We start from the raw sequence: 461,373 nt of genomic DNA, 5'->3' as shown, positions 1-461,373 counted from the left end.
GCGATGCCGAGCGTGAAGGCGCCGACCAAAGTGCCCCAGAGATTGCCGACGCCGCCGAACACCACGACCATGAAGGAGTCGATGATGTAGCTCTGGCCAAGGTTGGGGCTGACATTGTCGATCTGCGACAGCGCCACGCCCGCGATACCGGCGATGCCGGAGCCGAGGCCGAAGGTGAGCGCATCGACCCGCGAGGTCGCGATGCCCATCGACGCCGCCATGCGCCGGTTCTGCGTCACCGCGCGCATCTCCAGGCCAAGCGCGGTGTAGCGCAGCATCGCCAGCAGGATGGCGAAGACGGCCATCGTGAAACAGAGGATCCAGAGCCGGTTATAGGTGATGGTGATCTGGCCGAGCTCGAACGCGCCGCTCATCCAGGAGGGATTGCCGACCTCGCGGTTGGTGGGGCCGAAGGCAGAACGCACGGCCTGCTGCAGGATCAACGACAGGCCCCAGGTGGCCAGCAGCGTCTCCAGCGGACGACCATAGAGGAAACGGATGATGGTGCGCTCGATCAGCACGCCGATCGCGCCGGCCACCAGGAACGCGAGCGGAGCTGCGATCAGCAGCGAATAGTCGAACAGCGCCGGGTAGCGCGTGCGGATCACCTCCTGCACGACGAAGGTGGTGTAAGCGCCGAGCATCACCATCTCGCCATGGGCCATGTTGATGACGCCCATGACGCCGAAGGTGATGGCGAGGCCGATGGCAGCCAGCAGCAGCACCGAGCCGAGCGACAGGCCGTACCAGGCGTTCTGCACGCCGGACCAGATCGCGAGCGAGCTCTGGATCGAGGCGATGGCGCTGGCCGCGGCCTTGGTGACGCTCGCCGGCTGATCGCCGCCACTGATCTCGGTCAGCAGCGCCAGCGCTTCCTGATCGCTGCGCGCCCTGATGGTCGCGACGGCCTCGAGCTTGTCGACCTCGCTGGCATCGGACTTGAACAGGAGAATGGCGGCGCGCGCCTCGGTCAGCGCCTGCTTGACACTGCGATTGGTTTCCTTGGTGAGCGCCGATTCCACCGTCGGCAGCGTCGCCTCGTCATGCGACTTGAACACGGATTTCGCCGCGGAAAGCCGCGTGATCACGTCCGGCGAAAGCAGGGTCAGGCCGCCCAACGCGGCATCGACGCTGCGGCGCAGGCGGTTGTTGAGGCTCACCGCCGCGGCATTGTCGGGAAGCTTGTCGACGGCAGCGCCGGTGGCTGCATCGATGATCTTGCCGTCGGTCTGCTTGACATAGACCTTCTTGCTCTCGGCGTCGAACATCAGCCGCTCGTCCTGCAGCGCGCTGATGATCGGATAGGCCAGCGGATTGCCCGACACGGCGATCTCGCCCACCGCATCATCGGTGTCGGAGAAATCGTCATTGGCGAATTTGGCGACGGATTCTTCGAAGCTGGTGGCGAAGGCCGGAACGGCCGCGACGATCAGGGCAATGGATAGAAGAAGGCTGCGAACAATCGCGAGAACAATGGCAGGCACTGGACCACCCCGGCAGGAGGAAGAGAGAAGGCGGCAGTGATCGCCGCCTTCTCCGGTCGTGATGAAGTCGTCAGGTCGGGATCAGGTGCCAGAGCCCAGGCACTTGTTGGTCTTGACGTTGAAGTTGCCGCACTTCTTGCCCACCCAGTCGCCGATCAGGTCCTTGGAGCCCTCGAGCTCCTTCGACCAGGCGTCGCCCGGGACCAGATCCTTGGTCTTGTAGACGACGCTGAACTGGCCATCGCCCTTGATCTCGCCGATGAACACCGGCTTGGTGATGTGGTGGTTCGGCAGCATCTTCGACACGCCGCCGGTCAGGTTCGGCGCCTCGGTGCCGGGCAGCGCATCGATGACCTTGTCGGCGTCGGTCGACTTGACCTTCTCGACCGCCTTCACCCACATGTTGAAGCCGATCACATGCGCTTCCATCGGGTCGTTGGTCACACGCTTCGGATTCTTGGTGTAGGCCTGCCAATCCTTGATGAACTTCTCGTTGGCCGGGGTCTTGATCGACTCGAAATAGTTCCAGGCGGCGAGATGGCCGACCAGCGGCTTGGTGTCGATGCCGGCGAGCTCTTCCTCACCCACCGAGAACGCGACCACCGGGATATCCTTGGCCTTGATGCCCTGGTTGCCGAGCTCCTTGTAGAACGGAACATTGGCGTCGCCGTTGATGGTCGAGACCACGGCGGTCTTCTTGCCGGCCGAGCCGAACTTCTTGATGTCGGCGACGATCGTCTGCCAGTCGGAGTGACCGAACGGCGTGTAGTTGATCATGATGTCGTCCTGAGCCACGCCCTTGGACTTCAGGTAGGCTTCCAGGATCTTGTTGGTGGTGCGCGGATAGACGTAGTCGGTGCCGGCCAGCACCCAGCGCTTCACCTTCTCTTCCTTCATCAGGTAGTCGACCGCCGGGATCGCCTGCTGGTTCGGCGCCGCGCCGGTGTAGAACACGTTGCGCTCGCTCTCCTCGCCCTCGTACTGGACCGGGTAGAACAGGATGCTGTTGAGCTCCTTGAACACCGGCAGCACCGACTTGCGCGACACCGAGGTCCAGCAGCCGAACACGACCGCGACCTTGTTCTTAGTGATCAGCTCGCGCGCCTTCTCGGCGAACAGCGGCCAATTCGAAGCGGGGTCGACCACGACGGCCTCGAGCTTCTTGCCGAGCACGCCGCCCTTCTTGTTCTGCTCGTCGATCAGGAACAGGATCGTGTCCTTCAGCGTGGTCTCGCTGATCGCCATGGTGCCTGACAACGAATGCAGAACGCCGATCTTGATGGTGTCGTCCGCAGCCATCGCCGGGCCGAAGCCGGCAGCGCCAAGTGCCAGGCCGGCAGCAGCAGCCAGCCAGCGACGGCGGCTGAACGGCGCCGTTAATTCCTGAGTGAGTCGAGTAAGCATGAGTGAATATCTCCCTGACGCAGACGTGCTTCGCAGCCAAAGCGGCCGGCGGTCTGCGTCGGAAGAATCGCAAGAAGCGTGCCACGCCCCTCACACCGACTAAGCCATTGAAAGATTATTAAAAATCAGCCCGATCGCGACCGAAGGTCGCAACCGGCGGCCCATCTTTTGAGCAGTGAACCTGACCAATCGGCCAGCACGCAGCGCAAAGCTTGTGCAATTTGTTTTGAATGGCTAATTTTAAAGCAGCAGAGTACCACCTCGATCGCCACTGCGGTACGCACGTGGCCTTGAAAGTGACGCGCAGCTGCTCCATATATCTGGCAGATCGAGGCGAATCAGCCGGATCTTTGCGAGCCGCGTGTTCTTTAGCTCATCCAGAGCTTTTGGCTCCGCATTCTCAGCACTCCACAATAGGCGCTCCAAACACGCGGGTGTCTCTAGTCACCCGCCCGCGTCCGGCATGCATGCCGACGAGGGCCTTATCCTCTTATGGAAAGCCCACGCTTTTGACATCCTTCCAGGATTTTAACCTCGCCGACGCGCTGACGCGCGCGCTGAAGGAAGAGAACTACACCACCCCCACCCCGATCCAGGCCCAGACCATCCCGATCGCGCTTCAAGGCCGCGACGTGATCGGCATCGCGCAGACCGGAACCGGCAAGACCGCATCCTTTGCGCTGCCGATCCTACACCGTCTGCTGGAGAACCGCATCAAGCCGCAGCCGAAGACGGCCCGCGTGCTGGTGCTGAGCCCGACCCGCGAGCTGTCGGGCCAGATCCTCGACAGCTTCAACACCTATGGCCGTCATATCCGCCTGACCTCGGCGCTTGCCATCGGCGGCGTTCCCATGGGACGCCAGGTCCGCGCGCTGATGCCGGGCGTCGACGTGCTGGTCGCCACGCCCGGCCGGCTGCTCGACCTTGTTCAGGGCAACGCCCTGAAGCTGACCCAGGTCGAGTTCCTCGTACTCGATGAAGCCGACCGCATGCTCGACATGGGCTTCATCAACGACATCCGAAAGATCGTGGCCAAGCTGCCGATCAAGCGCCAGACCTTGTTCTTCTCGGCGACCATGCCGAAGGACATCGCCGAACTGGCCGACGCCATGCTGCGCGATCCCGCGCGGGTGGCGGTGACGCCGGTGTCGTCGACGGTCGAGCGTATCGCCCAGCGCGTGATCCAGGTCGACCACTCCGCCAAGCCGAGCCTGCTGGCCCAGTTGCTCAAAGATGAGCCGGTCAATCGGGCACTGGTGTTCACTCGCACCAAGCACGGGGCCGACAAGGTCGTGAAGGGCCTCGAAAAGGCAGGCATTCCGGCTCAGGCCATTCACGGCAACAAGTCGCAAAACCACCGCGAGCGCACCCTGGCAGCGTTCCGCACCGGCGAGATCCGCACCCTGGTCGCCACTGATATTGCCGCGCGCGGCATCGACGTCGACGGCGTCAGCCACGTCGTCAACTTCGACCTGCCGAACGTGCCGGAGACCTATGTGCACCGGATCGGCCGCACCGCGCGCGCCGGCGCCGACGGCGTCGCGATCTCGCTGGTGGCGGGACCGGACGAACTGTCCTACCTGCGGGACATCGAGCGGCTGACCAAGACCACGCTGCCGCGCGAGGATCGCCGGACGACGGGTCACCGCGACGCGGCGCCCGCCGGCCAGCCTCAGCGTCCTGGTGGCCGCCCTGGCATGCAGAATGCGCGGGCCAATGATGGTGGCAACGCCGCAAAAGGCCCTCGCCGTCGTCGGCGTTCCAATGCTAAGATGCCGGCTCTGCCAGGCAATCGTCAGGAGCCCAACCGACCGTCGCAAGGCGGCGGCAAGGCCGGGTCGATTCAAGGCGTTGCATTCCTGCATCGCGAGGGCAGACCCAAAAACCACGCTCATAACCGCAACCAACGGCCAAACTAGACGTCTATCGATCTGGAGAGAGACATGGCTAAGGAAGAGCTGATCCAGTTCGAAGGGCTGGTCACCGAAATCCTTCCCGACGCGCGCTACCGGGTTCAACTCGATGCGGGGCACGAAATCGTTGCCTATACCGCGGGCAAGATGAAAAAGAATCGCATCAAGACGCTGGCGGGCGACCGCGTGACCGTCGAGATGTCGCCCTACGATCTGGAAAAGGGCCGCCTCATCTTCCGTCACAAGGATGAGCGTCCCAGCAGCCCAGGCGGTCCTCCACGTGGTGCGCCGCAGCGCGGCGGGCAGTTTCGCCGCCGCTGAACGGTCGGTGCTCAGTCCAGGGTGGAACATTATTTCACCCTCTCGCGGCATGATTATCTCTTGCGCAATCAGCGCGCCGGTCCCTGGCCGGCGCGCAAAAAATCGTGCGCGCGCGCGCAGCTCAGGATTGTTTTGCGGCCCCATTTCCAATAGAATATACGGCAATCGATTTTCGGCCGGACGAGATTAGCTATTACCGGTACAGCCGGTTCAGACGCTGACGACCCTTCCAAAAATTCGATCTAACCAGCCCAGGATCCTGGGTTACGCATTTGATATCTGAGAAGGGAACTACCCCCGTGAGCATGGGAACCGTGAAGTGGTTTAACGCAACCAAGGGCTACGGCTTCATTCAGCCGGATGATGGCGGCAACGACGTGTTCGTGCACATCAGCGCCGTCGAGCGCGCCGGTCTCGGCACGCTGCGCGAAGGTCAGAAGATCTCCTACGAGATCGTTGCCGACCGTCGTTCGGGCAAGTCGTCGGCCGACAACCTCCGCGCAGCCAGCTAAGCTGGCGACGTTGAAGGCGGCGGGTTGCTTTCGACCCGCTCGGCCCGGCTGAGAAAGCTGCAAGTCAAAAAGAAGGCCGCGTCGAGCGGCCTTTTTCATGTTCGATATTGATGGGTGGCGAAGGTCGGCCTGCGACGACGCTGCGGCTGGTTAAGCTCTTTGTTTGAGCATGATCTCTGCGGAAAACCGGTTTCCGCCTTTCGGGATCATGCTCTAGCAGCTCGTCTTCGGACTGTAGAAGACGCAGGTCGACTGCCGCGGGCGGGTGTAGGCAACATCGCTGAGCTTGATGCCGGTCTTCGCCATCACATAGCCGATCGTCGGCACATATTGATAGTTGACCTCGCTGAAGATCAGGTAGGTGCCGCTGACCAGCAGGTCGGCCGGCACACCGACCGTCGTGCCTGACGAGCGCGGGGCCGATCCCTTGCTCCACATCACGGTGGCCTGCATCGTCTTGGGGTCGACATAGAGCTCAGTGATCGTCGCGTTCACGGGCGTCGTCGAATAGGGGTACATGATGCCCGTCGACGCAGCGAAGAAATTCGACATGTCGGAGTCCCCGACAGAGGTCGACTGAGAGGTCAGATCGGACAGGGTCCGCGCCATCAACGTGACCTTGCGATCGACGGCGATCCCCGAGCAGAACTCCACCGTGCCGAAGAACATCACCAGCATCAGCGGCACGATGAAGGCGAATTCTGTGGCGGCGATCCCCCGCTTGTCGGCCGCGAAAGCGCCGAGGCGGCGAAGCAGGCGGTCGCCCATCGTAGCTCCCGGTCTTTTTGCACAATGCATGATGGACACCTTGGCGGTCTTATGAATACGGCTCGTTCTTGAAGGCGGCCGTTCCAACCAGCAGCCGCTTGCTGCCCGAGAGGTTTGCGATGTTGTAGCCGAGCCCGGTCACGAAGATCGGCCATTGATAGAACAGCCGTACCACGACGATGTCTCCGGCGGCGCCCGGGCTGTAGGTCATGTTGTTGACGAAGTTGCCGGAATTATCGATCTGGCTGCTGATCGAGACATCGGCGAACTTCGAGTAGCTCTTCACGTCGATATAGATCTTGTTGCAGTCGAACAGTGCCGGCACCTGGTTGCAGACATAGCTCGCAAACTGGGACTGCGTATACGACCCCTGCTGGGCCTGCCCGGTGAGGATCATGCGGGCCGAATCCTGCGTGATGGTTTCGAGCACCTGACCGGCAAAGAACATCAGGGCCGTTTCGATGATCGCAAACAGCAGCGCGAAGAAGATCGGCGCCACCAGTGCGAATTCGAGCGCGGCGGAGGCCCGCCGATTGCGCCGAAAACGTCGCAAATGGCTGCGCAACGAGGCGATCGAGGACGATTGCATGGGTTCATCCGATTTGAGGGAGGCACGTCAACCTGGGTGAAAGAAATAGCGGAAACTTGTTGGGAAAGAGTTTCCTACGAAACGGACGAGGTGGGGCGGCGCGTCAACGATCCGCTAACCATGTGTCGCGATTGCCACGATCGTTCGCCATCCCAGCAGGCCTCACTGCAGAGAAGGTCTCGCGGCGGAGAATTGCACGGATCACCCATGCGCGACGACGCGCAGCGCGAGGCGGCAATGCGCCTCGCGCGATGCAGAACCTGGTAGCGTCGCGCCGGCGGCGACGCTGCTGGCGTCAATTGGCCTTGGGGCCGGATGCGGCGCTGCCGCTCGCCGTGCTGGACATCGTTCCGGCCTGCTCGAGCACCGACTTGAAATAATTGTCACCATCTCCCAGCGTCACCCGACGCTGGCACACAGGCATACAGCTATAGGTCTCACGATCGACGCCGCGATACACCGTCACCAGCCTGTCGGTCGGACCAGCCACCTGGATCTGGCGATCGACCAGCACCTGGCCGCCGCGGTCCATCGCAATGAAGTTCGTCGCCCCGTAGCTCTTGCCGGTGACGACGATGATGCCGCCGCTCTGCAGAGTGACATCCGCGATCATGGGGTTGCCGACCACCAGGGTGGCGACCCTGTCGGGCAGCTTGACCAGTTTCGCCTGATCGACATTCACGGCGATGGCCGGATCCGGATCGGCCGACGCCGCGGCAGGCCACAGCAGCATCGCGGCCACGCAAGCGCGCCATGCCAGGGAAAGATGAGGACGACACCACACACTGAACGACATTCTGGAACCCCGGGACATTGACGAGCCGTCTCAAGCGATACGCAGCGGTGACGGCGCCCGACGCGGCAAATCTGCGCTCAATTGGTGAACGATCTGCAAACGTTGCCGACTCGCCTTAAGCCTGCGAGCCAGCGATCAGCGGCGGAAGGGAAAGACAAGCTGGCCGGCGAATTCGCCGGGCATCGCGGCTTCATCCTTGCCGTAGTTCTCCGGCAGTCGACCTTCCGGCATCCGGAACGTCCCGAACAGAATGTCCCAAAGCGGGAAGGTGCCAGCAAAGTTCGTGTTGCCGCCCTCTTTGAGAGCGGTGTGGTGCCAGCGATGGAAGACCGGAGTTGCCAGGACATATTTGAACGGTCCGAGCGTCCAGTTGAGATTGGCGTGCACGAAGGCCGAATGGAACGTCGTGAACGGACCGACCCAGATCATCACATTCGGCGAGATACCGGCCATCAGCAGGATCACGTCGACGGCGATCGTGCCGAGGATCAGGTTGATGGGATGAAACCGCGCTGCCGAGATCCATTCAAGGTCCTCGGAAGAGTGATGCACGGCATGATATTTCCAGAACTCGCCGCCATGGAACAGCCGGTGCGTCCAATACAGCATGAAGTCGGCGAGCACGATGAACAGCAGACCCTGCAGCCATTCCGGCAACTGGGCCAGCGGCCCGTGACCATTTTCGTAGAACGCGATCAGCTCGTCTGCGTCGTGGATCTTGAACACCACGCCTGCCCCGAGCACGAGCAACCCGATGCGCAGCACACGCGCGAAAACCGGCACGAAGAACCAGTAGACCATGTCGGTGACGAGCTCGCGCTTCTGCCACCACGGCTTGCCGGGATTGCAGGCCCAGAAATGACTCAGGACCGAAAAGACCACGGCGAGCGCCAGGGTGATCGGCAGAACCTTCTCGATGGTCTGGCCGAGCATCAGTGCGACTTCCCATGGCAAACCGGACATCACGTGCCTCATTTCATGAACTTTCCCGAGGCGTACTCCGTCGCGCTTAAGGAGCCGTGAACCCAAGGCGCGTGGGTGCTCACCGGGAGCGCAAGATGCGGATGGAGGAAATGCCGGCCTCAAGAAAGAAGTGTGCGCATGACGGTGCATCGCATCTCGACATCGCGCTGCGCGAAACGCAGTCGGCTGCGCGGAACCACCTCATCGAAGATAGACTCAGACGTGATTGCGCCATGTTTCAACTCTTCTTCGTGCGCTTCATTGGAAATTTACTCTGCGCAATAACAGGCATTTGTCGCCGTGTTTCATCGACCGAATTAACTACGCCGAAATGCCTGCTGCCTAGGGTGGCCGCATGGTCACGGTGCTGAGAACGCCGCAACGACCAGATCATGTTCGACCAGCCACGTGTACATGGAGTTACCTATGAAGAATCTGCTTGCTCGCTTCGTGAAGGATGAATCCGGCGCGACCGCCATCGAGTACGGCCTGATCGCTGCCGGCATCTCGCTCGCGATCATTGCCGCCGTGAACGGTCTCGGCACCAGCCTGAGCTCCAAGTTCTCGTCGATCAACTCGTCGCTGAAGTAAGCGGTCGTCACGATCGAGCAAAAAGGCCCCGGCGATCCGGGGCCTTTATTGTTTTCGCGTTCTTTTCCGGTGGCGTTCAGTCATGCGTAACCACGTTCTGCCGGCCGGCGCGTCCAGGCGCTCCCTTGGTCGAACCGATGCGACGATGCGCTGGGTATGTCTCGCGCTCGGCCTGTCCATCATCGTTCTCGCCGCCCGCATCGTCAGCATCTGGTGAAGCCGGCCGCTGTGCGCTGGCCCGTGGCAGCCGTTTTCTGATCATTTAGGTCTTGCCGCTACCGTCGCGTGACCGCGCACACGCGCCGCTCCAATGCCGTCGGAAGCTATGACCCTTGATCTTGCGCGCCTTCTGCTGTTCCCCGCCCTGATGGCGTTCGCCGCGGCGAGCGACCTGTTCACGATGACCATCTCGAACCGCGTCTCGTTCGCGCTGCTTGCGGGGTTTCTGGTGTTGGCGCCACTGAGCGGGATGGGAATGCAGGACATGCTCAGCCATGTTGGCGCCGGCACACTCCTGCTCGTCGTCGCATTTGCCTGCTTTGCATTCGGCTGGATCGGCGGCGGTGATGCCAAGGTCGCGTCGGCGGCCGCGCTATGGTTCGGCTTCACCCATCTGATGAACTACCTGCTCTACGCATCGATCTTCGGCGGGGTCCTCACGCTGCTGCTGATGCAGTTCCGGCAATGGCCGCTGCCGTACATGCTGGCCGGACAGCCCTGGCTTGCCCGTCTGCATGCCAGGGAGAGCGGCGTGCCCTATGGCATCGCGCTCGCCCTGGGCGCGTTGATGGTCTACCCGGACACCGACTGGGTGAAGGCGATCGACGCGGCGCGCTTCGCGATGCCCTGAGACACCGTGTGAACGCGGTGTTAAGGCGATTTAGATACGCCTCATTAACCATGCTTTGACGAATAACTGCTCAACTCCCATCACGGCGGCGGAAACGTCGCAGCGTAATGTGGAAAGTGAAGCGTATGAATACCGCACGTGTTGTGGTTCTCACCATCGCTGTGGGCGCTGGCGGCGTGGCCGCATATCTCGCGAGCGGATCCGACGATCGGCCGGCTCCGGTCGCCGCTGTTGCGCCGACGGTGGAGACCGTCGAAGTCCTGGTCGCCAAGTCCGACATCAACCTCGGCCAGTCGCTGAAGCCTGAACACCTGCAATGGCAGAGCTGGCCGGCCGCGACGACGAGCTCCAGCTTCATCCAGCGCAAGGATCGGTCGAAGGGCGATGCCGAGGTGACCGGCATGATTGCCCGGGCGCCGTTCATCGCCGGCGAGCCGATCCGCGAGCAGAAGCTGGTCAAGGCCGACGGCTCGGGCTTCATGGCCGCGATCCTCCCCGCCGGCATGCGCGCCGTCTCCACCGAGATCTCACCGGAGACCGGAGCCGGCGGCTTCATCCTGCCGAATGATCGGGTCGACGTGCTCTTGTCCAAGCGCGAGCGCAATCCGGAGCAGCCCAACGCCGGCGACGTCATCAGTTCGGAGATCATTCTGTCGAACATTCGCGTCCTGGCGATCGACCAGGCGCCCAAGGAAAAGGATGGCCAGACCACCGTCGTGGGCAAGACCGTCACCCTGGAACTGAAGCCGGAGCAGGCCGAGACGCTGGCGCGCGCGCGCCAGAGCGGGACCATGTCGCTGGCACTGCGCAGCATTGCCGACATCAACGTCGCCGAGAACCGTCCTGACGAGAACAACCGCAGGCGCGGCGACAGCGTCGCCGTCATCCGCTTCGGCATTCCCAGCACGATGACGACGCAGAAGTGACCGAGAGGACCACCACGATGACATGCAGCGAAAATCAGCGAAAATTGCGGACCACGATGGTTCGCGCGCTGTCGTTTTCGGCCGCCGCTGCGCTGACCTTGAATCCGGCGCTGGCGCCGGTGATCGCGGCGGATTACCGCCCGGCGGTCACGGCAGCCGCGGCCGACGGCCAGATCAATGCGCGCTTCTTGGCGCTCGGCGTCGGCAAATCCGTGGTCATCGATCTGCCCCGCGACATCAAGGATGTGCTCGTCGCCGATCCGAAGATCGCCAACGCCGTGGTCCGCTCGTCGCAGCGCGCCTACATCATCGGCGCAACCGTCGGCCAGACCAACATCGTCTTCTTCGACGCCCAGGGACAGCAGATCGCGGCCTATGACATTGCGGTCAAGCGCGATCTCAACGGGGCGCGTGCCGCGCTGAAGCAGCTGCTGCCCAATTCGGACATCCAGATCGAGGGCCTCGGCGACAGCATCGTCCTGAGCGGCTCGGCCGCGAGCCAGATCGAGGCACAGCAGGCCGGCGAGCTCGCGGCGCGACTCGCAGGCGGCGCCGACAAGGTCGTCAACTCGATCACGGTCAGAGGCCGCGATCAGGTCATGCTCAAGGTGACGGTTGCCGAGGTCCAGCGCTCCGTCGTCAAGCAGCTCGGCATCGATCTGTCGGGCCAGCTGAATTACGGCACCGCGGTGGTGAAATTCGCCAATTCCAACCCGTTCACCGCCTATGGGAGCAACCTGGTCTCCAACAATGCGATCAACGCGTCGTTCGGGTCCTCGGTCCAAGCGACGCTGCGGGCCATGGAAAATGCCGGCGTGATCCGCACGCTGGCCGAGCCGAATCTGACCGCGATCTCGGGCGAGTCGGCCACCTTCATCGCCGGCGGCGAATTCCCGGTTCCGGCCGGCTATTCTTGCGATCCGACGACCCATGTCTGTACGACGCAGATCAGCTTCAAGAAGTTCGGCATCTCCCTCAACTTCACACCGGTCGTGTTGGCCGAGGGCCGGATTTCGCTGCGGGTGATGACGGAGGTGTCCGAACTCTCCAACGAGAACTCCATCACCCTGTCGCAGGCGGTGACCTCCTCGACCGTGAACTCGCTCACCGTTCCCTCCATCAAGACCCGCCGCGCCGAGACGACGCTGGAGATCCCCTCCGGCGGCGCCATGGCGATGGCCGGCCTGATCCAGCAGCAGACCAAGCAGGCGATCAGCGGCATGCCGGGCCTGATGCAGTTGCCGGTTCTCGGCACGCTGTTCCGCAGCCGCGACTACGTCAACAACCAGACCGAACTGATGGTGCTGGTGACGCCGTTCGTCGTGCGCGCCGTCGCGCAGAAGGATCTCTCCCGTCCCGACGACGGCTTCGCCGCAGCATCCGATCGGCAAGCCGATCTTCTGGGCAGCATCAATCGCATCTATGGCGTGCCCGGCCGGGTCGAGCCCGGACGCAGCTATCGCGGCACCTACGGCTTCATCACGGACTGAGCTGGGACAAGGACCTGCAACGATGACCACGAAATCCAGCCCCGCTCGCCGCCTGCCTCTCGCCGCCATGCTGACCGCGACGGCAGCCCTGCTCGGCGCCTGCAACCACGCCAGGGACGACGCCATGACGGCGAGCATCCCTGACGACTACCGGCTGCGCCATCCGATCGCCGTCCAGGAAGCTCCCGACTCGCTCGTCGTCTTCGTCGGTCAAGGCCGTGGCGGTTTGACCGCCGAGCAGCGCGCGGAGGTGATGGCGCTGGCGCAGAGCTGGCTTCGCCAGGGCACCGGCGCGATCAGCGCCGACGTGCCGACCGGCACGCCGAATGCGCGCGCGGCCGGCGATTCCATGCGCGAGATTCAATCGCTGTTCGCGGCCGCCGGCATCCCGCCGCATGGCCTCACCGTGCGGAACTATCAGCCCAAGGACCCGCGCCAGATGGCGGCGATCCGCTTAAGCTATCCGAAAATGTCGGCGACAGCAGGCCCGTGCGGCGTCTGGCCCGACGATCTCGGTCCGACGATCAAGAACAAGAACTGGTTCGAGAACAAGCCGGATTGGAACTTCGGTTGCGCCTACCAGCGCAATATGGCCGCGATGGTCGACAACCCCGCCGATCTGGTGCAGCCGCGCGCCGAGACGCCGTCCTACACCACGCGGCGCACCGCGCTGTTCGACAAATACCGCAAGGGATCGTCAACCGCGATCACCTATCCCGAAGCCGATAAGGCCAAACTCAGCGACACAGGCAAATGATCAGCTACGCCCGACAGACCCCAGAGGAGCAGCCCGACGTCGTGCCGCCGCCGGCCGACGATCATATCGCGCCAGCCCCGCGCGTGTCGGTGCAGGCGTTCTGCGAGACGGTCGAGACGGCCGCCACAGTTCAGGCCGCCGGTGAGGATCGGCGCCTGGGCAAGGCGCATCTGAAGGTCCAGATGGGCGGCATGGCTGCTGCCATCGAGGCCTATCGATCAGCGCCGACCCCCAACGTGATCATTCTCGAGACCGATGCGCGCTCCGACATCCTCGCCGGCCTCGATCAGCTCGCGACCGTCTGCGATCCGGGCACGCGCGTCGTCGTGATCGGCCGCGTCAATGACGTAACGCTGTACCGCGAGCTGGTGCGCCGCGGCGTCAGCGATTATGTGCTGTCACCCGTCACGCCGATCGACGTCGTGCGCTCGATCTGCAACCTGTTCTCCGCGCCCGAGGCCAAGGCGGTCGGCCGCATCATCGCCGTCGTCGGCGCCAAGGGCGGCGTCGGCGCGTCGACCATTGCACATAACGTCGCATGGGCGATCGCCCGCGACCTCTCGATGGATTCCGTCGTCGCCGACCTCGACCTCGCCTTCGGCACCGCCGGTCTCGACTACAACCAGGATCCCGCGCAAGGGATCGCCGACGCCGTGTTCTCGCCGGACCGGATCGACGTCGCCTTCATGGATCGGCTGCTGTCCAAATGCACCGATCATCTGAGCCTGCTCGCGGCGCCTGCGACGCTGGATCGGGTTTACGATTTTGGCGTTGAGGCGTTCGATGCGATCTTCGATACGCTCCGGGCCTCGATGCCGTGTATCGTGCTCGATGTTCCCCACCAATGGTCGGGCTGGACCAAGCGGGCGCTGATCAGCGCGGACGACATTCTGATCGTGGCCGCGCCGGACCTTGCCTCGTTGCGCAACACCAAGAACATCTACGACCTGCTCAAGGCCGCGCGCCCGAACGACCGCATGCCGCTGTACTGCCTGAATCAGGTCGGCGTTCCCAAGCGGCCGGAGATCAATGCGAGCGAATTCGCCAAGGCGATCGAGAGCCAGCCGATCGCCTCGATACCGTTCGAGCCTCAGGTCTTCGGTGCGGCCGCGAACAACGGCCAGATGATCGCGGAGATGTCGCCCAATCATCGGACCACCGAGATGTTCCTGCAGATCGCCCAGCGGCTGACCGGCCGCAGCGAGACCAAGAAGCCGAAAGGCTCCTTCCTGTCACCTCTGCTCGACAAGCTGAGGTCGAAGTAAGCACGCGTGGAGTTCTAGGTCGTGTTTGGTAAGCGTAGCGGATTGGACAACGATACCAGGGCTCTCAGGCCGGCTGCGCCTGCGCCCGAGCCGGCGCCGGCGGCGCCGCGCGCGGCTGCTCCGACGGTCGCGTCGCCGCCTTTGTCTCCGGCCCGGCAGGCGCCTCCGCCCCCGCCCCCCGTGGTGGAGGCCCGGCGTTCGGACAATTACTACCAGGTCAAGGCGACGATCTTCGGCGCACTGATCGAGGCGATCGACCTCGCCCAGCTTGCCAAGCTCGACGGCGAGTCGGCGCGCGAGGAAATCCGCGACATCGTCAACGAGATCATCGCGATCAAGAATATCGTGATGTCGATCGCAGAGCAGGAAGAACTGCTCGACGACATCTGCAACGACGTGCTCGGCTACGGCCCGCTCGAGCCGCTGCTGTCGCGCGACGACATCGCCGACATCATGGTCAACGGCGCCGGCACGGTCTACATCGAGGTCGCCGGCAAGATCCAGCGCACCGGCATCCGCTTCCGCGACAACCAGCAACTGCTGAATATCTGCCAGCGCATCGTCAGCCAGGTCGGTCGCCGCGTCGACGAATCTTCGCCGATCTGCGACGCCCGTCTCGCCGACGGCTCCCGCGTCAACGCCATCGTGCCGCCGCTGGCGATCGACGGACCTGCGCTCACCATTCGTAAGTTCAAGAAGGACAAGCTGACGCTCGATCAGCTGGTCAAGTTCGGCGCGATCTCGCCGGAAGGCGCGGAGATCCTGCAGATCATCGGCCGCGTCCGCTGCAACGTGCTGATCTCCGGCGGTACCGGTTCGGGCAAGACAACGCTGTTGAACTGCCTCACGAACTACATCGATCACGACGAACGCATCATCACCTGCGAGGACGCCGCCGAACTCCAGCTGCAGCAGCCGCATGTGGTCCGCCTGGAAACAAGGCCGCCGAACATCGAGGGCGAAGGCCAGGTCACGATGCGCGAGCTGGTCCGAAACTGCCTGCGTATGCGTCCCGAACGCATCATCGTCGGCGAGGTCCGCGGCCCGGAGGCCTTCGATCTCCTCCAGGCCATGAACACCGGTCACGACGGCTCGATGGGCACCCTGCACGCCAACAACCCGCGCGAGGCGCTGTCACGCTGCGAATCCATGATCACGATGGGCGGCTTCTCGCTGCCGTCGCGCACCATTCGCGAAATGATCTGCGCTTCGATCGACGTGATCGTCCAGGCGGCGCGCCTGCGTGACGGCTCCCGCCGCATCACCCACATCACCGAGGTGATGGGGATGGAAGGCGACACCATCATCACGCAGGACATCTTCCTCTACGACATGGTCGGCGAGGACGCGAACGGCAAGATCATCGGACGCCATCGCTCCACCGGCATCGGCCGTCCCCGCTTCTGGGAGCGCGCGCGCTATTATGGCGAAGAGAAACGGCTGGCGGCAGCGCTCGACGCCGCCGAAGTCGCGAGCAAGGACTAAGGGAGCGGCGCCATGAAGCTTCAGGTTCTCGCCCTGGCCTTTCTCGCCGCCACCGCCATCGGCGGCATCGCCTGGGTGTTCCTCTATCCCATGCTGTCGGGCGAGCGGAAGGCCGAGCAGCGGCGCAGCAGTGTCGCCAAATCGGAGCCGGTGGTCCGCCAGGCGGAACGCAATCAACGCTCGCGCCGCGAGCAGGTCGAGTCCTCGCTGAAGGATCTCGAAGCCAAGGCGCAGAAACAGAGCAAGGTGCCGCTGAACCTGCGCATCTCGCAGGCCGGACTTGACTGGACCGTGCAGAAATTCTGGATCATTTCCGGAGTGCTCGGCTTCATGGCCGCCGCGATCGCCTTCTTCGCCGGCGGCGGTCCGCTCGGCGCGCTGGGTCTCGGCTTCGCCGCGGGCTTCGGTCTGCCGCGCTGGATCCTGAACTTCCTGAAGAAGCGTCGCGAGAAGAAGTTTCTGGCGGCGCTGCCCGACGCCGTCGACGTCATCGTCCGCGGCATCAAGGCCGGCCTGCCGCTGTTCGAGTCCATCAAGGTGGTCGCGGCCGACGCCCCGGAGCCGCTGCGCAGCGAATTCCTCGCCATCATCGAGACGCAGGCGATCGGCATGCCGCTCGGCGAGGCCTGCGCGCGGCTGTATGAGCGGATGCCGCTGCCCGAAGCCAATTTCTTCGGCATCGTCGTCGCGATCCAGCAGAAGTCCGGCGGCAACCTGTCCGAGGCGCTGGGCAACCTGTCCAAGGTGCTGCGCGACCGCAAGAAGATGGCCGAGAAGATTCAGGCGATGTCGATGGAAGCGAAGGCTTCCGCCGGCATCATCGGATCGCTGCCGCCGATCGTGATGCTGCTGGTCTATCTGAGCACGCCCGACTACATCTCGCTGCTGTGGACCCATCCCACCGGCCAGCTGATGCTGGTCGGCTGCGTGGTGTGGATGTCCATGGGCATCTTTGTCATGAAGAAGATGATCAACTTCGATTTCTGAGGTGGACCATGGTCGACTTTCTGGTCACCAAGCTGCACGACCCGCACTTCATGACGATGTTGTTCGCCGCCATCGCGGCGAGCGCGACCGTCTACACGCTGATCATGCCGCTCTTCGCGGGCGAGAACCTCAACAAGCGCATGAAGGCGGTGGCGAGCGAGCGCGAACGGATCAAGCAGCGCGAGCGCGAGCGGATGAATGCCGGCGAGAAGGTGTCGCTGCGGCAGACCCCGAAGCAGCTGGTCGCCAAGGTGGTGGATGATTTCAACCTCACCAAATGGCTGGCACAGGAGGCGGCGCGCGAGAAGCTGATCATGGCCGGCTATCGCGGCCAGGCGCCCTACATCACGTTCCTGTTCGCGCGGCTCGTCACGCCCGTGGTGTTGTTCGTCGGCACCGTGCTCTATGTCTTCGTGATCGCCAACCTGCAGAAGTCGATGCCGATCAAGATCGGCATCTGCATCGGCATGGCCTATCTCGGCTTGCAGGCGCCGATGCTGTTCCTGAGCAACGCGATCTCCAAGCGCCAGCTGTCGATCAAGCGCGCCTTCCCCGATGCGCTGGATCTTCTGCTGATCTGCATCGAGTCCGGCATGTCCATCGAGGCAGCCTTCCGCAAGGTGTCGATGGAAATCGCCAGCCAGTCGATCGCGCTCTCCGAGGAGTTCACGCTGACCACCGCCGAGCTCTCTTATCTGCAGGACCGCAAGGTCGCCTATGAGAACCTCGCGCGCCGCACCGGCCTCGAGGGCGTGAAGTCCGTCTGCCTCGCGCTCCAGCAATCCGAACGCTACGGGACCCCGCTTGGTCAATCGCTGCGGGTGATGGCGCAGGAAAACCGCGACATGCGCATGAACGAAGCCGAGAAGAAGGCTGCGGCGCTGCCGCCGAAGCTGACCGTGCCGATGATCCTGTTCTTCCTGCCGGTGCTGTTCGTGGTCATTCTGGGACCGACCGGTATCAAGGTCGCCGCGATGCAGTAGCGGGCGGAGATTTTGCTTGCAGACGACGACGACAGCTGGAAGCTAGGCGGAGCATGATCGAGGTCTCCGCCTGATGTCCGCCCAGTTCCGCCGCGCCGACGGCGCCCGCGTCCTCGCCGATCTCAACGCGCTGCGCGCGTTCGGCCGCTACAAGACCGGCGTTCACCGGCCGACCTTCTCCGACGCGCACCGTCAATCCTTGAGCTGGCTGGCCGAGCGACTGCCCGACGCGCAGCTCACGCCGACCATCGACGGCATCGGCAACGTGCTCGGCACCAGCGCCAAGCCTGGCCCGAAGCTGCTGGCGGGATCACACCTGGAGAGCCAGAACCATGCCGGCTGGCTCGATGGTCCGCTGGGCGTGATCTACGCGCTCGAGGCCGCACGCGTGCTCAATCCCGATCCGTCGATCCAGGGGGCCGTGGAAGTCGCCTCCTGGTGCGACGAAGAGGGGCATTTCGGCAGCTTCCTCGGCAGCCGCTCCTATGTGGGCCAGGTCAGCGAGGCCGACATCGACGCCGCCCGCGACCGCAGCAGCCCGCGCAGCATGCGCGAGGCCTTGACCGAGATGGGCCTTGCCGGGCGGCCGCGCCTGCAGGCCGAGCGCGGCCGTCACATCGGCTATCTCGAGGCTCATATCGAGCAGGGCGACACGCTCGAACACAGCGAGCTCAAGATCGGCATCGTCACCTCGATCGTCGGCATCTGGCAATACCGCATCATTTTTGCGGGCGAGCAGAACCATGCGGGGACCACGCGGATGGCGGTGCGCAAAGACGCCGGCCTGGCTCTGGCCAGGTTCTGCGTCGCGATCGACGCCCGCTTTCCGGCCGCCTGCGGCCCGCGCACGGTGTGGACCACCGGGCACATCACCCTCGATCCGGGCGCGCCGAGCATCATCCCGGGGCGGGCCGAGATGCTGTTCCAGATCCGCGACGACGATCCCGCCGTCATCGCGCGGCTGGAGCAGCTGCTGCACGCCCTCGCCGAGGCGGAATCCGCGTCAGGTCCCTGTCAGATCGCCGTCGAGCGCATCCGCACCGGTGCGCCGGCGATGATGGATGCCGCGTTCCAGGATGCGATCGAGGCTGCGAGCCGCGATCTCGCCGGCGGCCGGTCGCTGCGGATGCCGAGCGGCGCCGGCCACGACGCGCAGATGCTGGCCACCATCATGCCGGCTGGCATGTTGTTCGTGCCGTCGATCGGCGGCGTCAGCCATCACTGGACCGAGAACACCGCCGACGCCGACATCGTCACCGGCGCCGATGTGTTCGTCGAGACCTGCCGTCGCCTGCTCGCAAACGCGGCGTTGATCACTCCTCAGGCTGGCTGAGCGCCGTGACCGGTGCGCCGGGTCGCGACTTGGCCTTGCCGCGGCCTTGGCTCTGCCCCTGGATCATCTCCTTGAGATAGGCGACGTTGGCGGCGGCCTCGTCGGGCGGCAGGTCGGCGCGCGCAATCTGCTCGGCCTCGCTGAAGCGTCCCTGCAGGCCGACCACGAGGGCAAGGTTCTGGCGCACCCGCGCATCCGCCTGTTGCGAGCCATAGGCCTGACGCAGCACCTCCTCGGCCTTCGGCAGCTCCCGCGTCAGCATGTAGGACAGGCCGAGATTGGACAGCACCGACGGCTCGCCCGGAACGATCTTCAGCGCGCTTTCATAATAGCGCCGCGCCTCGTCGTGACGGCCCATCTGGTCGAGCGCGGTGCCCTGCACCGACAAAAGCTTCCAATCGGGGTTATCGGGCGAGTGCGCGCGGGACAGCACGTCGAAGGCCAGTTTGAAATTGCCATTGTCGGCGAGCGCCCGGCCATAGGCGGCGAGCACGGTCTTGTTGCCGGGATTGGCCAAGGTCGCCTGCTCCAGAACGGCGACCGCCTGCTCGCGCTGGCCATTGTTGCGCAGCGCCTGGCCATAGGCGACCGCGGCAACCGCATCCTTCGGGTTGGCACGATAGCGCTCGCCATACACCTCGGCCGCCCGTTGCGGCGTCGCCGGTGGCGGCGGCTCGGCGCGGCTTTTCAGCGATCCCGTGACGTCGGACACGGTCTGGCAACCGCCGAGGCCGGCAGCGAGAAGTGCGAGGAGTGCGGCCGACGCAAGGAGCCGGCTGAGGGGAGGCTGCTGACGCATGTCACTTGGACTTTGGGAACGAGCGAAATGAACGCGCCAGCAATAAACTGTTAACGCTAACAGCCGGTTAATGGCGTGAACCGGGCGCGGATGGCAGCTCTGCGTCGACATCCGGGCGATGCCTCTGCTGCGATTGCAGCGGCCGTCAAACTCTGCGAAGTCTGCCGGCAGCGCGACCGTCAAGGACTTGGAAGACATGCCCTCGATCTTCGAGACCGCCCCCGCCCCATCGGCCATTCCGATCACCTTCGTGACGAAATCGAGCTGGCCGGCCCTCCGCGACACGCTGCCGGCGGAAGCCCGCAATTTCGCCGAGGCCAATGCCTACGTGGCCAAGCCCGGCGGCTGCCTGATCCTCCCTGGCGCGGATGGCCGCATCGCGCAGGTGCTGTTCGGCATCGAGGACAGCGATGCCAAGCACCGCGACCCGTTCCGGCCCGGCACCCTGCCCGGCCTGCTGCCCGCGGGCACCTACCGCTTCGGCAATGCGCCGCATGATCCGCGGCTGGCTGCGCTCGCCTTCGCGCTCGGCAGCTATCGCTTCGGCCGCTATCGCAAGGCCGAGACGCCGGAGGTCCGCCTCGTGCCACCCGAGGGCGTCGCCGCCGCGGAGCTCGATCGGCTGGCTGATGCCGCGAGTCTCGCGCGCGATCTCGTCAACACGCCATCCAACGACATGGGGCCGGAGGAGCTGGAGGCGGCCGCGAAACAGGTCGCCGAGCGCTTCGGGGCCCGCTTCACCAGCATCATCGGCGACGACCTGCTGCAACAGAATTTTCCGCTCATTCACGCCGTCGGCCGCGCCTCGACCCGGGCACCACGCCTGATCGAGCTCGTCTGGGGCGATCCGGCGCATCCCAAGGTGACGCTCGTCGGCAAGGGCGTCTGCTTCGACACCGGCGGGCTCGATCTCAAGCCGTCGAGCAGCATGCTGCTGATGAAGAAGGACATGGGCGGCGCCGCCAATGTGCTGGCGCTGGCGCAGATGGTGATGGACGCCAGGCTCAAGCTGCATCTGCGCGTGCTGATTCCGGCGGTCGAGAACGCGGTCGCCGGCAATGCCTTCCGCCCGCTCGATGTATTCCCCTCGCGCAAGGGCCTCACGGTCGAGATCGGCAACACCGATGCCGAGGGCCGGCTGATCCTCGCCGATGCGCTGGCGCTCGCCGACGAGGACAAGCCGGATCTGCTGATCGACATGGGCACGCTGACCGGAGCCGCGCGCGTCGCGCTCGGTCCTGATCTGCCGCCGTTCTATACCCAGGACGAGACGCTCGCCGCTGACGTCGCGCGCTGTGCGGCGGCCGAGAACGATCCGCTGTGGCGGATGCCGCTGTGGGCACCCTATGACAGTTGGCTCGACTCCAAGGTCGCGACCCTCAACAACGCGCCGTCGGGCGGCTTCGCCGGCTCGATCACCTGCGCGCTGTTCCTGCAGCGCTTCGTCGAGCATGCCAGGAGCTGGCTGCATCTCGATATCTTCGCCTGGACGCCGTCGGCCAAGCCGGGGCGGCCCGAAGGCGGCGAGTGCCAGGCGGCGCGCGCGCTCTACAAGCTCCTGAGCGAGCGCTATGGCTGATCCCCGCCTCACGCCGGCGCGCGGCGACATCGCGGCCAAGCATCTCGAAGGCCAGGTCATCGCTGATCGCTTCGTCCAAGGCGAGACGCTGGTCGTCGGCGATCCGATCGCGCCGCTGCGGCAGCAGCCATTCTCGGGCGCCGAGTTGGCGACGCAGGCGCTGAAGGGAGAGCGCGTCACGATCTACGATCGCAATGGCGAGGGCTGGGCCTGGGGACAGCTCGCAGCCGATCACTATGTCGGCTGGCTGCCCGAGGCTGCCTTGGCTGCGTCCGCTGCCGCACCGACGCACAAGATCAGCGCGCTGCGCAGCTTCGCGTTTCCCGGACCGTCGATCAAGCTGCCGCCGGTCGAGACGCTGCCGATGGGATCGACGCTCGCGGTGACGCGCGAGGAGGCGAGCTTCGTCGTGACGCATGAAGGCTGGTTCGTGCCGAAGCAGCACGTCACGTCGCTGGATGCGATCGAGCACGACTATGTTGCCGTCGCCGAGCGCTTCGTCGGCACGCCCTATCTGTGGGGCGGCAAGACGAGCCTCGGCATCGACTGTTCCGGTCTCGTGCAGCTGTCGCTGAATGCTGCAGGGATCGAGTGCCCGCGCGACAGCGACCTGCAGCTCGCCGCGCTCGGACGCGCGCTCGCGGCCGGGAACCCGCCCCGCCGCGGCGATCTCATCTTCTGGAAGGGGCACGTCGCCATTATCAAAGATGCCGACACGCTCGTGCACGCCAATGCGTTTCACATGGCGACGGCGATCGAGCCGATCAGTGCAGCGATTGCGCGCATCAAGGCCAGCGGCAGCGAAGTGCTCGCGATCAAGCGGCTCGCTTGAGGTTGTCTCATCGCGCTGACGCGTCCTCCCCCCGATGAGCCTGAGAGACACACGCTCCTCCCTCCGTCATTGCGAGCGCGAGCGAAGCAATCCAGAGTCCTTGCGCAGCCCTGGATTGCTTCGCTTCGCTCGCAACGACGGCGTGGCCTGATCACGCGGCGAACGTCGTCGCAGCCAGCGGCTCTCATCACGTCATTTGCCGGGTTCACGTCTCAAACAGCGTAAGCCAAACGTCCGCGTTCTCGCGGCCTCGTGGCCCGAGCTTTGCGGCATCGTCCGCCCTCGAACATGAGAGGGCGCAGGGAAGGCCGGGCGCCGAACGCACCCGTGGTTGCGTGCAGGAAAGCACGCGGCAGTCGCCACAGGTACGGGCCGAACATCCGGCCCTTCCCCGCGCGATGGCTTTACGACTTATACGCGATCTCCCCAGGGACCGGCTGTCTTGCCCCCGTCGCTCGCTGCGCTTGTCATGAACACAGCGACCTTGACGCCAGCATCGGGGCGCCAGGACCAGGCGACTTCGCCGTCCGCAGCTCATCACTCGTCGCGCAAAAGCGCCTGACAAAGCCGCGGCCACCGCATCCCCGCCTCTACGTGCCGTGACGATCGCGATACGTCCCTTGTGTGGAGAAGCTCTGCCAAGATACGCAAACGGGCGGTTCTGACCAACCGCCCGTCGCTGGATCTGAGCCCGTTACGTCCTTACGTCCCAAAAGCGATGAAGCTTGTTTCAGAGCGAGGGACAGATCCGGTGTCTTCCTCAACCCGAACAGTTGCAAGGGCTTTGAGCCCGAACCGAGCAAGGAAGGGAGTCGAAGATGGCACAAACTGACAGCGTTGTCGCGGGCATCGATGTGGCAAAGGACAAGGTGGATGCGTGCGTTCGGACAGTCGCCGAACGTCCAACTTTTCTGAGCGCCGCGGTAGGACAACGCCGGTTGGTCGCCTGGGTGCGTAAGCACAAGGTCACCAAGGTCGTGATGGAGGCGAGTGGAGGCTATGAGCGGGAATGGGCCAAACTGCTGCGCCAGGCTGGCACCGAGGTGCAGGTTGTCGACCCCAAGCGGGTTCGCAACTTCGCATTATCGGCCGGACGCTTAGCCAAGAACGACGCGATCGACGCGGAGATGATCGCTTGGTTTGGCGAGACATTCAGCGATGGGCCAAGTCAGGTCTACGATGCAGATCTTGAGGAACTGCAGGGCTTGGTGAAGGCGCGTGTGAGACTGGTCAATGCCAGAATAGCCCTTGGGTGCCAGAGTGAACACGCCGCGCCGCGGACGGTCCAAAAGGCGCAGGCGCGCATCCTGGAGAGCTTTGACAAGGAAATTGCCAAGCTCGAAGCAGAGATATCAGCCAAGGTCAGGTCCATCCCGAGCTTGGCTGAGCGTGCGGAGATCATCGCCAGCGTCCCAGGACTTGGTCAGATCAGTGCCGCCAACCTCGTCGCCGGAATGCCGGAGCTCGGCCGAGTCAGTGACAGGATCGCCGCTGCCTTGATCGGTGTGGCCCCCTATGACGACGACAGTGGCAAGCACCGCGGTGAGCGTCATATCGAGGGAGGTCGCCGCTGGGTCCGCAACGCCATCTATATGCCCTGCCTCGGCGCGGCAACGCTCAACAACCCTGTTCTCAAGGCCTACTATCGTCGACTGATCGCCAAGGGCAAGAAGCCCAAAGTGGCCGTCATCGCCTGCATGCGCAAGCTGATCATCATCCTCAACACAATGCTCGCACGCGGCCAGCAATGGGATCCGGCACGTTGCGTGGCGAGCTGATCGAGCGCGCTCCTGCCGCGCTCGGTTCCCGACCGAGCGCATGTAAGTCGACTGGACCTGTGAACGGATTGGCTCAAGGCCGAAGCCGCCGAAGGCGGTGGCGCGCCCAGCGCCAGCCTTGAACCAAGCCGGCTTACAGGTCCAAAACTCTACAGTTGCTCTCGTGGGGCAGGACGCAGCGGAGTATGCACGATTTCCGAAAATAAGAAACAGGAATTTTTTCCAGGAGGAGGCTGGGCAGGTTTTGGCAGACGCTGCGCGTCGGGCAAATCAGCTCGCCCGCCAATGAGCCGGCGTCGCGATCGTCGCAGTCCGCGACCCACGCTCGGTGAATTCGGCGTCTCGCTGTCCTCTCAGCGAAACGCTCGCCATCACCATCATCATTCTGCTGAGTGGCCTGTATCGTCAGCACGGCCGAGCACGACGCCACCGGCCACGCCGACGCCGAGCACATACATCCAGCCCTCGTTGAAATCGAACAGATGCGAGTTGAGGAGCGAGCTGACGAGGTTCTGCACGACGATTGCAAGTCCGATCCAGGCGGCAGGGTGCGTGCGCCAGAACAGGCGCAGATGGACGACCCACATCGCGTAGAGGACGACCACGCCGGCCAGTCCCCATTGGATCGCGACATTGAGCGTCTGGTTGTGGGGATTGTTCACCACCTCGGCCCGGAGCCCGGTCTGCCCGACGGCGTCGTTTTCGAACAAGTGCCGGATCGAGCCGGTGCCATGTCCGAGCAACGGCGCGTCGGCAAAGAATTTCATCGACTTGCGCCAATAGGTCAGCCGCTGCGCGGTCGACGCCGGGACATTGGCATCATAGGCGCGATACTCGATCGCGACATCCGCGACGCGCTGCCGCAGATAGGGCGATGTCGTCCACACCAGGGCGCCCGCAGCGAGCGCAACGGCCACGAGACCGAGCATGGCGCTGCGGCCCAGATGGCGGACGCCGAACAGCACGAGCAGCACCGGCAGATAGATCAGCGCTGTTCGCGCAGACGCGACGAACAGCATGTTGGCGAGAAAGGCGACGATCAGCCCGAGCAGGCCCGTGGCCATCAGCAGCTGTCCTCGTGTCCAGGCCAGCAGCAGCAACGGCGCCAGCGCAAAGGCGCAGAACGCGAACTCCTGGCTCTGGTCGATGTAGTTCTTGACCGGCACGCCGCTCGACGCCGTCGCGGAGATCTTCCAGGACGGATCGACCACGACGATCCGCGACAGGATCATCAGCAGCGTGCACGAACCGATGAAGCCGGCGAGAACCCAGGCCGCCCGCGGCGAGCGTCGGAAGTGATAGAGCAGGAACGGAATCAGCAGCAGCTTGGAGACCGGATTGAGACCCTTGATGCCGGAGTCCCACGGTCCGCCCGACCACAACACGCCGATGTCGGCGAGCGCGAATAAGGCCAGCGGCATGGCCGAGGCGGGCGCGGCCAGGCTACGGACCAGTTCGTCCCAGTCGATGGTCGGGATCAGCATGACCAGCCACAGCACAATGAAGATGGCGGTCGCCGAGGTCGACCAGGGCAGCGCGACCGCGGTCAGTACCACCATCGTATCGGCAAGCCGGAGATAGAGCGGCGCCTCCACCCAGGAGGTGGCGACGGCGCGGGCCTGTGGCGCATCCTGCGATGAACCAGCCTCGAGCGTCATGGGCCAGGCGTCCTGTGCCATGTCAGACCTCCTGCGCTGCAAGTCGTTCATGCCCGGCGGTCGTCGCCGCCATTGCGCTGCGCGCGCGATCGCTGGTCTCGCCAGCGGGCTGGCCGAGCAGGTCGCGCGCCTGGCTGTGATGGCCGAACCGGGCGGCGAGCTCGCTGCGCCGCTCGCGAATCTTGTGCCGCCAATGCTCCTGCTGGTGCAGCGCGCGATCGACGGCTGCGCAGATCGAGGCGATCGAGAACGGATCGAAATATTCGGCGAGATCGCCCGCCACCTCGCGAAACACGGCAATGTCCGAGCACAGCACCGGCGTGTTCGCGGCGAGCGCCTCGATGATGGGGACACCGAACCCCTCGGCAAAGCTCGGCATGATCAGGCCATGGGCCTCCGCGATCAGCGAGACCTTGTCCTGCTCCTCCACATAGCCGGCGAAACGGATGTTCGGCGGCAGGTTGCGCGCCTGATGCGTCTTGCCGGCATAGCCGATGACGACGAGATCGGCCTGAGGCAGCCGGCGAAAGGCGCGGATCAGCGCATCGAGATTCTTGCGCGGCTCCGCGGAGACGATGACGACGAAACTCGGCCGGGCGGCGCCCGCGGCGGTCGCGATGGGCGGCGCAGCTTCGTCGAACCGCGTTCGCGGATAGACCACGCGCGCCGGGAGATGCGCGTGCTGCGGCATCAATTCCCGGAAGCGCTCCAGGCTGTAGTTGGACACGAAAGCCAGCTCGTCGGCCTGCGCGATGCTGGTGGCCAGCCGCGACAGGAACAGCCGCGTCGCGGCATCGCTCAGCTTGAGATCCGTAAGCGGCAGGAGATCATGGACCACGCAGATCACGCGGGTCCCGGCATCGCGGCGGACCGCGACGCGCGTCGGCGTGTCGATCAGGACGATGTCATACCCGCGCGCGTCGATCCGCGGCGGCGACAACCTGAAGAACGCCGAGCTGTCCTGGTAGCTGTAGAAGCCGGGCTCGAGCAGGAACTTTCGGAACAGCCGGAGATGCCGCAGGTCGGGCGGAATGTATTCGAGGCCTTCCGTGCGGTTCTCCAACGCGTCGTGGCGTGGAAACCAGAATCCCAGCGCCCGGAGGAAGCAGCGGCAGTACTCCGCGGATACCGACACGGTGAGACGGCTCCGCAGCCAGTCCACGTGCTGGCGCAAACCGCTCCTGCTCGCGGACGCGTTCATGTCGGCCTCGTCCAGGAAGCGATAGAGCGCGAGCAGCTCGATCAGTCGCGAGTTGGCGGCGAACAGCCGCGACTGCAGCTGGCGCTTGCGCAGCTTGCGATAGCGCCTGGTCGTCTCCACGAGCAATGTAAGCTCGTGCCCCTCCGCGGCGAGCGATCGCAGCAGCTCGCGGGTGAAATGGAAGATACCGCGCTTGTGATTTGGTTCGCCCAGCGCCTCGCTGATGATCAGGATGCTGCTCATGCGCAGATCTCCTCCAGTTTCCGAGCCGATAGATCCGTCTCACAGCCCCTCTCCACGCCGACGATGCGGCCGCGATCGAGGGGAACGATCCTGTTGCAGACGCGGCGCAGCAGCTCCTGATCGTGCGATGCCAGCATCACGATCGCTGCACCATCCACCAATTCGAGCAGCCGCCGCTCGGCCTTCGCCGAGAAGCGCTCATCGACGACGCTGAGCCATTCGTCGAGCAGCAGGATATCGGCAGGGAACGCCGTGGCCGTCGCGAACAGGACCCGCATCAGCATGCCCGACGAGAAGGTGCGCAGCGGCAGCCGGCGCATGCGGTCCTCGAGCTCGGTGAACGCCCAGATGTCGTCGATGATCGCGGGCGTCGGCCGACGGCCGCCGATCCGCAGCAGCAGGCTGATATTGTCGGTGGCGACCAGGTCGAGATTGGCGCCCGCGGAGAGACCGAGCAGCGGCATCACCCTGCCCCGGACCTCGATACGGCCGCTGGTCGCCGGATAGACGCCGGCGATCAGCCGAAGCAGCGTCGATTTTCCCGATCCGTTCGGACCGAACAGCCCGATGCGCGCGCCGGAACGGATGTCGAGCGAGACCTGATCGATCGCCCGTACGGCATGCCCGCCGTCGGCCTCTCCGAGCAGGCGGTTCATGAGGCGCCGCTTGATCGAGAAGTCGTAGGCTCCGTAAAGCGGGTAGTCGAGACAGACATTGCTGAGCGTGATGCTTGTCATGTTTCAAATCCAGAAGGCGGCTTTGCGCAGCCGGCTCAACGTCACGAGACTCGCGACCACGAGCACCGACAGGCTCATGACCACGTAGAGGACGCTCGACATCGGGACCTGCCCGGTTGCCAGCGGCTCACGCCAGATCGCGAACAGATGCGTCAGCGGATTCACCCGCATGATGAACGACCCGCGGTCGATCATCTCGGGAGACCAGATGACGGGCGAGGCCAGGAAGGCGAGCGTCAGGCCGGATTCGATGATCGGCTTGAGGTCGCGAAACCGCGTGGCCAGGGCGCCGAGCACGAGGCTCGCCGCGAAGGTGAAGGCGATGAACAGCAGCACGCCCGGCAACGCGGCGAACACGCCGCCGACATCCATCGGATCGATCGCGAGCCACAGCGCCAGCGGCACACAGGCGTTGTGAAGCGCGAACAGGCCCTGGCGGAAGCAGCATTGCAACAGGAACACGACCGGCGGCAGGGCGCGGTCCTTGATCAGGCTGGCCGACGCCTGCAGCGCCGTGGTGGCGTCGAGCACGACGCCGTTCAGGAACGTCCAGGCGGTGAGGCTGAGCGCCAGCATCGGCAGCCGGGACAGGCCGCCAGCCGGGCCGAAATGACTGATCACCGAGCCGAGCACCGCCACCATGATCGCCATCTGGATCGACATCCAGAACGGGCCGAGCAGCGAGCGCACGTAGCGATGGCGCAGATCCGACCAGGCCAGCGCGGCGGCGATCCGAACCGAATCGAGCAGTCCGACGCCCTGTTCGGATGCGCGATGCGCGGCCGCATGTGCGGCGACAGCGCGGCGATAGACCTGCTCGATGCCCTGGTCGAATGCCGCGGCCGCAAAATGCGTCGCGGCGCGCTGCCGTGCGGCGTCCCCCATGCGGCGGCGCCGCGCGGGATCGGCGAGCAGCGCGTTGATGGCTCCGGCGAGCGCCACGGCATCGCCCGGCGGCACGGTGACGGCCTCGAGGCCGTCACGGGCGACGCGGGGCACGCCGGTGTCGAGCGCGGTGTTGATGATCGGACGGCCGGCCGCCATCGCCTCCAATTGCACGAGCCCGAAGGTCTCGGCATTGGTGACCGAGGGCATGACGAACACGTCGGCGGCGCCGATCTCGCCCACCATCTCGGGGTCGGACAGCGAGCCGAGCAGCCGGACTCGATCCGCTACTCCGAAGCCGTCGATCAGCTGCTGCAGATGAGCACGCTCGCGTCCCTCGCCGATGATCCTGACCTCGAAGTCGTGGCCGGCCGCGGCACGGATCAGTATGTCGAAGCCCTTGTACGGCACGAGGCGGCCGCAGGCGACCACGCGCCGGCCCGCGGAGCCCGGCCGCTCGCCGTTCTCCAGCGCCGCGAATTTCCGAAGATCGACGCCGAACGGAACGACGTGGCACTTGTTGGCGACGTCGCGCAGCAGCGCGGTCCGCGTCGCGAGCGCGGCGTCGGAGACGATGATCGCCTCCGCGCGCTGCAACGTTCGGCGCATCAAGGGCTCGACCAGCCAGCGCAGCCGGCCATGCGACACGATGTCGGCATGCCAGTGCACGACCAGCGGACGCGCCCGCCCGAGACCGAAGGCGAAGACGAGATCGGCCAGCGGAAACGGCGCATGCAGCGCGACCAGATCATACGCGGCGATGCGGCGCCACAGCCGGAGCGGATAGGTCGGCGCAATCGGCAGCGAGAGCAGGTTTCCGAGCGAGCGCACACGCTCGACCGGAATGCCGTTGACGATCTCGTGGCGGGGCCGCGGCGCATCCGAGCAGACCAGCACCGACGACGCGGCGGCGTGCGCCAGGCCGGCGCAGATGTCGCGGATCACCGTGAGCGTGCCGCCGAACAGGTCGGGATAGAACACCTTGAAGACGTGAAGCACCGAGAAGCGGCGCGAAGAGGCGGGAGTTGCGTCCATGACCGGGCTCGCGGGGCTCAACGGGCCAGAACCAGGAGCACGGTCGCCGCCGCGCGCGTGCCGCCGGCGATCGCCGCCGGGATGCCGGCGAGCAGCGGCCGGGGATGGGACGAATCCGGGCTGCGGCGGACTGATGCGTCGGCGGGGTCGGCGGCTGCGGCGGATCGGACCTGAGAGCAGATCATGATTGCGAACTCCTGTGCCTCAACTCCGCCTGCATTACGTGGGAATTTTTCACACGTCAATGGATGTGAGTGGGATTGTGTCCCACATGTGATCTCGCTAAACTTGAACGATGGATCCGAGTTCCGGACAATCGCCGCCGGCTGCGCCCTCGCCGCTCGCCGCGACACAGCTGCACGCGCCGCTGGCGCGGCTGCTGCGTCCGCTCGTGCGCCTGTGCATTCGCAGCGGCATGACGTTTCCGGCGCTGGCGCAGCTGCTTCGCGAGCTGTTCGTGAACGTCGCCGAACACGACTTCGCGCTGGACGGCAAGCCGCAGACCGACAGCCGCGTCAGCCTGCTCACGGGCATCCACCGCAAGGAGGTGGCGCGGCTGCGCGGCGCCGGAGCTCCGGTGAACGAGGTGCCGGCGACCTTGTCGCGCACCAGCGCCATCATCGCGCACTGGCTGGCCGCGCCGGAATTCACCGATGCCAAGGGGGAGCCGCTGCCGCTGCCGCGCACGGCCGATGGCGATGCGCCGTCGTTCGAGGCTCTGGTCGCCGCGATCACCAAGGACGTGCGGCCGCGCGCGGTGCTCGACGAATGGCTCGATCGCAGGCTCGTGACGATCGATGCGCAGGACAACATCGTGCTGGCCGAGACTGGCCTCGTGCCACGCGGCGACGACGATCGTAAATGGTACTACCTTGGCCGCAATCTGCACGACCACATCGCGGCCGCTGCGACCAACGTCTCGGGCGATGCGCCGCGCTTCATGGAGCGCGCGGTGCATTATGACGGGCTGTCGCCGAAGCTCGCGCGGCGGCTCGAGCAGCGCTCGCGCGAGCTGGCGATGGAGGCGCTGAAGACGGCGAACCGCGAAGCCAACCGCGCCCTCGCCAAGGACAAGGGCGGCGACGCGCGCTGGAATTTCGGCGTCTACATCTATCTCGAAGAGCCGCCGGACGCGCCCGGCACGGGCGGCAAGTCATGAGCCGGCCGCCCGTCTTGTCGCGCAGGTCGCTGCTCGCCGGCATCTGGCTCGCCGGATCGTCGGCTCTGGCGTGGGGACAGACGCGCAAGGGCAATGATCAAGGTCTCGGCGGCACCGGCATCACCGGCGGCCAGGACCAGGGCATGGGCGGCACCGGCATCGTCGGCGTGATCCAGCGCTTCGGCAGCATCTTCGTCAATGGCGAACGCGTCAGCTACGCTGCCGACGTGCCGGTGCGGTTTGACGGCGAGGCGGCCTCGGCCAAGGCGCTCAAGATCGGGCAGCTCGCGCGCGTGCTGGCGCAGCGCGACGGCAAGGGCACGCTGACCACGCGGAGCATCGACATCGTCAGCGAGGTCACCGGACCGATCGAGGCCATCAGGCCCGGCGAGCTCACCGTGCTTGGCCAGACCGTCGTCTCTCCGGGCCAGGAAAGCTGGCGGAAGATCGGCACGCACGTCGCCGTGTTCGGCCTGCGGCGCAGCGACGGCGTGATCGTCGCGAGCCTGGTCGATCCGCGCCAGGCCACGGTCAGCCGAGTCAGCGGCGTCGTGGTGCGGGATCGCAACGGGCTCGCCCTCGGCGGGCTCCGCCTCGCCGGCGTCGATCCGGCCCTGATCGGACGCCGCATCCAGGCCGAGGGCCGCATGGCGCAGGGCGTGCTGCAGGTCACGCGTATCAGGCCCGACGATCTCCAGGATTTCGCCCGCGCCAGCCGGCTGCTGGTCGAAGGCTATGTCCGGCGTGTCGGCAACGAGTTGCAATTCGGCTCGGGCTATGTCGCGCGTGACAATTCGCGCTTCCAGCCGTCTGGCGAGACACGCGTCGTCGTCAACGCCGTGCCCGACGGCGCCGGCGGGCTGCGGGTCGAGACCGTGCAGGCGGTGAGCCGATTCCCCGGCGAGTCCGTCCAGGGTCCGCACGCCCCGCCGCGCAGCCAGGGACCCATGCACGGACCGGGCGGCCCAGGTGGCGCGAATGCTCCGGGCGGGCCGAATGGTCCGGGCGGATCGGGTGGACCAGGTGCTCCCGGCGGCCCGGGCGCGCCAGGATTCGGCAAGGACAATGGGATGGCGCCGCCCGGCGGATTCAGTCCCGGCGGCCCACCGGATGGGCCAGGCTTCGGCGGCGCCCCGGGCGGTCCGCCCGGTGGCGGCGGCCGGCGCTGATCGAACCCGACCGGCGCCGCGACGGCTCGCTTGCCGCCCGCGTCGGTTCAGCTCGCCGCCGTCCCGTTCGCCGCGGTCTCGTTCCTGAACGCAGCCGCGAACAGCGCCCGCGTGTAGTCGGTCTTCGGGGCCTTGAACAGGTCGACGGCCGGGCCCTCTTCGACCACCTTGCCGTGGCGCATCACGATCAGGTGGCTGGCGAGCGAGGCGACGACGCGCAGATCGTGCGAGATGAACATGTAGGTGAGGTCGAGCTTGCGCTGCAGGTCGCGCAGCAGCGCGACCATCTGCGCCTGGAACAGCATGTCGAGCGCCGAGGTCGGCTCGTCCAGCACGACGAAGGAGGGCTCGAGCACGACGGCGCGCGCCACCGAGATGCGCTGGCGCTGGCCGCCGGAGAATTCGTGCGGATAGCGGAAGCGCGTCGCCGGATCGAGCCCGACCTCGTTCAGCGCCTTGATGACCTTGGCCTCGCGCTCCTCTTCGCTGAGCCTCGGCTGATGCACGCTGATGCCCTCGGCGATGATGTCGCCGACCGACATGCGCGGGCTGAGCGAGCCGAACGGATCCTGGAACACGATCTGCATGTCGCGGCGGAACGGCCGGACGTCCTTGAAGGACAGTCCCTGGATCTCCTTGCCGAGAAACACGATCGGACCGTCAGAGGAGATCAGCCGCAACAACGCCAGGCCGAGCGTGGTCTTGCCGGAGCCGGATTCGCCGACCACGCCGAGCGTCTCGCCCTTGCGCACGGCAACGCTGACGCCGTCCACCGCCTTGATGTGGCCCACGGTGGAGCGGAACAGGCCGCGCTTGATCGGAAACCAGACCTTGAGGTCCTTCGTCTGCATCACCACCGGCTCGTTGGGCCGCGGCGGCGCCGGGTCCGGCTTCGGCTCGGCGGCGAGCAGCGCCTTGGTGTAGGGATGCGCGGGTGCGGTGAACACCTGCTCGACCGGGCCCTGCTCGACGATCTTGCCGCCATTCATCACGCAGACCCGGTCGGCGATGCGGCGGACGATGCCGAGATCATGGGTGATGAAGAGCAGGCTCATGCCGAGCCGCGCGCGGATGTCGGCGAGCAGCGCCAGGATCTGCGCCTGCACGGTGACGTCGAGCGCGGTGGTCGGCTCGTCGGCGATCAACAGGTCCGGCTCGTTGGCGAGCGCCATCGCGATCATCACGCGCTGGCGCTGACCGCCGGAGAGCTGATGCGGATAGCTGCCGAGCCGCGTCTCCGGCTCGGGAATCCCGACCTGGGTGAGCAGCTCGAGCACGCGCCTCCGCGCCGCGCTGTTCGAGATCGGCTGATGCAGTTGCAGGATCTCGCTGATCTGCCGCTCGATCGTGTGCAGCGGATTGAGCGAGGTCATCGGCTCCTGGAAGATGATCGAGATGTCGCTGCCTCTGATCTCGCGCATCTCGCCTTCGGGGAGAGGCAGCAGATCGCGGCCCTTGAAGCGGATGCTGCCCGACGGATGCGAGGCGACCGGATAGGGCAACAGCTTCAGCACCGAGAGTGCGCTGACCGATTTACCCGAGCCGGATTCGCCGACCAGCGCGACGCATTCGCCGCGCTTGATGTCGAACGAGACGTGGTCGACGGCGGTCGTCACACGGCCCTGCTGATGGAAGGCGACCGAGAGATCGCTGACCGATAGAAGCGGCTGGCTCATCGCATCCATGTCGATCACCTGAACGTCTTGCGCGGATCGAACGCGTCGCGCACGGCCTCGCCGACGAAAATCAGCAGCGACAGCATGATCGCAACCGAGAAGAAACCGGTGAGGCCGAGCCACGGCGCCTGCACATTCGCCTTGGCCTGCGACAGCATCTCCCCCAGCGACGGCGAGCCCGGCGGCAGGCCGAAGCCGAGGAAGTCGAGCGCGGTGAGCGTCATCACCGAGCTCGACACGATGAAGGGCAGGAAGGTCATGGTTGCGACCATCGCGTTCGGCAGCAGATGCCGCCACATGATGACGGCATTGGAGACGCCGAGCGCGCGCGCAGCCTGAATGTACTCGAAATTGCGGCCGCGCAGGAATTCGGCGCGCACGAGGCCGACCAGCGACACCCAGGAGAACAGCAGCATGATCCCGAGCAAGGTGAAGAAGCCGGGCACCAGCACCGCCGACAGGATCAGCAGCAGATAGAGATAGGGAATCGCGTTCCAGATTTCGATGAAGCGCTGGAACAACAGGTCGACCCAGCCGCCGAAATAGCCCTGCACGCCGCCGGCGGCGATGCCGATGATCGAGGAGAAGAACGTCAGGGACAGGCCGAACAGCACCGAGATGCGGAAGCCGTAGATCAGGCGCGCGACGACGTCGCGGCCCTGGTCATCGGTGCCGAGCCAGTTGTATTCGAGATCCCGGCAGCTCTTCAGCCCCTTCTTCTCGACGACGGGCTTGCACTGCGCCTCCGTCAGCATCCAGGTCGGCGGCGACGGCGCCGGTGTCGGCAGGTCGAGATTGTGGGTAGCGTAGGAATAGCGGATCAGCGGCCAGATCACGGTGCCGCCCTTGTCCGCAATCAGCTTCTGCAGATACGGATCGCGATAGTCGGCCGCGGTCTCGAAGTCGCCGCCGAACGCGGTCTCCGGATAGGACACGAAGGCCGGCCAATACAGATGGCCGTCGAACTTGATCAGGAACGGCCGGTCGTTGGCGATCAGCTCGGCGAACAGCGAGACGAAGAACAGGAACAGGAAGATCCACAGCGACCAGTAGCCGCGGCGATTGGCCTTGAAGTTCTGCCAGCGGCGCTGGTTGAGCGGCGACGGCCGGAAGCGATGCCGCGTCGGCGGCACGGCGTCGCCGAGCGGCGCCTGCGTGGTGGTCTCGACGGGGGGGGCGGTCTTGAGCATCGTCAGACCTCCCGCGCCTCGAAGTCGATCCGCGGATCGATCCACATGTAAGTGAGGTCGGAGATCAAATTGACTACGAGGCCGAGCAGCGAGAAAATGTAGAGGTTACCGAACACGACCGGATAGTCGCGGTTGAGGATGCTCTCGAACGACAGCAGGCCCAGGCCATCGAGCGAGAAGATGGTCTCGATCAGCAGCGAGCCGGAGAAGAAGGCGTGAATGAAGGTGCCGGGGAAGCCCGCGATCACAATGAGCATCGCATTGCGGAACACGTGGCCATACAGCACCTGGGTCTCGCTGCAGCCCTTGGCGCGGGCGGTCATGACATATTGCTTGCGGATCTCGTCCAGGAACGAGTTCTTGGTCAGCAGCGTCATGGTCGCGAAGGCGCCGAGCGCCATCGACAGCAGCGGCAGCGTGAGATGCCAGAAATAGTCGAGGACCTTCAGGTACCACGGGAAGTCGGCCCAACCGTCTGAGGTCAGTCCGCGCAGCGGGAAGACGTTGAAGAACGAGCCGCCGGCGAACAGGATGATCAGCAGGATCGCGAACAGGAAGCCGGGAATCGCGTAGCCGATGATGATCACGGCCGAGGTCCAGACGTCGAAGCGCGAGCCGTCCTGAACCGCCTTGCGGATGCCCAAGGGGATCGAGATCAGATAGGTCAGCAGGGTCATCCAGATGCCGAGCGATATCGACACCGGCAGCTTCTCCTTGATCAGCTGCAGCACGGTCGTGTCGCGGAAATAGCTCTTGCCGAAATCGAAGCGGGCAAAGTTCCAGACCATCAGCGCGAAACGTTCAGGCGCCGGTTTGTCGAAGCCGAACTGCTGCTCCAGCTTCTTGATGAAGGCCGGGTCGAGTCCCTGGGCGCCGCGATATTTCGAGTTGGTGTCACCGCCGGAGCCCACCTGCCCCGGCGGCCGCGCGCCGAAATCGGAGCCGCTGCCGCCGGAAATCCGCGACGTGCCGCCGGTGTCGGCGCCGGTCAGTTGCGCGATGACGCGCTCGACCGGGCCGCCCGGCGCGAACTGCACCACGACGAAAGAAATGAAGAGGATCCCGAGCAGGGTCGGGAGCATCAGAAACATGCGGCGAGCGATATAGGCAGCCATGAACTACTTCGCTTGCTCCAGCTTTGCGGCCTTGGCGGCATCGTACCACCAGATGTCGGGGGCGCCCACGCCGGACGCGTATTTCGGCGGCTTCGGCGGGTGGCCGAACTGATCCCAATAGGCGATCGGATGGGTCTGACGATACCATTGCGGTATCCAGTAATGGCCGGCGCGGAACACGCGATCCAGCGCGCGGCAGGCGAGCGTCAGTTCACCACGGGTGTCCGCGCCGATCGCCTTGGCGACCAGCGCATCGATCGCGGGATTGCTGATGCCGGCGAGATTGTACGAGCCCTTGGTCTTGGCCGCGTCGGAGGTGAAGTACGGCCTCAGGCTGTCGCCGGGGGTCGGCGACATCGACAGCCGCTGCACCGTGATGTCGAAATCGAAATCCTCCACCCGCGCGCGGTATTGCACCGCATCGACGATGCGCAGGTCGGCATCGATGCCGAGCGTCTGCAGATTCTTGATCAGGGTACCGTGATGCGGCTTGAACGACACCTCGTCGATCAGGAACTCGATGCTGAAGACCTCGCCCGACGGCAGCAGCCGCTTGCCGTCCTTGACCGGAAGACCCGCCTGCTGCAGCAGCTGTGTGGCCTTGCGGAGCATCGCGCGGTCCTGGCCCGAGCCATCCGAGACCGGCGGCACGAACGGTTCGCCGAAGACGTCGTCAGGCACTTGGCCGCGGAACGGCTCCAGCAGCTTCAGCTCCTCAGGCGAGGGCGGCCCGACCGCGACCATGTCGGAGTTCTGGAACGGCGACACCGTGCGCGCATAGGCGCCGTACATGATGGTCTTGTTGGTCCATTCGAAATCGAAGGCGTAGGTCAGCGCCTGGCGGACACGGGGGTCCTTGAACTTGTCGCGGCGGGTGTTGACGAACCAGCCCTGGCCGCCCGACGGCGTCTCGTCCGGCAGCAGCTCGCGCTTGACGCGGCCGTCCTTGATCGCCGGGAAGTCGTAGCGCGTCGCCCAGATGCGCGAGGTGAACTCCTCGCGAAACAGATAGCTCTTGGCGGTGAAGCCCTCGAAGGCCACGTCGCGATCACGGTAGAATTCGTAGCGCACAATGTCGAAATTGTAGAGGCCGCGGCTGACCGACAGGTCGGCGGCCCACCAATCCTTGACGCGCTCGAACTCGACGTAGCGGTTGATCTCGTATTTGCCGACCCTGTACGGCCCCGAGCCGAGCGGCACGTCCAGCGGATTCTCGTCGAAGGCGCGGTTCGCATACCAGGCCTTGGAGAAGATCGGCAGGGTCACGACATAGAGCGGTACGTCGCGGGCACGCTTCTCGACGAAGCGGAGCACGACGGTCGCGTCATCGAGTGCCTCGGCCGTCACGAAGTCGCGCAGCTGCACGACGATCAGCGGATGGCCCTTCTCCTTCAGCGTGTTCAGCGAGAAGGCGACGTCGTGCGCTGTGATCTTCGAACCGTCGTGGAAGCGCGCCTCGGGCCGCAAGGTGAAGCGATAGGTCAGCTTGTCCGGCGAGATCGCCACGGATTTCGCAACCAGCCCGTACACCGCATCCGGCTCGTCGGCCGCGCGCACCATCAGGGTGGCAAACGTCATGTCCATGCCCTGCGCGCCCTCACCCTTGAGAACGTAGGCATTGAAGGAATTGAACGTCTGATAGGACTGGTTGTAGGCGCGCACCGAGGGGATCAGCGAGAACAGCCCGCCCTTCGGTGCGTCCGGATTGACGTAGTCGAACTGGCGGAAGTCGGCCGGATATTTCAGGTCGCCGAATGCCGACATGCCGTGCGATTCGGCGCCGAACTCGGCCGCCATGGCGGGCTTCAGCAGGGGGACGCCGAGCGCGCCGAGGCCGAGCCCGAGCACGCCGCGGCGCGACAGATGCGAGAGAATGCTCAAGAGCGCTTCACCTTGGCAGCCTTGTCGGCGTCGTACCACCACAGCGTCGGCCAGCCGGTGCTGGCATATTTGGGAAACGGCTCGAAATGGCTGAAGCGGTCCCAGCGGGCGCTGCGCGCGAACGGATAGGTGAACTGCGGCACGACGTAGAAATTCCACAGCAGCACGCGGTCGAGCGCATGCGTCGCCGCTTCGAGACTGGCACGGTCCTTGGCGAAGATGATCTTCTCGATCAGCTCGTCGATGGCCGGGTTCTTGATGCCGGCCGCGTTCTTCGAGCCCTGCTCATCGGCCGCCTTGGAACCCCAGAAATCGCGCTGCTCATTACCGGGCGACAGCGACTGGCCCCAGGTGTCGGTGATAATGTCGTAGTCGAAGGTGCGAACCCGCTGCTCATATTGGACGTTGTCGACCTGACGCACCGTCACGGTGACACCAAGCCGCTCCAGCGACGGCTTGTAGAACAGCACGATGCGCTCGGAGGACGGGCTCTCGACCAGCATCTCGATCGCCACCGGCTTGCCGGCGGGATCGATCAGCTTGCGGTCCTTGATCTCGTAGCCGGCATCCTTCAGCAGCTTGGTCGCTTCGCGCAGATTGGCGCGAACGTTCTCGGGATTGCCGCCCACCGGATTCTGGTAGACCGTGGTGAACACCTCCGGCGGCACCTTGTCGCGCATGCCCTCGAGAATCTGCAGCTCCTGGCCCTGCGGCAGGCCCGAGCAGGCCAGATCCGTGCCCTCGAAATAGCTGTTGATCCGCTTGTACTGGCCGAAGAACAGCTGCTTGTTCATCTCCTCGAAGTCGAACGCGTAGTTGAAGGCGCGGCGCAGCCGCGGGTCCTGGAATTGCGGCCGGCGCAGGTTGAACACGAAGGCCTGCATGCGGCCGGAATCGCGGACGGGAAACTCCTCCTTGACCGCGCGCTTCTCGGTGATCGCCGGGAAGTCGTAGGCCGTGGCCCATTGCTTGGCCGAGTTCTCGTTGATCCAGTCGGCCTGGTCGGCCTTGAAGGCTTCGAGCGCGACCAGATTGTCGCGAAAATATTCGAATTGCAGCTCGTCGAAATTGTTCTGGCCAATCCGGACCGGCAGGTTGGCGCCCCAGTAATCCTTGACGCGCTCAACCTTGATCGAGCGTCCGGGCACGAACTCCTTGATGCGATAGGGGCTCGATCCGAGCGGCGGCTCCAGGCTCGTCGCGGTCACGTCGCGCTTGCGGCCCTGCGCATCCGTGCCTTCCCACCAATGCTTGGGCAGCACCAGCAATTCGCCGACGATGTGCGGCAGCTCGCGATTGCCCGGACCGTCGAAGGTGAACTTGATCTCGCGGTCGCCGATCTTCTCGGACTTCACGACATGCCGGTAATAGGACGAGTAGAACGGGCTGTTCTTCTTCAGCACGTCGAGCGAGAAGATGACATCCTCCGGCGTGACCGGCTTGCCGTCATGCCAGCGCGCCTCCGGGCGCAGCCGATAGATCACCCAGGAATAATCGTCGGGGTAGGACGCCGCCTCGGCGAGCAGGCCGTATTCGGTCGAGATCTCGTCCTGAGCCCGCGTCATCAGCGTCTCATAGGGGAGCATCGCGGCCGCGGCGATGTTGCCCTTCACATACATCACGACGATGTTGAAATTGTCGAACGTCCCGAGCGAGATCATCCGGGCCGTGCCGCCCTTGGGCGCGTCGGGATTGACGTAGTCGAAGCGCTTGAAGTCGGCCGGGTACTTCACCTCGCCGAACAGCGACAGGCCGTGGCGCCAGACCAGTTGCTCCCCGGCCTGCGCCTGCGCGGCGTCGAGAGGGGCAAGGCTGGCGGCGGTGCCGAGCGCCGGGGCCATCGCAGCGAAGGCGCTGCTCTGCAGGAGCTGTCGTCGGGTAATCGTCAAATGAGACTTCCTCTGAATAAGACCGCTGAGGAGCAGAGGTCCGGCGGTGGACGACGCTGCTCCCAGATCGAACGTTTGATCGTAACCCGTTTGGCGAGGGCGGGTTGCGCCGGCCGGGCAAGGGCGCCCGGAACCTGCGACCCCGTTCCATTCAGGGGACCAATATACGGCAAGGTTTCGACGAATAACCTTGCTTTTTCCTCATGATACCGGGTTGTGAACGGGGCGGATGCGACCAAAGGTCCCAAATGGGGCGAAATTGGCTCGCCAAAGCAAAACGGCCGGGCTTGGGGCCCGGCCGTCGAAAGCATGAGAGCTCAGCTTTGGATCACTTGGCCGCGGTCGGCAGCGGCGCCGGATTGTCCGACAGCGAGTTCAGATAGGCCAGCACGTCGGCCCGCTCCGAGTCCTTCTGGATGCCGGCGAAGCCCATCGCGGTGCCCGGGATGTAGCCCTTGGGGTTGGCGATGAACCTGTTGAGGTCATCGATCGTCCAGGTGCCGCCCTTGGCCTTCATCGCCGCCGAGAAGTTGAAGCCGCGACCTTCACCGATCTTGTCGCCGACGATGCCGTAGAGGTTCGGGCCGACGCCGTTCTTCTCGCCCTTCGCGAAGGTATGGCAGGCCGCGCACTTCTTGGCGGCGGCGGCGCCCTTCTCGACCGAGGCGGTCTGCAGCAGCTTCTCGATCGGCTCGGAGGCGGCCGGCGCAGCGCCACCCTTGGCAGCGCCCTCGCTCTCCTTGACGGCGATCTCGAAACCCGGCTTCTCGGGCATTTTCGGCGCGAACAGCGCGCCGGCACTGAAGCTCGTCACCAGCACGACCAGACAGGCGGCCAGGACGGCGCCGAGGATTTTGTTCAGTTCGAAGGAGTCCATTTTGGAATCAGGCTCCGAGGGCGGATTTCATTGCTTTTGGGGTCGCGGGGCCGCGACCGTGAATCGCCCCAGGAATCATGAAGGCATCGAGCGGAATCGAGCCGTCGCGCCTCCCCCTGCGGCAGAAGTGAGATATCGGTTTGCCCGTGCTCTGGCAACCCGTATAAGCGGGCGGTTTTCACTGTCCCCACCTCGTCCGGACGCGCTGTTGCGACCGGCTCCGACCTGCCGTTCCCTGGATGACCAAACCCAAGATCCTGGTGCTGATTCCTGCCCGCATGGCCTCCACCCGCCTGCCCGGCAAGCCGCTGCTCGACATCGCGGGCGTGCCGATGATCGTGCAGGTGCTTCGGCGCGCGCAGGAGGCGGCGATCGGCCGCGTGGCGGTGGCCACCGATACGCCCGAGATCGCCGCAGCCGTCGCCGCGGCGGGCGGGGAGGTCGTCATGACCAAGCCCGACCATCCCTCCGGCTCGGACCGGATCTACGAGGCGCTGCGCAAGCTCGACCCGGCTGGTGAGGCCGAGATCGTGGTCAATCTGCAGGGCGACTTTCCGACCATCGACCCGCAGAACATCAGCGACGTGCTGCCGCCGCTCGCCGACCCTGCCGTCGACATCGCCACATTGGCCGCCGAGATCCACACCGAGGAAGAGAGCCTCAACCCGAACGTCGTCAAGGCGGTCGGCTCGCCGCTCGGTGGACGGCGCATGCGCGCGTTGTATTTCACCCGGGCTACGGCGCCGCATGGCGACGGACCGCGCTACCATCACATCGGCCTCTACGCCTATCGCCGCGCGGCGCTGGAGCGCTTCGTCAGCCTGCCGCCCTCGCCGCTGGAGCAGCAGGAAAGACTGGAACAATTGCGGGCGCTGGAGGCTGGGATGCGCATCGACGTGATGATCGTCGACGCCGTGCCGCGCGGCGTCGACACGCCGGCCGACCTCGAAACCGCACGCCGGCTTTTGTCCGAAGCTTAAGCTGCTACAAGGCCCCTCATGAGCAAGATCTTGAAAATCGCATTCCAGGGCGAGCCGGGAGCCAATTCCCATATCGCCATTTCCGAGGCCTATCCGACCGCCGAGGCCATGCCCTGCCCGACCTTCGAGGACGCGCTGAGCGCAATCTCCTCCGGCGAGGCGGAGCTCGGCATGATCCCGATCGAGAACTCGGTCGCCGGCCGCGTCGCCGACATCCACCACCTGCTGCCGGCCTCGGGTCTTTATATCATCGGCGAGTGGTTCCTACCGATCCGGCATCAGTTGATGGCGCTGAAGGGCACCAAGCTCGCCGACATCAAGACCGTCGAGAGCCACGTTCATGCGCTCGGGCAGTGTCGCCGCATCATCCGTCAGCTCGGCGTGCGGCCGATCGTGGCCGGCGACACCGCCGGCAGCGCGCGGGACGTGTCCCAGCGCGGCGACAAGAGCGTTGCAGCGATTGCCTCGCGCCTGGCCGCCGAGATCTATGGCCTGGAAATCCTCGCCGAGGACATCGAGGACGAGGCCCACAACACCACCCGCTTCGTCGTACTGGCGCGCGAGCCGCAATGGGCCGAACAGAACTCCGGCCCGCTGGTGACGAGCTTCGTGTTCCGCGTCCGCAACCTGCCCGCCGCGCTGTACAAGGCGCTGGGCGGCTTCGCGACCAACGGCGTCAACATGACCAAGCTCGAGAGCTATATGGTCGACGGCAATTTCTTCGCCACGCAATTCTATGCCGATGTCGACGGCCATCCAGAAGACAAGGGACTCGCTTTCGCGCTGGAGGAATTGAAGTTCTTCTCGCGCGAGCTGCGCATCGTCGGCGTCTATCCCGCGCATCCGTTCCGCGCCACGTTCAGCGAACGGATGGAGTGACGCTGCGCCGTTGCCCTGCCGGCCTTGCCCGGGGACGACGGCAAAAACTTACGCCGCCGCCTTCCGCTGCAGGCCGAAGGCGTCGGCGAGCAGGCTGTAGGAGCGCTTGCGGGCGTCGTGATCGAAGATCGCGGTGATCACCATCAGTTCGTCGGCCTGGCTCGCCGCGATCATCGGGTCGAGCTTGGCGCGCACCGTCGCTGGGCTGCCGACGAACAGCCGCGAGCGGTTGCGCGCGATCGAGGCGCGGTCGGCGTCCGTATACGGATAAGCCGCCGCCTCTTCCGGGCTCGGCAGCGGCAGGAATTGTCCGCGGTCGCGCCGCAACCGGTTCAGATCCATCGATGACGCCAGCCGCTCGGCCTCGGCGTCGGTCTCGGCCGTGACCACGGCCACCGCCAGGATCGCATGCGGCTGCGAGCGCCAGCGCGACGCGGTGAAATGCGCGCGGTAAGCGGTCATCGCATCGATCGCATCATGATTGGCGAAGTGATGCGCGAAGCCAAAGCCCATGCCGAGCTGCGCCGACAGCTCGCTGGAATAATCGCTGGAGCCGAGCAGCCAGATCGGTGGCAGCGGCGCATCGTCGGGCATGGCGATGACGTTGTTGTAGGGATGGCCGGCGGGAAATTCGCGCGTCTCCCACAAGGTCAGCTCGTGCAGCCGCTCCAGGAAGTCGTCGCCCTCGCGGCGATCGAGCCGGCTCCGCAACGCATAGGCCGTGGTGCCGTCGGTGCCGGGCGCGCGTCCGAGGCCAAGATCGATGCGGCCGGGGAACAGGGCTTCCAGCATCTTGAAGCGCTCGGCGACGACCAGCGGCGCATGGTTGGGCAGCATCACGCCGCCGGAGCCGACGCGGATGTGCTTCGTGACGGCCGCGATCTGCCCGATCATGATGTCCGGCGACGGGCTCGCCACCGAGGGCAGGCTGTGATGCTCGGCGAGCCAGTAGCGGACATAGCCGAGCCGATCGACATGGCGCGCCAGGTCGATGCTGTTGCGCAGCGCCGCAGACGGCGGCGTCGCCGTGGTGGTGACCGAGAGGTCGAGGACTGAAAGCGGGATCATGCCGTCAACGTAATGACTGCGCCGCGGGCCACAATGGGCCAATTGCGCCGGTGACCTGCCGCAAACGCAGGGATTGGCTAAACTCTGATTGGGACATATGACTTGTATACAATTTGACTATCTGTCGTCCCACACACTCATCGGTATAAAAATCGGCCATATCGATGAAAAATCCTCGACTTCGAGCATTACCAATCTGCCCAACTGATATTGAATGAGCCTAATAAAACGCAATCATATTATAAAAGTGGGCAAAATCCCATTATTGGTGGGCTGTATATCGCGTCGCACTTCCCCTATCTTGGCGCCTCCGAGAGACGATCCCCTCTTGAGTTGAAATTTACGCGCCATCGGGAACCTGCGCCGCTATGACCGACCTCGCCACCGCCATCACCGACGGACACGCCGCGATCATCCGGCCGAAAATCTCCTTCGAGTTCTTCCCGCCGAAGAGCGAGGAGATGGACCGGACGCTATGGGCCTCGATCGAGCGCCTCGCCCCGCTGGAGCCGAGCTTCGTCTCCGTGACCTATGGCGCCGGTGGCACCACCCGGGAGCGCACTCACGCGACCATCGCGCGCATCCTGAAGGAAACTGCGCTACTGCCGGCCGCACACCTGACCTGCGTCGGCGCCTCGCGCGGGGAAATCGACGAGATCGTCGACCGCTATCACGAGGTTGGCGTCCGCCACATCGTTGCGCTGCGCGGCGATCCGCCCGGCGGCATCGGCACGCCCTACTCCACCCATGCTGAGGGCTATCAGAGCTCGCCCGAACTGGTCGCCGGCATCAAGAAGCGACATCCCGACATCGAGGTCTCGGTCTCGGCCTATCCGGAGAAGCATCCCGAGAGCCGCGACTTCGATGCCGACATCGACATGCTCCAGGCCAAGGTCGATGCCGGTGCCACCCGCGCCATCACCCAGGTGTTCTTCGACAACGACGTCTACTTCCGCTACCTCGACCGCGTCCGCGCCCGCGGCATCGAGATTCCGATCGTGCCCGGCATCATGCCCCTGCACAATTTCAAGCAGGCGCGCGGCTTCGTGAGCCGCAACGGCACCACCGTGCCGACCTGGCTGGCCGAGAAGTTCGATGGTCTCGAGGACGATCCCGAGACGCGCAAGCTGGTGGCGGCGACCGTTGCCGCCGGCCAGGTGCAGAAGCTCGCCAAGCAGGGCGTCGACACCTTCCATTTCTACACCATGAACCGCGCCGACCTCGTCTTCGCGATCAGCCATCTGCTTGGCATCCGTCCGAAGTCCGCCAACAAGGCTGCCGCCTGATGTCCGTTCCCGTCTCTCCCGCGCGTACCGCCTTCCTCGCTGCAGCTCGCGAGCGCATCCTGATTCTCGACGGCGCCATGGGCACCATGATCCAGGCGCTGCAGTTCGACGAGGCCGCGTTTCGCAGTGCGCGCTTTGCGGACTTCCATCGTGATGTCAGAGGCAACAACGATCTCCTGATCCTCACCCAGCCCGACGCAATCGAAGACATCCACGCGCAATATCTGCGCGCCGGCGCCGACATCGTTGCCACCAACACCTTCTCGGCGACGTCGATCGCGCAGGCCGATTACGATCTCTCCGACATCATCTACGAGCTGAACCGCGAAGGCGCCCGGCTCGCACGCAATGCGGCCACGCGTGTCGCGGCCGAGGACGGCAAGCAGCGCTTCGTCGCCGGCGCGATGGGCCCGACCAACCGCACCGCCTCGATCTCGCCTGATGTCTCCAATCCCGGCTATCGCGCGGTGACGTTCGACGATCTGCGCATCGCCTATGGCGAGCAGGCGCGCGGGCTGCTCGACGGCGGCGCCGACCTGCTGCTGGTCGAAACCATCTTCGACACGCTCAACGCCAAGGCGGCGCTGTATGCGATCGCCGAGCTCTGCGAGGCGCGCGGCATCGACGTGCCCGTGATGATCTCGGGCACCATCACCGACAAGTCCGGCCGCCTGCTGTCTGGCCAGATGCCGGAGGCGTTCTGGAACTCGGTGCGCCACGCCAAACCGCTGACCATCGGCTTCAACTGCGCGCTCGGCGCCGAGGATTTGCGCGCCCATGTCGCCGACATCGGCCGCGTCGCCGATACCTTGGTGTGCGCCTATCCCAATGCCGGCCTGCCCAACGAGTTCGGCCAGTATGACGAGACGCCGGCCTATATGGCGCGGCTGATCGGCGAGTTCGCCCGCGACGGCCTCGTCAACATCGTCGGCGGCTGCTGCGGCACTACGCCGGACCATATCGCGGCGATCGCCGCCGCCGTCGCCCCGCACAAGCCGCGCGCCGTGCCTGAGATCGCACCGCGGCTGCGGCTGTCGGGCCTGGAGCCGTTCGAGCTGACGCCGGAGATTCCGTTCGTCAATGTCGGCGAGCGCACCAACGTCACGGGATCGGCCAAATTCCGCAAGCTGATCACCGCCGGCGACTACACCGCGGCGTTGCAGGTCGCGCGCGACCAGGTCGAAAACGGCGCCCAGGTCATCGACGTCAACATGGACGAGGGCCTCCTGGACTCGGAAGCCGCGATGCGGACCTTCCTCAACCTCGTCGCCGCGGAGCCGGACATCGCCCGCGTTCCGGTGATGGTCGACTCCTCGAAATTTCACGTCATCGAAGCCGGTCTGAAATGCGTGCAAGGCAAGCCAGTCGTGAACTCGATCTCGCTCAAGGAGGGCGAGGAGAAGTTCATCCATGAGGCGAAGATCGCGCACCGCCACGGCGCTGCCGTGGTCGTGATGGCGTTCGACGAGACCGGCCAGGCCGACACCTACAAGCGCAAGACCGAGATCTGTGCCCGCGCCTACAAGATCCTGGTCGAACAGATCGGCTTCCCGCCCGAGGACATCATCTTCGATCCGAACATCTTCGCGATCGCCACCGGCATCGAGGAGCACGACAATTACGGCGTCGACTTCATCGAGGCGACACGCTGGATCCGCCAGAACCTGCCGCATGCGCATGTCTCGGGCGGCGTCTCCAATCTTTCGTTCTCGTTCCGCGGCAATGAGCCGGTGCGCGAGGCGATGCATTCGGTGTTCCTGTATCACGCCATCAAGGCCGGCATGGACATGGGTATCGTCAATGCCGGGCAGATGATCGTCTATGACGACATCGATCCGGAGCTGCGCCAAGTGTGCGAGGACGTGGTGCTCAACCGCGACCCCGGCGCCTCCGAGCGGCTGCTGGCGCTCGCCGAGAAATTCCGCGGCCAGGGCAAGCAGATCAAGGAGGCCGATCTCGCCTGGCGCGAATGGCCGGTCGGAAAGCGGCTCTCCCACGCGCTGGTGCATGGCATCACCGAGTTCATCGAAGTCGACACCGAGGAGGCGCGCGCCGCGTCGACGCGGCCGCTCGACGTCATCGAAGGCCCGCTGATGGCCGGCATGAACGTGGTCGGCGACCTCTTTGGCGACGGCAAGATGTTCCTGCCGCAGGTGGTGAAATCCGCCCGCGTGATGAAGCAGGCGGTGGCCTATCTGATGCCGTTCATGGAGGCCGAGAAGGCCGCCAACAAGGGCCGCGCCAATGAGCGCTCCAACGCCGGCAAGATCGTGCTCGCCACCGTCAAGGGCGACGTCCACGACATCGGCAAGAACATCGTCGGCATCGTGCTCCAGTGCAACAATTTCGAGGTCATCGACCTCGGCGTCATGGTGCCCGCGGCCAGGATCATCGAGACGGCGAAGGCTGAGAATGCCGACATCATCGGCCTGTCCGGCCTGATCACGCCGTCGCTCGATGAGATGGCCTATCTGGCCTCCGAGATGGAGCGCCAGGGCCTCAACGTGCCGCTGCTGATCGGCGGCGCGACGACGAGCCGCGTCCACACCGCCGTCAAGATCGACCCGAACTACCAAAGCGGCCCGGTGGTGCATGTCAACGACGCCAGCCGCGCCGTGGGCGTCGCCTCCTCGCTGCTGTCGGCGGAGCGCAAGGATGCCTATGCCGCCGAGATCCGCACCGAATATCAGAAGATCGCCGCCGCGCATCTGCGCGGCCAGGCCGACAAGAAGCGGCTGAAGCTTGCCGACGCCCGCGCCAATGCGCCGAAGATCGATTTCGCCAAGGCGAGGCCGGTCAAGCCGACCTTCCTCGGCGTCAAGACCTTCGCCGACTACGACCTCGCCGAGCTCGTGCCCTATATCGACTGGACGCCGTTCTTCCAGACCTGGGAGCTCGCCGGCCGCTTCCCGGCCATTCTCGACGACTCCAAGGTCGGCGAGGCCGCGCGCGCGCTCTATGACGACGCGCTGAAGATGCTTGAGCGTATCGTCTCTGAGAAGTGGTTCACAGCGCGCGCCGCGATCGGCTTCTGGCCGGCCAATGCCGAAGGCGACGACATCGTGCTCTATGCCGATGACAGCCGCACCGAGCGGATCGCGACGCTGCATACGCTGCGCCAGCAGCTCGAAAAGCGCGAGGGCCGCTTCAACACCGCGCTCTCCGACTTCGTCGCGCCGCAGGGCTCCGGCGTCCCCGATTATGTCGGCGGCTTTGTCGTCACCGCCGGTCTCGGCGAGGATGCGGTGGCCGATCGGTTCAAGAACGCCAATGACGACTACTCCTCGATCCTGGTGAAGGCGCTGGCCGATCGTCTGGCCGAGGCGTTCGCCGAGCGGCTGCATGCCCGCGTCCGCCGCGAGTTCTGGGCCTATGCCCCGGACGAGGCGCTCTCGCCCGACGACCTGATCCTGGAGAAGTATCAGGGCATCCGTCCCGCACCGGGCTATCCGGCGCAGCCCGATCACACCGAAAAGGCAACGCTGTTCGAGTTGCTCGATGCCGAAGAGAACGCCGGCGTCCGCCTGACCGAGAGTTTTGCGATGTGGCCGGGTTCGTCGGTCTCCGGCCTGTATTTCGCCTCGCCGGAGAGCTTCTATTTCGGCGTCGGCAAGATCGAGCGCGACCAGGTCGAGGACTATGCCGCGCGCAAGGGCATGTCGGTGGCCGAGGTCGAGCGCTGGCTGGCGCCGATCCTGAACTACATCCCGGCCCGCAGCGGCCAGGAGCCCGAGACGTCGCGCGCCACCGCCGCGCTCGCTCCGGCCAACGACACCGCCCCCGCCGAACTCGCCAGCCACCCGCCCGGCTGCGCCTGCGCGGTGCATCTGGCCTGGCGCAAGAAGGCCGTCGGCGCGAAATAGCCGGCGCTGCCTCGACATACACAGCCGTCGTCCCCGCGAACGCGGGGATCCATACCGCGTGATCGACCCGTCGTCGGCGGTCGCCGACATCGCGTGCAACAACCCCCCCCCTGTGGTGATGGGTCCCTGCGTGCGCAGGGACGACATCGGTTGTGACGCACCCTGGTCGACTCACATGCCCGCGATGACCGGCCCCCTTCCGCGTGTCCCCCGCGCCACGACCGTCCCGAATGACAAAGCGCCACAGCGGCCGTCATGCGATGCAGCGTGGACATCTCCTCCGTAACCGGCTGAAATAGGCGTGGGGCGCCGGGTGGTTTTCGTTCATGTCGCTGCAGTTCAGGCTTGCGTCGCGAAACCTGTTTCATGACAGGCTGCGCTTCATCGCCACCATCATCGGCATCGTCTTCTCGATCGTGCTGGTGACCGTGCAGATGGGCCTCTATGTCGGCTTCCGCCTGATGGTCACGACCATGATCGACCACGCGCCGGCCGAGCTCTGGATCATGCCGGTCGGCACCAAATGTTTCGAGGACCCCTCGCTGCTCGACGAGCGGCAGCGGTTCCGGGCGCTGGCGGTTCCGGGCGTCGCCGAGGCAACGCCGCTGGTGATCGGCTATGCGCAATGGCGGCTGCCGCAGGGCACCACCACGCCGGTGTTCGTGGTCGGCTCGGAGTTGCGCGGGCTCGGGCTGCATCCCTGGAACGTGGTCGAGGGCCGGCTCGACGACCTCTCGGTGCCCGGCGCCGTCGCGATCGACCAGACCTATTTCGAGCGGCTCGGCATCACCGGTGTCGAGCAGGCCGCCGAGCTGCGCGACCGGAAGGTGCAGGTGATGGCGGTCACTAAAGGCATCCGCTCCTTCACGACCACGCCTTACGTGTTCACCGATGTCGAGCGTGCACGCAGCTTTACCGGCATCGCGCCGAACAAGGCGTCCTATCTGCTGGTGAAGCTCGCGCCAGGGGCAAACCTCTGGGCCGTGCAGCAGGCGATACGCGCCAATCTGGCCGATGTCGAGGTGCTGACGGCCGCCGAGTTCGCCAGCCGCAGCCGCTCGTTCTGGCTGTTCGGTACCGGTGCGGGCGCGGCGCTGTTCGCGGGCGCGCTGCTCGGCCTCATCGTCGGCACCGTGATCGTGGCGCAGACGCTGTATTCCAGCACCAAGGATCACATCAACGAGTTCGCCACCCTGCGCGCGATCGGATCGACCAGCCGCTACATCTACACGGTGATCATCTGGCAGGCGCTGCTCAGCGCCATCGTCGGCTTCGCCGGCGCGGCCGCGATCGGCAAGATCGTCGCGGCCGCGACCGCGGACTCGGCGCTGCCGGTGATCATGACGCCGTTGCTGACGGTCGCGCTGTTCGTCCTGACATTGACGATGTGCATCGGCTCGGCGATTGCGGCGATCGTGAAGGTGATGCGGATCGACCCGACCCTGGTGTTCTCGCGATGACCGAGATTGTGCTCGAGGCCACCGATCTCGTCCACCACCTCGGCCAGGGTGCCGGCCGGGTGCAGGCGCTGAAGGGCGTGAGCCTCGCGCTGAAGGGCGGCGAACTGGTGTTGCTGATGGGCCCCTCGGGCAGCGGCAAGACCACGCTGCTGTCGATCCTGGGCTGCCTGATGACGCCGGATGCCGGCACGGTGAAGGTCGGAGGCCAGGCCGTTACTGCGCTCGATGCCGAGGCGCTGGCGAAGCTGCGGCGCGAGCGCATCGGCTTCATCTTCCAATCCTATCATCTGTTTCCGACGCTCAACGCCGAGGACAATGTCCGGCTCGCGCTCGATGTCCGCGGCGAGCGCGCGCGGGCCGCGAAGCTGGCGGCGCGCGAGGTGCTCGCCACGGTCGGCCTCGGCCACAAGCGCAAATCGCTGCCGCGCGAGCTCTCCGGCGGCGAGCAGCAGCGCGTCGCGATCGCCCGCGCCGTCGTCGGCAAGGCGCAAGTCATTCTCGCCGACGAGCCGACCGGCGCGCTCGACACCGCCAACGGCCAGGCGGTGATGGCCCTGCTCGCCGACATCGCCAAGGATCCGGCGCGCGCAGTGCTGGTGGTGACGCACGACCCGCGCATCCTGCCCTTCGCCAGCCGCGTCATCCATATCGAGGACGGCCGCATTGTCAGCGAGACGAGCGGCGGCGAGTCCATGAAGAAGGTCTCAAACGCATGACATCGGCAGTTTCACATCGCGCCGCCGCGCTCGGGCTGGTCGCGGCGGCGGCCTTCGCACTGGCCGTTGCGCCGGCCTGGATCGCGCCAGCCGCGCGCGCAGCCAACGCCCAGGACGAGCGCTGGCTCGCCGTCGCGCCCGGGCCGGGTCGAGCCGGCCTCCGGCCTGATCAAGCTCGGCGCGCCCGTGGTGGCGCCGATCCAGGAGGTGCTGGTGAAGCCCGGCGAGACCGTGTTCGCCGGCCAGGCCTTGCTGCGCCTGACTGACGCCGAGGCGCGCGCGCAGCTCGCCAGCGCCGAGGCGCAGGTCGCGATGCGCAAGCGGGTGCGCAACAAGGAATCGACGCCATCAGGCGCCGGGCCGCGGCGCCGCGCCGAGGATGGCGTCGCCGACGCTCAGGCCGCGCTGTTCGACGCGCGCACCGCGCTCGACAAGGCGGTGGCCGAGCGGCGGGCGGGACGCGGCGCGGATGGCGATATCGAGAGCGCACGCACGCAGCTCGCCAATGCGCAGGCCAAGCTCGAGCAGCAGGCCGACGACCTGCGCAAGGTCACGGCCGATGCGCCGCTGCCGGTCAGCGTCGAGGGCCAGCTCAATGTCGCGCGCAGCGACCTTCAGGGCGCCCGCGCCACGCTGGAGAAGCTCACGATCCGCGCGCCGCTCGACGGCACCGTGCTGCAGGTCAATGCGCGCGCCGGCGAGATCGCCGCGCCGCAAGCGACGCAGCCGCTGGTGCTGCTCGGCGACATGTCGGCGTTGCGCGTTCGCGCCGAGCTCGACCAGCGCGATCTCGACAAGATCAAGGTCGGCCAGCAGGCCGTGGTCCGCTCCGACGCCTTCCGCGGCCGCGACATCGCCGGCAAGGTCGCAAGCATCGCCCCCCTGGTCGAAAGCAGCCGCACGGCCGCGCTCAGCCAGCGCAACATGACCGATGTCGACGTGGTGGAAGTGCTGGTCGACCTCGCCGAACCCGGCCCGTTCGCGGTCGGCATGAAAGTGGATGTGTATTTTCGACCGTGAGGCTCTGAAGTCACCCGGCTGATGCCAGCGCCCCGCAGCCATCCTCCCCCTTCAGTTGGTGAGCTCGACCGTCTCCACATCGTCATGGCCGGGCTTGTCCCGGCCATCCACGTCGTTCAGCACGCTGAGAAGCACGTGGATGCCCGGGACAAGCCCGGGCATGACGGAGTAACTAACTGCCGGGACTGCTCGTCGTGACAGTCCCGTATCTCCAGATACGATAACCCCGCCTTCCAAGGCAGGGTCTCACCGAGACAGTCGCGCTGCGCGATGCCCCAATGAACGACGTCAATCGCCGCTCGGCGGGGCCAGCGGCTGCACGATGTCCTGGAATGCCGGCAGCGCTTCGCACTTCGCGGCGTGGGCCGCCAGCGCCGGATAGCGCGCTTCGTCGAACAGATGCGGATGGGCTTCGCGGGTGAAGCGGAGAACGCAGGCGACGGCAATGTCGGCATGGCCGATGTGCTCGCCATGCCAGTAGTCCGTGGTCACGCCCGCACGCTCCGCCTCCAGCACCGCAAGCACGCCGGAGATCTGCGTCTCGCAGCGCGCGACCCATAGCGCCAGGCGGTCCTTGCGCAGCACGCGCTCGTAGATCAGGCTGACGGCCTTATCGCCGAGCCCGGTCGCCAGCGCGATCGTGCGTAACTGTTTCCTGCGCAACGGCCCGCGCGGCGCCAGCATCGCGCGCTCCGGCCCGACGGTCTCGTCGAGATGATCGAGGATCGCGGCCGAATCGATCAGCGCCTCGCCATCGTCGAGCACCAGCACCGGCACGCGCAGCAGCGGATTATAGGGCGCGATCTTGTCGGCATCGCCGAAGGTCGACCACGGCCGGTGCTCGAACGGCAGGCCGTAGAGCCTCAGCGCGATCGCGGTGCGGCGGGCGAAGGGCGAGTCGTACTGGCCGATCAGGAACATGGCGCGTCCTCCTGTGCGCGGCATTGAAGCGCCATTTGCGGCTGATGTCACCCAGGTTGGCTCACGCTCTCCGCGTGATAGGCGGGCTTGTCCCGGCCATCCACGTCTCCCGTGACGCCGAACATGGATGCCCGAGGTCAAGCCCGGGCATGACGACCGAGATTGGAGCTTCGCGAGCGGTTCATCACGGGCAGGCCCGACCTAGCCAATCAGCGGCACATGCGCTGCCACGTCGCGCGGCAGGGTGCCGTCGAGCCGCGGATCCGGGGCGAGCTCGATCTGGCGGCGATAGGGGCGGAAGCCGGCGCGCTGGTAGAAGGCCAGCGCGCGCGGATGATCGAAGCTGCAGGTGTGGAGCCACAGCCGGCTGAGCGGCTGGGCCCAGGCACGGCGCAGCGCGTGGTTCATCAGCAGGCGGCTGGCGCCGGTGCCGATCAGCGTCGACGTGACGCCGAACAGCACCAGCTCGCACTCGTTCTTGTTGCGGAAGTCGAGCTCCAGCAGAGCCTCATCGCCGCCGCCGTGTTCGAGCGTATAGATCTCGACACCGGATACGCAGATGGTGGCGGCGAGTTCCGTATCGCTCATTCGCGTCCGCTGCGACCACAGCCATTCGCGGCCGACGCGGGCATAGAGGTCGCGATACCAGTCGAGACCGGGCTGCGCGACGCGGCGAACGCGCCAGTTGCCGGCCGGATCGGGGCGGCAGCACCGGCGGCGCCAGCATCTCGAGCGAGGTCACGACGGCTGCGATCCTGCCGGGCGGGATATCGAAATGGCCGTCGGGAATGGACATCCCTACTCGCCCTCGTCGCTCGCCAGCACGCCCTTCACCGCGCGCGCCCAGCCGGCGAGCTTGCGCTGGCGCGTCGCCGCGCTCATCGCCGGCTTGAAGCGGTGCTCCAGCCGCCAATTGTCGGCGAATTTCTCCGGCTCCGGATACACGCCCGCATTGAGGCCGGCGAGATAGGCGGCCCCTAACGCCGTGGTCTCCTGGATCATCGGGCGGTCGACCGGCGCGTCGAGCAGATCGGCGAGGCGCTGCATGGTCCAGTCGGAGGCGGTCATGCCGCCGTCGACGCGGAGCACGATGGTCGCGGCCGACGCAGCCGGCCAGTCGGCGCGCATCGCCGCCCACAGATCATAGGTCTGGTAGCAGACGCTTTCGAGCGTCGCATGCGCGAGCTCGGCCGGGCCGGTGTTGCGGGTCAGGCCGAACAGCGCGCCGCGGACGTGCGGATTCCAATACGGCGCCCCTAAGCCGACGAAGGCCGGCACCAGATAGACCGACTGCATCGAGTCGGACTTGTCGGCGAGCGGGCCGGTCTCGGCGGCGTGCTTGATGATGCCGAGCCCGTCGCGCAGCCATTGCACCGCCGAGCCGGCGACGAAGATCGAGCCTTCGAGCGCGTAGGTCCTGACGCCGCCCAGCTGATAGGCGATGGTGGTCAGCAGCTTGTTGTTCGACTTCACCGGCGTGGCGCCGGTGTTGAGCAGTGCGAAGCAGCCGGTGCCGTAGGTCGACTTCATCATGCCGGGCGTGAAGCAGGCCTGGCCGATGGTCGCCGCCTGCTGGTCGCCGGCGATGCCTGAGACCTTGATCGAGCCGCCGAACAGGTCGGGCGTGGTGGTGCCGAACTCGGCGGACGAGTCCTTCACCTCGGGCAGCAGCGAGCGCGGCACGCGCAAGAGCTTCAGCAGCGTATCGTCCCACTGCCCGGTGTGGATGTTGAAGAGCAGCGTGCGCGAGGCATTGGTGGCATCGGTCGCGTGCACCTTCCCGCCGGTCAGGCGCCACAGCAGGTAGCAATCGACGGTGCCGAACAAGAGCTCGCCGCGTTCGGCCCGCTCGCGCGCGCCCGGCACGTGGTCGAGTATCCAGGCGACCTTGGTGCCGGAAAAATAGGGATCGATGATCAGGCCGGTTTTGGCGCTGACGTCAGGCTCATGGCCGTCGGCCTTGAGCTTCGCGCAGATGTCGGCGGTGCGGCGGTCCTGCCAGACGATGGCGCGATGCACCGCCTGGCCGGTGGCGCGGTCCCACACCACGGTCGTCTCGCGCTGGTTGGTGATGCCGATCGCGGCGATGTCCTTGGCCTTGAGCCCAGCTTTGTCCAGCGCGTCGCGGCAGGTCATCACCGTCGAGGTCCAGATGTCCTCCGGCTCGTGCTCGACCCAGCCCGAGGCCGGGAAATGCTGCGGGAATTCCTGCTGCGCGACAGCGGCGATCGAGATGTCGGAGCGGAACACGATCGCGCGCGAGGACGTGGTGCCCTGATCGATGGCCAGCACGAAGGACATGGGGGCTTCTTCCCGGGAGGTTGACGACGTTGGGGCGACAAGCAAGCGGATTGGCGGGGGAAGGTCAAGGTGGCGCGGCATGTGCGCTGCCACCCTCCCCTGGAGGGGGAGGGTGGAGACTGCCGTCTGCGCGGCCGCTTGGTGTCGAGAGAGGCTACACCGCCGCCGTGGTCACGCCGCCATCGACGACGATGGTCTGCCCCGTCATGAAGGTCGAGGCGTCCGAGGCGAGGTAGGCGACGGCGCCAGCGATCTCATGCGGTTCGCCGATGCGGCGCAGCGGCGTGGTGGCGCAGCGCTGCTTCAGGCGGGCGTCATCCTCCCACAGCGCGCGGGCGAAATCGGTCTTGATCAGGCCAGGTGCGACGCAATTGATGCGGACCCCCTGCGGGCCCCACTCGCCGGCGAGGCTGCGGCACAGCGCGAAGTCGGCGGCCTTGGAGATGCCGTAGGCGCCGATCACGGTCGAGCCGCGCAGCCCGCCGATCGAGGATACGATGATGACCGAGCCTTTGCCGCGCGCGGCCATCGGCGGGATCGCCTTGGCGCAGAGCCAGAGATTGCTCTTCACGTTGGAGGCCATGATCTTGTCGAAGGCCTCGTCGGAGATGTCGAGCAGCGGGCCGTAATACGGGTTGACCGCAGCGTTGCAGACGAGGATGTCGACCTGGCCGTAATGCTTGACGGCGCCGTCGATCAGCGCGTCGACCTCGGCACGGCGCGAGATGTTGCAAGGAATGACGTGGGCGTCGCCGCCATTGGCGCGGATGCCGTTCGCGACCTCCTCGCAGGCCTCCGCCTTGCGGCTGGAGATCACCACCTTGGCGCCGAGTTGCGCGAGCAGTTCGGCCGACGCGCGGCCGATGCCGCGGCTGGAGCCGGTGATGACGGCGACCTGTCCGGCGAGATTGAAGGGATTGGGGGTCATATCTGCTTCCTCCGCGTCATTGCGAGGAGGGAAGCGACGACGCAATCCAGAGTCGCGCGTGAGATCCTGGATTGCTTCGCTTCGCTCGCAATGACGGCTCAAACAACCAAGACGTAGCCCGGATGAGCGCAGCGACATCCGGGCTCACACGTATTGCGGCGGATGACCCGGATATCGCTGCGCTCATCCGGGCTACAAGATTCGCTCGTCATGCGCGGGCTTGACCCGCGCATCCATCTTCTTGCCAGAGCGATGGGTTGCCGGGTCGAGCCCGGCAACGACAATGCTCCTCAGATCAACCCACCCGCCTCGCTGACGCGGCGCATGTGGTAGTCGGTGTCGCCGAAAGTGGTCTCGATCATCGTAAGACGCTTGAAGTAGTGGCCGATCTTGGCCTCCATGGTCATGCCGATGCCGCCATGGAGCTGGATCGACTGCTGGCCGACGAACTTGCCGGACTTGCCGATCTGCACCTTGGCCGCGGCGATCGAGGTCGCGCGCTCCTTGGCGTCGTCGAATTCGGCGGCCATGGTCGCGAACATCGACATCGAGCGCGCCTGCTCCAGCGCCACGAACATGTCGGACGCGCGGTGCTGAAGCGACTGGAACGAGCCGATCGCGACGCCGAACTGCTTGCGCGTCTTGATGTACTCGACCGTGGTCTTGAGCGACTCGTCCATCAGGCCGACGGCTTCGGCGCATAGCGCGATGCGGGCCTCGTCGACGACGCGCTCGATCAGCGGCAGACCGTTCGCGGGGTCGCCGATCACGCTGTCAGCACCGACCTCGACGCCGGTGAAGCTGATGTCGGCGGCATGCAGGCCGTCCTGGGTCGGATAGCCCTTGCGGGTGACGCCCTTCGCATCGGCCGGCACGATGAACACGCCGATGCCGCTCTTGTCGCGCTGGCCGCCGGAGGTGCGCGCCGTGACGATCAAGGTATCGGCGTTCTCACCGTTGAGCACGACGAACTTCTCGCCGTCGATGACATAGCCGTCGCCCCTTTTCTTGGCAGACGTGGCGACGTCGAACAGGTCGTAGCGCGACTGCTTCTCAAGCTGGGCGAAGGCGAATGTCTTGCTGCCGTCGATGATCCCAGACAGATGCGCGGCCTTCTGCGCCGCCGAGCCGCCATGGCGCAGGAAGCCGCCTGACAGCACCACGGTCGCGAGATACGGCTCGAGCACGAGCGCGCGCCCCATCGCCTCCATCACGATCATGGTCTCGACACCGCCGGCACCGAAGCCGCCGTCTTCTTCCGAGAACGGCAGGCCGAGCAGGCCCTGCTCGGCGAGCTTGGACCAGATCGCTTTGCTCCAGCCGCCCTTCTCCTTCATGTACAGCTTGCGCTTGTCGAAATCATAGGCATCCGCCAGCAGGCCGTCGATGCTGTCCTTGAGGAGACGCTGCTCCTCGGTAAGATCAAAATCCATGTGAGTTGCTCTCTCGAACGCGTGCGTTTGTTGTGGGCGCCACTGTCGCCATTCTTTCCGTCGTCATCCCCGCCTTGTGCGCAATTGCGCACCCGGGGCGGGGATCCAGTAAACACCGGCACCTGTGATTCATCACGACTGCCGCGGCGTACTGGGTCCCCCGCCTGCGCGGGGGACGACACCTGTTTTTGTCGGACCAGTTCGGCTAGAGCCCCAGCACCGCCTTGGCGATGATATTGCGCTGGATCTCGTTGGAGCCGCCGTAGATCGAGACCTTGCGGTTGTTGAAGTAGCTCGGCGCGATCTGGGCGGTCCAATCCATGGTCTCGTTGCTGTCATCGTCGCCATGGACGTCGTAGGGCGCGGCGAACGGGCCGATCACCTCCATCAGCAGCTCGGTCGTGGTCTGCTGGATCTCCGAGCCCTTGATCTTGAGCACCGAGGAGGCCGGGTTGGGCTTGCCCTTGCCGTGCTTGCCCTCGTCAGCGACGACGCGCAGCTGCGTCAGCTCGAGCGCCTTCAGCTCGACCTCGCAGGCCGTGAGCTTCTCGCGGAACGACGGATCCTCCAGCACCGGACGACCGCCGGATTCGACCTTCGCCGCGAGCTCCTTGATACGGCGGATGCGCTCCTTGGAGACGCCGACCCGGGCGATTCCCGTGCGCTCATTGCCGAGCAGGAACTTGGCGTAATCCCAGCCCTTGTTCTCCTCGCCGATCAGGTTCTCGTAGGGCACCTCGACGTCGTCAAAGAACACCTCGTTGACCTCGCGGCCGCCGTCGATGGTCTGGATCGGACGCACGGTGACGCCCTTCGACTTCATGCTGAAGACGATGAAGGAGATGCCCATCTGCTTCTTGGCGGAGGGATCGGTGCGGCACAGGCAGAAGATCATGTCGGCGTGCTGGGCGAGCGTGGTCCAGGTCTTCTGACCATTGATGATCCACTTGTCGCCGCGGCGCTCGGCCTTGGTCTTCAACGAAGCGAGGTCGGAGCCCGAGCCGGGCTCCGAGAAGCCCTGGCACCACCAATCGTCGACATTGGCGATGCGCGGGAGATACTTTTTTTTCTGCTCCTCATTGCCGAAGGTGTAGATCACCGGGCCGACCATGCTGACGCCGAACGCGAGCGGCTGCGGCGCCGGATAGGCCTGCAGCTCCTCGTTGAAGATGTAATGCTGCACGGACGTCCAGCCGGTGCCGCCATACTCGACCGGCCAATGCGAGACGCCCCAACCCTTCTTGTTGAGGATGCGCCACCAGGTCACCATCTCGTCCTTCGACAGATGGCGGCCCTCGATCATCTTGCGGCGCGTCTCCGGCGGGACGTGGTCCCTGAAGAACTGCCGGACTTCCTCGCGGAACGCCTGCTCTTCCTTCGTGAATGCAAGATCCATCGGATCCTCCCGTTTGTATCTGATCTCTCGTCACACTCCGCTGTCGTCCCTGCGAAAGCAGGGACCCATAACCACCAGCCGTCGTTGGGGGCCTAGGCGTCTGCCAGAATGCCCAAGCAACATCACGCGGTATGGGTCCCGGGTCTGCGCCCGCGAGCGCTGTTGCGCTCGCAGGCTTGCCCGGGACGACAGTTGTTTTAAATCCCGCCCGAGCTTACCCGGGACGACAGTGGGAAATCCCGCGCGAGTTGCGCGGGATTTCGATCATTTGTTACTGCAGCACCTCGAACAGGCCGGCGGCACCCATGCCGCCGCCGACGCACATGGTGACGACGGCATACTTTGCCTTGCGGCGGCGGCCCTCGATCAGCGCATGACCGGTCAGGCGGGCGCCCGACATGCCATAGGGATGGCCGACCGAGATCGCGCCGCCATTGACATTAATCTTGTCCGGATCGATGCCGAGCTTGTCACGGCAATACAGCACCTGCACGGCGAACGCCTCGTTCAGCTCCCACAGGCCGATGTCGTCGACGGTCAGGCCGTGGCGCTTCAGCAGGCGCGGCACCGCGAACACCGGGCCGATGCCCATCTCGTCGGGCTCGCAGCCATGCGAGACAAAGCCGCGGAAGATGCCGAGCGGCTGCAGGCCGCGCTTGGCCGCCTCGGCATCGCTCATGATCACGCAGGCCGAGGCGCCGTCGGACAGCTGGCTGGCATTGCCGGCGGTGATGGTGAAGCCGTCGCCGCGCACGGCCTTCAGACCGGCAAGGCCTTCGGCGGTTGTTTCGGGGCGCGGACCTTCGTCCTGCGACAGCGTCACGTCCTTGAACGAGACGTTGCCGGTGGCCTTGTCGGTGACCGCCATCTTGGTGGTGATCGGCGCCAGTTCGTCGTTGAACTTGCCGCCCTGCTGCGCGGCCGCCGTGCGGCGCTGGCTTTCCAGGGCATATTCGTCCTGGCGCTCGCGCGAGATGCCGTAGCGCTTGGCGACGATCTCGGCGGTATCGATCATCGGCATGTAGACGTCGCCCTTGATCTCCAGCAGCGCCGGATCGGTGGCCTGGAACGCATTCATCTTGTCGTTCTGCACCAGCGAGATCGATTCGCCACCGCCGCCGACCGCGATCTCGACACCGTCGAAGATCACCGAGCGCGCGGCGAGCGCGATCGCCTGCAGGCCGGAGGCGCATTGGCGGTCGATCGTGGTGCCGCCGACCGACACCGGCAGGCCGGCGCGCAACAGCGCCTTGCGCGCGATATTGCCGCCGGTCGAGCCCTGCTGCAGGGCCGCGCCCATCACGACGTCCTCGACCTCGGCCGGATCGACCTTGGCGCGCTTGACCGCCTCGCCGATGGCGTGGCCGAGCAGGGTGGCGCCGCCGGTGGCGTTGAGCGCGCCGCGATAGGCCTTGCCAATCGGCGTGCGGGCGGTGGAAACGATGACGGCATCGGTCATGGGCGACCTCCTGTTGGTGTTACGATTGTTTGCTGTGAGACGTGGATGATTGCTGCTGGCGCAATTCGTGACGTGACAACTTGCCGACCGGCGTGCGCGGCAGCTCGTCGACGAATTCGACCGCGGCCGGCAGTTCGTGCTTGCCGAGCTTGCCGGTGAGGAATTCGCGCAGATCCTCGACCGGGAACGGCGCAAAGCCGTCGCGCAACTTGATGAAGGCCTTCGCGGCCTCGCCGCGATAGGTATCGGGAATGCCGATGACGATGACTTCCTGCACCGCAGGATGGGTGTAGATCGCCTGCTCGATCATCTGCGGATAGACGTTGAAGCCGCCGGAGATGATCATGTCCTTCTTGCGGTCGACAAGGAAGTAGAAGCCGTCGGCGTCGACATAGCCGATGTCGCCGGTCAGGAAATGGTCACCGACGAAGGATTGCGCCGTCTCCTCCGGCCGGTTCCAGTAGCCCTTGGTCACGTTCGGTCCCTTGACGCGGATCTCACCGACCTCGTTCACGCCGAGCACCCGGGTTGAATCCTCGAGCGACACGACGTCCATCTCGATGCCGGGCAGCGCGATGCCGATCGAGCCGGGCTTGTCCGGTCCCTCCTTGGGATGGCTGGTGCCGGGCGAGCAGGTTTCGGTCATGCCCCATCCGCTCTTCAGCTTCATGCCGACGCGGCGTTCCAGGATGCGGGCGACCTCGACCGGCAATGGCGCGCCGCCGGAGCCGACGCTGGTCAGCGACGACAGATCGCGCTTGTCGAGATCGGGCAGGTTGGCGATCGCGATCCACATCGTCGGTACGCCGGGAAAATAGGTCGCGCGCTTGTGCTCGATATCGCGCATCACGGCTTCGAGATCGAAGCGCTGATGCAGCGATACCAGGCTGCCGATGCGCAGTGCGGTCAGCAGCACGACGGTCAGCGCATAAATGTGGAACAGCGGTAGCACGCAGATGACGCGGTCGCCGCCCTCGCTCCGCGTGCGGGTGGCGCGGCTCCAGATCTCGATGATCGAGACCGCCGAGGTAAGATTGCCGTGGGTCAGCATCGCGCCCTTCGGCAGGCCGGTGGTGCCACCGGTATATTGCAGCAGCGCGATGTCGTCGGGCGAAATGGCGGGCCATGCGGCGGGCACAACGGCGCCATCGACGAAAGCGCGATGGGTGATCACGGCGGGGTTGTCCGGCAACGCGGTCTGCGGCGTGCCGACTTTGCCCCAATGATCGTCCTCGCACACGATCAGGCGATCGAGCAGGCCCTTCGCCAGGAACTTCAGCGCCATCGGTAGCAGCGCCGACAGATTTGACGTCACCAGGATGCGTGCGCCGGAGTCGCTGAGCTTATGCGACAGCGCGATCTCGCCATCGAGCGGCGACAGATGCACGACGCGGGCGCCGGCCTTGAGCGCGCCGAAGAAATTGATCGGATGGTCCGGCGAATTGCCCAGGAACAGCGCGATCGAGGCGCCCCTGCCGAAGCCGGCACGCAGGAACGCGGCCGCTGCCTGGTCGACGAGAGCGGCGAGGTCGTTGAAGCTGATCGGACGGTCGCGGAATTCGAGTGCGCCGCGATCGCCGAAGTCGCTCACCGCTTTCGCCAGCAGCTCCGGCAAGGTGCCGCGCGCGATCGGCGCGTCCCAGCGGACGCCTTGCGGATAGAACTGTTCGCCGGGATGGGTCATGCAAGCTCAACTTTCGTTGGCGTAAGACAGCCCCGCTGCTTCCGTTCCCTGCCCCCTTGTGGGGGAGGGTCAGGGAGAGGGGTGGCCACAGGCGATACCGCTGTTGTGGCCCCCCACCCCCGCCCCCTCCCCGCTGCCGACGATCGCTGTGCGATTGCGGCGTGGGGGAGGGGAGCGCACTTGCGCACGTAGCAACGAACGGGCTGCATCATGCAGCCTTTGTTTCCTTCGCCAGCGATGCGAACGTCTTGCCTTCGTCGGCGAGCTTCTTGAGCAGCGGCGCCGGCTCCAGCGACGGATCGTTTGTCTCCTTGGCATAGAAGGTGAGGCGCTCGGCGATATGCTTCAGGCCGACGCTGTCCGCCCAGTACATCGGGCCGCCACGATAGATCGGCCAACCATAGCCGTACAGCCAGACGACATCGATGTCCGACGGACGCGCCGCGATACCTTCGGCGAGGATCTTCGCGCCCTCATTGATCATCGGGTACATCATGCGCTCGAGGATCTCCTCGTCGCTGACCGCGCGGCGCTTGAGGCCGAGCTTGGCGAGCGTCTCGTCGATCAGCTTCTCGACGTCGGGATCCGGCAACGGCGCGCGCGAGCCGGACTCGTATTTGTAGTAGCCCTTGCCGGTCTTCTGGCCGAAACGGCCGGCTTCGCACAGCGCATCCGCGATTTCGCTCTTGATACCGCGGTCCTTGCGCGAGCGCCAGCCGATGTCGAGACCGGCGAGATCGCCCATCGCGAACGGGCCCATCGGCATGCCGAACTTGGTGACGACGGCGTCGACCTGCTGCGGCAGCGCGCCTTCGAACAAGAGCTTCTCGGCCTGCTTGCCACGCTGCGCCAGCATGCGGTTGCCGACGAAGCCGTCGCAGACGCCGACCACGGCCGGCACCTTGGCGATCTTGCGCGCGATCGACACGGCGGTCACCAGCGCGTCCGGCGCCGTCTTCTCGGCGCGGACGATCTCGCACAGCTTCATCACATTCGCCGGCGAGAAGAAGTGCATGCCGAGCACGTCCTGCGGACGGCTGGTCTCTGCGGCAATGGCGTCGATGTTCAGGTAGGAGGTGTTCGAGGCGAGCACCGCGCCGGGCTTGGCGTATTGATCGAGCTTGCCGAACACTTCCTTCTTCACGGCCATGGTCTCGAACACCGCCTCAATGACGAGATCGGCGTCCTTGACGTTCTCGAGCCCGACCTTGCCGTCGATCAGCGCCATGCGCTTGGCGGGCGCATCCGCCGGGATGCCGCCGCGCGCGGCGGTCGCTTCCCAGTTCTTCTGCATGACGCCCAAGCCGCGCTTCAGCTGCTCCTCGGCCGTCTCGATCAAGGTCACCGGGATGCCGGCATTGGCAAACGACATCGCGATACCGCCGCCCATCGTGCCAGCGCCGATGATGGCGACGCGCTCGACCTTGCGGCCCTTGGTGCCCTCGGGCACGCCGGCGATCTTGGCGGCCTCGCGCTCGGCGAAGAAGGCGTAGCGCTGCGCCTTGGACTGGTCGCTGGTGAGCAGCTTGAGGAAGCCCTCGCGCTCCCGCTTCAAACCCTCGTCGAACGGCAGGTCGATCGCATAGCCGACGGCATCGGCCGCAGCGAACGGCGCTTCCAGGCCGCGCGACTTCTTGGTGATCGCTGCGACCGCATTGGTGAAGATCGAACGGTCCGCCTTGGCCGCCGCCAGCTTGGAATCATCGTCGCGCAGCTTGCGCAGCGGACGGTTCTCCGCCACCACCTTGCGCGCAAAGGCTTCGCCCCCCGACGCGGGCCCCTCGACGATCTCCTCGATCAGCCCCGCCTTGTGCGCTTCCGCGGCCCCGATCGGATCACCACCGACGATCATCTTCACGGCGAGTTCCGGACCGACGGCCCGCGGCAGGCGCTGCGTTCCGCCCGCCCCCGGCAGCAGGCCGAGCTTCACCTCGGGCAGGCCGAGCTTCGCGTCCTTGGTGGCGACACGATAATGACAGGCCAGCGCCACCTCGAGACCACCGCCCAGCGCCGTTCCATGAATAGCGGCGATCACCGGCTTGGGGCTGTTCTCGATCGTGCTCAGCACGTCGTTGAGCGCCGGCGGCTTCGGCGGCTTGCCGAACTCGGTGATGTCGGCGCCTGCGATGAAGGTGCGCCCGCCACAGGTCAGAACGATGACCTTGATATTGGGATCAGCAATGGCCGCTTTGACGTTGTCCAGGATACCGCCGCGAACTGCGGCACTCAGCGCATTGACGGGCGGACTGTCGATGGTGACGATGCCGACGATATCATGACGATCAAGCTTTGCCACTTCGCTCACGCTAGGCTCCTTGGGATGTCGTTTCTTTGTTGCCGGTTAATGCCCCGGCGAATTCTTGGCTCTTCATTTGCGCGGAGTATCAGCCTTGCTTGCGTCTAGTCGCTGCCGAGGCTCAATTCCGCAGTGCGAAATCTAATTCCACATCTTGACAGCCAGGGTTATTTTGAAGCACGAGCGTTGTCAACGAGGCTCTCAATCAATAGCCGATGACATGAAACGCCCAGGGAAGAAAGCTGCGACCGATCGCAACTTCGTCGTTGCGTTGTCGCGCGGCCTCGAGGTGCTCAGGGCCTTCAGGCCCAATGACGGACTGCTTGGCAACCAGGAGATCGCCGCGCGCACCAACCTGCCCAAGGCCACCGTGTCCCGGCTGACCTACACTTTGACCAAGCTCGGCTATCTCACCCCGGTCCCCCGCTTCGAGAAATATCAGCTGGCGCCGTCCGCCCTCCTGCTCGGCTATGCCGCGCTCGCCAATCTCGGCGTGCGCCATCTCTCCGAGCCGTTCCGCGAGCAGCTGATGCGCGAGACCGGCGGCGCGGTGGCGATCGGCGGCCGCGACCGTCTCAGCATGATCTATATCGGGCAGAGCCGTCACGGCGTCGTCAATGTTCAGCTCGACGTCGGATCCCGCATCCCGATCGCGACGACCGCGATGGGACGGGCCTATATCTGGGCGCTGGCCGAGGAGGAGCGCACCGTGCTGATGCGCGAGCTGCGCGAGCACTACGGCAACCGCTGGCCGAAGATCCGCGAGGGCATCGAACGGTCCGGCGAGACCGTCGCCCGCTACGGCTTCACGATCTCGGCCGGCGAGTGGCAGGACGACGTCCATGCCGTGGGCGTCGCGCTGAAGCTCAACGACGGAACTGGCCCTTACGCGTTCAATTGCGGCGCGCCTGCATTCCGCTTCACGGAAGAGCGGCTGCGGACCGACATTGGACCTCGTCTGCTCGCGATGGTAAGAAACATCGAAGCGGCGGTCGGCGGTTTGGCGCCGGCAACTAATCAGCCAAACAAAGAACCAAGCAAAAAGCAGAAGCCAGGAGGAAAACTTGCCCGTATTGCCGAGGGTATCAGATAGCCTGCATGGTCACGCCGTTCCGGCGCAGCATCCTTCCGTTTCGCTGATCGTCATGGTGGGCGAGACGACATGACGCAGGCGCAACTCGCTCGCAGCAGCGATCCGCTGCTCGCAGTGCGTGACGTCAACGTCGTGTTCGGCGGCATCGTTGCGCTCGCCGGCGTGTCGTTCGACATGCACCAGGGACAGATCCTCGGACTGATCGGCCCGAACGGCGCCGGCAAGACCACGCTGTTCAACTGCCTGAGTCGGCTTTATCAGCCGTCCGCCGGCGACATCCTGATGGAAGGCCGCAGCATTTTGTCGCGGCCGCCGCACAGGATCGCCGAGATCGGCATCGGGCGGACGTTCCAGAACGTCGCGTTGTTTCCAAACCTTTCCGTGCTCGACAATGTGCGCGTCGGCACGCATGCTCGCACCTCCAGCGACATCATCTCCGATTCGCTGCGGCTCGCCTGGATCAGGCGCAGCGAATCCGCGGTGAACACCAAGGTGCAGGAGATCCTGGCCTATCTCGATCTCGAAAGCGTCGCCCACCGCACCGTCTCCGGCCTGCCTTTCGGCACCCAGAAGCGCGTCGAGCTGGCGCGCGCGCTGGCGGCCGATCCGAAGATCCTGCTGCTCGACGAGCCCGCGGGTGGTCTCAACCACGAGGAGGTCTATGTCCTCGGCGACCTGATCCGTCGCATCCGCGACGACCGTAAGATCACGGTGCTGCTGGTCGAGCATCACATGGGACTCGTGATGTCGATCGCCGACCACGTCGTCGCGCTCAATTTCGGCCGCAAGCTGGCCGAGGGCACACCCGCCCAGGTGCAGGCCGACCCCGACGTCATCAAGGCCTATCTCGGGAGCAAGGATCAATGACGCCGCTTCTCAACGTCAAGGATCTGCGCGCCTATTACGGCCAGGTCCAGGCCCTGCACGGCCTCTCTTTCTCCCTCAACGAAGGCTCGCTGACGACGCTGCTCGGCGCCAATGGCGCCGGCAAGACCACCACGCTGCGCGCGATCTGCAACATGGTCCGCTCCACCGGAGCGATCGAGTTCGACGGCAAGCCGCTCAACAACAAATCGACCGAGAGCATCGTCCGCTTCGGCATCGCCCATGTGCCGCAGGGCCGCGGCACCTTCACCACGATGACCGTGGAGGAGAACCTGCAGCTCGGCGCGATCACCCGGACCGACAAGGCGATCAGCTCCGACATCGAGCGCATGTATGGCTACTTTCCGAAGCTGAAGGAGCGACACACCCAGCAGGCCGGCACCTTGTCTGGCGGCGAGCAGCAGATGCTGGCGGTGGCCCGCGCGCTGATGCTGCGGCCGCGCCTGATGTTGCTGGACGAGCCGTCGTTCGGACTGGCGCCGCTGGTCGTGCGCGATCTCTTCCAGATCCTCGGCAGGATCAACCGGGACGAGAAGGTGTCGATCCTCGTCGTCGAGCAGAACGCGCAACTCGCGCTGGAGCTCGCCGACCAGGCCTATGTGATCGAGACCGGCCGCATCGTTATGTCCGGCGCGGCCAAGGACATCGCGCAGGACGAGAACGTCCGCAAATCCTATCTGGGCTACTGACGGAGTCGGGACAATGGAGCTTTTCACCAACCAGGTCCTGGCCGGAATCGCGACCGGTGCGATCTATGCCTGCATGGCGCTCGCGGTCGTGATGATCTACCAGGCGATCGACCATCTCAACTTCGCGCAAGGCGAGATGGCGATGTTCTCGACCTTTGTGTCGTGGCAGCTGATGCAATGGGGCGTGCCCTATTGGGGTGCCTTCGTGCTCACCCTGGCGTTCTCCTTCGCCGGCGGCATCGTCATCGAGCGCGTGCTGTTCAAGCCGCTGGCAAAGGCGCCGATCCTGACCCAGGTCGCCGGCTTCATCGCGCTGTTCTCGATCATCAACTCCTGCGCCGGGCTGATCTGGGACTTCACGATCAAGCAATATCCGACGCCGTTCGGCTCGACACCGTTCCTCGGCAGCCAGCTGATCTCGACCCATCAGGCGGGCATGATCGGCATCACCGTGCTGCTGCTGATCGGCCTCTACGTGTTCTTCCAGTACACCCGCATCGGCCTCGCGATGCGGGCGGCGGCCTCGGTTCCTGAATCCGCGCGGCTCGTCGGCATCAACACCTCCTGGATGATCGCGCTCGGCTGGGGCATGGCGGCGGCGATCGGCTCGATCGCCGGCATGCTGATCGCGCCGGTGGTCTTTCTCGAGCCCAATATGATGGGCGGCGTCCTGATCTACGGCTTCGCCGCGGCGGTGCTGGGCGGGCTCACCAGCCCGTTCGGCGCCGTGCTCGGCGGCTTCCTCGTCGGCATCTTCGAGAACCTCGCCGGCACCTACATCCCCCATGTCGGCAATGAGATGAAGCTCCCGATCGCGCTGGCCCTGATCATCACCGTCCTGGTCGTCAAACCCGCCGGTCTGTTCGGCCGCAACATCGTGAAGCGAGTCTGATCATGAGCGCAATCGAGCAAGTCGCATCCCAGGCGCCCGCGGTCGAGGCGGTTCCGAAGCGGGCCATGACCCTCAGCTCCGGCACGGCCTTCGTCGTCGTGCTGCTGCTCCTCGTCGTGCCGCTGTTCGTCAAGAACTTCATCATCTTCCAGATGACGATGCTGCTCATCTATGGCCTCGCCGTGCTGGCGTTGAACATCCTGACGGGCGGCTCGGGCCAGTTCTCGCTCGGCCAGAGCGCCTTCTATGCCGTCGGCGCCTATACGTCGGCGATCCTGATGGAGCAGTACAATATCAACTACGCGCTGACCCTGCCGATCGCCGGCGTCGTCTGCTTCGGCTTCGGCTTCCTGTTCGGCCAGCCGGCGCTGCGGCTGTCCGGCGTGTACCTGGCGCTGGCGACCTTCGCGCTCGCCACCGCCATGCCGCAGATCCTCAAGCTCGGCTTCTTCGAGCACTGGACCGGCGGCGTGCAGGGCCTGGTCGTGACCAAGCCGGATGCGCCGTTCGGCCTGCCGATGTCGCAGGACATGTGGCTGTACTACTTCACGCTGGCGATCACGATCGCGATCTACATCTTCTCGGTCAACCTGCTGCGCTCGCGCTCCGGCCGGGCCTTCATGGCGATCCGCGACAATGAGATCGCGGCCTCCGCGATGGGCATCGACGTCGCTACCTACAAGACGCTGGCGTTCGGCGTCAGCGCCGGCATCACCGGCGTGGCCGGCGGCCTCGGCGCCATCGCGGTTCAGTTCGTCGCGCCCGACAGCTACACCATCGTCCTCGCCATCTCGCTGTTCCTCGGCATGGTGGTCGGCGGCGTCGGCTGGCTGCCCGGCTCCTTCATCGGCGCCGCCTTCATCATCTTCGTTCCGAACATCGCCGAGGGCATCTCCAAGGGCCTTTCCGGCGCGGTATTCGGCGTCCTGTTGTTCCTCATCATCTTCCTCGTGCCGCACGGCGCGCGGCAGGTGGCGATGGTGGCTCAGCAGCTGCTGAGCAAAGTCCGTAAGACCTAAGGAGGACATCTTGCACGTGATGCAACAACTACGAATCGCCGCGCTCGCGACGGCGGTCATCGCCGTCACCTCGGGCGGAGCACTCGCCCAGAAGAAATACGACACCGGCGCATCCGACACCGAGATCAAGATCGGCAACATCATGCCCTATAGCGGACCCGCATCCGCCTATGGCGTGATCGGCAAGACCGAGGAGGCGTATTTCAAGAAGATCAACGCCGAAGGCGGCATCAACGGCCGCAAGATCACCTTCACCACCTACGACGACGCCTACTCGCCGCCCAAGGCGGTCGAGCAGGTGCGCAAGCTGGTGGAAAGCGACGAGGTGCTGCTGGTCTTCAACCCGCTCGGCACGCCCTCCAACTCGGCGATCCAGAAATATCTCAACTCCAAGAAGATACCGCAGCTGTTCGTCGCCACCGGCGCCACCAAGTGGAACGATCCGAAGAACTTCCCGTGGACCATGGGCTGGCAGCCGAGCTACCAGAGCGAAGGCCGCATCTACGCCAAGTACCTGCTGAAGGACAGACCGGGCGCCAAGATCGGCGTGCTGTTCCAGAACGACGATTTTGGCAAGGACTATCTCAAGGGCCTCAAGGACGGTCTCGGAGACAAAGCCGCGAGCATGATCGTCATGGAGGAGAGCTACGAGACCTCCGAGCCCTCGATCGACGGCCACATCGTCAAGCTGAAGGCGTCGGGCGCCGACGTGTTCTTCAGCGTCACGACGCCGAAGTTCGCTGCGCAGGCGATCAAGAAGCTGGCCGAGATCGACTGGCATCCGCTGCATCTCGTCGTCAACGTGTCGGCCTCGGTCGGCAGCGTCATCAAGCCGGCCGGCTTCGAGAACTCGCAGGGCATCCTGTCGGCGGCCTATGCCAAGGACGCTGCCGACGCACAGTGGGACAACGATCCCGGCATGAAAAAGTTCTTCGAGTTCCTGCAGCAGTACTATCCCGACGCCAACAAGCTCGACAGCTCGGTGGTGTATGGCTATGGCGCGGCACAGACGCTGGTGAAGGTGCTGCAGATGTGCGGTGACGATCTGACTCGCGCCAACGTCATGAAGCAGGCGGCCAGCCTGAAGGATTTCACGCCGGATACCCTGCTCCCCGGCGTCAAGATCAACACCTCGGCGACCGACTTCGCCCCGATCGACCAGCTGCAGATGATGCGGTTCAAGGGCGAGAAATGGGAGTTGTTCGGCGAGGCGATCAGCGGCGCCATCGAGTAATCGCGCATCGCCACAGAAAGCGGTGCCGATCTTCACTGGCCCTTCGCGCTGTCGGCGCGGAGGGCTTTTTCATGACTGCGTTGTGCCTCAATGAGCGGTGAATATACACCGCCTCGCTGACCTCAAGCTGTTCTTGCAAAGCACTTACTCGCCGAAATTGCGTGCGTATCTCGCACCTGCACCGATCTGCGCGGTGCGGTCCGATAAAGCACGGACCGTGCCGTGATGTCGCAGCCGTGCCGCACCAGCTCTGCTATAGTTCCCGTCCAAACAAGAGCTTTCGACAAGGAAGCCGCGACACGTCGTCCAAAAACCAACACGGGAGATACGCACCATGATGATCACGCGCAGGGCAGCCCTCGCCTCCGCCGCAGCCATCGTCCTCGCCTCGAGCAGCGCATTCGCCGCGGACAAGAAATATGACACCGGCGCCTCCGACACCGAGATCAAGATCGGCAACATCATGCCCTATAGCGGGCCGGCCTCGGCCTACGGCATCATCGGCAAGACGGAGGCCGCCTACTTCAAGAAGATCAACGCCGAAGGCGGGATCAATGGCCGCAAGATCAACTTCGTCTCCTATGACGACGCCTATTCCCCGCCCAAAGCGGTCGAGCAGGCGCGCAAGCTGGTCGAGAGCGACGAGGTGCTCCTGATCTTCAACTCGCTCGGCACGCCGTCGAACAGCGCGATTCAGAAATACATGAACGCCAAGAAGGTGCCACAGCTGTTCGTCGCGACCGGCGCCACCAAGTGGAACGATCCATCCAACTTCCCGTGGACCATGGGCTGGCAGCCGAGCTACCAGGCCGAATCGCGGATCTACGCCAAATATCTCCTGAAGGAGAAACCCGGCGCCAAGATCGCGGTGCTGTACCAGAACGACGATTACGGCAAGGACTATCTCAAGGGCCTCAAGGACGGGCTCGGCGCCAAGGCCGCCAGCATGATCGTGATGGAGGAGAGCTACGAGACCACCGAGCCCACGATCGACAGCCACATCGTCAAGCTGAAATCGACCGGCGCCGACGTCTTCATGAACATCACGACGCCGAAATTCGCCGCGCAGGCGATCAAGAAGGTGAAGGAGATCGACTGGAAGGCGCTGCACCTGCTCAACAACGTCTCGGCCTCGGTCGGCAGCGTGCTGAAGCCGGCCGGTTTCGAGAACGCGCAGGAGATCATCTCCGCTGCCTATCTGAAGGATGTGTCCGATCCGCAGTGGAAGGACGACGCCGGAATGAAGCAGTTCCTGGATTTCATGGCCAAGGATTTTCCGGAGGGCGACAAGCTCGACGGCGGCGCCGTTGTCGGCTACGGCGTGGCGCAGACCCTGGTGCAGGTCCTGAAGCAGTGCGGCGACGACCTCACCCGTGAGAACGTGATGAAGCAGGCGGCATCCTTGCGCAGTTTCCGGACTGAGATGCTGCTGCCGGGCATCACGATCAACACCTCGGCGACCGACTTCGCACCCGTGAGCCAGTTGCAGCTGATGCGCTTCAAAGGCGAGAAGTGGGAACTGTTCGGCGACGTCATCTCGGCCGATGTCGGCGGCTGAGCCGGAGAACGCATAAAACTCCTGCGGCGTCACGCCGCAGGAGGCTGCGTCTCCGAAGATATCTGCTGTCTTTGACCATCATTTCTTAAGCTAGGAATGGAACGACCGGCGGTCATGCAGCGGCAGCGGTTACGCTGCGCGCGCGGCTGCGCTATGGGCACGCGTTCGGAGTGAAACGAGTCGCCCGCGCTGCGGGCGGATCCAACAACAAGGCCAAGCTCCAAGGCCCATAAGGAGTCCCCCACGTGACCACTGCCCTCACCCGCCGCACCGTCTCCAGCCTGCTCGGCCTCGCCCTGGTCGGCGCAGCCGCGGGCGGCGCTCATGCCGACAAGAAGTACGACACCGGCGCCAGCGACGCCGAGATCAAGATCGGCAACATCGTGCCCTATAGCGGCCCGGCATCGGCTTATGGCTCGGTCGGCAAGGCGATGAGCGCGGTGTTCAAGAAGGTCAATGACGAGGGCGGCATCAACGGCCGCAAGATCAATTTCATCTCCTATGACGACGCCTATTCGCCGCCCAAGACGGTGGAACAGGCGCGCAAGCTGGTCGAGAGCGACGAGGTGCTGTTCCTGTTCGGCGTGCTCGGCACCGCGCCCAACACGGCGATCCAGAAATATCTCAACGCCAAGAAGGTGCCGCAGCTGTTCGTCGCGACCGGCGCCACCAAGTGGAACGAGCCGAAGACCTTCCCCTGGACCATGGGCTGGCTGCCGAGCTACCAGTCGGAGGCCCGTATCTACGCCAAATATCTCACCGCCCAGCAGCCGAGCGGCAAGATCGCGGTGCTCTATCAGAACGACGACATGGGCAAGGACTATCTCAAGGGCCTCAAGGACGGGCTCGGGGATCCATCGCGGCTGGTGCTGGAGGAGAGCTACGAGATCGCCGAGCCCACGGTGGAGTCGCACATCGTCAAGATGAAGTCGGCCAATCCCGACATCGTGGTGCTGTTCACGACGCCGAAATCCGGCGCCCAGGCGATCAAGAAGCTCGGCGAGATGAGCTGGAAACCGCTCACGATCATCTCCAATGTCAGCGCCTCGACGGCGGCGGTGATGAGGCCGGCCGGTGTCGAGAATTCACAAGGCGTGATCTCGGCCGCCTACGCCAAGGATGCATCCGATCCGCAATGGGCCAATGACCCAGGCCTGGGCGCGTTCAAGGAGCTGCTGGCCAAATATCTGCCCGAAATCAATCCCGTGGATTCGTCGGCGCTGACCGGCTACAACATCGCCACCACAATGGTCGAGGTGCTGAAGCGATGCGGCGACGAGTTGACCCGCGCCAACGTCATGAAACAGGCGGCAAGCCTGAAGCAGTTTGCGCAAGGCGGGCTCCTGCCCGGTGTCACGCTGACCACGGGGCCCGACGATTTCCAGCCGATCGAGCAGTTGCAGCTGATGCAGTTCAAGGGCGAGCGGTGGCAGCTGTTCGGCGAGGTCATGAACGGCGAGCTGAAGTAAGCCGTCGCACCGACGCGGGCGGCGCCGCATGAGCAGCCGCCGTCCGTTGTTGCGCGCCATCTTTGATGCCGCGGTCGCCGCCGCTCATCCCGACATCGTGCTGCCGGCCTATCTGCCGGCCGCTCCGAAGGGGCGGATCATCTGTCTCGCCGCCGGCAAGGGCGCGGCCGCAATGGCGGTCGCCGCCGAGCGGCACTACCTCGACACGCTCAGGGTCGATCCGGCGCGGCTGGCGGGCATCGCCACCACGCGTCATGGCCATGGCGTCCCGACCCGTCGGGTCAAGGTGATCGAAGCCGGCCACCCGATGCCGGACGAGGCCGGCCTGAAGGCCGCCGACGAGACCCTGCAGCTCGCCGCAACCGCAGAGACCGACGACCTCATGCTGGTGCTGCTGTCCGGCGGCGGTTCCGCCAACTGGATTGCGCCGGCGCATGGCGTGAGCTTCATGCAGAAGCAGCAGCTGACCCGTGCGCTGCTGCGCTCGGGCGCTCCAATCGGCGAGATCAACACCGTCAGGAAACATCTGTCGCGCATCAAGGGCGGCCGGCTGGCCCGGGCCGGGCAGAAGGCCGAGATCGTGACGCTCGCGATCTCCGACGTGCCGCATGACGATCCCTCGGCCATTGCCTCGGGGCCGACGGTGCCGGATCCGACCACGCTGGCCGATGCCCGCGCGATCATTGCGAAGTATCGGCTCGATATCGACCCGGCGATCACCCGTGCGCTGGATGATGCCGCCAATGAGAGCTGCAAGCCGGGCGACGCCGCCTTCGCCCGCGCCTCTTTCGAGCTGATCGCGCGCCCCGCCTCCGCGCTGGAGGCTGCCGTGGCCGGCGCCAAAAACGCCGGCTACGACGTGCTCGACCTCGGCGCCGATCTCGAGGGCGAGGCGCGCGAGGTCGCGGCCGATCACGCCAAGCTGGCGCGCGAGGCGCGCGCGCTCGGCCGCCGCATGGCGATCATCTCCGGCGGCGAGCTCACGGTGACGGTGCGCGGCCAGGGCCGCGGCGGACCCAACCAGGAATATGCCCTCGCATTGGCCGACCTGCTCAAGGACATGGAGGGCGTCGCGGCGCTCGCCGGCGACACCGACGGCGCCGATGGTGGCGGCGGCAGCGCCTCCGATCCGGCCGGCGCGCTGGTCGATGCCGAGGTCATCGCAGCGATGCGGGCGCAGCACCTGGATCCGCAGGCCTATCTCGCCAACAATGACGCCACCGCGTTCTTCGCGGCAACCGGCGGCCTGCTGCAGACCGGCCCGACGCTGACCAATGTCAACGACGTGCGTGTGATCCTGGTCGATTGAGGGCGCCCGCTCGGCGCCCTCAGAACTCCTCTGCGATCTTCGTCAGCATCGCCAGCAGCGTCTCGCGGCCGTCCGGACCGAGCAGTTCGTTCAGCCGCGCCTCGTGCTTGGTCACGACCAGCTTCTTGGCGCGCGCCAGCACGGTTCTGCCCTTGTCGGTCAGCATCAGGATGTGCGAGCGCCGGTCATTGGCCGAGCGGACCCGCGAGCAGAGCTCGCGGCTTTCCAGGCTGTCCAGCAGCGAAACGAAATTCGGCCTGAGAATGCCCAGCGTATTGGCAATCTCGGTCTGGTTCCGGCCGGGATTGCCGTCGAGCAGCAGCAGCACCGAGAACTGGGCCGGCGTCAGCTGCAGCGGTGCAACGCAGCGCAGGAAGTCCTCGAACACCTTCAACTGCGCCCGTTTCAGCACATAGCCGAGCAGATCGGAAAGCTCGCCGAGCTGGACCGCTTGCGTCTCGTCGACGGCTACGGCAGCTTCCTTTCGGCTTTCCCTGTGGGGCCTGCTGACGGGTTTGGCACTATCGGCCATCACAATCCGCCAAGATCATCGCACCTGCTTCCATCCCTGGTCTCGAATGCCGCAGCCGGAACAGCGGCCTTGAGATTATAATCGATAATTGTTATCCACTATACCAAACACGGGCAGGCGAATTCAACTGCCCGGCCGGCGAGAAGGCGCGCGGCGCCGCCCGCATCCGGCCATCACAGAGGGGGAGCGTCCTGTCTTGAACACAACGATCTTGCTGTTCCTGTTGCAGGACGGCATTACCAACGGCGCGATCTATGCCCTGCTCGGGCTGGCGCTGGTGCTGGTCTTTGCCGTCACCCGGGTGATCCTGATCCCGCAGGGCGAATTCGTCACCTATGGCGCGCTCACTTACGCCTCGCTCGCCGCCGGTCGCATGCCGGGCACGGCGAAGCTTGCCGTGGTGATGGGCCTCATCGCCCTTGCCTTCGACCTCTATGCGATGCGCAAGACGCTGCACGCGCCGAAAGTCGCGCGAACGTTCGGCCTCAACGTGGTCTTTCCGGTGGTCGTTCTGCTGGCCAGCCTATGGGCCGCCGACCAGCGCATGCCAGCCGGCGTCAGCCTGGTGCTGTCGCTGCTGATCGTGGCCAGCATCGGCCTGTCGCTGTACCGCATCGTGTTCCAGCCGCTCGCCCACACCTCGGTCCTGGTGCTGCTGATCGCCTCGGTCGGCGTGCATCTGGCGCTGCAGGGCCTGGGCCTGCTGTTCTTCGGCGCCGAGGGCCAGCGCGGCCCGACCTTGCTCACCGCCAGCGCGACGCTCGGCTCGCTGCGCTTCACCGGCCAGGGCATGGCGGTCTACGGCATCACCATCGCCTTCATCGTCGGCCTCTGGCTGTTCTTCGGCCTGACCCTGTACGGCAAGGCGCTGCGCGCCACCGCCGTCAACCGGCTCGGCGCCCGTCTCGTCGGCATCCGCACCACGCTGTCCGGCCAGATCGCCTTTCTGCTGGCCTCCACGATCGGCGCGCTCTCCGGCATCCTGATCGTCCCGATCACGACACTCTATTACGACACCGGCTTCCTGATCGGCCTGAAGGGTTTCATCGCCGCGATCATCGGCGGCCTGATCAGCTATCCTCTGACCGCTGTTGCTGCCCTTGTGGTCGGCATCGTCGAGGCCTTCTCCTCGTTCTACGCCTCGAATTTCAAGGAAGTCATCGTCTTCACGCTGCTGATCCCGGTTCTGCTGCTGCGTTCGCTCGCCGCGCCCGCGGTCGAAGAAGAGAAGGATTGAGCCGTGCGTGAGCGTTGGCCTCTGATCATCTTTGCCGTCATCATGGCGGCGATCCCGTTCATTCCGGGCATGCCGCCGTTCTGGATCGTGCTGCTCGACAATATCGGCCTGTCCGCCTTGGTCGCGATGGGCCTCGTGCTCCTGACCGGCGTCGGCGGTCTCACCTCGTTCGGCCAGGCCGCCTTCGTTGGCTTCGGCGCCTACACGACCGCGGTGCTGTCGGCGCAGTATGGCGTCTCGCCCTGGCTGACCCTGCCGCTGTCGCTGCTGGTGTCGGGCCTCGCAGCGGTGCTGCTCGGCCTCGTCACCGTCAGGCTGTCCGGGCACTACCTGCCGCTCGGCACGCTCGCCTGGGGTCTCGGCCTGTATTATCTGTTCAGCAAGCTCGCCTTCCTGGGCCGCAATGACGGCATCTCCGGCATCCCACCGCTCTCGATCGGCAGCCTCAAAATGCTCGATCCCGGCACGATCTATTTCGCGATCTGGGCCGCTGTGCTGATCGCGGCGCTGCTGACGATGAACCTGCTGGACTCGCGCACCGGCCGCGCCATCCGCGCGCTGCGCCGCGGCCATATCGCGGCCGAGGCGTTCGGCGTCTACTCGCCGCGCGCCAAGCTGCTGGTGTTCATCTATGCGGCTGTGCTCGCCGGCCTGTCCGGCTGGCTCTATGCACACTTCACCCGCGCGGTGAACCCGACGCCGTTCGGCGCCCAGGCCGGCATCGAATATCTGTTCGTCGCGGTCGTCGGCGGCGCCGGCTATGTCTGGGGCGGCGTGCTGGGCGCGGCGATCGTCGTGATCCTGAAGGAGGTGCTGCAGAGCTACCTCCCGCTGCTGCTGCATGGCGAGGGCCAGCTCGAGACTATTGTGTTCGGCATCCTCCTCGTCACCTTGCTGCAGCTTGCGCCGACCGGCCTGTGGCCCTGGCTGACCGCGCGGCTGCCGTTCAAGCCGCTCGCCAAGAAGCCCGACACCTCGATCGCGCTGCCGGCCCGGGCGCGCTCCGCCTCGGCGCCGAGCGTGCTGCTGCAGGTCGACAACGCACGAAAACAGTTCGGCGGCGTGGTTGCGGTCAACAACGTCTCGTTCGACGTCCAGGCCCGCGAGATCGTGGCGCTGATCGGCCCCAACGGCGCCGGCAAGAGCACGACCTTCAACCTCATCACCGGGGTGCTGCCGCCGACCTCCGGCAACATCTCCGTGCTCGGCAAGGCCGTGGGCAACGCCCCGCCGCAGGACGTCGTCAAGCTCGGCATTTCCAGGACCTTCCAGCACGTCAAGCTGGTACCGGACATGACGGTGCTGGAAAACGTCGCGATCGGCGCGCATCTGCGCGGCCATTCCAATGCGCTCTCCAGCATGTTCCGGCTCGACCGCGGCGACGAAGCCAAGCTGCTCGCGGAGGCCGCGCGCCAGATCGAGCGCGTCGGGCTCGGCGACCAGATGCACCAGCTCGCCGGCTCGCTGTCGCTAGGACAGCAGCGCATCGTCGAGATCGCCCGTGCGCTGTGCGTCGATCCGATGTTGCTGCTGCTCGACGAGCCGGCCGCGGGTCTGCGCCACATGGAGAAGCAGCGCCTTGGCGCGCTGCTGCGCGACCTCCGCGCCGGCGGCATGTCGGTGCTGCTGGTCGAACACGACATGGGCTTCGTCATGGATCTCGCCGACCGCATCGTGGTGCTCGATTTCGGCACCAAGATCGCCGAGGGCACACCTGCCGCGATCAAGACCAATCCCGAGGTGATCAAGGCGTATCTCGGAGCCACCGCATGAGCACCTTGCTGGAAGTCACCGACGCCCATGTCTCCTACGGCAAGGTCGAAGCGGTCAGGTCCGTCTCGCTCACCGTCGCCGAGAACGAGATCGTCACCATCATCGGCGCCAATGGCGCCGGCAAGACGACGCTGCTCAGCGCCATCATGGGCGTGTTTCCGCTCAAGGGCCGCGTCTCGTTCCTGGGCGAGGACCTGGCCCGCTACGAGATCGAAGACCGCGTCGCACGCGGCCTCTGTCTGGTGCCGGAGCATCGCGAGCTGTTCGCGACCATGAACGTCGAGGACAATCTGCAGCTCGGCGCTTTCAGAATGTCGAAGGCGCATGCTGCGAGAGGCTTCGAGCACGTCTACACGCTGTTCCCGAAGCTGAAGGAACGGCGCAAGCAGCTCGCCGGCACCTTGTCGGGCGGTGAGCAGCAGATGCTCGCGATGGGTCGCGCGCTGATGGGCGCGCCGAAGATGCTGATGCTGGACGAGCCGAGCCTCGGGCTGGCGCCGATCATCGTCGCCGGGATCTTCGAGATCGTCGCCAAGCTGCGCGAAGAAGGCGTCTCGGTGCTACTGGTCGAGCAGAACGCCAAGGCTGCGCTGAGGGTCGCCGACCGCGCCTACGTGATGGAGCTCGGCGAGTTCGTGCTGAATGGCAAGGCCTCGGACATCGCGACCGACGCGCGCGTCGCGGCGAGCTATCTCGGCTTCGCCGAGGCGGCTGCGAGCTGAGCCTGATGCCGAAGGTGTGAGGCGCGGTCTCAGGATGGCGCCTCCCGCGTCAGCAGGAAGTCGACCATCTCGCGCTCCAGCGCCCGGTACATGTCGGTGCCGGTCGCCGTCAGGCATCCGCGCTCACGCGCGGCGGCGATGAACGGCGAGACCTCGGGACGCGTGATCACGCAGCCGCAATAGGCTGACGGGCTCACCGTGGCCATGTCGACCGGCAGGGGATCGCCGGGCTGCATGCCGGCCGGCGTCGCGTTCGCCACCATGTCGAATCCGGTTGCATCCATCGCGCCAATCAGCGCCCGGCCTTTGCCGCGCTCATTGAGGCGCGCGATCAGCGCATCACGCCGCCCGGCATCGCTGTCGTGAATCGCGAGCTCACACACGCCCGCATCGATCAGCGCCAGCGCAATCGCCAATCCGGCGCCGCCGGCGCCGATCTGCAGCGCGCGGGTGCCGTTCGGATCAAAGCCCTTGGCCCGCGCAGCACCGACGAAGCCCAGCCCATCGACCATGTCGCCATGCCAGCCGCCATCGGGGCTGCGCCGCATCAGGTTGACCGCGCCGATGAAATGCGCCCGCTCGGTGGCACTCGCGCAGGCGCGGTAGCAGGCGAATTTGTGCGGGATGGTCGCGACGATGCCATCGAGATTCTTCACCTGCGTCATCGTCGCGAGGACGCCGGCGAGATCAACCGGTGCGACGTGGACCGGGACGAGGATCGCATCGCTGCCGCGCTCCGCAAACGCCTGGCTGACGCCGGCCGGCGCGCGCACCTGCGCGATCGGATCGCCGATGATGATGTGGAGCCGGGTGGCGCCGGTGGGAGTGGGGATCATGGCGGGCTTTCAGAAAAGCAAAAAGATCGGGCCTAATAGCCGAAAGGCCGGCTCACCGAGCCGGCCTTTCTGATGTTGATATGGTCCTCGATCTCACTTCGCCGGGATGTATTTGCCGTCCTTCACGGTCAGGATGATGCGGGCGCGGTCGTCGAGGCCGGAGCGATCCTTTTCGGTGAAGTTGTAGACGCCCTGGGAGGCCGCCAGATCCTTCTCGGAGAGCAGCGCCTGGCGGATCGCCTCGCGGAACTCCGGCGTGCCGGGCTTGGCGGTCTTCAGCGCGGTCGGGATCACGCGCTTGAGGATCTCGAACGCGTCGTAGGAATGGCCGGCGAACTGGCTGCGGCTGTTCGGGCCATACTTGCCCTCATAGGCCTTGTTGAGCTCGAGGCCGGGCTTTTTGGTGAGCGCGCTGTCGTCCTGCGTCTCCGGCGACATCACCGGGCCCGAGGCCATGATCACGCCCTCCGCCGCCTTGCCGGCGATGCGAATGAAATCCATGCTCGCCGCGCCATGGGTCTGATAGATCAGGCCCTGATAACCGCGCTCGCGCAGCTCGGTCTGCGGCAGCGCGGCCGCGGTGCCGGAGGCGCCGATCAGGATCGCATCCGGATTGGCGGCAACCAGCTTGAGCACCTGGCCAGTGACGGATGTGTCGGGACGCGCAAAGCGCTCCTCGTCGACAATCGTGATGCCCATCGGTACGCCCTGGTTCTTGAGGTCGTTGAACCAGAGATCGCCGTAGGAGTCGGAATAGCCAATATAGCCCACGGTCTTGATGTTATGCGCCTTCATGTGCTCGTAGAGCACCTTGCCCATGATCGGCACCGGCTGCGGCATCACCACCGACCACTTCATCCGCTCCGGCGTGACCGGGAACGGCGCCAGGCCAAAATGCGGAATGCCGGCTTCATTGGCGACGTTGGACACCGCGATGGTCGGCGGCGTCAGCGCCGAACCCATGATGATGTCGGCCTTGGACTCGGTCACGAAGCGGCGCGCGTTGGTGGTCGCCGTGGTCGGATCGCCGCCGTCATCCAGCACGATCACCTTCAGCGGCACGCCGCCGATCTCCTTCGGCACGAATTCCAACGCATTGCGCTCGGGAATGCCGAGCGCGGCGCCCGGGCCCGTGGTGGTGGTGGTGATGCCGATGGTGACTTCGCTGGTCTGCGCCAGCGCCGGCGCAGAGGCCAGCATCGCGATGACGCCAGCCGCCGCCAGATAGGCCTTTCTCATTCAATCCTCCCTCAATCTTTTCGGTTCAGCTCGTGATCCGCCGATCCTGTTTGCAGTCCCGCCCCTGATCCGGGGCGCCTTCGATCTCGACCGGCCGACATGTGTCCAAACGTGATCCTGGCATTGAACACGAGAAGATCACGTCTCACCAGTCGACCAAAGCACGACAGAGATTCATCCTTAAGACGGCCGCATGTCGCACCCGTTGCAGCGCCTCACCCTCCGAGAAACTTGGTCCGCATCTCCTCGGGAAACGGCGCCGATTTCAGCTTGTCGGGATCGGCCGGATCGCGCCCGACCAGCACCCGGGTCTCGAACCCTTCGATGGCTAGCGCCTCGCCCTTGAACACCTTGTGGGTGACGTCGAACGAGGAGCGCTTGATGCTCTCGACCCGGCTCTCGATCGTGATCCAGTCGCCATAGGTCGAGGGGATGTAGAACTTGGCCCGTGTGTCCACCATGGGAATGCCGACCAGGCCGTAACGGCGGACGATGTCCTGCTTGGAGAAGCCGGCCGCCTCGAACATGACAGAGGTCGCGTCGTCGAACATCGCGAAATAGCGTGGATAGTAGACGATATTTGCGGGATCGCAGTCGCCCCACTGGATCTGCACATCGCGGCGGTTGACGAACATCAGACGTTTGCCTTCCGCGCTGCTCCGGCGACGGTGCGCCCCCTCTCCCATGGGGAGAGGTGGGAGCGCGCGCTCGACAACTTGCAGGATGGGCGAAGGCGCGCAGCTCCGTGCCCACCATTTTCAGCGGCGGTGGGAACGCTGCGCTTCGCCCACCCTACAATTCCCTCCGTCATTGCGAGCGAAGCGAAACCATCCAGGGCCGGGTCGGGACTCTGGATGGATTCGTTGCCGAGCTTGTCCTTGGACTCGCCGGAGGCGAGACCCGGGGGCTGATCGCAATGACGACGCACTTACTTCGGCGCCATGCGCAGCGAGCCGTCGAGGCGGACGACTTCGCCGTTCAAATAGGCGTTCTCGACCATGTGCAGCGCGAGCGCGGCGAACTCATCGGCCTGGCCGAGACGGCGCGGGAACGGGATCGCGGCGGCGAGCGAGTCCTGGGCCTCCTGCGGCAGATTGGCGAGCAGCGGAGTCAGGAACAGGCCGGGCGCGATGGTCAGCACGCGGATGCCGAACTGCGCGAGCTCGCGCGCGATCGGCAGGGTCATGCCGACGATGCCGCCCTTCGATGCCGAATAGGCCGACTGTCCGATCTGGCCGTCATAGGCGGCGACGGAGGCGGTGTTGATGACCACGCCGCGCTCGCCGGTCGCCTGCGGCTCCAGCTTGGTCATGCCATTGGTCACCAGACGCAGCATGTTGAACGAGCCGATCAGGTTGACCTTGATGACCTTCTCGAAATCGGACAGCGCCATCGGGCCGTCGCGGCCGACCACGCGCTTGGCGACGCCGATGCCGGCGCAATTCACCAGCACGCGCGGCTGCTGGCCGAGCGCCTCGACCGCCTTGGCAACGGCGGCTTCCGCGCCGGCCGCATCCGAGACGTCGCAGACCACCGCGACGCCCTTGATCTCGGCGGCGACCTCCTCCGCCAGCTTGGCGTTGAGATCGAACACCGCGACCTTGGCGCCCTGCGCCGCGAGCTTGCGGGCGGTGGCGGCTCCGAGGCCGGAAGCACCGCCGGTGACGATGGCGGCCTGATCCTTCAACAACATGTCGTTTCTCCCTTGAATGCGCAGGTCAGCGGGCGAGGATGATATCGTCGCCCGGCGTCGCGGCGTAGATGCGCTCGATCAGGTCCTTGCGGTTCTCCAGCACGGCGCGCTGGTTGATCGAGCCCTTGTCGGTGACCTCGCCTTTGTCGATGGACAGCGGCACGCCCAGCAGCACGGCGCGCGTGATCCGGGTCGAGGAGCCGGTCGCGGTGCCCTGGAATTTTGCGAAGCGCTCGCGGAAGGCCGCGACGATCAGCGGATCTGCCGCGGTCGCGGCGAGATCATCCATCGGCAAGGTCGGGTTGATCAGGCGGCAGCCGTCGAGATCGAGCACGATGATGGCGGCGATCTCGTCGCGGTTGATGCCGGCGATGATCACGTCGCGCGCCAGCGGCGCACAGGCGGCGACGAAGCGCGCGCGCAACGGGCCGACCGAGACCCAGGTGCCGGATGCGAGCTTGAAGTCCTCGGCGACACGGCCATCGAAATCGAAACCGGCGTTGAAATCGTTGGGATCGACGGGCTTCAGCGCGTCGCCCATCTGATAGTAGCCCTCGGAATCGAACGCCGCAGCCGAGACCTCCGGCAGGCGCCAGTAGCCCGGCGTGACGTTCGGCCCCTTGGCCCGCACTTCCATCTTGCCGTTGTTGGGCACGAGCTTGGCTTCGTTGCCCGGCACCGGCAGGCCGACATGGCCGGAGCGGCTGGTGCGCGGATTGACCGACATGAAGAACGGCGCCGTCTCCGTCGAGCCGAGGCCGGTCAGCATCGGCACGCGATAGCCAGTCTCCGCCACCGACAGCTCGTCGAGCTCGTTCCAGACATGCGGCGCCAGCGCGGCACCGGAGAAGAACATGGCATGCAGCCGGCTGAAGAAGGTCTTCCGCAGGCCAGGATCCTCGCGGAAATAGGGCAGCAGCGATTCGTAGCCCTTCGGTACGTTGAAATAGACCGTCGGCGAGATCTCGCGCAGGTTTCGCACCGTCTCCTCGATGCCGCCCGGCACCGGCTTGCCCTGGTCGAGATACATCGAGCCGCCGTTGAACAGCGTCAGCCCGATATTGTGGTTGCCGCCGAAGGTGTGATTCCAAGGCAGCCAGTCGATGATCACGGGCGGCTCGTCCTTCAGGAAGGCGAGCGTCTCGCGGATCATCACCTGGTTGGCGCAGATCATGCGCTGGGTGTTGATCACGGCCTTCGGATTGCCGGTCGAGCCCGAGGTCAGCAGGAACTTTGCGATCGTGTCCGGACCGATCTTGTCGTGAACGGCATCGAGGCCGGCGAACAGCGGCGAGGCGATGAGATCGGCAAGCATCGTGATCTTGCGGCCCGGCACCGAACCGAACGACGCCACGATCTCAGTGCCCTCAGGCACGTTGGCAATGAGTGCGTCCGCGAACTTGTCGGCGTCGTCGACGAAGACGAGGCCCGGCGTCAGCAGCTTCATCAGATAAGCGAGCTTGCCGTAGTCACGCGACACCAGCGAATAGGCAGGCGAGACCGGGCAGAACGGCACGCCGGCATAGAGCGAGCCGAACGCGACCAGGGCATGGTCGATCGAATTGCCCGACAGAATCATCACCGGCCGGTCGGGCGACAGCCCGCGCGCGAGCAGCCCCGACGCGATGTGCCGGCTCGCCGCCAGCAGCGTGGCGTAGCTCAGCTCGCGCCAGCCTTCCGGCCCGACGCGCTCGGCCATGAACACGCGCTGTGGCGTGGTCTTTGCGAAGTGATGCAGCCGGTCCGTGATCCGCTGCGGATAGTCGCCGAGCGGCTGCGTCGGCCGGAGATAGATGGTGCCGTCGTCGCGGCGCTCGACGTTGATGACGGGATCGTTGAACGAGATGGCGCGCAACGGATGAACACTGGCGCTCCGCGCCGTGCTGTCCGTTCCCCCCTGTGTGATTGTTTTTGTTTGCGCGGTCATGTCACGTCGGCTTCACTTTGGCTGTCTTGTGATCGAGGAAGGCGCGAATGCGACGCTTGGCCTCCTGATCGCTTTGCGCGACGGTGGCCATCAGCGATTCCATCAGCAGACCGGTCTGCGGGTTGGCCTCCGCAATCATCGGCAATGCCTGCAGCACCGCGAAATTCGTCAGCGGCGCGTTGCTCGCAATCTTGCCAGCGAGCTCCATGGCCTTGGTCATCGACGCGCCCGCTTCGACCAGATATTGCGCGAAGCCGTAGGACGAGCCTTCGGTCGCCGAATAGACGCGGCCGGTGAGCATCATGTCCATCATGCGGGCGACGCCGATCAGGCGCGGCAGCCGCACCGAGCCGCCGCCGCCGACGAAGATGCCGCGCTGGCCCTCGGGCAGCGCGAAATAGGCGGATGGCTCAGCGACACGGATATGGGCGGCACAAGCGAGTTCGAGACCGCCGCCGATGACAGCGCCTTTCAGCGCCGCGATGACCGGCACGCGGCAATATTGGATGCGGTCGAACACGCGGTGCCACATCTGCGAATGCACGAGGCCTTCGGTGGCGTCACGCTCGCGCAGCTCGGACAGATCCAGGCCGGAGGAGAAATTGTCGCCGAGGCCGTGGATGACGACGGCGCGAATGTCGTCCGGCAGACCGGCAAAGCACTCGCCGATGGCGAGGATGATGCCATCATTCAGCGCGTTGCGCTTGGCGGGGCGGTTCAGCCCGATCGTCAGGACGGCGCCCTGCTGTTCGATCTGCAGCAGCGACGGATCCCCCGCAGGCGTGGCGGTGTCGGCGTTTCCCATGGGCTCTATTGTGTCCTATCCAGAATAGTTATGTTTTATAATGATCTCGGCAGGAGTCAATAAGCGGCCCCCGACATCATGTTGTGCAATGCAAAAAGAGCGACGCCGGAATGAACTACGCGATGCGGCGCGCGGCGCATCGTACGGCGCAACCGAGCAAAGGCAAATGACATCATCGGGCGTTCCCGCGGCAAAATCACGCCCAGGACGCGCCGAGATCGGCCCGCATCACGTGCCAAGGGCGCAGGCAGGGCCAGGCGCCGACTGACGCCGTCGTCCGCCTACTAACAACAACACAGGCGGCAGCAGGTGCAGCCGGACCGACGCGGCTTTCGGACATGAATAGCGGGCAACATCGCGTTCAGCATGGCTTCAAAGCGCGCAAGGTAGAACGTCACCACACTTTCCCAATGGAGGGGATCATGGTTTCGCTGAAGAAATCTATCACAGGCGGCATCGCCGCGCTCGCTGTGACCGCAACCCTGTTCGCCGGTGCGGCGCCGGCGCAGGCCCATGACGGACGCAATGCGGCGCTGATCGGCGGCCTGGTTGTCGGAGCTCTCATCGGTGGCGCGCTGGCATCGGAAGCTCAGGCGTATGAGCCCGCCCCGGTCTATCGCTCCCAATACCAATACCGGCCCCAATACCAATACCGGTCCCACTATCGCGACGCGGCTTATGACAGCTACGGCGACGAGGGCTACCGTTACGTGCCGGCTCACCGCTATCGCAATTGCGACCACGGCTACCGCAGGGCGTCGGATTGGGACGACGAGGATTAGTTCTTCGTCTCACCGGTATTCGAGCATCCCGATCGTCTTGCTCAACGCCACGGCGCCCGGTCGGCGCCCCCCCCCGCAAGCTCCGCTCTCGTCCCTGCGATCGCTGGGACGACAGCGGTGGATGGAGCAACATCTCACAGCCACACCGTCATTGCGAGGAGCGCAGCGACGAAGCAATCCAGAATCCCGTCCACAGCCCTGGATTGCTTCGCGGCGCTCGCAATGACGGAGTTTGTCGCAAACGGCGCGGCCTACAGCACCACGTGCACGTCGACGATCACGCGATCCGGATGCCGCGCGGCGGAGCCGACGAAGATGTGCTCCATCAACCAGCGATACTTGTCGTGGCCGGTCTCGAATCGTGGCTGGGTGCGGAAGTAGATCAGCTTGGGATCGACGGGCTCGCCGCGCTTGAGCTTCTGCAGCAGATCGACCGGTCCGAAGCGAATGCCGCGGTTCTCGACATAGATGGTCGCGCCATCATCGGTTTCGAAGGCGTATTTCGCTTCGAGGTCGATCAGCTCGCTGGGGCGGATGACCTGGAAGTCGGCGCCGAGATTGCAGATCCTGCCGCTGACGCCCTCGCCGTTGAGACCCGGGCCCTTCACCTCGCCGCCATGGATCGGGATGATCCGGCGTACGCCGATGCCGGTCTCGCCGGCGCTCGTGACGTCGCCAACCATCACGGAGAGGGTGAAGACATACTTCGTGTCGAGAACGGGCGCGCTCATCGGTTCATCATCTGTTGCGGCAGCCAGGTGGCGAGCAGCGGGAAGGCGATCAGGATCACCAGCCGGATCAGGTCGGTCGCGACGAAGGGCAGCACGCCCTTGAAGATGGTGGAGAACGAGACATCCTTAACCACGCTCTTGATCACGAACACGTTCATGCCGACCGGCGGATGGATCAGGCCGAGCTCGACGGTCATCACGATGATGACGCCGAACCAGATCGGATCGAAGCCGAGATGCGAGATCACCGGAAAGATGATCGGCACGGTCAGGATGATCATCGCCATGGCGTCCATCAGGCAGCCGAGCACCAGATACATCACCATGATCAGCGCCAGTACGCCGTAGGGCCCGAGGCCGAGGCCGGTGAGGAATTCCGTCACCTTCTGCGGCGTCTGCGTCACCGTGAGGAAATAGCCGAAGATCAGCGCGCCGATCAGCACCGTGAACACGGCCGCCGCCGTGCGTGTCGCCTGCAGCAGCGAGGCCAGGATCTTGTCCTTGTCGAGCCGACCGGTGAACAGGCCGATCAGGAAGGCGCCGGTGGCGCCGACGCCGCCGGCTTCCGTCGGCGTGAAGCGCGGCAGGAACGGCAGACCGTAGAGGCCGCCGATCACGAACAGGAACAGCAGCACCGGCGCCCAGATGCCCTTCAGCCCCTTGATGCGCTCGCGCCACGGCAGCGCCTCCCCCTTGGGGAGAAAGTCCGGCCTCACGCGCCCGATCACCGTGATGGTGACCATGTACATGGTCATCGCCAGGAGGCCCGGGATGATACCGGCAATGAACAGCTTGCCGATATCCTGCTCGGTGATGATGCCGTACACCGCGAGCACGGTGGAGGGCGGCAGCATCGCCCCTAACGTGCCGCCGGCGGCGATGACGCCGGTGGCGAAGGATTGCGGATAGCCGAAGCGGCGCATCTCCGGATAGGCCACCGCCGAGAAGGTCGCGGCGGTCGCCACCGACGAGCCGCAGATCGCGGCAAAGCCGCCGCAGGCGGCCACCGTGGCGATGCCGAGGCCGCCCCGCAAATGGCCGACAAAACCGTTGGCGGCGCGAAACAGCTCGCGGCTCATGCCGGAGTTGGAGACGAACGTTCCCATCAGCAGGAACATCGGGATCACGCCGAAGGTGTAGTCCGTGACCGTGCGCATCGAGGTCTGGCCGACCAGCTTCAGCGCCGCCGTGCCGTTGACGAGATAGGCGAAGCCGGAGACGCCGACGAGCCCCATCGCCATGCCGACGGGCACGCGCAACAGCATCAGGGCAAACAGCGCGACGAAGCCGATGATTGCGACCGCATCCGTGCTCATGCGGCACTACTCCGTGGGCTTGACGTGAGGGTCATGAATCTCCTCGGGATGGAAGATCAGGCGATAGGTCCGGATGGCAATCAGGAGCACCGCCGAGACGTCGCCGATCCAGGCGATGGCGAAGAACGGCCAGGTCGGCATGTGCAGGTCGTAGGTGAGGACGTTGTCCTCATAGGTGCCGCGCACCTTGTCGAACAGAGTCCAGGTCTGCACCGTCACGACGAACAGCAGCACCAGGGTGGCAAAGATGTCGATCCAGCGCTGGTAGCGCGGGCCGACATTGCCCCAGATGAGATCCACGGTGATGTGGGTGCCGCGATATGATGTCGCAGCGATGCCCCAGAAGATCAGGATGCCGAGCAGCATGCGCCCGATGTCGAAGGAATCCGGGATCGAATAGTTCAGCGTGTTGCGCAGCAAGACCGACAGGAAGATGTCGAGTGCGACGATGCCGACGAAGAACGCGGCAATCCACTCGATGCCGTCGATGATCCGGTCCATGAAGGCGCGCTGCATGGCGTCCCCGTTCTAACAATCAGGTTTACATCTCGAAGATGTGGAGCGAGTTGCTGCGCAGCGCGCGGTGGCCCAGCCTCTCCCCGCCTGCGGGGAGAGGCCGGATTGCATTGTCAGATGCAATCCGGGTGAGGGGGCTCTCCGCACGGTCTGTGCGCTTGACTGCCCCTCACCCCGACCCTCTCCCCGTGAAGAACGGGGAGAGGGAGCGCACCGTCCGCCGCGCAACAGTTTGGGTAACGAAGACGCTACTGTGCCAGAGCGTTGTACTTGGCGAGTGAAGCTTTCAGCTCGGTCATGGCGGCATCGGCGTCGACGCCGGTCTTCTTGACGCCGTCGGCCCAGGTCTTGAACAGCGGCTCGGAGGCCTTCTTCCAGGCTGCGGTCTGTTCCGGCGTCAGCTTGTAGACCTCCTGGCCGGCTTCTGCCTTGATCTTGTCCACGCCCGCGTCCTCGAACTTGCCCCAGGGCTCGCCAACCCGGCCCGCGGCCTCGGTGTTGCAGTTGTCGTCGATCGCCTTCTTCTGCGTCGCCGACATCTGGTTGTACTTGTCCTTGTTCATGACAAAGACAAAGGTCGTCACATACATCGGCGCGTCGATGTGGAATTTCGTGACCTTGTCGACGCCGAACAGCACCAGCGAGCCAGCCGGGAAAAACACGCCGTCGGCAACGCCGCGCTCGATGATATCGCGCACTTCGGGCGCGGATGACTGCACATTGGTGCCGCCGAGCTGCGTCACGAAATTCGCGATGGTGGCATCCGCCGGGCGGATCTTCATGCCCTTGAGGTCCTCGGGCAGCGTGACCTTCTTGGTCCGCGTATGCAGCGAGGACGGTGTGTGGACGAAGGCCAGGCAGTACTTGACGTCCTTCATCTCCTTCTCGGCATATTTGCGGTACCAGGCATCGAGGCCTTCGGAGCCGCCCTTGGCGTCGGAGATCAGGAACGGCAGCTCGCCAGCGCCGATAATCGGGAAACGGCCGGGCTGATAGCCGGGGTTCACATAAGTGACATCAGCGATGCCGTCGCGGGCCATGTCGTAATGGTCGAAGGCCTTGCCGAGCTGCTGCGCCGGGAACACCTTGCCCTTGATGGTGCCGCCCGAGGCCTTCTCGACCGACGCAGCCCAATCCTCCAGCGCCTTCTGCAGCGGATGGCTGGCCGGGACCCAATGCGAGATCTTCAGATCGAACGTCTTGTCCTGCGCGAGCGCGGGGGTGACACCGGCAGCCAGCGCCAACGCCAGAAGCGTCTTCCTCATCGAGATCATCTCCTTCCATCGGTGGGCCTTCGAGGACCCTTTGCTTCATTGTTATAGCATATAAACATCATTGCAAGCGTGACGGCACACCGCCACCGCGGCACGCCGCGATGCGTTGCTCATCGCTTCAGCCCTGCCAAATATGACAGACGAAAGTTGTAGGTGCACGGCATTTCATTAACACGTTAAGGATCTGTCGTGCACCCGAAATTGCACGGCCGGATCGTCAGCCCACCACGAATGGCCGCATCGGCGGACCGGCCCCCCCCCCCACGAGAGGGGGCGCAGTCCGTCCCGCCGTCGATCTGCACCGTTTCAAACGCAGGTGCAAAACACGTTTGAAACTTTGTAGGCGGTGCAAAACGCGCGCCGCTGTCGTTGAGTGTGAACATCGCCAGCAATCACCGAGACCCGCATGAGCAGCATTCCCGCCGGATTCGAACCGCATTTTCGCAAGAGCCCGTTCACCGATCCCTGGGAGCCGCTCTACGCCAGGAAGACCGACAAGGCCGTCATTCTCGGCCTGCGGCTCGCCACACCGCACACCAATTCGCGCGGGCTGATCCATGGCGGGCTGATCGCGTCGCTGGCCGACAATGCGATGGGCTACAGCTGCGCCCAGACGCTCGGCTGGGAAGTATCGCTGGTCACGATCAATCTCGCCGTCGATTACATCGGCAGCGCCGGGATCGGACAATGGCTGAGCGTCGAGAGCGACGTGATCAAGAGCGGGCGCACCATCTGCTTCGTGCAGAGCCTGGTGCTGGCCGATGACGCGGTCATCGCGCGCGCGAACGCGACCTTCCGCGTGGTGCCGAAGACGGCGTGACGCCGTCAGCCGAACCGCCAGTCGCAGGTCGTGGCGATCAGGTCGATGAAGGCGCGCACCTTGGCCGAGAGCAGGCGGGAGCTCGGAAACACGATGTGGATGGGGACCGGGGGCGGCTCATATTTCGCCAGCACCCGCTTGAGACGGTCGCCGCGCAAGCCGTCCGCCGCCTGATAGGCCATCACGCGTGTCAAGCCGCCGCCCGCCTCGGCATATTGGATCGCGGCGTCGGCATTGTTGGTGACCAGCCGCGGGCTGACTGCGATCCGCAGCTCCCTGCCCTCCTTGACGAAGCGCCAATCGTCGGCCGCGCCGAACTGGATGGTCTGGTGCTTGGCGAGCGCCTCGGGCGTTCGCGGCTCGCCATGATCCTTGAAATAGGCAGGCGCGCCGACGACAATTCGCCGCATGCTGCCGACCTGCCGGGCCACCAGCGAGGAATCGCCGAGATGGCCGATGCGCACCACACAGTCGACGCCGTCCTCCACCAGATTGACCTGGCGGTCCTCGAGGCGCAGCTCGGCGGCGACCTCGGCATACCGGCTCAGATAGGCGGCCATGACGGGACCGACATGGAGCCGGCCAAAGCCGACCGGGGCCGAGACCACCAGACGTCCAGCCGGCTGCAGGCGCTCGCTCTCGGCGGCGAGTTCCGCCTCCTCCAGATCGGCCAGGATGCGCCTGGTCCGTTCGAGATAGCGCCGGCCGGAATCGGTCAGCGTCACCGAGCGCGTCGTGCGCTGCAGCAGCCGGACGCCGAGATGCTCTTCGAGCGCAGCGATCAGGCGAGTCACCGCCGAGGGCGACAGCTTCAGCCGCCGCGCCGCCGGCGCGAAGCCGTTCAGATCGGCCACCGTGACGAAGGCATGCATGGCGTCGATGCGGTCCATCCGATCATTGCAGCATCTGCAATGATCCAGTGTCAACCCGCCTGATTATTTCCGGCTCCAAGCGGGACCATATTGACGGAACAGCGGCAGCCACTGCCGCATCGACAAGGAGTCATTGCCATGACCCAGACCGCCACCCGGGCACCCGCCGATATCATGTTCTCACCGACCGTCAGGGCAATCCAGGCGCGCAAGGGATCGCGCGAGAGCTATGCCCGCGTCGAGGAGACGCGCGGCTTTCGCCACGAGGTCGACTCCGACCTCGCCGGCCGGCTCGCCGACGCCACGAGTTTTTATTTCGCCACCGCCTCGGCCGACGGCCAGCCCTACATCCAGCATCGCGGCGGGCCGAAGGGGTTCCTGAAGGTGCTCGACAGCCGGACGCTGGCGTTCGCCGACTACAGCGGCAACCGGCAATACATCACGCAGGGCAACCTGGCGGACAACCCGCGCGCCTATATTTTCCTGATGGACTATGCGCATCGGCGTCGGGTCAAGATCTGGGGCACGGCCCGCGTCGTCGAGGACGATGCCGCGCTGACGGCGTCGCTGATGCCTGGGGGCTACAAAGCGCGGCCGGAGCAGGTGATCCTGTTCACGATCGAGGCCTGGGACACCAACTGCCCGCAACACATCCCGCAGAAGTTCGATGCGGCCGATGTCGCGGAGGCGCTTGCCGTCCGCGACACCCGCATCGCCGAGCTCGAAGCCGAGCTGGCGCGATTGAAGGGCGAGCCCGGCCCCGCCGTCTAGCTCAGGCGGCCTGTTGCGTACGCCCCCAATCGAACTCCGGAAAATACTGCGCCATCATGCGATCGGCATAGGCGACGAGATTGCCAAAAGTCTCGGTGCGCCGGCGCAGCTCGGAGTCGAAGAATGGCGTCAGGATGCCGGCGATGACGGCAAACGCCGTCGCGTCGGTGCCGCAGGGACGATCGCCCATCAGATAGGGCCGGTCGCCGAGCTGCACCGACAGCGCCCGCAGCGAGCGCGCAGCGAGATCGACGTCCTCGTCCGGCGCATGGCGGCCGAGCCCGGAGATCAGATAGTTCTCGGCGACGCGGAACTGCGCGTCCTCGCGCAGCTTCTCGCGCTTGTCCTCCGGCACGCCGTCAAAGAAATGCGCGGGGCCCTTGGCGAAGTTCACCGGATCGACCCAGCGCGCGCCGACCAGCGCGAAATACAGATGATGCTCGATCATGCGCTCGAATGCCCAGGCCTGCGCCCGCGCGCGCACATCGAGCCCGGAATCGAAATCGAAACCGTAACGGCGCTCGATATGCGCACGGATGAAGGTCGAATCAGCGATCAGCTCGCCGGCATCGTCGATGAAGGGCAGCTGGCCCTTGGGCGAGGCCGGCGGCATCGCGCGCTGCTTCCGGAAAGCGAGGCCGGCCATCTTCAGCTGCACCTCCGTCTTGGTGACAAAGGGGCTGATCTCCGGCAGGCCGAAGCCCGCGCCCAAACCAAACAGCGTGATCATGACAGCACTCCCGACTTCCTGAGCAGACGCCGGACGCTACGAACATGCTGCTGCCACCATGGTGTCAGCAGCGGCAGTAGCGTGGTGGCAAGGCCAAGGCCATAAAGCATCATCATCGACATCACCCCTTCAATCTCGTTGTTGGCCCGGTATAAGGACAGGCTGCTGCCAGCATCCTGTCAGCAGCGGCGGGGTGATCGCTTCCGCAGGACACACCATGAGACGCGCCGACCGGCTGTTCCAGATCATCCAGGTGCTGAGACGCACGCGGCGTCCGCTGACGGCGGATGCGATCGCGGCCGAGCTGGAGACCTCGAAGCGCACGATCTATCGCGACATCGCCACGCTGATCGGGCAGCGCGTGCCGATCCGCGGCGAGGCCGGCATGGGCTACATCCTGGAGAAGGGTTTTGATCTGCCGCCTTTGATGCTCACCCCGGACGAGATCGAAGCTGCCGTGCTCGGCGCGCAATGGGTGGCGGTCAATGCCGACCCGGTGCTGGCGCGCGCGGCGGAGGACCTGATGGCCAAGATCGCCGACACCGTGCCGGAGCGGCTGCGGCCGTTCGTGCTGGAGCCGGCGAGCCGGGCACCGCGGCCCTGGAGCCGCGAGCCGGATCGCATCGACATGTCACGCACGCGGTCGCAGATCCACGAGGGGCGCAAGATCAGGCTGCGCTACCGCGACGAGCAGGGCCGCAACAGCGAGCGGGTGATCTGGCCGATCGCGATCGGCTATCATGACGCGGTCCGCATCCTCGCCGCCTGGTGCGAGCTGCGCCGCGACTTCCGCAGCTTCCGCACCGACCGCGTGGTCGAGGCGGACTATCTCGACGACAAATACCCCGAGCGCCGCGAAGCGTTGCGCGCCAAATGGCGGCGCAGCCTGGTGTGGGAGGTTCCCAAGGATGTCTGAACAACCGTCCAATCAGACTGACGCCAGCTCCTGTCAGAGCTGTGGCGCCTGCTGCGCCTATTCGTCGAACTGGCCGCGCTTCACGATCGAGGAGGATGCAGCGCTCGATCTGATTCCGGCCGAGCTGGTCAATGAGCGGCTGTCGGGAATGCGCTGCGAGAACGATCGCTGCTGCGCGCTCGACGGCGAGATCGCGCAAGCGGTTACCTGCCGGATCTACGCGATCCGTCCGGAGGTCTGCCGGACCTGCATGCCGGGGGACGCTGAGTGCGCGATGGCGCGGCGCAAATTTGGCCTGCCTGCGCTGACCTGACCTGACCTGACCTGACCTGACCTGACGATCGGCTCAGGTTGTGACGGGCGCAAGCTCGTCATCGAGCTCGTCGTCGAGTGGCGCGACGGGCGACAATGGCATGGTCGACAGGGAGATCGGCTTGCGGCTGGACAGCGGGGCGGGCCGCCCGCTCTTGCGGGATTGGGCGTAGAGCGCGGCACCGACGCGTCCGCCGGCGTCCGACAGATCCTGCTCGCTGCAGCTGGAGGCGATCGCCAGCGCCAGCGAATGCAGATGGGCGCGACGGTAACAGAATAGCGCGAGCATCGCCCTCACATCGGCCGACACGCTCTCGACCAGAGCGGGCAGCCCGTTCTCGTCCGCGCGGTAGAGCGCGCCGAGAAGCTCATCGCCGACCGGGCAGTCGTCGCTGTCGAAGGCATTACGGCTGGCAAACATGGCACGATCCTCTGTCGAAAGGATGCGACGCGAATCGCTAACGTCTGGTTAACCATGTTCGAGAACGGAGATCCGGCTGTGAGCCGCCGCGCCAGCCCGCGACGCGGTACGGACTCGGCGACGTCAGCCGTTGGCCGCCATGAAGATCGACAGTCCGAAGCCGGTCAAATGATGCAGCGCCTGGTCGACGCCGATCAAAGTCCAGAACCAGGGATGTTCGATGGTCACGCCGAATCGCGACGAGCAGATGCCCTTGAGGCGATCGACGGTGATGTGAATGGCGAAGTCGATGACCGCGACGAACCAGAACTTCGGCGCCACGATCAGGATCAGCACCATGGCCACCGCAAGGTGGATCAGGCAGTGCACCAGCAGCGGCAGCGCCCAGCCCTTCCGCTGGTCCTTGCCATAGGCCATCCACGCATTCTGCAGAACGAAATCGGCAATGACATGCTTGAACGTGAGCAGCAGCATCCAGCCGACCAGCGCACCAACCGGAACCTGCGACGACAAAGAGGGTAAAGACAAAGCTGACGCTCTCGCTACGACTAACCTTGCACGCACCGGGAACTGGAGGCGTTCAGCGCAGTCTGTTGAGAAAACCCGGCCAATTCGACGCGTATGGAACGTTTATGACATCTCCGCCGCCGAATTGCACGCGAAAGGGAACCGCAATTCGCACTCCACTACCCTTCTCAACCCTCGTGCGAAGGATAAGGTTACCGCCCGCTCGCCAAAGCATAGGCTCGCAGAGCGCACGCGCGGCGCTCACTGCCGAGCTCACTCCGCCGCGTGGCTGTTCGCTTCGACCGAGAGCACCTGAACGCGGATCTGCGCGATCGCGCGCTTCAGAGCCGCCTGGCGCGGATCCGGCATCGCCGCTGCGCGCGCTTCCGCGATCGCAGCGGCGAGGTCCGAGATCGGCAGCACGCCGTCGAAGGTCGGCTTGACCAGGCCGTCGATGATCGCATGCCAATCCGCAAGGCCCTGGCGATAGCCGTCGCCCTGTCCATGGATCATGGCTGCAGTCTCGATCACGGCGCTCGCCGCGGCAGGCTGCTTGTCCAGCGCACGCGCGATCATGTGGAGCCACCGCTCGGCCCAGACACGCTCCTCGGCATAGCGCACCGACTGCAACCGCCAGCGCCGCAGCCCCGCCATCATGCGCAGACGACGCACCGCGAGACGCGACCGGGTCGAGAACCGGACCTTGAGCCGGCGCCGCCCCAGCCATCCGATCTGCTCGAAGCCCGTGAGCAGCGAATCGGCGAGCGCCTGTGGCAGCACCCCGATCAGCTCGTCGAGCCGAAACCGCCTGAGATCATCGCCGTCGCGGCCGCGGATCGCCCGCCCCGCCTCCAGCTCGGCCAATCTGAGCTGCGCGATGCGGATCGGATCCTCATAGGCCATGCGCGCGGCCAGGAGCTCTGCGATCCGGCACAGCGTGGCGGCATCGACGTTCGATCGGCGCACAAAGCGCTTGAGGCGATCCAAATAGAGCTGGGCGTAACGCGCGCCTTGATAGTCCATCAGCAGATGAATGCCGTCGCTGACGGCGGCAGCGGCGGCGTCCGGCAGGCCGGCCGGCAGGAAAGGCGGCTCGCCATCCGCGTCGCCGATGATATCGGCGAACAAATATCTCAGCGAGGACCGGACACTTTCCACGACTGTCAGCGCTCCCCGGTCACGCCGATTTGGCGACCACCGCCGGTGCGGCAGATTGCTGCGCCAGCCGCCGCTCCAGGGTCTCGATGTTCTGGAACAGCCGGGCGCTGGCCAATCGCAGGAAATAGAACGCGAAGGCGGGGTTCTGGACGTAGAGCTGCTCGACCTGATCGTAGGATACCGACAGCACGAGCCCGCCTTCGACGCATTCCAGCGTCTGCGTGCGCGTATTGGACGGCGATATCATACCGAACTCGCCCACAATCGCCCCGACCGGCAGCTCGATTCCGGATTCAACCAGACGGAAGCGGCCACTGACGATGTAGTACATGCTGTCAGCCTTCTCGTCCTTGTAGAACAGCACCTCGCCGCTGGCGCATTTGCGTTCGGTCATGAAGGGCTTCAGCCACTCCATCGACAGGTCGCTGTTGACCGACTGCTTCACGTCGCGAACCAGCTGCAGCATCTGGTGCAGGCGATAGCTGTTGAGCGGCAGCAACACCCCGTGCAGCACCAGCACGGGATAATTGTGCATCGGCAACGCCGTCGCGATCAGCACGACATTGGTCAGGATGGCAAAGATCCGCAGCGGGATCATCGTCCGCATCGACAGCGTCGCGACCACGAAGATCGACGCGAAGAGGCTGCCTGCGGCGCCTGCATGTTCGACCAGGTGAGAGGTATCCATCGGGATCAACCAGACTCTTGGATGCAGGAGGACGGGCGATTTGGTTCCGGCCTCCCTGGCGAATTTAGCGTGTCAATGCCCACTTGTGATATACGGCGAACAGACGACGTTTGAACCGGTATTCGAGTCAGGACGAAAAAATTCCCATCGCCGATGCTGACGTGAGGTCAGGCCTCCCCCGGCCGAGCCCCTGGCATCGTTGACCGGCCTTCCCTGCTGAGGGCACTTTGCCGTCATGTCCCCGCAGTGCTCGATCCGCGACAGGCGCCCCGCCGCCGATGGCCTAACCGCAGCCCATCCTGGGCTTGAAGGCCTGCCTTGCCGTGACGACCGGACGACAGATACAGACGACACCTGACGCGGGCGAAGTCCCTGGCCGTTGCGCACGGAATGACCGCCATGGTCCGGCTGACAGTGGACGCAACCGGTGATGCCGCCGGTCGCTGGATCATCGCCCTACCCTGGAAATGCCCTGCTGTTTTGTCGTCCAACGGGCTGCCGGGGTTCACCAGGCCGCCCGGATCAGCCGTCTCGCGGCGTGTCTCGGGTCTGGGCACGGCCTGCTCGATACGATCTCCCGAGTCGCTGCACCGGCGGTACTCGGTTGAGGCGTGCCCCCCGTCGCGGATGGCTGTTTGCGGAGACCTGGATCGCCAAGATCGTCCCCGGCGATCCCCGCCCGCGGCGGGGGCTCGTCGTGGAACATGCTCACTCGCGTTGGTGCTCGCGGCTTTTCCTGATGGTGCAGCGGCGCCATTCCCTCCGCGCTGTGTTGGGCCCGTGGTGACCTCGGCCACGACAGGCTCTGGCGACCTGCTGCCGGTCATGCCGCTGGTCCGGGTCGTCGGCGCCATGGTGATGATCTCGGGCCTCGGCATTTTCGGCCTGAAGACCGCCATCCTCGCTATGGCGCGCCACGCGGATCTATTGCAGAGCATCGACGTCGAAGCCCAACGCCGCGCCATGGAGCACAGGACATGACCCACCAACGGACAGAGGAAGCCGCGGAGGCGCCGAGCACGCCAGTGCTGACCATCGATGGCGCGCGCGCCACGATCCGGCTCAATCGCCCCCGGCATCTCAACCGTCTGCAGCCGGAAGATCTCGGCGCGCTGAACGCCCTGTTCGATCGCGTCGAAGCCGATCCCAGCCTGCGCGTCCTCGTCCTGACCGGCACAGGACGCGCCTTCAGCGCCGGCTACGACCTTGGCGCGATCGGCGGCGCAGCCGAGACGAACCCAGCCGGCGGCACGGGCCCGTCCTTCGAGAGCGTCGTCGATCGGCTGGAGGATCTCGCCCTGCCGACGATCTGCCGGCTCAATGGCGGGGTCTATGGCGGATCGACCGACCTGGCGCTGGCATGCGATTTTCGCATCGGGATCGACACGGCCGAGATGTTCATGCCGGCCGCACGGCTCGGGCTGCACTACTACCCGAACGGCATCAAGCGTTACGTCTCCCGGCTGGGAATCGACAACGCCAAGCGCCTCTTCCTCACGGCGGAGAAGATCGGAGCGGCGGAGATGCTGCGCATCGGCTATCTCACCAGCATGGTCGCAAGCGACGCGCTCGATGCGGAGGTTGGTCGATTAGCAACGCTGCTGGCCGAGAATGCCCCCCTCGCGATGCGCGGCATGAAGCGAGCTATCAACGACTTTGCCCGCGGGACTCTCGACGATGCGGCAGCCCGCCGCAGACACCAGGACAGCATGGAAGGAGACGAAATAAAGGAGGGAATGAAATCGTTTGCAGAGAAGAGAAGGCCACGATTCTGAGCGCAATGCACTCGCAGGACTTCTGCATTTTGCATGCATCCTACTGTATCCAGACGGTGTGCTGACACACGTTCAACGAACTATCGCAACAAAGCTCCAATTTGCGGTTGACAGCCTTTTGCGCGCGGCTAGCTTGGCTTCGGGCGGAGACTTTCACATGCAAGTGATAGATGCATATTGGGGGCGACGTGCTCTGGACTATGTCGATGCGATCGAAGCATCGAAGACCAGCGCAAGCGTGCTCTCCCAATTCGAGAAGATGATCGGCGACCTGGGTTTCCACGCTTACATCATGGCCGGCGTGCCGGCCCCCGGGCAGTCGCTGAAGCATACGATCCTGGCCAATGGCTGGCCCAGCGAATGGTTCGACCTGTATGCCCGGGAGCAGTTCCACCGCTACGATCCTATACCGCGGCACTGCCTCTCGACTCTGAATCCATTCGCGTGGTCGGAAGCGCCCTATGACCGCAACGATGAGCCGGGGGCGCACGAAGTGATGACGCGTGCGCGCGACTTCCGATTGAACGAAGGCTTCTGCGTGCCCATCCACTATGACGATGCGGTTGGCGCGGTCAGCCTGGCGGGCGAGCGGCCCAATCTCGCGCCGGATGCCCGTGGCGCGCTCCACCTGATCAGCATCTTTACCCATTCGAGGCTCCGCGCCCTCGCGCGTGCAACGTCGGGGGGGCAGAGCCGGCGCCTGTCACGGATCGAAGCCGAAGTGCTGAGCTGGGCAGCGCGTGGCAAGACAGCGTGGGAAACCGCACGCATCCTTGGCGTGTCGGAGCGGAACGTTCGCTGGCATCTCGAAGAGGCCCAGCGCAAGCTGGAGACCAAGAACAAGACGGCGACTGTTGCGACCGCCCTTGTCAACGGCGAGATCACGATCTGATCTGGCGTTTTTGCCACTGGAACAATCATTGGACATCGGCAATCTGCAGGCCCCAACCGCTCCAGACGACCGGGGGTTTCAATGCCTGAGATTCATGTCGTTCGAAAAGACAATCGCGCTCTCTACGAGAGATACTTCGATCCATACTACCGGATGCGTCACGAGATCTATGTCAAGCAGCGCAAATGGATGGCGCTCGATCGTCCGGACGGGCGCGAGATCGATCAATTCGACACTGAAGACTCGGTCTATCTGTTCTGTATCGACAAGGGCCAGTTGATCGGCTCGATGCGCGCGGTGCCGACAATGGTGCCGACGTTGATGAGCGACGTCTTTCCCTATCTCAATCTGCGCGGACCGATCCAGCGCCCGGACGTATACGAGCTGTCGCGCATCTTTGTCATCCCCGAACGCCGCGGCGAGCATGCCGGCCCGCGGATCGATCTGCTGCTGCTCACCGCGATCATGGAGTATGGCATCTCGATTGGACTGACCGGTTTTTCGATCGTCCTCGAAACCTGGTGGCTACCCCGCTTCGAGAAATGCGGCTGGAAGGCGAAGCCCTTGGGAGTCCCACATATGATGGACGGCATGGCTGTCATGGCCGTCCTGGTCGATTGCGATGAGACTACCTGGAAGTCGCTTTGCAACCAGATCGGCCTCACCCGCCCCACGCTGACTTGGCAGGGACTCGAAGGCGTCAGCCGCCAGGCCCTGCCGGATATCTTTCTTCATCTTCCGCCAGCCTTTCAGCCAGCGCAATGAGTTGTTCACGGTGCCGCGTCAGCCTCAGCTTGTGGAAGGCCTTCAAGAGGCGGTGACCTAGGATCGTCGCCTCATCCACCTCCAGGGCGTAAAGGTTGGACGGCGTGTTCATAGAATCCATAGCTGACACTTCAGGTTTTGAGCCGTGACTGAACCTTCAATCGAGAAGATCATTGAGCGCCTGCAATTTTGCATCGTGGACGCCCGCGCGATGCAACTCAAAATGTTAGAAAGGATTTTGTCAATATCGTTGCTGGAGGCTCATGAACTCAAGGAAAAATGTTCGCCCCCGTCAACCAACACCACCAATTAGCGGCTCGCGGCCAAGTCTCATGTCCCATCGCCCTCCGATCAAGAGCGAGCCTACCTCCGGCTGACTATCAAGCCATTGATTTAGATGCAATTTGAACAAGCCAGCACGATCCGCAGCTGACCGGAGGCGATGAGCCTCCTCGCCTTGGCCCGAATGCACGGCCCGAGTTCGCTGCCGCCAAGCCGCCGCGCAGAGCGCATTTGATCCGGGGCGCGACGTCGGCCGGACACACGCAATTGATCTGCGGTGGTTAAGCCGCTTTGAAGAGCGTGCTGGCGGCCGTGACACGGGCCGCAAGCGCACCAGGATATGATCCTATTTGTCGACGAAGCGGACGGTGTCTGCGATCGCGGCACGGCTGGTCCGGTAGGAATTGGCCTTGTGGCTGGGGTCGGGATAGCCGAACGAGATGCCACAGACGATTTTGCGATCGTCTGCAAGGCCGAAATGCTGGCGCACCAGGTCAGAATGAAATGCCAGCGCCGCCTGCGGCACCGTGGCGACACCGAGCGCCTGCGCCGCCAGCATGAAGCTCGTGACATAGCCACCGCAGTCGATTGCACCATAGGTGCCGAGCGCCTCGTCGCTATGGATGATCGCGACATGCGGCGCACCGAAGAAATTGTAGTTCTCCAGCGCTTGCCGCGCGTAGCCGGCCTTGTCGCCGCGTTCAATGCCGAGCGCGTTGTAGAGCTGAAAGCCGCTCTCGCGGCGCCGCTCCAGATAGACGCCCTTGTATTCGCGCGGAAACGGGAAATCGCCTGCGGCCGGCTTGCCGCCCGACGCTGCCGCATACATCACCTTGCGGAACGCCTCCGTCGCCGCCCCCGAGGTGATCTCGACCCGCCAGGGCTGGCTGTTGCACCACGATGCCGTCTTCTGCGCCGCCGTCAGGATGCGCTCGATGGTCGCGCGCGACACCGCATCGGTCCGGAAACTGCGGCAGGAGAACCGCGCGGCCATCAGCTCTTCGAGGATGGCAATGGGGCCTGTCTGCACGGCTTTGGCATCTGTTTGCATTGGATGGTTCTCGCTCCGACCGATGGGCCTCCCCTCATGGTGAGGAGGCGCGCAGCGCCGTCTCGAACCATGAGGCCTTGATCTCGGCCTCATCCTTCGAGATGCTGCTGCGCAGCTCCTCAGAATGAGGGGTCTAGCTCCGTCCCCTGGTTGGCACCTTGTTGAACGGCACATCCTTGTCGACACGGATGTCACCGGGCAGACCGAGCACGCGCTCAGCGATGATGTTGCGCAAGATCTCGTCGGTGCCGCCGGCGATACGCATCGAGGGCGAGGTCAGCAGCATCTGTTGAAATTGTCCCTGCGTGACCTGTTCGTCTGCGCCGGTGAGCACGCCTGCGGCGCCCTCGATATCCATGGCATAGGTTGCGATATCCTGCAGCATGACACCGGCGACCAGTTTGCCGATCGAGTTCTCCGGTCCGGGCCGCTCGCCCTTCGACAGCGCCGAGATCGCGCGGTAGCTGGTGTATTTCAGCCCGCTCGCCTTCACCGCCCAGGACGCCAGCTTGGAGCGCGTGGCGCGGTCGTCGATCGCAAGCCCGTTGTCGGTCATCAGGTTGGTGCAGAACTCGAATATTTCTGGGAAGCCAGTGGCGAGCCTTGCGCCGATCGACATGCGCTCGTTCATCAGAGTGGTCAGCGACACGTTCCAGCCATCGCCGACCGCGCCGAGGCGCTGACTGTCCGGGATCACCACGTCGGTGAAATAGACCTCGTTGAACTCCTGCATGCCGTTGGCCTGCTTGATCGGACGGACCTCGACGCCCGGGCTCCTCATGTCCAGGAAGAACATGGTGAGCCCCTTGTGCTTGGGCACGGTGGGATCGGTGCGCGTGATCAGAAGACCATAATCGGAGTAGTGCGCGCCCGAGGTCCAGATCTTCTGGCCGTTGATCACCCAGTCATCGCCGCGCTTCTCGGCGCGGGTGCGCAGGCCGGCGACATCCGAGCCGCCCGCGGGCTCGGAGAACAGCTGGCACCAGATCTCCTCGCCGGAGGCGAGCTTCGGCAGGTAGCGCCGCTTGTGCGCCTCGCTCCCATAAGCCATCACCGTCGGGCCGCACATGCCCTCGCCGATCTGGAACGGCTGCGTCAGCTTGCCGTAGACGCCCTCCTCCTGCTGCCAGATCACGCGCTCGATGGGAGTCGCGCCGCGGCCGCCATACTCCTTTGGCCAGTGCAGACAGGCCCAGCCGCCCTCGGCCTTCTTCTTCTGCCAGGCCTTGCCGACCTCGACGATATCGGCATGCTTGAGCCGGATGCGCCCGAGCGAGGAGCTCGCCAGCTCCGCCTCGAGCTCCTTCGGCGCGTTGGCTGCGACCCAGGCACGCGCGGTCTCGCGAAAGGCGGCTTCCTGCGAAGTGTCATCGAAGTTCATGCCCTAACCTCACTTGATATGCGTAGGGCGGGTTAGCCGAAGGCGTAACCCGCCGCTTGATCAGCTCCGTCCACGTCAACGGCGGGTTACGCTGCGCTAACCCGCCCTACCATTCCACGACGTCTAGGCGCGTCCCTTGGTCGGCACCTGGTTGAACGGTACGTCCTTGTCGACCCGGATGTCGCCGGGCAGGCCGAGCACGCGCTCGGCGATGATGTTGCGCATGATCTCGTCGGTGCCGCCTTCGACGCGGGTGCCGGGGGCGCGCAGCAGCATCGCCTGGAATTTACCGGCGAGCTCCGCCTCGGGACCGCTCAGCACGCCGGCCGCACCCTGCAGATCGAGCGCATAGGCCGCCACGTCCTGGATCATGGGTCCCGCGACCAGCTTGCCGATGGAATTCTCCGGGCCGGGACGCTCACCCTTCGACAGCGCGGAAATCGCGCGCATGCTGGTGTATTTCAGCCCGCTCGCCTTCACGGCCCAGCTCGCGAGCTTGGAACGCACATTGCGGTCCTCGATCGCCGGACGATCGTCCAGCATAAGGTTGGAGCAGAAGGCGAACAGCTCGGGGAAGCCGGTCGCGACACCGGCGCCGATCGACATGCGCTCGTTCATCAAGGTGGTGAGCGCAACGTTCCAGCCGTCATTGACGGCGCCGAGGCGCTGACTGTCCGGAATCACGACGTCGGTGAAATAGACCTCGTTGAAGTCCGAATGCCCGCTCGCCTGCTTGATCGGACGCACCTCAACACCTTTGCTCTTCATGTCCAGGAAGAACATGGTGAGCCCCTTGTGCTTGGGCACGGTCGGATCGGTGCGCGTCAGCAGGATGCCGTAGTCGGAGTAATGCGCGCCCGAGGTCCAGATCTTCTGACCGTTGATCACCCAGTCGTCGCCGCGCTTCTCGGCGCGGGTGCGCAGGCCCGCGACATCAGAGCCGCCCGCGGGCTCGGAAAACAGCTGGCACCACACCTTCTCGCCCGACGCCAGCGGCGGCAGATAGCGGCGCTTATGCTCCTCCGAGGCGTAGGCCATCATGGTCGGCGCGCACATGCCGTGACCGATGATGAATAGGCCAGAGAGCTTGCCGAACGGCCCCTCCTCCTGCTGCCAGATCACGCGCTCGATCGGCGAGGCGCCGCGGCCGCCATATTCCTTGGGCCAATGCAGGCAGGCCCAGCCGGCATCGGCCTTCTTCTTCTGCCAGACCTTGGCGACCTCAAGGATATCGGCGTTCTTCAGCCCGACGCGGCCAAGCGAGGTGGCGCGCAGCTCGTCTTCATATTCCTTCGGCGCATTGGCGGCGATCCAAGCACGGGCTTGGCTGCGGAACGCGGCCTCCTGCGGGGTGTCATCGAAGTTCATGGTTCAAACCCTGCTCTGGTGCATTTGATCAGTCCACATTGTCGGTCTCGTCATTGCGAGCGAGGCGACGCAATCCAGGGCCGTGACAAAGACTCTGGATTGCTTCGTCGCCTTCGGCTCCTCGCAATGACGGCAGAGACTCGAGCTTCATCTCACGCCGCGTTGCGCTTGCGCATGCGGTCGATCAGCTGGTCTTCCCAGTAAGAGAGGCTGCCGAGGCCGAGCGCGAGCGCGTTGGCGCGGCGGTAGTACATGTGGCAGTCGAACTCCCAGGTGAAGCCCATGCCGCCATGGACCTGGATGTTGTTCTTGGCGCAGTGCTGATAGGCCTGCGTCGCACTGATCCGCGACGACGCCGCAGCCTCCGGCAATTCAGGCGCGTTGGTCGAGAGCGCCCAGGCGCCGTAATAGGCGTTCGAACGCGCCAGGGTCGCAGAGACATACATGTCGGCAAGCATGTGCTTGACCGCCTGGAACGAGCCGATCGGACGACCGAAGGCGATACGATCCAGCGCGTAGTCGCGGCCCATCTCCAGCGCGCGGTCCGAACCACCGACCTGCTCGAACGCCGTCAGCACCGCAGCGCGATCGAGCACCTGGGTGATGATGCTCCACCCCTCGCCGGGAGCGCCGAGCGGCTCCGCTTTGCAGGTCTTGAACGTCAGCTCCGCCTGGCCACGGGTCGGATCGATATTGTTCAACGCCTTGGCGTCGACGCCACCGGCCTTCGCATCGACGAGGAACAGTGAGATGTCGCTGTCGCGGCCGGTCGAGGCGGTGCGCGCCGCGACGATGATGAGATCGGCAATGGCGCCGTCAGCGACCGGCGTCTTGACGCCATTGAGGACACCGTTCGCCGCGTCCAGCCTGATCGCCTTCGGCGAGGGATTGCCCGTGCCCTCGAACAGCGCCAAGGTGCCGATCGCCTCGCCGCTCGCGATCTTCGGCAGCCACGTCTGTTTCTGCGCATCGTTGCCGGCCAGCATCAGGGCCTCAGCGGCGAGATACACCGTCGAAGAGAACGGCACTGGCGCCAGCGCGCGGCCGACCTCCTCGGCAATCACGCACAGCTCGAGATGCCCGGCGCCCGCGCCGCCATATTCTTCCGGAATGGCCACGCCGAGGAAGCCCATCTCGGCAAAGCCCTTCCACAGCGCGCGGTCATAGGGTGCCTGCCCGTCGAGCACGACGCGCACCGCCTTGGGCGGACACTTCTCGGCGAGGAATTTCCGCGCCTGGTCCCGCAGTTGCTTCTGATCGTCGGAGAAATCGAAGTTCATGGGATGTCACTCTATCGTTTGAAAGTATCTTGGTGGTCGTCCCCGCGTTCGCGGGGACGACAGCGAGCGAGTTGCAACGACCTCGTCACAGTACGATCACGTCGCTGTCGGGCTCGGCGGCATAGAGCCGCTCGACCAACGCGGCGCGGCGTTCGAGGCCGGCGCGCTGGTTGATGTAGCCCTTGTCGGTCAGCTCATGGCCATCGATCGACGGCGGCTCGACCATCAGCATCGCGCGGCCGATGCGCCGGCTGCTTGCGCCCTCGCACTCCTTGTTGTGCGCTTCGAGGCCGCGACGGACGCAATCGATGACGGCCGGATGCTTCACCACATCCTCGAACGTCGCCTCGGGATTGCCGACCAGCTGGCGGCAGGCATGCAGATTTGGCCAGGCGAGCAGGCCGACATAGTCGCGGTCCTGGCCCGTCACCAGCGCATCATGGACGGCCGGCGTGGCGGCGGCAATCGCGTCGGTGCGCAGCGAGCCGACATGCACGAAAGTGCCGGTGGTCAACTTGAAATCCTCGACGACGCGGCCGGCGAAGATGATGCCCTGCGCCGGATCGGCGGGGTCGACGAACACGCCGGCATCGCCGATGCAGTAGAAGCCCTCCTCGTCGAACGCCTTCCTGGTCAATTCAGGCTGGCCGAAATAGCCGGGCATCACGTTGATGCCGCGCAGCCGCAGCTCGTATTTGTCGCCGGTCGGCACCATCTTCAGCTCGACGCCGGGGAATGGCAGGCCGATCAGGCCAACGCGCTCGGTGTTCCAATAGGTGCCGGTCGAGGTCGGCGCGGTCTCGGTCGAGCCCCAGCCGGTGTAGAACACGATGCGCTCGCCGGTGGTCTTCACCGCAAGCGCCTGCATCCGTTCATAGAGATCATCCGGCAGCCGCGCGCCGCCATAGGCCATGATGCCCAGATCCTTGAAGAAGGAGCGGCACAGCGCGTCGTCCTTCTCCATCGCAGCCGCCAGCGCGGCGTAGCCGGCGGGGACATTGGCGTAGTAGGTCGGCGACACCTCGCGCAGATTCCTGATCGTCTCGTCGAACAGGCCGGGCATCGGCCGGCCATCGTCGATGTACAGCGTGCCGCCTTCGATCAGCAGCGGATTGAACAGCGCGTTGCCGCCCATGGTATGATTCCACGGCATCCAGTCGAGCACCGTCGAGATCGGCGCATCGGGCCCGCGCGGGCGCGTCTGCATCATCATCGCCGCATTGGCGCACATCATCGCTTGCGTGTTGATGACCGCCTTGGGCATGCCGGTCGAGCCGGAGGTGAACAAGAGCTTGCCGGCGGTCTCCGGCGTAATCTGCGCGATCGACGCCGCGACCTCCGACGTCACCGGCGTGGCGGCGAGATCGGCGAAGCTGATGCTCGCAATACCCTCACATGGACGTGCAACGTGAACCACGGTGACGCCGTCGAGATCCAGCGCCTTGAGCGCCTTCTCGAAGGTCGGGCCATCCTGCACCATCACGACACCCGGCTTCACCAGCCCGAACAGATATTTCAGCTTGAGGTGATCATGGCTCATCAGCGAATAGGCCGGCGACACCGGCGCCGCCGGCAGCCGCGCCTGCATCGCGGCCATCGTCAGCAGCGCATGCTCGATCGAATTGCCGGAGAGGATCGCAACAGGACGGCCGTCGAGCTTCAGATTGAGCAGCCCTTGCGTCAGCCCATCGACGGTGCGCTTGGCGTCCGCATAGGACAGCTTGCGCCATTGCCGCTCGGGCCCGCTGCGTTGCGCAAGCCAGGTCCGCGTCGGTGCGTCCTTGGCCCAGCGGGCGAGCGGCGCGGCGAGATGCGGCTCATAGGCCTGCAGCGGAATGCGCGACTTGATGATGATGACGCCATCGGCACGGCGTTCGACGTCGATGTCGCGCGCCAGCCAATTGACCTTGCGGAATGCCGGCTTCTCCAGCACCTTCGCTGCCGTCCCGTCCATTTTGCGTCTCCCGAAATATCGTCCTTTGCGGATCTTGATATCTAGCGGTTGGTATAGACCGGCTTGCGCTTCTCAAGGAAGGCTTGAATGCCTTCCTTGAAATCTTCCGAACGGCTGCACAGCACCTGGTTGCGATCCTCCATGGCGATCACGGCATCGATCGATGCGGCGTCGACGCTCATGTTGAGACACTCCTTCGACAGCCGAAGCCCGACCGGCGAGGCGCTCATCATCGCATCGATGAAGGGCGCGGCGGCGCTCTCGAGCATGTCCTCCTCGACGATCTCCGACACCAACCCGACCATCAGCGCGCGGTCGGCGCCGATGAAGCGTCCGGTGAGAATGAGCTCGGAGGCGACGGACACGCCGACGAGGCGCGGCAAAAAGTAGCTGGTTCCGATGTCGCAGCCGCCAAGCCCCAGCTTGATGAAGGCGCAGTTCATCCGCGCCGAGCGTGAGGCGATGCGAATGTCGGCGGCGAGCGCCAGCGCGAAGCCGCCGCCGGCGGCCGCGCCCTGCACCAGCGCGATGATCGGCTGCGGACAGCGCCGCATCAGCATCACGATGTCTGCAATGCGCCGCTGCGAGTCGAGCGACTCGGTCACACTGGGCGGCTCGTTGACGCCGCCACGCCGCTGCATCGCGGCCTTCAGGTCGAGCCCGGCGCAGAAATTCTGTCCCGCGCCCTTCAGCACCACGACGCGCGTGGTGCGATTGCGCTGCAGACCCTCGAAATAGGTATTGAGCGCGTCGATCAGCGTGGAATCGAGCGCATTGAGGCTCTCCGGACGATTGAGCGTCACCCGGTCGACACCATTGTCGTGCTCGATCAGCAGCGGTTGGGACATCGCGCGCTCCACCCTCAGTGTCATCCCGGCGAACGCCGGGATCCATAGTCACCGGCTTGATTGGTTAGAGTGCGGCGTCCGCGAGTTTGCCTCTCACAAACGCCGCGGCGAATGGGTCCCCGCTTTCGCGGGGACGACACGGAGCTCGCCGTTAGCGCGGCGCCATGCGGATGGCGCCGTCGAGGCGGATGGTTTCGCCGTTCAGCATCGGGTTTTCGACGATGTGAACCGCGAGGTTGCCGTATTCCGAAGCATCGCCGAGACGGGCCGGATGCGGTACCTGGGCGCCGAGGCTCTTGCGGGCTTCTTCGTTCAGGCCCATCAGCAGCGGCGTCAGGAACAGGCCAGGCGCGATGGTGTTGACGCGGATCTTCTGGCTGGCGAGATCGCGCGCGGCCGGCAGCGTCAAGCCGACGACGCCGCCCTTCGAGGCCGAATAGGCGATCTGGCCGATCTGGCCTTCGAACGCCGCGACACTGGCGGTGTTGATGGCAACGCCACGCTCTTCGCCGATCGGCTCGGCGGTGACCAGGCGCTCCGCAAACAACCGCAGCACGTTGAAGGTGCCGATCAGGTTGACGTTGATGATGCGGGCGAACTTGGCGAGCGGATAGACGCCGTCCTTGCCGACGATGCGCTGCGAGCCGCCGATGCCGGCGCAGTTCACGAGCACGCGGGCGATGCCATGCGCGGCCTCGGCCTTGGCGATGCCGGCCTTGACCTGGTCCTCATTGGTGACGTCGGCATGCAAGGCGACGCCCTTGATCTCGGCAGCGACCTTCTCTGCATTCTCCAGGCTCTGATCGAGCACGGCCACCTTGGCCCCCTTGGCCGCCATGGCGCGCGCCGTGGCGGCGCCGAGACCCGAGCCACCGCCGGTGATGAGAACGGCAATATTGTTCAACTGCATGATGGTTCCTCCGTTGTTTGTTATTGGCGAATAGCGAGTAGCGAATGGAGCCGAGCCCCTATTCGCTACTCCCTACTCACCATTCGCTCCTTTCACGATTCCACCGCAGATCAGCGCCTCCATATGGGCGATGTACTGGCGGCAGACATCATCGGTGACCGGGCCGACGCCGATCGCGCGCGACATCGCGTGACGGCCGAAGAACAGATGATCGCAGGCGCCGATCAGGCTGGTGTAGAACAGCACCGGATCGACGGCGCGAAACTCGCCCTTGGCGATACCCTCTTCGATCAGCCGACGATGGAAATCCAGGAGTGGCGCCACGAAGAACTTCGACACCTCGTCAGCCGCCTCGGCGCTGCTCTCATGCAGCAGATAATGGATCAGCCGGTTCATATAGGGAAACCGGTGATAGGCGCGGATGATGCCGCTGATGTGCAGCTTCAGCTTGGCCGTCGGCGAAATCGGCTGCGCCAGCAGATATTCGAGATTGGCAACCTCGGTCGCCGCGTCACGCGCGAGCAACGCCAGCAGCAGGCCGTCCTTGTTGCCGAAATGGTATTTCACCAGCGCGGCATTCGCCCCGGCCTTCTGCGCGATGTCGCTCAGCGAAATCTCGATCGAGGATCGCGCGATCATCAGTTCGCTCGCGGCATCCAACAGCTTCTCCGCGGTGGCATTCCGCCCCGCGGGAAGTCTCTCCGGCGCGCTGTTCTGTAGCTGAGATCCCAAGACGTGTCCCACTGATGATGGAGCCAGATAAGCCCAAGCCGAAGTTGATCTCAAGAATTAATTGATCGATTGACTAACTCTCAATCGCGCATTTAAATCGCAGCCAATCACGAACACCAAGTCTAGGGAGGAAACCTCATGGCGGAAGCCTATATCGTCGCGGCTGCACGCACGGCCGGCGGCCGCAAGGGAGGCCGTCTGGCCGGCTGGCATCCGGCCGATCTCGCCGCGAAGGTGCTGGACGCGCTGGTCGAGCGTTCCGGCGCCGCGCCGGACCAGGTCGAGGACGTGATCATGGGCTGCGTGATGCAGACCGGCGAGCAATCCACCAACATCGCGCGCAACGCGGTGCTGGCGTCGAAGCTGCCGGAGAGCGTGCCGGGCACCTCGATCGACCGCCAATGCGGCTCGTCGCAGCAGGCGCTGCATTTCGCCGCGCAGGCGGTGATGTCGGGCGCGATGGACGTCGTGATCGCCGCGGGCGTGGAGTCGATGACGCGGGTGCCGATGGGCCTCGCCTCGACGCTGCCGGCCAAGAACGGCTTCGGGCATTACATGAGCCCGAACATGCAGAGCCGCTATCCGAATATCCAGTTCAGCCAGTTCACCGGCGCCGAGATGATGGCGGAGAAGTACGGGCTGTCCAAGGACGAGCTCGACGAATACGCCTATAACAGCCACCAGCGCGCGATTGCCGCGACCCAAGCCGGCCATTTCAAGGATGAGATCGTCCCACTGCAGATCACCCGCGCGGACGGCTCGACCGACACCCACCATATCGACGAGGGCATCCGCTTCGATGTCAGCCTGGACGGCATCAAGGGCGTCAAGCTGATCGCCGAGAACGGCAAGTTGACGGCGGCGACCGCCAGCCAGATCTGCGACGGCGCCTCGGGCGTGATGGTCGTCAACGAGCGCGGCCTGAAGTCGCTCGGCGTCAAGCCGATCGCCCGCGTGCATCACATGACCATGATGGGCGGCGATCCCGTCATCATGCTGGAGGCGCCGCTGCCGGCGACGCAGCGCGCGCTGCAGAAGGCCGGCATGTCGATCGACGACATCGACCTCTACGAGGTCAACGAGGCCTTTGCATCAGTGCCGACCGCCTGGCTCAAGACCACCGGCGCCGATCCCAGCCGCCTCAACGTCAATGGCGGCGCCATCGCGCTCGGCCATCCGCTCGGCGGCTCCGGCACCAAGCTGATGACCACGCTGCTGCATGCGCTGAAGCAGCGCAACAAGCGCTACGGCCTGCAGACCATGTGCGAAGGCGGCGGCATGGCGAATGTGACGATCGTCGAAAGGCTGTAGGAGGTGAATAGCGAGTGGCGAATGGGGAGAGCGGTCGCGCTCCGCCCGCCCAGTCGCCCCCTATTCGCCATTTCCTATTCGCAGCTCGCCAGTCGTCATTCGCGCCTCCCCGCCGGAGTCTTTCATGACCCACCCCTCCATTCATGCCCAGAGCCATCCCGACAAGATCGCCTATCAGATGGCGGGGACGGGCAAGGCGATCACCTATCGCGAGCTCGACGAGCTCTCCAATCAGGGGGCGCAGCTGTTTCGCGCTTTGGGGCTGAAGGCAGGCGATCACGTCGCCTTCCTGATGGAGAACCGGCTCGCCTTCATGGAGATCGCCTGGGCCGCGCAGCGCTCCGGCCTCTATTACACAGCGATCAGCCGCTATCTCACCAAGGACGAGATCGCCTACATCATCAAGGATTGCGGCGCCAAGGTCTTCATCACCTCGCCGAAATGCGCCGAGCAGGTCAGCGACCTCGTGACTGCGGCCGATGGTCCGATGTTTTTCATGGTCGACGAGCCCGAACCCGGCTTCCGCTCCTGGGACAAAGAGGCCGGCGCGCAGCCCAAAACGCCGATTGCCGACCAGGTCGCTGGCTATGACATGCTGTATTCGTCCGGTACGACCGGGCGGCCCAAGGGCATCAAGAAGGACTTTGAAGGCAATCCGATCGAGACGCCGAATCAGTTCCTGCGCGTGCTGTGCGCCGACATGTGCGGCATGAATGCCGAGAGCATCTATCTGTCGCCGGCGCCGCTTTATCACGCGGCGCCGCTGCGCTTCAACATGATGGCGATCGTGCTTGGCGGCACCTCGATCATCATGGAGCATTTCGACGCCGAGGACTTCCTGCGACTGGTGGAGAAATACAAGGTCACGCAGTCACAGCTGGTGCCGACCATGTTCGTGCGCATGCTGAAGCTGCCGGATGACGTGCGCAGGCGTTACGACGTCTCGACCTTGAAAGGCGCGATCCACGCCGCGGCGCCCTGCCCGGTCGATGTGAAGGCGAAGATGATCGAGTGGTGGGGACCGATCCTGATCGAGTATTATGCCGGTTCCGAAGGCAACGGCGTCACCGTGTGCACCTCGAAGCAGTGGCTGGAGCATCGCGGCAGCGTCGGCCGCGCCGTCGTCGGCAAGATCAAGATTCTTGGCGAGGATGACAAGGAGCTGCCGACCGGCGAGATCGGCTCGGTCTATTTCGCCGACGCGCCGCAATTCTCCTATCACAACGATCCGGAGAAGACGAAGCGGGCCTACAACGACAAGGGCTGGTCGACGCTCGGCGATGTCGGCTATCTCGATGCCGACGGCTTCCTCTATCTCACCGACCGCAAATCCTACATGATCATCTCCGGCGGCGTGAACATCTACCCGCAGGAGACCGAGGACGTTCTCATCACCCATCCCGACGTCGCTGATGTCGCCGTGTTCGGCGTGCCCAACGAGGAGATGGGAGAAGAGGTCAAGGCGGTGGTGCAGCCGCACGACATGTCCCGCGCCGGCAAGGCGCTGGAGGAGCAGCTGATGCTATTCTGCCGCCAGCATCTTTCGCCGATCAAATGCCCGCGCTCGATCGACTTCGAGCCGGAGCTGCCGCGCACCCCGACCGGCAAGCTGGTCAAACGCCATTTGCGCGAACGCTATTGGCCGAAGAAGGGCGCGGCCTGACCCTCAGGCAGGCTGTCGTCCCGGCCTTGCGCCGGGACCCATCGCCACTGTCTTGAATTTTGCGAAGGCTGGAGCTGCCTGCACGCCCCGCCACGTTATCCTGTGGTTATGGGTCCCGGCGTTCGCCGGGACGACGCGAGGAGAGTACACGCCATGTCTCGGTCTCTTGCCCCGCTCCCGCTGCCACCCTCCATCCGCTCCCGCTTCGTCGACGGCATCAACGGCTTGCGCGTGCATGTGCTCGAGGCCGGCTTCGAAACGCCGGGACGGCCGTGTGTGCTGCTGCTGCACGGCTTTCCCGAGCTCGCCTTTAGCTGGCGCAAGGTGATGCCGGCGCTTGCAGCGGCCGGCTATCATGTGCTGGCGCCCGACCAGCGCGGCTATGGCCGCACGACCGGCTGGAGCGCCGACTATGATGGCGACCTCGCCCCGTTCCGCTTCACCAACCTCGTGCGCGATGCGCTCGGCGTGATCTACGCATTCGGCCACCGCCACGCCGCGGCCGTGGTCGGCCACGACTTTGGCAGCCTTGTCGCCGCGTGGTGCGCGGTGATCCGCCCCGATGTCTTTGGCGCGGTCGTGATGATGAGCGCCCCGTTCGCCGGACCGCCGGCGGCGCCGTTCGGCATCGCCGATCACCCGTTCACATCGCAACAGGATGCCGTGCATCGCCAGCTGGCCACGCTGCCGCGGCCGCGCAAGCATTATCAATGGTATTATTCAACGCGACAGGCCGATGCCGACATGCACCGCGCACCGCAAGGCCTGCATGATTTCCTGCGCGCTTACTATCATCACAAGAGCGCGGACTGGCCGGGCAACAAACCCCATCCGCTGCAGGCATGGAATGCGACCGAGCTTGCGAAGCTGCCGACCTACTACGTCATGGACCTCGACAAGACGATGGCCGAGACCGTCGCCGAGGTGATGCCCAGTTGCGACGGGGTCGCAGCTCATCGCTGGCTGCCGGATCATGAGCTTGCGGTCTACACCGCCGAATATGAACGGAACGGTTTTCAGGGCGGCCTGCAATGGTATCGCTGCGGCACGTCAGGTCTGTTCGACGCCGAATTGCAGACCTGGTCCGATCGGACCATCGACGTTCCGTCAGCATTCATCTCCGGTCTGCAAGACTGGGGCATCTACCAACGGCCCGGCGTGTTTGAAGCGATGCAATCCCGAGTCTGTACCAGGATGGTCATGTGCGAGCTGATCGATCGCGCCGGACACTGGGTGCAGCAGGAGCAACATCAACGTGTCAACGAGCTCCTGTTCACCTTCCTGAATAAATCGACCGCTTGATTCCGCACGTTGTGCCGAACTATCAAGCGAATCGAGGAACGAACATTCGGGGTTGACGTTTCTGCATCCGGGCGATGCGCATCAGGAGATGATTATGGATAAGAAGATCGCAGGCTTGTTGGGCGCGGTCGCCGCTGTCGGCGCGCTCGGCACGGCGCAGGCGTCGGCAGCGCCCGCCCCGACGGACGTCCTCAAGGTCAATTCTTACGCCGACCTTCTCGAGCCGATCCCGAATGCCACGGAGGTCCTGCAGGCGCTCGACTCGCAGGCTCCGCCGGAGGCCGAGCCGAAGGTCGAACTGGCGCAGTGGTATCATCACCACCATCATCATCACCACCATCACCATGGCTACTGGCGCGGCTATGGCTATGGTTACGGCTACGGCCCGCGGGTCTATGTGGTGCCGCGCCGCTATTACCATCATCATCATCATCACCACCACCATCACCATCACCACTGGTACTATGATCGCTACTGATCGCGGTGCGATGAGGATCTGACGGGCGCCGGCCGCGAGGCCGGCGCCCTTTTCGTTGGAGCGGGTGTTCGCGTCAGCCGAGGCCCATCAGGATTTGCGCGCCTTCTCCTTGGCGGCGCGGTGCAGATGACGATAGGTGCCGTCAAACACCGTATCGGTGCTCGAGACCCATTCGGTCTCCTTGCCCAGGGTCGGCCGGCTGGCGTGAATGCGGCGCGACTGCAGCTCGCGCTCGGCCGCCTCGTCGGGGCTCATCGGTTCGACCGTGAAGTTCGCCTCTTCAGGGATCACGATCACCTGTGCGAATGGCTCGCCCGGGCGGAAGATATGCGTGCGGCCTTCGGCGGGCGCCTTGAACACGCAGAAGAACAGCATGGGCCAGAAATTGCGCACCAGCGCCGGCACCGCGATCGGACAGGTATCGGCGCGATCGGTGTAGAAGCGCGGATGCGGCTCGGTCCGGATCGCAAAGCCCTTGGGGACCTTGAGATCGAGCAGGATCTGATAGGTGTAGAACGCATCGCCGAAATTGCGGAATGGCGGCCATTGCAGGCTCGGGCTCGGCGGCTCGCCCCATTCACCGGCGAATTCCAGCTTGCCGTCGCGGGTCGTGACCCTCAGCTCGAAATCATACGGATAGAACAGCTCGATGCCATATTGCGCACCTTCTGAGAATGGTACGCAATGCCAGACCTGCTCATGCGAGCCATTCGCGCGCGGCTGCCGCTCACCGGCCCAACCCGGAATATCCATCCGGGTGCGGCGCGGCGCCAACCCTGGATCGTTCAGCCGGTATTTGACGCTGTCCATTGGAACTCCTTAGCTAGCAAAGCGGAACGCGAACAATGAATTTGCATCGAGGTTCCATGACTGAGGCCTGAATGCGTCGTCACGAAATGTTTCGAGACCGCGCCGCGGCAGCAGTTTGACCGCGCTGCGGCAAATCCGTATAGACTTTAGAAACGTTCTAAACACTCGAATGTTGAGAACGGCATATCCGGGGACCTTGGAATGAAGAATTTTGCCGACCTCACCGAGCGCGAGATCCTGGCGATCGCGATCTCGGCCGAAGAGGAAGACGGCCGCATCTATATGAGCTTCGCGGAGGACCTGGCGGAGCGCTATCCCGACTCCGCCAAGCTGTTCGAGCAGATGGCCGAGGAGGAAAAGGGCCACCGCCACATGCTGCTCGAGCTCTATGAGGAGCGTTTCGGCAAGAACCTGCCGCCGATCCGGCGCGAGAACGTCAAGGGCTTCATGCAGCGGCGCCCGATCTGGCTGACCAAGAACCTGTCGCTCGATGCCATCCGCAGGGAGGTCGGCACGATGGAGTTCGAGGCCGAGCGCTTCTACGCCAAGGCCGCCGAGCAGGCCAAGGATGTCGGCGTGCGCCGCCTGCTGGGTGACCTCGCCGAGGCCGAGAAGGGACATGAGAAGGTCGCGGCGAAACTGACCGACAAGATCCTGAGTCCTGACGTCCGCGACAAGGAGGACGAGACGCGCCGGCGCGTGTTCGTGCTGCAATATGTGCAGCCCGGCCTTGCAGGACTGATGGACGGCTCGGTCTCGACGCTGGCGCCGCTGTTCGCCGCCGCCTTCGCCACCCACCAGAACTTCCAGACCTTCCTGGTCGGCCTCGCCGCCTCGATCGGCGCCGGCATCAGCATGGGCTTTGCCGAGGCGCTGTCCGACGACGGCTCGCTGACGGGCCGCGGCTCGCCCTGGCTGCGCGGCGCGGTCTGCGGCGCGATGACCACGCTCGGCGGTCTCGGCCACACCATGCCCTATCTCGTTCCCGATTCCTGGCCCAACGCGTTCTGGATCGCCACCGCCATCGCCAGCCTTGTCGTGTTCTTCGAGCTGTGGGCGATCGCCTATATCCGCGCGCGCTACATGGACACACCGTTCCTGCAGGCGGTGTTCCAGATCGTGCTCGGCGGCATCATCGTGCTTGGGGTGGGGATCCTGATCGGAGCGGCCTAGCCACCTGCCGCGCGGCCGGCTGCGGAACTCCGGGCCGGGCCCACGGATTGCGCCAGACCGTTCGCGATGCCGACCGATCACAATGGACTGTTCGCCATGACACCACGCCTGCATTACGGCACGCCTGCCAAGATCCTGCACTGGCTGGTGGTGGCGCTGCTCGCCATCCAATATCCGATCGGCTGGCTGATGCCGGAGCTGCACGCCAATACGCCGCCCGGCGCGCCCATGATCCTGCACATCTCCTTCGGCCTCACCATCCTGATGCTGATCGTGGTGCGCTTCGTCTGGCGGCTGACGCATCCGGTCGCGCCCGAGAGCTCGCTGCCGCCATGGCAGCGGCTGAGTTCGGAGGCGGTGCACTGGATGCTCTATGCGATGGTGCTGGCGAGCACCGTCACCGGTTGGCTGTTCGCCTCGTTCCGCGGCTGGAGCGTGTCGTACTTCTACCTGTTTCCGCTGCCGATGCTGGCCGGCCGCAACCCGGCGGGCAACCGCGCCATCGACGGATTGCACCAGGCGGCCGAATGGCTGCTGCTGATCCTGATCGTCGTTCATGTCGCGGCAGCGCTGGCGCACGTCTTCGTCTATCGCGACCGCATCATGCAGCGCATGCTACCGGGTTAGCCTCACTTGCGCAATTTCGGTCAAGCGCCTGCCATCCGGCTGGAGTACAAAGGACCTCCACGAGCAAGGGAGCAGCACCTTGGCCGCATCGCAATGGACGTTCACGACCGCCGTCGACACGGCGAAGGCTCTGGCGGATCGCGAGGTCTCTTCGGTCGAGCTGACGCAGTTCGCGATCGACCGCATCGCGCGACATGACGGCAAGATCAACGCCATCTGCGTGCGCGATTTCGAACGCGCGCTGGACGCGGCGCGCGCAGCCGATGCGAGCCTCGCGCGCGGCGAGCGTCGGCCTCTGCTCGGCCTGCCGCTGACCGTCAAGGAGTCCTACAACGTCGCCGGGCTGCCGACGACCTGGGGCTTTCCGCAGCAGAAGAATTTCATCGCGTCCGAGGATGCGCTCACGGTGTCGCGCGTCAAGGATGCCGGCGGCATCGTGCTCGGCAAGACCAACGTGCCGATCGGGCTCGGCGATTGGCAGAGCTACAACAACATCTACGGCACCACCAACAACCCGTTCGATCTCGGCCGCACGCCGGGCGGCTCCTCCGGCGGCTCGGCGGCGGCGCTGGCCGTCGGCTATGGATCATTGTCGCTTGGCTCCGACATCGGCGGATCGCTGCGCGTGCCGGCATTTCATTGCGGCGTCACGGCGCACAAGCCGACCTATGGCCTCGTACCCACGCGCGGCCACACGCCGCCGCCGTTCCAGCCGCTGCCGAACGAGGCGGATCTTGCGGTGGTCGGCCCGATGGCGCGCTCGGCTGCCGATCTGTCGCTGCTGCTCGACGTGATGGCCGGACCAGATCCGCTCGAGGCCGGCAAGGCGTATCGGCTGCAACTGCCGCCGGCGCGGCACGCGCGCCTGCAGGATTTCCGGGTCCTGGTGATTGCGAGCGACCCGGTGCTGCCGACCGATCGCGCGGTGCGCAGCGCCGTCGAGCGGCTCGCTGCCGATCTCGCCAAGCTTGGCGTCAACGTCGCCCGTGAGAGCCCGTTGCTGCCGGACTTCGCCGCATCCAGCCGGCTGTACATGCGCCTGCTGCTCGGCTTCCTCGGCGCCACCATGCCGCCGGACGTGCATGCCGGCGCCAGCCAGGCGGCTGCGCAATTGCCGAAGGAGGCCACGAGCCTTGCGGCGGAGCGCCTGCGCGGCCTCGCGCTCAGCCACCGCGACTGGGTGCATGCCAATAACGCCCGCTTCGGAATGCGCGCGCAATGGCGGGCCCTGTTCGAGCGCTTCGATGCGGTGATCTGCCCGATCATGCCGACGCCGGCCTTTCCGCATGACCACTCTCCGGATCAGCGGGAACGCCGCATCAGCATCGACGGCGCCGATCACGACTACAACGATCAGCTCGCCTGGCCGGGCATCGCCACCTTGCCCGGCCTGCCCGCGACGGCGATCCCGCTCGGGCTCGCGAACGGGCTGCCGGTCGGCGCGCAGATCGTCGGCCCCTTCCTCGAAGACCGCACACCGCTCAAGCTCGCCGAACTGATCGAGCGCGAGTTCGGCGGCTTCACGCCGCCGCCGATATTCGTGGATTAGTTGGCGTCCGCAACGACGTGAACCGCGCCTGACCACAATCACAGTCGTGAGTTTGAACCTCAACTCTCACCACTCAGTCATTGCGAGGCGCCCTTGCGTCGAATCAATCCAGACTGCATCTACATAGACAGACTGGATTGCTTCGCTGCTGTTCGCAATGACGAATGGAAGCATCGCCTGCCCTCCCTATTCACCTGACAAACAGCGGACATGCCCCCGCGGCTCCACGGCGCGTGACGCCCGGATCATGCGGTCGGCATGTCCCTCGAAAGATGCGAGGGCGCAGGGAAGGCCAGGTGCCGACTGGCACCTGCGGCCCCCGTGCGAAAAGAATGCACGGGGAAGGAACCACAGGTTCAGCCGGAGCGACCCGGCCTTCCCTGCGCGATGGTCTTCACGCTTATAGACAGTCTCCCTGGTGCGCCGGCTTGTTGGCCACCATGACCGGCGCGAAGCGAAGCTTCGTCGCCAGCGTAACACCAGCTTCGGGGTGTCAGGACCCTGCCACTTCACGTCCGTGCCGTCGGCGCCCGTCAAGCGCGTCCGGTCGCGGCCACCGCGGCCCACCTCGCGTATCGTGACGACGCGTACGCCCCTTGCAGGAGGCGGGTTGCGCAAAGAAGAACATGATTTCGGAAAAATAGCAACTTAAATGTCTTGGGGGCATGGCTGGGCTGGTCCCGGCCATCCACGCCCTGAACGCCTGGAGAGACGTGGATGCCCGGGGCAAACCCGGGCATGACGAGTAAACCAACTGGACCAGCGCTGGACGGCTGCTGCCGACTTGAAATCAACTGCGCCTCACGAATCGAACACGATCACGCTGCGCAGCGTCTTGCCAGCTTTCATGTTGGCAAAGCCCTCGTTGATCTCCGACAGTTTCAGCTTGGCGGAAATCCAGTCCTCCAGGTGCAGCCTGCCGCGCAAATAGAATTCGACGAGGCGGGGCATGTCGACGCGGAAATGGTTGGAGCCCATTGACGAGCCCTGGATGCGGCGCTCGCGCAGGAAATCGAACCCGTGCAGCTCGATCTTCTGGCCGAACGGAATCATCCCGACGATGGTTGCGGTGCCGCCCGGCGCCAGCATCGCGAAGGCCTGCTCGGCGGTCTCCTTGCGTCCGAGCACCTCGAAGGCGTGATGCACGCCGCCCTTGGTCAGCTCGCGCACTTGCGCCACGACATCGCCGTCGGCCGGATTGATGATGTCGGTGGCACCCAGTTTCGTCGCGAGTTGCAGCTTGGCCGGGTTAGTGTCGATGGCGATGATGCGGCCGGCACCAGCGATCTCGGCGCCGTTGATCGCGGCCATGCCGACACCACCGCAGCCGATCACGGCCACCGTCTCGCCGGCCGTCACCCGCGCAGTGTTCACGACCGCGCCATAGCCGGTGATGACGCCGCAGCCGATCAGCGCGGCGAGATCGAGCGGCATGTCTGGCCGGATCTTCACGATCGCGTTCTCGTGCACCAGCATCTGCTCGGCGAAGGATGACAGATTGAGGAACTGGTGCAGCTTCTCGCTTCGTCCCCATGACAGCCGGTTGGAGGCGCCGGGCGGCATCTTCACCGTCGTATCGGTGCACAGCACCGGCCGGCCGGTGGTGCAGTTGTCGCAGGTGCAGAACACCGAGAGACAGGTGACGACGTGATCGCCGGGCTTCACATAGGTCACGTCGGAGCCGACCTGCTCGACGATCCCTGCGGATTCATGGCCGAGCACCGCCGGCAGCGGATGCGGATACAGACCTTCGATGAAATGCAGATCGGAATGGCAGAGACCGGCGACCGCGGTGCGGATCAGCACCTCGCGCGGCCCGGGCTTGGGCACGCTGATGTCCTCGATCACCAGCGGCTTGTTGACCTCCATCAGCACGGCGGCTTTCATTGGCGTTCTCCCATATTGAATATTATTAGTTAGGTCCCGTCTGTCGCGGTCCCGTTGCTATGCTCCCTCGCCCCGCTTGCGGCAGGGCTATCGCATATGACCAATCTGAGTTTTTCGCCAAGTTGTCTCCACATCGTCATGCCCGGGCTCCGTCCCGGGCATCCACGTCTTTCCCAGGATGCCGAACGGCGTGGATGGCCGGGAAGGAGCCCGGCCATGACGGTGTGGAGGGAGCCGAACTCAAGCCAGGATCATCATATGCGCTTCCCCTGCCGCTTGCGGGGCGAGGTGAGCACCGGGATCGCGGCATCTTCTTTGCTCATCCCTCCGGACGACGCGAGGCCAGCAGCTTGGCGATGACATCGTGGTCCACCGTCATGTCCGTGGGCTGCCTACGCCGCAGCGACCAGTTCGCCAACCTCCTCCATGCCGACGACACGCTCGCCGAGCAGCAGCGTCGCAATCGTGTCATCCGTCCTATTTTCCGCAAGCCGGAACGGATCGGACGGCGTCAGCCGGTGGGCGACGACGAGCTTGGCGAGCAGCAGCCTGCGCGCATCGCCGCGCATGGCGTGAATCCGCGCGCTCTCCCATGTCAGCGAGACCGCGCTCGCCGTATGATACAGCAGGCTGGTGGCGCGACGGGACTCGGCTTCGTTGTCGGCGCGGCCAGCGACCTCGCGCGCAAAGCCGACGGCGCGATCGACGAGGCGATGCAGCTGATCACGCCAGGTCTGCGGAACGGCATTGCTGTCGTCGAGCCGCGCATGCAGATCGGCTGCGAGCGCGGCGTCCGCGCCATGGCGGCCGACCGCGCGCTTGAGCGCATCGAGCGCGACGATGTTGCCGGTGCCTTCCCAGATCGAGCCGAGATGCGCGTCGCGCAGCAGCCGCGCGGTGACGAACTCCTCGACATAGCCGATGCCGCCGCGCATCTCCAACGCATCGCCGCAGACCTTGCGGGCATCCCGCGTCGCCCGGAACTTCAAGGTCGGCGTCAGGATGCGCAGCAGCGCTGCCGCATCCTGACTGCCGGCTTCGGCACGATCGAGCGCATCGGCGGTGAGAAAACTCATCGACAGCGCCTGCTCGGTGGCGAGCAGGATCTTCATCAGCTGGCGGCGCCCGAGCGGCAGGTCGACGATGCGCTGGCCGAACACCACACGATTGCGCGCCACCGTGATCGCATCGTGCCAGGCGCGCCGCATCAGCGCGGTCGATTTGACGCCGTTGGAGAGGCGCGACGAATTGACCATCTCGGCCATCTGCACGAAGCCGCGATCGAGCCGGCCGACCGCATAGGCGATCGCGCCGTCGAGCTTGATCTCGCCCGAGGCCATCGAGCGGGTGCCGAGCTTGTCCTTCAGGCGGACGATCCGATAATGGTTCTGGCTGCCGTCATCGAGGAAGCGCGGCATCAGGAACAGGCCGACGCCGCGCGTGCCGCTGTCGGCGCCTTCAGGCCGCGCCAGCAGCATCACCACCTTGGCATCGGCATTGGAGCAGAACCATTTCTCGCCATGCAGGCGCCAATGGTCGCCCTCGGGTACGGCCACCGTGGTGAGCGTGCCGACGTCGGAGCCGCCCTCCTTCTCGGTCATGAACTGGCCGCCCTGGGTCAGCTTCCGCATATCGGTCTGCGTCAGGCCGTCGAGATATCTCGCCTTGAGCCCATCGCTGCCGAAGCTCGCCAGCAGCTTGGCGCAGCCATCGGTGACGTTGATCGGACATCCCAGCCCGAACTCCGCCTGGTTGAACAGGAAGGTGAAGGCGTGCTTGGCGACGACAGGATATTTGTCGGGCCAGCCGAGAATGCCCTTGCGGATCGACATCGCGTGAATGCCGAACTCGCCGAAGGCGGCGCGCTCCAGCTCGCGATAAGCGGGGTGATACTCGATCGACTGCATGTCGCGGCCGAAGCGGTCGCGCTGATGCAGCACCGCGCCCGTGGCGGTCGGCAAGCCGGGCGCATTCGTCCAGATAGCCGCCGGCCAGTTCACCAAGCCGGTCGAGATGCGGCGTGAGGTGACGGAACAGGGTGTCAGGCAGATGGATGCGCAGGAGGTCCGAGAGCGCTGGATCGGCGCGATAAAAGTTCAGCCCGGTGGTATCCGGCGCCAGCAGCGCCGGCCTGGGGCCGCCGGTCATGACGTCCTCGCGCTTCAGGAACTGATGCATGGTTAAGCCCTCGTTCGTTGCTCAAGTCTCTGATGGACTCTTCGACAGGTTGCATCTGATCGGGTACACCACGTCCCATGCTCGAACGCGCGAGGGAGCAGATCCATGACCTATCAACCGACCGAGGTTTATCGCATCTTCGGGGCGGAGATGTCGCCCTATTCGGTCAAGGTGCGATCGTATCTGCGTTACAAGGGCATTCCGCATCATTGGATATTGCGTAACGCGGAAAGCGAAGCGGAGTATGCACGGCACGCCAAGCTGCCGATCATTCCGCTGGTGGTCTCACCGGACGAGCAGCCGATGCAGGATTCCACGCCGATCATCGACGCGCTCGAGCTCGATTTCCAGGAACCGTCGATCCATCCCGGCGACGTGCTGACGAGCTTCATCTCCGCGCTCATCGAGGAGTTCGGCGACGAGTGGGGCAACAAATGGATGTTCCACTATCGCTGGGCGCGCGATGTCGATCAGCGGGCCTCAGCCGGGCGCATCGCCCGCATGGTCGCGCCGAAAGCCGATGAGGCCAGCTTTACAAAGGTCGCCGAGAAGATCCGCGCCCGGATGGTGGAGCGACTCTGGTATGTCGGATCGAACGAGGTCAACGCGCCGCAGATCGAGCGCGGTTTCGTCGAGATGCTAGGTCTCCTGGAACGGCATCTGGTGGTCCGGCCCTATCTGTTCGGCGGGCGGCCGGCCTATGGCGATTTCGGCCTGTGGGGCCAATTCTACGAGCTGTGGACCGATCCGACCGCCGGCGCGCTGATCGAGGGCAACGCGCCCCACGTGCTGGCCTGGATTCACCGCATGCTGTGGCCGCGCGCCGAAGGCGATTTCGAGCTCTGGCCCGAACTGTCGCTGACTTTGATGCCGATCCTGACGCGACAGGTCGGCGCGCTGTTCATGCCATGGACGCTCGCCAACGAGCAGGCTTTGGCTGACAATCGCGACTTGTTCACCGTCCAGCTCGACGGCGCCCTCTGGACCCAGAAGCCGCAGAAATATCATGCGCGGTCGCTGGCAATGCTGCGCGGCAAATACGCCTTCCTGCATGACCGCAGCCGGCTCGACGTGGTGCTGGAGGAGATCGGCTGCCTGGCGGGATTGCAGCCGCGTCCGGCCTGACCTCCGGCAGAATTGTGGGGATGAACGGTAGGAAGATGACACCGGCTGCACTAGCTTGAGCGGACGCATCGCCAGGATTTCGGCCAGGAGTCTGGCCAGGACTTTGCCGAGGACAAGCTGATGGACATCCCTGCCTACAAGATCGCCCTGATCGTCGGTGCCGGCGAGGGCCTCTCCGCCTCATTGGCGCGGCTGTTCGCGCGCGAGAAGATCCGCGTGGCGCTGGCCGCGCGCAAGATCGAGAAGCTCGGCGCGCTCTGTAGCGAGACCGGCGCCCGCGCCTATCCGTGCGACGCGACCAATCCAGACGAGGTGGAACGGCTGTTCGGTCTGGTCGAGCGCGAGATCGGCGCACCCGATCTCGTGGTCTACAATGCCAGCGCCAGGGCGCGCGGCGCGCTGGTCGATCTCGTGCCGGCCGACGTGCAGAACGCCATCGCTGTGAGCGCGTTCGGCGGCTTCCTGGTGGCGCAGCAGGCGGCGCAGCGCATGCTGCCGAACAAGCATGGCGCCATCCTGTTCACCGGCGCCTCCGCCAGCGTGAAGGGCTATGTGCAATCGGCGCCGTTCGCGATGGGCAAGTTCGCTTTGCGCGGCCTCGCCCAGAGCATGGCGCGCGAACTGTCGCCGCAGGGCATCCATGTCGCGCATTTCGTCATCGATGGTGGCATCAAGAGCGCCGAGCGCCAGGAGCCCGCGGAGCGTCCGGATTCGATGCTTGATCCCGACGCCATTGCGGCGAGCTATTGGAGCGTGCTGCAGCAGCCGCGCAGCGCCTGGACATGGGAGATGGAGCTGCGTCCCTGGGTAGAGACGTTCTGAGAGCCGATGTCGCTCAGGCCGTAGCTGGTCGAGCACCGCTCTCTCACCTCGTCATTGATGTTCGCCTCATAACAACTGTTATCGCCCGGTTCGACCGGGCGATCCAGTCACCGCTGCTCACAGCGAGAGACACCGAGAGGCCGCGGCGTAATGGATGCTCCGGCTGCGCTGGGCATGACGCCCCTCATGTGATGACATGCGTTGTGTTGCGCGGCTCATGACCGACCATTTGCAGGCCAGAACCTGACGACTGCGCGACGAATCCCGTCAGCACCTTCTCGAACCGCACCAAGGTCCAGTCATCCGGATGCGGCTGGATCGTGAAACCGGCCTTGCAGGCCAGCGCGATCATGACGTCATTGGTGCGCAGCGCGTCACCCGACAGCACGACGCCGCCGAGGGCGCGCGCGCGCCGTTCGAGATGCGCGATCAGCGCCGGGCCGATGCCGTGGCCGTGCCAGCGGTCCTGCACCGACAGGCCGAATTCGACGCGACCGCTGCCGCGATCGAGCGCATAGCGCGCCTCGGCGACGACACTCTCGACGCCGTCCTGCGCCATGATCGCCACCAGGCTGTAACGGTCGTTGCGGCCGAGCGCGACGAAGTCATCGAGCACCGCCTTGGGCAACTCGCTCAACGCGCCGAGGAAGCGCTTGTGGCGGGAGCGCGGGCTCAGGCGGCGGACATAGGCCTGCAACAGCTCGGCATCATCCGGCGTCACGAAGCGCAAGTGCACCGCCTCGCCGCGCCGCGTCAGGATGACGTTGGACACAGCGGCGTGGTCGACAATGGCTGATCTCGGCATCGCGGGCTCCTCGCGGCGGGTTGCCGGCGCTGTCCCTCGCGGAGCAGCGCCGGCGGCGGGGCGAGTGAGGGATCACGCCCGCCAGAACGGCTTGTCGATCTCAGCGGCGATGTCGCTGCGGGACAAACCGAGATCGTGCAGGTCACGCTCCGACCAGAGCGATAGTTCGTGCCGTGTGCGGTAGCGAAAGCGCCAGGCTACGAGCTGCTCGGCCACTCCGGACCACAGCCCGCGGGCATGATTTTTCGTCATCAGTGAGGAGACGTAAATGGACATGGAAGCCTCCTGGAAATACAATGAGGCTGCAATATCGACCGGAAAATGCTCATCCACAAACGACATTTGCTACCGTTTCGGATGAATTAATATCATGAACTAAGGAGGCCTGGAGGATGCCGCGGCTGCCCTCTCTGAACGGATTGCGGGCGTTCGAGGCCGCAGCGCGGCATCTCAGCTTCACCCGCGCCGCCTCCGAATTGAACGTGACGCAGACCGCGATCAGCCACCAGATCAAACGGTTGGAGGACGAACTCGGCATTCGGCTGTTCGTGCGGCAGAACCGCAGCCTCGCGCTGACGCCGCAGGCCCGCGACTATCTGCCGCTGGTGCGCGCCGCCTTCGACGATCTCAGGCTGGCGACCGAGCGGCTGGTGCGCAAGGACAATGGCAAGGTGCTGACGGTCTCCACCATCGCCTCGCTGGCGGCCAAATGGCTGCTGCCGCGGCTGATCGCGTTCCAGGAGGCTCATCCCGGCATCGACGTGCGCATCACGACGTCCACCAGCCTGGTCGATTTCCGGAAGGACGATGTCGACGCCGCAATCCGCTACGGCCGCGGCCATTGGCCTGGCGCCCGCGCCGAATGGCTGATGGCCGACGAACTGTTTCCGGTTTGCAGCCCGGCTCTGCTGCAGGGCGACAAGCCGCTGCGCTGCCCGGAGGACCTCGCCAACCATACCTTGCTCCAGGCGAGCGGCGGCTATGACGACGACTGGCGATTGTGGCTGACGGCAGCGGGCCTGCCGGTGGAAATCTCGCGGCAGAGCAGCCTCAGCTTCGATCTGCTGTTCATGACCGTTCAGGCTGCGATTGACGGGCTCGGCGTCGCCATCGGCCGCACCGCCTATGTCCAGGACGACATCGCCAAAGGCCGCCTCGTCGTCCCGTTCAAAATGGCGCTGCCGAGCGACGCAGGGTTCTATTTGGTCACGCCGGAGGGCCGCACCGACGCGCCCAAGCTCAAGGCTTTCCGGCAATGGCTCAAGAGTGCAGCGCAACAAACCCGTGAAGCGCGAAATCCTGTTCAGCGTTAGGCATTTGTCCGCAAACCTATTGGCCGACAGGATGTCGCATGGCAAATTGCCGCACCATTCCCGACGGCCGGCGCAGAAATTCTTCCGCACGAGCCATGCGACGGTAGGAGTTTCTTCGCGTGTCACAGCCCTCTGCCTCCCAGGCGCCCACCATCAATTCGCGGATCGGCGCGATCCTGCGCGCGACCAGCGGCAATTTCCTCGAGCAGTTCGACTTCTTCCTGTTCGGCTTCTACGCGGCGGCGATCGGCAAGGCGTTCTTCCCCTCGACCGACGAGACGGCCTCGCTCCTGAACACGTTCGGCGTGTTCTGGCTCGGCGCGCTGATGCGCCCGGTCGGCGCCATCGTGCTCGGCGCCTATATCGACAAGATCGGACGCCGCCAGGGCCTGATCGTGACGCTCGGCATCATGGCCGCCGGCACCGTCGTCATCGCCTTCTGCCCGTCCTATGAGACCATCGGCATCGCGGCGCCGGTGATCGTGCTGCTCGGCCGCCTGTTGCAGGGATTCTCGGCGGGCGTCGAGCTCGGCGGCGTCTCGGTCTATCTGTCGGAGATCGCCACCCCTGGCAATCGCGGCTTCTACACCTCGTTCCAGTCGTCGAGCCAGCAGGTCGCGATCTTCGTCGCCTCCATCCTCGGCTATCTGTTGAGCGAGGCCATGCCGGCGGCCACCGTGACCGCCTGGGGCTGGCGTATCCCGTTCTTCGTCGGCTGCCTGATCATCCCGCTGATCTTCTTCCTACGCCGCACGCTGGAGGAAACGCCGGCCTTCCTGGCCATGAAGAAGCATCCCACGGCCCGCGAAGTGTTCGCCTCGGCGCTTGCCAATTGGCGCATCGTGCTGCTCGGCATGATGATCGCGATCCTGACCACGACGACGTTCTATTTCGTCACCGTCTACACCCCGACCTTCGGCAAGACCGTGCTGAAGCTGTCGACGGCGGATGCGCTGCTGGTGACGCTCCTGGTCGCCGTGACCAACTTCATCTGGAACCCGGTCGGCGGCGCGCTGTCCGACCGCATCGGCCGCAAGCCGGTGCTGATCGCGATCGCGGCGCTGTCGCTGCTGACCGCCTATCCGGCGCTGAGCTGGCTGGTATCGGCACCGAGCTTCGGCAAGATGCTGGCGGTCGAGATGATGTTCTCGTTCTATTTCGGCATGTACAGCGGCACCATGCTGGGCGCGCTGGTCGAGATCGTGCCGGCGCATGTCCGCACCACCTGCTTCTCGCTGGCCTTCGCGCTCGCCGCGGCGCTGTTCGGCACCTTCACGCCGTTCGCCGCGACCTGGCTGATCGAGAAAACCGGCGACAAGGCCTCGCCCGGCTTCTGGCTGATGTTCGCGGCCGTGCTCGGCATCATCGCCGCCCTGACCGTCTATCGCGGCGGCAAGCAGGCCGTGGCGACGCGCGAGCCGGCGACGGCCTGACCTGGTTGCCTGTTGTCATCGCGGGCGGCATCATCGGATGCCGCCCGCTTTTGTTTGCCGCCGGAGCGGAAACGAGGTCTGTCATGGATGAGCTGATCGCCATCGCCGAGCGGGTTGCGCAACGCCTCGTCGCGCGCAAGCAGACCATTGCGGTTGCGGAATCGTCGGCGGGCGGGCTGATCGCGGCGTCGCTGCTCGCGGTGCCCGGCGCCTCGGCCTATTTCCTCGGCGGCGCCGTGGTCTACACCCGCGATGCCCGCCGCGTGCTGATGGACATTCCGGACGAGGCGATGAAGGGTATCCGCTCGGCCTCCGAACCCTATGCGGAGTTGCTGGCGCGGCAGATCAGGACGCGTTTTGCGACCGACTGGGGATTGTCGGAGACCGGCGCCGCCGGCCCGACCGGCAACCGCTATGGCGACGCAGCGGGACATGCGTGTTTTGCGGTGGACGGTCCAGCGTCCGCGGTGGTCACGCTGGAGAGCGGCAGCAGCGACAGGGCCACCAACATGCAGCTGTTCGCGAAAAGCGCGCTGCAGCTGTTGCTTGAGAACCTCGACGCATAATCCGGTGTCGTCCCGGACAAGCCCGCTGACGCGAAGCGACGGCGGGCGCCGATCCGGGACCGCTACCGCGTGATCTGTCTTGAGGCAGGCTGAGCGTCGAACCTTCGCGCAAACCGACAACCGCCTGTGGTTATGGATCCCCGCTTGCGCGGGGATGACACTGAGTTTGAGGGGCTGCCGGTGGCCTCTCTACGGGCCGGAGGAAGCCGCGGTCTCACTTCTCCCGGAACGCGCGCATCAGCTGGTCGTGCAGCGGCTTCATCAGATAGGACAGCACGGTGCGATCGCCGGTCTGGACGAAGGCCTCCGCCGGCATGCCCGGGATCAGCTTGACGTCGCCGAGTCGGGCGATCTCCTGCGGCGGCATCGAGACGCGGATGGTGTAGTAGCTCTGGCCGGTGCGCTGGTCGGTGGTGACGTCGGGCGAGACGCGGCTGACCACGCCATTCAACTCCGGGGTTGTGCGCTGGTTGAAGGCGGACAATCGTAGCAAGGTCTTCTGGCCGACCTGCAGCTTGTCGATGTCCTGCGGATTGACCTTGGCCTCGACCTGAAGATCGTCGGCCTGCGGCACGATCAGCATGATCGTGTCGCCGGCGGTGATGACGCCGCCGACGGTATGGACGGAGGATTGCAGCACCATGCCGTCCTGCGGCGCGCGGATGTCGACGCGGCGCAGCTGGTCCTCGGCGGTGACCTTGCGCTCGACGAACTCGCCGATCTTGTCGGTGGTCTCGCGCAGATCCTTCGACACCTCGCTGACCATGTCCTTGTCGACCTGGATGATCTGCAGCTCGGTCTCGCTGATCTTGCCCTTGGCCTGGGCCCGTGCGGCGATGAATTGCGCGCGCTCGCCGTTGAGGCGGGCGGTATCGCGCTCCAATGTGGTCAGGCGCGACAACTGCACCAGATGCTGCTCATAGAGCTGGCGCACGCCCTCGAGCTCCTTCTGCACCAGCGCGATCTCCTGCTCCTTGGCGCCGACCTGCGCCGAGAGGCCCTCGATCTCCTCGGTGAGCTGGGCGACGCGCTCGCGCAACTGCGCCTTCTGGCCGATGCGGCCATTGACGCGAACCTCGAACAGCTTGGTCTCCGACGCCAGCAGGCCGCTGACGTCGGGGTCGCTCAGGCGCTGCAGCAGCTGCGGCGGGAACAGGATCTTGGCCCAGCCACGCTGCTCGGCCTCCAACCGGGCGGCGCGCGCCAGCAGCGCATCGAGGTTCTTGGTGACGATGGCAAGACTCGCCTTGGTCACCGTGTCGTCGAGCCGCACGACGATATCGCCGGACTTGACGACATCGCCGTCGCGGGCCCGGAGCTCGCCAACGACACCACCGGTCGGATGCTGCACCTTCTTGACGTTGGATTCGACCACGATCTGGCCGGGCGCGATCAGCGCGCCGGAGATCTGCTGGGTCGCGGCCCAGCCGCCGAGCCCGCCGGCGACGACCGCGACCACGGCCATGCCGACGATCAGGTGCAACCGGATCGACTGCCGCACCCCGACCGTCTTGCCTGGTCTGATCGCTGCGCCTGTGATGACTTGGCTGCTCATGGAACCTGGCTGCTCATGGGATTGGACGGCTCATGGGATTCGACGGTCATGACTTGTTCGACGGTCATGACTTGGCGACCCCAGCCTCGGAGACGATCTTGATCGGCGCCGGCGGCGCGCCGCGTGGCTGCAGGACCTGCGCGAGCACTGTTTCCTTGGCGCCGAACGCCTGCATCCGGCCATCCTTCATCACCAGCACCTGATCGACCGCCTCGATGCCGATCGGCCGGTGCGCGACGACGATGACAATGGCCCCGCGCGCACGCGCCGAGCGCACCGCGCGCGACAGGGCCTCGTCGCCCTCAGTATCGAGATTCGAGTTCGGCTCGTCGAGCACGATCAAGAACGGCTTGCCGTAAAGGGCGCGCGCGAGCGCCACCCGCTGCGCCTGCCCTGCCGAGAGCGCGGCACCCTGCTCGCCGACCTGCGTATCATAGCCCTCGCGCATCTTGATGATCATGTCGTGGACGCCGGCTTCCTTCGCGGCCGCGATGACGGCATCGGCGGAGGCGTGCGGATCGAAGCGGCTGATATTCTGGGTCACCGATCCAGCGAACAGTTCGACATCCTGCGGCAGATAGCCGATATGCCGGCCGAGCTCGTCCGAGGACCACTGATCGAGCGCCGCACCATCAAGCCGGACATGGCCGCGCACCGGACGCCACACACCGACCAGCGCCCGCACCAGCGAGGATTTGCCCGATGCGCTCGGCCCGATGATGCCGAGGCCATTGCCGGCCGAGAGCGCAAAGGTGACGTCCTGCACGATCAGCTTCTGGTCGCCCGGCGCCACGATCGAGATGCTCTCGACCGAGAGCTTGCTGACCGGCGCCTGCAGCAAGGTCGGCGCGGGACGCGCTGGCATGGTGTGCAGCAGCTGGCTGAGGCGGTGCCAGCTCTGGCGCGCCGCCACGAAGCTTTTCCAATGCGCAATCGCGAGATCGACCGGGGCCAGCGCCCGCGCGCTCAGGATCGAACCTGCGATGATGATACCGGCGGTGGCCTCCTGGTGAATCACCAGATAGGCGCCGACCGCAAGCACCGCCGATTGCAGCATCATGCGCAGCACCTTGGCGATCGCGCCGAGGCCGCCGGCCACATCGCTGGCGCGCTGGTTGCCGGCGAGATATCGATCATTGGTCTCGCTCCAGCGCTGCATCATCCGCCCGGCCATGCCCATCGCGACCAGCACTTCGGCGTTGCGGCGGCTCGCGGTGGCGAGATCGTTGCGGCGGGCGGCGAGTCCCATCGCCTCCTTGGCCGGGGTCCGGGTGAGGAACTCCGTGACCAGGGTCAGTGTCACCAGAATGATGGCGCCGACCAGCGCGGTGACGCCGAGCATGACGTGAAAGGCGAAGCAGATCGCGAGATACAGCGGCAGCCACGGCAGATCGAAGAAAGCGCCGGGCCCCTGGCTGCCGAGAAAGCTCCGGATGTTGTCGAGATCGCGCAACGGCTGCAACCCCTCATTGCGACCGCCGACCGCCAGCGGCAAGCGCACCACGGTATCGAACACCCGTGCATTCAGGCTTTCGTCCAACGCCGTGCCGATCCGCCCGAGGATGCGGCTGCGGATCATGTCGAGCGCGCCCTGCGCGACATACAGCCCGGCAGCGATGAGGATGAGGCCGATCAGGGTCGGCACGCTCCGGCTCGGCAGCACCCGGTCATAGACCTCGAGCATGAAGATCGAGCCGGTGAGGTACAGCAAATTGACGACGCAACTCATCAGTCCAACACCGATGAAGGCGCCGCGGCAGCCCCTCAATGCGTCGCGAAGCTCGGAAGGTCCGGTGCCGAATGGGGGCAGCATCGATCTTTTTCCAGGTCAGATGGCTTGATGGTTAGTCGAGATAGTTAGTCGAGCGTGTACGGCGGACGGAGCGTGGCTTGCTCAGTATACCTGCTCCGGTCGAATCCGCGCAACCAAGCACGGCAGTTGGCGAGGCAGGAGCGCGGCGTCGTGCCGCGCTCCTCGGACCGTCGGTATCGATGCAACCGGCCTTTATCAGGCGCCAGCCGGACAAACCTCGCCGCAGCGCCGCCGCGGACACCGGGGCAGACCCAGCCGGCCAAGACCAAGGAGCCCTACACCCTAGACCAGATGAAAGCCATCATGCAGCACCGCAGGATGGGCAAGCGATTGGAGCTGAGCATCGAGGCTCAATCCACCGGCGGCATGGGCGGATGCAAGATCCGCCCCGTGGCCCGCGGCATGGGCGAGCGCCCAACCGGGTATGATCGTGTGGAAGCCGATCGCATGAAGCTGCGCCAGATCCACCGCCGTCAAGGACTGCAGCGTCTTCTCGTTATAATGCTCGTTGAACGGATCCTGCGGTCCCTGCACGCCGGTATTGAGGAAATCCGAGGTGTCAGATGTCTGACCATAATCGGCAAGTTTGGTCTTGCCGCCATCGAGCGAGAAATAGGCCGCGGGAGCTGTGCTGGCCTCCTTCGAATACAGGCGAACGCCCGGCGCCGTATAGCGATAGAAGTCGAAGATCGGCGGCAGATTTTCCGATGGCGCCAACTGCATCCGGCCGAGACCGTGGGTGAGCTCGTGCAAGGCGACGGCGACCGGATTTGACACATCGGCATCGAGATGAATGCCCGCATCATCGGTGGTCGGATCATTCGGATTGAGATGGACGTTGGGTGCTTTCGTCGGATCGTTCATCACCAGCAGCTTGGGATCGTAGAGCGTGAACAGCTTCGCCTGCGCCATGGTCAACGTAATCACCGACTTGCCATCGATCGAAGAGCCCGACGGCAGCGAGGCGAAGGTCCGATCGCCGGCCGTGGCGCTGCCCGACAGCAGGTCGTGCACCTTGGAATATGACAGGCCCCAGACACTGTCGGGACCACCGTCAGCACCCCGCCCGGTTCCACTGACGTCGACCTGAAAGTTGACGGTGATCCTGTCGGTGATGACGCCGCTCAGCATGGCTGCCGCCTGCTCGATCCCGGCGCGGATCGCGGCCGGAGCCTTCATCGCGTCGGCATCGTAGATCAAGTTGAAGACCATGCCCCCCTGGTCAATCGTCACGACGGCGCCGCCGGCGGGCGCTGCCGGCGTAGCGGCCGCCATCCCGCCGGACTGAGGCCCCGGTCCGGACGACACGGCATGGAGACGATAACCGACCGCTTCAGGCAGATCAGGAAAGACGAATCCGTCCAACATTGAGTCGAAGAGATCCTGCGCGTCGAAGAGATGGTGCTGATCGAGCACCCGATGCGGTGCCAGTGCAGACTTCATTTGACTTACCCTGTTTGCTTGACGGTCCTTTGCGGCCGTCGCATTTCACGATGAATGTCCCTGACTCAGAGAAGCGGTGATCCGAAGCGCATGTCGTCGAAGCGGGACTGCGTCCGCATCGCCATTTGCCGGATTTGATGTGACGGATCACGACGGCGCTCGTCGTCTGACCTTCCGCCGTTGACCATCGCATCGCCGCTCACGAATCTGGGGGCTGCCGACATGGCCCCCGATCCTTCGATCGGGTGACCTAACTGCTTCATCATCGCCCTGACAAACAACGTCGGCGCGGCGAACTCTGTGTTTCATCGCCGCAGAAAGCAACACACTTTTAGATTGAATACACCGGATCGCCATCGATGACCTACTTTTGCCGGAAGGATGAATTGTATCCTCGCGCAATCGACAGCCGCGACGCGAAGCATCATCGATGGTCGGCGCGTCCGAGACACGCCGAATATGACAATGACCGGTAAAGCTGATTGCGCCCTATGCGCCGCGACTTCAGCCCGAAGCCCTGGTTCGAGCTCCCGGTCGAGTCCAATATCGAGATCGTCATGACCACCATCGCACACGTCCTACGGTTGAGCGCATCTCCCGATGAGGAAAACATTCCCGAGATTGCTCCGATGCGACCATGGCTCGGTTGCCGCTCGCGGCGCAGGAGCAGCCCACGCCACGGAGGCACCTTCTGATCTCGAAACATCCGAGGAGGCCGTCTGCGGATGGCCATCTGTCGAGCCGCGACGGGCGCATCGTGAGACCGCCGGCGCGTCAGCCGGCGGTCCGCTGCGTCCTTCACCTAGACCAGATGGAAATCGCCATGATGGAGCAAGGGGTGAGGGTTATGAAACAGGTCATTCAACCCGCTATGCAGATCCGTGACACCGGCCGCGCTCGCACTGCTTCCGCTCGCGGACGCGACCGAACTCGCAGATGCGGAGCCACCCGCCGGCGTCCCGGTGATCTGTGCCGTCGAGAAGGCCGGAATGTATGTGTGGAAGCCCAACGCATGCATCTGCTGCAGATCGACCAACGACAAGGTGCTGGGCGTAGCGTTGGAATAGAACTCGTTGAACGGATCCCGATCACCTTGAACGCCTTCGTTGAGAAAGTCGGCCGGGTCCGAAGTCTGACCGTAATCGGCCAGCTTGGTCTGACCACCGTCGAGCGAGAAATAGGCTGGCGGCGCCTTTTGCAGATCGGCCGAGTACAGATGCGTACCCGGGCTCGTATAGCGGTAGAACTCGAAGATGCTGGGCGAGCTCTCCGGCACCTTCGTGATCGACAGCGGCATGTTCGTTCGCCCGAGCGCGTGGGTCAGCTCATGCAGCGACAGGGCAATCGGATTTGGGGTATCCGCAGCAAGATGGACGAATCCATCGTCCGAGGTCTGGTCATTGGCTTTGAGCAGGGTGATGTTCGGATTGAACAGATTAAACAGCTTCATCTGCGCGGCATAGACGGTGACAACAGACGCGCCGCCGATCGTCGATCCTGACGGAAGCGCACTGAAGGTCTGATCGCCGCGCGGAGCACTGGCGACAAGCGCATCGTGCACGCTCGAATAATTGATGTTGTTCCAGCCCCAATCAGGATCGGCTGTGCCGCCGCCGCCCGTACCGCTGATGTCAACCTTGATGTTGACGGTGATCCTGTCCGTCAGCGACGCGCTGAGGATACCGGCAGCCTGCTCAAGCCCAGCGCGAACACTCTGAGGCGCCGACATCGAGGCGGCATCATAGATCAGATTGAAGACAACGCCGCCCGAATCTACGGTCACGACAGAACCGCCGGCTGGTGCCGATGGACCAGCCTGCCCCGGCGTTGCTGCCGTCGCTCCTGATCCCGCAGCGGACGCAGCGTCCGGTTGCGGCCCACCGCCCTGCAGCGCCTGTGTTTGCAACTGATAGGGCTGCAGGCTGTGAAATGGGCTGAAGATTGTATCGATCTCCCAAGGCGTATCCCAGAGATCCTGGAGGTCAACGGTCCCTCGCAGGTTGGCAGCCGTTCTCATGTCATCCTCTCATGCTCTTGATTGAGGTTGGGAACGTCCTGATCGAATGGTCACGGCCATTCAGCGCCCGGACAGCGGCGTTCTGCGCCATCGGCCTTCCGAGCCGATGCGTAGTCTTTGGCAAAGAACGAAGCGGATGGCAGGGATGGATCCCGACGGCCGCCAGCGGCTCTGCGCAATGCTATGGGAGGCAGCGCTGCCGCTCAGAGACGCGGCGCACAAAAGACGCTTCGACAGAGTTCATCCGCCTGCATCGAAAACCGGACGAATAGAGATCTGCGCGCATGGCGCCGCCTGCGGAACGGCGCTGAACACCAACGGTACATAGCCATGCCCCCTGCCCTGGTTATCCTGAGTTGCGTCGCTCTCCCGCAACTCGCGACTGCTTCTGCCCGAGCAGACGCTCGGTTGCATGACGAACGTCATTTAATCGACGCGAGCGCATCGCTTGACGATTTCTATTCGGCACCGTTTCCTGGCCTATGCAGGCCGGTTCGGCGCGGTCGTATCGTTTCATTGCTCACTTATGCCGATCTGCGGGCAAAAGTCTGCCTGCTCCGAAATAAGATTGACAAAGTTCATTTTCCTGATCAGGTGCACAGCACATCGGGGACAATGCCAAGGGCAATCAAAGGCCAGCAGCCCCGCGGCATACGACGCGACCGCAGCTCCGAACTCAGCCTTTGAATGCTGGTACGGGCTGGACTGTTTGTCCGATCACGCTGATCAGGATGAGGCAAAGCAGCGCTTTTGCGTGCCGGTCCGACCGTTAGTCCGAACGTCAAGTTTGTGCTTCTGCTTCGGATCCGCCCCTTCGTCACGCAAGCGACGGCGACGTCTCTCACATAGCCTTGCTGGTGGTGGCGGCATCCGTTGCCAGAACGCAGCGAACACCGCGGTCCGCGGCAAGGCTCACGGCTGGCGGCAATGCGTTGAGGCAACGCGGTTCGGCCAGGTGACAACGCGGCGCGAAGGAGCAGCTTTGCGGCGCCTGGTCGAGCGACGGCGGCGTCCCCGGGATCGTCTGCAGCCGCTCGCCCCGCTTGGCGGCATGCACGGTCGATGCGAGCAGGCCGCGCGCGTAGGGATGCTCCGGATGGCGCACGATGTCACGCAACGCGCCATATTCGACGATCTGCCCGGCATACATCACCGCGACGCGGTCGCAGATTTCGATCGCCACGCCGATGTCGTGGGTCACGAAGATGACGGACATGCCGAGCTCGCGCTGCAGCTCGCGCAACAGCAGCAGGATCTGGATCTGTACGGTGGCATCAAGGGCGGTGGTCGGCTCGTCCGCCAGCAGCACTTTGGGCCGGCACGCCAACGCCAGCGCGATCATCGCGCGCTGCCGCATGCCGCCCGACATCTCGTGCGGATAGGATTCCAGCCGGCGCTTCGCCGAGGGGATGCGGACCACATCGAGCATCTCCAGCGCCCGCGCGTAGCCTTCAGCGTAACTCTTGCCCTCGTGCCGCATCACGGTCTCGGCAATCTGCCTGCCGATCGTATAGACCGGATCAAGCGCCAGCCCCGGCTCCTGGAAGATCATCGACACCATGCGGCCGCGGAACTGCGACAGCTCCTCATCGCCCATGGCGAGCACGTCACGGCCCATCACCTTGACCTGGCCCGAGATCTGCGTCCGCTTCTTCGGCAACAGCCGCATCAGCGCCCGCATCGTCACGCTCTTGCCCGAGCCGGACTCGCCAAGCAGCCCGAGCACCTCGCCATCGCCGAGCGATAGGCTGACATCGTTCACCGCATGCACCGTGCGTTCGCCAGTGAAGCGGATGGTGAGGTTGTCGATCTCGACGAGGTTGGTCATGGCGGGTCTGCAATCCCCAACGCTTTGGATATGACTTGGCCTTGCGCCAACGACGGTCTCCGGTGCCACCCTCCCCTGAAGGGGGAGGGTCGGCTCGCATGGAGCGCAGCGGAATGCGAGACGGGGTGGGGTGAAAGCCCCTCCACGAGTTCGCGTCCAAGAGGAGAGACTGTCACCCCACCCCGATCGCGCATGAGATCCGCAATCGACCCTCCCCCTCCAGGGGAGGGCGAGACCGTCAGGTGGGATGCAGACCTCTCTCCGATCATGGCAGCGTCGGCACCCTGGCGTGGAAATCGGTCGCGCGCTGGAAGGCGGCGCCGATGGTGAGGATCGTCGCTTCGTCGAAGGAGCGACCGATCAGCTGCATGCCAACGGGGAGGCCGGTGGCGGTGAAGCCGGTCGGGATCGCGAGCGACGGCAGGCCGAGGTAATTCACCGGACGAGTAAAGCGGGTGATGCGCTGGATCACGGCTTCGGCGCCGGGTGCGCCGCCGACGTCGCTCTCGGCGATCGACGGCGTGACCAACGGCGACACCGGTGCGATCACGGCATCGATGCCTTGGGTGGCCGCGACATGCGCGGCCAGCGCCGCGCCACGCCAGCGCAGCGCCTCGAGATAAGTGACGCCCGAGACGGCCAGCGCGTTCTGCAGCCGCATCAGAACCTGCGGGCCGTAATCCTGCGGCCGCTCGATCATCCAGCGCTTGTGGAAAGCGGCGGCCTCGACCGCGAGCACGAGTTGGCAGGCCGCGGTGAGCTGGCGCTGGTCGGGCAGTTCGACCTGGACGACATCGGCGCCCTCGGTCTTCAACACCGCGATGGCAGCATCGAGGCAGCGCGCGACCTCGGGATCCAGATCATCGACATAGAAAGCCTTGGGCACGCCGATCTTCAATCCCTTGATCGAGGCCCGGGTGGCGGCGACATAGTCCTGCACGGGCGCGTGGCTGGCGGTCGGATCCTCCGGATCGGGGCCGGCCATCAGGCCGAGGATCAGCGCGCAATCCTCGGCGGTCTGCGCCAGCGGCCCGACCGTGTCGAGCGATTGCGACAGCGGCATCGCGCCAGCACGGCTGACGCGGCCCCAGGTCACCTTCAGGCCGGTCACGCCGCAGAAATTCGCGGGCATGCGGATCGAGCCGCCGGTGTCGGAGCCTAGCGCGGCGAACGTCAGGCGGGCGCCGACCGCCGAGCCGGAGCCGGACGACGAGCCGCCGGTGACATAGCCGAGCTTCCAGGGATTGTGCACGGGACCGTAATGCGCGTTGTGGCCGGTCGGGCCATAGGCGAACTCGGCCATTTGCAAGGTGCCGAGCCGGATCGCGCCGGCATCCTTCAGCCGCTGCAATGCGGTCGAACTCGTTGTCGCCACGAAATCACGCCGGATCAGCGAGCCGCAGGTCGAGACGTGGCCGGCTTCGTAATACATGTCCTTGTGGGCGAGCGGGACGCCATGCAGCGGCCCCTTCGGACCGTCCTTGGCCAGAGCCGCATCCGCCTCGGCGGCCGCATTCAGCGCCGGCTCTGATTCGATCGCCATGAAGGCGTTCAGCTTCGGCTGCCATTCCGCAATGCGGTGGAGGCAGGAGCGGGTCACCTCGACCGAGGACAGCTTCTTCTCGGCGATCGCCTTGGCGACCTCGGTCAGGGTCATCAGCGCGGGTTCGGTGCTCATCGGCCCACCTTCAGTGACTGAGCCACGACGTAGCTGGCCGGCTCGAGATCGAACGGCAGGGTACCTGCAATGGCGGCGAAGCCGTCAAACGCCGGTCCGATCGAATCGGAGATGCGGGTGGCAACCTCCTTGTCGACGGGCAGGCCGGAGGCCTCCGCGATGGCACTGACTTGCTGGGGCGTGGGTCTGGTCATTCCGCTTCTCGCTGCTGGTGTCTGCCGGTCAGGCGGCCGGGGCCCGGCTGTGTCCCGAACGGGGGATCGCCATGTGGCAGGCGGCCTGATGGCCCATTGTATCCAGCTCCGTCAACCCAGGGGCGATATTCGAACACAGCGCCTCGGCGAACGGACAGCGGGTGTGGAAGCGGCAGCCGGCCGGCGGATCGATCGGATTGGGCGGATCACCGGAGATCGGCGGCACCTCGGTGCGCCGCTCCGGATCGGACGACGGCATCGCGGCCAGCAGTGCGCGTGTATAGGGATGAGCCGGCGTGGCCCAGACCTGCTCGACCGGCCCGAGCTCGACGACTTCACCAAGATACATCACCAGCACGCGATCGGAGATGTAATGCACGACGTTGAGATCGTGGCTGATGAACAGATAGGTCAGGCCGAACTCGCGCTTGAGGTCCATCAGCAGGTTCAGCACCTGCGCCTCGACCGATTTGTCGAGCGCAGAGACGGCCTCGTCGAGGATGACGAGCCGCGGCGACAGCGCCAGCGCGCGCGCGATGTTGACGCGCTGGCGCTGGCCGCCGGAGATTTCGTGCGGATAGCGGTTGGCGAAGATCTCCGGGCGCAGGCCGACCTTGCCGAGCAGCTCGCGCGCAAGCGCGCGTGCGGCGCCATCTGCCATGCCATGCACCTTCGGCCCGAACGCAATGGACTCCTCGATCGTCAGCCGCGGATTGAGCGAGGCATAGGAATCCTGGAACACCATCTGCATGCCGCGGCGCAGCTCGCGCAACGACATTTCGTGGCCAACCTGACGGCCGTCGAAGATGATCTCGCCGGCATCGCGGTCCATCAGATGCATCAGGAGCCGCGCTGTCGTCGACTTGCCGCAGCCGGACTCGCCGACGATGCCGACGGTCTCGCCTTTGCCAATCGCAAACGACACATCATCGACCGCCCGCACAGTCTTGCGCGCGCCGAACAGGCCGCCGCGCACGGGGAAATGCTTGGTCAGGCCGTCGACCCGCAAGAGCGGCTGCGCCTTGCCGCCGAGATCCTCGATCGGGGCGAGGCCTGTGACTGGCAACGTTTCGCTCATGATGATGCACTCGAGCAGGCGCGGCGGACACAATGCGCCCCCGCGCGCGGCAGGGCGGTCGAACATGGCGCTCCGCATATTGCGCTCATCTGCTTCCACATCGTCATGGCCGGGCTTGTCCCGGCCATCCACGTTGCCCGGCGCCCTCGGAACGACGTGGATGCCCGGGACAAGCCCGGGCATGACGGAGTAACAAATTGACAGGCGTCCGTGTGACGATTGCCCGATGTCGTCCAATGCGGTCGTTCTGCGGCACGGGGGAGAGGAGTACTGCCGACGCCGGGCCACCATTGTCGAAAATCACCATGACGATCAGCTCCGGATGTCCATGGCGGTGCGCAGGCCGTCGCTGAGCAGATTGAAGCAGATCGAGACCGCGAAGATCATGGCGCCGGGCAGCGCCGCGACCCATGGATTGACGTAGATCGCGGTGCGCAAGGTATTCAGCATCAGGCCCCATTCCGGCTCCGGCGGCTTGGTGCCGAGGCCCAGGAACGACAGGCCGGCGGCGAGGATCATCGATACGGAAATCAGCCCTGTCGCGTAGACGAAGATCGGTCCGAGCACATTGCCGAGCATGTGCGCGCGCATGATCGTGACGGCGTTCGCACCGGAGGCGCGCGCGGCCTCGACAAAGTCGCGGTTGCGCACGCCGGTCGTGACGCTCTCGGCGACACGGGTGATCTGCGGCACGAACACGATGGTCAGCGAGACAATGGAGTTGGTGATGCCGGCGCCGAGCGCGCCCGAGATCGCAATTGCCAGCAGCACCGACGGGAAGGCGTAGAACACGTCGATGGTGCGCATGATCGCGGTGTTGACCCAGCCGCCGACATAGCCGGCGACGAGACCGAGCATGGTGCCGAGGCCGAAGGCAAGAATGACCGGCGAGATGCCGATCAACAGCGACAGCCGGCCGCCATAGATCAGCCGCGCCAGCATGTCGCGTCCGAGCTCGTCGGTGCCGAGCGGATAGTTCGGCGTGCCGATGTGGCGCAGCCGGCGGATCATCGAGCCCTGATAGGGATCGGCGAGGTGCAGATAGGGCGCGAGCAGGGCAGACAGGAAGATCAGCAGCAGGATGGCGACGCAGACCATGCTGACCTTGTCCCGGACGATGCGGCGGCCGACGGTCGCCCAATAGCCGCGCGCGTTGGCCATGGGCGCGGCCTGCAGCGAGGCGTCGTTCATCGCGTTCGAACTGACGCTCATCACTAGCCCCGCTTGATGCGCGGATCGATCGCGGCCTGCGCGATGTCGACCACGAGGTTGAGAATGACGAAGAACATCGCCAGCACCAGGATCGTGCCCTGCAAGAGCGGCAGGTCGCGCTGGAAGATCGCCGAGTTCAACAACAGGCCCGAGCCGGGCCAGGAGAACACGGTCTCGATCAGGATCGAGCCACCGAGCATGTAGCCGAGCTGCAGGCCCATCACCGCGAGCGCAGTCGGCGCAGCATTCTTCAGCACGTGGCGGAACACCTGGGTTTCACGCAGGCCCTTCGCACGTAGCGCCTCGACGAAGTCCTGGCTGAGAATGTCGCCGGTCAGCGCGCGCACGGTGCGGGTGATGATGCCCATCGGGATCACCGAGGTGGTGATCGCGGGCAGAATCAGGAAGCGGATATGCGCCCAGTCCCACGACCACGCGCCCGAGCCGGACGGGCCGGCGCCGACCGCGGGCAGCCAGTTGAGCTCGACCGAGAAGATGATGACCAGGACCATGCCGAGCCAGTAATGCGGCAGCGACACGCCGGCGATCGCGATCGAGGTCGCGACCTTGTCGATCCAGCTATCGCGGAAATAGCCGGCGATGAGGCCGAAGAACAGGCCGAGCGAGAAGCCGATGATCGCCGCCGCGATCGCCAGCGTCACGGTGTTCGACACCGCGCGCAGCACCTCGGCCAGCACCGGACGGCCCGTCGCGATCGAGCTGCCGAGATCGCCATTGACGGCGCGCCACAGCCACAGCCCGAACTGCACCGGCAGCGGCTTGTCGAAGCCATAGGCCACGCGCAGCTGCTGCGCCAGCTCCTGCGACGCGTCGGCCGGCAGCACGGCGACCAGGGGATCGCCGGGCGTGATGTGAACGAGCATGAAGCAGACCAGCGCGACGCCGATGATGATCGGGATCGCATAGACCATCCGCCTGGCAGCATAAGAGAGCACGAGTCACCTGGGTTTGACCTTCTCGTTGGTGAGAGAAGGTGCCAATGAAACTCCCCTCCCCCACGCCGCAATCGCGCAGCGATTGTCGGCAGCGGGGAGGGGTCGGGGGTGGGGGTCCCCAAGAAGACTGCCGCCGGAATACCCCCCTCCCCAACAAGGGGGGAGGGAGCGCAGCGGAGCAAGCGGCGAGATCAGTCTTCCAACCCCATCACGGCTCCACCGAGATCGGCGAGAAGTCGATGAACCAGCTCTTCGGCTGCACCACGCCCTTCACCTTCGGGCTCATCGCGCGCGGGCCGACATCGTGGGCGACGTAGAGGAACGCGGCGTCGTCGACGGAGGCCGCATGCAGCTCGGCCAGCGCCTTGTCGCGCTCGGTCGGATCGAAGGTCTGGCGCGCCTTCTTCACCAGCTCGTCGAATTTGGGGTTGTTGATGAAGCCCCAATTGTTCGAGACCGGCGGCGCCATCGACGACTGCAGGAAGCGCACCAGCGCGAAGAACGGATCCATCGCCGCATAGGTCACGTTGGTGGCGTTGGCGCCGTTCGCCGACGGATCCTTGGCGCCACGGCGCCAATTGGTGAACAGCGTGTTCCACTCGATGACGTCGAGCTTGACGTCGAAATAGCACTCGGCCAGCGCCTGCTGCAGATATTCGTTCATCGGCAGCGGCTGCATCTGGCCCGAGCCCGACGCCGAGGTCTGGATCTTGACCTCGAGCTTCTTGCCGGGTCCGAAGCCGGCCTCCTGCATCAGCTTCTGCGCGGCCGCCTTGTCGTATTTGATCTCGAAGGTGACGTTGCCGCGCCAGGGATGGCCTTTCTCGAAAGTGCCGCTCGCGGGCACCATCAGTCCGGCGAGCAGGCCATCGCGCAGGCCCTCGCGATCGACGCAGAGATTGGCGGCCTTGCGGACGCGGATGTCGTTCCAGGGCGAGCCCTCGACGCGCGAGAACTGCCATGGCCAGACATGCGGCTGCTCATTGGCGTAGAGCTTGAAGCCACGCTGCTTGATCTCCGGCAGCGCATCCGGCGCCGGCGCCTCGACCCAGTCGACCTGCCCGGACAGCAGCGCCGCGGTGCGTGCATTCGCTTCCGGCATCGGCAGCAGGATCATCTTGTCGACCTTGGGCACGCGCGCCTTGTCCCAATAGGCATCGTTCTTCACGAGTTCGAGCCGCTCGCGCGGCGTGAATTTGCTCATCTTCCACGGGCCGGTGCCCGAGGCGTCCTTGGCGAACGCCGCCCAGGCGGCCTGTGACTTCGCCTTGTCGTCGGCACCGCTCGCGGCCTCGTAGAGCTTCTGCCACTTGGCCGGGCTCGCCATGAACAGATTGGTGAGATTGATCGGCAGGAAGCTGTCGGGCTCCTTCGTCGTCAGCTCCACCGTGAGATCGTCGATCTTGCGCGCCGACACCAGCGTCGGCATGCGCGAGGCGGTGACGCCGACCTGACTTGGATCGAACTGCGGCGCGTCCTGCTTCAGCACCTTCTCGACGTTCCACACCACCGCGTCGGCATTGAACGGCGCGCCATCATGGAAGGTGACGCCGGGACGCAGCTTGAATGTCCACTTCGTCTTGTCGGCCTCGTCGACCTTCCACTCGGTGGCGAGGCCGGGAATGACGACGCTCGGCTTGTCCGCCGAGGACAGGTCCCACATCGTCAGCGCGTCGTACATCGTCAGGCCGGTGAAGCGGTTGCCCTCGAAGCCCTGGTCGGGCTGGCCGAGCGTGCGCGGAATGTCGGCCGCGGTCATGCCGATGCGCAGCACGGAGTCCGCACCGGCCGTCGCCGACAGCGCGAAGGCCGAGACCGTCGTCATCATCGCAGCCGCAACAGCCACACGCATGGTCAATGAATTCGTAACGCTCGAGAGCACGATCACATCTCCGATCAGTGGCTAATTTCTGAGCAAATGTATGCAACCGCTGTGCCAGCACTGTGCCGGAATGTGCCCCTGCGACGCGTGGTCACAACCGTTTGTGTTCAAACGATCCCCGCGCGCCGTGGCACCCGGATTGCAGGTCCGCTTGCGAATTTGATCCGGTTTCGCCGCGGCGAAGCCGACATCGCAACGGAGCTTCCCTGCATGCGTGTTCGACTCTCCCTGCTCGCCACCGCGCTCGCGCTCGTCCTGTCCGCCGTCGCCGCGCGCGCCGAAACCGTGCTGCGCTACGGCATCTCGATGGCCGACATCCCGCTGACCACCGGCCAGCCCGATCGCGGCGCCGGGGCCTATCAGTTTACCGGCTATACGATCTACGATCCGCTGGTGGCCTGGGACATGAGCGTCGCCGACAAGCCAGGCAAGCTGATCCCCGGCCTCGCCACCGAGTGGAAGGTCGACGACGCCGACAAGACCAAATGGCGTTTCTCGCTGCGCAAGGGCGTCAAGTTCCACGACGGCAGCGACTTCAATGCCGACGCGGTGATCTGGAATCTGGACAAGGTGCTCAACGATAAGGCACCACAGTTCGACAAGCGGCAGAGTGCGCAGGTGAAGACCCGCCTTCCGTCGGTCGCGAGCTACGCCAAGATCGACGACTCCACCGTCGAGATCACCACCAAGACCGTCGACTCGTTCTTCCCCTATCAGATGCTGTGGTTCCTGATTTCGAGCCCGGCGCAGTATGAGAAGCTCGGCAAGGACTGGGACAAGTTCGCCAGCCAGCCGTCGGGCACCGGCCCGTTCAAGCTGACGAGACTGGTGCCGCGCGAACTCGCGGAGCTCAGCAAGAATTCCGAATATTGGAACAAGGACCGGCTGCCCAAGGTCGACAAGCTCGTGCTGGTGCCGATGCCGGAGGCGCTGACGCGCACCAATGCGCTGCTCGCCGGCCAGGTCGACCTGATCGAGACCCCGGCGCCGGACGCCGTGCCGCAGCTCAAGGCCGCCGGCATGAAGCTCGTCGACAACGTCACGCCGCATGTCTGGAACTACCATCTCAGTGTGCTGCCGGGCTCGCCCTGGACAGACATCCGGCTGCGCAAGGCACTCAACCTCGCGATCAACCGCGACGAGGTGGTCGGTCTGATGAACGGCCTCGCCAAGCCCGCCAAAGGCCAGGTCGATCCGTCGAGCCCGTGGTTCGGCAAGCCGAGCTTCGAGCTGAAATATGATCTCGCCGCGGCCAAGAAGCTGGTCGAGGAAGCCGGCTACTCGCCCGCCAAGCCACTGAAGACCACCTTCATCATCGCGCAAGGCGGCACCGGCCAGATGCTGTCGCTGCCGATGAACGAGTTCCTGCAGCAGAGCTTCAAGGAGATCGGCATCGACATCGACTTCAAGGTGGTCGAGCTCGAGACTCTGTATACGCATTGGCGCAAGGGCGCGGCCGACGAGATGAATGCCGGCATCACCGCCAACAACATCGCCTATGTCACGTCGGATCCGCTCTATGCCATCGTGCGCTTCTTCGCCTCCGACCAGATCGCCCCCGTCGGCGTCAACTGGGGCGGCTACAAGAGCCCGAAGGTCGACGCGCTGATCGCCGAGGCCAAGCAGACCTTCGATCCGGCCAAGCAGGACGAGCTGATCGCCCAGGCCCATGCGGCCGTCGTCGACGATGCCGTTCTGGTCTGGGTCGTGCACGACACCAACCCGCACGCGCTGTCGCCGAAGGTGAAGAAGTTCGTACAGGCCCAGCACTGGTTCCAGGACCTGACGACGATCGGGACGGAGTAGGTCTCGACGTCATCTGATTTAGCGTCGTTGTCATTGCGAGCGCAGCGCGCAGCGAAGCAATCCAGGGCCAGCCAGCCCGCCGACTCTGGATTGCGTCGTCGCTTCGCTCCTCGCAATGACGGCCTCGAGCCCCTTGCGCGATGAAGCACCACTACTTCGTCAACAGCGCGTAGGCCCCGTTCCAGTCGTCAGGCGGCGGGCTTTTTTGATAATTACGGATACGCGCTTCGTAGAGATCGTAGAGCTTCGAGAGCTCGTGCGCCTCGTCACTCCGGCGTCCGCGTCCGATCGCGGTCAGCGCTTCGTCCCAGTCGCGGCTGCGATAGGCCGCCAGCATCTCGATGGTAAGATTGCGCAGGCGCTGGAAGCGCTCGGAATACATCACGTCGTCGCGTCCGGTGATGGCATAGATCACCTCGGGCTCGGTCTTGCCCTTGACCATGACGAAGTCGAGCTCGAGAATCGCCAGCCTGTCCTTGACGGCGAGCGCGGTCTTGGAGCCGGCGATGATCGGGAAGCCGTATTCCTTGGACTGCCCTTCGAGGCGGGAGGCGAGATTGACGCTGTCACCCAGCACCGAATAGTCGAAGCGCTGATCCGAGCCGAGGTTGCCGACCACGCAGACGCCAGTGTTGAGACCTATGCCGATATTGATCGGAATATAGACGTGACCGCCGTCCTTGGCCTCCTGCTCGCGCGCCTGGTTCAGCTCGTCGACGCGCGCGAGCATATCGAGCGCGGCTTCGCAGGCATTCAACTGATGCCGCGCATCATCGAGTGGGGCGTTCCAGAACGCCATGATGGCGTCGCCCATATATTTGTCGATCGTGCCCTTGCGCGCCAGGATCGCATTGGTCAGCGGGGTCAGGAAACGGTTCATCAGCCGCGTGAGGCCCTGCGGATCGTGCTTGTAGCTTTCGGAAATCGTGGTGAAGCCGCGCACGTCGGAGAACATGATGGTCATCTCACGTTCCTCGCCGCCGAGCACCAGCTTTTCCGGCGACTGCGCGAGCTGCTCGACGAGCGCCGGCGACAGATACTGGCCGAAGGCGGAACGGATCTGCCGGCGCTGGCTCTGCTCGCGCACGAAGCTCGCGAAGATCAGCGTCAGATAGATGGCCGTGGTCGACAGCATCGGATAGGTGAAATCGATCAGCAAGCGGTGCTGGGTGTAGAAATACCAGGAGAGCCCCATCAGCGCGGTCGCGAACACGGCGCCGACCACCACCAAAGTGACGGCGCCGAGTTGCGGGGCGAACACGATGACGAGCAGGCCGAGCACCAGCGCGCCGAAGAACTCGGCCGGGAGCCCCCAATAAGGCTGCGTCAAGATCGCGCCGGTCAGCGCGCTCTCCAGCACCTGGGCGTGCACCTCGACTCCCGGCATCGCCGGCGAGATCGGCGTCGTCTTGATATCGTTCAGGCCGGCCGCCGAGGGCCCGATCAGCACCAGCTTGCCGGCGATCCTCTCCGGCAGCACCCGGCCTTCCAGCACGTCGATCGCGGACACGTAGATCGATGGATCGCGCTCGGCATAATGCAGCCAGAGCTGCCCGTGCATGTCGGTCGGAATCTGCACGCGCCCGAGCCGGAGCCTGATGATGCCGCTCTTGTCCGTCTCGATGAGGATCGTGTCCGAGCCGGTCGCGACCCGCAGCATCTCGAAACTCAGCGACGGCATGATGTCCCCCTGGGCCAGCATGATCATCGGAACCCGGCGGATGATGCCGTCGCGCTCCGGCTTGATGGTGAACAGGCCGCGCCCGGCGGCCGCGTGCTCGATCACGGAGACGTTGCGCAACAGCCCCGGGAAGTTCCACATGAACCGCTCTGCATCCTGGCCACGGGTCGCGATGCCCGTCTTGGGCAATGTCCTGTCGAGATCTGCGCGGGCCTCAGGGCCACCGGATTCGCCGAGCACGACGCGCGATCGTTGCAACGCTTCGGCGAGCACCTGGTCGTTGGATGGGAGAGTCCTGAGCTTGTCGCGGGTCGCCTCATCGAGATTGGGAAAGGTCTCGGCCGCGAGCGCGGGATTGAGCCGGTCCGGCTCGGCAAACACCACGTCGAAGGCGATGACGACGGCACCGAGTCGCGTCAGCCTGTCGATGATCTCGGCAATGCGCGTGCGCGGCCAGGGCCACTGACCGAGCTTGGGATCGGCAAGGCTCTTTTCGTCGATATCGACGATGGTCACCGGCCGCACCGTCTTCACCCGTGGGCTCAGGACCTGGAAGTTGTCGAATGTCCGGACGCGCAATTCCTGCACCAGGGCCGGATCGGCGACGCGCAGGCCCGCAAAGCCCAGCAGCAGCAGCAGGCAGATCGCGCGCGCATAGCCGAACCGGCGCGCGAACCATCGTGGCACTGCCTTCAATCGCTTCATGACAAGACCGCCATTACGCGCTCGGCTTCAACAGGCCGAGCGTCACGAGGCCTGCGCCGGCATCCACCTTTTTCAAGGGCGATCATGGCGCGCCAAGGACCGCTGCCCCCCGCCCTGGCACTTCGTTTGCGCATGATCTTTTGCGGAAAGCCGGTTTCCACTTGTCCGGATCATGCTCTAGACGATGTGGAAATCGTTCTGATGGTTCTGCAGCTGCGCGACCGTGACACCCTTGAGCGTGATCGTGTCATGCGCCGCATCGGTGATCACCGTGTCACCATTCACCGTCTTGGCGCTCTCCAGGATCGCCGCCACATTGGCGAACAGCGAATGGTCGATCTCGATCATGTCCCTGTTGACGTCGAAATCGGCGATCGTGGCGCTGCCGAAATGCGGATTGAAGACGAACGTGTCGTTGCCGCCCTGGCCGAAAAGGGTGGCGCCGCCTCCGACATTGACGAAGTTGTCGTCCTGGCTGGTTCCCATCACCGTCGCCGCGCCGTTGCCGACCAGCGTCACGGTCAAAGGCTGGGTGCCGGACGTGCCGTGGCCGTCGCTGACGGCGGCCTGGTAGGTCACGGTCAGCGTATCGCCGGGCTGCAGGAAATCCAGGTTGACGTCACCCGGATGATAGGTCCAGTGCAAAACCTGCGAGCCACCGTTGGAGGTCGCGCTGTCGAAGGTGATGGCGCCGGCAGCGGCCAGCGCCTCGGCATGCGCATTGGCCGGCAGGGTCGATGAACCGTTGTATTTGACGTCGGCGCTGCCGAGCACCGAGGCCGTCAGGGTGTCGCCGACATCCTTGTCGGCCACGGTGAGGGTGCCCGACATGCCGCTCGCCAGCTTCACCGGCTGGTCGGCGATATAGCCTGCAGACACGTTGTCGATCTCGAACGCGTCGACGCTGCTCTCGAGCACGACCTTGTTGAACGGCGCGAGTCCCAGGAACTCGACATAGCCGTTCGAGGCGAACGAGCCCCGTCCGCCATCCGCGAGCAGCGGCGCGACATCGCTGCCGGTATAGGATGCGACCAGCTTGTCACCATCGTAGAACGAGATGGTGTTGTAGCCGTCAACCGAGCCCCAATACAGCCCGAAGCTGTTCTTCACGCTGTCGAAGGTGATGGTCTGCTGACCGTGATTGCCGATGCTCAGATAGTTGGTCTGGTCCTGGCCACCGCCGACATAGGGCGCCGTGGAGACCGACGAGGAGCCGTGAACGACACCCGCCCGCCCTTCCGCCGTGAAGGTGGCGTGCAGCGCTTCGCTGTAGAAGCTGCCGTAACCCGCGCCATTGTCTGAGGCGGAACCGGCGGTGATGCCATCGAACGTCTCCGTCGCCATGCCCTCGGCGTTGACCGTGGTACCGGCCGGAAGCACGGTCGCCTGCTCCGCCAGGACGACGATCTGGGTGGCCGGGTTCGTTTCGCCGACGATGACGGGTGCGTCGTCTGCGCCGTGCACGGTGACGGTGACCGGCACATCGCGAATGCCGCCATGACCATCGTCGATCTCGACCGTATAGGTCAGCGTCACCTTCTGGTCGGCGCGGAGATAGTCGAACATCTTGTCAGGGGCGGAGAAGGTCCACGCTTGCGACCCGACAGCGCCCTTGCCGGAATCGGTCAATACGCCGAGCGAGAGCCAGCTCTTGAGCACCGAGCTGTCGGACGGCAGGCCGCCATCATCGCCCGCCGCGACGACGCCGGTCACCTTGACGATATGCGCATCGGTGGCGTCGGCATCAGTAAAGGTGATGACGCCGCTCGCGCTGTCCGGCAGATCGGAGCCGAACGTGTTCGCCCGCTCGGCGAGCTCGGCGGTTTGCACGTCGCTTGTCACCACGGGCCGGTCATTGCTGCCTGTGATGGTCACCACGATCGTCGCAGGAGCGGTGCCGCCGTGATGATCATCGACTGTCACCGTGGAGGTGACGGTCACGCTCTCACCTTCGCCAAGGAAATCGAGCGTTCCATCGGCGACCGAATAGGTCCAGGCGACGGTGCCATTGTTGGTGTTGCCGCTCTGGCTCAGCTGCAGCGCCTGCTCCAGCGCGGCGATCTGGCCCGACGTCAACTGGCTGGAGAGATCGGTGTGGTGATCCGCCGCGATCCAGCTGACGCTTTGAGAATGAGGCAGAATCGCAGCGGTCGGACGATCGCTCAGGTCGCGATCGCTGAAATGAATCGTGCCGCCGATGCTGTGCGTATCGAGCGATCCGGTCTGTCCGGTCGTTTCCGCGATCACGCCGGATTGGGCGGAATTGCTGATGACCGGCGCCGAATCTTCGGCGGCGAGCGTGATCAGCGTTCCGCCATGGCCGTCATCGCTGCCGACGAAGTGAGCCCCCGAATAGTCGGCGCCACTCAAGGTCAGGCTGATGCTGTCACCATCACCGTCGCTGACTGTCAGGACGCCAGTCTTCGCGTCGTAGGATGCTTTCGTTGTGGCATTCCAAGCAATCGCCGACAGGTCGATCTTGTCGGAGACGTCGAGACCACTGATCTTGGCGGAGAAGCTGGCGCCGTCGACGACGAGTTCGCTGCTGCCCTGGCCGCTAAAATCGATCGTCTGCGCGTTGCCGCCACCAAGGTGCAGGATGGCACCGGGATCGATGACGATCGTCCCTGCGCCAGAGATCGAGCCGGCGACATCGAACGTCCCGCCGACGATCTCGATCTTGCCGTCATTGATGATGCTGCCGCCGACGCTGCTCAGGCCGCTCGCGGTGATCGTTCCGTAAACATGCAGAGTGCCGTTGCCGCTCACGGTGGTGCCGGCAAGGCCAAGGATCGCACCGAGATCAACCGTGAAGACGCCGGCATTATCGACATGCATGCCCGACAGGGTCACGTCGCGCCCGGACACCTCCAGCGTTCCGACGATGCCGATGCTCAGTGTTCCGCCGGCCATCGTCGTGCCGCCGCCCAGCACCAGGGTCGATGGCACCGCCGCAGCGCCCTCATCATCGATGATGATCGCACCGCCCGCATTGTCGATCGCGACGTGGTCGAACGCTGTTGCGGCCTGGGTCTCGACATGCACCGTGCCGCGATTGACGAGGCCGCCGCCGCTGATCGTGCTGTTCTCCAGCACCAGCAATGAATTCTGGTCGACCTGAACCGTTCCGGAGTTGAGCGCTGCGACCCCGTTCAGCGTCGCGCCGGCCGCCGAGGCAACCTCCAGCATGGCGCCAGCATCGATTGCAAGGCTGGCACCGGTCACGACAGCACCGCCCTTCAGGGTCAGGCTCACGGGCGCCTCGGCCGCGGAAACGGCCAGAAGCTGGACGTTGCCGCCGCCGTCCCCGCCGCCCGTATCGCCGACCAGGATTGCGCCGCCATTCACCGCACCGCCATCGATGCTGCTGTCGCCGATCACCGCCACGGTGCCGTGATTGGTGACCGTACCACCGGTGATGAGCGCTCCCGACAAAGCCAGCCGGGCCGTATCCTCGATCTTGATGACTCCCGACGCATTGTCGACGCGGGTGTCGAGATCAAGCGTCAGCTGGCCGCCGGCCTTGACCTCGATCAGACCGACATTCGTGACGCGCTCGTCGGAGACGACGTTGCCGCCTCCGGATGCGTCGAGAGTGCCGAAATTGACCAGCTCGCCATTGCTGATCACCGCCCCGCCCGTCAGGACGAGCAGTCCGTCGGCCTTCTGTTTGGGCTTGTCAGTGCCCTCATGCGTTCCGACGACCTGGATGTCCGGCACGCCCTGGATCAGGATGGTGCCGCCGTCGATCCCGCCGCCCTGAACGGTCAAGGTCGCCGCCAGATCGACCTGCAGGAGGCCGGAGCTGCTATCAGCGGCGTTTGCGAGCTCGCCTAGCACCGAGAGCGTACCGGCGGACAGCTCGATCGTTCCCGTATTGCTGATGCCGGCGGTGGCGCCGAACACGCCGCCCCCGGCCAGCAGCACCGTGCCGGCATTGTGCAGTTCAGCGTGGTCCAGCAGCTGAACCGCTCCCCCGACGCTGATCGTGGCCTGAGCGAAATTGAAGATGCGCGCGTCGGCCTTGGCCGTCAGCGTACCGCCGATGGTCAAGCTGCTGCCATTGTCGAGCTCAGGAACGGCTCCGCCGCCGCGATCGTCGAGGCTGACAGTCTTGGCGAAAGCGGCCCTGTCGATGGTGACGGGGAACGCCGGGGTCAGGCCGTGGGTCTGGTCGGTGACGATGCGGACATCGTCCGAAGCGGTCGGCGCAACGCCGCCGCGCCAATTCGCACCATCGCTCCACAACAGAACCTGCGCGCCGCTGCTCTCTCCGGACTGCCCCTGGGTCGTAGCGATCCAGACCAGGCTCGGGTCACCCGTTCCGGCGATCGTCACCGTGATCGTCTGCGTGGCGATCGCGCCGTGAGAATCCGTGACGCTCACCGTGTAGGTCAGCGTCAGGCTCCGCCCCGCCGGGACGAGATCGGCGGCGGCGGGCAGGCTGCCCAAGCTCCAATTGATCTTCCCCGTGCCGCTGCCCGTGCTGTCCGAGGCCAGGGAGGCGGTGAGGGACTGCTCGAACAGCGCGAGCAGCGCCGGCGGGATGGTGCCGCCGTTTTGCAGCTCTGCGCTCGTCAGCTTGGCCGACACGGTGTGGGTGTCGGTGAGATCGACATCTTTGAAGGTGACGCTGCCGGACGTCGGATCGATAGAGGAGAGCGCGCCGCTCGGCGCATTGCTGCCCGTCAGCTTGATGGTCTGAGCGCTGGTCGTGATGACGGGCACATCGTTGGTGCCAGTCACCGTGATCGTAATCGGCACCTCCTTGAACTCATTGGCGCCCGGATAATTGACGTCGACACGCACGATGTAGGTCAGCGTCAGCGTCTCGCCCGCGGCCAGGAAATCGAAGGCGTTGTCTGGAACGCTGTAGGTCAGCGTCGCAGAGCCGTTATTGTTGTTGTTCGGGTCCGGCGCGACCGAGATCTTCACGGCAGTGGCCAGGACATCCTGCAACTGCAATTGATTCAGAGCCCCGGTGACGTCGGCCTGCTGCGCGCTCTTGTAGGTAAAGGCGCTGAAGCTCACCGAAACTGTCGGCCGATCGAACGCGTTGATATCGGCGAAATTGACCCGGCTGAGCACGGTGTCGAGATCGGTGCTGTTGCCGGTCTGACCGACCCGCTCGTTCACGCCGAATGCCGTGGAGACACCGCCGGCGACATCCAGAACCCTGACCTCCAGCTGACCCGGAATGCGCAAGGACGGCGTTGGCGTGTCGATCGTCGAGGGTGTCGAACTCGTATTGTCGGTGACGAGGATCTTCGGCACCGCGCTGGTGCCATTGGCCAAGGTCAATGGCGTCAGCGATTCAAGCACGCCGACATCGGTGAAATGAGTCGTCGTCTTCCGGGTTGGTGTTGTCGGTGAATTTCAGCGTGAAGACGTCGTTGATCAGCTTCTGGAGATCGGGCGTCAGGGGAACGGCGCTCTGGTTCACCACGCCGTTGCTGATCTGGATCTGCTGCCCGGCCTGATTGACCACGGCGATCGGCTGCAGAGTCGTCTTGTCGAACAGGACGTAAGAGCCGGTGCGGCCATCAGGCTCGACCAGCACCTGGAATTTGGCGTCGGGCAGAGTGCCCTGCCCCGGCACCGTGAAGTCGATCTCCACCAGCACGGCGGTGCCGCGGATGCCCATGGTGGCCACGGGCGTATCGACCTTCATGTCGCCATGCTTGGCGGTCTCGCCGGCAACGAAGGAGATGGTCCCCGCGACCAGGCTGATCAACGACGAGTTGTTCGATCCGTTGGGATCGTACACCATTTCATTCAGCACCATCCGCGCATTCGAGGACAGGCCGAAGACCGTGCCGTCAATGAAGGTGATGCCGAGCGTGGAATCCGAGCCGGATTGGACCACGTCACCCTTCTCGACGTTGTCGCCTTGGTGCAGGAGAATCGAGACGCCGTTACGGATCGCGGTCGCAGTCCCCTGCAGCTTGGTGACATGACCGATCACCTTGCCGGCCGGCGCCGAAGCCCCGGCCTGACTGACCTGCACGGCTCCTGAGAGTGCATTGACGACGTCGCCGGTCAGGTGCGCGCCGTCGGGCGACGCGAGCGCGGCCCGCTTATCGCCCTTGAAATAGTCGGGCAGGACCACGTCGCGGCCGTCGGCCGACAGGATCAGGTCAACACCGGATCGCTTGAAATCGGCATTGAACAGAAAATGCGCATCCGGAACGACGATCGCCCCCGCGGGTGCGTGAGCCGGCGGAGCATCGAAACGCACATGATCATGCGCGGTCGCACCGAGGCCGTCGGAGAAATGCGCGGCGCCAGATTTACCAGCGTAATTCACGGGACCACCGACATATGGTTAATTATTACATAACAATGTGCGTTCAATGCGTGCATATCACTGGCGAGTCTCGGGCGGAACCATCTTCAGCTTGTGCTGCAAGGCCGGAACAATGGCCTCCGTCAACAGTTTGCTTGAAAATCGCCAATATTCGGCCTTCCGATACGCGATGTCGCCATATATTCGGAAGTATTGAATCACCGAAATTCCGCCTCTCGAAGTAAACCTTAGTATTCGCCCACATCGCTTTGCTGCGGGCGACCACTGCCGCCACATGCGCAATCCGTTATCAGCCAGTTTCAAGTGGCCGACTGTGATCGAGCCAACAGATATCTACAGATTGTATGGAATTCGTCGGACCTGCTCGCGCTCGTACATACGCAACCTAAAAGTGAATTGCTGCACCGTTTGCGATCAACTGAACGGTTAATCCGGCGTTTTCAATAGGATTTGTCGCAGCGAGGCAACACAACGTTCAGCTTAATTCGGCCAATTCTTCAGCGGCTCCCGGGAATTAAGCGGACCACAATACCCAAGCCCCATGTTGGTCACCAACAACATCCGAGTCCGCGATGCGCGACATCGGACAGGAGAGATCCGGGCACGGGGTGTCAGATGAACATTCGCGCACTGATCCGCGCATCATTCGCGGTGCTGACCGCCAACCTGTGCGCTGGCGGCCCGGTTGCCGCGGGACCGATTGGGCAGCCGCTGGGATTGACGGTCATCCTTGAAGACACCGGAGAGCCGTTCGGCCTGCCGCGCCTGGACCTGGAAGCCGGCGCCGTGAAGACCAAATGGCAGACGCTTGCCCGTCAACTCGCCGACGAGCGCGTCCAGCTCGCGCTGTGCGATGGCGATCGCGAACGCTGCGTCTCGGACGCGGCTCTGCGCCTGCTCGCCATCGTTGACCAGGGCCGCGCGAAAGACGGCCGCGCGCGGCTCGGCGAGATCAACCGCGCGATCAATCTTGCCATCCGGCCCGCCAGCGATTTCGCTCAGTACGGCCGATTGGACGTCTGGAGCGCGCCGCTCGCGACGTTCGACCGCCGCGCCGGTGATTGCGAGGACTATGCCATCGCCAAGTTCGTGGCACTGCGGCTGGCCGGTATCGCGGCGAGCGATCTGCGGATCGTGATCGTTCGCGATCTTGCCCGCGGTGAGGATCACGCCGTTGCGGCCGCCAGGCTCGATGGCCGCTGGCTGATGCTGGACAATCAGCGGATGGCGATGGTTCGCGATAGTGATGCGCGGCAAATTCGCCCGCTCTTCGTGATGGACGAGACCGGTATCGGCCGATATCAGGCCTTCCCCTTCTGGGCGGAGGCGGGTGCGGCGCTGCCCGTTCCGAGCGCCCTGGGTTCCCGCTAAGGCGGACCGGCGCCTCCTGCCGCGATCCTGACTCCAGGCCATGCTGCAATCGGATCCGGGTGCCCGGACCGGCGAACACCCTTGCGCAGGACACGGCGCACCCGCCGGCATGGGAACCCGCATCGATCTCGCAATCGCGCGGCCGTTCACCCGGCCGCAACGAGTTGCGTCCAAGTTGCAGACGCAAACCGAACGAGCGGCCATGACCTCAGACAGCCCCGCCCTCGCCGTGCGAGGACTCGCGAAACGTTTCGAACGTCCGGCCGTCGACGGGCTCGACCTCGTCGTGCGCGCCGGCGAATTCTATGCGCTGGTCGGCCCCAACGGCGCCGGCAAGACCACGACCTTGCGGATGGTCGCCGGATTGCTGCGCCCCGATGCCGGCGAGATCGCGATCTTCGGCATTGACGCATTGCGTGAACCGATCGCCGCGAAGCAGATGATGGCGTGGGTCTCGGACGAGCCGATGATCTACGACAAGCTCACGCCGCTCGAATATCTCGAATTCGTCGCCGGCCTGTGGGGCATCGATCCCGCAGCGTCCGGCGAGGCGGCCCGCGAGCTGCTGGTCTCGCTCGGATTGGAAGGCCATTTGCACGAGCGCTGCGAGGGCTTTTCCAAGGGCATGCGCCAGAAGGTGGCGCTGGCCGGCGCCCTGATCCACGATCCCCGGCTGATCATTCTCGATGAGCCGCTCACCGGCCTCGACGCGGTGTCGGCGCGACACGTCAAGGGGCTGCTGGCCGAGCGCGTCCGCCGCGGCGGGACGGTGATCATGACCACGCATATTCTCGAAGTCGCCGAGCGCATGGCCGACCGCATCGGGGTCATCGCGGCCGGACGTGTCTTGGCCGAGGGCACGCTCGCCGAGCTGCGCCAACAGAACGGACGGACCGACACCAGCCTCGAAGAGCTGTTCATCGCTTTGGTCGACGTCGAGCCGGCGGCATGACGCGGACGGCGACGCTCGCATGGTTTGCCCGTCACGAGCTCAGGCTCGCCTGGCGAGAATGGCTCAGCATGATCACGGCCGGGCGACGCCGCCGCACCCGCGTCGCGATCATCGGCCTGCTGCTGTTTGGCGCCATCATGCATCTGCCGGCCTGGGTGGTGGTCGGCCGCTACGCCGATCTGCGGCCACCGCTCGACAAGACCGCACTGATCGTGATCACCGCGACCATCATGCTGTCCTGGGCGCTGATGCTGTCGCAAGCGATCGAATCGGTGACGCGGGTGTTCTACGCCCGCGCGGATCTCGACCTGATCATGTCGTCGCCGGTGCGGCTCGCCGAGATCTTCTCGGTCCGGATCGCCGCGATCGCGCTGTCCGTGACCAGCATGGCGCTGCTGCTGGCCACGCCGTTCGTCGATATTCTGCTCATCGAAGGCGGCCTGCGCTGGCTCGCGGTCTTCGTCGTCGTCGCAGCTGTCGGCCTCACTGCTGCTGCGATCGCCATCGCGATCACGATCGTCCTGTTTCGCCTGATCGGCCCGGCCCGCACCCGGCTGGTCGCGCAGATCCTGGCCGCCGTAATCGGTGCCGGCTTCGTCATCGTGCTGCAGATCGCAGCCATCGTCTCCTACGGCACGCTGTCGCGATTCGCCGTCCTGACCTCGGACGCCGCGGCCGCGATCGCTCCCGATCCGGACAGCCTGGTCTGGCTGCCGGCCCGCGCCGCGCTCGGCGACGGTCAGGCGCTGCTGATCCTGCTCGCCGCCGGGCTGCTGCTGCTCGGCCTCGTGATGCTGCTGTTTGCCCCGCGCTTCGCCGACACCGCGATCAGCGCCGCGGCTCAGGGCGTCTCCAGCCGCGCCGGCGCCCATGTCAGGGCCTTCCGCGGCGGGTCGCGGCAGCAGGCGCTGCGACGCAAGGAGTTCATGCTGCTGCGGCGCGATCCCTGGCTGATCTCGCAGACGCTGATGCAGTTGCTCTATCTGGTGCCGCCGGCGCTGCTGCTGTGGCGGAGCTATTCCGACAGCTCGCAGGCGGTGATTCTGATCACGCCGGTGATCGTCATGGCCGCCGGCCAGCTCGCCGGCGGACTGGCCTGGCTGACCATCTCCGGCGAGGATGCGCCCGAACTGGTCGCGACCGCACCGCTGACGGCGGGGCGAGCCATGCGCGCCAAGATCGAGGTGGTGCTGATCACCATCACCGCGATCTTCGCCCCGCTCGTTCTGGCACTTGCCTGGGTCGCGCCGGCACAGGCGATGGTCACAGCGACCGCCGTGCTGATTGCGACCGTCTCCTCCACCGCCATCCAGCTGTGGTTCCGCATCCAGGCGCGGCGCAGCCAGTTTCGCCGCCGCCAGACCTCGTCGCGGCTCGCAACCTTCGCGGAAGCCTTCTCCTCGATCGGCTGGGCCGCGACGGCCGCGCTCGCGCTGGCGCTGCCGGAGGGCGCGGTGATCTGCGGGCTGATGACCGCAGCGCTGCTGTTCGCCGCCTGGAAGCTCAGCCCGCCACGAACCTGACATCCTCAGCGCAGCAGCTCCATCACCGCCGCCGCGAAGGCCTCCGGCGCCTCCTGCGGCAGATTGTGGCCGGCGCGCTTGATCACGCGATGCGCGATCCGGTTGCTGAATTTCGCGGCATGCGCCGCGCCGTCGGTGGCCGGGATCACGCCGTCGCTGCCACCATCAAGCGTGATCGTCGGCACATTGATGACGGGCTGGGCCGCCAGTCGCTGCTCCAGCTCCTGGTAACGCGGATCACCGGCGACGAGACCGTAACGATGGCGGTAACTGTGGATCACCACGTCGACATGATCTGGATTATCAAACGCCCGGGCCGTGCGCGCGAAGGTCGCATCGTCGAAACCCCAGTTCGGCGACCATTGCTGCCACAACAGCCGCGCGATCTCGGCACGGTGGGCGGCCAGCCCGGCGCGCCCGCGCTCTGTCTGAAAGTACCATTGATACCAGAAGGCGCATTCGCGCGGCGCAGGCGCCGGCTCCAGCGCCCGGGCAATGTCCTGGATCAGGTAGCCATTGACCGAGACGAGCCCCTGGCAACGCTCCGGCCACAGCGCCGCAGCGACGCAGGCCGCGCGGCCGCCCCAATCATAGCCGGCGAACACCGCGCGCGGAATCGCCAGCGCATCCATCAGCGCGATCAGGTCGGCGCCGACCGCGGCCTGCTGGCCCGAGCGCGGCGTCGACGGATCACGAAAGCGCGTCGGCCCATAGCCACGCAGATAGGGCACGATGACGCGGCAGCCCTGGGCCGCCAGACGCGGCGCCACCTCGACATAAGCATGAACGTCGTAGGGATAGCCATGCAGCAGAATCGCCACCGGACCATCGGCGGGGCCACTCTCCCCATAGGCTATTCTGAGTACCTCGGCATCAACCGCGCGGACCGGCTGCATGTCCTGCGCCTGCGCTGATCCTCCTTGATTCGTCATGCCGTCCTCCGCGAGTGCTGAACCGCCTTGTCCATTCCGACGTTGCGATGATGATAGGTCTGATCCGGTTTCGGCGCTACAATCCCACGCGCTGTTGAAGGGGAACCGCCATGCTGCGCTCGCTGGTCTCGCTGCTTGCCGTCCTGGTCTCGTTCGCATCGCCCGCTTTGGCGCAATCGGGGCCCCGCGCCAGCGAGTGCCTGGCGATGGCGGACAACACGCCGCGCGCGATGCCGGTGAGCCTGCGCCGGGCGGCCGCGTCCGGCAACGAGGTGACCATCACCTATGCCGGCCATTCGACCTATTTCATCGACACGCCCGAGGGCATCCGGATCGCGACCGACTACAGCGGCGCTTATCATGTCGGACGGCTGCCCGACGTGATCACGATGAACCGGGCGCATTCGACGCACTACACGCTGGCGCCCGATCCGCGCATCCCGCATGTCCTGCGCGGCTGGGGCGACGACGGCAAGCCGGCGCAGATCTTCGAGCGGGTCGGCGACGTGCTGATCCGCAACATCACCACCGACATCCGGCGCTATTTCAGCGACTCGCTGGGCGCCGACATGATCAAGGACGGCAACTCGATCTTCATCTTCGAGGTCGCCGGGCTGTGCATCGGCCATCTTGGTCACCTGCACGTCAAGCTCGACGAGACCCATTTCGCCGCGATCGGCCGGCTCGACATCGTGATGGTGCCGATCGACGGCACCTATACAATGTCGCTCGACGGCATCTCCGAGATCACCAAGCGGCTGCGCGCCTCGGTGGTGCTGCCGATGCACCGGTTCGCCACGCCACTGGACGAGTTCATGCGCAAGATCGGCCAGCAATTCGAGATCGACCGCCGCGCCGAACGGGCCCTGAAGATGTCGCGCGAGCTCTTGCCGTCGACACCGACCGTGATCATCCTCGACGGTGTCTAAATGTAAGGCAGCCGCCCCCCTGACCCATCGCATCACAACCCCGCCAGCGCTATAAACGTCACGCGAGCGCCGCAATTTGTTCGCGGCCCCGCCAAACCTCCTGATCTAGTGTTTGTCCGCACTGCAAGATGCGGACGTGCTTGTTATGCTTGCGCGACACAACTTGCAGCATGCTTTCACCTTTTGAGATTTGCCGCCTTCGCAGAGACAAGGATTTGCCGACATGCGCCGACTGAGCCTCACAACCGCCCTCCTGCTGTCGACCGTGACGTTCGCCATGGCTGGCGAAACGCCCGCCCCCGACAACGCCAAGGCTTATTTCATCAACCTCAAGGATGGCGACACGGTCACCTCGCCGGTGCTGATCCGCTTCGGCCTGTCCGGCATGGGCGTCGCTCCGTCCGGCACCGAGGCTCCGAACACCGGCCATCATCACCTCCTCATCGACGCGCCGGCGCTCGAAGGCGATGCGCTGAACGAGGCGATCCCGGTGGACGCCGAGCACGTCCATTTCGGCAAGGGCCAGACCGAAGCCTCGGTCAATCTGACGCCGGGCAAGCACACGCTGCAGCTCGTGCTCGGCGATTGGAGCCACATCCCGCACAACAAGCCGGTGATGTCCGAGCGCATCACCGTGAACGTGCAGGCCACGACCGGCAGCGCGAAGCAATAAGGCTGCCTTCGCGGACCGCGGCACGCGGACCATTCGAAGCAGTCGACGGTCTGGGCCGGTGCGGACATCGCTCCGGCCCATGCGGGCTCAAGCCCACTCGCCCTTGCGAAACACCGGCACGCGGCGGCCATCGGCATCGATGCCGTCAATGTCGGTCTCGGCGGCGCCGATCATCCAGTCGATGTGGATCAGGCTCTGATTGCCGCCTTGAGCCGCGATCTGCTGTGGCGACAGCGAGGTGCCGTTGACAAAGCATTTCGAGTAGCACTGGCCGAGCGCGATGTGCGAGGCGGCGTTCTCGTCGAACAGCGTGTTGTAGAACAACAGGCCGCTCTTGGAGATCGGCGACGAGTGCGGCACCAGCGCGACCTCGCCGAGCCGGCGCGCGCCCTCGTCGGTGTCCAGCACCTTGTTCAGAACCTCCCCGCCTTTCGACGCCTTGGCCTCGACGATGCGGCCTTCCTCGAACTTGACCTGGATGTTGTCGATCAAGGTGCCCTGATAGGACAGCGGTTTCGAGCTGACGACGTGGCCGGAGACGCGGCGGCAATGCGGCGTGGTGAAGACCTCCTCGGTCGGGATGTTGGCGTTGCAGATGATGCCGTTCTTGGCGGTCGACGCGCCGCCCTCCCATTCATGGCCGTCGGCGAGACCGATCGTCAGGTCCATGCCGGGCCCGGTGTAGTGCAGCGCGCTGAAGCGCTGGCCATTGAGCCATTCGGTGCGCTCGCGCAGCACCGCGTTGTGACGCTCCCAGGCGGACACCGCATCTTCCCGATCGACACGCGAGGCGGCAAAGATCGCATCCGCGAGCTTGGCGACGGCGACCTCCTCCGGCACATCGGGGAACACCAGCCTGGCCCATGATGCGCTCGGATAGGCGATGATGTTCCAGTTGGTTTCGAAATTGGTGATCTTCTCCAGCGCCGGCTGGTAGGCCTTGGAATTGGCCTTACTGGCGCGTGCGACCTTGGCCGGATCCTGACCAGACAGCAGCATGGGATTGTCGCCGACGATCGCGAGCCGCGCGGTGTTCTCCGAGAACGCCTTGGCCATGCCCTGATAGAGCCAGTCGGCGGCACGATCGAAGCTGGTGTCGTGACCAAAGCGGTAGCGCGCCAGCGTCAGCTCCTCATCGGAGAAGAACGAGGTCACGATGCCCGCGCCGGCCTTGTAGGCGTGCTCCGCGACCTTCCGGACCAGCGGCAGCGCCACCGACGGCGCGGTCAGCAACAGATCCTGCCCCGGCTGCAGCTGCAGGCCGACCTTCACCGCAACCTCGGCAAGACGGTCGAGCTTCACGGGATCGATGGCGGCATCGAAATTGCGCGGATGTGCGGTCATCAGAGGTATCCAGCTCCGGTTTCTTTTCGCGGTCTTCAAGAGATAGGCCAATGAATGGGACGGTCAATGGCGAAGCAGCGGCACTGCGGTCATCTCTCCGCCGTCCCGCGCAGCGCGGGGGCGGGACCGCCGCTGGTCCGGACTGCCGCCGGAGCTTGCCGGCACGGTCGATCATTCTCGCGCCGCTTGTCGCGTCCGAGTGTTGCCCATTCGATCACCCTCTTCAAAGCGAGGGTGCAGGGAAGGCCGGGCCTCGACTGAGGCCCGTGGCCCGCCTGCGAAAAAAAAGCAGGCGGCAGGTACCACAGGTCCAGCCGGAACGACCCGGCCCTCCCTGCGCGATGGTTTTCACGGCTGCTTCGCGTTCTCCCCGGTGCGCCGGGCTTCTGGTCACCGTCACCCGCGCGGCGCGCACAGCGCCTTCGCAGGCTTGATACCGGCATCGGGATATCAGGACGACGCGACTTGACCGTGCGGACCGGTGTTGTTCGTCGGCGCGATCAACTCACGCTGCAAACCGGCCCGCCCATCACATCCCGCACTCCACGCTTCGTGACGACCGCGCAGCGCCCCTCGTCGATGAGACGGGACGCCGAGAGAAGATCACACGATTCCGAAAAAGCGAAGCGGAATATTTTTGCCGGCGGAACTGGACAGCCCAAATCAGCTTGATCGGACTGGCGAAATCGGATTATCGACGCCGCCCCTTTCGCGGGGCGGAGCGGCCGCGACGCGCTCATCGCGAGCAGGCGCGCGCCCGCTGCGTCGCCCGACGGATCGCAGCGACACGACACCGCCCCGATGCCCGGATCGCGTCAGTCCTCGACGTGCGGCCCGTCACCATGAACATACCAATCAGCGCGTGACGCCCAATGCACGTGACGATCGGGCGCGGCTCCGAGCGGTTCATCGAAGCTGCCGGCCGGGACAATGACCTCTCGGCCGCTGCGCGTCAGATGCGGCATCGGGCTGCCGCAGCGACTGCAGAAGGCCGTCGCGAAGCTACGCGCCTGCGGCAGGTCGAAGCGTGCGACCCGGGCTTCGCCCTGCAGCCAGCGCAGCGCCGCGGCCTTGACGATGACCTCGCAGGAATGCGCCGTGCCGCTGGCCTTACGGCATCGTGAACAATGACAGTTGAGAAATCTGTCGAACGGGCCGTCGACCTCGAACACGACCTCACCGCACAGGCAGCTGCCACGAAATCTCGCCATATTCATCTCCTCTGAGGCAAGCGCTCAGATCCGTGCGCCTTGGTCTGGAGAACCACTGCGCGGCGCCACGCTGCGATTGACTAACAAGTCTAAGCGTGGCGGCCGAAAGGGCCGCGATGTCACGTGCTCTCGTCCTGATACAATTCCAGGTCCGACCGCGGAGCTGAGAGAGCACACCGTACCCTGGTAGTCGTGAGAAAGAGTCAATTACTTGCGTTGAATTGGAACCTGCCTCGATGGGCAGGCCCCTCGCGGTTTTGCATGGCTCACCGGCGATTCCGTCACTTTGAGGACATGATTGACGGCTGATTGACACGTGGCAGGGGGATTTCACAGTTCAGGAGTCCTCCAAATGTATCGTGTTGTCATCCTCGTCGCCGCATTGCTGGCGCTCTCGACGCAGGCTCAGGCCCGCACCCGTCACCACCACTATCACTCTCATCACTTTGCGTACCGCCATCACCACTCGGCCATGTATGCCATGGCCTCGATCGCAGGCGAGGGCCGCGTAGTCGGCGGCCGTCCGTCAGGATGCCCGCACGCCTTCTGCGGCTGCGAAGCGTCGCTCTACAAGTTCGGCCGCGTCATTCCCGAGCTCAATCTCGCCTCGAACTGGCGTCGCTTTCCGCGGGCCTATCCCGCGCCTGGCATGGCTGCGGTCCGTCCCGGCCATGTCATGATCCTGCAGCAGCAGGTCGCGGACAATGTCTGGCTTGTGCATGACGGCAACTCCGGGGGTCACGTCACCCGCGAGCACCCGCGCTCCATCGCAGGCTATACGATCGTGAATCCGGATACGGCATCGTCGATGTACGGCGCGGCCAGCAGCTTCACCCGCCAGGCCCGCGCACCAGCCTATCAGCATCTCGCCCATGCGCGGACGGATGGTTGGATAGCCAGCGCAACGCCGATGGCGTTCAACTAAGCCGGTCCCAGCCCGTCTCTCCTCGATCAAACGAGCCGTCGCTTGATCGCCGTTGCACAGGCGCGCGATGCTCACCGTCGACGCATGCCCGCGCTCCGATGCGCACGCCATTGCGCATCGGAGAATCATGGCACGGCGCCTATGCGAGCCACTCGGCAACCAAGAGCGACGGTGCGCGACCGAGCCTGATCCGAACGGGGACAGCACGCCTACTTCTGCGGCTCCGTCGTCGACCACAGCAAGGTCGTCGCCCCCTTCTCGTAGGCCATGCCCTTGGGGTAGCTGATCAGCTCCATCTGCAGATCCCAGGGAGTGAGGAAGTACAGGATCGACTGGCCGCCAGCCGGTCCCTCGGTGATCGGAATGGGCCCCTGCATCGTGCGCACACCCTTCGATTTCAGATAGGCAGCGGCCTTGTCGATGTCGTCGACATAGAGCGCGATGTGGTGGCCGCCAAGATCGCTGTTCTTCGGCTGCGTCTTCGCCTGGTCCGGCGCCTCATACTGAAATAGCTCGATATTCGAGCCATAGCCGCAGCGAACCATGCTGATCTCGTGAATGATCGCGCGCGGATGCACGTTCACGACATCCTGCATGAACGTGCCCTTGTCGTCGGAGAACGGCCCGAACGACATCGCCTGCTTGCAGCCGATCACGTCCGTGAAGAAGGCAATCGCGGCCTTGACGTCGGGCACGGTGATGCCGGTGTGGTCATGGCCGCGCAGGCCGGGGATGGAATCGGCGGATGCGAGGATGGTGGAGAGGGCGAGGGCGGTGATGGTTGAGCTAATCAACTTGGCTGTCTTCATTGACGGACTCCTCATGACGAAACTAACTACGTGATCTCGGCTCGCGCGAGGACCACCCTCCCCTGGAGGGGGAGGGTCGCCTCGCATGAGCGAAGCGAATGAGAGGCGGGGTGGGGTAGGCCCAGGGGACAGCTCGTCGTGAGGAGAGATCACCCCACCCCGATCGCTTCGCGATCGACCCTCCCCCTCCAGGGGAGGGTGGAGCTTGCGGCGGCTGCGCGGATTTGTTTCGGGCGCTGAGATTGAGGAAGCTTCGGCACGAGCGGCGCACCTCGCGCGTCACCCCGATGCCAGCTGCTTCTCCACCGCCTTGTGATCCTGCGCGAGGCCGGCGGCGAGGCCCTTGGCCATGTCGCCGACATAGATGTCCTCCTCACCGGCTTCGTAGCCGTCGAGAATGTCTTTTGCGGCATCGGCCGGGGTCATCTTCGGAATGGGAAGACCCGCGGTCATGCGCGTGTCGACTGCGCCGGGCAGCGCGGCTGCGACGCGGACGCCCTTTGGCGTGAGCTCGCCGCGCAGGCCTTGCGTGAGGCTCAGAGCCGCGGCCTTCGAGGCGCAATAGGAGCCCATCAGCGGCAGGTTCACCCGCGCCAGGATGGTGAGGATGTTGAGCACCGCGCCATGGTTCTTGACCAGGACAGGCGCGAAGACGCGGGTCAGTCGCAGCGGCGCCAGGTAGTTGATCTCGATCTCCTCCTTGGCGAAAGCGAGATCGGGCGCGAGCAGGAAGGCGGTGTTGTGATTGACGCCCGCATTGTTGATCAGCAGGGTCGCGTCCGATGCCTGTAAGGCGGCCGCCGCCGCGTCGGCATCGCTGGTGACATCGAGCTTCAGCGGCACGACCTTGTCGGTGGCAGCAAGCCCCGAGATGTCGCGCGCGGCGGCGTAGATCTTGGCCGCGCCGCGGGCGAGCAGCTCGGCGATGAGCGCCGTGGCGATCGCGCCGGTGGCGCCGGTGATAACGACGACGGAGTCCTTGATCGAAGCACTCATGCGGCTGATCCCTGCTGCTGGGGTTGCTGACGGGACGGAGTGTCGTCGAGCCAGCCCGGCTCGACATCGGGGAGCGGAATGGCGGCGAGAAGTTGGCGGGTATAGGCGTGTTGCGGATGGGAGAAGATGCGGCCGACCGGGCCATGCTCGACCACTTCGCCGCCCCTGAGGATGGCGACCTCGTCGCACAGCACGCGGATCACCGAAAGATCATGGCTGATGAAGACGACGGTAAGACCGAGCTTGGCGCGCAGCTCCTTCAGCAGCATCAGGATATGCGCCTGGGTGGAGACGTCGAGGCCGGAGACGATCTCATCGGCGACGATGAAGTCCGGCTGCAGCGCCAGGGCCCGCGCGATGCCGGCGCGCTGACGCTGGCCCCCGGAGAGTTCGTGCGGATAGCGGTCGACGAACGCCGTCGGCAGGCCGACGAGATCGAGCAGCGCGGCGGCACGGTCGCGGCGATCGCGCCGGCCCCTCAGCCGGCCATAGACCTGGAGCTGCCGCGTCAAGGTCACCGCGAGCGGCAGGCGCGGATTGAGCGAGGATTGCGGATCCTGGAAGATCATCTGGATCCGCGCGCGCAGCGGGCGCAGCGCGGCTTCCGACAAGTGACTGATCTCGGTGCCGTCGAACTGGATGCCGCCCGACGTCGGCTCGAGCAGCCGCACCAGGAGCCGCCCGAGCGTGGTCTTGCCGGAACCGGACTCGCCCACGAGACCGAGCACCGCGCCGCGTGGCACCGCGAGATCGACAGATTTGATGACGTCACGCATCACAGGCTTGCCGAACGGCGACGTCGATCGGGCCGGATAGGCGAAGCCGAGCTGGCCGGTGCGGAGCAGGATGTCGCTCATGCCGGCCTCGTCGCGGGAAGCTGATCGAGCCGGCGCGCCTCGGCCCAGAGGCTTTCGATCAGCGTCGGCGGCACCGGCTTCAGCGCATCCGCCGGGCGATCAGCGCGTGGCGTCGCCGCCAGCAGCGCGCGGGTGTAGGCATGATGCGGCTTCACCAGCACGTCCGCGGTCGGGCCGTCCTCGAGAACGCGGCCGGCATGCAGCACGGTCATGCTGCGGCAGATCTTGGCGACCACGCCGAGATCGTGGGTGACGAACAGGATCGCGGCGCCGTGGCGCTGGCGCATCCGCTCGACCAGCTGCAGCACCTGGCGCTGCACGGTGACATCGAGCGCCGTGGTCGGCTCGTCGGCGATGACCAGCGCCGGGTCGCAGGCAAACGCCATCGCGATCAGCACACGCTGACGCATTCCGCCGGATAGTTCGTGGGGATAGAGCTGCAGCACGCGCGCGGGATCGCGGATCGCGACCTCGGCGAGCAGATCGGCTGCGCGATCCAGCGCGGCGCGCTTCGACAGGCCGAGATGCAACTGCACCAGTGCGACCATCTGCGTGCCGATGCGCCGGACCGGATTGAGCGAGGTCATCGGATCCTGCGGGATCAGCGCGATGCGGCGTCCGAGCAGATTGCGCCGCTCCTTGTCGGGCATCGCCAGCAGGTCGCGGCCTTCGAACTGCACCTGGCCGGTACGGATCGCAGCCCTGGCCGGCAACAGTCCGAAGATGGTGCGGCCGACCATCGATTTGCCGGCGCCGGACTCGCCGACCAGGCCGCGCACCTCGCCGGCCGCGACGCGCAAGGAGACGCCGCGCAGCACATTGGCGGCGCCGATCGCGACATGGAGATTGTCGATTTCGAGCACGGCACTCATCGGCGCTGCACCGGATCGAGCGCGGCGCGCAGACCGTCGCCGAGCAGATTGAAGCCGATGACGCTGATGATGACGGCGAGAATCGGCAGCGCCATGATCCACGGCGCCTGGTAGACGATCTGCCGTCCCTCGGTGATCATGCCGCCCCAGCTCGCGGTGTCGCCGGTGACGGAGATGCCGACAAAGGACAGGATGACCTCGACCAGGATCGCGATACCCATCTCGACCGCCAGCAGGGTGACGATCAGCGGCACGAGATTGGGCAGGATCTCCAGCCGCAGCGCCTGCGCGCGGGTGAGACCGAGCACGCGCGCGGCCGCGGCATAGTCGCGCGCGAGCTGGGCCTGGGTCTCGGCTCTGATGATGCGGGCGAAGCGGGTCCAATCGACCACGACGATGGCGGCGATGACCGACACGAGCCCGGCGCCGATCACGGCGGCGAGCACGATCGACAACAGCACCGGCGGAAACGCCATCCATACATCGATCAGCCGCGAGACCGACTGATCGGGAACGCCGCCGAACGCTCCCGCGACGAGGCCGAGCGCGATGCCGATGATCGCGGCGAGCAGCGAGGCGATCAGCGCCACCGAAACGGCGGTCCGCGCGGAATACATCAGGCGCGACAGGACGCAGCGCCCGAGGCTGTCGGTGCCCAGCGGAAACGCCGCCTCGCCGCCGCGCATGAAGGCGGGCGGCAGTTGCGCCGACATCAGATCCTGCTCGGCCGGATCATGCGGCGCGATCACCGGCGCGAACAGCGCGATCAACAGCAGCAGGGCAACGATGCCGCCGCCGATCCACAGCCGCGGCCCGCCGCGCGTGAGCGCGCTGCGCCAGCGCGAGGCTGGCGCGGAGATCGGCCCCGAGAGAATGAGATCAGCCATGACGCAGCCTCGGATCGAGCACGGCCACCAGGAGATCGACGGCGAGGTTGAGGGCGATGAACAGCACCGCAAAGGTCAGGATCAGTCCCTGGATCAGCGGGAAATCGCGGTTGATGACCGCGTCGATCGCCATGTTGCCGATGCCCTCATAGGAGAAGATGCGCTCGACCAGCACGGTGCCGCCGAGCAACAGGGTGACCTGCACGCCGGACAACGCCACGGTCGGGATCAGCGCGTTCGGAAACACCTCGCGCTGCAGGATGGTGGTGCGCGAGAAGCCGCGGGTGCGCGCGATCTGGGCGTAGTCCTGATCCTCGGCCTCGGCGAGCTGCGCCTTCAACAGCCGCGCGACCAGCGCGGCGAACGGCAACGCCAAGGCCAGCGACGGCAGCAACATGTGGCGCAGGAGATCGGCGGCGACGGCGAACCGCAAGGTGAGCAGGCTTTCGATCAGATAGAAATGGGTGCGGAAGGCGACCGCGAGCTGCGGATCGAGCCGGCCGGAGATCGGCAACAGCGGCAGCAGCACGCCGAAACCGAGCAGCAGGATCAGCGCCCACAGGAAATCGGGAATGGCGAGGAAGAAGCCGTTGACGGTGTCGAGCAGCCATTCGAGGCGGCTGCCGCGCAGCAGGCTGCCGACCACGGCCACCGCCACGCCCATCATGAGCGCCAGGCTGACCGCGAGCGTGGCGAGTTCCAATGTCGCCGGCAGCCGCGCACCGACTAGCTCGAAGACCTGCTGGCGCAGGCTGATCGAGCGGCCGAAATCGCCTGATGCGACCTGGCCGAGCCATGTCACGAATTGCGCCAGCAGCGGCTGGTCGAGGCCATAGAGCGCGCGCAGCCGCGCGATATCCGCCGGCGAGGCGCCCGGCGGGATCATCATCGCGATGGGATCGCCGGGCACCACGCGCAGCAGCACGAACACGATGGCGCCGACGCCGAGCAAGGTCGGCGGGATCAGAGCGAGGCGCTTGAGAATGGCGCTCCAGCGCATCGCCCGATTCTCCGCTCAGCCCTGGGTGACGAGCTGCGGCAGGATCATGCCGTTGGCCTGCGGCACCAGCTTCAGCCCCTTCTTATGGATGATCGGCTGGACATATTGCAGCAGCGGAATCACCTCGCCCTCCTCGGCGATGTATTTGTCGACCGCCTTCCAGCCAGCGATGCGCTTGGCGTCGTCCTTCTCGCCCCACAACGGTCCGATGCGCTCGATCAGGTCCTTGCCCTTCCAGGCCGAATGCGGCGACGGACCGAACATCGCAAAGCCGGTCGAGGTCGTGGGATCGCCGATCGCATTGCCCCAATTGTAGAACGCGGCCGGCGCCAGCGCGTGGCGGGCGCGCAGCTCGAAATGCTGCGCGATCTCGTAGACCTCGATATTGGCCTCGATGCCGACCTTGCGCCACATGCCGGCGATCGCCTGGACCATTTCGTAGTCCTTGGGCTTGAAGCCGCGCGTGGTCTGGATCGTGAACTTGACCGGCTTGGCGGTCGAGTAGCCGCTCTTGGCGAGCAGGCTCTTCGCCAGCTCCGGATCATAGGCTGTCTTGATCGACGGATCGAAGGCGGCGTAGCCCGGCGCCTCCAGCGTGTCGATCGGCACGCCGTAGCCCCGCAACAGCTTCTCGACGATCGCCTTTTTGTCGATGGCGTGATTGGCGGCGAGCCGCACATTGCGGTCGAGCATCGGGTCGATGTCGGTCAGGAAGATCATGCCGATATCGGAGATCGGCTGGGTGAGCCCCGCGAGATTCGGCTTGGCCTTGAGGCGGTCGAACTCCTCATAGGGAATCTCGAAGGTGATGTCGGAGCCGCCGGACTCGATCTCGGCGACGCGGCTGGTCGGATCGGTGACGAACTTGAAGACGACGGTGTCGAACGCCGGCTTCGGCCCCCAATAGCCGGGATGCGCCTTCAGCCGCAGGAACGCGTTGCGCTCGAACGCATCCACCTTGTACGGCCCCGAACCGATCGGCGCCTTCTCGAAGCCCTCGGCGCCGACCTTCTCGTAATAGGCCTTCGGCAGCACGTAACCGGTGAGGAACGCCATCCATTTGAACAGCACCGGCTCGAACTCAACGACATCGGCCGTGATGGTCTGGCCGTCGATCTTGAAGTTGTTGATCTTCGACCAGACAAACTGAATCGGGTTGCCGCCCTTCGGATCGGCCGCGCGGGTCAGCGACCACACCACGTCTTCCGGCGTGACCTTGGAGCCGTCGTGCCAGGTCGCGTCGGAGCGCAGCTCCATCGTGACCTTACTGCGATCCTCGTTCCAGCCCCATTTGGTCAGGAGGCCAGGCTTGAAGGAGAGATCGGCGGCCTGGCCGATATAAGGATCGAAGATCGCCTGGTAGATCGACTGGATGGTCGGGTTGACCGCCGAGACGCCGACGGTCGGATCGAACGACGGCAGGTTGACGTTGTAGGCGATGGTCAAGGTGCCCGCGGCGGCGCGCGCCGAATGGATCGGCAGGCCGGGGACGAGAGGTAGCGCAGCCGCACCGGCGAGCTGCAACATCGTACGACGAGAGATCTGATGGTCACGCATGGTGATGCAACTCCGGATGGACTGAAAGGGGATGGCGCCCCGGCAGGCGCCACGATGATCTGCAATCAGTTCGGCGCGCTCTCGGCCCAGCGCTTCATCAGCGTGTTCGAGGGCAGCGATTCATCGACCAGCTTCTTGGCGGTCTCGACGCCCGCGACCGGCAGCTTAGTGGGATCGAGCAGCCCGATCTGCACCAGCACCGAGGCCTGGTCCCAATAAATGTGCTCGTTGTAGAGCTTGTCGCCGCGGAAGCGGACGATCGCGACCAGCGGGATCTCGACATATTTGCCGGTCGGCGGGATGCCGGGCAGCATCCAGTCGATCTCGATGTCGTGGGTGAAGCAGAACAGCATCTCGTCGACGACGCGATCGGCGCCGATGGTGCGCGAGATCGGCACTAGCCTGGTGTCCGCCGGCGTTTTCGGGATGAAGTGATTGGCGTAGAAGCGCAGCAGGTCCTTGTAGCCGACGCCGCCGGTCATGGTCGGGATGTGGTTGACATAGGGCTCGGCGACCATCGTGCCCATCGTCGCCTCCGCCGAGCGGGTGGCGAATTCAAGCTCGGTGTGACGGTCCCACAGCGACGACAGATCGTAATGCGGGCCGAGAACCTTGCGGAACAGCGCGATCGAGCGCGAATGCGCCATCAGGGTCGCCGGCTTGTCGAAGCTGGCGCGCTCCGGCGCGGCGAAAGCGTGGTCGCAGCCGGGATAGAGATAGAATTCGGCATCGTCGCGGCCGGCAAAGCCGGCCTTGATCGCCTCGCGCGCCTCGGCGGGGGCGAACTTGTCGAGCTCCGCAAAGTGGAAGACGATCGGTCCCTTGATGGTCTTGGCCTCGGCGATATCGGCCTCGATGCCGACGCCATAATAGGAGACGGCGCAATCGACATCGGTGCGCGCCGCGGTGAGGTAAGCAAGCTTGCCGCCGAGGCAGAAGCCGAGCGCGCCGACCTTGCCCTTGCATTCGGGCCGCGCGCGCAGCACCTTCAGCGCATCCGCCGTGTCCTTGATCGCGAGATTGACGTCGAAGCGCTGATAGTAGCCGAACGCCTTGGCGAAATCGGCCTCGCCATAGCCGAGCTCGATGCCCGGCTCGAAGCGCCAGAACAGGTCGGGCGCCAGCACGACATAGCCTTCCTCGGCATAGTAGTCGGCGACCGCGCGCATCGAGGCGTTGACGCCGAAGATCTCCTGCAGGAGCACAATGCCGGGACCGGATCCTGATGCCGGGACCGCCAGATAGCCCTTGAACGTGCCGCCATCGGCGGCGGCAATGTCGACCCAATGTCCAGCCATCGTCATGCTCCCCGGTCCTGCCAGCGTCCACAGTGACGCCGCACCTGATGTATTTTCTTCATTGAATTTTTAATGTAAAAATATCGGATGTAAACAGCAGAGATTGAGCATGCGCTGCACACGCATTGTGCGGAGCGGCATCGGGAGACGGGATATTGAAAAGGGCTGATGGCGCCGCGGCGACGCGCAAGGCCGTGGCGGTGAAGGCGAAATCCGCCGGCCGCGGGACAGGTTCACAACCGGCCAAGACACGCAACGCGGCGAATGCGAACGGCGACAAGGGCTCCTGGCATCTTGCCCGCAGCGAGGCCGAGCGGCGGCTGTCGGATTTCGAATTCGCGCTGGAGCGACTGGCGCAGTCCTATTACCGCTGGAAGGCATCCTGCCTCGCTGCGGTGTGCGAGGTGCCGCTGACCGGCGACGACGTCGCCGTCCTCAATGTCGTGCGCATGGGCGACGAGCCGAAGCGGCTCGCCGAAGTCGGCCAATTGCTCAACCGCGTCGACGTGCCCAATCTGCAATATGCGACGCGCAAGCTGGTGCGCGCCGGGCTGATCGAGACCGAGGGCCGCTCCTCGCGCAAGGAGACGCGCTACCGCGCCACCGCCCGCGGCCGCGCCGTCACCGAGGACTATGCCGCCTTGCGCGCCGCGACGCTGCCGCCGCTGTTCGACGCGCTGCCCGGCTGGATCGACAGCTGCGCGGCAACCACCGCGCAACTCGACCAGATGTCGGGACTCTATGGCCAGGCGGCGCGCGTCGCCATCACCAAGCGCCACCAGTCCTAATCGCGCCGCGCATTCAGCGCGGCGCGTCGACGATCGTGACCTTCCACAAGGTGCAGATCACGCCAACCCGGCCGACGCTGTGCGCCAGCGGCTCGGCCTGCACCTTGTGCGTGGCGCGCAGATGATCGAACCAGGCGCGCCCCGGCGTTTCGATCACCAGGAACTGGGCACCATTGCGCACGACATCCGCCGTGCTCACGATTTGCGGCATCGGCAGCCAGCCCTGCAAGGCCTGTAGAATGTGATAGTCGACCGCATTGCCCGGCGACCGCGTCGGATAGGTCATCACCACATCCCAATCGAGCGGAAATCGATAGGCCGCAGCATACGCGGCATAGGCGGCGCGCGGCAGAAAGACATGGGGCGAGTCCGCGATCACCGGCAGGTCACCACCGACATGGGTGCGCTCGAAATAGCCGCCATTCGCATCGGCGCAGACGGGGTCGCCGTGGAACGGCGTGGCCGCATGATCCATGGCGTTGCGCAGCATCACCCCCCCGATCAGCAGCGCGGCCGGCAAAGCCAGTGCGCGCGGTGCGGCCACGAGCAACCACTGCGCAAAGGCTGCGAGAAGCAGGTAGGACACCACGATCTGCGGGGTGAAGAACCGCGGCACGAAGATCGGGACAGCGGCCCGCGACACGATCCAGCCGGCGAGCGCGAAGGCGGTAAAGCCGGCCGCGAGGAGGCCGAGATATCGGGCTGGCTGCCCTTGGTCGCTAGCGACCATCTCCTCGAGCCGCAGCGGCGTTCGTTTCAGCCATGCCATTCCGGCGCTGCCCAGACCCAGCAACGCGACCACGCTGATCGCCAGCAGCCATTGCGACGAGAACAGGGTCTCGGCCAGCGCGCTCCAGCCCGGCTCCGTCATCCAGCCATACGGGCTCGCCACCTGCAATTGCTCGCGCAGCACCGGCGTCCAGGCCAGAAGGAGGAGCACCGCCGGACCTGTCGCAAGCAGCGTCCGGCGCAGCAGCGCACCGTCACGCGGCCGGCTGAGACAGCCGGCCAGCGCGATGCAGCCGACATAGGCAATGCCGAACGTATGCGCGAAGGCTAGGCCGACGAAGGACAGCGCTGATAGCGTCAGATCGGCGGAACGACCGCGCTCGATCAGCCGCTGCTGGCACAGCGCCGCGACGGCCGCCGTCGCGAAATAGGTGGCATAGGTCCGCAGCTCGAAGGCGGCGTAGAGCAGGTTGTCGTTCAGCGTGACGAGGATCAGGGCGCCGGCCGTGCAGGAGACGGCCGAGAGCGCACGGCGGGCGAGCCGCCACAGCGCGACAAGGCCGAGGCCGACCAATGCGAAGTTCAGCAGCTTCAACGCCGCGACGACGGGCACGGCTGACGGCAATAGCCGCGTCAGCAGCCATGCGCCGGTGAGATAGAGCGGCGGATTGCCGTCGATGCCGCGCGCGATTCCCCTCCACAGCCTCGGCAGGCTGTCCGCATGCAGCAAATGCGCCGTCAGCAATTCGTCGGCCCACAAGGGATCGTTAACCGAACGGACAGCAAAGGCCGCGAGCGCGCAGCCGCCGAGCCATGCGCCGGCGACCTGGAGAAGCTTCTGGGCTGAGGAACCGGTCGAATCCATGGATGCGCTGCTGCTCGCGCATCCATGACGGAAAATCCTTAGCACCGGCTTTCGTCCTGGTTGCTCCGCGCGGGTTCACACGATCTTAGGGAAGCAAGCCGCAGGATGAGCGCGACGCCAGCAGCGGTGAGAGATGCCACTTCCCTATCAAGACATGACCGGCCCGGGTGACGCCGGCCCACTCCGCGACGCGCGCCTGCGCGGCGGCCGGCCGCTGGTCGTCGATGTCGACGACGTGCTGATGCAGACGAGCCTGTCGAGCGAGGCGATCTGGTCGGAGATCGCCCATCGTCCCGCAGCCGCCATTGCCTTGGCCGCCGCCGTGCTGCGCGGTCCGGCCGAGCTGAAGCGACGCCTGGCCAATTCGGCACATTTCGATCCGGCCCGTCTCGCCTACGACACCGAAACCGTTGCCTATATGCTGCGAGTCCTCGGCGAGGGCCGTCCGGTCTATCTCGCCTCCGACACCTATGATAGCGCGCTCGTCGGTGCAATCGCCCAGCATCTCGGCGTATTCACCGCCTGGACCGCCTCCGCGGATGGCGCCAGGCTCGATCCGGAGGCCCTGAGCCTGCTGCAGTCCTGGAGCCAGGGCTTCGACTATCTCGGCCATGATTCCGAAGTGCTGCCGGCCGGCGCGACGCGAATCCCGCGCCGCTCACCTGCGGCGCCGTCCGTTGCGACCAGCGATCCCGTCGGCTGGCGGGTCTGGGCGAGGCTGCTGCGCGTGCATCAATGGGCCAAGAACGCGCTCGTTCTGGTGCCGCTGCTGACTGCCCATCAATTCGGCCTGTGGCCGGCGATCACGGCGCTGTTTGCGGCGCTTGCCTTTTCGCTCGGCGCCTCCGCGGCCTACATCCTCAACGACCTCGTCGATGTCAGCGCCGACCGCGCCCATGCCACCAAGCGCGAGCGGCCGATCGCCAGCGGCGCGATTGCTCCGGCGCAGGCCATCTCCGCGATGGCGCTGCTGCTCATCGGCGCGATCACGATCGCCGCGGTGGTCTCGCCGGCCTTCCTTGGCGTGCTTGCCGGCTATCTCGCACTGACGACGGCCTATTCGTTCCGACTGAAACGCCTCGCGCTGCTCGACGTGGTCACGCTGGCCGTGCTCTACACGATCCGCGTCGTCGCCGGCGCGGTCGCCATCGGCGTCGCGATGTCGGAATGGCTGTTCGCATTCTCACTCTTCATATTCATGGCCTTGGCGCTGGTGAAACGTTACGTCGAGCTCGATCGCCGGAGCAGCGGCGACCGGCCGCTGTCACGCGATTACCAGCCGAACGACCTGGCGATGATCGCAGTCCTGGCCGCGGCGGCCGGCTTCAATGCCGTCGTCATCTTCACGCTGTACATCTCGTCAGACACGGTGCGCGCGCTCTACAGCCATCCCCAAATCATGTGGGCCAGTTGCCCCGTGCTGATGTATTGGGTCGCCCGCGTGATGCTGTTCGCCCAGCGCGGCCTGATCGACGACGATCCCGTGATCTTCGCGCTGAAGGACCGGGTCAGCTGGCTCGCGCTCGGCACCATCGGCGCGATCATGCTCGCCGCCATGTAACGACCGGTCATGAGCGACCTCGCCGGCTGGGGCAACTATCCGCGCATTCCGACCGAGCAGCTCGCGCCGGCGCGAGCCGAGGCCATCGCGCCGCTGATCGCCGGGCGCAGCGGACTCATTGCCCGCGGCCAGGGGCGCGCCTATGGCGACGCCGCGATCGGCATGGCGACGACGCTGTCATCGTCCGGCCTCAACCGGATGCGCCGCTTCGATCCTGCGAGCGGCGAGCTGACGGTCGAGGCCGGCGTCACCATCGCCGACATCCTCGCGACCTTCGTGCCGCGCGGCTTCTTCCTGAAAGTCGTGCCGGGCACCAAATTCGTCAGCATCGGCGGCGCGATCGCGGCCGACGTCCACGGCAAGAATCATCATCGTGACGGCGGCTTCGGCGACCATGTGATCGCGCTTCGATTGATGCTGCCGGGCGGCGAGATCGTCACCTGCTCGCGGCACGCCAATGCCGAGCTGTTTCATGCCACCGTCGGCGGCATGGGACTGACCGGCATCATTGTCGAGGCGACTTTGGCCCTGATGCCGATCGAGACCGGTTGGCTGGTGCAGGAGACACATGTCGCCGAGGATCTCGACGCGGCCATGGCCGCGCTGGAGCGAACCGCGGCCCATACCTATTCGGTCGCCTGGATCGACTGCCTGGCCCGCGGACGCGCGCTCGGCCGCTCGTTGATCTACGCCGCAGACCATGCAAGCGCAGCCGACAAGGACCGCTTCGCGCCTGCACGGGACGCCTTCCCGCCGCAGCCGCCTGCCGGGCCTTCGATGCCGGCCTTTGTGCCGAGCTTCGCGCTCCACCCGCTCGCTGTGCGCGGCTTCAATGCGCTGTATTTCCGGCGCGGCGCCCGGCAGGCCCTGACGCCGCAACTCGTGCACTGGGATCCCTATTTCTTCCCGCTCGACACGATCGGCCACTGGAATCGCATCTATGGTGCGCGCGGATTCCTGCAGCATCAATGCGTCATTCCCGCCGCCAATGCCCGCCGCGTCCTGGCCCAAATCCTCGACCGCGTCGCGCGACGCGGCAGCGCCTCGTTCCTCGCCGTGCTCAAGCAGCTCGGCGACAGCCATGGCCTGATGTCGTTTCCACTGCGCGGCTACACGCTGGCCATGGATTTTCCGATTCAGGACTCGCTGTTCAGGTTCCTTGACGAACTCGACGCGATCGTCACGGCCGCCGGAGGCCGACTCTATCTCGCCAAGGATGCGCGGCAGTCGCGCGTCACCTTCGCCGCCGGCTATGCCGGTCTCGACGGTCTGCGCGACATCCGCCGCCGCATCGGCGCCACCGACAAACTCGTCTCCCACCTTTCGGCCCGATTGGGGATCTGAGCCATGACCGAATCCAAATCCGTGCTGGTGATCGGCGGCAGTTCCGACATCGGTCACGCCACGGCGCTGCTTTATGCCGAGCGCGGCTGGCAGGTTGCGCTGGCCGCACGCGACACGATCACGGCACAGCGCAATGCCGACGACATCAAAGCGCGCACCGGCGGCGACGTGGCCGTGCACGCGCTCGACATTCTGTCGACCGACAGGCTCGCCGCCTTCGTCGATGACCTCCCGGCCCTGCCCGACACGGTGATCTCGATGGTCGGCGAGCTCGGCGAGCAGGCCCGCGCCGAACGCGACATCGCGCACGCCGCAATGGTCATGCGCACCAATTTCGAGGCGCCGAGCCTGCTGCTCGGGCTGTTCGCCAACGCCTTCACCGCCCGCGGCTCTGGCACCATCGTCGGCGTCAGCTCGGTGGCCGGCGATCGTGGCCGCGGTTCGAACTACGTCTATGGCGCCGCCAAGGCGGGCTTCTCGCAGTTCCTGTCGGGCTTGCGCAACCGTATGGCGCTGGCCGGCAAGGTCCGCGTCGTCACCGTCAAGCCCGGCTTCGTGCGCACACGCATGACCGCGCATCTGAAGCTGCCGGCGCCACTGACAGTGACGCCCGCCCGCGTCGCCGCTGACATCTACGCCGCCGCCGAGGAGCGTCCGCGCGACGTGATCTACGTCGGCCGCAGGTTCTGGCTGGTGATGACGATCATCGGGCTCATTCCGGAAGCGCTGTTCAAACGGCTGAAGCTGTGACGGACGGTGCCTGCGTCTCCCTCCTGAACAGGACATAGAGTGCCGGCAACACGAGCAAGGTGAGCACGGTCGAGGAGATGATGCCGCCGATCACGACGGTCGCGAGCGGCCGCTGCACTTCGGCACCGGCCCCGGTCGCGAGCGCCATCGGCACGAAGCCGAGCGAGGCGACCAGCGCCGTCATGAGAACCGGGCGCAGGCGCGCCAGGGCGCCCTCCTCCACCGCCGCCAGCACGCTGCGTCCCTCCTGGCGAAGCCGCTCGATGAAGGCGATGATGACGAGACCGTTGAGCACCGCGACGCCTGAGAGCGCGATGAAGCCGACGCCGGCCGAGATCGACAGCGGCAGCCCGCGCAGCAGCAGCGCGACGATGCCGCCGGTCAGTGCCAGCGGCACGCCGGAAAACACCAGCGCGGCGTCCGCAACCGAGCCGATGCTCATGAACAGCAGCAGGAACACCAGAGCGAGCGCGATCGGGACGACGATCGTGAGCCGCTTGGTCGCCGAGACGAGCTGCTCGAACTGGCCGCCCCAGCCGACCCAATAGCCCGGCGGCAGCTTGACCTTTTCGGCGACCGCGGCCTGCGCCTCGGTCACGAACGAGCCGAGATCGCGGGCGCGGACATTGGCCGACACCACGATGCGACGCTTGCCATTCTCGCGGCTGACCTGGTTCGGCCCCGGCGCCGAGGCGACCGTGGCGACTGACGACAGCGGCACGTAGCGCGGCTGGCCTGCGGAATTGAACGCGGTCCGCAGCGGTGCAGCACTCGCCTCGTCCCCGGCCGGCAGCGGAATCGGGATCGCGCGGATCGCGTCGAGATTGCCGCGCAGTCGCTCGGGCAGGCGCACGACGATGTCGAAGCGGCGGTCGCCGTCGAACAGCTTGCCGGTCGCCTTGCCGCCGATCGCGATCTCGACGACGTTCTGCACCTCGGCGACGCTGAGGCCGTAACGCGACAGCGCCTGGCGGTCGATGGCCACGGTCAGGATCGGCAGACCTGCGACCTGCTCGGTCTTGACATCGGTGGCACCGGAGATGCCGCGGATCGCGGCTTCGACCTGGCGCGCCGCGCCCTGCAGAATGTCGAGATCGTCGCCGAAGATCTTGACACCGACGTCGCTGCGCACGCCGGAAATCAGCTCGTTGAAGCGCAACTGGATCGGCTGCGAGATCTCGTAATTGCTGCCGGGAATCTCGTCGGCGGCCGCCTCGACCTCGGCGACGAGCTGCGCCTTGGGCTTCGCCGGATCCGGCCACTGCTCGCGGGGTTTCAGCATGATGTAGCCGTCGCCCTGCGACGGCGCCATCGGGTCGGTGGCGACCTCGGCGGTGCCGATGCGGGTGAAGACGTCCTTCACCTCGGGAATTCGCTTCAGCCTCGCCTCCAGCGCCTTCTGCAGATCGACCGACAGCGTCAGGCTCGTGCCGGGAATGCGCAGCGCGGCCAGCGCGACATCGCCCTCGTCGAGACTCGGGATGAACTCGCCGCCCATGCGCGTCGCCGCGACCCCGCTTGCGGCGACGATCACGACGGCGGCAGCGGCAACCATCATGCGATGCGCGATGACGGCTCGCAGCAGCGGCGCATAGATCCGCCGCGCGCCGCGCATCACCAGGTTCTCCTGCTCCGAAACTCGGCCGGTGACGAAGATCGCGACCGCGGCCGGCACGAAGGTCACGGAGAACAGCACGGCGGCACCGAGCGCCATCAGCACCGTCAGCGCCATCGGCGTGAACATCTTGCCCTCGACGCCGGTCAAGGTCAGCACCGGCAGATAGACCACGGCGATGATCAGCGTGCCGAACAGGCTCGGCCCGATCACCTCGCGCGCGCCGCCGACGATGGTCTGCAGCCGCTCGGCCGTCGTGAGCAGCCCGCCCTTGCGGTGCTGCGCCTGGGCGATCAGGCGCAGGCAGTTCTCGACGATGATGACCGCGCCGTCGACGATGATGCCGAAATCGATCGCTCCCAGACTCATGAGGTTGGCGCTGACCTTGCTCTCGACCATGCCGGTGACGGTCATCGCCATCGACAGCGGGATGATGCAGGCGGTGACCAAGGCGGCGCGGATATTGCCCAGCAGCAGGAACAGCACGACGACGACCAGCGCGGCGCCTTCGAGCAGATTCTTCTCGACGGTGCGGATCGTCGCCTCGACCAGATGGGTACGGTCATAGAGCGTGCGCGTGATCACTCCATCGGGCAGCGATCTCGCGATGTCGTCGAGCCGCGCGGCGACGCGCCGCGCCACCGCTCGGCTGTTCTCGCCGATCAGCAGCATCGCGGTGCCCAGGATCGTCTCCTCGCCATTGAGGGTTGCGGCGCCGGTGCGCAGGTCGCGTCCCTCCGTGACCTCGGCGACGTCGCCGATGCGCACCGGCGTGCCGCCGCGCGCGCCGATCACGATATCCCTGAGCTCGGCAGCGGTGCCGACCTGGCCGGGCGCACGGACCAGATATTGCTCGCCATTGCGCTCGATATAGCCGGCGCCGACATTGGCGTTGTTCGAAGCCAGCGCGGCAATGACCTCGCGGAAGCTGATCTTGTAGGCCATCAGACGGCCGGGATCCGGCAGCACGTGAAACTGGCGTTCGAAGCCGCCGATGGTGTTGACCTCGATCACGCCGGGAACGCCGCGCAGCTGCGGCCGGATGATCCAGTCCTGGATGGTGCGCAGCTCCGTCGGCGAGTAGTCGGCGCCATCAGGCGTCTTCGCGCCGGGCCTGGCCTCGACCGCATACATGAAGATCTCGCCGAGCCCGGTCGAGAGCGGCCCCATCGCGACCTCGACGCCCGGCGGCAGCTGATCCTTGATCTGCTGGATGCGCTCATTGACCTGCTGACGCGCGAAATAGATGTCGGTGCCGTCCTGGAACACGATGGTGACCTGGCTCAGGCCATAGCGCGACAGCGAGCGCGTGTAGTCCAGCCGCGGCAGACCGCCCATCGCGGTCTCGACCGGGAACGTGATGCGCTGCTCGGTCTCGAGCGGCGAATAGCCCGGCGCCTTGGTGTTGATCTGCACCTGGACATTGGTGATGTCGGGCACAGCATCGATCGGCAGCCGGGTGAAATTCCAGGCGCCGAACGCGGCGGCGGCAAGCGAGACCAGCAGCACCAGCCAGCGCTGGCGCACGGCAAATGCGAGGATCGCGTCAATCATGCTCGGCCTCCCCCTTGCCCATCTCGGCTTTCACCACGAAACTGTTCTCGGCGACGTAATGCTCGCCGGGTGACAGACCATCGCGGATCTCGACATGGACCGGATCGGACTCGCCGAGCGCGACCGGCCGCGCCTCGATCTTGTCGCCCTCCTCGCGCACGAACACGACGGTCTTGTTCTCCAGCGTCTGGATCGCGCTGGCGCGCACCGCGACGGCGACGCTGCGCTTGGCCAGCACCAGCCGCGCGGTCACGAACAGGCCGGGGCGCAAGCGGCCGTCGGCATTTCCCAGCACCACGCGTGCGAGCGCAGTCTGCGTCTCGCTGGCGCCGACGGGAGCGATGTAGGACACGTTGCCCTTGATCGGGCCGCGGCCGTCATCGGGGTCGATCAACACCTCGTCGTCGAGCCGGACACGACGGAGATCCTGGCGATAGATCGACAGGTCGACCCAGATCGTGGAGAGGTCCGCGACCACGAAGGCCGGCTTCTGCTCGGAGGCATATTCGCCGAGCGAGATCTGACGATCGATGATGGTGCCGCCGATCGGGGCCTTGAGGTCATAGGCGGTCAGGCTCTGGTTGCTTTCGATCGAGGCGAGCAGCTCATCCTTGGCGACGCTGTCGCCGATCCGCTTCCTGATGGCACGGACGATGCCGGGGAAGCGCGGCGTCACCTGCACCAGCGCCTCCTGGTTGGCGCGGAGCACGCCATTGAACGCCAGCGTGTCCGAGAGCGTCGCCGGCCCCGCTTCGGCGAGCGTGACGCCGGCGGCGGCGAGCTTGACGTCGCTGATGCGGATGCGGTCGGCACCGTGCTCGTCCTGCTCGACGTGATCCTTCGGCGTCCGCTCCTGCTTCTCAGCGTGATCCGTGTGGCCAGCCGCCGCATTCCTGTGCGGCACCGCGTCCGCCAGGAGGTGCGACACCCCGGCGCCAGCTGCAGCCGCAAGGATCGCGATGATGGTGATGGTGGAGGTCTTCATCGCGCGGTCTCCCGAGCCAGAGTGAAGGGGCGGCCGACCAGGCCCTCGATCGTCGCGACCGCGACATGGATGTTCTGCAGCGCCTCCTGTTCGCGCAGCCGGGCCTGCGCCACGCTCGCCTGCGCGTCCAGCACTTCGAGCAGGGTGAAGCGGCCGGCGCTGTAGCCCTGTGCGATCTCGTCCGCCGCCTCCTGCGCCTTGGGGATCGCGATCTCGCGCAGCACGGACAATTCGCGCAGCGAGCCCTGCAGCGAATCATAGGCACGGCCGGCGACGATCAGCAGCGCGTTGCGGTTGGCCTTGCGCTCGGCTTCGGTCTTGGCGAGGCTTTCCTGCGCCGAGAGGATGTTGCCCTGGTTCTGATCGAACACCGGGATCGGCACGGAGACGCTGAGCCTGACCGCGTCGTCCTTCGTGTCGTTGAAGTGCCGCCAGCCGGCGCCGACGCGCACGTCGGGATAGGGTTTCAACCGCGCCAGGAGCAGCTCGGCATTGCGCTGGGCAAAGACCGCGGTCCAGCGCGTCAGCTGCGGATTGGCGTCAATCGCCGTCATGACGCTCTGAAACGATGGCGGCTGGCCGGCGACATCGAAGCGGCCGGTGACGGACGCGAATTTGGCCGAGCTGTCACCGGTCAGCACCGCAAGCTCGCGCCGTGCGCTGGCGAGCGTCGCCTTGACGCGCTCGCGATCGGCGCGCACCAGGGCCGACGCGACCTCGGCACGGCCGGTCTCCGCCGGCGACGACGCACCAGCCTCGACCCGCCGCCGCAGCAGCGGCGTCAGCCGGTCCAGCGCGGCGACCTGATCATCGAGGATCTGGATGCGGCGCTGCGCGGCGAGGACCGTCACGAAGGCAATCGCCGTTTCAGACAAGACTTCGAGCCGCACCGCCTGGCGTTGCACCTCGGCCGCGCGAACGCCGGCCTGGCCGGCGGCGATGCGCGCGTCGCGCTTGCCGAACCATTCGAAGGCCTGGCTGATCTGCAACGTCGTCTCGGCCGCGCGTGTGCCGCGATACGCGCCGGAGCCGAACGAATTGTCCTGCTCATAAGAGAGCTCGGGATTGAGCAGCGCGCCGGCCTGCAGCCGCTGGCCGGAGGCGATGCCGATGTCGCGATCGGCGGCCGATAATCGCGGACTGGCGGCGAGTGCGCGCGACAGCGCCTCGCGCAGGGTCAAGGTCTGCGCGGACGCGGCGTGTGCGGACGCGGCGAGCAAGGCTACGGCGCAGAGCGCGCGCGCAGCCATCCCAGCAAATGACATGAGAAGAACCTGTCTGGACGAGCAAGAATGGACAGCGTCGGCCGTCCGGCACGCAGGGTCAGATCAGGTGTTTCGGCGGCGGAGACTCCGACTCGGAGACGATGCCGGCGCGAAGCGGCGGAATGGCCCAATCGGTTGCGGCGACGATGTCGGCCGGAACGGCCGCGAGCTGCAACTGCGGAATGGCCACCGAGAAGCAGCCATGGCAATGGTGATCGGCCATGCCGCGCGGATCGGAATGACCGGCCTTGTCGAGCAACGACACAATCTCCAGCTTGCCGGCTGGGACATGGGCCACGTCGAGGTCGCAGGCGCCGTGCAGCGCGCCAGCGAGCAGATAGGCCAGCATCACGCACAGGGCAGCGATCCGGCACAGCATGCGCGGACGGCTTCCGTGAGATCGTCGATCAATGCTGCGCACCGCGCCCCCTGGTCGCGCAGCCGATAGCACGTTGCCGCAGCGATTGTCGATCTGCAACAATGTAACAAGGGGAACCGCGTCACAGCACCGCAAGCGCGGGCGCAAGGATGACGCAGGCCAGCAGCGCCAGCGCGGCGGCGCTGCAACGATAGCCGAGCGTCGCCGGCATGACCTGCCCCAGACCGCGCCGCAGCGTCGCACCGAGCACCAGCCAGCCGCCGCCGACCATGATCGTGGAGCAGCCGAGCGCAACTGCGAATGGCAGCAGCTCGATCCCGGCGCCGGGGGCGGGCAGCAAGGTGAAGGCGAAGATGATGGCCTTCGGATTGAACAGCGTGGTGATAAAGACGCGGCGCAGGGTGACTGCGGCCGCATCGCTATGGCCGGCACCGCCATGACGCCACAGTGACGCGGCCAGATGCAGCAGATACAGCACGACCACGACGCGCAAGGCGTGGCCGCCCAGCGGCGCCGTCGCCAGCACCGGTCCGAGCACGACGCGTAGCAACAGGATCGCCAGCAGATAGCCGGCGAGTTCGGCGAGCAGCAGATGCGCGGAGGCGCGCGCGCCGCGGCTGGCGCCTGCCGTCGCCAGCAGCGTGTTGGTCGGACCAGGTGTGGCCAGCAGGGCCGCGGTCGACAGAACGAAGGTCAGCAAATCCATGTTGCCATCGACCATGCGGGCGGCTTGGCCGCCTTGACGAAGGTCAATGTCACACCGGGTCCGGCGCCGTCGTCAGCGGCTCAGGATGTCCAGAGCCACATTCGGCGGCAGCGTCGGCGCGAAGGCCTCGAGCGCGCGCGTGACCTCGGCAGGATCGGCGTCCGTCGTTCGGTAGAAAGCCACGTCGCCGACGGCGACCGTGACGAAAGGCGTGTGCAGCACTGCGACCTTGGTCCAGCCCGCCGGCACGCCTTGCGGGAACCAGCGGTCATAGATCATCGCCATGCCGACCGCGTGCTGCGCTGCAAGCGCGGCCATCTCCGCCGGGCCAAAATGGCCGGCGAGCTTGGCCTTGCGCACCGGCTCGGAGCCGAGACCCCAGAGGTCGAGCACGTAGTTCGGATTGCGATAGGCGACCAGCCCGAGATCGTTGACCGCCACGGGGTGGCGATAGAGCTCCCGGGCAAAGCGGCCCATCTGATATTGCTGCTGATAGATGTTGCGGGACGCCAGTGGCGTCGCGAGCGCGGCAGAGAGATAGGGCCACGCCGCAAAGCCGAGCAGCAGCAGCAGCGGGACGTTCAAGGCCGTCGCGACGCGTGCATCGAGACGCGGCCGGAGGCGAGCGATCAGCCACAGCCACGTCACGGCGGCGAGCGCGAGGACATAGACCTCGTAGCGGTGGAACCAGTCATACTGGCCGAAGGCGACGTGGCCGCCGATCGCCGCCAGCACAGCACCTGCGATGATCCGGGCAGGCCTGTCGCCGCGTAGCCAGCAGGCGGTGGCGGCCACGGCCATGCCGAGCAGCAGCAGCCGCTGGCCGTAGGGATTGATCAGGCTGAGGATCAGATTGTCGGTGACGGCGCTGAACGCGGTGGTGCGCTCATACGCGGCCTCGATGAAGCGGGCCTTCAACAGCACCGAGCTCGGCAGCAGCGGCAGGCCGAGCGCGTGCATGCGCGCCGCATAGGCCAGCAACGCCGCGGCGATCAGCGCGGCGGCCAGCGCGGCGGCGCGGCGTTGCCGCAGGAGCACGAGCGCGGCTAGCGCCGCGCAGGCCAGTGCCGCACCTTCGAAGCGGATCAGCGGCAGCAGCACCAAGGCGGCGATCTGCAATCCGCTCGGCGCGCGGCCCTGCGCCGCGGAGGCGAGGCCGGCGAAGGTGGTCACCGTCGCCCAGACGTGAAGGCTGTGCTCGAGCCCGGTCATCGGCAGCGCGACCGCGCTGATGATGAAGATCACCATCGCGCAGAGCGCACCCACGAACCATGACCCGGCTGCGTCGAACAGGCCGCAGCTCTCCAGCAGCCGCATGAACGTGACGATGGTGGCCGCGGCCGCGGCCGCGCTGACGAGCAGCGGCCCCCAGCCGCCGAGATGCGCCGCCTCGGTGGCGGCGATCAGATAGGGCCAGATGATCGACGAGCTCGGCGATGAAAACTCGCCGGGATTGACGCCATAGCCGCCCGACAGGATCTGATCGGCCACGGCCAGATGGATGTAGGCATCGTCGAGGGTGAAGACGAGACGGCCGCCGGCCAGCTTGATGCTGACGATCAGCTCGACGGCGAACAGCACGAACCAGATCGACAGGGTGACCAGCGTGCGCCGCGACAGCCGCGCCATGAGGCCGTCGCCTCCAGCGCACCGGTCCGCATCTGCCGATCCAATCGCCTCGATGCTCATGCGAACGTCCCGTGCCGCGCTCCCTGGCCTGCCCTGTTAGCCGCCAAAGCTTAAGTCCCGCTTTCCGGAACGGCGCTCGCGTCAGTCTTCGTTAACGCCGGCGAAACGGCGGTAAGCCGTGCCGCATGACGAGACCGTATGAACCGCATGCAGGTCGATTGATTGACTTGGTGCCTTCGGCCACTAAGGTTCGCGCCGCCGGACAATATAAACTGCGCGGATCGCGGCCCGGCGAGGCCATGATGATCGCGGCGCGAAGGATCGGACAGCAATGACTTTGGTGATGAGCTGGGACGAGTGGGCCCGGCATGATGGCATGGCGCTCGCGGCCCGCGTAAGAAGCGGCGAGCTGACCGCCGCGGAACTTGCGCGGCAGGCCGCCGAGGGGATTGCCAAGGTCGATCCGAAACTGTGCGGCGTCGTTGAAGTGTTCGCCGACGCAATCGAGGATCCGATCAAGGCCGGTGCCAATGTACAGGGGCCGTTTGCCGGCCTGCCGTTCCTGATGAAGGATCTCGGCCCGACCATGGCGGGCCGGCTGCAGGAGCAAGGCTCGCTGTTCATGCGCGGCAACCGTCCCGTCGCCGACACGCACCTCACATCGAAGATGCGCAAGGCCGGTCTCAATTTGATGGGCCGCACCACGACGCCGGAATTCGGCGTCTGCAGCTCGGCGGAGAACCCGGCCGTCTATGTCACGCGCAATCCCTGGAACACCGACTACACGACCTGCGGCTCGTCCGCCGGCAGTGCGGCGATGGTCGCGGCGGGCGTGGTGCCGATCGCGCATGCCACCGATGGCGGCGGCTCGATCCGCATTCCGGCCGGCGTCAACGGCAATATCGGCCTGAAAGTCTCGCGCGGCGTGTTCTCGATCGCGCCGCATCTGTCCGATCTCACCGGGCTGGTCTCGATCCAGGGCTGCCAGTCGCGCAGCGTGCGCGACACCGCCGCTTTCGTCGATCACTGCCGCGGCGGCGCGCCGGGCGAATTCATGCCGTATTGGACCACGCCGGAGCCCTATGTCGAGCTGATCAAGCGCGATCCCGGCAAGCTCCGAATCGCGCTGTCGCACCAATGGGGCGACTACCGCGCCACGCCGCATATCGCGGCCGAGCTGGAGCGTGTCGGCAAATTCCTCGAAGGGCTCGGCCATCACGTCGGATATGCGCTGCCCGAGGTCGATTATCGCGCCGCCTTCGCGGCGCAGACCACCTGCTACATCTCGAACTTCGCGATCGTCATCAGCAACCTGCTGGCACAGCGCAAGCTCGAGCGGCCCCCGGCCGAGCAGATCGAGCCGATCAACATCCGCATCTGGGAAGCCGGCCGCGGCACCAGCTTCGCCGAACGGGCGGAGATGCAGGTGGTGTTCAACACCACCTCGCGCGCCTTCGGCGCGTTCTTCGAGGACTGGGACATCATCCTCACCCCGATCACCGCGCTGCCGACACCGAAGATCGGCACCACCGAATATCTGACCATCAGCGACAATCCTGACGTGCTCGACTGGTTCGAGAATCTGTGGCGCAACTTTGCGTTCACGCCGCTCGCCAATCTCTGCGGTATCCCGGCGATCTCGCTGCCGCTCGCGACCAACGAACATGGCCTGCCGCTCGGCATCCAGGCGATCGGCAAGCAGGCCGATGACGGCCTGCTGCTGCAGCTCGCTGCCCAAATCGAGCGCGCGATCGACGGCAAATGGAACGCCGGTGCGACCCCGGCGGTGCATGTCACCAAAGGATAACTAAGCGTTCCTCCTTTTGCGCGAGGCGATGATCCGATCTCGCCGGTGAATCGTTGGTGACAATGGGCGGTGCTTGGCCGAGCCCAGCGCCGCACGTGACCAGCGAGGATGGACGTGGCCGATCAGCTGACAGCGAGCCGTGACGGTGCTGCAGGGCACGACGCGCCCCGGCCCACCGTCCGGCTGGAGTCCTTCCCGCGCGGCGGCGTGGCCGCCGTGTTCGGGGCCACCGGCGGCATCGGCGCAGCGCTCGGCGCGGCACTGACCGACAGCGGCCGGTTCACCAGCGTGCTCGGCTTCAGCCGCAGCGGCGACCTCGGCTTCGATCTCACCGACGAGGCGAGCGTCGCAACAGCGGCGGAGACGCTGGCGACCTCCGGCGACATCCGCCTCGTCATCATCGCGACCGGCATGCTTTACGAGGGCACAGCGCTGCCCGAGAAGAGCTGGCGCGAGCTCGATGCCGAGCGCCTCGCCCGCGCCTTCGCCATCAACGCCATCGGGCCGGCGCTGCTGCTGAAGCATCTGCTGCCGCGACTGCCCCGCACGGGCAAGGCTATGGTCGCGGCGCTGTCGGCGCGGGTCGGCTCGATCGGCGACAACCGGCTCGGCGGCTGGTACAGCTATCGCGCCTCGAAGGCGGCGCTGAACCAGCTCGTGCATTGCGCGGCGATCGAGCTCACCCGCCGCGCGCCCGAAGCAGCCTGCGTCGCACTGCATCCCGGCACCGTCGCCACGCGGCTGTCGGCACCGTTCGCCGCGGCGTCGGGCATCGCACCGGTCGAGGCGGCGCGGCACCTGCTCGGCGTCATCGACCGGCTCGCCGCCAAGGACTCCGGCGGCTTCTATGACTGGCGCGGCACGCCGGTCCCGTGGTGAGGCGTCATGCCGAGGATGCGGCGCAAGGCTGACCTGCCGACCAAGATCTGCGCCGCCTGCGGCCGGCCTTTCGCTTGGCGGCGCAAATGGGCGCGTGACTGGGACGAGGTGAAATACTGCTCCCTCCGCTGCCGGTCCGAGCGCGGCCGAAGTGCCTCCCTGACCGCCACGCCCCGAGGACATTAGCCCCATGTTGTCCAGCATTCCCGCACCGATGCGCAGCCTTGGCTTGGCGGGACTGATCCCGTTCATCGGCCTCGCAGCTGTCGTGATCGCCGGCGACGACAGCCTGCGCGCAGCAGCCTTGCGCGCGCAGATCGGCTATGGCGCGGTCATTGTGAGCTTCCTGGGGGCGCTCCATTGGGGCGTCGCGGTGCAGACGCCGGCGCTGGCGACTTGGCCGCGGATGAGCTGGGGCGTGACGCCGTCTCTGCTCGGCTGGGTCGCGCTGCTGCTGCCACCGCTGCCTGCGCTGGTGCTGCTCACGGCCGCGCTGCTGGCAGCGTTGGTCTTCGACGAATTCAACTTCGACAGCAACGCCTCCAACGCTTGGTTTATCAGGCTGCGGCGGCTGCTCAGCATCGGCGCGATGCTCGCTCTGCTCGCGACCTTGATCGAGGTCGCTCTCAGAACCGTGCCCTGACGGCCACCGCTGGACAAGGCCGCAATCCGTCGGGCAAGCTCGCTCTTCCCTCGCGAGGCGCCATGAACATCCTGCTGCTCAATCCCAACATCCGCACCGACATCACCGATCTGATGCTGCAGGTCGGCCGCGACGCCGCCGCGCCCGGCACCAACCTGATCCCCTGCACGGCGCCGCGCGGCGTGCCCTATATCGCAACCCGCGCCGAAGCGCAGATCGGCGGGGCCGTTGCGCTGGAAATGCTCGCGGAGCGTAACGGCAGCATCGATGCCGCGATCATCGCCGCCTTCGGCGATCCCGGCCTGTTCGCCGCGCGCGAGCTATTCGACGTGCCCGTCATCGGGCTCGCCGAAGCGGCGATGCTGACGGCCTGCATGGCAGGCCGTCGCTTCGCGATCGTCACCTTCGCACAGGCACTCGGCCCCTGGTACGACGAGTGCGTGCGCATGCACGGGCTGATGGAGCGCTGCGCCGGCATTCGCATGCTCGAGGGCAGCTTCAAGCAGATCTCCGACGTGCAGCACGAGAAGGAGGAGCTGCTGGTCGAGTTGGCGCTGCGCGCGGTCGAGGAGAACGAGGCCGACGTGCTGATCTTTGCCGGTGCGCCACTCTCCGGACTTGCCGCCCGCGTCGCGCATCGTATTCCGGTGCCGGTGATCGATCAGGTGATTGCCGCGGTGAAGCAGGCCGAGGCGCTGCTGGCGCTAAAGATGCGCAAGGCCACCGCAGGCACGTTTCGGCGGCCGGCCGCGAAGCCGACGGTTGGATTGGCCGAGGCGCTGGCCGCGCGGCTGGAGCATCGCGACGGTTAGTTGAAGTGTGTGAGACAGCCAGCCACGGGCTGAGAGCGGCCATCTGGAAGGGATTTTAAGCTCTATGGCCGGCACATTCAGATACCGGCCGCATCACTCTTTGTACACAAAGCGCCTCCGCTGCCTGAAAAGACGGCACGCTTCTTGCTTTTTCCAATCAGTTGAGCAGGAAGCCCATGGCCAGCGTATCGGAAGCCAAGTCGCTCGTTCTGGATCGGATCACGCACCGTTTCGCCAGCGGCACGATGGCCGTGTCCGACATCAATCTCGATGTGAAAGGCGGCGAGATCATCGCCCTGCTCGGGCCGTCCGGCTGCGGCAAGACCACCTTGCTGCGCATCATTGCCGGCTTCATCGGCCAGAGCGAAGGACGCGTGATCATCGGCAATGACGTCGTCGATTCGCTGCCGCCCAATCGCCGCGCCGTCGGTATCGTGTTCCAGAACTACGCGCTGTTCCCGCATCTCTCGATCTCCGAGAATGTCGGCTATGGCCTCGCCGCGCGCGGCATCGACAAGGCGACGCGCAACAAGGAAGCGCAGCGGCTGCTCGACATGGTACAGCTTGGCTCTTTCGGCGAGCGGCTGCCACGGCAATTATCAGGCGGCCAGCAGCAGCGCGTGGCGCTGGCGCGCGCACTCGCGATCAAGCCCTCGATCCTGCTGCTCGACGAGCCGTTCGCCGCCCTCGACAAGAATTTGCGACTGGACATGCAGATCGAGGTCAAGCGGCTGCAGCGCATGGCCGGGACGACCACCCTGATCGTGACCCACGACCAGGAGGAGGCGCTATCGATGGCCGATCGCGTCGCGGTGCTGAGCCACGGTCATCTCGAGCAGTTCGGCACGCCCAGCGAGATCTACGATCAGCCGCAGACGCTGTTCGTGAATACCTTCGTCGGGACCGCCAACAGGATGAAGGGCACGGTGATCGCGACCGGTACTGATGGCGTGAAGGTCGCGCTGGAGGCCGGCGGCGAGATCATCGCCCGCGCGCCCAAGCCAGTCCGTGCCTCAGACAAGGTCACCGTCTGCCTGCGTCCCGAGCATCTCACCTTCGTCAGCGACGACAGCGGCTTTGCCGGCGAGATCGGCATGGCGCTGCCGCTCGGCGCCACCGTCGTCCATGAGATCAAGGCCAAGGACGGATCGAGCATCAAGATTTCGCAGGCCCGCACCGGCGGCACGCCGTTGCGTGAGGCCGGCACGCCGGTGCGCGTCGCGCCGCTGGCCCCGGGGCTCGCCACCGTCTTTCCGGAATGACCAACCAACACATCGGAGTGAAACATGATGCTTGATCGCCGCCGGCTCCTCACCAGCGCCTTGACGCTGGGAGCCATGCACGCGTTCCCGGGCCTGAGCCTCGCGCAGGCCCGGCCGCTGGTATTCGCGACCTTCACCGGCAGCTGGGAGGAGGCGCACAAGGCGGTGCTGGTGCCGGCGTTCCGCAAGGCCAATGCCGATGCGGCCATCGTGCTCGATCCGATGCTGTCGGTCGACCAGATCGCCAAGGTCAACGCCGCCAAGGCCAATCCGCCGATCGACGTCATGCTGCACGATCCCGGTCCGGCGCTGGTCGCGATCGGCCAGGACCTGGTCGATCCGTTCCCGGCCGACAAGAGCACGTACTTCAAGGATCTGATTCCGGAAGCGCAGGACGCGATGGGCCCCGCCCCGTTCTTCCAGGTCGTCGGCCTTACCTACAATCCGGAGACTGTGAAGACGCCGCCGACGTCATGGGCGGATCTGTGGAAGCCGGAATTCAAGGGCAAGGTCGGCATCACCAATCTGAACTCCACGCTCGGCACCGGCTGGCTGGTCGAGATCGCGCGCATGCGCGGCGGCTCCGAGTCCAATGTCGATGAAGGCTTCAAGGCGCTCGAAGAGTTGAAGCCGAATCTCGCCGCGGTCGCCGCCAATCCCGGCGCGCTGGCGACATTGTTTCAGCAGGGCCAGATCGACATCTCGCCCGGCAATTTCAACGCCATCCAGATCCTGAAAGCGCGCGGCGTGCCGGTGGAGTTCGTGGCGCCGAAGGAAGGCGCCATCGCCTTCAAGACCACGATCCATATCGTGAAGAACTCGCCGAACAAGGAGCTCGCCTTCAAGCTGATCGAGGCGGCGCTGTCGCCGGAGGTCCAGACGGCGCTGATGAACCCACCCTATTTGATCGTGCCGACCAACACCAAGGTCGCGATGACCGGCGAGATCGCCAAGGTGCTGGCCAAGGACACCGCCGAGTTGAAGAAGAAGTTCGTGTTCCAGGACTGGAAGAAGATCAACGAGCAGCGCGCCTCCTGGATCGAGAAGTTCAACCGCGACATCAAGATCTGACGCGATGAAGAGCGCCACGACAGCACCTGGCGACGTGGCCAACTTCAGCCTGGGGCTCGCGCTGCCCTTGGGGTTGGCGTTCGCGATCTTCTTCGTGCTGCCGCTGGCGCAATTGTTCTATCTGTCGCTCCACAACGACACCGCGGCCACGGTGTGGGGGGTCGGCCAGTACATCAAGTTCCTGACCGATCCCTTCAGCCTTGCCGTGCTCGGCTCGACACTGCTGCTCGGCGCCGAGGTGACCTTGGCCTGCCTCGTGCTCGGCTATCCCATCGCCTGGCTCTATCAGCGCTCCGGCAGCCGGGTGCAGACCTTGATCATCATGATCGTGCTGCTGCCGCTGCTCACCAGCGTCGTCGTCCGCACCTTCGCCTGGATCGTGATCCTCGGACGACAGGGCATCATCAACTCGGTGCTGCAGTCGCTCGGCCTGATCGGCACGCCGCTGCGCATGATCTACACCCAGGGCGGACTGATCGCCGCGCTGGCGCAGGTGCAGATGCCGCTGATGGTGCTACCCTTGATCACCGCGATCGGCCGCATCGATCCCAACCTCTCCGACGCCTCGGCCTCGCTCGGCGCCGGCAGCTGGCGCACCTTCGTCAAGGTGATGCTGCCGCTGTCGATGCCCGGCATCATCGCCGGCTGCACCTTGACCTATGCCGCCGCGATCACCGCCTTCATCACGCAGTCCCTGGTCGGCGGCGGCCAGATGCTGTTCATGCCGATGTATCTCTATCAGCAGGCCTCGACATTGCAGAACTGGCCGTTCGCGGCTGCGATCTCGATCATCTTCCTGTTCGCGGTGCTCGCCATCGTCGCGCTGTTCTCGATGCTCGGGCGACGCGCCCGTGGCTATGGAGACGCCCGATGAGCGGCCGGCAGCGCAACTGGGAAGCGCTGAGCTTCCAGATCGTGATGACGGTCATCGCCGTGCTGGCGCTGATCCTGATCGTGTCGCCGTCGCTGGTCGTGGTGATCGTTTCCTTCACCTCTGGCTTCTCGCTGAAATTCCCGCCGCCGGGCTATTCGACCCGCTGGTACGTCGAATTGTGGAACGCCTGGCAGCTGCAATTCGCGGCGCGCAACAGCGTCGTCGTCGCACTGTGGTCGACGGGGCTGTCGATCGTGCTCGGCGTCGCCGCGGCGCTGGCGATCTCGCGATCCAAGGCGCTGACGGCAAAGCTCCTGGACTCGCTGTTCATGTCGCCGCTGGTGCTGCCGGCGCTGGCCTTCGGGCTTGCGGCGCTGATGTTCTTCTCGCTGATCGGCCTGCCGGTGTCGCTACTGACGCTGGTGATCGGCCACACCATCGTCTGCGTGCCCTATGTCGTGCGCAACACGGTCGCCGCGTTGGCGCAGTTGGAGCCGACCTTGCTGGAAAGCTCGGCGATCCTCGGCGCCTCTAGGCTCTACACATTCCGCCGGATCGTGCTGCCGCTGATCCGCCCCGGCATCATTTCGGGCGCGTTCATCGCCTTCATGTCGTCGTTCGACAACGTGCCGGTGTCGCTGTTCCTGCGCGACGCCGCCACCGACATGCTGCCGATCCGGATGTGGCAGGACCTCGAAGGCAAGCTCGACGTCACCATCGCCGCGCTGTCGAGTGTGCTGATCATCGCCACCATCGCGCTGATGGCGATCATGGAGCGCACCACGGGCCTGTCGAAACGGCTGACGGGGTGATCAGCGTGTCGGGCAGCGTGGGCCCCATGGTTCGAGACGCGCCGCGAGCGGCGCTCCTCACCATGAGGGTTTGACTCCGAAACCGGTGTGGCGCGTTCTCGATAAGCAACGTGCTGGTGGAACGGGTTTTGGTTCGCCAAGAACTCAGACCTCGTCCTGAGGAGCCTGCCGAAGGCGCGCGTCTCGAAGGACGGCCACGCTCTCAAGCGCCGCGGAAGATCGAATAGCCCCAGGGGGTGAATTTCAGCGGCAGGTGAAAATGCTCCTCGACCTTGTCGACCGCGAAGCGAAACGGCACTGTGGTCAGGAATGTCGTCTGAGCGTTGGCCCCGAAGAACTCGCCGATATGAAACAGCACCTCATACTCGCCGGCGGTGACGCCAACGCCCTTGACGACCGGCGCCTGCAAGGTGCCGTCGGCGCCGAGCGGGCCTTCGGCGAGCAGAGCCCGATCGGGCGCGACGCGCCAGATCGCGACCCGCAGTCCCAACGCCGGACGCCCATTCGCCACATCGACCGCATGAACCGAGATACCACCAGCCATCAGCCACTCCGCTATCAGGTTCTCGCGCCATGATAGACGCGAAGCCGACCGCGGCGCCAGCGCCGCGACTGAGGCCTGGCCTGGTCGCGATGACGGCGTTGCAGGCGCTGGTGTCGCTGGCGCTGTTCGCGCCGGGCACGGTGGCCCCGCGCGCCGGGCTCAGCGTCGAGGAGCTGTCGCTGTTTTCGACCGCGGCCTTTGCGGTCAGCCTCGTCTCATCATTCTGGGGCGGCACCTTGGTGCAGAAGGTCGGCTCACTCCGCGTCGCGGCGCTGTGCGCGGTCGCCGTCTGCGCGGGCATGTCGTTGGCGACGCTCGGCAATGGCTGGGCGCTGCTCGGGGCCGGGCTGGTGCTCGGACTTGCGGCCGGTCCGGAGACGCCGGCGAGCTCGGCGCTGCTCGGACGTCTGGTGTCGCCTGAGAAGCGTGCGATGGTGTTCTCGATCCGACAGACCGGCAGCCAGATCGGCGCGGTCATCGGCTCGCTGCTGCTGCCGCCGCTCGCGGTCGGCCTCGCGCCCAGCTCAGCCTATGCCGCCGTGATCGCCTGCGCGGTGATCGGCTTCATCAGCTTCGAGCGGCTACGCCCGGCCTACGCGGTCAAAATACCTGCCATGCCGAATCTCGGCCTGCGGCAGCGGCTGCAGCTCGTCAGCTCCGACCCGCGCATGGCATCGCTCGCGGTCGCCTCGATCCCGTTCAGTGGCATGCAGGTGATCCTCAACACCTGCTTCGTCAGCTTCGGCACGTCGGAGCTCGCGCTGAGCCATGTCGAGGCCGGCTGGGTGCTGGCCTCGGCGCAGGGCGCAGGGCTGATCGGGCGTCTGGGCTGGGGCGTCGTCGCGACGCGGCTGCGTTCGGCGCGCGCCGTGCTGGTCATGGCAGGCGTCGGAATGGCGGTGTGCGCGCTGCTGCTCGGGCTGTGGGGCGCCACGCTGAGCTGGCCGATCCTGCTCCTGCTCGCTTTCTTTTTCGGGCTCACGGCGAGCGGCTGGAACGGCGTGTTCATCGCCGAGATCGCCAACCTCGCCAAGCCCGGGCGCGTCGCCGAGTCCACCGGCGCCGTACTCACCGTCTCGTTTATCGGTCTGGTCGCAGCGCCGCCGCTCGTCGCCGTCCTGACGCCACGCGTCGGACTCGGCGGCAGCTTCGTTGCGCTCGGATTGACCGCGGCCGCAGGTGCGGCGGTGCTGCTGATGGAGCGATCTCATGCGCGCAACTGACATCGTGCGCGCCGTCACGGGGCGCCAGACGTCCGCGAGAGACGTGGCCGAGCAGGCGCTGGCGCGGATCGCCGCGGCACGCGATCTCAACGCCGTCGTCACGGTTGATCCTGAGCGGACGCGCGCCGAAGCCGGAGCTGTCGATGCGCGCATTGCCGCCGGAGCGCTGCTGCCGCTCGCCGGCGTGCCGGTCGTGGTCAAGGACAACATCTGGGTCGAGGGCTGGCGCATCACGCAAGGCTCGCGGCTGTTTGTTGATTTCACGGCGCCGGAAGATGCGACAGCCATCGCGCGACTGCGGCGGGCCGGCGCGGTCATCGTCGGCATCGGCGCGACATCCGAGTTTGCCTGCAAGGGTGTCACCACGTCGCTGCTGCATGGACCGACACGTCATCCGCTGGATCCGCAGCTCACGCCCGGCGGTTCCTCGGGCGGACCGGCGGCAGCTGTCGCGGCGGGCCTCGTCCCGATCGCGATCGGCACCGATGCGGGCGGCTCGAGCCGCCGACCACCCGCGCATGTCGGCGTGGTCGGCTTCAAGCCATCCTATGGCGCGATCCCCTACGGCCCTGGATTTGCCGAACCGTTCTGGCGCATCTCGGTGGTCGCCCCCATCGCCGCCGATGTTGGCGATGCCTGGCTTGCCTTCGAGGCGATGGCCGGCGCCGATCCGCGCGATCCGGACTCGTTCGACGTCTGCTCGGCGGTTGAAGGGAAGCGATTGCGCGTGGCGTTCTCGCCGCGGCTCGGGCTCGACGTCGCGGTCGATGACGATGTGAGCGCCGGACTGCGGCAGACGATCGATCGGCTCCGCGCCGGCGGCATGTCGATCGTCGACAAGGATCCGATCTGGCCTGCAGGGCTTGCCGAGGATGCAGTCATGCCGCTTCAGCATGCCGGGCTGGCGGCCCTCCATGGCGACGCCTTCCGCAGCGATCCCACACAATTCGATCCCGACATTGCCACGCAGATCGAGCGCGGCCTCGGCCTCAGCGGCGCCAACGTCGCTGGCGCGCTGGAGGCAAGCACGCGAATCGCGCGCGCTTTTGCAGCCGTGTTCACCGATGTCGATGTGCTGCTGACGCCGACCGTCCCCTGCGTCGCCTGGCCGTTCACGCAACTCGGCCCCGCCGAGATCGGCGGCCAACCGGCGTCGCCGCGCGCGCATGCGGTGTTCACGCCGTTCGCCAACCATGCCGGCGTACCGGCGATCTCGATTCCCTGCGGCAACAATGCGAACGGCCTGCCGTTCGGCCTGCAGCTGATCGCGGCGCGAGGCCGCGACCGAATGCTTCTGGATGCCGCTGCCCAGGCGGAGCGGCTGCTCTCGTTCAGCCCTGCTCGAACTTCCTCGCCAACCGCGCTCGCGTGATGTGGCCGATCTGGTCGATGGCGTTGGCGATCTCGGTGTCCAGGTCGTTGCTGATCCGCCGCTCCATTTCGGCGATGACCGAGGCGCGGTCGGCATGCAGCGCAAGCGCCACGATCAGCGGCATGCCGAACTTGTCGCGATAGCGGCGGTTGATGTCGGCGACGCGCTCGAACTCGGCCCGCGACAGCGACGTGAAGCCAAGCCGGCCCTGTTCGCCGATCGAGTCATTCGTCATCTCGCCCGCCAGCGCCTCGCGCCCTGCCAGTTCCGGATGAGCGCGAACCAGCTTCAGCTTCTCGTCGCGGCTCATGCCGCGCACCACGTCCATGAGCGTCGTATGCAGCGCGTCGGCGACATCGTCGAACGCCGACAGGCCGGCGAGATAGGCGCGCTCGGCGATCTCGGGCGAATGCTCGAAGATGTCGCCGTAACGCTCGACGAACAGCACGCGCGACATCTGCGACGGGCGCCACGCGCCATCCGGCGGATGTGTCTTGATCCAGTGCCGGGCGATGTCGAGCCGGGTCGCGACCCAGACCTTATCGTGGCTCATGATGTAATCGAGGAAGCGCGCTAGCGCGGCCGCGCGCCCGGGGCGGCCGACCAGGCGGCAATGCAGCCCGACCGACATCATGCGCGGCGCTTCCGCACCTTCGGCATAAAGCGTATCGAAACTGTCCTTCAGATAGGCGAAGAACTGGTCGCCCGAATTGAAGCCCTGCGGCGTGGCAAAGCGCATGTCATTGGCATCGAGCGTGTAGGGCACGATCAGCTGCGGGCCGTGCGGCCCCTGGATCCAATAAGGCAGCTCGTCGGCGTAGGAATCGGCGCTGTACAGGAAGCCCTGCTCGTTCAGGATAATGTCCAGCGTGTGCTCCGACGTGCGCCCCTGATAGAAGCCGAGCGGCCGCGCGCCAGTCAGCTCGGTATGGAGGCGGATCGCCTGATCGATATGGGCGCGCTCGTCAGCCTCAGTGAAATCGCGATAGTCGATCCATTTCAGGCCGTGCGAGGCGATCTCCCAGCCCGCTTCCTTCATCGCGGCTACGGCGTCCGGGTTGCGGGCCATAGCGGTGGCGATCGCGAACACGGTGACCGGCAGCTTGCGCGCGGTGAACATCCGCCACAGGCGCCAGAAGCCGGCGCGCGCGCCGAACTCATAGATCGACTCCATGTTCATATGGCGCTGCCCGGGCCAGGGCGCCGCGCCGACGATCTCCGACAGGAACGCTTCCGAGGCGGCGTCGCCGTGCAGGATATTGTTCTCGCCGCCCTCCTCGTAATTGATCACGAACTGCACGGCGATGCGGGCATCGCCCGGCCAGCGCGGATGCGGCGGCGTGCGGCCATAGCCGACCATGTCGCGCGGATAGACGTCAGCACTCATCTGTGTCAGCTCCCGCGATAGGTCGAGTAGCTCCAGGGCGTCGCAAGCAGCGGCACGTGGTAGTGCGCGCTTGCATCAGCGACGGCGAAGCGGAGCGGGATCAGGTCGAGGAACAGCGGATCATCCGCGGCGAGGCCATGGGCCTTGAAATAGGCGCCCATGTGGAAGGTCAGCATATAGGTGCCGCTGGCGAGCTCGTCACCGGCCAGCACCGGCTGATCGGTCCGCCCATCGGCATTGGTCCGGACCTGCTTGATGCGGCGCCAGGAGCCATCCGGCTCCAGCCTGTCGAGGTCAATCGCGACGTCGGCGGCAGGCTTGCCCCTCGCCGTGTCCAGAATATGCGTGCTCAGCCGCCCCATGCGTATGTCCTTCTGCAATTCATCCGAAGATTATCAGCCGCCGGTTAAAGCTTCGAGGCGATTTGACGCTCACGAGACGCCTATCGGCTGGTCAGCCCGCCTCTTTGCCGAAGCGCTCGACCAGGAAGTCGATGAACAGCCGCACCTTCACCGACAGGTGCCGTGTCGGAGGATAGATCGCATAAAGCGCGAGCGGCGGCGCGGTGTAGTCGGCCAGGATCGCGGTCAGTGCGCCGCTCTCGAGCGCGTCTGCGGCGATGAAGCGTGGAATCAACGCGATGCCCTGCCCCTTGATGGCGACGTCGCGCAGCACTTCGGCATTGTTGACGCATAACGACCAGGCCGGCTGAACCCAATGGTCTCCGTCGGGGCCGGTGAGCTTCCACTGGTTGCCGGTCAGCAGGAAGCCATAGGTGAGCGAGGTATGGCGGCGAAGCTGCTCCGGGCAGGCAGGCGTGCCATGCTGCGCCACATAAGCGGGCGCGGCACAGATCACCCGCTCCACCGGCATGATCTTGCGCGCAACCAGGCTCGACGATTCCAGCTCGGCGATCCGCAACGTGACGTCGAAGCCGTCCTGCACCGGATCCAGCAGGTCGTCGCTGAGCACGATCTGCAGCTGCAGCTCGGGATAGCGCAGCATGAATTCGGCGACGACCGGTCCAAGCCGCATGGTGCCGAACGACATCGGCGCGTTGACCCGGAGCAGCCCGCGCGGCGCCGCCTGCGACTGGCTGACGGCTTGATCCGCGGCATCGAGCTCAGCCAGGATCGCGACCGCCCGCTCGAAATAAAGCTGGCCCGCCTCGGTGGGGCTGGCGTGACGCGTGGTGCGAACGATCAGCTGCACGCCGAGGCTCGCCTCCAGCTCGCCGATATATTTGGAGATCGCCGAGCGCGACAGCCGGAGCTGCCGACCGGCCTCGGCGAAACTGCCGCTCTCAACCACCTTCACAAAGGCCCGCAGGCTGCTGAGCTTGTCCATCGTCCCGGACCGTCATTGTCGCCAAATCGTAGACAGAGACGTCACAAAAGCACGGATTGTCTCCAAATCAAAGCCGACCGATATTGCTGTCCAAGACTTCAACGCCCCTGACTTCAACGCCCCTGAAGGGCCTCATCGACAGGAGATCCCCATGCCCGGACTGCATCATGTTACCGCGATCGCCGGCGATCCGATCCGCAATTTCGGCTTCTACACCCGCGATCTCGGCCTGCGCTTCGTCAAGAAGACGGTCAATTTCGACGATCCCGGGACCTACCATTTCTATTACGGCGACGAGACCGGACGCCCCGGCACCATCCTGACCTTCTTCCCCTGGGCCGGCGTGCGACCCGGCCGCCGCGGCGTCGGCGAAACGCATCAGACCGCGTTCCGGGTGCCGCAGCGCTCGCTCGGCTATTGGACGCAGCGGCTCACCGAAAAGGGCATTGCCTATGAGGCGCTGGAGAAGCGCTTCGGTGAATCCGTGCTGCCCTTCACCGATCCCGACGGCATGGCTCTGGCCTTGGTCGGCGTGCCCGGTGCGGAGGACGAGCCTGGTTACAGCAATGGCGACATTCCGGCCGAGCATGCCATCCGCGGCTTTCATGGTGTGACCCTGCTGCTCGACTCCGCCGAGAAGACCGCGGCCGTGCTCACCGACGTGTTCGGCTTTGCCGAGCAGGCCCGCGAAGGCGCGGTGATCCGCTTCAAAGCGCCGGGCGACACACAAGGCAGCGTGGTGGACATCTACGAAGCCAAGGGCTTTCTGCGCGGCGCGCAGGGCGCCGGCTCGGTGCACCATATCGCCTTCCGCGCGGCGGACGATGCCGCGCAGGGCGTGATGGCGCAGAGGCTGGTCGATCGCCACGGCCTGCATCCGACCGAGCAGAAGGACCGCAACTATTTCCGCTCGATCTATTTCCGTGAGCCGGGTGGCGTGCTGTTCGAGATCGCCACCGACGTTCCGGGCTTTGCGGTTGACGAGCCGGTCACCGAACTCGGACGCAATCTGAAGCTGCCCGCCTTCCTCGAATCGCATCGCAAGCAGATCGAGGGCGTGCTGCCCAACCTCGAGGAGGCCGCATCGTGACCGCCACATTGTCCTTCACACACCGCTTTCAGCCCGGAAGCGCGACCGGAGCAGCGCCGCTGCTGCTCCTGCACGGAACGGGTGGCGACGAGAACGACCTGCTGCCGCTCGGTGCCACGCTGTCGCCCGGCGCAGCGCTGCTGTCGCCGCGCGGCCAAGTGCTCGAGCACGGTATGCCGCGCTTCTTCCGCCGTCTGGCCGAAGGCGTGTTCGACGAGGACGACGTCCGCCGCCGGGCGCTGGAACTCGGCGAGTTCATCGGTAAAGCGCGTCGGCACTACGGCATCGCCGCGCCGGTCGCTGTCGGCTATTCCAACGGAGCCAACATCGCGGCCGCGCTGCTCCTGCTGCAGCAGCAGGCTCTGGCCGGCGCGGTGCTGTTCCGCGCCATGGTGCCGCTGAACCAGCCCCCGGCCGTCAAGCTGGCGCGCACGCCGGTCCTGATCTTGTCGGGCCTGACCGACCCGATCGTGCCCACCGCCAACGCGGCGAAGCTGTGCAACCAGCTTATCGATGCCGGTGCCGACGTCACCCACACGACGCTTCCGACCGGGCATCAGCTGTCGCAGGCGGACATCGCGCTCGCCCGCGACTGGATCGCCGGATTGCCGCAGGCGATGGCCGCCTGAAGCCGCTTGCGGCGCAGATCGATCCTGACCGACAATGCTCTCGTCGGCCATCGCATCAGCCGTCTTCAGGACGGCTGAAATGCTGTAGCCGATCGAGAGAAAGGATCTGCGCAATGGCCGTCGACAAGCTGTTCATCAATGCGCGGCTCGATCGGGGCGCACGCCACGCCATCGCGGTCGACAAGGGCCGCATCAGCGCTCTGCTCCCAGAGACCGAGCGCCCCGAGGCGCGCGAGGTGATCGATCTCGGTGGCGCGCTGGTGGTGCCGGGCTTCGTCGAGGGCCACATCCATCTCGACACCAGCTTCTATGGCGATGCCTGGAAGCCGCATAAGCCATGCACAGGCGGCTTCGACGTGCATGAGCGCGTCACCTTCCAGGCACAGAACATGGCTGCGGCGGCACCGATGGACGTGCGTGCCCGCAACCAGCTCGATCTGTGCATCGGCCATGGCACCACGCGCATGCGCAGCCATGTGATGGTCGACGGCTCCGTCGGGCTCAATTCCCTCGAAACCATCCTGCGTGTGCGCGACGACTATCGCGACCTGATCGAGATCCAGCTCGTGGCGTTTCCGCAGAGCGGCATCCTCAAGAGCCCCGGCACGCCGGATCTGCTCGACGAGGCGATCAGGCTCGGCGCGGATCTCGTCGGCGGACTCGATCCGGCGAGCTTCGACCGCGATGTCGAGAAGCATCTCGACGTCGTGTTCGGCGTCGCGCAGAAGCATGGCGTCGACGTCGACATCCATCTGCACGATTCGGGCATGCTCGGCCTGTTCGAGCTGGAGCAGATCGCGGCACGCACCCGCGTGCTGGGCATGCAGGGCCATGTCGCGGTCAGCCACGCCTATGCGCTCGGCGATCTCCCGGCAGATGCAATGAAGAGGATCGCTGATGTGCTGGCGACCTCGGGTGTTGCCATCATGACGAACGCGCCCGGCGCACGCCCGTTTCCGCCTGTCGCGCTGCTGCGCGCAGCCGGCGTCACCGTGTTCAGCGGCAATGACAACATCCGCGATTCCTGGTGGCCCTATGGCGACGGCGACCTGCTGAACCGCGCCATGATGGTCGGCTATCGCTCCGGCTTCTATGTGGACGATGAGTTGCGCATCGCCTTCGACCTCGTCACGGATGCGGGCGCTCAGGCCCTGCGCCTTGCGGAGTACGGCCTGAATGTCGGCGCCCGCGCCGACTTCGTCACGCTCGACGCGGCGCACGTTCCCGAGGCGGTGGTGGCCGTCCCGAAAGGACGCTCCGTCTACAAGGATGGCCGCCTGGTCGCGCGCGACGGCCGCCTCCTCCGGCCGCAGTGAGCGTCACTGCGCTGGTTCGGCCGGCGCCTGTGTGCGCGGCGGATCGGCGCGCGACATCGCCGCGCTGTCGCTCACGCCTCGCCGCGCTCGCGCACCAGTCTGAGCCAAGCCGCCGCCGCAGGCGACAGATAGGCGCCGCGGCGCCAAGCCATCGACAGGGTCCATTCCGTGCCCGGCTCGTCGAGCAGGACGAGACTGATCGGCACCTGCGTACGCTGGGTCGCAATCATGCGCGGGAGGAAGGCGATGCCGAGTCCGGCGCCGGCAAGCTCGGCGATGAAGTCGATCTGGGTGCTGCGCGCCGCCACGACTGGCTCGAAGCCGTTGCGACGACAGGCCTCGCGGATGATCCGGTTGAGCGCGAAGCCGGCTTCGAACAGCACGAACGGCATCTCGCGCAAATCAGCCAACGTGACGGCGTCACGCCGTGCCAGCGGGTGATCGACCGAGACCAGGGCCATCAGCGGCTCCCGCCGCACCACCTGGGCCGCGAACTCATCGGCGATCGGCGGCAGCAGGCCGGCGAAGTCGATTTCACCGGCAGCGAGCAGTTCGCCGAGGCGGTCGCTGCCGTGCTCGACCAGACGGATCTCGATATCGGGATAAAGCTGGCGATACAGCGCAAACAGCGGCGCGAACAGCGTGCTGGAGCCGATCGGCGGCAGGCCGAGCCGCAGCACGCCCCGCTTCAATCCCCTGAGTTCCTCAAGCTGCGCCTGCAGGTCGTCCCGTTCGGCAAGCAGCCGGATCGCGCGGCGATAGACGATCTCCCCGGCCGCGGTCATGCGGCTCTTATGGCCGAGCCGGTCCAGCAGGGGCAGACCGAGTTCGTCCTCAAGCTGCTTGACCGCCTTGCTGACGGTCGACTGGGTCGCAAAGACCACCTTGGCGGCCTGCGAGAAACCGCCTTGGCGGACGACCTCGACGAAAGTCTTGAGCGTTCTGAGTTCCATAATCCCACATTATTCCAATTCCGACTGAAGTTCAGTCAATCAATTCATTTTATACATGCTGCATTGCGACATATCTTTTGCTGCAACGGCTGATTTCGGAATCTCACTATGATGCGACGCAACATTCTTTTTCAGGCCCACCGCCTCCTCCGCCGCAACCGGCTGGTGCAGATTGGCCTGCTCGGGGCGTTCTGGGCCACGGGCGAGGCGGTCGCGCGGGCCACCGGCCTGCCACTGCCCGGCGGTATCATTGGCATGGTCCTTGCGTTCGCCTTGTTCCTCGCAGGGGGGCTCAAGGTGGCCAGCATGAAGCGGGGCGCCAACTGGCTGCTGGCCGAGATGCTGCTGTTCTTCGTGCCGGCGGTGCTGGCGCTGCTCGATCATCGCGAATTGTTCGGGCTGCTCGGCTTGAAGATCTTCGCTGTCATCGTCGTGAGCACCACCGCCGTGATGTGCGTGACAGCCCTCACCGTGGACCTCTGCTACCGTTGGACCGAGCATCATGACGCTGGCAGCGCTGTGGCGTGAGCCGCTCGTCCAGGCTGCGGTCTGGTCGCTGGCGACGATCCTGCTGTACCTGCTGGCCAAGCGGGTGCATCGGCGCTGGCCGCGCTGGTGGCTGATGCCGCTCGCTGTCGCGCCGGCGCTGCTGATGATCGCAGCACTCACGCTCAACGTCTCCTATCGCGACTACATCCGCGGCACGCATTGGCTGGTGGCGCTACTGGGCCCGGCGACCGTCGCCTTTGCCGTGCCGATCTATGAGCAGCGCGCGCTGATCCGCCGCCGCTGGCCGCTGCTGCTCGCCGGCATGGTAGCCGGCAGTCTCACCGCCGTCGCGACCAGCTGGGCATTGGCCTATGTGCTTGGCATTGACGGCGAGCTGCGGCTGAGCCTGCTGCCGCGCTCGATGAGCACGCCGTTCGCGATGGAAGTCTCCGGCGAGATCGGCGGCATTCCTGACCTGACCGCGGTGTTCGTCGTGCTCACCGGCATCATCGGCGCCGCTGTCGGCGACATCGTGCTGGCACGGCTGCCGCTGCGCTCGACGCTCGCCAGGGGCGCGCTGTTCGGCGTGGGCGCGCATGGCGCGGGAACAGCGCGCGCACACCAGATCGGACACGAGGAAGGGGCCATCGCGGGCCTCGTGATGGTGCTGGTCGGGCTGATGAACGTGGCGCTGGCGCCGCTCATCATCCAGTTCATGAAGTGAGCCGGCGCACTCAGCGCCGGTCGAGCGAGGCCAGCCAGTTCGCGATCTCGGCTTGGCGCAGCGCGTCGTCGGCCACATCCTGATCGAGCCCGAGCCGCCACAGGACGTCCCGCCTGCAGCGGTCGCGATGCAGGATCGCGAGATCAGCCGCGTAACGCTCGAGCTCGGCCAGATCGGCGAAGAAGCCTTCGTCGACCAGCGGCTGTCCGATGCGGCTGATCACCCAGGCCACGTCCTGGAAGCTGAACTCGGGATGATACTGCACGCCCCAGAAGCGGCCGCGCCCGCATCTGATCTCGGCGGCCTGTACCTCGCTCATGCCGTTGCGCGCCGTCACCGTCGCATCCGGCGGCAGTCGGGTGACGATATCGCTGTGGATGGCCGGTGCATCGAACACTCTGCCGCGCGCCGCATGCAGGGGATGAGCGCGGCCGGCTTCAGTCAGCGCGATCTTGCGCGCGAAACCGACCTCGCGGCCGGCAGGATTGAGCGACACCTCGCCGCCAGCCGCCACCGTGGCAAGCTGGAGGCCCCAGCACGAGCCGAACATCGGCACGCCCTGGGCGAAGATCGTGCGCACCAGCTCGATCTGGCGCAGCGCTTCCGGCTCGCGCTGATAGATGTTGAGCGCCGAACCGGTGATGACGATGCCCTGATAGGCATCGATCGGCCGCGGCAACTGCGCATCGGCGTCGGCTGGCGCGGCGATGTCGACCACCGCCTCCGGCGCCAGCGCGCGAAGCACGTCGGCATAGCTCTCAGATGGCGTATGTCCCGCGATCTCCGCCCAGCGGCGCCGGCCGGCCAGTGAGTTGCCTTCGAGGACGAGCAGTCTCAGCACGTTTTCGCTCTCCGAACGTTCATGAATGCGGCCGCCTCAGGGATTCAAGACACCGCGCAGGAATTGCGCCGTCCGCTCGCGCACCTCCGGCCGGTTCAGGATCGTATGCACGTCAGCATCGAGCACCATCACCTCCGCCTTCGGATCATCCTTCAGCGCCGCCGCGCAGGAGCCGGTGACGGCGCGGTCCTTGTTCCAGGGATTGGCAGCCGAGAAATAGGGATCGCGCGCCGAGATCGCATTCAGCACCGGCTCCTTCGGCCCGATGCCGAGTCGGGGCGCGGCGACGAAGTAATTGTCCTCACAGGACCAGGAATAGATCAGCCGGGCAGCGACGTCCTTGCCGGCGTAGCGGCCGACCGCCACCGCGCCCTCGCTGCTGCCGGCCAACACGGTCCGCTGCCGATCGACCCAGCTCCAGTCGCGCGACGCCTTCAACGCGTTCTCCAGTTCGGCCAGCCGCAACGCATGGACACGCTCATAGGTGTCGACATCGACCGGCGAGGTATAGGTCAGCCGGTCCGGGATCGCGAGGCTGTCGGGAGCGACCGAGGCGGCGCCGAGTTCGTCGGCCAGCCAGGCCTGAAACTCCTTGATCGCCGGCGCCACGCCGCTCGAGCCGTGCATCACGACCACCAGCGGTACGATGCCGATCACGTCGGGCGCATCCTCCGCATGACCTTCCCAGCGCCGCCCTCCCGCGAGCGAAGCCGGCAGAACGAGATTCGCCTTCGTCCAGGTCAGCGCGAGATTCTCCGGTGAGGGCTCCAGCACCGTGCCCTTGATCGTCCCCGGCGCGTCAGCCGCGAAAGACGCGGCAGAGAGCAGCATCGCAACGCCAGCGAGCAGAGAGCGGCAAGAGAACATGATCAGTCCAGACCTCGTGCGTTGAGCGCGCTCCGACAAATTCAGCGCCAGGAGGCCCCTCAATCCCACGGCATGGCTGCGGGCACAAGATGACGCCGGCGCGGGCTCCCCATGCAGGCCCGCCTGCCATGTGCAGCGGGTCACAGGGATCCAGCCTCACGCGATGAGGGCGTCGTTGACAATCATCTGCTCAAATGCGTCGAGAGAAAGTCGTGCATCTCTGCGACCGAGCGGCCGGCGGCATCGGCGTCATATTGCAGCCAGTGCCCGAAATTGGACCGGCCCGATGCCAGCCAGGGAAAATCGAAGGCGTGATAGGCGCCAGGATAGACCTCCAGCCTGACAAGAGCGCCCTGGTCCGGGCGCAGCGAAAGCCACTGCTCGCAATTCGCCGCGGGTGTCCAGTCATCCTTGTCGCCGATCAGGATGAGCGTCGGCACTTCGAGCCAACGCCCCGCGGAGCTGCACCGCGGATAGTAGGCGACCGCGACCTTGAAAGTCAGATCATCGGGCAGCTCGTAGATCTTGACGTCATGCTTGGAAACGAGCCGTAGCGTGACGATGCCGCCTTGCGATGAGCCGACCAGGCCGATGCGCGAGCGGTCGACGAACTGCAGCGACGCGAGATAAGTGAGCGCGCCCCAGGCATCGGCATTGCGATCCGGCATCGGGCGATCGCAGGCCTGCGCAAGTCCCCGCTGCCGGAAGCTGTCGACGGCCAGCACGACATAGCCCCACCCCGTCAACAAACGCGAGAAGTGCTGGCGGGCGCGATCACCGAGCCCGGCGCAGCCGTGCAGATAGACGATCGCTGCGAACGGACCGTCCCCCTCCGGCTTGGACAGATAGCCGTCGATCGTCTGGCCGGTCGCCACCACCATCTCGCCGCGCTCGAGCGCCAGACGCCGCTGGATTTGGCCAAGAACATAAGGCGCGGTGTCGAAGGTGACGTGCTGATCGGCCGTCTGAGCCGCCGCGCCTTGGATCAGCGACACGACAGTCAGCAGACACGCGACGATCCATTTCGACCCTTGCATGGCACACGGCCCTCGCGAGTTGCGGCGCCAGCATGATCCAAACGGCCTCCGGAATCCAGCGCGGTGCGCTTCATCTCACACGTGAACTGCGACGGTAATACGCGCGACGGCGCTGCGTCGGCAGGTCCCGAACGATGTCAGCGCAGGCGTTCGGACGTGCCGCCGACGCGAGAGACGAGCCGCAATCGCGAACCAGACGCAGCCGCGGCTCGCCCGCGGCCTCTCTCCTCACCGAATGACTGTCGGCAACGTCCCGGCTCTCTGTCGGCAGCAGCACCTGCAGCATCGTCCTCAGGCTCCTGAGCACCGCCGCAATGGCCCGTGAGGGATACGCCCAGCGCAACCGCCGCGGCGAACGCTGCAAGCGGTCCGCGAGCCCGGCTGGGCGTCCAGTGCGCACCCGACGGCCGCGCGGGCTGGCCGCCGATGGGCCGTCATCGGCTGGCAGCATCACTCGAAACGGTTCCTCCAACGGACCGGTCACGATCAGCAATTTGCGCATGCGTCTCACCTTGATCTCATGGCAGCCGAGGCATCGGCCGCGTTCGATCCGACCATGGCGCACGAGCGGTGACGGCAAGCTGTTGTCCGATGTCAGCGACATGTCAGCTCGCCGTCCCACTTCGTTCCGTCTTACTGACGCGCAGTGCGCGGTGCCTCGCGCTTCAATTGCTCCAGCGCCTCCGGCATCATGCGGCCGAACATTGAGCTCAGCATCGCCGTCGGGATCAACCCCGAACTGCCGCTCTCTTGTCCCGGCCCGCCCGACATCAGGAATTGCGGCACCAGCGGCTGGTTGATCCGGGTCAGCGCCTCCGCGAACTTGGCGAAGTTCTGCTCGGCCAGCCGGAACTCCGGCCCGCCATAGGCATCGACGGCCAGCTTGGTCGCCTGCGCATTGGCCGCGCCAACCGCCAGCGCGCGATCGGCCTCGCCCTGGCCTTCCAGCCGCGATTGCTCGCCGACGGCGGCTGCCGTCACCTTGCGCGTCTCGGCATCCTTTTGCGCACGGGCGAGCGCAGCCGCGCCCTCGTTCTCATTGACGCGGATCTGGATCAGCGACTGGGTCAGCGCGGCCTGGGCCGCCGCGGTCGCCTTCGCTTCGTTCAAGGTGCGCTCCTGGATCGCGGCCTTCTCCTGTTCCTGGAAGGTCTCGACCTGCTCGCGTGCGACCTGGCGCATGCGCAGCTGGATCAGGATGTTCTCGATGGTCTGATCGCCTGGCGCGGCGCGCGGCGTGCCGATCAGCACCTCCTGCAGCTCAAGCGAATAGCCTTCGAACTTCACCTTCATCTCGGCCGCCGACTCCTCCTGGATCGCAGCCCGGTTCTGCAGCAATTCGATCAGGGTCATCTTCTGCGCGACGTTCTTGAAGAACGCGCTGACCATCGGATCGAGCGTCTGCTCGACCAGCTTCTTCACGTCACCGAAGCGCTGAATGATCATCGGCGCCTTCTTGTAGTCGATATGCATGACGACCGAGAGCGGCAAAGTCGGCTCGAACGCATCCTTGGTGATCAGCGAGATCTCCGACAGGTTTTCATCGAGCTTCATCGCGCCGACCTCGCCGCGCACCCATTTCAGGATGAAGTTGACGGTCGGAATGATCTCGATCTTGCCGGCATAGGTGTTGAACGCGTATTTGCCCGGCAGCAGCGGATCCTTCCAGACGCCGCGGCCGCCATTGCCGACCAGCTCGCCATGGCGATACTGCTCGCCGGACACGTCAGCCATGCGCGGGCCGGTGTAGAAGATCACGACGCCGACATTGCCGACCGGGATGATGGTCTTCGGCACGTTCTCCACGGTGGCGAACAGCCGGTTGATGTACCATGTGCCCTCGACGATGACCTGCAGCTGACGGCCGCGATGACCGCCGGCGGCGAGAAATTTCTCGGGCTCCTGGAAGTTGTTGTGAAAGGTAGCGGCGTCACGAAGTTCGGTGCCGACCTCGGGCGCGATGATCTCGCCGGAAGGCAACGACGGGCCGTCATGGACGGTGACGATGCCGACCATGTCATGATCGGCCGCCAGGATGACAGGGGTGAAGCCCCAACGCTCGGCGATGGTCAGTTGCATCGCGTCGAGCACGACACGCTCCTGCTCGCTCAGGGCATGGCCATAGACGCGCTCGTCGGTGATGATGGCGAACTGCGTGGTGTTAATCGCATAGGTGCCCTCGCGCAGGATCTTGCGCTGCGGGCCCTTCTGGCCGCCGGCGCGCAGAAAGCGACGCGCATCCTGGAAGTCGCTTTTGTCATCGCTGTCGTTGGCGCCGAGCACCTGCGAGGCGCCGAGCGGCGCGCCGTCACGGGCAAAGACATAGGCGATCTTGCCCTGGCCGACGGTGACGAGGTCGGAGCGATGGATACGGTACATGAAGGGGAAGAACAGGTGCAGGCCGCCGCGCAGCACTTCCGGTTCGAAGCCGGCCTCGCCGTTCAGCGCGATGAAGCCGTCGGCGACCGAGCCGCGGAGGCTCCACAGCTTCTCGACAATGCCGACCTGGTTGTTGGGGATGTAGCGGATGACGTTGGAAAGTTTCAGCAACGCAAGCAGCGCAATGATCGCCCCGGCCGCAAGGGCCGGCTGGATCAGAGTGGTGATGTCCATGAGGGATCTCCAAGTCGCGCGTGGCCGGGGCGGCTCCTGCCGCCGCGCTGTCGCCGAGCGCGATCATGCCGTTCGATGTCGGCGGGCGAGGAGCTAGGCATCCCCTGGACGTTTCAAAGACCATCGTCGCCGAATTATTTCGCCTGCCCTGGTTTGAACCTGCGCCACGATCGGGCGACTCAGGCGCCGGCCCCAAGCCGCTTCGTCACCAGCGCCAGCACCTCCGGCTCGTCGAAGGCAGCCGCCGTGAGCGCAGCGCCGGCGGCGATCAGATCGTCATGACCGAGATTGCTGCGCATGCCGACCGTGACGAGGCCCGCGGCATTCGCCGCGGTGATGCCGGCCCGGGAATCCTCGAAGGCGAGCGAGCGATCGGCCGCGGCCCCGACCGCGCGCATGCCTTCGAGATAGGGCAGCGGGTGCGGCTTGCCGTGCGGCAGTTCGTCGCCGATGATGACGGCGCGAAACCGATCCGTGATGCCGAGCCCGCGCAGGATCATCTCGGCGTTGGCACGAGGCGCATTGGTGACGGCGACCACGGGGATCGCCGCCGCCTTGGCCTGATCGAGCAGCGTCATCAGGCCCGGCAATGGCTGCACCTCGCCGGCGGCGAGGCTGCGAAACACCGCCTCCTTCTGCGCCATGATTTCGGCACGCCGCTCCGGCGGCTCGTCCGGCAGAAACTCGGCGCCGATCGACGCATTCGAGCGCCCCAGTAGTTCCCGCGCGGCCCGCGCCCGATCGAAGATGTGGCCATATCGCCCAAAGACGGCATTGAAGGCCTGGATGTGCAGCGCATCGGTGTCGGCCAGCGTGCCGTCGATATCGAACAACAGCGCTCGCTGTCGCATGGGGAAACTCCTCGAATCCGAAAATTTGACCGCATCTGATCCGGAAGTTGACGCGATCTGATCCAACTATCGACCATAGCGACTGTCGTTATCTCCCAAACGGCGTGAAACCGCGACGGGGGAAATTGATGATCAACCATTTCAGCGCGACGTCTCATTCGAAGTCCTTCGTGAGGCTCGGCGGCGTCGCAGCCGTGGTCTCGACAATTGTCCTTCTCACAACCGGTGCGGCGCAGGCTGCGTCGGCCAGCAGCGACACCGTCAACGGGCAGTACTGCAGCGATCTCTGCAAGGTCTATATGTCCTGGTCCAACCGCATGATGGCCAACATCACCCCCCCTTATGCGCGGCCGCAGGTGCGGGTCGCCGTGCCGCAGCACGTTCCCCAGAAGAAGACGGCGAGCGCCGACAAGGTGGAGCGGCAGGAGCGAATGCCGCAGCATCCGCCAAAGACGCACCGGCCGGCCAACCTGAACTCCTTCGCCCAGCTGCCCGCTGGCAGCCACGCCGCCCAATCGGCGATGGAGCCGCCGAAGACCGAGATCGCCGCCGACGAGCCCGGCGCCGCGCCGGCCGGCCAGCTGCTTGCGGCCGACTCGCCCCCGGCTGTGCCCTCGGCCTTGGCCGACATGCGCCGCGCGACCGAAGTGGTCGACATGCGGCTGGTGTCGATGACCGAGCCGGACAAGGCCCAGGGCTCGATCACGGTGGGCGAAGCCAACGGCAGCTCCCGCTCGAAAATGCCCTCGATCTGGATCATGCTCGCCGCCGCGGCACTGCTGGCCTTTTTCGGCCATGGCTGGATGAAACGGCGGGCCGCCGCCGCGGACGGGTTCAACTGAGCCCGCGTTCCGCGCCGGCCTGGGCGCCCCGCGACATCTCCCGGGAACCATTCCGGACAATTTGATCCTCGTCCGGCCTCGCTTGGCCGGCGCGCGGTTGAACTCGCCGGTCCCGGGCCTTATGGCTGGGCGATGAACATCCCCCTCACCGCCCCGCCTTTGAGTTCCTGGCCGCGCCACCGCGCCGACCTCAAGCCTGCGCCGTTCCTGCCGATGAGCCGGGCGGAGATGGACGCGCTCGGCTGGGACGTCTGCGACATCGTGCTGGTGACCGGCGACGCCTATGTCGACCACCCCTCCTTCGGCATGGCGATCATCGGCCGGCTGCTCGAGGCGCAGGGCTTTCGCGTCGGCATCATCTCGCAGCCCGACTGGCACTCCGCCGAACCGTTCAAGGTGCTCGGCCGCCCGCGCGTGTTCTTCGGCGTCACCGGCGGCAACATGGACTCCATGGTCAACCGCTACACCGCCGATCGCCGCATCCGCAGCGACGACGCCTACACGCCGAACGGCGAGGGCGGCAAGCGGCCCGACCGCTGCACGCTGGTCTATGCCCAGCGCTGCCGCGAGGCGTTCAAGGACGTGCCGGTCGTGCTCGGCGGCATCGAGGCCTCGCTGCGCCGGATCGCACATTACGACTACTGGTCCGACAAGGTGCGCCGCTCGGTGCTGGCCGACGCCAAGGCCGACATTCTGATCTACGGCAACGCCGAGCGCGCCGTGATCGAGGTCGCGCACCGCATTGCCGGCGGCGAGTCGCCGAAGGACATCCAGTCGGTCCGCGGCACCGCTTTGTTCCGGAAGGTGCCCGAGAGCTACATCGAGCTGCATGCCGACGATCTCGATTGCGCCGACGAAGGCGCGGCGCGCGAGAAGGGCAACGTGGTCATCCGCCTGCCGTCCTGCGAGCAGGTCGAGCAGGACAAGGAGGCCTATGCGCGGGCCTCGCGCGTGCTGCACCGGGAGAGCAATCCCGGCAATGCGCGCCCGCTGGTACAGCGCCATGGCGACCGCGACCTCTGGCTCAACCCGCCGCCGATCCCGCTGACCATGGCGGAGATGGACAGCGTCTACGACCTTCCCTACGCCCGCGCGCCGCATCCGTCCTATGGCGAGGCCAAGATCCCGGCCTGGGAGATGATCAAGTTCTCGGTCACGATCATGCGCGGCTGCTTCGGCGGCTGCACCTTCTGCTCGATCACCGAGCATGAGGGCCGCATCATCCAGAGCCGCTCGGAAGCCTCGATCCTGCAGGAGATCGAACGTATCCGCGACAAGACGCCAGGCTTCACCGGCGTGATCTCCGACATCGGCGGCCCCACCGCCAACATGTACCGGATGGCGTGCAAGGACCCGAAGGTCGAGGCCGCGTGCCGCCGGCCGAGCTGCGTGTTCCCCGAGATCTGCCCGAACCTCAACACCTCGCATGACGATCTCATCCGGCTCTATCGCAAGGTGCGCGAGGTCAAGGGCGTCAAGCGCGTGATGGTCGCCTCGGGCGTGCGCTATGATCTCGCGGTCGAGAGCCCGGCCTACATCAAGGAGCTCGTCACGCATCACGTCGGCGGCTACCTCAAGATCGCGCCGGAGCATACCGAGCGCGGCCCGCTCGACAAGATGATGAAGCCGGGCATCGGCACCTATGACCGCTTCAAGGAGATGTTCGACGCCGCCGCCCGCGAGGCCGGCAAGAAGTACTATCTGATTCCGTATTTCATCGCCGCCCATCCCGGCACGTCGGACGAGGACATGATGAACCTCGCGCTGTGGCTGAAGCGCAACCGCTACCGGGCCGATCAGGTCCAGACCTTCCTGCCCTCGCCGATGGCCACGGCGACCGCGATGTACCACACCGGCGTCAATCCCTTGCGCGGCGTGCGCCGCGGCGGCAGTGACAAGGTCGAGGCGATCAAGGGGTTGAAGCAGCGCCGGCTGCACAAGGCGTTCCTGCGCTACCACGACCCGGACAATTGGCCGGTGCTGCGCGACGCGCTGCGCGCCATGGGCCGCAGCGACCTGATCGGCTCGCGTCCTGATCAACTGGTGCCCGCGCATCAGCCGCCCGGCACCGGCAAGGCCGCCACGACGCGCCGGCCGATCCGCCCGGAGCCGCGCGCGCAGCGGTTCACGACCAAGGGCGTGAAGATCAGGAAGTAGTTCGCGAGGCGCGGACTTGGCATGCAGGCGCGCCCTCGGATCCTCTCCGCTGTCGTCCCGGACGAGCGCGCAACGCGCGCGAAGATCCGGGATCCATAACCACAGGAAGACGCGCTGGACACGTCCTGAGCCACTTGCCTGCCTCCTACATCTGCCTGTGGTTATGGGTCCCGGCTCAAGGCCGGGACGACACTGAGCTTGTCGTAGGACTGCTCCAACTCACAGGCTTGGCGCCTACCGCGCGCGGCGCATCCACGCCCCGCATCCACTCCACGATGTCCACAAACAGCCCACCGCAGCCCCCGCGGCGCATCCGCGCCCAGGTCATGCTGCCGACATCACCCTCGATCATGAGAGGGTGCAGGGAAGGCCGGACCTCGACTGAGGTCCGTGGCCCGCCTGCGGAAAAAAATGCAGGCGGCAGGTACCACGGTTCAGCCGGACGACCCGGCCTTCCCCGCGCGCTGGTTTTAGCGGCTGCTTCGCGATCTCCCTGGGGACCGGCTGTTTGCCCCCATCACCGGCGAGACGCGTCTGACGCACCATCGACCGGCTTGACCTCAGCATCGGGAGGCCAGGACCACGCGACTTGACCGTCCGCACCAGGCCTGCTCGCCGGCTCGCTTGCGCGAAAGCCCCAGGCCCGACACGTCCACCGCTCCCCGCTGCTACGCTCCGTGACGATCGGCCGAAACGTCCCTCTTCATCGCGAACGGGATGGCCGGAAACATCGTCCTGATTTGCGCGACGCTGCAAGGCGAACAGCGTGCGACAAACTGGCTCGACGGGCAGTTTGCGCATGGGCCGCATGCGAGCATTGCCCGTCGGGCAAGATAACAGAAAATCCGCACGTCGCTCGGCCAGCGCCGCACGCTCGTGTGGTCGATCGTCAGCAATTGCGCTGCTCTGATGCCGGCCGTATAGTCGACGAGCTTCCCGGCAGAAGGACTGGCTCATGACGTCGACCACCCTGACCGTCAGCGCCGGCGACAGCGTGAACGAGGGGCTGGAACGGCTCGCCAAGACGACGGGCCGCAGCCGGTCCGTTCTCGCCGCCGAGCTGATGACAGGCTCGCTCGACTTTTATGAGTGGCAGGTGCATGGCATCCAGCTCGCCATCGCATCCCTCGATCGCGGTGAGGAGATCTCCCACGACGAGGTCAGAGACTGGGTTGCGTCCTGGGCCAGCCCGACCGAAAAGCCGGTGCCTGGGAACACGGCCAAGACCACATCGAGGGACTCGTGACCCCGGTCTGGTCACCAGAGGCGATTGCCGATCTCGTCGCACTGAGCCTACATCTCGCAAGACGATCCGGCTCCAGCACAGCGTGTCGCGCCGCATATCATCCGCAATGTCGAGACGTTGCTATCTGGGCGCCCCGAAAGGCGAAGACTCCGTCGCGTACCGGGAACGCGCGAACTCGTCATCCCGCGGACGCCCTACATCGTGCCGTACAGGCTGGCAGACAAACGATACGCTCCAGATCCTCCGCATCTTCCATAGCTCGCGACGATGGCCGCGGACATTCTGAGACGCAGCCGAAATGCGAGAAATACTTTCCGGCGAAAAAGACTGAAGACTCACTCATCAGGTCCTATTCACGGCGGACGCGCACCACCCCAAGGCCTCGCCTGCAAAACGGCCGAGAGACATAGCCCGTGAAAACCCGGATTTTGCCCCCATTCATCGTAGTTCTCGTCGTCATCGCGATCGGCCTTGCCGGATCGGCCTATGCGATCTGGTCATTCATGGAGGAGTTCGGCGCGTGCGAGACAGTGGAAGAGGAGTCGATACCCGCGCCCGACGGCAAGAGCAGGATCGTGGTGTTCAGCCGCGCGTGCAATGCGACCGTACCCACCAATCGCCAGGCGAGCATCAGTCCGAACGCGGGACAGTTTTCACTGGAAAAAAATCCTCCCTTCGTCGTGGTGACCAGGAGTTCGTTCAGAGCCGTGTGGCTGTCGAATGACCGCATCGAGATCGACCTGCCCGAGGACGCCGCCGTCCGGCGGCGAGAGCCGCGCGTCGACGACATAACGATCGAGTACAGGTAGGGCGACCGGGACTGTCGGGATATCCCGCCGTGCTCACACGACGCAGCGTCGCCTCATGCTTCGAGCTCCCTTCGCAAACGCTCGACCTCGAATTACGGGAATTACGTTGACGCTGCATATAACTAGACGCCAGCGCGCCGGACACGCACAGTCGGCTCACCATCCGGTGGCATGCACCGCTTCAACACAGGCCCCCAAATACAGCACCGAACGGTGCCGGAGCCTTAAGTAACTCCTCAGGTCAAGCCGCCCGCGGCTTGTTCACCGTCTCGATGCGATCAAGAGTCTTGCCGAGCTCGCGCTTCGCGATCTGAACATCGTAGTCGGTCTGCAGATTGAGCCAGAGCTCAGGCGTGGTGTCGAGCGCCTTGGCGAGCCGGAGCGCGGTGTCGGCTGTGATACCGGTCTGCTCGCTGGCGATACGCTCGATCCGGGTCCGTGGCAAAGCGCAGACCTTGGCCAGCGCGCCCGCAGACATTCCGAGCGGGACCAGGAACTCCTCACGGAGGACCTCACCAGGATGCATCGGCTTCAGCTTCTTCGTCATTGCGGCGCCTTTCAGATAGTCTACGGAATTTCGGTGACGCTGCATACAACAAGACGCCAGCGCGCCACACACGCACTGCCGGCTTATGACCCGGCGGGCGCGTGCCGCGCCCAGGCAACACCGTACCCAAAGGCATCTTCCTCGGCTCAAGCCGCCTGCGGCTTGTCGAGCGCCTCAGCTGGCTGATCACTGCCGATCCACTCCTTCGCTTTCGCGGCAGCGGTACATCTTGGGTGCGCACGCGGACATCCCGAGACGAGGCCCCCGCCCAGAGCACCGCCGCCCGCCATGGTTGAGGGAATTTCAATACACCTTCGTTTTGATGGAGTCCTCGTCAGGCGGAGGGCTCGCGGGTGAGATCTGTTACCAACTGGTTGACGTCCATGAGGTCGCGGCGGTTCACATCCGCAGCCCTGACGGGCATCATGATTGCCTCGGCGATGCTGCCACGCGCTGCTGATGGCACATCGTGCTCCCGGCAGGGCGAGGAATGTCGGGCCTCGGCAAGGACCAGGGTTTCGGCCCGATATTTCGACAGATACGCCAACCGATGCAACGCCGAGACCAACGCATGCATCGCCCGTTGCAAGACCGGCATCAAGGTCTTCGTCGACGTCTTCGACATCCCTGACAGTGCCCGGCAATATCCCATCGACGAGTGCCGCTAGTCCAAGCGGGGGCCCAGGAAGCCGACGCGCGGCTGGCTCGCTTTGGGGCTGGCGAGGACGTCGAGCCACCGACGCCGCACGACCGAGACGGCCGGTGGGCACGCGCCAAGCCATTTCCCGGCCATTGGTTCGATGCTTTCCTCGAACCACCCGGACACCGTAACGGTTGGCCTGGTTCGGAACGGCTCGACATGGTCAGCCGCCTCGACAGGATCATCGGTGAGCGTACGGCGCATCGTCACGCGATGGCGGTCGACCGCGTCGAGCCGCTGCTGCGCGAGCTTCGCGCGGACGACATCGACATCGTCGTGATCGGCTCACTGGCGCGGGACGCGTTCAAGTCGCATTCCGACGTCGACCTTCTCGTCCGCGGTGAACTCACGACATCACGACGGCAACCGTGGAGCGCGCCGTCGCAGCCGCGATGCGCGGGTCCGGCATCCCCTACGACGTGATCTATGCTGCCGATCTCACGCCAGAGCAATTGAAGGAGTTCGAACGTGATCTCGACCCGGCATCCGGTCTTCGCAAAGCTCGCGACCAAGCTTGAGCGCGCCCGGTAGGCCAGGGGTTCCCGCACGAGATCTGTGGCTCCCCGGTCGACGATCCCGCCGACAAGACATGTCGATCCGGGGCTCGCGCCCATCGACGCGGCCTCACCCCGCATCCCCCCGGCTCAGCCCCGCTTCCGCCAACCGCGCCTTCAGGCGCGGGGCGGCGAAGGCGAGGAAGGCGCGGAGCTTGAGCGGCAGCAGGCCCTGGCCGGCATGGACCAGGCTGACCGGGGCGGGCGGCGGCTCGAAGGACTCCAAGGCCAGTTGCAGCCGGCCGGCATGGACGGCGCCGGCGACCTGATAGGACAGCACGCGGGTGACGCCGAGCCCCGATAGCGCGGCGTCGATCGCGGCCTCTGCGGTGTTGACGACGAGGCGCGAGCGGATGCGCACCGACAGCGGGCCGTGGCGCGCGCCGAAGGCCCAGGCATCGCTGGCGGCGAGGCCGTCGAAGGTGATGCAGTCATGCGTTGCGAGGTCGGAGGGCTGCAGAGGCGCGCCGCGCGCGGCGAAATAAGCGGGGCTGCCGCAGACCACGCGACGGATGGTGCCGACGCGCGTCGCCAGCAGACTGCTGTCGGGCAGCTCGCCGATGCGCAGGGCGACGTCGACCTGCTCCTCATGGACATTGACGATGCGATCGCTCATCGCCAGACGAATGTCGATCTCGGGATAGGCCTGCAGGAAGTCGCTGATGACAGGCAGCACGTGCAGCCGGCCGAACACGATCGGCGCCGTCACCGTCAGGCTGCCCCGAGGTGTGGCGTACTCGCCGGAGGCGCTGCGCTCGGCCTCGGCGATCTCCTCGAGGATGCGCCGGCTCGCCGCCACATAGGCCCGGCCGGCGTCGGTCAGGGTCAGGCGCCGGCTGGTCCGGTTCAGCAGCCGGGTGCGCAGATGCGCCTCGAGATCGGAGATCTTGCGGCTGACGGTCGCGAGCGGCATGCCGAGCCGGCGCGAGGCCGCCGAGAGACTGCCGGCATCCACCGCGGCCACCAGGGTCGCCATCGCATCGATCCGGTCCATGCTCTCACTTTATGGAAGGATACCTCTAGGACTTTCCAGCTTATCTCGAATAGCGGAAGGATATAGCTCTGTCTTCGTTCCAACCCGCTGAACCCCACAAGGAATGAAGCCATGTCCCGCCTCACCATCCCCGCCACCGTCGCCGACACGCCCGCCGCGTCCCACGCCCTGCTCGACGCCGTGAAGCGGCAGATGGGCTCGGTGCCGAACCTGTTCCGGCTGGTCGCCAACAACCCGGCCGCATTGGAGGGCTACCTGTCGCTGTCGGGCGCGCTCGGCAAGGGCCGGCTGCCCGCCGCCACCCGCGAGCGCATCGCGCTGGCGACGGCCGAGATCAACGGCTGCGACTATTGCCTGTCGGCCCACAGCTATATCGGCAAGAACCTCGTCAAGCTCGACGATGCCGAGATCAGCGCCAACCGCAGCGGCCGGTCCAACGACGCCAAGGCCGACGCCGCCGTCCGCTTCGCCGCGGAGGTGGCGCAGCAGCGCGGCCAGGTCAGCAACGACGCCGTCGCCGCGGTGAAGGCCGCCGGCTATGACGACGCCGAGATCATCGAGATCGTGCTGCATGTCGCGCTCAACAGCTGGACCAACTACATCAACAACGTGGCCCAGACCGAGATCGACTTCCCCGCGGTGGCGGCGCGCGCCGCAGCCTGACGAGATTGCAGCAGCGCTTCCGCGATAAGCGGAGGCGCTGACCTCGGATGCCAAATGAGCGACGCCACGGCGCGGCAAGGGCCGTCCGATGGAGTGGATCGACCGCAGCGGACCGCCTGGCTGCACTGGGTGATCGCGGCGAAGGCATCACGATCGGGCAAGCGGTCCGTTCAACATCGTCCTCGATTGACGCCGTGGACGACCACGATAGGATCGATCCGCAAAGGCATGATCCGCCGGACAATCTGGCATTCGCCAACTGGCGCCGGCTGCCGTGATCGCGCAAGATCCTCGCCGTGAAGCCGCAATGCTGAAAGAGTTCGGCCCCGATATCTGGACCGCCGACGGAGAACATGTCTCGGTCGCCGGGTTTTGCTATCCGACGCGCATGGCCATCATCAGACTGTCGGACGGCGGGCTCTTCGTTTGGTCGCCGGTTCATTTCACAGACGAACTCCGAGCCGAGGTGAATGCGATCGGGCCCGTGCGGCACGTCGTGGCGCCGAATTCCCTGCATCATCTCTTCCTGCACGCGTGGGCCATTGCCTATCCGGCCGCCAAACTCCATGCCGCACCAGGATTGCGAAAGAAGCGTCCGGATCTCTGCTTCGACGCGGACCTCGGCCACACGGCTCATCCTGACTGGGCGGCAGACATCGAGCAGATCTTGATGACTGGAAACGTCATCACGACGGAGGTCGTGTTCTTCCACGTCGCGAGCAGGACCGCATTGTTTGCCGATCTGCTGCAGCAGATTCCGAGTGAACTGATCTTCGGCTGGCGCGCATGGATCGCCAAGGCCGATCTGATGATCGGACCGGAGCCGAACGTTCCGCGCAAATTCCGGCTCGCTTTCGTTGATCGGCGTGCAGCCCGCGCCGCGGTGAGACACGTCCTTGCCTGGCGTCCCGATAAGATCTTGATGGCTCACGGAACACCGGTCCTGAACGATGCCGATGCTTATCTGAGACGGGCTTTCGGCTGGCTGATCGCGTGATCCTCGTCGCAGGGACCCGACGTTGACAGCGCACAGGGCTTCGGTCGGCCGTCCACGCCGTGGCACACTGCATTGGGACCTGTCGCGCCGGAGCGACAATTCGGAGGATTCACACGACCGGCGCAATCAATCGTTCGGAGATCGCGATTACCATCACACCAGGCGTCGGGTCGGGGATGGTGAAGAGAACATGAACGAACTCTGGTCGATCCTCAAGACGGCGCTGGGCGCCGCCATCTGGCGGCGTGCGGCGATGCCGGGCGCCGTCAGGATCCGCACTGCCCTCCTGTGGATCTGCGTTGCGATGGCTGCGGAGGCGGCGCGGCAATATGTTGCAGCCGACGGCGCGGCCAGCTTTACGCTGTATGGCGTCAACACGGTGATCGCCCAGGCCGCCATCCTGGTGGCCGCGGGACTATTGGTGTTCTCGGCCGATCGGACCGCGGGCGTCGCGCAATTGTTCGCGCTCGTCGTCCTCGCGGAATGCGCGGTGATGCTGATCAGCAGCCAGCCGGTGCTGGCTGCGGCCGCGGCACTGAGCGTGGCCGGCATCGCCTACTTGTCACGCAACCGCACGGCGCTGTTCTGGAAGCTGTTTGCGCTGATGGGCCTCGTACAGCTCGCAGCGCTTGCCGTCGATCGCCTGCCGCTGGCCGAGCGCGTCGATATCAGGTTCGATGGATGGATCAGCACGGCGGCCACGGCAGGGCTCGTGCTCGCGCTGCTGATCTGGTGGACCGGCGCGATCGCCGCAGCGCTGCGCAGCGATCCCGCCTATCGCCGACCGGTCTGGCGTGCCTTGGGCCTGACGGCCCTGGTGTCGGCCGCACTGGCCGCGTTGCCCGCCTATCCGACCTTCATCGGTCTCGACACGTCGCGCAGCTCCTACAATCTGTACGAATGGACTTTTGCCAAGCTGGTCGCGCTCGACAACAACACGGCCCGTCTGGTCGATGCCGATACGGTCGAGCTCGCGCAGGGGCCGTTGCTGGAGGCCGCCACCGCGAAGCTGCTGCCGGAGCGCAAGGGCAAGCCCGGCATCTATGCCATCGGGATGGCCGGCTGGTCCGACCAGGACGTCTTCATCAAGGAGCTCGACGGCGGGCTTGCGGCGCTGGACAAGGCGATCGGGCTCGACCGCGGCACGATCCGGCTCGTCAACCATCCTGATACGGTCGACGCCCAGCCGATCGCGAACCGGACGAATTTTGCGTCGGCGGTCCATGCGGTCGCCAAGGTGATGGACAAGGACGAGGACATTCTGCTGCTCTTCATCACCTCGCATGGCGGACCGACGGGCGTCGGACTGCGGCTGTCCGGCGCGTTTCACGGCCAGCTTTCGCCCGATCACATCGCCATTGTTCTCGACCGCGAAGGCATCAAGAACCGGCTCATCATCATCTCGGCGTGCTATTCCGGCGTGTTCGTCAAGCGCCTGGCCTCGCCCGACAGCGTGGTGCTGACCGCCGCCGACGAGAACAATCCCTCCTTCGGCTGCTCGAATGAGCGGGACTGGACCTTTTTCGGCGACGCCCTGTTCAACCAGAATCTCGGCGCCGGCGTGTCGCTCGAGGACGCGTTCGACAAGGCCAAAGACCGGATCACGGAGTGGGAAAAGCGGGACGCCTTGTCGCCGTCGAATCCCCAGGGCTTCTTCGGCGCCGAACTGGCGGCAAAACTCCGTGCGCGGCTGAGGCCGGACAGCGCGCGGCACGCGCTTGCCGATGCGCCCTGAACGGCCGTGCCCGACCTGGTGAGCAGCAACAGCGGAGCTTGCGACAGATCGGCCACGACTATCAGCGAGCACCGGTCACGGCTGCATCGCGGGCGCTGGTGCCACGCGCGACGACGCAACGGTTGGTGCCATTATCGGGTCGACAAATATTGTCGATATGTCCATTCTTTCAGCGGCGCCGGCAGCGACGGCGATCGCTGCCTCCATGAGCAAGGGAACCGTCATGCCGACCATCATCATCACCGGTGCCAGCGACGGCATCGGCGCCGCCGCTGCGCGGCAGTTGAAGGCGCACGGGCACAATGTCGTGCTGGTCGGGCGCAGCAAGGCCAAGACCGAGGCGCTGGCGCGCGAGCTGAATGCGCCCTTCCACCTCGTCGACTATACGCAGCTTGCCGATGTCCAGCGGCTCGCCGGTGAGCTGCTCGATCACGGCCGCATCGACGTGCTCGCCAACAATGCCGGCGGCATCATGGGCCAGCGCGCGCTCACCTCCGACGGCTTCGAGATGACATTCCAGGTCAACCACCTCGCGCCGTTCCTGCTGACCCGGCTGCTGCTGGAGCGCCTGATCGCCAGCCGGGCCAAGGTCATCCAGACGGCAAGCGCCGCGGCCAACATCTTCGGCCGCAATTTCGATGTCGACGATCTCAACAATGAGCGCGGCTACACGCCACAGGGCGCCTATGGCTACGGTAAGCTGGAGAACATCCTGTTCACCCGCGAGCTCGATCGCCGTCACCGCGCCGACGGGATCGCGGCGGTCTCATTCCATCCCGGCATCGTACGCTCCAACTTCGCCAACGATACCACGCATTTGATGCGGCTGTTCTATCACTCGCCGCTGAAATATCTGATCACGATCAGCCCCGAGCGCAGCGCACAGCGGCTGACGCGGCTGGCCGAGGGCACGGCTGGAGCGGATTGGCAGCTTGGCGAATGCTATTCCGGCCGCAAGCCGATGCCGGTAGCCTTCAAGGATGACGGCACGGCCGCACGCAGGCTGTGGGAACGCAGCGAAACCTTCGTCAAGCCCTGGCTCGGATGAGCGCTGGCAGTCCTCGCCTGCCCCGCTCTCTCAGGTCGCGCTGATGGCATGCAGATGCATGGCGAGCGTCATGCCATCATGATGAAGCGTAGCGGAATGTGAGGCGTAGGACGCCATGTGGTCATGCGACGGACTGCCATCGGCCGCATTGGCCGCGACCGCATCGGCCCGCGCATTCGCAAGCACCTGCGCCGCGCCAGCGGGATCTCCCAGCTTGGCAAGGCTGGCCGCCGTCTCGGCGGCCACGGCCGAGGCGATGGTCGCGGCCTGCTGGGCCGTCTGCACCGGTGCCGCGGCGCCGGCAGCCTGCGGCAATTGAGCGAGCAGCGCCTGCGTGTTCGGCGTCGAGATGTTGAAGCCAAGGGCCTCCAGCACCACGAGGTCGATCGGCGACAGGAATTGCGACGTCGTGGGATTGTAGAACTCATTGAGCGGGTCGCTGGCACCTTGAATGCCGGTGTTGAGGAAATCCGCCGGATCGGAGGTCTGGCCGAAATCCGCAATCTTGGTGACGCCGCCATCGATCGAGAAATAGGCCGGCGGTGCCGAACTCAGGCTGTTGTTGATCAGATTGTGGCCGGGACGGGTGAAGTCGAACAGATCGAACACATCCGCCTGACCCGGCGTGGGCACGCGTCCCAGCGCATGCGACAGCTCATGCAGCGCGACGCCGACCAGCGACTGCGTCGGAATATCGGTGTTGAAGGTCGCAAAGCCATCCTGCGTGGTGGCGTCGTTCGGCGCGATCAGGCCGAGCACCTTCGCCTCGGCGTTGGAGACGGCGACCATCGCATGGCCCTGGATCGTCGCGCCGGCCTTCAGATGATCGAACACGGTGTCGCCAGCCGCCGCATGACCGACGAGATCGGCCTTGAGCTGCGTATAGTTGACCAGCACGCCATTGCTGATATTGGCGCCGGCGCCGCCGCCGGTGCCCGCATAGTCAATTGCGAGATTGATGGTGGCCTTGTCGGTGATCGCCGACGACAGGATGGAAGCCGCCTGCTCGACGCCGGCGCGGAAGCTCTCGGGCGCGGCGGCCGCGGCCGCATCGAAGGTGAGATTGAAGGTGAGGCCGCCGGTGTGCACCGACACCGTCTCCGAGCCGTCGGCGTGAAACACGGGTTTGGACACCGCTCCGGCCGGCAGCGCTGCGGCTGATGCCACAGCGCCGGCGCTCGCGGCGGCCGCGGTCGGCTCAAGGCCGTTGATCGCATCGGAGCTCAGTCCGAGTTGGTCATAGGTCAGCATGTTCATTCAACGGACTCCCCAAGCTTCACCCCGAACTCGCAGCTGCGAGGCATTCGCAAGAGATAGCGTCGTCGGTGACTAAGTGAAAAGTCTGACGCAGCCGGACCGTCTTCGGGGCAGACTGCGTCACGGTTGGGTCCGCAAGGGCTGCCCCGCCATGCTGGTGCCGCTCTGGTCACGCGCAGCGAACACAGGCAATCTGCAGCTCAACCCCAGCTCCCCCTCAAGCTCCGCTCAATCGAGAGATCGTCATGAAGATGCGTCCGCTCGGCCGTTCCGGCCTCCTCGTTCCACCCCTCTGCTTCGGCTGCAACGTGTTCGGCTGGACCGTGGACGAGGCGGCGTCGTTCCGCCTGCTCGACAAGGTGCTGGAGGCCGGGATCAACTTTCTCGACACGGCCGACGTCTATTCGCGCTGGGTACCGGGCCACACCGGCGGCGAGTCCGAGACCATCATCGGCAAATGGATGAAGCTGCGCGGCAACCGGGACAAGATCATCCTCGCCACCAAGGTCGGCATGGACATGGGCGACGGCAAGGTCGGGCTGAAGCCCGACTACATTGCGCGTGCGGTGGAGGATTCGCTGCGCCGGCTGCAGACCGAGGTGATCGATCTCTATCAGTCGCACAAGGACGACGAGACGACGCCGCAGGAAGAGACGCTGGCGGCCTATGACAAGCTCATCAAGGCCGGCAAGGTGCGCGTCATCGGCGCTTCGAACTTTTCGGCCGAACGGCTGCAGGCCGCGCTCGACATCGCCAAGGCGAACAATCTGCCGCGCTATGAGAGCCTGCAGCCCGAATACAGCCTCGCCGAGCGCAGTTCCTACGAGGGAGCGCTGCAGCGCGTGTGCGAAAGCAACGACGTCGGCGTCATCACCTTCTTCTCGCTCGCGGCCGGCTTCCTGACCGGCAAGTACCGCTCGGAGGCCGATTACGGCAAGAGCCCGCGCGGACAGCGCGGCATTCCGAAATACATGAACGAGCGGGGTTTGCGCATCCTCGCCGGCCTTGATGCCGTGGCCAAGGAGACCGGCGCCGAGCCGGCATCGATCGCGCTGGCCTGGCTCTTGGCCAAACCGTCCGTGACCGCACCGATCGCGAGCGCCACAAAGCCGGAGCATGTCGACACACTGGTCGCCGCGACCCGGCTCACACTGACACCCGATCAGGTCGCGCGGCTCGATGCCGCAAGCGCTTGAGGTAGTCAGGACGCCTCGATCATTGCGAGGCGCGCATCGCGACGGCGCCGAAGCCCGTCGGCCGTGCGCGCCCCGGCACGGGTCGCGAATTCACGACATCGATGCGGCCAAACGCACGCAACACGGATGCATTCAGACAAACACGATTTGTAGTCATCATACCGCGCGCCCTGCTTCGGATACGACACGGACTCATGCAGCGCATGCTACACGCCGGTACCGCAATTCCAGCGCAGGCATGGAGCTGATCAGGCAAATTTGCAGCATCTTGCGCATCGCCGCGCTGCTGCCAAATTTCGGCCGGGATCGAACTGCTAGTTGCACGACTAAAGTAGAATAAGTCCGGGGAAGCGTTCGGTGAATCGTGTCGCACGTGTCGTTGTTGGCGCCTTCGTCTCCACATTCGGCTTCTCGTCCCTCGTCCCGTTTTCCGGCCGCGCCGCAGCGCAGCAAGGGCAACAGCACCGACCGCCGCCGCCGGCCAATGCGGCCGTGGTCGGCAATCTCCCGGACCGCGAGGCGCTGAACTCCGGCACCGTGACCGTCATCACCGCGCCGATCGGCGGTCCGATGTCGGTGATGGGCTCCGACATGGCGGCGGTGCTCGACGAAGGCGAGAACCTGCGCGTCCTGCCGATCCTCGGCAAGGGATCGGCGCAGAACCTTGTCGACATCATCATGTTGAAGAACATCGACATGGGCTTCGTCGCCACCGACGCGCTGGAATTCGTCAAGACGGAATACAATATCCCGGACATTGCGCAGCGCGTGCGCTACATCGCGCAGCTCTTCCATAACGACGTCCACATTGTCGCACGGCGCGAGATCCGCAGCCTGCAGGACCTCAACGGCCGGCGCGTGTTCGCGGAGCGCTCGATCGGCCTGCCGGCGGCGCGGACGATCTTCCGCCGGCTCGGCATCCAGGCCGAGATCGATTCGCAGACCGATCCGACCGGGGGTCTGCAGAAGCTGATCGACGGCCAGGGCGACGCCTGGATCGCCTCAGTGTCGAAGGACGCCCCCGTCATCAAGGGCATCAAGAATGAGGGGGGCCGGCTGCATTTGCTGCCCGTGCCCTACGACCGCGCATTGCAGGACATCTACCTGCCGACGACATTCTCGTCCGAGGAATATCCGAACCTGGTGCCGGCCGGGACCAAGGTCGACGCGGTCGCGGCCTCGACCGTGCTGATGGTCTACAACTGGCCCGAAGGAAGCGAGCGCTACCGCCGCACGGCGAGGTTTGTCGACGCGCTGTTCGGCAAGATCCAGGTTTTGCAGTCGCCGCCGCGGCATCCGAAATGGCGCGACACCGTCCTATCCGCGCCGGTGTCGGGGCTGATCCGCTTCAAGGCGGCGCAGGACTGGCTCGACGGCGTAGGCCGGATGCAGTCGCCGGCGGAGGACCAGCGCACGCCGGCGGAATTCCGCAAATTTCTCGACGAGCGCAAGACGCAGGCGCGCATGTCGACGGACGAGGCGGCCCGGCTCTATAGCGACTTTCTGAAATGGCAGCGGAGCAAGGAGACGCGCTGAGGCAGCGCGTCAGCATTCAAGCGGCGCGGCCGGAGATCCTCAACACCAGCGCTGCAGCAGACCGGCCTTTTCCGTTGCGCCTCCGGCCGCGGACTCCGAACCGTTGTTCGCCAGCGACGGCGCGTCCCGAACGTCTGCGCGCGCGAAGCTGAGCGCGACCGTGGTTCCTCCGCCCGGCGTGGCGCGCAGCCCGACGCGGCCATGATGGGCGGCCATGACCTGAGACACAATCGAAAGCCCGAGTCCCATTCCTTCGCCGCGGGCATGGCCGCGCTCGAACGGCTCAAGCAGCCGTTCAGGTTCATCCGCCTGCAGACCGGGGCCGGCATCGATCACGCTGAGACTCGCGGCGGTGTCCACTGCAACGAGAATGGGACCGCCTGCCCCGGCATGAATGACGGCATTCCTGATCAGATTCGACAGCGCCACCGCGATCGCCGGCTCCGAGCCGCGGATCCACACCGGAGCGTCAGGACCGGTGAATCCGATCTCACCTCCGGCCTTCAGCGCCATCGGCACATGCTCGGCCGTCACCCGTCGCGCCAGCGCCACAAGATCGATATCGGTCAGTTCGACCGGCTCCATCGAAATCCGCGCCAGTTGCAGGAGCATGGTGACGATGGTCGATAATTTCTGGTTCTCTGCAATGAGCCTGGCACGCAGCGCGCCATCCGGGATCACCTCGAGCATCGTCCGCGCATTGGTCAGCGGCGTCCTCAGTTCGTGCGCGGCGTTGGACAGGAAATTTCGCTGCGCCTCGGCCGCCCGGTCGATCCGGGACAACGCCCGATTGAACGCGGTGACCAAGGGCAGCAATTCAGCGGGCGCGTTGGCTTCAGGCAGCCGGCGGCCGTCCGGCACGCCGTCGATCATCTCGGCGGCGGTGGCAACAGCGCGCACCGGACGCGCGATTGCTGCCGGCACGAACACCAGGGCGGCGAAGCCGGTCGCCAGCAGCACCAGGATAATCGGCAGCGCGACGATCGTTGCATCCGTCAGGGTCCCGAGCATCAGCTGTGTCGACGTATAAGCCACGCCTCCAGTCTCGATGAGGACCTCGCCGACCGGCGTATTGCGCACGGCCGTCATTCGCTTGAAGTTTCGGGTCTCACCATCGATGGCGTAGGCAAGAAAGCTGGTCCCATCCTGAACCGTGATCGGCTTATGGGGACGCCATTTCGGCAGCTGACCATGGCTGACCTCGCCGCTCTTGTCGGAGACGACGTACCAGAATGTCGGAAAATCCTGGATGATCTTGTCGAGACGCGGAGTCTGTTTGACCAGAAGCTGGCCTTGCGCATCGCGTGCAACCGCCTCCTTCAACGCATCCGCGACATCCGCAGCGCCCCAGGTGCCATCATCGTCGCCACCGAACCTGATCAGCAGGGCGGCGGCGCAGATCAGCATGATCGTCGTGACGACTCCGATCAGCGTCGCTGACAGCAGCGTAATCGAACGGCGCATGCCTTTGAGCTTCTTCCAGCTCGCGATCATCACTCACCGCTCAGCAAATAGCCGAGGCCGCGCACCGGCCTGATCGTCGCCCTGCAGTTGGCTTCGCGCAGGCGGCGCCGCAGCCGTGAGACGTGGGCCTCGATGGCGTTGGACTGAATTTCATCCTCGAACCCGTAAGCCGCCGATTCGAGCGTCTCGCGCAAAACCACCCGCCCGCTGCGACGCACGAGGGCCTCCAGGATCGCCAACTCGCGCCGCGGCACGACGATCGGATTGCCATCGACGCCAACGGCGCGATTGACGATATCGTAGCTCAGATTGGCGATCGAGACGACAGCACCCCTGTCGAGGTACAGGCGCCGCAGCACCGCCCTGGCCCGCGCGACCAATTCGATCGGCTCGAACGGCTTGGCGACGTAGTCATCCGCGCCCTCATCGAGCGCCCGCGCAATGTCGGCAGGGTCGTCCAGGGCCGTCAACACCACCGTTGCGGGACTGGGCTTCTGTTGCCGGAGGTCAGGCAAGAGCGCAAGTCCGTCGCCATCGGGAAGCCCCCGGTCAATGACCACAAGCTCGAAAGTGCGCACAGCGATCGCGGCCCGCCCCTCATCAAGAGTCGTCACGATATCGGAAGAGCCGAAGGCTGTTGCGAGTGCATCCCGCAGCCAGATACCTAGCTGGGGGTCATCTTCCACGACCAGCACTCGCACGCTACTCTCCTGCGCCATTTGCACGCTGTTGTTCCTATGATTACAGGGGGATTACAATAGAATTACGTCAGGAGCTACCCGATACCGTTTTCTGGAACCCCTTCCTCTCACCGCCGGGTTGCTCGTCCCCTTCAGGCAGAAAACCTGCCGCCCATCCGCTGCGCTGCGGTCCACCGCAGGGAATTGACCTCGCCGCTGCGGGCGCGATCGAACCACATTGGCGCCGCCGACTTGACGCGACCGAGCCCACGACACCAGAAGTTGTAGCTCCAATGGTTCACCGCCATGCTTGCAGTTGTATGACGCCCACTGGCCGCGGGATCGAGCTATCACCGTGACAGCATCGCCGCGAACACAAACGTTCCAGGATGTCAGCTTATTGTAATCCTGGGCGCGGAGACGGATGCACGGACACCGTCTGGAAAACGTTCACGGAGCTTGACGCATGATCGACCGGACACCGGGGGTCGCCGCACCCCCATCGGCTCCGGCTCGGTCAGCGTCAATGCTGGACTGCCGACGGAGCGAAGCAGCCCCGCTTCCGCTTTGCTCCTGCCAACATCTGCTCCGGGGACTGTACCGAACTTACGATCATTGGCTTTCGGCGACCGCCGAACAGTCGGATCGAAGCCCGGCGGCTTGGCGTCGTCCGTTCCTGCGATGGCTGGACGCCCTTGAGGGGGGCTGGGCCGTGCCGCTGCTGCTGACCTGTTTCGCGGCGGCCTGGACGGCGTATCTCGCCGTCGCCTATTCCGGTGCCGGACTGCATCCGGACACCCTCGAGACCTGGACGTTTGGAAGACATTTCGCCTGGGGCTACTTCAAGCATCCGCCGCTGATGGGATGGGTGGCCGGCGCCTGGAGCCGCCTGTTTCCGCCGACCGACTGGTCGTTTCACCTGATGGCGATGACCAATGCTGCGCTCGCGCTGTGGTTTGTCGACCTGATTTCGCGGCGTTTCGTTGCCGGAGACAAGCGGGCGATCGTGCTGCTTCTCCTGATGCTCACGCCAGTTTACCAATTTCATGCCCAGCGATTCAACGCTAACTCCGTCCAACTGGCGACGTGGCCACTCGCGACCTATTGCTTTCTGCGCGCGTATGAATCGCGGACGTTTCTCTGGGCCGCCATGGCGGGCTTGACCGCCGCGTTCGCGATGCTGGGCAAGTACTACTCGATCTTCCTGATCGCGAGCTTCGGACTGGCGGCGATCGTACATCCACAGCGTCGCGCTTACTTCACGTCGCTCTCGCCCTGGGTCTCCGCCGTCGTCGGACTGGCCGCGCTATGGCCGCATCTGGATTGGCTCATTGCGAGCGATGCGGCTCCGATCCATCACGCGCTCACGCATGCCAATTCCGACATGCTGAGATCGCTCCACGACTCATTTTCGTTCGTGATGGGACTTGCGGCAGCACTGGCTATACCTGCCTTGACCTGGGTCGTGGCAGCCGGCAGCAGGATCATGCGAATACCCAGGGATTTCGCAGCGCTTGATGATGGCCTGCGCCTGCTGTTTTACGTTGCTATTGGGACCATCTGCCTTCCGGTCGCCAACGCCCTGATCATGGGGACTGATTTGCCGTCCCTCTGGGCGGTCCAGGGGCTGTTCTTGTTTGTCCTGCTGGTGGTATGCGGCGCGAGTTACAGGGTCGAGCGGTTCTACACTGTCAATATGACTGTCCTGGTTGCCGCAATCGCCCTCGTCGCCATCACCATCGCCGCTCCCCTCCATGCGCTCTACCGCAATTCGTTCGGCTACGAAGAGGGCCGGGGATTCTATCGTTCCGTCGCATTCGAAACCACCCGACAATGGCGCGAATTGACCGGAGTGCCGCTCAAATCTGTCGTCGGCAACGAGAGCCTCGGATTTGCGGTCGCATTCTACAGTCCCGACCATCCGTTTTACGGATTGTCTCCGGCACTCGCCCAGCCTGCCGCGGACGGACCTGTCGGTGCGACTCAGGATCAAGGATGGGCCTCCGTCTGCTTTCTTGATCAAGTCGATTGTATTGAGGCCGCAACATCGCTGGCCGTTGCGGCAGGGAATTATGTGAGGCGCGAGTTCACGATGCAGTCGCAACTGTCCGGCTTGGCCGGGCTGTCGCGAGCAGCCGTCGCGTTTTTCGTGCTGCCGAAGGTCGACGGCCTGCGATCGTCACACCCGCATGATCCAGCCCGACCGGGCAGCAAATAATGCGGCAGGCGCGCGGACCGCGAGCCTTAACAATCCCCTACGGGGTCTCGTCAGAACGTCACGAGAATCCGGATCTCGTCGTAGGCGAACGATGGCACCACCCTGCGCGCCACGAAATCGTTCCAGTCTTTGAACTTCGACTTGTCTCGCGCTTCCACGATCGCCTGGGCGCTGGCAGCGCTGAGGCGCGGCAGTTTCCGTAACTCCTCGGCGGGAGCCGTATTGAGATTGAGCCTCTTGGCTTCCCGGACGACCCGGCCTGGCTGCGGCGTTTGCTGAATATCCGCTTCTGGCGAAGCAACCAAGACGGCGGCCACCGTGCCACCAGCAGCGATCAATGCGCAGCTGAGCCAGATGATTCGCGTCATCATCCTAGCCGTATCCCACGAACCGGCGACAGTCCCGATGCGGCAGTGCACGACGGACGGGTTACGCGAGGATGACCTGCACGCGGCGCTATCGCAGGTGAGCGGCAGCTTGGCGCCGGTGATAGGAGATCTGCATCTGCTTCATCTTCGAAGCGTCGATCGAATGGTCAACGCGAAGGCTGTCCGTCGGGATGACACCGGAAACCTCCAGATCGACAATCCCGCCATCGATCTGCATCGTGCGCCGCCCCTCGACGACGAGACCGCCGTCCGGAATCACGCGCGTGACCACGGCCGCCATGCTCATCCGTTTCAACTCTGCCTGGCCGACCGTCGTGCGGCCGGCAGTGTCGCGCGACGACGAAGCATCCGCCCTGCGGCTTGCCACGGCGCCGCCGGTGTCAGGCAGCTCGTCCGCGCGCCGATTGGGATTTGCGCCACTTTGCGTGGACGTGTTGCCCGGATTCTCCGCGATATTGACTGTCACGGTGACGATATCGCCAATCTGCGGCGCGCGCTGCTTCGTGGACCAGGCATGCGATAAAGAGCGCAACCGGCGGTTCGGCTGATGCGCCGGAAGGCGGGCGGCTGCGGCTGGCAGCAGCGGCTGAATTGGCGCTTCGTCCGGCTCGGTCAAAGGCTCAGCTGGCAAAAACGCAGCAGAGCACGCGGGACCGTCGAACTGCGCGCACCCCGACAACATGACCAGAACGTTAGCGGCCAGGAGTGCACGCACAACTCTGCCGAACGTCACGACCGGTCTTTCGACACAACAAATGTCACAACATCATCTTCTTATATGCGGCCAAGCCGCATCGCGGACCAGGACGAACAACGCCAGAAGCAAACAGGACATCAGATCGCTGCGGGGCAGGCGATCTGACGCACGGGCGCTGACATCCGAGAACCTGGCGTCTCCGTAGGCCGCCGGCCCCGTCGGCCCTGCGCCCGCCGTCCGTTCACAAGCCGGACCGGCCCCGCCCCTGCTCGCCTTGTTTGCGCAGAGGAGCCACGACATCCGAGAAAGGGCCCCGCCTTGGCGGGGCCTGCAGGTCTCGGTTGCGCTCGGTCGCCTCAGTAGCCCGACCAGGCTCCATCCGAGTAGCCATCCTTGTATCCGGACACATAGCCGTCCGCGTAACCGTCGCCATATCCCGGATCATAGTCGTAGACATGATGACGGCGATAAACGACTCGTGGCGGCGGATAGTTGTCATCGACGTAGACGTAGCCCGGTGCTGAACGAGCGGCGGCCGCGGATCCTAAAAGAGCTCCGATGGCCAGGCCGCCCACCACCCCTGCCGCCACGGCCGCACCACGATTGCCACCGGCCGACGCCTGGGTCGTCGTCGCACCGGTGACGGCCAACGCCACGATGAGACATGCGCTGATCTGCTTCATTGTGTTCTCCATGAGGACGCGCCAGGACGACGCGCCTGAGACCAATCGAGACGATCAGAGTCACACCTGCAGCTTACCACACCATGACAAAGTGGGTCTGCCGTGCCGCGATCATGTCGCGGCACGGTACCGCTTGGTGTCGTCAGAATCGATAGTTGACGCCCACGCTCACCGTATGGAGCGTGCTGTCAAACGTACCATTCCTCACGAGCCGTCCGGGTGACGGTGCGACGAAGCGCGCGGTACCGAAGTCGTAATACTGATACTCCAACTTCGTCGACCAATTCGGCGCGAACATATATTCAAGGCCCGCCCCGACCGTATAGCCGCTCTTGTTGTCACGGATAGCAAAGGCAACCGGCGTCCCGGCCCGCGATCTCACGCCGTAGCTCGTGTCCTGATAGGCATATCCGCCTTTGACATAAAGCAGACCTGCTCCCCACGTGTAGCCGAGGCGCCCTGTCAGTGCACCGATGCCATTGCGGTCGCGGGTCAGCTCGCGACGACCGAGGGTGGAGGCCTGCCCGTTTCCAGCAAGCCAGCTGTATTGGCCTTCGGCGCCCAACACCCAGTTCGGCGCAAACTGGTAGTCAGCGCCAAGCTGCAAGCCGCCGAGGAAACGCGATTCCCGGCCGAATGCTCCGCTGGCACCGCTGAACTCTCCGCCGAGATGGCCGCCGACATAAAGACCGGTCCAACTGCGGACGGGCGAGATCTGCGGTACAGCGACGACGGAGGTCTTGGCCGGCCTCGCAGCGAGATCTGCGGCGATTGCGCTCTCGGCGCCGAAAAGAGCAATAGCTGTAGCAACAAGCAAAGTCTTATTCATCTCATCCTACGATGTTGCATCTGGTCCGCTCACGATGTTCGGCCAGTTCATCGCAGAGAAATGCCGCATTCGCCTTGCGACAGCATTACAAGTCGCCTTAAACACCACGCTCCGGACATAATTCATCTCGTCGTACGGCAGATCGTGAACGGTCATGCGCGTGTGAATGTCTTCACGACGCGACATAGCGCTGCGTGGCACCGCACGCGCTCGTCCAAGCAAGACAACCGATTGCTTCAGCGCGATGCGATAGAGGCAGCTCACAATTCAGAGCCAGAACGCTCTGCAGGCCGTTCGGGAATGTGGGGCTGGACACCTCCCGAACGGCCCGCTCACTGGAGTCCGACGACGTCCGAAGCCATGCGGGCTTACCAGTGTAGAGAAGGAGCGCGCCGCAGTGGGGCGGAGCTGGCCTCGACGAGGCCCGACGCTCTGTTCCGCAACGCCATTCCAGTGTCCGGCCGGGCGAGATCGACATCGAGATTCGTGAGCACGGTTCCCGGTCTACGCTGTCGACAGCGAAGATAATGCCGCCTCGATCGTAAGGACACGCGCAAGCTAGCGAGCGAGCCTTACCGCAGCATTACGATGCTTGGATCGATGCGGGTCGTCGGCGGACTGGCAAGGAGAGTGGATCTCCCGCGCGTCAGCCTGTCGTAACGATCCAGCGGCTAATGGCCCAGCGTCTTGGCAGCAACATCTGTTGAGACGTCCGGTGAGGGATCGTTCGGCCTGATCAGGTCACCACTGGATCAGTGCGCGGCGCCCCCCCGCACGCGAACAGCGCGCTCGTTTCGTCCGTCACGCGAACCGGCGCATTACGTACAAGGAGTCATCGCATGAAAACAACGCAAGTCATTCGTGTCAGCGCGGTGCTGCTCCTTGTCGGCATAAGCGAGCAAGCTGCGGCAACCGGGCTGGAAGGTTACGCCGGGGTCAATCTGAACATCCGCTCTGGACCGAATGTGCGGTTTCCAGCTGTTGGCGTGCTGGGGTCCGGTTCGTCGCTGACGATTCACGGCTGTCTCAGCGGCTATAAATGGTGCGATGTCAGCGCTTCCGGCCTTCGCGGCTGGGCCTCTGGTGCTCACATTCAGTTCATCTACGAGACACGGCGTGTCTACGTTCCCTCCTACGCGCCACGCGTCGAGATTCCAACCCTGACGTTCCACATCGAAACATATTGGCACGAGCACTACCGCGAGCAGCCATTGTACGTCGATATGCCGCAATGGGTCGGCTACCATTGGGAGGAGGACAATCTGCCTCCTGGCTGGCGAGACAATTGGGACGACGACTACTTCGGCCACGAATATGAGCCACCGAGTGGCGAATGAGCTCTGCCGGACCAGCACCGTTCGCCAAGCACATCGTTACTGGCCGAGGCCGGGAGCCGCGCGTCCGGTCGCGGCTCAACCGCGGAAATGACCATCCGGCGATTGGCGAATGCAAGATGGCACGCCGTTTTCCGCAAACGGCGCAGAGATCGGTTCATGCCGGGATGGGGCGGACACGCCCCGTTCACATCCCTGATTCCGACTGGACGACCGCCTGACACGTCTTTCGAGAGCCGTCCGTCTCGTGACCGCAAGTCAGGCAGCACCGAAGTCAGGCAGCACTCAAGTCAGGCAGCACTTGAAACGACGAGCTGAACGCAGTGTGACGGCGGCAACTGGCGATGGTTTGCCCCCTCATCTCCGGCATTCAGCGGCCCCGAATGGCTCGTTCACTTTCCGTGAGTCAGCGTCAACTGACAGAACTCCCTCAATACGAGTGAATCGTGAGATCACTACCCTTGTGACGAGTTGGCAACACCTCGAACTTGTCGAGATGTTACTCATCATTTCCACAAACCCCCGCCACGTTTCAAATGATACGATCTTCACGTTTGTGTGCGTAGATGCGATGGGGCGGCGGAATGATCTTGCGAGTAGGACAGGGCCTTTGTGAATCAACCGACGTCCGACGGCAGGTTCGTCGTTTCTCCAGCCAAACCAGCGTTTCGGCACTGGCCCTCGGGCTTGCCGCGCTGGCACTCGGGACCGGCTCGGCCAAAGCCGACTGTACGCCGGCAGCGGCCAACAATGTGACCGCGACCTGCGCCGGCACGACCACCAATCAGGGCGCAGGCGCCCCCGGAACCAGTGGCAGCACGTTCGGCTATGGCACCGGTGCCGAGACGGGCGTCACGGTCAATGTCGCGACCGCAGCGACCGTGAGCGGAACCAATGCCGGGATCAGAATTCAAGGCGGAAGCGTCCTGAATGCCGGATCGATCAGCGGCTTCGAGGGTGTGCAGGGCGCCTCTCTCGCGATTATCAATTCGGCAGGCGCTACCATCACGGGGACCAATAACGGGATCGAGGCGTTTTCCACGTTCGCCATTGCCAACTCCGGCACCATCTCCGGCTCGGCAGGCTTCGTCAGCCCGTTCGGCTCGGGGACCCTCGTGAACCTCGCTGGGGGCGTCATCAGCGGGACCAATGGGGGAGTGAGCGGCGGCAACGGGGTTCTTGCTGTCGTCAATTCGGGAACGATCAGCAGTAGTTCAGGAGGCGGCGTATTCCTCGGAAGCAACTCGTTGATCTTCAATGATGGCACGATCAGCGGTGCCGCCTATGGCATTTCCGCCGCGGGCTCCTCGATCATCAATGCCGGCACGATCAACGGCGGAATCAGCTTCTTCGGACCGGGCAACACCCTGACGCTCACACCGGGGTCCGTCATCAATGGCCTCGTGGGCGGAAGCACCAACAATGCGTTGCAGCTCGGCGGCAGCGGCACCGCGAGCTTCGATCTTTCGCAACTCGGCAGCACCGCGCAATTTCGCGACTTCTCCACCTTCAACAAGGTCGGCGACTCAGTCTGGACCCTGACCGGCACCACCACATACACCGGCGCCGTGACTGTCGATGGCGGCACGCTGCGTGTCGACGGCAATCTCGCCTCCGCAGGCAGCATGACCGTGAATGCGGGCGGCATGCTCAGCGGCACCGGCACGCTCGGCCGCACCAGCGTTGCGAACGGTGGCACTCTGGCGCCCGGGAGCGGCGCGGCAGGCACATCGCTCAATATTTCCGGCAATCTCGCCTTCCAATCGGGGGCGATCTACCTGGTGCAGGTCTCGCCGACGAGCACCTCCACGACCAACGTCAACGGCGTCGCGACGCTCGGCGGCGCAACCGTGAACGTTGCATTCGCGCCCGGCAGCTACATCGCAAAATCCTACACGATCCTGAGCGCGACCGGCGGCATCTCCGGCACATTCGCTCCAACTGTCAGTGCAAATTCGACCACGCTCACGCGCTCGCTCAGCTATGATGCCAACAACGTCTATCTAACTGTCGCATTGGGCTACAGCGGCATCCCGGGGCTGAATGGCAACCAGCGCGCCGTCGGCGACGCCTTGACCAGCGCCTTCAACGCGGGCGGCGGCATGTCCGCGGTTTACGCATCGCTGACGCCAGCCGGCCTCGCGCAGGCTGCCGGCCAGATCGGCAGCTCGGCGCAACAGACGACGTTCAGCGCCATGAGCCAGTTCATGGGCCTCGTCACCGATCCGACGCAACGCGGAAGCACGTTTGGTGGCCCGAGCACCGCGACCGGTTATGCCGAGGAGGACGGGCGCGCCGCCTATGCCGCGCGCAGCCGCAACGACGCCTTTGCCATGGTGACCAAAGCGCCGGCTGCGCCCTTCGCGTCGCGTTGGAGCATATGGGCGGCCGGCTTTGGCGGCTCGCAGACCACCGATGGCAATGCCGCCGGCGGCTCGGCCAATAGCGCGAGCAGCCTGTATGGCACCGCGGTGGGCGCCGACTATCTGCTCTCGCCGAACACGCTCGCCGGCTTCGCGTTGGCGGGGGGCGGCACCAATTTCAATGTCACCGGCCAGGGCTGGGGTCGCTCCGACCTGTTCCAGGCAGGGGCTTACATCCGTCACGTGCAGGGCCCCAGCTATATCGCGGCTGCGCTTGCCTATGGCTGGCAGGCCGTGAGCACCGACCGCGTCGTCACCATCGCAGGCTCCGACCATCTCGCTGCAACGTTCAACGCCAATGCCTATTCCGCCCGCATCGAGGGCGGCACACGCTTCGTCATGCCGTGGATCAGCGGCATGGGCCTCACGCCGTATGCGGCAGCCCAGATCACAGCCTTCGATTTGCCTGCCTATGCCGAGCGCGTCGTCTCCGGCGGAGGCGCATTCGCGCTCGCCTATGCCGCGAGAACGGCAACCGACACCCGCACCGAGCTCGGCCTGCGCAGCGACAAATCCTTTGCCATGCAGGATGGCGTGCTGACCTTGCGGGGCCGTCTCGCCTGGGCGCATGACTTCAATCCGAACCGGTCGGCGGCGGCAACCTTCCAGGCGTTGCCTGCGGCCAGCTTCATCGTCAACGGCGCACCACAAGCGGCCGATTCCGCATTGACGACCGCTTCGGCGGAAGTGAATTGGGCCAACGGCTGGTCGGCTGGCGCAAGCTTCGAGGGCGAGTTCTCAAACGTCACGCGCTCCTACGCAGGCAAGGGGCTGGTCCGCTACGCCTGGTGAGCCGAGACTTGCCAGTTCGCGCGAGAACCGAGGTCCACCGGATTTTCTCACCGATGGACCACACGCTCGCCGAACGACGACGGCAAATTCCAGTGATTGGCCGAGACGACCGCATGACGACGGCATCTATGTGAGCTGACTGCAGTGCAGTCAGCTGTTCCGCGCCAGAACCTCGCGCAACGCCTCCGTCAAGCGCGCCAGTTCTGCTTCCGAACCGATTGTGATCCGGAGGTAGTCGGCAATGCGGGACGCAGTGAAATGCCGGACGAGCACCGCGCGTTCGCGCAAGGCCGCGGCCAAGGACTGGCCGGAACGATCCGGATGACGGGCGAAAACGAAATTCGCGCTTGATGGCAGGACGTCGAAGCCGAGGCGAACCAGCGCGGCCGTGAGGTCGTCGCGATTCCGCATGATGGCCGCACGCGCCTGCTGAAAATGCGCATCGTCCTCGATCGAGGCGATCGCGCCGGCCTGGGCGGGCCGCCCGAGCGGATATGAGTTGAAGCTGTCCTTGACCCGCGTCAGGCCTTGAATGAGCTCGGCATCGCCAATGGCGTAGCCGACGCGCAGTCCGGCGAGCGCACGCGACTTCGACATGGTGTGAACGACCAGCAGGTTCGGGTAGTCGCGGATCAGCGGGATGGCGCTGTCGGCACCGAAATCGACATAGGCTTCATCAATCACGACAGCCGCCTCGGGTCGCGATGACACCAGCCGCGCGATCTCCGTGCGCGACAGCGCGATGCCCGTCGGCGCATTCGGGTTGGCCAGAATCACCGGCCCGGTGCGGCCGAGATAGTCGTCGATCCGCACCCGCATCTCGGCGTCGAGTGGAACCGTCGTGTGGTCGATGCCGAGCAGCCGGCAATAAACGGGATAGAAGCTGTAGGTCACATCCGGGAACAGCAATGGGTCCGACTGCTTCAGCAGCGCCGCGAAAGCGTGGGCAAGCACCTCGTCCGAGCCGTTGCCGACGAAGACCTGCTCCGGGGCCACGTTGTGATACGCCGCCAGCACCTCGCGCAGCCGCGTCGCCTGCGGATCTGGATAGAGCCGAAGCGTATCGGCCGCGGCGGCTCGGATGGCCTCGATGGCCTTTGGCGACGGACCGAACGGGCTCTCATTGGTGTTGAGCTTGATGAGGCCCGGAATTTGCGGCTGCTCGCCCGGCACATAAGGCGACAGCCCCCGGGCGAGTTCTGACCAGAAACGGCTCAAGACTTTCCTCCTGCGGACCCGCGACGCCCGAGACAGCTCGACCGGAAAGAAGCGGATCGCGACACAGCGGTTGGCGGGCGACGGCCAATGGCGCGTCCGGAAGGCCTCGAACGCGTGGCTCTGAGGCCAGCATTAAACATAATCTCGCCGTACGCTAGTCAATCGCGTGGCGCGGCGCAATGACCTGCCCTCTTCGGCAGCACATCGCCGCGGAATAAGAACGGCCGGTCGGCTCCGGATCGTCGCCGTCGCGGGACAAAAAATACCGCACCCCGCACACAGCTGGCACGACTCCAAGCCGTTTCGATGCCTTGGAGTCTGCACACCGGCTCCCGCACAGCGAGAGCAGAGAATCGGCAGCATGCCAAGGGTGACGCCGGGGTTTCCGTCGACGGATCAGCGGCAGACCACGCGATCGATCCGTCGTGCCGCTCACTCGGCTGCGATCACTCGCCCACTCACCTTCGGGATCAGAACATTGTCGGCGTCAGAACATCGAGCGCCTGCGAGACTGTTCAGGAGGCGTGGGATACGCCCTCCCGAACAGCCTGCCACCATTGCTGCATCGGCTAAACCGACGCGGCTGGCGAACGCAAATCGTACATCTGCACGCGGCGAGGCTTGCAGCAGTACAAACAACCAAGATGCAACGCGGTCAAGGCCGCCGATCTCGAGAGACGCTGCAACCCGACATCGTCCTGCCGCAGACACGTTGCACGCGTCTTTATCGAGACACAGACATTACCGGAATATTACGGCACGCCGCGTAGCGCGATCACAGGTTCTGAAGCCAAGAGGCCAGAAGCGCGCCCTTGGGCCGGATGGCGACCTGCGGAAATGCTCGCTTCACCTGGCTGGGATTGATGCCGTACCGGCGACGAAAGGCACGGCTGAAGATCTTCTCGGATTGATAGCCGCAGGCGTAAGCAACCGTCGAGACGCGCTGTGCGGCTCCGCCGTCGGCGCAGGCCAAGATCCGCATGGCATGGGCCATGCGCCGATCTCGGATATAATTCGCGACGCCACCATCCGCCTCAAACAGCTTGTACAACGGGGTTCGAGAGAGACCGAACGTCGTACAGAGCAGCTCTACGCCAAGATCCGGCCGATGAAGGTTCTGCGCGACGAATTGACGAAGCTGAATCTCAGCCGGCGCAAGATCGTCGCCGCGATCTTCATCGTCTGCAGTCAGGACCGCGTTGCAGATCGCAAGCGCCGCCGAGGTCAGATGATTTCTCTGCTCGGCGTCGGCGCGCGTCAGGCATGCCCGCATATTCAACAAATGGTCGGCCAGCAGCTTCAGCAGCGGATTGCCTCGCGACGGCAGAACCCTTGCAGCCGGCGCATTTGGACGGCCGGCATATTGCGCGATATGGCGCCTGGGAATGCAGATCTGGATGGCAGACATGCCTTCCGTGGCGAGACGAAAGCTGCGCGCAAGGTCGAGAACAACAAAATCGCCGGGCGCCGCAACAAGCTCGCCATCGACATGCGCCATCCGGGTGGCACCGGCTGTCTGTAACGCAATGAAGATGTGGTCGACACCCTGCGTTACGATCTGGGACTGTGTGCGCTCCGCGCGATGCGCGCAGGCTCTATGGTCGAAGAAGAGCATCCGCTCCAGGTGGTAGCAGCGCAGGAAAATATCGCAGACCGATTGCGCCGCAACGGCCTGATCGGTGACGAACAAGCTTGCCGTGAGCTCCTGCCACGTCCGGAGCCGGATCTGATCATCGTCCGCTTCTGAGGATCTCAGATCTATCAATTTGAGCGGCATATTTGCAGCGCCCGATTCGTCGGTCGCAGTCATATTCCGCCGGCGCATTACCGCGGCATTACCGGACTTGCCGGGCCAGCGCCGTTCGAGTTGCGAAGGTGCCGCCTCCTGGGCGGGAGATGAAGCGCTGATCATCGGAGATAGTTGACCAGGGACAATTTGGAGATCATCGCGGTGACTTGGTAGCTCGCCTGCAATATGTTCTGCAGGCTCACCAGCTCAGCCACGACCGCTTCGGCCGGAGCGCTCTCGAGACGGTCGAGTTGAGTGCGGTGGATTGCGCGGACCGCCTTGTTTTCAGACTGGGCCTCTGAGAGCGCCGCCTGGGCGAGCCCAAAATCATTGGTGATCCCGTCGACGGCCTCTCGCGTCGGCAGCAGCGCCAGTGCACGGGATGCGAGCGACTTCGAGCGCTCAGTTGAAGCCGCGGTTGTCGTTCCAGATCCACTCGCGGCAACGGATGCAAACCCGGCCAGCGCCGAACGAAGGGCGTCCTCGTTGGCGCGCGCGCCGACGGCCAACGCGCTGGTCGACGACGTCTGCACCACCACAGCCTCGCGGGGAGCCGCGGTCGATGCTTCGCCGCGATACCAGGTGACCGTCGAGGTGGATGCAACCTGCGCGTAAGCCGGCGTGGCTGCGCTGAAATCGATCCGCCGCGCCGCAAGTCCCGGCGTGCTCTGTCCGGCGAAGAAGTCTTGTGTGGCGCGGACGGCCGAGCTCGCCGCCAACACCGTATCGGACGCGCGAGCCAAGGCGCGGCGCAAGGACTCGGAGATGTTTTGCGCGGTCTCCGTGAGCGTCGCGCCGATGGCGAAGTCCGACGTCGAGTCCGCATCAACCCTGGACTGGGCCTGCAAGGTCAACGTGGTTGTGGTTCCATCGCGCAACGCCAGCTTGATCGAGAGCTGGTCACCCACGGCAGGCTGGCGGGCCACATCGATGGTCAGCGCTCCGGCTGCACCGCTGGCGGCAAACGTCGCCTGAAGTCCCGGGGGCGTTGCGCTTTGGACGCTGGCGATCTTGCCGTTGCCGAGCAGCGCCAGCAGGGAGGATGCCGCATTGGCCGGCGAGCTGATATCAGCCAGATCGGCGCCGCTCAGGTCATACGTCTTCTGTCCGCCGGACGGCTGATTGACCACCACGCGAAAACGATCGCTCGGGAGCGGAGCCTGGGCGAATTGCGGCACGGCGCCCTCGATGGTACCGGCCGAATAGCTGACAGTCGCGAAGCTGCTCGACACGACGGCGACACCAGCAAGCGTGAAGCCGAAGTTCGCTCGGGCTCCGGGGTCGGCATCCTCTCTGAGCTGGACGCTGGTCGGACCTGGCCTTGACACTGCCAGCCGGCCGGTGCCGTCACCTCTGTCGGCCCGCGTCTGCTCCGCCACCAGGGCCTTGAGTCCGGCCAATGGCTTTGCGGGGTCGCTGCTGTCGCCGTCAAGCAGCACGGCGGCGCTCGCGACGGGCGGCATCCTGTCCTCCCGTCCGCCGAACACGTAGCGGCCGCCGATCTGCTGATTGAGCGCGGCGATCGTGCTCTCGAGGCCATCCCGTGCGAGGGCCTCGCTGGCGCCTGCTCCGGGATTGTTGCTCACCATCGCGGTGCGCAGCGTGCCAACCGATTTCGAGATCTGTGCGACGCTGGTCGAGATCAACTGGACCCGCGGTTGGGTGCTCGTGATTCCGACATCATAGCCATCGAGCGCACTCAGCATCGCCCGGGCACTGAGACTGTCCGATCGGCTGGGACCCAGCTCGGCGAAGGTCTCGCCGACACGGCCGCTGCTCAATTGGGACGACAATTGATCGATCTGCTGCTTCAGCGCCATCAGATCGGCTGCGCTGCGGCCGATCGGGTAGCTGCTCGCGGGGATGCTGGGGTAGATCGAGGTCATGGCCAGCCTCACGCCCTGAGCAGAAGGTCGATCATCTCGCGGGCTGCGGTCAGCACGCGAGCGTTGGCCGCATAGGCTGTCTGCAGCGCAATCAGCCGCGACATCTCCTCGTCGATGTTCACGCTCCCGCCTTTCGAGAACCAGGCATCGGCGTTGGCCTTTGCGACGTTTTGCTGGTCGGAGACGGTGGCTGCGGCCGCGGCTTCGGAGCCCGCGGCTGCCACCAGGTCCTGCGCGAACGAGATCACCGTCGTCATGGCGGGGGACCGGCTGCTGCCGTTCGGCGAAGCGAAGCTCTGCCTCTCGGAGGTCAGCGCCTCGTACAAGGCTTGCGGACGCGAGAGCGACGACGGTGACGAGCCCACGGCCACAAGGGCCGACGTATCGGCCTTCAGTGCCGTGTTCACCGCAAGCCGGGCGGCCAATCCTGCACGCTGGGGACCATCATCCAGCGACCCGTTCACCAGCGCGTTCGCCGCACCATCGACGAAAACAGCAAGTTTTGGATAACCGCCGGAGAGGTCGCCCGCAGTTTTCGGCTGGGTGACGGCCGCGGTCACGCTCTGAATGCCGGTTCCGCCGATCGTGACGCTATTGGAGCCACCGCTTGTCACCGTGAGGCCCGGCGCAGCGGCGGTGATCGCGGTGGATAGCGCGGCGGCATAGGCCTGCGACGTCGCCGGAGCCGGTGGGATTGCGAACGTCTGGACGCGGCCGGGCGGCTGCGCAACGTCCAGCGATTTCGAAGCGAGATTGGATGCGACGAGAACGATGGTCCGTTGCGCGTCGCCCGAGCCGACCGCAATCGTGATCGTATTGCCGGGTTGCATCTTCGCGACGTCGTCGAGGCGGAGGTCGAAGCTGGCGCCACGGCGGCTGGCGGTCACCGAATTGTTGGTGAAGGCCTGGGCGAGCCCGAATGCGAGATCGTCGAGCCGCCGCTGGGCGCGCGGCAGAATGGCATCGCGAATCTCGATGTTGGCCGCGATCGAGCCCGATGACAGCGCCGAGGTATCGAGCTCGAGCCCAGCTCCGCCCGGCAAAGTGGCCACGACCGCGCCGCCACCGGCCGCTGGCGCCCGATCGACGAAGGACAACCTGGTCGCAGCACCGCGCTCGACCAAGGTCAGTCCCGACGGCGTCATCAGAGTGACACCGCCGTCGCGCTGACGAATCGACTTCACTTCCATATAGCGGGCGAGCTCGGTGATCTGCTGATCACGGCGATCAAGAATGCCCACGCGAGTCGCGTCGTCGGTCACCGTGGCCGCCTTGACGTTCAGATCCGCAATCGATGTCAGCAAGCCGTCTGCGGCTGACACTTCGGCCGCAAGCCGCTTGTTGGCGCCGTCGCGCATGGCCTGGAGCGCATCCGCCGTTCCGCGGATCTTGTCGGCAAGAACGGATGCCGCGTCCACGACCGTGCTGCGGCTGCTTGCTGACGCGCCATTCGACGCCAACGCCAACAACGACTTGGCGAGACTGTTGAGCCGAGCATCGAGCGCGCTGGACTCAGCGGGCTTGCCGTTGAGCTTGTCGATCTGCGCCAGGATGTCCGCCTTGGCGGACGCATAGGCCGCATGCGAGCTTTCGAGCCGCATCTGCTTCAGCGCCATCTCATCGAAGGTGCGGTCGATCCTGGCGACCGCGACACCGGAATTGCCGGGCCCTGCGGACTCCGTCGACACCACGCGCCGCGTGTATCCGGCCACGCCGGAATTGGCGACGTTCTGCGACACCGTTCCGATGGCGACCTGGAGCGTCTGCAGCCCCGCCGTTGCTGTATTGAAAGCGTTCGTCAACATCAGGCGTCTCCGGCCCAGCGGCAGCGCGCACGATCAGCGGATCGCGTTGAGCAAGTCGGACATCATCTGCTGGGAGGTCGTCATGACCTTGACGTTGGCCGAATAGGCCTGCTGCGTCGCGATCAGCTTGGAAAATTCGCCCGCGACATCGCTGTTGGAGGCCTCGACATTGCCGCCGACGATGGTTGCGCCATTGAGGCCGGCGATCGGCGGACCGGAGTCGCGCGTCTGCTCATAGCTGCCGCCGGACGCCGGCTTGAGCGCGTTCGGATTGGCAAAATTCGCAACCCCGGCCACAGCCACGGCAGCGGTCATATCATTGGTGAAGGTGCCGACGATCGTTCCCTCGGATGTGACCGAGAGGCTCTTGAGACTTCCCGCCGGGTAGCCGTCCTGAGCCAGCGTGTTGGTCGTCACAGTGCCGGAGGACGTCGCCAGTTGCGTCAGCCCTCCCGAGCCGATGCTGAGCGTGACGTCGCCCGAATTGACGCCGTCGACGGTCAATTGCGGGATCTTCAACGCCACACTTCCATCACTCGCAACAGAAGCGGCGGCGGGCGGCACGAATTTTCCGGCGCCATCGAAGGCGAAGGCGTGCCCCACATTGGTCCAGTCGCTGGCCTTCGACCCGGTCGAGCTCGACGCATAGAACAAGTTCCAGGTCGCATTCTTCGGAGGCGTGGCCCCGGCGTTGGCGTCCTGCACCTTCGCCCAACGTGTCGAGACCGACACGGGCGTGCCTCCGGCGCCATATATCGTCAGCGAGGGGCCCGGAAGCGACTTGTCGAGAAAGGATTGCGCCTGCGCCGCGGGCACCTTCTTGCTGGTATCAGGTGTCGTCAGCGTCGGATCGGTCACGATCGCAGTGGCGACCGCGTAGGGCGTGGAATCACCGGCCGCCCCCGCCGTCGTCACCGGCGCCTTCGGCAGATTGGCACCATAGTCGATCCTGGTGGTCTGCCGGCCCGGCATGTTGGAGTTGATGATCCTGATCGGGCCGGACGAGATCGCACTCCCGGTCGCGGGATCGAGATTGGTCCCGAACAGATACAAGTCGGCCCCATTCATCAGATAGCCGTCCTTGTCGATCGTGAAGTCACCGCGGCGCGTGTAAAGCGGAACTCCAGAGAATTTGCTGTCGCCCGTCTTCTGTTGGACGGAGAAGAACGCGGGACCATTGATCGCCATATTGGTCGAGGTGCCGGTCGCGCGAAGCGCCCCTTGGACCGAGTTGGTGAACCTCGCTTCCGCAACGACACTTCCTGCCACCGCCTGCTTCCTGGTCTGCGAACTGATGAGATCAGAGAAGCTGGTGTCGACGTATTTGTAGCCCGCCGTCTGCGTATTGGCGATGTTGCCGGAGATGTTGGCCATCGCGTAAGACTGCGCCTTCATGCCACTGAATGCCGTCAACAGAGCGGTCGAGATGCTCATTTTTCTGTCTCGTATCGAAGATTGGAGATGAGGGATGGCTGTGGGGCGCCCGGCCTGCCGGCCGCCCGTTGTTGTTGTTCCCGTGTGCTCCGCGGCTTCACCGCGCGCGCAGCAACGAGACGCAGGACATCATCGACACGTTCCCAGATAGGCGTGAGGTGCATCGTCATCACGCGCTCACCAGAGCACGCGATGACGATGCGAAAACCTACGCGCTAGCGGAGAAGCTGGAGGATGCCCTGCTGCGCCTGGTTGGCGAGCGACAGAGCCGAAATGCCGAGCGAGTTGCGCAAGCTCAGCGCGTTCTGGTTGGCGGTTTCCTCGTTCAGATCGGCGATCGTGAGGTTGTTTGCGCCCACATCGAGAATATTGATCATATTCTTGGTGAACGCCTGCCGGTTCTGAATCACCGTCAGATTCGAGCCGAACGTCGAGGCCTGGCTGCGCAGCGTCGATGACGCATTCATCAACTGACTGAGCGCGGTCTTGACCTCGTCGTTCGTCGCGAAGTTGCCGCTCGACTGCGTGATGCCCAGACCGGTCGCGTCGAACTTGACGCCCTTGATGTCGAGATAGCTCGTGTCCTTCTCGTTGAAGGTCATGTGCAGCGTGTTCTCTTTCGGATCGCTGCCGGTGCGGTAGAGCAGGTTGGCGCCTTGGAACCGCGCATCTTGCGCCGCCATGGTGATCTGGTTCAGCAGTTCGTTGAACTGTTGCGCCAGAGCCGCGCGCTGGTTGGTTCCATTCGCGGCGGTCGCGCCGGCGCCAGCCGCAGTTCTCGCCTTCGTTGCGTCTCCGGCGGTGCCGAAGCCGATGTCCTTGGTGCTCGCAGCGGCCGAGGTCACCGTCAGCTTCTGATCGCCGCCCGAGGCGGTCGTGCGAAGCGAGACCGTGCCCGCAGCATTGTCATAGGTCGCGATCACCTTGCCGGAGATGCCGGTATCGGCATTGAGCTGGCGGTTGATCGCGGCCGCGACATCCTGAGCCTTCAACGTGGCCACGCCGAGGGCTGCGTCGGCCGTCTTGTTCAGATTGATGGTCTTGGTGAGACCATTGCCGAGCTGGACCGTGATGGAGGCGTCGCCTGCGGTCAGGTCGAAATTGCTGGCCGTTCCGAGCGCGCCGATCGCTGCGCCCGTGACGCTCGCCTTGGCCGAGCCATCCGTCGCGTCGATGCCGGACGCGGCGACAGCGGTCAGTGCGCCGGTTCCAAAGCCCACATCAACCGTGTTGGTGGCGCCACCGCCCGAGATCGTGAGCTTCGCATCCGAGCCCGTGAGGGTCGAGGTGAACGTCAGGCGCCCGTCGTTCGTCATCGACGCAGTTGCAAATGCGCCCGCTTGGTTCAGCTGCTGATTGATCTGGGTGAGGATTTCGGTCGACGTGACCTTCGAGATGTCTCGGACACTCTGCGCCAGGCGAGAGCGATCCAGCGAGACCGTGGTGGCATTGCCGAAATTGTCAGTGACGGTGAAGACCGAGGCCGCCGATGCCGCGCTGTAATCGTGAGTCCCGTCAGCCGCAGCGCCGGTGCCTGGGCCAAGCAGCGATTTGCCGCTGGATGCGGCAACGACCGCGCCCGTCGCAGCGGAGCCGGACGCCGTGTTCTGAACCGCAAGCGCCTGTTGCGCGGTGCTCTTGGCGGAGTCGACGAGCCCCTGAATGCGCGTGATGCCCTGGTTCGCAGCCTGGATGGTCTGGATGCCGTTCGAGATTCCGTCCATCAAGGACATCAGGTCTGCGGAGCGGGCCGTCATGCTCTGCGCCGCGAAATAGTTCACCGGGTTGTCCAGTGCGGAGTTGACCTTCTTCTGGGTCGACAGGCGCGACTGGGTCGTCGCGAGCAGGGACGCTGTGTCCTGCAACGACAGCAAATTCTGGCGCGTGGCAGCAGACAGTGTGATTTCGGAGGGCATGGCTGAGATCTTTCTCTTCTCTTTTCGCCGCTTCATGCGACGAGCGTGAGCCTCGCCCCCGACGATTTACGACATCGAAATTCCTGGAGCCCTCCACGCGCCGTTTTGACTCTCTCCGTCCTCATCGAGGTACTTTTTGTACTTGTCGCTCGAAAATCGATGTAGTCGTTAGTTCACGCTCATCGGCATGCGGCGCACGAACGCGCGGCACCGCGCACGGTCCGGCGCGGCTGTCCTGACTGCGAATGTCCTGGGATTGTTAGCTGATGAGGCTGGGCCTAGAGGGCGACCGCGCCGCGCGAACTGCAATCAACGATTGCGCGACCATCGCACCAGTCGCGACAAGATAGTTGATTCGCCGACACGGCGCGCTGACAGGCTTGACTGAAAGCGCTTTTATCAATTTGACTGGCGACTGACCTGAAAAGCCAGAGGACTCGTCGCGGCATTTGCTCGTCGTGAGACGTACGTGATCGCACCGCTGGCTCAGTTTCTGCGGAGCACGATAATTCGGGGCCTTGCGATTGACGCCACAGCATCCGCCGTCAGGCCGATCTTGTACGCCACACCTGCTTCCCGGCCACCAACAAGACGGCGTATCCAGTCTTGTCCTACCGGCACGCGCGCCTCAGGAAGGCCGAAACTCCGGAAACGCACCGAGTACCGGCGCCTATATTGATAGCCGCTTGATAGTCGCAGCGGGGGTCGGCGCAATATCAGAAATCGACATCTAGGCCCCTGCGCTCGCGTGCAGGACACGTCTGACGCTGTCGAGCGGATAGTTCCGACCGCCGATCGACAGCATGATCGGACTTTTTGTGAGATCGACAGATTCGACGACGCCCTGCGCCTCTGCCGCCACGGCGACAGACTTTCCGCTGGCATCCTTCGCATCGACGACCAATTTGTACCGGCCAGGAGGGCAAATCGCACCATTGCTAGCCTGGCCGTCCCAAGCAAAGCTTGTATCGCCGGAGTTCAATGCACGGGTCGCGGAATAAACCAACTGGCCGGTCACGTTCCTCACCGAAACCGTGGCCGTGGCACTCTTGGGGGATCTCAGATTCCACACGGCGGAGCCGCCCTTCGCGAGGCTGGCCTCGCTGCCATCGACCACTGCCGTCCTGCCGACGAGCATCAACGCCTGTGTCGATTGCGTCGATTTTTGAGCCTCGACGAGCCGTTCGAGAAGCGTGTTGCCCTTGAGCTGCTGCTCGACCTGCGCGAACTGGACGAGCTGTTGGGTGAACTGATTGACGTTGAGCGGATCGAGAGGGTTTTGGTGATTGAGCTGCGTGGTGAGCAGCGTCAAGAACGACTGAAAATTGTCAGCTATTCCCGTTCGCGCGCTGGTCGGCGGCTTGACCGGCTCCTCTGTGCGGGTCTTTGAGGCTGTGGTGACTGCCTTCTGAGGTGATGAGGTCGGTTCAATGCCCATCTCGTTCTCACGGCCTCAAAGTACTCGCGATCCGTAATCATAGGATTGCGCGCGGGATCGATTCGATGTTGTTAGTTCACACCTCCTAGCTTGCGGCAACATTACGGCGAGAGCCGATCGGAAAAATTGCAACCAGACCCGATTACTCACCATTGATGGAGAAAACCCCCCCGTCCATTCTTGCAAACGACGGACACATAGGACGACGAAGCGCGTAGCCGTTGCGCGCCTGCCGATGCGACACAGGCAGGCATCTCTACAAACAAGCGCTCGCGCGCCGAAGTGAGAATGAAATCAGCTTCATCAGCCGCAACGCCATCGTTGCTGACGACCATCTGTACGCGGGGACACCGCCGCCCTGATCGAGATGCCTCGCCGAACCTGCAGGAGTGTTGGTGACCCGGCCCGCCCGGCAGCGACCGCCATCTGTTCTGCGCGATGCCGCTGGCGCGGTCGCCGTAACGCGCATCCGTCGTGATCGGAGGCGACCGGCCGCCCCGCCTCGTCATCTGGTCCTCTGGGTATCGTCGCTAAGCGGTCCGAACGCCGGCGTGGGGATGTTGCCGGCGGGGATGGCCGCCGATCTTGGCTCCTGCGTGAGCGCAGCGTTGAAATATCCATTCGCGAGCTGGCGCTGACAATGCGGTCAAGCGTTGGCGCGATGGTCGACGAGGATGCTGTCGAAGAGGGAAAGAGATCGACGATGCGCGCAGGACACCGCGGCTTCGGCCTCGACAGGCGAGGCCCGGCCCTTCTGTGTCTCAAAATGAAGCAAATGGCGCGCCCGGAACGATTCGAACGTCCGACCCTCAGATTCGTAGTCTGATGCTCTATCCAGCTGAGCTACGGGCGCGTTTTCGCGTCTGGCAGGTTCCGATCCGTGACGGTCAGTCCATCACGGCCGGATCCCGCAAGGCCGAAGCGGCAGAAAGCCGGCAGGCCTCGCGAAGGGCCTCTGACTAACGGCTCAGAGGCCGCTTGGCAAGGCTGACGGGGACATTTTGCGACCATTTTTCTGCGGCCGCCGGTCGGCGGAGTTCACGGCCCCGGAGCCCTGGAACGAATACACACGCCATGATGCCCCGAGAGACGGGTGGCTGCGCGCCATCCCTGCAAAGGGGCCGGAAACCGGCGGCCGGGCCGACCGACGGCCTCGTTGCCACGCCCCGGCTCAATGATGGGCCTGGTTCAGGCGCTGGCGCGCTCGGTCCAGAACGTCTGCAGCTCCACCGGCCGATCGGGAATCGTGATCCGGAACGTGGCCCCCAGCGTGCCTTCCACCAGCTGGATGTCGCCGTCATGGGCGCGCACCAGCTCGGCGGCGATCGCAAGGCCGAGCCCCGAGCCGCCCGGCCGGCCGGCGCCGCGGAAGGCCTCGAACAGATGCTCGCGGACCTTGGCAGGAACACCCGGGCCGGTGTCGGAGACCTCCAGGATGGTCACGGAGCCTTCCCGGCGACCGGTGATGCGGATCTGGCGGACGCCGACGTCACCGGAGAGGCTGTCCAACGCCTGCGCTGCGTTGCGCACCAGGTTGAGCAGCACGCGGAACAATTGATCCGGATCGGCATCGATCTTGAGCCCGCGCTCGATCGCGGCGACCCAGGTGATCGAGGCGTCTGGCGACAACCCGGCGGTCTCGCGCACCTCGGCCACCACAGGCTCGACGGCGACCAGGCGCCGATCGGGCGCCGGCTCCTGCACCTTGCCGTAGGACAGCGTCGATTGGCAGAACGCGATCGCCCGCTCCAGCGAGCGCATCAGCTTTGGCGCGAAACGCTGCACCCGCGGGTCGGGCACGCTGGCAAGCTGATCCGACAGCAATTGCGAGGAGGCGAGCAAGTTGCGCAGATCGTGATTGATCTTCGAGACTGCGAGACCGAGCGCGGCGAGCCGGCTCTTCTGATGCAGCATGGACACGAGATCGCGCTGCATGTCGGCGAGCTCGCGCTCGGCAACACCGATTTCGTCGGAGCGTGAACTCGGCACGATGATGCGCGCGACGCTCTCCGGATTCTCGTGGAAGCCGACAAGGCTGGCCGTCAGGCGACGCATCGGCCGGACAAACAGGAAATGCAGGGCGAGATAGACCAATGCCGCGGTGAGAACAGCGAGCAACAATGACACGCCGAGCAGATTGCGGGAAAAGCGATACATCGCCCGGCGCAGCGGCTTCTCGTCGGTGACGACCTCGATGAATTGCGCGCGCCCGGGCGCAGGCCCGATCACACGCATGGTGTGATCGCCGGTCTCGGTCATCATCTTCAGCGAGTTGACGATCGACGACCACACGGTCATGTCGCGCATGTCGAAATCATGATCGATCGACGCCGGCAGGTCGGCACTGGCAAGCAGGCGGCGCTGCTGGCCCATCTTGATGGCGACGCCGCGGGCATTGATCGAGGTCAGGATCTGGCGCGCCAAGGAATCTGGAACCATGCCGGAAGGGGCGGCATCGAGCACCAGCGCGGCGGTATTCGCGGCAGCCAACCGATCGTTCAGGCGGTTGGTCCAGAAATTGGCGATGGCGGGCACATAGATCAGCACCTCCGCGATCATCACCAGCGGAATGGTTAACAGGAGCAACTTGCCGGACAAGCCGAGCCGGCGCGACCGTTTCGGCCGCAGACGCTCCAGGATCGGCTGGTTGTCGCTCTCTGACACGTGTCGTCCCTGTAAGAGGCACCCCCACCCTTACGTGACTGCAAGATGGGACTGCGCCGGAGTCCGGTCAAATTACGGATCGCTCATGTTCCGGTCCGATCCATTCACAATGGAACCCGAAGCCATGCGATGTCCGATGAAGAAACCCCTTCGGGCGGGGGCTATTTTCGCGCATTTCCTGCGCTGTCGATATATCACCGAGCGGCGGCCTGCGCTTGCCCGGCACATTCTCGGGCAAATTCTAAAGACCTCGGAAACGCCTTGCCGCGATTGACGAAGGCAGGACGCTCCCTTATAAGCCGCGCCAACCGTCCGCGATGACCCGGCTCGCCCGGGGCGGCTCGATCTGAGGGCCGTCAGCGGTCCGCTTGGGCCAGGAAGCATCACCGGACATCCTCGACATTTCAAGCAGGCAAATTGTCAACTGGCAAATTGCCCGTCAGCGGAGAACGACCGTGAAGCGGACTTATCAACCGAGCAAACTGGTGCGCAAGCGCCGTCACGGCTTCCGCGCTCGCCTCGCCACCACCGGCGGTCGCAAGGTTCTTGCCGCCCGTCGTGCGCGTGGCCGCAAGCGTCTGAGCGCCTGAAGCCAGGGCCTCCGTCCCGGAGATTTCCATTATGGATCGGCTGCGGCAGCGGGCGGACTTTCTCGCCGTTGCCGATGGCGCGCGGGCGAACAGCCCTGCGTTTGTGGTTCAGCGCCGTGAGCGCGCAGACCAGGGCCCGGTCCGAATCGGCTTTACTGTCACCAAGAAGAATGGCACCGCCACGGAGCGTAATCGCATCCGTCGGCGGCTGCGCGAGCTTGTGAAACGGCTCGATCCCCTGTCGATGAGGCCGCACAGCGACTATGTGCTGATCGGGCGCCGCGATGCGCTGTCGCGCGACTTCCAAACCATGCTCGACGACCTCCAGACGACCCTCCGCCGCCTCGACCGGCCGCAGGCCAAGCCGCAGCCGCGCAAACCGTCGGATGCGAACCGGCGCCATGCTCCCGCACCGGACGCGCATTCCCGCACACCGGATTGAACGACGAGACGATAAGCAAACGATGACCGACAATCGCAACACAATCCTCGCCGTCATTCTGTCCGGCCTCGTGCTGATCCTCTGGCAGGTCTTCTACAACGGACCGCAGATGGAGAAGCAGCGGGCGCAGGCCCAGATGCAGGCCGAACTCGCCAAGAAGCAGGCGCCCGCGGCGCAGCCCGATGCCGCACCCTCTGCCACTCTGCAGCCCAATGCCGCTGCCTCAGGCAGCCCGAGCGCACCGGGCGGCGCGGCGACCACGGCCACCGGCGTGGTGCCGCGTGAGGCGGCCATCGCCGCCACGCCCCGCATCAAGATCGACACCCCCGCGGCTGAGCGGCAGCATCTCGCTGAAGGGCGCGCGCATCGACGATCTGGCGTTCGTGCAATATCGCGAGACGGTCGATCCGAAATCGCCGGCGATCGTGCTGTTCTCGCCGTCCAACACCGCCGAGCCCTATTATGCCGAATTCGGCTGGGTCAACGCCGCTGGCGCCAAGGTCCAGGTCCCCGACCAGAACACCATCTGGCAGCAGGACGGCGCCAACGCGTTGACGCCGTCGACGCCGGTGAAGCTGACCACCACCAATGGCGACGGGCTGACCTTCCAGCGCACCATTTCCGTCGACGATCACTACCTCTTCACCATCAAGGACGACGTCACCAATGCCGGCAACGCGCCAGTGACGCTGTACCCCTACGGCCTGATCTCCCGCCACGGTACGCCGCACGTGTCCGGCTATTACATCCTGCATGAGGGCCTGATCGGCTATCTCGGCGAGAAGGGCCTGCAGGAATACACCTACAAGAAGATGGACGACGACAAGGCCGCCAAGTTCGACGTGACCAATGGCTGGCTCGGCATCACCGACAAATATTGGGCGACGGCGCTGCTGCCGATGACGGATGCCCGCCTGACGGCGAACTACTCGTCGAAGCTGGTCGACAACCAGCATCGTTACCAGACCGACTATGTCGAGACCCCGCAGACCGTGCCGGCCGGCGGCGCGGCCAGCGTTTCCACCCGGCTGTTCGCCGGAGCCAAGGAAGCCGGCGTCGTCGGCATCAACTTCCCGATCGGCGGGCTCGGCGGCTACAATCAGCAGCTTGGGCTGAACCATTTCGATCTTCTGATCGACTGGGGCTGGTTCTACTTCCTGACCAAGCCGATGTTCCTGGCGCTCGACTTCTTCTTCCGCTTCTTCGGCAATTTCGGCATCTCGATCCTGCTGGTGACGGTGCTGGTGAAGCTGCTGTTCTTCCCGCTCGCCAACAAGTCCTACGCCTCGATGGCCAAGATGAAGGCGATCCAGCCGCAGCTGCAGGCGCTCAAGGAGCGCTATCCGGACGACCGGATGAAGCAGCAGCAGGAGATGATGGAGATCTACAAGAAGGAGAAGATCAACCCGGTCGCCGGCTGTCTCCCCGTCGTGCTGCAGATCCCGGTATTCTTCTCGCTCTACAAGGTGCTGTTCGTCACTATCGAGATGCGGCACGCGCCGTTCTATGGCTGGATCAAGGACCTCTCGGCGCCCGATCCCACCAATCTGTTCACGCTGTTCGGCCTGATCCCGTTCGATCCGACCCAGCTGCCCTTGTTCGGCCACTACCTCGCGCTCGGCATCTGGCCGATCATCATGGGCATCACGATGTGGGTGCAGATGAAGCTGAACCCGGCGCCGCCGGACCCGACCCAGGCGATGATCTTCAACTGGATGCCGATCATCTTCACCTTCATGCTCGCGGGCTTCCCGGCCGGCCTGGTGATCTACTGGGCCTGGAACAACACGCTGTCGGTGCTGCAGCAGGGCTTCATCATGCGCCGCAACGGCGTCAAGGTGGAGCTGTTCGACAACATCCGCGGCACGTTCAAAAAGAAAGCGGCGTGACGACGAGTAAGGCGGCTTGAGCCACGGCCGTCATTGCGAGGAGCGCAGCGACGAAGCAATCCAGACTTTTCTTGTGACCCTGGATTGGTTCGCTTCGCTCGCAATGACGAGGCAAAAGCATTGATGGCCACCAGCAGCGACACCGACGAGCGCCTGATCGAGAAAGGCCGCAAGCTGTTCGCGCAGGCCTGGCGGTTCACCCATGCCTCGCCCTCGATCGCGAGCCTGCCGGCGATGTCCGGCCAGATCGAGATCGCCTTTGCCGGCCGCTCCAATGTCGGCAAGTCCAGCCTGATCAATGCGTTGACCGGCCAGAACGCGCTGGCACGGACGTCGCACACGCCGGGCCGCACGCAGGAGCTGATCTTCTTCGAGGGACCTGACTATGCGCCGCTGCGCCTGGTCGACATGCCCGGCTATGGCTACGCCGCCGCGGCCAAAACCAAGGTCGCGTCCTGGACCGAGCTGATCCACCAATTCCTGCTCGGCCGCGCCTCGCTTGCCCGCGTCTATGTGCTGATCGACGCCCGCCACGGCCTCAAGGAGGTCGATCAGGAGATCTTCAAGACGCTCGACCGGTCCGCGGTCAGCTATCAGCTGGTCCTGACCAAGGCCGACCAGGTCAAGCCGCCGGAGCTCGCGGCCCGCATCGCCGAGACCGAGGCCGCGCTGGCCAAGCATCCGGCGGCATTCCCGCAGGTGCTGGCGACGTCGTCGCGCTCCGGAACGGGCATGCCGGAGCTGCGCGCCGCAATGGCGCGCCTGCTGGAGGAGCGCGGCGCATGACGCGGCTCTGGCGTCTCCTGATCGCACTGGCCGGGCTGATGGGTGCCACCGGCGTGGCGCTCGCGGCGAAGGCCGCGCATGATGCCGACGCATCCCGCCTCGCCACCGCCTCCATGATGCTGCTGTTCCACGCCTGCGCTCTGCTCGGCACCGTCGCGCTGGCCGAGCGCGGCGTCATTCATCGGCGCATCGGGCTGATCGCGGCCCTCGGTTTCGCGCTCGGGCCGGCGCTTTTCGCCGGCGACCTGTTGATGCGGCAGTTTGCCGGCGACCGGCTGTTTCCGTTTGCGGCGCCGATCGGCGGCAGCCTGCAAATTGCGAGCTGGATTGCGCTCGCGATCTGCGCGTTGTGGCCCCGGCGCGCCTGATCCGGCGCTTTGCGCAGCAGGCGGCAATCGGATAGAACGCGCGGCGACGCCCCGCTAGCCGAGATCCCCGACATGACCGACGCGACCACCATCAGCCCGCTCGATCAGGCCCGCATCCTGTCCGAGGCGCTCCCGCACATGCAGGAGTATGACGACGAGACCATCGTCATCAAATATGGCGGCCACGCCATGGGTGACGAGGACACCGCCAAGGCCTTCGCGCGCGACATCGTGCTGCTCGAGCAGACCGCGATCAACCCCGTGGTGGTGCATGGCGGCGGGCCGCAGATCGCGACCATGCTCAAGCGCCTCGGCATCGTCTCCGAATTTGCCGCCGGTCTGCGCATCACCGACGCTGCGACGATCGAGATCGTCGAAATGGTGCTGGCCGGCTCGATCAACAAGCAGCTGGTCGGCTACATCAACGAAGCCGGCGGCAAGGCCGTCGGCCTCTGCGGCAAGGACGGCAACATGGTGCGCGCGGTCAAGGCCACACGCACCATGGTCGATCCGGACAGCCACATCGAGAAGGTGGTGGATCTCGGCTTCGTCGGCGAGCCCGACAAGGTCGACCTGACGCTGCTGAACCAGCTGATCGGCTACGAGCTGATCCCGATCCTTGCTCCGCTCGCGACCTCCAAGGAAGGCCAGACCTTCAATGTCAACGCCGACACCTTTGCCGGAGCGGTGGCCGGCGCGCTGAAGGCCAAGCGCCTGCTGCTGCTCACCGATGTGCCCGGCGTGCTCGACAAGTCGAAGAAGCTGATTCCGGAGCTGTCGGTAAAGGATGCGCGCAAGCTGATCGCCGACGGCACCATTTCCGGCGGCATGATCCCGAAGGTCGAGACCTGCATCTACGCGCTCGAGCAGGGGGTACAGGGCGTCGTGATTCTCGACGGCAAGGTGCAGCATGCGGTGCTGCTCGAGCTGTTCACCAACCAGGGCACGGGCACGCTGATCCACAAGTGATGGGCAAGGCCGCCGCAACGTTGGAGATCGTCATGCCCGGGCTCGACCCGGGCATTCATGACTTTCCCTCCGATGGAGACAAAGGCGTGGATGGCCGGGTCAAGCCCGGCCATGACGTCTGGGAGATTCGTTGGCAAACGAAACCCCTCCGGACTCGCGTTGCGCTCGCCCTGGCCGCTATCCTCCCTCTTCTCACCTTCACCACGCCCGCCCGCGCCGACCTCAAGCTCTGCAATCGCATGAGTTATGTGGTCGAAGCTGCGATCGGCATCGACGAGAAAGCGGCGACGGCGACGCGGGGATGGTTCCGGCTCGATCCGGCCACCTGCCGCGTGGTGCTGCAGGGCGCGATGACCGCGGAGCGTATCCTGCTCCACGCGCGCGCGCTCAGCCTCTATGGCGCATCGCCGATCGCCGCAAACGGCAATGACCAGCTCTGCGTGGCGACAACCGACAATTTCGTGATCGCTGCCGCGCGGCAATGCCGTGCCGGGCAGACCCCTGCAGCGTTCACCCAGGTGACGCCGACAAAGAGCGATGACGGCACCTTGACGGCCTATCTCGCCGAAAGCGCGGAATATGATGATGAGCAGGCCCGCCTCGCCGGCATCCAGCGGCTGCTCGGCATCGCCGGCTATGACGCGTCCCCGATTGATGGCGTCGACGGGCCGAAGACGCAAGCTGCACTCGCGGCCTTCCTGAAGAGCCGCGGGCTCTCGTCCGACATCGTCTCGCAGCCGACATTCTTCGCCACGATGGTCGACGCGGTTCAGACGCCCTCGCCCACCGGGCTCACCTGGTGCAACGACACGCCGCACAAGGTCATGGCGGCGGTCGCGACCGATGACGGCCGCACCGTGGTCAGCCGCGGCTGGTATCGCATCGACGCGGGCAAGTGCCTGCATCCCGACATCACGGGCCAGCCGAAGAAGGTCTACAGCTTCGCCGAGGCGGTGGATGATGAAAACCGCACCATCAAGCTGAAGAACAAGCCCCTGAACTGGGGCGGCCTGGTCCAGCTCTGCACCCGCGAGAACAAGTTCGAGACGACAGAGCAGGGCGACTGTCCGAGCCGCGGCTTCACCGCCACCGGCTTCACCGCCGTCGACATCACCCGCGGCGGCAAGACGCTGCGATTTGCGTTGCCGTGATCGCTATCCAGATGATGCGCTCGATCCCGCGCCACCCACAGCTGTCATCGCCGCGAACGCGGGGATCCATAACCACCGGACTTGGTTTGGACCACCGACAGATCACGCGGTATGGGTCCCGGCGTTCGCCGGGACGACAGCGGAGTATGGCGCTACGTCCGGGCAGAACCGACCGAGGCAGAGATGACGAAAAATCCCCGAGTCTTCGATCACGTCGACACCTGGGTGTTCGATCTCGACAACACGCTGTATCCGCACCACGTCAATCTGTGGCAGCAGGTCGATGCGCGGATCGGCGAGTTCGTGTCGAACTGGCTCAAGGTCGATGCGGATGAAGCCCGCCGCATTCAGAAGGACTATTACCGTCGCTACGGCACCACGATGCGCGGGATGATGACCGAGCATGGCGTGCATGCCGACGACTTCCTGGCCTATGTGCACAAGATCGACCACTCGCCGCTGGAGCCGAATCCGGACATGGGCGCGGCGATCGAGAAATTGCCCGGGCGCAAGCTGATCCTGACCAACGGCTCGGTCGACCATGTCGATGCGGTGCTGTCACGGCTCGGCATCGCCGGCCATTTCCACGGCGTGTTCGACATCATCGCCGCCGAGCTGACGCCAAAACCCGCGCGCGAGACCTATCACAAATTCCTCGATCTGCACGCCGTCGATCCGACGCGGGCAGCGATGTTCGAGGACCTCGCCCGCAATCTCGTGGTCCCGCACGACCTCGGCATGACCACGGTGCTGGTGGTGCCCGACGGCACCAAGGAGGTGGTGCGCGAGGACTGGGAGTTGTCGGGTCGGGACGATCCGCATGTCGACCATGTCACGGATGACCTGACCGGATTCCTGCAGCGGCTGGTGACTGCCTGAAGCGCGCTGGCGTCGAGAAAAGCGGAGCGCCAGCCTGTTGCCTGCGAACCACGCCGTCGGGTGCCGGGTGCCTTGACTCCCCTGCCCCAAACTCCGAAAAAGCCGCCCTGCCCTCCGTACTCGTACACGCCCGTCCCGCCCGGGACCAAGCGAGGATCGACCGATGTCATTGTCCGCCCTGGAATCCACCATCAACAGCGCCTTCGATGCCCGTGATGGCGTCTCGACCACGACCAAGGGCGAGATCCGCGACGCCGTGGAGAGCGCGCTGGAGCTGCTCGACAAGGGCGAGGCGCGGGTCGCCGAGCGCGGCACGGACGGCACATGGAGCGTCAACCAGTGGCTGAAGAAGGCCGTGCTGCTGTCCTTCCGCCTCAACGACATGAGCGTCATTCCCGGTGGCCCCGGCCAAGCGTCATGGTGGGACAAGGTGCCGTCGAAGTTCGAGGGCTGGGGCGAGAACCGTTTTCGCGAGGCCGGCTTCCGCGCGGTGCCCGGCGCGATCGTGCGCCGCTCGGCCTTCATCGCCAGGAACGTCGTGCTGATGCCGTCCTTCGTCAATCTCGGTGCCTATGTCGACGAGGCCACCATGGTCGATACCTGGTCGACGGTCGGCTCCTGCGCCCAGATCGGCAAGCGCGTCCACATCTCCGGTGGCGTCGGCATTGGCGGCGTGCTGGAGCCGCTGCAGGCCGGCCCGGTCATCATCGAGGATGATTGCTTCATCGGCGCACGATCAGAGGTTGCCGAGGGCGTCGTCGTCCGGAAGGGCGCAGTGCTCGCGATGGGCGTATTCCTGGGCGCCTCGACCAAGGTCATCGACCGCGAGACTGGCGAGACTTTCGTCGGCGAGGTGCCGGAATATGCCGTCGTGGTGCCGGGCGCATTGCCGGGCAAGCCGATGAAGAACGGCCAGATCGGCCCGTCCACCGCCTGCGCCGTCATCGTCAAGCGCGTCGACGAGCGCACCCGCTCCAAGACCTCGATCAACGAGCTGCTGCGCGACTGATCGTCCTGGCCCGGGCGTCGCACTAGCCGTCGCCCGAAAGCCCGTGTTAAGCGGGGGGCATGACCGATGCCCTCACCATCACCCGCGATCTGATCCGCTGCCCCTCCGTGACCCCCGCCGATGCCGGGGCCCTCGGTGTGCTCGAAGCCCTGCTGAAACAGGCCGGTTTCACGACCCACCGCATCACCTTCTCGGAAGCAGGCACGGCCGATATCGACAATCTCTACGCCCGCATCGGCACCGAGGGTCCGCACATCACCTTCGCCGGCCATACCGACGTGGTCCCGCCCGGTGACGAAGCAGCCTGGAGCCTTCCGGCGTTCTCGGGCGAGGTGAAGGACGGCTATATCTACGGCCGCGGCGCGGTCGACATGAAGGGCGGCATCGCCTGCAGCGTCGCCGCTGCGCTGGATTATCTGCGCGATCACGACGGGCAGCCGAAAGGCTCGATCTCCTTCCTGATCACCGGCGACGAGGAGGACGTCTCGATCAACGGCACCATCAAGCTGTTGCAATGGGCGGCCGAGCGCGGCGAAAAATTCGACCATTGCGTGCTTGGCGAGCCGTCGAACCAGGAGGTCATGGGCGACTGCATCAAGATCGGCCGCCGCGGCTCGCAGTCCGGCACCTTGATCGTGGAGGGCAAGCAGGGCCACGTCGCCTATCCGCACCGCGCCGAGAATCCGGTGCCCGACATCTCTCGCCTGATCGTCGCGCTGTCGGACGAACCGCTGGATCACGGCAGTGCGCAATTCCAGCCGTCAAACCTCGAATTCACCAGCGTCGATGTCGGAAACGCGGCTTCCAACGTCATCCCGGGCTTGGCACGCGCGAAGTTCAACATCCGCTACAATGACTGCCACACGCAGGACTCGCTGCGGGCGCTGGTCGAGGAGCGGCTGGCCAAGGCCTGCGGCAACCGCATCCGCGCCCGCATCGACTGGCTGCCGTCGAACTCCAAAGTGTTCCTGACCAAGCCGGGGCCGTTCACCGACCTCGCCGTGGCCGCCATCGAGAGCGTGACCGGGCGCAAGCCGGAGCTCTCCACGACCGGCGGCACCTCGGATGCGCGCTTCATTGCGAGCTATTGCCCGGTCATCGAGTTCGGCCTGGTCGGGCAGACCATGCACCAGATCGACGAGCGGGCCTCCGTCGCGGATATCGCCACCTTGACGAAGATCTATCGCGGCATTCTCGATCGCTATTTCGCCTGAGCGGCGCGCCTGATCCGGATCAGGCGGCCTTCACCTCGGCCAGAAACTGATCGACCTCGCGGCGCAGGTCCGTGGCCTGCCCGGCCAAGCTCGCCGCAGAGTCGAGCAACGACCGTGCCGATCCACGGGTATCCGCAGCCGCAGCGCTCACCAGCGCGATCGATGACGAGACATCGTTGGTGCCGCTGGCCGTCTGCTGCACGCTGCGGGCGATCTCCCGTGTCGTGGCGCTCTGCTCGGCCACCGCGCTTGCCACTGCTCCCGTGACACCACTGATCGTATTGACGACGGCCGCGATCTTCTCTATCGCGGCAACGGTGCTGCCGGTCTCGTTCTGGATTGCGGCAATCTGGCTCTCGATCTCCTCGGTCGCCTTGCTGGTCTGCGATGCCAGGCTCTTCACCTCGGAGGCAACCACGGCAAAGCCCTTGCCGGCCTCGCCCGCGCGGGCCGATTCGATCGTGGCGTTGAGCGCGAGCAGATTGGTCTGCGAAGCGATGGCGCGGATCAGCTGCACGACGTCGCCGATGCGTGTCGCGCTGCCGGCAAGTGTGCGCACCTTGTCGGTAGTGTCGAGCGCCTGGCTGGTCGCGTTCGACGATTCCGACGCCGCTTCCGCGATCTGCCGGGTGATCTCCTTCATCGAATGATCCAGCTCCTCCGAGGCCGCGGCCACGGTGTTGACGCCGGCCGTGGCCTGCGCCGCCGCATCGGCCACCGCGGTGGCACGGGAGGCCGTGGCGCTGGCGGAGCCGTCCAGGGCTTCGGCGGATTGCTTCAGGCCGCTGGCGGCATCGCTCAGGCGGCCGCACAGCGTATCGATCACCTCGCCGAACCGGCCGGTGAGCGCCTCGATCTTCTGCCGGCGCGCGTCGCGACGGGCTTCGGCATCGGCGCCCTGAAGCGCCAGCCGATCAGCCTCGGCGGACTTCTCCTGGAGCACGCCGATCGCGTTGGCGAGCGTGCCGACCTCGTCCGTGCGGTCGCGATAGGCGATCGTCACGTCGCGCTCGCCGCTGGCGATGCGTCCGATCAGCTCGGTCAGATAGGACAGCGGCTTGATCACCCGGCCATTGAACCAGACGGTGCCAAGCGCGGCAGCGGCCACGTTGATCAGCAGCAGGGCCAGCGCGAGCACGAAGCGCGTCTGCGACTCGGCGATGGCGAGATCGCCCTGACGGAGCGCCTCGGCAATCGCCGCATCGCGCAGCGGCAGGATCGTGTCGAGGATCGGGAACATCGAGCGCAGAAACTGATCGGGATCGAGCTCGAGGACCTTGCCGCGGTTCGGCGCGACCTGGGACGCATAGAACTCGCCGCCACGCGCCCAATAGCCGCCTTCCACCTGCGACAAGGCTGCGAAGATCGGCTTCTGATCGATCTCCGCAGCCGCGAGCTTGGCCGCCGACCAGATCCGCTCGATCCGTCCCTTGAACATGGCGAGAGCCTCGGCCGGCTCACCGGACATCGGCTGCTTGGTCGCGATCATGCGGATGAAGGTCGTGGTGGCGCGACCAGCCCAGTCGCGCATATCCCACCCGATCACGGCGAGTCTGGCCGACTGGCCGACCGCGGGATTGGCCGAATTAATTCGCCGGACGATGCCTTCGACATGGCTGCCGGTCGTCTCCTGTATCGCGAACATCTGCGGTACGTAATCGCGGACAATGACTTCGGATCGTGTGGCCTTCGGCTGCGCGACGGCATCGAGCGCGGAGCTGCGCAACGCGCGCAGCTTCTGCTGAATCGAATCCAGCGCGGCGGTGTCTTCGCTCAACTGTGCGAGGCTTCGCGCCTTTGCGAACGCTTCGTCCGAGCCTTGGAGGATCTTCTGCAGCGAAGCGAGCTCGTCGGCGGTCGCCGGACTGGGCGAGGCCAGCCGCGGATTGACCATGGCCCGCTCGAGATTCAACTTCTCCGGCAGCCGCAGCATGGCGGCCAGCAGCTGCGCATCGCGCCCTGCTGTCCTCGCAGCTTGCAGAGAGGCCAGCTGCTGCCAGGCAAACAGCGCGGTGGCGAGCAGGCCGATGACGGCCCCGAGCAGCAGAGAGAGCAGGAAGACTTGGCGAATGCGCACGACGGACCTCGCTGAACAGCAACTCAAGGCCCGGATAGCAGCCAGGATTTCAATTTGGAGTTAAGAAACCCTGCCTTGCGACGCAAAAAAGCAACTAATTAGAATAGTCATTCGCAACTAACAGCACCAAAGTTCCACTTGAGGACTGCTTCAATAATCCACCTTGACCAGGTACAGCCCTTCCGGGGGCGCCACGACACCGCAGGCGGCTCGGTTGCGCGCGGCCAGCGCGGCGGCGAGATCATCGGCACTCCAGCGGCCTTGCCCGACCCACACCAGCGATCCCACCATCGAGCGCACCTGGCTGTGCAGATAGGAGCGAGCCGAGGTCAGGATGGTCACCGCGTCCCCATCCCTGACGACATCGAGCTGATCGAGCGTCTTCTCGGGCGATTTCGCCTGACATTCTGTGTCACGGAACGTGGTGAAGTCGTGCTTGCCGATCAGCCTCTGTGCGGCGGCATGCATCGCATCGGCATCAAGCCGTTGCGGCACACGCCAGACACGGCCGACCTCAAGCGCGAGATTGGAGCGTCGATTGACGATCCGATAGCGATAGTGCCGCTTACGGGCCGAGAAGCGTGCCTCGAACGTATCGGAAACGATCTCGGCCTCAAGCACCGCGACCGGGTTCGGCCGCAGATGCGCGTTAAGCGCATCGCGCAATTTGTCGGGCCGGAACGCCTTGGCGATGTCGCAATGCGCGACCTGGCCGGTGGCGTGGACGCCGGCATCCGTGCGGCCTGACCCGTGCACGCGGGTCGGCACGCCACAGGTCGCCTGCACCGCCGCCTCCAGCGCGCCCTGCACCGACGGTAGCGTCTCCTGCAGCTGCCAGCCGCAGAACGGCGTGCCGTCATATTCGATGGTGAGCTTGTAGCGGGGCATTCGGTTGGTTGCTGCCGTCATCGCTCGCGCCGGCGGGCGATCCAGTCATCGCCGACGTCTCGCGGTTCACAATGGACGTCTCGGCGTACTGGATACCCCGCTTTCGCGGGGGATGACAGCGTTACGCAAAACGGGCACCGCGCTTCAGCGGCGTCCCGCGCAGAAAATCGGAAGCCTTCATCGGCGCCTTGCCGGCACGCTGTAGCTCGGTGACGCGGATGGCGCCGTCGGCGCAGGCGATGGTGAGCTGCTCGTCGATCACGGCGCCCGGCTCGCCCCTGCCCTCGGCAAGCGCGCAGCGCAGGATCTTCAACCGCACGGCTTCACCATCAAGCGTGACCTCACTCCAGGCGCCGGGAAATGGCGACAGGCCGTGGATGTGGCGCAGCACCGCGCGGGCAGGCTTGGTCCAGTCGATCCGCGCTTCCGCCTTCTCGATCTTCGCTGCGTAGGTGACGCCCGCCTCGGCCTGCTTCGTCAGCGTCAGGCCGCCGCGCTCCAGCGCGGCCAGGGCGCGCACCATCAGGTCGGCGCCGATCCGCGCCAGCTGGTCGTGCAGGTCGGACGCGGTCATCGCATCGGTGATCGGCAGGCGCTCGGCCATCGCGACGTCGCCGGTGTCGAGCCCGACATCCATTTTCATCACCATGACCCCGGTCTCGGCGTCACCAGCCATGATGGCGCGGTTGATCGGCGCGGCGCCACGCCAGCGCGGCAGCAGCGAGGCATGGAGGTTGTAGCAGCCGAGCTTGGGCGCATCGAGAATCGCCTGCGGCAGGATCATGCCATAGGCCACGACCACGGCTGCATCCGCCTGATGGGCGCGAAACGCGGTCAGGGCCTCCTCGGTCTTCAGCGTCTTCGGCGTGAACACGGGAATGCCGAGCCGTCGCGCCTCGGTCTCGATCGGCGTCGGCACCAGAGCCAGGCCGCGACGGCCGCCGGGCTTCGGCGCGCGCGTATACACGGCCGCGATCTCGTGGCCGTGGCCGGCGAGCTCGAGCAGGGTGGGCACGGCGAAATCCGGCGTGCCCATGAAGATCAGGCGAAGGGGCATCGGGTGGAAGATCCTGCATTGCCGAATCCTCCGCGTCATGGCCGGGCTTGTCCCGGCCATCCACGTCTGAACGCCAACGCGAGAGGCAAGACGTGGATGCCCGGGTCAAGCCCGGGCATGACGGAGGACAGAGTTCGTCGATCACTCGCCCGCGCGTTTGGCGGCCTTGGTGAACTTCTTCAGAACGCGGTCGCGCTTGAGCTTCGACAGATAGTCGATGAACAGCACGCCGTTGAGATGGTCGATCTCGTGCTGGATGCAGGTGGCGTAGAGTCCCTCGGCATCCTCCTCGCGCAGCACGCCGTCGAGATCGGTGAAGCGGACGCGGACCCGCGCCGGCCGCTCGACCTCCTCGTAATATTCGGGGATCGACAGGCAGCCTTCCTCATAGATCGAAAGCTCGTCGGACCTGGCGATGATCTCGGGATTGATGAAGACCCGCGGCTCGCGCTTGGTCTCGCCGCCGGCATCCGGCTTGGCCAGATCCATGGTGATGACGCGGACCGGCTGCGCAACCTGGATGGCTGCGAGCCCGATGCCGGGGGCGTCGTACATCGTCTGGAACATGTCGTCGACCAACTGCCGGATCTCCGGCGTGACCTTCTCGACAGGCTTGGAGACCAGCCGCAACTGCTTGTCCGGCAGGATGATGATTTCTCGTAGGGACATGGCGCGCGATTTAAGCCCCGGAACAGGCCCGGTCAATGTGACGGCGCGGGGTTAAGACATCGCTAACCATGAATTTCAACGTCTGGTTAACCATACGTCTTAAGCCGATCTTAACCACGAATGTTCTCTCTTCGTTCGCGAGCTAGTGCGAATCGGATAGATGGGGGTGATGACCGCCAGCCAATCGCTCAATCCTGTCATCGTGATGATCGGCGACCTTCCGCTGCGCGCCAGTGACGCGCTGATCGGATTTGGCGTGCTGGTGCTGCTGCTGCTCGTGATGATCGTGGCAGCCGTCGCCCGGTCCAGCCGCCGCGGCGCCGAGCTTGCCGCACAGCAGGCGATTCGCACCGATGAGCTCGAACAACGGTTCGGCGAGATGATCCGGGTCCAGAGCGAAGCGTCCGGCCGGGTCGATGCCATGGCGCAACTGCTCGCCGGCCGGCAGGTGGACCTGGCCCGCAGCGTCAACGAGCGCCTCGATGCCGTCACCCATCGCGTCGGCCAGTCGATGGAGCAGAGCACACGCCACACCATGGATTCCTTGCGCGTGCTGCATGAGCGGCTCGGCATCATCGACAATGCCCATCGCGACCTCAGCGAGCTGACCACGCAGGTGTCCACATTGCGCGACGTGCTCGCCAACAAGCAGTCGCGCGGCGCCTTCGGCCAGGCGCGCATGGAGGCGATCGTGCAGGACGGGCTGCCCAAGGGCAGCTACGCCTTCCAATACACGCTCGCCAGCGGCAGGCGGCCGGACTGCGTCGTGTTCCTGCCCGATGCGCGCCCGCTGTGCATCGATGCCAAGTTTCCGTTGGAAGCCGTCACGGCGCTGCATGATGCAGAGACGGAGGAGGAGAAGCGCGCCGCCGCCCAGCGCCTGCGCAGCGACGTGCTGCGGCATGTCAACGACATTGCCGAGAAGTATCTCGTCGTCGGCGAGACGCAGGACACGGCGCTGATGTTCGTGCCCTCGGAGTCGGTCTATGCCGAGATCCATGACGGCTTCGACGACGTGATCCAGAAGGCCTATCGCGCCCGCGTGGTGCTGGTGTCGCCGTCGCTGCTGATGCTGGCGATCCAGGTGATGCAGCAGATTATGAAGGATGCGCGCATCCGCGATGCCGCCGACCAGATCCGCAACGAGGTGATCCATCTCGGCGACGATCTCGGCCGCCTGCGCGAGCGCGTGCTCAAGCTGCAGAAGCATTTTGGCGATGTCGGCGAGGACATCCGCCAGATCCTGATCTCCGCCGACAAGATCGAGAAGCGCGCCGCCCGCATCGAGGAGCTGGATTTCAGCAAGCAGGATGCGCCGGTAGAGTCGCCGCGGATTGCGCCTGCTGGAGGAACGACGCCGGATCTGTTTCCGCTGGCGGGGCGCATGCAGGCGGGCGAGTGATGATGGGCTGCATCTGTTGCGCGAGACGGCAATCCAGACAAGATTGTCACGTGTCCGCTGTGTCTCCGGGCTAAATACTTGACCGGGCGATCCAGTATTCCAGAGACGTCCGATGGGCACCCGCCCTTACTACGTTTACATCCTCGCCAGCCACATCGGAGGCACGCTGTACATCGGCGTCACCAATGACCTGGTACGGCGAGTAGCCGAACACAGATCGAAGGCCTCCGACAGCTTCACCAAACGCTACAGTGTGACCCGGCTTGTCTACTTCGAAGTCTTCGAACAGATCGAGCAAGCGATTCATCGTGAGAAGCGACTCAAGAAGTGGCAGCGGGCCTGGAAGATTTCGTTGATTGAGAAGGACAATCCGAACTGAATTGATCTCTATCCGGAGATTGCGGGAAGCGATGGATAGGCCTCTGGAATACTGGATCGCCTGGTCAAGCCGGGCGATGACGGCTTTACTTGTGGCTCCGCCGAAATCTGCTACCAACACTCGATGGTTGCTCCTGAAGTCACATCCAAATCGGTAGCTGCTGCGCCAAATGAACCCACCTGGCGCGAGAGCGTGGCCGTGTACCTGCAGCCGCGCGTGCTGGTCGTGCTGTTCCTGGGCTTTTCCTCGGGCCTGCCGCTGGCGTTGTCCGGCTCGACCCTGCAGATCTGGATGCGCGAGCTCGGCGTCGACCTCGGCACGATCGGGCTGTTCGCCCTCGTCGGCACGCCCTACACGCTGAAATTCCTGTGGGCGCCACTGGTGGACGCCCTGCATGTGCCGCTGCTGGCGCGCGCGTTCGGGCGACGACGCGGCTGGCTGGTGTTCGCGCAATTGCTGTTGATCGGCGCCATCCTGCTGCTGGCACTGACGGACCCGGCGCGCGCCCCGGTCATGGTGGCGGCGGCCGCCGTGCTGGTGGCCGCGATGTCGTCGACCCAGGACATCGTGGTCGATGCCTTCCGCGTCGAGAGCCTACCGGAGAGCGAGCAGGCGGCTGGCATGGCGGCCTATGTGGCCGCCTACCGCATCGGCATGCTGGTCTCGACCGCTGGCGCGCTGGTGGTGGTCAGCGCCTTCGAAACCAGCGGGCTGCCGCGGCCGGCGTCCTGGATGTGGGGCTATGTCTTGATGGCCGCGCTCGTTCTGATCGGCACGATCACGGCGTTAGCCGCGACCGAGCCGGCGCAGTCGAGGCTGGCGGAAGCGAAAATGGGTGCAGACACTGCCCTCACCCGCGTGATGCATGCGGCCGCCGGCGCCTTCGTGGAGTTCCTCGGCCGGCGCGATGCGCTCGCGGCGCTCGCCTTCGTCGTGCTGTTCAAGTTCACGGACGCCTTTTCCGGCACGATGACCGCGCCGTTCGTGATCGATCTCGGCTTCAGCAAGGTCGACTACGCCGCGATCGTGAAGGGCGTCGGCCTTGCCGCGACTCTCGCCGGCGGCTTTGCCGGCGGCTTCGTCGCCCGCCGCTATGCGCTCGCGACAAGTCTCTGGATCGGCGGCGTGGTGCAGGCGCTGGCCAATCTGTCGTTCTCATGGCTCGCAATCGTCGGCGTCAATCAATGGGCGCTGGCGCTGGCGATCTCCGCGGAAAACTTCACCAGCGCGATCGGCACCGTGATCTTCGTCGCCTATCTCTCGGCGCTCTGTAAGAACCCGCTGCACACCGCGACTCAATATGCGCTGCTCACCGCGCTCGCCGCCGTCGGGCGCACCTATCTATCATCGGGTGCAGGCTATGTGGCGAAGGCCACCGGATGGCCGCTATTCTTCGTGATCTGCGTGCTGGTCGCGATCCCGAGCCTCGTGCTGCTTGCCTGGCTGCAGCGCCGGGGGCATTTCGCAGCGCTGGGCCCGGCCAAGGTCTGACCGCGGCAGTCACCCCTCCGGCGAAGCGGCATCATCCTGCGGTGGCTGCTGAACACTGGATTTGCCGGCAGACTGCCGCTCGTCGGTCTGCGGACGGAATGGCGTTCGGCCCATCCAGGGCTGGACCTCAAGGTGCTGCAGCCAATCCTTGACGGTCGGAATCCAGCCCAGATCATCCTTGACGTGCTGCTCTCCGATCGTCCTGACGGGAACGACTTTGCCGACACTGTTGGTCAGGGTCGCGCCAAAGATGTCCTCGCACAGGAAGATCCCTTCGCTGTGGTGACGCAGGGCGCGGTGGCGGACGTCGGCGAGATGCGCCTTGCTCTCGTCGAACCAGTCGTGGATCGCCTGATAGTCGGCCGGCTCGCCCCCGAACAGACGGGCGGAACGAACCGCGTGGTGATAGGGATGCGCCATGGCCGCCTCTACCCGGCGATCGTGATGTTCTTCACGACCGGATCGGCATTGCGGTCATCGATGATTGTGCACGCTTCGAGATCCACCCAGAACGCGCCATACATGCAATATTCGCCGGTGCCGAAGCCTCCGCCGAGCAGCAGCATGGCCCACTCCTCGACCAATTGATCGGAAACGACGTCACGCAGCTCAGCGAGCTTCTGATGCTTGAAAATTGCCGCGGATTGGGAACGGGATTCGATCGCGGGCAGCTGATCATGGACGCCCATCGCGAGAAGCCGCGCGGCCAGCGCATCGAGGTCGAGACGATCCCCGCTTTCGCTCTCGTAGTGATCGAGCCAGGAAAATCCCTCGTCGTTGCCGCCATCGTAGCGACAATAGGCCCGCTTGGCGCCGGCAGCCCGCAGCGGCGGCACGAGCGCCGCGAACAGCAGCTGCCGCCGCCGCTCGCGGTCACGGATCACCCGGCTTTGCGGCGTCCGCCGTCCGAGCAGACGATCGAGAATGCTCCGCCTTTGCGGCTCGACTGCCCCAGGAGATGCGGTGCTCTCGCTGACAGGCGGCTGCAGTGAGAACCGGACCGGCTCCTGCGGCCCGCCATATTCGGGAGCAGGCAGGTAAACGAAATCGCTGACGCGCGGATCCGGCGCATCGGATCCGTCCTCCGGCCATTCGATGTCAGATTGATCGTGGATGAACGGCATCGTCCTCTCTCCTCGGCGGCTCGGCGCGGCAGACTTGGCGGTCAATGCGAGGAGAAGCACTCATCGCGCAAAAACGATGGTCGAGCGAGGGTCGCGCGGATCACCGCTTCACCAGGCTCCACTTCGTGACGACCGCCTCGCTGATCTGACCCGCGTCCTGGGCACAGGCGATCTCATCGACCTTCACCGCGATCTGCTTGCCGAGCAGGCCCTTGAGCTGCGAGGCCTGAGCATTGCTGGCGGTGACGAGCTGGAACGTCTCGGGGCCGGTCTCGAGATTGCACAGCCCGCTCGGCGGCGGCAGGCGGCGCGGCTCGCTGGTGATCTGATACGCGGCGGACGGCTGCCCGGGCTTGGCACTCCTGATCTTCAGCGCGTTCAGCTCACCGGACAGGACGTCGCCAGCATTGAGCGGCTTGCCGGCCTTCTGCGGCACTTCGCCCTGCTGCGCCAGCACGGACGGCACCGAGAGCACCATCAGAATCGCGCCCAAAGCCAGCCGTTTGCCGAATCCGCATGTCGTCATCATTCCATTTCCGTCTGTGCTTAGAACAAGGTGCGCTGCCGCATCGCGGCCGAGAGCGTGCCTTCGTCGAGATAGTCGAGCTCGCCGCCGACCGGCACCCCATGGGCCAGCCGCGTGACTTTGACGTTCGCCTCCTGCAGGAGGTCGGTGATGTAATGCGCGGTGGTCTGGCCGTCGACCGTCGCGTTCAGTGCGAGGATGATCTCGGACACCTCCGGCGCATGCGCGCGCTGCACCAGCGCGTCGATGGTGAGGTCCTGCGGGCCGACACCGTCGAGCGGCGACAAAGTGCCGCCGAGCACGTGATAGCGGCCGTTGCTCGCCTTCGCGCGCTCCAGCGCCCAGAGATCGGCAACGTCAGCGACAACCACGATCATCGCAGGATCACGCCGCGGGTCGGTGCACACCGTGCAAGGGCTTTGCGTGTCGATGTTGCCGCAGGTCTTGCAGACCTGGATGCGCTCGATCGCGACCTGCATCGCCGAGGCGAGCGGCACCATCAGCGCCTCGCGCTTCTTGATCAGATGCAGCGCGGCACGCCGCGCCGAGCGCGGCCCGAGCCCGGGCAGGCGCGCAAGCAGCTGGATCAGACGCTCGATTTCAGGACCGGCGACGGCCATCAGTTCACGACGATCATGAACGAACTAACCGAAGCCGAAGCCCGGCGGCAGGCCGAGCTTGCCGGTGATGGCCTGCATCTTCTCCTGCATCGCCGCTTCCGCCTTGCGGCGCGCGTCGCCATGCGCGGTGACCAGGAGATCCTCCAGGATCTCGGCCTCGTCGGGCTTCAAGAGCGACGGATCGATCTTGATGCCTTTCACTTCCATCTTGGCGGTCATGCGCACGGCGACCAGGCCACCACCGGAGATGCCCTCGACCTCAAGGCCGCCGAGCTCCTCCTGCATCGCCTGCATCTTCGATTGCAGCTGCGCCGCCTGTTTCATCATGCCGAGAAAGTCAGCCATCGGAGCACCTCGTCATCAGCCTAGACATCATCATCATCGTCGGACTCGTCTGGCGGCTCGACAGCACTGGCGTCCGATTCGGGCGGCTCGTGGGCGAGCCGACGCACTTCGATCACCTTGGTACCTGGGAACCGCGCCAGGATCTCCTGGACGCGCGGATCGGCTTCCGCCGCCGCCTCGCGCTCGCTCTTGGCGCGCAGATTCTGCTCGCGCAAGGTCGGCTGTCCCGCTTCGTTGGATACGATCACGGTCCAGCGGCGGCCGGTCCAGTCCTCCAGCTTGCGCCCGAGGTCGGAGACAAGCGATCGCTGCGCCGTCCGTTCCAGCGCGATCTCCAGCCGTCCATCCTCGAAGCGGACCAGCCGGACATCCATCTCGAGCGCGCTCTTGGTGATCAGGTCGCGATTCTTGCCGGCGAGGGCGACAAGTTCCTGGAAGCTCGCCAGGCGCAGCGCAGACTGATTCTGCTGAACCGGCGATGGCTGCGACGACATCGCCTGCGGCCGCATGCCACCGCCGACCGCGGCCAGCGTCGGCCCTTGCGCGCGCGGCGCCTGCATCGGCGCGGAACTCATGACCGGCGGAGCTCCTACACTCATGCTCGGTGCAGGCGCAGGACGCGCCCCGCCGCCAGTGGTGACAACAGGTGATCCGCCACCATTCTGCTCGATCATGCGAATGGCTTCGTCGGGCGTCGGCAGATCGGCCGCGTAGGCGATCCGCACCAGCACCATCTCGGCAGCAGCGGCAGGCCGCGTCGCGCCTTGCGTCTCGGCGATGCCCTTGAGCAGCATCTGCCACATCCGCGACAGCACGCGCATCGACAGCTTGGTGGCGAAATCGCGCGCGCGGAGCCGTTCGGTCTCGCTGAAGGCGACGTTGTCGGCGGTGGCCGGCACGACCTTCACGCGGGTGACGAAGTTCACGAACTCAGCCAGATCGGACAGCACCACGACGGGGTCGGCGCCGACGTCGTACTGTTCACGGAATTCCTTGAACGCGGCGGCGATGTCGCCGCTGGCGAGATGATGAAACAGGTCGATGACGCGGGTGCGGTCGGCGAGCCCCAGCATCTGCCGGACATCGTCGGCACGGACCTCGCCGGCGCTGTGGGCAATCGCCTGATCGAGCAGCGACAGCGAATCTCGCACAGAGCCTTCGGCGGCGCGCGCGATGATGCCGAGCGCTTCCGGCTCGATGGTCACGCCTTCCTTGGCCGCGATCCCAGCGAGATGCTTCATCAGCACGTCGGCCTCGACCCGGCGCAGGTCGAAGCGCTGGCAACGCGACAGCACCGTCACCGGCACCTTACGGATCTCGGTCGTGGCGAACACGAATTTGGCGTGTTCCGGCGGCTCCTCCAGCGTCTTCAGGAAGGCGTTGAACGCCGCCGTCGACAGCATGTGGACTTCGTCGATGATGTAGACCTTGTAGCGCGCGCTGGCCGGCGCATAGCGGACGCTGTCATTGATCTGGCGGACATCGTCGACGCCGGTATGGGACGCCGCGTCCATCTCCAGGATGTCCATGTGCCGGCTTTCCATGATCGCCTGGCAATGGGTGCCGAGCACCGGCATGTGGATGGTCGGCCCCTTCACAGAACCGTCGGGCAGCTCGTAATTCAGGGCGCGGGCCAGGATGCGGGCGGTGGTGGTCTTGCCGACGCCGCGAACGCCGGTCAGGATCCAGGCCTGCGGAATGCGGCCGGTCTCGAACGCATTCGAGACGGTGCGCACTACGGCCTCCTGGCCAATCAGATCCGCGAAGCTGGAGGGGCGGTATTTGCGCGCCAGAACCCGGTACGGCTTGGCGGGAGCGTCGGCGCTGTCGGGCGGAACAGGTGGGGCGCCAGCGTCAGTCATCGAGCGATCCGCAAGTGAGTATTCCGGGCCGGCATCGATCGCGATCGTCGACGCAATCAGCCTCGACGCAATCAACCGGAGTGCGGTCGAGCGCCCGCCCTGCGCGGGGTCCCCGCCATCTTTGCGCGATTCGCTCGAGAAAACAGGTAGGAGACTGACGAGCGACCCGATCCGGACCTCGTTAGGGCTGCTTCCTTCCGGACCTGACCCGGTTGGCGAGTGGCTCGTCCACCGCCAATCTCCCGCTGCCTATTTGGGGCCAAACGGTCCGGAAAGCAAGCGCGAGCTTCGCCGGTCCGCTCCCCGGCCCCGCGGGCTTGTGCCGCAGCTCGGAAAGGCTTTAGGTGCCGTCAAAGCTCCCCGCCTGACCGCCTGCCAGGAACCTGCCGCATGCCCGAATCAGCTTGGTCGCTGCATCCGCAACTTGCGAAGGATACGATCGATATCGGCGACCTGCCGCTGTCGCGCGCGCTGGTGATCAAGGACGCCAACTATCCCTGGCTATTGCTGGTGCCGCGCCGCGAGGGCGCGGTCGAGATCATCGATCTCGACGAGGTCGCCCAGGCGCAGCTGATGACCGAGATCACGCGGGTCTCGCGCGCGGTCAAGGAGATCACGAAGTGCGACAAGCTTAACGTAGCGGCCCTCGGCAACATGGTGCCGCAGCTGCACATCCATATTATCGCACGCCGGACCAGCGACGTGGCCTGGCCGCGCCCGGTCTGGGGCGTCGCGCCGCCCCTGCCTCATGATGCGCAGGAGGTTCAGCAGTTCATCAGCGCAGTCAGGCGCAAGATCTGGTTAGGGTGAGAGATGTCGCCATTCGACTTGTTTCCGCTGGGCAAGCCGGCCTTCGTCGGCCACTCGATAGACCGCGCCGCTCATCTGCGCTTCCATGACGACAAGCTGCTGACGTTCGAGAGCAAGCCATCGACGCGGGCCTATGTTGTGCATCGCGATTCGCTGGTGCTGAAGCGCGACGGCGACCAAATGCGGGCGCAGCTGTCGATCGACGAGGCGCTCGGATTCGGCGCCAATCCAGGGACGATCTTCCTCGGCCTGCAGGACGGCGCCGCCGTGTTCGGCATGGGCATCTCACCGGCGGCGGTCGAAAAGCTCGCCGGGCGCGAGGATGTCGCGGTGACCGAGCTGCGCGGCATGGCCATGCAGGGCGCAATCCCTGTCGACCAACTCGCGACGATCGCGATGGCAAAGTCCATGGTGTCCTGGCATCAGCGCCATGGCTTCTGCGCCAATTGCGGCACCAAGACCGCGATGCGCGAGGGCGGCTGGAAGCGCGAATGCCCGAATTGCAAGACCGAGCATTTTCCGCGCACCGACCCAGTCGTGATCTCGCTGGTCGCGTCCGGCGACAAATGCCTGCTCGGCCGTCAGAAGCAGTTCCCGGCCGGCATGTATTCGTGCCTCGCCGGCTTTGTCGAGGCCGCCGAGACGATCGAGGACGCGGTGCGTCGCGAGGTGTTCGAGGAGTCCGGCATCCGCTGCACCGACGTCTCCTATTACATGACGCAACCCTGGCCCTATCCCTCGTCCCTGATGATCGGCTGCAGCGCGCGGGCCTTGAACGAGGACATCGTCATCGACCGCAACGAGCTCGAGGATGTGCGCTGGTTCAACCGCGACGAGGCCCGGCTGATGCTGCAACGGCAGCATCCGGACGGACTGGCGGGACCGCATCCCTTCGCGATTGCCCACCATTTGGTCGGCCGCTGGCTCAAAGACGGCGCATAAGGGTATTTGAAGTCCATCGCGACGCCGATCGACCTCTCGCCCGAGACCGCATGGGCGGCCTGAACGGCCGATCCTTGCCTTGGAACGTTTTTCTCTATATGAGGGTTTCCCGACCTTCCTATGGAACAAATTTCTCCATGTCCGACGTCTCCGCCCAGCCCCCCGAAGCCAACCGCCGGCTCGACGCCATCGACCGCAAGATCCTGATGGTCCTGCAGGAGGATGCCTCGCTATCGGTCGCCGAGATCGGCGACCGGGTTGGACTGTCCTCGACGCCGTGCTGGAAGCGCATCCAGCGGCTGGAGGCCGACGGAGTGATCCTGCGGCGAGTGGCTTTGGTCGATCAGAACAAGATCGGCCTCGGCATCTCCGTATTCGTCTCGGTGGAGAGCGCCGACCATTCCGAGGCCTGGCTGAAAAAATTCGCCGAGGCCGTCAGCTCGATGCCGGAGGTGATGGAATTCTACCGGATGGCAGGCGACGTCGACTACATGCTGCGCGTCGTGGTCGCGGACATGCAGAGCTACGACGTGTTCTACAAGAAGCTGATCAGCGCGGTGCCGCTCAAGAACGTCACCTCGCGCTTCGCCATGGAGAAGATCAAGTCGGTGACGGCGCTGCCGGTGCCGCCGGTCTGAGCTTGGTCAGATCGTCTGATTGTAGGCGCCGACCTCGGGATGCGTCCGCAGCACGACGTTCACAGCCTCGAACATGTCGTGCATGCGACGCTCGGACACCGGGCTTTCGACCACCACGACGAGCTCCGGCTTGTTCGATGACGCCCGCACGAGGCCCCAGCTGCCGTCCTCCACCGTGACGCGGACGCCATTGACGGTCACGAGATCGCGAATCGGCTGCCCGGCCACCTTGCCGCCCTGCTGCTGCAGCGCCTGGAAGTGCTTCACCACGGCGTCGACGACGCCATATTTGACCTCGTCGCCACAATGCGGCGACATCGTCGGCGACGACCAGGTCTTTGGCAGCGCGTCCTTCAGATCCGCCATCGACTTGCCCGGCGCGCGATCGAGCATCTCGCAGATCGCGATCGCCGAGACCAGACCATCATCATAGCCGCGGCCGAACGGGCGATTGAAGAAGAAGTGACCCGACTTCTCGAAGCCGGCAAGCGCGCCGAGCTCGTTGGTGCGGCGCTTCATGTAGGAATGGCCTGTCTTCCAATAGGCGGTGTTCGCGCCCTGCGCCTGCAGCACCGGGTCGGTCATGAACAGGCCGGTGGACTTCACGTCGACAACGAACTGCGCGTCCTTGTGGATCGCCGACATGTCGCGAGCAAGCATCACGCCGACCTTGTCGGCGAAGATCTCCTCGCCGGTGTTGTCGACCACGCCGCAGCGGTCGCCGTCGCCATCGAAGCCCAGACCGACATCGGCCTTGTGCGCCAGCACGGCATCGCGGATGGCGTGCAGCATCTCCATGTCTTCGGGATTGGGATTGTATTTCGGGAAGGTGTGATCGAGCTCCGTGTCGAGCGGGATCACCTCGCAGCCGATCGCCTCCAGCACCTGCGGCGCGAACGCGCCCGCGGTGCCATTGCCGCAGGCGGCCACGACCTTCAGTCTGCGCTTCAGCTTGGGCCGATTGGTGAGGTCGGCGATGTAGCGCGCCGGGAAATTCTCGTGGAACTGATAGGAGCCGCCGCCGCCGTTCCTGAACTCGGCGTTGAGCACGATCTCCTTGAGCCGGGTCATCTCTTCCGGGCCAAAAGTCAGCGGCCGGTTGGCGCCCATCTTCACGCCGGTCCAGCCGTTGTCGTTGTGCGAGGCGGTCACCATGGCGACGCAGGGCACGTCGAGCTCGAACTGGGCAAAATACGCCATCGGCGTGACGACGAGGCCGATATCGTGCACCTTGCAGCCGGCCGCCATCAGGCCGGAGATCAGCGCATATTTGATCGAGGCGGAGTAGCCGCGGAAATCGTGGCCGGTGACGATCTCCTGCTTCACGCCGCGCTCGGCGATCAGCGCGCCCAACCCCATGCCGAGCGCCTGCACGCCCATGAGGTTGATTTCCTTGTTGAACAGCCAACGCGCGTCATATTCGCGAAAGCCGGTCGGCTTCACCATCGGCTCGGATTCGAACGCGTAGGTGTTGGGAACCAGGACAGGCTTGGGCTTGGGAAACGACATGGAAATACGCCTTCTCGGAAATGGACGATAGAGCCTTACCGAAACTGGCAAGCAAGCGGAAGGCCGACAGTCCGGATTCGTCGAGATGCGTTAAGACGCGTCGTGTCCGTCGGAATAAAGGCCGGAACAGGTGATCCCGCAGATGAATTATTGCTCGAGCACCATCTCGCCGTTGGCATAGGCAAAGCGCTTGAGCTTGGACAGGAAGGACAGGCCGAGCAGGTTCTCCGACAACGCCGTGTCGGGCAGCACCAATGCCTCCACATCGCGCACGGTGAGCTCGCCGAGCTCGACCATTGCGAGCCTCGCCCGCGCCGCCTTCACGGTGCCGTTCGCGGTGGTGACGTTGGCGGTGTAGTCGCCGCGCGCCGGGCGCAGGCCAAAGCGGGCGGCAGAACTCTCATTGAGAGCCACCATCGACGCGCCGGTATCGACCATGAAACTGATACGCTGGCCGTCGATGCGCCCGTCGGCCCGGAAATGGCCGCGACGATCGGTCGGAATGCTCAGGCTGCGCTGGCCGGCAGCCGCCGATTCGAGCGTGGCGGCGCGCACCGCGGGCGTGGCTGATGCCGGCGCGGGCGTCAGGCGGTCGGCCAGCTGCGCCATGAAGGTGCCGAGGCCGACAAGAACGGCGGCGAAGATCATTATGTTACGCATCACGCAACGCCCAACTTTACCCCGCAACCAACTTGATCATCATAGCCGCTGGAGAGCGACGGCGACAGACCGGCTGCCCGTGCCATTTTGGCGAAAACGATGAGCGAAGCGTTAACATAGGCGATTTGGCGGTATAATTTGCATCGGCTAGGTGCCGCGCGGCTTCGCCCGCCGGGTCGGTTGCGCGGTGGCGGGATCGTCCGGCCATGGATGGCGCGGATAGCGGCCGCGCAGGTCGGAACGCACGGCCGCGTAGGAGCCGCGCCAGAAGCCGGGCAGATCGCGCGTCACCTGCACCGGCCGTTGGGCGGGTGACAGCAATTCGAGCACCAGCGGAACGGCCCCCCTGGCGATCGACGGATGGGTGTTGAGGCCAAACAGCTCCTGCAAGCGCACCGCAATGGTCGGACCCTGCTCCGCCTCATAGTCGATGGCCAGCATGGTGCCGGTCGGCGCCTCGAAATGGGTCGGCGCCTCCCGGTCGAGCCGCGCACGCAGATCCCAGGGCAGCAGCGCCATCACCGCATCGGAAACGTCACCGGGTGAGATGTCCTTGAGCGCGGTCTTGTCCGCGAGCAGCGGCACCAGCCAGTCCTCGCGGCGCTCGATCAGGCCGGTGTCGGACAGATCCGGCCAGCTGTCGCCCTCCGCCTTGCGCAGGAACATCACCCGGTCCCGCCATTGTTGGGCAGCCTTGGACCAGGGCAGTCGGTCGAGGCCGGCCGCGCAGATCCCATCCGCGAAAATGTGCGCGGTCTCCTCCGACGGCGTCAGCGCGACCGGCGCGTCGGCCAGGGTGATCGCGTGCAGCTTGCGCCGGCGGCGCGCGCGCAGGGTCATGGCCTCGCGATCGAAACCGACCTCGTCCTTGGCTTCGATGTGAGCCGCGAAGTGCCGCTCTATGTCTTCGATCGCCAGCGGCGCCGCGAGCAGGATGCGGCCGCTCGCCGCCGTTCCGGTCAGTTCGCCGACCGCGATATAGGGCACCCGTGCCAGTGACGACGTCTGCTCGACAACCGCGCCGCGGCCGTTCGCCAGCACGAAACTGCCATTGCCGCGGTTGCGCGCAACCCGATCGGGGAAGGCGAAAGCGAGCATCAGGCCGGTCGTCAGCTCGCCGTCATCTCGTGGCGAGGAAGAGGTCGCGACCTGCTGCGCCCAGCGCCGCGCCAGATCGCGCGCGCTCTGCGCCCGCGCCGAGCGGTCGCGGCGGAGCTGGTCGAGCCTGACCTCCAGATCGACGCTGTCACCGCCCAGACCGCGCTCGGTCAGGATGGCCGCGATGTCCGCCGCCTGCGCCGCGGCGCCATGTTCGGCGGCATCGACGATCATGCGGGTAAGCCGCGGCGGCAGCGCCAGCGCCCGCAGCCGCCGGCCCTCATCCGTCAGCCTTCCATCGCCATCGAGCGCACCAAGCTCGTTCAGGAGATCACGGGCCTCCTTCCAGGCCGGCTGCGGCGGCGGATCGAGGAAGCTCAATGTGGCGGGATCGCTGACACCCCATTGCGCGAGATCGAGCACCAGCGAGGACAGATCGGCGCTCAGGATTTCCGGCTGTGTATAAGCGGCCAGCGAGGCCGTCTGCGGCTCGTCCCAGAGCCGGTAGCAGACGCCGGGCTCGGTCCGGCCGGCACGGCCGCGGCGCTGATCGACCGCAGCGCGCGAGGCCCGTACCGTCTCAAGCCGCGTCAGACCGATATCCGGCTCGTAACGCGGCACGCGGGCGAGGCCGGAATCGACCACGATGCGCACGCCCTCGATGGTCAACGACGTCTCGGCGATCGATGTCGCCAGCACCACCTTCCGGCCGCCTTTCGGCGCCGGCGAGATGGCGCGGTCCTGGACGGCGGCATCGAGCGCACCGAACAGCGGCACGATCTCGACGCTGGCATCGTGGACACGCTCGGCAAGCATCGTCTGGGTGCGCCGGATCTCGGCCGCGCCGGGCAGGAACGCCAGCACTGAGCCGGCGTCGGCGCGCAGCGCGCTGGCAATCGTCTCGGCCATCTGGCGCTCGACCGGCGCATCCGGCTTGCGGCCGACATAGCGCGTCTCGACCGGAAAAGCGCGGCCCTCGCTCTCGACCACCGGCGCATCGCCGAGCAGCCTGGCGACGCGGGCGCCGTCGAGCGTTGCCGACATCACCAGGATGCGCAGATCCTCACGCAGCCCCTGCTGCGCGTCACGGGCGAGCGCGAGGCCGAGATCGGCATCGAGCGAGCGCTCGTGGAATTCGTCGAACAGCACGGCGGCGACGCCGGTCAGTTCGGGATCGTCGAGAATCTGCCGGGTGAAGATGCCTTCGGTGACGACTTCGATGCGGGTCGCCCGCGACACTTTGGAGCCAAACCGCACGCGATAGCCGACGGTGTCGCCGGCACGCTCGCCGAGCGACTTCGCCATCCGCTCGGCGCTGGCGCGGGCCGCGATGCGGCGCGGCTCCAGCACGATGATCTTCCGATCCCGCACCCACGGCGCATCGCGGAGCGCGAGCGGCACTCGCGTGGTCTTGCCGGCGCCGGGCGGGGCGACCAGCACGGCCGTGTTGCTGCGTTCGAGCGTGCCGGACAATTCGTCCAGCACGGCGTCGATCGGCAACGGTGTGTCGAAGCGGAGAGGCAATCGCTGAATCCGTCATTGCCCGCGGCGGCGGGCAACCCAGTAAACGCCGATCTCGCGGACGACGACGATCGGGCGTCCTGGATACCCCGCTTGCGCGGGGTATGACAACGCCTGTCACACACGCCGCATCACGCTTCCTTTGCCGCGGGCCGGCCGACGCTCTCATAGACGAAGCCGTGCGCCGCCATCTCCTCGGGGCGATAGACGTTACGCAGATCGACCACGACGGGATGGGCCATCACCTCCTTGAGGCGATCGAGATCCATGGCACGGTACTGCACCCATTCCGTGACGAGCACGATCGCATCGGCCCCCGTCGCGCAATCATAGGGGTCGTCGTAATAGGCAATCTCCGGCAGCTCCTTCTTGGCCTGCTCGATGCCGACCGGATCATGCGCGCGCACCTTGGCGCCCATGTCGAGCAGCCCGGTCACCAGCGGAATCGACGGCGCCTCCCGCATATCGTCGGTCTCTGGCTTGAAGGTGAGGCCGAGCACGGCGACCGTCTTGCCACGCAGATTGCCGCCGACGGCGTGCGCCACCTTGCGGGCCATCGCGCGCTTGCGGTTGTCGTTGACGGCGAGCACCGATTCGACGATGCGCAGCTGGGTGTCATGGTCCTGCGCGATCTTGATCAACGCGCGCGTGTCCTTCGGGAAACACGAGCCGCCGAAGCCCGGCCCGGCATGCAGAAACTTTGCGCCGATGCGGTTGTCGAGACCGATGCCGCGCGCCACCTCCTGCACGTCGGCGCCGACCTTCTCGGCGAGATCGGCAACCTCGTTGATGAAGGTGATCTTGGTCGCGAGAAACGCGTTGGCGGCGTATTTGATCAGCTCGGCGGTGCGCCGTGCCGTGTACATAATCGGCGCCTGGTTCAGCGACAACGGACGATAGATGTCGCCGAGCACCTTGCGGCCGCGCTCGTCGGCAGTGCCGACCACGATGCGATCGGGCCATTTGAAATCGCGGATCGCAGCGCCCTCGCGCAGGAACTCCGGATTGGAGGCGACCACGACGTCGGCCGACGGATTGGTCTCGCGGATGATGCGCTCCACCTCGTCACCGGTGCCGACAGGCACCGTCGATTTGGTCACGACAACGGTGAAGCCGGTCAGGCAGGCCGCGATCTCGCGCGCGGCAGCATAGACGTAAGTGAGGTCGGCATGGCCATCGCCGCGCCGTGACGGCGTGCCGACCGCGATGAAGACGGCGTCCGCGTCGGCGACGGGCTGCTTGAGATCGGTGGTGAAATCGAGCCGCTTGGCCTTCACATTGGCTGCGACCAGAGCATCCAGCCCGGGCTCGAAGATCGGGATTTCTCCACGATGCAACGCGGCGATCTTGCTTTCATCCTTGTCCACGCAGGTGACCTGGTGGCCGAAATCGGCGAAGCAGGCACCGGACACCAGCCCCACATAACCCGTGCCGATCATCGCAATTCGCATGAAAACCCATCCTTCATGGTTAATGCACCCGCCTCTTAGACCAATTGCGGGTCAAGGGGAATTTAGAAAACGGCATGACGTTTGGATGACAGGCAGGGAGTATTAACAGCTCTGCCCGACAATGCGGCAGCTCCGCGCCACAGGGGGACCGCATGACCGCAAATGGCACGCCGCAGACGGTTGGAACCGAGGCGCGCATCGACTGGGTCGACTACGCCAAGGGCATCTGCATCATCATGGTCGTGATGATGCATTCGGTGCTCGGGGTCGAACTCGCCGCGGGCGAAACCGGCTTCATGCACGCCGTCGTCGCCTTCGCCAAGCCGTTCCGGATGCCGGATTTCTTCCTGATCTCGGGCCTGTTCCTGCCGCTGGTGATCGACCGCGACTGGCGCACTTATCTGGACCGTAAGGTCGTCCACTTCGCCTATTTCTACGTTCTGTGGGTCACCATCCAATTCGGCTTCAAGGCCCCGGCGTTCGCGGCCACGGGCGGCTGGCCGCATGCCGGCTATCTCTATCTCGAATCCTTCATCGAGCCGTTCGGCACGCTGTGGTTCATCTATCTGCTGCCGATCTTCTTCGTCGTCATCAAGCTGACACGCAAGGTGCCGGCGCCGGTGATCTGGGGCTTTGCTGCCGGTCTCGAAATGACGCATATCGCGACGGGCTGGACCGTGATCGACGAGTTCTGCGCCCGCTTCGTCTACATCTACTCGGGCTATTTGTTTGCGCGTTACATCTTCGCCCTGTCGGAGCGGGCGCGGTCCCAGCCCCTGATCGCCATCGCCGGACTGCTCGCCTGGGCGGTGATCAACCAGAGCCTCGTCAGCTTCGGCGTCAGCGAATGGCCGGCGATCTCGTTGCTGCTCGGCTATGCCGGTGCGGTCGCCATCATCATCGCAGGCACGCTGCTCGCCCGCGCGCAGCTGCTCAATGCGCTGCGGTTTTGCGGCGAACATTCCATCGTGATCTATCTCGCCTTCTTCCTGCCGATGGCGGCCACGCGCACGGTTCTGCTGAAGACGGGCGTCATTGCTGACATCGGCACGATCTCCCTGCTCGTCACCATCGCGGGCGTGCTCGGCGCGCTCGCGATCTGGCGACTCGCCCTGAGCTTCGGCGCCCGCTTTCTGTTCGAGCGCCCGATCGCGTTCTGGATCGCCCCGCCGAAGCCGAAAGCCGTTTTGCAGCCGGCGGAGTAGCGCCAAGCCCAGTGTCGTCCCCGGCCAGCCCGGCCACGCGTGGCGCTGGTCGGGCGCCGCCCCGGGACAACGGCGCAATGTATGGGCCGCACAGAGCGAAGAGACGAGCCCGATTTGCGTGGGGAACGATCCGGATTCTGCCGTTCCGAGGGTGTCAATCCGGGCTAAATTCCCTACATTGCGGCCATGTCCAAAGCTCCCCAGAAAGCCGCCGTCACGCCCGCGCCCCCTGCGCCCGCCACCCAAGGTGCGGCCAAAGGCGACCATGTGTTCCTGGTCGACGGCTCGTCCTATATCTTCCGCGCCTATCACGCGCTGCCGCCGCTGAACCGCAAATCCGACGGGCTGCAGGTCAACGCCGTGCTCGGCTTCTGCAACATGCTGTGGAAGCTGCTCCGTGACATGCCCGAGGCCGACCGGCCGACGCATCTGGCCATCGTGTTCGACAAGTCGGAAGTGACCTTCCGCAACAAGATCTATGCCGATTACAAGGCGCACCGGCCGCCCGCGCCAGACGACCTGATCCCGCAATTCGCGCTGATCCGCGAGGCGGTGCATGCCTTCGATCTGCCCTGCCTGGAACAGGCCGGCTACGAGGCCGACGACCTGATCGCGACCTATGCGCGGCTCGCCTGCGAGCGTGGCGCCACCACCACCATCGTGTCGTCCGACAAGGACCTGATGCAGCTCGTCAACGACTGCGTCACGATGTACGACACCATGAAGGACCGCCGCATCGGCATCGCCGAGGTGATCGAGAAATTCGGCGTGCCGCCTGAGAAGGTCGTCGAGGTGCAGGCGCTGGCCGGCGATTCCACCGATAACGTGCCGGGCGTGCCCGGCATCGGCATCAAGACCGCCGCGCAGCTGATCAACGACTACGGCGATCTCGAGAGACTGCTGACGCGCGCCGCCGAGATCAAGCAGCCGAAGCGCCGCGAGGCGCTGATCGAGAATGCCGAAAAGGCGCGGATCTCGCGCCAGCTGGTACTGCTCGACGACCATGTCGCGCTCGATGTGCCGCTGGACGACCTCGCGGTGCACGAGCCCGATCCGCGCAAGCTGATCGCCTTCCTGAAGGCGATGGAGTTCACTACGCTGACGCGGAGGGTGGCCGAGTATTCGCAGATCGATCCGGCCGAGGTCGCGGCGGATCAGCAGCTCAAGAGCGGCGGCAGCCCAGCCGTCCCCGCGCCCGCTCCTGCCAGCGCGGGGGCGAGCGCTCCGGGCAAGCCGGCGGCCGCTGCTCCGAAAACGGGGGATCCGCGCACCGACAAATCGGCGATGAGCAAGGGCACACCGGTGAACCTCGCCGAGGCGCGTGCGGAGGCGGCGAAGAGCGCGCGCATCGATCGCGAAAAGTATCAGACGATCCGGGGCCTGCCCGAGCTGAACGCCTGGATTGCGCGCGTCCATGATCTCGGCCGCCTCACCCTTGATGTCAAGGCGAATTCGATCGATCCGATGCAGGCGAGCCTGTGCGGCATCGCGCTGGCGCTGGCGCCCAACGAGGCCTGCTACATTCCGCTGGCGCATCGCCAGGCCGGCGACGGCGGCGGCCTGTTCGATGCCGGCCTCGCCCCGGACCAGATCAAGGAGCGCGACGCGCTGGCTGCGCTGAAGCCGGTGCTGGAATCGGCCGGCATTCTCAAGATCGGCTTCAACATCAAATTCATCGCCGTGCTGCTGGCGCAACACGGCATCACGCTTGCGAACATCGACGACATTCAGCTGATGAGCTACGCACTCGACGCCGGGCGGGGTTCGCAGAAATTCGAGTCGCTGGCGGAGCACGTGCTCGCGCACGCTGTCCTCGGGGAAGGCGAGCTGGTCGGCAGCGGCAAGAACAAGCTGACCTTCGAGCAGGTCGGCATCGATCGCGCGACAGCGCATGCGGCCGAGGCGGCCGACGTCATCCATCGGCTGTGGCGGGTGCTGAAGCCGCGGCTGGTGGCCGAGCGCATGACCGCAGTCTACGAGACGCTGGAGCGGCCGCTGGTGACGGTGCTGGCGCGCATGGAGCGCAGGGGCATCGCGATCGACCGCCAAGTGTTGTCGCGGCTGTCGGGTGATTTTGCCCAGACCGCGGCACGCGTCGAGGCCGAACTGCAGGAGCTGGCCGGCGAGCCGATCAATGTCGGCAGCCCCAAGCAGATCGGCGACATTCTGTTCGGCAAAATGGGCCTGCCCGGCGGCACCAAGACCAAGACCGGCGCTTGGTCGACCTCCGCCTCGATCCTCGATGACCTTGCCGAGCAGGGCAATGATTTCGCGCGCAAGATCCTGGAATGGCGCCAGGTCTCGAAGCTGAAATCGACCTACACCGATGCGCTGCCGACCTATGTCAATCCGCAGAGCCAGCGCGTGCACACCACCTACGCGCTCGCTGCGACCACGACGGGACGGTTGTCGTCGAACGAACCGAATCTCCAGAACATTCCGGTGCGCACCGAGGATGGCCGCAAGATCCGCCGCGCCTTCATCGCCACGCCCGGCCACAAGCTGGTGTCGGCGGACTACTCGCAGATCGAGCTGCGGCTGCTGGCGGAGATCGCCGATATTCCGGTGCTGAAGCAGGCCTTCAAGGATGGCCTCGACATTCACGCGATGACCGCGTCGGAGATGTTCGGCGTGCCGATCAAGGACATGCCGAGCGAGGTGCGCCGACGGGCGAAGGCGATCAATTTCGGTATCATCTACGGCATCTCCGCCTTCGGCCTTGCCAACCAGCTCGGCATCGCCCGCGAGGAGGCCTCGGCCTATATCAAGCGCTATTTCGAGCGCTTCCCCGGCATCCGCGACTACATGGATGCGACGAAGGAGTTCTGCCGCAAGCACGGCTATGTCACCACGCTGTTCGGCCGCAAATGTCATTACCCCGAGATCAAGGCGTCGAACGCCTCGGTGCGCGCCTTCAACGAGCGCGCCGCGATCAACGCCCGGCTGCAGGGCACCGCGGCGGACATCATCCGGCGCGCGATGACGCGGGTGGAGGACGCGCTGGCTGCAAAGAAGCTCTCCGCACAGATGCTGCTGCAGGTGCATGACGAATTGATCTTCGAGGTGCCGGACGACGAGGTCGCCGCGACCTTGCCGGTCGTGCAGCACGTGATGCAGGACGCGCCCTTTCCCGCCGTGTTGCTGTCGGTCCCGCTGCACGTCGATGCACGGGCCGCTGACAATTGGGATGAAGCGCATTGAGCGACGCGCGTAGCGCTCTCCTCCGTCAATACAAGCGCAGCAATCAACCCCGAGCAGGCTGCCACCCTCCCCTGGAGGGGGAGGATCGGTCGCACGCGTAGCGGGCGAGCGGGGTGGGGTGATGTCTCCGCACACGCTGGAGTACGTGGAGAGATCACCCCACCCCACCTGCCATTCGCTGCGCTCATGACAGGCGACCCTCCCCCTCCATGGGAGGGTGGGCAGTGAGTTCCTTGGCACAAGTCGGCTGTGCATCAGGCAAGTCCATCGATAAGTGGATCGGATGAGTAGGCGCGGGCTCGCTGTCTCGCGGCGTGATCCGCCCGAGTGCTGCGTGGGCTCCCGCCCTCGAGAATTCGATGAGGGCGCAGGGAAGGCCGGGCCTCGGCTGAGGCCTGCGGCCCGCCTGCGGAAAAAAATGCAGGCGGCAGGTACCACAGGTTCAGCCGGACAGACCCGGCCCTCCCTGCGCGACGGCTTTAACGGCTGCTTCGCGTTCTCCCTGGCGCGCCGGGCTTGTTGGCCACCATCCCCACGCGAAGCGAGCGCTCCGCCGTGAGTTGATATCAGCATCGGGATATCAGGACCGCGCGACTTGACCGTGCATGCCCCGCTGTTCGTCCGCATGGCCGAACCATGCTGCAGCAAGACATGCCCATCGCATCCCACTGCCAACGATCCGTGACGTTCGCGAAGCGCCCCTCATGCGGCGGCGGGATGCGCGGAAGTCTCCACCTGATTTGCCCGACGGGGCAACGTGCCCAGCCTGCGACAAAGTAGCTCGACGGGCAGTTTGCGCATGAGACACATGCAGGCCGAGGCGACGCGGAGCTCATCACCCGCACCAGCTTCGCTGCCTTCGATGGCTTTACCCTTCGTTGAGCATGATGGCTATTGGCGCGTGCGGCGCGGCCGTTGGTAACGCCGTTTGCAGCGGAGATCAGCAAGATCGCTGGATGGACAAGCGAGCGATCGCGTGACGCCTCCCATCGCTTGATGCACACAGCACGCCGACCGCCATGACCGCGACATCAACTGCAGCCTCCAGCCTTACGCGCCACCGGCGCGCCGTGCTGATCCTGCTCGTCGCGCTGGCGCTCTACAACAGCACCTATCTCGTTAACTGGTGGCTGTCATCGCCGCAGCCGCCGTTCGGCGACTTTTCCGGCCTGTGGTCATTCGGCAAATTTGCGGCTTTGGAGGGGGCCAGCATCTACGATCCGTTCGCGCTTGCCGCCTATCAGCAGCAGCTGGACCCGGCGCTCGCCGGCGGCGGCTTCCCTTATCCCTATCCGCCGACTTTCCTGCTCGCGCTGATCCCGCTCGGCATGATGGCGCTGCCGGCCGCCTATGTCTGCTGGATCGCGGTCACCTTCGTGCTCTACGCCCTGGCAAGCCTGGGACGCGATTGGCGCTCGCTGTCTGGCCTCGCGCTGCTCGCCGCGCCGACGACCTTGATCAACGCGATCACCGGCCAGAACGGCTTCCTCTCCGCTGCGCTACTGATCGGCGGCTTGCGGCTGCTCGCGACGCGCCCGGCAATCGCCGGCATCCTGCTCGGCCTGCTGGCCTACAAGCCGCAATTCGTGCTGCTGATGCCGGTCGTGCTGCTGGCCTCACGGAATTGGCGGGCCATCGGGGTCGCAATCGTCACGACGCTGATCGTCGTCGTGATCACCAGCGCCACCATCGACGGATCGATCTGGCTGCAATGGATCGCGCGCTTCCCGAGCTATCAGGCGCTGCTGCAGGCCAACCAGGCCAGCCTCGATCACATGATGCCAACGGTGATCGCAGGCACGCATTCCAGCGGTGCGCCGCCCGCGATCGGCTACGGACTCCAACTCATCCTCTCGTGCCTCGTCGCCATGCTGATCTGGCGGGCGAGCCGGCGCGGCATCGACACCAGAACCATCGCGCTGATCGCCGTCGGCAGCATCATCGTGACGCCCTATGCGATGATCTACGACATGCCGATGGTCGCGGCAGCGATCATGCTGCACTGGAAGGTGCGGACCGACGCGAACGAGCCGATCCCGCCGCTGGAGATCGGGCTGACCGTCGCCCTGGGAGCGACCGTGCTCGCGATGATCAGCTACGCCGTGCCGTTCGTGGCGGCGATCCTGCTCGTTGGCCTGTTGCTGAGCATGGCCGGCGTGCTTGACCGCGGCGGCGGCCTCGCGGATCGCCTGAACGTCGCGCCGCCCGCGGCGACCTGACGATTTCGATGCATGGTGCGGACATCGGAATTCCGCTCGCGGCTCCGCCCAGTCGCAGGCAGCGCTCAAGCGTCAATGGCCGGGAGTTGCCATCCCCCTTGCGGCCATGGTTCGAGAGGCCCGCCTGTGACAGGCCCTCTCCATGAGCACGCAGCCGGCGGCCGCAAAGCTGGTCTTCACCTCACCCCGCTTGCGGGGAGAGGGGGCCCACTGCCTCTGCGGCGAATTCCTAGCCCTCTCCATGAGCACGCTGCTCATGGCCAATGTGCAGCTCCGGCTTCGGTGCGAAACCCTCAGGACGACGATTTGGTCATGGCACGATGGAGCCGGCTTGTGGGGCTGCGTCGCGCAGCCTCACTCAATCCAGCTTCGCCTCCATGCCGCGCTTCACGGCCGGGCGGGCCATCAGCGCATCGTACCAGCGCTTGACGTGGGGGAAGTCGGCGAGGTCGACCTTGTGGCGGGGGTGGCGCCAGGCCCAGCCGAGGATGGCAAAATCGGCGATCGAGAGATCGCCGGCGACGAATTCATGCGACGCCAGCCGGCGGTCGAGCACGCCATACAGGCGGACGGTTTCAGCCATGTAGCGCTTGAGGCCGTAGGCGCGGTCCTGCTCGTTCTCGAGCGCGATGAAATGGTGCACTTGGCCTGGCATCGGGCCGAAGCCGCCCATCTGCCACATCAGCCATTCATAGACCGGGATCCGCCCGGCCAGGGATTTCGGCAGGAACTGTCCCGTCTTCTCAGCCAGATAGAGCAGGATCGCCCCCGACTCGAACACGCTGACCGGCTGGCCGACCGGGCCGTCTGGATCGACGATGGCCGGGATCTTGTTGTTCGGGCTGATCGCCAGGAACGCAGGCGCCATCTGGGCGCCCTTGGTGATGTCGACCGGGATCACCCGATAGGCCAGGCCCATCTCCTCCAATGCGACCGAGATCTTGCGGCCGTTCGGCGTGTTCCAGGTGTGCAGTTCGATCGTCATGGGCGGTCCTTCCCGGGAATTCTCTTGCAAGCAGGCTGGCTTCCCAGTAGCCCGAAACCGGCCGCAGCGCCAAACGTAGCTCTGTTGATGAGACATGCTGGCCGCTGGCTTCGGCCTCGTCGCCTCGATAGATTGCGCCACCCAAGCTTCAGAGACCCTCAGGGGAAACCGCCGTGTCGAAATCCGCTTCCCGCGCCCGCCTCCTCGAGATCATCCGCAGGCGCTCGTTCGGCCGCGGCGAGGTGACGCTGGCCTCCGGCCGCAAGAGCGATTTCTACTTCAACCTCAAGCCGACCATGATGGACCCGGAAGGCGCCACGTTGCTCGCCGAGCTCACCTATGAGGCGCTGAAGGACGAAGGCTTTGACTATATCGGCGGACTGGAAATGGGCGCGGTGCCGCTGGCCGGCGCGATCGCACAGATTTCCTGGATCAAGGGCCACCCGATCGCCGCTTTCTTCGTGCGCAAGAAGCCCAAGGAGCACGGCGCCAAGCTCGCCATCGAAGGCCTGACCCGCGACGAGACATTGGCCGGCAAGCGTATCGTCGTGGTCGAGGACGTCACCACCACGGGCGGCTCGGCGATGAAGGCCGTCGAGACTCTGCGCGAGGCCGGCGCCAATGTGTCGCTGGTGTTCACCATGGTCGATCGCGAGGAAGGCGCCGCAGAGACCTTCGCCGCGGCCGGCCTGCCGTTCCGCGCCCTGTACAAGGCGCGCGAATTTCTCTGAGCCTCGGGCGCGGCGCGCTGCATTCGGCGCCGGCACACACGGCTCATTTACCATCCTCCGTTAAGGTTACCGCCAAGCTGACAGGGCCGCGCCCGAGGGACGGCTCTTTCGATGGCCCATCGTCAACCCGCCGCGCATCGCGCCGGGAACGTGTGGCTGCGCTGAGGATGGAGTGAGCGTTGCGTCACGTGTGGTCGTTCCGGCGATTTCGCCGCCGCGTGCTCGTCGCCGGCGCGATTGGCATGGCGGTAGCGGCCACGCCGGCGCCTCCTGGCGCCGCCGCGCAAGGCCTGTTCGATTTCCTGTTTGGCGGCTTCAGCAAGCCGTCTGCCCAGCGGCCGGCGCCACAGGGCAATGGCGTCGCCGACCCGTTCGGCAATAACCCGCAACCCGCCCCGCCGCCGCGCGCTGCCTCCAGCGGATCGGGCGCGGCGTTCTGTGTGCGCACGTGCGATGGCCGCTATTTCCCGCTGACGCGAGGCCTCGCCTCGCCGGCGCAGATGTGCCAGGCGTTCTGCCCAGCAAGCCCCACCAAGGTCTATTTTGGCTCGAACATCGATTGGGCCACTGCTGCCAATGGCGAGCGCTACGCCGACAGCGACACCGCGTTCGCCTATCGGCAGGCGCTGCGCGCCGACTGCACCTGCAACGGCCGAGATCCAGCTGGTCTGGCGCCGGTCGACCTGTCGCTCGATACCTCGCTGCGCCCGGGTGACATCATCGCGACCAGCGACGGGCTGGTCGCCTATTCGGGCCCGCGCGGCGGCAGCGGCCAGCCGACCGATTTCCAGCCGGTCTCGTCCTATCCGGGGCTGAACTCCGACATGCGCGCGCGGCTGAGTGAGATGAAGGTCGCGCCGGTGCGCGCCGAGATGGTCACCAGCGACACCCAGGCCGCCTCAGCGCCAGCTGAGGGCAATGTCAGCGTCGCGTTGCCCATGAGCATCGCATCGCCGACGAGCATCGCGCCCAAGCCGGCGACGAGCCGCGAGAAACGCGCGGATGTGAACTGACCTGCGCGCGAATCTCGCATGCTTCCGCACGCGCAAGGACACGCCGCAAACTCAGCGGCCGACGATCACACCGATGACGTTCGGCGCTTCCAGATATTTCTCCTCGATCGCCGCCCGCGTGGCGGCGCGGTTGTCGGGCGTCAGCAGGCCGCGCTTCTCCGCCAGGATCATCCAGCAGAAGCCCCACCAATCCGTCAGCATGCCCTCGTCATCGACCAAGTCGTAGCCCTGCTCGGCCGCGAAGATGCGCGCCCGCGCTTCGTCCAGCCCGTCGAGGAAAGTGTGGTCGGTGGCGGAGAACAGATCATCGCAAACGTCGTCGATGGTGTAGCCCCAGACCGACATGCAGACCGCATTGAACGCGCGGTCGATCTGGTCGTCGTCAACCGCACGGCGCCGCGCCGTCTTGTGCAGCCGCGTCAGCGTGCGCGCGAAATCGGCAATGCGGGTCAGGGCCAGGGGATCGAAGGCAACGGTGGACATGCGTGTCCTCGCGTGATGCTCTGAGACTGGAGGGTCCGGCAGCGGATCTAATCGAATTCAAGGATAACGATCGCCTGCTAAAATGTTCTTAATTTGTTCCAAGCCGATTGTCCATCCTTTTCAGGGCAGGAGGTCAGCGATGACAGCCGCGATCTCAACACCCGGTGCGGCTGCCCACCGACGCCTCGACGATTTGCTGGAGGCGTTGTGTGTCGAGCGGGGGTTTTGCAGCCGCTCACCGCAGAGGACCTGCTGTCAGGCCAGGATGCTCTGAGCGCCCGGCTCTCGCGAGCGACGCGGCTTTCTGCCCGACGCACTTGCAGCATCAGCAATCACATTCCACTGGGGAACCCGGCCCAAACCTTGCATCATTTTCCATCACCTTGCTGTGCGGACCAGCCTTTCCCCGGGTTTCGGTCGGCACGCAACCATCGTATGCTTTTACCGGTTCCTCGTAGCATCACAGGTTTCAGGTGACAGATCAGCCGTCCCAGCGCAGTTTCGTAAGCACCGGTCAGCCCGTCGATGAATTGGCCGTGGCTGAGATCAAGAGCGACATCCTGGCCAAGCTCCGGCTCGCGATCGGCAAGGAAGCGAGCCAGGCGACGCCGCAGGACTGGTACCACGCTGCAGCACTGACCTTGCGCGACCGCATCGTGCATCGCTGGCTGACCGCCGACAAAGAGAGCTATGATGCCGGGCGCAAGCGCGTTTATTATCTCAGCCTCGAATTCCTGATCGGCCGTCTGTTCACCGACGCGCTCAACAATATGGGCCTGATGAAGGTGTTCGAGACCGCCCTTGGCGATCTCGGCGTCGGCCTGATGGACCTGCGCAAATGCGAGCCCGACGCCGCGCTCGGCAATGGCGGCCTTGGACGGCTCGCAGCCTGCTTCATGGAAAGCATGGCGACCCTGCAGATCCCCGCCATCGGCTACGGCATCCGCTATGATTTCGGCCTGTTCCGCCAGGTAATTCTCGACGGCTGGCAGCACGAATATCCCGACGTCTGGCTGTCCTTCGGCAATCCCTGGGAGTTCCAGCGCCCGGAGGTGGTCTATCATGTTCATTTCGGCGGCGGCGTCGAGCATGTCGACGACAAGGGCCGCGACCGCGCCATCTGGCATCCCGGCGAGACCGTCCAGGCGGTCGCCTACGACACGCCGATCGTCGGCTGGCGCGGCCATCACGTCAATGCGCTCAGGCTGTGGTCGGCGCGCTCGCCCGATCCGCTGAAGCTCGACGTGTTCAACTCCGGCGACTATCTCGGCGCATCGGCGGAAGAGGCGCGGGCGGAGGCGATCTGCAAGTTCCTCTACCCCAATGACGAGAGCCCCGCCGGGCGCGAGCTGCGGCTGCGGCAGGAATATTTCTTCGTCTCGGCCTCGCTGCAGGATCTCGTCAAGCGGCATCTCGGCTCCGACGGCCAGTTGCGCAGCCTAGCGCAGAAGGCCGCGGTGCAGCTCAACGACACCCATCCCTCGCTCGCCGTCGCCGAGCTGATGCGGATCCTGGTCGACCTGCACAATTTCCGCTGGGACGAGGCGTGGAAGATCACGGTCGCGACGCTGTCCTACACCAACCACACATTGCTGCCGGAAGCGCTCGAGACCTGGCCTGTCGAACTGTTCGAGCGACTGCTGCCGCGGCACCTCGAAATCATCTACCGCATCAACGCGCAGCATCTCGCGCTCGCCGAGCAGCGCGCGCCGGGCGACATCGAGTATCGCGCCTCGGTGTCCCTGATCGACGAGAAGAGCGGCCGCCGCGTGCGCATGGGCCAGCTCGCTTTCGTCGGCTCGCATCGCATCAACGGCGTCTCGGCGATGCATTCGGACCTGATGAAGGAGACCGTATTCCACGATCTCAACCATCTCTATCCCGGCCGCATCACCAACAAGACCAACGGCATCACCTTCCGCCGCTGGCTGACGCTCGCCAATCCGAAGCTGACCAGCTTGTTGTGCGAAGCCTGCGGCGACGCCGTTGTCGACGACCCGACCTTGCTGTCGAGCCTCGAGAGCTACGTGGCCGACAGCGGCTTTCAGCAGAAGTTCCGGGCGGTGAAGCGCCACAACAAGCTGCAGCTGGCGCGTCTGATCGGCGAACGGATGAATGTCAGGATCGATCCCGGCGCGCTGTTCGACGTGCAGATCAAGCGCATTCACGAATACAAGCGGCAGCTGCTGAACATCCTCGAGGCGATCGCGCTCTATCAGGACATCAAGGACAACCCGCAGGCGGACTGGGTGCCGCGGGTCAAGATCTTCGCCGGCAAGGCCGCGGCGAGCTATCGCTACGCCAAGCTGATCATCAAGCTGATCAACGACGTCGCCGAGCTCGTCAACAATGATCCGGCGATCGATGGCCGGCTCAAGATCGTGTTCCTCGCCGACTACAATGTCAGCCTGGCGGAAGCGATCATTCCCGCGGCCGACCTGTCCGAGCAGATCTCGACCGCCGGCATGGAGGCCTCCGGCACCGGCAACATGAAGCTGGCGCTGAACGGCGCCCTTACCATCGGCACGCTCGACGGCGCCAATATCGAGATCCGCGACAATGTCGGCGCCGACAACATCGCGATCTTCGGCATGGAGGCCGACGAGGTCATGCTCCGCCGCAAGCAGGGGCTGGACGCGAGCGACGCGATCCGCCGCTCGCCGCGGCTGGCGCGCGCCATCGACGCAATCGCGACCGGCGCGTTCTCGCCGGGCGAGCCCGGCCGGTTCGAGCCGATCGCGCATGCGCTGCGCCATCTCGACCACTACATGGTCTCGGCGGATTTCGATTCCTATTACGAGGCCCAGCGCGGCATCGATGCACGCTGGCAGACGACGCCGGCCTGGACCCGCGCCTCGATCCTCAACGTCGCGCGCATGGCGTGGTTCTCCTCCGACCGCACCATCCGCGAATATGCCGACGACATCTGGAACGTGCCGGTCGGCCCGGTTGCGGCAGCGCCGGCACATGCGCAGCGGGCGTGAGGATGGGACGCATCCGTCGTCATTGCGAGCGAAGCGAAGCAATCCAGGGCCAAGCAAGAAGGCTGGATTGCTTCGTCGCAAGAGCTCCTCGCAATGACGGCAGTGATCGAAAATAGTCACTGCCGATGCAAGAGCGCACGTACATGAGCCCCGACGGCCAGCTCAAGTTTCTGATCATCTGCCCCGGTGGTGATCTAACGATGGGGTTCGATGGCTGTCTCTGGCATACGCACGGCAGCATCTTGGCTGGCCTATCCGGATTGACTGAGGCTGAAGCGACCGAGCGCCTGGTGACCGACCTCATCACGAACGTCAGCGTCATCACAGTGCAGCGTGTTGACGGCAAGATCACCGACGCCTGGATCTCGGACGATCCAGCCGATGATCTTGCGGGCTATCATCGATACGGCGAGCCGACCGAAACGATCGAATTTCGCCGCTGGGATGGCACGCAAGTCGAGGTGCAGGCCAATCATGCTTCCTGACTGTGGATCTCCGACCGCACCATCCGCGAATATGCCGACGACATCTGGAACGTACCGGTTGGGCCAGTGGTGACGCCTGCGCATGCGCAGCGGGCGTGAGGGATCACGCCCTCTTCTGCGACTGACGCGTAACGTCATTGCAGGCGCGTCCAATTGCTTTTCTCCTGACGATCATCATACAATGATCGTCAGGAGGCATGCATGACCGACGCTCCGCAACTGCACTTGTTCGACGAGGCCACACGCGTCACCGCCGGTGACAGCCGCTGGCAGGGCCGGACCAGCCCGGACTATTGGGCCTTCGTCGGCCCGTTCGGCGGCGTGACCGCGGCGACCGTGCTGCGCGCGCTGATCGAGCATCCGCAGATCCAGGGCGATCCGCTGGCGGTGACGGTGAATTATTGCGCGCCGATCGCCGAAGGGCCGTTCGATCTCGATGTGCGGCTGGTGAAGGCCAACCGCTCCTCGCAACATTGGCATGTCGAGCTCAGCCAGGGCGGCGCCGATCCCGCGACGCTGGCCACCGCCGTGTTCGCCGAACGACGGCCGTCCTGGTCGCACCAGCCGGCGACGATGCCGGATACGCCGCCATTCGATCAGGTCAAACGCCATCCCGACAACCACGTGGGATGGACGAAGCAGTACGATTTCCGCTTCTTGGACGGACGTCCCGACTACGGCGCATCAGCGGTCGCCAGGCCGTTCAGCAGCTATTCGCGACTTTGGCTCTCCGACCGCAAGCCGCGCAAGCTCGACTGCCTGTCGCTGCTGTCGATGTCGGATGCGTTTTTCCCCCGCGTGTTCCAGGCCCGCAGCGAGGTGGTGCCGTTCGGCACGGTGTCGCTGACGACCTACTTCCATGTCAGCCGCGAGGAGCTCGCGACAGAGAACATCACGCATGTGCTGGCGACCGCCGACGCCAAGCTGTTCAACCGCAGCTATCACGATCAGAACAGCGAGCTTTGGTCACCCTCGGGCAAGCTGCTCGCGACCACGACGCAGATCGCGTATTTCAAGGCGTGAGAGCCCACGGAGCTGACCACACGATCGGCGGGTCCCGACGCGCGAGCCGGGACTGATACGCATGGAATGACGTTTGTGCCGAGAAAGCCGCCACAATCAAATCATCGCCCGGCTTGACCGGGCGATCCAGTACCCGGGATCGGCAATGAGTTGCACAACTGGCTGCACGGCGTAATGGATCACTCGCTTTCGCGGGTGATGACAGCCGAGCTTGTTGCGGCAACTCCTGCCAATTGTCCGGCATCAGCTGATCAAGACGTTCCCACCGACGCCGCAACCAAAACTCCGGCAGCGCGGTCGGCTACCGGAGCTCGTTGGATGAGGTTCGGAGGCAGCCGCAAGGCGGCTGCCCGGGAAAGCGCAGCAGCCCTATTCCGCGGCCAATTTGATGTCCGGCGCCGCGGCGCGGACGTCGGCGTCGACCTGGGCCTCGAACTTGGCGAAGTTCTTCTGGAACATGCCGACCAGCGCCCGCGCGGTCTTGTCGAACTCGGCCTTGTCGGCCCAGGTGTTGACCGGATCGAGGATCTCGCTCGGCACGCCGGGCAGCGCGGTCGGCACCGCGAAGCCGAAATATCTGTCGGTCCGGAACTCGACATTGCGCAGGGAGCCGTCGAGCGCGGCGGTCAGCAGCGCGCGCGTGACCTTGATCGGCATGCGCGAGCCGGTGCCATACTTGCCGCCGGTCCAGCCGGTGTTGACCAGCCAGCAATCGACATTGTGCTCGGCGATCAGCTGCCGCAGCATGTTGCCGTAGACGGAGGGATCGAGCGGCAGGAACGGCGAACCGAAGCAGGTCGAGAACTCCGGCTGCGGCTCGTTGCCAAGGCCGCGCTCGGTGCCGGCGACCTTCGCCGTGTAGCCGGACAGGAAGTGATACATCGCCTGCGCCGGCGACAATTTCGCGATCGGCGGCAGCACGCCAAAGGCATCCGCGGCGAGCATCACGACATTCTTCGGATGCGGCGCGCGGCCAGTGCGCGAGGCGTTGGGGATGTAGTCGAGCGGATAGGCCGAGCGGGTATTCTCGGTCTTGGAGCCGTCGTCAAAATCGGGAGCGCGGCTGTCTTCGTCGAGCACCACATTCTCGAGCACGGCGCCGAAGCGGTTCGAGGCGGCGAAGATCTGCGGCTCGGCCTCCTGCGAGAGCTTGATACATTTGGCGTAGCAGCCGCCCTCGAAATTGAACACGCCGGACGGACCCCAGCCATGCTCGTCGTCGCCGATCAGAGTGCGGTTCGGGTCGGCCGACAGCGTGGTCTTGCCGGTGCCGGAGAGGCCGAAGAAGATTGCCGTATCGCCCTTCGGTCCGACATTGGCCGAGCAGTGCATCGGCATCACGCCGCGCTCGGGCAGATAGTAGTTGAGCGTCGTGAACACGCTCTTCTTCATCTCACCGGCGTAGTAGGAGCCGCCGATCAGGACGATCTTGCGGGCGAAATCGATTGCGACAACGTTCTGCGAGCGCACGCCATGACGCTTCGGATCGGCGCGGAAGCTCGGCATGTCGATGATCGTCAGCTCCGGCACGAACGTGTCGAGCTCGACCGTCTCGGGGCGGATCAGAAGCGTGCGGATGAACAGCGAGTGCCAGGCGAGCTCAGTGAAGACGCGCGTCTTGATGCGGAAGGTCGGATCGGCGCCGCCATAGAGATCCTGCGCGAACAGGGTCTTGCCCTCGGCGTGCTTGAGGAAGTCCTGGTACAGCGCTTCGAACTGCTCCGCCGTGATCGACTGATTGCCGGCCCACCACATCTTCTCGGTGGAGGCGTCCCGCACGGTGAACTTGTCCTTCGGACTGCGGCCCGTGAATTCGCCAGTATCCGCGCACAGCGCGCCGTTCGCAGACAACACGGCCTCTCCAGCCGCCAGCGAATATTGATAGAGCTGGGGCGCGCCGAGATTCCAATGCACCTGCTTGAGATTTTTTAAGCCGAATTTGTCGGCACCGTAGGTGCCGTTGCGAATACCCGTCTCTTGCACGAAAATCCCTCCTGAGAGCCCGCATCTGTTGCGCGCGAAATTCGTGGCGCAGTGCGCGGTGACCTTACCGTTTACATCGCCTTACCAAAGCGCGGTCGCCGACCTAATACTGATCAACGCCGGTCTTGCCAAGACGATCCGAACGAATTGGTTATTGCGCCGAGCTGATTGGCGTAGCTCATCATTTGCCATGTGATGCATATTCCGTCGGCAGCGTCGCGCACACTTGACGGTCATGCTGCGACGCAGCAGTCGTTCGCGCACTTCGCTTTCGTGCGCGGCGCAGATCCGCCCCGAAGCGAAGCATTTGCGTGAGCGAGCGAAGACCGTTCATCGATTAGGCCCGGCCACCTCCCCGCGCGGCAAAATGCCTTCCGGCGACCGGCGTGCGGGGGAGGGGGACAGGCTGCACATGCCCGGGCGGCGCACGGCGCAACACAGGTGCCGATTTGGTGGGAGCGACTGCGAGGCAACCGCAAGGATGGCGTCAAGATTTGCATGACGGCCGGTCATGGGCGGCCGCTCAAAGGCCCCTGCGAGCCCTTCGCTGGGGTCCTGAGCCCGCCGCTCTTTAGGGAAACCTACGCAAGCCTCCCCGACCGGCAGCGTCGCTCAGGTTGGAGTCCGGTCGAGCAAAATTTCGGCGGGACCGCCCGCGCCGGCGGCCACGTCCGCAGCGCTTGGAACCGCAAAGCGTTTCGTCGCTGACGCTACAACGAGGACATCTCACACCTTCGCCCGTGCCTCTTCGGCGAGCCGCACGAGCATCTTGCGCAGGGCTCCCGGCGAGGTGACCCGCTCCGGAAACTGCAGCCGCAACGTCCGGCCCGCCGCCATCAGATCGAGCCCGTCGGGATCACAGCCGCTGCAGCGCCACTCGGCCGCTTCCGCCCCAAGCAGCTTCGTCGCGTAGAGGCCCAGCGCGTCGCGATGGTCCTCATTCATGTGATCGACCGCGCCCTGCTCCGCTGCAATTAGTTCGGTTGCATCGGATATGTCGGTCAGAAACTGCTCAGGCTTCAGATCAACGATGCGGCCGAAGCCGGCGACGAGATGCGTGCCCGACGGACGAATGACGAAGAACGAGAAGTCCGCAAAATCTGCGTAATCTGCTGCGGAAGGATGCGCATTGAGATACCGACGCCGCAGCATCTCGCGAGTCACCGCAGTCGCCTGTTCGGCTTTTCCGGACAGCATGATTCGCGCCCCTTCGAGAGGATCGCCGGGCGCGCGCTCATCCAGCATCAGCGACACGCGAGAATCAGTCAGAACATTCTTCGTGTGCACGGCCAGGCGCGAGATCAGGATGACCGGGGCACCGTCAGGCGCGGTGGCGACGTTCACCAGCGAGCAATAGGGATCGCCTGAGCCCATCATGAGCGTCGCGAGCGCGCCCTGCCGGCTTCGCCGTAGCAAAGAATGCGTCACGAGGTTAGGGTTAAAGCTCGGCTGCATGGTCTTTCCCTCGTTCATCCGGTTGCAATGAAGGCCTTTTTTCGGCTAAACGGGCCACAAACAAGGGCTGGGCACAAAACTTTGCCATGCTATTTGTGGAACTCGGTCACACTTCAGCCTAGCTTGCATTGCTCGTTGACCATGTTCGAAGCCCATATATGCGGCCCTTAGCTGGATTCTTCGCTGTCTCGGCTAACCAGACTCTGAAAGCAGGCTCATGCCCACAATCGCCTTGGTCGATGACGACCGCAACATTCTGACATCAGTCTCCATCGCGCTCGAGGCCGAAGGCTATCGCATCATGACGTACACCGATGGTGCGTCGGCGCTCGACGGCTTCCGGACCAGCCAGCCCGACCTTGCCATCCTTGACATCAAGATGCCCCGCATGGACGGCATGGAGACGTTGCGGCGGCTGCGGCAGAAATCCGACCTGCCGGTGATCTTCCTCACCTCCAAGGACGAGGAGATCGACGAGTTGTTCGGCCTCAAGATGGGCGCCGACGACTTCATCCGCAAACCGTTCTCACAGCGACTCCTGGTTGAGCGGGTCAAGGCCGTGCTGCGGCGCTCCCAGCCGAAGGATCCGACGGCCTTGCCGAAGGAGAACGACGCCAAGGCGCTCGATCGCGGCCTGTTGCGCATGGATCCGGAGCGTCACACCTGCACCTGGAAGAACGAGCCGGTCACGCTGACCGTGACCGAGTTCCTGATCCTGCAGGCGCTGGCGCAGCGTCCGGGCGTCGTCAAGAGCCGCAACGCCCTGATGGACGCGGCCTATGACGACCAGGTCTATGTCGACGACCGCACCATCGACAGCCACATCAAGCGGCTGCGCAAGAAGTTCAAGATGGTCGACGAGGAGTTCGAGATGATCGAGACCCTCTACGGCGTCGGCTATCGCTTCAAGGAAACCTGAGGCCGCCGGTCTGCGGCGTCAGGACACTTCTTCGCTGACGCCGCCAACGCGATGGTTTAAGATATTGCGACCGGCGCCAGTGCAAGCACGATGGGCTGGGTTTCTGGTTTGAGTGAAGCCGCTTTCGATCCGTTTTCCGGCGCCATTGCCGTCGGAACGGCCGGAAGCGTTTCGCCGAAATTGATGGATTTCGAGTGTTCCTTTGCAGCCGAAGGTCGCAAGGGAGCCCGTAGCAGATGCTTTGCGAACTTCCGTCGCGAACTATGGAGTCGGAGCGCTCACATTGCTCGATCGAACGCATCCTGACCCCGGCCAGAACGCTGACGCCACCCCGCCGTCCATCGTTTCGGACGTCGCTGAAGGCGCGGCCGACGAGACGCCGCATGTCTCCGGCTGGCAGCGGCCGGCCAGCTGGCTGCGCCGCGCCGGGCAGTTCCTGTTCGCACTGTCGTTTTCCAGCCTCACCCGCCGCATCGTCTCGCTCAACATTGCCGGCCTGCTCGCGCTGGTGGCGAGCATTCTGTATCTGTCGCAGTTCCGTGCAGGCCTGATCGACGCGCGGGCGCAGAGCCTGCTGGTCCAGGCCGAGATCATCGCCGGCGCGATCGCAGCCTCCGCGACGGTGCAGACCAATACGATCACCATTGATCCCGAGCGCCTGCTCGACCTCAAGCCCGGCGAGAGCTACGGCGCCCCTGAGGAGTATTCGCCGCTCGATTTCCCGATCAATCCCGAGCGCGTCGCGCCGGTGCTGCGCACGCTGATTTCGCCGACCAAGACGCGCGCACGCATTTACGACCCCAATGGCGGCCTGCTGCTCGACAGCCGCAATCTCGAGAACGTGCTGCGCTTCGACCTGCCGCCGCCGTCGAGCGAAAAGCCCGGCCTGGTCGAACGCGCCTTGATCTCGGTGCGCACCTGGCTCAATCGCGGCGACCTGCCGCTGTATCGCGAATACGGCCCCGAGAACGGCAATGGCTACGAGGAAGTGGCGGATGCGCTGAAGGGGCAGAAGCGCAGCATGGTGCGGGTCAATTCGCGCGGCGAGGTGATCGTCTCGGTCGCCGTCTCGGTGCAGCGCTCGCGCACCATCCATGGCGCGCTGATGCTGTCCACCCAGGGCGACGACATCGACCAGATGGTCACCGCCGAACGCCTCGCGATCCTGAAAGTGGGCGGCGTCGCCTCCGCGGTCATGATCGTGTTGTCGCTGCTGCTCGCCAGCACCATCGCCGGCCCCGTGCGGCGGCTGGCCGACAGCGCCGAACGGGTCCGGCGCCGCATCAAGACCCGCGTCGAAATCCCCGATTTCACCCGCCGCCGCGACGAGATCGGCCATCTGTCCGGGGCGCTCCGCGACATGACCGACGCGCTCTACAACCGCATCGAGGCGATCGAGATGTTCGCCGCCGACGTCGCTCACGAGCTCAAGAACCCGCTGACCTCGTTGCGCTCGGCCGTGGAGACGCTGCCGCTGGCGCGCAACGACAACAGCCGCGGCCGGCTGCTCGCGGTCATCGAGCACGACGTCAAGCGGCTCGACCGGCTGATCTCCGACATTTCCGACGCCAGCCGGCTGGACGCCGAGCTGCAGCGCCAGGACATGACCCTGGTCGATTTGCGCCGGCTGCTGACGACACTGACCTCGGTCGCCAACGAGACCAAGCTCGGCACCGACGTCGCCGTCGAGGTTCGGTTCGAAGGCCGCGGCACCAATGACACCTTCTCGGTGCCCGGGCATGATTCGCGGCTCGGACAGGTGATCTCCAACCTGCTGTCGAATGCCCAGTCGTTCTCGACCGCAGGCGGCAAGGTGCGCATCACCTGCCGGCGGGTGCGCTCCGAAATCGAGATCCTGGTCGACGATGACGGCCCCGGCATCCGCGAGGATGCCCTGCAGCGCATCTTCGAGCGCTTCTACACCGACCGGCCGCATCAGGGCTTCGGCCAGAATTCCGGCCTCGGCCTCTCGATCTCCAAGCAGATCATCGACGCCCACGGCGGGCGGATCTGGGCCGAGAACCGCCCTGGCCCGGTGGATGCCGACGGCAATCCGACCGTGGCCGGCGCCCGCTTCATCGTCCGACTGCCGGCGTCGTGACCTTCGCCCCGGCCACGGTGCACGCGTCCGCCGTCAAGATCGGCGAACGCGCGGTGCTGATCCGCGGCCCCTCAGGCTCCGGCAAGTCCCGGCTGGCGTTCGATCTGATTCTGGCCGGCCGCACCGGACAGATCCCGCCGGCCGTCCTGGTCGGGGACGACCGTGTTCATCTCGCCACACGTGACGGAGAAATGTGGGCCCGCCCGGCGCCCGCTTTGGCTGGGCTGATCGAGATTCGCGGGCTCGGAATCCGCCGCTGCGACTTCGTGTCCGAGGCACGGATCGGCCTTGTCGTCGATCTGATGGCAGAGGACGCGGAGCGGCTTCCACCGCGATCTGCCCTGCGTCTGAACGAAAACGGTATCGAATTGCCGCGAATTCCCGTGGGGGTGGGGCATTCACCCCTCCCATTGGTTGTAGCTGTCCTCCTCACGACCGAGAGTTCATGACCCGGTAATCTTTCGGCCAATTGTGTGAAGCGAATTGGTAACCATATCAGCCCCACTATCGCGACCCGATAGACCGTCGCCAACCTCCCCGCCGCTATGCATGTCTCCGGGAGAATCGCGAATATGCCCTCTTGCGCGGGGGCTCCGGATGGTCAAAGTGGCGCGTTCGTGCGGTGCACCCAAGGCGCCCGCGAGGAGTAACCGATGATTGGCCTGGTACTGGTGACCCATGGGCGCCTCGCCGACGAGTTCCGAGCGGCGCTCGAACACGTGATGGGTCCTCAAAAACAAATCGAAGCGGTCACGATTGGCGCCGACGATGATTCCGATCTCTGTCGCAGCGACATCATCGAAGCCGTGAACCGCGTGGATACCGGCGACGGTGTCGCCATCCTCACCGACATGTTCGGCGGCACGCCGTCGAACCTCGCCATCTCATGCATGAGCCGGCCCAAGGTCGAAGTGCTCGCGGGCATCAACCTGCCCATGCTTGTCAAGCTGGCCAAGGTGCGCGAGGAACGCTCGCTGCCCGACGCGATCGCCATGGCCCAGGAGGCCGGGCGGAAATACGTGACCATCGCCAGCCGGGTGCTTGCCGGCAAATGAGCGACGAGGACGCGCCGCAGGACAATATCGCCGGGCCGGCCGTGCCCGCTGGCGCTTTGTCGCGGGAGCTCCTGATCACCAACAAGCGCGGCCTGCATGCGCGGGCCTCAGCGAAGTTCGTGCAGACGGTCGAGCGCTTCCAGGCCGAGGTCTGGGTCACGCGCGGCGGCGAGACCGTCGGCGGCCGCTCGATCATGGGCCTGATGATGCTGGCGGCGGCACCCGGGACCAAGATCCTGGTGTCCGCGACTGGCCCCGAGGCCGAGGCGGCGCTGCAGGCGATCACCGACCTGGTGAACGACAAGTTCCACGAAGAAGGCGTGTGAGGGGCTCCCGAAACTCGCTTCGCTGCGACGATGGGGCGTTCGCCCCAAAACTGCGCCTATCCTCGCCTAGCGACACGGTCCGGATGGCATGTCCAATAGCTCCATTCGGCTGAGCGAGGCAGACCTGCGGGCCGTGGCTGAATACGCGGCCGTATGTGCCCTTCCCACGCTGGCGATCTTCGAACGCGACCGAGCGGATGATTGTCGTGCACGAGCCGCAATCCAGGCCGCCCGAAGCTTCGCGAGCGGTGGGAACCGGACCAAATCCTCCGGGACAGCGCGTGGGCGGCGCAGCGGGCGGCAATTGAGGCCCGCGATGAGGGGTTACGCGCGGCCTATGAGGCTGCTCGCGCAGCGCTCGCCGCGGCGGGCGCGGGCTTCCTTCATCCCCTCCCCAACCCTTCCCAGGTCAAGCACATTCTCGGAGCTGCTGGCCACGCGGCACGCGCTTTCGAAATCTCGGCCGAAGACGTTCCCGCCGTCGGCGCTGACTACCTCGCACGAGCACGGCTTCTTGCTTCCCAGGAGGTCGTGGACGTCCTCAGACGTTATCCTGGTCCACCGCCCGGGGGAGGCCGGGTCGGAGAGTTGATCCGCCAGCTCGACACCCTGCTCCGGTGATCGAGAGGCCTCGCGCGCAGGGGAGCTGGGCCGGGACGACAGCTGAGCTATGCTCCCGGCCCCTGAATATACACCTTCCAAACGATTGCAGGACCCGCTTGGCCGTGGAAGAAGCGCTGGGTCGTCATGACCAGAGGCTCGGCCTTGGGCGCCTCCTTGGCCATCCAGGCCTCGCAGGCCGCGATCCGGTTGTCGGTGGTGTCGCAGATGCCGATGAAGCCCTCGTGCTTCAGGTCCTCCAGCGTGCTCAGGCCGGAGCTCCAGGTCTCCTCCGCCGTGTAGGGCACCGTGAACGGCCGCGGGTGATCCTGGCTGTAGAACGTCATCGGCGTGTTCATCTCGGAAAAGCCGGCTACCAGCGGCCAAGGCGAGCCGAACCGGGCATGCCAGGCCTTGGTCAGCTCCCGCGCCAGCTCCGAACGGGCGCCGTAGCCGGTGGCGCCATTCGGATTGGCGGCCATCTCGCGCTGGGCAATCCAGGGCGAGGCGAGCAAGGTGAGCAGCGAGAGCACCAGCCAGACGGCGGCGAGTCGCGGCAGCATGACCGATCGCAGCCGCAGCGCGGGGATCGCGACCAGGGCCAGCGGCACCAGGAAGAACAGCGAGATGCCCCAATCGGTTTTCATATAGATCGTGAAGGCGAGGCCGCCGAGCGGCGGCCCGATGGCAACGATCGCCTGCACCAGCCAGACATTGATTGCCTGGCTCACATTCACACCGGGATGAGGACCACGCCGCCAATTGTGGAGCGCGACGCGCGGCGGCCAGGCAAGCACCGCCGCGGCCAGCGCGATCGGCAAGGCCAGCAACGCCGCATTATGACCGACATAGCCGAGCACCAGCCCGGCGGCACGGCCGCGATCCGACAGTGAATAGACGTCGCCGGCATAAGTGAGCGGGACGAAATCGACCTGCCACAGCCAGACCAGATGCGGAATCATCGCAACCAGCATCGTGGCGATGGCGACCCAGGGGGCGGGCGAGGCCAGAAAGCGCAACCGGTCCGGATGCAGCAGCGCCGCGAGCCCGATCGCGCCGATCATCGTCAGCACCCAATATTTGGTCATCATCGCGGCGGCACCGGCGAGACCGAGCCAGACACCGGAGGCGACGCTGCGCTTCTCGAAGGCGTGGAGATAGGCCAGCACCACCAGCGGCAAGGTCAGCAGCTGGACCAGGTCGGCATTGTATTTGAAACCCTTGAAATTGAAGATCGGGTACAGTGCGACCATCACCAGGACGAAGAACGCCCGGCGCCGGTCGACCACTTTCAGGCTTGCGAACCAGACGACGACAAGCCCGCTGCTGGCCATCGCCATCGCCAGCGCGTAGGTCGCCCAGTCCTTGACCGGAAACACCATGAACCACAGGCCCGCGATCCAGCCCGACAGCGGCGGATGCTTGCCATAGCCCAGCAGGAAGCGGCTGCCCCAGGCATAGGCCTCGGCGACATCCATATGGATGTCCTGAGCCGCCTTCAGATTGGTCAGGATCGCCGTCCACAGCACGGCGTGGACGACGGCGAAGCAGATCACGACCCAGACCGAGCTTGCCGGCACGGTGGCGCGCGCCACCAGCCAGGCGGCGAAGCGCTGCGGTCCGAAACGGCCGCGCAGGCGCGCCGTCAGAGGCGGAAGAGAGGTACTCGACATCCGCCCTCGGTAGCCTGTTTTCGGCGCCCGGGGAATCAGCTTGGCGTGAAGAAAGGCCCTGGAAATTCAGCAATATGGTTGCTGGTTGGGGGCTCGGGATGCTATCTGCGCGACCCATGACGACCGTCCCCATTCCCAACATCCGCAACTTCTCCATCGTCGCCCATATCGACCATGGAAAGTCCACGCTTGCCGACCGCCTGATCCAGATGACCGGCGGCCTGTCGGACCGCGAGATGGCGGGCAAGGAGCAGGTGCTCGATTCGATGGACATCGAGCGCGAGCGCGGCATCACGATCAAGGCGCAGACCGTGCGCCTGCAGTACCGCGCCAAGGACGGCAAGGATTACATCTTCAACCTGATGGACACGCCCGGCCACGTCGACTTCGCCTACGAAGTGTCGCGGTCGCTGGCGGCTTGCGAGGGCTCGCTGCTGGTGGTCGACGCCAGCCAGGGCGTCGAGGCACAGACCCTCGCCAACGTCTACCAGGCGCTCGACAACAATCACGAGATCGTCCCGGTCCTCAACAAGATCGATCTGCCCGCGGCCGAGCCGGAAAAGATCAAGCAGCAGATCGAGGACGTGATCGGCATCGACGCCTCCGATGCTGTCATGATCTCGGCCAAGACCGGCCTCGGCATTCCCGACGTGCTGGAAGCCATCGTCACCCGGCTGCCGCCGCCGAAGGGCGACCGCGAGGCGACCCTGAAGGCGCTCCTGGTCGACAGCTGGTACGACGTCTATCTCGGCGTCGTCGTGCTGGTGCGCATCGTCGACGGCGTGATGAAGAAAGGCCAGCGCATCCGCATGATGGGCACCGGCGCGGCCTATGACGTCGAGCGCGTCGGCTTCTTCACCCCGAAGATGCAGCAGGTCGACGAGCTCGGTCCCGGCGAGGTCGGCTTCATCACCGCGGCGATCAAGGAAGTCGCCGACACCCGCGTCGGCGACACCATCACCGACGACCGCAAACCGGTCTCGGACATGCTGCCGGGCTTCAAGCCGGCGATCCCGGTGGTGTTCTGCGGCCTGTTCCCGGTCGACGCCGACGATTTCGAAACGCTGCGCGCGGCGATGGGCAAGCTCAGGCTCAACGACGCCAGCTTCTCGTTCGAGATGGAGACCTCGGCCGCACTCGGCTTCGGCTTCCGCTGCGGCTTCCTCGGTCTCCTGCACCTGGAGATTATCCAGGAGCGGCTGTCCCGCGAGTTCGACCTCAACCTGATCGCCACAGCGCCAAGCGTCATCTACAAGATGAAGCTGACCGACGGCCAGGAGATCGAGATCCACAACCCGGTCGACATGCCCGACGTGGTCAAGATCGCCGAGATCCAGGAGCCGTGGATCGAGGCGACGATCCTGACGCCGGACGAATATCTCGGCAGCGTGCTCAAGCTGTGCCAGGATCGCCGCGGCAATCAGAACGAGCTGACCTATGTCGGCTCTCGCGCGATGGTCAAATACGACCTGCCGCTGAACGAGGTGGTGTTCGACTTCTACGACCGGCTGAAGTCCGTGTCCAAGGGCTACGCCTCGTTCGACTATCATCTCACCGACTACAAGCCGGCCGACCTCGTGAAGATGCAGATCCTCGTCAACAACGAGCCGGTCGATGCGCTGTCGATGCTGGTGCACCGGACGCGTGCGGAAGGCCGCGGCCGCGCCATGGTCGAGAAGATGAAGGACCTGATCCCGCCGCACATGTTTCAGATCCCGATCCAGGCGGCGATCGGCGGCAAGGTGATCGCGCGCGAGACCGTGCGGGCATTGCGCAAGGACGTCACCGCGAAGTGCTATGGCGGCGACATCACCCGCAAACGGAAGCTTCTGGAGAAGCAGAAGGAAGGCAAGAAGAAGATGCGGCAGTTCGGCAAGGTCGACATCCCGCAGGAAGCCTTCATCGCCGCGCTCAAGGTCGATAGCTGAGGCCGAGGCCGCGGCGCGCTGTTCCGGCGCGCTGTTCCGTCAACGCGTCTCGCAGCTTCGCACGCGCGGCTGCTCCAGCGGCTCCGACGATAACGCTTTGACGCATTGTTCCGAGTGCGCCCGTCCCGGTCATCGAGGTCTGTGCGTCGACGTCGACCTCAATCATGAGAAGAATTACTTTGTAGCGTCAGCCAGAGGATGCACACTCATGAGGCGATCTACGCGAGTTTCACTGACAAATCCGAGTTCCCGTAAATCTACGGTATCTGTTCCTTAATGGTATTTTGGGACGCTTTGCGGCGTAGCAAGGAATGCCCCAATGTCCCGCCTTCGGTCGATCTCCGCCCGTCTCATCATTGCCCTGTCGCTCACCGTGGCCATTGCCTGTGCCGTGCTCGGCACCTTCTCCGTCGTCCAGCAGCGCGCTCTGACCCGCCTCGCGCTGGAGCAGCAGCTCAAGCTACAGTTCGACAGTGTGACCGCCGGCATCGATTACGAAGGCCGCGCTGCGCTCGCGGTGAGCGCGACCCTGGCCGCGCTGCCGCCGGTCGCCGACGCCTACCTTAAGGGCGACCGCGACGCGCTGGGCGCGTTGCTCGGCGGCGCGATGACCTCGCTGAAGGCGCAAGGCATTCCGCTGGTCAATGTGTGGGCACCGCCCGCCACCAATTTCTATCGCGTGCATGAGCCGAAATTGTTCGGCGACGACACCTCCAAGCGGCGGCTGACCGTGGTGCAGGCCAACCAGACCGGGCGGCAGATCGCCGGCGTCGAGCAGAGCCGGGTGTCGCTTGGCATTTTCGGCATGACACCGATCATGCGGGACGGCAAGGCCATCGCCACCGTCGATGTCGGCGCGGCCTTCGGCAAGGAGTTCGTCGATCGCGCCAAGCAGCGCTTCGGCATCGATCTCGCCGTCTATTGGATCGATAGCGGCCAGCCGAAGCGGCTGTCCTCGACCTTCGGCGACGATGTCGTCGCCACGCCCGAGGAGGTGCTCGCGGTGTTCAAGGGCGGGCCGCTGCAGCGGGACGGGATCCTGTCAGGCCGGCCGGCTGCGGTCTATGTCGGCCAGATCAGGAACTATGCCGGCGATCCGATCGCCGTGCTCGAACTGATCAAGGACACTACCGCCTATGAGGCCGCAGCCGCCGGCGCGCAACACCAGCTGATCATCGGCACCATCGTCATCCTGCTGCTCGCCGTCATGGTCGCGCTGTTCGTGGCGCGCGGCATCTCGCGTCCGCTGGTGGAAATCACAGCCGTCATGCACCGGCTGTCGAGCGGCGACACCGAGGTCGCGATTCCTGGCGGGCAGCGCAAGGATGAACTCGGCACCATGGCCCAGGCCGTCGACGTCTTCCGTCGCAACATGATCGAAACCAATGCATTGCGCGAGGCGCAGCAGGCGACGCAGCAGCGCGCCGAGCAGGAGAAGCAGGCGCTGCAGCGGCAGATGGCCGACCGGTTCGAGGCCGACGTCAAGGGCGTGGTGTCCACTGTGGCCAAGGCGACCGCAGACATGGAGCGCGTCGTCAACGAGATCACCGCCAGCGTCAACGGCACCTCGCAACGCGCCGCGGCGGCGGCCGCCGCCTCCGAGGAAGCATCCAGCGGCGTGTCGACCGTGGCGGCCGCCTCCGAGGAGCTCGCATCGTCGGTCAGCGAGATCGGCCGCCAGGTGACGCATTCGAGCAAGGTGGCCGATGCCGCCGTGATCAAGGCGCGGCAGACCACCGAGATGGTCGGCAGCCTCGCTGCCGCCGCCGAGAAGATCGGCGATGTGCTGCGCCTGATCGATGCGATCGCGAGCCAGACCAACCTGCTGGCGCTCAACGCCACGATCGAGGCGGCGCGCGCCGGGGAAGCCGGCCGCGGCTTCGCCGTCGTAGCCGCCGAGGTCAAGGAGCTGGCCGGACAGACGGCGAAGGCGACCGAGGAAATCGCCGGCCAGGTCACCTCGATCCAGGCGGCCACGTCCGACTGCGTCACCGCCATCGGCGGCATCAGCACCACGATCCAGGAGATCAGCGGCATTGCCGCGACCATCGCAGCCGCAGTCGAGCAACAGGGCTCGGCCACGCGCGAGATCGCGCGCAGCGTCCAGCAGGTGGCGACAGGTACGGCGGACGTGTCGCAGAACGTGGTCGGCGCCAGCGATGCCGCCGAGCAGTCGCGCCGGTTGGCCGACGGCGTGATGGCCGCAACGCGCGATCTCGGGAAACAAGCCGACGAGTTGTTCAGAAGCGTCGACACGTTCCTGGCTGGCCTGCGCAGCGCCGCCTGACGGCCTGCGGGGCCCCGAGACCCGTGCAACTACGAAAGAGCTCCGTTGCGGATCGGTCGCAGCGGGGCTCTTTCTTTCATGTCGCATGCCGCTCGCCTGCTGGCGACCGATCGTCAACCGATCGCCTGGCGGGCCTCAGGCCACCATCACCCGGCGGTCGGCCGCCGATTGCGCCTCAAGCAGGCCGACGATCTCGGCATTCGGCCTGGGACGGCTGAACAAATAGCCCTGTCCCTCATGGCAGCCTTCGGCGCGCAGACAGCGCAGCTCCGCCTCGGTCTCGACGCCCTCGGCCGTGATGGTCACGCCAAGCCCCTTGCCGAGGCTGACGATGGAACGGACGATCGCCTGCGCCTCACGGTTGGCGGCGAGATCGCGGATGAACGACTGATCGACCTTGATCTTGTCGAAGGGGAAGCTGCGCAGATAGCTCAGGCTGGAATAGCCGGTCCCAAAATCATCCATCGAGATGCGCACCCCGAGCGCGCGCAGCGCATGCAGCGTCGCCAACACCTGGCCGCTCTTTTCGAGCACCAGCGTCTCGGTGATCTCGAGCTCGAGGCGGCTCGGCGGCAGACCCGACTGCTTCAGCACGTCCATGACCAATGACAGCACGTTGCCAACGCGGAACTGCAGCGGCGACATGTTGACCGCGACCCGGACCTCGTCCGGCCAGTTCGCGGCATCGTTGCAGGCGCGGCGCAACATGACGCGACCGAGCGCGGAGATCAGGCCGGTGTCCTCGGCGACCGGGATGAACTCGGACGGCGGGATCATGCCGCGCTCCGGATGCGGCCAGCGCACCAAGGCCTCGAAGCCGGTGATGCGCCCGGTCGAGAGGTCGATCAACGGCTGGTAATAGGGCTGCAGCACATCATGCTGGATGGCGTCCCGCAGCTCGATCTCGATCTTGCGCCGGCTTTGCGCGCGCGCATCCATTCCGGTCTCGAAATAGCTGAAGCTGCCGCGCGTCTCGGTCTTGGCGCGCGACAGCGCCATGTCGGCGTTCTTCAGCAGCTTCTCTGCGTCGTCACCGTCGTTCGGCGCCATCGCGATGCCGACGGTCGCCCCGATGGTCACGGAGCTGCCGTCGATCAGATAGGGATCGGCGATCGCCTGCAGCAGCCGGCGGCAAAGCTGGGCTGCATCCTCCGGCCGGGCCAACCCGCTATGGACGATGGCGAACTCGTCCGAATTCAAGCGCGCGACAACGTCTTCCTGGCGCAGGATGGAGCGCAGCCGCTTGCCGACCCGCGCAGCAGGCGGTCGCCGGCCGCATGACCCAGCGTGTCATTGATCGATTTGAAATTGTCGAGCCCGAGCACCAGCACCGCCATCTTCTCGGAACCGCGCCGCATCTGCCCGAGCTTGTCCTCGATCTTCTGACGCAGCAGGTTTCGGCTCGGAAGGCCCGTCAGCGCATCATGCTGCGCCAGGAAGGCCAGCCGCGCCTCGGCGCGCTTGCGCTCGGTGATGTCCATCAGCGCCAGCAGCACGGCAGGCTGTTCGTTGTGAACCAGATGGCGCGAGTAGATCGCAAGGTCGATCAGGGCGCCGTCGGCACGAACATGCTTCCAGGTCCGGGCCGCCTGCTCGTCGCCGGAATGCTCCGCCGCCCAGGGCGGTTCGCTCTCATAGGCCTGCAGATTGCGGATGTTGAGCTGCTCGAATGCTGCCCGGCTGTAGCCGTAATGCTGGGCGGCCGCCTCGTTGACGCCGAGCACGCGGCCATCACTCCTGGCGCATACGATCATCGGCACCGGATTGCCGTCGAACAGCAGCCGGAATGATTCCTCCCGCTGCTTCAGCTCGGTGATGTCGACCCGCAGCCCGACGATGCCGCCGTCGCTGGTGAGACGCTCATCGATCAGGATCGTGCGGCCATCCGCAAGCCTCTGTTCGTGCCGGCCCTTCGGTCGAAACAGCTTCTCGAGGCGCTCGGCGATCCATTCATCCTCGCGACCGACGGCTTCCGGATAGTCGCCACGCGCCACGCCGATCCGGATCGTGTCCTGCAGCCGGGCACCGGGCTTGAAGAGATCCGAACTGCGATTGTAGATCTCGGCGTATTTCTTGTTCCAGAGGATGTAGCGCCCCTCGGAATCGAGGAACACGATCCCTTCGGGGAGAATGTCGATCGCCTCGATCAGCCGGTCGTGGGCCTTCTCCGCCTCGGCGATCGCGGCTTCCGCCTCGGCACGTCTGCCGGCGACCTCATCGATGACGGCAGTCGTCCCCAGGTTGTGCTGTGCCAGCTTCGGGGTTGGCTTGACCGGGCGGATCGCATCACGAGCACGGGGCACGCGATTGAGCTTCTTGGGCTTAATTGGCCGAACGGGCCGCATCGCGTGCCTCACTCTCCTTCTCGGCGGGCAGTCTTCGGCCAAGTGTCTGAAAAAATGGTATCTCGATGCAGAAGGCCGCAGCCGCCAGTTACGTGTAACCAATCGCACACTCTCGTATAGCGAGAGATGATAACTCGGAGAGCTATCAACCAAGAGCTGTTCTACAACCGAGGGTAAGTGCGCGCGGTTGCCGGAGAACACAAAAGACACGCATTCCGTGTGAGCCGCACCAGGACGACGCCCATCTACTGAACAAACTCAGGTAATTGAGCCTTGTTCGGCGGGTTCCTCCAATTCAAGAGCAGGGTTACGGGACGGTAAATCGCACGATCAGTCAGCGGGCAAAGGCAGCGAGGTCCTGGCGCTCGCCTGACCTTTCCTGGGGGACAGCAGCCGCTAGACTGGCGCCATGCATGTCCGCCTGATTCTGGTTGCCATCATGAGTTCAGCCGCACTCACCGCAGCCACGCCGACTCATGCCCAAGACAAGGGGACCGTGGAGCCGAAGGCGCTTCCACCCCTGGTCCACCCCGACGATCCCACCACGCCGGCCAAGGAGTTGTTCGCCCGCAAGCTGTTGCCGTCGGCCCAACCGACCAAGGTGATCGGCACCTATAATCGGGGCTGCATCGCCGGTGCCGAGCGAATGCCGATCAACGGCGAGGGCTGGCAAGTGATGCGGCTGTCCCGCAACCGCAATTTCGGTCACCCTCTGATGATCGCGCTGCTCAAGCGCCTGGCTGCCCGCGCGCACAAGGATGCCGGCTGGCCCGGGATCCTTGTCGGCGATATCGGGCAACCGCGCGGCGGGCCGGCGCTGAGCGGCCATGCGAGCCACCAGATCGGGCTCGACGCCGACATCTGGCTGACACCGATGCCCGAGCACCGGCTGTCGCGCAATGAGCGCGAGGAGATGTCGGCGGTGATGATGGTGCGAGAGGACCGGCTCGACGTCGATCCGCGGGTGTTCACCCGGGGCCATCTGGCCGTGATCCGCGCCGCCGCGCAGGAGCCGTCGGTGCAGCGCATCTTCGTCAATGCCGCCATCAAGAAGGCGCTGTGCCGCGACGCCAAGGGCGATCGCGGCTGGCTGACCAAGGTGCGGCCGTGGTGGGGCCACGACTACCACTTCCACATCCGGATGGTCTGTCCGCCGGGCAATCCCGACTGCCACGGCCAGACCGATCAGGAGGGCGGCGACGGCTGCAACGAGCTCGATTATTGGTTCTCGGATGCGGTGCTGCATCCACCGCCGCCGAAGGAGCCGCCCAAGCCGCCGCAGCCGATCACCATGGCGCAACTGCCACCGAGCTGCCGCGCGGTGCTGCATGCGCCGGACGCCAAGAATTGAGCCGCGAGACGCGCAGAAGAGAGTCGCGGCGGCGCACGCCGATCCGCTAGACTGAATGCATCACGCCGTAAGCGTGATGTTCGCAATCGGGATGACGGTCCCCGCCAGGCAACGATGTGACGTGCGGCTGTCTCGCTGCACGACCTATTTTGGACGAGTCCGTCATGATCCGGTTCCGCCTCTCCGCGACCGCCTCTCTCCTCGCGCTCATCGTCAGTCATGCCAGTTTCGCGGCCGAGCCGAGCGGCTGCGACAAGTTCAAATGGGACATCGCGCGCGAGCGCGCCGCATTGACGGCGGCCGACCGCCAGAAGCTCGAGTCCGGCGTGGACCTCGCAGCGGTGCCCGCTGCCGGCCTGTTGCTGACCTTGCGCCCGCTCGCTGACGCCAAGCTGCCGAACGCGCCGGAACGCTCGCCGAAGGACGGCACGTTCGCCGGCGCCATCCGCATCAGCGGCACGCCGAAGGCGGGCGTCTACACCGTGAGTCTGTCGGCGCCTGCCTGGATCGACCTCGTGCAGGACGGCAAGATCCTCAAGCCACTCACCTTCAGCGGCGCCACCGATTGCGACGGCATCCGCAAGACCGTGAAATACGAGCTCGGCGCGCAGCCTTTCGTGCTGCAGCTCAGCGGCGCGCCGCAGGCGGCGATCTCTCTCGCCGTCCTGCCCGCGGAGTGAGGCGGACCGGCCGGCCGACCGCGCGATCAGCGCCTCGCCCCCTCACACACCCGCCACCGAGGACCAGACATCGGCGAGCCTGCGCTTGACTTGCTCCTTGCGCGTCAGCACCGGCACTGGCTCCTCATCCTCCGGCAGGCGCAGGCCGACGACATTGACGCGGCCGCCGGAGATCGAGCGGGCGACCAGCACGATGGTGTCGAGCGCGACCGTCGCCCCTTCTTTCGGGGCATTGTCGAGATGGATGTCGAAATAATCGGCCAGAGTCAGTCGCTCTTCGCCCTCGCCGAGCTTGACCCCGTAGATGCCGGCGACCTCGTCGAGCGTGTGTTCGGCCGAGACCATGAAGTCGCCGAGCAGATGCGGATCGGGCGCCGAGGACGGCGGCATGTCGACAAAGAAGCGGTCGAGCGACTCGGCCTTTTCGGGCGGAGCCAGCAGATACAGATAGTCGCCCGGCGCGACCGGCTCGGCCTCGGCCGGCGACAGGATCTGCTGGTTGCGGATGACCAGCGTCGGCTTCGACCAGGACGGGATCAGGCCGCGGCGGAAATACAGACTCTTCGGGCGGATCGCGTAGCCGACCAGCTGCTGCTCGAGCTGGCCGGGCAGATCCAGCTCGATGCGGCGCGGGCCGCGATCGGTGCGCGGCAGCGCCACGTGCAGCTTGCGCGCCGCCACCGCGAGCGTCCAGCCCTGCGCCAGCAGCGAGATGATCACGACGACGAACGCGACATCGAAATAGAGATAGGCGTTGGACAGGCCGACCAGCATCGGGATCGAGGCGAGGAAGATCGCGACCGCGCCGCGCAGGCCGGTCCAGGCGATGAAGGCCTTCTCGCGCCAATTGAAACGAAACGGATAAAGGCAAAAGAACACCGCGGCGGGCCGCGCCACCAGCATCAGCATCAAGGCAACCGCGATGGCCGGCAGCAGGCTGTCGAGCAGCCGCTGCGGCGACACCAGAAGCCCGAGCAGCACGAACATCACGATCTGGGCCAGCCAGGTTGCGGCGTCGAGGAAGGTCACCACCGAATTATGCGCACGCGTCGGTCGGTTGCCGATGATGATGCCGGCGAGATAGACCGCGAGAAAGCCGGACCCATGGACGATCTGCGCCATGCCGAAGATAACCAGCGCGGCCGTCGTCACGAACGGCGCGTGCAAGCCCTGCGGCAGCGCCACCCGATTGAGCCCCATCACGACCAAGCGGCCGCCGACGATGCCGAACAACGTGCCGAGCACGGCCTCACGAACGAGTTCAAACAGAAAATGCCCGAACGAGCCGTGGCCGACCGAGATCAGCTCGACCAGCATCAGGGTGAGGAAGACCGCGAACGGATCGTTGCTGCCGGACTCCGCCTCCAGCGTCGCGCCGACGCGCGGTCGCAGGCGCAGGCCTTGTGCATGCACCAGCAGGAACACGGCGGCCGCGTCGGTCGACGCGATGACGGCCCCGACCAGCAGGGCCTCGGTCCAGCCGAGGTCCAGGGCATATTTGGCGACCGGCGCCGTGATGAACGCCGTCATCAGCACACCGACGGTGGCAAGCACCATCGACGGGGCCAGCACGGTGCGGATGCTCTGGAAGCGGGTGCGCAAGCCGCCATCGAACAGGATCAGTGCGAGGGCGACCGATCCGACCAGATAAGTGGTACGGACGTCCTGAAATTCGATATGACCAGGGCCGGAATCACCCGCCAGCATGCCGATCACCAGGAACACAAGCAGCAGCGGCGCGCCGAAGCGCAGGGCCAGCAGGCTGGACAGGATGCCGGCCATGACCAGGACCGCGCCAAGAAGGATGGCAATGCTGACGGCGTCGAGTGATGTCATGAAAAAACGTTGATGAATCCGACTTTTACATCCTTATCGTCGCCACACTTGCACGCCAACCGGATTTGCTCATATCGCGGCGATTTGCCCATTTTTCCATCCTTGTGCAGGTTCGCGGTATATTTCATGGCAATCGCCAGTGACGAAAACGAGCTAAATCCTAAGCGCCGGGCGTCCCTGCCCTTCCGTTCATTTCCGAGACCCGCCGATGGACTTTGACTTAAAAGACGTTCTCGAATTCCTGCAGACCGTCGCCCGCTCCATCGGCGCCGAGGTGACCTCGCCCTGGTTCTACCTCCAGCTCGGGCTGGTGCTGAGCGGCGCGGGCATCGCCTTTGCGACCAGCGCGGCGGTGCGCGCACGCATCGACGTGACCTCGCTGGCATTGGGCTGGCCGGGCCCGCTGCGGCAGCTGCTGCGCGTGCTGCTCGAGAGCGTCACCACGGTCGTGTTCGTGATCTTGATGCGGATCGCCCGCACCGGAATGGTGCTGTGGACCTGGCCGAGCCGCAGCTATCTGCTGGCCGTCGCGCTCAAGCTCGCGATGGCCTGGCTGGTCATCCGCCTGATCACCTCGGTGATCCGCAACACCTTCATCGTCCAGATCGTGTCGATCTCGGCCTGGCTCGTGGCGGCGCTCAGCATCATCGGCCAGCTCGACAACGTCGTCGACGCGCTCGATTCGGTGTCGGTCGTGCTCGGTGGCCTCCGGCTGACGCCGCTGCTGGTGATCAAGCTCGGCGTCCTGCTGCTCGGGGTGCTCTGGCTGACCAATGTCGCCAGCAATTTCGTCGAAAGCCGCATCACGCGCTCGACCGACCTGACACCGTCGATCCAGGTGCTGCTGATCAAGATGGTCCGCATGGGCCTGATGATTCTCGGCGTCGCCATCGCGATCAGCGCGGTCGGCATCAACCTGTCGGCACTCGCGATCTTCTCCGGTGCCGCCGGTGTCGGTATCGGTCTCGGCCTGCAGCGCATCGTCGCGAATTTCGTCGCCGGCATCATCCTGCTTGCCGACAAATCGGTGAAGCCGGGCGATCTCGTCACCATCGGGGACAGTTCAGGACGGATCAGCGCCATGAACACGCGCTATATCTCGGTTGCCGCCGGCGATGGCCGCGAGTTCCTGATCCCGAATGAAGACCTGGTCACCCAGAAGGTCACCAACTGGACCTACACCGACAAGAACACGCTGGTGAAAGTGAATTTCGGCACCAATTACGATGCCGATCCGCGGGTGGTCTGCAAGCTCGCGATCGATATCGCCAACGAGACCCCGCGCACGCTGAAGTCCAAGTCACCGAGCTGCCTGCTGACGGAGTTCACCGAGGCCGGCATGAAGTTTTCGCTGACCTGCTGGATCGCCGATCCCAGCTACATGGACAGCGTCAAGAGCGAGGTGATGCTGGCGCTGTGGGAGGCGTTCAAGCGCGAGGGAATCCGGGTGCCCTACCCGGTGCGAGAGCTTCGCGTTCGCGGCGGCGCACTCCCGGTGGAAACCACCGTGGAGGTCCCGACCGGCTAGGTCACGCCGATCCGGCCGTACACCCGACTTGCACAGGCCGGCACGATCATTAAATTAGGCGATCACCTGACGACATACCGGGAACGAAACAGGTCCATGAGCTATATCGAAGCCACCGACACCGCTGCGCGCAAAAACGGCCAAATCAAGCTGCATGGCGCGAGCGGCTTTGCCGGCATGCGCAAGGCCGGCGCGCTGGTGTCGAAGTGCCTCGATGCGCTCACCGACATCGTCAAGCCGGGTATTCCCACCTCACGGATCGACGACTTCGTCCGCGATTTCGCCTTCAGTCACGGCGCCTATCCGGCGACGCTGATGTATCGCGGTTACCGCTACTCGACCTGCACGTCGATCAATCATGTGGTCTGCCACGGCATGCCGAACGACCGGCCGCTGAAGGAAGGCGACATCATCAACATCGACGTGACCTTCATCTTCGATGGCTGGTACGGCGATTCGAGCCGGATGTATGCGATCGGTCCGATCTCGCGCAAAGCCGAGCGGCTGATCGAGGTCACCTACGAATCGATGATGCGCGGCATCGCTGCGGTGAAGCCCGGCGCCACCACCGGTGACATTGGGCATGCGATCCAGAGCTTCGTCGAGCCGCAGGGCATGAGCGTGGTACGCGACTTCTGCGGCCATGGTCTGGGCCGCCTGTTCCATGACGAGCCAAACATCATCCATGTCGGCCGCCCCGGCGAGGGCGTGCTGCTCAAGCCCGGCATGTTCTTCACCATCGAACCGATGATCAATCTCGGCAAGCCGCATGTGAAGATTCTGTCCGACGGCTGGACCGCCGTGACGCGGGACCGGTCGCTGTCAGCGCAGTTCGAGCATTCGGTCGGCGTCACCGATGACGGCGTCGAAATCTTCACGCTCTCCGAGCGGCATGGCGAGAAGCCGCTGACGCAGGTGTGAGCGGCGCGCGGCGGCTTGCTCTCGCCGCCGTCCGATTGTTGCCATGCCCGGCTGCTCGACTGTGCCTCCCTTGCATGCGTCTGCGGGAGGCTGTTCTGACGATCGCAACACGCCGTGGTGTCCTCGGCCTTCTCTCGGCGAGCGCCGCGCTGCTATCCCCGCCATCGCGGGCCGCCGAGACGCCTGCTGCGTCGGGCAGCGCCGATGAGGCCTGCATCCCGACGCCGCAATCAGAAGCCGGCCCCTATTATCTTGATCCCAAGCTGGTCCGCGCCGACATCGCCGAGAGCCGGCCGGGCGTGCCGCTGGCGTTGCGGCTGCGCATCATCGAGGCCGGATCCTGCACGCCGCTGGCGGGAGCGCGGGTCGACATCTGGCATTGCGACGCCCGTGGCGTCTATTCCGGCTTCCCGGGCCAGAGCGACAATCACAAGGTGGACGAGAGCGGCAAGACCTTCCTGCGCGGCACGCAGATGGCCGACATCGCGGGCTGGGCCGGCTTCAAGACCATCTATCCCGGCTGGTATGCCGGACGCGCCACCCACATCCACTTCCGCGTGATTCTCGACGACGCCACGGTGTTGACCGGGCAGACCTTCTTCCCAGAGGCGCTGAACGAGTTCATCTACACCAACGTGCCGGACTATACCGGCCGACCGAAACAGCGCCTCGTCATCAACGCCAATGATCGTGTCGCCAGCGAAGCCGATCCGGAGCACCGCGCTTATTGCGCCGTGAAGGAGGCGCGCGACCATTATCTGGCTACGCTGACGCTGGCCGTGAGCCGCAAGGCAGCGGCGCCGATCGAGATGCCCACCGGCAAGCTGCCGCCGGCGCCGTGGATCAAGGACCGGCTGGCGGCGCTGGTGCCCGGGCTGAAGCGCAGCCCGTTCTGATCACCTCGCCTCGCTAAACAGATAGGCGAGCGCGGCAAGCGGCAAGGCCGTGCCGAGCACGGCCGCAAGCGTCCAGCCGCCATGCGCATAGGCAAAGGCGCCGATGCCGGAGCCGGCTGCGCCCGCGACGAAGAAGGTGGTCATGTAAAGGCCGTTGAGCCGGCTGCGCTGCGCGGCACCGAGCACGAACAGCACGCGATAGCCGAGGATGAGGCTGAGCTGCGCGCCACAATCGATCGCGATTGCGGCAGCGACCAGCATGGTCAGCGACCAGTTGCTGCCCGGCTGAAAGACCAGCGTCAGCGCGAAGCCGATGGCGCATAGCAGCATCGCGGCGATGGTCGCCGGCCTGGTCCAGCCGCGGTCGGCGATCCGCCCTGCGATCGGCGCCATGATCGCGCTGGCCACGCCGGCCAGCGCAAACAGCGCAATACCGGTCTGCGACATCCGGAAGTCGGGTCCCGCCAGCAGCAGCGGTGACGTCGTCCAGAACACGCTGAAGCAACTGAACAAGGCGGCCTGGTACAGCGCACGGCGACGTAGCGCCGGCGTGTCGCGATAGAGTTCGACCATCGACCCGAGCAGCTGGCCATAGCTCAGCCGTGCCTGCGGCGCGCGCCGCGGCAGGGTCAGGCGCAGCACCACGGCCAGGGCGACCATGGCTGCAGCCGACGCCGCGTAGATCACGTGCCAGGACGCATGGGCCGCGACGAAGCTGGCGACCGGACGTGCCAGCATGATGCCGAGCATCAGCCCCGTGGTGACGTTGCCGACGGTGCGGCCGCGGATCGCCTCCGGCGCCATATGTCCGGCATAGGGGATCAGGATCTGCACCGCGACCGAGCCGAAGCCGATCAGCAGCGCCGAGAACAGGAACGTCGCAGAGCTCGTCGCTAGCGAGGCGCACGTCAGCGCGGCCGCGCCGACGATGATGGTGGTGATGACGAGCTTGCGGTTTTCGATGAGGTCGCCGAGCGGCACGACCAGCAGGAGGCCCGCGCCGTAGCCGATCTGGCTCATGGTCACGAGCAGTCCGGCCAGCTGCGGATTCAGGCCGAGATCAGCGCTGATCGGCCCGATCAGCGGCTGCGCATAATAGATGTTGGCGACGATCAGCCCGCAAGAGAAGGCCAGTAGCAGCGTGATCCAGGCCGACAGGCTGTCGGCGGAATCGGACGTCAGAGTGGTCAATGGAAGCGTCTCCCGGGGCGGGACCGGAATGCCCTGATCGCGAAATGAAAGCCTTGGCCGCGATGTTGCATCGCGACATTGAGGCCTGACATAGGTGCTGGCCGTCGGCCGCACCAATTCACGTCTGCGTGGGCGCCGCAACGGGCAGGACTCGCAAGCGAGCAGGCCTCCATACGCCGTGCACCTGCGCGAGCGCGGCAGGCCCACGGCGTTCGGAGTCCCTAGGGCGCGCGAGGCACGCCCGTCTCGGACACCGCCGTCCGGCGGCCGCCGATGAGTCGCGGCAGCAGCATCGGAACCCGCTGGCGGTAGCGCTGATAGGTCTCGCCGAACGCGGCGATCAGATCGCGCTCCTCGAATTGCAGCCCGACCAGGATGTAGGCCGTATTCAGCACGGCGAACAGCAGGTGGCCGACTGTCATCGTCGGCGTGGCCCAGAAAGCGAGCAGGAAGCCCAGCATCAGGGGGTGCCGCACCAGACGGTACAGCAGCGGTGCCTTGAAGGGTTCCGGCGGCGCCTCCGTGCCACGCAGTGCGAACAGCGCCTGGCGCAGCCCGAACAGGTCGAAATGATTGATCATGTAGGTGGAGGTCAGCACGATCAGCCAACCCAGCCAATGAATGCCCGTCAGGATGGCCGCCACGATGCCCTCGGCCTGCCAGACCGGAGCCGGAATCGGACGCCATTGCCAGAACAGCAAGAGCAGGATCAGGCTGGTCAGCAGCACATAGGTGCTGCGCTCGGCCGCCGCCGGAATGACGCGCGTCCACCATCGCTTGAAAGCCGGCCGTGCCATCACGCTGTGCTGGAGCGCGAACAGCACAAGCAGCGCGACGTCGATCAGGATCGCCTCACCCCAATCCCCCGGAGGGCCAGTGTCGATCGATTTGGCGATGATCTGGTTGTAATTGCCGACGAAGCCAAGCGCCCAGACGAAGGACACGAGAAAAACAGCGTAGCTCGCAATGGCGTAGAACATGATGAAGAGACGTGCGATCATGAAACGGTTCCCTGGTATGTGGTCCGCAGCGCTGCCGACCGTGGAACGTCGACGGTTTTGGGCGGCGCGCGCGATCGGACCTGATCGCTAGCAGGCGACCGTCCCCCGAGCGTCCCCGGACGCCGTCATTGCAGGTCGCATCCAGATGGCGCGGGTCAGCATCAGGACATTTGGCTATCCGGAGATCCGGCGGGACGGCGAGCCGTGCCGCCTGCCGCTGCGCAAGGGGCTCGCATTGCTCGTCTACCTGGCTGAGACCAAGAGCGCGGTCGCACGCGAGGTCGCCGCGACGATGTTCTGGCCAGATCGCTCTGAAGACGTTGCGCGCGGGCGGCTGCGACGGCTGTTGCACCGCATTCAGCTGGCGCTCGGCGATGACTGTCTGAGCATCGACCGGTCGACGATCCGCTGGGCGCCATCGGTGGACCTGGAGGTGGATTCCGCGCTGTTCGAGGCGGCCTGCGATCGCGGCGCGTTCGAGCTCGCCGGCCGTCTCCAGTCCGGCGAATTTCTCGCCGGCTTCACGCCGAACGGTTGCCCGCAATTCGACGAATGGGCTTTCTTTCGGCGCGAAGCCCTGCGCGGCCGGGCCGTCCAGGCGCTGGAGCGTGTGGTGCAGGACAAGAGCGCCGCCGGCGATCACGCTGCGGCCGCAGCCCATGCCGCCCGCCTGGTCGCGCTCGACCCGCTGAGCGAGGTGTATGGCCGCGCTTTGATCCGCAACCTGATGCTGGCCGGAGACCGCAGCTCGGCCGAGCGGCAGCTCGACGCCCTCACAGTGCGGCTGCGCGACGAGCTCAGTGTGGCGCCTGAGCCAGAGACACTGGCGCTGCTGAGCCCGGCTCTGCGAACCGAAGAGGCACCGACGACGCGCTATGTCGGCGGCGACGGCGTTCATCTCGCATTCCAGATCCGTGGCGCAGGTCCGCTCGACATCCTGCTGCTGCCCGGCTTCGTCTCGCATGTCGAACGGGTCTGGGAGCAGCCACATTGCCGGGCGTTACTGTCGACACTCGCAACCATGGGCCGTCTCATCCTGTTCGACCGCCGCGGCATCGGGCTGTCGGATCGGGTCGGCTTCAGCCCCAGCGTAGCCGCCACCGCGCGAGACATTGCGACCGTGCTCGACGCCGCCGGCAGCCGGCGCACCGTCCTGCTCGGCGCCTCCGAGGGCGGCCCTGCCTGCATCACGTTCGCCGCCGAGCACCCCGAGCGCGTCGCCGGGCTGATCCTGTTCGCGTCGCTGGCCAAGGGCAGCGCGACGGCCGACTATCCGCACGCTTTGCAGGCTGCGCAATATGACGGGTGGCTGCGGCAGCTGGTGACCGATTGGGGCGGGCCCGCCGGGATCGAGACGTTCGCGCCGAGCCTCGCCGGCGATCCGCAGGCCCGCGCCTGGTGGGCCGGCCTGTTGCGGGCGGCATCGAGCCCCGGCGCCATCAAAGGCCTGCTCGAGGCGTTCCGCGACATGGATGTCCGGCATCTGCTCGGACAGGTGTCCGCGCCGACGCTGGTGCTGCACCGCCGCCACGACCGCGCCGTCGTCATCGGGGCCGGCCGGCATCTCGCCAGCCACATCCGTGATGCGCGGTTTGTCGAGCTGGAGGGCGCCGATCACTGGATGTTCGCCGGCGAGCAGCAGCCGGTGATCGCGGAGATCGGTACGTTTCTCGCCAGCCTGCCCATATGAGTACAATCGCTCGATCCGCGAGATCCGCGTCATTCGATTGCACCGGCAGAACGCGACCGTCCATTTCCGAAGCAGGCCGCGACAGTTCGAGGTTGCAAAAGCGCGCCGCCGCGGCATGCTGGTACCGATGGCAGACAAATCCCTCCCGGCCGACGCTCCGCCACCCGAGACGCCGCATTATCACGGCCATCGGCAGCGGCTGCGCGAGCGCTTCCACAGCGCCGGCCCCGATGCGCTCAGCGACTATGAGCTATTGGAGATGGTACTGTTCGCGGCGCTGCCGCGGCGGGACGTCAAGCCGCTGGCCAAGGCCCTGCTCAAGATGTTCGGCTCGTTTGCCGAAGTGATCCACGCACCGGAGCCGCGACTGCGCGAGATCGACGGCATCGGCGAGGCCTCGATCACCCAGCTCAAGCTGATCGCCGCCGCCGCGCACCGCATCGCCAAAGGCGAGGTCCGGCACAAGCACGCGCTGTCGTCCTGGCAGGAGGTGATCACCTACTGCCGGACCAGCATGGCCTTCGCCGAAAAGGAGCAGCTGAGGCTGCTGTTCCTCGACAAGCGCAACCAGCTGATCGCGGACGAGGTGCAGCAGACCGGCACCGTGGACCATACGCCGGTCTATCCGCGCGAAGTCATCAAACGCGCGCTGGAATTGTCGGCGACAGCGATCATCCTGGTGCACAACCATCCCACTCCACCTATTTCCATCACGCTCGATCACGCTCCTAACCGTTGAATCACTTGAACTTTTAGGCTTGTCGTAGCGCAGGACGTTGTGGCATATTGGGGTCGGTTTTGAGGGGGATCGATCGCCCTTGTGACCCCAGTCGCCGACCCCTGCTAGCCGTCTGGCGACCCCACTTGAAAGCCAATGGGAGAGCCCAGTGCCAAGCCTTACCGATGGAGAAATTCGCCGCGCGCTGAAGCAGGTGGAGCAGACCGGCAAACAGCTAAGCCTGGTCGATGGCGAAGGACATGGCACCGGTCGCCTTGTCCTGGTCATGAAGCCCATGCCCACGCGCGTCACCGCCGATTGGATGGCGCAGCAGTGGCGCGATCAGAAGCGCTTCAAGAAGAAACTGGGCTCATACCCATCCATGTCGCTCAGCAAAGCGCGCGAAGTTTTCACACGCGATTTTGCCGACATGATCCAGAAGGGCCGCAGCATCAAGATTGCCGGCGACACACGTCCAGGCACCGTGGCCGATCTCTTCGAAGCCTATGTCGCTCACCTGAAGGCATCCGAAAAGTCATCTTGGAAAGAGGCTGAAAAAGGCCTCAACAAGATCGCCGACACCCTCGGCCGCAATCGGCCCGCTCGCGACATCGAGCCCGACGAAATCACCGATCTCATCCGACCGATCTATGACCGCGGTAAGCGCTCCATGGCAGATCACGTCCGCAGTTACATCCGATCCGCATATAGCTGGGGTCTGAAATCGGAACACGACTACCGCAACGCGTCGCAGCGGCGTTTCCGGCTGGTCTACAATCCCGCCGCCGGCATCCCCACAGAGCCCAAGAAAGTCGGCACTCGCTGGCTTGATGAAGAAGAATTCCTGCGCCTGTACCGTTGGCTTGAATGTCCGGACGCGCCCGTGCATCCGCCTTACACGCGGGCCGTTCGCATTCTCATGCTCACGGGGCAGCGCGTGGAGGAAATCGCCCGCCTGCATGTCGATCAGTGGGACGCGAAGGAGCGGATCATCGACTGGTCAAAGACCAAGAATGGCAAGCCACACGCCATTCCGGTCCCGGAAGTGGCGGCGGAGTTAATCGAATCGATCAAGCCCAACGCACACGGCTGGTTTTTCCCCTCCGCGACCGACCCAACCAAACCCGTCAGCCACGGCACGCTGTACTCTTTCATGTGGCGTCAGCGCGAGCGCGAGGTGATCCCTGTCGTGACCAACCGCGATCTGCGCAGAACCTGGAAGACGCTCGCAGGTCAGGCCGGCCTCTCCAAGGAAATTCGCGACCGCATACAGAACCACACGCTCCAGGATGTCAGTTCGAAGAGCTACGATCGTTGGAGTTACATGCCCGAGAAGCGGGCAGCCATGAAGAAGTGGAATGCATTCGTCCGAGCGATGCTAACCAAGAAGCGACCCAAGCCGGCAAGAGAGACATCTAGACCGAATATCCGTTCGGGCGTTGAAGGCGCCACCCAACATGCAGCCTGAGAGGCGTCCGCAAAATCGCTCTAAGCCGTCAAGTGCTCTATAAGGATTGACAATCCCAGACCGAAAAGCGCGATCCCAGCGACAGCCTCCGCAATGCGGCCGAAGTGCTCGCCGATCAGCCGACCGATAAGCATGCCCCCCGACGACATGAGGAACGTCGCAAGGCCAATCGCGGTCGCAACCACAACAATGTTGACGTTCAGAAAGGCCAAAGAGACGCCGACGGCCATTGCATCGAGGCTCGTGCCGATTGCGGTTGCCATCAAGACTGTAAACGATCGGCCCACTGGCTTGGCGTCGGCTTTCTTCCATACGGCCGCATAGAGCATATGAAGACCAACCGCAGCGAGCAGGCCAAAGGCGAGCCAGTGATCAACAGCCTGGACGAAGCTGCTCGCGGCAACGCCGGCAGCCCAACCGATAACAGGCGTGATCGCCTCGACTACACCAAAGACCGCGCCGCTGCGTAGCGCTTCTGAATATCGCGGGCGGCCAAGGGCTGCGCCTCTACCCACGGAAACCGCAAAGGCATCGACGGACATGCTGAAAGCAAGCAGGACGACTGCAAAAGGGGACATAGCAGGATAACCAAACGGACATTGAACCGGGTGGCCCTCACCTGTCCGACAAAGGCGAGTTTCACCACGGTCTGGCCGGGCCGGTGAAACCGGCTGATCACACCACGCGCATCGCGCGAGCCTGTTGGCGTGATCCCGCTGTCTGAGCGGTGGCTACTCCCCGATGCGGAAGAGATAGGAAACGACATCGGCAAAGTCCAAATCTAAAAGTCGATACCCATCAGATACTTGCGCTTATAATACTCATTTGCAGGTGGAGCCTTGGTCTTCAGGCTTCGGACGGCCCGCAGCCAAGCGGTCTGGTAGGATGACTGCCGCATCCTGCGGCTGGGCGCTAGGAAAATTGTAATCTTCCTGCTACATATATGCTCAATATGTAGTGTGAAGGTGTCAAATGCCCACTCCCCATAACCCTCCAGCAGCCGTGCGGCGCGCCCTGCGCAAGCTCGGCGCGGACATCCATGACGCTCGCCGTCGCCGCAAGCTGCCCATGGCGGTCGTGGCCGAGCGGGCTTTCACGTCGCGCTCGACCCTGCAGAAGGTCGAGGCAGGCGACACCAACGTCAGCGTCGGCATTTATGCCGGCGTGCTTCAAGCCCTCGGCCTGCTCGACGGTCTGACCCGGGTCGCCGACATCAGCAACGACAGTGTCGGCCAGGCGCTCGCCAGCGCCGAGTTGCCCAAGCACATCCACTTGAAGCGGTCGGCGGGATCGTCCCGCGATGGCTGACTTCGAGGTTCATATCGACCTTAACGGCCGCACCCGCCTGATCGGATTGGCGAGAAGCAATCGTGTGCGAGGCGCCGAGACCATCCTCTTTGAATATGAAGGTGCTTGGCTGCAAGACCCGGAGCGCTTCTCGTTGGAGCCCGCTCTGGCGCTGACCCGCGGCGCCTTCGCGCCGCCAGCCGGCCTTGCCACCTTCGGCTCGATAGGCGATTCCGCACCCGACACATGGGGACGCCGCCTCATGCAGCGCGCTGAGCGCCGCCTTGCTGATCGCGAAGGCCGTGCCGTCCGCACTCTTGTCGAAAGCGATTATTTGCTCGGTGTCGCCGACGAAACCCGGCTCGGCGCACTTCGCTTCCGCTGGGTCGGCGAAGACGCGTTCCAGGCGCCAATCCGCGCCGGCGTTCCAGCTTTGATCGAACTTGGCCGACTTCTCCAGATCACCGAGCGCATCCTGCGCGACGAGGAGACGGAGGAAGATCTCCAGCTCATCTTCGCTCCCGGCTCCTCCCTCGGCGGCGCACGCCCCAAAGCATCAGTAATCGATCAGCACGGTCACCTCTCCATCGCCAAATTCCCGAAGGAGACGGACGACTACAGCATGGAGACCTGGGAGGAGATTGCTCTGCGGCTGGCTGGCCGCGCCGGCATCACAACTCCTCAACACGAGCTGATCAGCGTAGCCGGTAAGGCCGTCATGCTTTCGCGACGCTTTGATCGCGATGGCGCCATCCGAATTCCGTTCCTGTCGGCAATGGCGATGATGGGCGCGAAGGATGGCGAGCGCGGCAGCTACCCGGAGATTGTCGACGCTCTTGCCGAACATGGCGCCCAGGGCAAGACGGATGCCCATGCCCTTTATCGGCGCGTGGTCTTCAACGTCCTGATCTCCAATGTCGACGATCACCTTCGCAATCACGGCTTCCTGTGGCTGGGCAAGGCAGGCTGGTCGCTCTCACCGGCCTACGATCTCAATCCCGTCCCGACCGATCTCAAGGCGCGGGTGCTGACGACGAACATCGATCTCGACGAAGGCACGTGCTCGCTCGAACTGCTGGAGGCCGCCTCCGAGTATTTCGCGCTCACACTGCCGCAGGCGCGCGCGATCATCAAAGAGGTTGCGACCGTGACCGCGACATGGCGGGACACCGCCAAGGCGGTGGGCGCCCGCGCCACCGAGATCAACCGTATGGCCAGCGCCTTCGAGCACGACGACCTCAAGCGGGCGTTGATCCTATGACGCCAGGACGGGTGGCAAGTGGGGGACACAAATGAATAAGCAAGAAGATGATCTTTCGAATGAAGCAACGGCGCTCGCAGACATCCTGAAATGGTCTGCGGATCTGCCAGCCTGGCAGCGCGACACGCTGCGCCGCCTCTGTAACCAACCTAAACTGGAAGCCACGGATGTCGCGGAGTTGGCCGCGATCTGCAAGGGCCTCGATCAGGGCACCCCACTCGACGCCAGCCACATCCGCGATCCCGCCGCGAGCCATGCCGTGGTGACGCTCGGCGCCCTTTACGGTCTGTCCAACGTCAACGCCCTCGCTCCCGGCGAACGGCTGTCCTTCGGCAAAGCGGGCCTCACCATCATCTACGGCGACAACGGCGCCGGCAAATCCGGCTATGCCCGCGTCCTGAAGCAGCTCTGCCGGGCGCGCTCGCCGAAGGGCGACGCGATCCTGCCAAACATCTACGCCGCCACGAGCGGCGCGCCAGCCGCCAGCGTCGAGTTCTTCATCGGCGCCCAAAAACGCAACGCCGCTTGGACGCAGGGCAGCTCGCCAGACGCCATGCTGTCCGCCGTCAGCGTCTTCGACTCACGCACGGCCAATATCCATGTCGAGAACACCAACGACCTCGCGTATACGCCGCTGCCGCTACGCATCCTCGCGGGCCTCGCGCAAGTCTGCCAGGACGTGAAGAGCAAGCTGGCCGCCGAAATCAAGGCCCTCCAGGAGCAAACGCCCACCATCCTGACGACGCCGGACTGCAAGCAGAACACTCCGGTCGGCAAGCTGATCGCCGGTCTCTCGGGCAAGACGAAGCCGGAAACCGTCGAGAAACTCGCCGGCCTCACCGCCGAGGACGAGACGCGCCTTCAAACGCTCACCGCCGATTTGTCGAGCGATCCGGCTCGCACAATCCGCCAGCTTCAGGGCCAAGAGACGCGCATCACCGGCATCATAACGCAGCTTCAGCGCCTGGCCGCATCCGCCACGGATGACAATCGCACGGCCCTTCGCGATGCCCACACGAACCTTGCGAATGCGCGCATGGCCGCCGCCGCAGCGTCCGCCAACCTGTTCTCCAAGGAACCGTTGCCGGACATCGGCTCGGATGTCTGGAAGATCCTGTGGGAAGCCGCCCGCGACTATTCGCGAGCGGCGGCCTATCCCAAACAGCCTTTCCCGGTGACCGGTAGCAAAGCGCACTGCGTCCTATGTCAACAGCCGCTCAGCGAGGAGGCCTCGAGACGGCTCAGCAGCTTCGAGGCCTTTGTGCAGGACGAAAGCAAACGTCGCGAGCAGGAGGCGGCGGACTCCTATGACGACGCCCTGCAGGGCGTCTCGGCCGCGGCAGTCTCGATAAAAGATCTCGCTGCAATCGTCTCATTGATACGAGACGATATCGGCCGCGAGGATCTCGCAAGCGCTTTGCGCCGCGACATGCTCCACCTCGCATGGCGGTTGCGAGCAGTCCTGCGCACCCACGTTCTCGCGACACCGACGGCCCTTCCTCCTGCTGCCGCCCTCTCTCTTGATCCGCTACGCGCAGTGCTGGCCGGCATCGCCGGGCGCATTCAGGCCCTGCAATCCGACGCCAGTTCACCGGAGCGCGCCATGCTCATCACTGAATGTGACGGCCTCAGCGACCGCAAATGGCTCGGCGTTGTGAAGACCGATGTGCTCGCCCAAATCGTTCGCCTCAAAGCCATCGAAGCGATCGAGAAGGCCAGCAAGGACACGGCGACGAACAAGATCACCACCCAGAGCGCCCGTATTGCCCAGGCGCTCGTTACCAACCGCCTGCGCGGACGGTTCGCAATCGAAGTCGACAAGCTCGGCGTCGCCGGCCTCGCGATCGAGCTTCAGCAAGCCAAGACCACCGCCGGCGTTCCCTTCTTCCAGGTCAGGCTGATCAACAAGCCGAACGAACCAGTGGGAAAGGTCCTCAGCGAAGGCGAGCATCGCTGCGTCGCGCTCGCCGCCTTTCTCGCCGAGCTATCGACCATCGATGCGCAATCGGCGATCGTGTTCGACGATCCGGTGTCGTCACTCGATCACTTGCATCGAGACAAGGTCGCCGCCCGTCTAGCAGAAGCTGGCCAGACTCGCCAGGTGATCGTCTTCACCCACGACATGGCGTTTCTGCTCTTGCTCGACGAAGCCTGCCGGACGACAAAGGATCGAGAAGCGACGCCTGTGGCGTATCGCCTGATCAGCCGCGGCACCGAAAATGCTGGTTACTGCCATCAGGATCCCCCGGCCAACGTCATGCCGCTCGACAAGGTCATTGACGGCATGAGAGCGCACCTCGCAAACGTCAAGATCCACCATGAACGCGGCGACCAGGCGAAATGGCTGCGCGAGGTCACGTCGTTCCAGGATCAACTTCGAACCACGTGGGAGCGCGCCGTCGAGGAGGCCGTCGGGCCGGTGATCCGCCGCTTGTCACGCAAGGTCGACACCACGGGACTGATCAAACTCACCGTACTAACGGATGGCGACTGCACCGCGATGCGGTTAGCGTTTGGGCGTTGTTCCGCCCTTCTTCACAGCCAGCCGGGAGAGCTCAATCCGCGGCTACCCGAACCGACGGCCATCGAAGCTGAGATTGATGCACTGGAGAAGTGGATTGCAGATATCCGGGCCCGGCAGGAGAAAGCCGCATAATTATGCTTCTCGCCAAGCCGTCGATATCGATCGGTGTGCAAGGGAATGTCGGGCGCCGCCGGGCGCGTGGAGAAGTGATCGCCTACACCGAACCGCCCAGCGCCTTCAGCATTATTGCGGTGTCCCAGGCGAAGTTTCGCCACTCAACGGGTTGGTCTGCCGCGATCCGGATCACCTGACACATCGGCATGTCAATCAGCGCTCCGGTCGATCTTGCGGTGGCCCGCATTGTTACGGTGCAGACGACGATATCGTCGCCGCATGTGTGGAAGACGGGGTCTGTCGGTTTGATATCGACCCAAGTCTCGACGAACGAGTCGATCCAGCGCCCGAACTCTTCGCGGCCTCTCCATTGGCCTCCATAGGGCAGGGAATCCGGCTGGTGTAGAACGATGTCGGGATGCAACGTTTCGAGCAGTGCAGCTCTATCGGCTGGCACTCCCGAAGCAGAGTAACGGGCTTCCGCCTCATAGAAACGCATCAGAGCGCGAAGTGCCGGTGTTTGTGCATCCATAATTCTAGCATAGACATTCGCCAGATATCTCGGCCACCCGTTTCCTGCGGTTAAACTCATTCGGCGTCCGATTTCCGCGCGCTTGTGCGCGGCCAAATTCTCGGGATGCAGGAAGTCCGGGGCCGCTATTCGGCGGCCACGGCATAGGTCGCCTCGCCTCGCCGCCCTCCGCTTCGGACGGTTGGGCGCGGCGCCTTGGCGCGGTGATTGTTGAAGATGCTCAAATCGATCTTCCACCCATTCGGTGGGAATCTGGCTGCGCGATCCCGATGGATGCGTGGTGGCCATCGCCAGTATCAGGGGTGGCAAAAACGAAGTGCCGAGCTCCGCCACGAGCCCTCCTGTAGTGATCGCGCCGTTCGCCAAATCTGATCCACGCGGATCTCACGCGGGTTGATTCTAGCTCAACGGCTCTGTGCTCAGCCGGAAAGTCTCAATTGCGGCAATACGGAAAGACGGGTTGAGGGGGAATGCCTTCCCCCCGGCCGGCGCCTTGGTCGCCGGCACACCCCCTTCTGCGGGGAGATCCCCCAGGCTGTGCTAAAAGTCGCAGCCGCCACGATCATATCGCAGCCGCTCAGGCGGCGCGGAGCGCCTCGATCAGCGGACAGCCTGGATCCTGCCCCGCGTCGCAAGCCCGCACCGAGTCGGCCAGCACCCGCTCCATCCGCTTCAGGTCGGCGATGCGCGTGCGCACGTCTTTCAGATGCGATGCGGCGAGGTTGCGCACCTCGGCGCAGGACGCGTGCCCGCCGCCTGCAAGGCCCAGCAGGGCGCGCACCTCGTCCAGCGTGAAGCCCAGCTCGCGGGCCCGTCGCACGAAGCCGAGGCGGCCCACGTCGTCCGCGCCATAGCTCCGGTAGCGGCCCCGCCGGGGCGGGGCCGGCATCAGGCCGATCCGCTCGTAGTAGCGGATCGTTTCGATGTTGCAGCCCGTGCGCCGGGACAGTTCGCCAATCGGAATCGCGGTATCCGCCATGCTGTTCGCGCCTCTCAATTTTGGGCTTGAGTCTGTAGTCGCTACAGATCGTATGTAGTGATCCTCAGCCCCCACGGGCAAGCTGCAGTCCTGATTGTAGCGTCGCTCTGACGGTTCCACGAAGTCGCCGAGGCTATTGCGATGCCCATCCAGAATCCCCTCACCCGCGCGGCCGACAAGGCGGGCGTCATCGGCTCGATCGTCACCGCCATGGGCTGCGCGGCGTGCTTCCCGGCTCTTGCGAGCCTTGGCGCCGCGCTGGGCCTCGGGTTTCTGAGCCAGTACGAAGGCGTCTTTATTCGTTACCTCCTGCCGCTGTTCGCCGTGATCGCCCTCGTCGCCAACGTGGTCGGCGGACTTCGCCATCGCCGGTGGCCGCGAATGGCGCTGAGCGTCATCGGGCCGATCTTGGTGCTGGCGGCGGCTTTGCTCATGGCCACCCGCGGTTGGCCGACGGCGTGGCTCCTCTATCCCGGACTGACCTTGATGGTGGTCGTCGCGATCTGGGATCTCGCTGCACCGCCTCGCAATGCGCCCGCGCCACCCCGCGAAAGGGCTGTTTCCTAACGTGATGGCGGAGTTGATCGGAAGGAGAGTCGACTTGTCAGAACCCAAAAGCGGCCGCAGTGCGTTGGCGCTAGGAGGCGTAGCCGCCATTCTGGCATCGACCTGTTGCCTCGGCCCGCTCGTCTTGGTCGCCCTCGGGTTCAGCGGCGCCTGGATCGGCAACCTGACCGCGCTGGAACCGTATCGTCCGTTGTTCATCGGCGCAGCGCTGATCGCCATGGTCTTCGCCTACCGCCGAATCTTTCCCCCGGCCCGCGCCTGCGAGCCCGGCGAAGTCTGCGCCGTGCCCAAGGTCAGGACCACCTACAAGGTCATCTTCTGGGCGGTCGCAGCGCTCGTCCTTGTCGCGCTGGCGTTCCCCTACGTCCTGCCCCTGTTCTACTGAAAGGAAGTCCCCATGAAGACGCTCGTCTCCCTGATCGCCCTGATGGGCGCGCTCAGCTCGCCCGCGTGGGCCGCGACGAAGACGGTCACCCTGGCGGTGCCCGGCATGACCTGCGCGGCCTGCCCGATAACCGTCAAGACGGCGCTTGCCAAGGTCGACGGCGTCGAGAAAACCGAGGTCAGCTTCGAAAAGCGCGAGGCCGTCGTCTCCTACGATGACGCCAAGACCACGGTCGCCGCCCTGACCAAGGCGACGGCGGGCGCGGGCTACCCGTCCACCGTGAAGCGCTGAGGAGCCTGCCCCGTGACCGCCGCGATCGCCCTGCGCATTGACGGAATGACCTGCGACTCGTGCGCCACGCACGTGAGGGAGGCGTTGGAGCGCGTCCCAGGCGTGCGCTCGGCCGCCGTCTCCTATCTGAAGGCGCGCGCGGAGATCGCGGCCGATGCGGGGGTTAGCTCCGAGGCCCTTGCGGCCACGGTCGCGACGCTCGGCTATCGCGCCTCGGTCGCCGACGCGGGCGGCGCGCAACGCGGCGCCGGCGGCGTCCCGCTGCACATCGCCGTCATCGGCAGCGGCGGCGCGGCGATGGCGGCGGCGCTGAAAGCCGTCGAGCAGGGCGCGAAGGTCACCCTTGTCGAGCGCGGCGTCATTGGCGGAACCTGCGTCAACGTCGGCTGCGTGCCGTCCAAGATCATGATCCGCGCGGCGCATATCGCCCATCTACGTCGCGAAAGCCCGTTCGATGACGGGATCGGGGCCTGTACGCCAGCGATCCTGCGCGAGCAGCTGCTGGCCCAGCAGCAGGCGCGCGTCGATGAGCTGCGGCAGGCGAAATACGAGACCATCCTGGCCGACACCCCGTCCATCACGGTGCTGCGCGGCGAGGCCCGCTTCGCGGACGCCCACAGCCTGCTCGTGCGCCAGTCCGACGGGGTCGAGCAACATGTGACCTTCGAACGCTGCCTAATCGCCACCGGCGCCAGCCCGGCCGAGCCGCCCATTCTGGGGTTGTCGGATACGCCGTACTGGACCTCGACGGAGGCCCTTGAGAGCGAGACCCTCCCATCGCGCCTAGCGGTGATCGGCTCATCGGTCGTCGCTGTCGAACTGGCCCAGGCCTTCGCTCGGCTCGGCAGCAAGGTGACGATCCTGGCGCGCCATACCCTGTTCTTCCGTGAGGACCCGGCCATCGGCGAGGCGGTCACGGCCGCCTTCCGCGCCGAGGGCATCGAGGTGCTGGAGCACACCCAGGCGAGCAAGGTCGCCTACGCCGATGGCGAGTTCGTCCTCGCCACCGGCCAGGGCGAACTGCGCGTGGACAAGCTGCTCGTCGCGACGGGCCGGGCGCCCAACACCCGGACGCTTGTCCTGGAGGCGGCCGGCGTCGCCGTCAACGCGCAGGGCGGCGTCGTGATCGACACGGCCATGCGCAGCAGCACGCCGCACATCTACGCCGCCGGCGACTGCACAGACCAGCCTCAGTTCGTCTATGTCGCGGCGGCGGCCGGAACCCGGGCGGCGATCAACATGACCGGCGGTGAGGCCGCCTTGGACCTGGCCACGATGCCGGCGGTCGTGTTCAGCGATCCGCAGGTCGCCACGGTCGGGCTCAGCGAGGCGGAGGCCCACCGCGCCGGGATCGAGACCGACAGCCGGCTCCTGACCTTGGACAACGTCCCGCGCGCGCTCGCCAACTTTGACACCCGCGGCTTCATCAAGCTGGTCGCCGAAGCTGGTAGCGGCCGGCTCATTGGCGTCCAGGCGGTGACGCCGGAGGCGGGCGAGATCATCCAGACGGCCGCGCTCGCCATCCGGGCGCGCATGACCGTCGGCGAGCTGGGCGACCAGCTGTTCCCCTATCTGACCATGGTGGAAGGCCTGAAGCTCGCGGCCCAGACCTTCTCCAAGGATGTGAAACAGCTTTCCTGCTGCGCCGGTTGAAGGTTCAGTTTGGGTGGCGAGCGGAGCGCGCGTGATGACGACGCCCACCTCACACGCTGAAGCCACCGGATGGCCCGCCGTCGAGTTTCGAGGCGGCGTGATCATCCCAGACTGGGGAGCGGTCACGACACCACAGGCCCAAAACGCCCTGAGGGCCGTCGTCGAGGCCTTCATCGGCCCCAAGTGGGATGGGCTGGATGAGACCGAGAGCCGAATCCACGGCATCGTCCTGAGCGCCTACGCCATGAGCGGGCACGCTCCGGAGGCCGCGGACGTCGCCGCCGGGGCCGGACTCGCCATCGCTGAGACCGACAGCGTGCTGCGGCGTCTGGCCGGGCGCGACCTCCTCATTCTCAACGTTGCCGGCCGGATAGGCGGCGCCTATCCGTTCACCGATGGTCCGACTGAGCATCACGTCGAGACCGGCGGGCTCTCCGTGGGCGCCATGTGCGCCATCGACGCGCTCGGCGTCGGGGCGATGCTGGAGCGCGACATCACCGTCCGCTCGGCGTGCCGTCAGTGCGCCCGTGCGCTCGCCATCCACACACGGAGCCACGGCCGCCAACTGGATCAGGTCGAGCCTTCGGGGATCGTCGTCTGGTCCGGCCATCGCTACGCCGCCGGTTGCGCGGCGTCTTCGCTCTGCACCCTGCAGGCCTTCTTCTGCGATGACGCTCACCTGGAGACCTGGCGCACGAACAGCCTGGCCGCCGATCAGGACGGGGTGCGCCTGAGCCTGTCCGAAGCGCTGGAGGTCGGCCGCGCGATCTTCGCGCCGATGCGGATGGAGTTGCGGCCATGGCCTACGACCTGATCGTCATCGGCAGCGGCACGGCGGCCCAGGTTGCCGTTGCGAAGGTCCGCGCCGCCGGCTGGTCCGTCGCCGTGATCGATCACCGGCCGTTCGGCGGCACGTGCGCGCTCCGCGGCTGCGATCCCAAGAAGATGCTGGTAAGCGGCGAGGAAGCGATCGACGCGGCCAGGCGCATGGCCGGGCATGGCGTCGAAGGCGCCCTAGCGATCGACTGGCCCGGCCTGATGGGGTTCAAGCGGACCTTCACCGATCCCATCCCCGCCAAACAAGAACATCGCTACGCCGAGTTGGGCGTCGACGCCGTCCACGGGCTCGCCCGCTTCGCCGCCCCAGACACGATCGAGGTGGACGGCCGGACCTTGCAGGCCCGCCACGTGCTGATCGCTACCGGGGCGCGGCCGATCCCGCTTGGCATCCCGGGCGAGGGACTGGTCGTCACGAGCGACACCTTCATGGAGCTTGAACGCCTCCCGCGCCGGATCGTGCTGATCGGCGGCGGCTACGTCGCCGCCGAATTCTCGCACCTGGCGGCGCGCGCCGGGGCCGAGGTCACCATCCTGCAACGGCCTGCGCGGCTGCTGCCGAATTTCGATCCCGACCTGGTCGGCTGGCTCATGCCGCGCTTCCATGAACTCCGCATCGCCGTCGAGACCGGCGCTACGGTCACCCGTGTCGAGCCGGTCCAGGGCGGCCTGCTAGTCCATGCCAGCCGTCCGGGCGCGCCGGACCTCGCTGTCCCGGCCGAACTGGTGGTGCACGCCGCAGGCCGCGGGCCCGACCTCGACGCATTGGACCTCGCGGCGGGCCAGGTCACCGTGCGCGACGGCCGCATGCAGCTAAACGACCATCTGCAAAGCGTCTCCAACCCGCGGGTCTATGCCGCTGGCGACGCGGCCGGCGTCGGGCCGCCCCTGACGCCGGTCTCCAGCCACGACGCCAGGGTGGTGGCCGCCAACCTGTTGGACGGCACGTCGCGCAAGCCGGACTATCGCGGGGTCCCGAGCGTTGCCTTCACCGTGCCGCCGATCGCCGCAGTCGGACTCTCGGAGGCGGAGGCCCGTCGCCGCGGGCTGGTGTTCCGCATCAACGCCGCCTCGACGCCGGACTGGTTCACCGCCCGCCGCTTGGCCGAGCGGGTCTACGGCCACAAGGTGCTGATCGAGGAGCACAGTGACCTGGTCCTCGGCGCGCATCTTGTGGGGCCGGGCGCCGACGAGGTGATCAACCTCTTCGGCCTGGCGATCCGCCACGGCCTGACCGCCGCCGACCTTCGCTCCACCATGTTCGCCTATCCGACCGGCGCATCGGACCTGGGTTACATGCTGTAGCGCTCGCCAATGCCTTAGACTGAAGGCCCTCGGCCGATGTAGGAAAATCTCAGTGTACGAACGCAAGACTGTGACTACGTCTGTCCGAGAGGCGCGAACACTACTAGAATCTACACCTGATTCAGGCCTGCCCTGAGGTGTTCGTGAGCTTTATCGAAGGAACAGAACGCGGTCAGGCCAGCCTGCTTCCGCCTTGCCTCGACGATTATGTCGCCCCGGACGCGCTCGTGCGCATCGTCGATGCGTTCGTCGCTAGTCTCGACCTGACTGAACTGGGTTTTGGCCGCACCGTCGCCGCGTCCACCGGCCGTCCTGGTTACCGCCCGGGCGACATGCTCAGGCTCTATATCTGGGGCTATCTCAACCAGCTCCGATCCTCGCGCCATCTGGAACGCGCATGCACTCGCGACCTTGAAGCGCTCTGGTTGCTCCGCCGATTGGCCCCAGACTACCGCACGATCGCCGCCTTCCGGCACGACAACCCGGAAGCCATCATCGCTTCGAGCGCCGCCTTTATTCAGTTCTGCAGGGAAGCCGGCCTGATCAGCGGCCGTCTCGTCGCACTGGATGGGACCAAGATGCGCGCGGTCGCCAGCTCCAAGAATATCGCCGGCGCAGATCGGCTTGCGCGCGACCTGGCGCACACGGAAAAGGAGATCGGCTACTACCTGGACCGGCTCGACATCATGGACGAGGCGTCGGCCAAGGGCTTCGACGATCAGCCGAAGCACCGCCAGGCGTTTACGGATGCAATCGCCGCTCTGCGCCGCCGAAAGGATCGTCTTGTGCGCCGCCAGCAGGTTTTGGCGGATCGCGATGAGAAGGTGCTCGTTTTCGGCGAGCCTGACGCCAAGCCTATGGGCTACGGCCGCGCGCCCAAGTTCCCTGCGTACAACATGCAAAGCGTCGTCGATGTCGACAGCGGACTGATCATTCATCACGACGTCGCCAACGAGGCGAACGACAGCCAACTCCTTCACCCCATGTCGCTGGCGGCGATGGAGGTGTTGGAGATCGACCGGCTCAAAATCCTGGCCGATGGCGGCTACTCGAACGCCCAGGCTGTCGCCGAATGTGAGCGTGACAACATCGAGGTGGCTGCGCCGATCAAGCGTGGCGCGATGAGCTCCGACTTCTTCCGGCCGATCCAGTTTACCTACGATGAAGTGTCCGACACCATCCGATGTCCGGCCGGCGAGACCCTGAGGCCGTCGGGCAAGCACACGCGCAACCGCGCCATCCGATACCGAACGTCCACGTGCAAGGACTGTCGACTGAAATCCCGATGCACGCCCGGCGCCCAGAGGACGATCCATCGACTTTTCGATCAGGCGGCCCTCGATCGGATGGAGGCTAGGATCTACGCCGATCCGAGCTTGATGGTGACGCGCCGATGTACTGTTGAGCACCCGTTCGGCACGATTAAGCGAATGTCGGGCGGCGGCAGATTCCTCACACGAGGGCTCAGAGCGGTGAAAGCGGAGGCCGCGCTCTCGATCTTGGCTTTCAACATCCTCCACGCGGTGAACGCCTTCGGTGCGGAGCGTCTAACGCCAGCGGCCTGAGCCGCACGGCGCATCGCTGCAGTCGCCGGTGCTCTGTGCCGCCGAGTTTTGGCACAGCCTGCCCCGCAACGCCCCCTTTAGAGTAAGAGTGCGGACAGGTTTGCCGTGACGGGTTGAGGGCTGGAGGAGAGGCCTCCGGCGCCCGTCGCGGAGACCCGCGATGTCCAGAAAGACCGCAAGCGCTCGCGCCGGCTCAGACCGGGCGAACCTCTATGACGAGATCACCGACAAAATCGTCGCCGAGCTAGAAGCCGGCCGCGTCCCATGGGTGCAGCCTTGGGGGACGGCGGCGGTGAAGGCGCCGCTCGCCATGCCGAGGAACGCCGCCACCGGCCGGCAATACTCAGGCATCAATGTGCTGATCCTTTGGGGTGCCGTGATCGAACACGGTTATGCCGCACAGACCTGGCTCACCTTCCGCCAGGCGCTCGCACTAGGCGGCAATGTCCGCAAGGGCGAGCACGGCACGACCGTCGTCTACGCTGACCGCTTCGTGCCCGACGATGAAAAACGCCGCGTACGTGAAACCGGCGAGGAAGCCCAGGCGATCCCGTTCCTGAAGCGGTTCACGGTGTTCAACGCCGCCCAGTGCGAGAACCTCGCCGATGACGTTGCCGTTGCTGCGCCGCCTCCGCCGCCCGGATTGATCGAGCCCAGAGTCGAGGCGCTCATCCGCGCAACCGGCATCGACTTCCGTATCGGCGGCAACCGCGCCTTCTACGCGCCGGGGCCCGATTTCGGCAGTTATCTAAACAGTCAAGCTGTCTCACCGGCTTTTCACTGATCCCATTCCACCGACGTTGAGCCCGACGCCGTCCGCAAGTGGCGGCGATCCCGTGTGCTTGCGTCGCTCCCAAGGAGCTTTCACGATGTCGTCCAGGATACAGTCCGGAGCGCGTGCCGACGTTTACACGCGCATCACCGCCGAGATCATTGCAGCAATCGAAGAAGGTGCAGGTGATTGGCGTGCGCCGTGGTTCCACAACGGAACCAGCGCCGCCCGTCCAACCAACGTCGCATCGAACAAGCGCTATCGCGGCATCAACACGCTGGCGCTTTGGGTCGCAGCCATGGCCAACGGTTACAGCGATGGCCTGTGGGGCACCTATCGGCAATGGCAGGACGCCGGAGCGCAGGTGCGCAAGGGCGAACGCTCGACCACCGTCGTGTTGTGGAAGCAGATTGCTTCGTCCGACTCGGCGGATGACGCTGATGGCGACGACAGCGGCCGCGTTCGGATGTTCGCCCGGGCCTTCTCGGTGTTTAACATCGTGCAGGTGGATGGATACGAACGTCAGCCGACGAGCATCCTGCCAGAGGAAGAGCGTCTGGCCCACGCCGAGGCCTTCATCGCCAACCTCGGGATCAAGACCGTGTTCGGTGGTTCGGAAGCCTGCTACGTTCCTTCGTCGGACACGGTGTTCATGCCGGACTTCGCTTCTTTCCGGGATGCCGCGTCGTTTTATGGGGTCTGGCTGCATGAGAACGGCCACGCCTGCGGGGCAAAGCACAGGCTTGACCGCGATCTCTCGGGCCGGTTCGGCTCGGCTGCCTACGCGGCCGAGGAGTGCTGTGTGGAGATTCTCAGCGGGCTTGTGCTGGCCGATCTCGGCATCGCCCACCATCCGCGCCCTGATCATGCCGCGTACATTGCCTCGTGGATCAAGGTATTGAAGGACGACCCCCGCGCCATCTTCACGGCTGCCGGCAAGGCACAGCAGGCAGCCGATTGGATGCACGAACAGCAACCTGCGCCCGCGTCATCCAGCGTCACCGATGAGACGGAGGCGGACAACCTTGCTTCTCCTGTTCTCGTCGGCGCGTTGTAGCAAAGCGCGAACCTGGGCGTGCTGAGCGATCACGTTCTCCCGATCACGCCGCTGCCGCTCCACGTCAACTTGCGGGGGACGGGGCTCATCACGCCGAGATAGCTTTGCCGTCTCGGCCGCCTCCCGCAGTTCCGCGAGTATGGCCGGAGTACGGTTCGCGGTTGCGCGGCTGACACCGGCTTCCCGTGCCAGATCGGCAACCGTCAGGCGGCCCTCTGACCTGAACGCATTCCCTGAGACAAGACGGGTGAGCGCTTCGCGAAGCGCTCCCTTGGTCGAGGTGCTGACAGGCTTCACGAGCGTTCCTCCAAGAGCGGCGCTATCAGTTTGCGCATTCGATCCCGATCCTGTCGGATCGCGGTCCGCTGCACGCTCGACAATCGCTTCTCTTCCAGCATCGCCTCGGCATGTGCGATCGCGGCCTGCCATGGCGGCAGATGACGACGGGCAATGCAGGAGTTCGGACAGCGGTCAGGGGCGCAGTTCGACAGGATGGGCTGGCTTTCCGAACCTGTCGACGGGCCAAGGCAAAGTGCGGTCGCTGGCTCGAAGAAGCAGTCGTTCAGATAGCCGACGTGCAGCGTCCGCGCGAGGTGGGCGAGCATCGCCTTCACGCGCTTGCCGTCGGCGATCACGCCCGGCAGGGAGCTGATCTCCTGCGGGACACGGTCGATCTCGTGCTTGACGCGGGAAGCGCCGGGGCCGGCCAGTCGCTCGCCGCGATGCGCCGCCTCGTAATGCGCAACGATGTCGTCGAGCTGTCCCAGATGATGTTCCTGCTCCACCTCTTGACGGAAGCCGGAAGCGGACGATCCGGCATAGCCGTCGAACATTGCGACAGAGGCATGCTTGTACTGGATCTTGCCGGCGACCACGCCGAACGGCCGATTGGCGATGTACCAGGCCACGGTTCGCCGGAACTGCCGTGTGTTGAAGACCCAGTGCCGTCCTTCGGCAAGCGGGATTGTCGGCTCGTCTGGGGCGCCGAAGCGCTCGTCCAGATGCTCTCGATACCGATTGATCTGCCGCACCACATGGGGCACGCCACGATCGAGCGCAACGGCGCGATGCAAAACGATCCAGATGCCGTCGTCCTTGCGCCGCGGCCTGTGCCTTGCCGCCAGCCGTTCGGCGATCTCCACGGCGCGGCCGACCGGCTCGATCGTCACCCATTCCTCCGGGTCCCCGCGCTCCTGCCGACCCTTGTAGACGACGCTGCGTATTGTCAGCCGTTCGATCATGCCGTCGGCGCTACGCTTGCGCTGAAGGCAACCGGGCTGCATGGCCTGAACTTCACTGTCGCGCATGCCGGTCAGATAGGCGCACAGGATGTAGGCGGCGGTCTGAAGCTGGCGTTCCTCGTGCGCCAGCACAAAAGCATCGAAGCGCGACCGCCATGGTTGGCCGCTGTCAGGATCGTTGGAGGTCGGCGTGTCCATGCCGCCTTGCTCGACACCGAGTTCGTTCACAGCGTCGAGAAGCAGGCCATAGGCCGTCTTGTTCTGGATGAGGTTGGTGGGATGCACGCCGCTCTGCAACGAGATCAATCGGATGTTCAAGACATGGCCGTCGAGCCGCTGGTCGAGCGCGATCGCACCACAGATACCGCCCATGCGCTCGGGCTCGTTCCAGACAGGAATGCCTCGCCCCGCTTGCCGTCGCCGCTCGATCCAGTTGGCGAGCCGGCCTTCAACGCTGCCGCGGCGGGCATAGCGTGGGCGCGCTGCATAGGCGGCCTCAAGGGAATCGAGCTCGTCGCGAGCAGCGAGGATATCGGTCGAGAACAGCTCGACATAGCGCAGCGACCAGCGCAGCAATCCGCCGATCACCGGCTCGGGAATGCGGGGTGTCATGTTCTCATATGGCCGGCCGCCGCAGCCGGCTACCTTGAAGATCGGCGTTCCGTTCCAAGGCACGAAGTCGAGACCACCATGGGTCAGGAAGCGCGCGAGCCGGTGAAGCTGGGCGGCCGGTCTGAGGCAGGCGCCGACACGTGTCGGCAACACGGAACGGTTCTTCTGGAGAGCGAGGTAGGCGTCGAGCAGATCCTGATCGATGAGCGTGGCGTCGAACCGGCCCTCTCGTTCCCGCACGAACGCCATGAACTGGCGCAGGGTGGCAAGCGCTGCCCGCGCGCTCAACGGCCGCAGCCGTCCCGTGCGATCCGGAAGGCGTTCGTTGAGCCAGGCGAAGATGTATTCCTTGGCCGTCAATCTCTCCACCGGACAGGCGATGTCGGTGAAGTCGATCGTGCGGAATGCATTGCGCGCCGTGACATGGAAGATTACCGGATCGAGATCCCACACGTCGTCGCCGAAGCGCGAGAGCGTCTTCCGATCGGTCCCGTCCTTGAGCTTCATCGAGCAGAGCACGATGTCGCTGGGGCTGCGTATCGCCGACGAGCCTGTAGCCTGCGCGCTGTTGATCGCCGTCATCGTGCCGTCGCCTCCACCGGTAGATAGAGGACCGTCGGCTCTTGCTCCGCGATCCGTGCCGCTTCAACGGCCTGCGGCGTAAAGGCGGGCAGGATCTGCTTCGTGATGCGATGCCAGGGGCGGCCGAACTTGATCGACCACTCGGCGGCGTCGAGGACGGCGCGCTGATCGGTCATGAAGGACTGGAATGCAATGAGGGCCGGAAGCTTGCGTTCTGTGATCACGGCATTCTCGCATTCGAGGCAGCCCCAGAACGGGGTCGGGCAGGGTTTGCCGGCTTCCGTGAACGGGCTCTCGTAAAAGCCGCCGCATCGCGCGAGCCAGACATCCTGTTCCTCCGTCGACGGAGGCGGTTCTTGCCGCTCCACGACAAGGTCGTCCCGCTCGCTCGTGGCAATCGTCGGCTTCAGCGCAGCGTCGAGGGCATCGTGGAACGCATCAGCAAGGGTCTGCTCGTGAACATGACGCAGAGCTGGAATGTCCGCGTAGTGACGGGCCGCGACGCCAATCGAGTGACCGACGGCGAACTGCTCGAGTTGGCCGTTCGTGCGTCGATACCATTCGGCCTTGTGGGTCTTGCGCAACCGCGACAGTCGCAGCCGCAGCGGCGCGCCGTCGTCATCAACGAGGTGGTAGCGATCGACGAAGGTGGCGATGCCCTGGCCGCCTTCTTCGTTGGCCGGGCGCAGGCCGTCGATAGTCCAGAGTACCCACAGACGATCCGACCCGGTGTGACGCCGAGCACGTTCGGTGAGCGCGATCGCCATTCTGACCAGCCCGCCGGGCGTGGCGCTCGACCCGTCCCGAACTCGCAGACGCTTCCATTCCGAGCCCCGTGCCCGGCGCTTGTAATACTCGATCTCGACATAGCCCCTGGTGGGATTGCGCAGGCAGTCGGCCTTCAGGCGGATCAGGCATTCCATCTCCATGCCTGTCTCCAGCGATAGCAGGGTCATGAACGCCGCAAGGTCGATCGGCGTGAGGTGGAACCCGCGATGCGGCACTTCGATTCTGCGATCGACCTTGCGATAGGCAGCGAGATTGACGAAGCGCTTGAAGGCAGGGTGCCGCGTCTCGATCTGCCCGGATCGCACGATCTCGGCGATGACGGCGTCATGATGAACGCGCAGCCGCGCGCATGAATCCACTCCCGGCGGAGGCGGCGGAACATCGTCACCGAGCGCAATGCGCTGGCGAGCTTCAGCGATTTGAGCCCGTGCCGCGGCTCGCAGTGCATCGGCGATGCCGCCGCTATAGGCGTCGCGGGGCCGGCTGCCGCCGCTGTCGCCATGACCGAGATAGCGCAGGCGGGATATCACTTCGGGCGTCAGCGTGTCGGCACGATCCTCGGCCGCGATGCGGAGCACGCTGATCAGCGCCGCGAGAAGATGCCGCTGGAAAAGTCGGCTTCCGGCATTCTGGTCGAGCCATGACTCATAATCGTTGATCAACTCGACGGTGATGTCGCCCAGTCCGCGCAGGAAGATCTTCCGATCATCCAGGAACGACCAGAACCGGCGGAGATTGAGCACCTTGCGCTGCACCGAGCGCCCGATCGGCGTCGGCCCCATCTGACGGATGCGTTCCCGCACCAGCGGGGCGATCTCGGCAACGAAGGACGGGTTCGACCAGGAACTGAGATCCACGACCTGCTTATCGCCCGTGTCGATGCGCACTGCGAAGCGGCGTGGATCGGCAACGATCACGCCGGTAACGGTGCTCTCGTCCGGCGCGTCGGGCCGGGGCGGGAATGTCGCCCATCGCCCCCGGCTCATGGCGCCAGTTCCCCGGAGGTTGCGTCGAGGCCGAGATTGCCCGCCGCCGCATCAACGATCTCCTGGCTGTCCGCGAGGTGATCGAGATAGATGTAGGTGCTCTCGATCCTGCTATGCCCCATCAATCTTTGCAGCTTCAGCAGAGGATCGCCGATCATCCGGCGATAGGCGGAACCAAGATGCCGCGATCGCTCGCTGACCACCCAGGAGACCTGCTCGCGCAGAAGCAGCGTCAGCATGTGGACGGCAAAGCTGTGGCGCAGCATGTGAGGGGTGACGTGCATGTCCGCGAAGCCGAAGCGACGGCATCTCTCGCTGGCACGCCCGAACACGGCTTCCCATGATGCCATCGGCATCGGCTCGCCGTCTTCCGTCAGCCAGAGCGCCAGCGGCACGCCCGTCCCCGCGTCGACAAGGCGCGTCCGCTCCAAAGGCGTCACCTGATCGACGCTTACCCTCACCGTGCGATCGCCGGCGGCCAGCCGAAGAGCACGGTGCTCATATCCGGCCACCGGAATAGCGCGATCGATCCAGCAGATGCGACCTCTTCGCCGCGCACGCGCAAAGGCGTTCTCCCGTTCGATGCGGGCGTAATCCTGCAATCGCCCGATCAGGCGGATCGGCATGCGGATATCCCGGCCGCGGGAACCCTTCGCAGTAGCAGCAGCCAGTCGGAAGGACAGAGATCGGGAAGTGGAAACAGGGTGGGTGTCCAGTTCCGGTAGTTCGCTCAGCAATAGGCTCGACGCTTCCTGCAGCCGCAGGCCGGTCGTGATCAGCAGTTCCGCAAACAGCGCATTGCGCTCTCCGTTGCGGCCTCGCCATGTCGGGTCTTCCCGGCCGTCTGGAAGCCTGCCGCGCAGCCCGACCCTCGCGGAACACCAGATAGCTCGGCATGTCGAGGAAGCGCATGTCGCCCTTGCGGGCACCGCTTTCCTTGGCGCAGTTTACCGCCATGGCGACGACCGCACCTGACGCCGCCGCCGCGCGTGACCAGAGCTGCCGATAGGTGAACGGAGCGGCGGCAATGATCTTCTCGTCGACTGCCCAGCGATAAAGCTTGTCGAGCGCCGCGATCATCCGGTTCCAGGATGAGGCCGATATCCGGAACGGCGGTTCAGACATGCGCCGGGCTTCGTGGAATGCGGCGATGTCATCGCGATCGGCTGACCAGAGAGACTTGCCGTTCCGCCGCTCTTCGAGGAAGCGCATCCAGACGACGATGTCCCGCGCATAGGCGCGAAGGCTGTTCATCGAGCGCACGCCCATGGTCGGGCAGGATCGGAGGAAACGGTTGAGGTTGTGATCGTAGCCACCGTCGCTTCCCAGAATGAACGGCATGCCCTCGATGAGGCCAACGTTGTCCGCGGCCGCTATCTCGTCTGAGGACAACTCGTATGTCGTGCCGTGGACCGTCACGGAGCGGTGCATGGCGGAAAGATCGGTGAAGAATAACTGCGGCAAAGGACCTCCCAACGGCGCCGAAGTTTTTGCCGGGGACGGGCTCGAGCCCGCCCCCGGCAAAAACTTCGCACCGGCATCACTCGACGATTCTGTGTGTCTGACCATCGGCGATACTAATCGCCAACCCTGACGTCTGTGAGACAGGTACACAGAGTCTGGATAACGTCATGGTCCCGCCGCCGCAGGCCTATTTCGAACCCATCAACTGGCATCGCACGGCCCTGCACGAACTGGGGCATGCCACAGGTCACGCCTCGCGAGTCGGCCGCGACCTGTCCGGCTCGTATGGCACGAAGAAATACGCGTTCGAAGAACTGGTCGCCGAGATGAACGCTGCCTTCTGTTGCGCATCGCTCGGCATCGTACCGACCGTGCGGCACGCCGATTACATCGGTTCGTGGCTCGAAGTGCTGCGCGAAGACAATCGCGCCATTGTCCGTGCCGCGTCCCAGGCAAGCAAGGCGGCGGATTGGCTGCTCGGTCTGGTGCCGGCCGACAGCACCGAACTACAGGCGGAGCCTTCGACTAACAGGAGGGCGACATGATCCTCCTCACGCCCGAGCTGCGCGAGCAACTCCTCGCCAACGGCCGTGATCGCGACGTCGATCACGTTCCTGTCGTCAAGTTTTTCAACCCGCTCGGCGAAGGCGTCTGGCTCGCGACCGAGCTTGACGCGGACGGCGACACCCTGTTCGGCCTCGCCGATCTCGGTGAGCCCGAGCTGGGCTCATTCAGCCTCGCCGAAATGATCGCCGTCAGGCTTCCGCTCGGTCTCGGCATCGAACGCGACATTCTCTTCGAGGGACTGTTTCCGATCACGGTCTGGGCCGAAACGGCGCGGCGAACCGGCAGCATCCGGGAAGCCGAGCGCGTACTTCACGCCGTCCATCGGTCCAAGCAAGAGGACGGCTGATGCTCGTCCGTCACGGGCAACGGCTAACGCTGTACGAGCACGCGCGCGGCCCGCCTCGCAAAAAGCGACTCGAGCGCGAATGCTCTGGGACCCTTGAAGCGCTTTCGATGGCGAAATGCCATCCTACGTCATAGCCTCTTTCAAGGACTGCCCAAGACTTATCAAATTCCCCTCGCTGTCGTGAAACCAGCAGCCAAGTTCCGCTGATCCCTTGCTGGGATAGTTGCCGGCGACGTGCGCTATGCCATCGATGGTCTTTAGCCGGCCGCTTTCATACTCGAGAAAGTTGACGCCGCGACGCTTGAGCTCATCGACGACGGAGCGGACGTCATCAACGGTGATCGCGAGCTGTGTAAAGTCTCCGGCCGATCGGCCGCTTGAGAGGAATATCGAAAACTCACTCGCACCGATACAATAGCGCAGGCCACCGGGGCGTTCCTCCGTTGGCCTCACGCCGAGCTTTTCCAGATACCATCGTCGCGCGCGGTCGAGATCCTGTGCCGGGAGGCGCGTTGCTGCGCTGAGGTATTTCTCTTCCACGGCCAACATCATTCCTCCGCCCGATGTACAGGAAGCCCCTCGATTTGCTCCAGCAGCATCGCAATCTTGGCGGGCTCCGTGAGCATCGCGTCATGTCCCGCCGGCCGTGCGTCAATCATCTCAATCCCAAGAGCCATGGCGTGCTCCGCCTGTTCGGGAATGAGATCTGAAGTCCGAATGTACGCCCTTGGCAAACGGTTGAGAGCCCTCGCAGAGAAGTGGAGGGATTGCGCAAACGTGCGCCACGGTTGCCCCACCAAACGAGTGGCCAAGATCACTGCCATCTCGCTATCGAACGATCCAAGTTTCTCGATAGGGATCATCGGAGCGATGCGGTCCTCGACGACCAGCGCTTCGATATCATGTATCGGCGCGAGATCGGCGAAGGATCGCCCATTCGCGCCCACAAAGGCGTCGAGATACACGATCCGCTCTATCCTATCCGGCATACGGTCTGCCACCCCTGTAATCACAAGCCCTCCATAGCTGTGGCCCACCAGCGTTACATCGCGAATGTCCTCTCGAATTATGAGATTGTGCACATCCTCGATATGGGCATCGAGATCGACGTGAGCGCAAGGCTCGTCGATTGCCATGCCGGATAGTGTCGGCGCCCAAGTTCTGTGACCTCGATCGTCAGCAAGTTGTCGAACCGTCGCCCAACACCAACCGCCGTGCCAAGCACCGTGGACAAACACAAACCGCCGAGATCTGCTCGCGTGAGACATCCTCACCACAATAGGTCGACAAGACGCAGCTTCAAATTGGCTTGCCGCGTCTCACCGACGCCTCCATCGCGGCCCACGGCTGCCGCCCGTCAAGAACGCGAGCCTATCCCCGGCCGCGCGGCCCCCTTCGCAAGCAGCGCCGCGATCGATCATTTCTATACCCGGGTATAGTTGCAATATACCCCTATGGGTATGTATGAAACCCGCGGCGCGCATTGAAGACCAGCAATAATTCACGCTCCGGAATCCAGCCCTGCAAGGGCTGGATTTTTCATTGGCACAGCAAGGGATCGCTATGAACCCGCGACCTAGCGGTCAGGCCGACGATTGCGACAGCAGACGCTCGACGTCTGCACTCGTCTATCGCCGGCTCGGCCACGCTCAGGGCGACGACACGATTGTCGAGAGCCGCGCGAACCACTTCGCGCTGCTTTGATGCGTGCCGCCTCCTGAGCCAGGCATCAGGAGGCAGGAATGACCTACCAATTTTTCAGCGCACGCCTGCGCAGCGCCAGCTCATCGGAGATCCGCCCGCGTCTCGCACTGGCGCGCCGGCGTCTCGGGTGCGGGTGGCGCCAACAACCAAGCTGAGCGCTGCGCTCCATGCGGCGGGCGCCACGGTCGCTCGCCGTCGATACCTAACCCCATACATCAACGCCCATTGGGAAGGCGCTCCTCGTGCTGGCAGACCCGGAAAATCAACGCGACAATCACGCGCGCGCCGCAGTGCTCGATGAAGCGCATATCGGCGACATCAAGGGCGCATTCGGCTCGATCCAACGCGGCGACGAACTGCCGCGCGCGAGCCTCAAAGCCCGCCTCACGACCCTACTGGCTATCATTGGGCCGGGTCTGATCGTCATGGTCGGCGACAACGATGCCGGCGCCTTCGGCACCTACACGCAGGCTGGCCAAGTCTATGGCACGCGCCTGTTGTGGGTACTGCTGGTGCTCGTACCTGTGCTCTACGTCAATCAGGAGATGGTGCTGCGGCTCGGCGTGGTGACCGGCGTCGGTCACGCGCGGCTCATTCTCGAACGCTTCGGCAAGTTCTGGGGCGCCTTCAGCGTCATCGACCTCTTCATCCTGAACGCCCTCACCATCGTCACCGAGTTCATCGGCATCAGTCTGGGCATGGATTATCTGGGCATCCCGAAGATGTTCGGCGTGCCGATCTCCGCGGTACTGATTGTCGCCGCAGCCAGCACAGGGTCGTTCAAGCGTTTTGAGCAAGTCTGCATGGCGCTGGTGGCGGGATCGCTCCTGCTCGTGCCGATCTTTGTGATGGCTCACCCAAGCGGCGGACAGATGCTGCACGATTTCGTCGTTCCCGGCCTGCCGAAGGGCTCGGACCTGTCGGCCGTGGTGCTGCTGATCATCGCCATCATCGGCACCACCATCGCGCCTTGGCAGCTCTTCTTCCAGCAGTCCTACCTGATCGACAAGCGCATCACGCCGCGCTTCATGAACTATGAGCGCACCGACCTGTGGATCGGCATCGCCATCGTGATCATAGGCGCTGCGGCGATCATCGCCTTCACCGCCGCGACCTTTGCCGGCCACCCGGAATTCGGCAATTTCACCGACGCCGAAGGGGTCGCCCAGGGGCTGCAGAAGTATGTTGGCCACGTCGCCGGCGTGCTCTTCGCACTGGCCCTGATTGACGCCTCGATCATCGGCGCCGCGGCTGTAGGGCTTGCGACCTCTTATGCCCTGGGCGACGTGCTGGGGCTGAAGCACTCACTGCATCGTAAGATCTCCGATGCGAAGGGCTTCTACGCCGTCTTTGCCGGTATCCTGTTCGTATCGGCGATTGTCGTTCTGGTCCCCGGTAGTCCGCTAGGCCTGCTGACCGTCGGCGTGCAAGTGTTGGCCGGCGTTCTGTTGCCCTCGGCGACAGTGTTCCTGCTGCTCCTCTGCAACGACACCGAGGTGGTGGGTCCGTGGGTGAATGGACTCTTCGCCAACCTCTTCACATCCGCAGTCATCGCCGTCTTGGTCGTGCTGTCCCTGGTGCTGACCGCCAGCGTGCTGTTCCCCGACATCAGCGCCCAAACCATCATCCTGATCCTGGAGATCGGCGCAGCGGTTTCCGCGGTCAGCGCCGCAGCTTTCTTTACCTACCGGCGCCTGCATCCCGCGGCGCCCAAGGTCGCCGTCGACACCAGCCTCCGCGCTACCTGGCGGATGGCCCCGCTGGCGCTCCTTAAGGCGCCGCAGCTCTCCGCCGAGGTGCGGATCGGTCTGACTGTCCTCCGCACCTATCTGTTGATCGCGATGATCCTGGTGATCGTTCGTGTCGTGGAGGTTGCCCTTGGCCACTGACCCTGCCGTCACCAGCCTTCTGGCCAAGGCATTCCACCAGGCTCATCCTGTTGAAGAGGTTTGCCATGACTCCTAACGCCACCGATGCCCCTCATGCGCCCGTCCACGAGACGGTCTCCCTGGTCTCCATGTTCAAGCATGGCGTCGTGGACGCCAACGGCGCCCCGGCCGGCCGCCTGGAAGACGTTGTCGCCGTCTTGCGGGACAATGACTATCCACTGCTGAAGGGCCTCCTGGTCGGCAGCGGCCCGGTCTTCGTGCCGATGGCGGACGTCATCGAGATCAAGCCCGATGGCGCTGTACGGATCGCGGCGGGAGAACGACGCCCCTTCTCACAAGAGGCTGGGGAAACGCTGCTGAAGGCCGAGATGCTCGGCCGGCGTCTGGTCGATCTGCCGCGCGGCGTGTTGGTCAAGGCGCACGACGTGCGCTTCGACGCAACCCCGTCGGGTTGGCGCGTGGTCAGCGTGGACGTGCACAAGCATAGCTGGCTGCACTTCGGCTCGCATGAGCACCACCCGGCCCGGGACTGGCACGACTTCCTGCCGCTCACCCGCGACGCAGCGCAGGCCAGGTCTACATCATCGCTCGGCCGCATCGAGGCGCTGAAGCCGGCTCAGATCGCCGATATTATTGAACGCGCTCCGAGCCAAGAGCAGGATGTCTTGCTGGCTTTGGTGCATAACGATCCCAGCTTGGAAGCCAATGTCTTCGAGGAGTTGGACGATGACAAGCAGGCACAACTGCTGAAATCGCGCAACGACGACGAGGTGGCCGACGTACTGTCGCGCATGCGCGCCGACGATGCGGCCGACGCGATCATGGAGTTGCCGCAGGAACGCCGGCAGAACGTGCTCGATCGTCTCCCGACGGCGACGAAGATGAAGGTCAGCATGCTGCTCGGCTTTAATTCGGCGACGGCAGGCGGCCTGATGGGCGCCGATTTCCTCGCCGTGCCGGAGGATCGCACGATCGGCGATGCGCTTGAGCAACTGCGAACACTGACAACCGTGCAGCCCGAGGCCTTGGTGACGATTCACAGCCTGAATGCGGACGGCGTCTTGGCCGGAACGCTAAGCGTGGTGCGCGCCCTGCAACTTAGTCCCTCGACATTACTTCGCGACGCAGTCGACGCGCGCGCAATCGTCGCATCGCCTGATGACGACATCATTGCGGTGACCACGCGGATGGCCGACTTCAACTTGTTGAGCTTGCCGGTTGTTGATGCCGAGGGGAAATTGCTGGGGTTGGTGACCGTAGACGACGCGCTGGAAGCCGCCATCCCGCAGGACTGGGCCCGGCGCGAGGGGGCAAGTGGCTCGCCGCAACGTCGACTGGGATGATGTCCGCCACCCACGGATTCCAGTCCAACGAGACGACCATCCTCGTCTTCCTCCATGCTGCGGGCCACCGCCCTACATGAATGACTCATGACCCCCACTGTCGCCCAGGACGCATCCACACGCACCCGCGAACCCCAGCATTGGGCGGCCCTCGGCGCGCTAGGCATCGTCTATGGCGATCTCGGCACCAGCCCGCTCTACACTCTCCAGACCGTCGTCCAGGCAACCGGCGGACATTTCACGACCGCCAGCGCGCTAGGCATCCTGTCGCTGCTCGTCTGGACCCTGATCATCACCATTTCGATCAAATATTGTCTGTTCGTCATGCGCGCCGACAACCATGGGGAAGGCGGAATCCTTGCCCTGATGTCGCTGGTCGGCGCCAACAGATTCAAAGGGACCGCCAAAATCCTGGCCGTCATGGGCCTGCTCGGCGCGGCCTTGCTCTATGGCGACGGCGTCATCACGCCGGCCATCTCGGTGCTCAGCGCGCTCGAAGGCGTCAATGTCGTGACGAGTTCGCTCAAGCCCTTCGTCATGCCGGCGGCCGTCGCCATCCTGATTGTCTTCTTCGCAGCCCAGCGGTTCGGCACGGCTAGAATTGGCGCCGCCTTCGGCCCGATCATGCTGCTCTGGTTTCTCGTTATCGCGGTCCTCGGGCTCACCGGGATCGTTCGCAATCCCAGCGTCCTCACCGCCCTCGATCCGCGTCACGCAATCGGCTTCCTGGCCCATAGCGGAGGAAACGGGATGCTGGTGCTCGGCGGCGTCTTCCTCTGCATCACCGGGGGCGAGGCGCTTTACGCCGACATGGGACACTTCGGGCCCGGCCCCATACGCCTGTCCTGGTACGCGATCGTGCTGCCGTCGCTGCTGCTCAGCTACGCCGGACAGACCGCCTTGCTCATCCAGAAGGGTACGATCGAAGGCAATCCGTTCTTTCAGCTTTGCCCCACATGGGGAGTCTATCCGCTTGTGTTCTTGGCGATGATTGCCACCATCATCGCCAGCCAGTCGATCATCACGGGTTCGTTCTCGATGACACGGCAGGCGATGCAACTCGGCTGGCTGCCCGGCTTTCATATTCGCCAGACGTCCGACAAGGTTTACGGCCAGATCTACGTGCCCGTCGTAAACTGGATGATGATGGTGGCGACCATCGGAATCACCATCGCCTTCGGCAGTTCCGACAGGCTTGCCGGCGCCTACGGCACGGCGGTGTCGACAACGATGCTGCTGACCACCTGCCTGCTCTTCACGGCTATGCGGAAAACATGGCGTTGGCCGCTCGCGGTTTCGATCCTAATCGCCGGACTCTTCCTGATCGTCGATGTCGGATTCTTTGGCGCCAATCTGCTGAAGATAGCCGAAGGCGGCTGGCTGCCCCTGACCTTCGGCGCGCTCGTCTTCTTCCTGATGCTGACCTGGCGGTCGGGGATCGATGCGGTTCGCGAGAGCCTGGCGCATGCGTCGGAAGCACCCGAGAAATTTGTCGCTGACTTGGCCGCCGGCAAGGTGCCCCGTGTCCCCGGCACGGCGATCTTCTTGACCCGGACCTATCAGAAAATCCCGCCGCTGCTGATCGACCACGTCAAACACATGGGCGCCCTCCATCAGTCGGTAATCGCCTTGACGATTCTGTTCGAGGAATCGCCGCGCATCGATGATGAGGAGCGCTGTGGCGTCGAAAAGATTGCCGACGGGATCTGGCGCGTGACGATGCGCTTTGGCTTCGTCGAAATACCAGACCTCACCGCCGCTCTGAAGCGGGTTAAGGGTCTCGATCCGTCGATCGATCTCGATCACGCCATTTATTTCGCGACACGCGATATTATCGTTGCAGGGGCCGGAAGCTCGCTGTTTGCGCATTGGCGTCTTCCAGTGTTCGCCTTTCTTTATCGCAATGCCGTAAAGGTGGTTGATCGCTTCAGCTTGCCGCCCGACCGCGTCGTGGAAATCGCGCGGCAGATCGAGTTGTAAGTCATCTCCGTCAAGTGCGCAGACAAGACAGTCCCGCCGTGGATGCAGCGAAGAAGGCGGTGGACACACCTCTATTCTGCTAAGCTTGCGCCATGACACAGTCGCGCTCTCCCCTCTGGCCAGGCGTGCCACTGGCGCTCATATCGGCAGTGCTCTTCGGTGCCTCGGCGCCATTCGCGAAGCTCTTGCTCGGCTCGATGCCGCCGCAGCTCCTCGCCGGATTGCTCTATCTCGGGGCCGGCATCGGTCTGGTGGCCATCATCGCCAGCAGAGCAGCCTTCGGCGCACCGGTTCCGGAGGCGCCCCTACGGCGCCATGACCTCCCCTGGCTCGCGGCCGTCGTCCTATGCGGCGGGGTAGCCGGACCGCTCCTCTTGATGTTGGGGTTGGCGCGTACGTCCGCCGCCTCCGGGTCCCTACTACTAAACTTGGAAGGACTCGCGACCATGGCGATCGCGTGGGTCGTGTTCCGGGAAAACGTGGATCGGCGGCTAATGCTGGGCGCCTTCGCCATCCTTGCGGGAGCGGCGATCCTCACGTGGAATGGAACAGGTGTACGCATCGACGCGGGCGGTGCCTTTATCGCCGTCGCGTGCCTAGCGTGGGGCATCGACAATAATCTGACGCGCAAACTGTCTTCGGCCGATCCGGTGATCACGGCGGCCATCAAGGGTATCGCGGCCGGCAGTACGAACGTCGCCTTGGCGATGGTGCTTGGCGCGCATCTGCCGACGCCGACCACGATCGCGGCCGCGGCCGCCGTCGGCTTCCTCGGCGTCGGTGTAAGCCTTGTTCTTTTCATGCTTGCGCTTCGCAACCTCGGAGCCGCACGCACCGGCGCCTACTTCTCGCTGGCGCCTTTCATTGGGGCAATCATCGCCGTGGTGCTGCTAGGCGAGCCTTTGACGATCCAATTGATCGCCGCCGGAATGCTGATGATGGTGGGGCTCTGGCTTCATCTCGCGGAGCGGCATGAGCATGAGCATCTACACGATGCCCTAGCGCACGAGCATGTGCACGTGCACGACGAACACCACCAACATGAGCATGACGGTCTGGTAACAGAACCGCATTCGCATTGGCATCGGCACGCGCCCTTGCGGCACGGTCACGCCCACTACCCCGACCTGCATCATCGGCATACGCACGTCGAGGCAAAATGACTGTTCCCGACGACAGTCATCGGCGGTGAGACTTGGGTCTGGCCGGGAAGGCTGCGGCGATGTCCGGGCCGAAAACCCATAAGAGGAAGAGGGCTGCGCCGGTCTTCGCGGCGGGTTGAAAGCCGAGAGAGAGTCTTTCGGCGCCCGTCGCGGAGTAAGTCCCGATGGCCAGTGCCGTTCAGAAGATCACCCTGTCGTCCTCGCGCGACATCCCCCTCAACAAGCTCATCCTCTCCCAGTCGAATGTCCGGCGCGTGAAGGCCGGCGTCTCGATCGAGGATCTCGCGGCGGATATCGCCCGTCGCGGCTGCCTGCTCCAGAGCCTCAATGTCCGCCCGGTTCTTGATGCGGAGGGCGTCGAGACAGGTATGTTCGAAGTGCCTGCCGGTGGCCGGCGCTTCCAGGCGTTGCAGCTCCTCGTCAAGCAGAAGCGCCTTACCAAGACCGCGCCCGTGCCCTGCGTGGTCCGCGATCCCTCCACCAAGATCCTCGCCGAGGACGACTCGCTAGCTGAGAACGTCCAGCGCGTGCCGCTACACCCGCTCGATCAATTCCGCGCCTTCCAGACCCTGCGCGACAAGGGCCTATGCGACGAAGACATCGCGGCCGCCTATTTCGTCGGCGTCAATGTCGTCAAGCAGCGCCTGCGCATCGCCGCGGTGTCGGAGAAGCTTCTCGACATCTATGCCGAGGACGGCATGTCGCTCGAGCAGCTCATGGCGTTCACCGTGACAACGGACCATGCGCGCCAGCTCCAGGTCTGGGACGCGCTCCAGCGGTCCTACAGCCAGGAGCCTTATCAGATCCGGCGCATGCTGACGGAGAAAACCGTCCGCGCGTCGGATCGCCGCGTGCTGTTCGTCGGCATCGGCGCCTACGAGAACGCGGGCGGTGTCGTCATGCGCGATCTCTTCCAGCAGGACGACGGTGGCTGGCTTGAAAATATCGGGCTTCTCGAAACCCTTGTCGCCGAAAAACTGAAGACCGACGCCGAACGTATCGCCACCGAGGGCTGGAAATGGATCGAGGTCGCAGTGGACTTCCCCTACGGTCACGACCACGGCCTGCGCGAGCTCGACGGCATACCGGCCGATCTCACCGACGACGAACGTGCCACGCGTGAAGCGCTGCGCACCGAGTTCGATCAGCTTCAGGCGCAATACGAAGATGCCGACGAACTGCCCGACGAGGTCGACCAGCGCCTCAGCGAGATCGAAACCGCGCTTGAGGCGTTCGAGTCGCGACCGCACATCTTCGATCCGGCCGACATCTCCCGGGCTGGGGTGTTTGTCAGCATCGCTCACGACGGCCAGCTCCAGGTCGATCGTGGCTATGTTCGCCCCGAGGATGAAGCTCCAGTCGTCGAGCCCGGTCAGGAACACCGCGACGATCTCGAGCAGGTTGGGATCGACAACGACACGTCGCCGGTTCAGCGTGTCGTCATCACCATCGGCGGCCAGGCCGAGCCGGAAGACGATGAGGACGACGTCGTTAAGCCGTTGCCGGATCGGCTGCTCAGCGAACTGACCGCGTACCGCACGCTGGCGCTGCGGGATGCCGTGGCGAACAATCCGCATGTCGCGATGACGGCGCTCCTGCACAAACTCTGCCTCGACGCCTTCCAGCACACAGCGACAGGCAACTGTCTCGAAGCGTCGGTGCGGCACGTGTTCTTCTCGATCCAGTCTGCCGACCTCAAGGAGAGCCCGTCCGCCAAGGCGGTTACCGAACGGCACGATGCCTGGAAGGCCGACATGCCGAAGGATGAAGCCGCGCTCTGGGATTGGCTCGCCGCACTGGACGACGCCAGCCGGGCCGCACTGCTGGCGCACTGCGTCTCCTTCGGCGTCAACGCGCTCTACGAGAAAGGCGATCGCTATGGCGGTCCCGGTCTCTCCGTTCACGGCGTCCAACATCGTCTCGCCCAGGCTGACCGCCTCGCACGGGCCGTCGGGCTCGACATGGTCGACGCCGGTTGGCGGCCAACGGTCGAGAATTATCTCGGCCGCGTCACCAAGCCTCGTATCCTCGAAGCGGTGCGCGAGGCGAACGGCGAGCAGTCGGCGCAGCTCATCGACCATCTGAAGAAGGCGGACATGGCGAAGGAGGCCGAACGGCTGCTCAACGGCACCGGCTGGCTGCCCGAGCCGCTCCGGTCTTCCGAAGCGACGACTGCCGACATCGGCGATGCCGACGCCAACGGCGGCGAAGAGGAAGGACTGCCCGCCTTTCTCGCCGACGGTGAAGACAACGCCAGCGAAGACGAGACCGACGCGCCAGTCGTGATCGCCGCCGAGTAACGCCCAGGAGCGGGGCGGCATGAGTCGCCCCGCTTACTTCTCTCCATCGAATTCCCTCCGCCCGGCCATCGCGCTGGGCGATTTCGTTTCAGGAGGCCATCATGGCTGATTTCTTCACGCACTTCTCATGCGTGTTCGATGTCGGCACGCCCGACAACGCGGCGCGCGCGCTCGAACTCTATAATGCGCTGATGGAAGAGAACGCCCGGGAAGACCCGCCCTCGGATGCTTTTCTGCTCTCTATCCAGCCCGAACACGGCGGCGCCGTGCTGTGGATCCGTGATGATGTCACGGGCGATCCACAAACAGTCATCACCTTCGTCCTTCGTTGTGCGGAGATCTTCGATCTCAAGGGTCGCTGGGGTTTTCAATGGGCCAACACATGCTCCCGGCCCCGCATCGACGCCTTCAGCGGCGGGGCCCATTGTCTCGATCTCGCCACCCGCGAAACGATCGCATGGACTGACACGCGCGGCTGGCTCGCGCGGACTTTGTCGCCGGGCCGCGGAAAGCGCGGTGCGCGATGAGCATTCCCGATCACGCGCGCGCCAACTTTCAGACGCTGCTCCACGCTGCGGCAGACGGCAACCTCGCCCTCATGGAATGTGCCGATGCAGCGACCGGCGAGACCCGTTACGTCATCTGCGCCGTCGGACGCGATGGCGCGGATTTCCTGTTCACGCCCTTTGGCCACCTGGCCGATGGCAATCCCTACGACGCCTATGTGCCGCCGTCTGAGAACCTATCGGACGAATCAGCCTCCTGACACCCCGCGTCGTGACCTGTCTGGACGCGGCGGCCCGTCGGTCAACGGGCAAGCCGTTTCCGCATCGCACGCGATGCGTGACCGCAAGGCCTTCACCGCATCCCGGTCGCCAGCCCCGTCGCAACGGAGATCAGGAGGCGGTCGACAATGTGCAGGGTTCTCAACAAGCATCACGCAGGCGTGCCGGCGAGCGCCGTCTATGTCGGGCGCGGCTCGAAATGGGGCAATCCTTTCCGAATTGGCCCCGACGGCGACCGCGCCGCCGTCATCGCGAAGTACGAGCGCTGGCTCGCAGACCAGCATCATCTCCTACGCGCGCTCGACGAGCTTCGCGGCTGCGATCTCGTCTGCTTCTGCGCGCCGCGACCATGCCACGGCGATCTCTTGCTGCGGCTCGCGAAGCGCGGATCGCGTGGTGGCGCGGCGTCAAGGCCGGCGGGATGACGAGAGGGAGAGTGTGGCCGGGACGGGTTTGAGCCGGTGCGGACCAGAGAGAGCGCCGGCCGGCTCGCCCGTGTCCAGCTCTCCCGAGGTCCCTTCCCATGTCGCATCCTTCCGCAGCGGCCGAGCCGACGGCCGCGCCAATCCCGTGCACTCCCACGGTAGCTCCTGCGCCACGCCTCGCCGAGGCCGCGCAGCTTCTTCTTCCCCACCTTGAGCAAGGCCGGCGCGTCGACGCCGCCATTTTGCGTGCGGCGATGGAGCAAGCCCTCGGCCGCTCCGACGCGTCCGGCGCCTGGGACTGGAAGACGGCCTATGACGCCTGCGAGGCAGCATCCGTCCTGTTTCTGCGCAAATACGGCAAGCTGATTTTCCGTAAAGCCGGTTCTGCATCGGCAGCGCTGCCGCAGTTCGTGAAGCTCGTGAGCCTTCTTCCCACCCATACGCGGCGGTCAGAGGAGAGCCAGTCGCTCCAGCAATTCTCGACGCCGATCCCGCTCGGCCTCGCCGCGCTCTGTGCCGCCGCCATCACACCTGGCGACCGCGTGCTTGAACCATCAGCAGGCACCGGCCTTCTCGCCATTCTGGCGGAAATCGCCGGCGGCGCGCTCGCACTCAACGAGTTGGCCGAGGCCCGCGCCGCGTTGCTCTCCTCCCTCTTTCCGGCCGTCCCCGTGACGCGGTTCGATGCTGCGCAGATCGACGATCATCTTGGCTCCACGATCGATCCGACCGTCGTCCTGATGAACCCGCCATTCTCGGCGATGGCGAATGTCAGTGGCCGGATGGCAGATGCCGCCTACCGCCATGTGGCCTCGGCGTTGGCACGTCTCGCCGACGGCGGGCGGCTTGTCGCGATCACCGGCGCGAACTTCGGCCCGGAAACGCCGGCGTGGCGCGACGCCTTCGTCCATCTGCAGGAGCGCGGCACTGTCGTCTTCACCGCGGCGGTCGACGGCGCAGTCTACGCGAAGCATGGCACGACAATCGACACGCGGCTGATGGTCATCGACAAGATGCCCGCGTCCGATCCGGCTCAGTTTCCGGCGTCCGCCGGCATCGCGCCGGACGTCGCCACGCTGCTCGGCTGGATCACCAAGCATGTTCCCCCGCGGCGCCCGGTCGCCAGATCACTCGCCGCGCCGACCGCCGTCGGCGTCGCCACGCCTCGCAGCGTTCGCGGCTATCTCGCCCGCGCCGCCTCGCGGCAACCGGCCGCCGCGCTTGCGGAACCTGCAGGCGTTGAGCTTTCCTACGAGATCCTCGAATGGGCGCCGCCCGAGGGCGCCCGCCTCACCGATGCGCTTTATGAAGAATACGGATTGCAGTCGATCCGTATTCCCGGCTCGCAGGCGCATCCGACCAAACTCGTGCAATCGGCCGCCATCGAAGCCCTCCTATAGGCCGCGTCTTCCAGTGAACCTCGTCACGGGCGGCCTGCTATCCGACGCGCAGCTCGAGAGCGTCATTTACGCCGGCGAAGCGCACGGCGATTTCCTCGCCGGCGCATGGACCGTGGACGAAACCTTCGATCTCGTCACCGCCGCACGCGACGACGCCGAGACGGCCGTACGCTTCCGTCGCGGCTGGTTCCTCGGCGATGGCACCGGCACCGGCAAGGGCCGCCAAGTCGCCGGCATCCTGCTCGACAACTGGCTGAAGGGTCGTCGGCATGCGCTGTGGATCAGCAAGTCCGACAAGCTGATCGAGGATGCGCAGCGCGACTGGTCGGCGCTCGGCATGGAACGTCTGCTCGTCACGCCGCTCTCTCGATTCCGCCAGGGCACGCCGATCCGCCTCGCAGAAGGCATCCTATTTACGACCTACGCGACGCTACGCACCGATGAGCGCGGCGAGAAGCTTTCGCGTGTCCGGCAGATCGTCGAATGGTTGGGGCCCGATTTCGACGGAGTGATCATTTTCGACGAGTCTCATGCCATGCAGAATGCCGCGGGCGGCAAGGGCGAACGCGGCGACCAGGCACCCTCGCAGCAGGGGCGCGCCGGCCTACGGCTGCAGCACGCGCTGCCGAATGCGCGGGTTGTCTACGTCTCCGCGACAGGCGCCACCACCGTTCACAATCTTGCTTATGCCCAGCGCCTTGGCCTCTGGGGCGGCGAGGACTTTCCGTTCGCGACACGCGCGGAGTTTGTCGAGGCGATCGAAGACGGTGGTGTCGCCGCGATGGAGGTCCTGGCGCGCGATCTTCGCGCACTCGGCCTCTATGCCGCCCGTTCGCTCTCCTATGAGGGCGTCGAATACGAGTTGATCGAACACGAGCTCACGCCGGAGCAAATCCGCATCTACGATGCCTATGCCGGCGCTTTCTCGATCATCCACAACAACCTCGATGCCGCGATGCAGGCCGCCAACATCACTGGTGACAGCGGCACGCTGAACGCGCAGGCGAAATCCGCCGCGCGCTCGGCGTTCGAGTCGGCCAAGCAGCGCTTCTTCGGCCACCTGCTCACCTCGATGAAGACGCCCTCGCTGGTTCGCTCGATAGAGCGCGATCTCGAGGCCGGCCACGCATCCGTGGTCCAGATCGTCTCGACCGGCGAAGCGCTGATGGAGCGCCGGCTCGCGGAGATCCCGACTGAGGATTGGGGCGACGTCCAGGTCGACATCACACCGCGCGAGTATGTGTTGGACTATCTTGCCCACTCCTTTCCGGTGCAGCTCTACGAGCCCTTCACCGACTCAGAAGGCAATCTCTCATCGCGGCCGGTCTTTCGCGACGGCCAGCCGGTCGAATGCCGCGAAGCGGTTACCCGCCGCGACCGGCTGATCGAGAAGCTCGCCTCGTTGCCGCCTGTGCCCGGCGCGCTCGATCAGATCGTGCAGCGCTTTGGCACGGACATGGTCGCCGAAGTGACAGGACGCTCGCGCCGCGTCATCCGCAAGGGCGATCGGCTGATGGTCGAGAACCGCGCGGCTTCGGCGAACCTTGCAGAAACCGCCGCCTTCATGGACGACGCCAAGCGCATTCTGGTGTTCTCCGAGGCCGGCGGCACGGGGCGCTCCTACCACGCCGAACTGTCGGCGCGGAACCGCCGGCTGAGGGTTCACTACCTCCTCGAACCCGGATGGAAGGCCGACGCCGCCATCCAAGGCCTGGGTCGCACGAACCGCACCAACCAGGCGCAGCCACCGCTCTTCCGCCCGATCGCGACCAATGTGAAGGCCGAAAAGCGTTTCCTGAGCACGATCGCCCGCCGTCTCGATACGCTCGGAGCGATCACGCGCGGACAGCGTCAGACCGGCGGCCAGAACCTGTTCCGGCCTGAAGACAATCTCGAAAGTCATTACGGCCGCGATGCGCTCCGTCAGCTCTACATGCTGCTGGCGCGTGGCAAGGTCGAAGGCTGCTCGCTTCAGACCTTCGAGGATTCCACGGGTCTGAAGCTGATGGATGCGAACGGCATCAAGGACGAACTGCCGCCGATTACCACCTTCCTCAATCGTCTGTTGGCGCTGACCATCGACCTGCAGAACGTCCTCTTCACCGCGTTCGAACAGTTGCTCACCGCCCGCATCGAAGGGGCGATCGCATCCGGCAGCTATGACGCGGGCCTCGAGACGCTGCGCGCCGAGAGCTTCGTCATCACGGATCGAAGCGTCATTTACAGCCATCCCGCGACCGGCGCCGAGACGCGGTTGCTCACCATCACCGAGCGCAGACGCAACCTTCCGGTGACGCTGGCGGAAGCCTTCGATCGTCTCTCCGATCCGCGCGCGGTGCTCTTGATCAACGAGCGATCGGGACGCGCCGCCGTTCAGGTCCCGGCGCCGAGCCTCATGCTCGACGACGGCGAGATCGAACGGCGGGTACGGCTGATCCGGCCGATGGAGCATCACAGCCTTCCGCTGAAGACAATGGCGGAAAGCCATTGGATGGAGGCCAACCGTGAGCGCTTCGCGGAGGCTTGGCACGTCGAACTCGGCGAAGTTCCCGATTTCACCGACAGCACCATCCATGTGGTGGCAGGCTTGCTCCTCCCGATCTGGAAGCGGCTGCCGAACGAGTCGACCCGGGTTTACCGGCTCCAGACCGATACGGGTGAGCGCATCATTGGCCGCAAGGTTTCGGCCGCCTGGGCGGCGAACGCGCTGGCGGCCGACGCGCCGACCCTGACGCCTGACATGGCGTTCGGCGCGCTGATGGAGGGGCGAACCGTCCTCGACCTCGCCGAGGGCCTCCAGCTTCGGCGTGTTCGCGTCATGGGCTCCAACCGCATCGAACTATCGGGATTCGACGACACGATGCGCGACCGGCTGAAAACCTATGGCCTCTTTCACGAGATCATTTCCTGGAAGCTGCGCATGTTCGTGCCGACCGATGCGAGCGGCGTCGAAACACTCAACCGCGTGCTCGATCGCTATCCCGTCGAGCACGTCGGCGAACGGGAGGCCGCGTGATGCCGCGCGACGCTTCCGACCTGGCACGCCGGCTCGCGCGCGACGCGGAGGCGGTGTGCCGTCACTATCTCTCCAATGGCCGCCGCGAAGGTCGTTATTGGCAGGTAGGCGATGCCCGCAACACACCCGGTCGATCCATGTTCGTTCGGTTGAAGGAGTCAACGAAAGGACCGGCCGGCAAATGGACCGATTATGTTGCGCCGCGGGTTATGTTGAGTCCCGGTGCTGGGTGGCTGTTTTGGGCGAGATCGCCGGCTTCTTCGCAACATAACCTCCGCACACCGGGGAGGGTCGCGTGATGCTCGGCGACGCTTCCGAGCTGGCGCGGCGCCTCGCGCGGGATGCCGAGGCCGTCTGCCGGCGCTATCTGTCCAATGGTCGACGCCGGGGCCGGTACTGGACGGTGGGCGATGTTCGCAACACGCCGGGCCGATCGATGTTCGTGCGGCTGAGCGGGCCGGACTCCGGCCCCGGTGCCGCCGGGCGGTGGACCGATGCCGCCTCGACCGAGCACGGCGATCTGCTCGATGTCATCCGCGAGAGCTGCGGGCTGGTGGAGTTCCGCGATGTCGCCGATGAGGCGCGGCGCTTCCTGTCGCTGCCCCGCGCCGAACCGATGGCTACGCCAAGACCGCCAGTTCCGACCGGCTCGCCCGAGGCCGCTCGACGCCTCTGGGCCATCACGAAGCCGCTCGCCGGCACCGTGGCCGAGACGTACCTGCGCACCCGAGGGATCACGGACCTGACGGGATGTGAGGCCCTCCGCTTCCATCCGCATTGCTGGCATCGCGGCGACGATGACGACCCTCGCGATCGGGCTCGGGACGCCTGGCCCGCGTTGATCGCTGTGGTCACGGCGCTCGACGGTGCCACCACCGGTGCGCACCGCACCTGGCTCGATCCGGCGTCGGCCTGCAAAGCGCCGGTCTCGACGCCCCGCCGCGCCATGGGCCTGCTGCTCGGCAACGCCGTTCGGTTCGGCCGTGGGGTCGACGTCATGATGGCGGGAGAAGGGCTGGAAACGGTCCTCTCGCTTCGGCAGGTCATGCCCTCGATGCCGGCGGCGGCCGCGCTGTCAGCGAGCCACCTCGCTGCGCTCGAACTGCCCGCCGGTCTACGACGGCTCTACATCGCGCAGGACAACGATCCCGCGGGACGCCGTGCAGTGGAGGTCCTGGCCGACCGTGCGCGCGCCGCAGGCGTCGAGGCGCTGACGCTCGTGCCTGCGCTGGACGACTTCAACGAGGATCTGCAAGCGCTCGGCCTTGATGCCGTCCGAAAGGCAATCGCGGATCAACTCATCCGCAAGGACCGCCTTCGCTACTTGAAGCGGCCGGCTTGGCGTCGAGGTGTCGAGGAACAGACCGCCTAGCGCGCGCCGGACGATAGGCACTCGCGTGCGATCAACATAGCTTCCGCCGCCCTGCTCGGTCGGCAAGCTTGCGCCTCCAGCAACATGGAGGTCAAAATGTTCGACGACATCTTCTTAGCCCGCACCGCCGTGAGGTATCGCGCAGCGCCGCTCATGGAGCAGCGGGAACGATACCTCGTTCATCTCAAGGCGACCGGCGCGAGACAATCGACCCTACGAAAGTGCGCCAACGCCCAACTGAGCCTGGTGCGCCTTCTGGACCTCAGAGATGGCGACCGAGTGAGCCGGTCGCGGATCAAGGCTGCCGGTGTGCTGTGGGCGCAGCCAAGGGGACGTCGGTGCGCTCGAGCCGCGTTGCCCAAGGCGCGCGACCTCTTCGTCAGCCACGGTGTTCGATGGCTCGCCTTTCTGGGCTGGCTCGACGAGTGCGATGAAGGCCGCCACCCACATGACGCCGAGGTCGACGCCTACGCACGATGGCTACGTGAGGAGCGCGGTCTCTCCGATGCGACCGTGCAAAGCTACTGCAAGGCGGCCGACCACTTCTTCGGCCAGTTGACCACCAAAGGCGTGCGGCTGCGCGCTGTCGACATCACCGACATCGACGATGCCGTAGCGGCAGAGCACGGGCGAAGCGCCTGGGGTCGCCGGACGAGGCACGATTATGCGCAGCGTCTGAGGGCGTTCTTCCGGTTCGCCGAAATGCGCGGCTGGTGTCAAGCGGGCCTTGCCACCGGCATCGTGGCCCCCCGCTTCATGGCCGACGAGACCGTGCCGAAGGGGTTGCCGCGCAAGGATGTCGTGCGCTTGCTGGCGTCGGTTGGGGGTGATCGCCCGGTCGACAAGCGCGACCGGGCGATCCTGATGCTGTTCGTCGGATACGGGCTTCGGACCGGAGAGGTCGGCGGGCTGCGGCTGGACGATCTGGACTGGGAAAACTCCATGCTTCGGGTCCGCTGCCCGAAACCGGGCCGGACCCATCTATGGCCGCTGTCACAGGGCGTGGGCCATGCCATCCTGCGCTACATTCGCGAAGCACGACCGTCCGGCTTCGGGCGCAGTCTCTTCTTCACGACGCGCGCGCCCATCCGGCCGCTCGACCGAAAGGCCTTGGGCAAGATGGTCCGCGACCGGCTGGCGGGCATCGGCGTCGTCGCCGGCCGGCGCGGGCCCCACGCCTTGCGGCATGCCGCAGCCCAGCATCTCCTGGATCAGGGCACGCCGATGAAGGTGATAGGGGACTTCCTCGGCCACCGCGATCCGTCCTCCACCACGATCTACGCCAAGGTCGACCTCGCCGCGCTTCGCGAGGTGGCGGCTCTCGACCTGGAGGGCCTGGCATGACCCTGCGCGAGGCGATCGAACGCTATGTGTTCTGGCGACGGGCTCACGGCGCGAAGTTCACGACTGGGGCGAACCTCCTGCGCCGCTTCCTTGACCATGCCGATGGCGACGCCGCCTGCGACGCGGTCACCACGGCGCAGGTCCTGGCCTACCTGGCGAGCGACGGCCCGCCGACGCGTCACCGCGAGAACAGGTACTATGCGCTTGCCGGCTTCTGGCGTCATGCGATCAGCCGCGGCCACGCCACCCACTTGCCGATTCCGGACGATGCGCCGAGATCGCCGGTCCGTGCACCGCCCTACATCTACTCGCGCGATGAGCTTGCACGCCTCTTCGATCCTGCAGCTGTGGAAGCAAGCCGGCGTGGCGCGGTCCAGTTGAATGCGGTGACGTTCCGCACCCTCCTTCTCCTCTTGTACGGGGCGGGGTTGCGCTTCGGGGAGGCGACCCGCCTCATGCTGGCCGACATCGATCTGGCGAACGCCGTCCTGACCATCCGGGCCACGAAGTTCTACAAGAGCCGGCTGGTCCCGGTCGGCCCCCAACTTGCAGCGTTGCTCGACAGCCATGTGTCCCTGCGCCAGCGAGCCGGGCTTGTAGACGACCGCAACGCGTTGCTCTTTGCGAACCAGGACGGGACGCGGCTCGCCAGCAGCACCGTGCAAGCCGCGTTCGACACGTTGCGGCGCGTCGCCGGGGTCGGTCGCGCGGCGGGCGGCCGCAAGGTCCCGCGGCTGCACGACCTTCGGCATAGCTTCGCCGTCCATCGCCTGACGAACTGGTATCGGCAGGGCGCCGATGTGCAACGACTGCTACCGGTGCTCTCCACCTATCTCGGTCATGCCGATCTGGAAGGCACGAAGGTCTATTTGTCCATGACGCCGGAGCTGCTGGAGCAAGCGTCGCAGCGGTTTGCGCGCTACGCGCAGGGAGGTCAGCATGGCTGACCTCCCATCCCTCGGCCCATGGCTCCGCCGGTTCCTCACCGAGCATATCGTCACCGAGCGCAATCTCGCCCGAAACACCCGCAAGAGCTACCGCGACACGTTCAGCCTGCTGCTTCCCTTCATCAGCCGGAAAGTGCGCAAGCCCGTGGACAGGCTGGCCGTGTGGGACCTGACGTCCGGACACGTGCTGCAGTTCCTCACCCATCTCGAAACGGATCGAGGTTGCTCCGCCCGGACCCGCAATCAACGGCTTGCGGCCATACGGGCGTTCGCGCGCTTTGTCGGCAGCCGGGATCCGACCCATGTGGAATGGTGCGGTCACATCCGGGCCATTGCGTCGAAGAGGTCGATGCCGCCGCCGGTCGGATGGCTGACCAGGGCGGAGATGGAGGCGATGCTGGCGACGCCCGACCGCAAGACCCGGCGCGGCCAGAGCGAGTACGCGCTTCTGCTCTTCCTCTACAATACCGGCGCAAGAGTCTCCGAAGCCACACAGCTGAAGGTGCGCGATCTGCAGATCGGGTCGCGCAATGGCGCGCACGATCTCGCCACCCTGCACGGCAAGGGTGGCAGGACGCGCCAGTGCCCGCTGTGGCCGGAAACCGAGCGCGTTCTGGCGGACGAGATTATCGGGCGTGCGGACGAAGACTCCGTGTTCGTCAGCCGGCTCAGGACGCCATTTACCCGCTTCGGGGTCTATCGCCTGATCGAACGTTGTGCGGCGCAAGTCTCGGAACTGGCCGATCGGAAGATAACCCCGCACGTGATCCGGCACACGACTGCCTGCCACCTGGTCCTCGCCGGCGTAGACATCAACACCATCCGCGCCTGGCTCGGACACGTGTCGATCAGTACGACCAACATCTATGCCGAGATCGACCTGACGCTGAAGGCCAACGCTGTCGCGTTGTGTGAGGTGGGGCAGCCACGACCCGCTCGCTCATGGAAGGAGGACAAGGATCTCATGGCCTTCCTGAAGGCCTTGTGAGTCGGAGACGGGGTGCCGGCTTCGGTCACCCTGTTCTGACTGTCCTCGGGCGCATGAAGCGAATCGCGTCTTCATGGGCGAGTTGCTTGCGCTCTGTTGCGCGGACGGCATCAAGGCCGAGCGCTTGCAGATCCTCGTTGAAGTCGTCCAGCGCAGGCACGAGCGTCAGCGCCTCGACGCCTGCGGCGCGCGCACGGTCGGCCAGGACCTCCACTGCACGGCGTCCCGCGGGATCGTTGTCCTGCGCGATGTAGAGCCGTCGTAGACCGGCGGGCAGTTCGAGCGCAGCGAGGTGGCTCGCTGACAGCGCGGCCGCCGCCGGCATCGAGGGCATGACCTGCCGAAGCGAGAGGACCGTTTCCAGCCCTTCTCCCGCCATCATGACGTCGACCCCACGGCCGAACCGAACGGCGTTGCCGAGCAGCAGGCCCATGGCGCGGCGGGGCGTCGAGACCGGCGCTTTGCAGGCCGACGCCGGATCGAGCCAGGTGCGGTGCGCACCGGTGGTGGCACCGTCGAGCGCCGTGACCACAGCGATCAACGCGGGCCAGGCGTCCCGAGCCCGATCGCGAGGGTCGTCATCGTCGCCGCGATGCCAGCAATGCGGATGGAAGCGGAGGGCCTCACATCCCGTCAGGTCCGTGATCCCTCGGGTGCGCAGGTACGTCTCGGCCACGGTGCCGGCGAGCGGCTTCGTGATGGCCCAGAGGCGTCGAGCGGCCTCGGGCGAGCCGGTCGGAACTGGCGGTCTTGGCGTAGCCATCGGTTCGGCGCGGGGCAGCGACAGGAAGCGCCGCGCCTCATCGGCGACATCGCGGAACTCCACCAGCCCGCAGCTCTCGCGGATGACATCGAGCAGATCGCCGTGCTCGGTCGAGGCGGCATCGGTCCACCGCCCGGCGGCACCGGGGCCGGAGTCCGGCCCGCTCAGCCGCACGAACATCGATCGGCCCGGCGTGTTGCGAACATCGCCCACCGTCCAGTACCGGCCCCGGCGTCGACCATTGGACAGATAGCGCCGGCAGACGGCCTCGGCATCCCGCGCGAGGCGCCGCGCCAGCTCGGAAGCGTCGCCGAGCATCACGCGACCCTCCCCGGTGTGCGGAGGTTATGTTGCGAAGAAGCCGGCGATCTCGCCCAAAACAGCCACCCAGCACCAGGACTCAACATAACCCGCGGCGCAACATAATCCACCTTATGTTCAACTGCACATAAGGTGGATGCCGCGACAGGCGAACATGGCGATCTCCTCGACATCATCCGCGAGAGCTGCGGCCTCGTCGACTTCTACGATGTTGCCGATGAAGCGCGCCGCTTCTTAAGCCTGCCGCGCAGCGAACCGGAGCCTTCGCCAAACTCGGCAAGACCGCCTGCGCAGACTGGCTCGCCGGAGGCCGCACGACGGCTCTTTGCGATGTCGCAGCCGGTGATGTGCACACTCGCAGAGACGTATCTCCGTAATCGCGACATCACGCCTTTGCACGAAGCCGGCGCATTGCGATTCCACCCGCATTGCTACTATCGCCCGGATGATTACTCGCCGACCGAAATCTGGCCAGCGATGATCGCGCGTGTCACCGACCTTGATGGGCGCATCACCGGCGCGCACCGCACCTGGCTCAATCCCGAGGGCTTCGATCTCGTCCGTCTCGGCAAGGCGCCGATCGACACGCCGCGGCGCGCAATGGGCGACCTTCTCGGCAACGCGGTGCGCTTCGGCGTGGCCGACGATGTGCTCGCGGCCGGCGAAGGCATTGAGACCATGCTGTCGCTGCGCTGCGTGTTGCCGACCTTGCCGATGGCCGCTGCGCTCTCGGCCAATCACCTCGCCGCCTTGTTGCTTCCGCCGACGCTGCGCCGGCTCTATATCGCTCGCGACAACGATGCGGCCGGCGACGGGGCCGCGATCGCGTTGACCGAGCGGGCCCGCTCGGCCGGGGTCGAGGCGATCACCTGGACCCCGAGGCGGGGCGACTTCAACGAGGATCTGCGCGGCATCGGCGTCGACGTGCTGGCAGCAGCCTTGCGGATCGAACTTATCCCGCAGGACGTCGCGCGCTTCATGCACGTTGACGCCGCCGAGACGGGATGAAGGGCGACGGTTCGCGTGTCGCCATGGTTGGTCTGGTAAGGCCCCGCGAGCCGGAAAGAGTCCGCACCCTGGCCTTCTAGAGGGCGATCGGACCAGAAGCGCCTCGGTCCAGCAACCTCGAGGGCCGACTATTTTCCGTCGGCGGCGAAGCCGCCTTTACAGCGCGAGACAAAATAGCCGGCCCCTTCGGTCCTCCGCTGCGCTTCGGCCGCGGCGCGAGGGCGCCGCGGTGCAAGCCCGTTCCGCTCCCGGTCCAGTGATCGCCACGAAGGCCGCGATGGGCGCGGCCGATCCGGCAAAGGACCTCACCATGACGACCGACCATGACGACATCGACTTCGAACCGCCGCACAGCTCATCCCCGACCGATCACGTCCTCAACGAGCTTCAGCTCTACGGCTACCGTCCCTTCCAGGGCGAACCCGACCCGAGGCCGCTTCCCGAAGGCAATGTCGTGGCCGGCGCCGTCGTCGACATCTTCGACGCCCTGATCTCGACTCTGGGTGAGACGCGCCTTGAGCCGGACCTTGAGGATCTGCTCTGGTCAACGGTCAATCTCTTCCACCGCGCCGTCGATCGCATCGAGCGCGAACTCGACGATAACGAACAGGCGCAGCGGCGCAGCCAGCGCGAGCAGAACGGCTCGGAAGTGAAATCGGTCGAGCTAGAACGCCTGACGGCCGAGGGCATCACGCTGACCGAGCGCCGCAACAGCATGGAGCTCTTTCGCGACCAGGCCGCCGAACATTTCGAGGCCCATACCGGCTCACCGTGGCGTCCCCGGTCAGGATCGCTGATCAATCATCGCGCGCTCACCGCAGCGATGATCGACAGCCGCGACTTTCTGGCTGCGAAGCGTCGGGCCGAGACCGAGGTCATGCTGCCGCCTGGTCCGAAGATCGCGCTCACCGGCGGGCTCGACTTCAACGACCATCGCATGATCTGGGATCGACTCGACAAGGTCCACGCCAAGCATCCCGACATGGTGTTGCTGCATGGCGGGTCGCCGAAAGGCGCGGAGCTCATCGCCGCCAAATGGGCGAGCAATCGCAACGTGCCGCAGATCGCCTTCAAGCCGGACTGGACGAAGCACGCGAAGGCCGCTCCGTTCAAGCGCAACGACGCGATGCTGGCGGTCCTGCCGATCGGCGTCCTGCACTTCCCGGGCACCGGCATCCAGGACAACCTCGCCGACAAGGCACGCAAGCTCGGCATTCCGGTCTGGAAGCACGACGAAGGCGGCGCGTAAGCGCCGCCACTTACAGCATCATGTATCGAGCAGCTCCGGCCGAAACAGCCGGCGCCGGCTGATGATCTTGCCGGCAACCATGAATACCCCATCGCCGGTGTAATGCAGCGTCTCCGGATGCCTTGGCGACTTGGCGACATGCGCCTTCACCACTTCGAAAACGAAGAAATTATATTTGTCGACCAGCGCATCATCGACAAGACGGCATTCAAAATTTGCGTGACACTCGACAATCAGCGGCGCCTTCACGCGCGTTGCCGATTGCGCCGTGAGCCCGAACCTCTCGAATTTATCGACCTCAGCGCCCGTCGTGTTGCCAACGCCGACCACGGTGTCGATCAACGTCGTGGTCGGGAGATTGATCACGCACTCACGGCTCTTGCAGACTAGGTCAAAGCTGTAGTTTGCGCCGGCGATGACGCAACCGATGAGTGACGGTGTAAACTCCATCATCGTGTGCCACCCCATCGTCATGATGTTTCGCCTGTCATCCAGCGCTGACGACACCATCACGATTGGCCCAGGCTCAAGGTAGCGCCGAACCTGAGAGACCGGAAAATCAAGCTTTTCTGAGCGTCTCACCATCGTTCCTCCTGCGGTCGGGTCAGGCCCCTGGCACGGTCGCGGACACCGCCGATGTCTGGTGGGACGGGTTTCCTCTCCCATTCGAGGCCAATTTTCGTTATAGTTCGGATCGCGCCGTGGTGGTGGTGGAAGGCGCGACCGTCACACGCTTTGTCACGGAGACGCCGCCATGCTCGTCATCGGACTCATTCTCAGCATTTTTGGGATCGGCCTGTTCTGCTGGCTGATCTTCGCCCTTGCGGTTTATGCGCTGCCCTTCTTCGTCGGCCTCACCGCCGGCATGGCCGCCTTCCACAGCGGCGCGGGCGTCCTCGGCGCCCTCCTTATCGGCATCGTCGTGGGCGCGTTGACGCTGGGCGTCGGCCAGGTCGCTTTTGCGCTCGTCAAGCCGATCCCCCTGCGCGCGGCCATTGCAGCGGCCTTCGCCATCCCGGCCGCGATCGCCGGCTACCACGCCGTGCTGGGGCTCTCGCAGATCGGCATGCCATCGCTGTTCTGGCGGGAGACCTTCGCTTGGGTTGGCGCCATCATCATCGGCTGCACAGCTTGGGCGCGCATGACGGTGTTGGCCGAACCCCTTCCGCTGCGACCGGGCGGGGCAAATGCGGATGAGCCGCAGCCGGTTCTTACGGCCGCAACACGGGAAGGCTGAGAGGCCGGCCTCTTCGTCATCGAACAGGTTCGCGAAGCACGGTCCAGCGCCATCGGGTCTCGGTTGAGAAACGAGGACGGCCCCGGCCTATCGAAGCGCAGAGCCCGCAGCACCGATCTCCCGGCACTCACATAAAGACGGATGAAGGCGTTCATTCGCGGCGAGTCCCCGGCAATCGATCCCGCCTTTTTCTACGCCATGGCTTCTTTCTCTACGCCTGAACTCGCCGACATCTTGTGCAAGAGAACCGATATCCGCCACGTCTCCTCCTGAGGATGCTGTTCAGAGCACGGACGCACCTGGCCTCGTGATGGCCTGATCTGGCCGAAGACCGGCTGCGCCTCGATCGCCTGAGCCGCAACGCCGTCGGCTCGACTTTCTTCCCCTGGGCTAAAGCCCATTCCTCGCGAGGCAAGAAAGTCTCACCGCCGTCATCCTCCGCTGCGCTCCGGCCCGCGAGCGGGTGCGTCGTCGATCGTCCCCGGCCTGTCGATCGCCATCGAGGCCGCGGTGGTCGCGGGCTCGAAACCAGCAAGGAGAAGTGACATGGCTAACATCGGTTCTTTCAAGAAGGTCGGCAGCGACTTCCAGGGCGAGATCGTCACCCTGAGCTTGCAGACGAAAGGCGTCCGGATCGTCGCCGAGACCAACCGCTCCAACGAGAACGCCCCCAGCCACCGCGTCTATGTGGGCCGGGCCGAGATCGGGGCAGCGTGGTCGAAGCGCTCCGAAGAAGGCCGCGACTACCTCTCGCTCAAGCTCGACGACCCTTCCTTCAACGCTCCGATCTACGCGAACCTGTTCGATGACGAAGAGGCCGACGGCTACACCCTCATCTGGTCGCGGCCCCGCAAGAACGGCGACTGAGGCCTTCGCAGCAACCCCGCCCGGCCGCGCCGGGCGGGGTTCGCACGCGCAAGCATTAGACGGCGGCCTCTTACAAAACTCTGGAACCCTGAACTTGCCCGACCTTGAGCAGGCGCAACGCGTTCATGGTCACAAGCACCGTCGCCCCCGTATCGGCGAGGATTGCAGGCCAAAGCCCCGTGATGCCGACGACGGTCGTTACAAGGAATACCGCCTTTAGTCCGAGCGCGATCGCGATGTTCTGTCGAATGTTGGCCATGGTTCGCTTCGATAGGGCGATCATCGCGAAGACGTCCCCCACCCGTCCGTGAAGGACGGCAGCATCGGCCGTTTCGAGAGCCACGTCCGCGCTGCCGCCCATGGCGATGCCGACATCCGCCGCGGCGAGAGCCGGCGCATCATTGATGCCATCGCCGACCTTGATCACTGAGAAGCCTTGGCGTTTCAACTCGCCGACGACACGCTGCTTGTCTTGCGGCAGCAATTCGGCGTGCACCTCGATACCGAGCTGCTTGCCGATCGCGTCCGCGGTTCGCCGATTATCTCCTGTCAGCATCACGGTCTTGATTCCCGCATCAGCCAGCGCTTTCAGACCGGCCTTGGCGTCGACACGCGGTTCGTCCCGCATCGCGATGGCGCCGGCAACCTGTCCATCGGCGAGCAACACCGATACGGTCTTTCCGTCGTCGTTGAAGGCAGCGATCCGCGCGATCTGATCGGGCGTAAGCGCCGTGCGATCGCCCGCTGCGTGCGGTGAGCCGAAGAACACCTCGCTGCCGTCGACCGTCCCGGTGATCCCCTTTCCACCGATCGCCTTGGCGTCGGTGATCTGGGGCACGGCAGCATTATCACTCGCCGCGCGCTCCAGAATCGCCCTAGCGAGCGGATGGTTTGAGCCGGTTTCAAGCGCCGCGGCGAGCCTCAGCACCTCTGCCTCCGGCCGGCCGAAGCCGACAATGTCGGTCACTTGCGGCTTGCCTTCTGTCAACGTGCCAGTCTTGTCGAAGGCGGCGGCGGTAATCGTTCCGATCTTTTCCAGAACGGCGCCGCCCTTCAACAACAAGCCGCGCCGGGCACCGGCCGACAACGACGCTGCGATCGCCGCCGGGGTCGAGATCACCAGCGCGCACGGACATCCGATCAGCAGGATGGCAAGGCCCTTGTAGATCCATTCGCTCCAGGCGCCGCCAAACAGCAGCGGCGGTATGACGGCGACCAAAGCGGCGACCACGACGACGCCTGGCGTATAGTAGCGCGAAAACCGGTCGATGAAGCGCTCGGTTGGAGCCTTGCTCTCCTGCGCTTCCTCGACCAGCTTCACAACGCGGGCGATGGTGTTGTCGGCAGCGGCGGCCGTCACGCGGATGCGCAGCGCCGCCTCGCCATTAACGGTGCCAGCGAAGACGATAGCGTCTACGCCCTTACGGACGGGCGTGCTTTCGCCGGTGACGGGCGCCTCATCGATCGCGCTTTCACCCGATACGATCAAGCCGTCCGCAGGAATGCGGTCGCCGGGCCGCACGAGGATCAAGGAATCGACTATGAGGTCCTCGGCCGGGACCTCACGCGTCTTGCCTCCCTCTTCGAGCAAAGCGGTCTTCGGCAACAACGCGGTCAGCGATTGAATGCTGGCGCGCGCTCGGCCCGCCGCGACCCCTTCGAGCAGTTCGCCGATCAGAAAGAGAAAGACGACAGTTGCCGCTTCTTCGCTTGCGCTTATGGCGACGGCGCCGACGGCGGCAATCGTCATCAGCATCTCGATCGAGAAAGGGGTGCCGGCGATAGCCGCCATGATGGCGCGCCGGGCGATCGGCACGAGCCCAACCAGCATCGCCGCCGTGAATATCCAGGGTTCAAATCCTGGAACCAACTTGCCTATCGCGTAGGCCGCGACCAGCGCGATGCCGCTGGCAATCGTGAGCCGTCCTTTCCCGCTCCGCCACCATGGGCCGTTTGTCGGACCATGGTCGTGACCGTGCAGTTCGGCGCTAGACGCCTTGCCGTCGTTCTGCCCGTTGTGATGACGATGGTCAGGACCCTCGCTCTTTCGGGCATCGTCATGCGCGTGAGCGTCCGGGCCGCTGCGACCTTGGCAACCACAGGCCTCGACCGCCTTCGGTCCGCCGTCGCCGATCGAATGTTCTGTCAGCAGTCTGAGCTTGTATCCCAGTCCGGTCAGCGTCTTCGTGATCGCCGGACCAACTGCCTCATCGTCACCGTGGCGCACGGTCATCGTGCCGGCGGTGGCCGACACGGAGACATCTTCGACACCCGGCACGCGACGCACCGCCGTGTCGATCTTTGCCGCACATGAAGCGCAGTCCATGCCATCGACCCGATAGCGGCTCTGTTGCGAATGCTTCGTCATGACCAAATCCTCGATTCAGCCATAGCGCTACGTCCTCTAGTCGCTAGAGGAGCAAGGGCAAAGATCCGCTGCGGGATAGAAAATGCGCACGGCGCGCTGTCGATCTCGCGGCTGGGCAGAGCCCGCCGAGAAAGAGCTCACCACTGGCAGCCCTTGATTTTTCGTGCGCAATCGCCAATTCCTCTAGTGACTAGAGGAGTGACCGTCGTGCGCCACATCTCCATCGGCGAGGCAGCCAGACACAGCGGCGTGAAAGTACCGACGATCCGCTATTACGAGCAGATCGACTTGCTGCCGGCCCCACCCCGAACCGAAGGCAATCGTCGCACGTACGATACGCGCGATCTTCACCGGCTGATGTTCATTCGCCACGCTCGCGAATTGGGGTTCGAGATCCCAGCGATACGGACCTTGCTGACCTTGCAGGATCAGCCCAATCAGTCTTGCGCGACGGCGGATGCAATCGCGAAAGCCCGCCTTGTCGAGGTCGAGCAGCGCATTGCGAGCCTAGGCGCGCTCAAGGCCGAGCTTGAGGTGATGATCGAAGGTTGCAGTCACGGACGCTTGGCGGAGTGTCGTGTCATCGAGGTGCTAGCTGACCATGGCCAGTGCATGCACCCGCACAATCAGCCGATCGCCTCCTCAACAAGCAAAAGCGCCAAGAAGCCGAAGAAGAACATCGCTGTCACCCACGGCCGATCGGGCGTTTCATGAGCTTCGATCAGCAATTCCTCGGTCACAAGGTAGAGAAGAGCGACCAGTCCGAATGCAAAGAAACCGGTCAGAATCGGGCCGGGCAGCAACGCGACCGGAGCCCCGAGTAAAGCGCCGACAGGCAGCAGGATGATCAGCCCGGCCGTTATTCCGACGATTCTGGCTTTGGAGCGAACACTCTCTCCGAGCTCCGTCGCCACAGTAAGGCCGAGAAACAGAATCTCGATCGTCAAGGCAATCGTCAACAGAATGCCAACTTTTGGGCTCGCCGCGAATCCGATCCCAAGCACCAGACCGTCGATCAGAATATCGACGGCAATTGCCGTCAACAGGCCCGCTGGCCCTTTCGCCCACTCTTCCAACTGTTTTACCAGCAGCATTGTGACGACGCCGATCGCGCCACCGATCGCCGTCGCCCAGGGCGAGCCTCGATGCATGACATCGGGCAGGATCTCGCCAGCCGCCGCCGCGAATACAACGCCGGCAGCAAAATGTTGGATCGCGCTGACCAAAGTTGCTTTCGGCCGCGCGTTCACCGCAATCACGGCGCCGATCATTGCGGCCGCAGCCGGGATCAAGGTGAATTGCCAAGCTGAGGCCACCCCAAGCACCTTATTGTTTGTTCGTTGCTCTTGTTGTTGTTGGCGTCAGTCGAATAGCCGACCGAGGAAGCCGCGTCCGTGACCACCGCGGCTGCCGTGGCCATCACGTGACCCGTGGCCACCATGACCGCCGTGCTGATCATATCCGCCCCACGGCCCCGGCGCGCTCGGTGCCTCTGAGGACGAAGGCGGTGCGGAAGACCTCTGCTGGGAAACCTGAGAGGTCTCGGCCGTGCTCCGCTCAATGATCTTGTCAAGCTCACCACGGTCCAACCATACCCCGCGGCATTTCGGGCAGTAGTCGATCTCGATGTTCTGCCGTTCGCTGATCACGAGATCGACACGGCAGACGGGGCACAACATGCCATTGCCTTCGGTTCGCTCCATCGCAAAGAACTCCTTCCTTCACCAAGCTGGAAGGAGACCCTAAATCCTCTAGTGACTAGAGGAGCAAGAGGTTCTCAGCAGGAAACCTCGCACCGCACCGGCGCCCCCTAATCCCGGTCTCACCCAATTCCGCCGACGACCACCACAGTCGCCGAAAAAAGCAACTATTATCGTCTTCGCAAGGAACGCCACAGCAAGCCCTCCGTTTTCGCTCAATAGGAGGGCATCAAAGTGTTGCCTGAGCCGGCGTTGGATCGCGAGAAACCTCATGTGCTCGTTGTCGAGGATGAAGTCCTTGTGCGCGCACTCATCGCCGACGAGTTGCGCACAGCAGGCTGCGCCGTCATCGAGGCCAACTCCGCTGACCAGGCGCTCGATTACCACCGCAGATGACATCGACGGAGATGCCGTCCCGGCCCCTTGGGCGACGACAGCTTGAAGCCCAGTCGTCGTGAAGAGGTTATTGCCGCCGACTCTCGTGGCCGGCGGCAAGGTCGATCTTATGTTCTCCGATATCCAGATGCCTGGCTCCCTCAACGGCCTGCAGCTCGCCGAGCGAGTCCGCGCAGATTTTCCGACCGTCCCAGTGATCCTCACGTCCGGAAACGATCACTTGAACAGCGAGACGATGCCCGGGCGCTTCATCGCGAAGCCATATGACATCGCACAGACAGTGGCATTGGTTTTTGTAACTTTGGGCGTCGCGCCGCCGGGAACGTCCGCGTGAGCGACACACGCATCCTTATTGTCGACAGCGACGTCCTGGTCCGCACACCGCTCGCCGAATATCTCCGCGAGTGCGGTTATCAAGTGCTGGAAGCCACCAATTCTGTAGAAGCCAAAGAGGTATTGAACAACACGGCTCGTCCCATTGACGTCGTGCTTATCGATGTCGGCGCTGAAGACCAAAGCGGATTCGCTCTCGCGCATTGGATACGCGATCGCGCCCCAGGTCCACGCGTAATCCTCGCCGGAACGATTACGGGCTCTGTCGAGAAAGCTGCGGATCTTTGTCAGGACGGACCGGCCATATCAAAACCTTATGATCACCGCCTCGTGCTGGACCGTATCCAGCGTCTTCTGGCTGCCAAAAACCGCGGCGACCAGACCTGACAGCCGTGCTAGGCGATGCGTCGGATCGCCCCCGAGCATCTCACAACCGTCCCGGCCTGACCCGAATCACCCTGCACCCCGCCCACCCGCTACTGAGGCCAAATATGGCCTCGGCGCACCGTTGCGACGACCCAGAACGACTATTATAGTCGTTTTTCTGGTGCGCGCAGATCGTCTGTCGGAGGTGATCATGAATGATCACCGGCCGACAAGTGCGGGCGGCGCGAGCCTTGCTGAATTGGACGCAAGAGATGCTCGCCGAAAAAGCCCTGGTGGCGTTGACCGCCCTCAAACGTCTGGAGTCCGAACGCGGGCTCCCGACGCACGAGAGCACGCGGGACCAAGTTCGCCGCGCGCTGGAGGCGGCGGGGATTCTTTTTGTCGAATCCGACCGTGGCCGCGGAATCATGCTGCTTCACGAAGCAAAGCCTGCAACGGCTCCAGGACGAAGGTCGGCAAACTTGAAACGTTGAAACCAGCATGTGTTAACGTTTAAGAAACCGTGTCGTCGAGGAGCTTTGATGCAGTCGCCACCCCGGGATCCAGCAGTGGATGATATCGCGCCGACAGCCGCAATCCTGACCGGCTATGACGAGCGCCACCTCGTGACATATCTCCGTCTGCTTGATGCCGACTCCGATGGCGCCGACTGGCAAGAGGTCGCAAAGCTCGTGTTGCGCATCGACCCGGCGACGGAACCCGATCGCGCACGCCGCGCCTGGGAGACGCATCTCGCCCGCGCACGATGGATGACGGAGAAGGGTTACCGCCATCTTCTCTATGGTGGAGCGCCGCACTAGAAAATAGTTCCGTGCAGACCGCGCAACACGCGCTGCTGTTGCTGTTGGTTTCAGAACACCACCTGAACGTGCATTCTCCTATCCACATCCGCGCATGAGCGGACGCTGGAGGAGACATCACAATGAGTGCTGCCGATTGGCGATCGGCGGACGCGTACCAGGAACTGCGGTTGCTCGACGCGCCGGCCTTCGCATTTGAATTCTTGCGCCGGAACTCCGAATTTCAGGAAGACCATAGGCGGCTTGCACACCGGAGCCGTGGCCGCGCTATCAATCCCTTGGATGCCGAGACGGCTGCGTTCGCCGAACGCTGGGGGGTGCGATTTCGCCCCCGAATTGCCCGACCTCCCCGCAACGGCCGCTCAATGGACAGCCAAAGCGCTCCCTCGCGTCGTCACCATCACAGATGCGCCCGACGAACTCGTCAATCCTGAACTCGGCTTGCCGCCGAGACTTCTCAGCGCACTTGCGAGAGCGGCCGCCGCACGGGCTCTAACGCTCGCCGGCACGCCGGTCCGTGTTGAATTCCTCCACACGGATGGTCCATACGCTGTGCTCCTACCGCTCGACCGGCTTTTCGAAATCCGCGTCGCGACCGCGTTACGCCTTTGGCATGGCCTCGGCGGGCGTCGAACGCCACCGGATGCCGGCGCCCTTACTCAAGAGCGCCGCAAGCGCTTCATCCTTGCGCTGCGCGCGCTCGATGCACGCCTGCTCGGAACGACATATCCGGACATCGCGGCTGGACTCTTCGAAACCGCCCCTGTCACCAAACGTGACTGGATTTCGCACGAACTGCGGGATCAGACCGGCCGTCTCGTGCGGCTCGGTTTCAAGATGATGAAGGGCGGCTACCGGCAGCTTGTTCTCTATCCTTACCGGCGCCGCATCTGAGACCGGTGCGATCTCACTGCCTGCCGACATCGCACTATTTTGGCCGAGACCCCTCCGCCACCGTGATCGCTAGTAGCCGCCGTCCTCCGACGGCCGCCCCAACGATCACCGAGGTATCCCATGTCCACCACTCTCGCAGGCGTGCCGCAACGCTACCTGCGTACGCCCGAAGCGGCACGCTTCGTTGGTCTTTCCATCCGCACGCTTGAAAAGCACCGCATCTACGGCACTGGCCCGCGCTATTCGAAACTTGGCGGACGTGTCGTCTACCGCGTCGAAGACCTGCAGGAGTGGGTCGACGCAGCCGCCAAGGCGTCGACGTCCGACCCTGGCAAAGCCGTCGTCCTGCCCGCGCGCCGCCATTCGCCTGCCGAGCTCGAGCAGGCGCGTCATCCGCGCCGCTGATCACCGCCATGTCGGCGCGCCACCGCTCACGCTCCGAACGCGAGCAGCTCGAACTGTTTCGGGCGCTGCCAGGCGATCTTGCGCCGCGCGACGCCCAGGACCTCATGGCCTATCCTTTCTTCTCGCTCGCCAAGACCCATCGCATCACGCCGATCGACTACCGGAGCGGCGAGATTGCCATCCGCGTCGAGGCCGTGCCGGAGCACGGCATGGCGACCATCTGGGACGCCGATATCCTGATCTGGGCCGCCTCCCAGATCGTCCAGGCACGCGACAGCGGCCTGCGCACCTCACGCCTGATGGCGGCAACACCCTATGAGATTCTGTCGTTCATCGGTCGCGGTGACAGCGCACGCGACTATCACAGGCTGAAAGCGGCCCTCGACCGCCTTCAATCGACGACCGTCGCCACGACGCTGCGCCAGACCAACGAACGCCGCGCGCACCGCTTCTCGTGGATCAACGAATGGACGGAGCGCGCGGATGCGCATGGGCGCGCCGACGGCATCGATCTCATCGTACCGGACTGGTTCTACAAAGCTGTTCTCGACGAAGCCTTGGTGCTCACGATTGACCGCGACTACTTCAGGCTGACCGGCGGCCTGGAGCGCTGGCTTTATCGCATCGTGCGCAAGCATGCCGGTCGCCAGCGTGCAGGTTGGCGGTTCGCCTTTCGTCATCTCTACGACAAGTCCGCAAGCCTTTCGCCGTTCAAACGCTTTGCCTTCGAATTGCGCGACATCGCGCGCCGCCAGCCGCTTCCGGGCTATCGGCTCGATGTCGAGCGCGACAGCGGCGGACATGAACTGCTCGTTTTCCTTCCGGCTCGTTTGTCCACAGCAGCCTGTGGACAGCCTGTGGAAGCGGTCGTGCCATCAGGAACCACCGTTCCCGTGCCATCGGGAACCGCGCGCCCGTGCCATCAGGAACCGGAAGGCGCATTTTCAAACAGAAAATCCGCTGCTTACGACGCCCCTAACTTAGAATCTAACAAACAAGAATCTAACGATTCTGTTGTTTCCCATCGGCCCGCAGGGTGGAAAACCGATGGTGACGCGCCGTGATCGTCGCGCTGCTCAATCAAAAGGGCGGCGTCGGCAAGACGACACTCGCCTTGCACCTCGCAGGACACTGGGCCCGTCACGGAAAGCGCGTGACCCTCATCGACGCCGATCCCCAAGGATCGGCTCTCGACTGGTCCGAGCAGCGCGCCCGGCGCCACCACGCACGTTTGTTCGGCGTGGTCGGTCTCGCCCGCGATACGCTCCACCGTGAAGCTCCCGAGCTTGCCCGCGATGCGGACCATATTGTCATAGACGGCCCGCCTCGCATCGCCGCCTTGCTGCGCTCGGCGTTGCTCGCGGCCGACGCCGTTCTTGTACCGGCCCAGCCATCGCCGCTCGATGGCTGGGCGTCCGCCGAGATGCTGGCCTTGATCGCCGAAGCTCGCATCTTCCGTCCTGCCCTTGTCGCACGCTTCGTGCTCAACCGCTGTGCCGCGCGCACCGTCATCACCCGCGACACGGCGCAGAGTCTCGCTGACCACGATCCGCCGGCGCTCGCCACGCGCATCAGCCAGCGTGTGGTTTTCGCGGACGCCGCGCGCACCGGTCAGCTCGCCTTCGAGCAAAGCGCGACGAGCGCCGCTGCCCGCGAGATCGCCTCCCTCGCTGTCGAGACCGAAAGGCTCGCACCATGACGGCGCGGCGTTCGAACGGCGGCTTCGCATCCCGACCACGCGATGCGGACGCCTGGATCAAGGCGCCCGATCGCAGCGCCGGTGCGACGCCGGAGAGCGATCCCTACACGGCGCGCCTCACCGTGGACATCACGCCCGCGCTCCGCGGCCGCATCAAAATCGCGGCCTTCCAACGCGGCCAGACGGTCGCCGACATGCTGCGGGCGCTCCTCACGCGCGAATTCCCCAACACCGATGGAGAACAAACATGATGACCAATCCCGCCTTTGCACACGCGCGAGCCGGTTCGCCTGACACGCTGACGGCTGTCGAACTGACGTGGCTCGAGAAACGCATCGAGCACTGGATCAGATTCGGTCACGACACGGGCGAAACGATCATCGATCGTCGCCGACGTGTCCTCACCTTTGCGCCGCACACGATCTTGGGCTTCGTTCGCTGGGCTTCCAACGATTACGGCACGATCGTTTCACGCATCGACATCTTGCGCGCGATCGCGCCAGGCGAGGCCTATCAGACGCTGCCTTTCGTCCGTCCCGGCGGCGAGATCCTCCTGCGGATCAGCGGCTGGCCCAAAGTCGAGCGCGTCCTCGCCACGATCGACGCGGTCGAGACGCTCGGCATTGATCCTGCAGCCGTCGCGCCGGACTACTGGAGGCACGTGCACAATCGTCTCGGGGCAGGATACGAGCCTCGCCCCTACAGCCGCGACCAGCATCGCGCGTGGCTCTTGCGCGACCGGGTGCTCAAGTGACGCGGTTCGGCTACGTCATGACGACGTATCTGGTGCTGCTCGTTTCCGCCTGCAGCGCGATCTTCCCTGTCTCTCCCAAATTCATTTGGAACGCCAGCGACAGCGTGCCGATAGGCCTCTACGCCATCCACTCTGTCGGCGCGCTCCACGTCACCCAACTTGTCGTCGTGCGTCCACCGGACGCCCTGGCCCAATTCCTCTCCGACCGCCGTTATTTGCCCAAGGGCGTGCCCATGCTGAAGCGTGTGCTCGCGCTTCCAGGCCAGACGGTATGCCGCCGCCAGCGCACCATCACCGTCGACGGCATAGCGATGGGCGATGCGCTCGATCGCGACACGCACGATCGACCGCTGCCCGTCTGGCAAGGCTGCCAGCTCATTCCCGACGGCCAGGTCTTCCTCATGAACTGGCAATCCGCAGACTCGCTCGACGGCCGTTATTTCGGGCTGCTTTCCCGCACGACGATCGCCGGCCGCGCCGACCCGATATGGACGCGGGAGGAGGACTGACCGTGCTTCACCTCCAGCCGTCCCGCGGCCGAGCTTCGTCGGCGCACGGTCGATCCCCCTTCTCCTTTCCGGCCTGCCGATCCGGACAGCCATCGCATCTTCGCATCGCGCTGATCAGCGCATGTCTGTCTGCCACGGTGATCGCGGCTGGCGGGCCGGTGCGCGCCCAATCGACGCCCATCCGTCATATCGCGCGCGTTGCAGATGCCACACGCTTTGCAGCGTTCGTGGCCGAGGCCTCGCAGCGCTTCGGTATTCCGACAACTTGGATACGGGCCGTGATGCGCGCCGAGAGCTTTGGCGACGTGCACGCGATATCGCCGAAAGGGGCGATGGGCTTGATGCAGATCATGCCGCAAACCTGGGTGACACTGCGACAACGCTACCATCTCGGCGCTGATCCCTACGACGTCCATGACAACATCATCGCCGGTGCCGGCTATCTGCGCGAACTGCACGACCGCTATGGAATTCCCGGCTTCCTCGCGGCCTACAACGCCGGTCCAGCGCGCTGGGAAGATCATCTCGCCACCGGCCGCCCGTTGCCGGCGGAAACGCGCGCTTACCTGACCAGGCTCGCGCCCATTGTCGGTGGCAGCGCGACCGACGACACGACATTGCTCGCGTCCGTCGTCCGATCATGGACCGAGGCATCGTTGTTTCCAAAACAGCCGTCCACCGCATCGGACGACACAACGAAGACCGGCGGGCCGCAGTCGTCCAACGCGCCGAGCGTCCGTTCGCCGCAGGATTGGACAGGACTCGCACCGCAAGCTGACGGGCTCTTCGTCGTGCTGTCGTCTGATCGACGAACCCCATGAGCGGTGTCAGTTTGGCAGGTGCATTGAACTGCGTACTCCGACAGTTGCGAGGGTCGGAAGGTCGGCAGAGGAACCACAACCAGGGACGGCAAGGGAAAAGGCCGGCCTTCGGCGCGGCTTATGTGGTTAGTTGTATTGGACAATTTACCGATATCACCGACTACCCCTGCTGGCGCTCACCTCGATTTGTCCAAGCAAATCAATGTCTGCACCGCCGTCGCACGCCTGAACACCCGGATTCGGCCCGATGACGACGCGCGACGACGACCTGCGCATCCGGCCCGGCCGCATCCAGCATGGCAACCGCGGCGGCAAACGTCCGCAGACATTCGTCGGCGAGGTGATGCGGGCCGCGAAGAAGGCCGGGCATGTCGGGAACAGCTTCCGCTCCGGCCAGGGGCGGAGCCGCTCCCGCTTCGGTCGTGGCCGGCGCGCCGCGGTCTCGATCCGGCTGCGCTCGAATGCCCGGCGCGTCGTCACCAAGGCGCGCGTCGTCCGCCACCAGGGTCCCCGATTCCGCTCGGCGCCTTTGCCGAAGCACATCGCCTATCTCAAACGCGAAGGCGTCACCAAAGACGGTCAGCCGGCGCGGATGTTCGATGCGGCCGGAGACGAAGCCGACGAGCGTGCGTTCGCCGAGCGCTGCAAGGACGATCGCCACCATTTCCGCTTCATCGTCTCTCCAGAGGATGCGGCCGAGATCGGCGACCTCAAGACGTTCACGCGCGAGCTGGTCGCCGACATGGAAAGGGACCTCGGCACCCAGCTCGACTGGGTCGCCGTCGATCACTGGAACACCGACAATCCCCATGTCCACCTCCTGATCCGCGGCCGCGCCGATGACGGCCAGGATCTGGTGATCAGCCGCGACTATATCAGCCGAGGAATCCGCGACCGGGCCGCCGAGCGGATCACGCTCGAACTTGGTCCGCGCACTGAACCGCAAATCCACAGCGCGCTTCAACGCGAGGTGGAGGCCGAGCGCTGGACAAGTCTCGATCGGGCGCTGCGCGACATTTCGGACGAATGCGGCGGCGTCGCAGATCTTCGGCCTGGTCCGAACGCCGAGGATCCGGAGCTGCGTCGACTGTTGCTCGGACGGGCGGCCAAGCTCGAACGTCTCGGCTTGGCCGATCCGGTTGGCCCGGCCTGCTGGACCCTCAAGCCCGGCCTCGACGGAACGCTGCGCCAGCTCGGTATCCGCGGCGACATCATCAAGACGATGCACCAAGCCATGAGCCGAAGCGGATCAGAACCGGACGTCAGCCGCTTCGCGCTGCATGGCGACGAGCCTTCCCATCCGGTGCTGGGCCGACTCGTCCAGCGTGGTCTCGATGATGAGCTCAAGGGCACGGCCTACGTCATCGTCGCCGGCGTCGATGGCCATACCCACCATTTGAGGTTTGCAGACCTCGAATTCACCGGCGATGCCACGCCCGGCGCGATCGTCGAGGTGCGCGCTTATGACGATCCCGATGGACGACGACGGCTATCGCTCGCGACCAGGTCGGATCTGTCCATTTCTGATCAGGTCGGGGCATCGGGAGCGACCTGGCTCGATCGTCAGCTTCTTGCGAAAGACCCACCGCTCAGCGGCAGCGGCTTCGGCGCCGAAGTCCGCGACGCGATGGATGCCCGCGCTGATTACCTGGTCGAGGAAGGCCTGGCCAGACGACAGGGCCAGCGCGTGATCTTCGCCCGCGATCTCCTTTCGACACTCCAGCGGCGCGAGCTTGAGGAGGCCACGGCCAGATTATCAGCCGACACGGGTCTGGCGTACCACCCGGCCGCTGAAGGCGAGCGTGTCGCTGGCGTTTATCGCGAACGGGTGACACTCGCGTCGGGGCGCTTCGCCATGATCGATGATGGGTTGGGATTCCAACTCGTGCCGTGGCGTCCGGCTTTGGAAAAGAACCTCGGCCGCGAAGTCCGCGGCGTCATGGCGCCGGGCGGACGAGTCGACTGGGACCCGGGACGGAAACGGGGACTGGGCCTGTGAAGGCGCGCCTGCGGTGCATCCGATTTCTGACCCAGCGTGTCCGGCCCTTTGATCCCATACGGTTCGTGCTTGCAGGAAGCGATCGCGGAAGCGCTGGTGTGGCGCCATGAACCCGACCAAAATACTCTGGCTGCAAGTCTTCGTTGTGTGCTCGACCACACTCGGCTTCGTCTGGGCCGCGACGCAATGGACGGCGTGGCAGCTTGCCTTCCAGCCGCAGCTCGGCAGCCCCTGGTTCTCGCTCTTCGGATGGCCGGTCTATTTCCCGGCGGCCTTCTTCTGGTGGTGGTTCTCTTTCGACGCTTACGCACACGACATTTTCGTCACCGGCGGCTTCATCGCTGGCGCAGGCGGGGTCGCTGCCTTCGTCGTCGCTGTCGCCATGTCGGTCTGGCGTGCGCGCGAGGTAAAGCGCGCCACGACCTACGGTTCGGCTCGCTGGGCCGAGGAACGCGAGATCCGCGCAGCCGGCCTTCTTCACCCAGACGGCGTGTTGCTCGGCCGCTGGCACGGAGCCTACCTCCGTCATCATGGACCCGAGCATGTGCTGTGTTTCGCACCGACCCGAAGCGGCAAGGGCGTCGGTCTTGTTGTTCCGACGCTGCTGACCTGGCCGGGAAGCTGCATCGTCCATGACATCAAGGGGGAGAACTGGACGCTCACCGCCGGCTGGCGTGCGCGGTTCGGCCGCGTGGTCCTGTTCGATCCGACCAATCCGCAAAGCAGCGCTTACAATCCTTTGCTCGAGGTCCGGCGCGGCGAGTATGAAGTCAGAGACGTCCAGAACATCGCCGACGTGCTGGTTGATCCCGAAGGGGCGCTCGAACGCAGGAACCATTGGGAGAAGACCAGCCACTCGCTTCTGGTCGGCACGATCCTGCATGTCCTTTACGCCGAACCCGACAAGACGCTCGCCGGCGTCGCCAATTTCCTCTCCGATCCGAAGCGACCAATCGAGAAGACGCTTCGGGCGATGATGACCACGCCGCATCTCGGCGAGAAGGGAGTCCATCCCGTCGTCGCCAGCGCCGCGCGAGAGCTGTTGAACAAGAGCGAGAACGAACGCAGCGGCGTACTGTCGACCGCGATGTCCTTCCTGGGCCTCTATCGAGATCCGGTGGTCGCGGCGGTCACACAACGCTGCGACTGGCGCATCCGCCACCTGGTCGAGGCTGAGCATCCTGTGACGCTCTATCTCGTCGTGCCACCCTCGGACATCAGCCGCACGAAACCGCTCGTGCGCCTCATCCTCAACCAGATCGGAAGACGGCTAACCGAAGAGCTAGAGAACAAGCGGCGGCGACATCGCCTGCTGCTGATGCTCGATGAGTTTCCCGCGCTCGGCAGGCTCGACTTCTTCGAGTCGGCATTGGCGTTCATGGCGGGCTATGGATTGAAATCCTTCCTGATCGCGCAGTCGCTGAACCAGATCGAGAAGGCGTACGGTCAGAACAATTCCATCCTGGACAATTGCCACGTGCGCGTCTCGTTCGCCAGCAACGACGAACGCACAGCGAAACGCGTGTCGGATGCACTTGGCACGGCCACCGAAATCCGAGCGATGAAAAACTATGCCGGCAGCCGACTCAGTCCGTGGCTTGGACATCTGATGATCTCCCGGCAAGAAACCGCGCGGCCGCTGTTAACTCCCGGCGAGATCATGCAACTCCCGCCCGACGACGAGATCGTCATGATATCGGGGAGTGCGCCCGTCCGGGCGAAGAAAGCTCGGTATTACGAAGACCCCGAGCTCGCCGGGCGGATTCTTCCGCCGCCCAGATCATCGGGCGGAAACGCTGTTCTTCAACCGCCAGCCCCCAACACGTCCCAGGTGAATACCTGGAGCGGCGCGATCGCGTCAGCGCCAACCGCCGCAGAGACGGACGATCCGGACAATGCGGGAATCCGACGCGAACCCGAACTTCCGGACCACGAGGAGATTGTTCCCGAGCCACGAAAGCCGGTGCAGGAATTCGAGCCCGTCGAGGACGAGCCAGACGACGACGCCCAGCGCCAGCGGATCATGCAGCGCAATTTCGGCAGCGCGCGACAAATCTCGCTCGACGCGGACGATGACATGCAGATGTAGCCGTGCGCACGAAGCACACCTTTCGGCTTCCACCCGACCTGGCTACAAGGCTCGCCGATTACGCCGCCCGCAAGCGCGTGCCGCAGGCGTTGATCGTCGAGGCAGCGCTCGCCTCTTATCTTTCGCCCGATGCCGCGGACCGACTCGAAGCGGCGCTCGCGCGACGCCTGGACCGTATGGTCCGCGACATGGAGCGCATCGAGCGCCACGTCACGATCTCGAATGAAGCGCTCGCGGTGTTCGTCCGGTTTTGGCTGACCAGCACGCCGCCGCTGCCTGACACGGCGCTTGCCGCCGCGCAAACAAAAGGACGAGAGCGCTACGAAGGTTACATCGAAGCGCTCGGCCGTCGTCTCGCGCGCGGTCACAAACTAGCTGACGAGGTGATTCGCGACGTGCCAGCGCAAAAGGAGGGTTCAGCAGACACGCAGTCAGAATAGCGATCGTCCTTCTCGCTTGTCATTCTATCCCAGAGCCCTCCCGCCTCCTTGTTGTTGTTGCGGAGTCCCAGTTCCGGCTCTTTCTACTCAACCCCGCTGACATCTGCGCCTCCACAGGAGGCTAATTTGCGGGGCTCTTGTGACGACGATCTCCCTCCGATCTGAAGTATTCGCCCGAGGCGCGCGCATGCTGCGCACGGCGCTTGGTCCGGCGATCTCCGGCTATCTCGAAGATCCCAGCATCGTCGAGGTGATGCTCAACCCTGACGGTCGCCTCTGGATCGATCGGCTGTCAGGCGGTCTTGAAGACACCGGCTGTCGCGTCACGCCCGCGGACGCCGAGCGCATCGTGCGCCTGGTCGCGCACCATGTCGGGGTCGAAGTGCATGCCGGCAGCCCGCGCGTCTCGGCGGAATTGCCGGAAAGCGGGGAGCGGTTCGAGGGCCTGGTGCCGCCCGTGGTGGCTGCGCCGTGCTTTGCCATCCGGCGGCCGGCCGTCGCCGTTTACACGCTCGGCGACTACGTCGAGGCCGGCATCATGTCGGCCGACCAGGCCGAGCTGCTCCGCGCGGCCGTGCGCGACCGAAAGAACGTGCTGGTCGCCGGCGGGACGAGCACCGGCAAGACGACGCTGGTCAACGCGATCCTCGCAGAAGTCGCCAAGACCGGCGACCGCATCGTGCTCATCGAGGATACGCGCGAGTTGCAATGCGCCGCGCCGAACCTCGTGGCGCTGCGCACCAAGGACGGGGCTGCGTCGCTGTCTGATCTGGTCCGCTCGTCGCTGCGCCTGCGGCCCCGACCGCATCCCGATCGGCGAGGTTCGCGGGGCAGAGGCGCTCGATCTTCTGAAAGCCTGGGGCACGGGACACCCCGGGGGCGTGGGCACGCTGCACGCAGGCTCCGCCATCGGCGCACTGCGCCGGCTCGAACAGCTCATCCAGGAAGCCGTGGTCACCGTTCCGCGCGCGCTCATCGCCGAGACGATCGACCTCATCGCGGTCCTCGCCGGCCGCGGCTCCGCGCGCCGGCTCGCCGAGCTCGCCGCGGTGAAGGGCCTCTCGCCCGCCGGCGACTACGTCCTCACCCCCGCAGGAGAACCGTGATGTTAATCAAGGATGCCCGCCGTGCGTTCGCCACGGCAACCGCCTTCGTCTTCGTCGCCCTCGCGACCGCGCCGGCCTATGCGGCCGGATCGAACATGCCGTGGGAGCAGCCGCTCAACCAGATCCTGGAGAGCATCCAAGGGCCCGTGGCCAAGGTCGTGTCGGTGATCATCATTATCGTCACCGGTCTGACGCTCGCCTTCGGCGAGACCAGCGGCGGCTTCCGTCGCCTCATTCAGATCGTCTTCGGCCTCAGCATCGCCTTCGCAGCGTCGAGCTTCTTCCTGACCTTCTTCCAGTTCGGCGGCGGGGTGACGGTGTGATGGAGCAAGATGGCGTCATCGCCGGCTTCTATGCGCCCGTTCACCGAGCGTTGACCGAGCCGATCCTCTTGGGCGGCGCGCCGCGCGCCGTGGCGATCGTGAACGGCACGCTTGCTGCCGCGATCGGGCTCGGTCTTCGGCTCTGGATCGTCGGCGGCCTCATCTGGCTTGTCGGTCACATCGCCGCCGTTTGGGCGGCGAAGCGTGACGCCGCCTTCGTCGACGTCGTGCGTCGGCATCTGCGTTATCCGCAGCACATGGTCTCGTGAGGTTCGCCCAATGATGAACCTTGCCGAGTATCGTCGCCATAACCAGAGCCTCGCCGACTTCCTGCCGTGGGCGGCGCTCGTCGCCAAGGGCGTTGTTCTCAACAAGGATGGCTCCTTCCAGCGCACCGCACGCTTTCGCGGTCCAGACTTAGATTCTTCCACGCCTGCCGAGCTGGTGGCCATCACGTCGCGTCTCAATAACGCGTTGCGTCGCCTTGGTTCCGGCTGGGCCGTGTTCATTGAGGCCCAGCGTGTGCCGGCGCACAGGTATCCGTCAACTCAATTTCCGGATCCCGTTTCGGCGCTGGTCGATGCCGAGCGTCGAGCCCAATTCGAAGAAGAAGGCGCGCATTTCGAGAGCGGCTACTTCCTGACACTGCTCTGGCTGCCGCCCGCCGATGACGCGGCCCGCGCGGAAGCTTGGCTCTATGAGAACCGCGCCCAGGGCGCCGCCGACTGGCGTGCCACGCTCGAAGGCTTCGTCGACCGCACCGATCGCGTGCTCGCGCTGCTCGAAGGCTTCATGCCGGAATCGGATTGGCTCGATGACGCCGAGACCCTGACCTACCTGCATTCCTGCATCTCGACGCGGCGCCAGCGCGTGCGCGTGCCGGAAACGCCGATGTACCTCGACGCCATCCTGGTGGACGAGGACCTGACGGGTGGCCTCGAACCACGGCTCGGCCGCGCACATCTGCGCACGCTCACCATCATGGGCTTTCCATCACAGACCTGGCCGGGCCTGCTCGACGACCTCAATCGCCTGGCGTTTTCCTATCGCTGGGCGACACGCGCCATCTGCCTCGACAAGACCGACGCGGCCAAGCTCCTCGGCAAGATCCGCCGTCAGTGGTTCGCCAAGCGCAAGAGCATCATGGCGATCCTCAAGGAGGTGATGACCAACGAGGCGTCGGTGCTGATGGACTCCGACGCCGCCAACAAGGCGCTCGATGCCGACGCCGCTCTGCAAGAACTTGGCACCGACCTCGTCGGCGAGGCCTACGTCACCGCCACTGTTACCGTCTGGGACGATGATCCGCGGATCGCGGACGAGCGCCTTCGCCTGGTCGAGAAGGCCATTCAGGGCCGCGACTTCACCTGCATGCGCGAAGGCGTCAACGCGATCGAAGCCTGGCTTGGGTCTCTCCCAGGGCATGTCTACGCCAATGTCCGGCAGCCGCCGATCTCCACGCTCAACCTCGCGCACATAATGCCGTTTTCGGCGGTTTGGGCCGGGCCGGAACGGGACGAGCACTTCCAGGCGCCGCCGCTTCTCTTCGCCAAGACCGAGGGATCGACCCCGTTCCGCCTCAGCCTACATGTCGGGGATGTCGGCCACACCTTGATCGTCGGCCCGACGGGCGCCGGCAAGAGTGTGCTGCTCGCGTTGATGGCCTTGCAGTTCCGGCGCTATGCCGGTGCACAGGTCTTCGCCTTCGACTTCGGCGGCAGCATCCGGGCGGCGGCGCTCGCGATGGGCGGCGATTGGCACGATCTCGGCGGAGCGCTCTCCGACAGCGCCGCCGAGCCCGTCGCGCTCCAACCGCTCGCGCGGGTCGATGATCCCGGAGAGCGCGCGTGGGCCGCCGAATGGGTCGCGGCGCTCCTCGGTCGCGAGTCCGTCACCGTCACTCCGGAACTGAAGGAACACCTATGGTCAGCGCTGACTTCGCTTGCGTCCGCGCCTATCCAGGAGCGCACCATCACCGGGCTCTCGGTGCTCCTGCAATCAAATGCCCTGAAACAGGCGATCCAGCCCTACACCGTGGCAGGCCCCTGGGGACGACTGCTCGACGCGGAAACGGAGCGGCTCGGCGAAGCCGAAGTCCAGGCTTTCGAAACCGAAGGGTTGATCGGCGCGGGCGCGGCTCCAGCCGTCCTATCCTATCTCTTCCATCGCATCGAAGATCGCTTCGACGGCCGACCCACCTTGCTCATCGTCGACGAGGGTTGGCTCGCCCTCGACGATCCCGGCTTCGCCGGGCAATTGAGAGAGTGGCTGAAGACGCTTCGGAAAAAAAATGCCAGCGTCATCTTTGCCACGCAGTCGCTTGCCGACATCGACGGCAGTGCGATCGCACCAGCCATCATCGAGAGCTGCCCGACCCGCATCCTGCTTCCCAACGAGCGCGCGCTCGAGCCGCAGATCGCGGCGATCTACCAGCGCTTCGGTCTCAACGATCGCCAAATTGAGATTCTGAGCCGCGCGACGCCGAAGCGCGAATATTACTGCCAGTCGCGGCGCGGCAATCGCCTATTCGAACTCGGGCTGTCCGAAGTCGCGCTCGCCTTCACCGCCGCCTCGGCGAAATCCGATCAGACCGCCATCGAAGAGCTGCTCGCGGAACACGGCCGCGGCGGCTTCACCGCCGCCTGGCTGCGTCGAAAGGATCTCGACTGGGCAGCGGACATGCTCACCCACAACCAGGAGACCACGTCATGATCCGTCACCGCTTGCGCGCCTTGCTCATCGCAGGCGCCGCCGCTTTCACCATTACGGCCTTCGCCAGCGGACCGGCGCGTGCGCAATGGATCGTGTTCGATCCGACCAATTATGCGCAGAACATCCTGACCGCCGCGCGTGAGCTTCAGCAGGTCAACAATGAAATCCAGATGCTGGAGAACCAGGCGACGTCGCTGATCAATCAGGCGCGCAATCTCGCAAGCCTGCCGTACTCGTCGCTCACGCAGCTTCAGCAGCAGATCACCCAGACCCAGCAGCTCCTCGCGCAGGCGCAGCGCATCGCCTACAGCGTCTCAAGCATCGACCAGTCGTTCACGCAGACCTATCCGCAGGCCTATCCCAGCGGGACGTCGTCGCAGCAGCTTCTCACGGATGCGAAGAGTCGCTGGCAGAACGCACTCGCCGGGTTCCAAGATACGATGCGCGTGCAAGCCGGCGTTGTGAGCAATCTCAACACCACGCGGACGCAGATCAACGCTTTGGTGTCCTCCAGCCAGTCGGCGACCGGCGCGCTGCAGGCCGCACAGTCGGGCAATCAGCTCGTGGCGCTTCAGACCACGCAGCTTGCGGACCTGACCGCGCTGATGGCGTCGATCGCACGCGCGCAGAGCCTCGATGCCGCGCGGACCCTTGAGACGCAGGCGCAGGCACAAGCGCAGACACAGGCATTCCTCAACTACGGCGCTGGTTACCAAGCCGGCTCCGCGCAGATGTTCCATTGATGCGAACCCGGCTTCTCAATCTGCCTGCTGTCGGCCGGGCTGTCGGCTTTTTGCTTGTCGCCATCGCGATCGTCGCGGCGGCACTGCACTTCCACACATCGCCTCCACGCCTCGAGCCGCGTGCGATGGAGAAACACACGCCCGACTCGCTCGCCGAAGAGCTCAAGCGGTGTCAGCTCATCGCCGACCAGGCCAAGGACGATCCGGCCTGCGAGGCGGCCTGGGCTGAAAACCGCCGCCGCTTCTTCACCTATACGCCGGCCTCCGGACCGAAGAACCCGACTCCGGCTCCAGCCAAGAACACCGACAGGTAAGCATCATGGGCGGCACGGGAGTCATCGACAATTTCCTGGGCACCTTCACCCAGTATATCGATTCCGGCTTCGGCCTCGTTCAAGGTGACGTGCGCTGGCTCGCCAGCGTCCTCATCGCCATCGACATCACGCTGGCGGGGCTCTTCTGGGCGATGGCGCCCGACGAGGACGTGCTCGCGCGCCTGATCCGCAAGACGCTCTATATCGGCCTCTTCGCCTTCATCATCGGCAACTACAACAATCTCGCGCAGATCATCTACAACAGCTTCGCCGGCCTCGGGATCAAGGCCGGTGGCGGCACGATGAGCGCTGCGCAGCTCCTGCAGCCCGGCAAGATCGCCGAGGTCGGGATCGATGCCGGCAAGCCGATCCTCACCGCCATCTCCGGTATGATGGGCTTCACCAGCGTCTTCGCCAATCTGGTGCAGATCGTCATTCTTCTGGTCGCGTGGCTGATCGTCGTCATCAGCTTCTTCGTCATGGCGATCCAGCTCTTTGTGAGTTTGATCGAGTTCAAGCTGACGACGTTGGCCGGTTTCGTACTCGTGCCGTTCGGGCTCTTTGGCCGCACGGCCTTCCTCGCCGAACGGGTGCTGGGCAACGTGGTGTCCAGCGGGATCAAGATTCTCGTGCTCGCCGTCATCATCGGCATCGGCTCCACGATCTTCAATCAATTCACCAGCGGCTTCAACAATTCGCCGACCATTTCCGACGCGCTGACGCTGATCCTCGCAGCGCTCTCGCTCCTTGGCCTCACGATCTTCGGTCCAGGCATCGCCAATGGCCTGATCGCGGGCGGACCGCAGCTCGGCGCCGGCGCGGCTGTCGCGACAGGATTGGGAGCGGCCGGGATCGGAGCGGCCGGCATTGCGGCGACCGCCGGGGGTGTCGCCGCGGCCGGCGGCGCGATCGCCGGGACGGCGCGCGCGGGAGCCGCGGTCGCGGGCGGCGCCAGCGCCGCATATCGCGCGGGTGGGGCAGCGGGTGTCGCCCAAGCTGCCGGCTCAGTCGCCATGAGCCCACTGCGCCGCGCCGCCAGCAGCCTTCAAGAAAGCTTCGCCTCTGGCGAGCGTGCCGTCATGAGCGGCGGCGCGCGCTCGTCGTCATCCGCCGGCGCGTCCGCCGCGTCGGACAGCCCGCCAGCATGGGCCCAGCGCATGAAGCGCGGCCAGACCATCAACCGCGGCGTCACCGCCGCCGACCACGCAATCCGCTCCGGTGATCGGGCAAGCGGCGGGCATCAGGTCGATCTTTCCGAGGGGGAATAGCTCATGTTCCGACGATCGACCGTGCGCTATGGCAAGACGCCGGACGCGGAGACGCCATATCAAAAGGCCGGCCAGGTCTGGGACGAGCGGATTGGCTCCGCGCGCGTTCAGGCCAAGAACTGGCGCCTGGCTTTCTTCGGCGCACTCGTTCTCAGCGGTGGGCTCGCCGGCGGCCTGGTCTGGCAATCGGCCCGCGGCACCATCACGCCTTGGGTTGTGCAGGTTGACAAGCTCGGCCAGGCCCAGGCCGTCGCGCCCGCCACCGCGGACTACCAGCCGACCGACCCGCAGATCGCGTGGCACTTGGCGCGCTTCATCCAGGAAGTGCGCGGCATCCCCGCCGACCCCGTGGTGCTGCGTCAGAACTGGCTCGACGCCTACAACTACGTCACAGACAAGGGGGCGCTCGCGCTCAATGACTATGCGCGGACGAGCGATCCGTTTTCCAAGGTCGGCAAGAACCAGGTCTCCGTCGACGTCGCGAGCGTCATCCGCGCCTCCGACTCCAGCTTTCGCGTCGAATGGACGGAGCGTCATTACATCGACGGCGCGCTCGCCTCGACTGAGCGATGGAGCGCCATCCTCACCATCGCGCTGCAGATGCCGACCGACGCCGATCGGCTGAAGAAGAATCCGCTCGGCGTCTACGTCCACGCCCTCAATTGGTCAAAGGAGCTCGGCTGATGCGCCCGCTTGCGATCTCGTCGCTCTTACTTGCGTCTGTCTCCCTCGGCGCCTGCGCCACAGCCTGGAAACCGCCGCAGATCAGCTACGACAACACGCCGAAGCCCGCGGTGCTGCAGGCCGAGCCGCCCAAGCCCATTCAGATCGTCGAGGTGCCGAAGCCGTTGCCGCTGCCCGGACAACTCAAGCCGCTGCCCGGGAATACGAAGCGCGCTCCCGAACCTGCGGATCCGCATGCTCGCGTCGATCAGGCCAATGGCGCGGCCCGCGTCCAGCCGACACGGGCAGGCTATCTCAACGCTATCCAGGTCTACCCCTTTTCCGATGGCGCGCTGTATCAGGTCTATGCCGCGCCGGGCCAAATCACCGACATCGCGCTCGAGCCGGGCGAGCAGTTGACGGGCTCAGGGCCCGTCGCTGCCGGAGATACCGTGCGGTGGATCATCGGCGACACCGAGAGCGGCGCCGGGCCAGCCAAACGTGTCCACATCCTGGTGAAGCCCACCCGTGCGGATCTCATCACCAACCTTGTCATCAATACAGACCGTCGGACCTATCACCTCGAGCTGCATTCCGACGACAAGACGTATATGGCGTCGGTCTCTTGGGCTTATGCGCAGGATCAGCTCATCGCGCTGCGCCAGCAGAATGCGGCCGCCGAGGCCGCTGCCCCCGTCGCAACCGGCGTCGACATCAATGCACTGAACTTCCGCTATCGCATCGAGGGCGATACTCCGCCGTGGCGGCCGCTGCGCGCCTTCGATGACGGCCGGCAGGTGTTCATCGAATTCCCGACCGGCATCTCACAGGGTGAGTTGCCACCGCTCTGGGTGATCGGCGCGGAAGGCGACGGCCAGCTCGTCAACTACCGTGTCCGCGGCAATCACATGATCGTCGACCGCCTGTTCGCTGCGGCGGAGCTGAAGCTCGGCGGCAAGCACCAGGAGCTGGTGCGCATCGTCCGCACCGATGGGAGGCCGCGGTGACGGACGAAGCCAGGGATGACGTGGGGCCGAGCGCGGCCGCACGTCCGGCTGAGGAGATGCGCTTGCGCGCCAAGCGACCGCCGGTAACCCGGCTGTCCCGCAAGGTCCTGCTTGGCGTCGGTGCCGCCGCGGCCATTGGCATTGGAGGCGCACTGCTCTTCGCCTTGAAGCCGCAGCACCAGACAACCGGCGCCGAACTCTTCAACACCAACAACCGCAACACGCCAGATGGTCTCGCGAACCTGCCGCGCGATTATACGGGGCTGCCAAAGCCCGTGCCACAGCTTGGACCGCCGCTGCCCGGCGATCTCGGCAAGCCCATCCTCAACGCCGGCGCGCCTTCGCCCAGCATGCCAATGCCGGGACCGACACCGGAGGAGCAACGGCTCGCTCAGGAGATGGAAGCCGCCCGCACCAGTCATCTCTTCGCGACAACGAACGTCGTCGCGCCGAGCATGCCGATCGCGCCATCTCCAACGGCTCTCTCGCCGGGACTGACGCCGGCGAGCACATCGTCTGATCTCACGTCGCAAGATCACAAACTCGCATTCCTCAATGGCAACATCGACCGCAGAACAACGAGCCCCGATCGCGTCCAGCCGCCAGCAAGCCCCTATGTATTGCAGGCAGGCGCCGTAATTCCGGCATCGCTGATCACAGGCCTGCGGTCCGATCTGCCCGGACAGGTTACCGCGCAGGTGACCGAGGACGTCTACGACAGTCCGACGGGCAAGACCTTATTGATTCCGCAGGGGTCGCGCCTCGTCGGCCAGTATGATGCGCAGATCGCATTTGGCCAGTCGCGCGCCTTGCTCGTCTGGAACCGCCTCATCATGCCGAACGGCAAGTCGATCGTGCTCGAACGCCAGCCCGGCGCCGACACCGAAGGCTATGCCGGGCTTGAGGACGAGGTCGACAACCATTGGGGCATGCTGTTCAAGGCTGCGATCCTCTCCACCATCTTGTCCGTCGGCGCCGAGGCTGGAACGAGCAATAGTGAAAACAACCTTGCCCAGGCGATCCGGATGGGCGCGTCGCAGAGCTTCAACCAGGCTGGCGAACAGATCGTAGGCCGCTCCCTCAATATCCAGCCGACGATCACAATCCGGCCGGGCTTCCCCGTGCGGGTCATGGTCACACACGACCTGGTCCTCGAACCCTACAAAGGCTAGGTGCCCGATGAGCAAACTCAAACTAAGCGCATTGGAAGACGACAAACCGGTGAAGATGACGATCGAGCTGCCGGCGGCCGTTCATCGTGACCTCCAGGCCTATGCCGAAGCGCTCTCCCACGAGACCAACCAGAGCGGTATCGAGCCCGCCAAGCTGATTCCACCGATGCTGGCGCGCTTCATGGCGACGGACCGAGCCTTCCGAAAGACCCGCCGGACCTCGTCGTCGCAGAAGACATCGTGATGACGTGCCGAGGCTGCCTCTGCTAAAGCAGCCCGCGATCCTTCGCTTCATCGCGCATAAACGCGACAAACCGTCCTACAACGGGTTCTTCGCATTCAGGAAGCCACACGAGATTCACACAAAATGATGCGTTCGCCTCCGAAATCGGCCTGAAGACCACGTCAGGAAATCCGAGCTCGGCTTGGCTCTCTGCCGCGAGCGTCACGCCAAAGCCCGCTGCCACAAACGCGAGAATATATTGCTTGCTGGCGGCGTGCGATTGAAAGTCTACGTTCCTGCCAAGAAGCGAGGCGAAGAATTCGCGCTGCGCCTGACTTTCGCCCCAGCCTTCGACAAGAACCGTCTCGCCCGACAATTCCTTCCAACCAAGCGCCTTACGCCTCGCCAGGGAATGTTTCGCGGGAAGCGCCGCCATCAGCCGCTCACTATAGATGGGCAGCATCGCCGCATGCGGCCACAACGCGAAGCTCGGGACAAACGCGGCGTCAAGTCGTCGATCGGCCAGCGCGGCGGCGATCTCCCGTTCATGCATCTCGAATTGCACCACCGAAACACCAGGGTATCGTCCGTGCCAGCACCGCAACAAGTCCCCCAGAGGCTTTCCGATCGGCGGCATTCGTAGGCCCAGACGAATCTCGCCCGTCGTGCCAAGGCCGTTGTGATGACCTGCGGCCTTCACGGCATCGACTTCAGCGAGGACACGTCTAATGTGCCGCATGACCGTCTGTCCGCTCGGCGTGAGCCGCACACCGGCACGGTTGCGCTCGAAGAGGGTGAGGCCAAGCTCATCCTCAAGCCGTGCGATACGCCGACTGATCGTCGACGCATGCAGCCCGAGCACGAGCGCTGCACGCGCAAAGTTTCCTGCATCCACCGCCGCCGTCACAAACTGGAGGTCGGCGAGGTCCATGTCATAAGACCGCGGCGTGACGATCCTGCAAATTGATCGCGACCACCGCTATCATTGCGCGCCTTGCAGCTCGGATTCGTTGGCTTCTTCTTCTGCAGTTCCTTCTCGCGCCGGTGTCCCATCAGCGGTGCCGGCACCGTTCAGGATCGGATATGCCAGCGCTGCGATGTGCGAGTGAACGCGCCGGAGGTCTCTGACAATGCGCAGAAACTGACCGCCATCTTCGGCGACACGAGCGACTCCCTCGCCAGCATCCGCTCGCGCCGTGGTGGCCGCGACCCGCAGCAACTGCACATGGAGCGCGGTCGCACGCGCCTCCAGTCGCCGCAGAGCGCTCTTTCGCGAGATGAGCCGGTTCGCCTCGGCGGGATCACGGGTCAGAAACACTGCAAGCCCCATGTGGAGGCTTTCCAGGATTTCGGCATTCATCGAAACGATGAGATCGCGTTCGTCCTTCGCAAACGGCCTCCCCCGCTTGATCCGTTTGACCACGAATTCGATGAGGTTGTTGGCGACGACATCGCCAACGTGCTCGAGATTGATGACGGCTGACAATATCTCCTGGACCCGGGCGCCTTCGCTATCGTCATGCAACGGCTGCTCATTTCCGAGATCTGCCAGATAGCTGCGTATCGCGGCTCCAAGACGGTCGACAGACCGATCCATCCGGCTGATCGCGGTGGCGCGCCGAGGATCGTCTTGTTGGAACACCTCCGAAGCGCCCTTCAACATTGCTTCGACCATGTCGCCCATGCGAAGCGTCTCGCGCGCGGCATTCGCCAACGCGACGGTCGCCGCCCCTAATCCTGCCTCCTCCAAGTAGATTGGTTTTCCGGGATCATCAGGCGCCGGCGGGTCGGGAAGTACGCGGACGAGCAGCCGGGCCAGCCAATGAGACGGCCCGATAAACACCGCTGCAAGGATCAGGTTGAACGCGGTGTGGAAGTTCACCACGATCCGCCCCGGCGCAGGATCGATGTGGGCGAGAAGCGGCACGCATATTGCCAGCAACGGAAGCGTCACGACCGCGCCCACGATTCGAACCAGGCAGTTGCCGAGCGGAAGACGACGAGCAACCGGTGAACCCGCCTCAAAGAGTGCGGGCAATGTGCCGCCGATGTTGGCGCCGACAACGAACGCCAGCGCGCCGATCGGCGAAACGGTCTGACTCGCAGTCAGCGACACGATAAGAAGCACGACCGCCACGCTGGAATGACAAGCCCAGGTGAGCAGCGTTGCCACCAACACCGCAAGGAGAGGCTCGTTGCCGATTGCAGCGAGAACGTTTTTCAGCAAAGGCGCGTTCTCGATTGGCGCAAACTCATGCGCCATCCCCGACAAGGCCAGCAACATCAGTCCCAGCCCGATCGCGATTCGCCCGGCATTGCGCAGCCGATCATCGTCGAACGAGCGGAAAGCCATGACCCCGAGCAGGACCAAAGGAGGGCCGACGACACCGGCGTCGAACGACAGCACCTGCGTAACCAGCGTGGTTCCGACGTTGGCGCCCAGCATCACCACCAAGGCGGGCCCGAGCCCGATAAGACCGTTCGCCGTAAATGCGGAGGCCATGAGACCCGTCGCGGTGCTGCTTTGCAGAAGCGCCGTAATGCCGACGCCGGCAAGAAACGCCCGCCACCGCCGCGTCAGATTGTGCTCCAGCCATATCCGAAGGACATGGCCGAAGCCCCGCTGGACGCCGGTCGTCACCATATGAGTGCCCCAAAGGAGCAATCCGACGTAGCCGGCGAGTTCGAATAGAACGACGGTCCCGGTCATCAGAACCATCCCCCGTCATCTGGCAAGTACACGCGGTCCATGGCTCAGAACTCCGCGTGAAGACGGCCAGAAAAGACCGACACCGGACCGCGGTCGGCGTTGTATGCAGGGTTGACGATCAGTTGGTAGTCGGCGGTGAAGGTGAGCCCGTTCCCGATCGCCAGCGCGTAATAGCTTTCGAAAATCCGCTCGGTGCTGTAGTTCAGCGCCCCATCACCGATCAGGAGTCCGTTTCCACCAGCGGCAAGGAAGTCGCGATGGGCCGCAGACAGCCCATTGATGGCCCCACCGATCCCGACGGTATCGTTCGGCCGACCCCAAGGATTGCCCTTGATCGAAACGCCGCCTGACACGCTTCGGTCAATGTCGGTGAACGACAGCGTCTCGTTTTGCCCATCGTTCCAGCTCACGCGACCGAAAACGCCGATCCCAGGCGCAATCTGCTGCTCCAAATTCGCGTAGAAGCCGTATTTCGGATTCACGTGGCGAATACTCGCCATCACCGTATTGATGTCTTGCGTGGAATCCTGGCTCTCGATTGCCAGGGCCTGGCGGTAGTTGCCCATGACACCCTGGGTGCCAAAGACGCCGAGCCGCAGTTTTCCAGGCTGGCCCGCGATGGCGTAACGCTGCTCGAACTCCACCACGGCGCCGCCCGTGTTGAATTTCAAGACATCGCTGTTGGGCTCGGACGGCACCTGAACGAATGCCGCGCGGACTGCCCAGTCCTTCTTATTCAATTCGACGATTGCGCCGCGCGTGTATCCGGGGAGATCCGCCGGGAAATCGTAAGCCGCGGACGACCACAGCGCCCAGTTCATGAAATCGGCGCGAGGATCGTGCGCATAGGTGTTGTTGTCAAAGAAATCGCCGATGGCAAAGCGTCCGACGATCACCGTGATGCGATCGATATCACGTTTGCCCGCGAGCTGGTTGGGACCGTCGGCGACGTCCTCTTGTTCGCCGCCGAGGCCAAAGGTCTGCTTGAAGTAATAGCGTTGCGGCCGAATCTTCGGGAATGCGGCTCCAGCCTTTTGTGCTTCGCCGTTCGGGAAGCCCGCCAGACCCAATGTCCCATTCAGGCCGAATCCCTGCGCCAGTTCGGGATTGAAATAGAACTCGCCGCCCTGCCACAGCCGGACGCCGATGAAGGCGGTCGTCGTCCACGTCTCGCGGACCTCGCCGCCTCCCGGCAAGCTGTTCGCACCCGCATAGGGGGAGCGGAAGCTTGGATATCCCTGCGCAATCACTGTCGTTTGCGCATGGACGTTCCAGTCACTCGAATCCGGCAAGCGTGGCGTCGCGCTCTGTGAGCCGGACGCCGCCCACGGCAGATCGTTGAAGTGGTAGTTCAGCCCGATTTTGGCGAGGTAAAGCCCGGGGGCAAGACGGGCGTTCGGCAGATCGAAGCGGCCCAGATCATAAGTAGCCGCAGAAAGATTCACATAGTCGTACTCGACTTTCGCCGTCCAATTGCCGCTCAACGCGAATTCCGCACCGAGGCCTGCGGTCCAGCCCGTCTGATAGCGGCCGAGTTGCGCACCGCTGCCGTCGTTGACCTCGATATGACCATGCCCCCAGGCGAAGCCACCCGTGACATAGGGCATCCACCGATCAAATGCGTAACCCACTCGGCCGCGCGCGGTGCCTACGTAGTCGACCGTAGAATTGAACGGCGCCGGCGCCAACGCCGGCTCGTCGGTCGGGCTCGTGAACGACGCGTCGGCTTCAACACCGAGCACCAGATGATTGTCGAGTTGCCGGTTATAGCCGACCTGAAAACCACCAATGAGGCCGGTCGGACTATGAGGCAGGAAGACGCCCTGCTCAGGCTTGGGGCGGGAGTCATCGCCCAAGCGGCCGCCACCGTAGCCGAAGTGACCACCGACATAAAAGCCGGTCCAGTCATAAACCCTCTTCATTTCGGCCTCGCTGGGCGGCCGATCCGCTTTGGTCCGAACATCAAGACGCCGTTCCGTGCCCAAGCGGTCGGCGCCGGCCGGAATCTCCTGGGCGTGCGCGTTTCCCGCGCCTGTCGCGGCGACAAGCAGCAGAACGGGGAAGCAGGCGCGCGCCGACAGACCGCGTCGACCGAACCGCGGTTCACGGCCGTAATTCCGTACAGGCGCATCCTTCTTGCGAACTTCAATTTCATCACAGATCATCAGCAGCTCCACTGATCACGGGACGAGCAAGCCATCTCGTGATCGACGTGAGGCCGCTCTATTTTCGGGGTATTGGGGGGCTGCGTGAGTATTCACTCACGCAGCAACTAGGAGGTTCGGGCATGGTTGATTCCTTTCGATTTGGTACGCAAAGTTTGCTCACCAGCGATCTGTTCTAAAACGCTCCCGCTGCCGCAGGCGGATACTTTGCCGATTGACCTGCGCCGCCATGCGCAAAAGCGCCTTTGCTTGCGCAACGGGAATCAAGCGCTCCCGCGCGAGTTGAAAGGCAGTGCGGGCGAGCCAATGGGCAACCGCCGCCAACAGCCCGCCGACCCGCAGACGGACAGCAACTCGAAGTGCGGCGCTTGAGCGTCCCCGCGTTTTCACGATGTCCCGTCGCCGCTCGGTCACCAACCGGCTGCCGAATGCGCTTCTTTCGCCATGAAAGAATTCAGCTCGCTTTCTCATTTGCATTGCACGTCTCCTCAGTAGACTTCGCTGCTGGCCGACCGAGCCAGGTCAGTTGGACTCACCCCACATTGCGCTTCGACGGCGGGCTCGCTCGGACTTCCAAATGCGCCACGACCTCCTCGAGAGGCGCGACGAAAGGCGAAACGCCGCGAACGCGCCACGCCTGTTCAGAAACCCCTCCCGCACAAGAATGCGCGCGACCCTCACAACCCAGATCGCACCGAACAGGCAGGCCCGTTCTTCCAAGTGGCGCGCGATTGACCGCGGAGAGCGCATCAGCGCTTCCCGCCGGTTTCGTTGCGACCGAGCCTTTGCCGGATTCGCACGTGGCTCTGGTCCACCCATGCGAGAGCGGATCGCGCAAACGGGCCTTTCGGCACGTGTTTGAGAACAAGGACCTCCACTTTCCCGAGCCACCAGAGCTGCAGCCGAACGCTGATAGGCCGCTCCCGATGCTGGATCTTGCGGGTCATCATGGCTGCCTCCGCCAAACAGAGCCGATAAGCTCACGACCTCCAGCCCAACAGAGCCGTCGCGCTCTCTGAGGGCCGCAAGCGTGCAGGCGCGCAACCACAGCTCCGGATCGGCAAACGGGGCGAAACCCGATACAAGCCGGTCCCAGATTGTTGGTCGGCGCCGGCCAGACGCCGCAGTCGTCGAGTGAGGCCGCAGCGATGTGGAATGACGTATGCACATGCTCCCCCCTTCACCGGCCGATGAGCGAAAGCTGCACGATCCGCACGAGGACAAGCCCGCCGGCCAAGATCAGATAGCCGCGCAAGACCAGCATCCAGAGACGAGTCATCGGCGTCATCCGAGCTGACGGAAGCTCATCCAGCGGCGGCATGCGGTACGTCGCGCGCACCATCTCGTTCTTCGCGCTGGCCGGCTCTTCGCGGTGGATGAAGAGGAAGGCGACAGCGACGGCGAGCGTGAATACGCCTCCGATCCCGAGTATCGCGAGAATCGTGCTCTCGCTCATGTTTGGATACAGCACCGATGCGGTCAGGATGATTGACAGCATCACGAGGACACCGACGACGGCGCCGGTGAACAGGTTCATCCACCGCCCATTGATCCACGGACCCAGAACGGCTTTGTCGTTGCAAAGCAGCAGCAGGAACACGGTGGCGCTCGGTAGCAACACGCCGGCCAGAGTCTGCACGGCGTTGGTCAGCAGGCCGAGCGGCATGCCGGGGGTCAAAACCAGCGCAGCAGCCAACGTAACGAGGCCGCCATAGACCGCATAGAAGCCCTTGGCGTCCTGGGGCTTGCGATGCAGCGAATGCCGCAGCGACAGCACATCGCCTATCGCGTAGGCCGTCGACAGCGAGACCGCCATCGCGCCGATCACGCTGGCATCGAGCAGCGCAAGGGCGAAGAAGACGCCAGCCGTCTTCCCGACATAGGCGCCAAGCCCGGCAGCCACGGCTCCGGCGTCCTGGAAATTCCCGAACTCCGGACGACCTGCGAACGTCGCTGCGGTGAACGCCATCATCGCCACTGCGCCGATGACGACCAGCACAATGCCAAGGACGAGATCGATGCGCCCGTAGCTCAGAAAGCGCGTCGTGATGCGCTTGTCGATCACATAGCTCTGCTGGAAGAAGAGCTGCCAGGGCGCGACCGTTGTCCCGACAATGGCAATGATCAGGAGCATCACCTCGCTCAGCTTCCCGCCTTCAGGAAACTGCGGCACGACGAGATCATGGGCGATCTGGCTGACCGGGGGATGAACCCAGACGAGCACCGGCACCAACAGAAGACTGCCGAAAACGAGAAACAGCGAAAATCTTTCGAATCGCCGGAAATTGCCCGTCCCAGCCGCGGCGATAATGACGGCCGCTGCGGCAATGACGCCTACGCCTCGCGGAAGCCCGAGGTACTCGAGCGCCAGACTGATTCCGATGAACTCGGTGACGATGGTCAGAGCATTCAGCAAGAAAAGGTCGACAACGCTGAAGGCGCCCCAGAACTTGCCAAACCGTTCGAGAATGAGCCGCGCGTGGCCGACGCCCGTCACCGAGCCGAGCCGCAAAACCATTTCCTGGTTCACGTACAGGACGGGAATGAGCAGGATGAGCGTCCACAACAGCGAGGTGCCATAGTTCTGGCCCGCCTGCGTGTAGGTGCCGAAGGCGCCGGCATCGTTGTCACCGACCATGACGATCAGGCCCGGTCCAAGGATTGCCAGCAGCGTCATCAAACGAGCACGCCAACCGTTCCTGGGACCCGTATCGTTCTTCTTGATTGTGCCGAGCGCGCCTTTGATGTCGCCGATATGCGCTTCATCCAGCACAGCGTGACGCACGGGAGTATCGAGGTTAGACAGCATGATTAACCGCCTTTGAAATGGCGTTGACTTGAGGGTTCTTGCGTTGGAGCGGTCGTGCGGGTCGACCTGTCGCGCACGACACGCGATCGCGCTCAGTCCGGTGACAGAAACCACCGGCATTCGAGGCGCCCTCCCGCCGTCAGTCGCCAACGGGCTGTCAACCGCGGGCGCCTGCGCTTGAAAGAGAGAACCGAGCAGTTCGCTGGAGAAGTGACGCCTTGCGGACGCACACTGGAAAACTGGAAGGTCATTTTTTGCCTCCTGATGCCTGGGCTCAGGAGGCGGCACGCATCAAAGCAGCGCGAAGTGGATCGCGCGGCCCTCGACAATCGTGTCGTCGCCCTGAGCGTAGCCGAGCTGCAGCGAAACGAGAGCAGACGTCGAGCGTCTACTGTCGCATTCGTCGGCCAGACTGCTAGGTCGCGGGTTCATAGCGATCCCTTGCTGTGCCAATGGAAAATCCAGCCCACCATAGGCTGGACCTTGGCGCGTGAAATCGTTGCCGGTCTTCACAGCGCCACGGTTTTGATATATACCCAAGGGGGTATATTGCAACTATACCCGGGTATACGAAATGGGCAGATCGCACGTCGTTGCCGAGAAGCAGCGACTCCTTAACCGTGTCCGCCGCTTGCGCGGCCAGGTCGACGCATTAGAGCGGGCTCTCATCACCGACGAAGCCTGTGACGACGTCATGCGCCTGGTCACTGCAACCCGCGGAGCGATCAACGGAATCATGGCGGAAGTTATCAACGGCCACATCCGCACCCACATGGTCGACCCCAACCGCGCGCCCAGCCAGAGCGAGCGAAACGCCGCGGACGAGTTGGTCAGTGTCCTGCGAACATATCTTAGGTGATGTAATGATGCCGCCCCACGCCAAAGCTCAGGGCGTTGACGAGCCGAACGCGCCCGCACACCCGAACCGTGCGCGCCGCTTTGCTCGGCCATGGGCATACTTTGTCTCCCGCCTGGACCCGCGACCACAGGCCCTCTTCTCGCCGATGCTACCGATCTTCACGGCAGCACTCGCCATCGCCATCTTCATTTTCGACACGGTCACACCCTACGAGATCGCGGCCGCGAGCCTCCAGGTCGTGGTCGTCCTCCTGTCCCTGCGCTTTTGCCGGAAGCAAGGCGTCATCTTCGTGTCGCTAGGCTGTGCCGCGCTCAGCATCCTCAGCGCCGTACTTACCATCGTGAGCTATGTTCCAACCGCCGGGAGCACCTTCAGTCTCGGTGTCATCAACACGTCGATCAGTCTGACTGCGATCGCAGCAACTGCTTACCTCGCGCTGGCTACCGAGACCGCCCGCCAGACGGCTGAACGCGCGCAAGCGCACCTCGCCCACGTGGCTCGTCGGACAACACTTGGCGAGCTTTCCGCCTCAATCGCTCACGAGCTGAACCAACCCCTGACGGCGGTCATCACGAATGCGAATGCCGCCACACGCTGGATCCGCAGTGAGCCGCCAAATCCGCAGAAGGTCACGAGTTCGATCGAAAGCATCGTCGAAGACGCACGGCGCGCGAGTGAGATTATCGCTCGAATTAGAGCCCTGACCACACGCGCTGAACCCCAAAACGCATGGGTCGACATCAACGCGGTGATACAAGAGGTGCTTGTCCTCATCCAGTCTCAGTTGAACGAAAACCGCATCGTGGTCCGAGCTGAACTTAACAACGGCCTGCCGAGCGTCTTCGGTGACCGAATCCAATTACAGCAAGTCGTTCTCAACCTCATCGTCAACGCCATCGACGCAATCGGTGCTGCGCAAGCAGACCTCCGAGAAATTCGCATTAAATCCCGCAAGACACGGCCGAGTGGCGTCGAGGTCAGCATTGAGGACACCGGCGGCGGACTGACTACGACTGATGTCAATCAGATCTTCGATGCATTCTTTTCGACGAAGACCGGAGGCATGGGCATCGGTCTCTCGATCTGCCGCTCGATCATTGAAGCTCATCATGGCCGCATCTGGGCCGAAAAGGGCGAGCCTTCAGGAGCCACCTTCCACTTCACGCTGCCTGGGACTCAGGAGGCAAACCAATGAACCTCGGCGCTCCAGCCACCCGCACTCAGAAATCAACCGTGGCGATCGTGGATGACGATCCGTCCGTCCGGAAAGCCATTAGCAATCTATGTGAATCCGAAGGGTTCGACGTCGTGGCGTTCTCCTCTACGGCCGAATTCTTGCGCTGGTCGATTCCGGAGACACCCGTCTGCATGGTCTTGGACGTCCGCATGCCGGGCGAAAACGGGCTGAATTTTCAAGTCGAGTTAGCGAAGTCTCACGCTGAAATTCCGATCGTGTTTGTCACGGCGCACGGTGACATTCCGATGTCTGTCCGCGCCATGAAGGCTGGCGCCATCGAATTCCTGACAAAGCCGTTCAGGGATCAGGACCTCCTCGACGCCATCAACGGCGGCTTGGCGAAAAGTCGTATGCGCCGTAACGCGCTCGAGATGAATGCCGAATTGGAAGCTCGATACCAATCGCTGTCCAATCGCGAGCGAGAGGTGATGGATCTGATTACAAAGGGTCAACTCACGAAGCAGATTGCGGCAACACTCAACCTTAGCGAAATCACCGTTAAGGTCTGCCGCCGGCAAATCATGACGAAGATGCAGGCGAATTCCATGCTCGACCTCGGACGCATGTCAGAGAAACTGGAAAGGATGAGAAGCGGACCTGCGGAGCACCGGTAGAAGAAGCCACGCTCGGATCGCTGCTGCTCGATATACCCGAGGATAGTTGTGCGACGAGCTGATTTGTCGCAACGCTCTATCGGAGTCGTACCTCCGAGAAGAAAAGGGCGGAGATCGTGCCCCACACCGCCACGTTAGGACATAGGGCCCAAGCGATCCTGGCGGTGTTCGCACAGCTCCACAAGAGCGCCGGCGATACTCTGAGATACGACGAGATCACCGATTATATTGGCGACGCTCACGTCCGAAAACTCGGTCAGCAAGAGCTGACTCGCGAAGGCCTCGTTGTTGAACACCAATATACGCTTGAACTCACCTCGACCGGCCGAGCGGCGATCACCTCGCTATTCGGGCCGAGCGGCCGACTCGCTCCCAGGCTTTTGAACGGGATCGAAACAACGACGATCAACAACCATAAGATCAAGGCTTGGCCACGAGAACCTGACAATCCGAGCATCCGCTACGTCGTGAAGCGCTTTGCGTTAAAGCTCGCAATACTTCTCGTCTTTGCCCTTGCGCAAATACCGTCGCGATGGGGTTTCGGTTACGCCTTCGTCGCTTTGACGGCGTTATCGGGCATGATCTGCATTGGTCTGGCGCTCGTGCGTCGTGAGGCCTGGACGCTCGCGCGCCTGAACTACTGGCACGAAGCCGTCGCGTTTCTTGCTCTTGCATTGAGCGGCTGGACTACGATGCGCTGAACACCGGCGAATCCGCGCGGCGGACGGCCAAAGCGCCACGCCGAATATACCCGAGTATATTCTTCAGACACTTTTCGAGCGAAGAACGCCTCCGGGTATAAGTAGCGCAAACAACGATCGCACTCTATAGACACAGCAAATCTGCTTGGCGGGACTCGTCTATCCTCGCTTGAGCAGTTCTAGGAAACCGAACGATGCCGAACGACGGTAGTCGACAGCTTACGCCGCCACGGACGTTTCGCCGAGCCTAGACAAGAGCTCGCTCGTGACGGCCGGCACGGCTGACACGAGGGCGCCATGGTCTTTCTTTCCAGGAGTGACGGCAAACACCGCCATTTCGATAGGAGCTTGGCGCCTCGTCTCGCCGGGCCAAGTTGGGCAGACCTCGCCGCCATCGCCCTTGTGGTAGTCATCGCATTGCTCGTCATTGTCGGGGTTGGCCAAATGCGCCAACCGCTGACGGCTCTCAATGCCGCGCCCGTCGACCTTCAGCTCCTGCACCTTCCTGAATATGCGCTTCTCTCGACCCTGCGCATGTTCGGGGCACTTGCGGCATCTCTGATATTCACTCTGACTGTTGCGACCCTCGCAGCAAAAAGCCGCAAAGCCGAACTGATCATCGTTCCTGCTCTCGACATTCTACAGTCGGTTCCGGTGCTCGGCTTTCTGACGTTCACCGTCATGTTCTTCATGAACTTATTTCCTGGGCGCCAGCTTGGGGTCGAGTGCGCCGCGATTTTTGCGATCTTCACAAGCCAAGCCTGGAACATGGCGTTCAGCTTCTACCAGTCGCTTCGCACGGTCCCGAAGGATCTCGACGAGGTGAGCCGGCAGTTTGGCTTTTCGTCCTGGCGCAGATTTGTGCGCCTCGAGCTTCCGTTCGCCATGCCAGGTCTGGTCTGGAACGCCATGATGTCGATGTCGGGAGGATGGTTCTTCGTTGTCGCCTCGGAAGCGATCGCGGTTGGCAACACGACGATCGCATTGCCCGGTATCGGCTCCTGGTTGGCGCTCGCAATTGAGCGGAAAGATTTCGGCGCTGTCGCCTGGGCAGTCTTCGCAATGGCCGTCGTCATCGTCCTCTACGACCAGCTCATATTCCGACCAATCGTCGCTTGGGCTGACAAGTTCAGATTCGAGCAAACCGCGTCGCGTGAACGACCGCGCTCCTGGGTATACGACCTCGCACGCCGCACGCGCCTTCTGCCGTCGATCATCGAGCTTCTGCTGGTGGCTGGCCGAAGCCTGAGTGCGCTGAGCTGGTCGGCCCCACCTGGACGTCAAACGCTCCGCGCCAACAAACACATCATTCGTGTCCCCGACGGCCTCTGGATCGGTTTCATCGCCGTGGTCTGCTCCGGCGCATCGCTCTGGCTGCTGCGCTTTATTTCGACATCCCTGACAGCGGCGGACATCATATCAATTGTTGGCCTGGGCTTCGCGACCTTGGTTCGTGTCGCCGTCCTCATTGCGATCGCCAGCATCATTTGGGTGCCGATAGGCGTCTGGATCGGATTACGCCCGGCCTGGTCCGAGCGCCTTCAACCCGTCGCCCAATTCCTGGCCGCCTTCCCGGCCAATGTGCTGTTTCCCTTCGCGGTCGTGATCATCATCGGGCTGAGGCTTGATCCGAACATCTGGCTTTCGCCGCTCATGATTCTGGGCACGCAATGGTACATTCTCTTCAATGTCATTGCTGGAGCTAGCGCACTTCCTAACGATCTGAGGGAAGCGGCGCGGACGTTTAACATGCGCGGCCTGCAATGGTGGCGCCAAGTCGCCTTGCCCGGCATTTTTCCCTACTTCGTGACCGGCGCGCTCACAGCGTCAGGCGGGTCGTGGAACGCCAGCATCGTCGCCGAATCCGTTTCCTGGGGCGACAAACGTCTGCAGGCCACTGGTCTCGGCTCCTTCATCGCCGACGCGACCGCTGCTGGCGACTTGCCGCGGGTCGCCGTCGGCATCGTCGTGATGTCGGCCTTCGTCGTCACCCTCAATCGCACGCTTTGGCGCCCACTCTATCGGTACGCCGAGCGCCGGCTGCGGTTCGATTAAGAGGAGGATCAGTTCATGGTTGTCATTGAGAGCCGCAATTTAGTCGAAGTGCAGAAAGTCCGCCAGGTCTACGGAAAGTCCGGGGGACCCGATTTCCTGGTCCTCGACGACGTTGATCTCACCCTCAAAGAGAATGAAATCGTCGGGCTGCTCGGCCGATCCGGCTCCGGCAAATCGACGCTGCTCCGGTCCATTGCCGGCCTCGTGACGCCGACACAGGGCGTCATTGAGTTTCCCAAAATCGAAGACGGACAGCGCGCCACCGTTTCGATGGTATTTCAAACCTTCGCGCTTTTTCCATGGCTCACGGTCTTACAGAACGTTGAAGTCGGCCTCGAGGCGAAGAACGTGCCCCCGACTGACCGACGCAAGCGCGCGTTGGCGGCGATCGACCTCATCGGCTTGGACGGTTTCGAAAGCGCTTATCCGAAAGAGCTGTCGGGCGGCATGCGCCAACGCGTCGGCTTGGCGCGAGCATTGGTTGTCGATCCGGACATCCTGCTCATGGACGAACCATTCTCTGCCCTTGACGTGCTAACCGCGGAAACGCTGCGCACGGATCTTCTCGACCTTTGGTCCGAAGGGCGCATGCCAATCAAATCGATCCTGATCGTCACCCACAATATCGAAGAGGCGGTGCTGATGTGTGACCGCATCTTGCTCTTTTCCTCAAATCCCGGACGCGTCATCGGCGAAATCAAGGTGGAGATTCCGCAGCCACGCAACCGACAGGACCCGACCTTCCGTGCGCTGGTCGAACAGATCTACGTCCGCATGACGCAAAAGAACGACGACAGTCAACCCCGAGACGGCCTCTTTCCGGGATCCGGCATAGGGATGGCTCTTCCTGTTGTTTCGACGAATGCGTTGGCCGGTCTGATCGAGGCCATAAATGCAGAACCCAATAACGGCCGAGCCGATCTGCCCGAACTTGCGAGCGGTCTCCTCTATGAGACCGACGATCTATTTCCGATAGCAGAGGTTCTGCAGTTGCTCCGCTTCGCCGAATTGGTAGGTGGGGACATCAAACTTCTTCCGGCGGGCAAACGCTATGCACTGGCCGATGTCGATGAACGCAAGAAGATCTTTGCGCAGCAGCTTCTCAGTTATGTGCCCCTGGCCGCACACATCCGGCGCGTCCTCGACGATCGCCCAAGTCACAAATCCCAAGCCCGGCGTTTTCACGACGAGCTCGAAGACTTCATGTCCGAAAGCTACGCCAGCCGAACACTTAAGGCAGTGACGCAATGGGCGCGATACGCGGAGGTCTTTGCCTACCACGAAACCACCGATCTGTTCAGTCTCGATGACCCAACTTAGACGAAAACCGACCAGACACCGAAAGCAACACAGAGTCGCGCCTTGAATTTGGCGACGCATCCCGCACTTTGGGAGCATGTTATGACCAGCTATATCCGTATTGCGCGCAACTTAGCGACCGGCACTAGGCAAGCGCTATTTTCGTTCTTTGAGCCACAGTTACGCACGCTCTGTACAGCTCAGGTCAACACCCCGAATACAGTTCCACAACGGTGCGCGCGCGACGGTTTCGATTCCGCCCAGCGACTGGCGCGGTCCTCCCTTGGATCAGATTTCTACGACCGCGAGCCACCAAGACGTTCCGGCAACACGGGCCGGCGCGCCCGAGCAGGCCGTCGCCCCGTCCGATTACAGCTTTGGCTGGCAGGCGTCGTGCTGGCGAGTGCGGACCGTCTCTGTCATGCAACGCTGTGGCTGTACCGTCGCCGCTTGGTCGACGCACGCTTTACCAAGGCAACACTCCGCGCCTCGCATCGCATTCGCGCCTGGGGATTCAAGCTTGCATTTCGATGAGGCGCCGCAAGGCGGAAAGCTGCCATCTTGTGCGAGGTCATCATGGTTTCCAGGCCTGGTATTGGCACGCACGGCAATCTCGACCGCTCTTCTCGCGCAGGCGGTTCGCATACAGCCACACAATATACCTCGGTATACGACTCGGTGCCCTCGGGAGGGCTAGCTAAATCGCGGGAAGGAATTGAAATCAATGCAACCCTATGAACGGTGGCACTCGACAGTTCATAGGCTCTCTGAACGTTTGAGGCTGCTCGATATATGAGCAATCCGATAAACAATTCCAGCGGTCGGCGGGATGTCCCCGCAAACGATCGCCGCAACTCTCCGCGCCGGCGCACACTCCTCGCAGGCCGAATAATTTTCAATCAGCAATCCTCGGTCATCAATTGCATGGTGCGAAATGTTTCGGAGTCCGGCGCCCGTCTCGAAGTCGAGCCCTCGATCCACATCCCGGACAAGTTTGAGCTGGACGTACCGAGTGCCGGCATAACGATGTCATGCCGCATAATCTGGCGCCGCGGGAATCTCGCCGGAGTTTCAAGAGAATGAGCACGCCTAAAGTGGTCTGATACGGGCGAGCAGGTAAGAGCGCCTCATCCCTCAGCGCCTGCGCATTCTCAGCAAGCCAGCGCAACAAGATGAAAGCGATCGCGATAGGGATTCGACAGTGAGTGCTACGCAAATAACGCTTGTTGCAAATCTTTTCACCATGATCGTCGTCGTTATTGCCGCCATAAAGCGCCCGATTCCAAGTTACATTGCCTTGGCTACATTGTCCGTCATCGTCTCGATTGTATGTGGGTACGAGGTAATTACGGGAAAGGCCACGATATTTGCGACGTTGGCTACCTTCGCTCTGGTTATCCTCATAATGATCCGAATAAGTCTAAATAAGCTGCGCCGGTAGGCAATCTCTTCTCGAATGCGGCCGGGTAGGCTGACGAGGCCGCCCCCAAGACGCGCAATATCACGGATCGGCGCCGACCGATTGGCGTGAAGGCGGGATGGGCCAAGAGGTCCGGGTGGCATGTCTCGTACGATGGCCATCCGATTTCTAACCTCGCCTATCCTGCGGCCCCATCGCAATCAACAACGACTTCCCACAAGCCGCATCAACTCTCATCTTGCTCGTGCGCCATCGTGACGAGCCGGGACGAGCACCTCCACAATGTGACGGAGACATGCGCAGGCTTCCGCTCGATGCGCGACCGGTGACCAAATCCCGGGTCATAGTCTTGGATTTACGACGGAGGTGCAGATGGCCGAAGAGAAATTTCTGACCACCGAAGAGGTCTCCGAGCGATACCGCGGTCAGATCTCTGTCGGCACCCTTCGCAATTGGCGAGCACAGCGCGTCGGTCCGCCATACATCAAAATCGGCAAGTCGGTGCTTTACCCCGTGCCTGGACTCGAGGATTGGGACAAAAAGAATCTCGTGATCTGCCGTGCTTCGCATAAACTCATTGAGACAGAGGCTGAACGAAAGTGAATGTCACGCAACTTCACGATCTACCGACCCCAAACTCATACCCCCACCCCCTCGGGAATTACCAGAAACTATCATTAATTCAATAGGTTACCGCATACGGCGCGGTTGATGCACAACCACCCGTCAGGCGATCCGACGCCCTCGCAGGCCGACATCCGCATGACCAAGACGATCGTCGACATCGCCAAGCCGCTCGGCATCACCGTTCACGACCACATCATCGTCGGCCGGAACGGGCACATCAGCCTGAAGGGATCGGGACTGATGTGAGCCGTGATGAACGGGCGCGCGCCAACCGGGATTCGAATAGCGTGCGGCGGCTGAGGCGGTCAGGATCGCTACGCGATCACCGGACCAAGGGGGTGTCGATTGAACCGCTCGCCCTGCCATGTCGCCTAACATCGGTCAGCATGGACAGGGATTGCGATGCGCACAGCCTTCATCGGAGTTGTCTTCGCTGTTCTTGCCGCGACGGCAGCCGCCGCCTACGACGCCAATGATCCGGCCAATTGCAACGGTATCGACTGGGATGATGCGCGGCCGCTCGGCGTCGCCAAGGTTAGCGGGCAGGCGCGCGTCAATTTCGTCAAAAGTCCCTACGACGACGACTTCAAGGCGGCCGGCTGTCCGGCCCTGACAGAGGCCTGCCGGAAGAAGGCCTATCTGGTCAGCGAGGATCTCGTCCTGGTCGGCATGACGCGCGGCGATTTCTCATGCGTCAGCTACCAGTCGCCGCGTGCAAAAAGCCAGACCTGGACCACCGGCTGGCTGCCGCGGGCGGCGCTTGCCAAGATCGAGCCGATGGCGGCGCCGGCGCTCTCGGACTGGATCGGCAGCTGGGAGCATCCCGGCGGCGGCCTCACGATTACCAAGGCCTTGGAAGGACGGTTGCGCATCGAGGGGGACCAGGTCGTGCCGGCCGGGCGCGATCTTCACAACGGATCAATCGGCGCAACGGCCGAGCCGAAGGGCGGCGTCGTCGCGTTCGTCGATGATGGGACGACACCGTTCGAGCGGCCGACTGCGGGCGACGAATGCCGCGTCCGGCTGCAGCGCGTCGGCACCTGGCTCCTGGTCGAGGACAACAATGATTGCGGCGGGGCCGGCGTGAGCTTCACCGGACTCTATCATCGCAAATGAGCCGGCCTCGTCAGGCGCAGCGCCGCGCCATCGCGACACACAACACGACGCCGCCCGCGGCCCCGATCATGGTCGCGGACACCGGCTCGTGCAGCAGCAGGCTGGCGAAGCCGAGGCCGAGAAAGGGTTGCAGCAGTTGCAATTGGCCGACCGTCGCGGTGCCGCCGCGGGCGAGGCCGCGGTACCAGAAGGCGAAGCCCACGAACATGCTGAAGACGGAGACATAGGCCAGGCCGAGCCAGGCCGGCATCGTGATGCTCGGCCCGAGCGGCGGCCAGGTGAACCACGTCAGCAGCAGCATCAAGGGCGACGACAGCACCAACGCCCAGGAGATCACCTGCCAGCCGCCGAGCCGCCGGGTCAGCACCGCGCCTTCGGCATAGCCGAGGCCGCAGACAATGATCGCGGCGATCATCGCGAGATCGCCGGTCGCCGAGGCGGCGCCGCCCTGCGACAAAGCGAAACTGGAGACGATGGCCGCACCGAGACCAGCAAACAGCCAGAACAGCGGTCCCGGCCGCTCGCCACCGCGCAGCACGCCGAACAACGCCGTCGACAGCGGCAACAGCCCGATGAAGACGATCGCATGCGCCGAGGTGACGTGCTGGAGCGCCAGCGCCGTGAGCAGCGGAAACCCGACGACAACGCCGAGCGCGACGATGCCGAGCGAAACCAGGTCACGCCGTGCCGGGAGCGGCTGGCGCAGCAGAACAAGGCAGAGCGCAGCGAGACCCGCCGCGAGCGCCGCGCGGGCCCCGGTCAGGAACAACGGCGCAAAGCCGTCGAGCGCAGCGCGCGTGGCAGGCAACGAGCCGCTGAAGATCGTCATTCCGACCGCCCCGCTGCCCCACCCCTCGATCGATCCCTTCATCGTTCAAGCCCTCCGCGAACGCCTTTGGTCTAGCCGGACGCGCCTTGCTGCGACAGCAACAGATCGATACAATCTGATCAAACTGTACTAGTATGGATGATCACACACTTGAGCAACGTCCTCCCGAAAGCGCCGCAGATCGGGGCGCGGACCGCGGCCGTCATCGCCGCCATCCGGCAGCGGCTGGCGACGCGCAGCCTTGGCCCTGGCCAGCGCCTGCCATCGATCCGTGCCTTCGCCAGCACGATGGGCGTCGCGCCAGCCACCGTTGTCGAGGCCTATGATCGGCTGGCGGCCGAGGGAATCATCCGCGCCCGGCGCGGGTCGGGCTTCTATGTCGCCGACATGGCGCCGGAACCGCTCGCCTTGGCCGGCAGTGAACCGCGTCGTCCGCGCGCGGTCGATCCGTTCTGGGTGTCGAGGCAGTCGCTCGACGCGGATGCGACGACGCTGATGCCGGGGTGCGGCTGGCTGCCGGCCGACTGGATGCCGCAGGAGGCGCTGCGCCGCGCCGTTCGCGCGCTGGCGCGCAACGACGGCCCGGTGCTGACGCATTACGGCGCGGCCCGCGGATCGGCGAGCCTGCGCCGCGTGCTGCAGTCCCGCCTCGCCGGCCTTGGCATCGAGGCCACGAGCGAGCAGCTCGTGCTGACCTCCTCGGGCACACAGGCGATCGACCTGATCTGTCGGATGCTGCTGCGCCCCGGCGACACCGTGCTGGTCGACGATCCCTGCTACTTCAATTTCCTGGCGCTGCTGCGCGCGCACCAGGCCCGCATCGTCAGCGTGCCGATGACGCCGAGCGGCCCCGACATCGCGCAATTCGAGGCGGTGCTCGCAGCCGAGCGCCCGCGACTCTACATCACCAATTCCGGGCTGCATAATCCGACCGGCGCGACATTGTCGGCGCAGACGGCCCATCGCCTGCTCAACGCTGCCGCGGCGCACGACACCATCATCATCGAGGACGATATCTACGGCGATTTCGAGCCCGAGCCGTCGCCGCGCCTCGCAGCCCTCGACGGGCTCGCGCGCGTGATCCTGGTCGGCAGCTTCTCCAAGACGCTGTCGGCCGCGCTACGCTGCGGCTTCATTGCCGCGCGCGCCGACTGGATCGAGCCGTTGATCGACTTGCAGATCGCGACCGGCTTCGGCGGCCCCGGACAATTCGCCGCAGAGACGCTGACGCAGATCCTGACCGGCGGCAGCTACCGCAAGCATGTCGACGAGCTGCGCGCACGTCTTTCCCGGGCACGGCCGCGCGTCACCGCACGGCTGCAGCGCCTGGGCATCGTGCCCTGGCTGATGCCGCGCGGCGGCTTTCACCTCTGGTGCAGGCTGCCGGATGGATGCGTGGCGATCGACGTGGCGCAGGCGGCGCTCACGAACGATGTCGTGCTGGCGCCCGGCGACGTGTTCAGCGCAGCGCAATCAGCCGCGGCGATGATGCGGTTCAACGTCGCGCATTGCGAGGATGCGCGCGTCATGGCCGTGCTGGAACGCGCCATTGCGCAAGTCGCGCATAGCCACGCACCTCGCGGGTCGAGGGGGGCTGAAGCCTAATAGCAATAGCGCGGATGCACGCGGACCCAGGCGCCGTCGCCGCGCTGCAGGTAGCAGCCGTTCCGGTATGAGTAATAGCCGCTGCGCCGGCGCTCGCCTTCGGCGCCGATGACGGCTCCCGTTCCGGCTCCGATCACGGCGCCGATCGCCGCGCCACGTCCGCCGCCGAGTGCGCCACCCAGGATCGCGCCGCCCGCGCCGCCGAGAATGGCGCCGCCCAGCGCGTCCTGCGCGGCGGCCTGATGCAGCGGCGCGACAGTCGCCAAGGTCAGCAGCGCGACGGCGCCGAGACGGGTGGCAAAGCGAATTCCCAGATGTCGGATCATGAGCGGGCCTCCGTTCCGAGCACGCTAGTCAGCCCGGCCGGGGCCGTTCTTGATGCAGATCAAGGCGCAGTCAAGGCAGCATAATCCCGCGGTCAACTGGTTCCCGCTCACGCCGCGGCGCGATGAGCTGGAGTGCGGTCCTCGATGATGCTGAGCAGGAACTTGGGCTGGTTCTCGCCGATCGAGACCGTCAACCGGCGCACCACGATGTCGCGCTTGCCATTGCCCGGCGTCTCGATGCTGTGCGCCTGAGGTCCCTGATCGGCATCTCCCACGAGTTGGTCGCGATCGGAGCTCTCCAGCAGAGTACCGGTCGGTTCCGGAAACAGCTCGCGCGCGGCGCGGCCGATGATCGCCGAGCGCGGCAGGCCGAACAGCGCTTCGGTGGCGCGATTGGCGAATACGTAGCGCAGCGATTGCGCGTCCTTCGCCACGACCGCCTGCGGGATGTTCTCCAGCAGCGCGGCCAGAAAATATTCCGCCCGCGCCAGCATGCGCTCGTTGCGCCGATGCACCGTGAAATCCTCATGCGTCGCCACCCAGCCACCGCCATCCATCGGACGCTCGGAGATGCGGATGACGTGATCGTCGGCCAATTCGACTTCGGTAATGCAGGGCCTGCGTGCCTGGATCCGCGACATCAGATCAGCCAGATACTGCTCGACGTCGCCGGTGAAGACGCCGCTCTTGACCCGATGGCTGAGGATATCGCGCATCGTCGCGCCCGGCTTGGCAATCGACGCGGGGACGCCATAGATGTTGCGGTATTGCTCGTTGACGACGAGCACGGTTCCGTTCCTGTCGATCATGATCAAGCCCTGCGCCATGTTCTTGAGCGCGGCTTCCAGGCGCCACTTGCCGGTCAAGGCGCGCTCCTCGAGTTGCTCGCGCTGCTGGACGAACTCGGCCTGCTCCCGCCCGACGTCGAGGCCGTGCTGCTCCAGCTCGCTGACGCGCGATGCGGCGTCCTGATAGGCCTGAACGGCGCGCGCCACCTGACCGATCTCATCGTCGCGCTTCGCATGGGGAATGACCAGCTTGATCCGGCCTCCGGCGATCCGTCCCGTGGTCCGCGCGATCTCCAGCAAGGGGTTAACGACTGTGCGATGCAGCAGGAACGCCGCCACACCGGTGAAGCCCATCAGCACCGCGCCGAAGCCGAACAGCGTCAGCGAAAGCCAGCGGCTCCGGCTCACCATGGCCGCGATCTCCCGAGACCGCTGCTCATAGACCCGCGACAATTGCTCGAGATCCTCATTAAGCGCGGTGCGTACGGCGCGGTTCTCGTCATTGTCGCCGAGCTCGCGTGCGGCGGTCGATCCGATCGTCAGGGTCCGGCGCGCCATTTCTTGGCGGAAAGCGACGAACTGATCGATCCGGCGCTTGAATTGGGCGAACATCTCGGCATCTTCGCTCCGGACCAGTTGCTGCCAATCGTCGACTGCCTTGACGAGCTCGCTGCACTTCTGCATCAGGGCTTCCGCATAGCGGCGCGCGGCGGTGCGGTCGGCCGACATATAGATGCCGCGGGACTCCATCACGACCGCGTAGATGAGTGCATTGGTGCGCTCGATCTGCCGGTTCGAGCTGTTCGCATTGCCGAGCAGCAGGGTCAGCACGCGCTGCTCTTGGAACGAATAGAGCGCGCCGGACATCAGCAGTGCGATCAGAACGGCAAACATCGCGGCCACGCCGGAGATGCGGTCCTTCACGCTCGACGCCATCAAGCGACGCTGCAAATTCTGCCATGTCTTCATCATGGCCGGCTCCTTGGCTCGGGAGCTCATCGCAGCAGACACACGTAAAGGGAGATTGCGACGGACCTCGTGCTGGCACGGCTCGCGATTAACCGGAAACCAACCCGCTGCAGGCGCCGCACCCTTGGCACCAGCACAACGGTCGAACTGGTCCGCTGCGGCGCACCGCACCAAACAGCATTATGCCGCGGCGCGCTGATCCTGCGTATGATCCTCGACGATGCTGAGGAGATATTTCGGCTGTCCCTCTCCGACCGCCACCGGAAGCCGGCGGACCACCACGTCGCGCTTGCCATTGCCGGGCGTGTCGATGCTATGCGCCTTCGGCGTCTCGTCGCCGACCTCATCGAGATGAGCGCGATCGAAGCTCTCCAGCAGCTCGCCTGTGGGCTCGGGGAACAGCTCGCGGGCGGCGCGGCCGATGATCTGCGCACGCGGCAGACCGAACAGCTTTTCCGCCGCGTGGTTCACGAAGACATAGCGCAGCGATTGTGCATCCTTCGCCACGACCGCCTGCGGGATGTTTTCCAACAGCGCAGCGAGGAAATATTCGGCGCGCGCCAGAATCCGTTCATTGCGCCGCTGCGTGGTGAAGTCCTCATGCGTGGCGATCCAGCCGCCGCCATCCATCGGACGCTCGCAGACCCGGATGATGCGACCGTCACCGAGCTCGAACTCGGAGATCGCCGGCTTGCCCTCTCTGATGCGCTCGCGCAATGAGGCGAGAAAATCGGCCGGCTTTTCGCGCAGGAGCCCCTGCCGCGCGCGATGCGCAAGGATGTCGCGCATATGCATGCCGGGACGCGCGATCGAGGCAGGCAGGCCATACAGCGCACGATACTGGTCGTTGACCATCAGCACATAACAGAAGCTGTCCAGCATGATCAGCCCCTGGGCCATGTTGGCGACGGCGGCATCCAGGCGCTGCTGGCTGCTGAGCGCGCCCTGCTCCAGCCGCTCGTGCTGGCGCAGGATAACAGCGTGCTGCCGCTCGATCTCGATCTCATGCTCCTCAAGTTCCTGCAGCCGGAATACATTGTCTTGATACGTCTCGACGGCATGGGCAACATGACCGATCTCGTCATGGCGCCGCGCATGCGGAATTTTCAGCTTGATCCGCCCCGCAGCAATACGATCGGTCACGCGGGCGATGTCCAGGAGCGGCATCAGGACGCCCCAGCGCAGCGCCAGTGCTGCAGCCGCAATCAGCACGATGATGAGGAGGCCAAGTCCACCCAGATAGAACGCCACCATACCGCGCGCGTCGGCGGCCTCACCGAGTTCGCGGATGCGATCAGCGTAGAGCTGTGACAATGTTTCGAGGTCCTCGTTCAACGCGGTGCGCACCGCGCGGTTCTCGTCATTGTCGCCGAGCTCGCGCGCCGCGGATGAGCCGACCGAGATGGTACGGCGCGCCATCTCGGTGCGGAAGGCGACGAATTGATCGATCCGCTGCCGGAACGGCGCGAATGTCGCGGCATCGTCGGCAGGCAGCAGCGTTTCCCACTCCTCGACGATCTTGGTCAGCTGTCGGAGTTTCGCGAGCAACGAATCAGCGTAGCGCCGCGCCACGCTGCGATCGGCCGACATGTAGATGCCGCGCGACTCCATGACGACGGCGTAGATCGTCGCATTGGCCCCGCTCGATGTTGCGCGATGCGGCGGCGAGGGCTTCGAGCCGGTCGTAGAACAGGCGCTGCTCACGGAGCGCGGACAGCGCACCCAGCGTCGACAGCATCACAAGGACGGCAAAGCCGGCCGCAGCGGCGGAAATCTTGTCGTTGAGGTCGAAGGACGGCAGTGAATTGGTGAACCTGCGCAACACGGCTTGCATGGCTGGCTCCCAGCGCGGAGACAACCATCAGACGCAAGATCTGTAAACGACACGTTCCAAGCGGCGCAGCAAGTCGCAACGAATCGTTAACCCGGGTTTCGCGATTGTTAACGCCCGCCGGGCGTCGACCTCACTGCCTGAGCATGATGAGCGGATTGGCGCTGTCCGGCACCAGCCGCCATTGCGCATTGTCGTCGGCCTCGAACCGCCAGGTCTCGCCGCGATCCGACATCAGCATCATCTGGCCGTGCTCGAGCCGCCACTGCGACGGCGCAAACGCCGCGATCGCGGAATCGCATTTCGGCTTCACGAACACCTGAAAGTTGTCGTTGCCGGCGTCGTTATTGGTCAGCACCAGGCTGCAGATCGTGGCACCATTGCCGCGCACCATGGCCCAGTCGCCGATCATCTGGTCCATCGATTTGGCAAGCGATCGCGCCGCCGCCAGGTTCTGCAGGATGTAGACACCCTCGCCCTGGCGCAGGCCTTCGAAGATGCCGGACTCGACCTCGGTGAAGTCGATCACCGCCTCGCCATTGGCGGACTGCAGGCTGACGATGTCGAGCCCCTTCACGGTCCAGCCCGCGATGTCCTTGGTGAAGGGCAGCGCGGCGGCGCAGCCCGGCTCCAGCTCGAGCTTCTGCCCGCGCGGCGCTGCGTCGGGCTTCAAGGTCAGAACGCAGGTCTTGCTACGCTCGGTGGTCGCGAGCTCCCACTGCCCGATCATCGCCTTCTTCAGGCTGGTCGCATCCTGCGCAACGGCAGGGATGACGCCCACCGACGACATAAGCGCGATCAGCAATGAGAGAGCACGGTTCATCAGCGGCCTTTCACCGGCGTTTCCGGAACGGGCGTCAGCGGTGGCTTGCCAGCGAACCAGACCTTCAGGTTGTCGACCACCAACTGATCCATCGCGTTGCGGGTTACGATGGCAGCCGAGCCGATGTGTGGCAGCAGCACGACATTATCCATCGCCTTGAGCTCGTCGGGGACCGCCGGCTCCTTCTCGAACACGTCGAGGCCGGCGGCCAGGATGGCGCCGGACTTCAGCGCATCGACCAGCGCCGCCTCGTCGATCACCGAGCCACGGGCGACGTTGACGACAACGCCGCGCGGTCCCAGCGCCTTCAGCACCTCGGCATTGACGATCTTGTTGGTGCTGGCGCCGCCGGGTACGATCACGACGAGCGTGTCGACGTCCTTCGCCATCTGCAGCAGATCGGGATAGTGCTTGTTGGCGACGCCGGCGGCGGGATTGCGCGAATGATAGACGACCGGGACCAGCGAGGCTTCGAGCCGGCGCGCGATTGCCTGGCCGATGCGTCCCATGCCGACCATGCCGACGGTGCGGTCGCGCAGCGAGCCGACACTGAGCGGATACGGCTTTGACGTCCATTCGCCCGAGCGCACGAAGCGGTCGGCCTTGATGAACTCGCGGCAGGTCGCGATCAGCAGGCCGAGCGCGACGTCGGCGACCTCCTCGGTCAGCACGTCCGGCGTATTGGTGACGACGATGCCGTGCTGACCGGCGTGGGCAGCTGCGATGTGATCGTAGCCGACGCCGAAGCTCGCGATGATCTCCAGCCTGGGCAGCGAGGCCATCACGGCGGCATCGGTCTTCACGGTGTGGAAGGTCACGGCGACGCCGCGGATCCGGCCCTTCACCTCCGCCGGCAGCGCTTCGAGATCGGCCTGCGTCGTCGCATGGTGCACGTTGAAGCTGTCCGGGAACCCTTTCTCCAGGATCGGCCGCAGCGGCCCATAGATCAGAACATCGATCTTGTCAGACGAAGTGGCCGCCATCAGTTGTCCTTTCCAAGCGCGCTCTCATGCCAGCGCCGCAAAACGAGGTGGGAAACTAGCGCCAGCAAGCCATAGATGACAATCCCGGCGACCGACAGCAGCACCAATGCTGCGAACATGCGGGGGATGTTGAGTCGGTACCCCGATTCCGCGATGCGATAGGCAAGGCCCGAGCCGGCGCCGGCGCTGCCCGCGGCAATCTCGGCGACGACGGCACCGATCAGCGACAGGCCGCCGGCGATGCGCAGGCCGCCGAGGATGTAGGGCAGCGCGGCGGGCAGCTTCAGATAAAGCAAAGTCTGCCAGCGCGAGGCGCCATACAATTGGAACAGGCCGGCGAGATTGCGGTCGACCGAGTTGAGCCCGAGCGCGGTGTTGGACAGCACTGGAAAAAAGCCGACGATCCAGGCGCAGGTCACCACCGCCGTCTGCTGCGGCAGATAGATCAGCAGCAGCGGCGCGATCGCGATCACGGGTGTCACCTGCAGCACAACGGCGTAGGGAAACAGCGCCCATTCCAGCCAGCGCGACTGATTGAAGAGCAGCGCCAACGCGATGCCGCCAAGGGCTGCGGCGACGAAACCTTCCAGCGTCGTGATCAGCGTGGTCAGCAGCGACTGCGCCAGTATGTCCCAGTCGCTGACCAGTGTCTTCAACACCAACAGGGGTCCCGGCAGCACATAAGGCTGGATCCCGTTGAGGCGCACGACCAGCTCCCACGCCGTCAGCGCCGCGACGAAGACGACAGCCGGAACGGCCAAGCTCGCCAGCCGCGCACCGGAGACGAATGCGCCTCGCTCACGGGGGCCGGTCACAGCGCATGCACTCCGGTATAGGCCGGCGCCAGGGCATCCGAGACGCGGCGGCAATAGCCGGCATAAGCGGCGGATGCGCGGAACGCATCATCCCGCGGCGCATCGGCGTCGATCTTGATCTCGGCACTGAGCCGGCCCGGCCGCGCCGTCATCACCAGCACGCGCTGCGACAGATAGACCGACTCGAACACCGAATGGGTGACGAACAACACTGTCATGTTGAGCCTGCGCCACAGCGCCAGCAGGTCGTTGTTGAGGCGGAAACGCGTGATCTCGTCGAGCGCCGCGAACGGCTCGTCCATCAAAAGGATGTCCGGCCGCGTCACCAGCGCCCGCGCCAGCGACGCCCGCATCTTCATGCCGCCGGACAATTCGCGCGGAAAGGCATCGGCAAAGTCGGACAGGCCGACCTGCGCCAGCGCCGCATCGATGCTCGTTCGCGCCTCCGCCGCCGGCACATGGGCAAGCTTCAGCGGCAGACCGACATTGTCGCGCACGCTGGTCCAGGGCATCAGCGTCGGCTCCTGGAACACAAAGCCGATGCGATGGCCGGGGCGGGGTGCGGAGGACGCCGCGGCAATGTCGAGCGTACCGCTGCTCGGGCTGGCCAATCCCGCGATCAGCCGCAGCGCCGTCGACTTGCCGCAGCCGGACGGGCCGAGCAGCGAGACGAACTCGCCCCTGCCGATCGAAAGATCAATCGGCCCGAGCGCAGCGACGCCGGACTCATAGATCTTGGTCACGCCGCGCAGGCGCACCGCGACATCGGCGGCACGCTCGAGCGAAGGGGACGAGCTCATCTGCTGAAAGCGCCGGTCACGCGTCCTACTTCTTCGGCCGGAGATCGACGCCGACGCCCTTGTTGACGAAGCGCAAGGTGTAGGATTTGCGATAATCGACGGTCGGCTTGACCACGCCCGCACGCACCATCTTGTCGAAGAAGCTGGTGATGCGTTCCTCGGTCATGGCGCCGATGCCCTTCTCTACACTGTCGCCGGAATCGACGATGCCGTACTGCTTCATCTTGGCCACCGAATAGGCCAGCAGGTCGTCGGTCATCTCCGGGTTCATCTTCTTGATCAGCGCATTACCGGCAGAGTTGTCGCCGTAGATGTAATTGTACCAGCCGATGATCGAGGCATCGACGAAGCGCTGGACCAGGTCCGGCTTGCTCTCGATCAGGTCGCGCCGCGTCTCGATCAAGGTCGAATAGGTGTTGAAGCCGTAATCGGCGAGCAGGATCACGCCCGGCTTGAAGCCTGCGGCGCGCTCGACCGCGAACGGCTCCGACGTGACATAGCCCTGCATCGCGCTCTGCGCGGTCGCGATGAAAGGCTGCGGATTGAAGGTATAGGGCCGGACGTTCTTCTCGGAGAAACCGTATTCCGACTTCAGCCATTGATAATAGCTGGAGATGCCTTCCTTGGAGACGAACAGGGTCAGCGGCTTCAGCTCGTCCAGCTTGGTGATCTTGGACTCCGGATGCGTCAGGAACACCTGCGGGTCCTTCTGGAACATCGCCGCGATCGACACCACCGGCACGTTGTTGGCGACGGCATCGAACGCCATCAGCGTGTTCGCCGCCATGAAGAACTCGATCTTGCCGGAAATCAGCAGCATCCGGTTGTTCTCGTTGGGACCGCCGGGCACGATCGTCACGTCGAGGCCGTAGCGCTTGTAGGTGCCGTCGGCGACCGCCTGGAAGAAGCCGCCATGCTCGGCCTCGGCCACCCAATTGGTGCCGAACGAGACCTTGTCGAGGGTCTGGGCCTGAGCGGCCCCGACCATCGCGCCCGCAACCAGCCATGCCGCCATTAACGTTCGCGACAGAAGCGCCTGCGCCATGTCTGGTCTCCCCGGTTCTTTCAGGCTGAACATGCTAAGATTGGTCACGTGATAACTACCCTGCCCGACGGACGAAGGAAACTGCCCGCGCGATGACCCTGCCCCGCGACTGGACCGAGCTGCATTGGCCCGCTTTCGGAACGTCCACCTCGGGAACGCCCGAGGCGGCGCGCTGGATCGCGGTGCTGCCGCTGGCCGCCACCGAGCAACATGGGCCGCATCTGCCCCTGGGCACAGATGTCTACATTGCAAGCGCCTATCTCGCCCGCGTCCGCACGTTGCTGTCGGCAACGCTGCCGGTAACGATCCTGCCGGTGCAGCCGGTCGGCATCTCGACCGAGCATATCGATTATCCGGGCACGCTGACCGTACCGACCGAGATCGCGCTGCAGAGCTGGCGGGCGATCGGCGACAGCGTCGCGCGCGCCGGCCTCCGCAAGCTCGTGATCGTCACCAGCCATGGCGGCAACAGCGCCGCGATGACCCTGGTCGCCCAGGATCTGCGCGCCGTCCATCGCATGCTGGTGGTGACGACGTCATGGTCGCGCTTCGGCGTCCCCGACGGCCTGTTTTCTGCCGACGAGCTGCGCCACGGCATCCATGGCGGCGCGGTCGAAACCTCGATCATGCTGGCCTGCCATCCGGACCTGGTGCGCGGCGACGCCGTGGCCGATTTCGCCTCGTCAGGCCCGGACATGGAGAAGCGCCACCGCGTGCTGTCGACCCAGCGCCCGGCGCCGATGGCTTGGCAGACGCAGGATCTTCATCCAAGCGGCGCGGTCGGCGATGCGACCCGGGCTTCGGCGGAGAAGGGCGACCGCGTGCTCGACCATGGTGCGCGGGCGTTCTGCGCGCTGCTGGAGGACGTCGACGCATTCGACGCGACCACGCTGGGCGGCGGCCCTCTGGCCAGCCGCTGATCTGCCGGCAAGCCGCTCAACCCCGCACTCACAGGCCTCGGCTGGCGGCCGTGCCGTCACGGACCCATCCGGCGGCCCGGGGCGGTTCTGTTGCACAGACGTCACAATGGGTCGGCAGAAAAGCGCCAGAACACGGACAACATTGCGACTGCAAATTATTCGCAATAAAGTCTGTCCACAATCCGCCGCGCCCTGCGCTAAGTTGCGGACGAAGAGAGGCGGTTCCGCATTCTTCTCGTGACTGTGCGCGGGCAATCGGGTTCTGACTACCGTCTGAATCCTGCTTCGCCTGGGGACTCTGCCGCCATGATTCGCTCGAACCGCACCAAAGCGATGGTCCTGGCCAGCGCGGTGATCGCCGGACCGGCCTCCCTGGCTGCGCCCGTCGCGGCCGCAGATCTCCCGGTCAAAGCGAAAATGCTGCAGACCGCGTTCGACTGGACTGGACTCTATGTTGGCGCCCATGCCGGCTATACGCGCGACCATGCCCAGGCCAGCCTGAGCGATCTGGGCGGCGCGGTCGGCGCCGGCAGCCGGTTCAGTGGGCTCACCGGCGGCGTGCAGGCGGGGTACAATTGGGTCACCCGCTCCGGTTTGCTGCTCGGGCTCGAAGGCGATTTCAGCTTTCCCAACTATCTCACCTCGAATCACACGGTGGCGAGGCTGGGCATTCCCGGCTCAAACGTCTCCGAGCTCTGGGACTATGTCGCGACAGCGCGCGGTCGTGTCGGCTATGTGAGCGGCGACTGGCTGGTCTATGCCACCGGCGGCCTCGCCTGGACCGGCGGCCGCTTCATCAACACCGATCCGACGGGCGCGACAGAGAAGCTGTTGGCCACCCGGCTCGGCTGGGCGGCCGGTGCCGGCATCGAGCGCGGCTTCGCGCCGCATTGGAGCTGGCGGCTCGAATATCTGTACAACCGGTTCGAGGATGGCGGCGTCCGCTTCTCCAACGGCGCCAGCTACAATTCCGCGCTGGAGTTCCAGACCTTGCGGGTCGGCCTCAACCGGAAGCTCGATTTTGCCGGCGACAGCGACCTCAAACTCAAGAGAGATCCGTCCGACCCGGAATCCGATCGCTGGGAAATCCACGGCCAGTCCACCGCCATTGCACAGGGTTATCCAGCATTCCGCGCCCGTTACACCGGCCAGAACAGCCTGACGCCTGCCAGGCAGCTCCAGGAAACCTGGAGCAACAGCCTCTATTTGAACGCAAGGCTGTGGGACGGCGGCGAGGTCTATTACAATCCCGAGCTGCTGCAGGGCTTCGGCCTCAACAATACGGTCGGGCTGGGCGGCTTCTCCAATGGCGAGGCGCAGAAGTCCGACTTCCCCTATCCGCATTACAACACCTCACGTCTGTTCCTGCGCCAGACCTTCGGCTTCGGCGGTGAGCAGGAGCAGCTCGCCAGCAGCCAGCTGCAGCTCTCCGGCAAGCAGGACGTCTCGCGTCTCACTTTGCAGGTCGGCAAGTTCGCCGTGCTCGACGTGTTCGACGGCAACGCCTATGCCAAGGATGCGCGCAAGGACTTCATGAACTGGTCGGTGTGGGCGCCCGGTGCGTTCGACTATGCCGCCGACAAGCTCGGGCTCACCTATGGCGCGACGGCGGAGCTGAACCAGAAGACCTGGGCGCTGCGCGCGGGCTATTTCCTGATGGACGCCGTATCGAACTCGAACAGCTTCGACATGAACGTCTTCCGGCGCGGCGAATATGTCGTGGAGCTGGAGACCCGCTATCAGCTGTTCTCGCAGCCCGGACATCTGCGTGCCATCGGCTGGTACAACAGCGTGTTCGCGGGCAGCTACCGCGAGACGCTGGACAATCCCGCCCTCAATCTCGACATCAGCCAGACCCGGCGAGGCCGCAGCAAGTTCGGCTATGTCGTCAGCTTCGACCAGGCGTTGTCGGACGATGTCGGCCTGTTCGGCCGCTGGAGCTGGAACGACGGCAAGACCGAGATCATGGCATTCACCGACATCGACTCCAGCCTGTCGCTCGGCGCCTCGATCAAGGGCAACCGCTGGGGCCGTCCTGACGACACGATCGGCCTCGCCGGGGTAACCAACGGCCTGTCCCGCGACCACCGCGCCTTCCTCACCGCTGGCGGACTCGGCCCGCTGATCGGCGATGGCGGCCTGAACTATCGGCGCGAGAACATTATCGAGGCGTACTACGCCTATTCCATCAACAAATACCTGACCTTCACGGCCGACTACCAATTTGTGAGCAACCCCGCCTACAATGCCGACCGTGGCCCGGTGTCGATCTTCTCGGGCCGTCTGCACGGGGATTTCTGAGGGGCGGCGTTCCGTCGCGCATGCGGACAGTGCCGATGAGCGCTCCTCTCACAAGTAGAGTTGCAGCCATATCCCGACGCACCGTCATTGCGAGGAGCGAAGCGACGAAGCAATCCAGAGTCCCGCCCACGACTCTGGATTGCTTCGCTGCGCTCGCAATGACGCCGTGGAGCCAGTGGCGCCTCGTCATCGCCGGCTGCTCTGGGTCCTGGCTCTAGGCCGGGACGACAGCAGTGGGGGTGCGGCCGACGCGCGTCCAATCACACCCGTAAGACCGCATCCAGCCATGCGGCCACCGCACGAGCAATGGGCGCCTTCCATCCCCATATGCTAGGACCTGCTTCCATTCCCGCCCCCCGGGCGCCACATCAGGTCGCAATGCTCTCAGCCGAACTCGCCATCATCGTCGTCCTCATCGTCGTCAACGGGCTGTTGTCGATGTCTGAACTCGCGATCGTGTCGTCGCGGCCGGCCCGGCTGGCGATGCTGGCCGAAAAAGGCATCGCTGGCGCACGGCGGGCGCTGGCGCTGGCGTCCGATCCCGGCCGCTTTCTGTCGACCGTCCAGATCGGCATCACCCTGGTCGGCGTACTCTCGGGCGCGTTTTCCGGCGCGACGCTCGGCCAGCGCCTGGCGCAATGGCTGCTGGAGCTCGGGCTGTCCGCGTCTGCCGCCGATATCGTCGGCGTCGGCCTGGTCGTCACCATCATCACCTATGCGACCCTGATCGTTGGCGAGCTGGTGCCAAAGCAGCTGGCGCTGCGCGATCCCGAGGCGATTGCGGTGCGCGTCGCGCCCGCGATGCAGGTGCTCGCAAAGGTGTCGCTGCCGCTGGTGGTGCTGCTGGATGTCTCCGGCAAGCTGATCCTGGCGCTGCTCGGCCGGTCTGGCGAGGCCGAGGAAAAAGTCTCGGAAGCGGAGATTCACCATCTGGTGCGCGAGGCCGAGACCGCCGGCGTGCTCGAGCCCGGCGAGAAGGAGATGATCGCCGGTGTCATGCGGCTCGGCGACCGCCCGGTCGGCGCCATCATGACGCCGCGCCCGGAGGTCGATGTCGTCGATCTCAACGATGATCCCAAGGCGATCCGCGAATTGCTCGCCCGGAGCCCGCATTCGCGCCTGCCCGTGTCCGACGGCGAGCGCGACCGTCCGATCGGCGTCCTGCAGGCCAAGGACCTGCTGGCCGCCTACCTGCGTGACGAGACGCCGGATCTTCGCAGCCTGGTGCGCGAGGTGCCGATCATTCCCTCGACGGTCGATGCCCGCGACGTCATTGCGATCCTCAAAGTCGCCCCCGTGCATATGGGGCTCGTGCATGACGAGTACGGCGCGTTCGAGGGGGTCGTGACGGCGGCGGACATTCTGGAATCCATCGTCGGCGCCTTCTCGTCCGAGGAAGGCCCCCCTGAGCCGGCCTGTGTCCGGCGCGACGACGGCTCGCTGCTGGTCTCCGGCTGGATGCCGCTCGACGAGTTCGCCGATCTGCTCGCGATCGAGGTGCCGCCGCATCGCGGCTATCACACCGTCGCTGGCCTGGTGCTGCAGCACTTCGGCAGCGTGCCGGAGGTCGGCCAGAGTTTCGAACTGGACGGCTGGCGCTTCGAGATCGTCGACCTCGACGGCCGCCGCATCGACAAGATCCTGGCCACGAAGCTGGCAGCGGACGGCGGCGAGCCGAACGTGGGGTAGCGCGTTTCGCAGCTGACGCGCTGTCTGCCAGGGATAGAGTCGACGACCGTGCATGACCAGGATATCCGACGTCGCGGGAACGTGAAGATGCGGCCGGCGTATCCTTTGATAGGCCGGCACACGGGGCCAATTCCGGCGGTCCCCGCTTGCAATCAAACCATCACACAGCGCACTTAGGGTTCGGATTCGGCTGGCAGATCCGCCGGCTCAAAGCAGCCCTCAGCGCCACACAAGAAGACCCCCGCAGCCACAATCGATGGTTGCGGCACGACACGAGACACGCAGATGATGCTCCAGGATTTTCGGACGGCCGTGCTGCGAGAGACCGTGCGCCCCAACATCTGGGACGTGGTCGCGCTGATCATCGTGGTCGGCGCGATGGTGTTGATCGTCTATGGCGGCGAGCAGACCACGCAGCCGCTGTCGGCGCTGGACACCGCCCCGGTCTCGCTCGACCCGTCCAACCTGCCGCTCTACGCGCTGCGCACCACCTTGCGCATGCTGCTGGCCATCACCTGCTCGCTGGTGTTCACCTTCGTCTACGCGGCGCTGGCGGCCAAGAGCCGGCGCGCCGAGATCGTGCTGATCCCGCTGCTCGACATCCTGCAGTCGGTGCCGATCCTCGGCTTCCTGACCTTCACGGTCGTGTTCTTCATGAACCTGTTCCCGGGCAAGGTGCTCGGGGCCGAACTCGCCTGCGTGTTCGCGATCTTCACCAGCCAGGCCTGGAACATGACGTTCAGCATGTACCAGTCGATGCGCAACGTGCCGAAGGATCTGGAGGAGGCGACGCGCAGCTTCCACCTCTCCGGCTGGCAGTGCTTCTGGCGGCTCGACGTGCCCTATGCGATGCCGGGCCTGATCTGGAATGCGATGATGTCGATGTCCGGCGGCTGGTTCTTCGTCGTGGCGTCGGAGGCGATCACGGTCGGCAACACCACCGTCACGCTGCCCGGCATCGGCTCCTATGTCGCGCTGGCGATTCAGCAGAAGGACCTTGCCGCGATCGGCGCTGCGCTGTTGACCATGCTGCTGGTCATCACCGCCTATGACCAGTTGCTGTTCCGCCCGATCGTGGCCTGGGCCGACAAGTTTCGCTTTGAGCAGACCGCCTCGGGCGATCCGCCGAGCTCGTGGATGCTCGATCTGTTCCGGCGCACCCGCGCACTCCGCAAGCTGTCCGTACCCTTCGCAGCGCTCAATCGCGCGTTCTCCAACCTGCGCCTCAACTGGCCGACGGCGTGGAGCGGACCGGTGCGCCGCGCGCCGCCATCGCAGCTTGTCGACGGCCTCTGGCTCGCGGTTGTGGTGATCGGCTGCGCCTATGCCGGCTGGAAGACCTATCTCTACCTGTCGGCGACCTTGGCGCCCTCCGACGTCCTCAGCGCGATCGGCTACGGCCTGATCACGCTGATCCGCGTCGCCGTGCTGATCGCGCTGGCCTCGCTGATCTGGGTTCCCGTCGGTGTCTGGATCGGGCTGCGGCCGAAGCTCGCCGAGCGCATCCAGCCGCTGGCGCAATTCCTCGCGGCTTTCCCGGCCAATCTCGCCTTCCCGGTGTTTGTCGTGCTGATCGTGCGCTACGGGCTCGACGCCAATGTCTGGCTGAGCCCGCTGATGATCCTGGGCACGCAGTGGTACATTCTGTTCAACGTCATCGCCGGGGCCAGCGCCTTCCCGACCGACCTGCGCGAGGCCGCCGCGAGCCTGCACCTCACCGGCTGGCGCTGGTGGTTCAAGGTCGTGCTGCCGGGTGTCTTCCCCTATTACATCACCGGTGCGATCACCGCCTCCGGTGGCTCGTGGAACGCAGCGATCGTTGCCGAGGTCGCGAGCTGGGGCGACACCCATCTCACCGCCTCGGGGCTCGGCGCCTATATTGCGGCTGCGACGGAGCGCGGCGATTTCCCGCGCGTCGTGCTCGGCATCGCCGTGATGTGCATTCTCGTCACTCTATTCAACCGGCTGCTGTGGCGGCCGCTCTATGCCTTCGGCGAACGCCGGCTGCGGCTCGGCTGACCGGGAGAAATGTTCATGCGCGACCAGGTCAAAGAGACATCGCTGATCGAGATCAAGAGCGTCAGCCGACTGTTTCCGAAGGGCAGCGGCGAGGATCTCGTCGTGCTGGAGAAGGTCGATCTGACGATCCGCGCCGGCGAGATCGTCGGCCTGCTCGGACGCTCCGGATCGGGCAAATCGACCCTGCTGCGGATCATCGCCGGATTGGTGTCGCCGTCGTCGGGCGAAGCGACATGCCGCGGCGAGACGATCGCGGGTCCGCCGCGCGGTGTCGCCATGGTGTTTCAATCCTTCGCGCTGTTTCCCTGGCTGACCGTGCTGCAGAATGTCGAGCTCGGCCTCGAGGCGCTCGGCATCGACAGCGCCGAGCGGCGCAAGCGCGCGCTGGCGGCGATCGACCTGATCGGTCTCGACGGCTTCGAATCCGCCTTTCCGAAGGAGCTGTCCGGCGGCATGCGCCAGCGCGTCGGCTTCGCTCGTGCGCTGGTCGTGCATCCCGACCTGCTGTTGATGGACGAGCCGTTCTCCGCGCTCGACGTGCTGACCGCCGAGACCCTGCGCACCGACCTCGTCGACCTCTGGACCGACGGACGGCTACCGATCAAATCGGTGCTGATGGTGACGCACAACATCGAGGAGGCGGTGCTGATGTGCGACCGCATCCTGGTGTTCTCCTCCAATCCCGGCCGCGTCGCCGCCGAGTTCAAGGTCGACCTGCCGCATCCGCGCAACCGGCTCGATCCGGCGTTCCGCCAGCTGGTCGACAGCCTCTATGCCCGCATGACGCAGCGGCCCGAGCCCAAGCTGCCGAGCACCGCCCATGCCGGCGTCGGCATGGTGCTCAGCCACGTCTCGTCGAACTCGATCTCCGGCCTGATCGAGGCGCTCGCCGGCGAGCCGTATAACGGCCATGCCGATCTTCCCGTCCTAGCCGGACATCTGCAGCTCGAGGTCGACGAGATCTTTCCTCTGGCCGAGGCGCTGCAGCTGTTGCGCTTCGCCCATCTCAGCGAGGGCGACCTGACCCTGACGGAGTCCGGCCAGCGCTTTGCGCATCTCGATACCGACGAGCGCAAGAAGCTGTTCGCGGCGCATCTGATGGAGAACGTGCCGCTGATGGGCCTGATCCGTCGCGTGCTCGACGACCGCCCCTCGCACGCCGCCCCCGCCGCGCGCTTCCGCATCGAGCTCGAGGACTACATGTCCGAGCAATATGCTGACGAAACCCTGCAGACCATCGTCTCCTGGGGCCGCTACGCCGAGCTGTTCGCCTATGACGAGCAGTCCGAGACGTTCAGCCTGGAAAACCCGCATTGAGGCTCCGGCTGTTCCACCCTTCGCCGTCGTCCCGGGCAAGTCCGACGACGCGCGAGCGGCGTCGGGCGCCGACCCGGGACCCATACCGCGTGATCCATCTTGGGGCAGGCGGCGCGTTGAACCTTTCGCGCAACAAACAACCGGCTGTGGTTATGGATCCCCGCGTTCGCGGGGATGACAGTGAGGGTGAGGACGCTGCGTACCACCTCACTCAGAGCGGCAAACCAGCCTCACGCCGCAGCGAACGTGTCCGGACGCGCCATCGCCCAGGCGTCGCGGAAGCGGGCGTCCTGGGTGCCGTCGAGCAGTTCGCCTGGCCGCAGCGACGGATAGAGCTTGGCGAACGATGCGACCTCCGTGGTCGAGGTCCGCTGCGAGAAATGGATCGGCCGCAGATCCTGCGGATGTTCGAGGCCGGCGGCCGCGAGCAGCTCGGCCAGCGCATGCAGGGTCGCGTGATGATAGTTGTAGACGCGATCGACCTTGTGCGGCACGACCAGCGCGCGGGCCCGCGTCGGATCCTGGGTCGCGACGCCGGTCGGGCAGCGGTCGGTGTGGCAGCTGAGGGACTGGATGCAGCCGAGCGCGAACATGAAGCCGCGGGCGGAATTGCACCAGTCGGCGCCGATCGACATCGCCCGCGCCATATCGAACGCGGTGGCGACCTTGCCGGAGGCGCCGATCTTGATGCGGTCGCGCACATTCAGCCCGATCAGCGCATTGTGCACGAAGTTGACGCCCTCGCGCATCGGCATGCCCAGATGGTCCATGAACTCCAGCGGTGCCGCACCGGTGCCGCCCTCATTGCCGTCGACGACGATGAAATCCGGATAGATGCCGGTCTCCAGCATCGCCTTGCAGATCGCAAGGAATTCCCAGGGGTGGCCGATGCACAATTTGAAGCCGGCCGGCTTGCCGCCTGACAGCCGCCGCATCTCGCCGATGAACTGCATCATGCCTATCGGCGTCGAGAAGGCGCGATGCGCCGGCGGCGAGATGCAGTCCTCACCCATGGCGACGCCACGGATCTTGGAGATTTCCTCCGACACCTTCGCCGCCGGCAGCACGCCGCCATGGCCGGGCTTGGCGCCCTGGCTGACCTTGAGCTCGACCATCTTGATCTGCTCGGTCGCCGCAACCCGCGCGAAGGCGTCGGGATCGAAGCTGCCGTCGCGATGCCGGCAGCCGAAATAGCCGGAGCCGATTTCCCAGATGATGTCCCCGCCCATTTCGGCATGATACGGACTGAAGCCGCCTTCGCCGGTGTCGTGCGCAAAGCCGCCGCGCTTGGCGCCGCCGTTCAGCGCGCGCACCGCGTTCGGGCTCAAGGCGCCGAAGCTCATCGCCGAGATGTTGAAGACGGAGGCCGAATACGGCTTGGCACAATCCGGCCCGCCGATGGTGATGCGGTACTTCTCCTCGGCGCGCGGCTTGGGGGCCACCGAGTGATGCATCCACTCATAGCCCTCGCGATAGACGTCTTCCTGGGTGCCGAATGGGCGTTTGTCGAGCACCATCTTGGCGCGCTGATAGACCACCGCGCGGGTATCGCGCGAGAACGGCATGCCGTCCTTCTCGCTCTCGAAGAAATACTGCCGCATCTCCGGACGGATCTCTTCGAGCAGGAATCGCAGATGCGCTGAGATCGGATAGTTGCGCAGGACGGCGTGACTGCTCTGCAAGAGATCGCGTACCCCGAGCAGGGTCAGCGCACCGAAGATCAGCAGGGGAATGAGGACAAGATCGAGGATCTTGCGGTCGTAGACGCCGAGAATGAGCAGCAGGGCCGTCGCCGAAGCACAGATCGTCAGCACGATGTAGCGCGGCGAGAACGGAAGCAGCAGCGTATCCATGGGGAGGCCTCAGGGCGGCTCGCGGAAGGTCGATCACCAGGATACTACGCGTATCGCGAAACATTCGTTACACAAGCACGCGCGATCGGCCGTCGCTTTGATCACGACGTCGACAGCCGCAGGCGACCCGCTGCGGCGCTGCGGTATCGGTCCGCCGCGCCGGACCGGCCTTCCGAGACGCGGACAGGGCAGCCGGCGACCGGAGGCGGCAGCCGCTTACCCCTCCGCGAACAGCCCCGCATGCGCTTCGCGCAGCTGCCGCTTCAGCAGCTTGCCGCTTGGATTTTTCGGCAGTGCATCGACGAAGACGATCCGCTTCGGCGTCTTGAAGGTCGCAAGCTTGGCCGATGCCTGCTTCAGCACCGCTTCTTCCGTCAAATCGCAGCCCGACTTCACCACGACCATCGCGACCACGGCCTCGACCCAGCGCGGATGCGGCAGGCCGACGACGGCGACCTCCGACACTTCCGGGATCAGATACAGCGCCTCCTCGACCTCGCGGCTCGCCACGTTCTCGCCGCCGGTCTTGATCATGTCCTTCTTGCGGTCGACGATGGTGATGTAGCCTTGCTCGTCGATGGTCGCGAGATCGCCGGAGTGGAACCAGCCGCCCTGGAAGGCCGCCGCGGTGCGCTCGTCGTCGTGGAAATAACCGAGCATCAGATGCGGCGAGCGGTGCACGACCTCGCCGACCTCGCCTGGCGCAACATCGTTCATGTCGTCATCGACGACACGGGTCTCGACATTGAGCACGGCACGGCCGCAAGAGCCGGGCTTGCGCAGCTGGTCCTCAGGCCCGAGCATCGTCGCCAGCGGGGCGATCTCGGTCTGACCGTACAGATTCCACAAGCGCACCTTCGGCAGCCGCTGCGCCAGCTCGCGCAGCACCTCGACCGGCATGATCGAGGCGCCGTAATAGCCCTTGCTCAGGGTCGAGACGTCGGTGGTCTCGAACAGCGGCGAGCGCAGGATCGAGATCCACACGGTCGGCGGCGCAAAGAACGAGGTGATGCCGTACTTCGCGATCAGCGGCAGCAAATTGTCCGGTGTCGGGAATGCGGTGATGATGTTGGTGGCGCCGACATAGATCGAGGGACCGAAGAACACATCGAGCTGCGCGCAGTGATAGAGCGGCAGCGCATGCAGCGTCACGTCCTCGGCCGCGATGCCGGCATCGACCACGCAACTGACATACTGCCAGATGACCGCGTCATGGGTCAGCATCGCGCCCTTCGGCAGCGACTCCGTGCCCGAGGTGTAGACGATCTGCGCGACGTCGCTGCCGGCAATCTCGACAGCAGGCACGGCCGCCGTGGACGCAGCAAGCTCGGCGAAATCGATCATATCCGTCTGCCGCTCGCTGGGCCCTTCCGACGGCAGCCAGATGAGCTGCTCCACGGCCGGCGCCAGCGTCTTGGCAGCGCGCGCCACCCCGGCAAAGCCGCTGTCGGTGGCCAGCAGCCGCGCGCCGGCATGCTTGAGGATGTAGGCCACCTCCTCCGGCTTCAGCATGAAGTTGATCGGCACCAGCACGGCGCCGAGCCGCGCCAGCGCGAAGCGCAGGGCGGCAAATGCATGCGAATTGCGGGCAAGGATCGCAACGCGTTCGCCCTTGCCGACGCCGCGGGCGGCGAGGCCGGCCGCGAGGCGGTCGGCGATGGCGTTGAACTCGGCATAGGTCCAGCTGGTCTCGCCGCAAATCACGGCGGTCTTGCCCGGCGTGCGCGCCGCGCTCCGCCGCAGGAGGTCACCGAGCGTTTGCCTGCGAACGATGGAATCCATGGCCGTTCCCCTTGCTGTCACGGGGATGGCTGCCGTTCAGGCAATCCTACTCCCCTCCCTTCGCGCCGGACGTCTGAGGGTCCGGTTCTGCGCGTGAAAATCGCACAGCCAGTTCCACGCGTGCAAGGAGGATATTGCCAACGAAAAAAGCGCCCCGATTGCGTCGAGGCGCTCTTTGACGAAGTCCAGGATCGGACGGTTCGTAGCTCAGCGCTCGACGAAGGCCTTCTCGATCACGAAATGACCGGGCTCGTTGCCGCTGCCCTCGAGGAAGCCACGCGACTCGAACATGCCCTTGAGTTCCTCCAGCATCGCCGGGCTGCCGCACATCATGATGCGGTCCTTGGCGATGTCGAGCTCATGCTGGCCGATATCGTTGAACAGCTGCTGCGAGGAAATCAGGTCGGTGATCCGGCCGCGGTTCCGGAACGGCTCGCGGGTGACGGTCGGATAATACTGCAGCTTGCCGTCGAGCAGCGGTCCGAACAACTCGTCCTCGCGCAGCTTGGCGACCACGCTCTCGCCATAGGCCAACTCGGCGACCTGGCGGCAGCCATGCACCAGGACGATGCTCTCGAAGCGGTCGTAGACATCCGGGTCCTTGATCAGGCTGGCGAAGGGCGCCAGCCCGGTGCCGGTCGACAGCAGCAGCAGCCGGCTGCCGGGCAGCAGATTGTCCGGGATCAGCGTGCCCGTCGCCTTGCGGCCGACCAGGATGGTGTCGCCTTCCTTGATCTTCTGCAGCCGGGAGGTCAGCGGGCCGTCCTGCACCTTGATGCTGAAGAACTCGAGTTCCTCCTCGTGATTGGCGCTGGCCATGCTGTAGGCGCGCAGCAAGGGGCGGCCCTCGACCTCGAGGCCGATCATCGCGAACTGGCCATTCTGGAAACGGAAGCCCGCATCACGGGTCGCCCGGAAGGAGAACAAAGTGTCCGTCCAGTGGTGAACGGAAAGAACTTTCTCTTTATAGAACGCGCTCATGTCGTTTGTTTTTTCACGTGGGCTGAAGTTGGAAGAAACAAGTCGTGACGGAGGCAGGACCGCGAAAACCCTATAGATCCAGCGATTTCGGCGCCTGATGTACGTGAAAACAGCGAATAATCAACCCGCATGGACGCACCATTGATCACGATCAAACGCATGTCGGCTCGTGCCGGATGCCTCGATCGGCCGTTCATTCGTACACAAACGATCCGGGTAATTTACTTGCCGAGATTGTGGTTTTCCAGCACTTTAATTCCGCATCTCCGGCCCAATCCTTGAGCAATGATTAACCATCCGCATCTTCAGCTGGCCGCCGTCACGCGCTATTGCGCCAAACGCGGCCTCCGCCTCGAGATTCGCGACGGCGGCTGGTTGCTATCGCTCGAGGATGCCACCCGGCGTCACCTGATCTTCGGCTATGATCTCGGCCTGAACAGTGCGGTGGCGCACAGAATTGCCTGCGACAAGGCGGCCACCGCCGGGCTGTTGGCCGCATCCGGCGTTCCCGCGGTGCCTCACGCGTTCTTCCTCGCGCCGGCGGTGACCGGCGCCGCCGAGCCGGCCTGGACCGCGATCCTGGAATTGCTCGAAGCGCACCCGCATGGGGTGGTCGTGAAGCCCAATGAAGGGACGTCGGGCCGCGCGGTCAGGCGTGCGGCATCCCCCGCTGAGCTCAAGGACGCCGTCACTCACATCTTCAAGACGGGCGCGAGCGTGGCGATTGCACCACTGCTGGAGATCGCCGACGAGGTTCGCGTGATCATGCTCGATGATGTGCCGCTGGTCGTCTATCGCAAGCAGCGGCCGGTCGTGACCGGAGACGGCGTTCATTCGCTGCGCGAGCTCGCGCTCGCGATCGCGCCGGCCCAGCAGCACGCGCAGCTGCTGCGGCGCCTCGCCGACGAATTCGACGTGTCGGCGCTGCACGCGGTCATCCCCCAAGGCGAGCAGCGTCTGCTGAGCTGGCGGCATAATCTCGAATTCGGCGCCCAGCCGGTGCTGCTGACAGACGGCCCGGTGCGCGAGACCTGCACCGCGTTGGCGCACAACGCCGCGCGCGTCATCGACATCCGCTACGCCTCGGTCGACGTCGTCATGGCCGGCGGGCACTGGCAGGTGCTCGAAATCAATTCCGGGGTGAAGATGGAAGCCCTCGGACAGCACGCGCCCGAACTGGTCGAGGCGGCGTATGTCGCGGCGCTCGACAAGATCTTTGGCAACCACCCGTCCCGCTGAATTGCAGCCCTTCGGTCCAGCCGCCGGCAATAAGATTTCTCTGGCCTGGATCCGAATGAGGGATTAGTCTCCGACCCGAAATAAACAGTATACTGTCAATTGGGAGAACGTCCTTGCGCATCGCCGTGCTCGGCGGCGGCCCTGGCGGGCTGTATTTCGCCTATCTGTGGAAGAAGCGGCATCCCGCCGCAATCGTCGACCTGTTCGAGCAGAACCCGGCCGGCGCGACCTGGGGCTTCGGCGTCGTCTTCTCCGACCAGGCGCTCGAATTCCTGCGCGCAGACGATCCCGACACGGTCGACGCGATCGCGCCGCAAATGGAAAGCTGGCGCAACATCACGCTCACTCTGCATGGCGAGAGCGTCGAGATCGACGGCGTCGGCTTCTCCGCCATCGGCCGGCTCGAACTGCTGAAGCTGCTGCAGGCGCGCGCCGAGAGCGTCGGCGTCAGCGCACGCTACGGCACGCCCATTCAATCGCTCGACCAGCTTCAGGGCTACGATCTCATCGTCGCGGCCGATGGGCTGAACTCGCTGGTGCGCCGCAGTTTCGAAGGTGATTTCGGCTTCTCGGTGTCCTACTCCAGCAACAAGTTCGCCTGGTACGGGACCTCGAAGACCTTTCCGACGCTGTCCCAGACCTTCGTCGCAACCGACCGCGGCACCTTCAACGCGCATCATTATCGCTACGCACCGGACATGAGCACGTTCCTGGTCGAATGCGATCGGACGACCTGGCAGGCCTATGGCTTTGCCGAGATGTCGGTCGACGAGTCCCGGCGCGTTTGCGAGCAGGTGTTCGCGCCGGTACTCGACGGTCATGCCCTGGTCTCCAACAGGTCGGTCTGGCGCAATTTCCCGTGGGTGTGGAACGAGCATTGGTGGCACCGGAACATGGTGCTGATCGGCGACGCGCTGCATACGGCGCATTTCTCGATCGGCTCGGGCACGCGGCTTGCCATCGAGGACGCCATCGCGCTGGTCAAGGCGCTCGACGCCGAAGCCAAGCTCGCCGAAGGTCTCGCCCGCTACCAGGCCGAACGGCAGCCCATCGTCAAGAAGCTCGTGACCGCCGCCCGCACCAGTGCCGGCTGGTACGAATCGTTTTCAACCCACATGAAGCTCGATCTGATGGACTTCGCCTACGGCTACATCACCCGCTCCGGCCGCATCGATGATACCAGGCTCCGGGCCATGGCGCCGCAATTCATGCAGCGCTACGAGGCGTCGCGCAAAGCGGGAGAGCGCACGCATGACGACCGGGATTGCAGACGAGGTGCCGCGCGACAGCGCCGGCGCCCGTGAAATCGGCTTCGCGATTCCAGATCGCTACAATGCGAGCCGGGTGTTGTTCGACAATCTCGCTCGGGGCAACGCGAACAAGCCCGCGCTGATCGGTCCGGCCGGACAGCGCAGCTATGCCGAGCTATGCGAAGATGCTTGCCGCTGGGGGCACGGCTTCGCCTCGCTCGGACTCGCCCGCGGCGACCGCGTCCTGCTGTTCCTCGACGATACGCCCGTCTATCCGGCCGCGTTCTTCGGCGCGGTCCGCGCCGGCTTTGTGCCGCTACTGATCAACACGCTCACACCGCCGGATCTGCTTCAATTCTACCTCGCCGATTCCGGCGCCAAGGTCGCTGTCGCAGACGCCGAATTCGCCGCACGGTTCAACGCGCAGGCCTGCGCAGAGACTGCGCTTCACACGCTGATCGTCGTGAACGGCGAGACCTCAGGCACGGCGGCACGCTCGACGCTCACGGCCGATGAATGGCTGCGCGGCTTCGCGACTGAACTCGCCGAGGCCGACACCCACCGCAACGAGATGGCGTTCTGGATGTACTCATCCGGCTCGACCGGCCGTCCGAAAGGCATCGTCCATCTGCAACACGACATGGCCTATAGCGAGCAGGCGTTCGCAAGGAACGTGCTGCGGCTCAGGCCGGACGACATCTGCTTCTCGGTGCCGAAGATCTTCTTCGCCTATGGCTTCGGCAACGCAATCACCTTTCCGTTCTCGGCCGGCGCCACCACGCTGCTGTTGCCTGGCCAGCCGAAGCCGGCCGCGATTTTCAACGCGATCGGCCGCTTCCGCCCGAGCGTGTTTTTCGGACTGCCGACGCTGTACACGGCACTGACCAAGGCGGACGGCGCGCGGGAGACCGATTTCTCGTCGCTGCGACTGGCGGTGTCCGCGGCCGAGGTACTCTCGGCCGAGGTCTTCAACAGCTGGAGGACCCTCACCGGCCTCGAGATCGTCGAGGGTCTCGGCTCGACCGAAGTGCTGCACGTCTATCTTTCCAATCGTGAGGACCGGAAGAAGCTTGGCGCCGCCGGTCTGCGCGTCCCCGGCTACGAGATCGCCTTGCGCGACAGCGAGGGGCACGAGGTCGCGACCGGCGAGGAAGGCATTCTCTGGGTCCGCGGCGATTCCAACACGCCGCTGTATTGGAACCGTCCGGACAAGACCGCGGAGACGATCCGCGACGGCGGCTGGATCTACACCGGAGACCGGTTCGTCCGCGACGCCGACGGCTTTCATTTCTTCCGCGGCCGCGCCGATGATCTGGTCAAGATCTCCGGACAATGGGTTTATCCGCTGGAGGTCGAGCTCTGCCTCGCCGAGCACCCGGACATTCGGGAATGCGCCGTATTCGCGCATGAGCTGCCGGACCGCCGAATGAGCCTGAAGGCGGTCGTGGTGACCAACGGCGAAGCCCGCGATGAGTCGACGATGACGAAAGCGTTGCAGGACTATGTGAAGGCGAAACTGCTGCCTTACAAATATCCGCGCGAGATCGTCTTCATCGACGAGCTGCCAAAGACCGGCACCGGCAAGATCGACCGTCAGGCGGTGATGCGGCTGTGAGCGCGACTGCAGGCGGTCTTCGACCCTCGCTGCGCTCAGCCGGTCCTGCCGAGATGTTCCAACGCATCCTCGGCCCGCAGCGGCACGCGCGACACCTCGTTGTTGAGGTCGACCAGTTGCCCCAGCAAGGCCAGCAATGTCTTGCGGTCCGCGGCCTTGAGCGGCGCCAGCATGCGCACCTGCGCGCGATCGACCGACGGCAGGATGTTGCGCAGCTGGGTCGCGCCGGCCTTGGTCAGATAAAGCAGCTTGACGCGCTTGTCCTCGGCCGACGGCTTGCGCTCGACATGGCCCTTGGCCTCGAGCCGCTCGATGACGCTGCCGAGGGTCGAGCGGTCGAAGGCGATCACGGCCGACAGCCTGGTGGCATCGATGCCCGGATGATTCTGGATCGCGACCAGCGCCGCATATTGCACCGGTGTCAGATCGAACTCCCGGCATTCCTCGACGAAGATCGAGACGGCGATCTGCTGCATCCGCCGGAACAGATAGCCCGGCTTGGTGTAGACCGCGTCCATCGTGATGTCCGACGACTTACTCGGCATCTGGCTGGCGCTCCGGGGCAGCGTCCGCGAAAGCGGGCAAGGCCTTCGCTGCAGCTTCGGCCTGCAACAGACGCGGGAAGGCCGCGACATCGACGCCGAAGCGGCGCGCATTGCCGAGCTGCGGCACCAGACAGAGATCAGCCAGGGTCGGCGCCGCCCCGAAGCAGAACGGACCGGGCTCATGCTTGACCAGCGCCTCGCAGGCCGCGAGCCCCTCGCGATTGGCCCAGCCCGCCCATCCCGTGACCTTGTCCTCAGGCAGGCCAAGCTCGCGCAACCGCGCAAGCACCTTCAGGTTCTGAACGGGATGGGTGTCGCACGCCAGCACCTGCGCGAAGGCGCGGACCTGCGCCCGGCGCAAGGGGTCCTGCGGAAGCAGCGGCGGCGAGGGATACGTCTCGTCCAGCCATTCGATGATGGCGAGCGACTGGATCAGCACGACACCGCCGTCATCCTCGAGAGTCGGAACGAGGCCTTGCGGGTTGAGCGTGAGATAGGCCGCGGCGCGCTGCTCGCCCTTGCGGAGATGATGCGGCAGATGCTCGACCGTGAGCCCCTTGAGGTTCAGCGCGATCCTCACGCGATAGGACGCGCTGCTGCGGAAATAGCCGTGCAGCTTCATCATGGCACTCCTCCCGATATCATGGCTCTGGTTGTGTTTGACGGTAATCAAATTGGCAGTATACTGTCAATTAAGAACAACATCTGATCCTGGGAGGCATGCATGGCCGCAGTTTCGACACCGGAACGCGAGGCGTTCTACAAGAAGATCGACGGCGAGAACATGACCGCGCTGTGGACCGTGATGAGCGATCTCATCACGCCGGAGCCAAAGAGCGCATGCCGGCCGCATCTCTGGCAGTTCGCGGCCATTCGCGACTACATGATCGAAGCCGGGCGGCTGATCACCGCCAAGGAGGCGGAGCGGCGGGTGCTGATCCTGGAAAATCCGGGCCTGCGCGGTCAATCCAAGATCACGACCTCGCTCTATGCCGGCATCCAGATGGTGATCCCCGGCGACATCGCGCCCGCGCATCGGCACAGCCAGTCGGCCCTGCGCTTCGTGCTGGAGGGCCAGGGCGCGTTCACGACCGTCGACGGCGAGCGCACCTTGATGCAGCCCGGCGACTTCGTCATCACGCCGTCGATGACCTGGCACGATCATGGCAACGAGACCTCCGAGCCGATGTTCTGGCTCGACGGTCTCGACATTCCGCTGGTGCAGTTCCTCGACGCGTCGTTTGCGCAAGGGTCGCAGGAGGATCAGCAGAAGGTCGCGCGGCCGGCCGGTGACAGCTTCGCACGCTACGGCCACAATCTGCTGCCGGTCGACGCCAAGCGCCGATCCAGGACCTCGCCGATCTTCAACTATCCCTACGCGTATACGCGCGAGGCGCTGGAGAGCGCCCAGCGGCGCGAGGAGTGGGATGCGTGCCACGGATTGAAGCTGAAATTCTCCAACCCGGAGACCGGCGACTTCGCCATGCCGACGATCGGCACGTTCATTCAGCTGCTGCCGAAGGGATTCAAGACGGCGCGCTATCGTTCGACGGACGCGACCGTGTTCACCGCGATCGAGGGCAAAGGCCGCAGCCGCATCGGCGACCGCACTTTTGAATGGGGTCCGCGCGATCTGTTCGTGGTCCCGAGCTGGCAATGGGTCAGCCATGAGGCTGACGAGGATGCGGTGCTGTTCTCGTTCTCGGACCGGCCGGTGCAGGAGAAGCTCGATCTGTTCCGGGAGGACCGCGGCAACGCCTGACGCGCTCAGCGCCAGTGCAGGAGCCGCGCCTCGAGCAGGCTGATCAGCCGGCCGACCGCAAGGCCAAACAATGAGAGCACCAGGATGCCGGCCATCAGCTGATCGGTCTGCATCAGGTTGCCGGCCTGCAGCACGAAGGTGCCGATGCCCGTCTCGGCGCCGATCATCTCCGCCGAGACCACCAGCATCAGTGCCACCGACGCGGTGATGCGAAATCCCGCCAGGATGGACGGCAGCGCACCGGGCCAGATCACCTTGCGCACGATCGTGTGGAACGGCACGGCAAAGCTCTGCGCCATCCGGATCAGGTTGCGCGGCACGGCATCGACGCCGCTATAGACCGAGATCGTGGTCGAGAAGAACACGCCCAGCGCGATGGTCGCGATCTTCGGCTGCTCGCCGATGCCGAGCCAGAGGATCAGCAGCGGCAGCACAGCGATTTTCGGGATCGGAAACAGCGCCGAGACGAAGGTGATGCCGATGCTGCGTGCGATCCGCCACAGGCCGATGGCGAAGCCAACGGCGATGCCCGAGATCGTGCCGAGCGCCCAGCCGGCGACGATGCGCACGAACGACGCCGAGACGTGCTGCCACAGCGCACCGCTCGCCGCCAACCGATACAATGCGCGCATGATCATCGCCGGGGTCGGCAGGAACAGCGGATTGACCAGCGCGAGGCCACCGACCAGCTGCCAGACAGCAAGCGTCGCGGCGAGCGCCAGCCAGCCGGCCCAGCGGCTCGCGGCCGGCGTGAAACCAGCGCCGCGGAACGGCACGTGTCGCGTCGGCTGCACGCCGGCCGTCTCGGCCGGATCCTTCAGAGTCCGCTCAAGCATGCTGGACCTCGCGCTCGGCATCGATGGCCTCACCCCGGATCAGCACCCATAGCTCGTTCTGCAGCTCCAGGAGTTGCGCGCGCGTTGCGGCATCACCGCGGCTGTGGCGCGGTGCGGCGACATCGACGACCTTGCGGATGCGGCCGGGACGGCGCGACAGCACGACGATGCGATCGGCGAGCCGCACCGCCTCCTCGAGATTATGCGTGACATAGACCGCGCCCATCGTGCCGTCGGCCAGCAAGTCGACGAAATCCTCCATCAGCAGCTCGCGAGTCTGCGAATCCAGCGCAGACAACGGCTCGTCCATCAGGAGAATCGCCGGACGGACGGCCAGCGCACGGGCAAGGCCGACGCGCTGCCGCATGCCGCCAGACAATTGTTTTGGATAGACGGCGCGGAAGTCGCTCAGCCCGGTCCGCTGCAGGACATCATCCACGACAGCGGCGCGGCGCGCAGCCGACAGGGACGTATGCAGGAGCGGGAAGGCGACGTTCTCGGCGACGCTCGCCCAGGGCAGCAGGGCGAAATCCTGGAACACGAAGGTCAGCGGATTGAGGCTGCCCGGCGGCGGGACGCCGCGCAGCAGCGCCTGTCCCGCGCTTGGCTGGAGCAGCCCGCCGAGGATCGACAGCAGCGTGCTCTTGCCGCAGCCGGACGGGCCGACGATCGCAACCACCTCGCCGGCCGCAACCGTGAACGATACGTCATCGAGCACGTCGAGCCGATCGAACCGATGGCTGATGCCCTGCGCGATCAGATCCATAGCTGTCGTTTCCGCTGCAGCTCCGGGAGCCTCGCTCCGGTCAATCCGGCTTCACATAGTCCTTGGCGATGATCGCCGCGGCGTCGTAGCCCGGATCCGCGAAGCCCTGCGCCTGCAGCCATTTGATCTGGCTGTCGATGTTCTTCACGTCGAGCTTGCCCTCGGGGTCGATATAGGCACAATTGCCGACCACCTGATCGACCGGCAAATTGGTGTACCTGCCGATGATTTCCAGCAGCGGCTTCGTCCTGTCGTCGATCGCGGCGGTGCCATCCTTCACCGATGCCAGCACCACGTCATGATATTCGCGCTCGGCGCGCTGCAGCGAGACGAGCAGCTTGCCGACCGACGCCGCATTCGCCAGCGTCTTCGGACCTGCAAAGACGCCACTCACCTGCCAGGGGGTCTCGTCGCCGACCCAGCCGAGATGCTTGATGGCGCCCTCGTCCATCAGCTTGCGCGCTGCGGAGACCGGCATCAGCGCCGCGTCGACAGTCTCCCCCTTGATCGCGGCTGCCATGTTCGACATCGACTGCAGCGGCACGATCTTCACGTCGGCGAGCTTGAAGCCGTATTTCTCGGCGAGCAGCCCCACCGAATAGTGAAAGCTCGATCCCACCTGAGTCATCGCCACGCGCTTGCCGGCGATGTCCTTCGGCGTCTTCAGGCCCGCCTCATAAGCCTTGTTGCTGGCGAAGTAGCCGATCAGCGGGAAGCCGGGACGATCGCGGCTCATCCCGGCAATGATCTTCAAGGCTCCCTTGCCTGCGAGATTGTAGAGGCCGGCCGTGAACGCGGTGACGCCGACGTCGACATCACCGGTAGCCGTCGCGACCGCAATCGGTTGTGCCGCATCGAAGAACTTGAGCTCGACATCCAGCCCGGCGTCGCGGAAATAGCCCTTGTCGAGCGCGATGAAGACCGGGGCGGATGACGACAGCCTGAGCACGCCGATGCGAATCTTAGCCTCTTCGGCGCGCGCAGCGGCGATTGAAGCCAGGGCGAGGAAGGTTCCCAGCACGACTTTGGCGTATCCGAACATCCAGCTCTCCAAGATCCGGTCACAGGCGGGCCCGACCGCCGGTGGCGCAGACTTGTTGCAATATTTCCCGCTTGTTGTCGCGGCAAATTTTGGGACCGAGGTTCGAGCAATCCTTGCCGCGTCAGCTTTCGCGTGCCGCTATCAAGCCATTCAGCCATGCTGCGAATGCTCCGGTCAGCTCCGTGATGACCGCCTGATCGTTGCGGCCGGAGCGTGCGGGAACATGAAAGCCGTGATCGGCCTGGTCGATCGCATGCAGCGTCGCCAGCGGCCCCAGCCGACTGACGACGGGCTCCAGCAGTGCGATGTCGGCCAGCTTGTCGCGCGTGCCCTGCAAAAACAGCATCGGCACCGCGATCGCATCGAGATGATCGGCACGGCTCACCGACGGTTTGCCGGCCGGATGCAGCGGAAAGCCGAAGAAGGCGAGGCCTACAACCCGCGGCAGCGGACGCACGGATTGCGCCTGCGATGTCATCCGACCGCCGAAGGATTTGCCACCCGCGATCAGCGGCAGATCCGGATAGAGGTGCGCGGCTTCGGCGACAGCGGCCCGCACCGCCGCCTGCGCCAGCGCGGGCGGGTCGGGACGCTTGCTGCCCTTCTCCATGTAGGGAAACTGGAAACGCAGCGTTGCGACGCCGCGTGCGGCGAGGCTTTCGGCCGTGTCCGTCATGAAGCCGTGCGTCATGCCTGCACCGGCGCCATGAGCGAACACGAAGCATGCCCGCATCTGCGGCGGAGCCAGCAGCAAGGCCGATATCGCGCCGGCCCCGTCGACAGCGATGGTGAGAGAATGCAATGGCGATCCGGTCATTCCGTCAGCTTGCGGCTGCGGCCCGCGGAGGGTCAACTCCCATCATCCGAGCGGGCGGCGATTATCGCCGCCCGTCGGACCACCGTCTCGCTGCAGTCAAGCCGCGGTGCGGATCGTCCGCAGGAAATCCGCCACATTGCTCTTCAGCGATTCCGCCTGTTGCTGGAGCGCGGCAGCGGTCGCCAGCGCCGCTTCGGCGCCCGCATCGGTCTGTCCAGCCACGTTGCGAACGTCGCCGATCTCCTGCGTCACGGCCGCGGTGCCGCTGGCGGCCTGCTCGACATTGCGCGCGATCTCGCTGGTGGCGGCGCCCTGCTGCTCGACCGCCGCAGCGATTGCATTGGAGATCTCGGCGATCTCGCGCACCGTGGTGCCGAACTGGGCAATCGCCCCGACCGTCTCTTCGGTAGCGCTCTGAATGGTGGCGATCTGACTCGAGATCTGCTCGGTCGCCTGTGCCGTCTGCGACGCCAGATTTTTCACCTCGCTGGCGACGATCGCAAATCCCCTGCCCGCCTCGCCGGCACGGGCCGCCTCGATGGTCGCATTGAGCGCCAGCAGGTTGGTCTGGCTCGCGATCGCCTGGATCAGCTGCACGATGGTTCCGATCCGCTCGGCTGCGCTCGACAGCCCATTGATCAATTCGGAGGTTCGCTGCGTCTCGTGCGTGGCGCGGGTGGAGACCGTCACCGAACGCTGTACTTGTCCGGAAATTTCGCGGATCGAAGCTGCGAGCTCCTGGGTGGCCGAGGCCACTGTCTGCACGTTCACCGAGGCCTGCTCGGCGCGGCTGGCCACGGCTTCCGCCAAGCCACGGCCGCGTTCGGCCACACGCGCCAGCTCACTCGCGCTCTGGCCCATCTCGGTCGCGCGGCCGCCGACGCCGGTGATGACGCCATGCATGCCCTGTTCGAAGCGCCCGGCCAGATCAGCCATCATCCGGGCGCGCTCGGCTTCCGATGCTCCGCGCTGGGCCGCGGCCTCCTGCTCCATGCGCAGGACCGCGAGTGCATTGTCGCGGAACACCTCCACGGCACGCGCCATCCGGCCGATCTCGTTGCGCTGCTCGCCCCCCGGAATCGGCTGCTCCAGCTCGCCTGCGGCCAGCGACTGCATGCGTTCGGTCATGTTGCGGATCGGGCTCGAGACGCTGCTGCCGATCAGCCACGCCAGCAAAGCCCCGAGTGCGAGCGCGCCGCCGGCCGTCGCAATCACAGTCTGCTTGGTATCATCGACGGTGACCCTGGTCCGGGCGCCCTGCTCCGCACGCGTCGTCGCGAGCTGCTGGTTGATGCGGCTGACCTGCGCGTCGATCGTGGCGCTGGCGCTGGCGAGCTCGGTCTGCTTGCCGCGCAATTCGGCGGCCACCTTCACGACATCCTCGAGCGCGGCGGCGTTCGCCGTCAGCGCTTCCTTCAGCGCTGCAACCAGCGAGGCCAATTTGGGTTCGACGAGTCCGGCAATTTCGGCCTCAGTATCCGCGATCGCCAGATTGGCGTAGCGAAAAGCAAGGCGGGCATCGTCAGCATCACCGCCGGAAAAGCTGGCGTTGTGACGCATCAACGTCACACGAACGCCGTCCACAACGGCCGCCAGCCGCATCGGATTGAGCAGCATCGGCGATCCGGAGCGATTGGCGAGGGCCACCTGGATGCCGGCCGCATTGACGCCTGCCACAGCGCCGAGCGCGTCGGTCTTGTTCGTCGCTGCGCGCAACCGGTCGACGGCATCCGCCGCAGCCGCGAACGACGTCCGGTAGGTCGCGATCGCACTCCGTATCGCGCCGACGCCCTGGGCGATGGCCTGGAGCTTTCCGGAGTCCCGCTCGACCTGCTCCGTCAGTTGACCGACCGTATCGATCGCCTTGGTGGCCGCGTCCTTGTCGGCGACATTCCAGGTGCGGATGAACTTCTCCACCAGGCCGTTGGCATTGAGCACGGCTGCGCGGACCTGGGACATTCCGGCATCGGCCGCGCCGCTCGCAACCAGCTCGTCGACCGTGCTGCCGATATGCTCGACCTGGATCTTGGCAAAGCCGCCGAGCACCACCAGGAAGCTGAGGATCAGGGCAAAGCCGCCAAAGATGCGCGGGCGTATACCGAGCCAGGACATTAGCGAATACATCTTCATGGCAGGACCTGGCTGTTTCAGGGCGTGGATCGGATCGCGGCAAGCGCTTCCTTGCCGAAGCGCTTCTCGAACTCCGGCTCGAGCGGTTTCATCGCTTCGACAAAAGCCCTGCGATCGAAGGTCTCGACAACCTGCATGCCCTTTTGGCGCAACAGATCGAGTTTCTCAGTATTGATCTTCGACGTCCACGTCACCTCGGCCGCGCTTTTGGCAGCGGCGATGAGCGCGCTACGCTCAGAGGCATCGAGCTGCTCGAACATCGCTCGGTTGGCGACGATGGCGACCGGCGAGAAGAAATGGCCCGTGAGCGTGAGATGCTTCTGGACCTCGTCGAAGCGACTCGACGCGATGGTCGCGATCGGATTCTCCTGGCCGTCAAGCCGGCCGTCTTTGAGCGCGGCATAGACCAGGGGGAAATCCATCGGCACGACGTCGGCGCCGAGAGCCTTGAACGTCATCTGATAGACGGCATTCGGCAGCACGCGGATCTTCAAGCCTTTCACGTCGTCCGGCGTAACGATCGGCCGCTTTGAGTTGGTGATGTTGCGAAAGCCATGCAGCCCGACCGCGAGCAGCACCAGGCCCTTGTCGGCGAACTTGGCGGCCACCCCGGCACCGACCGGCCCTTCGGCCACGGCCTTGGCATGGGCTGCATCGCGGAACAGGAATGGAATATCGAACATGCCCATTTCAGGCACCACCGGGCCAAGGACTGGACCGGAGAGCACGGAGACGTCGACCGCGCCGCTGCGCGTTGCTGCCAGGATCGCCGTTTCGCTGCCGAGCGCGCCGCCGCCGCGCTCATCGACGACGAAAGACTTGCTGGCCGCTCCAACGAGCTTGGCGCGGACCTCGTCCGCAGCCATCTGCTGCGGGCTTTGCGGCTGCGCATTGTACGCCACCGAGAGCATGCGCGGTGCCGCCATCGATTGTTGCGGTAGATACGACGCCAGAGCCGCGAGCACGACAACTGATACTAATTTAAACAAGCCCGCACCCAATCTGCTTCGCGCCAGCGCACCCCAATGATTAGAATCATAGTTCCGATTGGTAGATGAGAGATTAAGCCTCACCATCACGAGATCGAATGGTAATTGAATGCTCCAGTCCGGAGAGGCAGGCCAGCGCGGCTGCAGCTGGGCTGTTGCGCCGCCGCACGCCACGAGGAGTTCGCCGCGCCGGACGAATGCCGACCCGGCTTCTGTACATCGGACCCGCGGACTACGCGGCCCGCACGGTGGCGAGGAATCGGTCGACTTCGGTGCGCAGCCGCTTGCTGTCATTGGCGAGCGACCTCGCCGCCGACAACAGCGTCGCAGAAGCATCCCCCGTATCGCTCGCTCCGCGCTTCACATCGGTGATGTTGGTCGAGACTTCCTGCGTGCCTTGTGCGGCGTGCTGGATGTTGCGGGAGATCTCCTGGGTCGCAGCGCCCTGCTCCTCCACCGCGGAAGCGATGGCCGACGACACCTCGGACAGGCGCTCGATCGTCGAGCTGATCTGGCTGATCGCACTCACCGATTCCTGTGTGGCCGCCTGGATGCCCGCAACCTGCTGACCGATCTCACCCGTGGCCTTTGCCGTCTGCTCGGCCAGCGCCTTCACCTCGGACGCCACCACCGCAAAGCCGCGGCCGGCCTCGCCGGCTCGCGCGGCCTCAATGGTCGCATTGAGCGCCAGCAGGTTGGTCTGGCCGGCGATCGCGTTGATGAGCTCGACGACGTCGCCGATCCGGTTCGCTGCTTTGGACAACTCACCCACGCGATCAGTCGTGTTGCGGGCCTGCTCGACAGCCTCTCCGGCCATGCGGGCCGATTCCTGCACCTGTCGGCTGATCTCATTGACGGACGAGGACAGCTCCTCGGTTGCTGACGCGACCGATTGCACATTTGTGGACGCTTCTTCCGAGGCCCCCGCCACGACTTCCGCCAGTTGGCGTCCGCGGTCGGCGGTTCCGGTCAGCGCGGTCGCCGAGGACTCGACATCGTCGGACGTCGCCGACACCGTCCTGACGATCTCGCCGATCGCCGCTTCGAACGTATCGGCGAGCCGGTGCATGTCCGCCTTGCGCTGCTCCGCGATGGCCTGATCCTGCACAAGCTTGGCCTCGACCTCGCGCTGCGCGCGTTCGGCCGCCAGCAGCTTGAAACGCTCGACCGCGCGCGCCACATGGCCGATCTCGTCCTTGCGTCTGACTCCGGGGAGAACGACGTCGAAGTCACCATCGGCAAGCCGGATCATCGCCTTCTCTAGCGAAATGATCGGACGGCTCAGCGAGTAGGCAAAGCCGAGCGCGAGAACAAGCCCGAGTACCAGCGTCATGCCGGTCGCGGTCATCATCATCGTGCGCGAGCTGGCAACATGGGACTCGGCTTCGTTGCGATATTCGTAGCCATAGGCAGCGACCAGTTCGACAAGGTCGTCGACTGTCGCCAGGGCTTCGTTGCCGAGCTTGCTGAGCAGAAATGTGGTCGGGATTTCTGTGACGCCCTCGGGGGCAGGCTTGAGCAGCTTCAGTGCAGCATCGGACCAGTCACGCAACTTCTTGGCCGCCTGCTCGCGGGCCGCATCGACGCTGCTCGACTTCACCCGCTCGCGCACGATGTCGAGATCCTCCGACATGGCCTTCACGAGCTTCTCGAATCTGTCGGCCGACGATTTCGAGGTTCCGACGGTCTCCGCCCGGTTGAGGATCAGCAAGGCCGCATTCAGCTCGGCATGGACCGAGCGGGCGTGATTGATCGCCATCAGTGGCCCGTCATAGAGACGGACGACGAGATCGCCGGCCGAGGTGATGCCGCGCAGGCCGTAGAGCGCAAGGCCGCAGGCCAATGTGAGCATGATGCTCAGGACCGCGAGGATCCTCAACCGGATCGACATTCGTCAGCGCTCCAGAACTAGTCGACGACCTTGACGGTCATCTTCATGCGCGGATGGATCGCGCAGATGACGGCAACGTCACCGGTCTCCTTGAAGGTGACGTCGGTGGACGCGCCGGGAGGCTGGGAGCCAAGATTGAACTCGTTGCCCTTGCTGGTCGACATGATGTTGTGGGGAATCGTGTCATCATTCAGGAAAGTGATGGCACCGCCTTTCGTCACGGTGACGCTTTCCTCCGAGAAGGCGCGCCCCTGCTGGTGAATGACCTGGGTGGCGGCCAGCGCGCCGGTGGAGAGGCCCGCGACGACCGCGAGGGCGAGAGCGGTTCGTGCTCGATACATTGGTGTTTCCCGTCATTAGCGCGGCAGCACCGGGGCGGCCGTCGGGGTGAGATTGCTGGTGAGAGTCTTCAGGAAGGCAACGAGGTCGGACTTCTCCTGCGCCGTAAGGCCGAGCGGGCGCATCAGGTCCGAGCGGCTTGGCCGGTCGACGCCGCCGCTGTCGTAGTGGTCGATCACCTGTTCGAGCGTTGCCAGCGAGCCATCATGCATGAAGGGCGCGCGGCGCGTGATCTCGCGCAGGCCAGGCGTCTTGAAGGCGTGCTGCATCTTGATGACGCCGGGAGCAAACTCGCCGCGCCCGACATCCTTGCTCGGCAGACCGATGTCTTGGAAGCCGTCATTGGTGAAGTTCCAGCCTTCGTGACAGGTCATGCATTGCGCCTTGCCGTTGAACAGCGCGAAGCCGCGCTTGGCTTCCTCTGAAATCGCCTTCTCATCGCCGTCGATCCAGGCGTCGAACGGCGCACGTTCGGAAACGACCGTACGTTCATAGGTGGCAATCGCCTTGGCCAGCGTCTTCGGTGTCATCCCTTCGCGCGGGAAGGCAGAATCGAACAGCGGCTTGTAGTCGGGAATGGCGCTAAGCCGCTGCATCAGGTGATCCAGCGGCATGTTCATCTCGCCGGCAGCCTGGATCGGTCCCAGCGCCTGATCTTCGAGCGTCGCGAGCCGGCCATCCCACATGAAGATCTCGCCCCAGGCCGCATTCACGATGGTCGGCGAATGACGGCCGAGCTTGTGCATGCCGTTGCCGACGCCGACCGCCAGCCCATCACCCCAGCCGAAGCTCGGGCTGTGGCAGCTGGCGCAGGATTGCGCCATCGAGACCGACAGGCGAGTGTCGAAATAAAGCTTCTTGCCGAGCGCGGCCTTTTCCGGCGTGTAAGCATTGTCCTTCGGAAATGGGATCGTCGCGGGACGACGATACAGCGCCTTCAGCGCATCGGTGCCCGACGGGCCTTTCTGCTGCAACGTGACCTGCTTGGTCTCGCCGACAAGGGCGGCGCCGAGGGCTGCGCCGGTGAAGCCGATGATGAGAGCGAGCGCGGTGCCAAGCGACAGAGAACGTGCGGTGAGGCTACGCGGTATCATCGATCTTTCCTGGGAATGCGCCGTCGACTGCGAATGCTGGGACGATTCGGTTGCACTCCGATAATGAGACCCGCTTCCGATTAAGAAAAGCTGATCCGCCGGTGCGAAGAAGCTCCGTGGAACTACGGATCTGACACTAATTAGTCATGTATGGTGCTTCGAAGCCCGTAGATGGACAGAGCCGCCGACTCGGCAGCAAGGTCACGCAACAACCGATTGCCGTGGATCCCGATTTTTCGATTCCCATAATCGGGGATGGCTGCATGGCTCTGCAAAGGGCGGCGTGCAAGATCACCGGCGCATCGCGCCCGACGAGAGCACCATGGCCCCCGTGGCCGAGGGGACCGCGGCCAGCAGCGCTGCCGCGACGTCTGCCGCCTTGATGGGCTTGTAGTCGGGCGGGATCAGGACGCCGAGCAATCTGGACAGCCTGTTGCCCCATTCCTCGCCGGGCCGGTTCGGCTGGCCGAGCTCGGCCCGCGCGCCGACGAGCAGCGATGGCCGTGCGATCACCAGCCCCG

General features: G+C 65.0%; 397 protein-coding genes, 1 tRNA gene, 1 other RNA gene, 11 pseudogenes and 1 riboswitch (2 of these 411 running past the window's edge). Of the genes and pseudogenes, 221 read left to right on the top strand and 189 right to left on the bottom strand.

The window, feature by feature from the left end; all coding sequences use genetic code 11:
• A protein-coding gene (urtB, locus tag ACVIJ6_RS15095) for an urea ABC transporter permease subunit UrtB (protein ID WP_456776991.1) crosses the window boundary here: on the bottom strand, positions 1-1,433 show its 5' portion. Its footprint begins 130 nt before the window's first position; only the first 1,433 of its 1,563 coding nucleotides appear in the window; the start codon lies at positions 1,431-1,433; its stop codon lies beyond the left edge, outside the window.
• A 132-nt stretch (positions 1,434-1,565) separates the two neighbouring features.
• Positions 1,566-2,888, bottom strand: coding sequence for an urea ABC transporter substrate-binding protein (gene urtA, locus ACVIJ6_RS15090; RefSeq protein WP_012046833.1), 1,323 nt, complete (start codon positions 2,886-2,888; stop codon positions 1,566-1,568).
• 509 nt (positions 2,889-3,397) lie between these two features.
• Between urtA and ACVIJ6_RS15085 the strand changes: the two genes are divergently transcribed.
• From ACVIJ6_RS15085 to ACVIJ6_RS15075, 3 genes are all read left to right on the top strand, one after another.
• On the top strand, positions 3,398-4,807 hold the full coding sequence (locus ACVIJ6_RS15085) for a DEAD/DEAH box helicase (protein WP_456773337.1): 1,410 nt from the start codon (positions 3,398-3,400) through the stop codon (positions 4,805-4,807).
• A gap of 24 nt (positions 4,808-4,831) precedes the next feature.
• The gene (gene infA / locus ACVIJ6_RS15080) at positions 4,832-5,122 is read left to right on the top strand and encodes a translation initiation factor IF-1 (RefSeq protein WP_012046835.1); all 291 of its coding nucleotides are present in this window, start codon (positions 4,832-4,834) and stop codon (positions 5,120-5,122) included.
• 299 nt (positions 5,123-5,421) lie between these two features.
• Entirely contained in the window at positions 5,422-5,634 is a 213-nt protein-coding gene (locus tag ACVIJ6_RS15075) for a cold-shock protein (RefSeq protein WP_011440687.1), read from the top strand.
• 213 nt (positions 5,635-5,847) lie between these two features.
• On the opposite strand, the gene ACVIJ6_RS15070 is transcribed toward ACVIJ6_RS15075, so the two are convergent.
• The 4 genes from ACVIJ6_RS15070 to ACVIJ6_RS15055 form a co-directional block, all read right to left on the bottom strand.
• Entirely contained in the window at positions 5,848-6,402 is a 555-nt protein-coding gene (locus ACVIJ6_RS15070) for a TadE/TadG family type IV pilus assembly protein (protein WP_456773336.1), read from the bottom strand.
• A 49-nt stretch (positions 6,403-6,451) separates the two neighbouring features.
• Positions 6,452-6,991 (bottom strand): TadE/TadG family type IV pilus assembly protein, encoded by a 540-nt coding sequence (locus ACVIJ6_RS15065; RefSeq protein ID WP_456773335.1) that lies wholly within the window; start codon positions 6,989-6,991, stop codon positions 6,452-6,454.
• A gap of 295 nt (positions 6,992-7,286) precedes the next feature.
• Complete coding sequence (locus tag ACVIJ6_RS15060; RefSeq protein ID WP_012046838.1) at positions 7,287-7,724, bottom strand: pilus assembly protein N-terminal domain-containing protein; 438 nt, start codon at positions 7,722-7,724, stop codon at positions 7,287-7,289.
• A 198-nt stretch (positions 7,725-7,922) separates the two neighbouring features.
• Positions 7,923-8,750 carry a sterol desaturase family protein gene (locus ACVIJ6_RS15055; RefSeq protein ID WP_456773334.1) on the bottom strand — a complete coding sequence of 276 codons (828 nt, stop codon included), beginning with the start codon at positions 8,748-8,750 and terminating at the stop codon, positions 7,923-7,925.
• 426 nt (positions 8,751-9,176) lie between these two features.
• Here ACVIJ6_RS15055 and ACVIJ6_RS15050 point away from each other — a divergent pair, with 426 nt between their 5' ends.
• The 11 genes from ACVIJ6_RS15050 to ACVIJ6_RS15000 all read left to right on the top strand — a co-directional run bounded on the left by ACVIJ6_RS15050 (position 9,177) and on the right by ACVIJ6_RS15000 (position 19,417).
• Positions 9,177-9,341, top strand: coding sequence for a Flp family type IVb pilin (locus tag ACVIJ6_RS15050; RefSeq protein ID WP_012046840.1), 165 nt, complete (start codon positions 9,177-9,179; stop codon positions 9,339-9,341).
• A gap of 82 nt (positions 9,342-9,423) precedes the next feature.
• Positions 9,424-9,558 carry a hypothetical protein gene (locus ACVIJ6_RS15045; RefSeq protein ID WP_456773333.1) on the top strand — a complete coding sequence of 45 codons (135 nt, stop codon included), beginning with the start codon at positions 9,424-9,426 and terminating at the stop codon, positions 9,556-9,558.
• A 108-nt stretch (positions 9,559-9,666) separates the two neighbouring features.
• Positions 9,667-10,191: an A24 family peptidase gene (locus ACVIJ6_RS15040; protein ID WP_456773332.1), complete on the top strand. Its 525-nt coding sequence runs from the start codon at positions 9,667-9,669 to the stop codon at positions 10,189-10,191.
• Positions 10,192-10,316: 125 nt separating this feature from the next.
• A complete protein-coding gene (cpaB, locus tag ACVIJ6_RS15035; RefSeq protein ID WP_456773331.1) occupies positions 10,317-11,117 on the top strand; it encodes a Flp pilus assembly protein CpaB in 801 nt (266 codons plus the stop codon).
• A 17-nt stretch (positions 11,118-11,134) separates the two neighbouring features.
• Positions 11,135-12,607, top strand: a complete 1,473-nt coding sequence (locus ACVIJ6_RS15030; RefSeq protein ID WP_456773330.1) for a type II and III secretion system protein family protein — start codon at positions 11,135-11,137, stop codon at positions 12,605-12,607.
• A 22-nt stretch (positions 12,608-12,629) separates the two neighbouring features.
• Positions 12,630-13,364, top strand: coding sequence for a CpaD family pilus assembly protein (locus ACVIJ6_RS15025; RefSeq protein WP_456773329.1), 735 nt, complete (start codon positions 12,630-12,632; stop codon positions 13,362-13,364).
• A complete protein-coding gene (locus ACVIJ6_RS15020) occupies positions 13,361-14,629 on the top strand; it encodes an AAA family ATPase (protein ID WP_456773328.1) in 1,269 nt (422 codons plus the stop codon). Before ACVIJ6_RS15025 ends, ACVIJ6_RS15020 begins: the two co-directional genes overlap by 4 nt.
• A gap of 21 nt (positions 14,630-14,650) precedes the next feature.
• Complete coding sequence (locus ACVIJ6_RS15015; RefSeq protein ID WP_456773327.1) at positions 14,651-16,114, top strand: CpaF family protein; 1,464 nt, start codon at positions 14,651-14,653, stop codon at positions 16,112-16,114.
• A gap of 12 nt (positions 16,115-16,126) precedes the next feature.
• A complete protein-coding gene (locus ACVIJ6_RS15010; RefSeq protein ID WP_456773326.1) occupies positions 16,127-17,101 on the top strand; it encodes a type II secretion system F family protein in 975 nt (324 codons plus the stop codon).
• Between the two features lie 8 nt (positions 17,102-17,109).
• On the top strand, positions 17,110-18,084 hold the full coding sequence (locus tag ACVIJ6_RS15005; RefSeq protein ID WP_456773325.1) for a type II secretion system F family protein: 975 nt from the start codon (positions 17,110-17,112) through the stop codon (positions 18,082-18,084).
• Between the two features lie 73 nt (positions 18,085-18,157).
• Complete coding sequence (locus ACVIJ6_RS15000) at positions 18,158-19,417, top strand: hydantoinase/carbamoylase family amidase (protein ID WP_456773324.1); 1,260 nt, start codon at positions 18,158-18,160, stop codon at positions 19,415-19,417.
• Here the strand turns inward: ACVIJ6_RS15000 and ACVIJ6_RS14995 are convergent.
• On the bottom strand, positions 19,398-20,216 hold the full coding sequence (locus ACVIJ6_RS14995) for a tetratricopeptide repeat protein (protein WP_456773323.1): 819 nt from the start codon (positions 20,214-20,216) through the stop codon (positions 19,398-19,400). The genes ACVIJ6_RS15000 and ACVIJ6_RS14995 overlap by 20 nt on opposite strands.
• A 196-nt stretch (positions 20,217-20,412) precedes the next feature.
• Between ACVIJ6_RS14995 and ACVIJ6_RS14990 the strand changes: the two genes are divergently transcribed.
• The 3 genes from ACVIJ6_RS14990 (at position 20,413) to ACVIJ6_RS14980 (ending at position 24,405) form a co-directional block, all read left to right on the top strand.
• Positions 20,413-21,795 carry a leucyl aminopeptidase family protein gene (locus ACVIJ6_RS14990; protein WP_456773322.1) on the top strand — a complete coding sequence of 461 codons (1,383 nt, stop codon included), beginning with the start codon at positions 20,413-20,415 and terminating at the stop codon, positions 21,793-21,795.
• Positions 21,788-22,627: a C40 family peptidase gene (locus tag ACVIJ6_RS14985; RefSeq protein ID WP_456773321.1), complete on the top strand. Its 840-nt coding sequence runs from the start codon at positions 21,788-21,790 to the stop codon at positions 22,625-22,627. Before ACVIJ6_RS14990 ends, ACVIJ6_RS14985 begins: the two co-directional genes overlap by 8 nt.
• Before the next feature lie 818 nt (positions 22,628-23,445).
• The gene (locus tag ACVIJ6_RS14980) at positions 23,446-24,405 is read left to right on the top strand and encodes an IS110 family RNA-guided transposase (protein WP_456772080.1); all 960 of its coding nucleotides are present in this window, start codon (positions 23,446-23,448) and stop codon (positions 24,403-24,405) included.
• Between the two features lie 380 nt (positions 24,406-24,785).
• Here ACVIJ6_RS14980 and ACVIJ6_RS14975 read toward each other — a convergent pair whose 3' ends face one another.
• From ACVIJ6_RS14975 to ACVIJ6_RS14955, 5 genes are read right to left on the bottom strand one after another with little or no spacing between them, the layout of a single operon-like run.
• On the bottom strand, positions 24,786-26,084 hold the full coding sequence (locus ACVIJ6_RS14975; RefSeq protein ID WP_456773320.1) for an O-antigen ligase family protein: 1,299 nt from the start codon (positions 26,082-26,084) through the stop codon (positions 24,786-24,788).
• A gap of 1 nt (position 26,085) precedes the next feature.
• On the bottom strand, positions 26,086-27,507 hold the full coding sequence (locus tag ACVIJ6_RS14970; protein WP_456773319.1) for a glycosyltransferase family 4 protein: 1,422 nt from the start codon (positions 27,505-27,507) through the stop codon (positions 26,086-26,088).
• Positions 27,504-28,244, bottom strand: coding sequence for an ABC transporter ATP-binding protein (locus tag ACVIJ6_RS14965; RefSeq protein ID WP_456773318.1), 741 nt, complete (start codon positions 28,242-28,244; stop codon positions 27,504-27,506). Before ACVIJ6_RS14965 ends, ACVIJ6_RS14970 begins: the two co-directional genes overlap by 4 nt.
• A 3-nt stretch (positions 28,245-28,247) precedes the next feature.
• The gene (locus tag ACVIJ6_RS14960; RefSeq protein WP_456773317.1) at positions 28,248-30,164 is read right to left on the bottom strand and encodes a glycosyltransferase; all 1,917 of its coding nucleotides are present in this window, start codon (positions 30,162-30,164) and stop codon (positions 28,248-28,250) included.
• Between the two features lie 17 nt (positions 30,165-30,181).
• On the bottom strand, positions 30,182-30,349 hold the full coding sequence (locus ACVIJ6_RS14955; protein WP_456773316.1) for a hypothetical protein: 168 nt from the start codon (positions 30,347-30,349) through the stop codon (positions 30,182-30,184).
• A gap of 110 nt (positions 30,350-30,459) precedes the next feature.
• Between ACVIJ6_RS14955 and ACVIJ6_RS14950 the strand changes: the two genes are divergently transcribed.
• Positions 30,460-31,323 carry a DUF6502 family protein gene (locus ACVIJ6_RS14950; protein WP_456773315.1) on the top strand — a complete coding sequence of 288 codons (864 nt, stop codon included), beginning with the start codon at positions 30,460-30,462 and terminating at the stop codon, positions 31,321-31,323.
• A complete protein-coding gene (locus ACVIJ6_RS14945) occupies positions 31,320-32,492 on the top strand; it encodes a DUF5666 domain-containing protein (RefSeq protein ID WP_456773314.1) in 1,173 nt (390 codons plus the stop codon). The genes ACVIJ6_RS14950 and ACVIJ6_RS14945 overlap by 4 nt, the downstream gene beginning before the upstream one ends.
• A 47-nt stretch (positions 32,493-32,539) precedes the next feature.
• Here ACVIJ6_RS14945 and ACVIJ6_RS14940 read toward each other — a convergent pair whose 3' ends face one another.
• From ACVIJ6_RS14940 to ACVIJ6_RS14915, 6 genes are all read right to left on the bottom strand, one after another.
• A complete protein-coding gene (locus tag ACVIJ6_RS14940; protein WP_456773313.1) occupies positions 32,540-34,177 on the bottom strand; it encodes an ABC transporter ATP-binding protein in 1,638 nt (545 codons plus the stop codon).
• A 5-nt stretch (positions 34,178-34,182) separates the two neighbouring features.
• Positions 34,183-35,358, bottom strand: a complete 1,176-nt coding sequence (locus ACVIJ6_RS14935) for an ABC transporter permease (protein ID WP_456773312.1) — start codon at positions 35,356-35,358, stop codon at positions 34,183-34,185.
• A 2-nt stretch (positions 35,359-35,360) separates the two neighbouring features.
• Entirely contained in the window at positions 35,361-36,473 is a 1,113-nt protein-coding gene (locus ACVIJ6_RS14930) for a microcin C ABC transporter permease YejB (RefSeq protein WP_456773311.1), read from the bottom strand.
• Between the two features lie 3 nt (positions 36,474-36,476).
• Positions 36,477-38,354, bottom strand: coding sequence for an extracellular solute-binding protein (locus ACVIJ6_RS14925; protein ID WP_456773310.1), 1,878 nt, complete (start codon positions 38,352-38,354; stop codon positions 36,477-36,479).
• Positions 38,351-40,195 carry an extracellular solute-binding protein gene (locus tag ACVIJ6_RS14920; protein ID WP_456776990.1) on the bottom strand — a complete coding sequence of 615 codons (1,845 nt, stop codon included), beginning with the start codon at positions 40,193-40,195 and terminating at the stop codon, positions 38,351-38,353. The genes ACVIJ6_RS14925 and ACVIJ6_RS14920 overlap by 4 nt, the downstream gene beginning before the upstream one ends.
• Positions 40,196-40,571: 376 nt before the next feature.
• Positions 40,572-41,120 (bottom strand): c-type cytochrome, encoded by a 549-nt coding sequence (locus ACVIJ6_RS14915; RefSeq protein ID WP_456773309.1) that lies wholly within the window; start codon positions 41,118-41,120, stop codon positions 40,572-40,574.
• A 239-nt stretch (positions 41,121-41,359) separates the two neighbouring features.
• On the opposite strand from ACVIJ6_RS14915, the gene ACVIJ6_RS14910 reads away from it, so the two are divergent.
• Both ACVIJ6_RS14910 and ACVIJ6_RS14905 read left to right on the top strand, forming a co-directional pair.
• On the top strand, positions 41,360-42,100 hold the full coding sequence (locus tag ACVIJ6_RS14910) for a 3-deoxy-manno-octulosonate cytidylyltransferase (protein ID WP_456773308.1): 741 nt from the start codon (positions 41,360-41,362) through the stop codon (positions 42,098-42,100).
• An 18-nt stretch (positions 42,101-42,118) separates the two neighbouring features.
• Positions 42,119-42,979 carry a prephenate dehydratase gene (locus tag ACVIJ6_RS14905; RefSeq protein ID WP_456773307.1) on the top strand — a complete coding sequence of 287 codons (861 nt, stop codon included), beginning with the start codon at positions 42,119-42,121 and terminating at the stop codon, positions 42,977-42,979.
• 48 nt (positions 42,980-43,027) lie between these two features.
• On the opposite strand, the gene ACVIJ6_RS14900 is transcribed toward ACVIJ6_RS14905, so the two are convergent.
• Entirely contained in the window at positions 43,028-44,047 is a 1,020-nt protein-coding gene (locus ACVIJ6_RS14900; protein ID WP_456773306.1) for an LLM class flavin-dependent oxidoreductase, read from the bottom strand.
• Positions 44,048-44,415: 368 nt separating this feature from the next.
• On the opposite strand from ACVIJ6_RS14900, the gene metF reads away from it, so the two are divergent.
• The 5 genes from metF (at position 44,416) to ACVIJ6_RS14875 (ending at position 52,392) form a co-directional block, all read left to right on the top strand.
• A complete protein-coding gene (gene metF, locus ACVIJ6_RS14895) occupies positions 44,416-45,333 on the top strand; it encodes a methylenetetrahydrofolate reductase [NAD(P)H] (RefSeq protein ID WP_456773305.1) in 918 nt (305 codons plus the stop codon).
• Entirely contained in the window at positions 45,333-49,196 is a 3,864-nt protein-coding gene (metH, locus tag ACVIJ6_RS14890) for a methionine synthase (RefSeq protein WP_456773304.1), read from the top strand. The genes metF and metH overlap by 1 nt, the downstream gene beginning before the upstream one ends.
• A gap of 326 nt (positions 49,197-49,522) precedes the next feature.
• The gene (locus ACVIJ6_RS14885) at positions 49,523-50,656 is read left to right on the top strand and encodes an ABC transporter permease (RefSeq protein ID WP_456773303.1); all 1,134 of its coding nucleotides are present in this window, start codon (positions 49,523-49,525) and stop codon (positions 50,654-50,656) included.
• Positions 50,653-51,372 (top strand): ABC transporter ATP-binding protein, encoded by a 720-nt coding sequence (locus ACVIJ6_RS14880; protein WP_456773302.1) that lies wholly within the window; start codon positions 50,653-50,655, stop codon positions 51,370-51,372. Before ACVIJ6_RS14885 ends, ACVIJ6_RS14880 begins: the two co-directional genes overlap by 4 nt.
• 66 nt (positions 51,373-51,438) lie before the next feature.
• Positions 51,439-52,392, top strand: a complete 954-nt coding sequence (locus ACVIJ6_RS14875; protein WP_456773301.1) for an HlyD family secretion protein — start codon at positions 51,439-51,441, stop codon at positions 52,390-52,392.
• Between the two features lie 288 nt (positions 52,393-52,680).
• On the opposite strand, the gene ACVIJ6_RS14870 is transcribed toward ACVIJ6_RS14875, so the two are convergent.
• The 9 genes and pseudogenes from ACVIJ6_RS14870 to ACVIJ6_RS14830 form a co-directional block, all read right to left on the bottom strand.
• Positions 52,681-53,313: a glutathione S-transferase family protein gene (locus ACVIJ6_RS14870; protein ID WP_456773300.1), complete on the bottom strand. Its 633-nt coding sequence runs from the start codon at positions 53,311-53,313 to the stop codon at positions 52,681-52,683.
• A gap of 201 nt (positions 53,314-53,514) precedes the next feature.
• Positions 53,515-54,109, bottom strand: a pseudogene (locus tag ACVIJ6_RS14865) (GNAT family N-acetyltransferase).
• Positions 54,110-54,111: 2 nt separating this feature from the next.
• Positions 54,112-55,614: a glycerol kinase GlpK gene (glpK, locus tag ACVIJ6_RS14860; protein ID WP_456773299.1), complete on the bottom strand. Its 1,503-nt coding sequence runs from the start codon at positions 55,612-55,614 to the stop codon at positions 54,112-54,114.
• A gap of 154 nt (positions 55,615-55,768) precedes the next feature.
• Positions 55,769-56,542 carry an SDR family NAD(P)-dependent oxidoreductase gene (locus tag ACVIJ6_RS14855; RefSeq protein WP_456773298.1) on the bottom strand — a complete coding sequence of 258 codons (774 nt, stop codon included), beginning with the start codon at positions 56,540-56,542 and terminating at the stop codon, positions 55,769-55,771.
• 290 nt (positions 56,543-56,832) lie between these two features.
• Positions 56,833-57,975 (bottom strand): pimeloyl-CoA dehydrogenase small subunit, encoded by a 1,143-nt coding sequence (gene pimD, locus ACVIJ6_RS14850; RefSeq protein ID WP_456773297.1) that lies wholly within the window; start codon positions 57,973-57,975, stop codon positions 56,833-56,835.
• Between the two features lie 205 nt (positions 57,976-58,180).
• Positions 58,181-59,371 (bottom strand): pimeloyl-CoA dehydrogenase large subunit, encoded by a 1,191-nt coding sequence (gene pimC, locus ACVIJ6_RS14845; RefSeq protein WP_456773296.1) that lies wholly within the window; start codon positions 59,369-59,371, stop codon positions 58,181-58,183.
• A 271-nt stretch (positions 59,372-59,642) separates the two neighbouring features.
• Entirely contained in the window at positions 59,643-60,830 is a 1,188-nt protein-coding gene (locus ACVIJ6_RS14840; RefSeq protein ID WP_456773295.1) for an acetyl-CoA C-acyltransferase, read from the bottom strand.
• Between the two features lie 19 nt (positions 60,831-60,849).
• Positions 60,850-62,514: a dicarboxylate--CoA ligase PimA gene (gene pimA, locus ACVIJ6_RS14835; RefSeq protein WP_456773294.1), complete on the bottom strand. Its 1,665-nt coding sequence runs from the start codon at positions 62,512-62,514 to the stop codon at positions 60,850-60,852.
• A gap of 208 nt (positions 62,515-62,722) precedes the next feature.
• Positions 62,723-64,819 (bottom strand): 3-hydroxyacyl-CoA dehydrogenase NAD-binding domain-containing protein, encoded by a 2,097-nt coding sequence (locus ACVIJ6_RS14830; protein WP_456773293.1) that lies wholly within the window; start codon positions 64,817-64,819, stop codon positions 62,723-62,725.
• A 211-nt stretch (positions 64,820-65,030) separates the two neighbouring features.
• Here ACVIJ6_RS14830 and ACVIJ6_RS14825 point away from each other — a divergent pair, with 211 nt between their 5' ends.
• The 9 genes from ACVIJ6_RS14825 (at position 65,031) to ACVIJ6_RS14785 (ending at position 74,958) form a co-directional block, all read left to right on the top strand.
• The gene (locus ACVIJ6_RS14825) at positions 65,031-65,903 is read left to right on the top strand and encodes an IclR family transcriptional regulator (protein ID WP_456773292.1); all 873 of its coding nucleotides are present in this window, start codon (positions 65,031-65,033) and stop codon (positions 65,901-65,903) included.
• Between the two features lie 69 nt (positions 65,904-65,972).
• Positions 65,973-66,770 (top strand): ABC transporter ATP-binding protein, encoded by a 798-nt coding sequence (locus ACVIJ6_RS14820; protein WP_456773291.1) that lies wholly within the window; start codon positions 65,973-65,975, stop codon positions 66,768-66,770.
• Complete coding sequence (locus ACVIJ6_RS14815; protein WP_012046888.1) at positions 66,767-67,477, top strand: ABC transporter ATP-binding protein; 711 nt, start codon at positions 66,767-66,769, stop codon at positions 67,475-67,477. Before ACVIJ6_RS14820 ends, ACVIJ6_RS14815 begins: the two co-directional genes overlap by 4 nt.
• 13 nt (positions 67,478-67,490) lie before the next feature.
• Positions 67,491-68,369 carry a branched-chain amino acid ABC transporter permease gene (locus ACVIJ6_RS14810; RefSeq protein WP_012046889.1) on the top strand — a complete coding sequence of 293 codons (879 nt, stop codon included), beginning with the start codon at positions 67,491-67,493 and terminating at the stop codon, positions 68,367-68,369.
• A gap of 2 nt (positions 68,370-68,371) precedes the next feature.
• The gene (locus ACVIJ6_RS14805; protein WP_456773290.1) at positions 68,372-69,388 is read left to right on the top strand and encodes a branched-chain amino acid ABC transporter permease; all 1,017 of its coding nucleotides are present in this window, start codon (positions 68,372-68,374) and stop codon (positions 69,386-69,388) included.
• Positions 69,389-69,407: 19 nt separating this feature from the next.
• The gene (locus tag ACVIJ6_RS14800) at positions 69,408-70,622 is read left to right on the top strand and encodes an ABC transporter substrate-binding protein (RefSeq protein WP_456776989.1); all 1,215 of its coding nucleotides are present in this window, start codon (positions 69,408-69,410) and stop codon (positions 70,620-70,622) included.
• A 334-nt stretch (positions 70,623-70,956) separates the two neighbouring features.
• Positions 70,957-72,180: an ABC transporter substrate-binding protein gene (locus ACVIJ6_RS14795; protein ID WP_456773289.1), complete on the top strand. Its 1,224-nt coding sequence runs from the start codon at positions 70,957-70,959 to the stop codon at positions 72,178-72,180.
• A 245-nt stretch (positions 72,181-72,425) separates the two neighbouring features.
• Positions 72,426-73,649: an ABC transporter substrate-binding protein gene (locus tag ACVIJ6_RS14790; protein WP_456773288.1), complete on the top strand. Its 1,224-nt coding sequence runs from the start codon at positions 72,426-72,428 to the stop codon at positions 73,647-73,649.
• Positions 73,650-73,677: 28 nt separating this feature from the next.
• Positions 73,678-74,958: a glycerate kinase type-2 family protein gene (locus ACVIJ6_RS14785; RefSeq protein WP_456773287.1), complete on the top strand. Its 1,281-nt coding sequence runs from the start codon at positions 73,678-73,680 to the stop codon at positions 74,956-74,958.
• Between the two features lie 19 nt (positions 74,959-74,977).
• On the opposite strand, the gene ACVIJ6_RS14780 is transcribed toward ACVIJ6_RS14785, so the two are convergent.
• Complete coding sequence (locus ACVIJ6_RS14780) at positions 74,978-75,490, bottom strand: MarR family winged helix-turn-helix transcriptional regulator (RefSeq protein ID WP_456773286.1); 513 nt, start codon at positions 75,488-75,490, stop codon at positions 74,978-74,980.
• A 196-nt stretch (positions 75,491-75,686) separates the two neighbouring features.
• On the opposite strand from ACVIJ6_RS14780, the gene ACVIJ6_RS14775 reads away from it, so the two are divergent.
• Genes ACVIJ6_RS14775 through ACVIJ6_RS14765 form a run of 3 tightly spaced genes read left to right on the top strand, consistent with a single transcriptional unit; the run spans position 75,687 to position 79,222 of the window.
• Complete coding sequence (locus tag ACVIJ6_RS14775) at positions 75,687-76,727, top strand: branched-chain amino acid ABC transporter permease (RefSeq protein WP_456773285.1); 1,041 nt, start codon at positions 75,687-75,689, stop codon at positions 76,725-76,727.
• Positions 76,728-76,769: 42 nt separating this feature from the next.
• Positions 76,770-78,500 carry a branched-chain amino acid ABC transporter ATP-binding protein/permease gene (locus ACVIJ6_RS14770; protein WP_456776988.1) on the top strand — a complete coding sequence of 577 codons (1,731 nt, stop codon included), beginning with the start codon at positions 76,770-76,772 and terminating at the stop codon, positions 78,498-78,500.
• Positions 78,497-79,222, top strand: coding sequence for an ABC transporter ATP-binding protein (locus ACVIJ6_RS14765; RefSeq protein WP_456773284.1), 726 nt, complete (start codon positions 78,497-78,499; stop codon positions 79,220-79,222). Before ACVIJ6_RS14770 ends, ACVIJ6_RS14765 begins: the two co-directional genes overlap by 4 nt.
• Positions 79,223-79,251: 29 nt before the next feature.
• On the opposite strand, the gene ACVIJ6_RS14760 is transcribed toward ACVIJ6_RS14765, so the two are convergent.
• The 6 genes from ACVIJ6_RS14760 to ACVIJ6_RS14735 form a co-directional block, all read right to left on the bottom strand.
• Positions 79,252-80,058 carry a shikimate dehydrogenase family protein gene (locus ACVIJ6_RS14760; protein WP_456773283.1) on the bottom strand — a complete coding sequence of 269 codons (807 nt, stop codon included), beginning with the start codon at positions 80,056-80,058 and terminating at the stop codon, positions 79,252-79,254.
• 93 nt (positions 80,059-80,151) lie between these two features.
• On the bottom strand, positions 80,152-81,297 hold the full coding sequence (locus ACVIJ6_RS14755) for an ABC transporter substrate-binding protein (RefSeq protein WP_456773282.1): 1,146 nt from the start codon (positions 81,295-81,297) through the stop codon (positions 80,152-80,154).
• A gap of 215 nt (positions 81,298-81,512) precedes the next feature.
• Complete coding sequence (locus ACVIJ6_RS14750; RefSeq protein ID WP_456773281.1) at positions 81,513-81,932, bottom strand: acyl-CoA thioesterase; 420 nt, start codon at positions 81,930-81,932, stop codon at positions 81,513-81,515.
• A 293-nt stretch (positions 81,933-82,225) separates the two neighbouring features.
• The gene (locus ACVIJ6_RS14745; protein WP_456773280.1) at positions 82,226-82,990 is read right to left on the bottom strand and encodes an SDR family NAD(P)-dependent oxidoreductase; all 765 of its coding nucleotides are present in this window, start codon (positions 82,988-82,990) and stop codon (positions 82,226-82,228) included.
• 25 nt (positions 82,991-83,015) lie between these two features.
• Complete coding sequence (locus tag ACVIJ6_RS14740; RefSeq protein WP_456773279.1) at positions 83,016-84,917, bottom strand: feruloyl-CoA synthase; 1,902 nt, start codon at positions 84,915-84,917, stop codon at positions 83,016-83,018.
• Position 84,918: 1 nt separating this feature from the next.
• Entirely contained in the window at positions 84,919-85,722 is an 804-nt protein-coding gene (locus ACVIJ6_RS14735) for a crotonase/enoyl-CoA hydratase family protein (RefSeq protein ID WP_456773278.1), read from the bottom strand.
• Between the two features lie 422 nt (positions 85,723-86,144).
• On the opposite strand from ACVIJ6_RS14735, the gene ACVIJ6_RS14730 reads away from it, so the two are divergent.
• Positions 86,145-86,504: a hypothetical protein gene (locus ACVIJ6_RS14730; RefSeq protein WP_456773277.1), complete on the top strand. Its 360-nt coding sequence runs from the start codon at positions 86,145-86,147 to the stop codon at positions 86,502-86,504.
• A 251-nt stretch (positions 86,505-86,755) separates the two neighbouring features.
• On the opposite strand, the gene ACVIJ6_RS14725 is transcribed toward ACVIJ6_RS14730, so the two are convergent.
• The 4 genes from ACVIJ6_RS14725 to ACVIJ6_RS14710 form a co-directional block, all read right to left on the bottom strand.
• A complete protein-coding gene (locus ACVIJ6_RS14725) occupies positions 86,756-87,235 on the bottom strand; it encodes a DUF3237 domain-containing protein (protein ID WP_456773276.1) in 480 nt (159 codons plus the stop codon).
• Positions 87,232-88,551 carry a TRAP transporter large permease gene (locus ACVIJ6_RS14720; RefSeq protein WP_012046907.1) on the bottom strand — a complete coding sequence of 440 codons (1,320 nt, stop codon included), beginning with the start codon at positions 88,549-88,551 and terminating at the stop codon, positions 87,232-87,234. The genes ACVIJ6_RS14725 and ACVIJ6_RS14720 overlap by 4 nt, the downstream gene beginning before the upstream one ends.
• Positions 88,552-88,557: 6 nt before the next feature.
• Positions 88,558-89,067 (bottom strand): TRAP transporter small permease, encoded by a 510-nt coding sequence (locus ACVIJ6_RS14715; RefSeq protein WP_012046908.1) that lies wholly within the window; start codon positions 89,065-89,067, stop codon positions 88,558-88,560.
• Positions 89,068-89,315: 248 nt separating this feature from the next.
• Positions 89,316-90,332 (bottom strand): TRAP transporter substrate-binding protein, encoded by a 1,017-nt coding sequence (locus ACVIJ6_RS14710; RefSeq protein WP_456773275.1) that lies wholly within the window; start codon positions 90,330-90,332, stop codon positions 89,316-89,318.
• Between the two features lie 415 nt (positions 90,333-90,747).
• Here ACVIJ6_RS14710 and ACVIJ6_RS14705 point away from each other — a divergent pair, with 415 nt between their 5' ends.
• A complete protein-coding gene (locus tag ACVIJ6_RS14705) occupies positions 90,748-91,161 on the top strand; it encodes a PaaI family thioesterase (protein ID WP_456773274.1) in 414 nt (137 codons plus the stop codon).
• A 5-nt stretch (positions 91,162-91,166) separates the two neighbouring features.
• Here the strand turns inward: ACVIJ6_RS14705 and ACVIJ6_RS14700 are convergent, their stop codons facing one another.
• On the bottom strand, positions 91,167-92,051 hold the full coding sequence (locus ACVIJ6_RS14700) for a LysR family transcriptional regulator (RefSeq protein WP_456773273.1): 885 nt from the start codon (positions 92,049-92,051) through the stop codon (positions 91,167-91,169).
• Between the two features lie 120 nt (positions 92,052-92,171).
• Between ACVIJ6_RS14700 and ACVIJ6_RS14695 the strand changes: the two genes are divergently transcribed.
• Positions 92,172-92,804 carry a pyridoxamine 5'-phosphate oxidase family protein gene (locus ACVIJ6_RS14695; protein WP_456773272.1) on the top strand — a complete coding sequence of 211 codons (633 nt, stop codon included), beginning with the start codon at positions 92,172-92,174 and terminating at the stop codon, positions 92,802-92,804.
• A 1-nt stretch (position 92,805) separates the two neighbouring features.
• Here ACVIJ6_RS14695 and ACVIJ6_RS14690 read toward each other — a convergent pair whose 3' ends face one another.
• Positions 92,806-93,534 carry a glutathione S-transferase family protein gene (locus ACVIJ6_RS14690; protein WP_456773271.1) on the bottom strand — a complete coding sequence of 243 codons (729 nt, stop codon included), beginning with the start codon at positions 93,532-93,534 and terminating at the stop codon, positions 92,806-92,808.
• Between the two features lie 217 nt (positions 93,535-93,751).
• Here ACVIJ6_RS14690 and ACVIJ6_RS14685 point away from each other — a divergent pair, with 217 nt between their 5' ends.
• Positions 93,752-94,450, top strand: coding sequence for a helix-turn-helix transcriptional regulator (locus ACVIJ6_RS14685; protein ID WP_456773270.1), 699 nt, complete (start codon positions 93,752-93,754; stop codon positions 94,448-94,450).
• Positions 94,443-94,763, top strand: a complete 321-nt coding sequence (locus tag ACVIJ6_RS14680; protein ID WP_456773269.1) for a YkgJ family cysteine cluster protein — start codon at positions 94,443-94,445, stop codon at positions 94,761-94,763. The genes ACVIJ6_RS14685 and ACVIJ6_RS14680 overlap by 8 nt, the downstream gene beginning before the upstream one ends.
• 33 nt (positions 94,764-94,796) lie before the next feature.
• Here the strand turns inward: ACVIJ6_RS14680 and ACVIJ6_RS14675 are convergent, their stop codons facing one another.
• From ACVIJ6_RS14675 to ACVIJ6_RS14660, 4 genes are all read right to left on the bottom strand, one after another.
• Positions 94,797-95,183, bottom strand: a complete 387-nt coding sequence (locus ACVIJ6_RS14675; RefSeq protein ID WP_456773268.1) for a hypothetical protein — start codon at positions 95,181-95,183, stop codon at positions 94,797-94,799.
• A 123-nt stretch (positions 95,184-95,306) separates the two neighbouring features.
• Positions 95,307-95,657: a DUF3307 domain-containing protein gene (locus ACVIJ6_RS14670; protein WP_456776987.1), complete on the bottom strand. Its 351-nt coding sequence runs from the start codon at positions 95,655-95,657 to the stop codon at positions 95,307-95,309.
• A 306-nt stretch (positions 95,658-95,963) separates the two neighbouring features.
• Entirely contained in the window at positions 95,964-96,848 is an 885-nt protein-coding gene (locus ACVIJ6_RS14665; RefSeq protein WP_456773267.1) for a DUF6537 domain-containing protein, read from the bottom strand.
• Between the two features lie 19 nt (positions 96,849-96,867).
• Positions 96,868-97,536: a Crp/Fnr family transcriptional regulator gene (locus ACVIJ6_RS14660; RefSeq protein WP_456773266.1), complete on the bottom strand. Its 669-nt coding sequence runs from the start codon at positions 97,534-97,536 to the stop codon at positions 96,868-96,870.
• Between the two features lie 783 nt (positions 97,537-98,319).
• Between ACVIJ6_RS14660 and ACVIJ6_RS14655 the strand changes: the two genes are divergently transcribed.
• The 4 genes from ACVIJ6_RS14655 to ACVIJ6_RS14640 all read left to right on the top strand — a co-directional run bounded on the left by ACVIJ6_RS14655 (position 98,320) and on the right by ACVIJ6_RS14640 (position 100,968).
• On the top strand, positions 98,320-98,517 hold the full coding sequence (locus ACVIJ6_RS14655; protein ID WP_456773265.1) for a hypothetical protein: 198 nt from the start codon (positions 98,320-98,322) through the stop codon (positions 98,515-98,517).
• Positions 98,514-99,311, top strand: coding sequence for an enoyl-CoA hydratase/isomerase family protein (locus ACVIJ6_RS14650; RefSeq protein WP_456773264.1), 798 nt, complete (start codon positions 98,514-98,516; stop codon positions 99,309-99,311). Before ACVIJ6_RS14655 ends, ACVIJ6_RS14650 begins: the two co-directional genes overlap by 4 nt.
• A 157-nt stretch (positions 99,312-99,468) precedes the next feature.
• Positions 99,469-100,203, top strand: coding sequence for a helix-turn-helix transcriptional regulator (locus ACVIJ6_RS14645; protein ID WP_456776986.1), 735 nt, complete (start codon positions 99,469-99,471; stop codon positions 100,201-100,203).
• Positions 100,204-100,284: 81 nt separating this feature from the next.
• Positions 100,285-100,968 (top strand): acyl-homoserine-lactone synthase, encoded by a 684-nt coding sequence (locus ACVIJ6_RS14640; RefSeq protein ID WP_456773263.1) that lies wholly within the window; start codon positions 100,285-100,287, stop codon positions 100,966-100,968.
• A 628-nt stretch (positions 100,969-101,596) separates the two neighbouring features.
• On the opposite strand, the gene ACVIJ6_RS14635 is transcribed toward ACVIJ6_RS14640, so the two are convergent.
• The 8 genes from ACVIJ6_RS14635 to ACVIJ6_RS14600 all read right to left on the bottom strand — a co-directional run bounded on the left by ACVIJ6_RS14635 (position 101,597) and on the right by ACVIJ6_RS14600 (position 110,774).
• Positions 101,597-102,244 carry a nitroreductase gene (locus tag ACVIJ6_RS14635; RefSeq protein WP_456776985.1) on the bottom strand — a complete coding sequence of 216 codons (648 nt, stop codon included), beginning with the start codon at positions 102,242-102,244 and terminating at the stop codon, positions 101,597-101,599.
• A 190-nt stretch (positions 102,245-102,434) separates the two neighbouring features.
• Positions 102,435-103,682, bottom strand: a complete 1,248-nt coding sequence (locus tag ACVIJ6_RS14630) for an acyl-CoA dehydrogenase (RefSeq protein ID WP_456773262.1) — start codon at positions 103,680-103,682, stop codon at positions 102,435-102,437.
• A gap of 123 nt (positions 103,683-103,805) precedes the next feature.
• Positions 103,806-105,050 (bottom strand): acyl-CoA dehydrogenase, encoded by a 1,245-nt coding sequence (locus ACVIJ6_RS14625; RefSeq protein WP_456773261.1) that lies wholly within the window; start codon positions 105,048-105,050, stop codon positions 103,806-103,808.
• Between the two features lie 152 nt (positions 105,051-105,202).
• Positions 105,203-106,330, bottom strand: a complete 1,128-nt coding sequence (locus ACVIJ6_RS14620; protein ID WP_456773260.1) for an acyl-CoA dehydrogenase family protein — start codon at positions 106,328-106,330, stop codon at positions 105,203-105,205.
• 85 nt (positions 106,331-106,415) lie between these two features.
• Positions 106,416-108,284, bottom strand: coding sequence for an AMP-binding protein (locus tag ACVIJ6_RS14615; protein WP_456773259.1), 1,869 nt, complete (start codon positions 108,282-108,284; stop codon positions 106,416-106,418).
• Between the two features lie 41 nt (positions 108,285-108,325).
• The gene (locus ACVIJ6_RS14610; protein WP_456773258.1) at positions 108,326-109,132 is read right to left on the bottom strand and encodes an enoyl-CoA hydratase/isomerase family protein; all 807 of its coding nucleotides are present in this window, start codon (positions 109,130-109,132) and stop codon (positions 108,326-108,328) included.
• A 151-nt stretch (positions 109,133-109,283) separates the two neighbouring features.
• On the bottom strand, positions 109,284-110,042 hold the full coding sequence (locus tag ACVIJ6_RS14605) for an SDR family NAD(P)-dependent oxidoreductase (RefSeq protein WP_456773257.1): 759 nt from the start codon (positions 110,040-110,042) through the stop codon (positions 109,284-109,286).
• A 72-nt stretch (positions 110,043-110,114) separates the two neighbouring features.
• A complete protein-coding gene (locus ACVIJ6_RS14600; RefSeq protein ID WP_456773256.1) occupies positions 110,115-110,774 on the bottom strand; it encodes a TetR family transcriptional regulator in 660 nt (219 codons plus the stop codon).
• A 138-nt stretch (positions 110,775-110,912) separates the two neighbouring features.
• On the opposite strand from ACVIJ6_RS14600, the gene ACVIJ6_RS14595 reads away from it, so the two are divergent.
• The 4 genes from ACVIJ6_RS14595 to ACVIJ6_RS14580 all read left to right on the top strand — a co-directional run bounded on the left by ACVIJ6_RS14595 (position 110,913) and on the right by ACVIJ6_RS14580 (position 115,528).
• On the top strand, positions 110,913-112,085 hold the full coding sequence (locus ACVIJ6_RS14595) for an acetyl-CoA C-acetyltransferase (protein ID WP_456773255.1): 1,173 nt from the start codon (positions 110,913-110,915) through the stop codon (positions 112,083-112,085).
• A 124-nt stretch (positions 112,086-112,209) separates the two neighbouring features.
• Positions 112,210-113,748, top strand: coding sequence for an acyl-CoA synthetase (locus ACVIJ6_RS14590; protein WP_456773254.1), 1,539 nt, complete (start codon positions 112,210-112,212; stop codon positions 113,746-113,748).
• A 231-nt stretch (positions 113,749-113,979) separates the two neighbouring features.
• Positions 113,980-115,050 (top strand): alpha/beta fold hydrolase, encoded by a 1,071-nt coding sequence (locus ACVIJ6_RS14585; protein WP_456776984.1) that lies wholly within the window; start codon positions 113,980-113,982, stop codon positions 115,048-115,050.
• A gap of 94 nt (positions 115,051-115,144) precedes the next feature.
• Entirely contained in the window at positions 115,145-115,528 is a 384-nt protein-coding gene (locus tag ACVIJ6_RS14580; protein ID WP_456773253.1) for a hypothetical protein, read from the top strand.
• An 87-nt stretch (positions 115,529-115,615) separates the two neighbouring features.
• Here ACVIJ6_RS14580 and ACVIJ6_RS14575 read toward each other — a convergent pair whose 3' ends face one another.
• The gene (locus tag ACVIJ6_RS14575; protein ID WP_456773252.1) at positions 115,616-116,338 is read right to left on the bottom strand and encodes a hypothetical protein; all 723 of its coding nucleotides are present in this window, start codon (positions 116,336-116,338) and stop codon (positions 115,616-115,618) included.
• A 201-nt stretch (positions 116,339-116,539) separates the two neighbouring features.
• Between ACVIJ6_RS14575 and mbfA the strand changes: the two genes are divergently transcribed.
• The 3 genes from mbfA (at position 116,540) to ACVIJ6_RS14560 (ending at position 119,687) form a co-directional block, all read left to right on the top strand.
• Positions 116,540-117,511: an iron exporter MbfA gene (gene mbfA / locus ACVIJ6_RS14570; RefSeq protein WP_456773251.1), complete on the top strand. Its 972-nt coding sequence runs from the start codon at positions 116,540-116,542 to the stop codon at positions 117,509-117,511.
• Positions 117,512-117,607: 96 nt separating this feature from the next.
• Positions 117,608-118,138, top strand: coding sequence for a cytochrome b (locus ACVIJ6_RS14565; RefSeq protein WP_456773250.1), 531 nt, complete (start codon positions 117,608-117,610; stop codon positions 118,136-118,138).
• Between the two features lie 79 nt (positions 118,139-118,217).
• A complete protein-coding gene (locus tag ACVIJ6_RS14560) occupies positions 118,218-119,687 on the top strand; it encodes an amidase (protein WP_456773249.1) in 1,470 nt (489 codons plus the stop codon).
• 801 nt (positions 119,688-120,488) lie between these two features.
• On the opposite strand, the gene ACVIJ6_RS14555 is transcribed toward ACVIJ6_RS14560, so the two are convergent.
• Together ACVIJ6_RS14555 and ACVIJ6_RS14550 are read right to left on the bottom strand one after the other, a co-directional pair.
• Positions 120,489-121,574 (bottom strand): Zn-dependent alcohol dehydrogenase, encoded by a 1,086-nt coding sequence (locus ACVIJ6_RS14555; RefSeq protein ID WP_456773248.1) that lies wholly within the window; start codon positions 121,572-121,574, stop codon positions 120,489-120,491.
• Positions 121,575-121,966: 392 nt separating this feature from the next.
• Positions 121,967-123,752, bottom strand: a pseudogene (locus tag ACVIJ6_RS14550) (acyl-CoA dehydrogenase family protein).
• Positions 123,753-123,857: 105 nt separating this feature from the next.
• Between ACVIJ6_RS14550 and ACVIJ6_RS14545 the strand changes: the two are divergent.
• Positions 123,858-124,877: a glutathione S-transferase family protein gene (locus tag ACVIJ6_RS14545; protein ID WP_456773247.1), complete on the top strand. Its 1,020-nt coding sequence runs from the start codon at positions 123,858-123,860 to the stop codon at positions 124,875-124,877.
• A gap of 120 nt (positions 124,878-124,997) precedes the next feature.
• Positions 124,998-125,699 carry an SDR family NAD(P)-dependent oxidoreductase gene (locus ACVIJ6_RS14540; RefSeq protein ID WP_456773246.1) on the top strand — a complete coding sequence of 234 codons (702 nt, stop codon included), beginning with the start codon at positions 124,998-125,000 and terminating at the stop codon, positions 125,697-125,699.
• Positions 125,700-125,883: 184 nt separating this feature from the next.
• On the opposite strand, the gene ACVIJ6_RS14535 is transcribed toward ACVIJ6_RS14540, so the two are convergent.
• Positions 125,884-126,435: an N-acetyltransferase family protein gene (locus tag ACVIJ6_RS14535; RefSeq protein ID WP_456776983.1), complete on the bottom strand. Its 552-nt coding sequence runs from the start codon at positions 126,433-126,435 to the stop codon at positions 125,884-125,886.
• A gap of 141 nt (positions 126,436-126,576) precedes the next feature.
• Entirely contained in the window at positions 126,577-126,780 is a 204-nt protein-coding gene (locus ACVIJ6_RS14530) for a DUF1127 domain-containing protein (RefSeq protein ID WP_456773245.1), read from the bottom strand.
• A gap of 116 nt (positions 126,781-126,896) precedes the next feature.
• Between ACVIJ6_RS14530 and ACVIJ6_RS14525 the strand changes: the two genes are divergently transcribed.
• The 3 genes from ACVIJ6_RS14525 (at position 126,897) to ACVIJ6_RS14515 (ending at position 129,816) form a co-directional block, all read left to right on the top strand.
• Positions 126,897-127,817, top strand: a complete 921-nt coding sequence (locus tag ACVIJ6_RS14525; protein ID WP_456773244.1) for a transcriptional regulator GcvA — start codon at positions 126,897-126,899, stop codon at positions 127,815-127,817.
• Positions 127,818-127,936: 119 nt separating this feature from the next.
• Positions 127,937-129,250 (top strand): tricarballylate/proton symporter TcuC, encoded by a 1,314-nt coding sequence (gene tcuC / locus ACVIJ6_RS14520; protein ID WP_456773243.1) that lies wholly within the window; start codon positions 127,937-127,939, stop codon positions 129,248-129,250.
• Between the two features lie 83 nt (positions 129,251-129,333).
• Positions 129,334-129,816, top strand: coding sequence for a CinA family protein (locus ACVIJ6_RS14515; RefSeq protein ID WP_456773242.1), 483 nt, complete (start codon positions 129,334-129,336; stop codon positions 129,814-129,816).
• Positions 129,817-130,030: 214 nt separating this feature from the next.
• On the opposite strand, the gene ACVIJ6_RS14510 is transcribed toward ACVIJ6_RS14515, so the two are convergent.
• The 11 genes from ACVIJ6_RS14510 to ACVIJ6_RS14460 form a co-directional block, all read right to left on the bottom strand.
• Positions 130,031-131,371, bottom strand: coding sequence for an HlyD family type I secretion periplasmic adaptor subunit (locus ACVIJ6_RS14510; protein WP_456773241.1), 1,341 nt, complete (start codon positions 131,369-131,371; stop codon positions 130,031-130,033).
• Between the two features lie 64 nt (positions 131,372-131,435).
• On the bottom strand, positions 131,436-133,184 hold the full coding sequence (locus ACVIJ6_RS14505; protein WP_456773240.1) for a type I secretion system permease/ATPase: 1,749 nt from the start codon (positions 133,182-133,184) through the stop codon (positions 131,436-131,438).
• Between the two features lie 282 nt (positions 133,185-133,466).
• Positions 133,467-134,627 (bottom strand): NF038122 family metalloprotease, encoded by a 1,161-nt coding sequence (locus ACVIJ6_RS14500; protein ID WP_456773239.1) that lies wholly within the window; start codon positions 134,625-134,627, stop codon positions 133,467-133,469.
• 802 nt (positions 134,628-135,429) lie between these two features.
• Positions 135,430-136,644, bottom strand: a complete 1,215-nt coding sequence (locus ACVIJ6_RS14495; protein WP_456773238.1) for an NF038122 family metalloprotease — start codon at positions 136,642-136,644, stop codon at positions 135,430-135,432.
• An 841-nt stretch (positions 136,645-137,485) separates the two neighbouring features.
• Entirely contained in the window at positions 137,486-138,472 is a 987-nt protein-coding gene (locus tag ACVIJ6_RS14490; RefSeq protein ID WP_456773237.1) for an ABC transporter ATP-binding protein, read from the bottom strand.
• 265 nt (positions 138,473-138,737) lie between these two features.
• On the bottom strand, positions 138,738-140,150 hold the full coding sequence (locus ACVIJ6_RS14485; RefSeq protein WP_456773236.1) for an amidase: 1,413 nt from the start codon (positions 140,148-140,150) through the stop codon (positions 138,738-138,740).
• Positions 140,147-140,344, bottom strand: coding sequence for a hypothetical protein (locus ACVIJ6_RS14480; protein ID WP_456773235.1), 198 nt, complete (start codon positions 140,342-140,344; stop codon positions 140,147-140,149). The genes ACVIJ6_RS14485 and ACVIJ6_RS14480 overlap by 4 nt, the downstream gene beginning before the upstream one ends.
• Positions 140,345-140,372: 28 nt before the next feature.
• Complete coding sequence (locus ACVIJ6_RS14475) at positions 140,373-141,422, bottom strand: ABC transporter ATP-binding protein (RefSeq protein WP_456773234.1); 1,050 nt, start codon at positions 141,420-141,422, stop codon at positions 140,373-140,375.
• A 312-nt stretch (positions 141,423-141,734) separates the two neighbouring features.
• Complete coding sequence (locus ACVIJ6_RS14470) at positions 141,735-142,634, bottom strand: ABC transporter permease (protein ID WP_456773233.1); 900 nt, start codon at positions 142,632-142,634, stop codon at positions 141,735-141,737.
• Positions 142,635-142,636: 2 nt separating this feature from the next.
• A complete protein-coding gene (locus ACVIJ6_RS14465) occupies positions 142,637-143,590 on the bottom strand; it encodes an ABC transporter permease (RefSeq protein ID WP_456773232.1) in 954 nt (317 codons plus the stop codon).
• Positions 143,591-143,798: 208 nt separating this feature from the next.
• Positions 143,799-145,418: an ABC transporter substrate-binding protein gene (locus tag ACVIJ6_RS14460; RefSeq protein ID WP_456776982.1), complete on the bottom strand. Its 1,620-nt coding sequence runs from the start codon at positions 145,416-145,418 to the stop codon at positions 143,799-143,801.
• A gap of 264 nt (positions 145,419-145,682) precedes the next feature.
• Here ACVIJ6_RS14460 and ACVIJ6_RS14455 point away from each other — a divergent pair, with 264 nt between their 5' ends.
• Positions 145,683-147,278: an ABC transporter substrate-binding protein gene (locus tag ACVIJ6_RS14455; protein ID WP_456773231.1), complete on the top strand. Its 1,596-nt coding sequence runs from the start codon at positions 145,683-145,685 to the stop codon at positions 147,276-147,278.
• 151 nt (positions 147,279-147,429) lie between these two features.
• Here the strand turns inward: ACVIJ6_RS14455 and ACVIJ6_RS14450 are convergent, their stop codons facing one another.
• Both ACVIJ6_RS14450 and ACVIJ6_RS14445 read right to left on the bottom strand, forming a co-directional pair.
• Complete coding sequence (locus tag ACVIJ6_RS14450; RefSeq protein WP_456773230.1) at positions 147,430-149,664, bottom strand: CHASE2 domain-containing protein; 2,235 nt, start codon at positions 149,662-149,664, stop codon at positions 147,430-147,432.
• Positions 149,665-149,841: 177 nt separating this feature from the next.
• A pseudogene (locus ACVIJ6_RS14445) lies at positions 149,842-155,971 on the bottom strand (Npun_F0296 family exosortase-dependent surface protein).
• Between the two features lie 615 nt (positions 155,972-156,586).
• Here ACVIJ6_RS14445 and ACVIJ6_RS14440 point away from each other — a divergent pair.
• The 3 genes from ACVIJ6_RS14440 (at position 156,587) to ACVIJ6_RS14430 (ending at position 159,817) form a co-directional block, all read left to right on the top strand.
• Complete coding sequence (locus ACVIJ6_RS14440; RefSeq protein WP_456773229.1) at positions 156,587-157,342, top strand: transglutaminase-like cysteine peptidase; 756 nt, start codon at positions 156,587-156,589, stop codon at positions 157,340-157,342.
• A 202-nt stretch (positions 157,343-157,544) separates the two neighbouring features.
• Positions 157,545-158,294 (top strand): ABC transporter ATP-binding protein, encoded by a 750-nt coding sequence (locus tag ACVIJ6_RS14435; RefSeq protein WP_172236963.1) that lies wholly within the window; start codon positions 157,545-157,547, stop codon positions 158,292-158,294.
• Positions 158,291-159,817, top strand: coding sequence for a permease (locus ACVIJ6_RS14430; RefSeq protein WP_456773228.1), 1,527 nt, complete (start codon positions 158,291-158,293; stop codon positions 159,815-159,817). Before ACVIJ6_RS14435 ends, ACVIJ6_RS14430 begins: the two co-directional genes overlap by 4 nt.
• Before the next feature lie 5 nt (positions 159,818-159,822).
• On the opposite strand, the gene ACVIJ6_RS14425 is transcribed toward ACVIJ6_RS14430, so the two are convergent.
• Positions 159,823-160,749: an alpha/beta fold hydrolase gene (locus ACVIJ6_RS14425; protein WP_456773227.1), complete on the bottom strand. Its 927-nt coding sequence runs from the start codon at positions 160,747-160,749 to the stop codon at positions 159,823-159,825.
• A gap of 110 nt (positions 160,750-160,859) precedes the next feature.
• Between ACVIJ6_RS14425 and ACVIJ6_RS14420 the strand changes: the two genes are divergently transcribed.
• Both ACVIJ6_RS14420 and ACVIJ6_RS14415 read left to right on the top strand, forming a co-directional pair.
• Positions 160,860-161,678 carry an MBL fold metallo-hydrolase gene (locus ACVIJ6_RS14420; protein WP_456773226.1) on the top strand — a complete coding sequence of 273 codons (819 nt, stop codon included), beginning with the start codon at positions 160,860-160,862 and terminating at the stop codon, positions 161,676-161,678.
• Positions 161,679-161,901: 223 nt separating this feature from the next.
• Positions 161,902-162,351, top strand: a complete 450-nt coding sequence (locus tag ACVIJ6_RS14415; protein ID WP_012046969.1) for a DUF4399 domain-containing protein — start codon at positions 161,902-161,904, stop codon at positions 162,349-162,351.
• Positions 162,352-162,438: 87 nt separating this feature from the next.
• Here the strand turns inward: ACVIJ6_RS14415 and ACVIJ6_RS14410 are convergent, their stop codons facing one another.
• Together ACVIJ6_RS14410 and ACVIJ6_RS14405 are read right to left on the bottom strand one after the other, a co-directional pair.
• A complete protein-coding gene (locus ACVIJ6_RS14410; RefSeq protein ID WP_456773225.1) occupies positions 162,439-163,695 on the bottom strand; it encodes an aminopeptidase in 1,257 nt (418 codons plus the stop codon).
• Between the two features lie 815 nt (positions 163,696-164,510).
• On the bottom strand, positions 164,511-164,906 hold the full coding sequence (locus ACVIJ6_RS14405) for a GFA family protein (protein ID WP_456773224.1): 396 nt from the start codon (positions 164,904-164,906) through the stop codon (positions 164,511-164,513).
• 352 nt (positions 164,907-165,258) lie between these two features.
• Here ACVIJ6_RS14405 and ACVIJ6_RS14400 point away from each other — a divergent pair, with 352 nt between their 5' ends.
• Positions 165,259-165,831: a hypothetical protein gene (locus tag ACVIJ6_RS14400; protein WP_456773223.1), complete on the top strand. Its 573-nt coding sequence runs from the start codon at positions 165,259-165,261 to the stop codon at positions 165,829-165,831.
• Positions 165,832-166,040: 209 nt separating this feature from the next.
• Here the strand turns inward: ACVIJ6_RS14400 and ACVIJ6_RS14395 are convergent, their stop codons facing one another.
• The 8 genes from ACVIJ6_RS14395 to ACVIJ6_RS14360 form a co-directional block, all read right to left on the bottom strand.
• Complete coding sequence (locus ACVIJ6_RS14395; protein ID WP_456773222.1) at positions 166,041-166,640, bottom strand: VOC family protein; 600 nt, start codon at positions 166,638-166,640, stop codon at positions 166,041-166,043.
• A gap of 279 nt (positions 166,641-166,919) precedes the next feature.
• Positions 166,920-167,636: an SDR family oxidoreductase gene (locus ACVIJ6_RS14390; protein ID WP_456773221.1), complete on the bottom strand. Its 717-nt coding sequence runs from the start codon at positions 167,634-167,636 to the stop codon at positions 166,920-166,922.
• Complete coding sequence (locus tag ACVIJ6_RS14385) at positions 167,633-168,493, bottom strand: ATP-binding cassette domain-containing protein (protein WP_456773220.1); 861 nt, start codon at positions 168,491-168,493, stop codon at positions 167,633-167,635. The genes ACVIJ6_RS14390 and ACVIJ6_RS14385 overlap by 4 nt, the downstream gene beginning before the upstream one ends.
• The gene (locus ACVIJ6_RS14380; RefSeq protein ID WP_456773219.1) at positions 168,490-169,365 is read right to left on the bottom strand and encodes an ABC transporter ATP-binding protein; all 876 of its coding nucleotides are present in this window, start codon (positions 169,363-169,365) and stop codon (positions 168,490-168,492) included. Before ACVIJ6_RS14380 ends, ACVIJ6_RS14385 begins: the two co-directional genes overlap by 4 nt.
• On the bottom strand, positions 169,362-170,252 hold the full coding sequence (locus ACVIJ6_RS14375; protein WP_456773218.1) for an ABC transporter permease: 891 nt from the start codon (positions 170,250-170,252) through the stop codon (positions 169,362-169,364). Before ACVIJ6_RS14375 ends, ACVIJ6_RS14380 begins: the two co-directional genes overlap by 4 nt.
• The gene (locus ACVIJ6_RS14370) at positions 170,245-171,252 is read right to left on the bottom strand and encodes an ABC transporter permease (protein ID WP_456773217.1); all 1,008 of its coding nucleotides are present in this window, start codon (positions 171,250-171,252) and stop codon (positions 170,245-170,247) included. The genes ACVIJ6_RS14375 and ACVIJ6_RS14370 overlap by 8 nt, the downstream gene beginning before the upstream one ends.
• A gap of 15 nt (positions 171,253-171,267) precedes the next feature.
• The gene (locus ACVIJ6_RS14365; RefSeq protein ID WP_456773216.1) at positions 171,268-172,809 is read right to left on the bottom strand and encodes an ABC transporter substrate-binding protein; all 1,542 of its coding nucleotides are present in this window, start codon (positions 172,807-172,809) and stop codon (positions 171,268-171,270) included.
• A 65-nt stretch (positions 172,810-172,874) separates the two neighbouring features.
• A complete protein-coding gene (locus tag ACVIJ6_RS14360) occupies positions 172,875-174,107 on the bottom strand; it encodes a dienelactone hydrolase family protein (RefSeq protein WP_456773215.1) in 1,233 nt (410 codons plus the stop codon).
• A 155-nt stretch (positions 174,108-174,262) separates the two neighbouring features.
• Here ACVIJ6_RS14360 and ACVIJ6_RS14355 point away from each other — a divergent pair, with 155 nt between their 5' ends.
• Complete coding sequence (locus ACVIJ6_RS14355) at positions 174,263-174,895, top strand: winged helix DNA-binding protein (protein WP_456773214.1); 633 nt, start codon at positions 174,263-174,265, stop codon at positions 174,893-174,895.
• A gap of 13 nt (positions 174,896-174,908) precedes the next feature.
• Here the strand turns inward: ACVIJ6_RS14355 and ACVIJ6_RS14350 are convergent, their stop codons facing one another.
• On the bottom strand, positions 174,909-176,489 hold the full coding sequence (locus ACVIJ6_RS14350; RefSeq protein WP_456773213.1) for a hypothetical protein: 1,581 nt from the start codon (positions 176,487-176,489) through the stop codon (positions 174,909-174,911).
• Positions 176,490-176,622: 133 nt separating this feature from the next.
• On the opposite strand from ACVIJ6_RS14350, the gene ACVIJ6_RS14345 reads away from it, so the two are divergent.
• Genes ACVIJ6_RS14345 through ACVIJ6_RS14335 form a run of 3 tightly spaced genes read left to right on the top strand, consistent with a single transcriptional unit; the run spans position 176,623 to position 180,144 of the window.
• The gene (locus tag ACVIJ6_RS14345; RefSeq protein ID WP_456773212.1) at positions 176,623-178,050 is read left to right on the top strand and encodes a UbiA family prenyltransferase; all 1,428 of its coding nucleotides are present in this window, start codon (positions 176,623-176,625) and stop codon (positions 178,048-178,050) included.
• A 9-nt stretch (positions 178,051-178,059) separates the two neighbouring features.
• On the top strand, positions 178,060-179,394 hold the full coding sequence (locus ACVIJ6_RS14340; protein ID WP_456773211.1) for an FAD-binding protein: 1,335 nt from the start codon (positions 178,060-178,062) through the stop codon (positions 179,392-179,394).
• A gap of 3 nt (positions 179,395-179,397) precedes the next feature.
• Positions 179,398-180,144 (top strand): SDR family oxidoreductase, encoded by a 747-nt coding sequence (locus tag ACVIJ6_RS14335; RefSeq protein WP_456773210.1) that lies wholly within the window; start codon positions 179,398-179,400, stop codon positions 180,142-180,144.
• Here ACVIJ6_RS14335 and ACVIJ6_RS14330 read toward each other — a convergent pair.
• The 6 genes from ACVIJ6_RS14330 to ACVIJ6_RS14305 all read right to left on the bottom strand — a co-directional run bounded on the left by ACVIJ6_RS14330 (position 180,125) and on the right by ACVIJ6_RS14305 (position 188,277).
• Positions 180,125-183,313 (bottom strand): efflux RND transporter permease subunit, encoded by a 3,189-nt coding sequence (locus ACVIJ6_RS14330; protein ID WP_456773209.1) that lies wholly within the window; start codon positions 183,311-183,313, stop codon positions 180,125-180,127. The two genes, ACVIJ6_RS14335 and ACVIJ6_RS14330, sit on opposite strands and share 20 nt — an antisense overlap.
• The gene (ihpB, locus tag ACVIJ6_RS14325) at positions 183,306-184,298 is read right to left on the bottom strand and encodes a divalent metal ion exporter adaptor subunit IhpB (protein ID WP_456773208.1); all 993 of its coding nucleotides are present in this window, start codon (positions 184,296-184,298) and stop codon (positions 183,306-183,308) included. The genes ACVIJ6_RS14330 and ihpB overlap by 8 nt, the downstream gene beginning before the upstream one ends.
• Complete coding sequence (gene ihpA, locus ACVIJ6_RS14320) at positions 184,295-185,563, bottom strand: divalent metal ion exporter subunit IhpA (RefSeq protein WP_456773207.1); 1,269 nt, start codon at positions 185,561-185,563, stop codon at positions 184,295-184,297. Before ihpA ends, ihpB begins: the two co-directional genes overlap by 4 nt.
• A gap of 58 nt (positions 185,564-185,621) precedes the next feature.
• The gene (locus ACVIJ6_RS14315) at positions 185,622-185,942 is read right to left on the bottom strand and encodes a hypothetical protein (RefSeq protein WP_456773206.1); all 321 of its coding nucleotides are present in this window, start codon (positions 185,940-185,942) and stop codon (positions 185,622-185,624) included.
• A 121-nt stretch (positions 185,943-186,063) separates the two neighbouring features.
• The gene (locus ACVIJ6_RS14310; RefSeq protein ID WP_456773205.1) at positions 186,064-186,648 is read right to left on the bottom strand and encodes a LysE family transporter; all 585 of its coding nucleotides are present in this window, start codon (positions 186,646-186,648) and stop codon (positions 186,064-186,066) included.
• 72 nt (positions 186,649-186,720) lie between these two features.
• A complete protein-coding gene (locus tag ACVIJ6_RS14305; protein WP_456773204.1) occupies positions 186,721-188,277 on the bottom strand; it encodes a hypothetical protein in 1,557 nt (518 codons plus the stop codon).
• Positions 188,278-188,608: 331 nt separating this feature from the next.
• Here ACVIJ6_RS14305 and ACVIJ6_RS14300 point away from each other — a divergent pair, with 331 nt between their 5' ends.
• The 9 genes from ACVIJ6_RS14300 to ACVIJ6_RS14260 all read left to right on the top strand — a co-directional run bounded on the left by ACVIJ6_RS14300 (position 188,609) and on the right by ACVIJ6_RS14260 (position 196,437).
• Positions 188,609-190,084, top strand: a complete 1,476-nt coding sequence (locus tag ACVIJ6_RS14300; protein ID WP_456773203.1) for an amidase — start codon at positions 188,609-188,611, stop codon at positions 190,082-190,084.
• Positions 190,085-190,198: 114 nt separating this feature from the next.
• Positions 190,199-190,963, top strand: a complete 765-nt coding sequence (locus tag ACVIJ6_RS14295; protein ID WP_456773202.1) for an SDR family NAD(P)-dependent oxidoreductase — start codon at positions 190,199-190,201, stop codon at positions 190,961-190,963.
• Between the two features lie 6 nt (positions 190,964-190,969).
• Positions 190,970-191,149: a DUF2256 domain-containing protein gene (locus ACVIJ6_RS14290; RefSeq protein WP_456773201.1), complete on the top strand. Its 180-nt coding sequence runs from the start codon at positions 190,970-190,972 to the stop codon at positions 191,147-191,149.
• 4 nt (positions 191,150-191,153) lie between these two features.
• Positions 191,154-191,606 carry a DUF3429 domain-containing protein gene (locus ACVIJ6_RS14285; RefSeq protein ID WP_456773200.1) on the top strand — a complete coding sequence of 151 codons (453 nt, stop codon included), beginning with the start codon at positions 191,154-191,156 and terminating at the stop codon, positions 191,604-191,606.
• A 62-nt stretch (positions 191,607-191,668) separates the two neighbouring features.
• Positions 191,669-192,418 carry an aspartate/glutamate racemase family protein gene (locus ACVIJ6_RS14280; protein ID WP_456773199.1) on the top strand — a complete coding sequence of 250 codons (750 nt, stop codon included), beginning with the start codon at positions 191,669-191,671 and terminating at the stop codon, positions 192,416-192,418.
• Positions 192,419-192,594: 176 nt separating this feature from the next.
• Entirely contained in the window at positions 192,595-193,680 is a 1,086-nt protein-coding gene (locus ACVIJ6_RS14275; RefSeq protein WP_456773198.1) for an ABC transporter ATP-binding protein, read from the top strand.
• A gap of 24 nt (positions 193,681-193,704) precedes the next feature.
• Positions 193,705-194,751, top strand: coding sequence for a polyamine ABC transporter substrate-binding protein (locus ACVIJ6_RS14270; RefSeq protein WP_456773197.1), 1,047 nt, complete (start codon positions 193,705-193,707; stop codon positions 194,749-194,751).
• Positions 194,752-194,755: 4 nt separating this feature from the next.
• Positions 194,756-195,625, top strand: a complete 870-nt coding sequence (locus ACVIJ6_RS14265) for an ABC transporter permease (protein ID WP_456773196.1) — start codon at positions 194,756-194,758, stop codon at positions 195,623-195,625.
• Positions 195,622-196,437 carry an ABC transporter permease gene (locus ACVIJ6_RS14260; RefSeq protein ID WP_456773195.1) on the top strand — a complete coding sequence of 272 codons (816 nt, stop codon included), beginning with the start codon at positions 195,622-195,624 and terminating at the stop codon, positions 196,435-196,437. Before ACVIJ6_RS14265 ends, ACVIJ6_RS14260 begins: the two co-directional genes overlap by 4 nt.
• Before the next feature lie 202 nt (positions 196,438-196,639).
• Here ACVIJ6_RS14260 and ACVIJ6_RS14255 read toward each other — a convergent pair whose 3' ends face one another.
• Positions 196,640-196,981, bottom strand: a complete 342-nt coding sequence (locus ACVIJ6_RS14255) for a hydroxyisourate hydrolase (RefSeq protein WP_456773194.1) — start codon at positions 196,979-196,981, stop codon at positions 196,640-196,642.
• 29 nt (positions 196,982-197,010) lie between these two features.
• Here ACVIJ6_RS14255 and ACVIJ6_RS14250 point away from each other — a divergent pair, with 29 nt between their 5' ends.
• Positions 197,011-198,204 (top strand): MFS transporter, encoded by a 1,194-nt coding sequence (locus tag ACVIJ6_RS14250; RefSeq protein WP_456773193.1) that lies wholly within the window; start codon positions 197,011-197,013, stop codon positions 198,202-198,204.
• Positions 198,191-199,576, top strand: a complete 1,386-nt coding sequence (locus tag ACVIJ6_RS14245) for an amidase (RefSeq protein ID WP_456773192.1) — start codon at positions 198,191-198,193, stop codon at positions 199,574-199,576. Before ACVIJ6_RS14250 ends, ACVIJ6_RS14245 begins: the two co-directional genes overlap by 14 nt.
• Here ACVIJ6_RS14245 and puuE read toward each other — a convergent pair.
• From puuE to ACVIJ6_RS14230, 3 genes are all read right to left on the bottom strand, one after another.
• A complete protein-coding gene (gene puuE, locus ACVIJ6_RS14240; protein ID WP_456773191.1) occupies positions 199,536-200,963 on the bottom strand; it encodes an allantoinase PuuE in 1,428 nt (475 codons plus the stop codon). The genes ACVIJ6_RS14245 and puuE overlap by 41 nt on opposite strands.
• Before the next feature lie 5 nt (positions 200,964-200,968).
• Positions 200,969-201,325 carry a hydroxyisourate hydrolase gene (gene uraH, locus ACVIJ6_RS14235; RefSeq protein ID WP_456773190.1) on the bottom strand — a complete coding sequence of 119 codons (357 nt, stop codon included), beginning with the start codon at positions 201,323-201,325 and terminating at the stop codon, positions 200,969-200,971.
• A 91-nt stretch (positions 201,326-201,416) separates the two neighbouring features.
• Entirely contained in the window at positions 201,417-202,310 is an 894-nt protein-coding gene (locus ACVIJ6_RS14230; RefSeq protein ID WP_456773189.1) for a LysR substrate-binding domain-containing protein, read from the bottom strand.
• A gap of 151 nt (positions 202,311-202,461) precedes the next feature.
• Between ACVIJ6_RS14230 and ACVIJ6_RS14225 the strand changes: the two genes are divergently transcribed.
• The 3 genes from ACVIJ6_RS14225 to ACVIJ6_RS14215 all read left to right on the top strand — a co-directional run bounded on the left by ACVIJ6_RS14225 (position 202,462) and on the right by ACVIJ6_RS14215 (position 205,345).
• Positions 202,462-203,400: a ring-cleaving dioxygenase gene (locus ACVIJ6_RS14225; protein ID WP_456773188.1), complete on the top strand. Its 939-nt coding sequence runs from the start codon at positions 202,462-202,464 to the stop codon at positions 203,398-203,400.
• Entirely contained in the window at positions 203,397-204,029 is a 633-nt protein-coding gene (locus ACVIJ6_RS14220) for an alpha/beta hydrolase (protein WP_456773187.1), read from the top strand. Before ACVIJ6_RS14225 ends, ACVIJ6_RS14220 begins: the two co-directional genes overlap by 4 nt.
• Positions 204,030-204,142: 113 nt before the next feature.
• Complete coding sequence (locus ACVIJ6_RS14215; protein ID WP_456773186.1) at positions 204,143-205,345, top strand: amidohydrolase family protein; 1,203 nt, start codon at positions 204,143-204,145, stop codon at positions 205,343-205,345.
• A 71-nt stretch (positions 205,346-205,416) separates the two neighbouring features.
• Here the strand turns inward: ACVIJ6_RS14215 and ACVIJ6_RS14210 are convergent, their stop codons facing one another.
• A complete protein-coding gene (locus ACVIJ6_RS14210; RefSeq protein WP_456773185.1) occupies positions 205,417-206,298 on the bottom strand; it encodes a LysR family transcriptional regulator in 882 nt (293 codons plus the stop codon).
• Between the two features lie 108 nt (positions 206,299-206,406).
• On the opposite strand from ACVIJ6_RS14210, the gene ACVIJ6_RS14205 reads away from it, so the two are divergent.
• Positions 206,407-206,826: a CidA/LrgA family protein gene (locus ACVIJ6_RS14205; RefSeq protein ID WP_456773184.1), complete on the top strand. Its 420-nt coding sequence runs from the start codon at positions 206,407-206,409 to the stop codon at positions 206,824-206,826.
• Complete coding sequence (locus tag ACVIJ6_RS14200) at positions 206,801-207,511, top strand: LrgB family protein (RefSeq protein WP_456773183.1); 711 nt, start codon at positions 206,801-206,803, stop codon at positions 207,509-207,511. The genes ACVIJ6_RS14205 and ACVIJ6_RS14200 overlap by 26 nt, the downstream gene beginning before the upstream one ends.
• A gap of 10 nt (positions 207,512-207,521) precedes the next feature.
• Here the strand turns inward: ACVIJ6_RS14200 and ACVIJ6_RS14195 are convergent, their stop codons facing one another.
• The 6 genes from ACVIJ6_RS14195 to ACVIJ6_RS14170 form a co-directional block, all read right to left on the bottom strand.
• Positions 207,522-208,352 (bottom strand): type 1 glutamine amidotransferase, encoded by an 831-nt coding sequence (locus ACVIJ6_RS14195; RefSeq protein WP_456773182.1) that lies wholly within the window; start codon positions 208,350-208,352, stop codon positions 207,522-207,524.
• Positions 208,353-208,388: 36 nt separating this feature from the next.
• The gene (locus tag ACVIJ6_RS14190; protein WP_456773181.1) at positions 208,389-209,183 is read right to left on the bottom strand and encodes a hypothetical protein; all 795 of its coding nucleotides are present in this window, start codon (positions 209,181-209,183) and stop codon (positions 208,389-208,391) included.
• 218 nt (positions 209,184-209,401) lie between these two features.
• Positions 209,402-210,256, bottom strand: a complete 855-nt coding sequence (locus tag ACVIJ6_RS14185) for a dienelactone hydrolase family protein (RefSeq protein ID WP_456773180.1) — start codon at positions 210,254-210,256, stop codon at positions 209,402-209,404.
• Between the two features lie 70 nt (positions 210,257-210,326).
• Positions 210,327-210,860 (bottom strand): hypothetical protein, encoded by a 534-nt coding sequence (locus ACVIJ6_RS14180; RefSeq protein ID WP_456773179.1) that lies wholly within the window; start codon positions 210,858-210,860, stop codon positions 210,327-210,329.
• A gap of 29 nt (positions 210,861-210,889) precedes the next feature.
• Positions 210,890-212,869, bottom strand: a complete 1,980-nt coding sequence (locus ACVIJ6_RS14175; protein WP_456773178.1) for an SPFH domain-containing protein — start codon at positions 212,867-212,869, stop codon at positions 210,890-210,892.
• A 179-nt stretch (positions 212,870-213,048) separates the two neighbouring features.
• Complete coding sequence (locus tag ACVIJ6_RS14170; RefSeq protein WP_456773177.1) at positions 213,049-213,720, bottom strand: HAD family hydrolase; 672 nt, start codon at positions 213,718-213,720, stop codon at positions 213,049-213,051.
• Positions 213,721-213,848: 128 nt separating this feature from the next.
• On the opposite strand from ACVIJ6_RS14170, the gene ACVIJ6_RS14165 reads away from it, so the two are divergent.
• The 4 genes from ACVIJ6_RS14165 to ACVIJ6_RS14150 all read left to right on the top strand — a co-directional run bounded on the left by ACVIJ6_RS14165 (position 213,849) and on the right by ACVIJ6_RS14150 (position 218,774).
• The gene (locus ACVIJ6_RS14165) at positions 213,849-214,562 is read left to right on the top strand and encodes a hypothetical protein (protein WP_456773176.1); all 714 of its coding nucleotides are present in this window, start codon (positions 213,849-213,851) and stop codon (positions 214,560-214,562) included.
• 132 nt (positions 214,563-214,694) lie between these two features.
• On the top strand, positions 214,695-216,719 hold the full coding sequence (locus ACVIJ6_RS14160; RefSeq protein WP_456773175.1) for a YgiQ family radical SAM protein: 2,025 nt from the start codon (positions 214,695-214,697) through the stop codon (positions 216,717-216,719).
• A 955-nt stretch (positions 216,720-217,674) separates the two neighbouring features.
• The gene (locus ACVIJ6_RS14155) at positions 217,675-217,965 is read left to right on the top strand and encodes a CopG family ribbon-helix-helix protein (protein WP_456773174.1); all 291 of its coding nucleotides are present in this window, start codon (positions 217,675-217,677) and stop codon (positions 217,963-217,965) included.
• A 413-nt stretch (positions 217,966-218,378) separates the two neighbouring features.
• Complete coding sequence (locus tag ACVIJ6_RS14150; protein WP_456773173.1) at positions 218,379-218,774, top strand: hypothetical protein; 396 nt, start codon at positions 218,379-218,381, stop codon at positions 218,772-218,774.
• 241 nt (positions 218,775-219,015) lie between these two features.
• Here the strand turns inward: ACVIJ6_RS14150 and ACVIJ6_RS14145 are convergent, their stop codons facing one another.
• Together ACVIJ6_RS14145 and ACVIJ6_RS14140 are read right to left on the bottom strand one after the other, a co-directional pair.
• Positions 219,016-219,321, bottom strand: a complete 306-nt coding sequence (locus tag ACVIJ6_RS14145) for a HigA family addiction module antitoxin (protein ID WP_456773172.1) — start codon at positions 219,319-219,321, stop codon at positions 219,016-219,018.
• Positions 219,322-219,655: 334 nt separating this feature from the next.
• Entirely contained in the window at positions 219,656-219,922 is a 267-nt protein-coding gene (locus ACVIJ6_RS14140; protein WP_456773171.1) for a hypothetical protein, read from the bottom strand.
• Positions 219,923-220,180: 258 nt separating this feature from the next.
• On the opposite strand from ACVIJ6_RS14140, the gene ACVIJ6_RS14135 reads away from it, so the two are divergent.
• Positions 220,181-220,444, top strand: coding sequence for a nucleotidyltransferase domain-containing protein (locus ACVIJ6_RS14135; RefSeq protein WP_456773170.1), 264 nt, complete (start codon positions 220,181-220,183; stop codon positions 220,442-220,444).
• A 201-nt stretch (positions 220,445-220,645) separates the two neighbouring features.
• Here the strand turns inward: ACVIJ6_RS14135 and ACVIJ6_RS14130 are convergent, their stop codons facing one another.
• Positions 220,646-221,569, bottom strand: a complete 924-nt coding sequence (locus ACVIJ6_RS14130) for a LysR family transcriptional regulator (protein WP_456773169.1) — start codon at positions 221,567-221,569, stop codon at positions 220,646-220,648.
• A 111-nt stretch (positions 221,570-221,680) separates the two neighbouring features.
• Here ACVIJ6_RS14130 and ACVIJ6_RS14125 point away from each other — a divergent pair, with 111 nt between their 5' ends.
• The 4 genes from ACVIJ6_RS14125 to ACVIJ6_RS14110 all read left to right on the top strand — a co-directional run bounded on the left by ACVIJ6_RS14125 (position 221,681) and on the right by ACVIJ6_RS14110 (position 226,012).
• On the top strand, positions 221,681-222,232 hold the full coding sequence (locus tag ACVIJ6_RS14125) for a carboxymuconolactone decarboxylase family protein (protein WP_456773168.1): 552 nt from the start codon (positions 221,681-221,683) through the stop codon (positions 222,230-222,232).
• Positions 222,233-222,539: 307 nt separating this feature from the next.
• Positions 222,540-223,229, top strand: a complete 690-nt coding sequence (locus tag ACVIJ6_RS14120) for a DUF4336 domain-containing protein (protein WP_456773167.1) — start codon at positions 222,540-222,542, stop codon at positions 223,227-223,229.
• A 190-nt stretch (positions 223,230-223,419) separates the two neighbouring features.
• The gene (locus tag ACVIJ6_RS14115) at positions 223,420-224,964 is read left to right on the top strand and encodes a C13 family peptidase (protein ID WP_456773166.1); all 1,545 of its coding nucleotides are present in this window, start codon (positions 223,420-223,422) and stop codon (positions 224,962-224,964) included.
• Between the two features lie 205 nt (positions 224,965-225,169).
• On the top strand, positions 225,170-226,012 hold the full coding sequence (locus ACVIJ6_RS14110) for an SDR family NAD(P)-dependent oxidoreductase (RefSeq protein WP_456773165.1): 843 nt from the start codon (positions 225,170-225,172) through the stop codon (positions 226,010-226,012).
• A gap of 30 nt (positions 226,013-226,042) precedes the next feature.
• Here the strand turns inward: ACVIJ6_RS14110 and ACVIJ6_RS14105 are convergent, their stop codons facing one another.
• Complete coding sequence (locus ACVIJ6_RS14105; protein WP_456773164.1) at positions 226,043-227,269, bottom strand: NF038122 family metalloprotease; 1,227 nt, start codon at positions 227,267-227,269, stop codon at positions 226,043-226,045.
• A gap of 245 nt (positions 227,270-227,514) precedes the next feature.
• Here ACVIJ6_RS14105 and ACVIJ6_RS14100 point away from each other — a divergent pair, with 245 nt between their 5' ends.
• Entirely contained in the window at positions 227,515-228,465 is a 951-nt protein-coding gene (locus ACVIJ6_RS14100) for an aldo/keto reductase (RefSeq protein ID WP_456773163.1), read from the top strand.
• A gap of 357 nt (positions 228,466-228,822) precedes the next feature.
• Positions 228,823-230,001: a TAXI family TRAP transporter solute-binding subunit gene (locus ACVIJ6_RS14095; protein ID WP_456773162.1), complete on the top strand. Its 1,179-nt coding sequence runs from the start codon at positions 228,823-228,825 to the stop codon at positions 229,999-230,001.
• Positions 230,002-230,040: 39 nt separating this feature from the next.
• Here the strand turns inward: ACVIJ6_RS14095 and ACVIJ6_RS14090 are convergent, their stop codons facing one another.
• Entirely contained in the window at positions 230,041-231,495 is a 1,455-nt protein-coding gene (locus ACVIJ6_RS14090; protein WP_456773161.1) for a sensor histidine kinase, read from the bottom strand.
• On the bottom strand, positions 231,495-232,166 hold the full coding sequence (locus ACVIJ6_RS14085; protein ID WP_456773160.1) for a response regulator: 672 nt from the start codon (positions 232,164-232,166) through the stop codon (positions 231,495-231,497). The genes ACVIJ6_RS14090 and ACVIJ6_RS14085 overlap by 1 nt, the downstream gene beginning before the upstream one ends.
• Before the next feature lie 445 nt (positions 232,167-232,611).
• On the opposite strand from ACVIJ6_RS14085, the gene ACVIJ6_RS14080 reads away from it, so the two are divergent.
• On the top strand, positions 232,612-234,363 hold the full coding sequence (locus ACVIJ6_RS14080) for a glycosyltransferase family 39 protein (protein ID WP_456773159.1): 1,752 nt from the start codon (positions 232,612-232,614) through the stop codon (positions 234,361-234,363).
• Positions 234,364-234,413: 50 nt separating this feature from the next.
• On the opposite strand, the gene ACVIJ6_RS14075 is transcribed toward ACVIJ6_RS14080, so the two are convergent.
• The 4 genes from ACVIJ6_RS14075 to ACVIJ6_RS14060 all read right to left on the bottom strand — a co-directional run bounded on the left by ACVIJ6_RS14075 (position 234,414) and on the right by ACVIJ6_RS14060 (position 236,961).
• The gene (locus tag ACVIJ6_RS14075; RefSeq protein ID WP_456773158.1) at positions 234,414-234,734 is read right to left on the bottom strand and encodes a ComEA family DNA-binding protein; all 321 of its coding nucleotides are present in this window, start codon (positions 234,732-234,734) and stop codon (positions 234,414-234,416) included.
• Positions 234,735-234,819: 85 nt separating this feature from the next.
• Positions 234,820-235,368 carry a flagellar basal body L-ring protein FlgH gene (locus ACVIJ6_RS14070; RefSeq protein WP_456773157.1) on the bottom strand — a complete coding sequence of 183 codons (549 nt, stop codon included), beginning with the start codon at positions 235,366-235,368 and terminating at the stop codon, positions 234,820-234,822.
• A gap of 437 nt (positions 235,369-235,805) precedes the next feature.
• Entirely contained in the window at positions 235,806-236,132 is a 327-nt protein-coding gene (locus tag ACVIJ6_RS14065) for a hypothetical protein (RefSeq protein ID WP_456773156.1), read from the bottom strand.
• A gap of 142 nt (positions 236,133-236,274) precedes the next feature.
• Entirely contained in the window at positions 236,275-236,961 is a 687-nt protein-coding gene (locus ACVIJ6_RS14060) for an outer membrane protein (RefSeq protein WP_456773155.1), read from the bottom strand.
• Positions 236,962-237,800: 839 nt separating this feature from the next.
• Here ACVIJ6_RS14060 and ACVIJ6_RS14055 point away from each other — a divergent pair.
• Positions 237,801-238,298, top strand: a complete 498-nt coding sequence (locus ACVIJ6_RS14055) for an SH3 domain-containing protein (RefSeq protein WP_456773154.1) — start codon at positions 237,801-237,803, stop codon at positions 238,296-238,298.
• A 581-nt stretch (positions 238,299-238,879) separates the two neighbouring features.
• Complete coding sequence (locus ACVIJ6_RS14050) at positions 238,880-241,510, top strand: autotransporter outer membrane beta-barrel domain-containing protein (RefSeq protein ID WP_456773153.1); 2,631 nt, start codon at positions 238,880-238,882, stop codon at positions 241,508-241,510.
• Positions 241,511-241,660: 150 nt separating this feature from the next.
• On the opposite strand, the gene hisC is transcribed toward ACVIJ6_RS14050, so the two are convergent.
• The 9 genes from hisC to ACVIJ6_RS14005 form a co-directional block, all read right to left on the bottom strand.
• Positions 241,661-242,728, bottom strand: a complete 1,068-nt coding sequence (gene hisC / locus ACVIJ6_RS14045) for a histidinol-phosphate transaminase (RefSeq protein WP_456773152.1) — start codon at positions 242,726-242,728, stop codon at positions 241,661-241,663.
• A 775-nt stretch (positions 242,729-243,503) separates the two neighbouring features.
• On the bottom strand, positions 243,504-244,640 hold the full coding sequence (locus ACVIJ6_RS14040; RefSeq protein WP_456773151.1) for a helix-turn-helix domain-containing protein: 1,137 nt from the start codon (positions 244,638-244,640) through the stop codon (positions 243,504-243,506).
• Positions 244,637-246,403 (bottom strand): hypothetical protein, encoded by a 1,767-nt coding sequence (locus ACVIJ6_RS14035; RefSeq protein ID WP_456773150.1) that lies wholly within the window; start codon positions 246,401-246,403, stop codon positions 244,637-244,639. Before ACVIJ6_RS14035 ends, ACVIJ6_RS14040 begins: the two co-directional genes overlap by 4 nt.
• Before the next feature lie 8 nt (positions 246,404-246,411).
• Positions 246,412-248,208: a flagellar hook-associated protein FlgK gene (gene flgK / locus ACVIJ6_RS14030; protein ID WP_456773149.1), complete on the bottom strand. Its 1,797-nt coding sequence runs from the start codon at positions 248,206-248,208 to the stop codon at positions 246,412-246,414.
• A gap of 33 nt (positions 248,209-248,241) precedes the next feature.
• Positions 248,242-249,642, bottom strand: coding sequence for a flagellar hook protein FlgE (locus ACVIJ6_RS14025; protein ID WP_456773148.1), 1,401 nt, complete (start codon positions 249,640-249,642; stop codon positions 248,242-248,244).
• A gap of 215 nt (positions 249,643-249,857) precedes the next feature.
• Positions 249,858-251,558, bottom strand: coding sequence for a flagellin N-terminal helical domain-containing protein (locus tag ACVIJ6_RS14020; RefSeq protein ID WP_456773147.1), 1,701 nt, complete (start codon positions 251,556-251,558; stop codon positions 249,858-249,860).
• Positions 251,559-252,288: 730 nt separating this feature from the next.
• Entirely contained in the window at positions 252,289-252,996 is a 708-nt protein-coding gene (locus tag ACVIJ6_RS14015) for a flagellar hook assembly protein FlgD (protein ID WP_456773146.1), read from the bottom strand.
• A gap of 776 nt (positions 252,997-253,772) precedes the next feature.
• Positions 253,773-253,849, bottom strand: a tRNA-Arg gene (locus ACVIJ6_RS14010).
• A gap of 335 nt (positions 253,850-254,184) precedes the next feature.
• Positions 254,185-255,660: a sensor histidine kinase gene (locus ACVIJ6_RS14005; RefSeq protein ID WP_012047090.1), complete on the bottom strand. Its 1,476-nt coding sequence runs from the start codon at positions 255,658-255,660 to the stop codon at positions 254,185-254,187.
• Positions 255,661-256,115: 455 nt separating this feature from the next.
• On the opposite strand from ACVIJ6_RS14005, the gene rpmH reads away from it, so the two are divergent.
• From rpmH to dapE, 10 genes and pseudogenes are all read left to right on the top strand, one after another.
• A complete protein-coding gene (gene rpmH, locus ACVIJ6_RS14000) occupies positions 256,116-256,250 on the top strand; it encodes a 50S ribosomal protein L34 (RefSeq protein ID WP_006609582.1) in 135 nt (44 codons plus the stop codon).
• 31 nt (positions 256,251-256,281) lie between these two features.
• Complete coding sequence (gene rnpA / locus ACVIJ6_RS13995) at positions 256,282-256,692, top strand: ribonuclease P protein component (RefSeq protein ID WP_172242948.1); 411 nt, start codon at positions 256,282-256,284, stop codon at positions 256,690-256,692.
• 22 nt (positions 256,693-256,714) lie between these two features.
• A pseudogene (yidC, locus tag ACVIJ6_RS13990) lies at positions 256,715-258,581 on the top strand (membrane protein insertase YidC).
• 123 nt (positions 258,582-258,704) lie between these two features.
• Positions 258,705-259,367, top strand: coding sequence for a ribosome biogenesis GTP-binding protein YihA/YsxC (gene yihA, locus ACVIJ6_RS13985; protein WP_456773145.1), 663 nt, complete (start codon positions 258,705-258,707; stop codon positions 259,365-259,367).
• Positions 259,364-259,735, top strand: a complete 372-nt coding sequence (locus tag ACVIJ6_RS13980) for a DUF423 domain-containing protein (protein ID WP_172242939.1) — start codon at positions 259,364-259,366, stop codon at positions 259,733-259,735. Before yihA ends, ACVIJ6_RS13980 begins: the two co-directional genes overlap by 4 nt.
• Before the next feature lie 72 nt (positions 259,736-259,807).
• Positions 259,808-260,704, top strand: a complete 897-nt coding sequence (argB, locus tag ACVIJ6_RS13975; protein WP_012047096.1) for an acetylglutamate kinase — start codon at positions 259,808-259,810, stop codon at positions 260,702-260,704.
• 86 nt (positions 260,705-260,790) lie between these two features.
• The gene (locus ACVIJ6_RS13970) at positions 260,791-261,855 is read left to right on the top strand and encodes a DUF1036 domain-containing protein (protein ID WP_456776981.1); all 1,065 of its coding nucleotides are present in this window, start codon (positions 260,791-260,793) and stop codon (positions 261,853-261,855) included.
• Positions 261,856-262,038: 183 nt separating this feature from the next.
• Positions 262,039-262,734 (top strand): pyrimidine 5'-nucleotidase, encoded by a 696-nt coding sequence (locus ACVIJ6_RS13965; RefSeq protein WP_456773144.1) that lies wholly within the window; start codon positions 262,039-262,041, stop codon positions 262,732-262,734.
• A 163-nt stretch (positions 262,735-262,897) separates the two neighbouring features.
• The gene (dapD, locus tag ACVIJ6_RS13960; protein ID WP_456773143.1) at positions 262,898-263,743 is read left to right on the top strand and encodes a 2,3,4,5-tetrahydropyridine-2,6-dicarboxylate N-succinyltransferase; all 846 of its coding nucleotides are present in this window, start codon (positions 262,898-262,900) and stop codon (positions 263,741-263,743) included.
• Positions 263,744-263,802: 59 nt separating this feature from the next.
• Positions 263,803-264,957, top strand: a complete 1,155-nt coding sequence (gene dapE / locus ACVIJ6_RS13955; RefSeq protein WP_456773142.1) for a succinyl-diaminopimelate desuccinylase — start codon at positions 263,803-263,805, stop codon at positions 264,955-264,957.
• Positions 264,958-264,976: 19 nt separating this feature from the next.
• Here dapE and ACVIJ6_RS13950 read toward each other — a convergent pair whose 3' ends face one another.
• From ACVIJ6_RS13950 to def, 4 genes are all read right to left on the bottom strand, one after another.
• Positions 264,977-267,034: a methyl-accepting chemotaxis protein gene (locus ACVIJ6_RS13950; protein ID WP_456773141.1), complete on the bottom strand. Its 2,058-nt coding sequence runs from the start codon at positions 267,032-267,034 to the stop codon at positions 264,977-264,979.
• 150 nt (positions 267,035-267,184) lie between these two features.
• Positions 267,185-267,922, bottom strand: coding sequence for a tRNA pseudouridine(38-40) synthase TruA (truA, locus tag ACVIJ6_RS13945; protein ID WP_456773140.1), 738 nt, complete (start codon positions 267,920-267,922; stop codon positions 267,185-267,187).
• A 121-nt stretch (positions 267,923-268,043) separates the two neighbouring features.
• Positions 268,044-268,979, bottom strand: a complete 936-nt coding sequence (fmt, locus tag ACVIJ6_RS13940; protein WP_456773139.1) for a methionyl-tRNA formyltransferase — start codon at positions 268,977-268,979, stop codon at positions 268,044-268,046.
• Between the two features lie 141 nt (positions 268,980-269,120).
• Positions 269,121-269,648: a peptide deformylase gene (def, locus tag ACVIJ6_RS13935; protein ID WP_456773138.1), complete on the bottom strand. Its 528-nt coding sequence runs from the start codon at positions 269,646-269,648 to the stop codon at positions 269,121-269,123.
• A gap of 169 nt (positions 269,649-269,817) precedes the next feature.
• Here def and ACVIJ6_RS13930 point away from each other — a divergent pair, with 169 nt between their 5' ends.
• The 3 genes from ACVIJ6_RS13930 to ACVIJ6_RS13920 all read left to right on the top strand — a co-directional run bounded on the left by ACVIJ6_RS13930 (position 269,818) and on the right by ACVIJ6_RS13920 (position 272,920).
• Entirely contained in the window at positions 269,818-271,050 is a 1,233-nt protein-coding gene (locus ACVIJ6_RS13930; RefSeq protein WP_456773137.1) for a DNA recombination protein RmuC, read from the top strand.
• A gap of 112 nt (positions 271,051-271,162) precedes the next feature.
• Positions 271,163-271,429 carry a GIY-YIG nuclease family protein gene (locus ACVIJ6_RS13925; protein WP_456773136.1) on the top strand — a complete coding sequence of 89 codons (267 nt, stop codon included), beginning with the start codon at positions 271,163-271,165 and terminating at the stop codon, positions 271,427-271,429.
• Between the two features lie 123 nt (positions 271,430-271,552).
• The gene (locus ACVIJ6_RS13920) at positions 271,553-272,920 is read left to right on the top strand and encodes an AmpG family muropeptide MFS transporter (RefSeq protein WP_456773135.1); all 1,368 of its coding nucleotides are present in this window, start codon (positions 271,553-271,555) and stop codon (positions 272,918-272,920) included.
• Between the two features lie 9 nt (positions 272,921-272,929).
• Here ACVIJ6_RS13920 and ACVIJ6_RS13915 read toward each other — a convergent pair whose 3' ends face one another.
• From ACVIJ6_RS13915 to ffs, 7 genes are all read right to left on the bottom strand, one after another.
• Positions 272,930-273,340, bottom strand: a complete 411-nt coding sequence (locus tag ACVIJ6_RS13915; RefSeq protein ID WP_456773134.1) for a DUF6915 family protein — start codon at positions 273,338-273,340, stop codon at positions 272,930-272,932.
• A gap of 8 nt (positions 273,341-273,348) precedes the next feature.
• Positions 273,349-274,044, bottom strand: a complete 696-nt coding sequence (locus tag ACVIJ6_RS13910) for a hypothetical protein (RefSeq protein WP_456773133.1) — start codon at positions 274,042-274,044, stop codon at positions 273,349-273,351.
• A gap of 100 nt (positions 274,045-274,144) precedes the next feature.
• A complete protein-coding gene (locus ACVIJ6_RS13905; protein ID WP_456776980.1) occupies positions 274,145-274,570 on the bottom strand; it encodes a hypothetical protein in 426 nt (141 codons plus the stop codon).
• Positions 274,571-274,590: 20 nt separating this feature from the next.
• Entirely contained in the window at positions 274,591-275,190 is a 600-nt protein-coding gene (gene recR / locus ACVIJ6_RS13900) for a recombination mediator RecR (protein WP_012047111.1), read from the bottom strand.
• Between the two features lie 24 nt (positions 275,191-275,214).
• Entirely contained in the window at positions 275,215-275,535 is a 321-nt protein-coding gene (locus ACVIJ6_RS13895; RefSeq protein ID WP_456773132.1) for a YbaB/EbfC family nucleoid-associated protein, read from the bottom strand.
• A gap of 20 nt (positions 275,536-275,555) precedes the next feature.
• Entirely contained in the window at positions 275,556-277,397 is a 1,842-nt protein-coding gene (locus tag ACVIJ6_RS13890) for a DNA polymerase III subunit gamma/tau (RefSeq protein WP_456773131.1), read from the bottom strand.
• A 146-nt stretch (positions 277,398-277,543) separates the two neighbouring features.
• Positions 277,544-277,640, bottom strand: an RNA gene (ffs, locus tag ACVIJ6_RS13885) — signal recognition particle sRNA small type.
• Positions 277,641-277,787: 147 nt separating this feature from the next.
• Between ffs and ACVIJ6_RS13880 the strand changes: the two genes are divergently transcribed.
• The 3 genes from ACVIJ6_RS13880 (at position 277,788) to ACVIJ6_RS13870 (ending at position 279,787) form a co-directional block, all read left to right on the top strand.
• Positions 277,788-278,207 (top strand): HIT domain-containing protein, encoded by a 420-nt coding sequence (locus ACVIJ6_RS13880; RefSeq protein WP_456773130.1) that lies wholly within the window; start codon positions 277,788-277,790, stop codon positions 278,205-278,207.
• 3 nt (positions 278,208-278,210) lie between these two features.
• Positions 278,211-279,149 (top strand): NAD(+) diphosphatase, encoded by a 939-nt coding sequence (gene nudC / locus ACVIJ6_RS13875; RefSeq protein ID WP_456773129.1) that lies wholly within the window; start codon positions 278,211-278,213, stop codon positions 279,147-279,149.
• A gap of 137 nt (positions 279,150-279,286) precedes the next feature.
• Entirely contained in the window at positions 279,287-279,787 is a 501-nt protein-coding gene (locus ACVIJ6_RS13870) for an Lrp/AsnC family transcriptional regulator (protein ID WP_012047116.1), read from the top strand.
• A gap of 6 nt (positions 279,788-279,793) precedes the next feature.
• Here the strand turns inward: ACVIJ6_RS13870 and ACVIJ6_RS13865 are convergent, their stop codons facing one another.
• From ACVIJ6_RS13865 to ACVIJ6_RS13850, 4 genes are all read right to left on the bottom strand, one after another.
• Positions 279,794-281,296 carry a phosphomannomutase/phosphoglucomutase gene (locus ACVIJ6_RS13865; RefSeq protein ID WP_456773128.1) on the bottom strand — a complete coding sequence of 501 codons (1,503 nt, stop codon included), beginning with the start codon at positions 281,294-281,296 and terminating at the stop codon, positions 279,794-279,796.
• Positions 281,297-281,443: 147 nt separating this feature from the next.
• Positions 281,444-281,944, bottom strand: a complete 501-nt coding sequence (locus ACVIJ6_RS13860; RefSeq protein ID WP_172242909.1) for a TIGR02281 family clan AA aspartic protease — start codon at positions 281,942-281,944, stop codon at positions 281,444-281,446.
• A 159-nt stretch (positions 281,945-282,103) separates the two neighbouring features.
• Positions 282,104-284,578 carry an ATP-dependent helicase HrpB gene (hrpB, locus tag ACVIJ6_RS13855; RefSeq protein WP_456773127.1) on the bottom strand — a complete coding sequence of 825 codons (2,475 nt, stop codon included), beginning with the start codon at positions 284,576-284,578 and terminating at the stop codon, positions 282,104-282,106.
• Positions 284,579-284,706: 128 nt separating this feature from the next.
• Positions 284,707-286,026, bottom strand: coding sequence for a UDP-glucose dehydrogenase family protein (locus ACVIJ6_RS13850; protein ID WP_456773126.1), 1,320 nt, complete (start codon positions 286,024-286,026; stop codon positions 284,707-284,709).
• Positions 286,027-286,178: 152 nt separating this feature from the next.
• Here ACVIJ6_RS13850 and ACVIJ6_RS13845 point away from each other — a divergent pair, with 152 nt between their 5' ends.
• The 3 genes from ACVIJ6_RS13845 (at position 286,179) to ACVIJ6_RS13835 (ending at position 292,651) form a co-directional block, all read left to right on the top strand.
• Positions 286,179-287,231, top strand: coding sequence for an acyltransferase family protein (locus tag ACVIJ6_RS13845; protein ID WP_456773125.1), 1,053 nt, complete (start codon positions 286,179-286,181; stop codon positions 287,229-287,231).
• A 186-nt stretch (positions 287,232-287,417) separates the two neighbouring features.
• Positions 287,418-290,432 (top strand): DNA polymerase I, encoded by a 3,015-nt coding sequence (gene polA / locus ACVIJ6_RS13840; RefSeq protein WP_456773124.1) that lies wholly within the window; start codon positions 287,418-287,420, stop codon positions 290,430-290,432.
• A 1,019-nt stretch (positions 290,433-291,451) separates the two neighbouring features.
• The gene (locus ACVIJ6_RS13835) at positions 291,452-292,651 is read left to right on the top strand and encodes a glycosyltransferase family 87 protein (RefSeq protein ID WP_456773123.1); all 1,200 of its coding nucleotides are present in this window, start codon (positions 291,452-291,454) and stop codon (positions 292,649-292,651) included.
• 358 nt (positions 292,652-293,009) lie between these two features.
• Here ACVIJ6_RS13835 and ACVIJ6_RS13830 read toward each other — a convergent pair whose 3' ends face one another.
• Positions 293,010-293,636 carry a glutathione S-transferase family protein gene (locus ACVIJ6_RS13830; RefSeq protein ID WP_456773122.1) on the bottom strand — a complete coding sequence of 209 codons (627 nt, stop codon included), beginning with the start codon at positions 293,634-293,636 and terminating at the stop codon, positions 293,010-293,012.
• Positions 293,637-293,809: 173 nt separating this feature from the next.
• Here ACVIJ6_RS13830 and pyrE point away from each other — a divergent pair, with 173 nt between their 5' ends.
• On the top strand, positions 293,810-294,367 hold the full coding sequence (gene pyrE, locus ACVIJ6_RS13825; RefSeq protein WP_012047127.1) for an orotate phosphoribosyltransferase: 558 nt from the start codon (positions 293,810-293,812) through the stop codon (positions 294,365-294,367).
• A gap of 179 nt (positions 294,368-294,546) precedes the next feature.
• Positions 294,547-295,380: a DUF2865 domain-containing protein gene (locus ACVIJ6_RS13820; RefSeq protein WP_456773121.1), complete on the top strand. Its 834-nt coding sequence runs from the start codon at positions 294,547-294,549 to the stop codon at positions 295,378-295,380.
• A 51-nt stretch (positions 295,381-295,431) separates the two neighbouring features.
• Here the strand turns inward: ACVIJ6_RS13820 and ACVIJ6_RS13815 are convergent, their stop codons facing one another.
• The gene (locus ACVIJ6_RS13815; protein ID WP_456773120.1) at positions 295,432-295,863 is read right to left on the bottom strand and encodes a hypothetical protein; all 432 of its coding nucleotides are present in this window, start codon (positions 295,861-295,863) and stop codon (positions 295,432-295,434) included.
• Positions 295,864-296,336: 473 nt separating this feature from the next.
• Between ACVIJ6_RS13815 and ACVIJ6_RS13810 the strand changes: the two genes are divergently transcribed.
• From ACVIJ6_RS13810 to ACVIJ6_RS13800, 3 genes are all read left to right on the top strand, one after another.
• Positions 296,337-298,847, top strand: coding sequence for a glycogen/starch/alpha-glucan phosphorylase (locus ACVIJ6_RS13810; RefSeq protein ID WP_456773119.1), 2,511 nt, complete (start codon positions 296,337-296,339; stop codon positions 298,845-298,847).
• A gap of 143 nt (positions 298,848-298,990) precedes the next feature.
• Positions 298,991-299,332, top strand: coding sequence for a hypothetical protein (locus tag ACVIJ6_RS13805; RefSeq protein WP_456773118.1), 342 nt, complete (start codon positions 298,991-298,993; stop codon positions 299,330-299,332).
• Positions 299,333-299,533: 201 nt separating this feature from the next.
• Positions 299,534-300,355, top strand: coding sequence for an acyl-CoA thioesterase (locus tag ACVIJ6_RS13800; RefSeq protein ID WP_456773117.1), 822 nt, complete (start codon positions 299,534-299,536; stop codon positions 300,353-300,355).
• Positions 300,356-300,724: 369 nt separating this feature from the next.
• Here the strand turns inward: ACVIJ6_RS13800 and ACVIJ6_RS13795 are convergent, their stop codons facing one another.
• Positions 300,725-302,338 carry a phosphoenolpyruvate carboxykinase gene (locus tag ACVIJ6_RS13795; RefSeq protein ID WP_456773116.1) on the bottom strand — a complete coding sequence of 538 codons (1,614 nt, stop codon included), beginning with the start codon at positions 302,336-302,338 and terminating at the stop codon, positions 300,725-300,727.
• A 726-nt stretch (positions 302,339-303,064) separates the two neighbouring features.
• Positions 303,065-303,793, bottom strand: a complete 729-nt coding sequence (locus ACVIJ6_RS13790; RefSeq protein WP_456773115.1) for a HugZ family pyridoxamine 5'-phosphate oxidase — start codon at positions 303,791-303,793, stop codon at positions 303,065-303,067.
• 217 nt (positions 303,794-304,010) lie between these two features.
• Here ACVIJ6_RS13790 and ACVIJ6_RS13785 point away from each other — a divergent pair, with 217 nt between their 5' ends.
• The 5 genes from ACVIJ6_RS13785 (at position 304,011) to ACVIJ6_RS13765 (ending at position 308,194) form a co-directional block, all read left to right on the top strand.
• Entirely contained in the window at positions 304,011-304,712 is a 702-nt protein-coding gene (locus ACVIJ6_RS13785; RefSeq protein WP_006611449.1) for a response regulator transcription factor, read from the top strand.
• Positions 304,713-304,995: 283 nt separating this feature from the next.
• Positions 304,996-306,813, top strand: coding sequence for a stimulus-sensing domain-containing protein (locus ACVIJ6_RS13780; protein ID WP_456773114.1), 1,818 nt, complete (start codon positions 304,996-304,998; stop codon positions 306,811-306,813).
• The gene (locus tag ACVIJ6_RS13775) at positions 306,810-307,262 is read left to right on the top strand and encodes an HPr kinase/phosphorylase (protein WP_456773113.1); all 453 of its coding nucleotides are present in this window, start codon (positions 306,810-306,812) and stop codon (positions 307,260-307,262) included. The genes ACVIJ6_RS13780 and ACVIJ6_RS13775 overlap by 4 nt, the downstream gene beginning before the upstream one ends.
• A gap of 204 nt (positions 307,263-307,466) precedes the next feature.
• Positions 307,467-307,868, top strand: a complete 402-nt coding sequence (locus ACVIJ6_RS13770) for a PTS sugar transporter subunit IIA (protein ID WP_006611446.1) — start codon at positions 307,467-307,469, stop codon at positions 307,866-307,868.
• Positions 307,865-308,194, top strand: a complete 330-nt coding sequence (locus ACVIJ6_RS13765) for an HPr family phosphocarrier protein (protein ID WP_012047136.1) — start codon at positions 307,865-307,867, stop codon at positions 308,192-308,194. The genes ACVIJ6_RS13770 and ACVIJ6_RS13765 overlap by 4 nt, the downstream gene beginning before the upstream one ends.
• 668 nt (positions 308,195-308,862) lie before the next feature.
• On the opposite strand, the gene ACVIJ6_RS13760 is transcribed toward ACVIJ6_RS13765, so the two are convergent.
• The gene (locus tag ACVIJ6_RS13760) at positions 308,863-310,467 is read right to left on the bottom strand and encodes a glycosyltransferase family 39 protein (protein ID WP_456773112.1); all 1,605 of its coding nucleotides are present in this window, start codon (positions 310,465-310,467) and stop codon (positions 308,863-308,865) included.
• Positions 310,468-310,583: 116 nt separating this feature from the next.
• Between ACVIJ6_RS13760 and lepA the strand changes: the two genes are divergently transcribed.
• Together lepA and ACVIJ6_RS13750 are read left to right on the top strand one after the other, a co-directional pair.
• Entirely contained in the window at positions 310,584-312,395 is a 1,812-nt protein-coding gene (gene lepA / locus ACVIJ6_RS13755; protein WP_456773111.1) for a translation elongation factor 4, read from the top strand.
• A gap of 319 nt (positions 312,396-312,714) precedes the next feature.
• Positions 312,715-314,682 carry a methyl-accepting chemotaxis protein gene (locus tag ACVIJ6_RS13750; RefSeq protein ID WP_456773110.1) on the top strand — a complete coding sequence of 656 codons (1,968 nt, stop codon included), beginning with the start codon at positions 312,715-312,717 and terminating at the stop codon, positions 314,680-314,682.
• 135 nt (positions 314,683-314,817) lie between these two features.
• On the opposite strand, the pseudogene ACVIJ6_RS13745 reads toward ACVIJ6_RS13750, so the two are convergent.
• Positions 314,818-317,027: pseudogene (locus ACVIJ6_RS13745) on the bottom strand (putative bifunctional diguanylate cyclase/phosphodiesterase).
• A 409-nt stretch (positions 317,028-317,436) separates the two neighbouring features.
• Here ACVIJ6_RS13745 and mepA point away from each other — a divergent pair.
• Positions 317,437-318,378: a penicillin-insensitive murein endopeptidase gene (gene mepA, locus ACVIJ6_RS13740; protein ID WP_456773109.1), complete on the top strand. Its 942-nt coding sequence runs from the start codon at positions 317,437-317,439 to the stop codon at positions 318,376-318,378.
• Between the two features lie 164 nt (positions 318,379-318,542).
• Positions 318,543-319,058 (top strand): hypothetical protein, encoded by a 516-nt coding sequence (locus ACVIJ6_RS13735; protein WP_456773108.1) that lies wholly within the window; start codon positions 318,543-318,545, stop codon positions 319,056-319,058.
• Positions 319,059-319,100: 42 nt separating this feature from the next.
• On the opposite strand, the gene ACVIJ6_RS13730 is transcribed toward ACVIJ6_RS13735, so the two are convergent.
• On the bottom strand, positions 319,101-320,894 hold the full coding sequence (locus tag ACVIJ6_RS13730; protein WP_456773107.1) for a potassium/proton antiporter: 1,794 nt from the start codon (positions 320,892-320,894) through the stop codon (positions 319,101-319,103).
• Positions 320,895-321,102: 208 nt separating this feature from the next.
• On the opposite strand from ACVIJ6_RS13730, the gene ACVIJ6_RS13725 reads away from it, so the two are divergent.
• The 3 genes from ACVIJ6_RS13725 to ACVIJ6_RS13715 all read left to right on the top strand — a co-directional run bounded on the left by ACVIJ6_RS13725 (position 321,103) and on the right by ACVIJ6_RS13715 (position 324,239).
• Entirely contained in the window at positions 321,103-322,422 is a 1,320-nt protein-coding gene (locus ACVIJ6_RS13725; RefSeq protein WP_456773106.1) for a mechanosensitive ion channel family protein, read from the top strand.
• A gap of 96 nt (positions 322,423-322,518) precedes the next feature.
• Positions 322,519-323,343: a type I methionyl aminopeptidase gene (map, locus tag ACVIJ6_RS13720; RefSeq protein WP_456773105.1), complete on the top strand. Its 825-nt coding sequence runs from the start codon at positions 322,519-322,521 to the stop codon at positions 323,341-323,343.
• A 95-nt stretch (positions 323,344-323,438) separates the two neighbouring features.
• Positions 323,439-324,239 (top strand): intradiol ring-cleavage dioxygenase, encoded by an 801-nt coding sequence (locus ACVIJ6_RS13715; RefSeq protein ID WP_456776979.1) that lies wholly within the window; start codon positions 323,439-323,441, stop codon positions 324,237-324,239.
• Here ACVIJ6_RS13715 and ACVIJ6_RS13710 read toward each other — a convergent pair whose 3' ends face one another.
• Together ACVIJ6_RS13710 and mddA are read right to left on the bottom strand one after the other, a co-directional pair.
• Positions 324,240-325,430: an MFS transporter gene (locus ACVIJ6_RS13710; protein WP_456773104.1), complete on the bottom strand. Its 1,191-nt coding sequence runs from the start codon at positions 325,428-325,430 to the stop codon at positions 324,240-324,242.
• A 221-nt stretch (positions 325,431-325,651) separates the two neighbouring features.
• A complete protein-coding gene (gene mddA, locus ACVIJ6_RS13705; RefSeq protein ID WP_456773103.1) occupies positions 325,652-326,431 on the bottom strand; it encodes a methanethiol S-methyltransferase in 780 nt (259 codons plus the stop codon).
• 145 nt (positions 326,432-326,576) lie between these two features.
• On the opposite strand from mddA, the gene ACVIJ6_RS13700 reads away from it, so the two are divergent.
• The 3 genes from ACVIJ6_RS13700 (at position 326,577) to ACVIJ6_RS13690 (ending at position 330,307) form a co-directional block, all read left to right on the top strand.
• Positions 326,577-328,121 (top strand): alpha/beta fold hydrolase, encoded by a 1,545-nt coding sequence (locus ACVIJ6_RS13700; RefSeq protein WP_456773102.1) that lies wholly within the window; start codon positions 326,577-326,579, stop codon positions 328,119-328,121.
• Between the two features lie 127 nt (positions 328,122-328,248).
• Positions 328,249-328,860 (top strand): JAB domain-containing protein, encoded by a 612-nt coding sequence (locus ACVIJ6_RS13695; protein ID WP_456773101.1) that lies wholly within the window; start codon positions 328,249-328,251, stop codon positions 328,858-328,860.
• Positions 328,861-329,008: 148 nt separating this feature from the next.
• On the top strand, positions 329,009-330,307 hold the full coding sequence (locus ACVIJ6_RS13690) for a site-specific integrase (RefSeq protein WP_012047152.1): 1,299 nt from the start codon (positions 329,009-329,011) through the stop codon (positions 330,305-330,307).
• A gap of 20 nt (positions 330,308-330,327) precedes the next feature.
• On the opposite strand, the gene ACVIJ6_RS13685 is transcribed toward ACVIJ6_RS13690, so the two are convergent.
• Positions 330,328-330,885, bottom strand: a complete 558-nt coding sequence (locus tag ACVIJ6_RS13685) for a manganese efflux pump MntP (protein WP_074551644.1) — start codon at positions 330,883-330,885, stop codon at positions 330,328-330,330.
• 23 nt (positions 330,886-330,908) lie between these two features.
• Positions 330,909-331,059, bottom strand: a riboswitch (yybP-ykoY riboswitch).
• A 220-nt stretch (positions 331,060-331,279) separates the two neighbouring features.
• Here ACVIJ6_RS13685 and ACVIJ6_RS13680 point away from each other — a divergent pair.
• From ACVIJ6_RS13680 to ACVIJ6_RS13670, 3 genes are read left to right on the top strand one after another with little or no spacing between them, the layout of a single operon-like run.
• A complete protein-coding gene (locus ACVIJ6_RS13680) occupies positions 331,280-331,615 on the top strand; it encodes a helix-turn-helix domain-containing protein (RefSeq protein ID WP_074551646.1) in 336 nt (111 codons plus the stop codon).
• The gene (locus ACVIJ6_RS13675; RefSeq protein ID WP_168073699.1) at positions 331,608-332,855 is read left to right on the top strand and encodes a type II toxin-antitoxin system HipA family toxin; all 1,248 of its coding nucleotides are present in this window, start codon (positions 331,608-331,610) and stop codon (positions 332,853-332,855) included. Before ACVIJ6_RS13680 ends, ACVIJ6_RS13675 begins: the two co-directional genes overlap by 8 nt.
• A gap of 31 nt (positions 332,856-332,886) precedes the next feature.
• Positions 332,887-335,511 carry an AAA family ATPase gene (locus ACVIJ6_RS13670; RefSeq protein WP_456773100.1) on the top strand — a complete coding sequence of 875 codons (2,625 nt, stop codon included), beginning with the start codon at positions 332,887-332,889 and terminating at the stop codon, positions 335,509-335,511.
• An 82-nt stretch (positions 335,512-335,593) separates the two neighbouring features.
• Here ACVIJ6_RS13670 and ACVIJ6_RS13665 read toward each other — a convergent pair whose 3' ends face one another.
• Complete coding sequence (locus tag ACVIJ6_RS13665) at positions 335,594-336,358, bottom strand: nuclear transport factor 2 family protein (RefSeq protein WP_168073710.1); 765 nt, start codon at positions 336,356-336,358, stop codon at positions 335,594-335,596.
• A 244-nt stretch (positions 336,359-336,602) separates the two neighbouring features.
• The gene (locus ACVIJ6_RS13660) at positions 336,603-337,004 is read right to left on the bottom strand and encodes a MerR family transcriptional regulator (RefSeq protein ID WP_172274861.1); all 402 of its coding nucleotides are present in this window, start codon (positions 337,002-337,004) and stop codon (positions 336,603-336,605) included.
• Positions 337,005-337,145: 141 nt separating this feature from the next.
• Between ACVIJ6_RS13660 and merC the strand changes: the two genes are divergently transcribed.
• The 9 genes and pseudogenes from merC to ACVIJ6_RS13615 all read left to right on the top strand — a co-directional run bounded on the left by merC (position 337,146) and on the right by ACVIJ6_RS13615 (position 345,436).
• A complete protein-coding gene (gene merC, locus ACVIJ6_RS13655) occupies positions 337,146-337,571 on the top strand; it encodes an organomercurial transporter MerC (protein ID WP_172274863.1) in 426 nt (141 codons plus the stop codon).
• A gap of 34 nt (positions 337,572-337,605) precedes the next feature.
• Positions 337,606-337,956: a mercuric ion transporter MerT gene (merT, locus tag ACVIJ6_RS13650; RefSeq protein ID WP_416641759.1), complete on the top strand. Its 351-nt coding sequence runs from the start codon at positions 337,606-337,608 to the stop codon at positions 337,954-337,956.
• A gap of 12 nt (positions 337,957-337,968) precedes the next feature.
• Positions 337,969-338,247: a mercury resistance system periplasmic binding protein MerP gene (gene merP, locus ACVIJ6_RS13645; RefSeq protein WP_172274869.1), complete on the top strand. Its 279-nt coding sequence runs from the start codon at positions 337,969-337,971 to the stop codon at positions 338,245-338,247.
• A 12-nt stretch (positions 338,248-338,259) separates the two neighbouring features.
• Positions 338,260-339,900, top strand: a complete 1,641-nt coding sequence (gene merA / locus ACVIJ6_RS13640) for a mercury(II) reductase (protein WP_172274872.1) — start codon at positions 338,260-338,262, stop codon at positions 339,898-339,900.
• Positions 339,901-339,934: 34 nt separating this feature from the next.
• Positions 339,935-340,714, top strand: a complete 780-nt coding sequence (locus tag ACVIJ6_RS13635) for an alkylmercury lyase family protein (RefSeq protein ID WP_416641757.1) — start codon at positions 339,935-339,937, stop codon at positions 340,712-340,714.
• Positions 340,699-342,042 (top strand): dihydrolipoyl dehydrogenase family protein, encoded by a 1,344-nt coding sequence (locus tag ACVIJ6_RS13630; protein WP_172274878.1) that lies wholly within the window; start codon positions 340,699-340,701, stop codon positions 342,040-342,042. Before ACVIJ6_RS13635 ends, ACVIJ6_RS13630 begins: the two co-directional genes overlap by 16 nt.
• Positions 342,043-342,185: 143 nt before the next feature.
• On the top strand, positions 342,186-343,607 hold the full coding sequence (locus tag ACVIJ6_RS13625; protein WP_172274881.1) for an IS1182 family transposase: 1,422 nt from the start codon (positions 342,186-342,188) through the stop codon (positions 343,605-343,607).
• Between the two features lie 160 nt (positions 343,608-343,767).
• Positions 343,768-344,346: pseudogene (locus tag ACVIJ6_RS13620) on the top strand (ArdC family protein); the annotation flags it as partial.
• Between the two features lie 130 nt (positions 344,347-344,476).
• Complete coding sequence (locus ACVIJ6_RS13615; protein ID WP_456770948.1) at positions 344,477-345,436, top strand: ArdC family protein; 960 nt, start codon at positions 344,477-344,479, stop codon at positions 345,434-345,436.
• Between the two features lie 293 nt (positions 345,437-345,729).
• Here the strand turns inward: ACVIJ6_RS13615 and ACVIJ6_RS13610 are convergent, their stop codons facing one another.
• Genes ACVIJ6_RS13610 through ACVIJ6_RS13595 form a run of 4 tightly spaced genes read right to left on the bottom strand, consistent with a single transcriptional unit; the run spans position 345,730 to position 351,110 of the window.
• Positions 345,730-347,871, bottom strand: coding sequence for a hypothetical protein (locus ACVIJ6_RS13610; protein ID WP_456770947.1), 2,142 nt, complete (start codon positions 347,869-347,871; stop codon positions 345,730-345,732).
• Positions 347,868-349,646: a hypothetical protein gene (locus tag ACVIJ6_RS13605; RefSeq protein ID WP_456770946.1), complete on the bottom strand. Its 1,779-nt coding sequence runs from the start codon at positions 349,644-349,646 to the stop codon at positions 347,868-347,870. The genes ACVIJ6_RS13610 and ACVIJ6_RS13605 overlap by 4 nt, the downstream gene beginning before the upstream one ends.
• Positions 349,643-350,107 (bottom strand): hypothetical protein, encoded by a 465-nt coding sequence (locus ACVIJ6_RS13600; protein ID WP_456773099.1) that lies wholly within the window; start codon positions 350,105-350,107, stop codon positions 349,643-349,645. Before ACVIJ6_RS13600 ends, ACVIJ6_RS13605 begins: the two co-directional genes overlap by 4 nt.
• Positions 350,108-350,144: 37 nt before the next feature.
• Positions 350,145-351,110, bottom strand: a complete 966-nt coding sequence (locus ACVIJ6_RS13595) for a site-specific integrase (protein WP_456773098.1) — start codon at positions 351,108-351,110, stop codon at positions 350,145-350,147.
• Positions 351,111-351,268: 158 nt separating this feature from the next.
• Between ACVIJ6_RS13595 and ACVIJ6_RS13590 the strand changes: the two are divergent.
• Together ACVIJ6_RS13590 and ACVIJ6_RS13585 are read left to right on the top strand one after the other, a co-directional pair.
• A pseudogene (locus ACVIJ6_RS13590) lies at positions 351,269-351,655 on the top strand (zincin-like metallopeptidase domain-containing protein); the annotation flags it as partial.
• Positions 351,652-352,023, top strand: a complete 372-nt coding sequence (locus ACVIJ6_RS13585) for a DUF2958 domain-containing protein (protein ID WP_168073714.1) — start codon at positions 351,652-351,654, stop codon at positions 352,021-352,023. The pseudogene ACVIJ6_RS13590 and the gene ACVIJ6_RS13585, both read left to right, overlap by 4 nt.
• 123 nt (positions 352,024-352,146) lie before the next feature.
• Here the strand turns inward: ACVIJ6_RS13585 and ACVIJ6_RS13580 are convergent, their stop codons facing one another.
• Positions 352,147-352,572 carry a VOC family protein gene (locus ACVIJ6_RS13580; protein WP_004624779.1) on the bottom strand — a complete coding sequence of 142 codons (426 nt, stop codon included), beginning with the start codon at positions 352,570-352,572 and terminating at the stop codon, positions 352,147-352,149.
• Complete coding sequence (locus ACVIJ6_RS13575; protein WP_456773097.1) at positions 352,572-353,291, bottom strand: alpha/beta fold hydrolase; 720 nt, start codon at positions 353,289-353,291, stop codon at positions 352,572-352,574. The genes ACVIJ6_RS13580 and ACVIJ6_RS13575 overlap by 1 nt, the downstream gene beginning before the upstream one ends.
• Positions 353,292-353,969: 678 nt before the next feature.
• Between ACVIJ6_RS13575 and ACVIJ6_RS13570 the strand changes: the two genes are divergently transcribed.
• From ACVIJ6_RS13570 to ACVIJ6_RS13505, 14 genes and pseudogenes are all read left to right on the top strand, one after another.
• Positions 353,970-355,616, top strand: coding sequence for an Nramp family divalent metal transporter (locus tag ACVIJ6_RS13570; RefSeq protein ID WP_004624787.1), 1,647 nt, complete (start codon positions 353,970-353,972; stop codon positions 355,614-355,616).
• Between the two features lie 65 nt (positions 355,617-355,681).
• On the top strand, positions 355,682-356,959 hold the full coding sequence (locus ACVIJ6_RS13565; RefSeq protein WP_168073718.1) for a magnesium transporter MgtE N-terminal domain-containing protein: 1,278 nt from the start codon (positions 355,682-355,684) through the stop codon (positions 356,957-356,959).
• A gap of 87 nt (positions 356,960-357,046) precedes the next feature.
• Entirely contained in the window at positions 357,047-358,939 is a 1,893-nt protein-coding gene (locus ACVIJ6_RS13560; RefSeq protein WP_168073720.1) for a potassium transporter Kup, read from the top strand.
• A 92-nt stretch (positions 358,940-359,031) separates the two neighbouring features.
• Positions 359,032-360,102 carry a DMT family transporter gene (locus tag ACVIJ6_RS13555; RefSeq protein ID WP_168073722.1) on the top strand — a complete coding sequence of 357 codons (1,071 nt, stop codon included), beginning with the start codon at positions 359,032-359,034 and terminating at the stop codon, positions 360,100-360,102.
• Positions 360,103-360,266: 164 nt separating this feature from the next.
• Positions 360,267-362,402 carry a ParB/RepB/Spo0J family partition protein gene (locus tag ACVIJ6_RS13550; RefSeq protein WP_168073724.1) on the top strand — a complete coding sequence of 712 codons (2,136 nt, stop codon included), beginning with the start codon at positions 360,267-360,269 and terminating at the stop codon, positions 362,400-362,402.
• Between the two features lie 101 nt (positions 362,403-362,503).
• A complete protein-coding gene (locus ACVIJ6_RS13545) occupies positions 362,504-362,929 on the top strand; it encodes a hypothetical protein (RefSeq protein ID WP_168073726.1) in 426 nt (141 codons plus the stop codon).
• The gene (locus ACVIJ6_RS13540; protein ID WP_012047167.1) at positions 362,926-363,168 is read left to right on the top strand and encodes a DUF6117 family protein; all 243 of its coding nucleotides are present in this window, start codon (positions 362,926-362,928) and stop codon (positions 363,166-363,168) included. The genes ACVIJ6_RS13545 and ACVIJ6_RS13540 overlap by 4 nt, the downstream gene beginning before the upstream one ends.
• A 147-nt stretch (positions 363,169-363,315) precedes the next feature.
• Positions 363,316-363,612, top strand: coding sequence for a DUF4326 domain-containing protein (locus ACVIJ6_RS13535; RefSeq protein ID WP_206677302.1), 297 nt, complete (start codon positions 363,316-363,318; stop codon positions 363,610-363,612).
• 98 nt (positions 363,613-363,710) lie between these two features.
• Positions 363,711-368,028 (top strand): annotated as a pseudogene (locus tag ACVIJ6_RS13530) (strawberry notch-like NTP hydrolase domain-containing protein).
• Positions 368,028-368,219: pseudogene (locus ACVIJ6_RS13525) on the top strand (DNA primase); the annotation flags it as partial. The pseudogenes ACVIJ6_RS13530 and ACVIJ6_RS13525, both read left to right, overlap by 1 nt.
• 107 nt (positions 368,220-368,326) lie before the next feature.
• Entirely contained in the window at positions 368,327-369,400 is a 1,074-nt protein-coding gene (locus ACVIJ6_RS13520; protein ID WP_456773096.1) for a DUF7146 domain-containing protein, read from the top strand.
• A 96-nt stretch (positions 369,401-369,496) separates the two neighbouring features.
• Entirely contained in the window at positions 369,497-370,744 is a 1,248-nt protein-coding gene (locus ACVIJ6_RS13515; RefSeq protein WP_456773095.1) for a tyrosine-type recombinase/integrase, read from the top strand.
• Positions 370,741-371,691: a tyrosine-type recombinase/integrase gene (locus ACVIJ6_RS13510; protein WP_456773094.1), complete on the top strand. Its 951-nt coding sequence runs from the start codon at positions 370,741-370,743 to the stop codon at positions 371,689-371,691. Before ACVIJ6_RS13515 ends, ACVIJ6_RS13510 begins: the two co-directional genes overlap by 4 nt.
• Positions 371,684-372,679, top strand: a complete 996-nt coding sequence (locus tag ACVIJ6_RS13505; RefSeq protein WP_456773093.1) for a tyrosine-type recombinase/integrase — start codon at positions 371,684-371,686, stop codon at positions 372,677-372,679. Before ACVIJ6_RS13510 ends, ACVIJ6_RS13505 begins: the two co-directional genes overlap by 8 nt.
• A 25-nt stretch (positions 372,680-372,704) precedes the next feature.
• Here ACVIJ6_RS13505 and ACVIJ6_RS13500 read toward each other — a convergent pair whose 3' ends face one another.
• Entirely contained in the window at positions 372,705-373,760 is a 1,056-nt protein-coding gene (locus ACVIJ6_RS13500; RefSeq protein WP_456773092.1) for a DUF7146 domain-containing protein, read from the bottom strand.
• Between the two features lie 135 nt (positions 373,761-373,895).
• Here ACVIJ6_RS13500 and ACVIJ6_RS13495 point away from each other — a divergent pair, with 135 nt between their 5' ends.
• On the top strand, positions 373,896-374,771 hold the full coding sequence (locus ACVIJ6_RS13495; RefSeq protein ID WP_456773091.1) for a DUF7146 domain-containing protein: 876 nt from the start codon (positions 373,896-373,898) through the stop codon (positions 374,769-374,771).
• A gap of 310 nt (positions 374,772-375,081) precedes the next feature.
• Entirely contained in the window at positions 375,082-376,020 is a 939-nt protein-coding gene (locus ACVIJ6_RS13490; protein ID WP_168073782.1) for a DUF2493 domain-containing protein, read from the top strand.
• Between the two features lie 18 nt (positions 376,021-376,038).
• On the opposite strand, the gene ACVIJ6_RS13485 is transcribed toward ACVIJ6_RS13490, so the two are convergent.
• Positions 376,039-376,605 carry a flavin reductase family protein gene (locus ACVIJ6_RS13485; protein WP_168073732.1) on the bottom strand — a complete coding sequence of 189 codons (567 nt, stop codon included), beginning with the start codon at positions 376,603-376,605 and terminating at the stop codon, positions 376,039-376,041.
• 169 nt (positions 376,606-376,774) lie between these two features.
• On the opposite strand from ACVIJ6_RS13485, the gene ACVIJ6_RS13480 reads away from it, so the two are divergent.
• Together ACVIJ6_RS13480 and ACVIJ6_RS13475 are read left to right on the top strand one after the other, a co-directional pair.
• Entirely contained in the window at positions 376,775-377,257 is a 483-nt protein-coding gene (locus tag ACVIJ6_RS13480) for a hypothetical protein (protein WP_074551672.1), read from the top strand.
• Positions 377,258-377,803: 546 nt separating this feature from the next.
• Positions 377,804-378,124: a DUF736 domain-containing protein gene (locus ACVIJ6_RS13475; protein ID WP_041751086.1), complete on the top strand. Its 321-nt coding sequence runs from the start codon at positions 377,804-377,806 to the stop codon at positions 378,122-378,124.
• A 70-nt stretch (positions 378,125-378,194) separates the two neighbouring features.
• On the opposite strand, the gene ACVIJ6_RS13470 is transcribed toward ACVIJ6_RS13475, so the two are convergent.
• The gene (locus tag ACVIJ6_RS13470) at positions 378,195-380,492 is read right to left on the bottom strand and encodes a heavy metal translocating P-type ATPase (RefSeq protein ID WP_168073734.1); all 2,298 of its coding nucleotides are present in this window, start codon (positions 380,490-380,492) and stop codon (positions 378,195-378,197) included.
• A 207-nt stretch (positions 380,493-380,699) separates the two neighbouring features.
• On the opposite strand from ACVIJ6_RS13470, the pseudogene ACVIJ6_RS13465 reads away from it, so the two are divergent.
• Positions 380,700-381,119: pseudogene (locus ACVIJ6_RS13465) on the top strand (MerR family transcriptional regulator); the annotation flags it as partial.
• Here the strand turns inward: ACVIJ6_RS13465 and ACVIJ6_RS13460 are convergent.
• Positions 381,119-381,763 carry a ZIP family metal transporter gene (locus ACVIJ6_RS13460; protein ID WP_074551767.1) on the bottom strand — a complete coding sequence of 215 codons (645 nt, stop codon included), beginning with the start codon at positions 381,761-381,763 and terminating at the stop codon, positions 381,119-381,121. The pseudogene ACVIJ6_RS13465 and the gene ACVIJ6_RS13460 sit on opposite strands and share 1 nt — an antisense overlap.
• 90 nt (positions 381,764-381,853) lie before the next feature.
• Positions 381,854-382,195, bottom strand: a complete 342-nt coding sequence (locus tag ACVIJ6_RS13455; protein WP_168073736.1) for a zf-TFIIB domain-containing protein — start codon at positions 382,193-382,195, stop codon at positions 381,854-381,856.
• Between the two features lie 231 nt (positions 382,196-382,426).
• Here ACVIJ6_RS13455 and ACVIJ6_RS13450 point away from each other — a divergent pair, with 231 nt between their 5' ends.
• The 28 genes and pseudogenes from ACVIJ6_RS13450 to ACVIJ6_RS13315 all read left to right on the top strand — a co-directional run bounded on the left by ACVIJ6_RS13450 (position 382,427) and on the right by ACVIJ6_RS13315 (position 403,270).
• Positions 382,427-382,588 carry a hypothetical protein gene (locus ACVIJ6_RS13450; RefSeq protein ID WP_456773090.1) on the top strand — a complete coding sequence of 54 codons (162 nt, stop codon included), beginning with the start codon at positions 382,427-382,429 and terminating at the stop codon, positions 382,586-382,588.
• Positions 382,589-382,646: 58 nt separating this feature from the next.
• Positions 382,647-382,922: a response regulator gene (locus tag ACVIJ6_RS13445; protein WP_456773089.1), complete on the top strand. Its 276-nt coding sequence runs from the start codon at positions 382,647-382,649 to the stop codon at positions 382,920-382,922.
• Complete coding sequence (locus tag ACVIJ6_RS13440) at positions 382,919-383,308, top strand: response regulator (protein ID WP_168073740.1); 390 nt, start codon at positions 382,919-382,921, stop codon at positions 383,306-383,308. The genes ACVIJ6_RS13445 and ACVIJ6_RS13440 overlap by 4 nt, the downstream gene beginning before the upstream one ends.
• A gap of 194 nt (positions 383,309-383,502) precedes the next feature.
• Positions 383,503-383,781, top strand: coding sequence for a helix-turn-helix domain-containing protein (locus tag ACVIJ6_RS13435; protein ID WP_168073742.1), 279 nt, complete (start codon positions 383,503-383,505; stop codon positions 383,779-383,781).
• 48 nt (positions 383,782-383,829) lie between these two features.
• Entirely contained in the window at positions 383,830-384,108 is a 279-nt protein-coding gene (locus ACVIJ6_RS13430; protein ID WP_012047181.1) for a DNA -binding domain-containing protein, read from the top strand.
• Positions 384,109-384,230: 122 nt separating this feature from the next.
• Positions 384,231-384,542 (top strand): transcriptional regulator domain-containing protein, encoded by a 312-nt coding sequence (locus ACVIJ6_RS13425; protein ID WP_244424244.1) that lies wholly within the window; start codon positions 384,231-384,233, stop codon positions 384,540-384,542.
• Positions 384,445-385,002 carry a DUF2285 domain-containing protein gene (locus ACVIJ6_RS13420; protein WP_456773088.1) on the top strand — a complete coding sequence of 186 codons (558 nt, stop codon included), beginning with the start codon at positions 384,445-384,447 and terminating at the stop codon, positions 385,000-385,002. Before ACVIJ6_RS13425 ends, ACVIJ6_RS13420 begins: the two co-directional genes overlap by 98 nt.
• A 120-nt stretch (positions 385,003-385,122) precedes the next feature.
• Complete coding sequence (locus ACVIJ6_RS13415; RefSeq protein ID WP_041751092.1) at positions 385,123-385,407, top strand: helix-turn-helix transcriptional regulator; 285 nt, start codon at positions 385,123-385,125, stop codon at positions 385,405-385,407.
• Positions 385,408-385,415: 8 nt separating this feature from the next.
• Entirely contained in the window at positions 385,416-386,471 is a 1,056-nt protein-coding gene (locus ACVIJ6_RS13410) for a replication initiator protein A (protein ID WP_168073746.1), read from the top strand.
• Positions 386,468-387,106, top strand: coding sequence for a ParA family partition ATPase (gene parA, locus ACVIJ6_RS13405; protein ID WP_168073747.1), 639 nt, complete (start codon positions 386,468-386,470; stop codon positions 387,104-387,106). Before ACVIJ6_RS13410 ends, parA begins: the two co-directional genes overlap by 4 nt.
• Complete coding sequence (locus ACVIJ6_RS13400; RefSeq protein WP_012047186.1) at positions 387,103-387,357, top strand: ribbon-helix-helix protein; 255 nt, start codon at positions 387,103-387,105, stop codon at positions 387,355-387,357. The genes parA and ACVIJ6_RS13400 overlap by 4 nt, the downstream gene beginning before the upstream one ends.
• Complete coding sequence (locus ACVIJ6_RS13395; protein ID WP_175582061.1) at positions 387,357-387,860, top strand: DUF2840 domain-containing protein; 504 nt, start codon at positions 387,357-387,359, stop codon at positions 387,858-387,860. Before ACVIJ6_RS13400 ends, ACVIJ6_RS13395 begins: the two co-directional genes overlap by 1 nt.
• Positions 387,857-388,369, top strand: coding sequence for a S26 family signal peptidase (locus ACVIJ6_RS13390; RefSeq protein ID WP_168073749.1), 513 nt, complete (start codon positions 387,857-387,859; stop codon positions 388,367-388,369). Before ACVIJ6_RS13395 ends, ACVIJ6_RS13390 begins: the two co-directional genes overlap by 4 nt.
• A gap of 227 nt (positions 388,370-388,596) precedes the next feature.
• Entirely contained in the window at positions 388,597-389,190 is a 594-nt protein-coding gene (locus tag ACVIJ6_RS13385; protein WP_168073784.1) for a lytic transglycosylase domain-containing protein, read from the top strand.
• Between the two features lie 247 nt (positions 389,191-389,437).
• A complete protein-coding gene (locus ACVIJ6_RS13380) occupies positions 389,438-391,189 on the top strand; it encodes a relaxase/mobilization nuclease domain-containing protein (RefSeq protein WP_168073750.1) in 1,752 nt (583 codons plus the stop codon).
• A gap of 106 nt (positions 391,190-391,295) precedes the next feature.
• Positions 391,296-393,278, top strand: coding sequence for a conjugal transfer protein TraG (locus ACVIJ6_RS13375; RefSeq protein WP_168073751.1), 1,983 nt, complete (start codon positions 391,296-391,298; stop codon positions 393,276-393,278).
• A 2-nt stretch (positions 393,279-393,280) separates the two neighbouring features.
• Positions 393,281-393,718, top strand: coding sequence for a ribbon-helix-helix domain-containing protein (locus ACVIJ6_RS13370; protein WP_168073752.1), 438 nt, complete (start codon positions 393,281-393,283; stop codon positions 393,716-393,718).
• Positions 393,719-393,905: 187 nt separating this feature from the next.
• Positions 393,906-394,824 (top strand): annotated as a pseudogene (trbB, locus tag ACVIJ6_RS13365) (P-type conjugative transfer ATPase TrbB).
• A complete protein-coding gene (locus ACVIJ6_RS13360; protein ID WP_012047194.1) occupies positions 394,824-395,147 on the top strand; it encodes a TrbC/VirB2 family protein in 324 nt (107 codons plus the stop codon). The pseudogene trbB and the gene ACVIJ6_RS13360 overlap by 1 nt, the downstream one beginning before the upstream one ends.
• Positions 395,147-395,416: a VirB3 family type IV secretion system protein gene (locus ACVIJ6_RS13355; RefSeq protein ID WP_168073753.1), complete on the top strand. Its 270-nt coding sequence runs from the start codon at positions 395,147-395,149 to the stop codon at positions 395,414-395,416. Before ACVIJ6_RS13360 ends, ACVIJ6_RS13355 begins: the two co-directional genes overlap by 1 nt.
• Before the next feature lie 10 nt (positions 395,417-395,426).
• Positions 395,427-397,859, top strand: coding sequence for a conjugal transfer protein TrbE (trbE, locus tag ACVIJ6_RS13350; RefSeq protein ID WP_168073754.1), 2,433 nt, complete (start codon positions 395,427-395,429; stop codon positions 397,857-397,859).
• Positions 397,856-398,602: a P-type conjugative transfer protein TrbJ gene (gene trbJ, locus ACVIJ6_RS13345; RefSeq protein WP_168073756.1), complete on the top strand. Its 747-nt coding sequence runs from the start codon at positions 397,856-397,858 to the stop codon at positions 398,600-398,602. The genes trbE and trbJ overlap by 4 nt, the downstream gene beginning before the upstream one ends.
• A complete protein-coding gene (gene trbK-alt / locus ACVIJ6_RS13340; protein ID WP_168073758.1) occupies positions 398,602-398,916 on the top strand; it encodes a putative entry exclusion protein TrbK-alt in 315 nt (104 codons plus the stop codon). Before trbJ ends, trbK-alt begins: the two co-directional genes overlap by 1 nt.
• 5 nt (positions 398,917-398,921) lie before the next feature.
• Complete coding sequence (trbL, locus tag ACVIJ6_RS13335) at positions 398,922-400,184, top strand: P-type conjugative transfer protein TrbL (RefSeq protein WP_456773087.1); 1,263 nt, start codon at positions 398,922-398,924, stop codon at positions 400,182-400,184.
• A gap of 3 nt (positions 400,185-400,187) precedes the next feature.
• Positions 400,188-400,868 carry a conjugal transfer protein TrbF gene (trbF, locus tag ACVIJ6_RS13330; RefSeq protein ID WP_012047200.1) on the top strand — a complete coding sequence of 227 codons (681 nt, stop codon included), beginning with the start codon at positions 400,188-400,190 and terminating at the stop codon, positions 400,866-400,868.
• The gene (gene trbG / locus ACVIJ6_RS13325) at positions 400,868-401,854 is read left to right on the top strand and encodes a P-type conjugative transfer protein TrbG (protein WP_012047201.1); all 987 of its coding nucleotides are present in this window, start codon (positions 400,868-400,870) and stop codon (positions 401,852-401,854) included. Before trbF ends, trbG begins: the two co-directional genes overlap by 1 nt.
• Positions 401,851-403,026, top strand: a complete 1,176-nt coding sequence (locus tag ACVIJ6_RS13320; RefSeq protein WP_456773086.1) for a TrbI/VirB10 family protein — start codon at positions 401,851-401,853, stop codon at positions 403,024-403,026. Before trbG ends, ACVIJ6_RS13320 begins: the two co-directional genes overlap by 4 nt.
• A 7-nt stretch (positions 403,027-403,033) precedes the next feature.
• Positions 403,034-403,270 (top strand): DUF2274 domain-containing protein, encoded by a 237-nt coding sequence (locus ACVIJ6_RS13315; protein WP_041751096.1) that lies wholly within the window; start codon positions 403,034-403,036, stop codon positions 403,268-403,270.
• A 22-nt stretch (positions 403,271-403,292) separates the two neighbouring features.
• On the opposite strand, the gene ACVIJ6_RS13310 is transcribed toward ACVIJ6_RS13315, so the two are convergent.
• From ACVIJ6_RS13310 to ACVIJ6_RS13280, 7 genes are all read right to left on the bottom strand, one after another.
• Positions 403,293-404,180 carry a LysR family transcriptional regulator gene (locus ACVIJ6_RS13310; protein WP_012047204.1) on the bottom strand — a complete coding sequence of 296 codons (888 nt, stop codon included), beginning with the start codon at positions 404,178-404,180 and terminating at the stop codon, positions 403,293-403,295.
• Positions 404,181-404,231: 51 nt separating this feature from the next.
• A complete protein-coding gene (locus ACVIJ6_RS13305) occupies positions 404,232-405,959 on the bottom strand; it encodes a Na/Pi cotransporter family protein (RefSeq protein ID WP_206677307.1) in 1,728 nt (575 codons plus the stop codon).
• Positions 405,960-406,003: 44 nt separating this feature from the next.
• Positions 406,004-408,124, bottom strand: a complete 2,121-nt coding sequence (locus tag ACVIJ6_RS13300) for a carbohydrate porin (protein WP_206677308.1) — start codon at positions 408,122-408,124, stop codon at positions 406,004-406,006.
• 159 nt (positions 408,125-408,283) lie between these two features.
• A complete protein-coding gene (locus ACVIJ6_RS13295) occupies positions 408,284-408,601 on the bottom strand; it encodes a hypothetical protein (protein WP_168073764.1) in 318 nt (105 codons plus the stop codon).
• 272 nt (positions 408,602-408,873) lie between these two features.
• Positions 408,874-409,074 (bottom strand): hypothetical protein, encoded by a 201-nt coding sequence (locus ACVIJ6_RS13290; RefSeq protein WP_041751098.1) that lies wholly within the window; start codon positions 409,072-409,074, stop codon positions 408,874-408,876.
• A gap of 230 nt (positions 409,075-409,304) precedes the next feature.
• Positions 409,305-410,933, bottom strand: a complete 1,629-nt coding sequence (locus tag ACVIJ6_RS13285) for an NRAMP family divalent metal transporter (RefSeq protein WP_168073766.1) — start codon at positions 410,931-410,933, stop codon at positions 409,305-409,307.
• A 291-nt stretch (positions 410,934-411,224) separates the two neighbouring features.
• Complete coding sequence (locus ACVIJ6_RS13280) at positions 411,225-411,446, bottom strand: hypothetical protein (protein ID WP_206677309.1); 222 nt, start codon at positions 411,444-411,446, stop codon at positions 411,225-411,227.
• 61 nt (positions 411,447-411,507) lie between these two features.
• Between ACVIJ6_RS13280 and ACVIJ6_RS13275 the strand changes: the two genes are divergently transcribed.
• The 11 genes from ACVIJ6_RS13275 to ACVIJ6_RS13225 all read left to right on the top strand — a co-directional run bounded on the left by ACVIJ6_RS13275 (position 411,508) and on the right by ACVIJ6_RS13225 (position 420,861).
• Positions 411,508-411,792 (top strand): metal/formaldehyde-sensitive transcriptional repressor, encoded by a 285-nt coding sequence (locus tag ACVIJ6_RS13275; RefSeq protein WP_168073768.1) that lies wholly within the window; start codon positions 411,508-411,510, stop codon positions 411,790-411,792.
• Positions 411,793-411,799: 7 nt separating this feature from the next.
• Positions 411,800-412,987, top strand: coding sequence for a sensor histidine kinase (locus tag ACVIJ6_RS13270; protein ID WP_456773085.1), 1,188 nt, complete (start codon positions 411,800-411,802; stop codon positions 412,985-412,987).
• Positions 412,984-413,643, top strand: coding sequence for a response regulator transcription factor (locus ACVIJ6_RS13265; protein ID WP_456773084.1), 660 nt, complete (start codon positions 412,984-412,986; stop codon positions 413,641-413,643). Before ACVIJ6_RS13270 ends, ACVIJ6_RS13265 begins: the two co-directional genes overlap by 4 nt.
• A gap of 164 nt (positions 413,644-413,807) precedes the next feature.
• Positions 413,808-414,344 carry a hypothetical protein gene (locus ACVIJ6_RS13260; RefSeq protein WP_456773083.1) on the top strand — a complete coding sequence of 179 codons (537 nt, stop codon included), beginning with the start codon at positions 413,808-413,810 and terminating at the stop codon, positions 414,342-414,344.
• A 297-nt stretch (positions 414,345-414,641) separates the two neighbouring features.
• A complete protein-coding gene (locus ACVIJ6_RS13255) occupies positions 414,642-416,399 on the top strand; it encodes an ABC transporter permease (protein WP_416641797.1) in 1,758 nt (585 codons plus the stop codon).
• Between the two features lie 15 nt (positions 416,400-416,414).
• Positions 416,415-417,719 (top strand): ABC transporter ATP-binding protein, encoded by a 1,305-nt coding sequence (locus ACVIJ6_RS13250; RefSeq protein WP_168073776.1) that lies wholly within the window; start codon positions 416,415-416,417, stop codon positions 417,717-417,719.
• 81 nt (positions 417,720-417,800) lie between these two features.
• The gene (locus tag ACVIJ6_RS13245; RefSeq protein ID WP_434953688.1) at positions 417,801-418,232 is read left to right on the top strand and encodes a hypothetical protein; all 432 of its coding nucleotides are present in this window, start codon (positions 417,801-417,803) and stop codon (positions 418,230-418,232) included.
• 258 nt (positions 418,233-418,490) lie between these two features.
• Positions 418,491-418,781 carry a PilZ domain-containing protein gene (locus tag ACVIJ6_RS13240; RefSeq protein ID WP_168073778.1) on the top strand — a complete coding sequence of 97 codons (291 nt, stop codon included), beginning with the start codon at positions 418,491-418,493 and terminating at the stop codon, positions 418,779-418,781.
• A gap of 709 nt (positions 418,782-419,490) precedes the next feature.
• Complete coding sequence (locus ACVIJ6_RS13235) at positions 419,491-419,721, top strand: helix-turn-helix domain-containing protein (RefSeq protein WP_004620414.1); 231 nt, start codon at positions 419,491-419,493, stop codon at positions 419,719-419,721.
• A gap of 108 nt (positions 419,722-419,829) precedes the next feature.
• On the top strand, positions 419,830-419,991 hold the full coding sequence (locus ACVIJ6_RS13230; RefSeq protein WP_083780739.1) for a JAB domain-containing protein: 162 nt from the start codon (positions 419,830-419,832) through the stop codon (positions 419,989-419,991).
• Between the two features lie 156 nt (positions 419,992-420,147).
• Complete coding sequence (locus ACVIJ6_RS13225) at positions 420,148-420,861, top strand: hypothetical protein (RefSeq protein WP_456773082.1); 714 nt, start codon at positions 420,148-420,150, stop codon at positions 420,859-420,861.
• Positions 420,862-420,871: 10 nt separating this feature from the next.
• On the opposite strand, the gene ACVIJ6_RS13220 is transcribed toward ACVIJ6_RS13225, so the two are convergent.
• Positions 420,872-421,732 (bottom strand): DMT family transporter, encoded by an 861-nt coding sequence (locus tag ACVIJ6_RS13220; RefSeq protein ID WP_456773081.1) that lies wholly within the window; start codon positions 421,730-421,732, stop codon positions 420,872-420,874.
• Positions 421,733-421,828: 96 nt separating this feature from the next.
• On the opposite strand from ACVIJ6_RS13220, the gene ACVIJ6_RS13215 reads away from it, so the two are divergent.
• A complete protein-coding gene (locus ACVIJ6_RS13215) occupies positions 421,829-423,295 on the top strand; it encodes an aminotransferase-like domain-containing protein (RefSeq protein ID WP_456773080.1) in 1,467 nt (488 codons plus the stop codon).
• Here the strand turns inward: ACVIJ6_RS13215 and ACVIJ6_RS13210 are convergent.
• The 9 genes from ACVIJ6_RS13210 to ACVIJ6_RS13170 all read right to left on the bottom strand — a co-directional run bounded on the left by ACVIJ6_RS13210 (position 423,292) and on the right by ACVIJ6_RS13170 (position 431,645).
• Positions 423,292-423,621: a glycine zipper domain-containing protein gene (locus tag ACVIJ6_RS13210; protein WP_012047220.1), complete on the bottom strand. Its 330-nt coding sequence runs from the start codon at positions 423,619-423,621 to the stop codon at positions 423,292-423,294. The two genes, ACVIJ6_RS13215 and ACVIJ6_RS13210, sit on opposite strands and share 4 nt — an antisense overlap.
• Positions 423,622-423,728: 107 nt before the next feature.
• A complete protein-coding gene (locus tag ACVIJ6_RS13205; protein WP_456773079.1) occupies positions 423,729-425,381 on the bottom strand; it encodes a PAS-domain containing protein in 1,653 nt (550 codons plus the stop codon).
• A gap of 177 nt (positions 425,382-425,558) precedes the next feature.
• Positions 425,559-426,989 (bottom strand): PAS-domain containing protein, encoded by a 1,431-nt coding sequence (locus ACVIJ6_RS13200; RefSeq protein WP_456773078.1) that lies wholly within the window; start codon positions 426,987-426,989, stop codon positions 425,559-425,561.
• Positions 426,931-427,212, bottom strand: coding sequence for a hypothetical protein (locus ACVIJ6_RS13195; protein WP_456773077.1), 282 nt, complete (start codon positions 427,210-427,212; stop codon positions 426,931-426,933). The genes ACVIJ6_RS13200 and ACVIJ6_RS13195 overlap by 59 nt, the downstream gene beginning before the upstream one ends.
• Before the next feature lie 130 nt (positions 427,213-427,342).
• The gene (locus ACVIJ6_RS13190; protein WP_012047222.1) at positions 427,343-427,939 is read right to left on the bottom strand and encodes an AprI/Inh family metalloprotease inhibitor; all 597 of its coding nucleotides are present in this window, start codon (positions 427,937-427,939) and stop codon (positions 427,343-427,345) included.
• A 92-nt stretch (positions 427,940-428,031) separates the two neighbouring features.
• Positions 428,032-429,015, bottom strand: a complete 984-nt coding sequence (locus ACVIJ6_RS13185; protein ID WP_456773076.1) for a 2-hydroxyacid dehydrogenase — start codon at positions 429,013-429,015, stop codon at positions 428,032-428,034.
• Entirely contained in the window at positions 429,015-429,785 is a 771-nt protein-coding gene (locus ACVIJ6_RS13180; RefSeq protein ID WP_456776978.1) for an ABC transporter permease, read from the bottom strand. Before ACVIJ6_RS13180 ends, ACVIJ6_RS13185 begins: the two co-directional genes overlap by 1 nt.
• A gap of 41 nt (positions 429,786-429,826) precedes the next feature.
• Complete coding sequence (locus ACVIJ6_RS13175) at positions 429,827-430,630, bottom strand: ABC transporter ATP-binding protein (RefSeq protein ID WP_456773075.1); 804 nt, start codon at positions 430,628-430,630, stop codon at positions 429,827-429,829.
• Positions 430,631-430,655: 25 nt separating this feature from the next.
• Positions 430,656-431,645, bottom strand: coding sequence for an ABC transporter substrate-binding protein (locus ACVIJ6_RS13170; protein ID WP_456776977.1), 990 nt, complete (start codon positions 431,643-431,645; stop codon positions 430,656-430,658).
• Positions 431,646-431,767: 122 nt separating this feature from the next.
• Between ACVIJ6_RS13170 and ACVIJ6_RS13165 the strand changes: the two genes are divergently transcribed.
• The 5 genes from ACVIJ6_RS13165 to ACVIJ6_RS13145 all read left to right on the top strand — a co-directional run bounded on the left by ACVIJ6_RS13165 (position 431,768) and on the right by ACVIJ6_RS13145 (position 439,921).
• Complete coding sequence (locus ACVIJ6_RS13165) at positions 431,768-432,595, top strand: creatininase family protein (RefSeq protein ID WP_456773074.1); 828 nt, start codon at positions 431,768-431,770, stop codon at positions 432,593-432,595.
• A gap of 306 nt (positions 432,596-432,901) precedes the next feature.
• Entirely contained in the window at positions 432,902-434,896 is a 1,995-nt protein-coding gene (locus tag ACVIJ6_RS13160) for a carbohydrate porin (protein WP_456773073.1), read from the top strand.
• Positions 434,897-435,274: 378 nt separating this feature from the next.
• Entirely contained in the window at positions 435,275-436,585 is a 1,311-nt protein-coding gene (locus ACVIJ6_RS13155) for a hemolysin family protein (RefSeq protein ID WP_456773072.1), read from the top strand.
• 285 nt (positions 436,586-436,870) lie between these two features.
• Positions 436,871-438,604 carry an ABC transporter permease gene (locus ACVIJ6_RS13150; protein ID WP_456773071.1) on the top strand — a complete coding sequence of 578 codons (1,734 nt, stop codon included), beginning with the start codon at positions 436,871-436,873 and terminating at the stop codon, positions 438,602-438,604.
• A gap of 15 nt (positions 438,605-438,619) precedes the next feature.
• On the top strand, positions 438,620-439,921 hold the full coding sequence (locus ACVIJ6_RS13145; protein ID WP_456773070.1) for an ABC transporter ATP-binding protein: 1,302 nt from the start codon (positions 438,620-438,622) through the stop codon (positions 439,919-439,921).
• A gap of 230 nt (positions 439,922-440,151) precedes the next feature.
• On the opposite strand, the gene ACVIJ6_RS13140 is transcribed toward ACVIJ6_RS13145, so the two are convergent.
• From ACVIJ6_RS13140 to ACVIJ6_RS13130, 3 genes are all read right to left on the bottom strand, one after another.
• Positions 440,152-441,774, bottom strand: a complete 1,623-nt coding sequence (locus ACVIJ6_RS13140) for an FMN-binding glutamate synthase family protein (RefSeq protein ID WP_456773069.1) — start codon at positions 441,772-441,774, stop codon at positions 440,152-440,154.
• A 216-nt stretch (positions 441,775-441,990) separates the two neighbouring features.
• Entirely contained in the window at positions 441,991-443,556 is a 1,566-nt protein-coding gene (locus ACVIJ6_RS13135; RefSeq protein ID WP_456773068.1) for an acyl-CoA synthetase, read from the bottom strand.
• 207 nt (positions 443,557-443,763) lie between these two features.
• Entirely contained in the window at positions 443,764-444,537 is a 774-nt protein-coding gene (locus ACVIJ6_RS13130; protein ID WP_456773067.1) for a ferredoxin--NADP reductase, read from the bottom strand.
• Positions 444,538-444,822: 285 nt separating this feature from the next.
• Between ACVIJ6_RS13130 and ACVIJ6_RS13125 the strand changes: the two genes are divergently transcribed.
• The 3 genes from ACVIJ6_RS13125 to ACVIJ6_RS13115 all read left to right on the top strand — a co-directional run bounded on the left by ACVIJ6_RS13125 (position 444,823) and on the right by ACVIJ6_RS13115 (position 448,641).
• Positions 444,823-445,776, top strand: coding sequence for an ATP-grasp domain-containing protein (locus ACVIJ6_RS13125; RefSeq protein ID WP_456773066.1), 954 nt, complete (start codon positions 444,823-444,825; stop codon positions 445,774-445,776).
• 113 nt (positions 445,777-445,889) lie between these two features.
• Positions 445,890-447,080 (top strand): FAD-dependent monooxygenase, encoded by a 1,191-nt coding sequence (locus tag ACVIJ6_RS13120; protein WP_456773065.1) that lies wholly within the window; start codon positions 445,890-445,892, stop codon positions 447,078-447,080.
• On the top strand, positions 447,028-448,641 hold the full coding sequence (locus ACVIJ6_RS13115; protein WP_456773064.1) for a benzoate-CoA ligase family protein: 1,614 nt from the start codon (positions 447,028-447,030) through the stop codon (positions 448,639-448,641). Before ACVIJ6_RS13120 ends, ACVIJ6_RS13115 begins: the two co-directional genes overlap by 53 nt.
• A gap of 35 nt (positions 448,642-448,676) precedes the next feature.
• Here ACVIJ6_RS13115 and ACVIJ6_RS13110 read toward each other — a convergent pair whose 3' ends face one another.
• Together ACVIJ6_RS13110 and maiA are read right to left on the bottom strand one after the other, a co-directional pair.
• Entirely contained in the window at positions 448,677-449,186 is a 510-nt protein-coding gene (locus ACVIJ6_RS13110) for a MarR family winged helix-turn-helix transcriptional regulator (protein ID WP_456773063.1), read from the bottom strand.
• On the bottom strand, positions 449,176-449,808 hold the full coding sequence (gene maiA / locus ACVIJ6_RS13105; protein WP_456776976.1) for a maleylacetoacetate isomerase: 633 nt from the start codon (positions 449,806-449,808) through the stop codon (positions 449,176-449,178). The genes ACVIJ6_RS13110 and maiA overlap by 11 nt, the downstream gene beginning before the upstream one ends.
• Before the next feature lie 102 nt (positions 449,809-449,910).
• Here maiA and gtdA point away from each other — a divergent pair, with 102 nt between their 5' ends.
• Positions 449,911-450,948 carry a gentisate 1,2-dioxygenase gene (gene gtdA, locus ACVIJ6_RS13100; RefSeq protein ID WP_456773062.1) on the top strand — a complete coding sequence of 346 codons (1,038 nt, stop codon included), beginning with the start codon at positions 449,911-449,913 and terminating at the stop codon, positions 450,946-450,948.
• Positions 450,949-450,953: 5 nt separating this feature from the next.
• On the opposite strand, the gene ACVIJ6_RS13095 is transcribed toward gtdA, so the two are convergent.
• The 10 genes from ACVIJ6_RS13095 to ACVIJ6_RS13050 all read right to left on the bottom strand — a co-directional run.
• The gene (locus tag ACVIJ6_RS13095; RefSeq protein WP_456773061.1) at positions 450,954-451,784 is read right to left on the bottom strand and encodes an ABC transporter permease; all 831 of its coding nucleotides are present in this window, start codon (positions 451,782-451,784) and stop codon (positions 450,954-450,956) included.
• On the bottom strand, positions 451,777-452,550 hold the full coding sequence (locus ACVIJ6_RS13090) for an ABC transporter ATP-binding protein (protein WP_456773060.1): 774 nt from the start codon (positions 452,548-452,550) through the stop codon (positions 451,777-451,779). The genes ACVIJ6_RS13095 and ACVIJ6_RS13090 overlap by 8 nt, the downstream gene beginning before the upstream one ends.
• 40 nt (positions 452,551-452,590) lie before the next feature.
• Entirely contained in the window at positions 452,591-453,592 is a 1,002-nt protein-coding gene (locus ACVIJ6_RS13085; RefSeq protein ID WP_456773059.1) for an ABC transporter substrate-binding protein, read from the bottom strand.
• Between the two features lie 121 nt (positions 453,593-453,713).
• On the bottom strand, positions 453,714-454,409 hold the full coding sequence (locus ACVIJ6_RS13080) for an alpha/beta hydrolase family protein (RefSeq protein ID WP_456773058.1): 696 nt from the start codon (positions 454,407-454,409) through the stop codon (positions 453,714-453,716).
• A 96-nt stretch (positions 454,410-454,505) separates the two neighbouring features.
• Positions 454,506-456,521 carry a methyl-accepting chemotaxis protein gene (locus ACVIJ6_RS13075; protein ID WP_456776975.1) on the bottom strand — a complete coding sequence of 672 codons (2,016 nt, stop codon included), beginning with the start codon at positions 456,519-456,521 and terminating at the stop codon, positions 454,506-454,508.
• 35 nt (positions 456,522-456,556) lie between these two features.
• On the bottom strand, positions 456,557-457,450 hold the full coding sequence (locus ACVIJ6_RS13070; protein WP_456776974.1) for a TRAP transporter substrate-binding protein: 894 nt from the start codon (positions 457,448-457,450) through the stop codon (positions 456,557-456,559).
• A 310-nt stretch (positions 457,451-457,760) separates the two neighbouring features.
• Positions 457,761-459,419: a methyl-accepting chemotaxis protein gene (locus ACVIJ6_RS13065; protein WP_456773057.1), complete on the bottom strand. Its 1,659-nt coding sequence runs from the start codon at positions 459,417-459,419 to the stop codon at positions 457,761-457,763.
• A gap of 17 nt (positions 459,420-459,436) precedes the next feature.
• A complete protein-coding gene (locus ACVIJ6_RS13060) occupies positions 459,437-459,760 on the bottom strand; it encodes a plastocyanin/azurin family copper-binding protein (RefSeq protein ID WP_456773056.1) in 324 nt (107 codons plus the stop codon).
• Between the two features lie 15 nt (positions 459,761-459,775).
• The gene (locus tag ACVIJ6_RS13055) at positions 459,776-460,852 is read right to left on the bottom strand and encodes a cytochrome-c peroxidase (RefSeq protein WP_456773055.1); all 1,077 of its coding nucleotides are present in this window, start codon (positions 460,850-460,852) and stop codon (positions 459,776-459,778) included.
• 291 nt (positions 460,853-461,143) lie between these two features.
• Positions 461,144-461,373, bottom strand: the 3' portion of a protein-coding gene (locus ACVIJ6_RS13050) for a nucleoside-diphosphate sugar epimerase (RefSeq protein WP_456773054.1). 415 nt of this gene lie beyond the right edge of the window; 230 of the gene's 645 nt are visible here — the last part of the coding sequence; the start codon falls outside the window, past its right edge; the stop codon is at positions 461,144-461,146.

The organism is Bradyrhizobium sp. USDA 4369 (genome assembly GCF_054056435.1).
This window is presented reverse-complemented; position numbering and strand designations above follow the sequence as displayed.

Coding starts and splice junctions, on each gene's coding strand:
- mddA (WP_456773103.1), bottom strand. CDS start 326,431: ATGATCGCACGTCTCTTCATCATGTTCTACGCCATTGCGAGCTACGCT.
- ACVIJ6_RS14555 (WP_456773248.1), bottom strand. CDS start 121,574: ATGAAAGCCGCCGTGCTGATGGAGGTCAACAAGCCGCTGGTGATCGAG.
- ACVIJ6_RS13400 (WP_012047186.1), top strand. CDS start 387,103: ATGACGGCGCGGCGTTCGAACGGCGGCTTCGCATCCCGACCACGCGAT.
- ACVIJ6_RS14245 (WP_456773192.1), top strand. CDS start 198,191: ATGCGCGCAACTGACATCGTGCGCGCCGTCACGGGGCGCCAGACGTCC.
- ACVIJ6_RS14870 (WP_456773300.1), bottom strand. CDS start 53,313: ATGTTCCTGATCGGCCAGTACGACTCGCCCTTCGCCCGCCGCACCGCG.
- ACVIJ6_RS14755 (WP_456773282.1), bottom strand. CDS start 81,297: ATGAGAAAGGCCTATCTGGCGGCGGCTGGCGTCATCGCGATGCTGGCC.
- ACVIJ6_RS13455 (WP_168073736.1), bottom strand. CDS start 382,195: ATGGAGCGAACCGAAGGCAATGGCATGTTGTGCCCCGTCTGCCGTGTC.
- mepA (WP_456773109.1), top strand. CDS start 317,437: ATGCATGTCCGCCTGATTCTGGTTGCCATCATGAGTTCAGCCGCACTC.
- ACVIJ6_RS13275 (WP_168073768.1), top strand. CDS start 411,508: ATGGGCAGATCGCACGTCGTTGCCGAGAAGCAGCGACTCCTTAACCGT.
- ACVIJ6_RS13470 (WP_168073734.1), bottom strand. CDS start 380,492: ATGACGAAGCATTCGCAACAGAGCCGCTATCGGGTCGATGGCATGGAC.
- ACVIJ6_RS14420 (WP_456773226.1), top strand. CDS start 160,860: ATGCTGCGCTCGCTGGTCTCGCTGCTTGCCGTCCTGGTCTCGTTCGCA.
- ACVIJ6_RS13725 (WP_456773106.1), top strand. CDS start 321,103: ATGGACTTTGACTTAAAAGACGTTCTCGAATTCCTGCAGACCGTCGCC.
- ACVIJ6_RS14715 (WP_012046908.1), bottom strand. CDS start 89,067: ATGCAGCGCGCCTTCATGGACCGGATCATCGACGGCATCGAGTGGATT.
- ACVIJ6_RS14675 (WP_456773268.1), bottom strand. CDS start 95,183: ATGTTTGCCAGCCGTAATGCCTTCGACAGCGACGACTGCCCGGTCGGC.
- ACVIJ6_RS14330 (WP_456773209.1), bottom strand. CDS start 183,313: ATGATTGACGCGATCCTCGCATTTGCCGTGCGCCAGCGCTGGCTGGTG.
- ACVIJ6_RS14300 (WP_456773203.1), top strand. CDS start 188,609: ATGACTTTGGTGATGAGCTGGGACGAGTGGGCCCGGCATGATGGCATG.
- glpK (WP_456773299.1), bottom strand. CDS start 55,614: ATGTCCTTCGTGCTGGCCATCGATCAGGGCACCACGTCCTCGCGCGCG.
- ACVIJ6_RS14795 (WP_456773289.1), top strand. CDS start 70,957: ATGATGATCACGCGCAGGGCAGCCCTCGCCTCCGCCGCAGCCATCGTC.
- ACVIJ6_RS13355 (WP_168073753.1), top strand. CDS start 395,147: ATGGAGCAAGATGGCGTCATCGCCGGCTTCTATGCGCCCGTTCACCGA.
- ACVIJ6_RS13670 (WP_456773100.1), top strand. CDS start 332,887: ATGAATAAGCAAGAAGATGATCTTTCGAATGAAGCAACGGCGCTCGCA.
- ACVIJ6_RS13565 (WP_168073718.1), top strand. CDS start 355,682: ATGACTCCTAACGCCACCGATGCCCCTCATGCGCCCGTCCACGAGACG.
- ACVIJ6_RS14165 (WP_456773176.1), top strand. CDS start 213,849: ATGATCAACCATTTCAGCGCGACGTCTCATTCGAAGTCCTTCGTGAGG.
- ACVIJ6_RS13085 (WP_456773059.1), bottom strand. CDS start 453,592: ATGTTCGGATACGCCAAAGTCGTGCTGGGAACCTTCCTCGCCCTGGCT.
- ACVIJ6_RS14415 (WP_012046969.1), top strand. CDS start 161,902: ATGCGCCGACTGAGCCTCACAACCGCCCTCCTGCTGTCGACCGTGACG.
- ACVIJ6_RS14765 (WP_456773284.1), top strand. CDS start 78,497: ATGAGCACCTTGCTGGAAGTCACCGACGCCCATGTCTCCTACGGCAAG.
- ACVIJ6_RS13410 (WP_168073746.1), top strand. CDS start 385,416: ATGTCGGCGCGCCACCGCTCACGCTCCGAACGCGAGCAGCTCGAACTG.
- trbL (WP_456773087.1), top strand. CDS start 398,922: ATGGGCGGCACGGGAGTCATCGACAATTTCCTGGGCACCTTCACCCAG.
- ACVIJ6_RS14885 (WP_456773303.1), top strand. CDS start 49,523: ATGTCGCTGCAGTTCAGGCTTGCGTCGCGAAACCTGTTTCATGACAGG.
- ACVIJ6_RS14290 (WP_456773201.1), top strand. CDS start 190,970: ATGCCGAGGATGCGGCGCAAGGCTGACCTGCCGACCAAGATCTGCGCC.
- ACVIJ6_RS14315 (WP_456773206.1), bottom strand. CDS start 185,942: ATGCTGTGCCGGATCGCTGCCCTGTGCGTGATGCTGGCCTATCTGCTC.
- ACVIJ6_RS14990 (WP_456773322.1), top strand. CDS start 20,413: ATGCCCTCGATCTTCGAGACCGCCCCCGCCCCATCGGCCATTCCGATC.
- trbF (WP_012047200.1), top strand. CDS start 400,188: ATGTTCCGACGATCGACCGTGCGCTATGGCAAGACGCCGGACGCGGAG.
- ACVIJ6_RS14740 (WP_456773279.1), bottom strand. CDS start 84,917: ATGACCGCGCAAACAAAAACAATCACACAGGGGGGAACGGACAGCACG.
- ACVIJ6_RS13185 (WP_456773076.1), bottom strand. CDS start 429,015: ATGGCGGCCACTTCGTCTGACAAGATCGATGTTCTGATCTATGGGCCG.
- ACVIJ6_RS13560 (WP_168073720.1), top strand. CDS start 357,047: ATGACCCCCACTGTCGCCCAGGACGCATCCACACGCACCCGCGAACCC.
- ACVIJ6_RS14120 (WP_456773167.1), top strand. CDS start 222,540: ATGCTGAAAGAGTTCGGCCCCGATATCTGGACCGCCGACGGAGAACAT.
- ACVIJ6_RS14020 (WP_456773147.1), bottom strand. CDS start 251,558: ATGCCCTCCGAAATCACACTGTCTGCTGCCACGCGCCAGAATTTGCTG.
- ACVIJ6_RS14475 (WP_456773234.1), bottom strand. CDS start 141,422: ATGAGCGAAACGTTGCCAGTCACAGGCCTCGCCCCGATCGAGGATCTC.
- ACVIJ6_RS14135 (WP_456773170.1), top strand. CDS start 220,181: ATGGTCAGCCGCCTCGACAGGATCATCGGTGAGCGTACGGCGCATCGT.
- uraH (WP_456773190.1), bottom strand. CDS start 201,325: ATGGGGCGGCTGAGCACGCATATTCTGGACACGGCGAGGGGCAAGCCT.
- ACVIJ6_RS13200 (WP_456773078.1), bottom strand. CDS start 426,989: ATGGAGTCGCGCGGCATCTACATGTCGGCCGATCGCAGCGTGGCGCGG.
- cpaB (WP_456773331.1), top strand. CDS start 10,317: ATGAATACCGCACGTGTTGTGGTTCTCACCATCGCTGTGGGCGCTGGC.
- ACVIJ6_RS14525 (WP_456773244.1), top strand. CDS start 126,897: ATGCCGCGGCTGCCCTCTCTGAACGGATTGCGGGCGTTCGAGGCCGCA.
- nudC (WP_456773129.1), top strand. CDS start 278,211: ATGTCGCCATTCGACTTGTTTCCGCTGGGCAAGCCGGCCTTCGTCGGC.
- ACVIJ6_RS14625 (WP_456773261.1), bottom strand. CDS start 105,050: ATGAACTTCGATGACACCCCGCAGGAGGCCGCGTTCCGCAGCCAAGCC.
- ACVIJ6_RS14505 (WP_456773240.1), bottom strand. CDS start 133,184: ATGCTGCCCCCATTCGGCACCGGACCTTCCGAGCTTCGCGACGCATTG.
- ACVIJ6_RS15005 (WP_456773325.1), top strand. CDS start 17,110: ATGGTCGACTTTCTGGTCACCAAGCTGCACGACCCGCACTTCATGACG.
- ACVIJ6_RS13090 (WP_456773060.1), bottom strand. CDS start 452,550: ATGGATCTGATCGCGCAGGGCATCAGCCATCGGTTCGATCGGCTCGAC.
- ACVIJ6_RS14115 (WP_456773166.1), top strand. CDS start 223,420: ATGAACGAACTCTGGTCGATCCTCAAGACGGCGCTGGGCGCCGCCATC.
- ACVIJ6_RS14405 (WP_456773224.1), bottom strand. CDS start 164,906: ATGGCGAGATTTCGTGGCAGCTGCCTGTGCGGTGAGGTCGTGTTCGAG.
- ACVIJ6_RS14745 (WP_456773280.1), bottom strand. CDS start 82,990: ATGTTGTTGAAGGATCAGGCCGCCATCGTCACCGGCGGTGCTTCCGGC.
- ACVIJ6_RS14540 (WP_456773246.1), top strand. CDS start 124,998: ATGGACATCCCTGCCTACAAGATCGCCCTGATCGTCGGTGCCGGCGAG.
- ACVIJ6_RS13685 (WP_074551644.1), bottom strand. CDS start 330,885: ATGTCCCCTTTTGCAGTCGTCCTGCTTGCTTTCAGCATGTCCGTCGAT.
- ACVIJ6_RS13630 (WP_172274878.1), top strand. CDS start 340,699: ATGGCCTACGACCTGATCGTCATCGGCAGCGGCACGGCGGCCCAGGTT.
- ACVIJ6_RS13815 (WP_456773120.1), bottom strand. CDS start 295,863: ATGTCCACCGTTGCCTTCGATCCCCTGGCCCTGACCCGCATTGCCGAT.
- ACVIJ6_RS13980 (WP_172242939.1), top strand. CDS start 259,364: ATGACGCGGCTCTGGCGTCTCCTGATCGCACTGGCCGGGCTGATGGGT.
- ACVIJ6_RS13195 (WP_456773077.1), bottom strand. CDS start 427,212: ATGCAAGCCGTGTTGCGCAGGTTCACCAATTCACTGCCGTCCTTCGAC.
- ACVIJ6_RS13760 (WP_456773112.1), bottom strand. CDS start 310,467: ATGTCGAGTACCTCTCTTCCGCCTCTGACGGCGCGCCTGCGCGGCCGT.
- ACVIJ6_RS13375 (WP_168073751.1), top strand. CDS start 391,296: ATGAACCCGACCAAAATACTCTGGCTGCAAGTCTTCGTTGTGTGCTCG.
- ACVIJ6_RS13680 (WP_074551646.1), top strand. CDS start 331,280: ATGCCCACTCCCCATAACCCTCCAGCAGCCGTGCGGCGCGCCCTGCGC.
- ACVIJ6_RS14435 (WP_172236963.1), top strand. CDS start 157,545: ATGACCTCAGACAGCCCCGCCCTCGCCGTGCGAGGACTCGCGAAACGT.
- ACVIJ6_RS14960 (WP_456773317.1), bottom strand. CDS start 30,164: ATGGACGCAACTCCCGCCTCTTCGCGCCGCTTCTCGGTGCTTCACGTC.
- ACVIJ6_RS14040 (WP_456773151.1), bottom strand. CDS start 244,640: ATGATCAGCGCTTCATCTCCCGCCCAGGAGGCGGCACCTTCGCAACTC.
- ACVIJ6_RS14510 (WP_456773241.1), bottom strand. CDS start 131,371: ATGAGCAGCCAAGTCATCACAGGCGCAGCGATCAGACCAGGCAAGACG.
- ACVIJ6_RS13870 (WP_012047116.1), top strand. CDS start 279,287: ATGTCCGACGTCTCCGCCCAGCCCCCCGAAGCCAACCGCCGGCTCGAC.
- ACVIJ6_RS14590 (WP_456773254.1), top strand. CDS start 112,210: ATGACCCACCCCTCCATTCATGCCCAGAGCCATCCCGACAAGATCGCC.
- ACVIJ6_RS13535 (WP_206677302.1), top strand. CDS start 363,316: ATGTGCAGGGTTCTCAACAAGCATCACGCAGGCGTGCCGGCGAGCGCC.
- ACVIJ6_RS13290 (WP_041751098.1), bottom strand. CDS start 409,074: ATGATGACCCGCAAGATCCAGCATCGGGAGCGGCCTATCAGCGTTCGG.
- ACVIJ6_RS13860 (WP_172242909.1), bottom strand. CDS start 281,944: ATGATCTTCGCCGCCGTTCTTGTCGGCCTCGGCACCTTCATGGCGCAG.
- puuE (WP_456773191.1), bottom strand. CDS start 200,963: ATGAGTGCTGACGTCTATCCGCGCGACATGGTCGGCTATGGCCGCACG.
- ACVIJ6_RS13430 (WP_012047181.1), top strand. CDS start 383,830: ATGCAGTCGCCACCCCGGGATCCAGCAGTGGATGATATCGCGCCGACA.
- ACVIJ6_RS13770 (WP_006611446.1), top strand. CDS start 307,467: ATGATTGGCCTGGTACTGGTGACCCATGGGCGCCTCGCCGACGAGTTC.
- ACVIJ6_RS14055 (WP_456773154.1), top strand. CDS start 237,801: ATGAAAACAACGCAAGTCATTCGTGTCAGCGCGGTGCTGCTCCTTGTC.
- ACVIJ6_RS14050 (WP_456773153.1), top strand. CDS start 238,880: ATGATCTTGCGAGTAGGACAGGGCCTTTGTGAATCAACCGACGTCCGA.
- ACVIJ6_RS14365 (WP_456773216.1), bottom strand. CDS start 172,809: ATGCGTGACCATCAGATCTCTCGTCGTACGATGTTGCAGCTCGCCGGT.
- ACVIJ6_RS14680 (WP_456773269.1), top strand. CDS start 94,443: ATGTCTGAACAACCGTCCAATCAGACTGACGCCAGCTCCTGTCAGAGC.
- ACVIJ6_RS14180 (WP_456773179.1), bottom strand. CDS start 210,860: ATGTCGCTGACATCGGACAACAGCTTGCCGTCACCGCTCGTGCGCCAT.
- ACVIJ6_RS14255 (WP_456773194.1), bottom strand. CDS start 196,981: ATGGCTGGTGGTATCTCGGTTCATGCGGTCGATGTGGCGAATGGGCGT.
- ACVIJ6_RS13065 (WP_456773057.1), bottom strand. CDS start 459,419: ATGTCGATCCGGTTGAGGATCCTCGCGGTCCTGAGCATCATGCTCACA.
- ACVIJ6_RS13095 (WP_456773061.1), bottom strand. CDS start 451,784: ATGCTTGAGCGGACTCTGAAGGATCCGGCCGAGACGGCCGGCGTGCAG.
- merC (WP_172274863.1), top strand. CDS start 337,146: ATGCCCATCCAGAATCCCCTCACCCGCGCGGCCGACAAGGCGGGCGTC.
- ACVIJ6_RS14395 (WP_456773222.1), bottom strand. CDS start 166,640: ATGAAGACAGCCAAGTTGATTAGCTCAACCATCACCGCCCTCGCCCTC.
- ACVIJ6_RS13220 (WP_456773081.1), bottom strand. CDS start 421,732: ATGAAGGGATCGATCGAGGGGTGGGGCAGCGGGGCGGTCGGAATGACG.
- argB (WP_012047096.1), top strand. CDS start 259,808: ATGACCGACGCGACCACCATCAGCCCGCTCGATCAGGCCCGCATCCTG.
- ACVIJ6_RS14450 (WP_456773230.1), bottom strand. CDS start 149,664: ATGAAGCGATTGAAGGCAGTGCCACGATGGTTCGCGCGCCGGTTCGGC.
- dapE (WP_456773142.1), top strand. CDS start 263,803: ATGACCGATGCCCTCACCATCACCCGCGATCTGATCCGCTGCCCCTCC.
- ACVIJ6_RS13265 (WP_456773084.1), top strand. CDS start 412,984: ATGAACCTCGGCGCTCCAGCCACCCGCACTCAGAAATCAACCGTGGCG.
- ACVIJ6_RS14335 (WP_456773210.1), top strand. CDS start 179,398: ATGACCGAATCCAAATCCGTGCTGGTGATCGGCGGCAGTTCCGACATC.
- ACVIJ6_RS13140 (WP_456773069.1), bottom strand. CDS start 441,774: ATGGATACGCTGCTGCTTCCGTTCTCGCCGCGCTACATCGTGCTGACG.
- ACVIJ6_RS14205 (WP_456773184.1), top strand. CDS start 206,407: ATGATGCGACGCAACATTCTTTTTCAGGCCCACCGCCTCCTCCGCCGC.
- ACVIJ6_RS14950 (WP_456773315.1), top strand. CDS start 30,460: ATGGATCCGAGTTCCGGACAATCGCCGCCGGCTGCGCCCTCGCCGCTC.
- ACVIJ6_RS14485 (WP_456773236.1), bottom strand. CDS start 140,150: ATGAGCACCGAACCCGCGCTGATGACCCTGACCGAGGTCGCCAAGGCG.
- ACVIJ6_RS13240 (WP_168073778.1), top strand. CDS start 418,491: ATGAGCAATCCGATAAACAATTCCAGCGGTCGGCGGGATGTCCCCGCA.
- ACVIJ6_RS14945 (WP_456773314.1), top strand. CDS start 31,320: ATGAGCCGGCCGCCCGTCTTGTCGCGCAGGTCGCTGCTCGCCGGCATC.
- ACVIJ6_RS13930 (WP_456773137.1), top strand. CDS start 269,818: ATGACCGCCAGCCAATCGCTCAATCCTGTCATCGTGATGATCGGCGAC.
- ACVIJ6_RS14630 (WP_456773262.1), bottom strand. CDS start 103,682: ATGAACTTCGATGACACTTCGCAGGAAGCCGCCTTTCGCGAGACCGCG.
- ACVIJ6_RS13510 (WP_456773094.1), top strand. CDS start 370,741: ATGACCCTGCGCGAGGCGATCGAACGCTATGTGTTCTGGCGACGGGCT.
- ACVIJ6_RS14695 (WP_456773272.1), top strand. CDS start 92,172: ATGACCCAGACCGCCACCCGGGCACCCGCCGATATCATGTTCTCACCG.
- ACVIJ6_RS14160 (WP_456773175.1), top strand. CDS start 214,695: ATGAACATCCCCCTCACCGCCCCGCCTTTGAGTTCCTGGCCGCGCCAC.
- ACVIJ6_RS13805 (WP_456773118.1), top strand. CDS start 298,991: ATGAGCCCCGACGGCCAGCTCAAGTTTCTGATCATCTGCCCCGGTGGT.
- ACVIJ6_RS14025 (WP_456773148.1), bottom strand. CDS start 249,642: ATGAGCATCTCGACCGCTCTGTTGACGGCATTCAGTGGCATGAAGGCG.
- ACVIJ6_RS14015 (WP_456773146.1), bottom strand. CDS start 252,996: ATGGGCATTGAACCGACCTCATCACCTCAGAAGGCAGTCACCACAGCC.
- ACVIJ6_RS13305 (WP_206677307.1), bottom strand. CDS start 405,959: ATGACCGGGACCGTCGTTCTATTCGAACTCGCCGGCTACGTCGGATTG.
- ACVIJ6_RS15060 (WP_012046838.1), bottom strand. CDS start 7,724: ATGCTGCTGTGGCCTGCCGCGGCGTCGGCCGATCCGGATCCGGCCATC.
- ACVIJ6_RS13415 (WP_041751092.1), top strand. CDS start 385,123: ATGTCCACCACTCTCGCAGGCGTGCCGCAACGCTACCTGCGTACGCCC.
- ACVIJ6_RS14610 (WP_456773258.1), bottom strand. CDS start 109,132: ATGTCCCAACCGCTGCTGATCGAGCACGACAATGGTGTCGACCGGGTG.
- ACVIJ6_RS14340 (WP_456773211.1), top strand. CDS start 178,060: ATGAGCGACCTCGCCGGCTGGGGCAACTATCCGCGCATTCCGACCGAG.
- metH (WP_456773304.1), top strand. CDS start 45,333: ATGTCCGTTCCCGTCTCTCCCGCGCGTACCGCCTTCCTCGCTGCAGCT.
- ACVIJ6_RS14815 (WP_012046888.1), top strand. CDS start 66,767: ATGACGCCGCTTCTCAACGTCAAGGATCTGCGCGCCTATTACGGCCAG.
- ACVIJ6_RS13230 (WP_083780739.1), top strand. CDS start 419,830: ATGCACAACCACCCGTCAGGCGATCCGACGCCCTCGCAGGCCGACATC.
- ACVIJ6_RS14265 (WP_456773196.1), top strand. CDS start 194,756: ATGAAGAGCGCCACGACAGCACCTGGCGACGTGGCCAACTTCAGCCTG.
- ACVIJ6_RS14250 (WP_456773193.1), top strand. CDS start 197,011: ATGATAGACGCGAAGCCGACCGCGGCGCCAGCGCCGCGACTGAGGCCT.
- ACVIJ6_RS15055 (WP_456773334.1), bottom strand. CDS start 8,750: ATGTCCGGTTTGCCATGGGAAGTCGCACTGATGCTCGGCCAGACCATC.
- ACVIJ6_RS14735 (WP_456773278.1), bottom strand. CDS start 85,722: ATGGGAAACGCCGACACCGCCACGCCTGCGGGGGATCCGTCGCTGCTG.
- ACVIJ6_RS13110 (WP_456773063.1), bottom strand. CDS start 449,186: ATGCCGAGTAAGTCGTCGGACATCACGATGGACGCGGTCTACACCAAG.
- ACVIJ6_RS15070 (WP_456773336.1), bottom strand. CDS start 6,402: ATGGGCGACCGCCTGCTTCGCCGCCTCGGCGCTTTCGCGGCCGACAAG.
- ACVIJ6_RS14785 (WP_456773287.1), top strand. CDS start 73,678: ATGAGCAGCCGCCGTCCGTTGTTGCGCGCCATCTTTGATGCCGCGGTC.
- pimC (WP_456773296.1), bottom strand. CDS start 59,371: ATGGATCTTGCATTCACGAAGGAAGAGCAGGCGTTCCGCGAGGAAGTC.
- truA (WP_456773140.1), bottom strand. CDS start 267,922: ATGCCCCGCTACAAGCTCACCATCGAATATGACGGCACGCCGTTCTGC.
- ACVIJ6_RS13245 (WP_434953688.1), top strand. CDS start 417,801: ATGACCAGCTATATCCGTATTGCGCGCAACTTAGCGACCGGCACTAGG.
- ACVIJ6_RS13965 (WP_456773144.1), top strand. CDS start 262,039: ATGACGAAAAATCCCCGAGTCTTCGATCACGTCGACACCTGGGTGTTC.
- ACVIJ6_RS13395 (WP_175582061.1), top strand. CDS start 387,357: ATGACCAATCCCGCCTTTGCACACGCGCGAGCCGGTTCGCCTGACACG.
- ACVIJ6_RS15050 (WP_012046840.1), top strand. CDS start 9,177: ATGAAGAATCTGCTTGCTCGCTTCGTGAAGGATGAATCCGGCGCGACC.
- ACVIJ6_RS14105 (WP_456773164.1), bottom strand. CDS start 227,269: ATGAACATGCTGACCTATGACCAACTCGGACTGAGCTCCGATGCGATC.
- ACVIJ6_RS13060 (WP_456773056.1), bottom strand. CDS start 459,760: ATGTATCGAGCACGAACCGCTCTCGCCCTCGCGGTCGTCGCGGGCCTC.
- ACVIJ6_RS13635 (WP_416641757.1), top strand. CDS start 339,935: ATGACGACGCCCACCTCACACGCTGAAGCCACCGGATGGCCCGCCGTC.
- ACVIJ6_RS14075 (WP_456773158.1), bottom strand. CDS start 234,734: ATGATGACGCGAATCATCTGGCTCAGCTGCGCATTGATCGCTGCTGGT.
- ACVIJ6_RS13210 (WP_012047220.1), bottom strand. CDS start 423,621: ATGATCCGACATCTGGGAATTCGCTTTGCCACCCGTCTCGGCGCCGTC.
- ACVIJ6_RS14840 (WP_456773295.1), bottom strand. CDS start 60,830: ATGACCGATGCCGTCATCGTTTCCACCGCCCGCACGCCGATTGGCAAG.
- ACVIJ6_RS13215 (WP_456773080.1), top strand. CDS start 421,829: ATGATCACACACTTGAGCAACGTCCTCCCGAAAGCGCCGCAGATCGGG.
- ACVIJ6_RS13500 (WP_456773092.1), bottom strand. CDS start 373,760: ATGCTCGGCGACGCTTCCGAGCTGGCGCGGCGCCTCGCGCGGGATGCC.
- ACVIJ6_RS13735 (WP_456773108.1), top strand. CDS start 318,543: ATGATCCGGTTCCGCCTCTCCGCGACCGCCTCTCTCCTCGCGCTCATC.
- ACVIJ6_RS14825 (WP_456773292.1), top strand. CDS start 65,031: ATGAAACGCCCAGGGAAGAAAGCTGCGACCGATCGCAACTTCGTCGTT.
- ACVIJ6_RS14595 (WP_456773255.1), top strand. CDS start 110,913: ATGGCGGAAGCCTATATCGTCGCGGCTGCACGCACGGCCGGCGGCCGC.
- ACVIJ6_RS14955 (WP_456773316.1), bottom strand. CDS start 30,349: ATGATCTGCTCTCAGGTCCGATCCGCCGCAGCCGCCGACCCCGCCGAC.
- ACVIJ6_RS13890 (WP_456773131.1), bottom strand. CDS start 277,397: ATGACTGACGCTGGCGCCCCACCTGTTCCGCCCGACAGCGCCGACGCT.
- fmt (WP_456773139.1), bottom strand. CDS start 268,979: ATGCCCCTTCGCCTGATCTTCATGGGCACGCCGGATTTCGCCGTGCCC.
- ACVIJ6_RS13485 (WP_168073732.1), bottom strand. CDS start 376,605: ATGGTGAGACGCTCAGAAAAGCTTGATTTTCCGGTCTCTCAGGTTCGG.
- ACVIJ6_RS14360 (WP_456773215.1), bottom strand. CDS start 174,107: ATGGCTGGACATTGGGTCGACATTGCCGCCGCCGATGGCGGCACGTTC.
- ACVIJ6_RS14635 (WP_456776985.1), bottom strand. CDS start 102,244: ATGGCCGCGCGGTTCTCCTGCCGCAGTTTCCGGACCGATGCGGTGTCG.
- ACVIJ6_RS14515 (WP_456773242.1), top strand. CDS start 129,334: ATGGATGAGCTGATCGCCATCGCCGAGCGGGTTGCGCAACGCCTCGTC.
- trbJ (WP_168073756.1), top strand. CDS start 397,856: ATGATCCGTCACCGCTTGCGCGCCTTGCTCATCGCAGGCGCCGCCGCT.
- ACVIJ6_RS14480 (WP_456773235.1), bottom strand. CDS start 140,344: ATGACCAGACCCACGCCCCAGCAAGTCAGTGCCATCGCGGAGGCCTCC.
- ACVIJ6_RS14970 (WP_456773319.1), bottom strand. CDS start 27,507: ATGAGCAGCATCCTGATCATCAGCGAGGCGCTGGGCGAACCAAATCAC.
- ACVIJ6_RS13075 (WP_456776975.1), bottom strand. CDS start 456,521: ATGTCCTGGCTCGGTATACGCCCGCGCATCTTTGGCGGCTTTGCCCTG.
- ACVIJ6_RS14080 (WP_456773159.1), top strand. CDS start 232,612: ATGATCGACCGGACACCGGGGGTCGCCGCACCCCCATCGGCTCCGGCT.
- ACVIJ6_RS13360 (WP_012047194.1), top strand. CDS start 394,824: ATGTTAATCAAGGATGCCCGCCGTGCGTTCGCCACGGCAACCGCCTTC.
- ACVIJ6_RS14390 (WP_456773221.1), bottom strand. CDS start 167,636: ATGAGTGCTTCGATCAAGGACTCCGTCGTCGTTATCACCGGCGCCACC.
- infA (WP_012046835.1), top strand. CDS start 4,832: ATGGCTAAGGAAGAGCTGATCCAGTTCGAAGGGCTGGTCACCGAAATC.
- ACVIJ6_RS13490 (WP_168073782.1), top strand. CDS start 375,082: ATGACGACCGACCATGACGACATCGACTTCGAACCGCCGCACAGCTCA.
- ACVIJ6_RS14530 (WP_456773245.1), bottom strand. CDS start 126,780: ATGTCCATTTACGTCTCCTCACTGATGACGAAAAATCATGCCCGCGGG.
- ACVIJ6_RS13170 (WP_456776977.1), bottom strand. CDS start 431,645: ATGGCGGCATGGCTGGTTGCGGGCGCGATGGTCGGGGCCGCTCAGGCC.
- ACVIJ6_RS14800 (WP_456776989.1), top strand. CDS start 69,408: ATGCAACAACTACGAATCGCCGCGCTCGCGACGGCGGTCATCGCCGTC.
- ACVIJ6_RS14125 (WP_456773168.1), top strand. CDS start 221,681: ATGTCCCGCCTCACCATCCCCGCCACCGTCGCCGACACGCCCGCCGCG.
- trbE (WP_168073754.1), top strand. CDS start 395,427: ATGATGAACCTTGCCGAGTATCGTCGCCATAACCAGAGCCTCGCCGAC.
- ACVIJ6_RS13550 (WP_168073724.1), top strand. CDS start 360,267: ATGGCCAGTGCCGTTCAGAAGATCACCCTGTCGTCCTCGCGCGACATC.
- mbfA (WP_456773251.1), top strand. CDS start 116,540: ATGAAGAATTTTGCCGACCTCACCGAGCGCGAGATCCTGGCGATCGCG.
- ACVIJ6_RS13540 (WP_012047167.1), top strand. CDS start 362,926: ATGAGCATTCCCGATCACGCGCGCGCCAACTTTCAGACGCTGCTCCAC.
- ACVIJ6_RS14385 (WP_456773220.1), bottom strand. CDS start 168,493: ATGAGCGACATCCTGCTCCGCACCGGCCAGCTCGGCTTCGCCTATCCG.
- ACVIJ6_RS13130 (WP_456773067.1), bottom strand. CDS start 444,537: ATGAGCGCGTTCTATAAAGAGAAAGTTCTTTCCGTTCACCACTGGACG.
- ACVIJ6_RS14985 (WP_456773321.1), top strand. CDS start 21,788: ATGGCTGATCCCCGCCTCACGCCGGCGCGCGGCGACATCGCGGCCAAG.
- ACVIJ6_RS13675 (WP_168073699.1), top strand. CDS start 331,608: ATGGCTGACTTCGAGGTTCATATCGACCTTAACGGCCGCACCCGCCTG.
- ACVIJ6_RS14370 (WP_456773217.1), bottom strand. CDS start 171,252: ATGCGCTGGAGCGCCATTCTCAAGCGCCTCGCTCTGATCCCGCCGACC.
- ACVIJ6_RS14375 (WP_456773218.1), bottom strand. CDS start 170,252: ATGGCTGATCTCATTCTCTCGGGGCCGATCTCCGCGCCAGCCTCGCGC.
- ACVIJ6_RS14440 (WP_456773229.1), top strand. CDS start 156,587: ATGAACATTCGCGCACTGATCCGCGCATCATTCGCGGTGCTGACCGCC.
- ACVIJ6_RS15020 (WP_456773328.1), top strand. CDS start 13,361: ATGATCAGCTACGCCCGACAGACCCCAGAGGAGCAGCCCGACGTCGTG.
- ACVIJ6_RS14170 (WP_456773177.1), bottom strand. CDS start 213,720: ATGCGACAGCGAGCGCTGTTGTTCGATATCGACGGCACGCTGGCCGAC.
- ACVIJ6_RS13605 (WP_456770946.1), bottom strand. CDS start 349,646: ATGAGCCGGGGGCGATGGGCGACATTCCCGCCCCGGCCCGACGCGCCG.
- ACVIJ6_RS14350 (WP_456773213.1), bottom strand. CDS start 176,489: ATGGATTCGACCGGTTCCTCAGCCCAGAAGCTTCTCCAGGTCGCCGGC.
- ACVIJ6_RS14760 (WP_456773283.1), bottom strand. CDS start 80,058: ATGATCCCCACTCCCACCGGCGCCACCCGGCTCCACATCATCATCGGC.
- ACVIJ6_RS13300 (WP_206677308.1), bottom strand. CDS start 408,124: ATGATCTGTGATGAAATTGAAGTTCGCAAGAAGGATGCGCCTGTACGG.
- ACVIJ6_RS14090 (WP_456773161.1), bottom strand. CDS start 231,495: ATGATCGCGAGCTGGAAGAAGCTCAAAGGCATGCGCCGTTCGATTACG.
- ACVIJ6_RS13915 (WP_456773134.1), bottom strand. CDS start 273,340: ATGGCGCATCCCTATCACCACGCGGTTCGTTCCGCCCGTCTGTTCGGG.
- ACVIJ6_RS14750 (WP_456773281.1), bottom strand. CDS start 81,932: ATGTTCGTCAACCGCCGCGATGTGCAGATCCAGTGGGGCGACTGCGAT.
- ACVIJ6_RS14975 (WP_456773320.1), bottom strand. CDS start 26,084: ATGGCACAGGACGCCTGGCCCATGACGCTCGAGGCTGGTTCATCGCAG.
- ACVIJ6_RS14155 (WP_456773174.1), top strand. CDS start 217,675: ATGACGTCGACCACCCTGACCGTCAGCGCCGGCGACAGCGTGAACGAG.
- ACVIJ6_RS13150 (WP_456773071.1), top strand. CDS start 436,871: ATGATGCTCCAGGATTTTCGGACGGCCGTGCTGCGAGAGACCGTGCGC.
- ACVIJ6_RS13460 (WP_074551767.1), bottom strand. CDS start 381,763: ATGATCGGCGCCGTGATTGCGGTGAACGCGCGGCCGAAAGCAACTTTG.
- ACVIJ6_RS13435 (WP_168073742.1), top strand. CDS start 383,503: ATGATCACCGGCCGACAAGTGCGGGCGGCGCGAGCCTTGCTGAATTGG.
- ACVIJ6_RS14275 (WP_456773198.1), top strand. CDS start 192,595: ATGGCCAGCGTATCGGAAGCCAAGTCGCTCGTTCTGGATCGGATCACG.
- ACVIJ6_RS14645 (WP_456776986.1), top strand. CDS start 99,469: ATGCAAGTGATAGATGCATATTGGGGGCGACGTGCTCTGGACTATGTC.
- ACVIJ6_RS13070 (WP_456776974.1), bottom strand. CDS start 457,450: ATGCTCTCGGTGGCGTACAATGCGCAGCCGCAAAGCCCGCAGCAGATG.
- merP (WP_172274869.1), top strand. CDS start 337,969: ATGAAGACGCTCGTCTCCCTGATCGCCCTGATGGGCGCGCTCAGCTCG.
- ACVIJ6_RS15010 (WP_456773326.1), top strand. CDS start 16,127: ATGAAGCTTCAGGTTCTCGCCCTGGCCTTTCTCGCCGCCACCGCCATC.
- metF (WP_456773305.1), top strand. CDS start 44,416: ATGACCGACCTCGCCACCGCCATCACCGACGGACACGCCGCGATCATC.
- ACVIJ6_RS13135 (WP_456773068.1), bottom strand. CDS start 443,556: ATGGATTCCATCGTTCGCAGGCAAACGCTCGGTGACCTCCTGCGGCGG.
- ACVIJ6_RS13615 (WP_456770948.1), top strand. CDS start 344,477: ATGTCGTCCAGGATACAGTCCGGAGCGCGTGCCGACGTTTACACGCGC.
- ACVIJ6_RS14810 (WP_012046889.1), top strand. CDS start 67,491: ATGGAGCTTTTCACCAACCAGGTCCTGGCCGGAATCGCGACCGGTGCG.
- lepA (WP_456773111.1), top strand. CDS start 310,584: ATGACGACCGTCCCCATTCCCAACATCCGCAACTTCTCCATCGTCGCC.
- ACVIJ6_RS14460 (WP_456776982.1), bottom strand. CDS start 145,418: ATGATGACGACGGTCTCGGCCTTCGCGCTGTCGGCGACGGCCGGTGCG.
- ACVIJ6_RS14805 (WP_456773290.1), top strand. CDS start 68,372: ATGAGCGCAATCGAGCAAGTCGCATCCCAGGCGCCCGCGGTCGAGGCG.
- ACVIJ6_RS14065 (WP_456773156.1), bottom strand. CDS start 236,132: ATGAAGCAGATCAGCGCATGTCTCATCGTGGCGTTGGCCGTCACCGGT.
- ACVIJ6_RS14285 (WP_456773200.1), top strand. CDS start 191,154: ATGTTGTCCAGCATTCCCGCACCGATGCGCAGCCTTGGCTTGGCGGGA.
- ACVIJ6_RS14110 (WP_456773165.1), top strand. CDS start 225,170: ATGAGCAAGGGAACCGTCATGCCGACCATCATCATCACCGGTGCCAGC.
- ACVIJ6_RS13515 (WP_456773095.1), top strand. CDS start 369,497: ATGTTCGACGACATCTTCTTAGCCCGCACCGCCGTGAGGTATCGCGCA.
- ACVIJ6_RS14310 (WP_456773205.1), bottom strand. CDS start 186,648: ATGGATTTGCTGACCTTCGTTCTGTCGACCGCGGCCCTGCTGGCCACA.
- ACVIJ6_RS14210 (WP_456773185.1), bottom strand. CDS start 206,298: ATGGAACTCAGAACGCTCAAGACTTTCGTCGAGGTCGTCCGCCAAGGC.
- ACVIJ6_RS14500 (WP_456773239.1), bottom strand. CDS start 134,627: ATGAAGTCTGCACTGGCACCGCATCGGGTGCTCGATCAGCACCATCTC.
- ACVIJ6_RS14380 (WP_456773219.1), bottom strand. CDS start 169,365: ATGAGTGCCGTGCTCGAAATCGACAATCTCCATGTCGCGATCGGCGCC.
- def (WP_456773138.1), bottom strand. CDS start 269,648: ATGTCCCTACGAGAAATCATCATCCTGCCGGACAAGCAGTTGCGGCTG.
- ACVIJ6_RS14905 (WP_456773307.1), top strand. CDS start 42,119: ATGAGCAAGATCTTGAAAATCGCATTCCAGGGCGAGCCGGGAGCCAAT.
- ACVIJ6_RS13865 (WP_456773128.1), bottom strand. CDS start 281,296: ATGTCGTTTCCCAAGCCCAAGCCTGTCCTGGTTCCCAACACCTACGCG.
- ACVIJ6_RS13295 (WP_168073764.1), bottom strand. CDS start 408,601: ATGCAAATGAGAAAGCGAGCTGAATTCTTTCATGGCGAAAGAAGCGCA.
- ACVIJ6_RS14270 (WP_456773197.1), top strand. CDS start 193,705: ATGATGCTTGATCGCCGCCGGCTCCTCACCAGCGCCTTGACGCTGGGA.
- recR (WP_012047111.1), bottom strand. CDS start 275,190: ATGGCCGTCGCCGGTCCTGAAATCGAGCGTCTGATCCAGCTGCTTGCG.
- ACVIJ6_RS13115 (WP_456773064.1), top strand. CDS start 447,028: ATGACGACCGGGATTGCAGACGAGGTGCCGCGCGACAGCGCCGGCGCC.
- ACVIJ6_RS14225 (WP_456773188.1), top strand. CDS start 202,462: ATGCCCGGACTGCATCATGTTACCGCGATCGCCGGCGATCCGATCCGC.
- ACVIJ6_RS14200 (WP_456773183.1), top strand. CDS start 206,801: ATGACGCTGGCAGCGCTGTGGCGTGAGCCGCTCGTCCAGGCTGCGGTC.
- ACVIJ6_RS13380 (WP_168073750.1), top strand. CDS start 389,438: ATGACGACGCGCGACGACGACCTGCGCATCCGGCCCGGCCGCATCCAG.
- ACVIJ6_RS13475 (WP_041751086.1), top strand. CDS start 377,804: ATGGCTAACATCGGTTCTTTCAAGAAGGTCGGCAGCGACTTCCAGGGC.
- ACVIJ6_RS14260 (WP_456773195.1), top strand. CDS start 195,622: ATGAGCGGCCGGCAGCGCAACTGGGAAGCGCTGAGCTTCCAGATCGTG.
- ACVIJ6_RS13055 (WP_456773055.1), bottom strand. CDS start 460,852: ATGATACCGCGTAGCCTCACCGCACGTTCTCTGTCGCTTGGCACCGCG.
- ACVIJ6_RS14620 (WP_456773260.1), bottom strand. CDS start 106,330: ATGAACTTCGATTTCTCCGACGATCAGAAGCAACTGCGGGACCAGGCG.
- ACVIJ6_RS13155 (WP_456773072.1), top strand. CDS start 435,275: ATGCTCTCAGCCGAACTCGCCATCATCGTCGTCCTCATCGTCGTCAAC.
- ACVIJ6_RS13555 (WP_168073722.1), top strand. CDS start 359,032: ATGACACAGTCGCGCTCTCCCCTCTGGCCAGGCGTGCCACTGGCGCTC.
- ACVIJ6_RS14780 (WP_456773286.1), bottom strand. CDS start 75,490: ATGGCCGATAGTGCCAAACCCGTCAGCAGGCCCCACAGGGAAAGCCGA.
- ACVIJ6_RS14820 (WP_456773291.1), top strand. CDS start 65,973: ATGACGCAGGCGCAACTCGCTCGCAGCAGCGATCCGCTGCTCGCAGTG.
- trbG (WP_012047201.1), top strand. CDS start 400,868: ATGCGCCCGCTTGCGATCTCGTCGCTCTTACTTGCGTCTGTCTCCCTC.
- pimD (WP_456773297.1), bottom strand. CDS start 57,975: ATGGATTTTGATCTTACCGAGGAGCAGCGTCTCCTCAAGGACAGCATC.
- ACVIJ6_RS13425 (WP_244424244.1), top strand. CDS start 384,231: ATGAGTGCTGCCGATTGGCGATCGGCGGACGCGTACCAGGAACTGCGG.
- ACVIJ6_RS14035 (WP_456773150.1), bottom strand. CDS start 246,403: ATGACCTCGATCTACCCCAGCATCCCCGCGAGCAGCTACCCGATCGGC.
- ACVIJ6_RS14650 (WP_456773264.1), top strand. CDS start 98,514: ATGACCCACCAACGGACAGAGGAAGCCGCGGAGGCGCCGAGCACGCCA.
- ACVIJ6_RS13315 (WP_041751096.1), top strand. CDS start 403,034: ATGAGCAAACTCAAACTAAGCGCATTGGAAGACGACAAACCGGTGAAG.
- ACVIJ6_RS14730 (WP_456773277.1), top strand. CDS start 86,145: ATGGTTTCGCTGAAGAAATCTATCACAGGCGGCATCGCCGCGCTCGCT.
- ACVIJ6_RS13480 (WP_074551672.1), top strand. CDS start 376,775: ATGCTCGTCATCGGACTCATTCTCAGCATTTTTGGGATCGGCCTGTTC.
- ACVIJ6_RS13125 (WP_456773066.1), top strand. CDS start 444,823: ATGATTAACCATCCGCATCTTCAGCTGGCCGCCGTCACGCGCTATTGC.
- ACVIJ6_RS13765 (WP_012047136.1), top strand. CDS start 307,865: ATGAGCGACGAGGACGCGCCGCAGGACAATATCGCCGGGCCGGCCGTG.
- ACVIJ6_RS14495 (WP_456773238.1), bottom strand. CDS start 136,644: ATGAGAACGGCTGCCAACCTGCGAGGGACCGTTGACCTCCAGGATCTC.
- ACVIJ6_RS15025 (WP_456773329.1), top strand. CDS start 12,630: ATGACCACGAAATCCAGCCCCGCTCGCCGCCTGCCTCTCGCCGCCATG.
- flgK (WP_456773149.1), bottom strand. CDS start 248,208: ATGTTGACGAACGCTTTCAATACAGCAACGGCGGGGCTGCAGACGCTC.
- ACVIJ6_RS13905 (WP_456776980.1), bottom strand. CDS start 274,570: ATGACGACATGCGGATTCGGCAAACGGCTGGCTTTGGGCGCGATTCTG.
- ACVIJ6_RS14185 (WP_456773180.1), bottom strand. CDS start 210,256: ATGCAAGGGTCGAAATGGATCGTCGCGTGTCTGCTGACTGTCGTGTCG.
- ACVIJ6_RS13895 (WP_456773132.1), bottom strand. CDS start 275,535: ATGGCTGACTTTCTCGGCATGATGAAACAGGCGGCGCAGCTGCAATCG.
- ACVIJ6_RS14425 (WP_456773227.1), bottom strand. CDS start 160,749: ATGACGAATCAAGGAGGATCAGCGCAGGCGCAGGACATGCAGCCGGTC.
- urtA (WP_012046833.1), bottom strand. CDS start 2,888: ATGCTTACTCGACTCACTCAGGAATTAACGGCGCCGTTCAGCCGCCGT.
- ACVIJ6_RS14565 (WP_456773250.1), top strand. CDS start 117,608: ATGACACCACGCCTGCATTACGGCACGCCTGCCAAGATCCTGCACTGG.
- ACVIJ6_RS13910 (WP_456773133.1), bottom strand. CDS start 274,044: ATGCCGTTCATCCACGATCAATCTGACATCGAATGGCCGGAGGACGGA.
- polA (WP_456773124.1), top strand. CDS start 287,418: ATGTCCAAAGCTCCCCAGAAAGCCGCCGTCACGCCCGCGCCCCCTGCG.
- ACVIJ6_RS13830 (WP_456773122.1), bottom strand. CDS start 293,636: ATGACGATCGAACTGCACACCTGGAACACGCCGAACGGCCGCAAGATC.
- ACVIJ6_RS14930 (WP_456773311.1), bottom strand. CDS start 36,473: ATGGCTGCCTATATCGCTCGCCGCATGTTTCTGATGCTCCCGACCCTG.
- ACVIJ6_RS13660 (WP_172274861.1), bottom strand. CDS start 337,004: ATGGCGGATACCGCGATTCCGATTGGCGAACTGTCCCGGCGCACGGGC.
- ACVIJ6_RS13925 (WP_456773136.1), top strand. CDS start 271,163: ATGGGCACCCGCCCTTACTACGTTTACATCCTCGCCAGCCACATCGGA.
- ACVIJ6_RS14935 (WP_456773312.1), bottom strand. CDS start 35,358: ATGCTCAAGACCGCCCCCCCCGTCGAGACCACCACGCAGGCGCCGCTC.
- ACVIJ6_RS13580 (WP_004624779.1), bottom strand. CDS start 352,572: ATGTTGGCCGTGGAAGAGAAATACCTCAGCGCAGCAACGCGCCTCCCG.
- ACVIJ6_RS15045 (WP_456773333.1), top strand. CDS start 9,424: ATGCGTAACCACGTTCTGCCGGCCGGCGCGTCCAGGCGCTCCCTTGGT.
- ACVIJ6_RS14900 (WP_456773306.1), bottom strand. CDS start 44,047: ATGATCCCGCTTTCAGTCCTCGACCTCTCGGTCACCACCACGGCGACG.
- ACVIJ6_RS13575 (WP_456773097.1), bottom strand. CDS start 353,291: ATGTCTCACGCGAGCAGATCTCGGCGGTTTGTGTTTGTCCACGGTGCT.
- ACVIJ6_RS15040 (WP_456773332.1), top strand. CDS start 9,667: ATGACCCTTGATCTTGCGCGCCTTCTGCTGTTCCCCGCCCTGATGGCG.
- ACVIJ6_RS14230 (WP_456773189.1), bottom strand. CDS start 202,310: ATGGACAAGCTCAGCAGCCTGCGGGCCTTTGTGAAGGTGGTTGAGAGC.
- ACVIJ6_RS13190 (WP_012047222.1), bottom strand. CDS start 427,939: ATGATCGGGCAGTGGGAGCTCGCGACCACCGAGCGTAGCAAGACCTGC.
- ACVIJ6_RS14915 (WP_456773309.1), bottom strand. CDS start 41,120: ATGGACTCCTTCGAACTGAACAAAATCCTCGGCGCCGTCCTGGCCGCC.
- ACVIJ6_RS14345 (WP_456773212.1), top strand. CDS start 176,623: ATGCCACTTCCCTATCAAGACATGACCGGCCCGGGTGACGCCGGCCCA.
- ACVIJ6_RS15065 (WP_456773335.1), bottom strand. CDS start 6,991: ATGCAATCGTCCTCGATCGCCTCGTTGCGCAGCCATTTGCGACGTTTT.
- ACVIJ6_RS14855 (WP_456773298.1), bottom strand. CDS start 56,542: ATGACCCCCAATCCCTTCAATCTCGCCGGACAGGTCGCCGTCATCACC.
- ACVIJ6_RS13250 (WP_168073776.1), top strand. CDS start 416,415: ATGGTTGTCATTGAGAGCCGCAATTTAGTCGAAGTGCAGAAAGTCCGC.
- ACVIJ6_RS14215 (WP_456773186.1), top strand. CDS start 204,143: ATGGCCGTCGACAAGCTGTTCATCAATGCGCGGCTCGATCGGGGCGCA.
- ACVIJ6_RS13800 (WP_456773117.1), top strand. CDS start 299,534: ATGACCGACGCTCCGCAACTGCACTTGTTCGACGAGGCCACACGCGTC.
- ACVIJ6_RS14770 (WP_456776988.1), top strand. CDS start 76,770: ATGGCGGCGATCCCGTTCATTCCGGGCATGCCGCCGTTCTGGATCGTG.
- ACVIJ6_RS14190 (WP_456773181.1), bottom strand. CDS start 209,183: ATGCTGCTCTCTGCCGCGTCTTTCGCGGCTGACGCGCCGGGGACGATC.
- ACVIJ6_RS14720 (WP_012046907.1), bottom strand. CDS start 88,551: ATGAGCACGGATGCGGTCGCAATCATCGGCTTCGTCGCGCTGTTTGCC.
- ihpB (WP_456773208.1), bottom strand. CDS start 184,298: ATGAAGACCTCCACCATCACCATCATCGCGATCCTTGCGGCTGCAGCT.
- ACVIJ6_RS13585 (WP_168073714.1), top strand. CDS start 351,652: ATGATCCTCCTCACGCCCGAGCTGCGCGAGCAACTCCTCGCCAACGGC.
- ACVIJ6_RS14965 (WP_456773318.1), bottom strand. CDS start 28,244: ATGACAAGCATCACGCTCAGCAATGTCTGTCTCGACTACCCGCTTTAC.
- ACVIJ6_RS13145 (WP_456773070.1), top strand. CDS start 438,620: ATGCGCGACCAGGTCAAAGAGACATCGCTGATCGAGATCAAGAGCGTC.
- ACVIJ6_RS14580 (WP_456773253.1), top strand. CDS start 115,145: ATGGATAAGAAGATCGCAGGCTTGTTGGGCGCGGTCGCCGCTGTCGGC.
- ACVIJ6_RS14545 (WP_456773247.1), top strand. CDS start 123,858: ATGACCTATCAACCGACCGAGGTTTATCGCATCTTCGGGGCGGAGATG.
- ACVIJ6_RS13695 (WP_456773101.1), top strand. CDS start 328,249: ATGGCAGACAAATCCCTCCCGGCCGACGCTCCGCCACCCGAGACGCCG.
- ACVIJ6_RS13790 (WP_456773115.1), bottom strand. CDS start 303,793: ATGCAGCCGAGCTTTAACCCTAACCTCGTGACGCATTCTTTGCTACGG.
- ACVIJ6_RS14910 (WP_456773308.1), top strand. CDS start 41,360: ATGACCAAACCCAAGATCCTGGTGCTGATTCCTGCCCGCATGGCCTCC.
- ACVIJ6_RS14660 (WP_456773266.1), bottom strand. CDS start 97,536: ATGGATACCTCTCACCTGGTCGAACATGCAGGCGCCGCAGGCAGCCTC.
- ACVIJ6_RS13700 (WP_456773102.1), top strand. CDS start 326,577: ATGGCGCGGGTCAGCATCAGGACATTTGGCTATCCGGAGATCCGGCGG.
- ACVIJ6_RS13730 (WP_456773107.1), bottom strand. CDS start 320,894: ATGACATCACTCGACGCCGTCAGCATTGCCATCCTTCTTGGCGCGGTC.
- ACVIJ6_RS13920 (WP_456773135.1), top strand. CDS start 271,553: ATGGTTGCTCCTGAAGTCACATCCAAATCGGTAGCTGCTGCGCCAAAT.
- ACVIJ6_RS13225 (WP_456773082.1), top strand. CDS start 420,148: ATGCGCACAGCCTTCATCGGAGTTGTCTTCGCTGTTCTTGCCGCGACG.
- ACVIJ6_RS13880 (WP_456773130.1), top strand. CDS start 277,788: ATGCCCGAATCAGCTTGGTCGCTGCATCCGCAACTTGCGAAGGATACG.
- ACVIJ6_RS13285 (WP_168073766.1), bottom strand. CDS start 410,933: ATGCTGTCTAACCTCGATACTCCCGTGCGTCACGCTGTGCTGGATGAA.
- pimA (WP_456773294.1), bottom strand. CDS start 62,514: ATGACCCATCCCGGCGAACAGTTCTATCCGCAAGGCGTCCGCTGGGAC.
- ACVIJ6_RS14700 (WP_456773273.1), bottom strand. CDS start 92,051: ATGGACCGCATCGACGCCATGCATGCCTTCGTCACGGTGGCCGATCTG.
- ACVIJ6_RS14470 (WP_456773233.1), bottom strand. CDS start 142,634: ATGAGCGTCAGTTCGAACGCGATGAACGACGCCTCGCTGCAGGCCGCG.
- ACVIJ6_RS14615 (WP_456773259.1), bottom strand. CDS start 108,284: ATGGACGGGACGGCAGCGAAGGTGCTGGAGAAGCCGGCATTCCGCAAG.
- ACVIJ6_RS13205 (WP_456773079.1), bottom strand. CDS start 425,381: ATGATGAAGACATGGCAGAATTTGCAGCGTCGCTTGATGGCGTCGAGC.
- ACVIJ6_RS13845 (WP_456773125.1), top strand. CDS start 286,179: ATGACCGCAAATGGCACGCCGCAGACGGTTGGAACCGAGGCGCGCATC.
- ACVIJ6_RS13505 (WP_456773093.1), top strand. CDS start 371,684: ATGGCTGACCTCCCATCCCTCGGCCCATGGCTCCGCCGGTTCCTCACC.
- ACVIJ6_RS14685 (WP_456773270.1), top strand. CDS start 93,752: ATGAGACGCGCCGACCGGCTGTTCCAGATCATCCAGGTGCTGAGACGC.
- ACVIJ6_RS14175 (WP_456773178.1), bottom strand. CDS start 212,869: ATGGACATCACCACTCTGATCCAGCCGGCCCTTGCGGCCGGGGCGATC.
- gtdA (WP_456773062.1), top strand. CDS start 449,911: ATGGCCGCAGTTTCGACACCGGAACGCGAGGCGTTCTACAAGAAGATC.
- ACVIJ6_RS14430 (WP_456773228.1), top strand. CDS start 158,291: ATGACGCGGACGGCGACGCTCGCATGGTTTGCCCGTCACGAGCTCAGG.
- ACVIJ6_RS13175 (WP_456773075.1), bottom strand. CDS start 430,630: ATGAGCTCGTCCCCTTCGCTCGAGCGTGCCGCCGATGTCGCGGTGCGC.
- ACVIJ6_RS14690 (WP_456773271.1), bottom strand. CDS start 93,534: ATGATCACGCTGTTTGGTTTGGGCGCGGGCTTCGGCCTGCCGGAGATC.
- ACVIJ6_RS13610 (WP_456770947.1), bottom strand. CDS start 347,871: ATGACGGCGATCAACAGCGCGCAGGCTACAGGCTCGTCGGCGATACGC.
- ACVIJ6_RS14710 (WP_456773275.1), bottom strand. CDS start 90,332: ATGAGGAAGACGCTTCTGGCGTTGGCGCTGGCTGCCGGTGTCACCCCC.
- ACVIJ6_RS13785 (WP_006611449.1), top strand. CDS start 304,011: ATGCCCACAATCGCCTTGGTCGATGACGACCGCAACATTCTGACATCA.
- ACVIJ6_RS14400 (WP_456773223.1), top strand. CDS start 165,259: ATGTATCGTGTTGTCATCCTCGTCGCCGCATTGCTGGCGCTCTCGACG.
- ACVIJ6_RS13160 (WP_456773073.1), top strand. CDS start 432,902: ATGATTCGCTCGAACCGCACCAAAGCGATGGTCCTGGCCAGCGCGGTG.
- ACVIJ6_RS15000 (WP_456773324.1), top strand. CDS start 18,158: ATGTCCGCCCAGTTCCGCCGCGCCGACGGCGCCCGCGTCCTCGCCGAT.
- ACVIJ6_RS13270 (WP_456773085.1), top strand. CDS start 411,800: ATGCCGCCCCACGCCAAAGCTCAGGGCGTTGACGAGCCGAACGCGCCC.
- ACVIJ6_RS14880 (WP_456773302.1), top strand. CDS start 50,653: ATGACCGAGATTGTGCTCGAGGCCACCGATCTCGTCCACCACCTCGGC.
- ACVIJ6_RS13835 (WP_456773123.1), top strand. CDS start 291,452: ATGACCGCGACATCAACTGCAGCCTCCAGCCTTACGCGCCACCGGCGC.
- ACVIJ6_RS14145 (WP_456773172.1), bottom strand. CDS start 219,321: ATGACGAAGAAGCTGAAGCCGATGCATCCTGGTGAGGTCCTCCGTGAG.
- ACVIJ6_RS13080 (WP_456773058.1), bottom strand. CDS start 454,409: ATGACCGGATCGCCATTGCATTCTCTCACCATCGCTGTCGACGGGGCC.
- ACVIJ6_RS14995 (WP_456773323.1), bottom strand. CDS start 20,216: ATGCGTCAGCAGCCTCCCCTCAGCCGGCTCCTTGCGTCGGCCGCACTC.
- ihpA (WP_456773207.1), bottom strand. CDS start 185,563: ATGTCATTTGCTGGGATGGCTGCGCGCGCGCTCTGCGCCGTAGCCTTG.
- ACVIJ6_RS13750 (WP_456773110.1), top strand. CDS start 312,715: ATGTCCCGCCTTCGGTCGATCTCCGCCCGTCTCATCATTGCCCTGTCG.
- ACVIJ6_RS14490 (WP_456773237.1), bottom strand. CDS start 138,472: ATGACCAACCTCGTCGAGATCGACAACCTCACCATCCGCTTCACTGGC.
- trbK-alt (WP_168073758.1), top strand. CDS start 398,602: ATGCGAACCCGGCTTCTCAATCTGCCTGCTGTCGGCCGGGCTGTCGGC.
- ACVIJ6_RS13255 (WP_416641797.1), top strand. CDS start 414,642: ATGGTCTTTCTTTCCAGGAGTGACGGCAAACACCGCCATTTCGATAGG.
- ACVIJ6_RS14305 (WP_456773204.1), bottom strand. CDS start 188,277: ATGGCGCGGCTGTCGCGGCGCACGCTGGTCACCCTGTCGATCTGGTTC.
- rnpA (WP_172242948.1), top strand. CDS start 256,282: ATGGATCGGCTGCGGCAGCGGGCGGACTTTCTCGCCGTTGCCGATGGC.
- ACVIJ6_RS13310 (WP_012047204.1), bottom strand. CDS start 404,180: ATGGACCTCGCCGACCTCCAGTTTGTGACGGCGGCGGTGGATGCAGGA.
- ACVIJ6_RS14280 (WP_456773199.1), top strand. CDS start 191,669: ATGAACATCCTGCTGCTCAATCCCAACATCCGCACCGACATCACCGAT.
- ACVIJ6_RS14575 (WP_456773252.1), bottom strand. CDS start 116,338: ATGGACAGCGTCAAATACCGGCTGAACGATCCAGGGTTGGCGCCGCGC.
- ACVIJ6_RS14670 (WP_456776987.1), bottom strand. CDS start 95,657: ATGCTGCTGCTCACGTTCAAGCATGTCATTGCCGATTTCGTTCTGCAG.
- ACVIJ6_RS14410 (WP_456773225.1), bottom strand. CDS start 163,695: ATGACCGCACATCCGCGCAATTTCGATGCCGCCATCGATCCCGTGAAG.
- ACVIJ6_RS15030 (WP_456773330.1), top strand. CDS start 11,135: ATGACATGCAGCGAAAATCAGCGAAAATTGCGGACCACGATGGTTCGC.
- dapD (WP_456773143.1), top strand. CDS start 262,898: ATGTCATTGTCCGCCCTGGAATCCACCATCAACAGCGCCTTCGATGCC.
- ACVIJ6_RS14130 (WP_456773169.1), bottom strand. CDS start 221,569: ATGGACCGGATCGATGCGATGGCGACCCTGGTGGCCGCGGTGGATGCC.
- ACVIJ6_RS13545 (WP_168073726.1), top strand. CDS start 362,504: ATGGCTGATTTCTTCACGCACTTCTCATGCGTGTTCGATGTCGGCACG.
- ACVIJ6_RS14705 (WP_456773274.1), top strand. CDS start 90,748: ATGAGCAGCATTCCCGCCGGATTCGAACCGCATTTTCGCAAGAGCCCG.
- ACVIJ6_RS14725 (WP_456773276.1), bottom strand. CDS start 87,235: ATGAGCGCGCCCGTTCTCGACACGAAGTATGTCTTCACCCTCTCCGTG.
- ACVIJ6_RS14940 (WP_456773313.1), bottom strand. CDS start 34,177: ATGGATGCGATGAGCCAGCCGCTTCTATCGGTCAGCGATCTCTCGGTC.
- map (WP_456773105.1), top strand. CDS start 322,519: ATGAGCTATATCGAAGCCACCGACACCGCTGCGCGCAAAAACGGCCAA.
- ACVIJ6_RS14455 (WP_456773231.1), top strand. CDS start 145,683: ATGCGTGTTCGACTCTCCCTGCTCGCCACCGCGCTCGCGCTCGTCCTG.
- ACVIJ6_RS13165 (WP_456773074.1), top strand. CDS start 431,768: ATGACCCTGCCCCGCGACTGGACCGAGCTGCATTGGCCCGCTTTCGGA.
- ACVIJ6_RS13850 (WP_456773126.1), bottom strand. CDS start 286,026: ATGCGAATTGCGATGATCGGCACGGGTTATGTGGGGCTGGTGTCCGGT.
- ACVIJ6_RS13520 (WP_456773096.1), top strand. CDS start 368,327: ATGCTCGGCGACGCTTCCGAGCTGGCGCGGCGCCTCGCGCGGGATGCC.
- ACVIJ6_RS14060 (WP_456773155.1), bottom strand. CDS start 236,961: ATGAATAAGACTTTGCTTGTTGCTACAGCTATTGCTCTTTTCGGCGCC.
- maiA (WP_456776976.1), bottom strand. CDS start 449,808: ATGAAGCTGCACGGCTATTTCCGCAGCAGCGCGTCCTATCGCGTGAGG.
- ACVIJ6_RS14100 (WP_456773163.1), top strand. CDS start 227,515: ATGAAGATGCGTCCGCTCGGCCGTTCCGGCCTCCTCGTTCCACCCCTC.
- ACVIJ6_RS14980 (WP_456772080.1), top strand. CDS start 23,446: ATGGCACAAACTGACAGCGTTGTCGCGGGCATCGATGTGGCAAAGGAC.
- ACVIJ6_RS13235 (WP_004620414.1), top strand. CDS start 419,491: ATGGCCGAAGAGAAATTTCTGACCACCGAAGAGGTCTCCGAGCGATAC.
- ACVIJ6_RS14920 (WP_456776990.1), bottom strand. CDS start 40,195: ATGGCCCCGGCGCTCGGCACCGCCGCCAGCCTTGCCCCTCTCGACGCC.
- ACVIJ6_RS14605 (WP_456773257.1), bottom strand. CDS start 110,042: ATGCAGTTGAACAATATTGCCGTTCTCATCACCGGCGGTGGCTCGGGT.
- yihA (WP_456773145.1), top strand. CDS start 258,705: ATGGCCACCAGCAGCGACACCGACGAGCGCCTGATCGAGAAAGGCCGC.
- ACVIJ6_RS14640 (WP_456773263.1), top strand. CDS start 100,285: ATGCCTGAGATTCATGTCGTTCGAAAAGACAATCGCGCTCTCTACGAG.